Below are 461,373 nucleotides of genomic sequence, written 5' to 3'. Positions count from 1 at the left end.
CAGCTGGTAGCCAGTGGCGCCAAGGCCACAGATCACGCCGCGTGCGATATCGGAAAAATAGGAGTGGTGACGGAAGGTTTCCCGGGCATGCACGTTGGACAGGTGCACTTCAATGAAGGGGATGGCGACCGCCAGCAGGGCATCGCGCAGAGCCACACTGGTGTGGGTAAACGCTGCCGGATTGATCAGGATGAAGTCGATGCCTTCGGTGCGGGCATCGTGGACACGTTCAATCAGCTCGTATTCTGCATTGCTTTGCAGATGCTGCAGATGGTGGCCGGCCGCGCTGGCCTGCTCCTGCAGTTGCTGGTTGATGTCGGCCAGGGTGGTACGACCATACTTCTCCGGCTCGCGGGTGCCGAGCAGGTTCAGGTTGGGGCCATGTAAGACCAGAATGGAAGCCAAAACGGGTCTCCCTGGGGAAAGTGTCGTTATTTGTTGTGAACGTGCAGGAAAAATACGGTTACGCCGAGGCTTTCTCGCACCCATGCAATACTAGGTCGAAACAGGGGTAGATAAAAGGGCTTTACAACATTCGTTACAAGTTGCCGGGAGATACCGCTAAATCGGTACTGTTTCACGTTTTTTGTTTAGGGGGGCGGAGTTGCAAGCGGCAAGCTTCAAGCTACAAGGCGCGGGATAGGCAGGTGTGGGTTGGCTGGCTGTGCCCGCGATATCGAGTTGAAAGTTCAAAGTTTAAAGTTGAAAAGGAAAGACAAACCCTGATGGCGCACAGACACGTTCTTTTCGGCAGTAACGGCAGCAAGCTTCGCCGCAGAGGGAACAGCGGTGACTGGGTAAGGTGATTTTTACTCAGTGATCTCTGTGCCCTCTGTGGTGAACCTGCTTTTGGCTTTAAAGCTGCGGCATGACCCTGGCATTGAGGTGCTGAATAAAGCGGTCCGGGCCCATCTCGCCCAGTACCCGGGCATTGGGCACTTCACTGCTGTCAGTGTCGAAGAACACCAGCGCTGGCAGCCCAAGGATGTTGTAGTGCTCCATGATGGCCTGGCTGTCATCGTTGATCTCGGTGATATCTACCCGGTAGAGATCAAAGCCGGTCATTTCTGCCAGTACCGCTGCGTTGGTCAGGGTTTCCTCCTCCAGCACCTTGCAGGCCACACACCACTCGGCAAAGAAATCTACCAGCACTGGCTTGCCGGCGCGGCGGGAGCTGGCCAGCGCCTGCTCCAGTGACTGCTTGCCAACCACGGTTCGCCAGGGGCCATGATCCTCGTTGCCAGGTTGAGGGCTGGTGGCGGCACTGCTGCTGGCCGCCTGCGCGTTGAATCGGGCCAGCGGTTGCAGTGGATCGCTGCCGCCACCCAGTGCGCCAATGATCATCACCGAGCCATACAGGGCGAGTACCAGTGCCAGGGCTCGCTTCAGTCGTGCCAGCCCTTCTCCGGCGGATTCCAGGGCGCCCAGTTGTACGCCGTAAACCGCAAACAGCAGACCGTAAAGGCCCAGCGTCACGGTTTCATTGATGATGCGGCTCAGCAGCCAGATGGCCACGCCGAGCATGACCACACCGAAGAAGCGTTTGATTTCCTCCATCCACATGCCGGCACGGGGCAGCAGGCTGCCGCCACCGGTGCCCACGATGATCAGGGGGATGCCCATGCCGATGGACAGGGCAAACAGGGAGGCGGCGCCGGTAAACGCATCGCCGCTGGCGGCAACATAGATCAGGGCACCGGCGAGAATCGGGGTGACACAGGGAGAAACGACCAGGGCAGAGATGGCGCCCATGATGGCGGCACCGATCAGGCTGCCACGCTTTTCGGCGCCAGGCTGGTGCAGCTTGTCACGCAGGAAGTGGGGCAGCTGCAGCTCGTAGAGACCGAACATGGACAGGGCCAGCACGACAAAGATCACCGCGGAAGTCATGATGGCGGCAGGCTGCTGCAGCAGGAATTGCAGGTTCAACCCGGCTCCGAACAGGGCAACCAGCAGGCCGGCCAGCGTGTAGGGCACCGCCACGCCCAATACATAGGCGCTGCTGAGCACGAAGCCACGGCTGGCGCTGGGGTTGTCTTCCCCGGCGATAATGCCGGACAGGATCGGGATCATCGGGAATACGCAGGGGGTGAAGGCCAGCAACAGGCCGCCGACGAAGAACAGGCCCACGATCAGACCAATGGACTGGTTTTCCATCCACTGATTGAAGGCGTTGGCATCTTCAGATTGCAGGGTATCGAGAAAGCCGCCGCCGTTGCTGTCGCTACTGATGGAGCTGGCCGCGGCTGGCGACTTTTTTGCGGGTGTCGGACTACTGAATTCAAAGGTCTTGCGGGTGGGCGGGTAGCAGAGGGTGTCCTCGATACAACCCTGATAGCGTACCTCCAGCACGGTATCCACCAACGGTACGCTCTGCAGCGGGAGCTTGAGGCGGACATTGTGAAAATAGACGATGACGTCGCCAAAGATTTCGTCGGTTTTGGGTTTGCCTTCCGGCAAGGTTATCCCATCAAAGCTGTCCAGCACGTTGCCATTCAGGTCTTTCAGGGTGAAGCCGAAACGGTGCTGGTACAGATAGACGTCATCAATCAATTCGAAATCCAGCAGCATCTGCTGGTTGTCCCAGTCCGCATCCACGATCAGCTGGATGGCCTCATCCACGGTTGGCAGGGGTTGCTCGCCGAAAAGGTCCTGGGCCATGGACGTGGTCCATGCCATCAGGAGTGTCAGAACGAGCCCCAGTCGTTGCCAGGTGTTATGCATTTTTTTCTCCTCAGTCCCCGAATGCAAAAGCGGCACCGCTTTGATGCCTGTATGGCAGATAAGTTTCAGGGCGGAATCTTAACGGTCCCTTATGGAGGCCGAATTACCCCTCCGGGCGCGATTATTAAACGCCTTAAGGTTGCTTTAAGACACCCATAGGAAGCTGTGACCTCAACATAAGGAGAACCTCATGCGCTTCCTTCGGGTACTTGTCCTGCTGGCCATTCCCTGGCTGGCCCACGCTGAATCCCTGCCATTTTCCCAAGAGCAGGTGGCGGACGCAAAAGTGATTTACGTCGACTTCTGGGCCAGCTGGTGCGGACCTTGTCGCCGTTCCTTCCCCTGGCTGAATGAAATGCAGGCCAGGTACGGGGACAAGGGGTTCACCGTAATCGGCGTGAACGTGGACCCGAACCGGGAGGATGCCCAGCTGTTTCTGGATAAATACCCTGCCGCCTTCCCGCTGGTCTATGACCCTGACGGCGAGCTGGCTACCCGCTACGCCCTGCAGGGTATGCCCAGTTCAGTACTGCTCAATGCTGAGGGTGACGAGCTGTCCCGGCACATCGGGTTTTCCGAAAAACACAAAGGTGACTACGAACAGGAAATCGTTCGGCTATTGGAGGCGGAGCAATGAAAAACGTATTGGGCCTGGTGGCCGTGATGGCGGTCCTTGGTGCTCTTGCCGGGTGCCAGAATCTGGGGGTGCAGCCGTGGGAGCGCGATCTGCTGGCCAAACCGGTAATGACACCGGGGGCGGCTGACGGTCTCGATGATGCGCTGGATGACCACATTTATTTCAGTAAGGAAGCGTCCAGTGGCGGGCGCGGATTTGGCGGCGGTGGCTGCGGCTGTAACTGAGGAAAGAACCATGAAGAAAGCACTGGCTAGAAAGGCGCTGGACGGGAAGAAGTTGGATGGAAGGAAACTGGGTGCGGGCCTGGCTGCGGCAACCTGTTCCTTGCTGGGGCAGCCAGCTCTTGCCCAGGATGCAGCAGATGCCTGGCAATTTGATTCTGCGGTGCTGTACTACAGCGAGCAGGACCGGGTTACGGCAGTGGAACCAGTGGTACGCGGCAAGAAGCAGTTTCAGGATGAAAGTGAGCTGGAACTCAAGCTGACGCTGGATACCCTGACGGGGGCCTCCCATAACGGGGCGATTACCTCGACCAAGCCGCAGACTTTCACCACGCCTTCCGGAGGCAGCACCTACGAGGTGACCAACGAGGTGCCGCTGGATGAGGCTTTCAAGGACACCCGGGTAGCCGCCAACATGCAGTATACCCGTCCCTTTACGCGCACACTGCGCTGGACCGGTGGTCTGAATTTCTCCAACGAATATGATTTCACCTCCCTGGGGCTGAATGCCGGTCTGCTGTGGGATCTGAACAACAAGAACACCACGCTGACCTTTGGGCTGGCTCATGAGGCAGACACCATTGATCCGGTGGGCGGTTCACCGGTGGGACTCACCTTCCAGAGTGATGCTGACAAGACCAATGGCAGTGAAGACAAGTCGATCAATGATTTCCTGATTGGCATGACCCAGGTCATCAACCGGCGCTGGATCATGCAGTTGAACTACAACCTGTCGGTCTCTGACGGTTACCACACCGATCCCTACAAGGTAGTCACGGTGGTGGATGCCAACGGTGATCCACTGGAAGCGGAAAGCTTTGGCGGCACGGATATCGGTGCCGGTGATGCGCAGATTTTCGAGCTGCGACCGGATTCGCGCACCAAGAATGCGCTGTACTGGGAAAACCGTTATCACTTCAATCGTGATGTGCTGGCCGTGGGCTACCGGTTCATGTCCGATGACTGGGGCATCACTTCCCATACCCTGGATGTGAAATACCGCTTCCAGTTCGACAATGGCTGGTACCTGCAGCCGCACGTTCGCTGGTATGACCAGAGCGAGGCAGATTTCTACAAGGAGTCCATCACCGCCGCCGAGCTGACTGCCTTGCAGGGCAGCAATGCTGAAGTGTCAGCGGATTACCGGTTGGGCAGCCTCACCGACACCACCTATGGTTTCAAGGTGGGCAAAGAGTGGGCCAACAACCAGCAGCTCAGCCTGCGGGTGGAAAGCTTTACCCAGAGTGGGGGCAGCGATGCCTCGGAACTGGATGCGTTGATCACTCAGGTCGGGTATACCTTCTATTGGTAACCGGTGTGACTGTGATGGAACCCGCATGAAACAGGGCAAGCAAAAGCAGGACAGGGAACTGGTCCTGGAGCAGGACGGCCCCCTTTGGCGGGGCCGTTTTGCGGCCATGGCCAGCCCCTGTGAGTGCCTGGTCAGGGGCGTCGATGAACACCGTGCCAGACAGCTGGCAGAAACTGTGGCCGAAGAAGCCTGGCGGATCGAACACAAGTATTCCCGTTACCGTGATGACAATCTGGTGGCGGCCATCAATGCCGGTGATGAGCAGTGGGTGACGCTCGACGAGGAGACGGCCCGTCTGATGGATTTCGCTGATCAGTGCTGGCAGCTCAGTGAGGGCGCCTTCGATATCACGTCCGGGGTGTTGCGCCGTGCCTGGCGCTTTGATGGTTCCGACCGGATTCCCGAACCGGAACAGGTTGAGGCTCTGCTGCCCCTGGTGGGATGGCAGAAGGTGGAGCGTGATGGCGGTCGGATACGTCTGCAAAAAGGGATGGAGCTGGATCTCGGAGGGATTGGCAAGGAATACGCCGTGGACAGCGCTTTTCAGCTGGCCGGCAAGCTCACCGATGCCGATCTGCTGGTGAACTTTGGTGGTGATCTGGTGGGGCGGGCGGCTGAGATTCCCTGGCAGGTGGGGATGGAGGGAACAGCCCGGCCCATGGTTGGCCAACTGCAATTCACCTCCGGTGCTCTGGCAACCAGTGGCGACAGCCGTCGCTTCCTGCTCAGAGAGGGTATCCGCTACAGTCACGTACTGGACCCGCGTAGTGGTTGGCCAGTGACGGATGCGCCGCGGGCGGTCACGGTGTTTGGGCAACAGTGCACCCAGGCCGGATTACTGTCTACCCTTGCCCTGTTGCAGGGAAGAGAGGCAGAAAATCTGCTCAGGGAAGCGGGAGTGCAATACTGGATTCAATGGGGGGACGATGCGCCTGTTACTGGTTGAGGATGACAAGTTGCTGGCGGATGGCCTGCAGCGTGCGCTGCGCGCTGAAGGCTATACCGTGGATCATATCGATCGGGGCGATCTGGTCATGCCGGCCCTGGAAACCGGCGGATTTGAACTGGTGCTGCTGGATCTGGGCCTGCCGGGCCTGGATGGTATGGCAGCATTGCGCACCCTGCGCCAGCAGGACAAGCAGATTCCCGTCATTATTATCAGCGCCCGTGATGCGCTGGATGACCGTATCAGTGGCCTCGATAGTGGTGCTGATGATTATCTGGTCAAACCCTTTTCCGCCATCGAATTGATCGCCCGTATTCGTGCCCGCTTGCGTCGTCGTGAAGCCCCGGGCAGCGAGGTCCTTAACGTGGGGGAACTGGAGATCGATCCGGAGCGTTTTACGGTGACCCGCAGTGGCGAGCCGGTCAGTCTCTCGCGGCGGGAAATGAGTGTGCTGCTACAGCTGGTTCGTCATCGTGGCCGCGTGCTTACCCGTGACCAGCTGGAGCAGGGTTTGTATGGCTGGAATGAGGATGTGGAAAGCAACGCGCTGGAAGTTCACATCCATCATTTGCGTAAAAAACTCGGCAGCCATCTGATTCGCACCGTGCGCGGTGTCGGTTACAGCCTCAGCGGGGATGCGTAATGCGATTTTCCATTCGTCGCTTCCTGATTGCCACGATATTGATGGTGATCATTGGCGGTGGGCTGCTGTTGGCGTTTCTCACCTACCGCACCATCTACCATGAGCTGGATGAACAATACGACGCGGAGCTGGTACAGAGCGCGCATCTGCTGGCCGGTTTCTGGCAGGACGGCCACCCTCCAGAAGCCTCATTGTCGGCGCTGGACAATCAGGAATCCCGTTACCTGCGTTATTTCATTTACCAGCTGTGGCAGAACGGCGAACTGGTGTCTGCCAGTGAGGGGTATCCGGAAACCCCCCTGGTAGCGTTGGACGACAAGCCCTTCTATGCAGAAATCAAAGGTTGGCATGCCTATTCCCTGCCGTTGTCCAATGAGCGCTGGCTGATTCTGGCTGAGAGTGATTATGCGCGCCATTCCATGGTCAAGAATGTGGCTGGTTCCTTGCTGGTGCCTTATCTGATCAGTGTGCCATTTGTGATCATGCTGGTATGGCTGGCGATCCGTCTGGGGCTTTCGCCGCTTTCGGATCTGGTCCGTTCGGTGAGTCGCCGCTCCCCGGATAACCTCAGTCCGCTCACCGATGGCAGGAAGGTGCGGGAACTGGAACCGGTAAAGGACGCCATCAATGCATTGCTGTTGCGTCTCAAGGCCGGGATTGACCGGGAGAAGCGCTTCACCGCAGATGCCGCCCATGAACTGAGAACCCTGTTGATGGTGCTGCAACTGCATGCGGACAATGCCCGTTCACTGTCCGATCCCCGGCAACGCGAGGAGTCCCTGCAAAAACTTCAGGAAGCAGTGGGGCGCGCCGAGCGCATGCTGGAACAGCTGCTGACACTGGCCCGGCTGGATCCCGCCCACGGCACACCGGAACACGGTGCCCGTGCAGACATTCTGCGGGTGGCAAGAGATACGCTGGCGTCACTTGTGCCATTGGGAGATCGCTTCCAGCAACAGCTGGAACTGGCGCTGGAAACCTCCCTGTGGGCGAAGATTCCGGAAGAGGCATTGCAGCTGGTGTTGCGCAACCTGGTGGATAATGCCTGTCGTTACGCTGCGCCCGGCGTGATTTGTCTGAATGCAGAGCTGCAGGACAAGCAGGTGATTATCGAAGTCACTGACAGTGGTGAAGGCCTCGACGAGGAGCAGTGGCAGCGATTCGGGGAGCGCTTCAGTCGCGGCCATTCCGATGCCGACGGGGCGGGTCTCGGGCTTTCTATCGTCAATGGGCTGCTGTCTCTGTATGGCGGGAGCCTGAGCTATCGCAAACGGTGTGCGCAGTCGCCTGCAGCTGCTATCGTGGTACTCCCTGCCGCAACCCAGGAGCCTGGGTTATAGTTGCGGTTCGTCGATCTTGGGAGTGATCATGACAAACGATAAATTCAGCGAACGGGTCGGGGACGCCATGCTGGATCCGCGCAACAACCGTGTCTGGAAAGGCTTTCTCTGGTTGTTGGGTTTGCTGCTGCTGGTGGACATGCTGTTCAGCTGGTACTGGAGTCAGGAACCGGATCTGCGCCCGGTGACGGCAAAGCCGGGTGCGGTAGTCGGTGAAACGACTGCTCGGGAGCTGATTTTTGTGGCCAACACCCTGCTGGATAAACCCGGTGGCTATCTCAGCAACGATGTTCTCCCGCACCGGTTGTGGCTGGATAACATGCCGAACTGGGAGTACGGCGTGCTGGTTCAGGTGCGCGATTTCAGTCGGGTGCTGCGTCGGGACATGAGTCGTTCCCAGTCCCAGAGTCAGGAAGACAAGGATCTGGCCATTGCCGAGCCCCAGTTCAACTTTGATGCCAAGAGCTGGGCCATGCCCGCGACCGAAAGCGAATACCGTCGCGGCATTCAGGCCCTGCAACGCTATCTGGACCGGCTCACGGACGCCAATGAGAACGATGGCCAATTCTATGCCCGTGCCGATAACCTGAACTACTGGCTCAATGAAGTGCAGAACCGTCTTGGTTCACTGAGTCTCAAGTTGAGCCAGAGTGTCGGGCGCAGCCAGCTGAATGTGGACAAGGACGGCGCCCTTGCTGTTGCCAAGGCCACGGAAGACGAAGCGTTTGTCAAAACCCCCTGGCTGAAAATCGACGATGCCTTCTATGAAGCCCGTGGTGCCACCTGGGCGCTGGCACAGCTGATGCGCGCCGCCGAAGTGGATTTTGCTGAAGTGCTGCGCAAGAAAAACGCCACCGTCAGCTTCCGCCAGATGGTCCGTGAACTGGAAGCCACCCAGGAAACCGTGTGGAGCCCGATGATCCTCAACGGTGACGGCTTCGGCATGCTGGCCAACCATTCTCTGGTGATGGCCAACTATGTATCCCGTGCCAACGCGGCGCTGATTGATCTGCGCAAGCTTTTAGTGGAAGGGTGATAAAGGCAGTGAACAGTTAACAGTGAATAGTTAACAGTTGCGCGAGGAACGCTTTACTGTTTTTCAACGCAAGAGGCCGCGCCCAACCTTTGGGCGCGGCCTCTTGCGTTTAAGACCCTGAAAGACCTGGCCCGCGACGCTGTTCACTATTCACTGTTAACTGTTCACTAAGCTCACGCCGCGTTCTTCCCCTTCGGCTTCGGAAGCGTATTGCGCCATTCTTCGATCAGCGCACTGTTGTCATCGTCCCAGGGGTGGAAGCCGGGTTTCAGGTAGGTGAACCAGGCGGGGATGATGCTGCTGATGACGCCTCTGTAGCCAAAGCCTTTCCACAGGCCTTTGGCCAGGGTCAGAGGCTTCTTGTGCACGTTGTCGCGCTTGAGCATCTGCCAGGTGAAGTAGCTGGAGAAGCCGATCAGGTAGGCGGTGCTGGACAGGAACAGTCGCTGGCGCTCCAGATAGTTGCCGCTTACGTCCTTGTAAAGATCGTAGGCCACCGCCTTGTGCTCGGTTTCTTCGATGGCATGCCATACCCACAGATCGCGAACCGCCGGATCCATCTTCTTGACCATGTCCGGGCGGCGCAGGATGGCGTCGGCGAGGATGGCGGTGAAATGCTCCAGGCCTGCGGTGGCGGCCAGTTGCTGACGTTTGCTCATGTGCTTGCGAGCGCCGGCCAGCAGTTTGTTGGTGACCGCAAGAGCCTGATTGACGATGTCATCGTATTTGCCGTCGGCGATCAGGTCGTTGAAGGCCTGATGTTCCAGGGAATGCATGGCTTCCTGGCCGATAAAGCCGGAAATATCCTTTTGTCGTTCCTTATCGTCCACCTGATCGCGCAGGGCGCGTACGGAATCCACAAAGAAGCGTTCTCCGTCCGGGAAGGTCAGAGAGAGGATATTCAAAAGGTGCGTGAGTACCGGGTCATTATCGAACCAGTAATCATCATGCTCGATACCGTCGAAAGAAAAGCCCATGCGGCGGGGCGTGATCGGTACTGAGGGATGGTTGTTCTTCTTCACCAGAGAAAGCTTCATTTTTAAACTCCGGGCAATATGCCGTTGATGACATTGCTCAATGCGAGGAGCCTCTAAATGACTCCTTGTGTACTCAGCGTGACCTGAAGCGTTCAGCTGTTGTGTCTTGTCTCGCTGGTCAGGGTGGTGTCCTTTCCGAGAGGCAAGACGCAGCAGATGTGCGCTTCAGGTCTCGCCCTCCGGGTCTTCCAGGCTGGCCCGCACTCGTTGTTGCACTTTCTCGACAGGCAACCAGCATGCCTTCAAAAATGCGCCTAGATTGCGAGCCAGCCTGAAAGACTGAGCACGCAAGGAGTCATTTAGAGGCTCCTGAGCTACTATGCGATGTCATGCAGTCAATGGTCTTGTCGTGGAGGGCCAACAAATGGTGAGTTCGGGCCGTCCCTGGGGAAATGCCGGTGTGCCGGGCATCTACGTGGTGCTGCTTTATGATCTGCTGGTGAATCTGGAGCTGGATGCTCCGGCCCTGCTGGAGGGGCTGGGTGTCAGTCGGGATGAGCTGTTGGCACCAGACCGGCGGGTGTCCATGTCGCTGGCGCAAACGGTGGCGGAGCGTGGTGTCGCCATGGTGGGTGATCGCGGGCTGGGCTTTCGCTATGCCCGGGCCATGAGTATTACCCTGCACGGACCTGTTGGTCTGCTGGCGCTGTCCAGTGCCAGTGCCCAGGATGCGCTGGAAGCGGCGTGCCGCTTTCTGGGACTGCGAGCCCCGTTTCTACAGATCGATCAGGTCCGTCATGGCGAGATGGCCCACCTCAAGCTGCGTAGCACGGTGCCGCTTGGGGTGGCCCATGATTTCGTGATTGAGGCCATGTTGGTGGGGCTGGCGTTCATGGTCGAGCAGTTGCTGGAGTCGCTGCCGGAGGGCGTGGAGATTCACCGTCAGGGTGCGGCACCAAACTACATGGATGCCTTGCAGCATGATGTGGGAGTGACCGTTCTGTTTGATCAGGCGGAGGATGCGCTGGTGTTTCCTGCATCGGCCCTGGCGGCAAGGCCAAGGCTGGCGGATCCGCAGGTGGCTGCCATTGCCCGTGAGCAATGCGAAATGCAATTTCGCCAATGGCGCACGGAAGAAGAGGGGGTCATGGCAGAGCGCATTCGTTCTGCCCTGCAGGATCACCCCGCGCCCTTGCCCTCCCTGGAAGCCATGGCCGACAAACTGGCGGTATCGGCACGTACCTTGAAGCGACATTTGCAGCAGGCGGGCTTGAGCTATCGGCAGCTGCAGGATGAGGAGCGCTATCGGCAGGCGCAACGATTGCTGGGCAAACCGGAAAACAGCATTAGCGAAGTGGCTTATTCCCTGGGTTACAGCGATGTGGCCAATTTCTCCAAGGCCTTCAAACGCTGGAGCGGCCTGACGCCCAAGGGGTATCGGGAGCAGCATTAGCACTGCAGAAGCGAGTGACGAGTTTCGAGTTGCGAAGATCAAAATCCTTCCGTAGAGAGGTGCTTTGGATTTTGCTTTTCGAAACTCGAAACTCGAAACTCGAAACTCGAAACTCGAAACTCGAAACTCGAAACTCGCCTGCCCATGCCAACAAAAAAAGGCCGCACCCGATGCCGGGCGCGGCCTTTTTATTGACTGGCAATAATTTGCCAGTTGGCTGAAGTGTTACTTGTTTTCGAAAGCAGCAACAGACTTCAGGATCTCGGCCTTGGCGGCTTCAACGCCGTCCCAACCATCGACCTTCACCCATTTGCCTGCTTCGAGATCCTTGTAGTTCTCGAAGAAGTGCTTGATCTGGGCCAGCAGCAGCTCGGGCAGGTCGTTGATGTCCTGCACGTTGTCGTAGGACTTGGTCAGCTTGCTGTGCGGAACGGCAACCAGCTTGGCGTCCTTACCGGCTTCGTCGGTCATGTTCAGGATGCCCACCGGACGACAGCGGATCACGGAACCGGGAACCACCGGGTAGGGGGTCACTACCAGTACGTCCAGCGGGTCGCCGTCTTCGGACAAGGTGTTGGGGATGTAGCCGTAGTTGGCCGGATAGAACATGGGGGTCGCCATGAAGCGGTCCACGAAGATGGCGTGGCTGTCCTTGTCGATCTCGTACTTGATCGGGCTGGCATTGGCCGGGATCTCGATGGCCACGTAGATATCGTTAGGGACGTCTTTCCCGGCGGGAACCTTATCAAAATCCATGGTCTGTCCTTCTCAACAGGGTTGGTGGTGGGCGCGGATTATAGCAACGGCAGGGCCTCGCGGCTAATGGGCGAAGGTCGAAGGGGCTTAAGGAATCGGAATAAGCTTATTCTGGAGGATAGGGGCGCCCTGCCGAGCACCCCTTTTGCAGCTTTTTATGCAGTTATGTGATCATTCCTGGGCGGCCTGCCAACCCGGGTAGTTGCCTTCCAGGAGCCGTACATTCTTGAAACCGGCCCCTTCCAGGGCGGTGGCGGCAGCACTGGCGCGGCGACCAGACATACAATACAGCACGATTTCGTCTTTCTTGTACTGCTGCAGCATATCCAGGTGGTGCTCGATATTCTTGGCCGGGACCATGATGGCGCCAGGGATATGGCCGGCCAGATATTCATCTTCGTCACGGACATCAATGATGATGGGGCTCTTCTCTGCCGCCATTTCCTGCTTCAGTTGCTCTACGGAGATGCTGTCAGCGGCCCACAGCGGGGTGCTGAGGGTGGCGAGCAGCAAGGCCGCAGCGGTGATCAGTGCTTTCATAATTGTGACTCCTGTCGAAGGGTTTCCCATTCCTGAAGTTCTTCCCACAGCTTGTCAGCGTCGCGAACCATGCTGGCGATGGATGGCTTCGATGCGGGGTTTGAAAAGCTCGCTGCCAGTGCGCGGCTGGCACACTCATATACAAACTCTTTTCGGCTCGACTCGGCAAGGGATTTGGTCACGCTCTTTCCTTGTTGTTCTTTCATCTGAAGGTAGCACCCCCGTCAGCAAGTGAACAGTGGAAGCGGCTAACCGGTGACATTTCGATGGTAACGGGCACAATGGGGCGGTAGCCCATTCGACTCTCGCCCCAGGAGACGCCTCATGTCCGTGCACGAAGTCCGTCACCCGCTGATCAAACACAAGCTCGGCCTGTTGCGTCAGCAAAGCCTGAGCACCCGCAGCTTTCGCCAGCTGACCTCGGAGATCGGCAGCCTGCTTACCTATGAGGCCACCGGCGATCTGGAACTGGAGGATTATCAGGTCGATACCTGGATGGGCCCCGCCCCCGCGCAGCGTATCAAGGGAAAAAAGGTGACGGTGGTGCCGATCCTGCGTGCCGGCCTTGGCATGCTGGACGGGGTGCTGGAGCTGATCCCCAGTGCCAAGGTCAGCGTGGTCGGGGTATACCGTGATGAGGAAACTCTGGAGCCGGTCGCCTATTTCGAGAAGTTGGCCCACGATATCGACGAGCGTCTTGCGCTGGTCATCGATCCCATGCTGGCTACCGGGGGCTCGTTGGTCGCCTGTATCGACATGCTCAAGAAAGCGGGTTGCCAGCAGATTCGTGCCCTGGTGCTGGTGGCCGCTCCTGAAGGGATCGAAAAAGTCCGTGCCGAACATCCAGACGTGGATATCTACACCGCCTCGGTGGATCAGGGCCTGAACGATGATGGTTATATCATTCCCGGTCTGGGTGATGCCGGTGACAAGATCTTTGGTACCCGATAGGGGGAGCGTAACATGAGCCAGGCTGGTGGATTCTGGAACTGGAAAATTATCCTGATCGGGGCGCAGATGCTGTTCGTGGCCTTTGGTGCCATGGTGCTGATGCCCTTGCTGACCGGTCTCGATCCCAGTGTGGCCCTGTTTACGGCGGGGCTAGGCACCTTGCTGTTTCAATGGATCACCCGGCGCTCCATTCCGGTGTTTCTGGCCTCTTCTTTTGTGTTCGTGGCGCCGATAACCCATGCGGTCAAACAATGGGGGGTGCCGGCCACCATGGGGGCGCTGTTCTGTACGGCCATTGTTTATATCCTGCTGGGGGCGCTGGTGAAATGGCGTGGTCCTGGCTTCCTGCACAAGCTCATGCCGCCGGTGGTGACCGGCCCGATCATCATGGTGATTGGTCTCAGTCTGGCGCCCACCGCGGTGAATTTCGCCATGGGCCTGTCCGGTGATGGCGAGATGCAGCTGTTTTCCTATGCCGATGCCTTGCTGGTGTCGATGATTGCCATGCTGACGACGCTGCTGGTGGCCACCCTGGGGCACGGGCTGTTCCGCCTGCTACCGATTCTTTGCGGCGTGCTGGTGGGTTACCTGACGGCGCTGGCCATGGGCATGGTGGATTTCACCACGGTGAAGCAGTCCGCCTGGCTGGAAGTGCCGGCCTTTATCGCCCCCACCTTCTACTGGCCGGCGATCCTGTTCATGGTACCGGTGGCACTGGCGCCAGCCATTGAACATGTGGGCGATGTGCTGGCGATCAGCAATGTCACTGGCAAGGACTACATTCGCAAGCCGGGTCTGCATCGCACCCTCACCGGGGACGGTGTGGCGAGCATGGCCGCGGCCCTGTTTGGTGGTCCGCCCAACACCACTTACTCCGAAGTCACCGGGGCGGTGATGCTGACCCGGATCTTCAATCCGGTGGTGATGACCTGGACGGCGATCTTCGCCATTGGTCTGGCGTTCATCGGCAAGTTCGGTCAGCTGCTGCAGAGTATTCCTACCCCGGTAATGGGCGGCATCCTGATTCTCATGTTCGGTTCCATCGCCAGCGTGGGCATGAATACCCTGATCAAGGCTCAAGTGGATCTGCATGCCCAGCGCAATCTGGTGATTGTGGCGGTGACGCTGATCTTCGGTATTGGTGGCATGGTGGTAGGTAACGGCGATTTCACCTTGCAGGGGATCAGTCTGTGTGGGCTGGTGGCGGTGATTCTCAACCAGGTTCTGCCGGATGCACCGGAGGTTGTGGATGATCTGCATGAAGAGCAGGAATTCGTCGAGGACCTGCTTGACCATGCGCGCCAGAACGATAGTCGTGAGCGGGGTTGAGAAATGACTGCTGGTCGCTGTTGATTGTGCCAAAAGCGAAGTGGGTTCTCTGCCGGGCCCGGGTGTTGCAGTACAATGGCCCGCTTGTGAACGGCTGGATGGTTTGACCACTCCATGAATCTGTCTTCTCCCATCGGCATTTTTGATTCCGGCATTGGCGGCCTGTCTGTGGCTCGGTCGGTGCGTGAGCGTTTGCCGGCGGAAGACCTGCTCTACGTGGCGGATTCCTGCCATGCCCCTTACGGCGACAAGGCTGACGACTTTATCCGTGAGCGTATGCATGCGATCACCGGATTGTTGCTGAAGCGCGGTGCCAAGGCGGTGGTAGTGGCCTGTAATACCGCCACCACCGCCGCTATCGCGCAACTGCGTGAGAGTTTTTCTGTGCCCATCATTGGTGTCGAGCCGGGGGTGAAACCTGCGGTGCTGGCAACCCGCAGTGGGGTGGTAGGGGTGCTGGCAACGCCGCGAACCCTGCAGACCCACTCCTTTGAAAACCTGGCGGCACGCTTCAGCAGTAACGTGAAATTGCTGGTGCAGCCCTGTCCGCGTCTGGTTCAACAGATCGAAGCGCTGGATTTCGATAGCGCCATGACCCGTGATCTGCTGCAGGAATATGTCTCTCCGTTGTTGGCCGAGGGGGCGGATACCATTGTGCTGGGATGCACCCACTATCATTTTCTGGCCGAGCAGATTGCCGCCGTGGCGGGACCGGATGTGACCATCATCAGCACCCAGGATGCGGTGGCGCGGGAAGTGGCGCGGCGGCTGGAGCAGCATGGGTTGTTGGCGGCAGACGGCAGGGAAGGCCAAGCCGGCTTTGTTTCCACCGGCGACCAGGCGCGCTTCAAAACCCAGCTCGACACGCTGTGGGGCGAGGGTGGAAGGATTTATCCCTTCTCGTAAGCGTCGCTCGCGGCGCGATTACCCAACACCTCAAAATGCAATTTTTACCACAGAGGGCACAGAGCACACAGAGTGTAAAACCTTCTTTTCCTGGGCTGGCTATCGCGCCGCCACCGAGCGCAGCGAAGGAACGCCCGCAGGGCGGCCCGAAGGGTGAGCGAAGCGAATAACCGACGCTCCTACGGACAGGCTTGCGTATCACGTTTAGCGTTTTGATTTTCGAAACTCTGCTCAGCCGTCGTAGGTCGGAAATGGGCGTGAGCCCATCTCCGACAGGATGATGTGGCCGGTGTGCCCTTATCGGGTTGCGGTGTCACGGCGGAGATCGGCTGGCGCCGATTTCCGCCCTACGCTTTCTGCCGCGGGATCAGGTTTGAAATGGTTTGGCGTGTTGCGTGTTGCGTGAAGCGTCAGGCGGCCGCGAAGCGGCAAAAAAAACGCCCTGCAGTGCAGGGCGTTTTTTTTGTCCGCTTTAAGGCTAAACCTCGAAGTGGTCGTTCAGCTTCTTCGCCACCGGCGCCAGCTTGAGTTTGGCGAACTGCGGCAGGCCATCCTTGTAGGGAGGGTAGGACTCGCCACCGATCAGCGGCAACAGGTACTCGCGGGCGGAGGGGGTGATGCCGAAACCATCTTTGCTGATGAACTTGCGCGGCATGGCCTTTTCCACGTTGGCCACTTTCTTCAGCGGGGCTTCGCCGATAGTCCAGCTGTATTTCTTGGTCTTCTTCCGCTCCACGGTGGGCATCACCGCGTTCTTGCCGGCCACGGCGAACTCGACGGCGGCGCGGCCCACGGCGTAGGCCTGTTCCATATCGGTGGCAGAGCCGATGTGGCGAGCAGCACGCTGCAGGTAATCGCTCACCGCCCAGTGATACTTGTAGCCGAGCTCATCTTTCACCATCTGGGCAATCACCGGAGCAACACCGCCCAGCTGCTTGTGACCGAAGGCATCGGTGGTGCCGGCGTCAGCCAGGAAGGTGCCGTCTTCGTAGCGGGCGCCTTCGGAGACCACGATCACGCAGTAGCCCACTTTCTTCACGGTGGCTTCGACCTTCTTCATGAAGGCCGCCTTGTCAAAGGCGATTTCCGGGAACAGGATCAGATGCGGGGCGTCGTCATTCTCTTCCTTGGCGAGACCGGCGGCAGCCGCAATCCAGCCGGCGTGACGGCCCATCACTTCCATCACGAACACCTTGGTGGAGGTGGCGCACATGCTGGCCACGTCCAGGGCGGCTTCACGGCAGCTCACCGCGGTGTACTTGGCCACGGAACCGAAGCCCGGAGAGACATCGGTGAAGGGCAGATCGTTGTCCACGGTCTTGGGCACGTGGATGGCCTGGATCGGATAGCCCATTTTTTCGGACAGCTGGGACACCTTCAGGCAGGTATCGGCGGAGTCGCCGCCACCGTTATAGAAGAAGTAGCCGATGTTATGTGCCTTGAATACTTCGATCAGGCGCTCGTATTCGCGCTGGGAGGTTTTCAGATCCTTGAGCTTGTAGCGGCAGGAGCCGAAGGCGCCACCGGGGGTGTACTTGAGCGCTTCGATGGCGCTTTTGCTTTCCTTGCTGGTGTCGATCAGCTCTTCGGTGAGCGCACCGATGATGCCGTTACGGCCGGCGTAGACTTTGCCGATCACATCCTTGTTCTCACGCGCGGCTTCGATCACGCCGGCAGCGGAAGCATTGATGACAGCGGTAACACCGCCGGACTGAGCGTAGAAAGCATTTTTACGCGCCATGTGACAGACCCCTCAATTCGATTTGTGGGCATTCTAGCGAAGGCGGGGCGGAAACACACCCGATGTTGTCGGACGAAGCAGCTGCAAGCCACAAGCTTCAAGCTACAAGGCGCGGTTTCAGGTTACCCGTTCGACGATGCTGTGCTCGCGACCATGGCGTTATAGTTCGCGGGGAAAGCGTTCAAGGTATGGCGATGCAGGATCTCGTGTTGCAGCTTGTAGCTTGTGGCTTCGCTTGCCTTTCCCTCCCGCTCTGGAAGAATAGCCCCCCATGAAAGCATTGATGACCCTGTTCTGGCGGCTGGCGATTTTTCGGGCCGGGCCGGAAGATACCCCTTATTCCCCGTCCATCCTGGCGGTGGTGTTGATGATATGGACCGGCCTGCAACTGATGGTTGGGTTGGCCCAGAGCAATATCCCGGTGGCCCTGCTGTTGGGCAGCCAGTGGTTGGCGTTGACCATTCTGCTGGCGGGTACCCTGATGTTGCTGTCCTTCAAGGGCCTCACTGGCCGCTGGCTGCAGACCGCTACCGCGCTGGTGGGGGTGGATGTGGTGCTGTCCATCGTCAACTTGCCGTTGCTGGCGGCGGGGGTGCTGCTCGGCGGCGCCACCGGCGGTCTTGAGGTATTCTACCTGCTGCTGGTCAGCTGGCAGTTGGCCGCCCAGGCCTTCATCTTCCACCGCGCCCTGAATGTGGGGCCCTTCCTCGGTCTGGCGATTTCCATGATGTTGCTGGTGGTCAGTTACGGCACCATCGCGACGGTGTTACCGGAAGTGATCGTCCCGGCGGGGTAGGAAGAAGCTGCAAGCCACAAGCTTCAAGCTACAAGGCGCGGCTTCACGCAATCGGTTCGAAGATGCCTTGCCCGCGACCATGACGTTATAGTTCGCGGGGAAAGCGCTCAACGTTTGGCTAAACAGGCTCTCGTGTTGCAGCTTGAAGCTTGTGGCTTGCAGCTGCTTTTCAATACCGCGTCAGATACTGGATCACCATCGCCGCCGCGGCGGTGCGGTTTTCCACTCCCAGCTTGCGGAAGATCTGTTCCAGGTGCTTGTTCACCGTGCGCGGGCTGAGTTCGAGGATCTGGGCGATTTCCCGGTTGGTCTTGCCGTGGGCAATCCACACAAGGACCTGGGCTTCCCGCTGGGTCACATGCAGGGAATTCTTCAGTAGCTCCAGCTCCGCGTCGCTGTCGATATGCAGCAGACGGAACAGGTGCTCGCCCGCTTCCGATTGCCCCAGATAGCGCAGCTGCAGGTTGCCCGGCATCTGGTTGAGTTGCTGTCCCGGTTCCGGCTGGTGACGTAACCACTGGCCCACCTGTTCAGACAGAGCCTCTCTTTGCACTGCCGTTTTTTCCAGTAGCTGGTCCACCTGCGGCGTACCCCAGCGCCATTGTCCCTGATCATCCGTGGAAAAACTGCTTTGTCCAAGGCGGTCCAGGGCGGTGTGCGCGCTTTGGGTCATGCGTGCGTTATTCAGGTGCACCCGGATACGGGCGATCAATTCATTGGGGCGTACCGGTTTGGTGACGTAATCCACGCCACCGGCTTCCAGGCCACGCACCACATCGGTGCTCTCGGTGAGGCCGGTCATGAAGATCACCGGCACCGACGACAGTAGCGGGTTCTGTTTCAGTCGCCGGCAGGTCTCGAAGCCATCCAGATTGGGCATGATGGCATCCATCAGAATCAGGTCCGGGGTCATCTTTTCGGCGATGCCCAGTGCCTGCTGGCCTTCCAGAGCCACCAGGGCGGTCAGGCCGGCCTGGTCCAGTGCCTGATGGATCATGCCCAGAGAATCGGGGGAATCATCCACCACCAGAATCAGATCCTTGCGTTGTTGGGCGGCATTCATGCGGCAGTCTCCAGCAGGCGGATCACCGCCTGAAAATCAAACAGGGTCAAACGGGAATCCAGATCGCTGGCCAGGGTGTCGGGCAGCAAACCTTTCGTTTTTGCGTCTTCCAGGCGCTCACGCAGCGCGCTGAGGTGGCCGATTTCGGCCAGTGCCAGCAGCTCGTCACGCAGCGCCTGATCCAGCGGGGCCGCTGGTTCTTCGGTGAGGGGAATCCGCTGCGGTGGGGCGCTGCTCTGGTGCAGCCAGGTCAGCCCCAGTTGCCGGGCCAGGCAGTCCACCAATGCGTTCAGTTTGAACGGCTTGGTGAGGTAATCGTTGTGCAACCCCTCGGGGATGTCCGGCTGGTTTTCACGGGCATTGCCGGACAGCATCACGATGGGGCCCCGGTACCCCTGGCGGCGGATATGCTGGGCGGTTTCCCAGCCACTCATGCCGGGCATGGAGATATCCATCAGGATCAGATCCGGCTGGATATGCCGGGCCAGCTGCATGCCGGTCTCGCCATCCGGGGCTTCATTGATGATGAAGCCCAGCGGGGTAAGCAGATCGCTGATCAGACCACGGTGGGAGGGGTCATCGTCCACCACCAGCAGGCTCTTGCGGACACCGGTATAACCGATCACCGGCGTGCGCTTCTGTTCGGTGGGATCCGGGCCGTTGAGCCGGGAAAGCATGACCGAGAGCCGGAACTCGCTGCCCACCCCGGGAGTGCTGCTGACCTGAATGTCGCCGCCCATGATGTCGGCCAGCAGTTTGGTAATGGTGAGTCCCAGGCCGGTCCCGTGGACGCTGGGAATGCCGGGCTTACGGACCCGCTCGAAGGGCCGGAAAATGCGCTGCAGGTCTTCCTCATCGATGCCGACCCCGGTATCGACGATGCTGAATTCAGCCACCTGATTACGGTAGCGGAAGGTCAGGGTCACCTGGCCTTCGCGGGTGAACTTGATGGCGTTGGAGAGCAGATTGATCAGTACCTGGCGCAGGCGCTTTTCATCCGTGGTGACCCAGCCGGGAATCGGCGTTTTGCTGCGGAACTCGAAACCGATGCCCTTTTCGGCTGCCTGCAGTTGGAACATGGTCACCAGCTCGTCGATCAATTCCGGCACACACACCTGGTTGCGGTACAGCTCCAGCCGACCGGCTTCGATCTTGGAAATCTCCAGCAGTCCCTCAATCAGATCAGAAAGGTGCTCGGTACTGCGGCGGATGGCGCCCACCGCATCGCGGCGGTTGCTCGGGATGGTGGGATCCTGTTCCAGTAGCTGGGCATAGCCGAAGGCGGCGTTCAGCGGAGAGCGCAGCTCGTGGCTCAGCCCGGTGAGATAGCGGCTCTTGGCCTGGTTGGCGGCCTCGGCCAGTTCCTTGGCTTTCTGCAATTCGCGGTCGGTTTTTTCGTGGGCCTTGATCTCTTCCATCAGCATTCGGGTCTGCCGACGGCTTTCTTCCTGGGCTACCACCCGGCTTTCATGGGCGAGCACGAACAGCCAGGCGATCACACCACTGATGATGATCAGGATCGCAAAGACCTTGGTGAGGGTGTCGGCCATCAGGGTTTGCACATGGGGATCGCTGACCGGGATCTGGTAGTACACCAGCGCCAGGAAGCCGCTCATGATCAGGGTGATGGTGATCAGCAGGCCCAGAAAGTGTCCCAGCCGTGAGCGCAGTTGATTGATCAGCGGGGCGGGTAACAGGCCACCCACCCAGACCATCATCTGTTCCGAGACCCGCGCATTGCTCTTGCAGGTGTCGTTGCAGCGGGCATCCAGCGAACAGCACAGCGAGCAGATCGGACCGTTGTAGGCCGGGCAGAACGCCATGTCTTCGCGGTCGAAAGTGTGTTCGCAGATGCAGCAGGCATGGCCTTCCAGTTCGCGGGTGGAATCCGGGGTGCGGGCGATGTAGTAGCGGCTGCGTGTCAGGATCGCCAGTAACGGGGTGGTGATGAAGGTGCTGGCCAGGGCAATGAACGAGGCCAGCGCATGAACGGTTTCGCCCCACAGTCCGGTCATGGCCACAAGGCCGATGCCGGTGGCAATCAGCATGGAACCGAAACCTACCGGGTTGATGTCATACAGGTAGGCGCGTTTGAACTCGATATGTTTCGGGCTCAGGCCCAGCGGCTTGTTGATCACCAGATCCGCCACCAGCGCCCCCATCCAGCCCACGGCCACCATGGCATAGCTGCCGAGGATAGATTCGAAAGCCCGATAGATACCGATTTCCATCAGCACCAGGGCGATCACTACGTTGAACACCAGCCAGACCACCCGGCCGGGATGGCTGTGGGTGAGGCGGGAAAAGAAATTGGACCAGGCGATGGAGCCGGCGTAGGCATTGGTCACATTGATCTTGAGCTGGGACAGGATCACGAAGATGCCTGCCAGTGCCAGCAACATGGTGGGATTGGTGGTCACGTGGCTGAAGGCCACCAGGTACATGTGCATGGGTTCCTGGGCCTGCTCAAAGGGCAGGCCGTGATAAAACGCCAGCACCGCAAGGAATGAGCCTGCCAGCAGTTTGAACGCGCCGAGAAGGGTCCAGCCCGGGCCGCCGACCAACAGCGCCAGCCACCAGCGTATCCGTTTGCCTTTCTTTGCTTCCGGCATGAAACGCAGGAAATCCACCTGCTCGCCGATCTGTGCCACCAGTGAAAACAGGACCGTGGCACCGGCTCCGAACATGATCAGGTTGAAGTCACCGCTGGCGTTATTGAGTCCTTCAAAGGCCGCCCAGCGGGGCAGGGTGGAGGGGTCCTGGAGCAGAATGAAGACAAACGGCAGCAGTTGCAGAAAAACCCAGACCGGCTGGGTCCACAGCTGAAAGCGGGTGAGGGTGGTAATGCCGTGAATCACCAGGGGAATGGCCACCAGCGAACTGACCAGATAACCGATGGTGGGGGGAATACCGAACAGGATCTCCAGCGCCATGGCCATGATGGCCGCTTCCAGGGCAAAGAAGATGAAAGTAAATGAGGCGTAGATCAGGGACGTGAGGGTGGAGCCCAGATAGCCGAAGCCGGCGCCGCGGGTGAGCAAGTCGATGTCCACACCATAGCGGGCGGCGTAATAGCTCACCGGCAGGCCAAGCAGAAAGATCACTGCCATGACCGCGACACAGGCGGCAACCGCGTTGGTGAAGCCGTAGTTGAGGGTAATGGCGCCACCGATGGCTTCCAGTGCCAGGAAGGTCACCGCGCCGATGGCGGTGCCCGCCACCCGGCCGGCGGACCAGCGCCGGGCACCCTTGCCGGTAAAACGCAGGGCGAAGTCTTCCAGGGTCTGGTTGGCGACCCATTGGTTATAGCTTCGGCGGACGCGGAAAATCCGCTGCTCAATGGCCATGGTAATACCGGTGTCGGCAGCGGAGATCCGTTTCGCGGATGCCGTAACGTTTTCGGGCCGTGCAACCTTGCCTGGCCGGATCCTGTGGGCGGTGAATTATATTCACATTTCACCTCTCATGCATATATCGTGCCCGCGTGTATACGCGCATTACGTTAGGCGGCTTTCCCGGCATGGGGTATGCGTCAAATGACGTAGTGCGATGGCGCAATCACCGAATGGGAGGAAAAGGACCAGATTCACATACTCGTTGGCGAGGGACACAACGTGCTTCCCGTGAATTTCGCTGATGAGGGGTAAACCATGAAATTGAGCAAAACCCAAACGTCCACCCGCCGGTCGTCCTGGACGCGCCGGCACCTGCTGGGGGGCTTGATGGCCCTGCCGGCGCTGTTCGCCTTGTCCAGCAATGCGCTGGCAAGTGAGGTCAACACCACCGGGCTGGCGGTCACCGATGACACCGTGAAGGTGGGTATCCTGCACTCCATCACCGGCACCATGGCCATCAGTGAGACCGGTTCGGTGCAAGCCGAGAAGCTGGCCATCGAGCAGATCAACGCCTCTGGCGGTGTACTGGGTCGGCAGATCGAATACATCCAGGAAGATGGCGCCAGTGACTGGCCTACCTTCGCCGAGAAATCCCGCAAGCTGCTGGTGAACGACAAGGTGGCCGCGGTATTTGGCTGCTGGACTTCCGCCTCCCGTAAAGCGGTGCTGCCGGTATTCGAGCAGTACAACGGCATGCTCTACTACCCGACCTTCTATGAAGGCCTGGAACAGTCTCCCAACGTGATCTACACCGGTCAGGAAGCTACCCAGCAGATTCTGGCGAGCATCGACTGGCTGAAAGAGGAGAAGGGCGCCAAGACCTTCTACCTGCTCGGCTCTGACTACATCTGGCCGCGTACCTCCAACAAAATTGCCCGCAAGCACATCGACAAGCTGGGCCTGAAAGTGGTGGGCGAAGAGTACTACCCGCTGGGTCACACCCAGTTCAACTCCGTGATCAACAAGATCAAGCTGAAGAAGCCTGACGTGATCTTTGCTTCTGTAGTGGGTGGTTCCAACGTGGCCTTCTACAAGCAGATGAAAGCGGCCGGCGTAGATCTCACCAAAGAGAAGCCTCTGCTGATGACCATCTCCGTGACCGAGGATGAAATCCTGGGTATTGGCGGTGAGAACGTGGAAGGCGCCTACGCTTCCATGAAGTACTTCCAGAGCCTGACCAACTCCAACAACGAAGCCTTCGTGAAAGCGTTCAAGGAACGCTGGGGCGATGACATCGTGATTGGTGACGTGACCCAGGCTGCCTACCTTGGCCCCTGGTTGTGGAAAGCTGCTGTCGAGAAGGCCGGTTCTTTCGATATCGAGAAAGTGCAGGCGGCTTCCCCCGGCATCGAGCTGACCACTGCGCCTGAAGGTTATGTGCGCATCCACGAGAACCATCACCTGTGGTCCAAGGCGCGTATTGGCCAGGCCCAGACCGACGGTCAGTACAAGGTGATCTACGAAACCGAAGAGCTGATGGAACCGGACCCGTTCCCGGAAGGCTACCAGTAAGCACTTGCGTTAACCGGTGCCCAGCTTGATCGGGCACCGGCTTTTCTTTCAACGAATTCTTTCCTGTCTTGCCGACTTTCCTGATCGCAGTAAGCCAATCACTGTTTGGGAGTACCTGCCATGTTCGCTGACTATTCCATGCCGGAGCTGATGTCCATCTTCGCCATGCAGGGGTTTGCCGGCCTGTCGCTGTTTTCCATCTTCGTACTGATGGCGCTGGGGCTGGCAATTATTTTTGGGCAAATGGGCGTGATCAACATGGCCCATGGTGAGTTCATGATTCTGGGTGCCTACACCACGTATCTGACTGCCCAGGTATTTGAAAGTGTCATGCCCGGTTTATACGGGGGTTATTTCTTTGTGGCCATGATTCTGGCCTTTGTTGTCACCTTTGCACTGGGGGCATTGGTGGAATGGTTGATGATACGACATCTCTATCATCGGCCGCTGGATACCTTGCTGGCCACCTGGGGCCTGAGCCTGATTCTGCAACAGACCTACCGCAGCGTGTTTGGTGCCCGTGAAGTGGGTGTCAGCCTGCCGGACTGGATGATGGGTTCCATTGCCGTGACCGATCTGGTGGAGATTCCCATCAACGGTCTGTTCGTGATGGTGTTGTCGCTGCTGATCGCCTTCGCCGTTTATCTGCTGATGTTCCGTTCCGGCTGGGGCCGTCAGGTTCGTGCTGTCGTGCAGAACCGTCCCATGGCCGAAGCCGTGGGTATCGACAGTGGCCGGGTTGACCGGGTCACCTTCGCACTGGGCTGCGGCATCGCCGGTGTGGCTGGCAGCGCCTTTACCATGATCGGTTCCACCGGCCCGACCTCCGGGCAGCTGTATATCGTGGATACCTTCCTGGTGGTGGTCTTCGGTGGCGCCCAGAGTCTGCTTGGCACCATTGCCTCTGCCTTCACCATTTCCCAGGCCCAGTCCACCATGGAGTTCTTCCTGAGTGGTTCCATGGCCAAGGTTCTGACCCTGCTGTTTGTGGTCGGCATTCTGATGCTGCGCCCGCAAGGTTTGTTCGCCCTGAAAGTGCGTCGCTAGGAGGCTGCCATGAAAGCAAATATGTTCATCGAATGGTTGAAGTCCCGCGAGGGCATCTACTATCTGCTGCTGGCCTTGCTGCTGGTAGTGGTCTTCCCGCTGGCGCTGGATTCCTTCCGCCTCAACATGGTCGGCAAATACCTGACCTATGCCTTCGCGGCGCTGGGGCTGGTGTTGTGCTGGGGTCGCAGTGGCATTCTCAGTCTGGGGCAGGGGATCTTCTTTGGTCTGGGTGGTTACTGCATGGCCATGTTCCTCAAGCTGGAAGCGTCCAGCCCGGAGAACACCGCCATTCAGTCTACCCCGGGGATCCCTGACTTCATGGACTGGAACCAGCTCACCGCGCTGCCGTGGTTCTGGGAACCCTTCCACAGCTTTTCCTTCACCCTGATTGCGGTGCTGGCGGTACCGGCGTTGCTGGCCTTCATCATCGCGGTGGCCATGTTCAAGCGTCGTGTGGGTGGCGTGTACTTTGCCATCATCACCCAGGCCATTGCTGCCATTCTGACCATCCTGATCATCGGTCAGCAGGGCTTCACTGGCGGGGTCAACGGGATTACCGATCTGCGCACCCTGATGGGGTGGGATATCCGCACCGATGAAGCCAAAACCCTGTTGTACTTCGTCTGTGTGGGCATGCTGTTTGTCTGCCTGATCGTGGGTGCCTGGGTGATGCGCAGCAAGCTCGGCCGGATTCTGCTGGCCATGCGCGATCAGGAAGACCGGGTACGCTTCTCCGGTTATGACGTGGCTTCCTTCAAGATCTTCGTGTTCTGTCTGGCGGCCATGTTTGCCGGTATCGGTGGCGCCATGTTTACCCTGCAGGTGGGCTTCATGTCTCCCTCCTTTGTGGGCATCGTGCCTTCCATCGAGATGGTGATCCTGTGTGCGGTAGGCGGCCGGAACTCCTTGCTGGGTGCCATCTACGGCGCGCTGATCGTGAATGCCGCGAAGACCTTCTTCTCTGAATCCTTCCCGGAACTGTGGCTGTACGGTCTCGGCGTGTTGTTCATCGCCGTGGTGTTGGCCTTCCCGGATGGTCTGGCGGGTCTCTATCGCCGCTATGTCATGCCGCTGGAAAGCAAACTTCCCGCCATGCTGCGTCGCGGCAATGCTGAAGCACAAACCCTGCCTGTGGAGGAAGCCAAATGAGCCCGAGCAAACAAGATTTCATTCTGGCAGTGGAAGGATTGACGGTGTCCTTTGATGGCTTCAAGGCCGTGAATGACTTGTCACTCTACCTGGAACCCAAAGAGATTCGCGTGATCATCGGCCCCAATGGGGCTGGCAAGACCACGGTACTGGATCTGATCTGTGGCAAGACCAAGGCCACCGATGGCTCCATCAAGTTCCAGGGCAAGGAGCTGACCAAAATGAGCGAACACAACATTGTTCGCTCGGGAGTCGGACGCAAGTTTCAGAACCCGTCCATCTATGAAGATCTGACTGTTTTCGAAAACCTGGAAGTGTCCTACCCGGCTGGAAGGTCGGTAATTGGCGCGCTGGCCTTTAAACGTGATGCGGAAGTGATCAAGGCGGTGGAGGAAGTGGCTGAAACCATCTTTCTCACCGAGATGCTTCATCAGGAAGCAGCGTTGCTCAGCCATGGCCAGAAGCAGTGGCTGGAGATCGGCATGTTGCTGATCCAGAAGCCGGACTTGCTGATGCTGGATGAACCGGTGGCCGGCATGTCCGTGGCAGAGCGGAAAAAAACCGCCGAACTGCTGCGTGTTATCACTGAAAACCACACAGTGTTGGTGATCGAACACGACATGCAGTTTGTCGGTGATATTGCTGACCGCGTGACGGTGATGCATCAGGGCAAGGTGTTGTCCGAAGGCTCCATCGATCACGTCAAGCAGGATCCGAAAGTCATCGAAGTCTATCTGGGACACTGACGCTTAGGCGAGGTACTGAATATGTTGAATGTATCGAATCTGCAGGTGGCTTACGGCCAGAGCACCATTATCAGCGACATGAATTTGAACATCGCCGAGAACGAAATTGTGGCGGTGGTAGGGCGCAACGGCATGGGCAAGACCACGCTGATGAAATCCCTGATCGGGATGGAAAAAATGCGTGGTGGCAAGGCCGAGCTGGATGGCCAGGATCTGTCTCCACTGAAAAGTTTTCAGCGCGTGAAAGCCGGTCTGGGTTTTGTGCCCCAGGGGCGAATGATCTTTCCGACCCTGACCGTGAAAGAAAATATCGAAACCGGCCTGGCCGCCGTCGGTGAAAAGAAAGTGCCGGAAGACCTCTATGAGTTGTTCCCGGTGCTGAAGGAAATGCAGAACCGCCGCGGCGGCAACCTGTCGGGCGGTCAGCAACAGCAGCTGGCCATCGCCCGGGCCCTGGCAACCCGACCCAAGGTGTTGCTGCTGGATGAGCCTACCGAAGGGATCCAGCCCTCCATCATCAAGGACATGGCCAAGACGCTGAAGCGTATCCGTGACGAGCGTGGGCTGTCCATTGTGGTGTCCGAGCAGGTGTTGAGCTTCGTGATGGATGTGGCCGACCGCATCCTGGTGATCGAGAAAGGCAAGATCGTCCACGAGGAAAGCGGCGACGATGTGAACCAGGAAAAAATCGCGGCCTACCTGGCGGTGTAACACCGCCAGCGTTTTCCAGGGAGCCTCTGAGCGTGCAAGGCGTTGATCAGAGGCTCCCCCTAACGTATTCAGGAGAGAGAGATGCGACACGGAGATATTTCCAGCAGTAACGATACCGTTGGCGTGGCGGTGGTGAACTACAAGATGCCGCGTCTGCATACCAAGGCTGAAGTTCTGGACAATGCCCGCAAGATTGCCGACATGATCAAGGGCATGAAGCAGGGCTTGCCGGGCATGGATCTGGTGGTGTTTCCGGAATACAGCACCATGGGCATCATGTATGACCCGGATGAAATGATGGAGACTGCCGCTACGGTGCCCGGGGATGAAACCGCCATCTTTTCGGCGGCCTGCCGTGAAGCCAACACCTGGGGGGTATTTTCCCTCACCGGTGAGCGCCACGAGGAACATCCCGCCAAGGCGCCCTACAACACCCTGGTGTTGATCAACAATGAAGGCGAGATCGTCCAGAAATACCGCAAGTGCATTCCCTGGTGTCCTATCGAAGGTTGGTATCCCGGTGACACCACCTATGTCACCGAAGGCCCCAAGGGACTGAAGATCAGCCTGATCATCTGCGACGACGGCAACTACCCGGAAATCTGGCGGGACTGCGCCATGAAAGGTGCCGAGCTGATTGTCCGTTGCCAGGGTTACATGTATCCGGCGAAAGAGCAGCAGGTGATGATGGCCAAGTCCATGGCCTGGGCCAATAACTGTTATGTGGCGGTGGCAAATGCCACCGGTTTTGATGGCGTGTACTCCTACTTCGGCCACTCCGCGCTGATCGGTTTTGACGGCCGCACCCTGGGGGAATGTGGCGAAGAGGATATGGGTGTGCAGTATGCGCAACTGTCTGTCAGCCAGATCCGCGATGCCCGCGCCAATGATCAATCCCAGAACCACTTGTTCAAACTGCTGCACCGTGGCTACACCGGTATGCATGCTTCCGGTGATGGCGACAAGGGCGTGGCAGATTGTCCGTTCGACTTCTATCGCACCTGGGTGATGGATGCGCAGAAAGCGCAGGAAAATGTGGAAGCCATGACGCGCTCTACCGTTGGTGTGGCGGAATGTCCGGTGGGTGAGCTGCCCGTGGAGGGCAAAGAGAAAACGGCAGGTGGCTGATGCCCTTCATCAATGAGCAGCTGATGGCGAACAAGGAGGTGGCAGACCGGCAGCGCTGGTCTGTCGACCCCGGTCGCCAGAGCCGTTTCCTGTTCGATCCGGCTGAGACCATGGCTCGCCTGCGGGCGCGCATCGTTGGCCAGGATCATGTGCTGGATAGCATCGACAACATGCTGCAGGTGCTCAAGGCGGATATCGGTGCTGCGGATCGTCCGTTAACCGTGCAGCTGTTTGTCGGGCCTACCGGTGTGGGCAAGACCGAAACCGTCCGGCTGCTGGCGGAAGCCATTCATGGAAGTGCGGATGCAGTGTGCCGCATCGACATGAGCACCCTGGCCCAGGAGCACTATGCGGCCTCACTGACGGGCGCACCGCCAGGCTATGTGGGTAGCAAGGAAGGGCAGACCCTGTTCGATGTGGATGCCATTGCCGGCAGCTTCAGTAAACCCGGTATTGTGCTGTTTGATGAATTGGAGAAAGCCAGCCCGGAGGTAGTGCGTGCCCTGTTGAATGTGCTTGAACGGGGGCGCTTGAGATTAAGTGCGGGCAACCGGGAAATTGATTTTCGTAATAGTCTGATCTTTATGACCAGCAATGTGGGAGCCGCTCAGGTGTCCCGGTTGAGTCGGCAGCAGCAGAAACGCTGGTGGAGCTGGGGCAACGCCCGGCAGCAGATCCACGATGTGGTGGATCAGGCGCTGCATCAACGCTTTGATCCTGAATTCCTCAACCGTATCGATAACATCATTACCTTCAATCCCCTCGACAAGGATCTCAGTGAGCAGCTGCTCGATATCGAGCTGGATCGTCTTAATCGTGTTTTGCAAAAGCGTAAGGTGGTACTGAGCCTCGGGGAGGGAGCCCGACGGCATCTTTGCCGTTCCCTGGACGCCCGCTTCGGCGCCCGGGAAATGGCCCGCCGGGTTCGCAATGAACTCTCCCCGCCATTGGCCCGGGTGATGCTGGACTATCCCCAGGCAGATACCTTTGAGGCGCGGATGGAAGGTGGGGCGCTGATCGTGATTCCGGTGTAGGGATGCTGGACGCAGGCTGCCTGATGCAAAAAGGCCCGCCCGGTAACCCGGGCGGGCCTTTTTGCATCGGTAAAACACTCGCTATACCCCGCTGTAGGAGCGAGCCTGCTCGCGATCCGAGCCTAAGCGAGGTAAGGATTCCAGAAGCACATCTCGAAGATCAAAACCCAAACCGCTTTCCATGCTGCTGTTCTGCCTTTCGAAACTCGTTTCTCGTAACTCGAAACTCATCACCTCGCTTGGGCTCGGATCGCTTGCAGGCAAGCTCCCACATTGTTTCTCCGTTGCCTCCTTTCTTTTGCATGATGCGTGTTGCAGCCGCAGCGCGGCCATCAATACGTCAAATGACGTACTCCGAGTGGGACATGGGCGAATGGTGGTGTGGGGTGAATTTTCCGATAGTGGTTCTGCAACGACGGGAGCACTGCAAAGACAGTGGATCCCTGTGGCTAAACCGGAGGAGAGCTCACCATGGCTGAAACGATTATCAAGATCGACCTGAACCAATCGCCTTATGAAAACGAAAACATCCATAACCGCTGGCACCCGGATATTCCCATGGCCAAGATGGTCAAGCCGGGTGACGACTTTATCCTCGAATGCCATGACTGGACCGGTGGCCAGATCAAGAATGATGACTGCGCCGACGACGTGCGCGATGTGGATCTCACCCAGGTACACTTCCTGACCGGCCCGGTAGGCGTGGAAGGGGCTGAGCCTGGTGACCTGCTGGTGGTGGATATTCTCGATATCGGCACCTTTGAAGAAAGCCAGTGGGGCTTCAACGGCTTCTTCTCCAAGCAGAACGGCGGTGGCTTCCTGACTGAACACTTCCCGGAAGCACAGAAGTCGATCTGGGATTTCAACGGCATGTTCACCAAGTCCCGCCATATTCCCAATGTGGAGTTTGCGGGTCTGATTCACCCGGGCCTGATCGGTTGTCTGCCTTCCAAGGAAATGCTGGACGAGTGGAACAGCCGGGAGAAAGAACTCTACGATACCGAGCCCGACCGTGTTCCCGGCTTGGCCAACCTGCCTTACGCCGACACCGCCCACATGGGCAAGCTGAGCGGCGATGCCAAGGCCAAGGCAGCTGCAGAGGGCGCCCGTACCGTACCGCCCCGTGAACACGGTGGAAACTGTGATATCAAGGATCTCTCCCGGGGTTCCCAGGTGTACTTCCCTGTCTACGTGAAAGATGCCGGTCTGTCCGTTGGTGATCTGCACTTTAGCCAGGGCGACGGTGAAATCACTTTCTGCGGTGCTATCGAAATGGCCGGCTGGATTCACCTGCGGGTGAATATCATCAAGGGCGGCATGGAGAAGTACGGCATCAAGAACCCGATCTTCAAGCCCAGCCCCATGGCGCCGAAGTATGACGACTACCTGATCTTCGAAGGTATCTCCGTGGATGAGGAAGGCAAACAGCACTATCTGGACGTGCATGTGGCCTACCGTCAGGCCTGTCTGAACGCCATCGAGTACCTGAAGAAGTTTGGTTACACCGGGGCCCAGGCCTACGCCTTGCTCGGCTGTGCGCCGGTACAGGGGCATATCAGTGGGGTGGTGGATGTTCCCAATGCCTGTGCCACCCTGTGGCTGCCCACGGATATCTTCGACTTCGATATCAAGCCGGGGATGGACGGGCCGCAACACAGCGTGGCCGGCAGCACTGACGTACCGCTGTCCAAAGACAAGTAACAGGATAGGAGCTGATCATGCCGCTTTATGACTACAAGTGTTCCGAGCACGGCCTGTTTCACGATCTGGTGCCCATGCAGGCCTCCGGTGAATGTGCCCCCTGTCCCACCTGTGGTGCGCTCTCCGCCCGGGTGATTATGGTGGCGCCGGAGCTGCTGGATATGGCACCGGAACGACGCCAGGCCTTTGAACGGAATGAGAAGGCAGCCCACGAGCCTCGTCATGGCAACGAGCACTCTGAGAAAGAACAGGGCTGCTGTCATCACAAGCGCAAGTCCAAGCTGTTCTACACCGCGGAGGGCAACAAGATGTTCCCGTCGGCACGGCCCTGGATGATCAGCCATTGATTGCTATTGATCTACGGCAGTAAGGCGTCAACGGCGACGCCTTAACCTTCCCTTGCGGGCAACTGGATGTTGCCCGTTTTTTTGGGTTCATCGCGGGTTAGCGGGAATGGCTTATGGCAAAGACCATTCCGTAGGAGCGTCGCTGGCGGCGCGATTCCAAGACCAGGATCAAAAGCTGTCTCACCACAGAGGCCACCGAGAAAAGCAGGCTTTCACTCTGTGTGCTCTGTGGCCTCTGTGGTAAATGTCATTTTTCAATTCTGGGTTATCGCGCCGCCAGCGACGCTCCTACGGAAAGGGGGAGGCTTGAATCGGGCTTTTCCCGGAAATCCGCGATGAACCTGTTTTTGCCGCTTCGCGACCGTAACAAGCAACACGCTTTACGCAACACGGGAAAAGCCACAGGCTACAACGCGAGTCGGCTGCCACGGCCTTCCTTATGTCTCATTTGCTCAAACGGGTTCATGCTTTTCGCAACTCGTGACTCGAAACTCGCTTCTTTCCTGTTCATTCCTTCTTCCGGGTCTTCACCTGACGCGGGGGAGCCGTTAAGGTTCAGGGATTCACAGACAGGCGCGATCTCAATGCATATTCATATTCTCGGTATCTGCGGTACTTTCATGGGCTCGCTGGCGCAATTGGCCAAGGCCCAGGGCCATCGGGTCACCGGCAGCGACCAGAACGTCTACCCGCCCATGAGCGACCAGCTGGAGGCCGCGGGTATCGAGCTCATCCAGGGCTATGATCCTGCCCAGCTGGACCCCGCCCCGGATCTGGTGGTGATTGGTAATGCATTGAGTCGTGGCAACCCTGCCGTGGAGGCGGTGCTGGACAAGGGGCTGGCCTATACTTCTGGCGCCCAGTTGCTGGAAGAAGTGGTGCTGCCGGGCCGCTGGGTGCTGGCAGTGGCGGGCACCCACGGCAAGACTACCACCAGCTCCATGCTGGCATGGATTCTGGAACATGCGGGCCTTAACCCCGGCTACCTGATCGGTGGGGTGCCGGGTAACTTCGGGGTCTCTGCCCGTCTTGGTGAAACGCCTTTCTTTGTGGTGGAAGCTGACGAATACGACACCGCCTTCTTCGACAAGCGCAGCAAGTTTGTCCACTACCGTCCGCGCACGGTAATCCTGAACAATCTGGAATTTGACCACGCCGATATCTTTGCTGATCTCGCCGCCATCCAGACCCAGTTCCATCATCTGATTCGCACTATTCCTGCCAGCGGCAGGATCATCCTTCCCCATGGCGAAGCCGCTCTGGAAGAAACCCTGGAGAAGGGCTGCTGGAGTGAGGTAGAGCGCTTTGGCGAGGAAGAGTCACTGGGCTACCGTCTCGACAAAGAGGATGGTTCCAGCTTTACCGTGCTGGAAAATGGCCAGCCAGTGGCCCAGGTGAACTGGGGGCAGACCGGCCGTCACAGCGTCAACAACGGCATGGCAGCCCTGCTGGCAGCCCGTCATGTGGGTGTGACCCTGGCCGACGGTGCGGCGGCGCTGAGCGAGTTTGTCGGCGTGAAGCGTCGCATGGAACTGCGCGGAGAAGTGGATGGGGTCCGGGTCTACGATGATTTCGCCCACCACCCCACGGCCATCGCCACCACTCTGGAAGGTCTGCGTCGCAAGGTGGGCGAGGGGCGTATCCTCGCCATCATCGAGCCGCGCTCCAACACCATGCGCATGGGCAGTCATAAAGCCGCCCTGGCCGGTAGCATCGTGTCCGCGGATGAAGTGATCTGGTATCAGCCGCCGGGCCTGGACTGGTCGCTGGACTCCGTTCTTGAAGAATCCACGGTGCCGTCATCCGTCAGCGAATCACTGGATGACATCATCGCCCGCGTGGTTGCCCACAAGGGGGAATCCCTGGATGTGGTGGTAATGAGCAACGGCGGTTTTGGCGGGATTCATCAGAAGTTGCTGGATGCACTGGCGGGGGAGTAGCTACAAGCTGCAAGCTACAACGCGGGATACGGTTATCCAAAGGGGAGGCCGTGCCCACGCTTAAAGCTTTCTCAAAACCAGCAGGATTGATCCTCGTCATATTGTCGCCAGGGTCAGGCTTTTACAGTAAAAATGCTCTGATAGAGGGCTGCGGTTGTGGTGTTGAAACCCGTGTACTCCTCTAACCTTTTAATCGCGGGTACGGCATCGCATCAGCTGCGGCCTTTCTCGCGTTGTAGCTTGCAGCTATCTTTTCAAGGGGTGTTTCATGTTCTGGTCCGTATTCTGGGCGTCTGTCCATTATCTGGGTATTCTGGTGTTGTTCGGCTGCGTGTATGGCATGTTGCTGTTCTGGCGCACCCAGGTGAACGAGTACAATCTGCGTACCCTGCTATGGCTGCATGTGGCCTACTGGGTATCGCTGCTGGTGGTGCTGGTCAGCGGGCTGGCGCGGGCAGGGTGGACCGAGAAGGGCATGGCGTTTTACATGGCCAACCCGTGGTTTCACGCCAAGGTGACCGTGTTTGTGTTGATAATTCTGCTCAGTCTTTACCCGGTCAAGGTGATGCGGGCCTGGCGTCGTGGTGCGGGTGCGGATGAAGTGCCAGCCGTGACACCGGAATTACAGAAGACCTTGCGCCGTAGCCTGGTAGCCGAAATACACTTGATATCGTTGATGCCGATTTTTGGTGCCTTGATGGCACGCGGCGTCGGAATGGGATGACTATGAGCAAACGCGTCACGCTGGCGTTTACCGGTGCCTCCGGTGCGCCCTACGGATTACGACTGTTGCAGTGCCTGTTGCTGGCCGACTGCGAGGTGTTCGTGATCTTGTCCAAGGCGGCGCGGATTGTGATCGGCACGGAAACCGAATTGTCGCTGCCCGCCGGCACCGGCAAGGCCGAGCAGGCATTGCGTGACTGGGTCGCTACCGATAAGGGCAAGCTGGTGGTGTGTGGTCTGGAGCAGTGGACCGCGCCGGTGGCTTCCGGCAGTGGTGCTCCTGCCGCCATGGTGGTGTGTCCCTGTTCCACCGGTACCTTGTCGGCCATTGCCAGCGGCGCCAGTGACAACCTGATCGAGCGCGCTGCGGATGTGGCTATCAAGGAAGGCCGAAAACTGATCCTGGTCCCGCGAGAAACCCCGTTCTCCGCCATCCACCTGGAAAACATGCTCAAGCTGTCCCGCCTCGGCGTCACCATCATGCCCGCCGCCCCCGGTTTCTATCATCAGCCGGAAAGTGTTTCGGATCTGGTGGACTTCATGGTCGCCAGGTTGCTGGATCATCTCGGCATCGAGCAGAGCCTGGTGAAGCGCTGGGGAGAATAGAGAATAGCTACGAGCTACAAGCTACAAGCTACGCTTGATTGGATAGAAGACCCCGTGAAAGTTCCCAGGCTTCTACATTTCTACGAAGCCGCTGTAGGAGCGTGCCTGCACGCGATCCGAGCCCAGGCGAGGTAAGGATTCCAGAGTCGCTTTTTCGGGCTGGCTCTCCCACCAAACTGCAGGGCGATCAAGGGTTTCCGTGCTCGACGGGTCTCTCAACATTACTCCCTTCGGTTGCCTCGCTGCGCGAGGATCGCGTGCAGGCAAGTTATTCGCTGCGCTCACCCTTCGGGCCAGCCTTCGGCTGTTACCTCCGTTGCACTCCGGTTCCTACAGCGCGGCTTGAATGTGCTATCGATTTTTCTCACAGCTGGAAACTCATAGCTCCCAGCTGCTTTTACCCCACCAGCAAATGCCCCACCAACCCCAACGCAAAACCTGCCACAGCACCCTGTGACGGCGCCCAAGCCCGCTTGAGAGGCACTTGCGGGGCGATGTCCTGGAACACCAGATAGAGAATGCCGCCGCTGGTGAACAGCATGATGCCGCCCAGGGTCACGGGCATATCGACCAGTACGGCAAAACCCAGCCAGGCGCTGACCGGGCCAAGCAGTGCCAGCCCGGTGAAGGCGAGGATGATCTTGCCGGGCGCCAGTCCTTCACTGTCACGAATTTCCCGGTAGGCATTGAATCCTTCCGGCAGATTTTGCAGGCCGATCAGGAAAGCCAGCAGGTAAGCCTGGCCGCCGCCCACGGCCAGTGCCGCCCCCAGGGCGATGGCTTCCGGAACAAAGTCCAGCAGCATGGCCAGTAGTTGCGACATGGCGCCGCCTTTGGCAGCGAGGGCGCGATCAATCAGCATGAAGGCGATGCCGCCACCGACAAACAGCAGGGTGGCCGACACGGGGGTATGGTGTTTGGCGCCCTCTGGCACCAGTACCAGCGCCACGGCGGCAAGCAAAGCACCGCCGCCGAAGGCAATGATGGTGTGGCGCACTTCCTGACGTAACCAGTCGCGGGCAATTCTTTCTTTCACGGCGATCAGCGCGCCTGCCGCCATGCTCAGGCCAGCCGCCAGACTCAGCAGTAATGCCAGCGTCAGTGGATTCATCCAGAGTCCTTTTGATAGAGGGGAATCACAGGGCAGGGAGCCCCTGCCTTTCACCGAAAATACGGACAGGCAGGAGCAGGATCAACTGTTGTTGAGGTTGTAGTTCACCGGCACGGTGATGCTGACGGGGATCGTTTCCAGCTCACGGGGCGGGGCCTCGAAGCGCAGTCGGGAAAGCAGCTCCAGTGTGGCCCGGTCGAGGATGCGGCTGCCGGAGCTGTCGGTGAGCGCCACCTGCTCGGCACGGCCACTGGCATTGATGGCAAAGCGGATCTTCACGGTACCCTCCTGGCGACGCATGCGTGCCCGATGCGGGTACTGCTTGTGGCTTTCGATGGTGTTGCGCACCGTGGCCAGATAGCGTTTGAGCAGGGTGTCGTTATTGCCGCTTTGATCGGCACCCTGGCCGGGATCACCAGCGATTCCCTTGGCGCCTTGTTGCTGGTTCTGTGAGGCGCTCTGTTGCGCTTCTGCCAGCGACTCATCCGTGGCAACGGTTTCCTGCTGCACCACTTCTTCCACGGGGTCCGGCTTGGGTTCCGGTTTTGGCTGCGGTTTCTTTACCACGGGCTTGGGCTTGGGTTTTGCCTTGGGTTTGGGTTTGGGTTGGGGTTTTGGCTGGGGCTTCGGCTGCGGTGCCACGGCAGGAGCGAGTGCCGGTGGCGCAGACAGATTGATGGCGATTTCGGTGACGCCGGGCTGGGCCGGACGGCCGCCCGCCAGCGTCAGCGCCCCGACGGTAACCAGGACGCTGGCATGGACAACGATGGACAGGCCCCAGGCCAGTAACGTGCGCGTGTTCATGGTTGCGTATTGTCCCCGTTGCTGGTGGCAGGGTCTCCCTGGGTCACCAGTCGCACCTGCTCCACGCCCATGCCCTGCAAGACTTCCAGGCGCTGGCGCAAGGATGCCATGGTAATGCCCGCGTCGGCCAGCAGGCGCACTTCAGCGTCCCTGACAGTGTTGCCGGTGGTGTCATCCACTGAGGTGGGCAATTTTTGGATCCGTTCTGCCAGTGCCGCTTCGCTCAGCGGCGTATCGCTGTCTTCGGCGAACCACTGACCATCCTGCTTGAGCACCAGCAACAATTTTTCCCGGGCCTCCTTGCCATTGGCGACCTGACTGACGGGGGTGTCCACCGACACAGTAGGTCGTTTCGCCAGCTGGCCGGCGAGCATGAAGAAAATCAACAATAGAAAGACCACGTTGATCAGCGGCAGTACCGGCTCCAGTGGCGGGCGACGGCTGTGGTTTTCCATGATCATCATGGCAGCAGCTCCAGTTGCACGTCACGGGCGCCGGCGGCCTTGATGTCATCCACGGCGCGCAGCGCCTGCTGCAGGGTGGCATCCGGGCTCACAGTGACCCACACCTTCTGGCTTTTTCTTTCCAGCCGGTCGGCGATGGCGGCGGGGGTGAAGCTGACACCATTGAGCATCAGTGCGCCATCTGCCTTTACTTCCACCACCAGCCACTGGTCCTGCTGTTCAGTGCTGCTGTCCGCCGGCTGCACATTCACGGGCAGGTCGTTGAACTGTCCGAAGCGGGTGGCCAGCATGAAGAACACCAGCAGAATGAACACCACATCAATCAGCGGGGTCAGGCTGATGAAAGGCGCGCGATGGCGTTCCGCTTCAATATGCATGCGATACCGCCGGCTCGCTGCTGTCATCCACGGGTTCGGCGTCGGCCTTGATGTTGCGGACCACTTTCAGGCGGGACAGGCGATCCTGCATCTTTTCCCGGCACTGTTCGATATTACGGTCTGCCCAGTGGAAGGCGGCCAGGGTCGGTATGGCCACGGTCAGGCCGGCGGCGGTGGTCAGCAGGGCTTCCCAGATACCACCGGAAAGAATCGACGGGTCCACTTGGGAGCCGGCGGTTTCCAGTGCCTGGAAAGCGCCGATCATGCCGAAAACGGTGCCCAGCAGGCCGAGCAGCGGGGCGATGGCACTGATCACTTCCAGTACCCGTAGGCCGCCACGCAGATCATCCAGGGCGGAGCGGGCCAGACGCAGGCTTTCTTCCTGCCAGGCGGCTTCGTCAAGATTACGGTTTTTCCAGCACTGCCAGATAACCCGGTCCACCGGACTGGCCAGTTTGCCGGGTTTGGCCGGTTGTTGGCCCTGGCGCAGGGCGTCAAGCAGCTGGTCCGCCTGACGGGTGCCGCCGGGGCGAACCCGGGCAAAGTGCAGCACTTTTGAAATCAGCGTCGCCAGGGCCACCACTGAAAGCAGGGCCAACACCCACATGGTGACGCCACCGCTGACAAACCATTCCGGTAATTGCAGAGAAAGAGGGGGCATGGCGAACTCCTGTGATGACCTGTGCATGGCCTGTCTGAATATGAAAGCGCGCACGACTTTGCGATAACCAGATGACAGTCTCGTGTCAGGGGGTGCGATGGGCTCAGGGCACCCGGGTCAGAAGCAAAGTGGCTTGAATACGGTTCGCGATGGTAGGCCTGAATGGTTGTTAATGCAAGTCATTCTTATTTGCAGTAAGCCGTTAGCCTCCCTTGGTTTGAGTCGCAGGGAGGTATGCGGGTAAATGAAGGGTGTCAGTGCCTGGCGGGCCGAAAGGCGCAGCTTTGCGCCCCCACAGCAGGAGATCGGCGATTGAGCTGGCTGTGGGAGCTTGAGAATACCGGTGTCAGGATTGCTGGCTTATTTGCGCAGCAGACGATAGTTCATGCTGCTTTCAATCACCGCGCCGTTTTCGTCCAGTTGTTCAACGGCATTGACGGCGTCGCGGAGGTATTGGCGAACGGCATCCGGCGTTTCCGGGTTGATGATGTAAAGCTCCATCTGGCGATCATCCTGGATCCGGCTTTCCTGGCTCCAGTCACCACGCTCTACCGCAGTCAGGCCTACCTTGGAGCCTTGCAGGTATTCCTCGCGAAGCTGAAAACGGGTAGGGGCATCGAACTGGTCGCGGTACAGGGTCAGGGTGGTGCGAATACCCGAGCAGTCGGCGCAGGGGAGCATGCCACTGTAAACCACCTTCTGGGCGGTGGGGTTGATGACCACGGGTTCCGGCTCTGGGGGGGGCGTCTGGCAGCCGGCCAGCAGCGTCATAGAGGTCAAACCGGCAATGGTTATCTTCTTCATCGTTTCACTCCCTTGAAAGTTGCGGACATTGTAAGCCGTGGGGGCTCAAGCGCGAGTCAACAGGCCGGTTTTTAACCCTTTTTAGCAATCGTGGAAGTGCGGATTGACTCCCGGGTATGAGATTGATGACAGTGCTCCACCAATGCTTGCAGTGGGCGTTCGATGTGATGACGGCCACCACTGTGGGGGCGGCGAAGCAACAAAAGGTAATGACTGCACGCCATGACCCCGGCAAATACCAGTAAAAAGTACAACAGGATCATCTCACCAGCACTCAGATAAAGTTGCATCCAAGACTAAAAGGACAGTGCCAGCGGTACTGTGGCCACTTTGTTATGGCTTGTTGCGGTCCTGTTGCCGAACGGGTTGCACATGGAACAGGGCGGACAGTGGCAATCGGGTCTCAGGGTCCAGGGGCTCCTGCATGTGCACCAGCCGGCCGGATTGCTGTAGTAGCGTCAGCCAGCCGGCCAGGGAGCGGAAGAACCAGGGGGGCGCTTCACCCAGTTGCTGGCCATGTTCGTTGAGCCCCTGCCATTGGCTGTTCCGCCATCCTTCCCGGTAATCGCCCTGGCAGGCGCTCAGCGGATGGAGGGTCTGGATCAGCAGGTGGCCGTGGGCTGGAAGCAGGTCCAGCAGGGTGGTGACCAGCCGTTGCACGGACTGGTCGCCAAACAGGGAGAAGTTGCATACCGCCAGATCAAACTGGCAATCCGCCAGCGGGCCGGGCAGAGCGTCATACTCCAGACAGAGATAGTGGCTGTGCGGGTCCTGCGCCCGGGCGGCGTTTACCAGACTCTCCACGGCATCCACGCCGGTGACCTGAAAGCCCCGTTTGGCCAGTTTGCGAGCCAGCCACCCCTCGCCGCAGCCCACATCCAGTACCCGGGACGGCTGGTACGACAATACTGCCTGCTCGATAGCCGGGCTGGTGATGATGCGACTGGCCACACTGTCCTGGTCGATCAGTTGTTGCCAGTGGGTGGCGCTGTCGTGCCAGCACTCCAGAACTTTGCGTTCGAAATCGGCTGGATGCTCTGGAGCACGGCTCATGGGATTCAGGTAAGTGGATTGAGCGGGCCGGCGGATGCCACTGCGCGTTGCCAGGCCGGCCGTGCTTCCACCTGTTCGAGAAAACGCTTGATGGCTGGCAAGCCGGCGTTGCTGGTCCGGGCCATGGCAGCCTGCAGCGGGAAGCACATCATGATGTCGGCACAGCCGAGGGTCTCGCCAGCGAACCAGGTGTGGTTGGCCAGGTGTTTTTCGATTATCTCGAGATGGGTTTGCAGCTGTGGATCCAGGAAGCCACCGATCACCTTGCCGCTGATCCCCTTGGCCACCGGCTTCACAAAGAACGGCATGGGTGAGCGGGGGATATGGCTGAAGATCAGCTTCATGACCAGCAATGGTGTCAGCGAACCCTCGGCATAGTGCAGCCAGTAGCGTTCCTGCTGCCAGCGCGGATCACTGGCAGGGATGACCCAGTCAGGGGCGCCATAACGGTTGGCCAGATATTCGATGATGGCACCGGATTCGGCGATAACGGTATCCCCGTCGGTGATCACCGGTGACTTGCCCAGCGGGTGCACCTGGCGCAGCTCGGCGGGTGCCAGCATGGTCTTGCTGTCCCGCTTGTAGTGCTTGATCTGGTATTCCACTCCCAGTTCTTCAAGCATCCAGACGATGCGCAGGGAGCGGGAGTTTTCCAGATGGTGAACAGTGATCATGATTTGCAATCCGGTTTGTGGTGGGAGGGAGTGTCACTGCTGCAGTGAATGCCTGCAGCAGTGTGGCACAAACCGGTCAGTCAATCATGACGCCAATGAACGAGGAGTGAATGGCTACTGATTGGATGCGGTATGGATGGGCTGGAGTCGCGCAGCCAGGTGCACTTGCTCGATCAGCTCGTCCAGCACGGGTTCGGTTTTCCAGGCGCGCATGTCGTTGACCATGGCGACGACTACCCAGGTGGTGTTGTTCTCATCGCGGGTATAGCCGGCAATGGAACGGACATCTTTCAGCGAACCGGTCTTGATATGGCCCATGCCGGCCATGTCAGCATGACCGAGACGACGGCGCATGGTGCCGTCCATGGCCACCAGCGGCAAGGAGGCAATCAGCTCTGCGGAGAAGCGGCTGTTCCAAGCCTGCTCCAGCAATTGTCCCATCTGTCGGGCGGAGATCCGCTCCTTGCGTGACAGGCCGGAGCCGTTTTCAAACACCACTTCCTCGCTGTCGATGCCCTTGGCGGCCATCCATTCCCGAATGGTGCGATCGGCGGCAGCGAGATCATCGGCATCGTCAGGGGTGCGATTTTTTGCGCCCAAGGTCAGATACAGCTGGCGCACCATCACGTTGTTGCTCCATTTGTTGATGTCGCGAACCATGGTGACCAGATCGTGGGAAGAGGTGGTAGCAAGCAATTCGGTGCTGCTGTCGCGGGGGCGCAGGCCTTCGCGGATCTGTCCGGTCAGGGTGCCACCCAGTTGTTCCCACAGCCCTACCAGCAAGGCGCCGGTGTAATCCGCCTGGTCAAGAATGGACAGGTAACTGGACGTGCTGCAGCCCTCCGGCAACACGCCGGTCAGGGTGATTTTGGTCAGGCCGCTCTCCGTCACCGACGGGGTATAGTCGAACTGATAGCGGCGCGGGCAAGAGCCGTATTTGCGTCGCACGATCTGGTTGTCCAGCTCCACCCCGGCCAGGTGCGGTTCCATCCAGCTATGGATGCCCCTTTCATCCGCCCTGGAGCGGATCCGCAGCACGTTGAGGTTGGTCAGCAGCCCGTTGGGCTCTACCAGAAAGGGGGCATTGGGGTTGCCGCCATCATCGTCAAAATCGGCGATGCCGTTGGGAAGATTGAAGACGCTGCCATCCAGCACCAGGTCGCCCTGGATATGGGAAATGCCCATGGAACGCAGCTCACGAAGCAACAGCCACAGTCGTTCTTCGGTCAGTTTGGGGTCGCCGCTGCCTTGGTAATAAAGATTGCCATTGAGGGTATCGCCCTCGATGGTGCCATCGGTGTAGAGGCGGGTATGCCACTGATAGGTAGGCCCCAGCAACTCAAGTGCGGCGTAGGTGGTGACGACCTTCATGATGGAGCCGGGGTTGAAGGGCTGGTCAGCATTCATGAAATGGGCTTCGCCAGGCCCGTTCAGGGGGACAGCGGCCAGCGCGAGATTCTGTTCATCCAGACGCAATTTGTGTGCCTTGCCAAGCACGGTCTTGATAATCGGAGTGGATGTTTCCGCCACGGCACTGGCGCTGCACAGCAAGGAAGTCAGCAGCAGTATCGGCAGCGCAAACGTCTTGTGGAATGTCGTCACTCGGAAGGCGAGCGGCAGCATAGTCGTACCCCTGAAAAAAGCACGTTCCCGGAACGTGTTGAAACGGTTGTTGTTGTTCGTGCCGTTCGGCAAATAGAGATGGCAAGTGGCAATTGCACGGTGAACGACATCGACCGGAACAGCCTACCGCAAACCCGGCGGCAGGTCAGTGTGCCAGTCGATGCATAAATGTAAATTTCGGCGGAGGAAATTGACGTTTTATCGGATCAGTCAGGTTTGTGAATGCCCACGTCGACACCCTTGTGTTGCAGGTCGGCGTGGTAGGAGCTGCGTACCATGGGGCCAGATGCCACGGAGATGAATCCCAGTTCCTCGGCGATGCGTGCATATTCGCGAAATTCGTCCGGATGCACAAAGCGTTCAACCGGAGCGTGGTGCTTGCTGGGCTGCAGATACTGGCCGATGGTGATCATGTCCACGTCGTGGGCACGCAGATCACGGATGGTACCGATTACCTGATCAAAGGTTTCTCCCAGACCGACCATGATGCCACTTTTGGTGCTCACATCCGGACTGCGTGCCTTGTATTGCTTGAGCAGGTCCAGGGAGTGTTGGTAACGGGCACCGGGACGGATGTGTTTATACAGCTCCGGAACGGTTTCAATATTGTGATTGAACACGTCCGGGGCGGTCTGCTCGAGGATATCCAGGGCGGTATCCAGACAGGGGCGGAAATCCGGGGTGAGGATTTCGATAGTCGTGTCCGGGGTGCGGCTACGGACCTGGCGAATACACTCGGCAAAATGCTCGGCGCCGCCATCGGCCAGATCATCCCGGTCCACCGAAGTGATCACCACATAGCTGAGGTTCAGGTTCTCCACCGATTCAGCCAGATGCAGCGGTTCCTCCGGATCCAGTGCATTGGGGCGGCCGAAGCCCACGTCGCAGAAGGCGCAACGGCGGGTACAGATATCGCCCATGATCATGAAGGTGGCGGTGCCACCACCAAAGCATTCCGGCAGATTCGGGCAGGCGGCTTCTTCACAGACGGTATGCAGCTTCTGTTTGCGCAACAGGGTCTTGATACGCTGGATTTCCCCATTGGCAGGTACCCGCACCCGGATCCAGTCGGGCTTGCGCTGGTAGCCGTTTTCTTCGTTGACCAGGGGAATGGTACGAACCTTGTCTGCGCCGCGCAGTTTGTCGCCGATCTGAACCTTGCGCTTGGCCTGTGTCTGCTCGCTCATGGGGTGCCTGTGTGTGCCAGTACCGACAGGGAATCAGTCGATAGGAATTGAATTATCGCTATTGTACCAGTCCGGGGCCGGGGCTGTCCGTGGTGAGAGCCCCAGACGTTTGGCTAAAACGGTCACCAGCTGTTGCTCCATGGCTTCCCGGGTCAGATGAACCCCCTGGGCTTCCAGGGTGGTCATGGGCTGGCCCACATGGCCGCAGGGATTGATGCGCTGCCAGGGCGCCAGATCCATATCCCGGTTGATGGCCAGGCCATGGTAGGTCGCGCCGCGGCGTATGCGCAGTCCCAGCGAGGCAATCTTGGCGCCCTGTACATAGACCCCGGGGGCATCGTCACGGCTGGCGGCCTGAATGCCCAGATCGGCCAGAAACTCGATGATACTTTCCTCAATGGCGGTGACCATGCCGCGGCTGCCCAGCCCCAACCGTTTGATATCCAGCATCAGATAGACCACGGTTTGCCCCGGGCCGTGATAGGTCACTTGCCCGCCACGATCGGTCTTGACCACCGGAATGTCACCGGCATTGAGCACATGCTCGGGCTTGCCGGCCTGGCCAAGGGTGAATACGGGAGGATGTTCCAGTACCCACAGCTCGTCTTGCGTGTCGGGTGTGCGAGTATCAGTGAGATCACGCATGGCCTGCCAGCAGGGGGCATAGTCCACACGGGGGAAATAGCGGATCAGGGCGTCGTTCATGTCGGGGAGTATATCGCAAGCTGCGAGCTATGAGCAGGAGAGGCTGCACGCATCACGCATGATGCAACACGCGGACAATCCTGCTTCTCCGAAGAACGGCTAAGCCTTCCAACTCGTCGAGTTCGGCGGCCCGCAGGATCTGATGCCTCTGTAGGAGCTCCCTTCCAGGGGGCGAACCGAGCGACAGCGAGGCACTGAGATGCTGCTGGCACAGGTCTTTGTCAGAACCTGTAGGAGCTTGCCTGCAAGCGATCCTCGCCTCGGCGAGGTAATAAGTTTCGAGTTACGAGAAGTGAGTTTCGAAAGGCCAAGATTAAAACCCCGCGCCTGACCACCGGTTTTAGATTTTCGAAACTCGGTACTCGAAACTCGCTTCTGGAATCCTTACCTCGCTTAGGCTCGGATCGCTTGCAGGCAAGCTCCTACAGCGGTTCCATCCTTGGCGTCAGGCGTCAGGCGTCAGGCGTGTTGCTTGTTGCGTGAAGCGTGTTGCGGTCGCGGAGCGACATAAAAAAAGCCCGGTGGGGGAACCGGGCTTAAGGCAGACCCCTTTCGGGGTAACAACAGTCAAACAGATTGGTTCTGGTCAGATCAGGCGGTTGCCGGTTTTTTCGTTGACCAGATGAAGATTCAGTTCCTGAACACTGACGCCGTATTCGATGCCGTCATCGTCTTCAAGATTGATGGTGTTGAAAGCGTCGAAATGCACCGGGGCACCGTTGACGCGCTGAAGGATGTCGGGGCTGCGGGGCATTGCAGGGACAATATCCTTGGCTGCAGGCATGGTATGAATGCGTGCGATTGGCTCGGCAGATGGCGTAATGCTGTAACCCACCAGTACCAGCAGGATGCCGACCAGACTGAGCAGTGAAAGAACTTTCATGCGTTGCCCCCAAAATTTTTGTTATGAGACCAAATTAAAGGGACGAATGGTCGAATCCAAGGCATGGTTGGTGGGGCTTCGGTGTCTGGCTGTGACGTCCGGTTACCGTGTGTAAGAGCCATATCAATGGCTATGCAGAAAAAAATATGCAAGATGTCGGACGCCAGAAGCCAGACGCTAAAACCCTACAAAATCAGGGGTTTTTCTTTTGCGTCAATGTCAGGTGGGGCCGTGGTGTTGGAGGGAAGGAGAAAGATTCGCCTTTGATTTTTATCAACGCATGCCGGTCCGGGGGCGGTTGAAGGTACGCCGGATTTTGACTTTCTCGTCAGGCATCCGGCGTCCAGCCTTTGGCGTTAAATCGTCATCTTCACATGGGGGCACTCATTCAGTGCCTTGTAGATGGCTTCCACCTGGCCGCGGTGGCGCATGACGACCTGGGCAGTGAAAGAGACAAAGGTGCCCTTGCTGCTCGGTTTGCTGGTCAGGTGCGCTTCGGCTTCGAAATCCTCCAGATGGTTGGAAAGGATTTCGATCAGCGCTTCTTCCAGGGGCGCATCGGCGGCGCCCATGACTTTAAGCTGCATGGCGTGGGGAAATTCCCACAGATGTTCCTGGATGGCCATGGGTTACTCCTGGTCCTGGTGGCCGCACAGGCGGCGTTTGAAACTGACGTAGTGGCGGGCCACGGTTTTCCACAGTGGGCCCGGTGTCCCTGAGCCTACCGGGGCATTGTTGAGCTGGATCACCGGTACAATTTCCTTGGTGGAGCTGGTAAACCAGATTTCATCGGCCTGGCGTAGCTGACTCTCGGTGATTTCCTGCTCCTCCACCGGTATATGGTGGCGATGACACAATTCCACAACCAGGTCGCGGGTGATTCCGCCAAGAATGGCATGGCTTTTGGGCGGAGTGATGACCGTGCCCTTGGCCACAATAAATACATTGCTGGCAGAGCCTTCGGTAACGAAACCGTCGCGCAGCAGGATGGCCTCGCTGGCGCCGGCGGCCACCGCTTGCTGGCGTAGCAGGCTGTTGGGCAACAGCGAGACGGATTTGATATCGCAACGTGCCCAGCGGATGTCATCCAGGGTAATGGCCTTCGAGCCGGCGGCGGTTTCCGGGCTGTCAGCAGCAGGAACCGCAATCTGCCCGGTCATCATGAATACGGTAGGTGGCACCGGAGGATTCGGGAAGGCATGGTCGCGTTTCTCGGTGGCCCCCCGGGTGACTTGCAGGTAGACCGACAGGTTGCCGCCCCCGTTATGTTCTATCAGCTCTTCGCAGATCTGGCGCCACTGTTCGCGGCTATGCGGGTTGGTGATGGCCACCTGGGAAAGGGAACGCTCGAGGCGAACCAGGTGTTCCTCAAAGCGGAACAGCACACCGTTGTAGGCCGGGATGACTTCATAGATGCCATCGGCAAACAGAAAGCCCCGGTCCAGGGGGGATATGTGTGCGTCCTGCGGGGCCATGAAGGCGCCGTTGAGGTAAACCTTTGACATGGGCTTTCCCGGTTGGGGTGCCGGCGTGGCCGGCACCCACGGCAATGTTTAGAACAGGCTCTGGAAGAACATCAGGATGTGGTGCCAGATTTTGGTCAGAAAACCGGCTTCCTCAATGCTTTCCAATGCTACCAGTGGTTTTTCCACCAGGACTTCGTTGTCCATGCGCACGGTTACGGTGCCGTACTGTTGACCCTGATTGATGGGCGCCTGCAGCTGCGGGTTCACCGTGACTTCGGCCTTCAGGTTTTCGTGGCTTTCCTTGGGAATGGTGAGAATCAGGTCTTCAGCCAGACCGAGGCGGACCTCACGCTGTTCACCCATCCACAGTTCTGCGGTATCGAGGATATCGCCGGCACTGTAGGCCTTGTAGGTTTCGAAGAAGCGGAAGCCGTAGGTGAGCAGCTTCTGGGATTCCCGGGCACGGGCGCCTTCCGAGTCGGTGCCCATGACCACGGCGATCAGGCGCATGTCACCGTCCTTGGCGGATGACACCAGGCAGTAACCGGCCTCTTCGGTGTGGCCGGTTTTCAGGCCATCCACACGCTCGTCGCGCCACAGCAGCAGGTTGCGGTTCTGCTGGGTGATGCCATTGTAGGTAAATTCCTTCTGGGCATAGGTGTCGTAATGCTCCGGGAAGTCACGAACGATGGCGCGGGCCAGGGTGGCCATGTCTTTGGCTGTGGTGAAATGATTCTCTGCCGGCCAGCCGGTGGCGTTCATGAAATGGGTGCTGTGCATCCCCAGGCGACGGGCGTGCTGATTCATCAGGTCTGCAAAGGCGTCTTCAGAGCCCGCCACAAACTCGGCCATGGCCACACTGGCATCGTTGCCGGACTGGATGATGATGCCCTTGAGCAAGTCGCCGACACTGACCCGGGTTCCTTCCTTGATGAACATCTTGGAACCGCCCATGCGCCAGGCCTTGACGCTCACTGGCGCCATGTCGTCTTCCGACAAATTGCCTTTCTGCAGTTCGGCTTCAGCAATATAGGCGGTCATCATCTTGGTCAGACTGGCCGGAGGCAGGCGTTGCTCGGCGTTGTGCTCGACGATGATGCGGCCGCTGGCTGCATCCATCAGCAGATAACCGCGGGCATCAATCTGCGGAGCTCGGGGTACCATGCTGGCGCTGGCCTGCACGGTCATGAGAGAACCAATAAAAGCAAAAAGAACAAAAAAAGAGCTGCGTATCGACTGGGAGCGCATGGTTATCTGCCTGTAGTTCCTTGTCTTCCTGACAAAATGAATAGGTAAAAGGGCCGGTTTGCAGGGATTTGACACGAAAATCGCAAATAATTCCCCGATTGCCGGGTGCGGTACCTTAATGACACCGTCCCATGACCTGATGATGGGCGCATTTTAGGGCCTGGGTGTCAGAATTTGTACCGCCCGGTCACTGTTGTAGGACGATGCATCACGGCTAGAGGATATTACGGCTTCACCGGCATGGGGCGGTCAAAGCCCGCATCGGCAACCTGCTGGCGCATCTGCTGGCGGCTGCTGTCGTCCCGATAGGGGCCCAGCCACACCCGAAACAGTGCTTGCTGCTCGCGGATTTCGGCTTCCAGTCCAAGTTGTTCACGCAGGGACTGGCGCAAGCGCTCTGCACTGCTGCGATCCTGGAAGGCGCCAGCCTGCAGGTAAAGCTGTTCGGTGAGCGGGGTGCTGGCGGTGCTCGGCGGTGGGCTGTCCACAGCAGCGCGCACGGCGGTGGGTACGGTACTGCCACCGCTACCCGTGTTGCTGGGGCTGAGCGCTTCGACACGGACCCGCCCGGTGCCTGCCTGCTCGATACCCAGGCGCACAGCGGCGGCCCAGGACAGGTCGATGATGCGGTTGTCATGGAAGGGGCCGCGATCATTGACGCGAACGATCAGATTCTTGCCGTTGTCCAGGTTGGTGACGCGCACGTAGGTCGGTAGCGGCAGACTCTTGTGGGCGGCAGTGAACTGGTACATGTCGAAGGCCTCACCGCTGGAGGTGCGGTGACCATGGAATTTCTGTCCATACCAGGACGCATTGCCCTCTGCTACGTAACCCTCGGCATTCGGCAGCACGTGGTAGGTTTTTCCCCACACGCTGTAGCTGTCCATGTTGCCGTACTTGCTGCGCGGCTCCTGCTTTGGCACAGGCTCGGGCAGGGCGGATACGTCACGCTGCTCATGGGGAGCGGTGTCCTGTTGCAGGCTGTAACGATCGGAACCCGGGGCGCCATTGGGATCCTTCTGGCTGCCCGAAGGGGGCGGGGCCGTTGCACAGGCGCTAAACAGGGCGCTAGCGGTGACCAGGGTTACCAGGCGTTTCATTGCGTGTTCTCCAGCGCGGCGGCCAGCTGTCGGGACAGTTGTAGCACGGCCATGGCGTAGAGGCGACTGTGGTTGTAGCGGGTGATGGTATAGAAATTGTCAGTGGCCAACCAGAACTCGGCGCCGTCAGTGCCTTGCAGATCGAGCAAGGCGACGCGGGTGTTGTCGGGGAGGTCAAAGCAGTATTCGCTGGTGATGGCAGCGTCACAGCTCAGTGGGGTGACGCCGGCCTGGCTGGCCTCGGCCAGAGTAAAGCCGGGCTTGTAGCCTTTCTTGGCAAGCGGCTTGAAGCCCTGGCCCTTGAGTTGCGCCCGGGCAGCCACAGGCAGGCCCGGGGTCCATTTGTGTTCGCTGAAATAGTTGGCCACGGAGCCGATGGCATCTACCGGGTTGTTGACCAGATCGGTGACGCCATCATTGTCGAAATCCACCGCGAAGGCCTGGTAGCTGGTGGGGATAAATTGGCCGAAGCCCATGGCGCCGGCATAGGATCCTGTGATGCTGTCGGCATCAATATGGGCCTGTTGTTCCAGCTCGAACAGTGCTTTCAGCTGTTTGGCGAAAAACGTGCTGCGCGGCGGGTAGTCAAAACCCAGGGTGGCAAGGGCATCAACCACCCGGTAGGTGCCCATGTGCTGACCATAGCGGGTTTCCACGCCAATGATGGCAAGGATGATCTCCCGCGGCACGCCGTAGGTCTGCTCCGCGCGGGTCAGGGTGTCGGCGTGGGTGTTGGCAAATTCCACTCCTTTCTGTACCCGGCTCTCCTGCAGGAAGATCTTTTGGTAAGTGGCCCATGTGTGCGTCTTTTCCGCTGGTCGGGCAATGGATTCGAGAATCTTCGGCTGGCATTCCGCACTACCCAATACGGTACGAATGCGTTGCTCGTCCAGGCCCTGTTTGACCAGATCGGCGATCATGGTTTTGGCCGCAGGCCGTTCCAGGTAGGCACTGTTTTCCGGACAGGTATGCTCCAGTTCTGCCTGGGCGGTGAGCGCGGAGAGGGAAAACAGGGTACCGATAATGCCTTGATGAATACGCCGCAAAGCGATTACTCCTTGTTGTCTTTTTTGCTGCTCCGCATGTCGAGTGAAGCGTGCAGCGTATCGTCAATATCCAATCAGCCGGCGGTGGGTCTGGATCGACATCAGCATCCCGAAGCTGGCCAGCAACGTCACGATGGAGGTGCCGCCATAACTTACCAGCGGCAGGGGTACTCCCACCACGGGCATCAGTCCGGTCACCATGCCCATGTTGACGAACACGTAGATAAAGAACGTCATGGTCAGGCTCGATCCCAGTAATCGGGAAAAGGTGTCCTGCGCCTGCCAGCTGATGAAAAACCCTCGCCCGACAATGATCAGGTACATGATCAGCAGCACGCACACTCCAATCAGCCCGAACTCTTCACTGAGTACCGCGAGGATGAAGTCGGTGGAGGATTCGGGCAGGAAATCCAGTCGCGACTGGGTGCCATCCAGCCAGCCCTTGCCGTCTATGCCGCCGGAGCCGATTGCTGTCTTGGACTGGATAATGTTCCATCCAGTTCCCCGCGGATCCGCTTCCGGGTTCAAAAAAGTGTCTACCCGGTTGCGCTGGTAATCATGCATCACGAAGAAGTACATCAGCGGCGCGGCAGTGACGACCACAATGACGGCCACCGCAATCAGGCGCCAGGACAGGCCAGCCATGAACAGCACCACCAGGCCACTGGCAGCAATCAGGATGGCGGTGCCGAGGTCCGGCTGCAGGCCAATGAGCATGGCGGGCAGACCGAGCAGAAGCAGGGCGCCGACCACATCAATCAGTTTGGGAGGCAGGGTGCGTTCACTGAAGAACCAGGCGACCATGGCAGGTACCGCCAGTTTCATCACTTCCGAAGGCTGGAAACGCCCCAGACCAGGAATGGACAGCCAGCGTTGTGCGCCCTTGGCTTCAGTGCCTGCCACCAATACCAGTACCAGCAGGACCAGGCCGATGGTGTAAATAACCGGAGCCCAGAAACGGTAACTGCGGGGTGGGAACTGGGCGAGCACAAACATGGCGGTGAGGCCGGCACCAAAGCGGATGCACTGGCGGATGACCAGTTCCATGCTTTCGCCGCCGGCGCTGTATAGCACCGTGAGGCCGCCGAGCATGAGCAGCAGCAGGCCAGCCAGCAGGGGGGCATCGAGATGAATTCGCTCGGCCAGACCGGGAGACAGGGACGCGCCGCTCTGCCCCGGCATCTGGCGGAAAAATTCGCGCTGGCTCATGGGGTCTCCTTGCTGGCGGCGTCGCTGCTGTCAGCAGCCGGTTCCTGTTCCGCGCTGACCTGATCGGCAAATATTGTTGGCACGTTCAGCTTGCCGGCGTCGTCAAGCAACCAGGCATCCATGACTTCCCGGGCCACGGGGCCTGCCGTGGAGCCGCCATGGCGGCCGTTTTCCACCAGCACGGCCACAGCGATGGCGGGTTTGTCCGCCGGGGCAAAGGAGACCATCAGGGCGTGATCCAGCATGCGCTCGGCCAGTTCATCTTCGTTATAGGTCTCGTCCTGGCCCACGGAAAACACCTGGGCGGTGCCGGATTTGGCGGCGATGGGGTATTGGGCGTCCACCGCCATGATGCGGGCAGTGCCCTTGGGGCCGGTCACATCCACCATGGCATTGGTCATCTTTTCCCAGTTGCTTTCGTCCTGCAGTATCAAATCGGTTCGTTCCACTTCCTGCCGCTCGCCGGCCAGCGTGGGGATCACCTGTTTGCCATGGTTGGCGGTGATTGCTGTGGCGGTAGCCAGCTGCAGAGGGGTGGCCAACACAAAACCCTGGCCAATACTGGCGTTGATGGTATCACCGTGGAACCAGGGGCGATTGCGGAACGCTTTCTTCCATTGCTTGGAGGGCATCAGGCCCTGGGACTCATTGTCCAGATCAATGCCGGTGGTCTGCCCGATCGAAAACTGGTTCATGTAGTCGTGCATGCGATCAATGCCCAGCTTGAAACCCATGTCGTAAAAGTAGGTATCGCAGGACTGTACTACCGCCAGGTGCAGATCCACGCGGCCGTGCCCCCAGCGCTTCCAGTCGCGGTAACGATGGGGGTCGTTTTCCAGCTGATAGTAGCCCGGGTCCCGAATGCTGCGCTGCCAGTTGGTGACGCCAGCATCCAGTCCGGCCAGACCGAGCATCGGCTTGATGGTGGAGCCGGGCGGGTAGCGGCCCTGCAGGGCCCGGTTGAACAGCGGGTTGTCATGGTCGTTGCGGTACGCAGAGTAATCCTTGTGAGAGATACCGGTGACGAACAGGTTGGGGTTGAAACCGGGGCGACTGACAAAGGCAAGCACGCTGCCGTCGCGGGGATCGATGGCGACGACGGCGCCGCGGCGGTCGCCCAGCGCATCGTAGGCGGCTTGCTGAACGCGCATGGAGAGGCGCAGGCGCAGATCCTGGCCCGGCACGGGCGGCTGTTCTTCCAGCACCCGCAGGATACGACCGCGGGCATTGGTCTCTACCTGACGGTAGCCCACCCCGCCGTGCAGGCGATCTTCATAGAATCGCTCGATGCCGGTACGGCCATAGAAATGCGTGCCAGCATAGTCCCGTTGTTGGTCCAGGTTCATGGCATCCAGATCCTGGGCATTGATGCGGTTCACGTAGCCGATCACATGGGAGAACAGGATGTCATGAGGATAGTGCCGTACCGGGTCTGCAGAAATCCGCAAGCCTTGCAGGCGATGCTGGTTGACGACCAGGCGGGCGATTTCCTCCTCCGTGAGTCGGCCACGGAGGGGTACCGGTTCCCAGGGACGGCGGGCGGCCCGGCGGCGTTTTTCGAAACGCTCCAGGTCGCCTTCATCCAGCTCTACCAGCTTGGCAACCTCCACCAGAAGATCATCCAGATCATGGGTCTGCTCGATGATCACTTCCAGAGAAAAGTCCGGTCGGTTTTCCGCCAGGATGATCCCGTCCCGGTCGGTGATCAGCCCCCGCGGCGGGGATACGGCCTGGGTCTGCACCCGGTTGTTATCACTGAGGGTGGTGTAGCGGCTGTGTTCAAAAATCTGTAGCCAGACCATGCGGCTGACCAGGATGCCGGTGAGCAGCAGCACAAGAAAGACGCCCACGACCAGGCGCACGCCAAATATGCGCTGTTCATGATGGTGGTCTTTCAGGGTTAACGGTCGACGCATGTTGGCGTTAGCGCACACTCATATAAAGGTCAGCGATGATAGGGGTGGCCGGTCAGCAGCGTCCAGCCACGGTAGAGCTGCTCGGCCAACAATACCCGCACCAGCGGGTGCGGCAGGGTCAGCTTGGAGAGGCTCCAGCGTTCATGGGCGCTGGCGGACAGTTCGGCACAGAGCCCATCGGGGCCGCCGACCAGAATAACCAGATCTTGTCCCAGATCCTTCAGTTCACCCAGTTTACGGCTGAGCGCGGGGGTGTCCAGTGCTCGACCCAGCACTTCCAGTGCTACCACCTTGGCGCCAGGGTGTTTTTCCAGCCGTTTGCGGATGGCCTCGGCTTCGCTGCGGATCTGGCTGGTCGTGTCTCCCTTGCTGCGTTTGGGCATGGGGATTTCTTCCAGCTCCAGGCGCATGTCTGGCGGCATGCGCTTCTGGTACTCGGCAAACCCTTCAGTGACCCAGCCAGGCATACGGGTGCCCACTGCCAGCAGAAAGATGCGCATGGCTCAGGCGTCTTGGTCCTGGCTGCGATCCGGGTGGTGATCCGGGTTACGCCACAGGCGCTCCAGATCGTAGAACTCGCGGGTGGCCGGCAGCATCAGATGCACGATGACATCGCCGAGATCCACCAGGATCCATTCGCCGGTATCCTCGCCTTCACTGCCGATGGGGGGATGGCCGGCCTGTTTGGCTGCATCAATCACGTTGTCGGCCAGGGCCTTGACGTGGCGGTTGGAGGTGCCGCTGGCAATCACCATGTGATCTGCCATGCTGGTCATGTCGCGCACATCCAGTTCGGTAATTTTCTGGGCTTTCAGTTCTTCCAGGGCGTTGATGACCAGGGACAGAATCGGGGTGTCTGCGCTCATGGTGCCTCGTGTTTGGTTGATGTTGTCTTGTTCGCCACATTATACAGGTGATGACGGCGAATATGGGCGCTGACGGCCGGATCCAGAGCCGGGCAGTCGCCTTTTTGTTGCAGGGCCTCGCGAATGGCCGTGGCCGAGACATCCAGAAACGGCCGTTTCAGCATCAGCCGCAGCCCGCAGGACTGCTGGCGCAGCTGGCCGGCATCACTTTCCGGAAAAGCACTCTGCACTTCAACGGTGGCAAGTTCGCAGTCCGGTCGCGGCACCACTGCCAGATGGCACAGGCGGGCGTAATCCTGCCAGTGGTGCCAGCGGTGCAGGGTGGCAAAGCTGTCCGCGCCGATCATGAAAACCAGCGGGCGCTCCGGGTTCTGTTGCCGGAAGTGACGCAGGGTATGGAGGCTGTAACTGGGGCCATCCTGGCGCAGCTCCCAGTCATCCACCACCAGTTCCGGGTAGTCCCGGCAGGCCAGCCGCAGCATGGCCAGACGCTCTTCGCCATCGGCCATGGGTTGCGCCTTGTGGGGCGGCACGGCATTGGGCAGCAGGTGCACAGGGGCATCCCCCAGCACCTTCGACACCGCCCGCGCCGCACTGATATGGGCACGATGCACCGGATCAAAGGTGCCGCCAAAGAGCACCAGCGGGACACTGTCACACATCATGCGACACGCACCGCGCTGGTAAATGGCACCGCGTGTTGCGTGTTGCGTGGAGCGTGCCAGCGTTATTGCCTGATATGCCCATCACCCAGCACCACCCATTTCTGGCTGGTCAGGCCTTCAAGTCCCACCGGACCACGGGCGTGGATCTTGTCGGTGGAGATGCCGATCTCGGCGCCCAGGCCGTACTCGAAGCCGTCCGCGAAGCGGGTGGAGGCATTTACCATCACCGAGCTGGAATCCACTTCCGTCAGAAACTGGCGGGCGCGGGTGTAGTTTTCGGTGATGATCGCCTCGGTGTGCCCGGAGCTGTAGCGATTGATGTGCTCGATGGCATCATCCATACCCTTGACGATCTTCACCGCCAGGATCGGTGCCAGGAACTCCTCGCTCCAGTCCGTCTCTGTGGCTTCATTCATGCCAGAGACAATGCTGCGGGCCAGTTCGCAGCCGCGAAGCTCCACGCCAGCTTCAAGATAGCGCTCAGCCAGCTGCGGCAACACCTGGCCGGCGATGGCGTTGGCCACCAGCAGGGTTTCGGTGGTGTTGCAGGTGCCGTAGCGCTGGGTCTTGGCGTTGTAGGCCACTTCGATTGCCTTGGTGATATCGGCCTGATCATCGATATAAGTATGGCAATTGCCATCCAGGTGCTTGATCACCGGTACCCGGGCGTCGTTGCTGATGCGCTCGATCAGGCCCTTGCCGCCACGGGGAACGATCACATCCACAAACTCGGGGTGGCTGATCAGCTCGCCAACGGCGGCGCGGTCGGTGGTTTCCACTACCTGTACGGCGGTGTCTGGCAGGCCGGCATCGCGCAGGCCGATGCGGATGCACTCGGCGATGGCCTGGTTGGCATTAATGGCCTCGGAGCCGCCGCGCAGGATGGCGGCATTGCCGGATTTCAGGCACAGGGCGGCGGCGTCGATGGTCACATTGGGCCGCGACTCATAGATGATGCCGATGACACCCAGCGGTACCCGCATCTTGCCCACCTGAATACCGGACGGGCGGTAGGCCAGATCGGTGATGGTACCCACCGGGTCGGCCAGGCTGACGATCTGCTCCAGACCTTCCACCATGCCGTCGAAACGGGCCGGAGTCAGTTCCAGACGGTCAAGCAGGGCGGCATCCAGGCCGTTCTGGCGGCCGTTGTCCAGATCCTGCTGATTGGCTTGCAGAATGGCGCTGCGGTGGCTGCGCAAGGCGCTGGCAATGGCGGTCAGAGCCTTGTCCTTGTCGCCAGAACTGGCGCGGGCCATGGCCCGGGATGCCTGACGAGCCTGCTCGCCCAGACGCTGCATGTATTGCTGGATATCCATAGAGTCACAAACTGAATCAGGTAAAGAGCGGCATTATAGCGAACCGGGGCGGCTCTGGATAACTCCCTGTGCGGCGTGGCGGGGATTTCCGGCATCTTGCCTCTAGCCTCCGGCATAGCACGGAGGACTGCCTGTTGGGCGTTGGTGCTTTGTCGCCCGGGCGAACCGCACGGGATTTAAGCGCTTTACGCTTTAATACAAATGGTTAAGAATTGAAAAGCTTTGCTACATAGGAAGGTCGGGCCTCATTTTCAGCGCATATGCACTTTGTTTTGCATCTGCCCAATAGGGGGAGAAAGACCTGACAGGTAGCGCTTTTGTAGTTGATGATTTGGCACACGATGCCTGGTGTGCACCGGGGAGCGGACATTCGCTGTGCTTCCTGTACCAGTACCGATAACAGAAATGGCGCCATCGGCGCACAACAACAAGAACAACAAACGGAGCCAGCCAATGGGAATTCGTTACGAGGAATATACCCGCTCCTCCATCAAGGCAGAGCCGCTGCAGATGTGGGTGGGGAAATGGCGCATTGATTATCTGGCATTCGCGCATCCCGATAATGCCCACAAACCGCCGTTGCTGGTGGTAGGTGGAGCCTTCCAGAACTTCACTTCCTACAAGTACTGCGTCGAGCGGATCTATGAAGATTTTCCGGTGGTCCTGGTGGATCTGCCGTCACTGGGGAATAACACCCAGATCGCCCCGGATCTGAGCATGGAGGATCTGGCGGATCTGCTGTATGAATTCTCCCGCCTGTCCGGCCTTGCCAAGGTGCACCTGATGGGCCTGTCACTGGGTTCCGCCATTGCCAGCACCTTTGCCTACAAATACCCGCAGGCCACCGGCAAGCTGATTGTGGCGGGCATTGTTACTCGCCCGCGCAAGAGCTGGCGAATGCTGGTGGATGAATCCAAGCGGGTGCTGGGTGAAGGCCGCATGGATGAGTTCAGTCAGGCGGTGGTGCTCTACCTGGTCAACTATAACCGGCTCAAGGAAACCGGCATTACCCCGACAGCCCGCAAACTGTTCTACCGGCAGATGAAGCGTCTGTCCGAGAACGAGCAGGAGCGCTACGTGATTAACGGCAGCCGCCTGTTGTCGGTAGAGGGCCTGCTGGGCTATCCCGAATGCGACACCCTGGTCACCACCGGCGAATACGACAGTTTTACCCTGCCCTGGGAAAATGCTTCCTTTGCCGAGAAGTGCCCCAATGCCCAGTTCGTGCTGATCAAGGGGGCGGATCATTTGCCGCAGTTGGAAAAGCGGGAAGTGTCACTGGATCTGTTCTCTACTTTCCTGCGCGGCGAGTCCATCGAGAACGTGGAAGGTACGCGTTACTTCAAAAAAGGCGAAACCCGAAATCTGGAGCGTCGCCGTGCAGAACGCCTGATTCCCTGTAACAGCCACGGCCACGTGACCAGCGAATCGCGCATCGGTGACCAATATCGTTTCAACAAGCCGGTAAAGGTGGTGGATATCAACTTCTTCGGCTGTCTGATCAAACTGGATGAGCCGGGTTTCTCCCTGGCCGACCATGCCCGTGACTGCACGTTGACCATGGAAAGCCCGGACCTGAAGCTGGATCTGCTGGTGTTTGACTATGACGGCGAAGGTTACCTGCGTTGCCTTTTCAAACACGGCAACATCGCCCTGGCCGATCGCTTCACCGAACTGCTCAAGGACAGCCAGTATTTTTTGAGCCCCGGCCGTGATGACAAGGTGCACCGGATTTACGGCTAAACTGAAAAGCAGTTAACAGTGAATAGTTAACAGTGAACAGCTGCGCGAGCAGGTGTTTCCGCCGCGTAAAGCAAAGAGGCCGCGCCCGAATTCGGGTGCGGCCTCTTTCGTTTGGACCTTTCTTTTTGCCTTTAGCTGTTAACTGTTAACTATTCACTGTTAACTGCCTTTATACGCTTCCATGATCCGTACCATGGGATTACCGCGGGTTTCGGGGATGGGGAGCTGGTCGTAGTAGTTCGCCGGATTGTGGATTTTCAGGTCGTCGAAGCCGAGCTGTTTGAAGTGGTTGATGGCTTCGTCGTCGGCATGGAAGTGGAAGCCGACCTGGCTGCGCGATACTGCGCCGAGCATGTTACCGAGGACTTTCAGGGTGCGGTAGAAGGGCATGCCGCGATAGAGCGGATAGTTGTCGGTGAGATAGGTGCCCTGCGGGAAGGCCTTCAGTGCGGTTGCCAGCGTTTTCCAGAATTCGGAAATGACGGGTAACGGGAAATAGTTCACCAGCCCTTCAGTGATCACTACCACGGGTTTGCTCTGGTCCAGTTGGCCCAGAACATGATCAAGGCTGAGTTCGCCGTCTTCGGCAAAGATATTGATGGGCATTACCCGGTGACGATCACTGAGTACCTGATGTTCTTTCAGCAGTTGCTGTTTGCGACGGGCCATGTCCGGCAGGTCGGTTTCGATATAGGTGAGCTGCGGATACTGCTGGCAGAAACGGTGCCCCCGCGGTGACAGGCCGCAGGCAATTTCCACTACCTGGCTAACCCCGCTTTCAATGAGCTGGTGCAGGCGATGGTCGATGAGGTGGTGGCGCTGCAGCAGAAAGGTGCGGATATTCCCGCCGACAATATGACGGCCCACATATTCAAACGGCGCCAGGGCACCATACAGGAAGGCGCCACCGCGGGTGCGGAAGAAGGGCGCGGAGATGCCATCGCGGGTCCACACGTGGCCGGTATACAGGGCGGTAAAACTGATGGATGAGGTATCGCGGGGTTCGCTCATTGTTGTTCTGCTGCTGTTCATCGTGGACAGACAGGCTAGCAGAGTTTGGTGATCCGGTGAGGGCTATTTGGGCCAAATGATCAGCTGTGAGCTACGAGCTACAAGCTACAAGCTACAAGCTACAAGCTACAAGCTACAAGCTACAAGCTACAAGCTACAAGCTACAAGCTACAAGCTACAAGCTACAAGCTACAAGCTACAAGCTACGCTTGATTCGATGGGGAAACCCGGAAAAGTTCCCGGCTTTCTGTATTTCTACGAAGCTGCTGTGGGAACGTAGCGTAGCAGAGTAACGCACGCAGTGCGGCCCGAAGGGTGAGCGAAGCGAATAACTTGCCTGCAAGCGATCCGAGCCCAAGCGAGGTAATGAGTTTCGAGTTACGAGTACCGAGTTTCGAAAAGCAAAACCCTCGTCCTGGAATCAGGTTTGGGTTTTGATTTTCGAGACCCGCTTCTGGAATCCTTGCCTCGCCAGGGCTCGGATCGCGGTCGAACGACCGCTCCTGCGGCAGGTTCTAGCCGGCGTATGTTGTATCGATGCAAAGAGGCATCAGCCACAAGCATAGCTATCGCTACCTTTCCATGCTTCTCGGCAGTGGCTTGCCGGCCAGGCGCAGGGCCAGGTTGGTGATGTGTTGCCAGGGGTCGCCCTTGGCCATGCCTTTGACGCACTGATCGGCGCGGATGGCGCTGGCCTGGGCGGCGCGCAGTTGTTGCGGATTCAGGCGCTGGGCCTGGGCCTGCATGGCGCGGGCGCGTTGTGGTGGCAGCCGCGGTGGCGGGCCGCCGGCGATCATGCCGTCCAGCATGCGGATATCGCGGCTCAGGGCCCACAGAAGCACCGGCGGTTCCACCCCTTCGGCCTTCAGGGTCTGGATAATGTGCAGAACCCGGTGCGGATCGCCCTGGGCGGTGGCTTCGGTGAGGTCAAAGGGAGAGTAGCGGCTGGAATCACCTACCGCCTGCTGCACATCTTCCGGGCTGACCTGGCCGTTTTCTACCAGCAGCGACAGCTTGTCCACTTCCTGGGCGGCGGCCAGCAGGTTGCCTTCACTGCGTTCGATCAGCAGGGCCATGGCGTCATCGCTGGCATGCAGCCCGCGGCTGGCAAGCCGGTCCTGCAGCCAGTTACGCAGATTGTTGCCTTCCACCGGCCATACTTCGATGATGGCGCCAACCTCATCCAGGGCTTTCACCCAGGCACTGTTCCAGTCCTTGCGGCGATCCAGCTTGGAACAATGGATCAGCAGCAGGGTGTCCGGCGAGGGCGCCGCGAACAGGTCACGAAGAATCTGGCTGCCGTTCTTGTCTGGACGTTTGTTGCCCAGTACCAGCTCCAGAATTCGCCGCCCGCCGAACAGGCTCATGCTCTGCGCCTCATTGAGCAGGGCATTCCAGTCGATGCCGGTGTCGGAAGAAAAACGGTGGCGCTCCTCGAACCCCTGGTCCCGGGCGGCTCGGCGCAGGTCATCGAGCAATTCCTGCTGTTGCAATGGCTCATCTCCGGCCACCAGGTAGACCGGTTTCAGTTCCGCTGACAAATGCTTGCCGAGTTGCTCCGGGCGCAGGCGCATTTAGTAGGGCTCCCAGCGCTGTGAGGCGGTGGCGATCTGGTTGATCAGCCGGATGGTCATGTCCTCATAGAGGTCATCGCGCACCAGATCCTCTTCGTCGGAGGAGGCGGTGGCGTTTTCCGGGTACCAGGGCAGGGTGCGAATGGCGCGCAGCCGGGTCGGGGTGGTCAGCAGGGCGCCGGTCTTGCGATCCAGGATATGCCAGTAGAGGGTGTAGCGCAGTTCAATCTCTGCCTGGCGGCCCTGGGCATCCACGGCAGAGGTTCGCCGCATCCAGTCCTCGTCATCGATGACTAACAGGTAGGGGGCTTCGTTGTGCACCAGTACCCCCTGTTTTTCCAGCTGATCTTCCAGAGCGTATTTCAGTTTGGTGGTGGCGCCCTGAATGGTCAGGGTTTCCAGATTCGGCTGATTGGTGACGCCGCGCAGCTGCCAGCCGCAGGCACTGAGCAGCAGGGTAAGAAGCAGGGTGGAGAGCGCGGCAGCCTTCATGGAGACCTCAGATTTGGGCAGCAGTTGAATGCATCAAAGGCGGAGAATCCCCGGGAAAGCCCCGCCAGGTTCAGTGGCGGAGATCGGCTTGCGCCGATGTCCGCCCTTCAGCTTAATTGGCAACGATATTGACCAGCTTGCCGGGTACCACGATGACCTTGCGGATGGTCTTGCCTTCCGTGAATTTCTGCACATTGGGCTCATCTTTGGCAAGGGCTTCCACGGCATCCTTGTCGGCATTGGCCGGCACGTTCAGCTTGGCGCGTACCTTGCCGTTAACCTGTACCACCAGCTCGATGCTGTCTTTCACCAGGGCGCTTTCGTCGACGCTCGGCCATGCCGCCGTCAGCACGGTGTCATCATGGCCCAGGGCCTGCCACAGGGCATGGGCGGCGTGGGGGATGATCGGGGCCAGCAGCAGCACAGCGGCTTCCAGTGCTTCCTGTTTGACCGCGGCATCACCTTCGAAGCGGCTGACGTCATTGATCAGCTCCATCACCGCGGCGATAGCCGTGTTGAAGGTATGGCGACGGCCATAATCATCACTGACTTTCTGGATGGTTTCGTGGGTCTTGCGACGCAGGGCCTTGGCGTTGTCGTCCAGGGATCCCGTGTCCAGTGCAGCGGGCAGACCGCCTTCCACATGCTCGGCAACCTGGCGCCACAGGCGTTTGATAAAGCGAGAGGCACCTTCCACGCCGGAGTCATTCCATTCCAGTGACTGTTCTGGCGGTGCGGCAAACATGATGAACAGGCGTACGGTATCAGCACCGTACTGCTCGATCATTTCCTGCGGATCCACGGTGTTGCCCTTGGACTTGGACATCTTGGCGCCGTCTTTCAGCACCATGCCCTGACACAGTAGTTGCTTGAACGGCTCATCGGAATTCACCAGGCCAGTATCGCGCAGCAGTTTATGGAAGAAGCGCGAGTACAACAGGTGAAGGATGGCGTGTTCGATGCCGCCGATGTATTGATCTACCGGCAGCCAGTAGTTGGCCGCCGCCGGGTCCAGCATGGCCTGGTCGTTCTGTGGTGAGCAGTAACGCGCGTAGTACCAGCTGGACTCCATGAAGGTGTCGAAGGTATCGGTTTCGCGCAGGGCTGCCTGACCATTGAAAGTGGTCTTGGCCCATTCCGGATCCGCCTTGATCGGGCTGTTCACCCCGTCCATTTCCACATCGGTGGGCAGCACCACCGGCAGCTGATCCGCCGGAGTGGGGTGCAGCTCGCCGTCTTCGGTTTCCACCATGGGGATCGGAGCACCCCAGTAGCGCTGACGGGAGACACCCCAGTCGCGCAGGCGGTAGTTCACTTTCTTCTCGCCCAGGTTGCGCTCGCTCAACCAGGCGGCGATAGCGTCGAAGGCTTCGGCGGAGCTCTTGCCGCTGAATTCGCCGGAATTCACCAGTTTGCCTTTTTCTGTGAACGCCTCGCTGTTCAGATCGATAGCTTCATTGTTGGCAGGCTCAATCACCTGGGTGATGGGCAGGCCGTATTTCTGTGCAAATTCATAGTCACGCTGGTCATGGGCGGGCACGGCCATCACTGCGCCGGTGCCGTAGCCCATCAGCACGAAGTTGGCGATCCATACCGGCACCTGTTCGCCGCTGATCGGGTGAGTGGCGGTGAGGCCGGTGGCGATGCCTTTCTTCTCCATGGTGGCCATGTCGGCCTCGGCCACCTTGGTGTGCTGGCACTCTTCCACGAAGGCGGCAATGTCGGCGTTGCCCTTGGCGGCTTTCTGTGCCAGCGGATGGCCGGCGGCCACCGCCACGTAGCTGACGCCCATCAGGGTATCCGGGCGGGTGGTGTAGACACGCAGCGGCTCTTCACCTTCGATGGCAAACTGAAGCTCGACGCCTTCGGAGCGGCCGATCCAGTTGCGCTGCATGGTCTTGACCTGTTCCGGCCAGCCATCCAGCTGGTCCAGATCCTTGAGCAGCTCGTCGGCGTAGTCGGTGATCTTGATAAACCACTGGGGAATGTTCTTCTGCTCCACCGGGGAGTCACAGCGCCAGCAGCAACCGTCGATGACCTGCTCGTTGGCCAGTACGGTCATGTCATTCGGGCACCAGTTCACAGTGGACTGCTTGCGGTACACCAGGCCTTTTTCGTAAAGCTGGGTGAAGAACCACTGCTCCCAGCGGTAGTATTCCGGGGTGCAGGTGGCCAGTTCCCGGTCCCAGTCATAGCCGAAGCCCAGGCGCTTCAGCTGGCCCTTCATGTAGTCGATGTTCTCGAAGGTCCACTTGGCCGGCGCCACCTTGTTCTTGATGGCGGCGTTCTCGGCAGGCAGGCCGAAAGCGTCCCAGCCCATGGGCTGCATCACGTTCTTGCCCTGCATGCGCTGGTAGCGGCTGATCACGTCACCGATGCTGTAGTTGCGCACATGGCCCATGTGCAGACGACCGGAGGGGTAGGGGAACATGCTCAGGCAATAGAACTTTTCCTTGCCGGCCTCTTCGGTGACCTTGAAGCTTTGGTTATCCTCCCAGTACTGCTGGGCTTGGGCTTCGATCTGATCGGGGCGATACTGTGCGTCCATCGGGTCTCTTTCTGATCACAAAAACAACTGGAAATGGGGTGCGGAACCTTTGAACGGCCTTACGGCCTGAAAGATCAAGGGTCACCGGTAAAGGAGACATAGGATACATGAGCTGGGCACGGATTTCTCAATGCTCTGGAGGGATTGGGCGTTTTTGTCGGACCGGATCTGCGGGGGCTGGCTCATGGCACTGACCTGGCTGGCCCTGATGGTGCTGGTGGGGGCGACGCTGCCTGCCATTGTGCGGGGGTTTCTGCCTCCTCTGCCGCGAAGGAACTCCGGCATTACCCCTCAAGCGGTGGTGGTGCTGGGGGCGGGTCGGCGTCAGCATAATGGCCGCTTTTCTCTCACTACCCGCGGGCTGCGCCGGCTGCAGCTGGCAGCACGGTTGGCCCATGAGCATGGTCTGCCGTTGGTGGTGAGTGGCGGCCTGAAGAAAGCCATGGCGGCCCGGGAGCCGTCAGAATCCGAGTTGATGGCAGAGCAGGTTCGCCGTCGCTGGCCGCACCTGACGGTGTTGCAGGAAAACGAAAGCCGAAATACCTGGGAGAATGCGGTCAAGACGGCGGAGCTGCTGGCGGATCAGCGTATCGATGAAGTGATTCTGGTCAGTGATCGCACCCATCTACCGCGCGCTTTGCTGTGCTTCCAGAGCCAGGGGGTGCTTGCCGAAGCCGCCTGGCAGAAACGCCTGCCCAAACAGGCCTGGCGCCCCTCCGCCGGTGCCCTGACCATGGTGCCGGAGATCTGGTACGAGTGGCTGGCGCTGGTGTGGTATCACCTGCGGTATTTGTAAGAGACGCAACAAGCTACAAGCTACAAGCTACGCTTGATTGGAAAGGCAAACCCAAATAGTTCCCGAGCTCCTTCATTTCTAAGAAGCCGCTGTAGGAGCGAGCCTGCTCGCGATCCGAGCCCAAGCGAGGTAAGGATTCCAGAAGCGAGTTTCGAGTACCGAGTTTCGAAAATCAAAAGACAAATGGCGGGGAGAGGGGGTTGAGGTTTGGCCTTTCGAAACTCGCTTCTCGCGACTCGAAACGGTTTACCTCGCCTGGGCTCGGATCGCCTGCAGGCAGGCTCCTACGGGGGAAGCTGCCTGCGACTCTGCAAGGGGCTGCTACCCGCGACGCTGATCCAGTCGTCCCACCAGACCACTCAGATCATAACCCGCGTCGGCGGCGGTCTTGAGGATGGTGTCGTTGTCCAGTTCATCGGCCTGGCTCAGGGCCCACAGGGTGGTGCAGCGGGTGCCGGTGCGGCAGAAGGCCAGTACCGGGGTTTCGGCGAGAGAGACGATGGCGTCAAAACCGTCGATGTCGGTTTCGCTGATGTTGCTGCCCACGACTGGCTGATGGGCGTATTCCAGCCCGGCCGCTTCTGCGGCGGCGGCCATTTCTGCACTGCTGGGCTGATCATCCGCTTCGCCGTCCGGGCGGTTGTTGATCACCATCTTGAAACCTGCCCTGGCCAGTTCGGCCATGTCTTGCGGTTGCAGTTGTGCGGCAACAAACAGGTCGTCAGTCAGTTTCTTGGTGGTCGGCATGGCAGGCTCCTGGCCAGAATAAAATTTTACCTCAGCGCTCACTGGATTCACGGAATGGAAACCGGGATTGCTCTCCGTCTTCGTTATGGCTTTTCGTGGCCCGGGGAGCGCTGAGATGAAAGGGTGTCGAGTGCCCTCAGCTTACTGGGCTTTTATTGCTGTGCAAGTCATGGCCCGCCTTTTCGAGGCATTCCGGTGCCAGATCTTCCACCGCCTTGTAGTGAGTCAGGTAAATATTGCCGCTCAGGTGCTCGGGAAAGTGCGCCAGTTTCAGCTGGTCCATCACGGGGCCCTTGATCTCGGAAAAGTGCAGGGTGACCCCGGCATCACTGAGGCGCTGGTTGAGGCTCAGCAGACCGTCCACTGCGCTGGCGTCCAGGTGGTTGATGGCGGCGCCGTTGAGGATCACATGTTCGGTCTGCGGGCGCTGCAAGGCGGCATCGTAGATCTGGTCTTCAAGGCGGCGGATGTTGGCGAAGTACAGCGCTTCGTCGATACGCAGGCTGAGAATCTTCGGTGATACCCGTACCTCGTGACGCTGCACATTGCGGAAATGCTCGGTGTCCGGGACCTGGCCGATCTCCGCCACGTGGGGCTGGTTGGTACGCCACAGATACAAGACAAGGGAACTGATGACCCCGGCCATGACCCCGGCTTCCACGCCGACGCCGAGCACGCCCAGGATGGTGATGCTCATGGCGGCAAAATCCAGTTTGGAAAAATGCCAGGTGTGTTTCAGGGTGCTGATGTCGACCAGGGACAGCACGGCGACCACGATGGTGGCAGCCAGGGTCGCCTTGGGCAGAAATACGAACAGGCCGGTGAGGAACAGGGCGGTGAGGGCAATGCCTACTGCGGTGAAAACACCGGCCATGGGGGTCTGGGCGCCGGCATCGAAATTCACTACCGAGCGGGAAAAGCCTCCGGTGACCGGGAAACCACCACTGAAGGCGCTGGCCAGGTTGGCAGTGCCCAGGCCCATCAGTTCCTGGTCCGGGTTGATACGCTGGCGTCGTTTGGCGGCCAGGGTCTGGGCCACGGAAATGGATTCCACGAAACCGATCAGGCTGATCAGAATGGCTGGCACTAGCAGCTGCTGCCAAAGGGCCGGATCCAGGCTTGGCATCACTAAACCGGGTAGGCCGCCGGGGATGTCGCCGACAATGGCCAGGCCGCCCTCATCCAGTCGCAATGTGGCGGTGAGCAGGGTGGTGACGAGAACAGCCAGCACCGGGCCGGCCTTGCTGGTCAGGTCTGCCCAGAAGGGTTTGAAGCCGATCTTCAGCAGCAGCGGTTTGAAAGCTTTGCGTACCCAGAACAGGAACAGGGTGGCACCACCGCCCAGCGCCACGGTGGGCCAGTGTATCTCGCCAATATGCGCATGGAAGGAGAGCGCCAGTTGATAGAGGTTATGGCCACTGAGCGGCACGCCGAGTAGATGCTTGAGCTGACTGGCAGCAATCAACAGGCCGGAGGCGGTGATGAAACCACTGACTACCGGGTGTGACAGCAAGCTGGCAATCCAGCCGAGCCGAAATAGTGCCATGAGAACCAGAAAGGCGCCGGACAGGGTGGCGAGAAGAATGGCGGCGGTCAGGTATTCGGTGGTGCCCGCGGCGGCAATTTCACTGGCCGCGGCAGCGGTCATCAACGAGGCCACCGCCACCGGGCCTACCGCCAGCGTGCGGCTGGTGCCGAACAGGGCGTAGGCCACCAGTGGCAGGATACTGGCGTACAGTCCCACCTCCGGCGGCAGCCCGGCCAGCATGGCATAGGCCAGGCTCTGCGGAATCAGCATGATGGTGACGATAACGGCGGCAACCCCGTCCTGGGCCGCCGTTTGCCGATTGTAGTCGGGCAGCCATTGGGAGGCCCCCATCCATGCGGGTAGTCTCATCAGAGCTTGTCCGGTTTGGCCAGCCACTCATGGCCTTTCAGCATCATGCTGAAATAGATACGCGGCATGGCATAGCGTTTCAGCCACCACATACTGGTGCGAGCCACGGCGGGGTTGAGGGGAAAGCTGGGTTGCAGCTTGCCGCCGTAACCGAATTCCGCCAGCACCACCTTGCCTTTTTCCACGGTTAGCGGGCAGGCGCCGTAGCCGGCGTAGCGTGCGGCCATGGGTTGTTTGTCCAGCCAGGCGAGCAGATTCTCGGCCACCACCGGAGCCTGCTTGCGCACGGCCGCGGCAGTCTTGGCATTGCTGGCCCCACAGACATCACCAAGGCTGAACACGTTGGCATAGTGGGGATGTTGCAGGGTGGCTTCATCCACGGCCACCCAGCCGCCTTCATTGGCCAGTTCGCTGTTGCGAATAAATTCCGGTGCCCGCTGTGGCGGTACCACATGCAGCATGTCGAAGGTTTCGGTGCGTTCGCGGGGGCTGCCGTCTTCGTCGGTTTCCCTGAAGGTGGCGGTCTTTGCCGGGCCATCCACGGCAATCAGCTCGCTGGTGAATTCCAGATGGGCGTTATAGCGCTTCACGTATTCCATCAGCGGCGGCACAAAGTCGGCGACCCCGAACAGCACGCCGCCGGTGTTGTGGAAGTGCACATCAATCTTGTCCAGGCAGCCCTGTTGTTCCCAGTGATGGCAGGACAGATACATGGCTTTCTGGGGAGCGCCGGCGCACTTGATGGGCATGGCGGGCTGAGTGAACAGGGCACGTCCCTGTTTCAGGTTCTGCACACACTCCCAGGTGTAGGGTGCCAGGTCATAACGGTAATTACTGGTGACGCCGTTCTTGCCCAGGGTCTCTTCGAGACCGGCGATGGCTCCCCAGTTCAGCTCAAGACCCGGAGCCACCACCAGACTGCGATAGCTGAGATGCTGACCATTTTCCAGCTCTACCTGACTCTGTTGTGGCAGCAGGCGGGTTACCCGGCTGCGAATCCATTTGGCATTGTTCGGGATCAGGGACGCGGTGGATCGGCAGGTGTCTGCCGGATTGAAACAGCCACCGCCTACCAGGGTCCAGGCCGGCTGGTAATAGTGTCGATCGCTGGGTTCCACAATGGCCAGTGACAGGGAGGGCTTGCGCTTGAGCAGGCTGGCGGCAGCCGCCAGTCCGGCAGCCCCGCCACCCACGACCACCACATCCCAGAGAGCAGTGTCATCCAGTGGCATGATGGCCTCCTTACAGTGCGTTCAGCGGAATTTTCAGGTAGCTGACGCCGTTGTCTTCCTCGGGAGGAAGGTGGCCGGCGCGCATGTTGACCTGGACTGACGGCAAGATCAGGCGCGGCATATCCAGAGTGGCATCGCGGCTTTCGCGCATGCTGACGAACTCTTCTTCGCTGATGCCTTCATGGACATGGATGTTGTGCTGACGCTGGTCACCCACCGTGGTTTCCCAGACGAACTCGCTGCGGCTTTCCGGCAGATAGTCGTGGCACAGGAACATGCGGGTCTCGTCCGGCAGGGCGAGCAGTTTCTGGATGGACTGGTAAAGGGTACGCGCATCACCGCCGGGGAAATCACAGCGGGCGGTGCCGTAATCCGGCATGAACAGGGTATCGCCGACGAAAACGGCGTCGCCGATCACATGACTCATGCAGGCCGGTGTGTGGCCGGGAGTATGAATGGCGCGGGCTTCCAGGTTGCCCACCTTGTAGGTGTCGCCATCCTTGAACAGATGGTCGAACTGGCGGCCGTCGCGGGCAAATTCTGTTCCTGCGTTGAATACCTTGCCGAAGGTTTCCTGCACGGTGCGGATATGCTCGCCAATGGCCAGCTTGCCGCCCAGCTGCTCCTGAAGCCAGGGCGCGGCGGAAAGGTGGTCGGCATGGACGTGGGTTTCCAGCATCCAGTCCACCGTCAGCTTCTCCTGCTTCACATAGTCGACAATCTGCTGCGCGCTGGCATAGCTGGTACGACCGGAATTGGGGGCGTAATCCAGCACGGAATCGACGATGGCGCAGTGGCGCGTCTCCGGGTCGGTGACGACATAACTCACCGTGTTGGTATCGTGATCAAAGAAGGCTTTGACTTCAGGGCGTGACATGGTGCTCTCCCATTTGGATTCGGCAATGTCACAGTTATAGGGGCTTTATGCCCTAAAGTCAAATTAGCTATAAGTATATTCCTTTATGGAATATGCGACTGTTTCCTGATGCTCAATCGTGATCCTGTGGCCATCAGAAGCAGAGCCAGTAGTAGCCATGGCCACACCCCGGTGACCATGAAGGGGGTGTTGCCCTGGCGGGGCTGATACTGGCTGAGTAGTACATCGCGTTGGAACTGGGGTAGTGCATCTACCACCTTGCCGTTGTCATCGATCACTGCGGTAACGCCATTATTGGTGCCGCGCAGCAACCACCGGCCGGTTTCCAGAGCGCGCATGCGGGCCATCTGGAAGTGTTGCAGGGGCCCGGCGGAAGTGCCGAACCAGGCATCGTTACTGATGGTGATCAGGGCATCTGCACCGTGGCTACGAGTCGCCACCTGTTCCGGATAGAGGATCTCGTAGCAGATGAAGGGCGCGATGGTGTGCCCCAGAGTATGCAGATTGTCCTGCGCGGGATCACCGGGTGTGAAGCCGGACATGGGAAGATCGAAGAACGGGATCAGTCCACGTATCAAGGATTGCATGGGCACATATTCGCCAAACGGCACCAATTTCTGCTTATGGTAGACGCGCTCATGGCCATCCTCGGCGATCAGCGGGATGGCGGCGATGCTGTTGCGGTAGGTCACTTTGCCATTTTCCCGGCTACGCCAGGGTACCCCGGTGATGAATCCGCCATCTCGGGCTCTCAGTGCTTCCCCTTCCTGCTCCACAAAGTCATCGATGGTCTGGTAAAACTCGGTCAGCGCCGATTCCGGCCATATCACCAGATAGCCATCGGGAATGGTGGCGGTAAGATCATGGTAGATTTCGCGGGTGCGCTCGCGCATGGAGATCTGCCATTTCAGGTCCTGGGGGATGTTGCCCTGCACCAGTGCCACCGGCTGCATCTCACCGCTGGGATGGGTGAAAGTGAAGGTGTGGGCGATGGCAGATCCCAGCAAAACCAGTGCCGAGAGTCCTGTCGCAAGCCAGCGCTGCAGGCCCGGCTGGCGCAGCTGTATCACCGTGCTGGCCAGCAGGACAGCGGCAAGGGTCAGCAGCCAGACCCCGCCAACCGGGGCCAGAGGGGCAAGCGGGGTGTCAATCAGGCCGTAGCCGGCGTACAGCCAGGGGAAGCCGGTGAGAAACCAGCCCCGCACCCAGTCCAGCAACAACCAGCATCCGGTAAAGGCCAGGGCGGTCCTGCCCAGTCGCCAACCCAGATAAAAAGTGATTCCGTAGAATAGCGCCATCAGGGCCGCAAAGATGGCAGTGAAGGGAATTGCCATCCACAGCGGCATGAAGCCGTAATCGTGCATGGAAACATGCAGCCAGCTGATACCGAAGCCGAACATACCCATGCCGTAGAGCCAGCCTCTCAGCAGGGCTTCGCGGGCGGAGCCGGCTTGCTGCAAGGTAAAGAACCCGGCGGCAATGCTGGCGAACAATGCGGGCCAAAGGTCAAAGGGGGCAAACGCCAGAGGGAAGAGCAGGCCGGCAATCAGCGCCAGCAGACGGTCACGCATGGAAATCCTCGTTTCGTACCGGCGAGCAGGCCGCCTGGCGGTGAACTCTAGAGTCTGTGCAATGGATTGAATAAAGTAGCAGGTAAAACGATCAACCGTCGGGGGGCGAGTTGAAAGTTGAAAGTTCAAAGTTGAAACGCGGATTAGCTGGTTGCCAAACAATAATGACATCGCCCGCGCACCATTATGGCAGACGCGGGCAAGGCTTCCCGGTTAAGAGGGCCGCCCCCGCGCTTTTCAACTTTAAACTTTGAACTTTCAACTCAATCAGCCCCCCGAACCGGGAACGACTGCTTTGGGGGCATCATAGTGAATCGCTTTTGCAAGTACCATCCAGGCACCGAAGCGCTCTGGTTCTGTAGCCATGATGGGCTGTTTCTGTGTCAGCAATGTGTGGATGGACAGGCGGATAATTACAACGAAGCCCGCTGCCTGGTCTGCAACCAGTCTGTGGAGATGGCCGGGGAAGGGGCTGTGGTGCCAGTGTGGCAGCAGCTGGACCGCTTTGTTCAGTACCCGTTGCATCTTTCTCTGTTGCCTGTCCTGCTGATCTGGGCGGTGATCGCCGCCGCGATTCCCCCTTTGCCGGTGATGCTGGTGCTAACGGTAATCGGTGGCCTGCCGGCGTTCGGGTTTGCTCAGGCGGTGATGGCCAGTCGAGCCCAGGGGCGACGTCACCATCAACGCACCAGAATTCCTGCCTGGAAGGATTTGTCTTCCGGCCATGGCTGGAAAGGCGCCCTGCTACAGGCGGCCCCGGTGTTGCTCTTTCTGGTCGCGGCGGTGGCCTTGATGATCTGGGTTTCTTCGCTGGCGGGTCTGGTACTGGGCGCGGTTGCCATGCTGTTGGTGCCGGCGCTGTGGTTGTCGATTCAGGTTCGGGGTGCCCAGCCCGGAGCCTGGGCGGCGGCACTGACGTACATGGTTTCAGCTCCCCGTGATTATCTGGTGGTGGCCGCGTTGGCCGTGTTGGGCTGGCTGCTGTCGGCGTCGGTGGTCATGGTGGTCATGGATGTGTTGCCCGCGCCATTAACTCAGGCTGTGGGAGGCGCGTTGGCCGCGTACTGGTGGTTGGTGCTGGCGGCGGCATGCGCCGTTTTGCTGGAACAGCATGGCCGCCTTTGGGGGCTCAATCCCGGCGGCACCCGGGTGACCCAGCCGCTTGCCGAGCGGCGTCAGCGGGTGCTGTTATGCGCCGGCCGTTTCGACAAGGTGTTGCTGTCTTCCGCCAAGATCGTGAAAACCAAAAAGGCGGGGCTGGCAGACTGGAAACAGTACGATCGACTGTTGGCCATACAGGGCAAGGACAAGGAGCGTGCTCAGCAGGTCGAGCCTTATCTGGATGTGCTGGTGGCGGCCGGCGACTGGCCGACCGCGCTGCAAGTCATCACCGAACAGCGTCAGCGGGACAGCAACTGGTTACCCGCCGGAGCGGCTATCAGGCTGACCCTGGCACAGGGGCTCTATGAGCTGGCGCCCAAGATGGTGGTGAATCTGCTGAAAGACCTGCATCAGCGCGAGCCGGACTTCTCCGGTCTGGGTGAAGCTTATCTGCTGCTGGCCAGAACCCTGGGAGAAAAATTCGGCCTGTCCGGCAAGGCGGAACAGTATCTGCGATTTGTGGAGCACAAATGCCAGAGTGCCAAGCTGCGCATGCAGGTCAATGAGCTGCGCCAGGCGTGGGCGGAGTAGTGTGTGTCCAGGTGGGTTTGTTTCGGTGGGCTACGTCAGAAGGAGGCGCCATTGCTGCGAAGTTGTCGCCATTGTTGTTGAAACGGAACGTAAGTATTCCGTTTGATTTCTACTTTCACCCTTTTGGTTGAGGGTGTTCGTTATTCCTTTGTGTAATTCTTCCGGCACTGTTTTCTAGTCTGGGGAAATTATGAAGAAGCTCGTCCTTTCCTGTGTTCTGGCACTGGCTGTGCTGGTGCCTGCCAAGCCGGCTTTTGCCAGCTCCAATCCCTTGATCGGGGAAATCATGTGGGTCGGTTTCAACTTCTGTCCGCGGGGTTGGTCAGAGGCAAACGGGCAATTGTTGCCAATCAGCAGCAATCAGGCTTTGTTTTCTCTCTACGGGACCATCTACGGAGGCGACGGCCGTACCACCTTTGCGCTGCCGGATCTGCGCGGCCGCATGCCCATGCATGCCGGTCAGGGACCCGGTCTGACTGACCGTAGGCAGGGGCAACGTGCGGGCGCTGAGTCCGTCACCCTGACCGCTGCCCAGATGCCCAGCCATAACCATGGTCTGAGTTCCGCCAGCGGCACGCTCCATGCCAGTAAGCTGGCAGGTGAAACCCCGTCCGCGGATGGTGCCATGCTGGCCGATGGTCAGCGGGCAGCTGTGTATGCGCCAGCCCCGGCCAGTGCTGCTGATGTGGTCGACATGGCAGCCGAAAGTGTCTCTGTGTCCGGCAGCACAGACTCCACAGGCGGGAACCAGACGCATCCGAACATGCCTCCCTATGTCGTTCTTAAGGCCTGTGTGGCCATCCAGGGTATCTTCCCATCCAGAAGCTGAGGAACTGCGCCATGCGTTTATGTCTTCATATGGCCGCAGCTTGCCTCTTCCTGTTGGCGGGGAAGGCCCTGGCGGTGGTGGAAGAGTTTGACGGTGGGTTATGGGCTCATCACGAGGAGCTGGCCAGCCAGGTCATGACCGATGACCTGGTCATTACCGCTGAGGGAGGGGGAAGCATGAAGGGCGTGCGTGATCCCCATGCGCTCTATCCCGGTTTTGATCCGACCCGTCCGGCAACGGCGGTGATCATCGAGCCACGCAATCATGCCTACCTGACGCTTCATGCGATTGGCGGCACAGACCTGTTTCAGATGGATGAACCCTTGCTGACGGTGAGGGGATTCCGCGACGGGCAGGAAGTGGCTGCACAGTCCATGGGGCCGCTGTGGAGTGACGACAGCCAATCTGGTGTGGTGGCAGTATTGACGGGGTTCGACAAGGTTGAGCGAGTGGAGATTCGCTCTGACGAGAGCGCTCCGGTCAGCGACGTGCACTTTTTTCTCGAAAGTGTTGCCTATGATGTGACGGATGAGGCTCCCGCTGTGCCTCCCTCTGCTCCCCCTGTCGACTCCCCTGAAGAGCGCTTCAAGCTCCCGCCGACCTCCCGGAATGGTGGTGGGTTCCCGCTTTTCCTGCTTGCAGCACTCCTCGTTCTCCTGGCAAGAAAACAGCAGGGGTGAGTGAGGGGTAATCGGCCGCGCCACGATGGAGTGTGGCGCTGCCTGGTCAGAGCATAAAGGGTGCGGTTGCGCTGCGTTTTATACCGGCAGCGCCTTCGCCCGGTGATTGAGCCCTTCCTTGAGCAAGGCCGCGCGGAGATAGTCCAGTGCGGCTTTGCGACGTTCCTTTTCATCGGAATATTCGGCGTGTTGCATGGCCAGCTGTTCGGCTTGCTGGAATTCCCGTGCCAGGGTGAGTGTCATCACCAGCTGCCACAGGGTGGCTTCGGGAAGAGGCTCTGGCTGGTGCTGTCGGTACTGTTTCCACAGATGGGCCACCTGGGTCGCCTGCCCCGGTTCACTGGCAGGATGATTGAACAGACAGTCTGCGGTGTGGTGCCAATCTTGTGAAACCGGCTGCTGAATCAGCTGGGCGGTGAACAGGCCGGTGAGGGCATCAAATTGATCGGGCTGGTGTTTCAGTGCTTCCCGGAAATGACGTTCCGCGCTTTCGCCTTCCAGCTTGCCCAGTGCATCCCAGCCGTGGGTGAGTGCTTGCTGCAGTTCCGGATTGAGTGGCTCGGCGGGGCTTTCTGCCATGATGCTTTGCGTCGCCGAAGGAGGTTGCAGCAGCAGGGCCAGTAGCGCGCCACCGAGGCCGGCGGCCAATCCGGACAGTAGTTGGGGAAGCATGGGGGCCTGTGTCAGGGTAATGACGGTCAGTAGCACCAGCGGTAACAGTGCCGGTGTCCAGGCGGGCAGTGTCAGTGATCTTGCTTCCTTCTTTTCCTCTCCCTCTCCCTCTCCCTTGCCCTTGCCCTTGCCTGCGGGGAGGGGCAAGACGATGGGCTGGCGGGAAAGCGCTGCCGCTGCGGCCAGCAGGGCCATCAGGGCGGGTGCGGCGCCGAACAGGGGCGTTTGTCCTGTGCCCACGGTCAGCAAGTAGCCTGCGCCACTGAGCAGGCTACCGGCCAGCCAGATCACCACAATACGTCCGGTTCCCAGCTGGCGCTGCAGCCGCACGGCAACCATGGCAAGACACAGTAAGGCCAGCAGTGTCAGCCACAGTGGGCCGCCGGTAAATGGTGCGGTGAAGAATCGTGACGGGCGAGGATCGACGGCAGACAGGCCCCAGCGATACTGGGGGGATTGCTCCAGCTGTTGCGGTATTTGTTCGCGCAGGGCTTTCCACTGCGTGATCTGGCTGGCAGACCAGAAATCACCAGCGCGCTTGTTGCTGTCCTCTACGAATTGTGCGGAGAGCAGGGCGTCGGCATAGGCGTGGGGGTTGCCCGAGGCAATTTGCTGTTCCAGGCGTCTGGCTTGCTCTGCATGACCATTGAAGCGCAGCCAGGAAAGGTAGTTGTTCCATTCCAGCTGGCGCAGTCCGCTGCTTTCATACCAGGTCAGTGCGGCCTGTTGGCCCTGTCCCGGATTGAGAAGCTGGCTGGCCAGCAGCAGGGCGCCCAAAACCATGAGCACCCAGGGCAGGGTTTTCCAGTCGAGACCGTTGTCAGTCGCTGGCCTGCTGTTCAGTGGTGGGTTCATTATTGTTTTCCCCCGGCGGAGTCACGCGCAACAATCGTATGGTTCGGCCATCAGCACTGAGTACGGTGAAGCGGTAGCCGTCCAGGTCCACGCTTTCATCGCGGCCCGGCAGGCGCCCGAACTTCTGCATCACCAATCCCCCGATGGTGTCGAACTCTTCATCGCTGAAGTCGCAGTCGAAGTGTTCGTTGAAGTCGTCGATGGGCGTCAGTGCCTTGACGGTATATTCGTCGTGATCCAGATCCTTGATCAGGTAGTCGTCTTCTTCGATATCGTGTTCGTCTTCGATTTCGCCGACGATCTGTTCCAGTACGTCTTCGATGGTGACCAGGCCGGCGACGCCACCGTACTCATTGACCACGATGGCCATGTGATTACGGCTGATGCGAAACTCGCGCAGCAGGGAATCGAGACGCTTGGCTTCCGGTACTACCATAGCCGAACGGATGTGATCCTTGATGGCAAAACGGTCCATACGGGCGGGATCAAGGATCAGCGGTAGCAGATCCTTGGCCAGCAGGATGCCGATGACTTCGTCCGGGTCGTCACCCAGTACCGGGAAGCGGGAATGGGCGCAGTCGATAATGGTAGGCAAGAAGTCCCGTGGGTCGGAGCTGGAGCGGATGCTGACCATCTGCGAGCGGGGAATCATGATCTCCCGCACCTGCATGTCGGCCACGCCGATGGCCCCTTCGATGATGCCGAGGGTATCCCCGTCAATAACGTCGCTGTCGCGCATGGAGCGCATCAGATCCAGCAGCTCCGACCGGTCGCCCGGTGTGGAAGAGAAAAACTGGCCGACACGCTCCAACCAACTTCGGCTGGTACCGTTATCCGAATAATCGTCTGACATCAGGGGTCTTGCTCCACTTTGTTATCAATTGGTGTTGTCGGTTGACTCGCCATAGGGGTCGTCGAACCCCTGCTCGGCCAAAGCACGAATTTCCAGGGCTTCCATGACGGCGGCGTCATCGTCATCAATATGATCATAGCCGAGCAGGTGCAGTACACCGTGGGTCACCATATGGGCCCAGTGTGCCTGCAGGGGCTTGTGCTGTTCATCCGCTTCCTGACGCACCACGCTGTCACAGATGATGATGTCACCGAGCAACGGCTCCATGGCGTCGGCGGGCAGGCCTTCGGGCATCTCGAACGGGAAAGACAGCACATTGGTGGGCTTGTCCTTGCCGCGATAATCCCGGTTCAGCTCGCGAATTTCGTCTTCATCGACGATGCGCAGGGTGATGTCACCGGCCACGCCGCCAGCAACCTGGGCCGCATGGCGTGCCCAGCCGCTCAGCTGGCTTTCATCCGGGGCATCCGGGGCGTCACTGGCCCACTGGATGTCAACGCTGGGTGTCGGTATCCCGCTCATGACGGTCGTAGGCCTCTACAATACGTTGAACCAGGGGGTGACGAACCACATCCTTGCTGTCGAAACGGGTGACCCCGATGCCTTTCACTTCTTCCAGTACTTCCAGGGTGTTGACCAGCCCGGAGCGCTGATGGCGGGGCAGATCCACCTGGGTGACATCGCCGGTGATCACGGCACGGGTGCCGAAACCGATCCGGGTGAGGAACATCTTCATCTGTTCCGGCGTGGTGTTCTGGGCTTCATCCAGAATCACGAAGCTGTTGTTGAGGGTGCGGCCGCGCATGTACGCCAGCGGGGCAACTTCAATGACCATGCGATCCATCAGCTTGGCGACCTTTTCGAAACCGAGCATTTCATACAGGGCGTCATAGAGCGGGCGCAGGTAGGGGTCGATCTTTTCGGCCAGATCGCCAGGCAGAAAGCCCAGCTTTTCCCCGGCTTCCACCGCCGGGCGCACCAGCAGGATGCGTTGCACCTCTGCCTTTTCCAGAGCGTCCACAGCGCAGGCCACCGCCAGCCAGGTCTTGCCGGTACCCGCAGGGCCGACACCAAAGTTGATGTCGTATTTCTGCACACTTTTCACGTATTCGCGCTGGTGCGCGCCACGGGGCTTGATCTTCACCCGGCGGGTACGAATGACCACGTCGTCGGACGGAAAGGGCACGGTATTGTCTGCATCATTTGCGGTGGCTTTTTCGGCCACGCTGGATTGCTGCAGGTGAAGGTGCACCATTTCCGGGGTCAGTTCGGTACCGTCCCGGGTCTGGTCGTAAAGCTCTGCAAGAATAGTGGCCGCGGCCTCCACCAGATCCGGCTCGCCGGAGAGGTGAAACTGGTTGCCACGATTGTGGATGTCCACGTGCAGGCGATTGGCGATCTGTTTGATGTGCTCATCCAGATGACCGCACAGACTGGCCAGGCGACGGGAATCGTTGGGTTCGAGACGGATATGCTGTGAAGCGAGTGGTTTGTCCAAGATGGAAAAGGTGGCCCTGCGGGCTGTTGCAAAGGGTTTCAGAATACTCCGAAGGCTGGCTCCGGGGAAGAGAATTCGCAGTGTTTGAGCCCGGGCAGCCTAACGCCGCAGATGGCCGGTTAGCAAGGGGCGGGGCAGGCACAGTCTGGTAACGCTTGGGGCGCAGCGGTTACCTGGCGACTACGAATCCTTGCGCTTCGCTACATCCGCTCTGGCAGGTGTGCCGTAACTCCTTGTGCAAGCGCAACTTTCTGCGTTTGCCAACGTCATGGAATGATCAGGAGCGACAACATGAACGGCGAGATGCAGTGGTTTACGGGTTTGACGGTGGCAGCCGCGCTAACTCTGGTGGGATGTGGTTCAGGCAGTAACAGCAACCGGCAGGTCGTACCCGCCAGTGCACGTTCAGCGCCGCTGCTGGTGATGCACAACGGCGCGGACAACAAGGGGCAGATTGATCGATTGGGTCCGAATCTGGAGGTGGAGGCCACCTTCCAGTCAGAAGCCAATGAAGGCATCGTGCTGGACCTGTTGGGAAACCTTTACGGGGCCAGCGATATCACCGCTTCACCCAGTGAGTTTCAGGTGGTTCACCGGGCATCCCTTCGCAAGGACGGCACCATGAGCAATCTGGCGCTGGATCGCAAAGTGGCGGCGCCTGGCTCGGCAAATATCAAGGGTATTGCCATTGCTCACCGGGCCGGTTTGATCTTTGCGGCCAACGTGAATGGCAACAGCATTGAAGTGTATGGCTCGGCAGCGGGAACCAATGCCACTCCGCTGGCTACCACCAGCTTGTCAGGTAATGCCTGGGATCTGGTCTACAACGAAACTCAGGATCGTGCGTTTCTGGCCATGACCAATGGCACTGTGCTGGTGATCGATAATTATGTGGCTGGCAACTTCTCGGCCATGAATGCGCGCACCATTACCCCTGGGGACGGCATGGCCGTTTCCAATATTCACGGCATCGCCTACCGGGCGGATATCGACACCCTGGTGGTGACGGATGTGGGGAGTGCCGCCGATCCTGATGACGGCAAGATCTACGTGATCTCCAATGCCAGTACCGCCGAAGGCATGGTCACCCCGGATCGCACTATCGCGGGACCCTCCACCCTGTTGGGCAATCCCGTGGATATGATTCTGGAAGGCAATCGTGCCTTTATCGCGGAAAAATCCAATGATGCGATTCTGGTCTACAACAATATTTTTGCCGGTGAGTCAGGCGACATCGCCCCTTCCCGGGTGGTGGATTCGGTGAAGCCAGAGTCGCTGCTCCGCGACGCGACAGTGCCGCTGGGCGCGGACGTTTCTGATATTGATGACACCCGCATTGATATCGAGGGTGTGCTGGTGACCAGCAATCCGCCGTTGATGGGCGAACCGGATGTGGTGGTGCTGGATACGGATCTTTCCATGGTGACGCGTAGCTTTACCGTGGGCGGGTCCCTGGAAAGTGTCAGCGTGAACCAATTGGGTGACGTGTATATCAGCGCCGATGATCAGGGGAGTCCCAGCACTGGCATGTTGGCGGTCATCAACAGGCTGGGTGTGGCCCGGGACGGCGAAACCTTCTCTGTCAGCCGGGATCGCATGTTGAGCGGTGCCAACACGGGGCTGGTCAGCCCGAAAGGCTTTGATGTGGCCGATGAGCTGGGTCTGGTGCTGGTGACCGACAATGGTGACCCTGCGGTGAAGGTGTTTGGCGCCCAGGCGGGTGGCAATGTGGCGCCGCTGTACGAGACCTCGTTGGGCGTGGCGCCCTGGGATCTGGACTATGATCCGGACAGTGACACTCTCTATGTGGCACTGGTCAACGGCACCGTCGCGGTGTTCGAAGACTACAGTGTTGATCGTGGTGCCGGTGGTCCGGATCGCACCATTACCCCCACCATCGGTGGCATGCCGGTGGCAGCCCCCACCAATCTGCACGGGATTGTGTATGTGGCCGACCGCAATGTGCTGATCGTTTCCGATGTGGGCAGTGGTGCCAACCCCACGGATGGCAAGCTGTATGTCCTCGAGCAGGCTGATCGTGCCGACGGCAATACGCCGGTGTCGATCAGTATTGATGACGGTGACAATAACGCGGTGGGCAACACCCAGCTGGGTAACCCGGTGGATATCGCCTGGGATGGATCCAGCCTGTATGTGGCGGAAAAGTCGCAGAAGCAGGTGCTGCGTTTCGACAACCTGTTGGACAGCGCTGGTGGTGACGTGAAACCGGATGCCAGCTTTGCCCAGAACAATCCGGAGTCGGTGGTGTTGCTGCCGGATTATCTGGCACCGATGCGGGATGACGATGGCCTGCGGCAAAGCAACCCGTAATCCGCCTGTAGTGTGAACCGTAACCCGGGTTTAGCCCGGGTTACGTGGTTCTGTGCCCAGCAGGGAATTGCTGTAGGCTTCGGCAATGGTAATGTCCACGAACTTGCCGATCAGATCCGTGTCATCACTGCGAAAGTTCACTACCCGGTTATTCTCGGTGCGGCCCTTGAGCTGGCCCGGGTCCTTCTTGGAAAAACCATCCACCAGAATACGCTGGGTGCTGCCCACCATCTTGCGGGAAATGTCCTGGGCGTTCTGGTTGATGCGTTGCTGCAGAATGGCCAGGCGCTGTTTCTTCACGTCCATGGGAACATCATCGGGCAGGTCTGCCGCCGGCGTGCCGGGCCGGGCGCTGTAGATAAAGCTGAAGGACATGTCGAAACCGATCTCGTGGATCAGGTCCATGGTGTCTTCGAAATCCCGATCCGTTTCCCCGGGGAAGCCGATGATGAAATCGGAACTGAAGGAGATGTCCGGGCGAATCCGCTTGAGCTTGCGCAGCTTGCTCTTGTATTCCAGCACCATGTGGTTGCGTTTCATCATGGCCAGGATACGGTCGGAACCGGACTGCACCGGCAGGTGCAGGTGGCTGACCAGCTCCGGCACCTCTTCATACACCTGAATCAGCGCATCGGAAAACTCCACCGGGTGGCTGGTGGTGTAGCGGATGCGGTCGATACCGTCGATATCCCGGATCAACAGGATCAGGTCGGCCAGGTCCAGGGTTTCGCCACTGGCGCCCTTGCCCTGGTAGGCATTCACGTTCTGACCCAGCAGGTTGACCTCGCGCACGCCCATTTCCGCCAGATGCTCGATCTCGTCCAGCACTGGCTGCACCGGGCGGCTCACTTCCTCCCCGCGGGTATAGGGCACCACGCAGAAGGTGCAGTACTTGGAGCAGCCTTCCATGATGGAGACGAACGCGGTGGGGCCATCCACACTGGGTTCCGGCAGACTGTCGAACTTTTCGATCTCCGGGAAGGTCACATCAATGGCCAGCTCACGGGTGCTGGCGGCCTGGGTGATCAGCCCGGGCAGACGGTGCAGGGTCTGGGGGCCGAACACCACGTCCACGTAGGGCGCGCGTTCACGAATGGCTTCCCCTTCCTGACTGGCCACACAGCCGCCCACACCGATAATCATGTCGGGGTTGGCGTCCTTGAGCTTTTTCCAGCGGCCAAGCTGGTGAAAGACCTTTTCCTGGGCCTTTTCACGGATGGAACAGGTATTGAGCAGCAGCACATCCGCTTCGTCGGGATTGTCGGTTTGCTCAAGGCCGTGGCTGGATTCGAGCAAGTCCACCATGCGGGTGGAGTCGTACTCGTTCATCTGGCAGCCGTGGGTCTGGATAAAAAGCTTGCGTGCCAAGGGGCACCTCCATCAAGGGGCAGCGAGCCGTTTTGGCTTGCCTAACCGTTGAATAGCGTCAAAATGGGCGCGGATTATACCAACCGGAGCGATCATGCGAAAACTGCCGTACATCCTGCCGCTGCTGCTAGTGTTACTGCTGGCCGGGTGTGACAAGCCGGAGAGTGATCTCCCCATCAATACCCGTCTGGGGGGTGAGTTCACACTGACCGACCAGAATGGCCAGCCGTTTACCCAGTCCGACCTGAAGGGCCAGGTGTCCATTCTGTTTTTCGGCTACACCCATTGCCCGGATATCTGTCCGGCGGTGCTGGCTCGGGTGGCCCAGGTGTATCGCTCGCTGGAGGAGGCGGGGCTGGCGGATCAGGTGCAGCCGGTGTTCATTACCTTTGATCCTGAACGGGATACGGCGAAACATCTCAAGGAATACCTGCCCTGGTTCAAGGCGGGTATGGTTGGCCTGACCGGTTCGCTGCAGGATATTCGCCAGGTGGCGGAAAAGTACGGGGTGGTGTTTATCAAGGGGAAAGAAGAGGAAAACTATCTCTTCACCCACAGCGACTATATCTACCTGCTGGATGACCAGGCGCGAGTGCGCAAGCTGTATCCGGCGGATTTCAATATTGAAGAGGTGGCAGGTGATGCAGAAAGTCTTCTCTAAGGTCGCAATGATCGGGGTGGCCATGGTGCTGGCCGCACCGGTGCAGGCGGAGCTGGTGCTCAGCCAGGCATGGTTGCGGGCTGTGCCGCCGGTCTCCCCGACCATGGCGGGTTATGTGACGGTGACCAATACCGGGCCAGACGCCGTGGCTGTCACCGGGGCGCATACCGCGATTGCCGGCCATGTGATGCTGCATGATATGTCCATGCAGGAAGATGGCACCCGCCGTATGCGCCACCTGGGCAAGGTGGAGATTCCCGCCGGTGCCAGCGTGTCGTTTGCCCCGGGGGGCATGCACCTGATGTTGATGCATCTGTCACGGGTGCCGGCGGCAGGGGAGAGCGTCCAGGTCTGCCTGGAACAGGCGGATGGAGAGCCCGTGTGTGGTGACTTTCCGGTCAGCGGATCAGCCCCTTCCGAGCCTTGAAGGGGCTGGCTGAATCCGCATAATGTCGCCCGTTTGTCGTATCTCTGGGTAGGGGGAACGACGTATATCGATGGGGCGATCATGAAGATAACGATTTTTGCCATGCTCGGCATGGCGCTGGTAACCACGCCGGCCCTGGCCGAAACAAGTAATGGTGATCTCGAACAACGGCTGCGCGAGTACGAGCAGCGTCTGCAGCGCCTGGAACAGCAAGAGCTGGAAGGCACTCTCAATAATGAGGAACGACTCACCATCAACGGGTTCCTCTCTGCCGGCATGAGCCGAGCCGATGCGCCGGCGGAAAACGGCGATGCCACCTTTGTGGATGGCTCCGGTGATGAATGGAGTCACGATGCCCTTACCCGTGCCGGGGTACAGTTCAATGCCAGTATCAATGACCGGGCGCAGGCCGTGGTGCAGATGGTCGCCACCGGTGTGGACAATTTTGATGCGGAAATTCAGTGGGGTTACCTGGACTACGCGCTCAGCGATTCTGTCAGCGTCAAGGCTGGCCGCATTGTTGCCCCTTTCTATATGCACTCCCAGTATGTCGACGTGGGCTATGCTTACCCCTGGGTGACGCCGCCGGCAGAGGTATACCTGCTGGCGCCGATCAAGACCATGGAAGGTATGGAACTTGCTTGGTCTTTCTCCACCGGCCCGGTATTTCATCGTCTGGCCGGTTTCTGGGGGTCGAGCACGGTGGATTCCGGTGCCCGTGCGGGTGGGGTGACCTTCCAGGCTGATGATCTCAGCGGTATCAATCTGACCAGCCGCTGGAATGACTGGACGCTGCGTGCGGCCTATTCCGGTGCATCGGTGACAGTGGCCGACGACGAGCTGGACGGCTTGAGCAGTGGCCTGACCTCCCTGCTCGGGCTGACCTTTGACAAGGTCTACACCTATTTCGGAGGGGTGGGGCTGCAGTACGATAACGGTAGCTGGTTCTTTGCCAGTGAAGCGGCCTTGTTGAACTTTGGCAACTGGTATCCCAGTGCCCGTAGTGGTTACGTCTCCCTTGGGAAATATCTGGGTAAATGGATGCCGCTGGTCACCTGGACGTCGGTGGAAGGTCATGACCTGGAAGACAGTTATCTGCCCCAGCTGGAAGGCAGCGGGATTGATCCGCGCATCTTGCAGGATCAACTGGCCGAGCAGCAGAAGGGATGGACGGCGGGATTGCGTTATTCTCTCACCGACAGCGTTGCCCTGAAGGGCGAGTACAGTTATTACTACGATTTTTCGGATGATGAACTGTCATCCAATGGCTTTTTTTCAACCGATGGCGGCCCGTTGAAGGATGACCATGCGTCTGTCGTTCGCCTGTCTGTCGATCTGGTTTTTTGAGGGGAAAACAGTGAAAAAAGGATTGCTAGCCAGCGTGCTGGTGGTGGCTGGAGTGCTACTTAACGGGGGCGCCGTGGCGGACCCTGTGGTGGTGGTCGGTGCCTCCAGCGAGATTGGTGCCTTGACCCAGAACCAGGTGCGGCAGATCTTCAATGGCCAGTTGCGCAAGGTGGCAGGCGTGGCGGTAAAGCCACTGGATCTGCCCAACGGCAGTTCCACTCGCAACACCTTCTACCAGGACGTCACCGGCAAGTCTGCCGAGCAGATGAAAAGTTACTGGGCGCGGATGATCTTTACCGGGCGCGGCATGCCGCCACGGGAAGTGTCCAGCGAGCGGGAGATGAACCTGTTGGTGGGTAGTGATCCGTCCTTTGTCGGTTACCTGGAAGAAACCCGGGTGCCGGAAGGGTTGAAAGTGGTTTATCGGCCTTAAACAGAGACGCATCACGCTTCAGGCAACACGCAAAAGCGGTGGCATGTGGGGCTCCCTCTGAGTGAACCAACGGTGGTGGTAGGGGCGAGTTTCGAGTGACGAGTTTCGAAAGGCAAAACCATTGCCGTTTTCGAGGGCGCCGGTTCTGATCTACGAAACTCGAAACTCGAAACTCGAAACTCGCTGCCAGCTTCTTCTTACACGCAATTCCGTTATCACCTCTGTTTCCTTTCCTGCGCCAGTCGTAGACTGCGTCCATGCGATTGACTTACTGCATTCTCATACTGTTTCTGTGCATCGGTGCTTCCCCGCTGCAGGCAGAGTGCCGCAATCTGGCGGCGCCACGGGCGGTCATGGCGCCGGCAGACAATCAATGGACTCTGGCTACCCTCAACCTGTGGCGCCTGCGTGATGCGCGCAAGGATTCCGATCTGGATGAGCCGTTGTCATCTTCACTGCTGGCCCGGCGTCTGGATGCCATCGCCAATGCCGTGGTGAACGATCTGCATGCGCCGCACCTGCTGGCGGTGCAGGAAGTGGAAAACCTGGCCTTGCTGGAGACGCTGGCAAACCGGTTGGCGCAATCCGGTTTTCGTTACCGCACCGTGTTGCTGGAAGGCAATGATCCATCCGGCATGGATGTGGGGCTGTTGTATCGTGCGCCCATCGCGCTGACACAGTCCCGTGCCCTGTTTGCCAAAGAGACTTTTCAGGGGTATCCCCTTTTTTCACGTCCGCCTTTGGCGGTTTCCCTGCAATCCCCCGTGCAAGCCGATCTTGTCGTGGTGCACCTGCGCAGTGCGCGGGATCTCAAATCATCCCGGGTGTTTGAGAAACGGCGCCATCAGGCTTCCCGTCTTGCGGGTTGGGTGGCCGAGCAGTCGGGTCCGGTCATCGTGGCGGGGGATTTCAACAGCACCTGGGATGCCGGCCGGTTTTCGGACAGCTACCAACAATTTGCGGCCTCAGGCCTTTTCAATGTCTGGCAGAAACTGGCTCCCGCGGAGCGTTATTCCTACCGATATCGTTGCCGCCCACAGGCACTGGATCATATCTGGCTGTCAGCGGAACTTGCGTCACGTGTGGACGCCGTGGATGTCAGTCGAGGTAGCGCAGGACGATACCGGAAACTGTATGGTTCGGAAGGAATATCACCGATCTCGGATCACGATGCGTTGGTAGTGTATTTTGATCGCCAGACGCTAGAAGCTCGCTAAACCATAAGGCGATATAAGGTGTTAAGGGAGGGGCTGTTCGGCCTTTCTGCAGTCAGGCTTCAGGCGTTCAGCATCAGGCTTGAAATTAAAAAGACGCCGCGGGGTTGCTTGCGTGTTTGCGAGGACCAGGGAGAGCCCCGCGGCGTTGAAACTGTGGGCGGCCGAAGCCGCCCGGGTGTGACTTAGATGGCGAAGCTGTAAGACACAACGAACAGGGTATCGTCGTCGATGTCATCAGAATCGGCTTCCGGGTCACAGACGTCGGTAACACCGTCGTAGAAATCACCGTTGTTCAGGGCACAATCATCGGCAGCAACGATCTTGGACACAGTGAAGCTCAGCTCGTCGGTCAGGGCGTAGCTCAGATCAACGTGGGTGTAGTTGGTGTCAGAAGCTTCGTTGTCCCAGGTGCCGACGGTCACACCGTACTTGTCGTAGCTGTAACCCAGAGTGAAGTAGTTGCTCTCGTTATCGGGTGCTTTACCGATTACCAGATCATTCTCGTCATAGATTTGGCCGTGACCAATTTCACCTACACCGATGTAGGCAGTAGCGGTCAGACCGGCGAACCCAATGCTACCAATCACTTCTTCCAGGTCGCTGTCAGTGTCGTTCGGGTAGTTGTAATCCCAGTAGGAGATGTCGAAGCTAACGCCGCCTACTTCTGCACCGTAACCGGCGTACAGATCGTACTCGGTGGTGTCAGTTTCAGAGCTGCCCCATACGCCTGCGTACAGGCCGCTGGCGTGGCTGTAATCCAGGCTACCGGCAACCTGTGCACCACCGTTGGAGATGTCCAGACCACGCCAGAAGTACATGTTGGAGATGCCCAGACTACCGCTGATTTCAGCAGCGGCCATGGACGGCAGTGCAACAGCAGCGGCAACAGCGGAAGCCAGAACGGCTTTCTTCAGACCAAATACGTTTTTCATGTGCAACCCTCTTAACAAGTCTAATTTGTTCAATGTGCGCTGGTGGCGCACCGCCTATCAGGCTCGCAAGAGATAATGCATTCCCCGTGCCAGTTTTTAAAAGTTATTTAAAAACAATTGGTTATGGTGTTTTGGGGAAAAAGACAGGAAGGTGACAAGGGGGTGGGATTTGTATTGGTGCCCCGATATTGGGCGGGGCACCAATTTGGTGCCATTGTTAGGGGCATTGCCAGTCAATTTGTACGGCGTCGGCAGACTGTCCCTCGCTGTCAGTGATTGCCAGGCCACACTGATCCGCAGAGTAGTTGAAGTCCGCCTTGTAGCTTTCACCCGCCACGGCTTCAAACTGCAGGGCAATCTTGCAGCGATCCCTGCGGCTGCTGTTGGTGTCCTTCTGGTTGTAGATGACGCCAACCCGGGCCTGTGATGATGGCGCTATTTTCGTGGTCACTGTGGGGCTTTTCTTCAGTGTTTGCATGAGATCGTTCATGGCATCGCCACCCATGGGCGTTCTCGCCAGCGAGAATTCGGTTGGCTGGAAACCTTTGCCCGGCACACAAACTACCGGTTGCGCCGGGGTGCCATTGGTAGTGAAGGTGATTTTTGCGGTGTCTTCGCCATAGGGGGGCTGGTAGCTGAGGTGCTGGCAGCCTGCCAGAGCAATAGCAAAAGAGGCGAGGGCAAGGTATTTCATCGAGTGTGTGTTCCTTGAGGTTGATCGTCATTGGAGTATGAACATGGGGGCCTGTCGACCCTGAATAGTGCCAATGATTACAGGAATGCAAGAGAAGCGCCAAATCGGTGCAACTAGTCCTGGGGCGGGAACCAGAATTGAATGGCTTCCCGGGTCAGGTGTTTGCGCTCTCCCGGAGAAGGTAGCCAGTTGCCCGCATTGGCGGTCATGCCGGTGAGGAACTCGAACAGGGGCAAGTGTTGGCGCAGTACCCGGTGGTGGCGGTGGGAAATGACCGGATTGAAGTAACCGAAGAAATCCAGCATCTGTCTGGGATTCTTGCGCACCCACAGCCAGGAACCCATTTCCAGGGTGAAGGGCAGGAAGGTGTGTTCCGGTACCCGCTCCTGGGCTTCGTCGTAGAGGTAGTCCCACAGGTCCCCATGGGTAGTGTAGTTGATCGACTGGGGTTCGATCAGATAGGGGTGATGATGAGGGTAGGTGGTCTCGAATACCTGTTTCAGGCGAAACACCTCGCCAATGTGAGGTATCGGGCGATGGCTGCGCGCATAGCAGCACCAGATCCGGTCCCGGCGACCAAAGCCGCTGTGGCAGTCGATGCTCATGGAAAAAGGCGCCGGAAACAGCTTTTCCTGTACCACCCGGATCATGGCCCGGGCTTCCGGTTCCATGGGGGCGCCGCTCTTGCCCCGGTACCAGGGCAGGTGGCGGCTGATACGGTGGCCGCCGACCAGAAAGGGCACCTTGCCCATGGCATCAATGGGGGCATTGCGCATCAGGTCCACGCCATTGGGATTGCTGCGGGTGCGATTCCAGATGCCGCCGGGGTTGATCATCGGCATGAACACCAGCCGCACCTGCTCCAGACGGCGATGCAGCTGATCATCCCATTGCAGCCGGTGGATCAGACTGTGCAGCCAGGACATCAGCACCTGACTGCCAATGCGCTCTACTCCATGCACGCCACCGAAGAAGCCAATTACCGGCACCCGTGGTGAAGTGGAACCCATCTCGATGACCTTCACCGGCAATGACAATTCCCCCATTGGAACTTCATGCACCGTGTTTACCCGCAGATGTCGTTCACCTTCACGAATCAAGGCCTCCAGATCCAGCATTTCCGGAAGATGGCGTTGCAGCAGATAAAGGCGGTCTTCCATAGGCGGGGCAGGGCAGGAGCAGAATGTGTCGGAGAGGTTACTGCAGGGAGGTAACAGAAATGTGACGGCAGGCAGCCTGTAAACTCCCTCCCGCAAATCTACGGAGCGGCTGTAGGAGCGAGCCTGCTCGCGATCCGAGCCTAAGCGAGGTAAAGATTCCAGAGCCTCAATTGGATTTCAGAGGCTCCCCAGGATTCCAGAAGCGAGTTACGAGAAGCGAGTTTCGAAAATCAAAAGACAGCAACCAAGCACGAGATTTGAGGGTTTTGTCTTTCGAAACTCGCTTCTCGTAACTCGAAACTCATTCCTCGCCTAGGCTCGGATCGCGAGCAGGCCCGTTATTCGCTTCGCTCACCCCTTCGGGGCCGCACACCGTGCGTTACTCCGCTGCGCTACGTTCCTGTAGCGGCTCCGTCAGGCTCGTGTTGTTCACCAAACCGTGATGTTGCTGTCAGCGATCTGTCACTCCGCAGGCATAGCGTGCTTGTCAGGATTGATCAGAAAGTCAGGAATGTCTGTGATGACTCTGCCTGTGGATTCTGCTTTTCCCCTGCGCACCGGTGACATTGTGTTGTTCTCCGGGCGCGGTGTAACCAGTGAGGTGATACGGGTCTTTACCCGCAGCCCCTGGAGCCATATCGGCATGGTGGTGTTCTTGCCCGGAAGTCGGGAGCCGCTGGTGCTGGAGTCGACCACCCTGGGCGAGTCGGCGGATGTCCGTCTGGGCAAGCCGGTAGCCGGAGTATCCCTGGTCTCCCTGGCCAGCAAGCTTGCCGATTATGAGGGTTCCGTGGTGGTGCGCCGCCGACATGGGCCGGACCTGAGCGAGAATCAGGAACGGCTGCTGCATCGCCTGGTGCGTCGCTTGATGCACCGACCCTACAAGAACTATGTCCTGTGCAATGCCATCGATGTCCTGACCTGCTTCCAGCGCAAGCCGGATCAGCGCGGCTGGTTCTGTTCCGAGCTGGTGGCCGAGCTGTATCGCAGGCTTGGCTGGCTACCCAGGGATACCCGGGCCAGTACCCTGGTGCCCGGCCACTTTGGCTCCCGACATATGCGCTTGCAGAACGGCAAACTGGGGCAGCTGGAATGGCTCAAACTAGGGCCGGGCTCTGAACGTATCAGATCCAGCGTCGGGTGCGGCGGCAGTAGTCATGCCATTGCTCACCGAACTTCTGCGCATGGAATGCCTCTTCCGCGGCAATTACATGGGTATGGATCACCCATACCACCGGAATCTGCATCAGCAGCATGCCAACGCTGTGCTGGCTGAGTGCCATGGCCGTAGCCAGACAGGTGAAGCCCAGATAGATGGGGTTGCGACTGAGCGCGAACACGCCGTTGGTCAGCAGGGTGCTGGCAGCGCGGTGGGGCATCAGGGTGGTTTTTGCCAGCCGTAGCTGGATCACCGCAGACAGCACCAGCAGGGCGCCAATCACGGCCAGCGCCAGCATCAACCAGATGTCACCGGTAAAACCGATGGCGGGAAAGGTGATGGCGCGGTCCAGGCCGTAGCCCATCAAAAGGCCGCCGAGATAGAGCGCGGGCGGAGGCATCATCACCTGGGGATGTTCATGGGACATGGCGCATTCTTGGTTAGCAAGTGGGAACGTCAGTGTAGCGAAGACCGCCTGCGGACAGAATGGGTGAACAATGGCCAGCGAAAAAGTTTTCAGGAGTAACTATTGATCGATTCAAAAAAATTGGGTTATGGTAATTCCAATCCCGCCAATGCGGGGGTGATCGCGATCAAAAGCTGTAACAGCTGAATGCAACTGAACCGCCAAAAGGCTTAAAACCAGGGCGGCAAGGGGCAGGCGTCACTCTCGCTCTCAGAACTGACACCCGGCTTCCTGTCGCCAAACCAACGCAACCGTACCGTTTGAACGGCACAGGGGATACGCATGGAAGAGCGCGCGGCCAGACTCCACACCCTTTCCATCAACCACCACGCGAGCGCCAGTCAGAACGACAGCACCATCGAGCAAGAACAGAAAAAAACCTACGTCATCGATACCAACGTCCTGATTCATGATCCCAACTCCCTGCTGAACTTTGAAGAACACCGTGTGGTGATACCCATGACGGTGCTGGAAGAACTGGACAAGCTGAAAAGCGGAAAGTCGCATACCGCGGCAGATTGCCGGGCGGCCATTCGCCAGATCGACAAGGTGCTGGGTCATTGCACCCCGGAGCAGGTAGAAGCGGGTATCCCTATTCCGCGCGGCCCGGATAACTCCACCCAGGGCACCCTCACGGTACTGATGGCCAGCACCGACGAAGTGAAGACCCCTCTGCCAGATCATCTTAACGACAACCGCATCATCAACGATGTAGTAGCCATGAAAGCCAATGCGCCGGATGAGCGCTTCATCCTGGTCACCAAGGACATCAATATGCGCCTCAAGGCGCGGGCCTGTGGCATCGAGTCAGAGGATTATCACAATGATCAGCTGGTCACCGATATCAAGCAGCTGACCCGCGGCTATTTCGAGGTGCCGGGATCATTCTGGGATCAGGTCACCCAGGTGGAAACCGAGCAGGATGGTGCCGATACCCTGCATTATCTATCCCACGGTTTGCTGGTAAGCGAAATTCTTGGCGAAGAGGTCTATCCCAACCAGTACATCATTGATGAGCAGGGTTTTGTCGGTCGTGTCATGAGCATCGACAACGGCGTAGTGACCCTGAAACACTACAAGGCAGACAGCATGCTGGAACAGGAGGCATGGGGGTTGAAACCCATGAATATCCAGCAGGCCATCGCCCTGCAGTTGTTGCTGGATCCGGATGTGCATCTGGTCAATCTCACCGGCGCAGCCGGTTCAGGGAAAACCATTCTTGCCCTGGCGGCCGCCATCGAAATGACGGTGGAGCAGAAGCGCTTCAACAAGATTATCGCAACCCGTTCCACGCCGCCGCTGGCGGAAGATCATGGTTTCCTGCCGGGTACCGAAGAGGAGAAGATGGACCCCTGGCTGGGGGCCATCAATGACAATATCGAGGCCCTGCACCTGAACGATGAGAACCCCTCCGGCAGTATTCAGTATGTGAAGGAAAGGGCCAACATCCAGTTCAAGGCAATGAACTACATCCGCGGCCGCAGCTTCCAGAAATCCCTGATCCTGATCGATGAAAGCCAGAACCTGACGCCACATCAGATGAAGGCAATCATCACCCGGGCAGGGGAAGGCTCCAAGGTGGTGTGTCTTGGCAACCTGGCACAGATCGACACCCCCTACCTGTCACCCACGAGCTCCGGCCTCACCTACATGACCGAACGCTTCAAGCGTTTTGTCCATGGCGGTTCGGTGCAGCTCAATGGTGTGCCACGGTCGTTGTTGGCGGAGTATGCGGAGTCGTTCCTCTAGTTAACAGTTAATAGTGAACAGTTAACAGCGACGCGAATCTGCATTGTAGCTTTCTGAAAGCAAAGAGGCCGCGCCCATAACCTGGGCGCGGCCTCTTGCGTTGGAGAAAAGAAAAAATCTGACGCGTGTTTCGCTGTTAACTGTTCACTATTAACTGTTAACTGACTCCACCGCCTTCTTGCACGCCTCCGACCCGTAAAAGTCATCCAGCGACCATTCAATAAACGAATCCAGTACGCCTTGCTTCACCAGCACCGTGGCACCGTTGGCGAGGGCCGGGGTGGTGATTTCCTTGAGCTTGTCCTCGCTGATCTGCATGCCGGCAAGAACGTCTGCAAGGCTCATTTTGCCCAGCGCATCCACGGCTGCCTTGATGCCGACCTTGATCAGGTTGCGGGTGTATTCCAGTCGGGCGCTTTCGTCGCCGATCTGGCAGCCCTGTTCCACCAGATCCTTGACCGTGCCGTTGGGGATCTGGGCAAGATATTCGGCTGGCTTGAGCGGGGATACGCGCTGGTAACCATCGCGGGCCAGTTGTTCGATGCGCTCATTGGTAAGCTGCTTGTTTAGCCATTGCTCGCCGGTCTTCAGGGTCTCACGAATATTCTTTTGCAGATAACCGCGGATGGATTCTTCCATGCCACCCATGGCCTTGCCGACCACGCTCTTGCGGCCCATTTTCATGACGCTGCTGACGCCGGGGAGTTTGGCCAGCGCGTTTTCTTCCAGCAGGAAATTCTTGATGCCGGTGTACAGCATCTCGCTGACCATCTCGCTCACCAGAGGGTGATTCATGCCGGCGTGGATGGCTTTTTCACGCAGCGTTTTCAGCTGCAGGGATTTTTCCAGTACCGCCTCAAAGTGTTCTTCGCTGAGCAGTTGGCCCACCGTGGCATCGTCCTGTTCGGCGGCTTTGAGTACCGCTTCCGTCGTGTGGACGATGACATCCTGCAGCCCCTGCGCGCTATTGGCTTCCAGTACCCACTGCTCGACGACCTGGCTGAGACTGTCGCTGTCCACCAGTTTGCCGATAGGGGTTTTACCGAGGCTGGCACTGATCTGGGTCAGGATCGCCTGCCAGTGATCAGGATTTTGCAATTGCTGGGTGAGATGGTTCTTGTGGGCGTCGCGCAGGGCGCTAATCAGTTCGGAAGACGACATGATGACAAGCCTCGTTTTTATTGATTCAGAGCAATGCTCGTTGTTGCGTCGAGTTGTTCAATGGCTGCGTAGTTTGAACGTTGACCATGTTGCCCGGCAACCGGGCTGCGGTCATTGACAGTATATTGCGTTATCCGAGGGGATCTGTATGCAACTGCGAGGACAAGTGAAAGGGGCGCTACTGCTAACCGGTATGTTGGTGGGGAGTCCGGTACTGGCTCATCAGGCAGGGGACTTTATCGTCCGTGCTGGTGCCATCAATGTGGATCCCGATGTGAGCAGTGAGCGATTCGATCCGGCGCTGCCAGCGGTGGGTGGCCTGGGTGTGGATGTGGAAGATGACACCCAGTTGGGGCTGACCTTTGCGTATATGGTCACCGATTCCATCGGGGTGGAACTGGTAGGTGCCACGCCGTTTACCCATGACATCATTCTCGATGTGCCTGGCAAGGGCATCGCGGTGGGCGAAACCAGCCATTTGCCGCCGACGGTGCTGGCGCAATTCTATGCGCCGGAAATTGGCCCGGTGCGCCCCTATGTCGGAGTGGGTCTTAACTACACCATCTTCTTTGATGACAGCATCGACGATGCGGTGGTCAGCCCGCTGCTGGGTGGTGCGGATGCGGATGTGAAGCTGAGCAATTCCCTTGGCGTGGCCTGGGAAGTGGGAGCGGATATCGCGCTGAATGACAAATGGCTGGTGAACCTGAGCGCCTGGCAGATCGACATCGACACGGAAGCACGTCTCTATGTGAATGATGTGCGGGTGGACAAGATCGACGTGGAGCTGGATCCCTGGGCGTACATGATCGGTGTTGGGTACCGGTTTTAGCTACGCCTGATGCTGGACGCCTGAAGCCAGACGCAGGGACGCGTGCCTGGCTGCGCCTCCCTCGCGGCCATTCTACGAAGCCGCTGTAGGAACGTAGCGCAGCGGAGTAACGCACGGAGTGCGGCCCCGAAGGGGGAGCGAAGCGAATAACTTGCCTGCAAGCGATCCGAGCTCAGGCGAGGTAATGAGTTTCGAGTCGCGAGAAGCGAGTTTTGAAAGGCAGAACCCTAACCCGGACCCAGGTTTTAGATTTTCGAAACTCGGTACTCGAAACTCGCTTCTGGAATTCATACCTCGCTTAGGCTCGGATCGCGGTCGAACGACCGCTCCTACAGCGGGGTATAGCGAGTGTTTTACCGACGCAAAAAGGCCCGCCCGGGTTACCGGGCGGGCCTTTTTGCGTCAGGCGTCAGGCGTCAGGCAGTTCCAGCGTTTCCGGGAACTGCAGTTTGAACACCTCATAGCCGCCGTCCATGCTGACGGCCTGGTATCCTTTTTCCATGAGGAAGTCTGCCGCGCCCTGGCTGCTGTGGCCGTGGTAGCAGTAGACCACCAGCGGGCGTGTCGGGTCGGTATCGGCCAGAAACTGGTCCAGGTTGGCGTTGCTCAGGTGCGCTGCCCCGCGCAGATGACCGGCGGCAAAGCTGTGCGGATCACGAACATCCACAAACAGGGCATCGCCGGCATCGAGACGGGCCTTGGCTTCCACCGGGCTGATCCGTTCAGGCATTGCTGGTTTCCTTTTCCTGCAGCAGATCGGCAGGGGGATATTCGCATTCCAGTTTCATGCTGATGGCATTTTCCAGTTCCGGCAGCAGGAACGCATCATCTTCGCAGGCGAAGCTGATCGACATGCCGCTGGCGCCGGCCCGGCCGGTACGGCCGATGCGGTGCACGTAATCTTCCGGGTCTTCCGGCAGGTTGTAGTTCACTACATGGGAAACGCCGTCAATATGGATGCCGCGCCCGGCCACGTCAGTGGCGATCAACACCTGCAGATCGCCGGAGCGGAACCGCTCGAGGGTCTTCATGCGCTGGTTCTGGGGCACATCGCCGGAAATCATCGAGACCTTCAACCCTTTCTTGTGCAGGCGGTCGTTGATGCGGCGGGTAATGTCGCGACGGTTGGCAAACACGATGACCTTGTCCATGTTCATGCCGGTGATCAGGTTGTACAGCAACTTGAACTTGTCGTCGGTGTTGGTGATATAGACTTTCTGCTCAACCCGCTCGGTGGTGACCTGTGCCGGTTCGATTTCCACCACTTCGGCATCTTCGGTCCAACGGCGGGCCAGGTTCATCACGTCTTCATTGAAGGTGGCAGAGAACAGCTGGGTCTGTCGGTACTTGCTTTTCGGGGTCATGCCGACGATGCGTTTCACGTCCGGGATAAAGCCCATGTCCAGCATGCGGTCGGCTTCATCCAGTACCAGGAATTCCACCCGATCCAGCCACAGGTCGCGACGCTTGGCGAAATCCAGCAGACGCCCCGGGGTGGCTACCAGAATATCGATCTCACGCTTTTGCAGACGTTCCTGCTGGCGGTTGAAGTTCATCCCGCCGACCACACTCATCACCTGCAGGTCAGTGTATTTGGTCAGACCCTTGGCATCCTTCTCGATCTGCATGGCCAGCTCCCGGGTAGGGGCGACGATCAGGGCGCGGGGTTCCCCTGCATAGCGGGGCACATCCAGCGGGTTCTTCAGCAGATCGTTGATCACGGTGAGCAGGAAGGCGGCGGTCTTGCCGGTGCCGGTCTGGGCACGGCCAATAGCGTCGGCGCCGGCCAGCGTGTGCTCGAGCACTTCGGCCTGGATGGGGGTGCAGTACTGGAAGCCCAGGTCGGCGATACCGCGCATCAGGCGCAGATCCAGATCGAAATCGTGAAAGCGGCGTTCGCCGTCTTTTTCAGGAACCTGGAACTGATCCAGGCTCCAGGCATTTGCCTTGTCTTTTTGCATGTATTCGCTCAGTCTGAATGCAAGTGGTTAGTGCCTTGCCGCGACGGTGGGCAGGGCGGGCGTTCAGGGCTTCAGGGTGATATTTGTGTTTTTCAGGGCACCCGGGCCACGCCTCAACCACGCATTGTAGAAAAAATAGCCAGCGCTGTCAGAGGATCTTTAGCGATGAACATCCTTCGTGGAGGCATTGTAGTGTTTTGGCTGGGGGTACTGTTAGCCATTTTCATGGATTTACCGGCCCCATTTGATCGCTTGCTGCTGATGGCGGGGGCGGTGATTGCGATTTTGCACCTGCTGGAGCTGATCGGATTTGCCGTCTGGATCCGCCGCCACGGCGTATTCCACTGGCGCGATGTACTGATGGTGATGCTGTTCGGGGTGCTGTACCTCAAGCCCAGAATGCACGCGGTGCGCAACGCAGCTCGACTGTAGGGCCAATTGTTGGCGTCAGGCTTCTGGCGTCTTGCGTCAGGCGTGCCTCACTCAAACACCAGCATCATGTTGTTGGCGGGCAGGTCGTACTCGCCGATCATTCGACGGCCATGGCGGGCAAATTCTTCCTCGATCCACTCCTTGTCACGAATGCCCCTTAGCGGGTCGATATCTTTCAGCCATGATTCAAATGCCGCATTGGAGTCGCTGGTATAGCGACCGTTGATCCGGAACGGGCCATAAATCAGAAACCGGCCATTTGGAGTCAGATGGCGGCAGCCTTCCTCGATGCAACTTGTCACCAGTTCCCGGGACATGATGTGGAAGGTGTTGGCGGTGTACAGGTAATCAAAACGTTGATCCGGCCAGGTGCGGCCCACATCCAGCACGATCGGCGCGAGTGCCTTGCTGTCGGGCTCTTCCAGCCACTGGCGCACCACCGGCAGATTTTCCGCCACATCGGAGGGTTGCCAGGTCAGGTGAGGGAGCTGGCCGGACAGCCAGGCAGCATGCTGCCCGGTGCCGGCACCAATCTCCAGCAGCGTCCCGGGTGCCTGACAGTGCTCACGGAGCACGCTCAGGATGGGGCCCTTGTTGTTCTCGCAGGCCTGGGAAAAAGGACGCTCACTGATCATCGGATTACTTGCTCATGTATTTCTGGCCAAGGGCGATCAGCTTCTGGTAGCTGGTGGGCAGCAGGCGCTGCATGGTGTCCACCGCCACGGCATCGGAGCCGATCAGAACCCGGCGTTTGTTGCCACGCACACCCTTGAGAATGGTGCTGGCGGCTTCTTCCGGGGTGGTGCGGAACAGTTTTTCGAAGTCCTGGATAGACTTGTCCTTGTCGGCACCGGTGATGCGCTCAACACCATCGGTCATGCGCGCCGCCTTGGCAATGTTGGTCTTGATGCCGCCGGGGTGTACCGAGGTACAGGACACCGGGCTGCCTTCCATTTCCAGTTCGATACGCAGGGATTCGGTAAAGCCACGCACGGCAAATTTGGCTGCGTTGTAGGCTGACTGGGTGGGAATGCCCACCAGACCGAAGATGGAAGAGATGTTGATGATATGTCCTTCACCGGCTTGCTTCAGGTAGGGCAGGAAGGCCTTGGTGCCGTACACCACGCCCCAGAAGTTGATGTTCATCAGCCATTCGAAGTCTTCGTACTTCATGTCTTCCACAGTGGCGCCCAAGGCAACACCGGCGTTGTTGAAGATCATGTTGGCATAGCCAAAGTGGTTTACCACATCGTCGGCAAAATCATAGAACGCCTGACGGTCGGCCACGTCCAGTACCCGGGTCATCAAGCGGTCCTGAGCCAGGCCGAGATCGGCAGCGGTCTTCTTGAGGCCGGCTTCATTGATATCGGACAGGGCCAGCTTGGCGCCGGAGGCAGCCAGTTCCTGGGCCAGGGCACGACCGATGCCGGAGCCGGCACCGGTGATCACGGCAACTTTATCTTTGAAATTCTTCATGATGACTCCTTGATCCTGTCCCGAAAGGAGACGGGATATCGGTTCGAGTTGCAAGCTGAACCTTGCTGATGGCCGCTGCGGATTTATCAGCGGCAAAGGGGGATCAGCTTTGACTTGGCAAGGAGTGTAGACACTTTGTCACTGCAGAATGGGCCAATACCGCAGTGCATAACCGGGGCGGGATGACAGTAACGCCGGCGAGCGCCGGCGCTGGAGATATTCCGTTCAGGCCAGGGCTTCGGGGCAGGGCTGGGCCAGTGGTGCGGCGATGGCGTCACGGCTCAATTCCATCAGCCGTTGTACTTCGCCATCGTCATGGCTCGTCACAGGCAGAGGGGCGTGCAGGGTCAGGGTGGCCTGGTGGCCCGGCTGCAGGCGGATGGTGCCGGGCGCAAGAATGTCCCATGTTCCGGTCAGGGTCACAGGCAGTACTGGTAGCTGCAGCTCCTGGGCCATTTTGAAGGCGCCCTTCTTGAACGGCTTGAGCTGACCATCGCGGCTACGGGTGCCCTCCGGAAAGAACAGTACACTGGCACCATTGCTCAGTCTGGCCCGGGCCTCATTAAGGCTGGCGATGGCGGCATGCTTGTCGGACCGGTTGATAAAGATGTGGCCGAGTTTCTCGCAGCAGATGCCAATGATCGGGACCTTGCGCAGCTCATGTTTCATGACCCAGCGGAAATCCATGCCCAGATATCCATAAAGTACAAAGATATCAAACTGGCTCAGGTGGTTGGCCACGATCACATAGCTCTGCCCGGGTTGCAGGTTGTGGCGCCCATAGATATCCACGCGTACCCCGCTGTAGAGCAGGCAGAGTCTGGCCCAGGGCACAGCGCTGTAGCGCGCCACGCGGTCGGCGGGCAAAAAAGGAACCAGTGCCAGACAGATCAGCCCGCAGACCAGAGTGGTCGCGGCCATCAGAGGCACAAAAACCAGCCAGCTATAGAGGAAGAACAGCATCCGGGACATGACGGCCCTCTCCGTTTACCAGTGACGCGCTATGGTAACGGAGGTCTGGCCGAATATGACAGGGTGATAATCACTTTGTTACGTTTCAGGGACGCCCGCCCCTGCCGGGTGTAACCGGAGGGTTGTTCAGCTGTTGTTCTGGCTGGCCACGCTGGTCTTGTTGTCCGGGTGACCGGGGCCGTGCAGATCTGGCAGATAGTCGAAGTACTGGTTCTGGTACTCCGGCTTGCGGATTACCCGGCGCAGGCGCTCCAGCGTAAAGTAGGGGGCGTCACGCAGCAGGATATTGGCGATCCAGGCGGGGATATAACCGCCTGGATCGAGGATGACTTCATAGGTCATTTCCACCTGGTCATTGCCAAGGCGTACAAACCCCAGTTTGCCCCACATTTCCGGGAAACGGATGTAGTCATTATTTGGTGGCAGCGCGTCGGGCTGGTTGATCAGCTCGATCATTACTGACTGCTCTTCTTCGTTCAGGGTTTGGTGAACGTCGGCGCGGAGCACGGCTTCCCGGTCGGCCAGAGGCCAGGGCAGCTGTGTGGTGAAGCGCAGGCTACGATCCAGAGGGTCCCTGCGGTCGAATTCTTCGGCGCTGTCGATGAAATGCAGCCACTTGGGGATGGAGGGGTAATCGTTGAGAACCGCCACCAGGGCAAACTCGTCCTTCAGTTCGAAGCGGGTGACGCCACGAAAGGTTTTCAGACGCGATTCATCCCGATGCTTCATATACACCTGGATCTCATTGCGATCGCTGACCAGTTTCCAGTCTGGATCCTTTTCGTCGGCAATTGCCGGGGAAAGCAGCAGCACAAACAGAAGTGCCAACCCGAATCGTAGCGCTCGTTCCATGGTCGGGAGGGATATCCTTAATGTTATTTTTGGCATATCAACTGCAATCATTATGACACCAATCATCAGGGTATGAACATATTGTGATCACATTTGGATACAGAGGTTTACCGGTTCAGATAGCCGGTTCCTATCCAGAGGTTCAACGGCAGGCAAATTTGTGAACGCTGCAATACGGGTGGCGTCCGGTTGTGATAACGCGCAGAAATGACTTCAGGGTCAGGGTGATTTAATGCGTAAGCGGACTGACCTGACCCCCGTTTTCATGGACAATAGGCCACTCGATAAACACTCTGTTCTGTAGACACAAGAATGAACCGTTTTTTTCATTTGTTGGTGGGGGCCGCGCTTGTGGCTGGCTATTTCGCGTCGGCGCCTGCACACCTCTGGGAGCCCGCTCCCGTTTTTGAAGTGCCGACAGCGGGAACGTCGCCCGGCCATGATCAATGGCAGCTACGCTTTGCTTCGGACGCCGATACCCCTCTGGTGCATGCGCCAGCCATGGTGGAATTGCCGGATGGCCGGCTGCGCGCTTTCTGGTTTGCCGGTTCTCGTGAAGGGGCGCCGGACGTGAATATTCACAGCGCGCTCTTCGATCCCGCCAGTGCCGCCTGGAGCGATGAAACCGTGGTGGTTACCCGTGAGCAGATCAGTGATGGCTGGGGCCGTCATGTGCGCAAGCTGGGTAATGCCGTGCCGGTGCTGGATGATGATGGCCGCATGCGCCTGTTTGTGGTGGCGGTGAGTTTTGGTGGCTGGGCCGCCAGCCGGCTGGTGGTGCTGGAGTCCGTTGACCAGGGCGCCAGCTGGACCTTCAACAAGCCCCTGGTGACATCTCCACTGCTCAATATCAGTACCCTGGTGAAAACCCCGCCGGTGCGTTATAGCGATGGCTCCATCGGCCTGCCTGTTTATCATGAATTGATTGGCAAGTTTGGTGAAATCCTGCGCCTGGATCAGGATAGCCAGATACTGGGCAAGGCTCGCATCGGTCATGGGCGCAAGGCGATTCAGCCGCTGGTACTGGTGGACTCCGAACAGAACGCGGTGGCGTTTCTGCGTAACGAAAACGAGCCCAACAATGGTTATCTCTATCAGAGCGCCAGTGTCGACGGTGGCTGGCAGTGGCAGGAGCTGAGTTATTCCCCGCTGGAAAATCCCAGTGCGGCCCTGGGCGGCGTAGTGATGGGGGAGGGCGACTGGCTGGTGGTGGCGAACTGTAATCGTCAAGAGCGCGATGACCTGTGTGTGCGGGAAACCCGGGATGGCGGTGCAAATTGGCAGACGCGCTGGGTGTTGCATGATCGCGAACAATGGCGCGGAGAGCGCCTGTCCAAAGAAGACTTTGCTTCACTGATCAAGGAAGAAATGACAGTGGGCGGGGCGCCGGAAGATCCTGTCCTGCTGCAGGAAAGAGTGATCCATAACAAGTGTGATGATCGCCACGGTTGCCGTTTTCAGTACGATTACCCGTACATGCTGCGCACCCGTAATGGCGACCTGCACATCCTTTATACCTGGAACAAGAGCGCCATCCGTCATGCCTGGCTGAAAGCCGCTGACGACGCCCCGGAGCGGTCTGCCGAAGGAGGCGCAGAGAATGACCATTGATCTGTTGATTGCGGCGCTGGTGCTGGTGGCCGTACAGCTGCGTATTTCTGCGGCCATGTTGTCAAAACCGGCGCGGATGGTGTTGGCGCTGGTGGTGTTCGTGTGGGCATTGCTGCCTTACCCGTGGGGGCCGGCGGCCTGGGTACTCAGCTACCTGGCCAGCTTCAGTGTGGCTTCCGGTTTGCTGGCGGTGCTGGCAATCAAGCATCGTATTACCGGAATCTACTGGCTGCCGGTGAATCAGCTGCGCGGTGCCTGTGTGCTGTTGGTGGTGCTGGCATTGTGGTTCTATCCCACCAGCATGGGCTCCACCTATATGGACCCCTATGCACTGGGCTATGGCAACTTCACTTTCAGTACTTCGCTACTGTTGGTGGGGCTGCTGGCGTGGGTGCTGCGCGCCTATGCCTCCTGCCTGATTCTGGTGGCGGCACAGCTAGCCTTCCATTTCGATCTGCTGGCCAGTGATAACCTGTGGGACTACCTGCTGGATCCCTGGCTGGTATTCTGGGCGGCAGGCTGGCTGATCCGGGATCGCCTGTTGCGATCCCGTGATCAGGACGGGAGTCAGTCAGCTGTGGCCGCCGAGGAGGCAGGCCACAGCGACGCGGCGAAGTAACCCACCGCAAACATCAGCAGGTTGCCGATCAGACCGGTGTAGTAGAGATCGAAGGGGGCACTGAGCGCATCCGGCAGTAGCCCCTTGTTGGTGAGCACCGTCCAGCCGGTGAATACCAGGGTGCAGCCAATGCCGCACCAGGCGGCCCGCGCATCCCCGCGCTGGCTGAAGAAACCCAGCAGATACAGACCCAGCATCCCGCCGCCCAGCAGGGAGACCAGGATCGTGGAGGTGTCCTGCAGGGTTTTGGTTTCGGCATTATTCAGCCACAGGGCTCCACCAATCATGAACACGGTCACGGCCACTGCGATACCCCAGGCGACACGCAGGTAATGGCGGTCGTCCCGGCCGGGACGCAGGTGGCGGCGATACAGATCTACCACGCTCACGGTGGTGACCGAGTTGATGCTGGAGTCCAGCGAACTCATGGCAGCAGCCAGGGCCGCGGCGATCACCAGCCCGGCAACCCCGGCCGGCAGGTAGCCGGTTATGAAATGCGGCATCAGGGTTTCGGCACGGGCCTCGCCTTGCAGAATGGCGCTGGCCTGCACGTCCGGATAGACCTGGAAAAATACCCACAGTGCGGTGCCAAGGAACATGTAGAAGGCCCAGATCGGCAGGGCGGTAAACAGGTACACCCACAGGCCGCGTCTTGCTTCCTTTGTAGACTGGGAGGCGCAGTAGCGCTGTACGGTGTTCTGATTGCTGGAGTACTCGGTGAGCCAGTTGGTCAGGCCGATCAACAGCATCATGGTGGCGGTCTTCTCGCTCAGGGAGAAGGACCAGGAGGTCTCCCCCGGGGCACCGTTTTCCCAGGGCGCCAGGGCAAACTTGCCAGCATTGCCGGCCAGCTCGAAGATCTGGTCGAGTCCGCCGGGCAGGGCCTGCAGAATAACCCACAGACACACCACGCCACCCAGCAACAGAATCACGGTCTGCAGCACGTCGGTCCAGATCACCGCATCAATCCCGCCGATCACCGTGTACAGCCCCACAAAGAGCCCGCCGAGAATGATGGCGGTGGTGGGCGACGCGCCGGTGACTTCCTGAATCAGCAAGGACAATAGCCACAGGATCATGGCCAGCCGCACCAGCTGGGCGACCAGAAAGGCGATTGCCCCATACACCCGTACGGAGGGGCCGTAGCGCATTTCCAGAAACTCGTAGGCACTGGTCATGTTGCCGCGGCGGAAGAATGGCAGGAACACGAACGCGGCCACCAGCATGGCCGGCAGCAGCGCCAGATTGGGCAGGTAGCGCAGCCAGTCGGTCTTGAAGGCATCTGCCGGGTAAGCGAGAAAGGTGATGGAGCTGATGGAGGTACCCACCAGGGACAGGCCGATCACCCAGCCACGAAAGCGGCGACCGCCCACGAAGTATTCTTCGGTGCTGGTGTTTTTCCGGGAAAAATAGATGCCGATGCCCAGTACCACACACAGGTAGCCGGCCAGAACGATCCAGTCTGCGATTGCCAGTTTCATTGTTGTTATTCCGGTTCAGGCAACAGGGCAGGCAACACGCCAACGCGTGCAGCATGTTGCGTGCCGCGTGATGCGTTACTGCTCGATATAAACGTTGTCGGCCTGTTCGCCGCGATCCGACATGCGGGTATCAAAACGCACCTTGGTGCCGGTGCGCAGGCTGCGACGGCCACCGTTCTGCACCGCCTTGAAATGAACAAATAGCTCCTCGCCCTTGTCGGTGAGGATAAAGCCGAAGCCTTTGTTGGGGTTGAACCATTTCACTTCGCCGCGCTGCTGGCCATTGCCACCGGGGAGCGGCAGGGGCAGATTGGCGGGGGCGAGTTTGCCAAACGGGATCAGCGGCAGTACGTAAAGCACGGTGGGGATCCACATCCACCACTGGTCACCGAATACCCGCGAACCATGGCTGGCTACCAGGCCGGCCAGGTAAAAGAACACCGCCACGTGCAGTGCAATGCGTTCGTTGCTGCCGCGCAGGCAGACCAGGTTGACGGCCGCTGCCAGCAGCAGACCCAGGCCGGTTTGCTGACTGTGCACATTGGAAATTTGTACAAAGGCCAGATTTTCGTGAATGGTGACAATGGCCATTTCCGGAGCGAACAGCAGCCAGGCTCCGGGAATGGCGAGCAACAGTGTCGCAACGGCATAAAAGGCCGTTAAAGGTTTGGAGACATTCATGGATTTGACGTTACCTTGTAGAGATTGAGTGTTAAATAAACGTGCTGTTAAAACCTGCCGGGAATGAGGCAGGATTGCCCGGGTGGCGCGGTAAACGGCAACAAACATGCCTGAAATGCGCCCGGTACGACCGTGCAATGCGCGCATTGTACCCAAGCCGGTGCGGAAACTCATGTGGAGTCACTTTGAGCGATTACCCCTTTCTCAATGAACGCTTTCTGACCGCGCTGGAGAGCAGTGGTGCGGTGACCGCCGAGCGCGGCTGGCGGCCCTGCCATATCGAGCTGGAAAATGGCTGGATGCCCCTTTATCTGCGCAGCCATTCCCGTGGTGAATACGTGTTCGATTACAGCTGGGCCGATGCCTACCAGCGCCATGGCCTGGCGTATTACCCCAAGCTGGTGACCTCCATTCCGTTTACTCCGGTCACCGGACCGCGCTGGCGAGGCGCACCTGACCCGCAGCAGTTGTGGCAGGCTATTGAGGGGCGTCTGGCGCAGACCGGTGCCAGCGGTTGGCATCTGCTGTTCCCGGATCAGCAATGTCGTGAGGCGCTAGTGGAGTTGCCCCTGATTTCTCGTCAGGCCTGCCATTTCCGCTGGTTTAACCGGGAATATGTCGACTTCGATGATTACCTGGCCCGCTTCCAGTCGCGCAAGCGCAAGAACCTGCGCAAGGAACGTCAGCGCGTAACAGAGCAGGGTGTCACGGTGCAGCGCCTTGCTGGCCCGGCGGTGAGTGCGGAACAGTGGCGGCTGTTTTATCAGTGTTATGCCAGTACTTATCTCAAGCGGGGCCAGTTTCCCTACCTGGATGAGGCCTTTTTTCTGCAGCTGGCGGAGACCATGGCGCGCCAAATCATGCTGGTGCTGGCCTTCCGGGGTGAGCAGCCGCTGGCGGCAGCGCTGTATTTCCAGGATGCGGAACAGCTCTATGGGCGTTACTGGGGGTGTCTGGAAGAGGTGGACGGGCTGCACTTCGAACTTTGCTATTACCAGGGGATCGAGCATGCCATTGAGGCGGGGTTGCAGGTGTTTGATCCCGGCGTACAGGGTGAGCACAAGATCCTGCGAGGCTTCGAGCCGGTCATCACCTGGTCCCTTCACTATCTTCGCGAACCCGGGTTCCATCGCGCCATCGCCGATTTCTGTCGCGAAGAGGCCGATCATGTGCAGCGCTACCGGGAGGAGGCGATGACGTTATTGCCGTTCAGGAAGGATGGGGGGTGATTAGCTACGAGCTACGAGCTACGAGCTACAAGCTACAAGCTACAAGCTATGCTTGATTGGATTAAGAAAGGCCGACAAGTTCCCAGGTTTTCGGCTTTTCTACGAAGCCGCTGTAGGAGCCTGCTTGCAGGCGATCCGAGGCTAAGCGCAGCGGATAACACATCTCGAGGGCGAACCTGCGGTGAAAGTGGCAGTTGCCTGGCAGGTTAAAGCTGGCCTGCAGTTTCATCGCACCGGTAAAGGTGTTTGTCCTCGCCGGACGGGCCCAAAGGGGTGTAACGCGACACCCCTCTGGACTCCCCCGCGCCCCGACTCCGTTCGACCCGCTCCGCGGGCACACTCCGGTACTAACACACTTTTTGGGGATCTGGCGGACGCAAAAAAGACTCGCTCCGCTCAGACAGGTTTTTTGCTCTACGCCGCCAGATCCTTCCGTTCCTCGACTGACTCTAACGGGGCAAGGTAGATGGTGCCGTGCTGATGACATTGGCGTTCTAGTATCGCGCAAACGCAGAAGGTTGCTGTAGGAGCGAGCCTGCTCGCGATCCGAGCCTTGGCGAGGTAAGAAAGTTTCGAGTTACGAGAAGCGAGTTTCGAAAGGCAAAACCGGATGCATGGAGAGCGGTTTGGGGTTTGAGTTTCGAGAAGGGATTCTGGAATCCATACCTCGCTTAGGCTCGGATCGCTTGCAGGCAAGCTCCTACAAAGAGACGCAGCACGCTTCACGCAACAAGCAACACGCCAGGGGCTTGCTGGTCCGAAGTGTTTACCGACGCGAAAAGGCGTCAGGCGTCCTACGCCGCTACCTGCTCGTCGCGGTGGTAGAGAATCGACATGGTGACCAGGTCGCAGGGGTCGGCCTGGGGGTGTTCCGGGGATTTGGGGCCGAGGGCGCCGGTGACGTCGTCCATTTCGCTGGCCTGGGGATCGTTCAGATCGGCAATGAACTCCCACACCCGGCCATCGCGATCCACAAGGGTGCCAGTATAGATGCTGTCGTCGAACAGGCAGACACTGGAGAACACCGTGCTTTCCAGATCCAGGCCCCGCTCCCGGAACCACCGGGTCAGTGACGGATCCAGGTCGCCATTGCGAACCTGGCGCGTGAGGTAGTCCACGGCAGCCCAGGCATTCCGTGTGCTGGCTTTGTTGAGTTCCATATCCGCTTACCTTGTTCTTGTGGCTGACACCAGTATGCCCCTTAGCCCAATCCGGATCCGGGGGCAGAGAGGCCAAAATATCCCGGAGTTGCAGGGCTATTCTGCGTGTACCTGTGTGCCAGGCTTATAGGCAGATGCTGAAATCAGTGTAAGCCATGTCTTAATTGTGAAGCGTGTTCATGGTCCTATTTGCGACTAACGGCGGTCAAAAAGCGGTGGAAGGGGGCATTCCAGCAGACTGGACAAGGCACGAACCAGTTCTTTTTCGGCGGTTTTCAGGGTGCCATCTGCCAGCGCCAGATCCACCGCACAGTCCACCACCGGGCCTTTGAGAAGTGGCGACAGATCGGCAAGGCGGTCCACGGCAAGGAACAGCTTGTCGCTGCTGCAATGGCTAAGGGGCAACAGGCTGCGCCCGGCGGGGAGCAGGCTGCCGGCGTACTGCCGGAACAGGGCTTCGGCGCTATCGCCTTTGGCGCCGCTGGCCCAGACCAGCACGGAGAACAATTGCTGCAACTCCTGGGCAACAGCGCCCAGGCGATGGAAGCGGGTGTGGCGATTTCGGCCGGCCTTGTCGTCCAGCTGCTGTCGGGCCAGTGCCATCAGGGTCCATTCAAACAGGCTGAAGTGTTGGTCCGCATTGCACAGGTTTTCCAGCTCTTTCAGGAACTGGACACGCTGGTCTGTCGGCAGGCTCTTCAGGCTGGGCAGGGCCATGTCGATCAGGGGGAGCCGGGTCTCCGCGCCCAGTGCCGATAGTGTCTGAATCAGTGTCTGCAGATCAGCAGAATCCGCTAACCCGCATTTGGCCAGTTGGGCTGCACCGTCGTACTGGCTGCGCGCCAGAACCAGGGCGAACAGAAGCTGCTGTGCCCCTTCCGGTGTGTGGGCCTGCTGGCGCACGGTGTCGGGCAGGCCTCCCAGCAGTTGCCGGGCATAGTCCATGTCACTCTGTTGAACCGTGCCCACCTGTTGTGATGGTACAGAAGCTGCGTTGGCCGTGGTGGGGCCTCCGGCGGCAAAGCCGGCGGTCCCTTCCGCTGCGGCTGGGCCCGACTGCGCGCTGGCTGGAGTTGAAGGCTGCTGTCTGGCGCGGGCCCGTGCGCGGGCCACCCATTCCGGACCGAGGGCGTCCAGACGCTCATCCAGTGACGGGTGGGTGGCCAGCCATTGCTTGAGCTTCATGGGGACGGAGGGCGCAAAGCACATGTGGCTCATGTCTTCGGCATGCCGGGAGGCCAGATAGGAGCCACCATCGTTGCGGATATGAATCAGGGCGCCCGCCAGCCCGGCGGGGTTGCGGGTGAATTGCACTGCTGAGGCATCGGCCAGCAACTCGCGCTGACGGCTGATGGCGGCCTTGATCAGGCGACCAAAGAACAGGCCCACATAACCAATCACGATCAGCGCCAGGCCCAGAGCCGGCAGGCCATTATTCTTGCTGTTACGGGAAGAATAGGAACGGTAGGAGCGACGATTACTGTGCAGCAGGTATTCACCTACCTTGCCCACGGCAAGGATACCCGCCAGCACGGCGACCATGCGCAGGTTGATACGGATATCCGAGTTGAGAATATGGCTGAATTCATGACCGATCACCGCCTGCAGTTCATCGCGGGAAAAGCGGTCCAGGCTGCCGCGGGTTACCGCAATGATGGCTTCGGAAGGACGAAAGCCGGCCGCAAAGGCGTTGATGGTGTGTTCATTATCCATCACATACACCTGCGGTACGGCAATGCCGGAAGCGATACTCATCTCTTCCACCACGTTGAGTAGTTGCCGCTCGGCGTTGTCTTTGGTGGAAGCATTGATCAGGCGTCCACCCAGCATTTCTGCCAGGGCGCTGCCGCCCTTGCGCAGTTGCCAGCTTTTCATCAGGCAGCCAACCAGGATGACCGCGAGGGTAATCAGGGCGCTCCAGTAAACCACCGGGTTAAGCAGTATGGAGCCATGTTGTGGATACAGCACGATATCGGAGAACCCGAGCAGGAGCACCACGGCGCCGGTGACACTGGCCACCACGGCAATGATGGCCAGACAGAAGTAGAGTACCAGCAGGCCAGTACGCCGTTTGGCTTTCTGTTGTTGCTGAAAAAAATCCATGGTCAGCGTGGCTTAAAAGCTGACTTTGGTGGCCTGCCGTGCGGCTTCGTTTTCAATCTGCAGCAACTGGGCTTCCTTGAAGCTGCCAAACAGCCCGCCGATGAAGTTCTGCGGGAACTGCTCCCGGTAGGTGTTGTAGTTCATGACCGCGTCGTTGAAGGCCTGACGGGCGAAACCGATACGGTTTTCCGTGCTGGTCAGCTCTTCCATCAGCTGGGACATGGTCTCGTTGGCTTTCAGGTCCGGGTAGTTTTCACTCAGGGCGAAGAAGTTGGCCAGTGAACCAGACAGCAGGGACTCTGCCTTGCCCAGGCGTGCCACGGCGGCCCCGTCATCCGGTGCGGCGGCGGCGGCTTTCTGGGCGCTGACGGCCTGATTACGTGCCTCGATCACCTGGGTAAGGGTTTCCTTCTCATGGCTCATGTAGGCCTTGGCGGTTTCCACCAGGTTGGGGATCAGATCATGACGGCGCTGCAGCTGTACATCAATCTGTGCAAAGCCGTTCTTGAAACGGTTCTTCAGGGCGATCAGACGGTTATAAACGGCAATGATGTAAACGATGATGGCGACGATAACGCCCAAAAAGATCAGCATGCCCATGCGGGTAATCCTTCCCCAAGCGAAAAATGTTGTGCATATAAGCTACTGCAAAAGTACGAATGGGGAAAGGTGGTTCTGCGTTGCTAAGCCGGGGGCATTCAGCACTTTTCAGGGGGTGTAGGTATGGCCGAGCCTCAAGGGAAGCAATTTCGAGTTGCGGGNCCCCAAGCGAAAAATGTTGTGCATATAAGCTACTGCAAAAGTACGAATGGGGAAAGGTGGTTCTGCGTTGCTAAGCCGGGGGCATTCAGCACTTTTCAGGGGGTGTAGGTATGGCCGAGCCTCAAGGGAAGCAATTTCGAGTTGCGAGTCACGAGTTTCGAAAATCTGAAACCCCGGGCTTGGAAGCGGGTTTGGGGTTTTGCTTTTCGAAACTCGTGACTCGCAACTCGCTTCTTCAGTATTTAATTCCCCACTTGCGGTACAGAAAGCCCATGATCCAGGCGGGGCCGATCATCAGATACTGGATGTCCTCGAAGAAAGAGGGCTTCTTGCCCTCTACCTTGTGTCCCCAGAACTGACCAATCCACGCCAGCACGAACACGATCAGGGAGAACAGCCAGACACTGATGCCGGCGGATTCGATCAGCGACAGGCCGGCGAGACAGAGCAGGCTGAACACCAGCATGCCTACCGCAATGGGCGGCGACAGACGCAGGTAGTAGAGAGTCACGAACACCAGTGCCAGCGAGGCCCAGTTGAGGCCGGGCAGCAGGGCGGGGAAGGGCAGCGCCCACAGGAAGCCGACAATGGTGAAGAAGATCACCGGCACACAGACAAAGTGCACTTTCTTGTTGGTGGGGTTCTGATGACTCTCGCCATAGGCATCGAGCCAGTCATCCATGCTGCGGGTCGCCATGATTACACCCTTTCAAACGCTGTTTCAGGGAGTATCGCACCGCAGTCAGGGTTCGTGAAGCTGTGTTGCGGGATCGAGTGGCTGGTGGAGAGTAACGAGTAACGAGTTTCGAAAAGCGAATGCCAGCATGTCTTTTGCCTTTCGCGACTCGAAACTCGTTACTCAAAACTGTTTGCTTGTGCTCCGACGTCGTAGGTCGGAAATGCCCGAAGGGCATCTCCGACATGGGGTTGCCTGATTTGCAGTGCGATGTCATGGCGGAGATTGGCTGACGCCAATTTCCGCCCTACGGGCTGTGCGTCAGGCATCGAGCGTCATGCGTCCAGCGTCTTCACGCCCCCAGCCAGACCGCCACGTCAGTGGGCTTGATCGGCAGGTAATGATCCACCAGTAGCGCGGTGAACAGCGCGAACAGGTAGGTGATCGAGTAGCCGAAGGTTTTCATGGGCAGCTTCGGGTCGTCGGAAAAGCGCAGTCGCACTGCATGGTAAAGAAATACCAGGCCCAGAATCAGGGCGGCCAGCAGGTAGATCAGATCGCTCATGCCGGTGAGGTAGGGCAGCAGGGTGCAGATAAACAGCAGGATGGTGTAGTACAGCACTGATTCCCGGGTGAACGGGATGCCGTGGGTGACCGGCAACATGGGAATGTCGGCCTTGGCATACTCGTCCTTGCGGTGAATGGCCAGGGCCCAGAAATGCGGCGGGGTCCAGACGAAGATGATCAGTACCAGCAGCCAGGCGTAGGGATGCACGTCACCGGTCACCGCGGCCCAGCCCAGCAGCGGCGGGATGGCGCCGGCAATGCCGCCGATCACGATGTTCTGCGGCGTGGCACGCTTGAGGTAAAGCGTATAAATGAAGGCGTAGCCGACAAAACCGAACAGGGTCAGCCAGGCGGTGAGTGGATTCACCAGGAAATAGAGCATCACCATGGAGCCGGCAGCCAGCAGTACCGCAAAGGTGATGGCGGCTTTGGGGCTGAGTTTACCGGCTACCAGCGGACGCTTTTCGGTGCGGGTCATGATCGCATCGATCTTCTGGTCCATGATCTGGTTGATGGCCGCAGAGGACATCATTGCCAGGGTCAGGCCGATAAAGGACGGGATGAAAATATCCAGCGGCACCATGCCGGGCGGATCGGTGGCCAGGAACATCCCTGCCACGGCGGTCACCATCAGCAGCATGACCACGCCGGGTTTGGTCAGCGCCAGATAATCGCGCCAGGTTGCGGATTCGCTCATGAAGGATCTCCTTCCTGTCGCGGGCTGCGCATGGCGCATTTCACATTAATGGCACGGATGAACAGCACCAGAATGGCGAGCAGGATCACTGCCACGAAGTTGTGGGCCACGGCCACGTCCAGCGGCACCGAGAACATCACATTGCTGATGCCCAGAGCCAGCTGCACCACCAGTAAACCCAGCAGGACAAACGCAAAGTTGCGGAAGAACATGCTGCGGGCGCGCAGCAGGATCTTGGCGACCAGGGCCAACACCAGCAAGGTGACCACCAGCGCGCCAAAGCGATGCATCACATGAATGGTAGTGCGTGCCTCGTTATGCAATACACCGAATTCATAATCTGGCTTGTCGTGCTCATGGCCCCAGAAGATGAAAGCATCTTCAAAGTTGAGGCGGTCCTGCCAGCCTTCCTCGCAAACCGGTAATTCGGTACAGGCCACGGCGGCATAGTTGCTGGCGGTCCAGCCGCCCAGGGCAATCTGCAGAATCACGGCTGCAAGGGTCAGTGAGGCGATGGGCTTGAGCATGCGCACATCGCAGTCATTGAGGAAGCTGGGCCAGCGATACACGCGGGCCGTCAGTAACACCAGCAAGGTAAAAGTGGTGAACCCGCCCAGTAGATGCAGCATCACGATGGTGGGCTGCAGGCCCATGGTGACCGTCCACATCCCCAGAATGCCCTGAAAAATCACCAGCGCGACCAGAAACAGGGGCAGCTTGAGCGGTTGTTTCTCCCGTTTGCGGTTAATGAAGGACAGCACTGCGATGATGATGATGGTCAGGCCCAGGGTGGAGGCAAAATAGCGGTGCACCATTTCCGGCACTGTCTTGTGGGCTTCGCGCAGGCTGCCCGGCTCGGTTTCGTTGGTGGTGTTGACGTGCTCGATCGCCTTGCGCACATCCAGGTGACCATAACAGCCAGGCCAGTCCGGGCAGCCCAGGCCGGCATCGGAAAGCCGGGTCCAGGCGCCAAGGGTAATCACCCCGGCGGCCAGAATGATGGCAAAAATACAGAAACCGCGCAGCCAGCGCTGCGATACAGTAGGAGTAGACATAAGCTGATTAACCGATCAGTGACCCTTTCAGGGTCCGTTTGAGGTCTACGCGGATGTTTTCCGCTTCTTCCAGTGTGGCTTCCATGTTTTCGTGCGTGGGGTAACGCATGAAGATCTGGCCGTCCGGGCTGACCAGAAAGATATCGCCAACAGGGTGGCTGGGATCCGGGGAATACACCGGTGCCAGCGCCTGCTGCACGGCCTCCGGGGCAGCATGGATGGAGATCATGCCGTCCACATTGTCGCGGAGAAATTCGCTCAGGCTGGTGCCGGCGGGGGCGGTGTGCAGTACCACGCGGCGCACCCGGTCGATATCTTCACCCAGCGCCAGTCTTACCTGGCGAACCTGGTAATACAGGCCGTTCTTGCAGCGGGTATCGCACTCGCTGCCTGCAACATAGAGGATAGACCACATGCCCTTGGTGTCGTCGGCACCAAAGGGGTGTCCCTCGCCGTCGCTGGCTTCCAGCGCTGTCACGTCGATATGGGGAATCAGCAGCTGCCCCTTGTTCTGCCGGGGCAGCTCCCAGGGATCAATCAGGAAACGGCCGGCGAGGGCAAACAGCAAAAAAGGGCTGATGATGGCGACCAGGGTCAGCTTGTTCTTGGTCTTCGGTGACATGTCGGTGTCTGTTCTCCATGGTGGCGCCGGATAACGGGGCGGCCACCTTATTCAGGCTTGCCAGTGAGGCGACGCTTCTGGGCACGAGTTCCCGCGAACAAAAAAATCACCAGCGCGGCGATGGCCAGTCCAAGCCATTGCAAGGCATAGGCCTTGTGCTGCTCCGGCCCCATCACGGTGATGTCCTGCCAGTGCCTGGGAAGAGGCTCGTTGCCGCCCAGGGACAGTTCCGGGGTGACCCGGATTTCAAAGGGCGCCAATTTTACCCCAAGTTTTTCGCCAATGGCGTGAAAATCCACTTTTTGTACCCGTAGAGGCCATTGATTGTCGGGCAATTGCTCGTCTTTCAGCACAAACGCCTCTCCGGGGGACTGATAAACGATGCCGTCCACCTGAATGCGGCCTGCGATGGCAGGCACATCTGGCAGCACATCCCGGCGCGCACCCCGCGGCAGCCAGCCGCGGTTGATCAGTACCCAGTGGCCTTCATCGGTAAGCATGGGGCTGAGCAGGTGATAGCCTGCCACTCTGTTCAATGTGCGGTTATCCAGCAGCACCGGATGGGCATTATCGATTTCACCGAACAGCCGGGCGCGACGGTGGCGTGGGTCCTCGTTGGCCAGCAGGGTGGCCAGATTGGCGGGGGCAAGTTCTGCCTGCTGTTGTTGGCTCTCCAGCCAGAGCCGTTTTTCTTCGGCCCGTTCCAGCTGCCACCAGCTCAGGCGCAGACAGGTGCCGACAACGATAAAAAGGGCGGTAAGCGCCAGGTAGGCCCTGATGCGGGTGCGCGTTGCCATAGTCTCGATCTCAGCCAGTCAGGCGTGGAGCGCCAGCCTTTTCATGTGCACGGCGGCGGCGGATGATTACAATGGCGGCACATTCTACATAGGACGGCGTCAGGCGGCCATGCACAGCGGGCCGACAAAATTGTCCTTAGGCTGTCCATAGAAGGATATTGAAGGAGACACACAATATATGTGGTGGGTAAAGCTGATTGTCATCGTGCTGCTGCTGGCGGCGCTGTTTTCCCTGGGGCGGGCCTTGATGGCGCTGGTGAAAGGGGAGAAAGGGGAGGGTAAATCCAAGACCATGCGCGCACTGGCCTGGCGGGTGGGTTTTTCGGTGGCGGTGTTCCTGTTCATCCTGCTCAGCATGATGATGGGCTGGATTACTCCCCATGACGTGAACCCCAAGCTGCGCTATGGGCAGCCCATCGAGCAGCAAGCGCCAGCCGAGTAAAATCCGGGTAAAAGGATGGCGGCAGGGCGAACTGGTTAGCCAGGCGGGACTCTTATGACACCATAAATGCCTGAATCAGGAGCAGATAATGGTTGTTATGAGATTGATTCTACTGGTTTTTGTGCGGCTTGTGGCGCGTGCGGAGAGGGCGGCTCAGGCGGTGGCTGATGGTCGAGAGCCTGCACGGACGATGTGTCGCCAGAAAAAAAGCAGAAATTTTCGCCTCCGGCGGGAACTTTCGCCCGGGCGGCCTGACTAACTCTTTGCAACAAGCGTTTTCTCCTCAAGAAACGAAACATCAGGCAACCCTCGGGGCGTACGATCATATCGACGCCCCGTTTTTTTTGGCCGCTCTGAGGCTGCTTCGCGCAACACGCAAAAAACAGAGGGGCTGGATCCAAATGTCTATCTGTCCCGGGGCGGGGCCGGGGGGAAGGCCAGGGTGGCCACATTGGGGCCTCTGGCATCGGATACTTTCGCTGGACCTTCCTTCTTTACTTCATCGATGCGAATGATGGCCTGCAGGGGAATATAGGAGCGGATCACATCGCTGAATTCGTTTTTCAGCTTTTCTTCTGCCGGGTCCACAACCACTCCGGAGCGCTCACCAAAACGGAATTCCTCCACCTCTATAAAACCGTAAAGCTCGCTTTGATATATCTGCCCGGCATATATCTCGTAGGTTTTGCCATTATTAAGGAATATGACACGATAGATCTGGCGTTCTGTTGACATCGGAATATCCGTGGCTGGCCAAAAAAGAAACAGGGTCGGGCGTGGAGTAATCAAAAAACGGGGTTGCTGGCGGAGCTTGCTGATTCCGCAAGGAATTATAGCGATGCAGGCTGACAAAAAGTATCGCCGCATCTGCCTGAAAAGCTTGATAAACCCTGCCGTTTGGCTGGACTTTGCCCATGCGAATGACTAGAGTTGGCGCCCATAAATGCAATAGGGCATTTTGCCGCACCTTGCCAACCCGCTGAATCAACAGCTGTCGGGAACTAGCTGTTTGATTTCATTGGGATTGCGCCTGTGCGACGGTAGTAAATGACCACCCCCTTGGTCGCTGCGGTCCACAGTTCGGTGTAGCAGATTTCCATCGCATCAATCCTGAAACTTCGCTTTCCAGGTGCCGGAAACGGCAAAGAACAAGGCGTGCCCACTCAGAGGCTACGCTGGGGAAAACAGGGAGCAAACGCATGCAGTCAACTCTGTTCCACCGCGCGGCAGCGGGTCTGACGTCACTGATGATCAGTGGCATGACCTTCGCCAGCGACTGGACCGAACGTTCCAATCTTGACCTGCGACCCGGTGTTACCGAGGTCAGCCAGGAGATTCAAGACCTTCACACTACCGTTCTCTGGATTGTGACCGTTATCGGTCTGCTGGTGTTCGGCCTGATCGTGATTTCCATGATCCGCCACCGCCGTTCCAAGAACCCGAACCCGGCCACTTTCCACGAAAACGTATTCCTGGAAGTGCTGTGGACCGTGATTCCGTTTGTGATTCTGATCGCCATGGCGGTGCCCGCCACTCGCGTGCTGGTCAAGCTGGATGACAGTGCTGAATCCGAACTCACGGTGAAGGTGACCGGCTACCGCTGGAAGTGGAGCTACGAGTACCTTACCTACGAAGATGACAACGATATTGGTGTCTCCTTCTTCTCCAACCTGGCGACCCCGCCGGAACAGTACAACAACCCGGTCCTGGCCGGTGGTCTGTTCCCCTACGGTACTGCGAAGGACCTGGTCGGCAAGGAAGCTCCCGAGAAGGACCACAACTATCAGTTGGAAGTGGACAAGAAACTGGTCATCCCGTCAGGCCAGAAAGTCCGTTTCCTGGTCACTTCCGACGACGTGATCCACTCTTTCTGGGTGCCGGATTTCGGCGGCAAGAAAGACGCCATCCCCGGCTTCGTGAACGAAACCTGGGCGCTGGTACCGGAAGGCAAGGAAGGCACCTACTACGGTCAGTGTGCTGAACTGTGTGGCAAGAACCACGCCTTCATGCCGATTGCGGTGGAAGTGGTAACCCAGGACGACTTCAAGGCCTGGATTGCCGAAGAGAAAGAGAAGGCCGCTTCCGGCCCGGATCTGACGCCGTTCTCCGGTCTCGATCAGGCCATGGAAGAAGGTCAGCAGGTCTACGCATCTGCCTGTGCCCTGTGTCACGGTGCCAACGGTGAAGGCGGCATTGGTCTGCCGTTTGCCGGTACCGACTTCGCTACCAAGAGCGAGCACCTGAACGAACATATCGATGTGCTGGTAAATGGCCGTGCTGCCATGCCCGCATTCAAGGCTCAGTTGACTCCGCGCCAGATTGCGGCGGTAGTTACCTACGAGCGTAACGCTTTCGGCAACGACACCGGCGATCTGATCCAGCCCGCCGATGTTAACGACCACGAATAAGGGAGGGGATAGCAATGTCTACTGCAGCTGCAACCCATGATGATCACCACGATCATCACCACGCCCCGACCGGCCTGAAACGCTGGCTGTTCAGCACCAACCACAAAGATATCGGTACCCTGTACCTGTGGTTCAGCTTCGCCATGTTCCTGGTTGGCGGCTTCATGGCCATGGTAATTCGTGCCGAGCTCCTCGAGCCCGGCATGCAGTTCGTGGATCCGGAGTTCTTCAACCAGATGACCACCGTTCACGGTCTGGTCATGGTATTTGGTGCGGTAATGCCCGCCACGGTTGGCCTGGCCAACTGGATGATCCCGCTGATGATTGGTGCGCCGGATATGGCGCTGCCGCGGATGAACAACTGGTCCTTCTGGATCCTGCCGTTCGCCTTCGGCATCCTGATCTTCGCCGTGCTGATGAGCGCCTTTGGTGCCGGTAACCCCAGCGCGCCGAACTTCGGCTGGACCTTCTACGCGCCGCTGTCTACCAAGTACGGCCCGGCGTCTACCGACCTGTTCATCCTGTCCGTTCACATGATGGGTATTTCCTCCATCATGGGCGCGATCAACGTGGTGGTAACCGTCTTCAACATGCGTGCCCCGGGCATGACCCTGATGAAGATGCCGCTGTTCGTATGGACCTGGCTGATCACTGCCTTCCTGCTGATTGCGGTAATCCCGGTTCTGGCCGGTGCGGTAACCATGATGCTGACTGACCGTCACTTCGGCACCAGCTTCTTCGATGCCGCCGGTGGTGGTGACCCGGTACTGTTCCAGCACGTATTCTGGTTCTTCGGGCACCCCGAGGTGTACATCATGATCCTGCCGAGCTTCGGTATCGTGTCTGCGATCATTCCGGCCTTTGCCCGCAAGCCGCTGTTCGGTTACGCCTCCATGGTGTACGCGACTGCATCCATCGCGCTGCTGTCCTTCGTGGTCTGGGCTCACCACATGTTCACCGTGGGCATGCCGCTGGCCGGTACCCTGTTCTTCATGTACATGACCATGCTGATCTCGGTACCCACCGGTGTGAAGGTGTTCAACTGGGTAGCTACCATGTGGCGCGGTTCCATGACCTTTGAACTGCCGATGAAGTGGGCGATCGCGTTCGTGATCCTGTTCACCTGTGGTGGTCTGTCCGGTCTGATGCTGGCCATGACTCCCATCGACTTCCAGTACCACGATACCTACTTCGTAGTGGCTCACTTCCACTATGTACTGGTGACCGGTGCCATCTTCTCCATCTTTGCAGCGGCCTACTACTGGCTGCCCAAGTGGTCCGGCGTCATGCCGAGCAAGCTGCTGGGCGAGCTGCACTTCTGGAACTCCCTGATTTCCGCCAACCTGCTGTTCTTCCCCATGCATTTCGTGGGTCTGGCCGGCATGCCGCGTCGTTACGCTGATTACGCGCTGCAGTTTGCGGATTACAACTTCTGGATTTCCATTGGTGGCTTCTGGTTCGGTCTGTCCCAGGTGATCTTCCTGGTGGTAGCAGTACGCTGCGCCATGAAGAAAGGCGAGCCGGCTCCGGCCAAGCCCTGGGAAGGTGCCGAAGGTCTGGAATGGGAAGTGCCGTCTCCGGCGCCGTTCCACACCTTTGATACCCCGCCGGTCATCAAGTAACAGACACGGAACGAGGGCACTATGAGCGACAATCAGCCACTCAGCGTAGAACAGCGCAACAAGCGTACGTTGAAAAAGCTGGTGATCTGGGCGATTGGCATGTTTGCCTTCGCCTTCCTCATGGTGCCTTTCTACAACGTGATCTGTGACATCACTGGACTGAACGGCAAGACATCCAGTACGGCCGCTACCGATGCTCCGGCACAGGTGGTGGAAGACCGTACCGTGACAGTGGAATTCATTACCCAGAAAGGGGATGGGATCACGGGTGAGTTCACCTCTGAGACCAAGCGGGTAAAGGTGCATCCGGGTGAAATCACCCTGGTAAACTTTTATGCCAGCAACCCCACGGATTCGGACATGGTGACCCAGAGCATCCCTTCGGTGACACCGGGGGTCGCGGCGCGCTACCTGCACAAGACCCAGTGCTTCTGCTTCGATCAGCAGACCCTGGCAGCAGGCGAGCGCAAGGACATGCCGATGATCTTCTATCTGGATCCGGAAATTCCCAGTCACATCAACCAATTCACTCTGTCATACACCATCTTTGATGTGACAGAGCGGGTCGCCGGTAAAAACAACAGCGTGGCTGTGAACTGATAACAGCCGGTTGTAGAGGAGAATTTTGATGGCTACTGACAAGTATTACGTACCGGAAAGCAGCCCCTGGCCGCTGACCGCGTCTATCGGTCTGTGCATGACCGCCGTGGGCGGTGCCCACTTTATTCAGCAGAGCACCATGGCCGACATGGAGCCGAGCTTCTCTGGCAAGCCCCTGTTCTTCCTGGGTCTGGCCTGGTTGTTGGTGGTAATCGCCCTGTGGTGGCGTGACACCATCAAGGAATCCGTCACTGGCCTGCACAGCAACCAGCTGGGCGGTTCCTACCGTCAGGGCATGTTGTGGTTCATCTTCTCCGAGGTGATGTTCTTCGCAGCCTTCTTCGGTGCCATGTTCTATACCCGCTGGCTGATCATTCCGTGGCTGGGCGGTGAAGGTACCGGAGCCATGACCCACGAGCTGCTCTGGCCGGAATTCCAGCCCATGTGGCCGCTGACCGAAACCCCGGGCGGTACCACTACCACCCCGATGGGTGCCTGGGGCCTGCCGGCCATCAACACTGCTATCCTGCTGGTATCCTCCATTACCCTGACCATTGCCCACCATGCGCTGCTGGAAGGCAAGCGCGGCACCCTGATCCTGTTCCAGGCCGCCACCGTGGCACTGGGCGTGATCTTCCTGGGCCTGCAGGCGCTGGAATATGTGCACGCCTACGACATGGGCCTGACCCTGGATGCTGGCATCTACGGCAGCCTGTTCTTCCTGTTGACCGGTTTCCATGGTGCCCACGTGACTATCGGGACCATCTTCCTGCTGGTTACCCTGATCCGTGTGATCAAGGGTCACTTCAGCGAAGACAACTGCTTTGCCTGGGAAGCGGGTGCCTGGTACTGGCACTTTGTGGACGTGGTATGGTTGTTCCTGTTCGTTACCGTGTACTGGTTGTAAGAGCCGCTGCACGCATCACGCGACAGGCAACACGAAAAAAGCCGCGCTCCGAAAGGAGCGCGGCTTTTTTGTGGCCGCTCTGCGGCTGCAACACGCTTCACGCAACATGCTGCACGCAAAGGTCAAAAGCGGATTGACCACAGAGCGCACAGAGGGAATCGCTTTTCTCCGTGAACTCTGTGACCTCTGTGGTAAACCTGCTTTAGCGAATATTGAACACGTCGATGATGGTCTGGGTGGCGTCGATGACGCGGACCACTTCGTTGTCGATGATCACATCGCTGATGCCGTCGATATGGCGGATGTCGTCGTAGACTGGCAAGCGCTGGCTGTTGTAGTACACATCATCGGGCAGTCGCTGGCCCTTTTGCAGCTTCTTCTGCCAGCCCGGCGGCAGCTTGCCGCCGCGGGCGACTTTCTTCTGCAGGCCCGGGGGCAGGGATTCGTAGTCGCGACGGCTCATATGTGCGCGCAGGGCCTCGCGTTCACGCTGGCTGTAGCGGTAGTCGGAATAATCACGGTCGCGGCGGCTGTCTACCAGCTGTGTGCGGTGCGTATCTTCATGCTGGGCGTTTTTTTCCCAAGGCGGGCGGGCCTGGCTCAGGGTCGGTAAGGCGCTGAGGCCAAGCAGGGTAGTAAGGGCAAGCACGGAGGTAGTCTTCATGGGGTTCTCCTTATTCTCCGACCGTTCTGTCTGTCAGGTCTGACTTTCTATTCTGGCAATGGTGCCGCCAGAACGGGGACAAAATGTGTCTGGATGTGGCCGTGGTCACAAAGAATATGGATTCAGCATGGGACTGAAATGTGCAAACAAGGCGCAGGGAATGTGAAACAGGGTAAAACCGGGGGATGATCTGAGCTACGAGCTACAAGCTACAAGCTACAAGCTACAAGCTACAAGCTACAAGCTACAAGCTACGCTTGATTCGATAGGGAAACCCGGAATAGTTCCCCGGTTTGCACATTTCTACGAAGCCGCTGTAGGAGCTTGCCTGCAAGCGATCCGAGCCTAAGCGAGATAAGGATTCCAGAGGCGAGTGACGAGTACCGAGTTTCGAAAATCAAAAGAGAACAACCAAGCACGGATTTGAGGGTTTTGCCTTTCGAAACTCGCTTCTCGTAACTCGAAACTTTATTACCTCGCTTGGGCTCGGATCGCTTGCAGGCAAGTTATTCGCTACGCTCACTCTGCGGGCCAGCCTTCGGCTGTTACCTCCGTTGCACTCCGGTTCCTACAGCGGGGTATAGCGAGTGTTTTACCGATGCAAAAAGGCATCAGGCATCAGGCGTCAGGCGCTCGCGTATCCATTTCCCGATTTCGCGGATCTGTTCCAGGCACACCATGTGTTCCATGGGGTAGGTGCGATATTCGGGGGACAGGCCCATTTGCTGCAGGCTGGCCACCGCGCGCTGGCCCAGTTCTTCTGCCACCACCGGGTCCATGGTGCCATGGCTGACCATCACGGGTATTTGGCCATTCGCATCGCTCAGGGTGACAGGCATGGCCATGTAGGTGGACAGGGTCAGCAAGCCAGCCAGGGTTTGCGGGTGCCGCAGTGCGCACTGATAGGCTACAGCGCCGCCCTGAGAGAAGCCGGCGATGATGATCCTGTTGCTGGCAATGCCGCGCTGGATTTCCCGTTCGATCAGGGCGTCTACCGCGTCAGCGGATGTCAGCACGCCACTCTCATCCACCTTGCGGTCGATATCCATGGCGAGGATGTCGTACCAGGCGGGCATCACTATGCCGCCATTGACGGTGACGGGAATGTTGGGCGCATGGGGGAAGATAAAGCGTACCGGCAGATCGGCGGTCAGCTGCAGCTCCGGCACGATGGGCTCGAAGTCATGACCACTGGCTCCCAGTCCGTGCAACCAGATGACACTGGCCGTGGCGGGTTGCCCGGGTTCGATTTCAATGCATTCCAGCAGGGCCATGGTCATTCACCTCCGGCTACGATGACGCGTACCGCATTGAGCTGGCACTGGGCATTGGAGAGCAGTTTTTCCAGCTGAGCGGTCTGCTCCTCCAGGGCGTGGATCTCTTCGTCACGTACCGCCGGGTTCTTGGCTTGCAGTGCCTTCAGACGGGCCAGTTCATGGGACTGTTCCTGACGCATGGCCTGCAGGGCATCAGCAATGATCACCTCTGCCTCCTTGCCGGCAGCGTCGTCATTACCCTTGAGCAGCTTTTCCAGCAGCGGCTTCTGGCTCGACACAATCTTGCGGCTGAGGGGCTTGTCCATCTTGTGGCATTGCTGGCTGAGGCCGTCATGGCTGATCGCCTGGCTGATATTTTTGCCATTGCCATCCAGCAGGTGGCGGATCACCGTGCAGGGCAGGAAGCGGTCCGCCTGCAGGTGGCGCGGGGCCATGGATTCCACCGTATAGATGGCCTCGATCAACAGGGTGCCAGCCTTGATGCGCGGGTTTTTCAGCAGGCTGACGGCGGCCTTGCCCCGTTGCTCGCCCAGCAGCATTTCCATGCTGCCGGTGACCATGGGGTGCTCCCAGGTCATGAACTGCATGTCATCCCGGCTCAGGGCGGTGGCACGGTCATCGGTCATGGTGATGCCTTCGTCCGGCAGCCCCGGGAAGGCGTCGCGCATGTGCGGACCAGGTTTGAGAATCACCGCGGTGTCGGAGTGTTCTTCCACGTCCACGCCATAACGATCAAATACCCGCTGCATGAAGGGCAGGGGGGAACTGTCATCCGCCTCCTGCAGGGCTGCTTTCAGTGCGTCGGCCTTGTCGCTGTCGCAGGAGCTGAGCTCCAGCAGGCGGTCGCGGCCGGTTTCCATCAGGGTGTGCAGTTCGTCAGCAATGCTGCGGGTATCGTCCACCAGAGCATCAATGGCGGTGTATTCGGGGTCGCTGTTAAGCAGCGGTTCCAGGGCATCGCGGCTGCGCAGGTAGATGTCATGGCCAGCCGGATTGGTGTGCTCAAAGGCATTCATGCCTTGGTGATACCACCGGTACAGCACTTCCTGGGCGTGGCCCTCGAAATAGGGCACATGAATCTGAATATCCTGCTGCTGGCCAATACGGTCCAGACGACCGATGCGCTGTTCCAGCAGATCCGGATTGAGGGGCAGATCCAGTAGCACCAGATGATGGGCAAACTGGAAGTTACGGCCTTCGGAGCCGATCTCGGAGCAGATCAGCGCCTGGGCGCCATCCACTTCATCGGCAAAGAAGGCGGCGGCCCGGTCCCGTTCGATCAGGTCCATGTCTTCATGGAACATGGCGATATTCATGCCCAGCTTGTAGTTGCAGTGGGCGTGCAGGTCACTGGCAGTGTGGCGGTTGGCACAGATCACCAGCACCTTGTCGTGACGGTGCTGCTTGAAGAACTGCTCCAGCCAGCTGACACGGGGATCCAGGCTGCACCAGCGGTCATCATGATAAAGGGTTTCCGGGTGCAGCTGGCCGTCCAGGCCTTCGTCGCTGTCGTAGCGGTATTCGTCCGGCAGCTCAAGGGGATAGCCATGCACGGTTCGCTGCGGGAAGCCGGCAATGTTGTGGCGGCTGTTACGGAACATCACCCGACCCGGCCCGGAGCGGTCCAGAAGCTCGGCCAGAATCCCGTCACGGTCACTGTCTGTGATGGTCATGTCCGGCAGCAATGCCTGGGCACGCTTGATCAGATCCGCATCCCAGTTGGATTGGTCGTGCAACTCGCCGGCCAGCTGGGCGATCTCCTGGTAATGGCTCTGCTCTTCTCGGAAGGCGTCCAGGCTGGGGTAGCGGTCCGGGTCCAGCAGACGCAGGCGGGCAAAGTGGCTTTCCAGCCCCAGTTGTTCCGGGGTGGCGGTGAGCAACAGCAGACCGCGGGCCTGACGGGCGATGGCGTCCACTCGCTGGTAGCTCTCGCTGGGAGCGTCTTCGCTCCACGCCAGATGGTGTGCCTCGTCTACTACCAACAGGTCCCAGTCAGCGCTGGCCAGCTGCTCGATATCGCATTCGGCGAGGAACTCGGTGCTGCACAGCACCAGCTGCTCAGTCAGGAAAGGGTTGTCGTTGTTGGCTGGCGCTTCGCCTTGCTCTTCGGCAACCTGCTCTTCCGCAATAATCTGCGCGAGCATGTCCTTGATACTGGTTTCCGGCTGCAGGGCGTCAAGGCGTTCACGATCAAAGATCGAGAAGTGCAGATTAAAGCGGCGCACCATTTCCACAAACCACTGGTGAACCAGGGCAGGCGGAACGACCACCAGCACCCGGCTGGCTCGGCCGGTAATCAGTTGTTGATGCAGAATCAGGCCGGCTTCGATGGTTTTACCCAGCCCCACTTCATCGGCCAGCAAAACTCGCGGCGCATAGCGGTTGGCCACCTGGTCGGCGATATAAAGCTGGTGGCCGATATGATCGATGCGCGGGCCGCGCAGTCCCTTGATGCGAGACTGTTGTTGCTGGCAGTGGGCATTCAGTGCGTCGACCCGCAATTCGAACCAGCGATTGGATGACAGCTGGTTGGAGAGCAGTCGATCCAGGGCGGAATTCAGTCGCAGGGTGTGGCCCAGCAGGGTTTCCGGTACGGGCTGCACATTGTCGGGCTCCCCGGCCGGGTGTGCCATGTAGACCTTGAGACCATTGAGTTCGTTGACCTCGGCCACGGTCAGTTCCAGCTCGCCTTCGGTGCGAATGGTGTCGCCGGTGTCGAAGGTCACACGAGACAGGGGCGCATTGTTGATGGCGTAGGTGCGCTCTTCTTCCACGGCGGGGTATTCCACCGTGACCAGACGGTAGTCCAGTTCCTTGATGATGCCGAGACCCAGTTCGGTTTCGGATTCGCTCAGCCAGCGCTGGCCGGGGGTAAAGTCTGTCATTGTCGCTGCCGGTTGATTTATTGGTTCAAGGGAAGGGGGGCGAATTATACGGCTTTGTGCGCCGCGCTTCGATGTTGACAGGTCTGCATGACACGCTTTTGTTATGCTGCAGATTCAATTTCCAGTGGGTAATTGCAAATGGGTGATGTGGTCCCTTTCCAGAAACCGGCCAAAAAGACGCCGCGCAAGGGCATGTGCCAGCATGGCTTTCACAAGTGGAAGGTGTGCAAGGAAAAGCAGTTCGATGTGAAACAGGGCAAGTTGGTCACGGTGTATCGTTGTGAGCGCTGCGGCAAGCAGAAGGTGACCGCGCACTAAACGCTTCGCATGAGTTGCATTGATCTGACTCAGACTATGCTCTTACTCGAGATTGTAAAATCATCCCGTCGGCAGCAGGAATGTCGCCGTACACAATGTATACCCCTCGCCGTTTATTTTTAAAAACAATTGCTTATAAGTATTTTTGCAAATATCCCGGCTTGCATCTTTTTGTGGCGGTTTGGTTAACATTTGTTCCATAATTTCGGAAAAGTGAGACGTGCTGCTCGTTTTGGTGGCGCTATAACAATAAAAGCCGGGATCGATTATGGAAGCAGGGAAGTTGCTTGCCCGATATGCCATGGGGCTGTCGGCCGTCATGGTGATATTGACCGTCAGTGCCTGTGGTGGCGGTGGTGGCTCCTCCGCAGGGGCAGTAGCCGGCTCGCCCGCGCCAACGCAACCCACCGACCCGGTCGATCCGCCGCAGGAAACGGATCTGGATACCTGGCTGCGCGCCGTTATCACAGAAAAGTCGCTCACCGGTGATCCTGCTGCGGCCCGTCAGATCGTTCAGACAACCCCTGCTGACGACCCCAGAGTAAAACTCGGCCAACTTCTGTTTTTCTCCCATACCCTGTCCGGGGACCGCTCGGTGTCCTGTGCCACCTGTCATATGCCAGATTTTGGCGGCAGTGATGCCTTGTCGCTGGGGGTCGGTGTCTCTCCGCAGGACGCCGCCAGAGTGGGGCCGCCGCGGCGCCTCAATGCCAGCACCGATCTGGATCCGGCCGCCGATGGCCGGCCGAACATGCACCGCAACAGCCAGACGGTGTTCAACAGTGCGCTTTATGATCGCAGTCTCAGTTATGACGGGCGCGTCTTTGTGCTGGATGAAGCCGTGGCTGCCGGCGGCAAGGGGCAGACCATCCGGACACCGGACACCGGTAACTTGTCCGATGCTTCAGCCGCCGATGGCCTTCTGGAGGTGTTCTCCAAGTTCCCCCTGACCAACCACAATGAAATGCGCGGCTATCTTTACAGCGCCCTGTCCGAGGACGAGTACCGCGAGCGTCTGGTGGCCCGGCTGCGGGGCGAGGCGGATCCTGAAATGCTGTCGGTGGAGGGAAGCGGCAACTGGCTGACCCTGTTCCGTAGTGCCTTTGCCCAGCCGGACGCCAGTGCCCAGGAGGTGATTACCCTGGTCAATGTGCAACGGGCCCTGGCCGCTTATATGTCTTCCATGGTGTTCGTGGACAGCGCCTGGAGGAACTATGTGCAGGGCGATGATGGTGCGATCAACGAGAAAGCCAAACAGGGCGCCCGGCTGTTTTTTGCCGGCAAGGATGAAGGTGGCCTGGGTTGTGCGTCCTGTCACAGCGGCGATTTCTTCACCAACGAAAAATTCTACAACGTGGGTTTTCCGCAGATCGGTCGGGGCTTTCTGCGTCCGGAAAAAGACGATATCGGCCGCTGGAACAGCACCCGTCTGGAAGCGGACAAGTACGCGTTCCGGGTGCCCAGTCTGCTCAACATCCAGGTCACTATGCCCTATGGCCATGCCGGGACCTTTGACCAACTCAGCGAAGTCATTCGCTATCACGCCAATCCGCGCCAGGGGCTGACCCTGTTTGATTTCGGGTTGCAGCAGCTGGCGCAGTTCCAGGGTATTGAAGGGTATGACTACGCCGAGAGCCATAGTCAGGCGGTACAGGCCGCGTCCAGTTTCCTGCTGGCGGAACCCCTGCTGCCAGGTCGTGATCTTTCCGACGAGGAGGTGAATGCCCTGATCGTGTTCCTGCGCACCCTCAGCGATGACTGTGTGCGGGACTTTGGCTGTCGTAATCAGTGGACGCCGACGCTGGATGAAGACCCTGATGGCAACCTGCTGGTGGCGGGCGTGAACCCGGGCGTTGATCCGGAAACTCCTGTGGATCCGGATCCTGATACGGGTGAACCGCCGGTGGACCCGGTGGATTACCCGAAAGCAGTTGCCCTTGATTTTACAGCTCCGCCTCGGGCTACCTTCGCCGAACTGGCAAGCTGTAATGAAGAGCCGTCTTTGCTGGCGGTGAACTCCGGGCTACCTGTCTTCCTGCCGAGACATCTGTTTGCCTTCGGTCTTTACGATCTGATCGGTAACCCGCTGCATCCCCATGGATTCGATCAGGACACCTGGAATCTGGATGCGGTATTCAGTATCGAGCCGGTAATGATTGCCGGTGGTGTCAGCGCGGGCTATCTGGATGACGATTGCTGGCTGGATCTGGCCTATGCTGGTGGCGATGCATCGGGCATGGTGTTTTATCGGAATCGCGGCGGTCAGCTGGGCTTCGACAGCATGGATCTGCTCACTGACGATCCCGGGAGACGGTTTACCGGTACCGCGCTGATTGATCTGAACGGGGACTACCGCCGTGAAATGCTGTTTGGCAATGTGCGAAGTCAGGTGCTGCCGATCTATTCCAGCAATGATGACGGCGACTATTACCCGGTGGCCAAGCTGCCCATGAGCCGTAACACCTACGGCATGTCGTTTGCTGATGCCAACCATGATGGCTACCCGGATATGTTCCTGGCCCACTGGTATTTCGGCAATGTACTGACGGCGCCGGTATTCTGGAAAAACAACGCCGGGCAGGAAGTAGAGAATTATGACTCCGAGGCAGGCCTGTCCAACGACAGCCTGCAGCAGGCCTTCAACTTTTCCCCGCAGTTTGCCGATATCAACGCAGATGGCGAGCTGGATCTGCTGCTGGCTTCGGATTTCGGTACCAGCGTGGTCATGGAAGGGCAGGGTAACGGTACCTTTGCCAATATCACCGACCGGGACATCATCACCGATGAGAATGGGATGGGATCCGCTCTCGGCGACTACGACAACGACGGTGACCTGGACTGGTTTGTCACTTCCATCTTCGATCCGGATGGCGAGGCAGAAGCCAACTGGGGCGTAACCGGCAATCGTCTTTACCGCAACAACAGCGTGGATGGAGAGCTGCTATTGGAAAACGTCACCGAGACAGCGGGTGTGGCAGACGGTAACTGGGGCTGGGGAGCCTGCTTTGCAGACTTCAACAACGATGGTTTCCTGGACATCTTCCATGTGAACGGCTTTGGTCATATTCCGGCATCGGCCTCTGATACCGAGACCGGGCAGAGCATGATTGAAAACTACCAGACGGTGGCGCAGGAATATTTTGATTCCCTGCCGCGTCTGTTCATCAATCAGGGGGATGGCAGCTTCTCTGAGCAGGCGGTGCAGTGGAATCTGTTGCTGCCCAGCGATGGCCGCGGCATCACCTGCATGGATTATGATCGCGACGGTGATATGGATGTGGCCTTGCTGGATCACTCCAAAGGCTTGCAGTTCTTCAGTAACCAGATCGGCAACGGCAGTGGCAAGCGTTTCCTGTCCGTGCGTCTGGTCGGTCAGGCGCCGAACACCGAAGCCATTGGCGCACGGGTACAGGTCAGCGCGGATGTGGGCGGCAGCTTTGGTGAGCAGACGCAAATGCGGATGGCTAACGCCAACACCAACTTCAACGGCCAGAATCCACCGGACCTGCATTTCGGTATGGGCAGTGCAAATTCAGCCGACCTGACAGTGACCTGGCCGAATGGTGTGAGCTGGCAGTGTAACGGCGTCAACACCAACCGCTTCATGATTCTCGACCAGCGCAGCCTGCCGGCAAGCTGTTCGGCTGCTCCCTGATTCCTGGCACCGGGATGATGGATTTACCACAGAGGGCACAGAGTCCACTGAGGGTAAACGCCTGTGCTTCTGTTCCTGCATAGGCGTTTTCGGTTTTATTGTGGGAGCTTGCCTACAAGCGAAAAATCGCCTGCAGGCAGGCTCCTACGGTGTCCGGTTAGCAACGGCTACAGGCCAGAGTCCCTGTCTTTTCCTCGGTGAACTCTGTGCCCTCTGTGGTAGAAATGCCTTTGCCTTTCGCAACTCGAAACTCGTTACTCGCTCCTGCTTCTATTCCAGCACCATGATCGCCTGACCCGCATTGATCTGCTGGCCTTCCTGGCGGGCAATGGCAATCACCTTGCCGGATGCCGGGGCGTAGATTTCGATTTCCATTTTCATGGATTCGAGTACTGCCACCACGTCACCTTCATTCACGCTGTCGCCTTCGGCCACGTTCAGTTTCCAGATATTGCCGGCCACCGGTGATTCCACCGGGGTGCCTTCCACTTCTTCGCTGCCATTGTCCGCATCCAGATCCTGTTCGGACTGGAAGTTGATCTGACCGCTTTCGACCCAACGCTGCAGCTCTTCGTCGAAGGCCTGATTACGGGCCTCGGTGAATTGCGCAATGTCCTGCTGATTGTCATCCAGAAAGCGCTGGTACTCGCTCAGGTTGAAAGTGGTTTCCTCTATCTTGATCGGGTATTCCCCCTTGGGGAAATCCCGGCGGATCTGGTTGAGCTCCTCGTGGCTGACTTCGTAGAAACGGATCTGGTCGAAGAAGCGCAGCAGCCAGGGCTGCTCGAAGGCTTCGGTCTTGCGGTAGCGGTTCCACATCTGCAGGGTGCGGCCCACAAACTGATAACCTCCCGGGCCTTCCATGCCGTAGACACACAGGTAGGCGCCGCCGATGCCCACGGAGTTCTCCGCGGTCCAGGTGCGCGCCGGGTTGTATTTGGTGGTAACCAGGCGATGACGCGGGTCATAGGGCGTCGCCACCGGCGCGCCGAGATACACATCCCCCAGCCCCATCACCACATAGCTGGCGCTAAACAGGATCTCTTTCACCTCATCGATGCTCTCCAGGCCGTTGATGCGGCGAATGAACTCCAGATTGGAAGGACACCAGGGGGCGTCTTTGCGGACCGACTGCATGTATTTTTCGATGGCCTGGTGACACGCCTCGTCGTCCCAGCTCAGCGGGATATGCACGATACGCGAGGGGACTTCCAGATCCTCTTTCTCCTGCAGTGCCCGTTCGGCGTCGGCCAGAATTTGAAGAAGGGCGTTACGGGACATGACCTGCGGATCAAAATGGACCTGCAGGGAGCGGATGCCCGGGGTCAGTTCGATGACACCATCGAGCTTCTGCTGTTCCAGCCACAGCATCAACGCATCGGCGCGGAAACGCAGGCGCAGATCCAGCACCAGCGGGCCGTATTCCACCAGCAGGTAGCGATCGCCGGCGGCGCGATAGACCACGTCAACACCGACTTCATTCTCGGACAGGGTACTGAGAATCGGCGTGGTAATGGGCGCAGCCCCGACCTGTTTCACCGGTTCGCTCAAGGCGCTGACACAGGCATCCTGTTCAGTCGCCAGGGCGTCGGCGTCTTCCAGGCTGATAGCCTCGAAGCGCAGGGTGTCACCGGCTTTCAGCTGACCGAGTTTCCAGCGGTCGGCCAGCACCACGGTGGCCGGGCAGACAAAGCCGCCCAGAGAGGGGCCATCCGGGCCCAGGATCACCGGCATGTCACCGGTAAAATCCACCGTGCCTACGGCGTAGGCATTATCGTGAATGTTGGACGGATGCATACCGGCTTCGCCGCCATCACTGCGCGCCCAGCCGGGCTTGGGGCCCACCAGACGAATGCCGGTGCGGCTGGAGTTGTAGTGCACTTGCCAGTCGGTGGAGAAGAACATGGTCATGTCGTCATCGGTGAAGAAGTCCGGTGCGCCATGGGGGCCGTAGATCACCCGCAGGGTCCATTGTTTGCCCAGTGATGGCTTGAGGCTTTCCGGAACCACCGGCGCTACGTTGGCAGCGCTCATATCTTCGCTGAAGTGCAGCACATCGCCGGTACGCAGGGCGCGGCCGCCATGACCGCCAAACTGACCGAGGGTAAAAGTGCTGCGTGAGCCAAGATAAGGTGTGCACTGAATACCGCCGGCCAGGGTCAGATAGGCGCGGGCGCCTTCACCGCTGACCTTGCCCAGCTTCAATATCTGTCCTGCTTGCACGGCGATGCTCTGATAGCTGGTGACAGGTGCGCCATCAAGCGTGGCCTGCATGTCGGCGCCGGTGAGGGCAATGCGGGTGGCCTGATTGAATTTCAGGGTCGGGCCGTTGAGGGTAAATTCCAGCCCGGCGGCATTTTCCTCGTTACCCAACAGGCGGTTACCCAGGCGAAAGCTGAGGCTGTCGAAGGGACCTGAGGGCGGTACGCCCACCGGCCAGTAACCGCTGCGGCCGGGATAATCCTGCACCGTGGTCATGGTGCCGCCAGCGAGTACGTCCAGGGTAAAGGGCGCGTAGCTGAAATCGTTCAGGTAGCGGGTGGTCATACGACCTTCCACAAACACCGGGTCGGCAAGAATGGCGCGCACGTATTCCCGGTTGGTTTCGATGCCTTCCAGGGTGATGGAATCGAGGGTGCGGTTCAGTGCGGCCAGGGCGCTGTTACGATCGGCTTCGTGGATGATCACCTTGGCCAGCATGGGATCGAATAGTGGCGACACCGTGAGCCCGGCTTCCACCCAGTGATCGATACGCAGCGCCTTGCCATCGGCATCGGGGAAGCTGACTGCAGTCAAGAGCCCGGCGCTGGGCTGGAAATCCTTGTTGGGATCTTCCGCGTAGACTCGCGCTTGGATGGAATGGCCTTTGGCGGTAAAAGGGCCGAGTGAATCCAGTGCGGGCAGATCGCCGGCGGCGAGCTTGACCATCCATTCCACCAGATCCACGCCGAAGATCTGTTCAGTAACACCGTGCTCCACCTGCAGGCGGGTGTTCACTTCCAGAAAATAAAAGGCATTGGTGTCCTGGTCGAGAATGAATTCCACGGTGCCAGCATTGCGATACTGGACTGCTTCCATCAAGGCACGGGCGGTGTCTTGCAGTTCACTGCGCACCTGGTCCGGCAGGTTGGGAGCCGGGGTTTCCTCCAGAACTTTTTGATGGCGGCGCTGGGCGGAGCAGTCGCGCTCGCCGAGGGTAACGGCCTTGCCCTTGCCGTCACCGAATACCTGCACCTCGATATGACGAGCGCGGGCAATGTACTTTTCGATAAAGACGCCATCGTTGGAAAAGTTGTTGGCGCTGAGCCGGCGTACCGAATCCCAGGCCTTGTCCAGACTCTCTGCACTCTCGCAAATCTGCATGCCGATGCCGCCGCCACCGGCGGTGCTCTTGAGCATCACCGGGTAGCCAATGTTTTCGGCGGCTTTCAGAGCAGCGGCCTTGTCAGTGAGCAGGTCGGTACCGGGAAGCAGTGGCACGCCGGTTTTTTCGGCCAGGGCGCGTGCAGTGTGCTTGAGGCCAAAGGTATCCATCTGCTCCGCAGTGGGGCCAATAAAGGCGATGCCGCGGGCTTCACAGCCTTTGACAAAATCCGGGTTTTCGCTGAGAAAACCGTAGCCGGGATGCACCGCGTCCACGCCGTGTTCTTCCATCAGCGCAAACAGCTTTTCCTGATTCAGATAGGTATCCCGGGCGCTACCTTCGCCCAGACAGAAGGCCTCGTCGGCATGGCTCACGTGCAGGGAATCCCGGTCCGCTTCGGCAAATACCGCCATGGCCTTTACGCCCAGCGATTGAAGGGTACGGGTGACACGGGTGGCAATGGCGCCGCGGTTGGCAATCAGAACCTTGTTGAACATGGCTGTCTCTCTTCGACAGGTGACGGGTCGTCCCGTCAGTAAAACCTTGGCCGCCGAGGTCGTCCCCGGGGTATATGACCGGTGATCAATCGTTCCAGATCAGCACTTCAATGGGGGTCGGGTTGTAACCGTTGCATGGGTTGTTCAACTGCGGGCAGTTGGAAATCAGGATCACCGTGTCCATGCAGGCGGTCAGTTCCACATACTTCCCGGGTGCAGAAATACCGTCTTCAAAGGTCAGTCCGCCGTCAGCCGTTACCGGCACATTCATGAAGAAGTTGATGTTGTGGGTGATGTCCTGCTTGGCCAGATGAAATTCCGGATGTTCGTTGACGGCCAGCATCCAGCTGTCCCTACAGGCGTGCATGCAGCGTTTTTCCAGATCGTAGCGCACCGTATTGCTTTCGGTGGCACAGGCGCCGCCGAGGGTATCGTGACGGCCGCAGGTGTCGGCCACAATCTCCAGCAACGGATTCATGCGGTTGCTCATCAGCGTGGTGCCGGCGGTGAGGTAGACATTACCCTGCTCGCGAATGGTATCCATGGCACTGTAACGCTCGGCAGGATCTTCCGCGCTGTAGAACAGGGTGTCAGCGGCCTGGTTGCCTTCCAGATCCAGCAGGCGCACCGTCTCTCCTTTCCTGATGGTGCGGATAAAATAATCCCCGGCCGCCACCACTTCACGAAAGCTGGCCTGCTCTGGTTGTCGAGAACTTTCTTTGATCATTTTTCTTTCCTTTGCGCTTTTCCGGGCGCCTACATGTTTTTGCTGTAGGAGCCTGCCTGCAGGCGAATGGCGATTATCGCTTGCAGGCATACCCTAAAGGGCACAGAGAGCTCCTACGGAAAATCAAAGGCCGAGGTGATAGAGGCGATTGTTTTCGAACGCGCGGCCGTTTTCCGGGCGGTAGTTCTTGCAGAAATCGTCATCGCTGACCGGCTCGGCCTGGAGCATCTCGATCTGCACCGGCTTCATGGGGTATTCCTTTGCCGGGTTCAGCGGGTGCGGGCAACTGTGCAGAATCACCAGGGTGTCCATTTCGAAGCGCAGGGTAACGCTGGCACCGGCGCGGGCCACGGAAGGATCGAACACCAGATTGCCTTCATCATCCGCTGCTACCTTGGAGAACAGGTTCAGGTTGGCGGCCATGTCCCGTTCGGTGAGGCCGTACTTGGCCAGTTCGGTAAGGAAGCTGTGCTCGCCACTCAAGGTCCATTCATTGTGGCAATCCTGGTAGGAGCGCACGGCGTATTTTTCTTTCAGAGTCTTTTCACTGAGGGTGCCGCACACGGTGTCGTGCCAGCCGAAGTCGTCTTCCACGATGGAAGCAAACACCCGCCCCATGTCGGAATACAGGCAGTTGCCTTTGGTCAGCTTGAAGGTGTGCTGGCCCTTGAGGCTGTCCGGGGCGTTGTATTTCTCCAGCAGCATCTCCGGGTTGTACATCAATACGGAAAGATTTGCGCCGCCCTCCAGATCGGTTAAGCGCAGCTGCATGCCACGGCGTACCCGCAGCGACCAGTGGGCGCTGCCGGGCAGGGTGGTGGTGTAAAGGCTTTCGCTCATGGTGAAGTCCTTTGTTTCCTGTTTCTTATAGCGTGTCGTTAAGAACGCGGCTGGTGCGGGTCACGTTCTGGTTGATGTTGGTGAGTGTGCCGTTCTCGCAATCGCCCACGGGCAGGTCGTAGGTGACTCGGGCACCGTAGGCCCCGGGGGCCTGGGGATCGAGGCGGGGCTTGTCGAATACCCACAGGCGAGTGCCGAGGTAAAACCCTTCGTTGATGTCATGGGTAATCATGAACACGGTGAGCTTCTGCTCTTTCCACAGGCTCAGCACCAGTTTGTGCATGTCGGCGCGGATGCCGGGATCAAGCGCGCCGAACGGCTCATCCAGCAGCAGGATGCGCGGTTTCTTGATCAGCGCCTGGGCCAGCGCCAGACGTTGCTGCATACCGCCGGACAATTCGTGAGGATATTTGTCGGCGGCATGGCCAAGGCCGACTGACTCCAGCATTTCCAGCGCGGCCTTGCGAAGTTCGCGACGTTTTTTACCGAAGGTAATACCCAGCCAGCGATTGCCCTGCAGCTCGCCGCCCAGCATCACGTTCTCCAGCGCTGTCAGGTGGCTGAGTACGGAGTAGCGCTGGAACACGATACCGCGGCTCTCATCCGGCTCTGCGGGCAATGGCTGGCCATCCAGCAGCAGTTCGCCGCGGGTGCCTTCTTCCGTGCCCAGTAGCAGTTTCAGGAAGGTGGTCTTGCCGCAACCGGAGGCGCCCACAATGGTGACGAATTCGCCTTCCTGCACGGAGATATTCAGGCGTTCCAGTACGACCTGGTCACCGTATTCCTTCCACAGGTTTTTCATTTCAATTATGGCCATCGTGATGTTCCTCCCTTAATGGCCCTGATCGTGGAACCAGGGGTAGCGCCATTGCGAGTAGCGGTTGAGGATGAAGTCGATGGCAAATGCCAGCAGCGTGATCCACACCACGTAGGGGATAATCACGTCCATGGACAGATAGCGACGGACCAGGAAGATCCGGTAGCCCAGCCCTTCTGTCGCAGCGATGGCCTCGGCGGCAATCAGGAACAACCAGGCCGGGCCCAATGAAAGACGCACTGCACTGATCAGTCGAGGCATCAGCTGCGGCCAGACCAGACGGGTAATGATCTGCCAGGTATTGGCGCCCAGGGTCTGCATCTTGATGATCTGTTCGGCGGGAATTTCCATGGCCCGTTGTTGCAGATCACGGATCATGAACGGGGTAATACCGATGATGATCAACATGACCTTGGCCAGTTCGCCGAGGCCGAAGATGATGAACAGTACCGGCAGGATAGCCATGGGGGGGACCAGCGACAGCCCGGTCACCAGTGGCGAGAAGGTCGAGCGGATCAGCGGAATGGTGCCATTGCCTATGCCCACAACCACCGCTACCAGCGCACTGATGGCCACCCCGATGGCGAGCCGCTGCAGACTGGCCAGGGTGTCGGCCCACAACAGGTAATCGCCGCTGCGTTTGCTTGGCTCGAAGGCCATGCGGTCGATGGCCTGAACAAAACTGTCGAGAGCCGGTAACAACTTGTCGTTGGGGTTCTCTGCCAGACGTGCGTCGGAGGCCACCATGTAGGCGACGATCAGCAGCAAGAAGGGCAGCAGTCCCAACGCCCAGTTCATGGCGTTGCCGGGGCGACGGTTGATCAGTTTCTTCATGGCAATTCCCGGTTGGTTAATCGCTGGATGCCTGACGCCGGACGCTAGATACAAGCAGCGTCAGGCGTCGGGCATTGGGCGTCAGGTGCTCAGAGCTTTCCTTCCGCGGCCATGGCCATGTAGTCCGGGATGAAGCGCAGCTGCACGTTGCCCTCACTGCCATACACGCCGGCGGGGGTTTCGATGCCGATAAAGCCGGCGTCCGGGGCGCCTTCACCCAGCAGGCCGTGATCGAAGGAGAACTCCGCCACTTTCTGCATGGTGTCTTTCAGCTCGGCGCTGTTGACGAATTCCACGGCTTCACTGGCGTCATAGAACATGCGGGTGGATGCCAGCTGGGCTTCGTAACCGGCCAGGTCGGTGCCGGAGGCCTTGGCCATGAAGGTGCGAGCTGCCTTGCCGGCCTCATCGTCGGCAGACATGGTAGCCATGATTTCATACCAGGCACCGGTCAGGGCCTTGCCGAAGGCGGGGTTGGCTTTCAGGGTGTCGCTGTTGACTACCATCAGGTCGATGATCTCGCCGGGAATTTTGGAAGAGTCGAACACCTTGTGGCTGTCCGGCATGGCGGTGATCTCGCTGAGCAGCGGGTTCCAGGTGGCCACGGCAGTCACGTCGTCGGTGGTGTAGGCAGACACCATGTCCGCGTCGGAGGTGTTCACCACGGTCAGGTCTTTTTCGCTCAGGCCCACGGTTTCCAGTGCGCGTGCCAGCAGGTAGTGGGAAACGGACAGTTCGACCAGGTTCACGTTCTGGCCCTTGATGTCGGCCAGCTTGTCAGTGCCTTTCAGTACCACGCCATCGTTACCATTGGAGAAATCCCCCACGATCAGGGCGGTGGAATCCACGCCACCGGCGGCGGGAATGGTCAGGGCGTCCATGTTGGTCATGGCGCAACCGTCATAGGCACCGGCGGTGTACTGGTTGATGGATTCAACGTAGTCGTTGATTTGCACCACGTCGATTTCGATGTCGTACTTGTCGGCCCACTTGTCGACGATCTTTTGCTGGGCGCCGAAGTCCCACGGCATCCAGCCCACGTAGATGGACCAGCAAACACTGAAAGAATCTTTGGCCAGGGCGCTGGCCGGAGTGAGGGCGGCAAACAGGGAAAGCGCTGCAGCGGCAGCGGTGTTGCGTACGGAACGGGTCATGTCAGACCTCCTTGGCTACGGACGGAGAGGAATCCAATGACACTGCTGTCATCGTGCTCTCCCGGGCTTTTGTCCCGCCGTGTAACCTTCTGCCCGCACCGGCAGAGAGGTCGCCAGCTCTCGGACCAGACATCTCTTCGGGAGAGACCGGAACCCTAGCTGCCTATTCCGCAAATTGTATTGAGTGCGTGATGGCATGCATGCCATTCGATTCCTCGACAGGGAATCTGCAAGTCAGGTGCCAACTTTGGCAAAGCCAGTGAAAACAACGTGTTGGGGGGAGAGGAAGGGAGGGGGCTGGGCAGGAGTACAAAAAGCTGCATTGCATTGGGGCGACAACAACCGGGTCGCCCCAATGTGGTGCAACTTACTCCGCCATGAAGTCCATCAGGGCTTCCCAGCTGGTCAGGTCGGCGTGAGCGTCGTAACCCAGCGGCAATTCGAAGCGCTTGGCCACCGCATCAGCACCGGGGTTGGTGAAACTGTGCTTCACCCCGGGGAAACTGAGCAGACGCAGGTCAACGCCGGCCGCGGTCATTTCGGAGACAAACTGACTGACCTGCTCCGCCGGTACCATGGGATCTGCCTGGCCGGTGGCGACCAGCACCTTGGCCTTGATGTCGCCTGCCTGCGCCGGGGTGTCCGTGCCCAGGGAGCCATGGAAGCTGGCGACACCGGCCAGATCTGCGCCCTGACGGGCCTGATTGAGCACCACCGCGCCGCCAAAACAGTAACCAATGGCATAAATCCGTTTCGGGTCCACCTGCTGTTGCTTGAGCAGCATCTTGCGGGCGGCTTCGAAACGGGCGTTCATCTTGTCTGGCTCCGCCAGAGCGGCTTCCATAAAGGCCGTGGCATCTTTCGGATGGGTTGCCACCTTGCCGGTACCGTACATGTCCACCGCCAGGGCCACATGTCCTTCGGTGGCCAGCAAACGGGCCCGGTTGCGGGCGTAATCATTCAGCCCCCACCATTCATGAATCACGATGACCCCGGCAGAAGGCTCCTTCTGCTTTTCATTCAGGTACATGACACCGGTGCCCAGCCCATCGGGCAGGGTGACTTCGGTTTCGATGATCTCGGCAGCGTAGGCACTGTGGCCAATGAACAGAAACAGGATAAACAGCCCAAGCCGTTTCATCGTCATTCCTCTTGGTAGTTGAATGGTGGTTTCAGTGATTCGTGTCAGGCAACCGGCTGCAGGCGTGCGGCGCAAACATCATTCCTGCCAGACCCAGCGCAGCGGCTCGCCAAAGTCGTCGTACAGCAATTTTCGCTGGGGGCGCGGGTTGAGTCGCTGGCGCTTGGGTTTGTGCTTGCGCGCATCAATGGTGGCCGCCACCTGGCTGAGATCGGTGCGGCTGGGCTGGCGAGGGCCGTTGAACAGCACGGTCTGGTGGCCCTTGCCACTGACCGCATCGGCGCCACTGACGCCACTGGGCACTTCCTTGATGGATCCACCTTTCTCCAGAAAGCGTTGCATATCACGCTCCAGGCGATGACGCTGCTGTTCTTTACTGTTGAGAACCTTCACCGGACCTGTCCCAGGTTGAAAGTGGAATCATCGACCATAGCAGCCCGCGGGCAGGGGTTCTACTGCCCGCTGGTGGGAGTTTGTAATGCCGCCTTGATCGCGTCTTCCAGGGCGCCACCCAGCGGTTTCTCTGAGGCCGGAAAATGCTGGACCGCCTGGCCGTCGGCGGATACCAGGTACTTGTTGAAGTTCCAGCCCGGCGCTTCGGTGGCCTCTGTCAGTGTCCGGAAAACCGGATTGGCATCAGCCCCCTTCACCTTGCTGGTGGCTGCCATGGGGAAGGTGACGCCGTAATTGATATAGCAGACCTTGGCGGTTTCCGCTTCATCATTCAGTTCCTGGCGGAAGTCATCGGAAGGAAAACCAATGATCACCAGTCCCTGGTCCTTGTAGCGCTGGTAGAGGCTTTCCAGGCCCTTGAACTGGCCGGTATAGCCACAGCGGCTGGCGGTGTTCACCACCAGAGTGGTGTGGCCCCGGGTCAACGCGCACAGATCCAGAGAGTCTTTTGAATGCAGCTTGCGCACCTGGGTATCGAACAGGGCCGGACAGTCACTGGCCTGTGCCGGCACAGTGATGGTGGCCAGGGGCAGGGCAAGCAGTAGCGCTTTCAGGATGCGAATCACGTTGGCTCTCCAGTCAGGTGTCATTCCGGTAGTGTTAACAGGCCCGGATCAACAGTGCGCGAAGATCAGCCCGCCTTGGGCTTCAGCGCCTCACCATCGAACTTCACGTCTGCCAGGGTATGGCGCATGAAGGTGCGGATATTGGCGTGGTCGTCGCCTTCCGGGTTGCTCAGTACGTGGTCGCGGAAGAAGTGCCCGAAACAGGCCAGGGTCTGTTCATCATTGAGGTTGTGCAGTTTTGCAAAGGCGAAGATCTTGCAGGAGCCTTCGTTGGTGCCTGCCTCATTCACCACCATGTCGTCGCCGCTGCCATTGGTAAAGCGGGTGGGGGTGTAGACGTAGTGCTCTTCAATCACGGCCTGGACCTGTTCGAAGGCAACCACTTCAGGCATCAGGTTCAGGGCAAACAGCAGGGTTTCGACGGAATTGCTCATGGGGGAATCCTGTTCCGGTGGTGATCATTCTGGATAGCGCAGAAGGGTAGCGTCATCGCCGGAACAGGGGAAGGCCAAACCGTGTGTTACTCAGCGGCAGTCGCTGGCGCGGGCTGTGGCAGGTTGCGCGCGCCCAGAGGGTTACAGTTCTTCAGCACCACCTTGCCCTGCAGCATGTTGCCGCGGGAGTACTCGCGGAAGATGCAGTCACCGGTTTCCGGGTCATAGTCCTCGATCCACAGGTTGTCCTCCTTCCAGGTGGCATTGAGGTGGTAGTGGCCTTCGGGAATGGTGATGCTCATGGTGCCGCCAAAGCGCTTCACGAATACCTGTTGCAGCCAGAAGTAATAGGCCAGGGTGGCCACCAGCCAGATGATGGCCGCAACGATCACCGCCGGTTTCCATTTCTCCATGCGCACGCCGATGCCGAACAGCGTGCCAATCACCAGTGCCGCGACCAGAAACCAGTAAAGGTAGGTAACCATGTTTTCATCCTTGTTGAGCTTGTTGTGAAAATTCTGTCTGGCATCATAGCAATGATTTCAAAGCCAGATGTAAAAGCATGCAACAGTGGTGGGTCTACATGGTGCGGTGTGCAGACCGGTCTCTTTATACCGGCATCTGCACAGAACCGGCTCGCCGCTTTCACGAGCATAATCACAGCCCCAGAGGGGCACGCTATACCCGGGTAAGACGCCCCGTGGTGCCGGTATTGCTGGTGCCTGGTGGCGATCGCGCCACTGCCAGTTCACTGGAGGCGCGTCTGAAAAAACTGACCCGGGCCAACAAGGACAAATTACTGGCGGCGCTGCGAGAAGAAAAACGCCGGGCGTCGCTGTCTATCTGGCTGGAAGATTCCTGACGATATCCATGGAGAACAAGGTAATGACACTGTGGCGTAGTTTTGTACTGGTAATGCTGGCGGGCTGGTTGAGCGGTTGCGGGATCAACAATATCCCCACCTACGACGAGCAGGTAAAGGCCGCCTGGAGCCAGGTGGAAAACCAGTACCAGCGTCGAGCTGACCTGATTCCCAATCTGGTCAGCACCGTGAAGGGCTATGCGGCCCACGAGCAGGAAGTGCTGGTGGATGTGACCGAAGCGCGGGCCAAGGTGGGTTCCATCCAGGTGGATGGCAACATGCTGGATAACCCGCAGAAGCTGCAGCAGTTCGAACAGGCCCAGCGTCAGCTGGGTTCTGCGTTGCAGCGTTTGATGGTGGTGGCCGAGCGCTACCCGGACCTGAAGGCCAACCAGAATTTCCTGGCCCTGCAATCCCAGCTGGAAGGTACCGAAAACCGCATCAGTGTGGCCCGTCGCGACTATATTGCCGCGGTGCAGACATACAACACCGAGATCCGCACGTTCCCGGGGCGTCTGTGGCACAGCTTCCTGTATAGCGAGATGGAAGTGCGTGACACCTACGAAGCGACCTCTGAAGGTGCCGAAGAAGCGCCAGCCGTCAGCTTCGAATGATGCGCCTGCTGATTCTGGCCGTGCTCCTGCTGGCGCGCCCGCTGTGGGCTGCGCCGGAATTTCCCGAACTGTCCGGCCGGGTGGTGGACCAGGCCGGCCTGCTGACCCCGGCCCAGGTGCAGAGTCTCACCGGCTCGCTGGCGGCAGCGGAACAGAACACCTCCAATCAGGTGGTGGTGGTGACCCTGTCCGACTTGCAGGGCTATGACATTGCCGACTATGGCTATCAACTGGGCCGGCACTGGGGCATCGGCAGCAAGGACAACGACAACGGCGTGCTGCTGATCGTGGCGCCCAATGATCGCAAGGTTCGCATTGAGGTGGGTTATGGGCTCGAAGGCTCGCTCACCGATGCCCTGGCCAGTGTCATCGTCCAGCAGGAGATACTTCCGGCCTTTCGTCAGGGGCAGTTCTACGGTGGTATCCAGGCGGGCGTTACCGCGATTCTGGCCGCCATCAAGGGGGAATACGCCGGTACCCGTCAGCCGCGCCAAAAAGTGTCCGGGGGGAAGACGCTGGGGATTCTGGCGGTCATGATCATCCTCACCTTCCTGTTGTCTGCCGGTGGCGGCGGAGGCCGCGGGGGCCGTCGTGGCGGCTTCATGTTCCTGCCCATGCCCATGGGCGGCGGCGGCTTTGGCGGAGGGGGTTTTGGTGGCGGCGGCTTCGGCGGCGGCGGTGGTGGATTCGGAGGCGGTGGCGCCTCTGGTGGCTGGTAAAGGGGATAACAATGTTGCTTGATAAACAGGCCCAGAGTGATCTGGCCGATGCCATCACCAAACAGGAAACGCGCACCGACGCCGAGCTGGTGACTGTGCTCGCTCGCCAGGCCGACGATTACCGTTATATCACTACCCTGTGGGCGGCCTTGTTGTCGTTGCTGGTGCCCGCGGCATTGCTGTTCATCCCGCATTGGCTCAGTTCCCTGGAAGCCCTGATGCTGCAATGGGGCGTGCTGCTGGTGCTGGCGGTGCTGTTTCGCTTTCGTCCCTTGCAGTTTCGTCTGGTGCCACGCTCCCTGCAGCGCCAGCGGGCGGCCAGCCTGGCGCGCAGCGCCTTTCTGCAGCAGGGCTTGCACCATACCCATGGTGACACCGGGGTGCTGATCTTTGTCAGCGAAGCGGAACACTATGTGGAAATCCTGGCGGATCAGGGTATTGCCCGCCATGTGGACGACGCCCAGTGGCAGGCCATCGTGAATGCCTTTGTGGCGAAGGTAAAAGCCGGGCAGGTGGCGGAAGGTTTCCAGCAGTGCGTGGCCGCCTGTGGTGACAAGCTGGCCGAGCATGTGCCGGCTACCCGGGAAAAGAATGAACTGCCCAACCACCTGGTCATTCTCTGAGGGACATTCCCGGTGGGCAGAGGTTGCCTGCTGTGGGAGCTTGCCAGCACGCGATGATGCCTTGCCAATCTTTAGTCAGAGGCGCTGCATCTGTTGACGTCTCGAGAACGCCGTTCGTCACTTGCTATCAGTGCTGTCGCCGGTAGCGGGTACGAACGCCTGAGCTGCCCTCATCCTTTTTTACCCTTGGCTAATCGATTGAATAACAAAAGAAATATCTACTCTTTTTGACGTAGGAGTGGGGCTTTCAGGGGCCTTGCCGCCCTACCCAGTAATTGAATATGAGAAAAGTAGATAATTGCGGGGCTTTCTGAAATCCAGTAACAAAAGAGGGCGAAGAAAAGCTCTGTGGGTGGGTCGGATCCCCTTTTGTGGTCCGCCAGGAAAGCCCCGGAAGCCAACAGCAAGAAGGACAACGCCACCGCCCATGACGCAGTGGCAGTAGCCAGGGCAGCATCACGCACTGGCATGCGCTAAGGAGAGATACAATGAAACTGTTTCGCGAGCATCTGGGTACCGCCACCCCGATACCCCCTGTCCTGATCACCGAATCGAACGATATCGAGCGCCTGAAATCCATCGCCCGCAACACTGCCGCTTTCGATCTGGGCGTGCAGGATGTGGAGTGGGAGGATCGCAACGATGATCCTGAATGCCTGCGCCTCAGGCTCAGTGACAATTATTACTTTGTGATCCGCCCGGATTGATTGTCTTGAAATCAGGCTTGTTATATTTCCGTACTGCATTTCGCACCAAGCCCGATGTTTCTTTGGATACACGGTTGGTAATGCCAAAAAAAAGGGCTGGAGATCACTCTCCAGCCCTTTTTTCATCGTTTGGTAGCAAGGGGCGGACTTGAACCGCCGACCCCAGCATTATGAGTGCTGTGCTCTAACCAGCTGAGCTACCTTGCCATTCGAGGCCGCGAATTTTCCGTGAGGCGGGTGCGGGTGTCAAGCTTTCCTGGTTCAGCTGGGCAATGTTTAGCCAGTCTTTGCTCTGCAAGGGAACGATTTCGGGATTTCTTGTCTTATTTGAGAATCATTGTCATTATCGGGGTTGCAATACTTGACTGAAATGGTCGGGATTATTAGGCTTCAGGCTGGAATACACATAAAAAGGGTGTGGATATGCGACTGACTACCAAGGGCCGTTATGCGGTGACGGCGATGCTGGATTTATCCCTGCACGCTGACGCTGGCCCGGTCTCGCTGGCGGACATTTCTGATCGCCAGGGCATCTCCATTTCCTACCTTGAGCAACTGTTCGCCAAGCTGCGTCGAAACGGCCTGGTAAGCAGTGTGCGTGGCCCCGGTGGCGGCTATCAGCTGAGCCGCACCAGCGACGAAATCGATGTGGCTTCGGTGATCTCGGCAGTGGACGAGCCGGTGGACGCTACTCGCTGTGGTGGCCAGGGCGACTGTCAGGAAGGCGATACTTGCCTGACCCACCATCTGTGGTGCGATCTGTCTGATCAGATCCAGAATTTCCTTGGCGGCATTTCGCTGGGGGAGTTGGTCGCCCGTCAGGAAGTGAAGCAGATTTCCGAGCGTCAGGATCGTCACCAGCGGTTGCCGGTAAATAGTTTGTAATGACGCCAGACGCTTGATGCCAGACGCCTGACAGAGAATCCGGGCCAGCCTTTGTGGGTCAGGCATCGGGCGTCCGGCGTCTTCAATGCTATAATTTCCCCGCTATTTTCAGCCTCATACACAACCGGTTTCTTTCTTCGCCATGAGCCAAGCTGTTTATCTTGATTATGCTGCCACCACGCCAGTGGATCCGGCTGTTGTTGACGTGATGGTGCGCCATCTCGGCCCGGAAGGGACCTTTGCCAATCCGGCCTCCCGCAGCCATTTGTATGGCTGGCTGGCGGAAGAGGCGGTGGAGAACGCCCGTCGTCAGGTGGCGGATGTGCTCAATGCGGACCCGCGAGAGATCGTCTGGACCAGTGGTGCCACAGAAGCCAATAACCTGGCCCTGAAAGGGGTGCTGGAAGCCCGTGGCGGAGGTCATGTGATCACCAGTGCCACTGAGCACAAGGCGGTGCTGGATGCCTGCAAATGGCTGGAGCATCAGGGCCATGCAGTGACCTACCTGCTGCCGGCAGCGGACGGCCGGATCTCGCCGGAGGCGGTGCAGGATGCGCTGCGCGATGACACTGTGCTGGTGTCGGTGATGCACGCCAATAATGAAACCGGAGTGATCAACGATATCCTGGCGATCGGTAGTCTGTGCCGGGAGCGGGGCGTGCTGTTTCATACCGATGCGGCTCAGAGCGTGGGCAAGCTGCCGCTGGATGTTCGCGCCATGCCGGTGGATCTGGTGTCAGTGTGTGCTCACAAGGTCTATGGGCCAAAGGGTATCGGGGCTCTGTATGTGCGACGGGCGCCGGAGGTAAAGGTGGCCGCGCAGATTCATGGCGGTGGCCATGAGCGAGGCATGCGTTCCGGGACCTTGCCGACCCACCAGATCGTGGGTATGGGCGAAGCCTTTGCGCTGGCGCAGGCAAACCGTGACGAAGAGGGCGAACGCATTGCCGCGTTGCGTGACCGTCTCTGGCAGGGCATCAGTGCGCTGCCCGGGGTCAGCATCAATGGCGGTGATAGCCCGCGTTTGCCTGGCCATCTGAACGTGGCGTTTGCCGATGTGGATGGGGAAATGCTGCTGACCACCATGAACCAGGTGGCGGTGTCCTCTGGCTCTGCCTGTACCTCTGCGTCACTGGAGCCGTCCTATGTGCTCAAGGCCATGGGGGTGGAAGATGCCCTTGCCCATGGCTCCATCCGTTTCTCGGTGGGGCGCTTTACTGCGCAGGCAGATATCGATCGGGCGGTTGAGAATGTGGTCGATGCGGTGAGCCGGTTGCGCGGTAGCCAGTAACGTCAGCACCGGCACTTCTCAGGGAGCATTTCTGTCAGCCTGCGACAACGGTAAGCACTATGTGACAGTGGTTGTCACTGCTTTGTGATGCGGGTCACAAAAGTGGGTGTCAGCGGTGTGCAGGAGCGGCTGGGTGGTCATTTTCCGGGTATGGCCCTTGCTGGGTTAGCAGGGTATGCCAGGAGGGTGACATCATGCACGGGGCCATTGTTTCCAGCTTCAAACGTTATCTGGATATGTCGCTGGGTGAGGACATTTGGCGCATTGTCGTGGCCGATGCCGGGCTCACCGGCAAGACCTACATGCCAGTGTCCATTTACCCGGATGAGGAGATGGAGGCCCTGTTGAAGGCGGCGGAACAGGCCACGGGCCTGCGCAGGGAAAACCTGCTGGAAGATTTCGGTGAATGGGTGATCGCGCCGCTGATGCATCTCTACAGGGCCATGATCCCGCCCGATGCGGACGCGGTCTCCTTCCTGGTTAACCTGCAACAGACCCATGAGCGGATTCTCAAACTCAAGGACCCGTCAGCCCAGGCGCCCCGTATTACCGTGAAGCGATGTGGCAAAGGCCTGATCGAAGTGTTCTACGCCTCCAGCCGGAATATGGGGGCGATGATCCCGGGGGCGGTGAAGGGGATTGCTGGCTGGTTCCATGAGGAGGTGACGCTGCTGGCCTCGGAGCCGGGTGAAAACGGTCAGGCGCACTTCGTGTTTCAGCTCAAGGCCAGCGAGGTGGCGGCACGCCAGGTTGTCTAAGCGGCCGCCAGAGAAACGGCCTCAGGCGACCAGCTGTTCGGCCTGATGCTTGATCTTGGCGACCATGGCGCGCAGGCCGTTGCCGCGGGTGGGGCTGAGGTGGCTGAGCAGATCAATACGCTCGAAGAAGCCGTCCATGTCGTAGTCATGGATGGCCTGCGGGGATTGCTGGTTCAGCGCAGACAGCACGATGGCGGCCAGGCCCTTCACGATCAGTGCATCGGAATCCACGGCCAGATAGAGGGTGTTGGCATCCGCGTCATAGTCCGTTTCCAGCCACACCTGGCTTTGGCAGCCACGCACGAAGCGGTCTTCGGTCTTCAGCTCATCGGGCAGGCCGGGCAGCTGTTTGCCCAGATCAATGATGTAGCGGTAACGCTCTTCCCAGTCATCCAGAAATTCCAGATCCTCGGCAATGTCCCCGGCAGTCACATCCTGGCCGAGCTTGATGCTGCGAATATCAAATTGCACGTCGTTGAACTCCGTGGCCTGACGCTGGACGCCTGATGCCTGACGCTAAACCGATGGCGGTTTTCCCCGTCTGGCGTTTGGCGTCGGGCGTCCGGCGGAAATTAAAACATTCCCAGTTCGAGCTGGGCTTCTTCGCTGATCATGTCGCGGCTCCAGGGCGGATCGAACACCAGGGCCACTTCCACCTTGTCCACGTTGGGGACCTTGCCGAGACGATCTTCAACGTCACCCACCAGTACCGGGCCCATGCCGCAGTTGGGGGCGGTGAGGGTCATGCGTACCTGGACCACGTTCTGGTCGTCACGGCGGATCACGTCACAGCCATAAACCAGCCCCAGTTCCTTGATGCTCACCGGGATTTCCGGATCGAAGATGGTCTGCAGGGTGTTCTCCAGATCGTCCTGGCGCACGCTGCCGTCTTCATTGGCGGGGGCAAAGTTCAGCTCCAGCGGCTCCTGCCCAATGGCATCGGCGTCGGTGCCATCAATACGGGCCATGTTGCCGTTAATGGTCACCGTGTAGGTGCCACCCAGGGCCTGGCGCAGGTTCACGAAGCTGTTCTTGGGGATGGTAATACGGGTGCCGTCCGGCACCTTGCGGGCCGGGACATCACGGGAGACGACAACCGTTCTTTGCTCTGCCAAGTTATACCTCTTCTACGGTAAAGCTCTCGCCGCAGCCGCATTCGCCGGTGGCGTTGGGGTTGCGGAACTTGAACAGGCTGTTGACGCCTTCGGTGACGTAGTCGATCACCAGGCCGTTGAGCATGGGCAGCCACTTTTCCGGCACGTACAGATTCACGCCGTCGATGACGAACAGCTTGTCGCCGTCTTTCGCCTCTTCCACGAAATCCAGTACATACATGAAGCCGGAACAACCGGATTCATCCAGATCCAGACGGATGCCGGCGGCATGGGCGCGGGCGATTTCACGCAGCGCCTGTTTGTTGGCTGCTTCGGTCAGGTGAATGGTGATCTGACCGGGAGTAAAAGTCTGAACCGTCATATTACCTACCTTGCCAAAACGCCAGAGGCTTGATGCCTGACGCTTGACGCTGAAAACCAATGTGGGATCGTGCTCCGGCCGTCCGGCGCTACAGGAACGTTTTTACTTTCTGCAGCGCCTGGAACAGGCGATCCACTTCATCAAGGGTATTATAAATCGAGAACGAGGCGCGCACAGTGCCGGGGATGCCGAGGGTGTCCATCAGCGGCATGGTGCAGTGATGGCCGGTGCGTACCGCCACGCCCTGCTTGTCCAGCAGCATGCCCACATCCGCCGGGTGACCGCCGTCCAGCAGGAACGACAGCACACTCACTTTACTGGCGGCGGTGCCGATGATTTTCAAGCCGTCGAAAGCCTGGGCCTGTTCGGTGGCGTGGGCCAATAGCGCATTTTCATGGGCTTCCAGCGCCGCGCGATCCTGGTTGTTGAGCCAGGTGATGGCAGCAGCCAGGCCGATGGCGCCGGCGATATTCGGGGTGCCAGCCTCGAATTTGTAGGGCAGCTGATTCCAGGTGCTCTTCTCGAAGGTAACCACCTCGATCATCTCGCCGCCGGTCTGGTAGGGCGGCATGGCTTCCAGCAGGTCGCGGCGGCCGTACAGCACGCCGATGCCCGTAGGGCCGAACAGCTTGTGGCCGGAGAAGGCATAGAAGTCCACGCCCAGATCCTGCACGTCCACCGGGAAGTGGGCCACGGCCTGGGCGCCGTCCACCAGCGTGATCGCACCCATGGCTTTGGCCCTGGCCACCATCTCTTTCACCGGGTTCAGGGTGCCGAGGGCGTTGCTGGCATGGCCGATGGCAAAGATCTTGGTCTTTTCGCTGAGCAGCTGATCGAACGCCTCCATATCCAGGCTGCAATCGTCGCGTAGCGGGATCACTTTCAGGGTGGCGCCTTTAGCCAGACAAGCCTGCTGCCAGGGCACGATGTTGGCGTGGTGTTCACTGGTGCTGATCAGGACTTCATCACCGGGTTGCAGCTGCTCACGGGCCACGCACTGGGCGACGATATTGATGGATTCGGTGGTGCCCTTGGTCCACAGGATTTCTTCGCGGCTGGCGTTGAGGAAGTCTGCCACGGTCTGGCGGGCCCCTTCGAACTGGCCGGTGGCTTCGTCACTCAGATAGTGAGCACCACGATGGACATTGGAGTTCACGCCACGATAGTAGTTCTGCAGGGCATCCAGCACCGCCATCGGCTTCTGGGTGGTGGCACCGTTGTCCAGATAGACCAGAGGCTTGCCATTGACCTGCTGGTCCAGAATCGGGAACTGGGCGCGCAGGGCGTTGATGTCCAGTGCCTTCGCAGTCATCAGGCTGCGTCTCCCGCCGGGCGGGCGTGTACCAGCTCAGCTTCCAGCCACGGCGTCGCCCATTCCGCTACCTTCTCGTGGGGCAGGGACATCAGCAGCTCGTTGACAAAACCGAGGCTCAGCATGCGCTTGGCTTCTGCCGCCGGAATGCCACGGGACTGCAGGTAGAACTGCTGGATGGGATCCAGTTGGCCGACGGTGGTGCCGTGGGCACATTTCACGTCGTCGTTGTAGATCTCCAGTTCCGGCTTGGTGTTGATCTCCGCACCGGCGTTGAGCAGCAGGTTCTTGTTGGACAGCTCGGCATTGGTGCCACTGGCGCCCGGATGAATATGGATGCGCCCGTTGAATACTGCCTTGCCGCTTTCCCCGGCCAGACCCTTGAAGTTCTGGTCGGATTCGCAGTTGGGCACCGAGTGTTCCACGCAGATCTGGTTGTCCACATGGCTCTTGTCGCGCACCACGAAGATACCTTTCATGTTCAGCTCGGCGCCGCTCTTGCTGACCAGCGCATGGACGTCGTTACGACGCAGGCGGTTGCCGGTCATCAGCTGGTAGCTGTCCACGGTGCTGACGCCCTGCTGGTCAATCACCAGGGTGCCGATGAACAGGGAGGAGGCCTGTTCGCCCTGCAGGCGGTAGTGGGTCAGTTTGGCGTTGTCGGCGGTGATCAGCGCGGTGACGGCGTTGGTCAGGGCCTGGCCTTCAGCATGGTAGTGCTCGATGACAGTGGCTTCGGCGCCGGTGTTGAGCTTGACGATCACGCGTGGGTTGCAGTGCGCCGGCGCATCGCTGGCAGACTGGATCTGCACGTGAACCGGCTGCTCGATCCGGGTATTGGCGGCCACTTCCAGCACCACCGGCTGGGCCACGGCACTGTTGTAAACGGCAAACGGGGTTTCCAGGCCATTCACGGTCGGGCTGTCCTGCTTCAGGCTGACGCCGTCTGGCAGGGTGCTGCCGGTGAGGGTGCCGTTGGTAATGGTCACCACGAATTCACTCAGTGCCGGCAGGGGCTGGCTCAGCTCACCGTTCGCGACAGCATTCATGTGGCCGTCAGCCAGGGCCTGCAGTGAGGTGTATTTCCAGCGCTCGGTCTTGCGCTCTGGAAAGCTGACAGCTTCCAGTTCGCCCAGGTCTGCGCTGTCCCCGGCCAGGCGCCGGGCGCTGGCCAGGGTCTGGGTTTTCAGGTCCAGTGCCAAAGAGGAAGGGGTAAGACTCATGCAGACTCTTCCTCGCCGGTGAGCCAGCCGTAACCTTTCTGTTCCAGTTCCAGGGCCAGTTCCTTGCCGCCGGACTTGATGATCTGGCCGTTGTACAGCACGTGCACGAAGTCAGGCACGATGTAGTCCAGCAGGCGCTGGTAGTGCGTTACCAGCACAATGCCGCGCTCCGGGCTGCGCAGGGAGTTGACGCCCTTGGCGACTACCTGCAGGGCATCGATGTCGAGGCCGGAGTCAGTTTCGTCCAGCAGCGCCAGCTTGGGCTCCATCAACATCATCTGCATGATTTCGTTGCGCTTCTTCTCGCCACCGGAGAAACCTTCGTTAACGCCACGCTTGAGGAAGCTGGCATCCAGATTGACCTGCTTGCAGGCTTCGCGAGCCTTGCGCAGCAGGGTCACGGAATCCCATTCTTCCTTGCCCTGGGCGCCACGTACGGATTCCAATGCGGCCTTGAGGAATTCCATGTTGGATACCCCGGGGATCTCTACCGGGTACTGGAACGCCAGGAACAGGCCCGCCTGGGCGCGCTCTTCCGGTTCCATCTCGGCCAGGCTCTGGCCCTCAAACAGGGCTTCACCGCCAGTGATCTCGTAGTTGTCACGGCCGGACAGTACGTTGGCCAGGGTGGATTTGCCGGAGCCATTGGGGCCCATGATGGCGTGCACCTCGCCCGGGTTAACGGTCAGGTTCAGGCCCTTGAGAATCGGCTTGTCCGCCACGGAGGCTTGAAGATCACGAATTTCCAGCATGTTTTGATGCGCCTTTCGATTGGGCCGGGAGTCCGGCACCGGTTTATCAATGTGTCACAGGTTGCGGCAGGGCGAAGTGCTGAGTTTCGAGTGACGAGTTACGAGGAGCGAAAGGCAAAACCGGTTTTGCTCTTCGAAACTCGTGACTCGTCACTCGCGACTGTCATGGCCCCTGCGATCAGCTAACCCGCAGCGTAAATGTCATGTTCGGGCTTAACTCTTTAGGCCTCTTGGCCCGCTTAGCCCACTGCGCCTTCCAGGCTCACTTCCAGCAGCTTGCCGGCTTCCACCGCAAACTCCATGGGCAGCTCCTTGAACACCTCTTTACAGAAGCCGTTCACGATCATGGAAACCGCCTTTTCCGGGTCGATACCGCGTTGGCGACACAGGAACATCTGGTCGTCACTCACCTTGGAGGTGGTGGCCTCGTGCTCGATGGTGGCCGTGGGGTTCTTCGACTCGATATACGGGAAGGTGTGTGCGCCGCACTGATCGCCCAGCAGCAGGGAGTCACACTGGGTGAAGTTACGGGCGTTTTCCGCCCGCGGGCTGATGCGCACCAGGCCCCGGTAGGCATTCTGGCTGCGAGCAGCTGAGATGCCCTTGGAAATGATGGTGCTCCTGGTGTTCTTGCCCAGGTGGATCATCTTGGTGCCGGTGTCCGCCTGCTGCATGTGGCGGGTAAGGGCCACGGAGTAGAACTCACCAATGCTGTTGTCGCCGCGCAGAATCACCGACGGGTACTTCCAGGTGATGGCGGAGCCGGTTTCCACCTGGGTCCAGCTGATCTTGCTGTTGTCGTGGGCCACACCGCGCTTTGTCACGAAGTTGTAGATGCCGCCCTTGCCGTTCTCGTCACCGGGGTACCAGTTTTGAACGGTGGAGTACTTGATCTCGGCACCGGGCAGGGCCACCAGTTCGACCACGGCCGCGTGCAGCTGGTTTTCATCGCGCTGGGGGGCGGTACAGCCTTCCAGATAGCTCACGTAGCTGCCTTCATCGGCCACGATCAGAGTGCGTTCGAACTGGCCGGTGTTGGCTTCGTTGATACGGAAGTAGGTAGACAGCTCCATGGGGCAGCGAACGCCCCTAGGGATGTATACGAAAGACCCGTCCGAGAACACCGCGCTGTTCAGTGCCGCGTAGAAGTTGTCGCCCTGGGGTACCACGGAGCCCAGGTACTTCTTGATCAGCTCCGGATGTTCCTTGATAGCCTCGGAGATGGAACAGAAGATCACTCCGGCTTCCGCCAGCTTCTCTTTAAAGGTGGTAAACACCGAAGAGGAGTCGAACACCACATCCACGGCCACACCCGCCAGCATTTCCTGCTCGTGCAGCGGAATGCCCAGTTTTTCATAGGTGGCCAGCAGCTCCGGGTCTACCTCGTCGAGGCTTTTCGGGGCGTTATCCAGGCTTTTGGGCTTGGAGTAGTAGGACACCTCATTGAAATCAATGGGCGGGTGCTGCAGGTGTGCCCAGGTCGGGGAGGGCATTTCCTGCCATTTACGGTAGCTCTCCAGCCGCCATTCCAGCATCCATTCCGGCTCTTCCTTCTTGGCAGACAGAAAGCGGATGACATCTTCGCTCAGCCCAGGGGGCAAGGTCTCAGCGTCCACCGTGGTGGTGAAACCGGCCTCGTAATTGGAGCGAATCAGCTTGTCCAGTTCGGCTTGGCTCATAGATCAGCGCCTGCGGTCCAGGGTAATGGGAAATACCAGAGTAATTTAGTCGGGTATTATACGCCTTTCGCGGGCGCTGTCGAATAGGGGCCGGGGCAGAAAGGCCGGCTTCCGGTGACGGCGGGGCGGTGCGTGTCCGACGGGGCGGCAACGGTATCATAATTCGCCTCTCTTGCGTATAATCCGCCGGTTCCAGGGGGTTGCTGCGTGGGCTGCTTTGCCAGTCTGCCGATCGCCCCTGTCATTGCCCCGGGGAACCGTTTGGGTTTCCGAGGACCATTTAACGCAAATCTGGAGTGAACAGACTGATGGCTGTTGAGCGCACCCTCTCTATCATCAAGCCTGATGCCGTGGCCAAGAACGTAATCGGTGACATCGTTGCCCGTTTCGAAAAGGCTGACCTGAAAGTAGTTGCCATGAAGATGGTACACCTGAGCGACGAGCAGGCTGGCGGTTTCTACGCCGAGCACAAAGAGCGTCCTTTCTTCAAGGATCTGGTGTCCTTCATGACCAGCGGTCCTGTCGTTGTCCAGGTTCTGGAAGGCGAAGGCGCCGTGGCCAAGAACCGTGACCTGATGGGTGCTACCAACCCGGCGGAAGCGGAAGCTGGAACCATTCGTGCCGATTTCGCTCAAACCATTGACGAGAACGCGGTACACGGCTCTGACTCCACCGAGTCTGCGGCCCGTGAAGTGGCCTACTTCTTCTCTGACGAAGAACTGTGCCCGCGCACTCGCTAAGTTTCAGCGAGTGAGCAACCTCCAGCCACGGCCTTTGGTCGTGGCTGGCGTTTATCAGGAAACCGTGTTTCCTACTGGAGAAATGCCATGACAGCCCAACAGAAAGTCAATCTGCTCGGTCTCGATCGCCCGCAAATGGAAGCCTTCTTCCTGGAAATGGGAGAGAAGAAGTTTCGTGCCCAGCAGGTGCTGAAATGGATCCACCATCATCAGGCGGATTCGTTCGAGCAAATGACAGATGTGGGTAAGGCATTGCGCCAGAAACTGTCCGAGGTGGCGGAAATTCGCGGCCCGGAAGTGATCCACGAGAGCATCAGCCGTGACGGCACCCGCAAGTGGGTGTTTGAAATGGATAACGGTGGTGCGGTGGAAACCGTTTTTATTCCCGATGGCCGCCGCGGCACCCTGTGTGTGTCCTCCCAGGTGGGGTGTGCAGTGGATTGCAGCTTTTGCTCCACTGGCAAGCAGGGCTTCCAGCGGGATATGACCAGTGCCGAAATCATTGGCCAGGTGTGGCAGGCCAGCCGGTCCTTTGGCCCGCGCCGCAATCTCGGTGAGCACCCGATCACCAATGTGGTGATGATGGGCATGGGCGAGCCCCTGCTCAACTATGACAACGTGCTCAGTGCCATGCGCATCATGAAAGATGACCTGGGCTACGGTATTGGCAAGAAGCGGATCACCCTCTCTACTTCCGGGGTGATTCCGAAGATCGACCAGCTCAGCCAGGACCTGGATGTGGCCCTGGCAGTGAGTTTGCATGCTCCCAACGACGAGCTGCGTAACGAGCTGGTGCCGTTGAATCGCAAGTACCCGCTGAAAGAGTTGATGGCGGCGTGCAAGCGTTACACCAAAAATATTTCCCACAAGCACAACACTATCACCATGGAATATGTGATGCTGCGGGACGTGAACGATAAGCCGGAGCACGCTCGTCAGCTGGTCAAGCTGTTGAACGGCCTGCCGGTGAAGGTGAATCTGATCCCTTTCAATCCCTTCCCGCATGCAGGCTATGAACGTTCACGCAAGAGCGATATTCTGGAGTTCCATAAGTATCTGAATGACAATGGATTGTTGACTACGGTCAGGACGACGCGCGGTGATGATATCGATGCCGCCTGTGGTCAGCTGGTGGGGCAGGTGCAGGACCGGACCCGGCGCAGTGAGCGCTGGAAACAATCCATTTTTCACCGCTCCGAACACACGGATAACAATACAGCGCAAGCGTAATGAATCCTCTTATTCGCGGTTTTCTTGGCCTGCTGGTTGCGGGCTTTCTCTCCACCGGGTGTGTGACGGTGGAATCCGGTGAGCGGGAAGTCAAAGTCGATGAGGCCGTCACCAGTCGGGTGGCTGCCGGTCTGCAGTATCTTCAGCAGGGCAATCCTTCCGAAGCCCGCCGGCATTTCTCACGAGCTCTCCAGCTTGACGATGACAGTGCCGTGGCGCACAACGCCATGGCGCTGCTCTACAAGTACGAGCAGGATCCTGCCCTGGAAGAAGAGCACTACAAGAAGGCGGTCAGTGCGGACCGTAGTTACTCCCCAGCCCAGAACAACTACGGCACCTTACTGTTTTCAAAAGGCGAGTATGAGGCTGCCCTCAAGCGTTTTGAGCGGGCGGCCAATGATCCGAGCTACAGTGGCCGTGGCAGTGCCTGGGAAAACATGGGTCGCTGCTACCGGGAGCTGGGACGGGATGAGGAAGCCCAGAAGGCATTCATCAAGGCTCTGCGCCTGAATCCTCAGGCGGTGGTGCCGAATCTGGAGCTGGCGGACCTGTACTTCAAGGAACAGCGCACGCGACTGGCCTGGGACTACTATCAGCAATATGTTCAGCGCAGTAACCGTCAAAGCGCCCGCTCCCTGCTGCTGGGAGCGAAGCTGGCAACGACCCTGGGCTTCAAGGATCAACTCTCCAGCTATGAGCTGGCACTGGAAAACCTTTATCGTCGCTCACCAGAATACAGTGAGTGGAAGGACTGGAAAGCTGCACGGGAGAGCGCACAATGAGTGACAAGATGGTCGTGTTGCCCGGCGAGCGTTGCCGCAAGGCCCGTGAGGCCATGGGCTGGACAACCGCAGAAGCGGCAAAGCGTATGCACCTGTCCCAGACCTATCTGCTGGCGCTGGAAGCAGATGATTACGAGCGTCTGCCCGAGGCGACTTTCGTCAAGGGTTACCTGAAGAACTATGCTCGCCTGCTGGGACTGCCCGCAGATGAAGTGGCCAATACGTTCCAGCAAATGATCAACGAAGACGCTTTCGACAAGCCGCTGGAATTGCCAAGCATGCCCAACCGTCGGGGCCTGCTGGCCAGGCCGGTGGTGTGGTTGCTGATCCTGATTGTGGCAGTCATTGCGGTAGTGGTGCTCTGGCCGCAGGGTGAAGATGAGCCTGATGCTGTGGACGGCGCGCCGCTGGCGCCCCTGTCAGAGGATGCCGGTCAGCAGGATCCGACTGCCGGGCCTGACGCCGCGGTGGTTGATGACGCGGGTCCGGAATCAGCCATGGCAGACACGGTTGGAGCCATGGACGATGCTGAAACGGCTGAAGCCGGCCAGGCAGAGCAAGAGCCGGTAGAGCCCACCCCTGCCGTGGAAGAGGCGGCCCCTGCCATTGATCCCGATATGCTGGCAGGCAATGGGCAGGACCGTCTGGTGATGGATCTGAACGCCGACTGCTGGATGGAAATTCGTGATGCCAATGGCCGTGTGCTGCGCCAGGGCGTCAAGCCGGCCGGTGCTACCCTGCGGGTAGATGGCAAGGCGCCTTTCAGCCTCAAGATCGGTAACGCTGCGGCAGTCAGCGAGCTGTTCCTGAATGGCGAGGCTGTCACCTTGCCGACGGATTCGCCTGGTAAAGTTGTCAATCTGACGCTCCCCTGATCAATACCGAGACATACCATGGAACCGGAAGTCAAAATCGAGCGCCGCAAGACCCGGCAGATCTTTGTCGGCAAGGTGCCGGTGGGCGGTGACGCGCCTATCTCCGTACAGAGCATGACCAATACCGAAACCTGTGATGTGGCGGCCACGGTAGGCCAGATCCAGCGTCTGCAGGATGCCGGTGTGGATATTGTGCGAGTGTCCGTGCCCAGCATGGAGGCCGCAGACGCCTTCGGTGAGATTCGAAAACGGGTGGATGTGCCGCTGGTGGCGGACATTCACTACGACTACAAGATCGCTCTGGCAGTAGCCGAAAAGGGCGTGGATTGCCTGCGTATCAATCCCGGCAACATCGGCCGCGAAGATCGCATCAAGGCGGTGATCCAGTGCGCGAAAGACAAGGGCATTCCGATTCGCATCGGCGTCAATGCCGGTTCTCTGGAAAAGGAACTGCAGCGCAAATACGGCGAACCTACCTCCGATGCGCTGGTGGAATCGGCCCTGCGCCATGTGGATATTCTTGATCGCCATGACTTTCAGGACTTCAAGGTCAGCGTCAAGGCGTCCAATGTGTTCATGACCCTGCAGGCCTACCGGAAACTCTCGCAACAGATTGAACAGCCGCTTCATCTCGGTGTGACCGAGGCGGGGACGTTCCGCTCCGGTACGGTGAAATCTGCAGTGGCGCTGGGTTCGCTGCTAATGGAAGGGATTGGCGATACCATCCGTATTTCCCTGGCGGCGGATCCGGTGGAAGAAGTGCGCGTAGGCTTCGATATTCTCAAGAGCCTTAACCTGCGCAAGAAAGGCGTGAACATTATCGCCTGCCCCAGCTGTTCGCGACAGAACTTTGACGTGATCAAGACCGTCAACGAGCTGGAGGCGCGGCTGGAAGACATCAATGAGTCTGTGGATCTGGCGGTGATTGGCTGCCTGGTCAACGGCCCCGGCGAAGCCCGTGAGGCTGATGTGGGCCTGACTGGCGGCACCCCCAACAATCTTTCGTACCTGAATGGCGAAAAAAGCCATCACGTCACCAAGGAAGACCTGGTGGACGAGCTGGAACGGATGGTGCGGGCCAAGGTGAAGCAGCAGCGCGAAGATGAAGAGAAAGGCATCATCGCAAGAAGTGAATAACTGACGCTGGACGCCGGATGCCCGACGCCGGACGCCATGATGGTGCCTGCGTCGGGCGTTTGGCGTTAGGCGTCCAGCGTTTTGAAGGAAATGCAGTGAGCAAGGCAGTCAATAAAAAGATCACTTCCATCCGCGGGATGAACGACATCCTGCCTGAGCAGACCGGCCTGTGGCAGTGGCTGGAAGACAAGGTGCGTGGTGTGCTGGCCAGCTATGGCTATCAGGAAATCCGCATGCCCATTGTCGAGCAGACTGATCTGTTCAAGCGCAGTATCGGTGAGGTTACCGATATCGTCGAAAAGGAAATGTACACCTTCGATGATCGAAACGGTGACAGCCTGACCTTGCGTCCGGAAGGCACCGCCAGCTGTGTGCGCGCCTGTGAACAGCATGGCTTGCTCTACAACCAGACCCAGCGTCTGTGGTACACCGGCCCCATGTTCCGTCATGAACGTCCTCAGGCCGGTCGCTATCGCCAGTTTCACCAGATCGGGGTGGAAACCTTTGGCATGAACGGTCCGGATATCGACGCCGAAGTCATCCTGATGACGGCCCGACTGTGGCAAGCCCTTGGCCTGGCAGACATGGTGACGCTGGAACTGAATTCCCTGGGCGACAGTGAAGACCGCGCGCGCTATCGTGATGCGCTGGTGGCCTATCTGCAGGAACACGTAGAGCAGATCGACGAGGATTCCCGCAAGCGTATCGAACGTAGTCCGTTGCGCGTACTGGACAGTAAGGATCCGGGCACCCGTGAGGTGCTGGAGAATGCTCCTCAGCTGGCCGATTACCTCAATGAAGAGGCACGCGCGCACTTTGATGGCCTGAAAGCCTTGCTCGATGCTAATGGCATTGCTTATAAAGTGAACCCCTACCTGGTGCGCGGTCTGGACTACTACGGTAAGACCGTGTTCGAGTGGGTCACCGATGCGCTCGGTGCACAGGGCACCGTGTGTGCCGGCGGTCGCTACGACGGCCTGGTGGAACAGCTGGGCGGTAAGCCGACACCGGCAGTGGGCTTCGCCATGGGTGTGGAGCGTCTGATTTTGCTGGTCGAGCAACAAATGCCGGAACTGTCTGCGCCGGTGGACGTCTATGTGATGGCCATGGGTGATGTACTGGCGCCGACCATGACGCTGGCGGAAGAGCTGCGTGATGCGCTGCCGGGCAAGGGGATTCAGCTGCATTGTGGTGGCGGAAGCTTCAAGAGCCAGATGAAAAAGGCCGACCGCAGCGGTGCGGCCGTGGCCCTGATTATCGGCGAAGACGAACTGGCCAATGGCGTGGTGACGGTGAAGCCGCTGCGTGGTCAGGGTGAGCAGGTTCAGGTTGCCCAGGGTGATGTGGCCAATGCGGTGACCTCGCTACTGGGATAAAGACAGCGACAAGCTTTAAGCTGCAAGCTACAAGGCGCGATAGAATGCTGGTGCCGACCGTTATCGTGCTGCCCGCGCTCTGAGCCCGGGCGCGGCGTTGACGGAAATCGAAAAGCACGGCATTTGCCGCGTTGTAGCTTGAAGCTTGTAGCTTGTAGCTTGCTTCCCGGCGTTAAGTCGAACGCCGGGGCACACGAAATAAACAGTCGCCGGAAAGAACGCTTCCGGGTCATAAAAACGAAAGGAGATCAGGGTGGTCGATTACATCCGTGACGAAGAAGAGCAGGCGGAACTGCTCAAGAACTGGTGGAAGGAAAACGGTACGGCCACCATCATTACCATCGTGTTGGCCGTGGCCGCGCTGATTGGCTGGCGTGAATGGCAGGGCTATCAGGGTGAGCAGTCCACGGATGCCTCCAGCCAGTACCAGAGCATGCTGGAGTCGCTGGGTGCGGCGCAGAAAGACGCAGTGACCGAGAAGGCCGATGCCCTGATCGAGGAATACCCGAGCAGTGCCTATGCTGATCACGCCCGTCTGGCCAAGGCCAGCCTGGCGGTATCTGAAGCCGACTACGATGCAGCAGTGACTCTGCTGCAGGAAGTGGCAGATAGCGGTGCCACCGATGCGTTGACCTATACGGCCACCCTGCGTCTGGCCCGTGTTTACCTGCAGCAGCAGGCCTGGGACAAGGCTGAAGCTGTGCTCAAGGGCAAATTCCCGGAAGCCTTTAGCGGCATGGCCCTGGAGCTGCGTGGCGATGCGGCCAAGGGGCAGGGCGATCTGGCTGCCGCCGAGACCCATTATGGCGAGGCTCTGGACGTACTGCAGGACGGTGGAGAAAAGGACCGTGTGCAGATGAAACTTGACGACCTGAAGACCGCTTCCTGAACAGGACTTACATGAAAAACCTTCTGCTTCCCCTGTTGCTGGCTGGCCTTGTGCTGGCCGGCTGCAGCTCCAACCCCAATGCCATTGAACCCAACGATCTGCCCGACTTTGAGGCCAGCTACAAGGTAAAGCGGCTGTGGAGTGAAGGGGTGGGTGATGGCCTGCAGGACAGCCAGTTGACCTTGCGTCCGGCGGTTACCTCTCTGCAGGTTGTAGCCGGTGATGTGGAAGGCCGTGTTTACGCCATCAACCGGGAAACCGGCAAGCGCCAGTGGCGGGTGAAGACCGGGGATCGGATTGCCGGTGGCTTCTACACCGGTTACGGCATGGTCTTGTACGGTACCCGCGAAGGTATGGCGGTGGCGCTGGATGCGGAAACCGGTGACACCCTCTGGAAAACCCAGCTTACCGGGGAGGCGCTGGCCATCCCGGTAAGTGACGGTAACCTGGCGATTTTCCAGACCCAGGACGGCCACATTGCGGCACTGGATGCGGCCACGGGTGAGCAGCGCTGGGATTTTGAGACCCCGCCTCCCACCCTGACGCTGCGTGGTCTGGCTCAGCCGACCATTGCGGGTGACAAGGTGTATGCCGGATTTGCCAATGCCAAGGTGGTGGCACTGGATCTGTCCAGTGGCGCGCCAGTGTGGGAGAAGCGTATTGCGGAAGCCACTGGCCGGTCCGAGCTGGATCGTCTGGTGGATGTGGATGGCAATCTGATCGTGGAAGGTGGTGGTGTTTTCGCTGTCAGCTTCCAGGGCAAGATCGGTGTGCTGGATGCGGATACCGGTCGGTTGTACTGGGAGAAGCCCATGTCCAGCGCCCGCGAGATCAGCACCAGCGGTGCTGGCAGTCTGTTTGTGGCGGACGATGTGGGTGTGGTGAGAGCTGTGGATCAGCGCGGTGGTACCGTGCTGTGGAAGCAGGACAAGCTGTACGGTCGCCGCCTTACCGGTACGGCCTATCAGGGAGGTCTGGTTGCCGCAGGTGATTTTGAGGGCTATATCCACTGGTTGAACGCTGACGATGGCAGCATTGTTGCCCGCAAGCGTCATGATGGGGACGGCTTTGCCGGCACTCCTGTCGCCTATGGTGATGTGCTCTATGTGGTCGGCTTCGACGGCAAGCTGTCCGCTTACCAGCTGAGCCCCCGTAAACCTTCATTCTGGAAGCGTCTGTTCTCTTCGGATAGCGACGAATAACCCTGCTGCCCGGGGGCAGGGAGCGGCTTCGCGCTCATCCCTGTCCTGCGGCGCCCCGCAGGCGGTAGCCGTTGTGCACATAATCCTGTTTTCTTCTCTCCGCCTCTCCCCCTGATTTGCGTTACCATAGCGCCCAAATACTCTTGCAGAGATACCTATGAAGCCGGTTATCGCCCTGGTGGGGCGGCCCAATGTGGGCAAATCCACCCTGTTCAATCGACTCACCCGAACCCGGGATGCTCTGGTAGCAGACTTCCCGGGGCTGACCCGTGACCGCAAATACGGTGATGGCAGACTCGGGGATTACCTCTACACCGTGGTGGATACCGGGGGGATCGGGGAGAACGACGATGGTATCGATGCACCGATGACCGAGCAATCGCTGACTGCGGTGGGTGAGGCGGATCTGGTGCTGTTCATGGTGGATGGCCGTGCCGGGTTGAGCGCAGCGGATGAACAGATCGCCGCGGAACTGCGCAAGCTGCCAAAGCCTGCCTATCTGGTGGTCAACAAGACCGACGGTATCGACCCGGATACCGCCATGGCGGATTTCTACACCCTGGGTATGAACGAGGTGCTGCCCATTGCGGCGGCCCATGGCCGCGGGGTGCGTAGCATGATCGAGACCGTGCTGGAGTCATTCCCTGATCTGGAGCCCTTCTTTGACGAAGACGGCGAGCCCGTGGACACCAATGACGGCAGTATCCGCGTTGCGGTACTTGGTCGCCCCAATGTGGGCAAGTCCACCCTGATCAACCGCATGCTTGGCGAAGAACGGGTGGTGGTGTTTGATCATGCCGGCACCACCCGGGATTCCATCGAAGTGCCGTTCGAACGCATGGACAAGAAGTACACCCTGATCGATACGGCGGGGGTGCGGCGCCGTGGCAAGGTGTTCGAGATGGTGGAAAAATTCTCTGTCATCAAGGCGCTGCAAGCGGTGGAAGCGGCCCAGGTAGTGGTGATCGTGATTGATGCCCGGGAAGGCATCACCGATCAGGATCTGCACCTTTTGGGTTATGTTCTCGATAGTGGCCGAGCGCTTATGATAGCGGTCAACAAGTGGGACGGGCTGGATGCAGACCACAAGGAGCGGGTGCGTATCGAGCTGGGGCGCAGGCTGGAATTTGCCCCTTGGGTAAAGATCAAGTTCATTTCAGCGCTTCATGGTACCGGGGTCGGCGACCTTTGGGGTATGGTGGAAAAAGCTTGGGACAGTGCCTTTATCAAGATCGGCACCAATGAGATGACCCGGATCATGGAGTCGATCCTGGCCGGACATCCGCCGCCACGTAATGGCCGATTCCGTGCCAAGCTGCGTTATGCGCACATGGGTGGCAATAATCCGCCTACCATCGTGTTGCATGGTAATCGCACCGAGGCCTTGCCCAATAGCTACAAGCGTTTTCTCGAGAATCGTTTCCGGGAGGCGTTGAAACTGGAAGGGACGCCCATTCGGTTGGAATTCAAGTCGGGCTCCAACCCCTATGAGGGCAAGAAGAACGTGCTGACCGATCGCCAGGCCCACAAGCGGCGCCGGATGATCAAGCGCATGAAAAAGTAGTTCATCAGGCTCAGGGAGGAGAGGCTATCAAACGACGGGGGATCTGGGGCACCATTGCGCTGACAGCCTTCTCGCCTGCGGGATGGGCGATGGAGCCCATGATGCCGCTCAGCGAGACACCTCCCATGGTGCTGACGCCGGCGCGGGTCAGTCAGCCCCAGTCTGAAGCGCCAGCCAGCGTCACGGTGATCGATCGTAATCTGATTGAGGCCAGTGGCGCCCGCGAACTCTACGAAGTCCTCAAGCTGGTGCCGGGTATGTCTGCCGTCAAGGTGGATGGCAATGTGCCCACCGTGTCCTATCACGCTACCCAGGCCCGGGATGTGCGCCGTATGCTGGTGCTACTGGATGGCCGCAGCCAGTATCAGCCCGGCCTTGCCCGGGTGAACTGGAATGACATGCCGGTAGACATCCAGGACGTGGAGCGTATCGAAGTCACCCGTGGCCCGGCGGCCGCAGCCTACGGCGCCAATGCCTTTGCCGCGGTGATCAATATCATTACCCGCGACCCCCGCGATGTGAGCCGCAACAGCGTTTATCTGGCTGGGGGTAATAACGCCATTCGTGATGGTCGTGCGGCAGCGGCGGGGCAGACTGAAGACATGGCCTGGCGTGCCTCGGTGGCGCGCCGCTCTGACGATGGCTATGACGAACCCTTTGAGGGCAGCAAGCTGCCTGATGCCAAGCGTATTGAAACCCTGAACAGCGAATGGCTGTGGACGGCGAGCGAAAAGAACAGCTTCGGTGTGCAGCTCGGTGGCAGCATGAGCCGGCTGGAGCGAGTGCAGGACAGCGGGATCCAGGACCTGGGTGAGTATCAGCGGGATCCGGTTCAAAACGGCGAACGGGCGTTTCTGCAGATGGAATGGCAGCACGTCTTCAGCCAGACCCACCAGCTGAAACTGACCGCCTATGGTCAATACAACAATGAGGTTACGGACTTTCGGGTCTGTTATCTGGATCCTGCATCCGGGCAGACAGGCCCCGGAGGCGGGCTGTTCTTCTCCAGCGAACTGCGTGATCTCTACCTGGAAAACAACGGTGATCTCAATGCGACTCTGGGCGCCGCGTTTGCCGACCCGGATGTGGTCGCCAGGTATAATGCCTTGCTGGCGGCCGGTAGCGATTTCTGTACCACCAACGAGTTTGATGTTCAGGAAGAGCGTTACGACCTGGAGCTGCAGGACACCCTGCAGATCAATGATCGTCTACGCCTGGTCAGCGGTCTCAATGTCCGTCAGGACCGGGCCGAGTCACAGACCTATCTTTCAGGCACGCAGGACAATCTTAGCTACCGGGCATTTGGCAATTTGTCCGCCGAGGTGGTGCGGAACGTGCTGCTCAACCTGGGCGGTTACTGGGAGCATGATGAGATCAGTGAAACCAACTTCAGCCCCCGTGCCGGGTTGAACTGGCGCTTCCTGCCCGGTCACAGTGTGCGTTACGTCTACTCCGAAGCGATCCGCACTCCGGATATATATGAGGAGAGAGCGCTCACCAATATCGAGGCAATGGATCTCAGTCAGCCCTTCGCCAGTAACACCCAGGGGCTGCTGGGGTGGTCTCCGGCCTATTTCTTCGCAACACAGAGCAGCCCGGGCAGTCAGGTGCCGGAAGAGATTCGTTCCTGGGAGCTGGGTTACTTTGGCCAGTTTCGCATGCTGGATCTGGATGTGCGGTATTTCCAGGAAACCCTCAGCAACCTGCTCAGTGGTCCCATCAATTTTGTGGAATTTGATCCTGCCAATGACGGTAAGGTGACCCATCAGGGTAGCGAGGCGCAGCTCACCTGGCGGCCTTCGGTCAATCATCTGTTTCGTGCCACCGGGGCGCATATCCACACAGACACCAATATCAAGACCGAGACCCGGATGGCGGCAAGGGACAGTGCCAGCGCCCTGTGGTCCTGGCAAATGGCGGAGCGCTGGGGCTTCAGCACCGCTTATTACCTGTTCAATGACTATAATGAAAACACCTTCGAGCGCGTGGATGCGCAGATTCGCTTCCGTCATCAACTGGCTGGCAGCGAAGTGGAATGGAAGGCTGTGGTGCAGCATGCACTGAACAAGGCTCCACTGGTATTTGAGGAAAACCTGTATGCCGAGGACAGGATGTGGCTCGGGATGTCGGTGAGGTTCTGACATGAGAGTTCAACAAGGATGTTGGCTTCTGATGATCTGGCTACTGCTGTCAGCTGCCCCCGCGCATGCCCGGGAAAAACTGAAGGTACATGTTCAGGCTGCCGAGGGGCCCTTCAAGAGCGGTTTCGTCAATGCCTTGCAGGCGGGTAATGCAGATATTCTGCTGGCGCCCTCCGGGGAGGCGGCCGAGATGATCGTTGCCCTTGGTGATGAGGCTTTTTCCCGCTCGGTTCAATTTGGAAAGCCGCTACTGGGCGTTTTTGTCAGTCGTCGTCTGGAGGAAACCCTGCGCCGCAAGGGCTGCCATTGTGCGGCCATCTGGGCGGGAGTGGCACTCAATGACCAGCTGGCCATGCTGCAGTTGATGATGCCGGTGGCCGCCAATGTGGGCATTATCATTGGCAGAAACAGTGCCTGGTCGGAAGGTACCGTACAGGACTACCGGGGTCGCCTTGGCCTGACTCTGTTCAAGGTGGATGACCAGGCGGAGCTGGGCAAGGTGCTGCGTGAGGAACTGGATTCCCTGGATGCATTGTTACTGCCGGTGGACGAATCCCTGTTCGGTCCGGACAGCGCCAAGCTGGTGCTGTTGACCAGCTACCGTCTGCGCCGTCCGGTATTCGGGCCGGAACAAAGCTATGTGCATGCCGGCAGTGCGGCCAGTTTGTTTGCCAGTGGTGGTGATCTGGTTTCGGAGACCCTGATCCAGCTGGAATCCTTTATGGCGCGCAAGCGTTTCCGTCGCTCCGGGTTTGTACATACTCCTTCCGTTATCGTTAATGAGCATGTGGCCAACAGTTTCGATATGCGCTTCCATGATTCCGAGGCCCTGCGCTCGGCCCTGGAGGTGATGCCGTGAATCTGGGGACGGGCATTCGCAAACAGCTGCAGCTGCTGGGGGTGGTGCCAGCCCTGTTCATGCTTGGCCTGTTGCTGGTGGCACTGACCTGGCAGCGTTTCGAAGATGCTGACCGTGACCTGCAGGCACTGGGTGGTTTCATGGCCTCGCAGCTGGCGTCCTCCTCGGAATACGGGGTGCTGGCGGGCAACTACAGTGATCTGCGCCGCCAGGCCCAGCTGGCCATGCAACAGGCGGATCTGCAATACGTGGTATTCCGGGACAATGAAGGCAAGGTGTTGCTTTACGAAGGTCGCCAGGACCGGGTGCCCGGTAGCAGTATTATCGAATTTCATTCCGGTATTTACCGGCAGCCGTTACTGGACACCGAGACCATGAGCGTGTCCGCCAATGGCGGAGATTCTCCGGTGCGGATTGGTGAAGTGGTGCTCGGCATGTCCAGTTCCCGCTTGCTGGCAAGACAGAAGGAAATTCTGCTGGCCAGTCTGATTCCGGCCATGTCGGCGATGATTCTTGGCCTGTGGATTGCCCACTATCTCGCGCGCCAGATTGCCTCACCGCTGAATTATCTATCCGGCCTGCTGCGTACCCTGCGCGGCGGAGACTATCACGTACGAGGAACCAGCGAGCTGCAGGGGGAGCTGGGCGATTTGCAGAGCGACATCAACCAGTTGGCGAGCAGTCTGGAGGAGGCGCGGGTCGACCAGCAGAGCGCCATCAATGAATTGCAGGCAGCACATAAACAGGCACAGACCGCCAGCCAGGCAAAAAGTGATTTTCTGGCCATGATGAGCCATGAGCTGCGCACCCCCATGAACGGGGTGCTGGGCATGCTGCAATTGCTGGAGCAGACCCGGCAGAGTGAGGAGCAGCATGAGTACACCCAGGTGGCACTGGAATCCACCGGCCACCTGCTTGATGTGATCAACGACATCCTCGATTTTTCCCGCATCGAAGCCGGGCGTATGGATCTGGATCCGGTATTTTTCGAGCTGGAGCCGCTGCTGGACAATTGCCTGTCTACTTTCCGCTATCTGGCGGAGAAAAAAGGGTTGTACCTGAAACTGGAAAAGGACTCCCTGATTGCGGGGCGGCTGGTGCGTACGGATCCCACCCGTTTGCGTCAGGTGCTGAACAACCTGATTTCCAATGCCATCAAGTTTACCAACGAGGGTGGTATCACCGTGGCAGCCAGTACTCACCAGGTGAGGGAAGACTGGCTGGACGTGAAGCTGTCGGTTACCGACACCGGCATCGGCATTCCCGAGGACAAGCAGTCGCGGCTGTTCCAGGCGTTCTCCCAGGTGGATTCATCCACTTCCCGGCGTTTCGGTGGCACGGGTCTGGGGTTGGCCATTGCTCGGCGCCTCAGTGAAATGCTCGGTGGTACCCTGACTCTTTCAAGCTCCGAGGGGGGTGGCAGTACCTTCACGGTGGCCTTGCGGCTGTTCTTCCGCAGCGATATCACTGATGACCGTGAAGTGGTGCTGATCGGTCATGAAGAGGAGCCGCATACTCTTCACGGGCTGGTACTGCTGGTGGAGGACAACGAGGTCAATCTGATGGTAGCGCGCCGCATTCTCGAGCAGATGGGGGTCACGGTGGTGACAGCCATGAATGGTCGGGAAGCCCTGACCAAGGCCGAGCAGCGGGATTTCGACTGTATCCTGATGGATGTACAGATGCCGGTCATGGATGGCATGGAGGCCACTCGCCGCCTTCGCCAGTGGGAGCGTGAGCAGGGCAGGGTGCCCATGCCGGTGGTGGCTCTCACGGCCAACGCCATGGAAGAAGAGCGCGAGCGCTGCCTGGCTGCGGGCATGAATGCCCACGTGGCCAAGCCCTTCCGGCGTCAGCAGCTTAGTCGGGTGCTGACCCCGTATCTGACCCCTGAACGTGCTCAATCCGGGCGCTGAATTCGCCGTCTTTCAGCCGGGTGGTGACCGTATCGCCCGGCTTCAGCTGGTTCACTGAACGCACCGCCTGCTTGCCCTTGAAGCTGATGCTGTAGCCCCTGGCCAGGGTCTGTAACGGGCTGGCGGTGTCGAGCCGCTTGCTGAGATTGCCCAGTTGGATCTGTTGCTGCTGAAGGCGTTGCAGCACGGGTTGTGGCAGCCGTTGTTCCAGATTGGCCAGCCGTTGCTGGCGGTCTTCCAGTAGCCGTTGCGGTGATACCCGGGCCAGCCGCTGCTGCACCGGCATCAACTGGCTTTCGGCCAGCCGCAACTGATGTCGAATCTGTCGTTGCAGGCGCGCCTGCAGTTCATCCAGTCGCTGGCTGCTTTGATCCAGGTGATGGCGTGGGGAGCGTAGTCGCTGGGTCAGGTGGCGCAGGCGGTCTTTGGGATTGCGTAGCTGCTGGGCCATCACCCACTTCAGGCGCCTTTGCAGTGCCGCGAAGCGCTGGGTCACTGTGGACAGGTCCGGGCTGACCAGCTCGGCAGCCGCGGAGGGGGTGGGGGCGCGCAGGTCGGCGGCGAAGTCGGTGAGGCCGGTATCCACTTCGTGACCCACCGCGGACACGATGGGCAGTGGACAAGCTGCCACCGCCCGGGTCAAAGCCTCGTCATTGAAGGCCCACAGGTCCTCGAGGGAGCCGCCACCGCGGCCAATGATCAGCACATCACATTCATTGCGCTGGATGGCAAGTTGCAGGGCCTGGCGCAGCTGGGCAGGGGCATCGGCGCCCTGTACTGCTGCCGGGTAGATGACCACCGGAATGGACGGGCAGCGCCGTTTCAGTACCTGCAGGATGTCGCGGATGGCGGCCCCGCTGGGTGAGGTGATCACGCCGATCTGGTTGGGCCAGGCGGGCAGGGGTTGCTTGCGCTCCTGGGCAAACAGGCCCTCGGCCTGCAGTTGTGCCTTGAGAGCATCAAACTGCGCCTTGAGTGCCCCCTGGCCGGCGGGCTCCATGTGTTCCACCACGATCTGGAAGTTGCCGCGGGGCACATACAGCGTGACTTTGGCGCGTACCAGCACCTGCTGGCCATTCTGCGGGTTGAAATCCACCAGCCTGTTACGGTTTCGAAACATGGCGCCGCTAATCTGGGCCCGTGAATCCTTGAGGCTGAAATACCAGTGGCCGGAAGAGGGTCGGGACAGATTGGACAGCTCGCCCTGCAGCCAGATCAGCGGAAAGGAGCCTTCCAGCAGGCCCTGGGCTTCCAGGTTCAGCTGGCTGATGGAGAGGGGGTCGGTACGCGATGAAAAGCTCATCGCGGGAGAGTAGCGATTTTCGCTGCGCTGTGCCACTGTCCGGATTGTGTACAGGGCGCGAAATGACGTATAATCGCCCGCTTAATTTCCGGGGGTGGTCATGGTGTGACCGCCTTAACCGGCGGCACCCGGGTCCCCTCCTTAACCTCGGGTGCGCCTGACAGAACCCCAATCAGCGGTTCGGTTCAGGAGCCCCCTCACTTCCTACGGTGCAATATGCTCAGAATCGTGCAAGAGGCATTGACGTTCGACGACGTTCTGCTTGTGCCCGCCCATTCCAATGTGCTGCCCAAGGATGTGTCCCTGAAGAGCAAGCTGACGCGGGACATTTCTCTGAACATCCCTCTGGTTTCGGCAGCCATGGATACGGTCACCGAGCACCGCCTGGCCATCACCATGGCCCAGGAAGGCGGCATCGGCATCCTCCACAAGAGCATGGATGTGGAAGACCAGGCGCGTAACGTGCGCATGGTGAAAAAATACGAATCCGGCGTGGTGAAGGATCCCATCACCATTGGCCCGGATGCTACCGTGGCCGAGCTGCTGAACCTCACCGAGGCCAACAATATCTCCGGTGTGCCAGTGGTTGAAGGTGACAAGGTGGTTGGCATCGTCACCAGTCGCGACACCCGTTTCGTGACCAATTTCGACCAGCGCGTCCAGGACATCATGACCGGCAAGGACCGGTTGGTGACCGTGAAGGAAGGCGCGGGTGCTGACGAAGTGCAGTTGCTGCTGCACAAGAATCGCATCGAGAAGGTGCTGGTGGTCAATGATGCTGGCGAGCTGCGCGGCATGATCACCGTGAAGGATATCGAGAAAGCCCGTAAATACCCCAATGCCTGCAAGGACTCCCAGGGTCGTCTGCGGGTGGGTGCGGCAGTGGGTACCGGTGAAGGTACCGACCAGCGCGTGGCGGCACTGGTGGAAGCCGGTGTTGACGTGATTGTCGTGGATACCGCTCACGGGCACTCTCAGGGCGTGATCGACCGTGTGGCCTGGGTCAAGAAGCATTTCCCGGAAGTGCAGGTGATCGGTGGCAACATCGCTACCGCCGCCGCAGCGAAGGATCTGGTGGCTGCGGGTGCCGATGCTGTGAAAGTGGGTATCGGCCCTGGCTCCATCTGTACTACCCGTATCGTGGCCGGTATCGGTGTACCGCAGATCACTGCGATTTCCGATGTGGCAGCGGCGCTGGAAGGCACCGGTGTGCCGCTGATCGCTGATGGCGGTATCCGCTTCTCCGGTGATATTGCCAAGGCCGTGGCGGCAGGCGCCAGCGCCATCATGATCGGCTCCCTGCTGGCCGGTACCGAAGAGGCGCCGGGTGAAGTGGAGCTGTTCCAGGGCGGTTACTACAAGGCCTACCGTGGCATGGGCTCGCTGGGCGCCATGTCCGGCAAGACTGGCTCCTCCGACCGTTACTTCCAGGATGCCGCTGCCGGTATCGAGAAGCTGGTACCGGAAGGTATTGAAGGTCGCGTGCCCTACAAGGGCCCCATGAGCGCTATCGTGCATCAGCTGATGGGCGGCCTGCGTGCCTCCATGGGCTACACCGGTTGCGCCACCGTGGAAGACATGCGCACCAAGCCGGAGTTCGTGAAAGTCTCCGCCGCCGGGATGAAGGAATCCCACGTGCATGATGTGACGATCACGAAAGAGGCTCCGAATTACCCGGTCGGGTGATTTGGGCCCTGTCGTGGCTTGAAGGGGTCAGACGTCTGAAGTCGGATGTCTGACGCCAGAACCGGTCGGAGGCATCTCCGGCCGTTTTGTTTTTAAAGCGTCCGGCGTCAGACATTCGACGTCCGACCCATAACCAACAAGGCCCGGCGCTTGTCGCCGGCAACCACCGCGGGATAGAACCCCATGCAAGACATTCATGCCCAGCGCATCCTCATTCTGGATTTCGGTTCCCAGTACACCCAGCTAATCGCCCGTCGTGTGCGTGAGATCGGTGTCTACTGTGAGATCCGCGCCTTCGACATGACCGCTGAAGACATCAGCGAGTTTGCGCCCAAGGGCATTATCCTGTCCGGTGGTCCGGAGTCGGTGACCGCAGCAGAAACCCCGCGTGCGCCGCAGGCGGTGTTCGAGGCAGGCGTGCCGGTACTGGGTATCTGCTACGGCATGCAGACCATGGCCGAGCAGCTGGGCGGCAAGGTGGTGGCCGGGGAGAAGCACGAGTTCGGTTACGCCCGTGTGGAAAAGGCGGAGAAGAACGGCCTGCTGGACGGCATCGTTGATCACGAAGAGCATGGCAAGGAATTCCTGGATGTGTGGATGAGCCACGGTGATCGTGTCGGCGAAACCCCGGAAGGCTTCAGCGTGATCGCCACCACTGGCAGCTGTCCGATTGCCGGCATGGCCAACGAAGAAAAGCGCTTCTATGGCATCCAGTTCCACCCGGAGGTGACTCACACCCTGCAGGGGGGGCGTCTGCTGGAGCGTTTCGTCCGCGAGCTGTGTGACTGTGAAGCACTGTGGACGCCGAGCAATATCATCAACGACGCCATCGATACCATCCGCGAACAGGTGGGTGAGGATGAAGTGATCCTGGGTCTGTCTGGCGGTGTGGATTCTTCCGTTGTGGCGGCGCTGCTGCACAAGGCCATCGGTGAGCAGCTCACCTGCGTGTTCGTGGACAATGGCCTGCTGCGCCACCAGGAAGGCGATCAGGTGATGGAAATGTTCGCCGACAACATGGGCGTCAAAGTGATCCGTGTGGACGCCGAGGACAACTTCCTTGGCAAACTGGCCGGCGAAGCGGACCCGGAGAAGAAGCGCAAGATTATCGGCAATACCTTTATCGACATCTTCGATGAAGAAGCCGGCAAGCTGAAAAATGCCAACTGGCTGGCCCAGGGCACCATCTACCCGGACGTGATCGAATCCGCCGCCAGCAAGACCGGCAAGGCCCACGTGATCAAGAGCCATCACAATGTAGGTGGTCTGCCGGAAGACATGAAGCTCAAGCTGGTCGAGCCCCTGCGTGAGCTGTTCAAGGATGAGGTGCGCAAGATCGGCCTGGAGCTGGGCCTGCCCTACGACATGGTCTACCGCCACCCCTTCCCGGGACCGGGTCTGGGCGTGCGTATCCTCGGTGAAGTGAAGAAGGAGTACGCCGACACCCTGCGTCTGGCTGATCATATCTTCATTGAAGAGCTGCGTGCGGCCGGTCTTTATCACAAGACCAGCCAGGCCTTTGCCGTGTTCCTGCCGGTGAAGTCCGTCGGTGTAGTGGGTGATGCCCGTCGCTACGAATACGTAGTGGCGTTACGTGCCGTGGAAACCATCGACTTCATGACCGCTCGCTGGGCGCACCTGCCCTATGAGTTCCTGGAGCTGGTGTCCAGCCGCATCATCAATGAGATCCCGGGCATCAGCCGGGTGACCTACGACATCTCCTCCAAGCCGCCCGCTACTATTGAGTGGGAATAATCAGAAAACAGGAACTCGCAGGATGAGACGGCCTGCGTTTAAGGGTTGACCCGGGACAGTGATGTCCCGGGCTAACGCCATACAGGGAACCCCCGCCTTGAAATATCGTGCCGAGATTGACGGATTACGCGCGCTGGCCGTGGTGCCGGTGATCCTTTTTCATGCCGGTTTCGAGTGGTTCTCCGGTGGCTTTGTTGGTGTTGATGTCTTCTTTGTGATCAGTGGCTATCTGATTACCACCATTCTGGTGGATGACATCGAGAAGCGCCGCTTCAGTATTGTCAGCTTTTATGAGCGCCGGGCCCGGCGTATTTTCCCCGCCCTGTTTTTCATGATGCTGGCCTGCATCCCGTTTGCCTGGATGTGGATGTTGCCAGATCCCATGGAAAACTTTGGCCAGTCGGTGGTGGCCACCACCCTGTTTGCCAACAATATCCTGTTGATGATCACTACCGGGTACTGGGATCTGGCGTCCGAGTTCAAGCCGCTCCTGCATACCTGGAGCCTGGGGGTGGAAGAGCAGTACTACGTTGTCTTCCCCTTGCTGCTATTGCTGGGCTGGCGCTTTGGCAAGAAAGCCATGGTGGGTATCATCGCCGCTCTGGCCGTCGTTAGCCTGGCGGTCAGCGAGCTGGGCAGCAGTCGCTTTCCGGATGCCAACTTCTATTTGATCACCTCTCGAGCCTGGGAATTGTTTGCCGGTTCCATGGCGGCCTTTGTGGTGCAAAAGTACGGCGTCAGAAATCACAATGGCTGGGCGTCGCTGGGGCTGCTGGCCATCGTGTTTGCCATTCTGGCCTATGATTCGAGCACCCCTTTCCCGGGCCTGTATGCCCTGGTGCCGGTGCTTGGCGTGGTCTTGCTGGTACTGTTCGCCGGCGAGCAAACCTGGGTTGCCAGATTGCTCAGCCTGAGGCTGATGGTGGGTATTGGTCTGATCAGTTACTCGGCTTATCTGTGGCATCAGCCGCTGTTTTCCTTCGCCCGTATTTACATGGTGCAGGAGCCGGGGCGCGGGCTGTTTATTGTGCTGACGCTGGCGACCTTTATGCTGGCCTGGCTTTCCTGGAAGTTCATCGAGAATCCGTTCAGAAACAAGTCGCGGGTATCTGCCCGGTGGCTGTGGGGGTTTGTCTTTATCGCCTCGTTCGGGCTGGTGGTGTTCGGGCTGGCGGCACACAAGACCCATGGCTTCGTTTCGCGGGTGTTTGATCAGCAAAGCGTCGCGCCAGAGGATATGTACATCGCGTACAACGAGCGCAATTTCAAGTTCAAGCAGGCCGCCTTTATCTCTGCTGCGCCAGTCAAACTGCTGATCATCGGCAATTCATTTGGCCGGGATATAGTCAATGCGGTCCGGGAGACCTATGACCTCACCGCTGTTGAGCTGGTCTACCGGGATGATCTGGATGATTGCTCACTGATGCGTTCCGATCAGGGCAAGGCGCTGTTTGCCGAGGCGGATGTGGTGCTGTTTGCCTCCAATTATGGTGTTGATGATTATGCCTGTACTCCAAAGGTTATCGGTCGCGCTGCAGGGCTGGGTAGCCAGGTGTTTTTTGTCGGCAGCAAGCAGTTCGGCCACAACCTGAACTGGGTGGCCAGAACGCCGCCCCAAGAGCGTGCCTGGCTTCGCAATCCGATTCTGGAAGACGTGCTCGAACAGGAAAGGGTTGCCAGGGAGCGTATTCCCGCAAGCCATTACCTTTCCATCATTGATGTGCTGATGGACAGCGAGCACCGGATCCTGATTACGGACGGGCAGGGGCGCCTGATGAGTGCCGACCGTGTCCACCTGACCAAATACGGCGCCATCCATGTGGGACGGGAAGTGCTGCGGCCATCGGCATTAACGGCTGCACTGGCCGCTCAATGAGCGGTGGCCACCCCGGCACGACCTGATGGGCGGATCAGGAGCAGATGCGCAGCAGGTGAGTGACCAGGTCCACCTGGCGGTTGAAGTTGTTCTTGCTGAGCAGTGTCTTGATGTAGGAGCGCACGGTGCTGACAGCCAGCCCCAACTGCTCGGCCGTTTCCGCCGGGTCCGCCCCTTTCAGTAGCGCAAGGCACACTCTTGCTTCGGATTCGGTAGCGTGTATTACCTTGCGAATTTCATTGACTGACAGCTCCCGGGTCTGGTTGGGGTCGAAGATTTCCACCAGTACGTTGCGAGTGGGGTTACCCTGATTCTGTACTGGTGTCAGTGAGAAGCGCAGTGGTAGTGCCGGGGTTTCCAGATACAGGGTGTCACTGTCATCCAGGGCCGAGGTTTCCCCGGTGATATACAGCATCAGCTGGGTATGAAACTGCTGGCTGAATGGCTCGTTGCGAAATTCAATCTCGCGGCTTTCTTCATTCACCTCGAATACATCGTGATTACGGCCCAGCTCCCGAAAGGCCGGGCTCGCGGTGACCATGGCTCCCACCGGAGAAAACACCGCCACGGGCTGTTTGAGCATGGAGATGCTGCTTTGCAGATCCTTGAAGCCCTGCTCTGAACGGTGCACTCGCTCGTACAAATCCACCGCAATTTCCACATGCTTTCTCAAGCGAGAAATCAGGGCCATTTCTTCCGTGCTGAAAATGGTGGCTGATTTGTGGCGGTTGAAGACCAGTACGATGTGTTGCTGGTACTTGTTGGTGAAGGCGACGGTGGCGCTGTCGATGATGCCGGCGGCGCGCACCCAGGTGCGGGTAAACGCCGGCATGCTGGCGAGAATGTCATGATCAGGCTTGCCGTCGGCAAAACTGAACAGGGCATTGGGGCCCATCTCCAGAGCGCGGGAGATGGCCTCATCCTTGAAGACCAGCCCGGTCTTCAGCATCAGCGGGATGACTCCGGGCGGATAGCCCACCGCCCAGCCATACAGACCTTTCATCTGCGGTTCTTTCTGGATGGCTGCCAGGCTGCAACTGACCAGATTCAGTTCTTCCTTGATGCACTGAAGGAAGGGTTCAAAACCATTGTTGTGGTCGACACAGGCATATAGCTGGGTAATCAGCCTGTCCAGCCGGTCGGTGGTTGTGTCTGAGGCTGCCGAATCCAGCAAGGTGGCATGGGGGGCGGTGTCTGCCGGCTTGGACAGACGGTTCGGGCTGGTTGCGGTGTTGTCGGGCATCCCAAGTGCTTCCCTCGTACGATTCCATGCAATCGTTTTTTTAACTCGTACCAATATAGCGAAAGGCGGAGGGGGCTTCTAGCTGAAGGGGGGCTGGAGGGGGCTGTTTTGTGGTTGGTAAGGCACAGTCTGAATGCTTGTGTTTACTTTGAATCTTGTTCGACACCACCACCCTAATTTGGGGGTGCCTGATACTTTCTTCTCTCAGCTAGCCTTGCCAGTTCTAAGGATCGGTCTAATTAAAAATTCTGGGGGACATATGCTGAGTTCCAAGGCAAAACTGCCTATTGCTATCGCATTGGCTACTGCTGCGCTTGCTGGCTGCGGCGGAGGAGGGGGTGGCTCCGATGCCGTGCCGGTGAAGAAACCGGTCAGCAAAGGCACTGCGGTAGAAGGTGTGGCGGTGAAGGGGCCGCTGGTCAATGCCACGGTACGAGCCTATGCCGTGGACTATGCAGCGGCAGACCTGATTGGTGCCGCCGATCCGGTAGACACCGGCACCACCAATGGGCAGGCGCAAATTACGGGACTCAATCTGGATCCAGCCGGTGCTCCCTACATTGTAGTGGTGGAAGCGGATGCGGATACCGTGGATCTCACCACTGGCAAGGTGCCGGTAATCACGATCATGAAAACCGTGATCACTGCCGACATGCTCAATGGCGGCACCCCGGTAGTCGCCACGCCGCTGACCTCTCTGGCCACCGAAGTGGCTGCCAGCAAGGGCGCCACCCCGGAAACCCTGCAGCAGAATCTGAACGACGCCCAGAATACCGTGAAGTCCACCCTGGGCTTTGGTCTCGATGAGTCGGTGGACATCTTTACCGCCACTCCGGTACTCAACGACGATACCGATACCCCGGAAGAGCAGGCCCAGGTGGCTGCCTACCGTCTGGCGGTAGAGGCGGTTTCCGCCGTGTTGAGCAATGCGGCTGCCGATTCCTCAGCCGAAGGTGACTCCGCCACCGATGTGCTGTCTTCCATGGCGCAGGATCTCAGCGATGGCGTGATTGACGGCAAGAAGGGCGATGACGTTCTGCCCGAGCTGGACAATGTGAATGTGTCCTCTGTGTCAGTTGCGGATCTGACGATCCCTGATACCAATCCCCCGATCCCGGTGAATACGATTACCACTGTGCTGGACAACGAGGCGGAAAGCCTTGGTACCGCGGTGACAGTGGATCAGTCCGTAACGGTTGAACCGGAAGAAGTGGCCACCGTTGCCGATACCGATTTTGATGGTGTCAAGGACGATGTTGATAACTGTATCAACACCAAGAACGCTGACCAGCTGGACGCTAACGGCAATGATATCGGTGCTGCCTGTGAAGCCGCGCCGCAGATTGCTGCCGTTAGCGGCAGCGGCCCGGAAGATGGTGGTGCCATTGTTATCGCACTGTCTGGCTCTGAACCTGATGGCGATACCCTGACCTTCACGGTTAACGGCCAGGCCTTGCCGCCGGGGCAATCCACCTACAGCTTCACTCCCGAGCCGAATTTCTCCGGGCAGGTGGTACTGCCCTACAGTGTCAGTGATGGCGAGAAAAGCTCTTTGGCGAGCACTATCACCATCGATGTGACGCCGGTGAACGATCCGGTATCCGGTAGCCTGACCGTTGCGGGTGCTGCCGAAGAAGGTGTCACGCTGAGCGTGAATAACCAGATGACGGATGCGGACGGTGAACTGACGATTCTGTCGTACCAGTGGCGAGCCAATGGTGAGCCCATCCCGGGTGCAACAGGTGAAACCTTCACCCCGCTGCAGGCCCAGGTGGGCGCCATGATCAATGTTGACGTGGTCTTCAGCGATGGCGTTTTCCCTGAAGTGACCGTGCCTTCTGCCCCCGTCGGGCCGATTGCCAACACTATCAACAACGCGACCGTTGGTTCCGCGGATATCCAGGGTGTTCCGGTTGAGGGTGAAACCCTGACTGCCATCAATAATCTGGTAGACCCGGATGGCACGGTGGAAATTACTGGCTACCAGTGGCTGGCGGATGGCCTGGCCATTGATGGTGCCACCCAGCAGTCCCTGCTGCTTGGCCAGGCCCAGGTGGGCACGGGTGTCAGCGTTGTGCTGACCTACACCGATGGCACCTTCGCCGGTCAGACTTACACCACCATCGCCACCCCGCCGGTGGTCAATGTGAATAACCCGGCGGGCGGCAGCTTCGGTATCAGCGGTACCCCCACGGAAGATCAGACCCTTCAGGCTGAGCCTGGCTTCACTGATGAAGATGGGCTGGAAAACGTCGAGTTTGTCTTCCAGTGGTTTGCCGATGATCAGCCGCTGGATGGCGAAACCAGCGACCAGCTGCTTCTCGATGACAGCCATGTGGGCAAGGTCATCACCCTGGAGGTGTCATTTACCGATGACTTGGGCGGCGAAGAGGGTGCCACCTCCGCACCAACCGATGCCGTTGCCAACGTGAACGACCCGGTTCAGGGCTCAGTGATTATTGACGGTCAGGCCATGGATACCCAGCAACTGTCGGTTGCCAACTTCCTCTCTGGCCTGAGTGATGACGACGGCCTGCCGGGGGCTCCGCCTGCAGAAACCACTTACCAGTGGAAGCGCGATGGCGGTGATATCGCTGGTGCGACTGCGGTGACCTACACTTTGACCACAGATGATGTGGGCGCGGCGATCACTGTCGAGATCGCGTTCCCGGATAACCGTGGCACCACCGAAACCGTAGTGTCTGAGGCTACATTGCCGGTTGCCCAGTTCAACAACCTGCCCACCGGTTCCGTGACCATTACTGGTGATACCCAGAATCAGACCTGGACCGCCAGCAATGATCTGGCCGATGCGGATGGTCCTGATCCGCTGGTGATCAGCTACCAATGGTATGCCGACGGTGGCGCCATTGATGGCGAGACCGGCTCTACCTTTACACCGGGCCAGGAGTATGTGGGCGCGTCCATCGTGGTGACCGCCAGCTACACCGATAATGACAGCAACTTCACGGAAGTGGATTCTGCGCCGGTGGTAGTGATTGATGCCGATGATGCCTACACCGGTGGCGTTTCCATTATTGGCGTTTCCACGGAAGACGAGTTCCTTACTGCCACCAATGACCTGAATGATCCCGATGGTGAAATCGTGATCACAGGCTATCAGTGGCTGGCCAATAGCTCTCCTATCGTGGGAGCAAACAGCGCTGAATATCAGCTGACTCAGGCGGAAGTGGGCCAGAGCATCAGCGTGGAAGTGACCTTCAATGATGGTGTGTTTGGCAATCAGGTGGTCGAGTCTTCTGCGACAGCCCCGGTCAACAATGTTAATGACCTGCCGGAAGGTGAACTGGTGATCAGTGGTGCGCCTGCACCGGGCAATACCCTGTCCGTCAGCGACACCCTGTCCGATGAAGATGGCATGGGCATGGTCACTTACGAGTGGTTTGTGAACGCAGCAAGCGCCGGCTTCGGCCCGACCTATGACGTTCAGCAGGCTGATGTAGGTTTTGATGTCTATGTGAATGCCAGCTACACCGATGGTCAGGAAACCTTCGAAAGTGTGGATTCTGCTGCCGTTACCATTGAGGCGTCTGTACAGAACCCGGCCTATAACCCGGCCAGCTTCAATGACCAGGTAGTGTATGCCGTCTTTACTGAAGACAGCGACGACAGTGAGTGTTTCGGCACCCAGACCTTCGCCCGTCTGGATTTTGCCTCGGACAGCAACTTCGACGGCGCCATGGCCTGTGATGACAGCACCTTCAGCGGTAGCTGGATGCTGGAGCAGAACAACGAGGTGCTGGTGCTCAACTCCGGAGCGTTCGACCAGACCAACTATGTGGTCGCGTATGCCGATGTGGTTGATAACAAGCAGAGCTACTGCTGGGTAGATGACGAAGATGTAACGGACTCCGCCACCGCGCTGGATATCTGTCGCAACGGCGAAACCAGCCCGTTCTATTTCCTGATCGAGAACGACTTCGACATCCTCGGCTTCGACACCTTCTACTTTGATCTGGCTGATGTGCATGCGGACACGTTTGATACCAAGCGTTTCTCTCACACCTGGCTGGCCGGCCGTACCTTGTACGATGTCTGGTATGGCAACGTGGACTACGATGGTGATTGCGAGCTGGATACCCAGAATGATCGTGGTATGACGGAGCTGGTGTTCTCTGCCGATGGCCTCACGGTTGATGCCACTGGTGTCCAGAACGATAGCTGTGTAGAGATAGCCCTGGATTTCGGCATTAACAGTGATGGTCAGCTGGGTGACAGTGTCTCTGGCGCGGGTATCAACTATCTGGGCAACACCGATCAGTATCTTGAGGTGGTGTTCCGTAACGAAGATGGTTCCCCGGATAACGTGGACCGTTTCTATCACAACGAGACCGAGGCGCTGGCAGCCTGGACGGCTTTACCTGGTGCTGATAATCCCACTGCCACCTACACGCAGAACTTCCAGGATGCCCAGCTGATCAAGGCGCCTGTCTACAACGTGCACAGCGTCGATGGTGAGTGGTTCATCGAGAAGATCGAGTTCTTTGAAAATGGCGATGCTGAAATCTCTGAGCGTGGTGCCCAGGATCTTCGTTTCAGCGACGATGGTGCCTTCTATTCTCCGGAATACACCTCTTACACGGTGTCTCTGAGCCAGATCTCTCTTGCGGTAAGCCAGGGCAACATCGTCTGGAATATCGCAGCGGATCCGAACATCGGTGCCGGTTACATGACCTCAACCGGCAACGGTTATGAAGTCTGCTGGGGCGACTGTAACTCTGTGGAAGCCTTCTTCTTCAGCGAAGAAGCAGCCCAGCGTTATGTGGATGGCCAGAACACCCCGGGCACAGGCAGCCCGCTGATTGGCAGCTGGCTGATCGATGAAGGCGTGAACCAGCGCAACATCCTGACCTTCATTGATGGTAGCCGCTATATCGTCTTCCACGAACACGACAATACCGATCAGACCGCTGGCTCTGCCGAGTACGGCACCTACACCTGGGATCAGGAAACTGGAGCCTTCACCGCCAGCGCCACCGCTCAGTCAGACGGAGAGGGTGGTCTTGATGGTGCCGTGTTCAATCTGCAGGTGAACGGTGATGCCTTCACCACTGATGACGGCTTCGGTGCGGATCGCATTGTCGATGAGGCTCAACCCATTGTCGGCTCCTGGATCCTGGGCGAAGGCGATGACATCAACGTGCTGACCTTCCTGTCTGCCTCCGAGTACGCCATCGTGCATACCCAGAATGGTGAGTGTTATGGCGAGCCGTGCACACCTCAGGCGTTGTCTGGGGAGTTCGGTTTCTACAGCTGGGATGGCTTTAACTTCACCGCGACCTCTGTGTCTGTGGATACCAACGGTCCAGGTGGCCTGTTCAACAATGCTGACCCCGCTGACCAGCAGGGTGAGTCGATCAGCATCAATGGCGCTGAGCTGACCTTTACGGATGCGAATGAGGGCGCCTTTGTCTTCAATCGGGTCAGTGGGCAGCCCATGGGGTTGGTCTGTGGCTATCAGTCAGGTTGGGATGATGTGGAGGGTAAGCCCCTGACCTTCAACTCCCTGGATGACTACAACACCGTGCTTGCGGATTGCGATCAGCAAGAGGCGCTGCCTTCCTGGTCCAGAACCGATCTGGCCGGTGACACCTTCTACGATGGAGAGGGCGAAATCACCTTTGATGCCACCGCCGATACCGCCGTGGGCATTGATTATGGTGATGATGGCGAGAAAGGCACCGCTGACGATGAAGCCTTTTATGTTGTGGTCTCCGATTTCGCCACCAATCAGGTGATGCTGGAGTACTCCGTTACCGAGGGTGGCGCCATTGAGAGCTATGATGTGCTGACCATGAAGTTCTACGATGGCTCCAATCAGGCTGACTTTGTCGTCTTCTATGAGGATTACGGCTGGGCGGAGTCAGACATGGATTATATCGATACCACCATGAAGGACGGCGAAATCTGGAACTGGACCTGGTACCGCAATGATCCGAACGCTGTTTCGTTGTCGTGCGGTTATGAATCCGGCTGGGATGAAGCTACCGAGCGGCCGCTGGTATTCAATTCCGTCAATGACTACTACCAGGTGCTGTCCTCCTGTGAGACTGATTTCGGGGTGCATCCGCTTTCCGTAAGCAGCTTTGCCAATGTCACCCTGTATGAAGAGTGGGGTGAGAGCCATATTGTCTTCGATGGCACGGGGCAAAATGCCACCATTACCGAGTATGGCGATGACGGCATGCCGGGCGGCGGTGATGACGAAACCTTCTACGCGGTGGTGTCTGATTTCGGCACCAATGTCGTTCAGTTCGAGTTTTCGCTGACACAAGGTGGAGAGGTGCTGGCTTCCGAGCTGTGGAGTCTGGCGTTCTACAGCGCGGACGAACTAAGTGACGGCAAGGACTACTGGAACTTCCGGATCTTCTATGAGGATTTTGGTTGGCCTGAATCCGACGGCAGCATCAACGTTGATGACAACAAGGACGGCGAGATCTGGAGCAACCGCTTCTCGACTTCCTCTGACTTCAACTGGGGCGGTGTTGCCCCCTGAATGAACGTGTGTTGATCTCTGTTTTTGAGAGGCCCCGCTGATGCGGGGCTTTTTTTGTGCCGCTCTGCGGCTGCAGCACGCACCACGCACCATGCGGCACGCAAAATCGAGACCTTGGGGCATCCCTCTGTGGGAGCTTGCCTGCAAGCGATTCTGCCCTTGAGTTGGCCCCCTATCGCTTGCAGGCATACCCTGACGAGCATAGAGAGCGCCCACAGAGCAGGATTAACCGGTGGGAGATGCTGGTAGATGGGGGCCGGTTGACCCGTCCGGCCAGTCAGGCCCGCTGAATGGCCCTCAGGGGCGTATTGCTGCTTGAAAAGTGACCGGATTTGCTTACAATACGCACCCTTCCCGGAATTCGGGGCCGATTTGTCGGCTGCCGGATCGTGAGCAAGGTCTCACCGCCGGGCAGAATTCATTCCGTTTCAGTGAGTTGCGCGCTCCAGGCCAAGGGTTTGGGGTTGTTGTGCCCGTTGTGGTGGCATACAATGCGCGCCTTTACTGGGGCGGCGAGGCTGTCGCCTCATTGTCTAAAACAGATTGGAGGTTCACGACATTAAGCGTGGAGGCAATAAGGGCCGCGAGCAACGCGCCCGAATCAATCAGCAAATCCAGGCAACCGATGTTCGGTTGATCGATGTGGACGGCGAGCAGGTCGGTATTGTGACCCTGCAGGAAGCGCTGGAGAAAGCCACTTCAAAACAGCTGGATCTGGTAGAAATCTCCCCTGGTGCGGAACCGCCCGTTTGCCGAATCATGGATTACGGCAAGCATCTGTTTGAGGCGAAGCAAAAGGCCAAAGAAGGGCGCAAGAAGCAGCGTCAGACTCAGGTAAAGGAAATCAAATTCCGTCCCGGCACCGATATCGGCGACTATGAGGTGAAACTGCGTAACCTCAAGAAGTTCCTCGAGGCCGGCGACAAAACCAAGATTACCGTCCGCTTCCGCGGCCGGGAAATGGCTCACCAGGAGCTGGGCCGGGAACTGCTCGAGCGTATCGAGAAGGACCTGGAAGAAATCGGCACTGTAGAGCAACGTCCGAACATGGAAGGTCGCCAGATGATCATGGTGATCGGCCCGGGCAAAAAGAAGAAGTAACCCTTTCCTTAAGAGAAGGGTTGCTACATTAACTAACCAACTTGAGAAGGTACCATGCCTAAGATCAAGACAAATCGTGGGGCTGCCAAGCGTTTCAAGAAAACCGCCTCCGGTTTCAAGCGCAAGCAGGCATTCAAAAACCACATTCTGACCAAGAAGTCCTCCAAGACTATCCGTCAGCTGCGTCCGAAAACCGAGGTACATGAAGCTGATGTAGCTCTGGTTAAACGCATGATGCCCTACGCATAACTGATACGGATCTGGAGACTGAAAAATGGCACGAGTAAAACGTGGTGTGCAGGCCCGTCGTCGGCACAAGAAGGTTCTCAAGCAGGCTAAAGGCTACTACGGTGCCCGCAGCCGTGTTTATCGCGTAGCGGTCCAGGCCGTTACCAAAGCCGGTCAGTACGCTTACCGCGACCGTAAGGTTCGCAAGCGTCAGTTCCGTCGTCTGTGGATTGTTCGTATCAACGCCGCTGCGCGTCTGAACGGCCTGTCCTACAGCCGTCTGATCGATGGTCTGAAGAAAGCGTCCATCGACATCGACCGTAAAGTACTGGCGGACATCGCTGTCCGGGATCTGGCGACCTTTAGCGCTTTGGCAGAGAAAGCCAAAGCGAGTCTCACCGCCTGATTCACTGTTCTGTCTCAGACAGAGCAGCATACTCAACGGGGGAAGAGCTCGCGCTCTTCCCCCGTTTTTGTTGGAACAAGAGACGCAACAAGCAACATGCTTCATGCAACACGCCAGCCTGCGTGATGCGTGTTGCGTGAGGCGTGTAGCAGAGGAATATCAATGGAAAATCTCGATGCCCTGGTCGCAGCCGCCCTGGCGGAAGTCGAGCAGGCGGGTGACGTTCGGGCCCTGGATGATGTACGGGTAAAATACCTGGGCAAGAAGGGTGAAATCAGTGCGCTGATGAAGGGCCTTGGCAAATTGAGCGCGGAAGAGCGCCCCAAGGCCGGCGCGGTGATCAATGAAGGCAAGGAGAAAGTGCAGGGCGCAATCACTGCCCGCAAGACCTTGCTCGAAGAGGCTGCCCTGGCTGAACAGCTGGCCAGCGAAACCGTGGATGTGACCTTGCCGGGGCGTGGCGATATGCCGGGCAATCTGCACCCGGTGAATCGCATGCGTCGCCGCATTGAAGATTTTTTCCTGCGTCTTGGCTTTGATATTTCCGAAGGGCCGGAAGTGGAAGATGATTTCCACAACTTTGAAGCCCTGAATATCCCGTCCCATCACCCGGCGCGGGCCATGCATGACACCTTCTATTTTGGTGATGGTCGTCTGCTGCGTACCCATACTTCCCCGGTGCAGGTGCGGGTGATGGAGCAGGGCAAGCCCCCGTTCCGTATCATCGCGCCCGGCCGTGTGTATCGTTGTGATTCCGATCTGACCCACACGCCCATGTTCCATCAGGTGGAAGGCCTGCTGGTGGACAAGGACATCACCTTTGCCGACCTGCGCGGCACCGTGGCGGAATTCCTGCGTTTTATCTTTGAAGTGGAAGACCTGCCGGTGCGTTTCCGTCCCAGCTATTTCCCGTTCACCGAGCCCAGTGCGGAAGTGGATGTGGGCTGCGTCAGCTGTGGCGGCGAAGGCTGCCGGGTGTGTTCGCACACCGGCTGGATCGAGATCATGGGCTGCGGCATGGTGCACCCCAAGGTGCTTGAGCACGGCGGTGTCGATGCCAATGAATACAGCGGTTTTGCTTTCGGCATGGGGATCGAGCGGATCACCATGCTGCGCTATGGCGTGAACGACCTGCGGTTGTTCTTTGAAAACGACACCCGTTTCCTGTCCCAGTTCAGCTAACGCCCGCAAACACGTTTAAGGAATTCGAAAATGCTAGTGAATGAAGCCTGGTTGCGGGAGTGGGTGAACCCCGCGGTCGATACTGACACTCTGGTCAAGCAGCTGACCATGGCCGGTCTGGAAGTGGATGGCGTGGAAGCCGCAGCACCAGAATTTTCCGGTGTGGTAGTGGGTGTGGTGGAAAGCTGTGAGCAGCATCCGGACGCCGACAAGCTGCGCGTCTGTCAGGTCTCCAACGGCACGGACACGACCCAGGTGGTATGTGGTGCCAGCAATGTGCGCCCTGGCCTGAAGATTCCCTTTGCCCAGGTGGGTGCCAAGCTGCCTGGTGATTTCAAGATCAAGAAAGCCAAGCTGCGTGGTGTTGAGTCCAACGGCATGCTGTGTGGCGCCTCCGAGCTGGGTCTGGAAGACCTGATCGATGGCCTCATGGAGTTGCCGGAAGACGCCCCGGTGGGCAAGGACTTCCGTGACTACCTGCAGCTGGATGATGCGGTCATCGAGGTGGATCTGACCCCGAACCGGGCGGATTGCCTGAGCGTGCGCGGGATTGCCCGTGAACTGGGTGTAATGAATCAGAGCCCGCTTACCGAAGTGGCCATCAGCAAGGTGGCGCCCGCCATCGACGACACCCTGACCGTGACCCTGGCCGACAGCGATGCCTGTCCCCGTTACCTGGGGCGCGTCATCAAGGGGGTCAACGTACAGGCAGACACCCCGCTATGGATGATCGAGCGTCTGCGCCGTGCCGGCGTACGTACCATCGACCCCATTGTCGATGTGACCAACTATGTGTTGCTGGAGCTGGGCCAGCCTCTGCATGCCTTCGATCTGGCCAAACTCAACGGTGGCATCACCGTGCGCAAGGCAAAGGCGGAAGAGAAACTGGTCACGCTGGATGATCAGGAGCTGACCCTGCGAGACGATACGCTTGTGATCGCGGATGACAGCGAGGCGCTGGCACTGGCGGGTATCATGGGCGGCAAGCCGTCTTCTGTGACCGAGGGCACCCAGGACATCTTCCTCGAGTGTGCCTTCTTTGCGCCGCTGGCCATTGCCGGCAAGGCGCGCTCCTATGGTCTGCATACCGACTCCTCTCACCGCTATGAGCGAGGCGTGGATCCTCAGCTGCAGAATGACGCTATCGAGCGCGCCACAGCCCTGATTCTGGAGATTGCCGGCGGTCAGCCGGGCCCGGTGACCGAGGCGGTAGAAGAGGGCAAGCTGCCCAGGCAGGCAGAAATTCTGCTGCGGGCCGAGCGCATTGAAGGTCTGCTGGGCATGGGCCTGCCGGCCACCCAGGTAGAAGACATCCTCAGCCGTCTGGGTATGGAGATCTCCACCCAGGAAAGTGGCAAGGAATGGATGGTGCTGGCGCCCAGCTGGCGCTTCGACATGGCCATCGAGCAGGACCTGATCGAAGAGCTGGCGCGGATCTATGGCTACGAGAAGCTGCCCAGCCGTGTTCCGGCGGGCTCGCCTTCCGGTGAGAGCGTGGGCGAGCATGTGGTGGCCCTGCGTCGCCTCAGCGATACCCTGATCGATCGCGGCTACCTGGAAGCCATTACCTATACCTTTGTGGAGCCCGGCCTGCTCAAGCAGGTGGAGCCGCGCTTCGAGCCGCTGCCGCTGCTCAATCCGATCTCCGCGGATCTGGGCGTGATGCGCACCACGCTGTTGGCCGGCTTGTTCAGTACTGCCCGCCATAACCTGAACCGTCAGGCGGACCGCCTGCGCCTGTTCGAAACCGGCTTGCGTTTCGTGCCGGGTGAAGCGGGCCTTGAGCAGACCCCGATGATCGCCGGTCTGGTATATGGCAGCGCTCAGCCTCAGAACTGGGAAGGCAAGCGCCCGGTGGACTTCTTCGACCTGAAAGGGGACGTGGAAGCCCTGCTGACCTTGTCTGATGCGACCGCGTTCAGCTTTACTGCGGGTGAGCACCCGGCACTGCATCCTGGCCAGACCGCGGCGCTCAAGCGTGGTGATGAGGTGGTGGGCTATCTGGGCCGCATTCACCCGCGTCTGGCGGCGGATCTGGATCTGCCAGCCAACCTGTATGCTTTCGAACTGGCCTCAGCCCCCCTGCAGCAGGGCGTGCTGCCGAAGTTTGCCGGGGTGTCCGATCAGCCGCGCATGCGTCGTGATCTGGCTTTTGTGGTTGATGACAGCGTTCCGGCCGGTGAACTGGTTGCTGCGGCACGATCTGCCTGTGACGAGCGTCTCACTGATGTGCGGATTTTCGATATATATCAAGGTGATAGCATCGGCAAAAATCGCAAAAGCCTCGCTTTGGGCTTGACCTTCCAGGACCGTTCACGCACTCTTAAGGATCAAGAAGTCAACGACCTGGTAGAGGCTGTTGTTTCCCAGTTAAAACAGCAGTTTAACGCCGCCTTAAGGGATTGATTCGGGATTGGGAGTGATTCATGGGAGCGCTGACCAAAGCGGACATGGCCGAGCGCCTGTTTGAAGAGCTTGGCCTTAACAAGCGCGAAGCGAAAGAGATGGTGGAAATGTTCTTCGAGGAAATTCGCCATTCTCTGGAGAGCAACGTTCCCGTGAAACTTTCTGGTTTCGGTAATTTCGATCTCAGAGATAAAAGCGAACGACCAGGGCGCAACCCGAAAACCGGTGAGGAAATTCCTATCACTGCCCGTCGGGTTGTTACCTTCCGTCCAGGACAAAAACTAAAACAACGGGTTGAGGCGTATGCTGGAACCAAGTCATAACGACGAACTCCCGGCGATCCCGGGGAAGCGGTATTTCACCATTGGCGAAGTGAGCGACCTGTGCGATGTAAAGCCGCACGTGCTGCGCTATTGGGAACAGGAATTTCCCCAGCTGAAGCCGGTGAAGCGCCGTGGTAACCGTCGTTACTATCAGCGCCAGGATGTGCTGATGATTCGCCAGATCCGCAGCCTGTTGTACGATCAGGGCTTCACCATCGGCGGTGCCCGCCAACAGCTCACGGGCGGAGCCAACGCGGAATCGGCTACCCAGTACCATCAGCTGATCAAACAGATGATCGTGGAGCTGGAAGACGTCCTCGACGTGCTCAAGGCCTCCTGATCCGAAGACAAGCTCCTGTGGGAGCTTGCCTGCAAGCGAAAGCCCCGGCAGCTTGGCTCCCGGGGCTTTTTTTGCCGCTCTGCGGCCGCAGCACGCTTCACGCATCAAGCAACACGCAAAGATCAAAAGCGGATTTACCACAGGGGCCACAGAGTTCACTGTGCGCGAATGGCGGAGTGCTGCTGTTCTTGTTTCAGGAGCCCCCACTGGAGGGGCGAACAAAACCTGGGATCAAAACCCCCTTCGTCCCGCAACCCGCCCCCCTTCCTCCATGCCCCGTAGGAGCCTGCCCGCAGGCGATCCTTTTCAAGCTACAAGCTACAAGCTACAAGCTACAACGCGAGCGAGGCCTGGCCTTTGGGAACGCCGTCTCCGCGCCCTTTTCAGTTGAGGGTGGCATCTTTCTTGGTGGAACGACCGCTCCTGCGGGGACGGCTGGATTTGGGGGGCGGTAGGGCTTTCTGCTCCTGGCCAGGGCGCGGGCACTGGGTTAACGAATACAGAGGCCCTGTGAACGCGTTGCAGCTTGTAGCTTGAGGCTTGCCACCGCTCAAACCCTGACCAATCAGCCGTTTACTGGTTCCATCCCGCGAATGAATCCGCTATGATGCACGCCGCTTTGTTAGCAGTGCTGGCAAAGCGCCTCGGGGCGTAGCGCAGCCTGGTAGCGCACTTGCATGGGGTGCAAGGGGTCGGAGGTTCGAATCCTCTCGCCCCGACCAAATTTGGTCGGATCAAAAAAGCTCGGCATTAGCCGGGCTTTTTTTATGGCTGCTTCGCGGCTGCAGCACGCTTCATGTAACAGGCAACACGCGGAAGGGCGGTGCCAAATGGCAGCTCCCTCTTGGCTCCCAGCCTGCCTGGCCCGGCCGTCTGATCCGTAGGAGCTTGCCTGCAAGCGATCCGAGCGACAGCGAGGTAATAGTTTCAATAGTTTCGAGTGACGAGTCACGAGTTTCGAAGGGCAAAACCAGGAGCATGGAAAGCGGTTTGGGTTTTGATCTTCGAAATGCGTTTCTGGAATCCTTACCTCGCTTGGGCTCGGATCGCGAGCAGGCTCGCTCCTACAGCGGGTTCTAGCGAGTGTTTGACTGACGCAAAAAGGCCTTTTTGCGTCAGGCGTCAGTCAGCCCTTCTTGTTCGCCTTCGCCTTGTAGGCTGCCTTTCTGGCCTTCTTGCGGTCTTCCTTTTCTTGCGCTTTGCGGGCGCGAATCTCCGCTACCTTTACATGCTCCTTTACCGCCATGGCGGGGGTTTCCAGGGTGATCTGGCCCAGCTTGCCACTGCGGAATTCGTTGATCAGCAGGGCGGCGGTGCGGTCGAAATCGACATGGCCGCCGCGGCCGAGGCAGCCGCGCTGTTTGCCGATCAGTTCCAGAAACGGTACCCCTTCTCCAGGCAGGTCTGTCTCCTTGAAGCGTTCCTGCATCAATGCCGGGTAGGCCTCCATGAAGTACTCCGCGGCAAACAGCGCCACATCATCTTCCTGCATGGCGGTGGCCTTGATAGCCCCGGACAGGGCCAGTCGGTAACCGCTGGCGGGATTTTCGATCTTGGGCCAGAGAATCCCCGGGGAATCGATCAGGATCAGGCCTTCGCCCAGCTCGATGCGCTGCTGGCGCTGGGTTACCGCGGGTTCATTGCCCGCCTTGGCCACCTGGCGGCCGGCCAGGGTGTTGATCAGGGTGGATTTGCCCACGTTGGGGATGCCGGTGATCAGGGCGGTGATGGTGGTGGCCCGGTCGATTTTCTTGTTCACCATCTGCCGGCAGGTATCCGCCAGTTTGCGAATGTTTTCCGGTTTCTGGGTAGTGATGGCCTGGGCGCGCACCGTGGGGTCCTGTTGCAGGTGTTCCAGCCACTGGGCGGTGACCTCGGGATCGGCCAGATCGCTTTTGCTGAGCAGCTTCAGGCAGGGCTTGTCCTTGCGGAAGCCCTCAATCACCGGGTTGCTGCTGCTGTAGGGCAGGCGGGCATCGACGATTTCGATAATCAGGTCTACCTTGGGCAGCAGATCATGGATTTCTCGGGTGGCCTTGTTCATGTGGCCGGGGAACCAGTTGATGCTCATCAAGGGGCCTGCTGTGAAAAATGCGAATTGGCCGGGATTATAGCGACTCTTGCCCGGTCATGCTGGATCGCAGCGCGGTATCGGCAATGCGGTGTGAAGGCCATGGAATTGCGCATGACGGTTTTCGCCAAAGGCCTGATACGTCACGTCATGAGTGTCTCATACGGTCTCGTATACACTGTATACCATTGATTCTGATAACAGCGGAGTACGGTATGGATCTGCGTGTGCCGGAGCAGGAAAAGGCATTTCGGGAAGAGGTGCGGACCTTTCTGGAAGAAAGTCTGACCCCCGAAATTCGTGAAGCGGGCAAGATGGTGACCTCGGTGTTTGCGCCGGTGAAGGAAGCCATGGCCTGGCAAAAAATCCTCAATGACAAGGGCTGGGCCGCCCCCCACTGGCCGAAAGAGCACGGTGGTACAGGCTGGAGCGTGACCCAGCGCGCCATCTTTGCCGAAGAGCTGGTGCGTGCCGAAACCCCGCCGCTGGTGCCCATGGGCCTGCACATGTGTGGCCCCTGCCTGATCGGCTGTGGCACCGAAGAACAGCAGAAGGAATACCTGCCGAAGATCCTCAACGGCGAGCACTTCTGGTGCCAGGGTTATTCCGAGCCGGGCTCCGGTTCCGACCTCGCCTCCCTGAAGACCTTTGCTGAAAAAGATGGTGACGACTACATCATCAACGGCACAAAGATCTGGACCACCTACGCCCACTACGCCAAAAAGATGTTTGCGCTGGTGCGTACCAACAAGGATGGCAAGCCCCAGCAGGGCATTACCTTCCTGCTGCTGGACATGGACCTGCCGGGTATCAGCATCGAGCCCATCGTTGGCCTGGATGAAGTCACCGAGCAGTGTCAGGTGTTCTTCGACAACGTTCGCGTTCCCCAGTCCAACCGCGTAGGCGCGGAAAACGACGGCTGGACCGTGGCCAAGTACCTGCTCACTTTCGAGCGTGGCGGTCAGGAATATGCCCCGGGTCTGAACGTGCAGCTGGAAAAGATCCGTCTGATGGCGGAAAAGCAGCAAACCGTACACGGCCCGATGAGCAAGGATCCGGTATGGCAGCACAAGTTTGCTTCTGTGGAAGCGGACGTGCTGGCACTGGAATTCACCGAGATGCGCATCAAGTCCGCCCTGTCTTCCGGCAAGGATCCGGGCGCGCTGTCCTCCATGACCAAGATTCTCGGCACCGAGCTGCTGCAGAAAGTCACCGAACTGCGTATCGAGACCCTTGGTGCCCAGGCCGCCATCTGGCAGCCCCAGGCACTGGTGCCCGGCAATGAGCAGCCGGTGATTGGTCCGGAGTATGCGGTCACTGCCATGCCTCATTACCTGAACTCACGAGCCTGCTCCATCTATGGCGGCTCCAACGAAGTCCAGCGCGGCATTATTGCCAAAGCCGTTCTGGGTTTGTAAGCGTCCGCCAACAAGGAGAAGTCTGATGAATTTTCAGTTGAGTGAAGAACAGCAAATGCTGGCGGACAGCGCCAAGCGTTTTGTCCGTGACAACCACGATGTCGAAAAGCACCGCCAGAACAAGAAGCTGATGCCGCTCGACGAAGCCACCTGGGGCCAGTTTGCGGAACTGGGCTGGCTGGCCGTACCGTTCGCTGAAGAGCACGGTGGTCTGGGCATGGGCCCGCTGGAGACCATGGTACTGCTGCAGGAGCTGGGCGAAGGCCTGATCATGGCGCCCTACATTGCTACTGTGGTGCTGGGCGGCGGTTTCCTGCGTCATGGCTCTGAAGCCCAGCAGGCGGAAACCATTCCTTCCCTGCTGGAAGGTGGCCTGCAACTGGCGTTTGCGGCAGAAGAATACGAGCGCGTCTTTACCCTGGAAAACACCGCCATGAAAGGCGAAGTGCAGGGTGGCGATGTGGTGCTGAACGGCACCAAGGCCTGTGTACTGAATGGCGACCATGCCGATCAGCTGATCGTGCTGGCCCGAACCGCCGGTCAGCCCGGTGACAAGGACGGCCTGAGCCTGTTCCTGGTGGATGCCAACGCCGAGGGTGTCGAGCGTACTCCGCACCGTACCGTGGATGGCCGTCAGGGCGCCGAGATCCGTTTCAGCAACGTCAAGGTAGCAGAAGCGGCCCGTATCGGTGAGCTGAACCAGGCTTACGACATTGCCAAAAGCGTCCTGCTGGAAGGCCTGCTGGCCCTGTCCGCCGAGTGTACTGGCAGCCTGACTGTGCTGCTCAACGATACCGTTGAATACAGCAAGACCCGCAAGCAGTTCGGCCTGCCCATCGGCAAGTTCCAGGCGCTGCAGTTCCGCATGGCGGATATGTTCATCGCCATGGAGCAGACCAAATCACTGTTGATGGCCGCGACCATGAAGCTGGTGGAAGGTCACGACGATGCCGCCAAGGCGGTACATGCCATGAAAGCCCAGCTGGGCCGTGCCGGTCGCAAGATCGGTCAGGAGGCCATCCAGATTCATGGTGGTATGGGCATGACCGACGAGCTGAACGTGGGCCACTTCGTCAAGCGCCTGAGCGCGGTGGATGGTGTGTTCGGTAACGCCGATGTGCATCTGATGGAGATCGCGCGCTCCGCGTAATCTTCCGTTGGATGGAACACAAAAAAGGCGGCCCTCGGGCCGCTTTTTTTTGGGCTGCTCTGCGGCTGCAACACGCTTCACGCATCAGGCTACACGCGGAAAAACGAGGCAGGAGCGGCAATCTTGTTGCTCCGGCTTGGCAGCCTTCGCGTGCAAGCACGCTCCCACAAACTGCGGAGTAACACCCTCTCTGCGCAGTGAGGAAGGCCACTGCAGATTTCCATCCCGGATCCTCGGGGTTCTTATCTTTTGCGTGTGGCGTGATGCGTGAAGCGTGTTGCAGCCGCAGAGCGGCAAAAAAACCCGCACAGCTTGCGCTGTGCGGGTTTCTTTTTCTGCATCAATGCAGGGGCTGGATTACAGGGTCTTCATGTATTCCATGATGGCCATGCGTTCTTCGTCGGTGAGGACGCTGTTGAACTCGTGACCTTCGTTGCCCTGGCTGTACAGGATGGTGTTGTAGATCTTGCGATCTTCCACCTGGGCGTTGGTGATGGTCGGCGGCGCCCAGATGTTCCATACCAGGATCAGGTTGTCGAACAGCACGCCGAGGATCTCCTGAGCCAGCGGGGTGTTGCGTTCGTCGTTCGGATCACAGGTATAGCCGGGGGTAACGGCCGGGTTCCAGAAGGTGCGCCATTCACAGTCGATAATGTCGTACTTCCAGCCCAGCTTGCTCTTGTCGTAGGCACGTTCGAAGTTGGTGTCGAAGCCCATGGTCACGTTGCCGTTGTTGTACCAGGGGTTCTTCATCTTCGGTGCAGACTCACGACGCCAGATGGTCGGGCGATCTGACGGCTTGAGCAGGCTCCAGACATCCGGAATGGCGCCATTGTGCAGGTAGGGTGCGGTCGCCCACACACCGTACAGCGGCGGTGCCAGATAGCCCAGTTCACGGTCGCCGCGCAGGCGTTCCTGGTTCTGTGGGCCACAATCGTTTTCGGTGCCCTTGGTCGGCGGGTAGCCGAAGAAGTTCACGGAACCGGCACGCTGCATGCTTTCGTTGTTGGTTTCCCAACGCACCGCATCGGTACCAATGATGCGCTGCGGCACGATGTAGGACGCCACCCCTTCCAGAGCCGGATCGGCCAGGAAGTTGGGATCGTTCACATAACGCGGAGAGTAAGCACCGTGACAGCTGGCACAGGAACCGTTCCCTTCGGGGCGGTCAATGGGGTTGTCGCGATCCGGGCCCCACATGTCCAGCTCGTGGAACAGCACGGCACCTTCTTCTGCCAGTGCGGTGTCGATTTCGGCCGGATACTTGGGCGCTTTCAGGGTCTCGATCCAGGCGTTGATCGGCGGACCAGCCTTGCGCATGTAGTCCTGGCCAGCTTCACTCAGCGGACCAAGCACGGCGCCAAACAGACCGAAGATCGGGGTGTAGAACACCTGGTCCACACGGGGAGCGTCAGCCGGGAACACGCCATCGGCGAACTTCACCGGGCGGTGACCCAGGTTCCACCAGGCCGGGGTATCCATGGAGGCGGTGGAGCCGGTGTTGAGCAGGCCAAAGAAGTCCTGAACCGAGTAGAGCCCCTCATCCGGGAAGATGAAGGCCAGGTTCACATCGGAGGCGTTATTGGTGCCGCGACCATGGCTCAGGTTGGCGATGGTGGCCACGGAGGCCAGGTAGCCTTGCGGCAGTGCATCACGCAGGAACAGGTCCAGATCGGCCAGCGGGCTACCGCTGCCGAGGGTGTTGCCCATGCCTTCGTGCTCCACATTGCCACTGTGACAGGCGTGGCAGGTGATGCCGATACGACCGGACCAGGAGCCGTCCTTGAGGCGCATCTGGGTGAACATCAACGGCAGCTGGCCGGAGCCCCCATCGGTCTCGTTGGGGTCCTCGCCAAACAAGGGGTAGGGGTTTCGCTTGTCGCTGATCGGCGAACCGTAGCGTTCGGCAACGCGCTCGTCGTAGTCGTTCGGCTGGGCCACATAACCACCCCAGGACATCCACAGTCGGCGATACTGGCCAGCAGTCAGGGTGGAGATACCCATGGCGCCTTCCAGGGTGTAAGGCGTGGTACCGGCGAACAGGGCACCAACACCCTCGGAGCCGCCAGTCAGCAGGCGGCCGCCCCATTCGAAGCGTTCACGCAGCTCTCCACAGGTCTTGGCGTTACCCACTTCCTGTACCGCTTCCGGGTCCACATGACAGTTTTTCCAGTAGGCATTGAAGTGAACCGCCTTACCGTAGCTGACGCCTTCAGTGACCATGGAACGTGGGTCCACAGGCAGCTCGGCACTGTCCGGTTTTCCGTAACAGTAATCCCATACGGCCCAGCCGCCTCGGCTGCCTTCAGACAGCAGGGCGTAAGGGTCGTAATCATCGGGACGGTTATATACGTTGACCGGCGGCTCATCATGGTAGGGGTCTTCATAGCTGCCGTCATAGGGCGCAGGGGGTTCTGCGCCTTCGCCGGCAGAGTAGGATTCCTTCACCGCCACGTCTTCTGCCGACAGCTGAACGATGTCCTCGTTCGTGGGCGGCGCCAGGCTGGGGGCGGAATTGGCTTCCGGTGCCGTGCTATTACTGTCCGGATTGCTGTTGGCATTGGTGACAGGGTCTACGTCACCAGTACCACCGCAGCCAGTTGCCAGGGCAACCGCTGCGACCATCATGGCCAGCGTTTTCCAGCGCGGATGTATTTCCTGAGGGGATGGAGTCTTCATTGCACGCGTACCTCCGACATTGTTGTCGAACTTTATTTGTTTTTATTTCGGGATCCGTTGGCCTGCGGTGGCTTGTTATTGTCCTTGCCGCTGCCGGGATCTCACGGCTCTGCAGGCCATGATGTGTAGCGCATCATCGGGGAGGGGATGCAACTGTGATACAAATTATTCTTCGCGTATCATAGTTGCAATGGCGGTGTTTCTGAAGTGTGACTTGCTAGTCACTATCCAAATTTTTGTAGTTTGTATCTGTGCAGGTCGGGTTAAGCTTCAGTCTCGAGTTGGGCGTATATAAAATAAATCGAATTAAATACGCTTGTGCGCAGGCAGGGACGCTCCGGGAATGTGTTTTGTCCCCACGTGACAAGGCCTTGAGTGCCGTTACCGTTCACGTTTGAGTGAGTATTTGCTACCGTTACCGCCTTTATAAAAAAAGCTCTCAAGCGAACAAATATGCACATGGAGTCTAGATGTCACGGAACACCGCAGCCTCAAATGCCTTTCTGCAAGGAATTCAGTTGCCGGAGGGTGACAAGACCTATGTGAAAATTCTGGACGCGGGTCTGGAGCTGTTCATCGAATTCGGTCTGCGTCGAACCACCATGGAAGATGTGGCCAGCCGGGCCGGGGTAGGCCGGGCGACGGCCTATCGCCGTTTCGGTGACAAGGACCAGCTGATCCACGCGGTGATTCTGCGCGAGGCGAAACAGGAGCTGGACCGGATCGAGCAGGATCTCAAGCAGGTGGAAGGCGGCCTCAACAAGTTGCTGGAATCCTTTGTTCTGGCGGTGACCCGCGCCCATGCGCACCCGCTGTGGCGTCGCCTGCAGACTTCCGATACCGAAATCATTCTGCCGTTCTTTACCCAGGGACTGTGGAAGATGATGGCGTTTTTCCGTATGTATCTGGCCACCATGCTGGAACTGGTCAAAAAGGAAGAAACCATCAGCGACCTGTCCACCGAGTTTCTGGCCGAGCTGATGCTGCGTCTGATGCAGTCCATGCTGCTGTCGCCGGAAGGGGTGATGAATCCCTCTGATGAGGCATCCGTAAGGAAAGTGGCAGAGCAGTGCCTGCGGCCCCTGATGGCGGGCTGATTACCTCTGTCACAAAGGCGGCATGTTGCGTGTTGCTGATGCATGCCCTAGCCGCAGCGCGGCACAAAAAAAGACCGGCGGGCAAGCCCGCCGGTCTTTTTTGTTTTCCGGGGCACAAGCCCTAGAAGGTGAAGCCGATACCCAGCGTATAGGCCATCACGTTGATGTCCGCGTTGTATTCCACGTCGCCCACTCTTTCGTAGGGGATCTGCGGAATGCCGGGGGCCTTTACATACATGTCTGTCACCGTGGCTGACACGTCCGGGAAGGTGATGTACTTGGTATCGAATGTCACCCACCAGTGCTTGTCCAGGTGGAAATCGATACCTGCCTGGGCAGCCCAGCCGAACTTGTTGTCCACCTCGATATCCGGCTCACCCAGCGCCGTGGCGACAGGGTTGGTTACCTCGGTATCAAAGGTGAACAGGTAGCCGAGACCGGCACCGAAATAGGGCTGTACACGATTCTCCAGACGGAAGCGCTTGACCAGGGTCACCAGCGGCGGCGCGGCCTTGGTGGTGGCCACTTTTTCGCCCAACGCAGGAACGCCTGTGGGGATGCCATTCACCTCCGGTACCAGGGGCTCATTGGCCAGCTTGCCTTCAGCCTTGAGCTCCAGGGTTGGCGGTGTGGAGGCAATCAACTCCACAGACCAGCCTTTGCCCCAGGGGAGCTTGTAGCCGAGGATAATCCCCGGCAGCAACAGTGGATCGGCGGCGGTTTCACCTTCCAGATAGTGAGGGCCGGGGCCGCCCAGGGCGGTCTCGGCTACTTCACTCAGGTTCTTGGCCTGGATGTAGTTGGTCTTGATGTCCGGAGCAAAGTACATCGCCCCAAAACGGAAGTAGAAGCGGTCTTCCCCGGCAAGATCACGGACAAAGTCCGAACGGGGATAGTCGACACGCACGTCATCGTATTCAGGAATGGTTCGTTCCTGCGCCATCAGTGGGGCGCAGAGCGCCAGGCCGGCGGCGAGCGCCGGCAGGCGCAGAACAGTCTTCTTGCTCTGCATGTTGTTGTCCTTATTGAGCGTTGCTTTCAGGCAGTTTTCGGGCACGGGACGGCAGGTTCATTACCTGCAGGCTTACCTTCTCTGCCGGCAGCAGCAGATCGGCCTCACCGGCGCTGAGATCAATCAGATCCGGGAAAAGCTCAATCCCAAGTGTCGCCTTCACATTGTTCAGGTTGGTGACTTTGAGGGTAATGCGTACCGCTTCCACTTTCCTGCTGATTCCGGATCCCCGTGACATTGATCATTTCGTCAATGAAATGAAGGCCCGTACCCCGACGGTACTGGCGGCAGTGCCTGCGCTGTATCAGATGCTGTGTGCCAATGAGACCTTCAAGGGGCTGGATTTTGCCGGTCTGCGCATGGCCATTTCCGGTGCCGCACCGTTTGCCAAGGAAGAAGTACAGAAGCTGGAAAGCGTGGTGGGTGCAGGAAAATTCTGCGAAGTGTACGGCATGACCGAAACCAGCCCTGTCATCACACTGAACCCGGCATCCCACTTCAAGGAAGCCCACGTGGGCATCCCGCTGCCGGGTACCGATGTACGCATTGTCGACGCGGAAGATGGCGAGACTCTGATGCCGCTGGGCGAAGCCGGTGAAATCATTGCCTCTGGTCCGCAGGTGATGCAGGGCTATCTGGAAATGCCCGAAGCCACGAAGAAATCCCTGCGTGAAATTGACGGCAAGATCTGGATGCACACCGGTGACGTGGGTGTGATGGATGAAGACGGCTTTGTCCGTGTCTGCGATCGCAGCAAGGACATGTTGATCGTCGGCGGTTACAAGGTGTTCTCTGTAGAAGTGGAGAGCAAGGTACAGAGTCTGCCATGGGTGGCCATGTGCGCCGTGGTAGGTCGTCCTGATACCAACCGTCCGGGTAATGATGTGGTTCAGCTTTACATTCAGCTCACCCCTGATTGCGAAACCAGCGAGTCTGATCTCAAGGATGAGCTGCAAACTTTCTGCCGGGAAAACATGTCGCCCTACAAGGTGCCGAAGGAAATCTTCTTTATTGATGCCATTCCGCTGACATCAGTAGGCAAGATTGACAAGAAAGCACTGCGACAGCCCGCATAAACGTTGCTGGGAGAGCCCTGTGGCAATTCACGCCCGGATAACCGGGATGGTTGATTTGTCACCGGGCTTTCTGTCAGCGAAATGACAACAATACGAGAGGCTGACATGAGTCGTTTTCTTTTTGCCAATGGCAAGGTGCTGTTACTTGCCCTGTTCCTGGTACTGCAAGGCTGTTCTTCCATGAAGGAGTCCAGCTATGTTCCAAAGTCCCCGGAGGGGATGAGTGAGTGGCGGGTAGAGGGGAAGCTGGAGCTGTACACCGACGGTGATAGCAGCAAGAGTTATTTCTACTATCAGCAGATCGATGAGAATTATGAGCTTGGTTTGTTGATGGATGAGCGCGTGGGCGATCCCCGGGCGATCATTCGAGGCAATGTGTTCGAGCCAGGCAGTGAAAGTGTCGATGTCATGGGTGGCGCTGACGCCCAGGAAGTGGCTGAACACCTCAAGGCCAACATTCTTGCCGGCAACCTTTCCTACTGGTTGCGTGGTCTGCCTGCCACCGAGGCTGCCGAAGTCTACAAGGATGGCAGCTATGAAGTAGACCGGATTGAAGAAGCCGGCTGGAATATTTACTACCGCGACTATATGTCACTGCAGGGAAATTATCGTCTGCCTTCAGACATCAAACTGAAAGGTGACGACAAGAGCATGCTGCTGAAGATGGTGCGCGGTGATACCGGCTATCTGGCGCATCCCTGTGAGCAGGGTGTCAGTGATGAGCAGGTAGCTGCCAGTTCTGATCCTGCTCCGGGTGGCGATGTGGTGTCTCAGCTGGTGCCACGTGATGGCAGTGCTCCCTTGCCGCGCTGGATCAACGAAGTGGATTTCTGTCGTCAGCTGGCAAAGATTCACGGTGACAAGATGCCGAACCCCCGTGAAGGTCTGTATGGCCCGGATTCCATGATGTGGAAGGTGACGGGGCTGGCGTTGCCCTCCGGTTTTGGTGCGGGTCGTGCGTTGCTGCTGCAGGTGGCTCACCCCTGGGTGACAGCGGGGATTGATGAACATTCAGTGGTCCGTGATGATCCACTGGGTCGCGCGCGCCGGACCTTCTACCATATTTCCAACATGGTTTATGGCAGCACTTCCCAGGCCATGACGTCCGCCAATCAGGTGCGTGACATCCATGAGGAAATCGAGGGCCAGGTGACCGAGCAGGCGGGTGCGTTTGACCGTGGCTCCGAATACCGTGCCAACGAGATCAACGCCATGATCTGGGTGCATGCGACGCTCTGGGAAACCAGCATGCACATGTATGAGGAAATGATCGGCAAACTGACCCAGGAAGAGAAAGATCAGTACTACGAGGAAACCAAACTGTTTGCCATGCTGTTCGGGATTCCTGAGAGTGCACTGCCGGCAGACTGGAACGAGTTCATGGCCTACAACGAAGCCATGTGGGCCAGCCCTCAGCTGACGGTTACCAATAACGCCCTGCAGCTGAAAAAGGATCTGTTCGATCCCAAGTCGTTCTGGATGATCATGCCGCTGTGGGGCCAGGAAATCATCACCGCCGCAGAGCTGCCGCCGCGTATCCGTGACCAGTACAACATGAAGTATGGTCTGTGGCAGAAGCTCAATTACGGCTGGATGCGTGCCGGTGCATGGACCATGGCGGTGCTGCTGCCCAAGAGCATGGAGCGCCACGCGATCTATCGTGAAGCGGAAGCTCGTCTGGACGGCAAGCGCCTGGGGGGTTACAACCAGTGGTTGATCGAAGCCTTCTTCGACAAGGAACGCATCGTAAACTGACCGCCGCAGAACGGCCCCAAAAAACCGCGTCATAAATGGCGCGGTTTTTTTTTGCCGCTCTGCGGCCGCATCACGCATCACGCAACACGCAACACGCAACACGGGAAAGGCAAAACCCGAAAGGTGCCGTGACCATTATCCCTTGTTTCTGGATTGCACCAATCGGGTGAGCTCGGCCAGTTCTGTCTGGATTTCCGTCAGCTGGCGGGTCATACGTTCTCTTTCACCGTGGGCCTCTTCCGCCTGTTTGGCGTTTTGCTCCTCGCTCATGACTTCCAGAATGGCGCCGATCATCATATTCAGGAAAACGAAGGCGGTGAGGAAGATGAAGCTGAGGTAGTACAGCCAGCTGAGCGGATAGCTCTCCATGGTGGCGTACATGACGTCGGTCCAGTCTTCGAAGGTGGCTACCCGGAACAGGGTAAGCATGGAAATGGCCACATCGCCCCACAGGGTTTCATCGACGCTGGAGAAGAACATGGACCCCATGGCCGCGTAGATGTAGAAGATGATGAACATCAGCAAGGCAATGTAGCCCATACGCGGGATCGCCTTGATCAGGGAATTGATCAGGAAGCGCAGTTCCGGCACCACCGATACCAGACGCAACACCCGGAAAACCCGTAGCAGGCGGCCCAATAGCACGACCTCGGCATTGTCCATGGGAATCAGGCTGCCGATCACCACCAGGGTGTCGAACAGATTCCAGCCATCCAGCAGAAAGCGTTTCTTGTCCGGGTGAACGCCAAGCCGGAACAGGATCTCCACCAGAAAGAACACCGTGATGGCACTGTCGAGCACCGCCAGCGTGTCGCTGAACAGGGGCGGCAGGGTATAGGTGTTGGCGCCGATGGTCAGTGCGGAAAGGATGATGATGGCAATAACTGCGCCCTGAAAGAGTTTGCTGGATTCAATTCGGCGCAGCTGCTCCAGGGTGGATAAGGAGCGGGTCAATTCGGTCGACATGAGGTGGTCTGGTTCCGTTTGCAATGTGGCTGAACAGAGGTCAGAGCGAATTCTAATCGCCCGGGCCTCCGGGCAACAGCACCTGTGAGAGCCCGAATGGTGATCGTGTGGAGCAGGCAAGGCGCCAGGTCGCGCCTTGCCGGCTCAGTCCTGCAGTCGCTGGGACAGCCCTGAGGCTCGCCAGGTGGCTTTATTCACGGCACTTTCCCACACCCCCGGCGGACCATATTCCAGCAGGGTGAAGGATTGTCTGGCACGCGTCACGGCGGTGTAGATCAGCTCACGGGTGAGCAGCGGGTGGGGGGCATCCGGGAGTACCAGCAATGTATGCCGAAACTCCGAGCCCTGGGATTTGTGCACTGTCATGGCATACACGGTTTCCATCCCGTCCAGCCGCGATGGCAGTACCCACTTGATGCGGCCATCGGGCAACTGGAAGGCCACGCGCAACGGACGCTGGCCATCCGGCCCGCTTTCCCCGGGCAGAGTCAGACCCACATCCCCATTCATCAGTCCCAGCTGATAGTCATTGCGGGTCATCATTACCGGCCGGCCGGCATACCATTCCCGTTCCGGCGCCAGGTTGTGTTGCTGCAGGTAATGGGTGATGCGCTGGTTGAGTTGCTCGACACCGAAATAGCCAGTGCGCAGGCCGCTGAGTAATTGTTGGTGGGTCAGCTTGCCGAGTAGCCGCCGGGCCCATTCATCAAGCGCGTCATTCTCGGCGGGGGGCTGGACCACATCGGCGAATAGACTACGGAGGCCGTCATGACCGGCACTGCCTTCCACCAGCAGGCTTTCCAGCTGCTGATCGTCGGCCTGCAACCGTCGCCGTTGCAGGCTGCCCGGGAAATCGCGGAAGCTTTGCTGGCTGGCGGCACTGTCCGCGCCATTGATGGCGTTGGCCAGGGTACCGATCCCCGGGCTGTCCTTGGAGCGCCAGTTGGTGCGCAGCATGGCCGTGCACTGGGCCAGCCCGGTCCCAGGCTGGGCGGCTTTTTCAGCAAAGGGAGAGATATCCGCATCACAACTGTGTTTCACAAAGTCGAGGGTGTCTTGTTGGTAACGTCCCTCACTGGCGTGGCGGCAAAGATCGCCCATCACCGCCCCGGCTTCTACGCTGGCCAGCTGGTCCTTGTCCCCGAGCAGGATCAGTCGGGCATGGGCGGGTAGCGCGCCGAGCAGGCAGGCCATCATGTCCATGTCGATCATGCTGGCTTCGTCCACCACCACCAGGTCGGCATGCAAGGGGTTGTGGGCGTGGTGGCGGAAATGCCGTGAATCCGGCCGGGTGCCGAGCAGTCGGTGCAGGGTGGTGACCTCGGTGGGAATGCCGTTACGCACCTCGTCCGTCACGGGCAGGGCCGCTACCTGGTCGCCAATCGATTCTGTCAGGCGGGCCGCCGCTTTACCTGTTGGTGCTGCAAGGCGGATACGCAGCCGCTGGCCCTGTGTCATGGCCAGGCTTTGCAGCAGGCCCAGCAGCTTGACCACGGTGGTGGTCTTGCCTGTGCCCGGGCCGCCAGTGATGATGCCGATGCCGCTGCGGCTGGTCAGGGCACAAGCCACCTGCTGCCAGTTGGTGTGGTTATCTTCACCGGCAGGGAACAGGGCCTGCAACGGGCCATGCAGATCCTCGGCTGTCAGACCGGATGGCGTGGCCAGCCGCTGGCGGATGGCTTCGGCCACGGCTTTTTCCTGGGACCAGTTGCGTTTCAGATACAGGCGTTGATCGTCCAGCACCAGCGGGGTGCTGCCGTTGTCGCTGACCAGCGGACTCTGTGCCAGCGCCTCGAGCCAGTCCCGGGGATGGCCGGGCAGTAATTCCTGCACATTCTCCGGAGGGCTGGTCCCCCACAGCTGTTGCTCCAGTCGATCATTGCCCAGATCAATACACAGATGGCCGCTGGCCTGCTGGTTGCTGGCCAGTGCGGCCAGCATCAGCACAGTATGGCTGGCGTCGCGACAATGCTGTTCCAGAAAACGGGCAACCGCCACATCCAGATCGCGCAGCTGATTGTTGTCACGCAGTTGATCGAGGGCGTCTTGCCAGTGGAGGGTGGTGAACATGTCAGATTGCATGGCAAGCCCTCCAAGGGTATGAGCTACAAGCTACAAGCTTCAAGCTGCAAGGCGGGGAACAGGCAGCCGGGATTTGATAAGCCATGCCCGAGTTCGCATTTCCGTGAATCGCGGATAAAAAGGCTGGGGGGCGGCTAAAGACTTGCCCGTGTTGTAGCTTGTAGCTTGCAGCTTGAAGCCCGCAGCTCATCTTTCACCTCCAAACATCGCATCCAGCCTTTCGATCAGCCCGGTCTCCGGCCGGTCGAATACGGTGCCGGCGGCCGGGCCCTGCATGCCGCGCAGGAATACATAAACGGCGCCGCCAAGGTGCTGGTCCGGATCATAGTCTTCGCCAAGACGATGCTTGAGCAGGCGGTGCAGTGCCAACAGGTACAGCACGTATTGCACTTCATAGCGCTTGTCGAGAATGGCACGGGTCATGGCGTCGCGGGTGTAGGCGTTGTCATTCACCCCCAGCCAGTTGGATTTGTAGTCGAGCACGTAGTATTTACCCTGATGCTCGAAGACCAGATCGATGAAGCCCTTGAGCATGCCGTTGAGGGTATCGGCTTCCAGCCGGGGGCGGGAGATATCAGGATGGATATGACTGCGAATCTGTTCATCCAGTGCCGCCACGCTGACCTGGCTAGCGGGTAGCATGAACTCCATCTCGGCCACATACAGGGCCATGTCACGCAAGGCTACCGCGCCTTCGGCCAGCGGCAGCGGCGTCTGCACTGCTACCTTCCACCACTGCTGAATGACGGCAAGGTGATCCTGCCAGCCGCGGGCCTGCAGCTTTTCGTCGAGGCTCTGCTCGAATGCCTCCGGGGCATTCAGGGTGGCGACAAAATCCTGATTGGCTGCCTGCTCGAGAAAATCATGCAGCAGGGTGCCTGGTGCCGCGCCACGGGGGAACGCATGGATAGTGCCGGGTAACGGTGGCTGCTCCGGTTCGGCCTCGGGATCCGGCTGCTCTGCCAGTTGATCGCTACGCGGGTCGGCAGGGGCAAGCGTTTCCTGTACGTGTTTGAGTGCACTGTAGCTGGCAATCCACCAGGGGGTGCGGGAGTGTTTCGGTGGCAGTTGCGCCGGTGTCAGCGTCAGCTGCTGCTCAGTGGGTTGGTAGCTGTCATCGTGACTTTCCGGCGCAGCCATGATGGTCACGCAATCACTGACAAAAGGTTGTAGCTGGTGGTTCAGCTTGCCGTTCTCCACGCCATCACCAAACAGCAGCTGACCCACGGCACTCTTGTTCAGCTGGTTGGTCTTGTTGTTGCCCTTCACGTAAGGCGCAATGCCCAGGGTGCAGGTATGACAGGCCCGGGTTAGCGCCACATAAAGCAGGCGCATGTCTTCGGCCAGACGTTCCTCGTCGGCCTTGCGCTCCTCGTCAGCATCCGGTTCCAGTGACACATGCAGCCGGTCTGCGTCGTGATAACGCAGTGGTGGCTTGTTCTTGTCGGCGGGACGGAAACTGCAGATAAAGGGCAGATACACCAGCGGATATTCCAGCCCCTTGGACTTGTGAATGGTGATGACCTTGACCCGGTCATCATCACTTTCCAGGCGCAGGATGCTTTCCTTGCTGCTGTTGCTCTGCTGTTCGATGGTTTCTTCCAGGTATCGGATCAGGGCCTGTTCACCGTCCAGCTGGGTGGCAGTGTGCTGCAACAGTTCTGCCAGATGTAGCAGGTTGGTCAGGGCCCGCTCGCCATCCAGGCTCTGACTGAGCCGCACCGGCACATGAAAATCCATCAACAGGTTGCGCAGCATGGGCAGCACGCCTTGCTGCTGCCACTGCAGTCGATAGCCATGGAACTGTTCCACCATTTGTTCCCAGCGCACTTCATCCTGGTTGATGGCGTCCAGCTCGGCATAGGCCATGTCCAGCGCCGCACAGGCCAGCGCGCTGCGAACCCTGTTGTCGGAGGCCGGGTTGGCGCAGGCATGCAGGATCAATAAAAGATCGGCAGCTTCCGGCTGGGCAAAGACCGAGTCCTGATCAGACAGATAGACGCTGCGCACAGCGCGTTCCATGAGCGCATCGCGGATCGCTTTCGCTTCGGTACGGTCACGAACCAGGATGGCGATATCGTTGGGTTGCAGGGGGCGGAAATGGCCCCCTTTACGGAAACCGGTTCTTCCCTGCTCGGCGCCATTGAGCAGGTGGGTGATTTCAGTGGCGGCCCGTTCGGCCATTTGCGCTCGGTATTGCCCGGAGCTGACCGCCTTGTCACGATCATCCACCCACAGGGTGATGCCGGCGCTGACCTGACCATCGATTTCCAGCTGTTCCTTGCGGCCCTGTGCTTCCACTGGCTCAAACGGAAAGGGGCTGCCGGTCCTGGCCATGCGAAACACATCGCCGAAGCGCTCGTCGCTCTTGCTGAACAATTCGTTGACCGCGTTGACCATGGCCGTGGCAGAACGGAAGTTCTTGCCGAGGGTATGGTGGTTGCCAGTGGTTGCTTCGCGGGCCTTCAGGTAGGTGAATACATCTGCACCACGGAAGGCATAGATGGCCTGCTTGGGATCACCGATCATGAACCAGCCTGTGCCAGGCTGATCTTCATACACAGCGGAAAAAATGCCGTACTGAACGGGATCGGTATCCTGGAATTCGTCGATCAGTGCTACCGGAAACTGGTCGCGAATCACTGCAGAAAGGCGCTGTCCGTTGGCCCCTTCCAGCGCATCGCGCAGCCGGGTCAGCATGTCGTCAAAACCCAGCGTGGCGGTCTGCCTGCGTACCTGATCCACACGGCGGTCAATCCATGCGGCCACATGGGCAAGCAGGTCGGTGCGTGGTAGTCGGCTGTTGTCACGGCCGGCCAGCACCCGGTCCATGGTCTTGCAGAACAGAAAGTCCGGGCGATGTTCCTCGCCACCCTTGCTGAGCTTGAGGCCCTCTTCAGAAAACTTGTAGAGGGTGTCGTAATCCTTGTCGCGCAGCCCCTCGCCACTGGCATAGCGCTTGAGCACCTTGAGCATGCCGGGCACGCTCTTGCTCCGGTAGCTGTTGCCATTGAGCCACTTGTTGTCCTGCGCGGCACGCACCCATTCCAGGAAATCCGGCAGCACCTCGGCCAGTTGCTGGCGGGCCTGGCGGTCCAGCTCAGCCTGGGGATCCGTTGTCGTCAGCCACTGTTTCACGCTGTCGGGCAGCTGCTCCGGGTCGGCTTCCCGGAGTCCCAGCAGGGGGCGGGCTTCCTTGAGCAGGGTATCCGGGTTGCCCAGCTTTTCGCTTTGCAACTGGTTGGCGGCGCTGACCGGGAAGCGGGAAATAATGTTGCGCCAGTAGTCCCGTGCTGCCTGCAATTGTTCGTCGCTGGCATCTTCCTGCAGCTCCAGGCTGAACAGGCTGCCGGAGTCGAAGGCATGTTGCTTCAGCATGCGGTTGCAGAACCCATGGATGGTGTAGATAGCGGCTTCATCCATCCATTGGGCCGCGGCCTCCAGACGCTGGGCGCTCTGCTTACGTGCGTCGGGATCGGCGTAATCGGCCAGCAGTTGCGACAATACCGGGTCGTCGTCGGCGCTGGCGTCGGGGTTGGCGAAGGTGCGTGCCGCATCCGCCAGTCGATCCCGGATTCGTTCGCGCAATTCTTCCGTGGCGGCTTCGGTGAAGGTCACCACCAGAATTTCCGGCGGTAGCAGCGGTCGGTGGAAGGCGCGTTCCTCGCCGTGACCCAACACCAGGCGCAGATAGAGGGCCGCCAGGGTAAAGGTCTTGCCGGTACCGGCGCTGGCTTCGATCAGCTGGGTGCCGTGTAGAGGAAAAGTAATCGGCAGCGGCAGTGCCTGGTGTTCATGCTGCTCGCTCATACCGCGTCTCCCAGCTCGGCCCACTGGCTGTTGATGAAAAGGGGTTCGTAAAGTTGTTCGGTCCAGTGCAGGAAGCGCGGCTCACCATCGTGCTCCACTCCCCAGAGGATGTCGAAATCCGGCCAGGCCCGGGCCAGCGCCGGGTCATCCACTTCGCCATGGTTGAAATCGCTGCTGGTGTATTTGCGCTCCGCGGCTTTTCTGCCTTTCTCCTCGTCGTCCTCGGCCAGCAGGGCAAAGGCGCTGGCGCAGGCGATGGGAAGTGGATGACAGAGCGCCTCTTGCCAGGCGTATCCCAATTGGTCGAGGCAGCCCTGGGCGGCTTCGCGGGTGAGCTGAAGCAGGGTGAAGCGCCCATCCTGGCCCTGAATCCGGGTGGTCAGCGGCACCCCGGCTGCACAGGCGGCCAGATGAATCACCCAGTCCCGGGTCAGCTTGTCATGGCGTTTCTCCAGCTTGCCGGTATGCAGCACCAGCCGTTGCGGGTTGCCGCTGGAACCGCGCACATCCGTGAGCCAGTCTTCCAGCAGCAGGGGGCCCGCCTGCAGACGGATTTCCTGCTGGGGTTGCGGTTCACCCGCTTGCGCCAGCAGGGTGAAGTAATCATCCAGGGGCTCCGCCAGCGGCACCAGCAAGCTGTCGCGGCTGCCTTCCGTGAAGGGCGGCAGCGGCAGGTCGCCACTGGCTGCCAGTCGGTCCAGGCTGGCCTGCATGGTGGGCAGGGCGTGTTCTGCCCCCGCCCGCAGGGCTTCGCTGGCCAGTTGCTCCTGTAGTTGATAGCGCTGCAGGCCATCGAAGCCGAACGGCTCACTGTCGTCGAGGACGTGGCGATCCTGTTTCAGTTTGGCCTTCAGGCGTTGCTCGAAAAAATGCACCACCGGTTGCTTGAGGAATCGGCCCAGGGTACTGCAACTGACTGGCTCCTGGGTGGTCAGGGGCGCCAGCGGCTGATCGTTGTCAACGCGGGGGGCATGACCATCATGAAGGACGCGCCATTCGTTGGCGTAGGTGGTCAGGGCGTCATTGCGGGCATCAAAGTACTGGACGCTGAAGGGTTGCAGCGGGTGAGACAGGGTCAGGGCATCCACGGGCGCGTCATGTTCTGACTGCCAGCGCTGGTTAATGTGATCGCGCAGTTGCGCCACCAGCACCGACGGCGGCCGTTCACTGTTGTCGCGTACGTTACGGCCGGTCCAGCTGATATAGAGACTGTCGCGGGCACTGAGCAGGGCTTCCAGAAACAGGTAGCGATCGTCATCGCGGCGGGAACGATCGCCGGGGCGATACTGGCCCCATTGCCGCATCAGGTCGAAATCCATGGGCTGTTGCGGGCGCGGATAATCCCCGTCCTTCATGCCCAGTAGACAGACATGGCGGAACGGGATGGCCCGCATGGGCATCAGGGTGCAGAAGTTGATGCGACCGGCCATGAAGCGCTGGGACAGGCTTTCTGAATTGAGTGCATCCAGCAGCGGCCGGCGGGCCACGGTGAGTGGCAACGGCTTGTCGAAATCGGCTTCGGCACAGGCGGCCAGCCAGTCGTTGAGGGCATCACGCAGGCTGGCGTCCAGTCCCTGATCGTCCTGTTCCTGTGCATCGAACAGATCATCCAGAAGCTGGCTGAAACGTTGTTGCCAGACGGCCGGTGTAGCGTCATCGCGGCAGGCTCGCCAGTGACACTCGAGGCTGTCCAAAAGTTTCGACAGGCGCCCTGCCAGTTCGGCGCCAAGCCCGGCCACTTCGTCCAGCGGCTGGATATCACACCAGGCCGGGCCTTCGCCCATCAGGTAGCCGGCCAGCATGCGCTTGAGGCCAAAGCCCCAGCTGTTCTGTTCAAAACCGGGCACGTCGAGGGTGTGGCGCTGTGCACTGTTGAGGCCCCAGCGGATGCGCGCCTGGTCAATCCAGCTGGCCAGTTGCGGCAGATCACTTTCTTCGATGCCGAACCGCTGTCGCACCGCGGGGACATCGAGCAGATCAAGAATGTCGCTGGCGGTAAAGCGCCATTGCGGCAGATGCAACAGGGACTCCATGGCCTGGGCCATGGGCGAGGCGGCACCAGCGCTGCGGTCGCTGAGGGTGTAGGGAAGATAACGGGGATCGTCCCGTTCCAGCCGACCGAAAACCGCATCGATATAGGGCGCGTAGGCCTCGATGTCCGGCACCATGACGATCACATCCCGGGGCTGCAGGGCCGGGTCGCTGGCGAATCGTTTCAGCAGGGCGTCCTGAAGGATTTCCACTTCCCGTTGAGCGCTGTGCGCGATGGCAAAGTGCAGCGAGTCATCGGCCTGCAGTGGTGGGCGTTGGTCCGCTGCGGGCTGGGGCGCCAGATCGAGAATATCCTGCTGCAATTGTTGCAGCAGGGAGCCGGGCTCCTGCGTTTCGAACAGATCAATCTGGTTGTGGAAGGTGCTGCGATAGCTGTCCGGATCATCGTGATCATAAAGCAGACCGATAAAGTCGCGGCCCTGTTTGCCCCAGGCGGCGAGCAGCGGATTCACGCGGTTCTCCGGCAGCAGAGTCAAATGCCGTTTGCGCTCATCCAGCTGGCGCCTGAGCAGATGCCGGTCTTCCACGATATCGGCCCAGTAGTGCTGACAAGGATTCTGCACCAGCATCAGAATCTGGCAGTGCTGGCTGAGTGCCGCCAGCGCTTCCAGCGCCTGCTGGGGCAGGGCGCTGATACCGAAAATGATCAACCGGCGGGGCAGCCCCCGGGGAGCGTCTGCGTGCTTGAGGGCGGCAACAAAATCCTCATGGATAGCACTGCGGCTGAGCCCTTGCTGATCGTTGTCCATATCCGCCAGCAGGGCTCGCCACAGGTGGGCCTGCCAGCGCTGGCTATCAGGAAAATCATCGAAGGCATTACGGTCATGGGCCTTGCGCAACTGGTCGTTGCCCGCTTCCCAGTCTCCCAGCCAATCGGCGCGATACATCTGGTAGGCGTCGTAGAGATCCGCCAGCCGTTCAGCCAGCTGATGGCGCTTGCGACAGTCCTGGTCATCGGCGAGAAAGTGTCGCAGGGGACCGAAGTGGTCATCATCCAGCAGGGTCGGCAGCAGACGATACAGTCGCCACAGCAGCCGGGACTTGTCGAACGGTGAGGTGAGCGGCACCTTGTCCTGACCGAGCACAGTTCGATAGGCGCCCCACAGAAACCGGGCCGGCATCTGGAAACGCAAGCCGGCACTGATACCCAGTGCATCGGCCAGTTGCAGTTTCAGCCACTGGGCCATGCCATTGGACTGCACCAGGAAGGTTTCGGTTTCCAGCGGCGCCAGAGGCTGGCGTTGCAGCCAGTCCGTCACCACCTCGGTGAGCGTTTCCAGACGGTTGCTGTGCAGCACCATCAGCCCGTTTTGCATGGATCATCCTTGCGCGAATGTGGGGTTTTGCGAAAAGACTAGCCTAAGGGAGAAGGGCTCCGTGCGCTACATCCCAAGCTTGTCCCGGCGCTTGAAATGTCAGTATGCCGGCAGGGCAGGACAGAAACTGTCGTAGCGGATTGAGGAAAGTCAGAAGTGAGTTGCTAGTGACGAGTAACGAAGATTTAACCCGCGTTTGTGCCCCGGGTTTTGGCTTTCGAAACTCGCTCCTCGTGACTCGTCACTCTGTCAATATCGCTACATCACACTCAACCACCAGGGCTCCTGTTGCACTGGTACCGTTATCGTCTCGTCAGATTGCGCCCCGACAAGCGGCTGGCGGTCGGCTTCGTTGGCTTGCAACCCGAAAGTGGGTACCAGTGATGCCACCAGCAACAGGGCCATGGTGCGATTGAACAGCTTCAGGCGCTTGCCTTCTTTAAGCCACTGCTTTAGCAGGGCACCGAACAGACTCCAGCTACTGATCAGTGGCAGGCCTATCAACAGAAAGGCCCCAGCCACTATCGCCACGCTGACATTGAAGTCTGCAGGATCGGTGAAGGTGGCCACTCCCGTCAGGATCATCATCCAGGCTTTCGGGTTGACCCACTGGAACAGGGCCGCCTGGAGAAAGGTAAAGGGTTGTGCCTGTGCGGTGCCACTGTGAAGGGCTGTGCTGCGTACCAGTTGCCAGGACAGGTAGAGCAGGTAAGTGGCTCCACCCACCCGGAGCAGGGTGATGGCTTGCGGAAACTGGTTGAGCAATTGGCCCAGGCCCAGGGCGACACAGACCAGAATCACCTGACAGCCGATAGCAATGCCGAAAATATGCGGCAGCGAACGGCGGAATCCCGCGTTGGCTCCGGAGGCCATCAGCATCAGGTTGTTGGGGCCCGGGGTCGCCGTCATCACGGTCACAAAGCCGATCAGGGCCAGCAGCTGTTCCGTACTCATCATGTGCTTCCTGCGTTGGGGAAAGGGATAACAGTCAGAGTAGGTGGACAGTGTTAAGCAATACAGATATAAGAAAATTAAATTGATGCAGCACAGATGTTTTTGTGAGTAATCTGTGCTGCTATATTTTTCACAAACTGTACTGCGGGGTAGAGGGATGACGTTGTATCAGGCACTTGCGGATCGTTTGCAGGGGTTGATCCGTGATCAGGTTTACCCGGTTGGCAGTCGTTTGCCCGGGGTGAGAATGCTCAGTGAGCAGCATGATGTCAGCGTTTCCACGGCGGTGAATGCCTGTCGCGAGCTGGAGCAGCGAGGAGTACTGGAGGCGCGCCCGCGTTCCGGTTACTACGTGCGTCAGCCCGCCCTGATGCGCAAGCCGCCACGGGTGGCCAGGGCCAGCCGCAAGCCGAGGCGTATCACCGGCCAGGAAAGAGTGCTGCAAATTCTGCAATCGGTAAAAGATCCTGCGGTCATGAATCTGGGGGCTGCCGTTCCTGCGCCAGAGTTTATGCCGGTGGCGGCCATGGAACGGGTTTATCATTCGGTGTTGAGGGAGGAACGCCGTCGTTGTGTGGGTTACGAATTCCCTCCCGGGGCGCCGGAGCTGCGTACCCAGATCGCACGGCGACTGGCCAGCCTGCAATGCGATGTGTCACCGGATGAGGTGCTGATTACCAATAGCTGTCAGGAATCGGTTTCCATTGCGCTGAAACTGGTGACCTCTCCGGGAGACACTGTCGCCATTGAATCACCAACCTACTATGGATTGCTTCAGGTCATCGAATCGCTGGGACTGAAGGCTCTGGAGATCCCTACCGACCCGGAACACGGAATCTCTCTTGATGCATTGACGCTGGCTCTGGAGAAGTGGGACGTGGCGGCCTGTGTGGTGGTCAGCAACTTTTCCAATCCGTTGGGGGTTTGCCTCACGGATGACAGAAAGCAGGCGCTGCTGTCATTACTGGGTAAGCACAAGGTGCCGTTGGTGGAGGATGACATCTACGGTGATTTACCGCTTGCCGGGCCGCGCCCCCGGCCGCTGAAAAGTTGGGATCGTGATGGGCTGGTCTACTATTGTTCCTCCTCATCCAAGACGTTGTCAGCAGGAATGCGGGTGGGTTGGCTGGTGCCCCCGGTGCCGCAACAGGAGCGGGCTGAGTATCTGCAGTTCATCAATACAGTGTCAGTGAATACACCGGCACAGCTCGCGCTTGCCCGTTATCTGGAGAAGGGCAGATATGATCACTTTCTGCGTCAGCTGTGCGCTCAACATGCCCTTGGTGTGGCACGGATGACAGAGCGGGTTACCCAGCTTTTTCCGGAAGATGCCCGGGTCAGTCGGCCGGCAGGGGGGTTTGTATTGTGGGTGGAATTGCCCGGTGATGTGGATACCACCAGTTTGCTGGAAAGGGCGTTGGATGCAGGCGTCAGCTTTGCCCCCGGCGCCATGTTTTCGGCGTCAGGAAAGTTCACTAATTGTCTGCGCATGAATTGCGCGGTGAAATGGGATAATCGGGTGGAGCAGGCGTTGGTTACGCTGTCGAGATTGTTGTGAATAATCAGAAGCGGGTTTCGAGTTGCGAGTTTCGAAAGTCAAAACCTTCAGCCCGGAGGACAGGAGAGTTTTTGCTTTTCGTTACTCGCAACTCGTCACTCGCAACTGGATTTTTTACAGCAGCATGCTGCCCAGCACTTCGCGCTGCTCGTCCTGGATCTTGATGACTTTGTCACCTTCCTTGACCAGGGTGTAGCGCTCTTGCACGCCTTCACTGGTGGCCAGAACAGAGATGGAGCCATCGGCGTTGTAGGTCAGTTCGGCCTGGTTACCCATGCCATCGTCGACGGTTTCGGTGGTGCCAGCCACCTTGGCGCCTTCCTTGCTCAGCGGGTTGGTGCCGGTCCAGAACTCGATGGAGTTGAAGATCACGATATCACCCAGCAGCGTAAGGCCGTAAACAGGCAGCCACCAGAAGACAAAAGAGATGCCCTGGTTAACGAACTTGTTATTGGTCGCATCAGCGTTCCAGTCCTGTACGGTATCGAACAGGGCGTTCTGGCCGAGACAACCGGTCAGCATCATGGCGCAGGCTGCGCTGGTAAAAGCTTTCTTCATGGTTTTCTCCTGAAATTTTGGCAACTTCTTCGCGAATATTGTCAATGAAGACGGGTTATTAATAACCCAAAAGGATTGGTGATTCCATCGAATGCTTCATCCAACAGGAAGGGAGATTCAAAAATGGGGCGGGGCAGTGCAGGTCGACGGCGGCTTTCGATTTTGGTGAGAGAGCTTGCTTGCATCTGGCCAAAATCGTTTCGCGGGCAAGCCCGCACACCGTCCGGCTCCCTCAGGTTTTGTCCTGTGCCTGTTGCGGCCGCGGAGCGGCCCAAACAAGCCCCGCAATGCGGGGCTTGTTTATGCTGACATGTCAGCTTTCCATCTCTGCCAGTTCGTCTTCGAAGAAGAATTTTTCTTCGCCGAAGGCCGGCTCCAGATGGTTGAGCCAGGTAGCCTCTTCATTGTATTTGGCAAAGAAAGGTCGCTGCACCCAGTCGTGGTTGCGGCCCTGGATAAAGCGCAGCGCAAAGACTTTCTCGCCATTGATTTCGGTAACGCCCTGGATCTCTACTTTGCCCGGGTGGCTGGACATGCTGGGTCCGCGGGCGGTGCGGGCAATGCCGGAAACCTGTTTCATGGCGTCGCGATAGATCTCCCAGGCCCTGGCCAGTGGCACCTCGAAGTAGTGGCGAGCGCCGGTATCGCGTTCCACAAACATGTAATAAGGCACGATGCCCAGCTCTACCTGGGTCTGCCACAGGCGGGCCCAGTCATCGGCATTGTCATTGATGTGGGCCAGCAGCGGACCCTGGGCGCGGATCACGGCACCGGTTTCACGGACCCGGCGGATCGCCTCTTTGGCGATATCGGTTTCCATTTCCTGCCAGTGGTTGTAGTGGGCCATCAGGGCGAGATGTTTGCCGCTGGCTCGCACTTCCTCGAACAGATTCATCAGATCCTGGGCGTCGTCATCGGAAACAAACCGGTAGGGCCAGAACGTCAGCGCCTTGGAGCCGATGCGGATGGTGCGGATTTGCTCCAGTTCCAGCAGTGGTTCGATATGGGCGCGCAGGTTTTTGGTTTTCATCACCAGTGGGTCGCCGCCGGTGATTAGCACATCGGTGATTTCCGGGTGGGCCTGAATGTACTTTTTCAGCTGGCCGGCTTCCCTTGCAGCAATCTTCAGATCGTTGTCGCCGATAAACTGGGCCCAGCGAAAGCAGAAGGTGCAGTAGCTGTGGCAAACCTGCCCCTGGCTGGGGAAGAACAGTACGGTTTCGTTGTACTTGTGCTGGATGCCGTCGATCTTCTCGCCATCCACTTCCGGCATGTTGTGTTCCATCTGCCCGGCAGGGTGCGGGTTGAGGGCTTCGCGCACCTCGGCAATCACCGTCTTGATCTCGGCCTTGTCGCCACCGCGCATGGCGGCCGCTACCCGGTCGAAATGTTCCGGTGCCAGCATGTCTTTCTGCGGGAAGGTGAGCTGGTAGATGGGATCATTGGGGACCTTGCTCCAGTCGATCAGCTCGTTGATCACGTATTCGTTGACCCGGAAGGGCAGCACACTGGCCACCACTTCCATGGCAAAGCGGGTCTCATCATCCAGGCGGGACAGTGGCTCGATCTTGTCGAGCTGGCGCGCGGTATAAACCTTGAATCGGCGCGGTTCGTCGAATGGTGGCTGTTCGCTCTGGTGCAGCGGAATAACCGTATTGGTTTCGGGCATGGTCATGCTCCTCCTCATGTGCCGATGCGGGCAACGTCAGCGCTAATGACAACGCCAACACCGGTACACTGGTTGCCAAACCAGCAAGATTTATTGGGTACTGCAGATGGCCAGCGGCGGCAGCCGCTGAAAAATGAGCGCAGGCTCATATGCGTGCGTCACGGGGTGACGCGGGGGATTCGGATATTTGCTGTGTTCAGCGCTGTGTCCCGCCTTGTCGGGGGCTCAGCTGGCAAACCCCTGGGGGCCGCTTTCCGAAAATGAGCGCGCATTCTACTGAAACAGGGCCTCAACCGCAAAAAATGTAGAAAATTCATTGGCTTCTGTTTCCCGTGGCCACGGGGTTCTGTGCTATGTTGGCGGCAATGCCTGCCCGCGGGAGGGGCCGGTGTTGTGGATCTGGAACAGGAATCTAATGGGCGTGTGGATCAGCGATTGGCATCGGAGCTGGAATGCATGGCTGGATCGGCTTGAGCCGTTCTGGCCGCATATTGCTGCTGTCATCAGCATCAGCCTGGCGATCGCGGTAACCATCCACGTGGCTCAGAACAAGCGCGATGCCCGTGCCGCCGCCGCCTGGACCGGGCTGGTCTGGCTGGTGCCGGTGCTGGGGGCGCTGCTCTATCTGATGCTCGGCGTGAACCGGATCCGTCGCCGTGCCCGTCAACTCACCGGGGGCCTGATCGACAGCGAGGACGGTTGGCGGGTAGCTGCGGAACCGCTGCCCACCTGTGGCCATCTTCAGGAGCTCAGCCGGCTGGTGGGTCGGCTAACACATCTACCGTTGGTGGATGGCAACCGGGTGGATCCCATGGATGCGCCCGAGGCCTGGCGGGCCATGCTGGCGGCCATTGATAACGCCACCGAAAGCATTTACTTCGCCACCTATATCTTTGGCAATGACGCGGCAGGGAAGCCGTTCTGTGAGGCACTGGAGCGGGCTGAGCAGCGGGGCATCAAGGTGCGGGTGCTGATCGATGGCGTCGGGGCCCTGTATTCCCTGCCCTCGGTGGTCTGGCGACTGCGACGCAACGGGGTTGCCGTGCAGCGATTTCTGTACTCCCTGGCGCCCTGGCGGATGCCCTATATCAATCTGCGCAATCACCGCAAGTTCATGGTGGTGGACCGCCGTATCGCTTTTACCGGCGGCATGAATATCCGTGCCGGCTATATCCAGTCGCCGCCGTCGATCACCGATCTGCACGCCCGCCTGGAAGGGCCGGTGGTGGGGCAGTTGCTGCGCAGCTTCGCCGCCGACTGGGTGTTTACCTGCGGCGAGGTACTGGAAACCAGTTACAGCGGGCCGGCGCGGCTGGGTGATGTGCAGGCCAGGGGCATCAGTGGCGGGCCAGATGCGGATTTCGACAAGCGCCGGCTGACCCTGCTGGCGGCCATTGGCAGTGCGGAAAGCCGAATCCGCATCGTCACGCCCTATTTCGTGCCGGACCTGACCTTGCTGGCCACCTTGCAGCTGGCCATCCTCAAGGGAGTGGAAGTTCAGATCGTGGTGCCGCGGCGCAACAACCTGCGCATGGTGCAGTGGGCCAGCATGCATGCGCTGCACTGGCTGGTGCAGGAGGGCGCGCAACTGTATCTGTCGGCGGCGCCATTTGATCACAGCAAGGTGATGACCGTGGACGGGCACTGGGTGATGTTGGGCTCGGGTAACTGGGACGCACGCAGCCTGCGGCTCAACTTCGAGTTTGATCTGGAATGCTACAGCGACGGGCTCTGCCAGACGGTGGACGGTTTTGTGGATGCCCGTATTGCATCAGCGACCGCCCTGGATCTTGCCGGTTTCCGGCAGATTGCCCCCTGGCGACGGGTGCGCAATGCCCTGGCGCACATGATGGAACCGTATTTGTAGGCAAGATATGGCACTATGCCATGATAATTGTGGCCCGCGTCACGCTACGGCCGCTGTCATGTACCACTGTACCTGGAGTATCGCTAGAGTGCGTGCAGGTTCTCTTCCCGTTGGGGGGAATGGACGAGGAGCACCGGGCAGAACAATGAAAATAATCCTTACCCTGATAATGATGCTGGCCCTGACGATGGTCAGCCATGCTGATGCGCCAGAGCAGGAACCCGTGTGGATTCTGGTGACTGATCGTGACGGCGTGAAAGTCTATCGGCAGAAAGAAAGCGATACGCGGTTGAAAACCTTTCGCGGCATCGCGCGTATGCCCGTGGATGACTTCAAGGCCATTGGCGTGCTGATGGACGACTACGATGCGGTGGCGGACTTCATGCACATGGTGTCCGAAATCCGTGACGTAAAGCGTTACTCCCACTACAAGCGGGATGTCTACATCACAACGCGTCTGCCCTGGCCGGTGAGTGACCGGGATGCCCCCTTGCGCGTGTCTTTCTATCAGGAACCTGACAGCTATGATCTGGTGATGCCTATTGCCCTGAACCCGGGCATGCCAGAGCAGAAAGGCTATGTGCGCATGCCGCAGATGGAAGGCTATTATCGCTTTTCACCGGTGGCCCCGGGCGAGGTGGAGGTCACCATTGAAGTGATTCTGGACCCCGGCGGTGCGGTGCCGGCCTGGATTGCCAACATCATCCTGCGGGACATCCCCTATTTCTCCCTCAAGCGGCTGCGTCGGGTGATCAACCAGCCCCGTTTTCAGGGCGTCGATACCGGCTACTACCAGGTGCCGGAAAGCTGGAAGAAAGGCGATGATGCCTCGGTGGCTAACGCTTCAGCGGGGAACCCGGCCCCATAATTCCCCAGATGATCAGGCCAATCAGTGGCACGATCAGAATCAGCAGAATCCACAGCACTTTCGCCATGGTTTCGGCGGATGACTGAACAATCATGACGATGGCATAAATCGCTGCAGCGAGCAGCACCAGTCCCAGCAGTTTCATGTTTCCTTCCCCTTTCTGTCCTTGTCAGGTCAATGTAGACCAGCGCGAGCAGCGGGTAAACCGGCCATGACTGAGAGATCAAAAGAGAAAGGAAATGGCGCCCCGGAGATGATTCGAACATCCGACCTAGCGCTTAGGAGGCGCTTGCTCTATCCAGCTGAGCTACCGGGGCATTGGGAAAACAGATTGTAAGGACTTTCGGCGGAGGTGCCAGTGTTAAGGGTTTGTGTGGCTATTTTTTCAACGGAATGGTGTTGATGGTTCGCTGCGTAAGCGCATTGCCCATCCCCACCACCAAATCGCCATGCGTTATTTTGTCCCTGACATCATCAATTTGTCGAAACTCATAGCTCGTAGCTCAATGCCTCCCTTCACGTAACCTTTGCGACATTTACGCATCCAATTGGTAGCATTGCCGAAACGTTTATCAGGTGAAATATGCAGGACACCCATGACCTTCTGGTGCGCACCAGTACGGATTTTCCCGCCCTTCGCAGGCAGGGCACGGCCATTTTGCAGGTGAACCTTGGTTACCTCTGCAACCTCAGTTGCGTTCACTGTCATGTGAATGCCGGACCCACCCGCACCGAGCTGATGGATCGGGACACGGTGGAGCTGGTGCTGGCGGTTATTCGTGAGCGGGGCATTCAGGTGCTGGATCTCACCGGCGGTGCGCCGGAAATGAATCCGCATTTCCGTTATCTGGTTAGCGAGGCCCGCAAGCTGGGAGTGGAAGTGATCGACCGCTGTAACCTCACCATTCTGCTGGAAGAGGGCTATGAAGACATGGCCGCTTTTCTGGCCGAGCAGCAGGTCCATATCGTCGCGTCTTTGCCCTGTTACCTGGAAGACAACGTCAACAAACAGCGGGGCAAGGGGGTTTACCAAGGAAGTATGGAGGCGATTCGCCGCCTCAATGCCCTGGGCTACGGTGATTCCCTGACCCTGGACCTGGTCTACAACCCCACAGGCCCGTCTCTGCCTCCACCACAGGCGGCTCTGGAAGCGGATTACAAGCGTGAGCTGGCGGAGCGCTTCGGGCTACGCTTCAACAACCTGCTGACCATTACCAATATGCCGATCAGCCGCTTCGGAGCCGTGCTGCTGGCCCATGAGCAGTTCAATGATTACATGCAACTGCTGCGCGACAGCTTCAACCAGCAGACCCTGCCTGCAGTGATGTGCCGTAATACGGTAAGCGTGGATTATCGCGGTTATCTTTATGACTGCGATTTCAACCAGATGCTGCATATGCCCCTGGGCAACCAGCATAGTCATCCTCATCTGTCCTCCTTGCTTGAGGCAGATCTGGAAGGCCAGTCTGTGTATGTGGCGGATCATTGCTTTGGCTGTACTGCCGGGGCTGGCAGTAGTTGCGGTGGTGCCCTGGGGTGAGCCCGGTCAGCGTGATTGTGCCGGTCCGCAATGAAGCGCACCAGCTGGCCGGGGTGTTGGCCAGTATTCGCAGGGCCCTGCACGAAGGTGACCAGCTGATCGTGGTCGATGGTGGCAGCACTGATAATAGTGCCGATATCGCCGCGCGATTCGCCGATCAGGTACTGGTGTCCCCTGCGGGGCGGGCAACCCAGATGAATGCCGGAGCCCGGATGGCCAGCGGTGAGTGGCTGTGGTTCATTCACGCCGACACTGAACTGTTGCCTGCGCACCGGGACGCTCTGGCGGCATTGCCGCCGACGGCGCTTTGGGGGCGCTTCGATGTGCGCCTGTCTGGCCGTCGCTGGCTGTATGCCATGATCGCCACCTTGATGAATCTCCGCTCCCGGCTTACCGGTATCGCCACCGGTGACCAGGGCATCTTTGTCCGTCGCCATGCGTTTGAAGCATCTGGAGGCTTTGCGGATCAGCCGCTGATGGAAGACATCGCTCTCAGCGCCATGCTGCGTCGTCAGGCGCCCCCCAGTTGCCTGCGCCCGGTGCTGGTGACCAGCAGCCGTCGCTGGCAGCAAAAAGGGGTATGGAGGACTATCTGGCTGATGTGGCGCCTGCGCTGGCGCTACTGGCGCGGGGAAGATCCCGCTACCTTGCATCGGGACTATTATGGTTAATGGCAAGTATGGTGCAGGCCGGCAAGAAGAGGACCTGCTAATCGTGTTCGCCCGTGCGCTGCAGGTTGGCAAGGTAAAAACCCGTCTGATTCCTGCCTTGGGTGCCAATGGTGCTCTGCTGGCCTACCGCCAGCTGTTGGCTGCCACCCTTGAGGCCGCGCAGGGTTTTCCTGGAGACGTGGAGCTATGGATCGATCAGCCTGATGTGAATCTCGCGGCGAGGGCGAGAAGGGCGGGCTGGACCTGTCGGGTGCAGCAGGGGCGGGATCTGGGCGAGCGCATGGCCAGGGCGATCTATTCCGGGCTGCAGCAGTACCAGAGGGTGCTGCTGGTCGGCAGCGATTGCCTGCTGCTGGATGGTGAGTATTTTCAGCAGGCGCTGACAGCACTGAATGACGCTGATGTGGTACTGGGCGCCAGCGAGGATGGTGGTTATGTGCTGCTGGGCAGTGATCAGCCTCTGCTATGGAAACGCAATCCCCTCACCGCGGTCAGATGGGGAGGAGAGCATGCGTTGGGCGACACTGTGGCGGCTCTGGGCCGCTATAGCCGCCGCCTGACGACGCTGCCGGCACTATGGGATGTGGACGAGCCCGTGGACCTGGCCCGGGCCGTGCAACTTGGGCTACTGCCGGATTAGAGGCACTATTTCGTGATAGTTTTCGCTCAAAGTGCAAATATCAGAACTGATGCACATAAGATATAGTACTTAGGTGGAAGAATAACTAACCGTAAAGGATGACGGAAAGATTATGCAGGCTTCAGAGACAGAGATTATTGATTCAGACATCGTCGCAGAACTGAAGGATGTGATGGGCGATGACTTTTCCGTACTGGTGGACTCGTTCATCCGTGATGGCCAGCAGCGGCTGCAGGCGCTCCGTCAGGCTCTGGCGGGGGGCGATCGCGAGACACTCAGGGCGCAGGCCCATTCATTCAAAGGCAGCAGCAGTAATCTGGGTGCCTTGCAGGTGTGTGAGCTTTGTCTGTCCATGGAAACTCTGGCAGTGGACGGAGATCTTGGTGAGGCTCCAGCGGGCCTGGATGCGCTGGAGGCCGCTTTCGACAAGGCCTCGGCTGCCCTGAAGGCGCTCTAATCCGGGTTGTCTAGCAATGCTGCAGGCAAAAAAAAACCCTCTTCCAAAAGTGGGGTGGAAGAGGGGGGTTGTGAGCGCTATTTCTAGCGCCTTGGGGGGATACTGGTGAGCCTTGGGGTTACCCTCAGCTCTCAGGAATAATGCTAGCGATTCATGGCCTGGCCTGCTGTAAAGACCGGTGAGGATTTGTAAATACTTGCCACTCTTTTACCGGCAGCGTGTAGCTCCCCTTCCCTCGCATGCACCAAAACCCGGCTTCAGCGGAACTGCTTCACGCTTTCTTGTAAGAGATCTCTTACAAACCTGTAGGAAATTCCCGTCAATTTTGCCCTGATTCAAACACTGGTTTGACGTTAACTCTATGATAGTTATCGACTTTCTGGTTTTGAGCGTTTTTCGGTCAAACTTTTAATCTTTTTTTTACCCAAAACCTAAAATCGCGTTGCTATAGTGGAATTGTGCTCAGGGACGAGAGCACAGGGACAAGCAGGGAACGCATGACACGGAAGTCACGGTGAGCGCAAAAGGGTCAGGATGACTCGACGCAAAAAGGGCGGCAGGATGCCGCCCTTTTATTTTGTCTGCAGAAAAGTTGCAGAATGCTGCGCATGATGGCTCATGACGCAGACTGGCAGAAGGAAGGCCTCAGCCTTCCCACTCGCGAACCAGCTTGTCGCGCTTGCCTGCCACACCGTCCCACTCTTCAGCATCGTCCGGTGCATCTTTCATTTCAGTAATGTTCGGCCACTTCTCGGCCAGCTCCGCGTTGATCTCCAGGAACTCCTGCTCACCGTCGGGCAGCTCATCTTCGGAGAAGATCGCGTTGACCGGGCACTCCGGCTCACACAGTGCACAGTCGATACACTCGTCCGGGTGGATTACCAGGAAGTTGGGGCCTTCGTAGAAACAGTCTACCGGGCACACTTCCACACAATCGGTGTGTTTGCAGTTAATGCAGTTTTCACCTACTACGAACGTCATAGCCTGTCCTCGCCAGGTGTCTTGTTTTGTACAGCATCAAGCCACTGATAATAGCAGCTTTTATGCGGTCTCACTTGGGGTGGCGCTAGTCTAGCGGTATGGCCTTGGGCAGGCAAACGCAGACTTGATATAAGGATATAGCTCGGACAGTCCGAAGAGGACAAAGGCGTTTTCTACCACAGAGAGCACCGACGTCACTGAGGAAACCCCTTACCGGACTGAAGCCCCAGTCTGACCGTAGGAGCGGTGGTTCCACCGCGATTCGCGAAGCGAAACCGACGCCGGATCAAAAGCGCTCACGGTGTCGCACGGATCTTCCCCATCGACCAACCCGGCTTTATCTCAGTGACCTTTGCCCACTGTGGTAAAACCGCCTTTAAACCAGCCCCTTCAGCTTGTACAGCGCTTCCAGTGCCTGCTTCGGCGTCAGATCATCCGGGTCCAGCTCGGCCAGCGCCTGTTCAGCGGCACTGGGTTCGGCAAACAGGCTGGCCTGAGCTGGCGCGGTTGCCGGGGGGCTGGCGGTGGGGATCACCGTGGGCGGCGCATCGTTCACGGTCAGGCTCTGACCCGCTTCCAGCTCACGCAGCTTCTCACCGGCCTGCTGGATCACGCCCGCTGGCACCCCGGCAAGCTGGGCCACCTGCAGACCATAACTGCGGCTGGCCGGCCCTTCCTGTACCCGGTGCAGGAACACGATACGGTTATCGTGCTCGCTGGCGGTGAGGTGGGCGTTGTAGATGCCAGGCAGCTGCTCCGGCAGCTGGGTCAGCTCGAAATAGTGGGTGGCGAACAGGGTAAAGGCCTTCAGGTTGCGGGCCAGATGTTCCGCCGCCGCCCAGGCCAGACTCAGGCCATCAAAGGTACTGGTGCCACGGCCAATTTCATCCATCAGCACCAGGCTCTTGGCGGTGGCGTTGTTGAGGATGTTGGCGGTTTCCGACATTTCCACCATGAAGGTGGAGCGGCCACCGGCCAAGTCATCGGAGGAGCCGATACGGGTAAAGATGCGGTCCAGGTTACCGATGCGGGCGCTGGCAGCGGGCACGCAGCTGCCCAGGTGTGCCAGCAGGGCAATCAGCGCGGTCTGGCGCATGTAGGTGGACTTACCGCCCATGTTCGGGCCGGTGATGATCACCATGCGGCGACTGTCATCCAGGTGCAGGCTGTTGGGCACAAAGGCATCGTCCAGCACCTGTTCCACCACCGGGTGGCGACCATCGACAATCTCGATGATGGCTTCTTCATCTACCAGCTGCGGGCGCACCCAGTTCAGGGCCTCGGCACGCTCAGCCAGGGCGGCCAGCACATCCAGCTCGGCCACGGCCGCAGCGCAGCGCTGCAGCGGGTGCAGGTCGGCGGCCACTTTTTCCAGCAGCTCTTCATACAGACGCTTCTCCAGCGTCAGTGCCTTACTGGAGGCGGACAGCGCCTTGTCCTCGAACTCTTTCAGCTCGGGGGTGATAAATCGTTCGGCATTCTTGAGGGTCTGGCGGCGTTGATAATCCACTGGCGCATCATCCGCTTCCCGGCGGGACAGCTCGATGTAATAGCCGTGGACCTTGTTGTACTTCACCCGCAGCGTCGAGAAACCGGTGCGCTCGCGCTCTCGGGTTTCTATGTCCACCAGCACCTGGCCGGCGTTCTCACTGATGGAGCGCAGTTCATCCAGCTCCGGGCTGTAGCCGGGGGCAATCACACCGCCATCGCGGATCAGCATGGGCGGGTTCTCGATCACCGCCCCGCCTAGCAGCTCAACCTGCTCCGGGAACTGGCCGATGCGTTCGATCAGCTCATAAAAGGCATCGGCGGCCGGCAGGGTGCCGATCAATGCCGGCAGGGACTTGAGGCTGGCATGCAGACGCGTCAGGTCGCGGGGGCGGGCAGAGCGCAGGGCCACCCGGCCGAGGATCCGTTCCATATCGCCGATGTCGTTGAGCACATCGCGGGTGGATTCAAAACACCAGCCCTGGCGCAGGACCTCGATCTGGTCCTGACGCTGGTTGAGGGTGGTGCGGTTGCGCATGGGCTGATGCACCCAGCGCTTCAGCTGGCGGGCGCCCATGGCGGTCTTGGTGCTGTCCAGTACCCAGGCCAGGGTGTGCTGCTCCTGGCCATCCAGGGTTTCCGTCAGCTCCAGGTTGCGGCGGGTGGCCGCATCCATGGCCACGGTGTCATCAAAGCTTTCCACCGTCAGGCCGGTGACATGGGGCAGTTCGCCGCGCTGGGTTTCCTTGGCGTACCCGAGCAGGGCGCCAGCGGCGGCCACCGCCACCGGTGTGGGTTCACCAAACCCGGCCAGGTCCTGTACCTGAAACTGCTGGCACAGCTGGCGGCGGGCGGATTCTTCATCGAATTCCCAGTCCGGGCGCTTGCGGCTGCCGGGCTTGTCCGCCCAGCGGCCGGGCAGGGACTTGTCTTCGCTGTAAAGCAGCTCGGCGGGAGACCAGCGCTCCAGCAACGCCTGCACTTGTTCGCCACCTTCCACCTGGGTCACCACAAAACGCCCGGCGGCCACATCCAGGCTGGCGCAGCCATACAGACCCTTTTCTTCATAGACGGCACACAGGAGGTTGTCGCGGCGCTCTTCCAGCAGCGCCTCGTCACTGACCGTACCCGGGGTAACGATGCGCACCACCTTGCGTTCCACCGGCCCCTTGGCCAGCGCCGGGTCGCCAATCTGCTCGGCAATGGCCACGGATTCCCCCAGCTTTACCAGCCGGGCCAGATAGCCTTCCGCGGCGTGATAGGGAATCCCTGCCATGGGAATCGGCTTGCCGGCACTCTGGCCGCGCTGGGTCAGGGTAATGTCCAGCAGCCGCGAGGCCTTCTGGGCATCGCCAAAGAAAAGCTCATAGAAATCCCCCATGCGGTAGAACACCAGCTGGTCTGGGTGTTCGGCCTTGATCGCCAGGTATTGCTGCATCATTGGCGTATGTTGGCTCAGGTCCGCGCTCACGCTTCCTCCGGGGGGTATCAGTGACAAAAATCAAAGGGGGGATGATATAGGGATTGGAAGAGGGATTCATGGTCCATTCCTCTTCTAATCGGGGACACCCACAAATTAGACAATATCCTACATATGGAATGGCAGGTTTCTGATGGTGGGCTGTTCATTTGGTCAGTATTGTTGAGTCATGGATAAGCAAGGAGGCTGACCATGACACGCGCTCGTTATACCCAGGTATCACTCGACTCTACTTCGTACTACCACTGTATCTGCCGCTGTGTGCGGCGGGCCTTCCTTTGTGGCAAGGACCACTATTCCGGTCAGGACTATGAACACCGCAGACAATGGGTGGTGGATCGCCTGGCATTCCTCTTTTATCGGGGACACGCATAAATTGGCCAAAATCTTACACGAAGAATCGTCACTTTCTGATGTTTGACTGTCTTTATGGTCAGTATTGTTGAGTCATGGCTAAGCAAGGAGGCTGCCCATGACTCGCGCTCGATATACCCAGGTGTCCCTGGATTCCACGTCTTACTATCACTGTATCTGCCGCTGTGTGCGGCGGGCCTTTCTGTGTGGCAAGGATCACTATTCCGGGCAGGATTATGAGCATCGCCGCCAGTGGGTAGTGGATCGGCTGTCGGTACTGGCGGAGGTCTTTGCCATTGATCTGTGTGCCTATGCGGTGATGTCCAATCACTACCACCTTGTGGTGAGTATTAACCAGCAGAAAGCCTTGTCCTGGTCTGACAAAGAGGTGGCTGAGCGCTGGATGCAGCTTTTCAGCGGCACTCTGATCGTCAAGCGCTGGTTGAATGGGGAAACCGGCGAAGCGGAGTCTCTCAAGGCCGAGGAGATCGTCTCTCAATGGCGGGAGCGGCTTTACGATCTTGGCTGGTTCATGAAATGTCTGAATGAGTATCTGGCTAGGAAAGCCAATGAAGAGGATTGCTGCAAAGGACGCTTCTGGGAAAGCCGTTACAAGTGCCAAGCCTTACTGGATGAAAAGGCTGTGCTGCAATGCATGGCCTATGTAGACCTGAATCCGGTGAGGGCAGATATGGCCGCCACCCCGGAACAATCGGATTACACCTCCATTCAGCAACGCACGTTGACGGCACAAGGAAAGCCTGAGCAGGCCAAGAAGCCCAGGCTGCTTGCATTGGTTGATGCTGAAACCATCAACAGTATGGATGAAGACACGATTTGCCGTTTTAGGCTGATGGACTATCTGGAGCTGGTTGATAGTACGGGGATAGCTATTCGAGACGATAAGCGTGGCGCGATTTCTGAAAAGGCGGCGGGTGTGCTGGATCGATTAGGTATCGATGAAAGGACGTGGCTGGTACATATGAGACCGAAGCCGCGGCGGCAGCCGATTGCGTTGGGGGCACTGGAGAAGCTGAAAGAATACGCTGCGATGACAGGGCGGAAATGGGTTTCTGGGCAGAGCCTGGTTGGGTGGTAAGCTTTTGTTTTGGGCGATTGAATTTATGCGTGTCATCTAAGTACCTACGAAGTTGGCGGAGGTCTTTGCCATTGATCTGTGTGCCTATGCGGTGATGTCCAATCACTACCACCTTGTGGTGAGTATTAACCAGCAGAAAGCCTTGTCCTGGTCGGATCGGGAGGTGGCGGAGCGCTGGATGCAGCTGTTCAGCGGCCCCTTGATCGTGAAGCGCTGGTTGAAGGGGGAGTCAGGTGAGGCGGAGTCTCTCAAGGCAGAAGAGATTGTCTCGAAATGGCGGGAGCGGCTTTACGATCTGGGTTGGTTCATGAAATGCCTGAATGAGCACCTTGCCAGACGGGCTAATGAGGAGGATTGCTGCAAAGGGCGCTTCTGGGAAAGCCGTTACAAGTGTCAGGCCTTACTGGATGAGCAGGCTGTGCTGCAATGTATGGCGTATGTGGACCTGAATCCGGTCAGAGCAGATATGGCCGCCACACCAGAGGAATCCGATTACACCTCGATTCAGCAACGCGCGTTGAAGGCACAGGGAAAGACTGTGCTGGCCAAGGAGCCCAGGTTGCTTGCATTGGTTGATGCCGAAATTATCAATAGTGAGGATCAAGACACGATTTTCCGTTTCAGGCTTATGGACTATCTGGAGCTGGTTGATAGTACGGGGCGAGCCGTTCGGGACGATAAGCGTGGCGCGATTTCTGAACAGGCGGCGGGTGTGCTGGATCGATTAGGTATCGATGAGAGGACATGGTTGGCACATATGAGGCCAAAGCAGCGGCGGCAGCCGGTTGCTCTGGGAGCACTGTATAAGCTGAAAGAATACGCTGAAGTCACTGGTAGGAAGTGGATCTCGGGACAGAGCTTGGTTGGGTGGTAAGCTTTTGCTTTGGGCGATTGAATTTATGCGTGTCCCTGATAACTGTTTCCCTGATAACTGTTGGGGAGGCTGAATCCCTCAAAGCAGAGGAGATCGTCACTCAATGGCGGGAGCGGCTTTACGATCTGGGCTGGTTCATGAAATGCCTGAATGAGCACCTTGCCAGACGGGCTAATGAAGAGGATTGCTGCAAAGGGCGCTTCTGGGAAAGCCGTTACAAGTGCCAGGCCTTACTGGATGAACAGGCTGTACTGCAATGCATGGCCTATGTAGATCTGAACCCGGTCAGGGCAGATATGGCAGCCACCCCTGAACAATCGGATTACACCTCGATTCAGCAACGAGCGTTGAAGACACAGGGAAAGCCCGAGCAGTCCAACCTGCCCAGGCTGCTCGCATTGGTTGATGCCGAAACCATCAATGCTGAGGATGAAGACACGATTTGCCGTTTCAGGCTGATGGACTATCTGGAGCTGGTTGATAGTACGGGGCGAGCGGTTCGGGACGATAAGCGTGGCGCGATTTCCGCTCAGGCGGCGGGTGTGCTGGATCGATTAGGTATCGATGAAAGGGCGTGGCTGGCACATATGAGACCGAAGCAGCGGCGGGAGCCGATTGCGTTGGGGGCACTGGAGAAGCTGAAAGAATACGCTGCTATGACAGGGCGGAAATGGGTTTCGGGACAGAGCCTGGTTGGGTGGTAAGCTTTTGTTGTGGTCGATTGAATTTATGCGTGTCCCTGACTAAAGAAAAAAGGACGCGCAGCGCGCGTCCTTTTCTGGAGGGTCACGGCGAGCACGCCGCCTCGGGCAATTGATCAATCCATTCACTGATCAACGCAACGCCTTCCGCATGGACGGTGCTGCGTCCCAGTTCCGGCATCTTGTGACGCGGATCGGTGGTGCTCATCCGGAATACCAGATAGGACATGTCCGCGGCGCCGGGCACCACGTCGCCCAGGGGGTAATCCGGGCTGCCACCGGCAACGGGCGTCTTGCAGGTGCCGAACCGGGTGGGGTCGTCTTCGTAGGCGCGGTTGAATTCCATCTGCAAACCACTGCTGCCCGCCGGGCCAGCATACAAGGGCTCCGGTAGTGTCAGCTCGGAGCGATGACAGTGGGCACAGTTGATGTCCAGGTAGGCCTTGGCGGCATCATGCAGGGCTTCTGGTGTCAGTGTGGTCGGGTCAAGCTCGTCATTGAATAGTGGCGCTTTTGACACTTCGCTCATGGACGCGGGCAAACCTGCCAGTACACCTTGCTCTTCCCAGTAAGCCAGCTGGTTCCTGGTGTAGCCTTCATAATCAAAGTCTTTATTCAGGAAGCGAGCCTTGGGCCCGATCGGCTTGAAGATCGGCTGCCGTTGATCTTCTGAACCCTGTAGCAGCGGCACCACCGAGTGACAGGAGGTGCACGATGACGCCTTGGGTACCGCATAGGTGAACGTGAGGGTTTGACCGTTGTGCAGCGTGGTCATGTTCTCGACGCTCTTGCCGGCGATGGCCAGGGAGGCATCCCCTTGCGTGTCCCAGTAATAGGGACGGGCGACCCAGCCGTTTTCACGGTGAATCAGCAGGCGGGTTTCGATGATGGTTTCGTTCTGGCCACGGTTGGCGGTGTCCGCCGGCATGGCAAAGGTTTTCACCAGTACGGAGCCCACCGGGAACTCGAACGCTTCGTGTTCACTGTAGGTGGCCTGTTCCCCTTCAGGAATAAACACAAACCGGTATTTGCTGGCGTAGTCCGTGAACAGCGGCGTGGACAGATCGTAGGGGATGCCGCCGGTGTTCGGGTTGCGGGTGGGGTCGCTGCTGTCGGCGAACAGGTTGTAATCCGACAGCTTCGGGCAGTTTTCGTTGAGCAGTGCGCCCCAGTTCACGCCCGAGGAGGTACCGCCGCAATCGGCGGTTTCCGCCGGTTTGCTGGAGGGACCGGGCACGTACTCGACGCTGTCATCTTTATTAATGGTGAGCCCGTCCTTGCCTACATCAACGTCACAGGCGGTGAGCGCCGATAACGTCAGCGCAAGCAGCGTGCTGTTGCGCGCCAGTTTGCTAAATCTTGAGTTGTTCATGATAACCACTCACTCGATCAATTCTCGTTGCGGCATGTGGTGATTGATCAGAGGCGAACCGCGGTTCGCCTCCTGCACATGCCAACCGGATTACAGGGCACAGGCCGCTTCGGACAGGTCATCGCCAGTACAGCCATAGGCCACGCCATTGATGCTGACGGCGTTGGGCGGCAGGCGATTGTGTGCGCAGTTGAGGAGTGAGGAGCCGATCATGGGCTCGATCAACAAGCTGGGTGCCGGGGCGGTGCCCTCAGCATTCCAGTTGGCCGGGTTCATTGGGTCGGTGCCGAACACCTGACCGGTGTTGACGTCGTCGTAGCTTGGCGACGGGTTGCCGTTCACATTGTTGTTGGCGCAGATCTGGTCTTCCGGGCCATAGGGCATGTAGCTGACCCCATCCGCTTCGGCTTGGGAGCCTTCTGGGATGAACGCCTGGAAGTCGGTCAGCAAGCCTGCGTTGGCCAGCAGTTCGCCAACACCATCATAAAGAATGGCAGGGAAAACCTGAGCCATGCCGCTGGCGTTATACGGGGAGGTATAACCGTTGATGATGTCCACCAACAGGACGCCCTGGGGGTTGGAACCGTTACGGGCGATGAAGTTATTGTGCGCATAGACGTTGCGAACCAGCGGGGTCCAGCCATTGCTCATGGCCTGGCCATACTTGCTGGGGTAGTTGGCCAGGTCATCGTCTGCCAGCAGATAGCTGGCAATCGCCAGGGCGGTGGTCTCGTTATCGGTGATGTCGTTGTTGTAGATTTCTACGTCACTGGTGGCGAATACCAGAATGCCGGTGCCCGGAGGCGCAATACCTACCGCGCCGGCACCCACGTTCGGCGCGTTGTTGGCGTAGGCCCGGTTGCTGAAGACGCGGATGTTGCCGCCATAGGCGTTGGTCAGGCCCGGCAGGTCAAATACCAGGATGCCGGCGGTATTGCCGGTGGCCATGTTGTTGTACACGTCGGCATTGAGGGTGTTTTCCACTTCGATACCGGCCACGTTGCGCACCGCCACATTGTCACGGATCACCACATCGCGGGACTGACCGACATAGATGCCAGCATCTGCTGAACCAGCCGCATAGTTGTGCTCCAGCAGCACATTCTGGGATTGTAGCGGGTACAGGCCGTAGGCGCCGTTGTCTGATTCCAGCGGGCCTTCCCAGACGGTGGCGGTGTAGGCGAAATGCACGCCGCTGGCGTTGGTGACCTTGATGGCGTTCTTGTTGGACTCATACACGCCAAAATCGCGGATGGTCAGGTTGGTGCCACCCTCAAAGCGGATGGAGTCGTCGCCGGTGGAATTGCTGAAATCCAGCTTGGTGTCGTGGATGCCGTAGCCGGTCAGTACCACGCCGCTGGCGCTGGTGACGGTGATGGTTTCAGAGACGGTGAACTCGCCCTTGGGCAGGACCACGACCGTATTTTCCGGCAGTTCGAAAAGGGCAATCAGCAGTGCTTCCGTGATGTCGTCACCATTCTGGGCATCCGGGGCCACAAAGATGGCGTCGCAGGGGAAGGCAAAGCCTGAGGTACTGACGCCGGCGTCACAGGACTCGACGGTGCCTGAGTTTTCAGTACCGCCGGTGCTGGTGGTATGGGTGATCTTGTCACCATCATTCACTTCCACACAGCCTGCCAGCAGCATGCCAGCGGCCAATGCCGGCAGCGCTTTGCGGTTCATCCGGTTCTTGGTCATGGTCGTTCTCTCCCGAGTTGTTATTGTTCCTGCCTGAGAGCCGAAGATGGCGCTAAGGCTTTTGTACTAGGAGAAACAACCTACAGAACGGGATGAGAGCTGCTCAAAGAGAAGCGCTGTGCAAACCTGAAAAGCGCTGTGCAATACGTGGCAGACACCATGCAAAAGTTGAAATTCGGCTGATCAATTCCTTCAACGTATTGTTTTTATTGAGGTTTTAAAGGTGGTGCCTGCAAGGAAAAATAATGTGACCTGTGACTCAGTGTTGGCGTCACAGGGGGCAGGAAGGTCGATAGCGTTGTCAGTCAGTCGGAACAAGTGGGTCATTCAGCCTGGCGAGACTGGCGATATTCGGTGGGGGTTTGCTGTTTGAGTTCCCTGAAGGCCCGGTTGAACGAGCTTAGCGTACGGTAGCCAATATCCAGCGCGATGTTCTGAATCGGGGTGTCAGGTTCGCTGACCAGCCGCTCACAGGCTTCCTCGATACGCATCTGATTCACATAGTCGTTGAAGTTACGATAGTTGAAGGTGCCGTTGATGATCGCTCGCACCCGGTACTCGGGCAGCGACATTCTGCTGGCCAGCTTTTTCAGGGTTAACTTCTCGGTGCGATAGAAGTGTTCCTGTTCCATGATCTCTTTGAGCTGCGCCGCGATCTCATCGGTTTCGTCCACGGTATGTTCTGTTTCGACAATGGATTGAAGCGGTTCTTTATCGCTGGCTGCTGAAACGGTGGCGGGTTTCTGCAGATCAAGCAATACGCCTTCCTGCCCTCTGAGCAAAAGAAACCCGACCACCAGGGTCGCGACCCCGACCATGCCGGCCACCAGCTGGCGGGTATCCAGCCCATGATTCAGGGAAATGGTGACACATAGCAGGGTGGCGCCGACGGACACCAGCAGGGCGACGCGGAGCTTTCTTCTGCCTTCTACCAGATCATTACGCCAGTGTATGGCGGTGATCCACAAGCCACTGAGGATCAGGATGTACTCGGCATACTGGGGAAGTTTGAATCCCAGCCAGTGCAGCCACCAGGCGGCGTCAGCATTGTAGGCGCCAAACGGCCGACTCAGGGCCGGCGGGATAAAGCTGTAAAGGGCCAGTGCTGTCCAGGCCGGATTCGCCCTGGGTTTGGGGGAAAACGCCAGCAAACACAACAGCCAGAAAGCGGCCGGCAGGGTCGTCATGATATCGCCGAGCAGCCACTGGTATTCCTGACCCACCACGCGGCTGGAAACAAAGGCGGCGGCGGCAAGCAACACCCACAGAAACACCTTGCCGACCAGCAGGTGCCTGAAGTCGCGCAGGACCACAAGAAAAACGACAGTCAGGCAGCCAAGGCTGAAGCCAGTGAGTAGTTGCATGGGTGATCAAACATTTCGACGTTATTATGGCGAGCCAGAATAGCACCAAATCCGGGCGTAATGTTTCCGGGCTTCCGGGAATTAGGCTAGCTTGTCGTTTGCGGACGATGAACTCAGCCGCAGTGGTATTGAGACGTGTTGGCCCGGGTTTGCAGTTCTGGGCGCCCAGACTCTCCCACCGCACAGCCCCGAAATGAGTGCGGCGGGAGTTGGATCTCAGCCGTTGACCAACTGCCAGGACAACTGGTTATGTCGCTCGATATGACGGGGCAAATTCAGCGTCGTCAGGTGACCCTGGTCGACCACCACCTTGCCGTTGATGATGCTGTAGTTCACCCGCCGCGGGGTGGAGAACAGCAGAGAGGCGACCGGATCGGTCTGCCCGCCGGCATAGGCGATATCGTCCATGCGGAAGGCGATGATGTCGGCGCAATAGCCCGGCTGGATACGGCCGATGGCATGATCCCGGCCGAGCACGGCGGCGCCACCGCGGGTGGCGATGCGGAGCGCGTCGCGTGCCGACATGGCGGTGGGGTCTTCGTGGCGTACCCGCGCCACCAGCATGGCCTGACGGGCTTCGCCGAGCAGGTCGTTGCCGTCATTGGAGGCGGTGCCATCCACGCCCAGGCCTACCTTGACGCCGTGATTGAGCATCTTGCGGATCGGCGCGATCCCCGAGGCCAGCCGCATGTTGGAACAGGGGCAGTGAGCAACGCCGGTGCCGGTGCGGCCGAACAGCTGGATACCGTAGTCATCCAGATGCACACAGTGGGCGTGCCAGACGTCGTCACCAACCCAGCCCATCTCTTCGGCAAACTGGGCCGGCGTCATGTTGTAGCGCGCCTGACTGAAGGCCAGATCCTTGCTGTTCTCGGCGGTGTGGGTGTGCATCAGCACCCCGTAGTCCCGGGCAAGCTTTGCGCTTTCGCGCATCAGGTTGGGGGTAACCGTAAACGGGGAGGAGGGACCCACCGCCACCTGAATCATGGCGTCATCCTCGCGCTGGTGATTGGCTTCGATGACGCGCTGCATTTCCTTTAGGACCGCATCCTCATTCTTTTCCACCACATGATCCGGTGGCAGGCCGCCATCACTGTGCCCCAGGGTAATGGCGCCGCGCACGCCGTGATAGCGCATGCCGATTTCACGGGCGGCATCCAGGTTGTCTTCCAGACGGCTGCCGTTCACGTAGAAATAGGCGTGATCGGCGGCGGTGGTGCAGCCGGACAGGATCAGCTCGGCCATGGCGGTCTTGGCCGAGATGTTCATCATCTCCGGGGTAATATTGCCCCACACCGGAAACAGGGCGCTGAGCCAGTCGAACAGTTCGGCATTCTGGGCTGCCGGCAGGGCGCGGGTGAGGGACTGGAACATGTGGTGGTGCGTGTTCACCAGCCCGGGCATCACCACATGGCCTTGCAGGTCGATGACCTGATCGGCGCCGTCGGGCAGGTCGTCAGTGGTGCCCACCGCGGTGATCAGGTTATCGGTGATAAGGATGGCGCCATTGGCGATTTCTCGCTGGTCGTCATCCATGGTGGCCACCACGGTGGCGTTCTTGAGCAGCAGGGTGCGACTCATCGGTGTCTCCTTGGGCAACGCCTTACGCGGACTCCTGTTATCGTCATTTTATACCGGATCAAATCATCGTTGGCAGGCTGGAGGCTGACGTTGTGGCCCAAGGCCTGGTTCTTGCTACGATATCCAGCAGAGTTGTTCACCGGGAACAGGATGGAAGAGGGGGGAAATGATGAGAATGTGGAATCAGTTGTTGGCGGGGCTGCTGCTGTTCGTGGCCACAAATGCTGTTGCCTATGATCAGATATTCAAGACCTCGGATGGTTTGATGATCCGTAATCCTTACTACGGTGACCAGGGCATTCTTTCCATAAGGGTGTATGGGGATAATGTTTCTGCTTATTCCAAAGACCAGCACGACAAGCAATACAACGACAAGCTATTCACCATCACGCCAGAGGTGGCTCCCTACCGGGAATTCATCTTCGACATCCTGGAGAAAGGGCGCTTTGTGATTCTCCCCAACCAAACCGGCAAGATTGAGGATTTGCGCATTATCTACAAGGAAAAAAAGTACAGCTTTCTTGAAGCGGTGCGTTACCTGAGTGAGAACGATCTGTGTGGTCTGGCTATGGAATGTCCTTCCAGCAAGGTGGCAGCGAAGCAGGGGCGGCAGACCACCGCTCCGGGTACCGAGGGGCCACTGGAACGGGCGGATGCGCGCAAGGTGGATTACATGACCCGGGTGAATATCTTTTAGGGCGGGTCGGGATGAGGCGCCTGCCGGCGTCCGGTTGACATCCCGCTGAGCGAAGCGTACTTGATAGGGACACGTTGCGATCAAGTGAAGGTGTCTCATGTCAGGTAAACGCAAGGTTCCAGGGGTCAAGGAATACGGAGGCCCTGCCGGGGGCTGGGGCGCCTTGAAGGCAACGGCGGAGGCTGTGCGCAGTGAGATGGATACGCTGCAGGCGCCGCTCACGTTATTGCGTACCAACCAGCCCAACGGTTTCGATTGCCCGGGTTGTGCCTGGCCCGATAAGGAACACGGTTCTACCTTTCAATTCTGTGAGAACGGCGCCAAGGCAGTGACCTGGGAGGCCACCAAAAAACGGGTGACGCCGGAATTCTTCGCCGCCCATTCCGTGACCGAATTGCTGAGCTGGCACGACCATGATCTGGAAGGCATAGGCCGGCTGACCCAGCCCATGGTCTACAACAGTGAAACGGATCATTACGAGCCCATCGAGTGGCAGGCGGCGTTTGATCGTATTGGCGAAATCCTGCGTGGGCTGGAGCCCAACCAGGTGGAGTTCTATACCTCTGGCCGGGCCTCCAACGAGGCTGCTTATCTTTACCAGCTGTTCGCCCGCGAGCTGGGCACCAACAACTTTCCCGACTGTTCGAATATGTGCCACGAAGCCACCAGCGTGGGTCTGCCGCGCTCCATCGGCATCGGCAAGGGCACGGTGTCACTGGATGACTTTGATCACTGCGAACTGATTCTTTCCATCGGCCACAACCCCGGTACCAATCACCCGCGGATGATGGGCACGCTGCATGAGGTGTCGCGGCGCAAGGTGCCGATCATGGTGTTCAATCCGCTCAAGGAGCGGTCGCTGGAACGCTTCGCGGACCCGCAGAACATGATTGAAATGGCTACTTACGGCTCTACCCCGATTGCTTCTTCCTATTTTCAGGTTCGTGCCGGCGGTGATGCAGCGGCGCTCAAGGGGATCATGAAAGGCGTTCTGCAACTGGAGCAGGATTCGGGTGGGGTGCTGGATCGGGAGTTTATCGATCAGCATACCGCGGGCTTCGAGGCGTTGGTCGCCGATATCGACGCCACCCAGTGGGCGGACATCGAGCGTGAAAGTGGCTTGCTGCAGAAAGATCTGGAAATGGTGGCGGCTGCTTATGCCCGCTCCAATGCCACTATTGTCACCTACGGCATGGGTATTACCCAGCACAACAAGGGCACGTCCAATGTGCGGCTGATTGCCGATCTGTTATTGCTAAAGGGCAACATCGGCAAGCCGGGGGCGGGCATCTGTCCGTTGCGTGGGCACTCCAACGTGCAGGGCAATCGCACGGTGGGGATTACTGAAAAACCCACCGCCGCTTTTCTGGAGAAATTGCAGGAGACTTTCGGGTTTACTCCGCCCAGCGAGCATGGTCATGACTCGGTGCAGACCATGGAAGCGATGATTGATGGCAGTGCGCGGGCCCTGTTGTGCCTGGGCGGTAACTTTGCGGTAGCCATGCCCGATACCGAGGCGAGTTATCCTGCCATGAAGAAGCTGGATCTTGGTGTGCATGTGGGCACCAAGTTGAACCGCTCCCATCTGCTGACTTCCAGGGAAACCTTCCTGTTTCCCTGCCTGGGCCGCACCGAACTGGACGAGCAGGCGGCTGGGCCCCAGTCGGTCACTGTGGAAGATTCCATGTCCATGGTGCATGCCTCCGCGGGCAAGCTGGCGCCAGCGTCTGACTGGCTGAAATCCGAGCCGGCGATTGTGGCAGGAATGGCAAAGGCCACGCTGCCGCACAGCAAGGTGGACTGGCTGGGACTGGTGGAAGATTACGATCGTATCCGTGACCTCATCGAAAAAACCATTACCGGGTTTGATGACTATAACGCCAGGATTCGTGAACCCGGAGGCTTTCGCATGCCATTGGCGGCTACCCAACGGATCTGGAATACCCCCTCTGGCAAGGCGGAGTTCTTTGTCTTCGATGGCCTGGAATCCAGTTGTGCGGTGACGGATGAAGAGGTGCTGCGTCTGGTGACGATTCGCAGTCATGATCAGTACAACACCACCATCTATGGTATGGATGATCGCTATAGAGGCGTCTTCGGTCGCCGCGATGTGGTGTTCATGAATGCACAGGACCTGGCGGATCGGGGGCTGGAACACGGTGACACGGTGGATATCGAAACCGCCCTGGACGGCAAGACGCTTCGCTATGAAAACCTGACGGCTATCGAGTACAAGATCGCGAGAGGTACGGTGGCCGCTTATTACCCGGAAGCCAATCGGCTGGTGCCGCTGGATTACAAGGATCAGGACAGTGGTACGCCGTCGTACAAGTCAGTGCCAGTAAGAATCAGCAAGAGTGCCTGACCCCGGGCGCATTATGGTGCCGGGCTGTAAAGGCGCGGGGCACTCTCGTGGGGTACGTGGATCAGGTTGAGGTGGTAGTGACGTGCCCAGCGCACTGTCACCTCGCTGGGGGCTGACAGGGTGGCGAGGGTACCGATGCGGGCCCGTACAGCCTTGTGCACCAGTTCCAGTCCGCAGCGGCTGGTGATGACCACTACCCCTTTGTTGGCATTGGTGTTCTCCCGGGCCATGGCGCCAATCAGTTTGTCCAGGGCGTTGTGTCTGCCGATATCTTCGCGGCAAAAACGGATTTCTCCCTGTTCGTCCAGATAGAGGGCTGCATGCAGGGCGCCACTGGTCTGGGCAAGTGTCTGGGCCCGGGCGATACGGTCGCGAAGCTCGTCAAACTGCTGCCAGTGGGGAATCGCTGCGGGCTCCAGTGGGGCAAGGTCCGGCATGGCCTGCTCCAGCGCCTCGACACCACAGATGCCGCAGCCGCTGGCGCCCATTAGCTGGCGCCGATGTTGTTTCAGGTGCCAGTGGGCGCGATGGGAAATCTCCACCTGTGCCAGCAGGGCATCGCTGTTCTGCTGGTACTGAATGTCGCGAATCTCGTTGGGCTCATCAATGATCCGGTTACTGATGCTGAAGCCGGTAATAAAGTCATCCAGATCATGGGGCGACACCATCATCACCGCCTGATTGATGCCGTTGAAGCTGATAGCCAGAGGCGTTTCTTCCGCCAGGGCGGTTGCGCCTGACCGACCGGACGGGCCGATTTCCTGGTAGGAAAAGGTGATCGGCTGCGACGGTGGGTCGGGATTGTCGGCCGGTGTCCAGGAGGAAGGGGCCATGGTGTACCTCGGTAAATAGTCCTCCTAGATTAGGCTAGATGGGACTGGGGCGTCCAACCTCTGTGGTCTCAATCGGGGACACGCATGAATTGGATGAGTTGATGCGTGTCCCCGATCGCCGCCCCGTTGGTGATCTGTGTGGATTTGTAGACCGGTTCCGGGATGCGTTACCTGAATGGGCACACACTCGTTGTCAGGACATACCATGGAGGGCTTTGTCATGGCGACTACTGCCAAGCAGACGGATATCAAGGAACATCATTCTCATGCCTATAGTTTGATCGCATATAGCGTTTTCGCCTATGTCATCGGTGTCACGGGGCTGGCCGCTCTTGTGTTTGCAATGGCGGGGCTATTACCGCTTGGCCAGATGGTGGTGGTAGCCGACAACAATGTGAGCGCAGGGTTTGTCAATCTGTTGTTACTTGCCATTTGGGGTGGGCAGCATTCCATCATGGCGCGACCGGCGTTCAAATCGTGGATCAACAGACATTTTTCCGCGGCCCTTGAGCGCAGTAATTATGTCTTGATGAGCGGCGCTGCACTGATGCTGGTGGTGGTGCTTTGGCAACCTTTGAACGGCGTTGGCTGGCAGGTCGAAGGGCGGGCGGCGATCCTGTTCTGGTTAATGTTTGTGGCCGGGTGGAGCTACCTGTTGGCGGCTACTTTTGCCATCAACCATTTTGATCTGTTCGGTTTGCGTCAGGCCTGGCTGGCCGCCCACAATCGCGAGTACACGCCGTTACCGTTCAAGGAAAACTGGATGTATCGCTATAGCCGCCATCCCATCATGCTGGGCGTGCTGGTGGGAGTCTGGTTTACCCCGGCGATGACAGCATCGGCGTTGATGATGGCGGTAGGACTGACGATCTATATCGCTATTGGTGTCTATTTTGAAGAAAAGGATCTTCGCAACAGTATCGGCCCCCGATACGACGATTATCGCCGGCGGGTTGGCGCGCTCTTTACCCTGAGAAAGCATTAAATGTCAGGATGAGGCAGAGGCCGCCGCTGCGGCCTTTTCCTGATTCTGTCATTACCAATATCCCTTCATTGATAACGCCTGGCCAGTTCTGCCATTACAATTTTGCCTTTCTCGTCATCGCGTTGAAATTTTCTGTCCAGATCCCGTGCCATCAGGGCGGCAATCTTCTGGCCCACCAGGGGCACGTTGACCTCGATGTCGAAGTCCAGATCCAGCACCGTCTCGCTATTCGCCTCAGACAGTTTCATGTTGCAGGTGACCTTTGCCGGAGTGCCGGTCATGTGAATGTCCAGGGTGCCGGTTCGCCTGGTCTGGTCCCAGCGATCTGTCTGGGTCAGGGTGACGGTGTCGTGGATAAATTTGCGGGCGAAGGCGGGTAAGGGGATTTCCAGGGAGACATCGCGGCGCACGGTGATGGTACTGATGCCGTTGTCGAGACGCTGCTCCAATAGCTGGATCCGCTGGGCACCGGTAAGGCGGTGTTTCTCAAGAAAATAGTCCTTGTCGGAAAACAGCTGAATCACCGTGGTGACCGGGTAAGGGTAGGTGCTTTGCTTGTGAAATCGCATCCCGTTCTCCCTCTGGGTGCTGATACTTCGAGATTACGATAACCGTGCCCTTGTGGCATCTGGCGTCCGCCGGATGGTCGGGCCGACGGGTTCACTGTGGACCGGCCCGCAAAGTTACAAAAAACAACCCAAAGGTTAGTACAAGGAAACTGGACAAATGACCAAATTAGGTGGTTGATTGGGTGCTGGCCTGCGAGGGCGCGATGCGCTGGGCCGCACAATACTGAAAAGAACAACAGGGAGTGCAAGATGGAATTTGATTACGTCATCGTCGGTGGCGGGTCGGCGGGTGCCGTTCTGGCAGCCCGGCTCAGTGAAGATCCTTCGATTTCCGTGTGCCTGCTGGAAGCCGGCGGCCAGGGTGATCACATCATGATTCGTGCACCCGCTGGCGTGGTCGCCATGCTGCCCAACGGCATGGTCAGCAACTGGGCGTTCGAGACCGAGCCCCAGCCCGGTTTGAACGGCCGTCTGGGTTATCAGCCCCGCGGCAAGGCCCTGGGCGGTTCAAGTGCCATCAATGCCATGCTCTATGTGCGTGGCCAGAAGGAAGATTACGACAACTGGGCCGAGCAGGGTTGTGCCGGCTGGTCCTGGGATGAAGTGCTCCCCTATTTCATCAAGTCAGAAAACAATGAAAACGGTAGCGATGCGTTTCATGGTGCCGATGGGCCGCTGCATGTCAGCAACCAGAAATCTCCCCGCCCGGTAACCCATGCCTTTGTTGAATCGGCCAGACAGGCCGGCTACCCGGTAGTAGAGGACTTCAATACTGGCGATAACGAGGGTGCGGGTATCTACCAGGTGACCCAGTTTCACGGCCAGCCGAAAAACGGCGAGCGTTGCTCCACGGCAGCAGGCTTCCTGCATCCTGTCATGGATCGCAGCAATCTCACCGTGATCACTGCGGCCCACGCGACCCGCATTGTCTTCGAGGGTAAGCGAGCCACCGGGGTGGCATATCACCAGAAGGGACAGGATGCGGTGGTGAAAGCGAAACGTGAGGTGCTGGTGGCGGGTGGCGCCTTCGGTAGCCCACAATTGCTGCAGCTTTCGGGGGTCGGTCGGCCGGAAGATATCACTCCCCACGGCATCGACATGGTCCACGAACTGCCCGGCGTGGGCCAGAATCTGCAGGATCACATTGATTTCATCCTGTCCTATCGATCAAAAGATACCGACAACTTCGGCATCGGCATTGCCGCCAGCTTCAATCTGTTCAAGCACATCCTGCAATGGCGAAAAGATGGTACCGGCATGATTGCCACGCCTTTCGCGGAAGGGGCCGCTTTCGTCAAATCCGAGGCATCTGTCACTCGCCCCGATCTACAGCTGCACTTTGTCATTTCGGTGGTCGACGACCACGCCCGCAAGCTCACCCTGGGCCATGGTTTCAGCTGTCACGTCTGTGTGCTGCGCCCCCATTCCCGCGGCCGGGTGTTCCTCAAGAGTGGTGATCCGCTGGCGGCGCCGGGGATTGACCCCAATTTCCTGGGCGACGATCGCGATCTGGAAACCCTGCTCAAGGGGGCCAAGATCACCCGCAATATTCTGGAAGGCGAGCCGCTGGCGAAGTATCGCGAAGAGCCCATGTTCGGGGTGCGCCCTGACTTTACCGACGAAGACTGGAGAGATCACCTGCGCTCCCGCTCCGATACCGTTTACCACCCGGTGGGCTCCTGCAAGATGGGCCTGGACGACATGGCGGTTGTCGACCCGCAATTGAAAGTCCGTGGTCTGGAAGGACTGCGTGTGGTGGATGCTTCCGTGATGCCGTCGCTGGTTAGCGGCAACACCAATGCTCCCACCATCATGATTGCGGAAAAAGCCGCAGACATGATCAAGGCAGATCAGGCTCAAGCCTGACAAGACCTGTTTAAAAAAACGATAAAGAAAACTTTTTAGATTCAGGAGAGAGAGTATGAATGGCACCATGATGTATGACTCACTGACGGTGGGGTCCCTGCTGGACCACGCCATGAACTACCATGCCGGCACGGAAGTGGTATCGGTGGAAGTGAGCGGTGAGGTTGAACACCTGACCTGGGGAGACGTGGCTCGCAATGCCCGGCGCCTGGCCGCAGTGCTCGACAAGCTGCAGGTGCCAGCCGGCAGCCGCTGCGCCACTATTGCCTGGAATAATCGGCGTCATCTTGAAATCTACTATGGCGTGGCCTCCAGTGGTCGCATCACCCACACCATCAATCCCCGCCTGCCCCCCGAACAGCTGATCTACATTGTGGAAGATGCCGACGATCAGGTGCTGTTTTTCGACCGCACCTTTTTGCCTGCCGTTGCGGCACTGAAACCCAAGCTCAAGAGTGTCCGCCATTTTGTGTTGATGGGGGCCCGTGATGCGGAAGCGGAAGGCATGCTCGAAGGCCTCAAATTCTATGACGAGCTGCTTGAGGAAGTGGAACCCCTGGCCAACTGGCCGGAGGTGGATGAACGTAGCCCGGCGGCCCTGTGTTATACCTCTGGAACCACCGGCAACCCGAAAGGCGTGCAGTACACCCATCGCTCCACCGTGTTGCATTCACTGGGCGGTAACCAGCCCGATGGCCTGGCTATCTCGGCGCGCGACACCGTGCTGCCGGTGGTCCCCATGTTCCATGTCAACGCCTGGGGTGTGCCCTATGTGGCCGCTGCTGTTGGTGCCAAGCTGGTGTTGCCGGGGCCGCATCTGGATGGCGACAGTCTGGTCAACCTGCTGAACGCCGAGTCCGTCAGCCTGGCACTGGGTGTGCCGACCATCTGGATGGGGTTGCTGGAAGCCATGGCCCGTACCGGCAAGAAGCCGGAAAGTCTCAAGCGTACGGTGGTCGGGGGCTCGGCGCTGCCGCCTTCCATGATCAACCAGTTCCGGGACAAGTATGGCGTCGATCTGATCCATGCCTGGGGTATGACCGAAACCTCTCCATTGGGCACCATGAACCAGTTGTTGCAGAAGCATGAGCATCTCAGTGCGGAAGAGCAGGCGCTGCTTCGTCAGGGCCAGGGACGCCCGCCCTATGGCGTGTCATTGAGAATTGTCGATGAAGCGGGTAACGAACTGCCACGTGACGGTGAGACCCAGGGGGACCTGCAGATCCGCGGTCACTGGATTGTGGAAAGCTATTTCGGCAAGAACGAATCGGCACTGACCGCCGATGGCTGGTTTGATACCGGTGATGTGGCCACTCTGGATGCGGATGGCTACATGATCATTCGGGATCGCTCCAAGGACATCATCAAGTCTGGCGGGGAATGGATTTCCACCGTGGAGCTGGAAAACATCGCTATCGCCCACCCCGGTATCGCCAATGCCGCGGCAATTGCTGCCCGTCACCCCAAGTGGGATGAGCGCCCGGTACTGATTGCGGTGAAGAATGGCGAAGCTGATGTATCGGAGGAAGCCTTGCTGGCGTTCTACGATGGCAAGGTGGCCAGCTGGCAGGTGCCGGACAAGGTCATCTTTGTGGAAGATCTGCCGCTGGGTGCCACCGGCAAGGTGATGAAGAACCAGCTCCGTGAACGCTTCGGCGAGGTGCTGATGGAAGCGCAAGGCTGATCCTCTCTCCTGAAATGGGCGTAGGCAGTGCCGGGTCGTACCTGGTGCTGCCTGTGATTTGGAGGTGGAGGTGAGGCAGCATGATGGATTCCCTACCGGAAAAATTGCAGCAGCGCGCGCAGCGAAATGCCCAGAAGCGTAATGAAAAGAAAGCGCTGATTGCGGACAGTGCCCTGCAGGCTTTGCAGGAACTTGGCTTTGCCAATACCAGTCTGCGCGACATCGCGGCCAGGGCGGATTTGTCCCTGGGCATGCTGCATTACTATTTTGAAGACAAGGCCGAGTTGATCGCTTACTGCGTGCTGGCCTACAAGGCTGATTTTCTTGCCTACCTGAAAAGTGCCCTCGATGGCAGCGAAGGACGGGAGGCGGTGATTCAGCGGCTGGCCGAAGCGCTGGCAGCATCGATTTTCAATGATGGCCCTACCCACCGGTTGTGGTATGACATTCGTAACCAGGCCCTGTTCGACCCCTCGTTTCGCGACACGGTGAATGATATCGAGCAGGGGCTCATCGAGGTGCTGGCCCAGGCCTGGGTGCAGGCCGGCCATGATGTCGGTGCTTTCTCGCCGTTGCTCTATTCGGCCATGGACGGTGCCTTCCGTTATCTGATGCAGCACCATGCGATGTCGCCAGCCACGGGTCAGCAGGACATTGCCGCTGATCTGGCGCGGGTGTTGGAGCGGATTCTGTAACATCGGCAAGCGCAGTTATCAAAGGCCGGTGCCCCTGCATGAGCCGTACAATGGATAAACGGCTGAGACCTTCCCTGACACAGGTCAGTATTCTGTTGGCAGGAGGGCGCATACTGGAGGCATGTCAGCATGGGATGGCTGCAGGCTGGTGTCTGAGCCCATGGCGTTAATCTGGACAGGGAGAAGCAAGATGAGCGTAGAAACGGTAAGAGACGTGATGGAATTGGCCCGTAAGGTCCATCACCACGTGGCCAGGGACCTGGATACCCGTTTTACCGTGGAAGGACAGGAACGGATCCGTATGTTGCTGGCCTATCTGAGTGATCATGAGGCTAAGCTGGAGAAGGTCATCGAACAGTCCGAGGCCGATGCCGCCGGCGGTGCCCTTGATACCTGGCTGACGGATTACCTCAACAATGCACCGACACTGAAGCATCTGGCCGAGCCGCTGGACTTCCGCAGCGATGATGCCGATGTGCTGGTGATGCGGGTGCTGGAGCTTCACGAGCACCTGATCGGTCTCTATCAGCACCTGGCTGAAAAGGCGCCGACCCCGGCCGTGGCGGAATTGCTGGGGGCCTTGCAGGAGCTTGAGCGCCACGAAGCCATGCGCATGGCCCGGGATGTGGGCCGGATGAGTGAGCTTTAACCGAACGCGATCGTCGGCGTTCGAAGAAATCGACCCCGCTCCGAAAGGGATTTCGGAGCCTTGCTTCCTTTTCTCTTTTTCCTTTCTCTTCCATCCTATGTAAACAGGGCGAGGCACGGTTGTATCTGTCGATAACCAAAAACAACGAATATGGCAATGAGTGCAGGGCCATAATGCGGACAATGAAGAGTTTGGTGTCTGTGTCAGGAGAGTGACACAGTGGATCCTGTCCGGTGGCACCTCACTACCAAGAATAACTCACTGGGAGCAGAGTATGGCGCGCAAACTTTCCATTATGGATTCCGGCTGGCTGATGATGGAAACCCGGGAAACCCCGATGCATGTTGGCGGGCTGGCGCTGTTCGATCTCCCTGAAGATGCGCCCGCTGACTACATGGAAAGCATGTATCGCTATCTGGTGGACGTGGACGGTATCTGCCGACCTTTCAGCCAGAAGATTCAGGCGCATTTGCCGCTGCGTATGGATGCGGCCTGGGTAGAAGACGAGAACTTTGATATCGACTATCACGTGCGCCACTCGGCGCTGCCGCGCCCGGGCCGGATCCGGGAGCTGCTGGCGCTGGTATCGCGTCTGCATGCCCAGCGGCTCGATCCCAGCCGCCCCCTGTGGGAGTGCTATCTGATCGAAGGCATCGAAGGTAATCGCTTTGCGCTCTACACCAAGATGCATCATTCCATGGTGGACGGCATGGCCGGCATGCACCTGATGCAGTCGCGCATGGCCAAGAGTGCGGACGAACAAATACCCGCGCCCTGGTCCGGTGCCTGGGATGCCAACAAGCCCAAACGCTCCCCAGGCGAAAAGGTGAAGGCCTCTGTACGTCAGGGTTTCAGCAATGTTTCCAAGGGCACTGGTCAGTTGGTAGACCTGTTGCGCCAGCCGAAAGACAGCAATGTAAAGACCATTTACCGGGCGCCGAAGACCCAGCTCAACCGGCGGGTGACCGGGGCGCGACGGTTTGCCGCCCAATCCTGGTCGCTGCCGCGCATCAGGGCGGCAGGCAAGAAACACAACGGCACGGTGAACGATATCTTCCTGGCCATGTGCGGCGGCGCATTGCGTCGTTACCTGCTCAGTCAGGACAGCTTGCCGGATGAAGCACTGGTCGCCCAGGTGCCGGTGGCTTTGCGCAGTGCCGATCAGGCCGGCGAGGGCGGTAACGCCATTACCACCGTGCAGGTCAGTCTTGGCACTCACCTGGATTCACCGGAAGAGCGGCTGGCGGCGATTCAGGATTCCATGAAGTCGGTGAAAGGCCGGCTCGGCGACATGCAAAAGGCCGAAATCGATGTCTATACCCTGCTCACCAATGTGCCCCTGTCGCTGGGACAGATCACTGGTTTGTCCGGGCGGGTGAGCCCCATGTTCAACCTTGTCATTTCCAATGTGCCAGGACCGAAACAGACGCTCTACCTGAATGGTGCCGAGATGCAGGCGACCTATCCGGTATCCCTGGTGCTGCACGGCTATGCCCTGAATATCACCGTGGTCAGCTACAAGGACAGCCTGGAATTCGGGGTGATAGGCTGCCGCGATACCCTGCCACACATCCAGCGTTTCCTGGACTACTTCGAGGAATCCTTGGCCGAGCTGGAAGGTTGAGCCTTCCTGTATTCCGGGTCGCCCGTCTTTTGTAGCGGCAAGCCCTGGGCTTTCCATTCCAGCATTCCTCCCGCCAGCTGTGAGGCATTGAACCCCATTGCCTCAAGCTGGCGTGTCGCCGGAAGGCTGCGATGGGCCGAGCGACAAATAGCCACTACCGGCCTGTTCGGGTCCAGCGCCAGTGCTTCGATGGCATGTCGCCTGAAATCCGTAATGGCAAGATGACGGGCACCGGGGATGTGGCCACTGAGAAATTCCCGGCGAGTCCGCACATCCACAATCTGTACCTCACTCAGCCTGTGATAGAGCTGCGTTGGTGCCACTTCCGGCACTTTGCCGAGTGGTAACCATTGGAAGATTTTCACCTCCCTCACCTCACTGTCCGTACTGGTTTTGCAGGTAGCGGATAATGGCTCTGGATTCATACAGGCCTTCTTCTGTGTTCGGGTCATACAGGTAGGGAAATTGCACGCGCCCGGTTTTTTCCTGCAGCTGGGCCCGATTGGTGTCGGGCAGTGGACGGTAGGGGCCCTTGCCGGGTCTTAACCATGGCAGGCCCTGATCGCTGAGCTGCTGTTTGCCGCCATTACGCAGTATGTAAGGGAGGCCCAGTTCACTGAGACGTTCACGGACCAGGCGGGCAAACGGGCTGGCTTCGAAGCTGTAAAGTTCCAGAGGCGCTGCCGGTCTGGTCGATGCACGGCCTCGGGTGCCCCTGGCAAGCCGTAGCCCGCTGGCCAGCTTGCTGGTCCAGGGGGCGGGAGTGCGGCGCGGAGGTTGCCCCTTCCCGTAGCGGGTATGCAGGTAGGCAATGATGGCTTCGCTTTCGCCCAGTTGTTCACCACTGTTGGGGTCCACCAGAAAGGGAACACGGCGTTGGCCGCTTGCCTGTTCCAGTGCCTCCCAGTGCCCCGGCTGGCCCTTGGGGCAGGGCTTGATCAGCACATCCAGATCCAGCTCGGTTAGCGCTTCCCGCACCGGGCGGCACCAGGGGCAGCCCTCCATGTCATAGAGCTCCAGAATTTTTTCCGGTTGCCGGGTACGCACCATGGCAGCGGCGCCTCGCCATTGGCGTGCGGTGGAAGCGAGCATAGAAGAAGCAAGATTGATCATGCTGTTGTCCTGTTTTCATTCGCGGAGATGGGGTGATCCTGTATTGCCCTGGCCAGCCCCAGTGCCACATGGCGGGACCAGGCGGCAATGGTCATGGAGGGCGGTGTACCGGGGGCGGCCGGCAAGGCCGCGGCGTCCGCCACATACAGGTGAGGGTGGCCGAATACCTGGCCGCTGCCATCCACGACACCGTCTTTTTCGGTACCCGCCAGGCGGGCCCCACCCAGTGGATGAACGGTAAAGGGAAGGTCGGAGAGGGTGCGAACCGGGCGCTGGCTGCGGCGGGCGACTTCCGCAAAAAGCGCCTTGATGTCGGCCAGTATCGGGCTGTTGTCGGCCAGGTAGCGAATCCGCAGCCGGCCGCGGTGCCAGCTGGCAACGCCGTCGGCCTGGTCTGCGCCCATGGCAACCAGCAGGGCGTCCCGGCGCAGGCGCCTTTTCAGCATGTCGGGCAGGGGCAAGGTGTCGATACCGTTGAATCCGTAACGGCTCAGGTTCGGGCCGGGCTGAGCCTTGCCTGTGCGGGGATCGCGCAGTGCAAAACGGCCATGAGTGGCGGTGCCTCGTGTGAAGTCTGCGCCTTCCTGATTTAGCGCCCACCATGCGACACAGTCTCCATTGCCTGCAAAGCCGTGTCCCAGGGCCGGCATGCCGCCAAGCCCCCCCAGCGCACGGCTGCGAAACAACAGGCGCAGCGTATTGAGGGTGCCGGCGGCAAGGATGACGCGATCGGCCAGCAGGTATCGACGCCGGCGGGCAGCGTAATCCATGACCTCCAGTCGGTAGCCTCCGTCGGCAAGGCGCCAGAGGCTCAGGCATTCGTGTTCAGCCGCTACCTCCAGGCCCCGCTCCATGGCGGGCAGGAGCAGGGCCCGGTCCAGCGTCATCTTGGCGCCGTTGGCGCTGCCGAAGAAACTGTTGTTGGCATAGTCCTCCTGCTGCCCATCCATACGAATCGCCATGGCCGGCTGCGGCACGCTGTCATCCGCCACAAAGGCGGTGGTATTGGCAAAGGCCTGCGGGGTCCAATTGGGGATGCGGTCTTCTGCCCGGGCCTGGCGTGCGCCCATGCGCTCAAGCATCCACTGATAGTGCTTGTCCATGTCGGCGGCACGGATACCGGCCTCGGGTCGTTCCCAGTAATCACCGTCTTCGGGGCGCGTATTCATGGCGCTATAGACATGGCTGCCCCCGCCTACACTGTTGCTGGCAACTACGGTCATGTCTCTGCCCAGGTGGATATCGAACAGCCCGCGTCGTGACCAGCGCCAGCCCAGGCCGGAAAGCCGGCGATGGCCGATCCGGTGAATGAGACCGGTGAGGGCATGGCGACCGGCAGGCAGGGGGGCGCGGCGGTCAATGCCGGCCTCACGAGTGGCGGAGGTATCGCGCCATGGCCCACGTTCCAGCAACAACACGGACTCACCCGCATCGACCAGGGTGCTGGCGGCCACAGCACCACCAAAGCCGCTGCCGATAACGATGGTCGAATGAGGTTGGATGGCAGCCGGCATCAGTGTGTCTCCTGCAAAGTGAAATAGAGCAGGGTGTGGGTGTCACGACGGGTGCGGTATCGCATGCGGGCCAGAAAGAGCCCATCCTGGAAGCGCCGCACTTCACCGAGGATCGGGCGCAGCAGGGCGGGGTTGCCATCCACATTGTAATCCAGCGCCAGTACAGCATTGTCCGTGTGAGGCTGAATCCGGTACTGCCCCCAGCGGCCTTGCAGACGGCCGTGACCCCACAGGTTGGCCCCGTTATCACCGTCAAACTGCTTGCCTTCCCAGGGATTGAGCCAGGTCGCCAGCAGCCGGTAGAGCATGCCCTTGAAGGCTACAGGCAGGCCGCTGAGCCCGCGGATGCCAAACAGGGTGCCCTGGTACTCGCCCTGCAATTCTGACGGCTGTGCCGCGGGCAGGGTGGCAAAAAGGGCATCCAGTTCGTCCTGTCGGTGACTGGCAAGGAAGGTACGGGGAGGCAGTGATGAAAGGGTATGAAGACTGGCCATGGGCGAAATCCTTGAAGCGGTTTCCGCACTAATCTAGGCAGACCACGGCTGGCCGACAAACGATAAAAATTAACGGTTCAGGTTAGCTGTTCTTATCTGAGTCGGGCTTCAGTCCGGCAACTCGGCAAGTCGCCCCCGGAGCCAGTCGATAAAGGCCCGGCCTCCCCCCGGGAGATCCGTGTTCTCCGGATAAACGGCATAGATGGCGCCGTCCAGGGGGCCGATGGGTGGAAAGGGGGCTTCTACGCGGCCACTCTGCACCAGCGAATATTCCACCGGGTAAATGGCAAGCGCGGCGCCCAGCGTTTCTGCTGCCTGTACGGCAGCAGGGTAGTCGTCTACGTAATAGTTCGGCCCGGACGGGGCCGGCAACGCGAGCTTCTCGAACCATTGCTGCCAGGCTTCCGGGCGCCCGGTCATGTGTACCAGGGGCACCTGACTCATGGCTTGTACATTTCCCTGCAGGCCAAAGCGCTCGGAAAAACCATTGGGGGTAAAGACCTGAATCATCACATCGGCCAGCTTTTCATGGCTCAGTCCGGGCCAGGGGGGCTGGCCATAACGGATGGCGAGATCGAAGGCGCCATTATTCAGATCCACATTGGCCAGATTGGTTTCCACCTCCAGCTCCACGTCAGGGTGTCGGGCGCGAAAGGCTTCCATGCCGGGCAGGACCACTCGGGCGGCAACCGGTGGCATGACGCTGACCCGAAGCCGGTCGTGACGTGGGGCGGTCAGAGCGCGGGTGGCACGACGCAGCCCGTTGAGGTGCGAACGGATCTGGCCGAGGTAGTCCTGCCCCTCCTGGGTCAGTGTCAACGAGCGGTTGTGCCGCTCAAACAGTTTGACGCCGAGGCTGTCCTCCAGTTGCTGAATCTGCTGGCTGACGGCGGAAGGGGTCACATGCAGCTCTTGTGCTGCCTGTTTGAAACTGAGTTGCTGGGCAGCGGCTTCGAAAGTCACCAGCAGATTGAGGTTGGGAAGTGGTCGACGCATCAGCCCGGGTTGCCTTCTGTCAGGGTGGCCGGGTCCAGCAGCCGTTCCAGTTCCTCCCGGCCCAGGTCGGTGTGCTCCTCGGCCACCTCGATAATCGGCCGGCCTTCCTTGTAGGCCAGCTTGGCAATCTCGGCAGCTTTCAGGTAACCGATGATGGGGTTGAGGGCGGTGACCAGAATCGGGTTGCGAGCCAGGGCCTCATTGAGCTTGTCTTCTCTCACCGTGAAAGTGGCGATGGCCTTGTCGGCCAGCAGCCGGCTCACGTTGCTGAGCAGGGTGAGGCTTTCCAGCAGATTTTTTGCCACCAGCGGAAGCATCACATTCAGTTCAAAATTCCCCGATTGCCCGGCTACTGTCAGGGTGGTGTCGTTGCCAATCACCTGGGCGGCGACCATGGCGGCGGCTTCCGGAATCACCGGGTTGACCTTGCCGGGCATGATCGAGGAACCCGGTTGCAGCGCTTCCAGTTCAATCTCGCCCAGCCCGGCCAATGGACCGGAATTCATCCAGCGCAGATCGTTGGCGATCTTCATGATCGACACGGCGGTGGTTTTCAGTTGCCCGGACAGGGCCACGGCTATGTCCTGGGAGCCGATATGGGTAAAGAAATTGGCTGCCGGGGTAAAGGTCAGGCCGGTGTCTGTACTGAGCGCCTGGCTGAAACGGACAGCGAAATCGGGGTGAGCATTGATGCCGGTGCCCACCGCGGTGCCGCCCTGGGCCAGGCTCTGCAGCGAGGGTTGCAGGTGTTGCAGCTGGCGGATGTTGTGTTCGATCTGGTCTGCCCAGGCGTTGAGTGACTGGCTCATGCGCACGGGCATGGCATCCATCAGATGAGTGCGACCGGTTTTCACAAAGCGGTGTACCTGTGTGGCTTTTTCCCGGGTGACGGTGACCAGATGCTCAAGGGCGGGCAGCAGGTCTTCCGCCAGGGCGAGGGCGGCGCTGATGTGGATAGACGAGGGGATCACATCATTGCTGCTCTGGCCGAAGTTGATGTGATCGTTGGGACTGACCGGCTGGCCGTAACGACGGCTGGCCAGGGTCGCCAGTACCTCGTTGGCATTCATGTTGGAGCTGGTGCCGGAGCCGGTCTGGAACACGTCCACCGGGAAGTGTTCCATGAAGTCCCCGTCGAGTAGCTCGTCCACGCAGTGACAAATCGCCTCACCCATTGCGGTGGGGATCTGCTCCAGCTGGCTGTTGGCTTCGGCGGCGGCGCGTTTGGCCAGCAGCAGGGCACGAACAAAGGCGGCAGGAAGTCGCTGTCCACTGACCGGGAAGTTGTCGATGGCGCGTTGTGTCTGGGCGCCATAGAGGGCGTCCGAAGGTACCTCGAGCTCGCCCATGCTGTCTTTCTCGATGCGGAAGCGTGTCATGTAGTTCTCCCTGTCATTGCCCTTGTTTTGAGTGTAGCAGTTGAGAGGCTGCCGGGAACCGGGGGTTAACCCGGTTCGGCGCTGCTGACCTCCAGCAGCTGCAAGTGCAGGGTGCGTTGCCGGTACGGCCAGTGAATGCTGTCGCCGACGCTTAGCCCCAGCAGGGCAGCCCCCGCCGGGCTGAGGATGGAGATGGCATCCGGGTAGTGGCCGGTGTCTTGCGGCAACACCAGCACGCGCTGGTGCTCCTTGCCGCTGTCGGTGTCACGAAAACGCAGATGACTGCCCAGGCAAACGGTGCCCTCGGGAAGTTGCTCCGGCGTGACGATACGGGCGCGTTCCAGTTCAACATAAAGGTGCTCGGTTTCATCGCTGTCATCGGGCTGCTGTTCCAGCAGGGCATAGAGACGGGCGCGGTCCACGGTGGTGACCGTAATAGGGGGTAAATTGGCCATTTTGTTCTCCTGACAAGGGCGGCGTTGGTAAGGATGAAGGTGCTGTTGGCGCCGAACTTCCGGCGCAGGCACGGCCGTTCGGCGTCAGGAGAGAAAGGCAGGGATGCTCGCAACCACGCCGCTTGCAGGGGTGATTGTCAGGAAGGAGGAAGGCAGGCTCACCAGTACGGGAGCAAAGGCATCAGTCATGTGCTGAGCGTAACAGAACGTAAAGCGTTGTCCAGATGGCTCATTCCGAACCGGGTTCTGTCATGGTGCACTTTTCATGCCCGGCGTAGGTTACAGGCACATTAAGGCGCTATCGCTCAGGAGAATGCACAGTGGGCAAGAAACTTTCCATTTTTGACGCCGGTTTTCTGATGATGGAAACCCGCGAAACCCCCATGCACATCGGCATGCTGCAGCTCTATGGTCTGCCTGAGGATGCCCCTGATGATTACCTGGAACAGAACTATCGCCGCATGGTGGATGTGGAAGGTATCTGCCGTCCGTTCAATCAGAAGCTGCACTCTCGGGTGCCCGGCAAGGTGGATGCCTCCTGGGTGACCGATGAGAACTTCGATATCGACTATCACGTGCGTCACTCGGCACTGCCGCGTCCCGGCCGGGTGCGTGAGCTGTTGGCGCTGGTGTCACGTCTGCATGCCCAGCGCCTCGACCCCAGCCGTCCGCTGTGGGAGAGCTACCTGATCGAGGGGCTGGAAGGGAACCGTTTTGCGGTCTACAACAAGATGCACCACTCCATGATGGATGGTGCTGGCGGTATGAACCTGCTGCAATCGCGCATGTCCACCAGCCCGGATACCAGCTTCCCGCCGCCGTGGTCTTCCGAGTGGAATACCCGCCTGCCGCAGAAGCGCAAAAAGAAGAAGGCGGCGCCAGTGGGCCTGATCAAGTCTCTGCGTAATGTGCAGCGGGGCACCAGCCAGTTTGTCGACCTGATGCGTCAGCCCAAGGAAAGCAACATCAAGACCATCTACCAGGCCCCCAAGACGGTATTCAACCACCGGGTCACCGGTGCGCGCCGCTTCGCTGCCCAGTCCTGGTCACTGGAGCGCATCAAGAAGGCTGCCGAGAAACACAACGGCACCGTCAACGATATGTTCCTGGCCATGTGCGGTGGCGCCATGCGTCGCTACCTGTTGTCTCTGGACAAGCTGCCCAACGACCCGCTGGTGGCCCAGGTACCGGTGGCGCTGCGCTCCATGGAAGAATCCGGTGAGGGCGGTAATGCGATCACCACGGTGCAGGTCAGCCTGGGTACCCATCTGCATGATCCGGTGGAGCGCCTGGAAGCCATCAAGGATTCCATGAACGGGGTGAAAGATCGTCTCCGCTCCATGGAAAAGGCCGAGATCGATATCTTCACCATGATCTCCAACCTGCCGTTGTCCGTGGGCCAGATGACCGGGATTTCCGGCCGGGTAAACCCGCTGTTCAATCTGGTGATTTCCAATGTGCCGGGGCCGAAGCAGCCACTGTACATGGGCGATGCCAAGATGCTGGCGTCCTACCCGGTATCCCTGGTGATGCACGGTTACGCCCTGAATATCACCGTGTTCAGCTACTGCGACAGTCTCGAATTCGGCATCATCGCCTGCCGCGAAACCCTGCCACGGATTCAGCGTATGCTGGATTATCTGGAAGAATCGCTGGTGGAGCTGGAAGGCTGATTTGCCGGGTCTGCCCCTTGCTTCCTTGTGGGGCTGACACTGAAATCGAAACCCGTCTGGACACAAAAAAGAGCCCGTTTCGGGCTCTTTTTTTGGGCCGCTCTGCGGCCGCAACACGCTTCACGCTTCACGCTTCATGCATCACGCAACACGCAAAGATCAAAAGCGGATTTACCACAGAGGGCACAGAGTTCACCGAGGGCGGATCTTGCTGTAGGAGCCCCACTGGAGGGGCGAACAAAAACCCAGGATCAAAACTCTTTTCGTTCAGCACGCTGAATCCCTGCTGGCATCGATTTCACTCAGGGCGGAGTAGAGCGCTGGAACAGCAGATTCCCACAAACCCGCGATGAACCGCAAAAAAAGCCCGGCGAACCGGGCTGAGTTTGATGGGTTACTGGTTGGCATCCGCCAACAGCGGGACAAAGTCTGCCTTGTCCCTCACTGCACATTCCGGGCAGGACCACTCTGCAGGAATGGCTTTCCATGACGTGCCGGGCACAAAGCCTTCGCTCGGGTTGCCGTGAATTTCATCATAGATATAGCCGCAGTTGGTGCAGCGATGGCGGCTCGCGGATGCTGTCTTGTCAGCATCTTGTTGCGCTTGTGCAGACGTCTCATTGGCAACGCTTTGCGGGCTGCTGGTGGTTGCGGTCTGCCACTTTCTGATCAGTTGCTCCCGCTTCGGGCCGTACAGGTGTGCCTTGCTGATATCACCGCCGTAGTGCTTTGCCACCCGCGGGTTCATCACCTTGAACCAGAGTGGCGGGAAGTAGGCCAGAATCAGCATGGACGCATAGCCTGAAGGCAGCTGCGGAGATTCGTCAAAGTGGCGCAGGGACTGAAAGCGTCGGGTCGGGTTGGCGTGATGATCGGAGTGACGCTGCAGCTGGTAGAGCAGCAGGTTGGTCACCACATTGTTGCTGTTCCAGGAGTGGCTGGGTGCACAGCGCTCATAACGCTGGGTGCGTTCGTCCCATTGGCGCAGCAGGCCGTAATGTTCCAGATAGTTCACTACCTCCAGCAGGGCTGCGCCGAAGAACGCCTGGATCAGCAGGAACGCCAGCGCACCGGTACCGAGCCACAGGGTCAGGGCGCCGAACAGCACCAAGGTCATGGCCCAGGCACGCAGGTTTTCGTTGTCAAAAGACCACACTGACTTGCCCTGACGCGCCAGTCGTTCACCTTCCAGTTCCCAGGCGGAGCGCAGGCTGCCGATCATGGTGCGCGGCAGAAAGGCATAGAAGGTTTCGCCCATGCGCGAGCTGGCTGGATCACGCGGGGTGGCCACGTTCTTGTGGTGGCCGCGGTTGTGTTCCACAAAGAAGTGTCCATAGGCCACCGGGGCCAGGGTGATCTTGGCCAGCCATTTTTCCAGATCGGCACGTTTGTGGCCCAGCTCGTGGGCAGTATTGATGGCCACGCCATTGATCAGGCCGGCGGTAATCAGCAGGGCGATCAGGCCGGGTATGCCGGTATCCGTGGTGGTTGCCAGCCAGACCGCCATGATGGTGGTGGCGTACTGCGCCGGGATGTAGGCATAGACAATGGCGCGGTAGTAGCGGTTGGCTTCCAGCTGGGCCACGGCACTTTCCGGCGGATTGTTGATGTCAGTACCCACCAGCCAGTCCAGCAGGGGCAGGACGGCATAGAAGAACACCGGCATCAGCCAGTACAGGGCAGGTTGCTCTAGCAGGTAGCCTGCCAGCAGGGTCATAAAGCCGAGCAGGGGCAGAAACGGACTGGCCAGCCAAAGCAGATACTTTCGGTCGGTCCAGGGCACAGTCGAAGAGGGAGTCGGGGTTGTCATTGTTGTTTGCCTCGCAAGTCACCGTTGAGTGAATAAAACCGGTGAGTGCAGCGTCCCGGATTCGGGCTTGCCAAACTTGTCATTTGTAGTCAATCTGTTGTCATTTATTGACAGGCATTTTCATAGGTGCGCCATGGCGACGGATGCGCTTCCCTTTATCCCGGCCCGCTATTACGCGCGGCTTGGTGAACTGCTGGCCGGGCAGGGGCTGGATGTCGAGGCCATTCATGCCAAGGCAGGCATTGCCGCGCAGACCCTGGCGGATCCGGAGGGGCGCTTGAGTTTGCCCCAAGTGGAGGGCCTGATCGCCGAGGTGTACCGGGTTGCCCCGGACTTTCCCTGGGCCTTTGAACTGGGGCGCAGTCTCAAGCTCAGTTCCCACGGCATGCTCGGCTACGCCATGTTGAGCAGCCCAAATCTGGACTATGTCTTCCAGCTACTGGCGCGGTATTTCCGCATCATCATGCCCACCTTCCGATTGCAGTATCGGCGCGGTGGTGAGCAGGACGAAGTATTGCTGACGGTGGCCGCAGGCCAATCGGCTCTTTGCCTTCAGTTTCACATTGAGGCCATTGCGGTGGCCTGGCATTGGGAAATCCTGTCGCTGTTGCAGGGGCAGATGCCCGCCTACGATCTTTATCTTTCCACCGGCACGCCACGTCATCTGGACCGCTACGGCGCTCTGAAACCGGCCCGCTGGCATTTTGGCTGGCCGATCCGGCCCGGGTTCCGGATTCTCTATCCCCGCGGGCTGGTCAACCGCGAGCTGGCCATGGCCGACCCCGGCGCCTTGAAACTGGCGGAGCGCCAGTGCAGCGAGCTGGCTCAGCAGACCTTGAAAGAAGGTCGACTGGTGGAGTGGGTCACCGCCATGCTGACCTACTCACGGGATGTGATTACCACCCGTGAGGAGCTGGCGGCGCTGTTGAATATCTCGCCGCGAACCCTGGACCGGCGTTTGCTGGATGAGGGGGCAAGTTTCCGTGAGCTGTCCCGGCAGATTCGTTTCCAGCGGGCTTGCGAGCTGATTCGGGCGGGCCAGCTGAGCATGTTGGAGATCGCCCTGGAACTGGGCTACCGGGACAGTGCCAACTTTACCCGCGCCTTTCGCCGCGAAGCGGGCTGTGCTCCCTCACAGTGGCTGGCGGCACAATCGGCGTGATGCGGTAGTGTCGAGTCGTAGCACTGCCCGGTAAGATACGTGGCTGGATCGCCCTTGGAGAGGGCCTCACCCATCTGACAGGACAGCAACAGTGGAACAGGACGCAATTCAACAGGCGGCGCAGCAGCTGGCGGATACCCTGGTCAAACAGAAACTGATGGCGGTGACGGCGGAGTCCTGCACCGGTGGCGGGATTGCCCGCGAGCTGACCGAAATCGCCGGTTCCTCACGCTGGTTTGAGCGTGGTTTCGTAACCTACTCCAACGATGCCAAGCAGGACATGCTGGGCGTCAGCGCTGCCACCCTGGAAGCCCACGGCGCAGTGAGCGAAGAGACCGCGCTGGAAATGGCCCGCGGTGCCATCGGTCATTCCCGTGGTCATATCAGCGTCGCGGTCACCGGTATCGCTGGCCCTGACGGTGGTACCCCGGAAAAACCCGTGGGCACGGTCTGGATCGCCTGGGGGCAGAAGTTGGGCTATGCCGAGGCACAGTGCTTCCAGTTTCAAGGTGATCGCCATGCCGTTCGTCAGCAGACCATCCTGGCGGCCATTGAGGGCTTGAATGCCCGTCTGCAGTAGTCACAATCAGCCGGGTGTTTTGTGAATACACCGGCGATCAGACAAACAGGGTTGCAAAGGACAGGAATACCTGTTCATAATACTGTCCATATTGTCAGTGCTGCCTGAAAGGCCAGTCTGGCGACACAGATACCGGCGATGCAATGACTGTCACGCCGATAAAGGAGAGGGGTCACAATGAGCGATAAATCCAAGGCGTTGTCCGCCGCACTGTCCCAGATTGAACGTCAGTTTGGTAAAGGTTCTGTGATGCGCATGGGCGACCAGAAGCGTGAGCGCATCCCGGCGATTTCTACCGGCTCCCTGGGGCTGGACATCGCACTGGGTATTGGCGGTTTGCCGAAAGGCCGCATCGTGGAAATCTACGGTCCGGAATCCTCAGGCAAGACCACCCTGACCCTGAGCGTCATTGCTGAAGCCCAGAAGAAAGGCGCCACCTGTGCCTTCGTGGATGCGGAGCACGCGCTGGACCCGGACTACGCCGAGAAGCTGGGCGTGAACGTGGACGACCTGATCGTGTCCCAGCCGGACACCGGTGAACAGGCCCTGGAAATCACCGACATGCTGGTACGCTCCGGCGCGGTGGACGTGATCATTGTCGACTCCGTGGCGGCGCTGGTGCCGAAAGCGGAAATCGAAGGCGAGATGGGTGATGCCCACGTGGGTCTGCAGGCCCGTCTGATGAGCCAGGCGCTGCGTAAAATCACCGGTAACGTGAAAAATGCCAACTGCCTGGTGGTGTTCATCAACCAGATCCGCATGAAGATCGGTGTGATGTTCGGCAACCCGGAAACCACCACCGGTGGTAACGCCCTCAAGTTCTATTCCTCCGTGCGTCTGGATATCCGTCGTATCGGCGCGGTGAAGCAGGGCGATGAAGTGACCGGTAACGAAACCCGGGTGAAGGTGGTGAAGAACAAGGTGTCGCCGCCGTTCCGTCAGGCCGAATTCCAGATTCTTTACGGCCAGGGTATCAATCAGTTGGGTGAAGTGCTGGACCTGGGTGTACAACAGGGCCTGGTGGACAAGTCCGGTGCCTGGTATGCCTACAAGGGTGACAAGATTGGCCAGGGCAAGCAGAACGCCTGTGAGTACCTGCGTGAAAACCCGGCTATTGCCCAGGAAATCGAGACAGAAATCCGCGCTCGGCTGCTGGCGGTACCCGGTGATGCACCGGTAGAGGCGGAAGAGGAAGCTGCGCTGGGCGATGAATAAACCGCTCACCGAATCCGAGCTGCGTCAGCGGGCTGTCAGCCTGCTGGCGCGCCGGGATCATGCCCGCCGCGAGCTGGAAACCAAGCTGCGCAGCAAGGTGGGTGATCATCCGGCGCTGGCAGCGGTGATTGAGTGGTGTGAGGAACATGGCTTTATCGATGACCGGCGCTTCGCCGGTTTTTTTGTGCGCTCAAGGATCGAGCGTGGCCATGGGCCGCTGCGTATCCGTCAGGAAATGCAGCTGAAAGGAGTGGACCGGGAGCTTATAGAAACGGCCATCAGCGAAGCCGGTGAGGATGGCTGCATCGACTGGTTTGCCCTGGCCCGGGAAACCCGCGCCCGTCGTTTTCGGGCTTACCCTCAGGATCAGAAAGAAAAAGCCCGACAACTGCGCTTTTTGCAAAGCCGCGGCTTCGATGCGGAGCAGAGCTTCGCCGCGCTGGATGTGCGGGAAGAAGAATGATCTGTTTTTTTAGGCTCATCGCGGAATTGCGGGAAGGGTTGTGATGGGAAGAATGTCCCCGCGCTAATCCAGCACATCGGCCGCTAGATGCCTGACGATAAAATCAACACACCGGGTTGCAGCGGATGCCCGTGCTTCCTCCGCCAATTTCTGGACAAAGTCAGTCAGCACTCTGGTTTGTTCAGTATTTGAGCCTGTCAGGGGAGAGCAGCCTTTAAAGCTCCGATCTGCCTCAAGGAATGCATTCTTTTCCAGCATCAGGCGTCAGGCATCCTGCGTACAGCATCCCCAATCAGAACTGTTCTTCCGACAGTCGTTGCATTTCCTTCATACGTCCGCTGAGTTTGCTGTAGAGGGCAAAGTCATCCTCGGCATCCTGAAGGGCATACTCCATTTGCTGCAGCGCCTTGCCGGCATTACCGCGCAGGAAATGACTTTCCGCCCGGGCATGGAGGGCACGTACCCGATCGCCACCATTACCGTAGGCATCGGCAGCCAGGTCCCAGATGTAAGGGTCGGTGGGGCGTTTGTTGAGCAGAGGCTTGAGTACCGGAAGCGCCTGTCCGGGTTGCTTGCTGCGCAGATAGGCCTTGCTGAGAAGGATGGACGCCGCATAGTCGTCCGGAGATACCCGCAGCACTCGTTGTGCTTCCTTTATGGCGGTCTCGTACTGTGCTGCGTCGACGGCAATTTCGGCCAGTCCCAGCCGGAACCAAAGTTCATCAGGGTAGAGGCTGGCCAATTGCTCCATCAGGGTACGGGCCTGATCGTAATGATTGGCGCGCAGGTGGCTTAGGGCCAGCCCGTAACGGGCGGCTTGCAGGGCCAGGGCACTGCGCTCGTTGCTATAACGTTCGAAGTAGGCGATGGCCTGATCATCGCCCTGGATAAAGGAGGCGCGGAGGCGGGCCTGAACCAGCAGATAGTGTGCCGATACGGACATGGGCGGCGAGGGGAGGGTACGGGCCCGGGCGCGACTGTCGGCAATCCGGCTTTCCGTGACCGGGTGAGTGAGCAGAAACTCCGGAGGATCACCGGAGAACTGCTGCTCGTTGTGCATGCGTTCAAAGAAGCGTGGCATGGCATCCGGGTCCATGCCGGCGGCAGCGAGGGTCTGCATGCCTACCCGGTCCGCTTCCCGTTCATTCTGGCGTGAATAGGCCAGCTGGCTGTGGATGGCGGCGGCCTGGGTCGCGGCCATGCCGGCCATGCCTGCTTCGCCTTCGCCGGCGATTGCCACCGCCAGACTGGCGAGCATGGCCGCCAGAACGGCGGTATTCATTTTCTTCGAATCAAGATAGCGGCGAGCGAAATGACGCTGACTGACGTGGGCAATTTCATGAGCTACCACACCGCCCACTTCGGCTTCATCTTCCGCATTGAGGAACAGGCCCGCATTCAGGCCGATCACTCCGCCGGGTACCGCAAAGGCGTTAATCTGGCGACTGTTGATTACCACGATGTCCAGATCAGGCTGTTTCAGGTCGCTGAATGAGGCCAGCTGGTAGACCAGGCTTTCCACGTATTCCTGAATCAGTGGGTCTGACATGATGGACGTTTGCCCGCGTAGTTGCCGCAACCACGCACGGCCCAGGCGGTATTCCTGATCGGCGGACATCAGTGCTGCTGTCGGATCACCCAGCACCGGGAGATCGTCATTGGCGCTGATGGGGCTGGCAACCAGGCAGCACAGCAGCAGACAAACTCGTTGCAGAAACTTCAATCAGGACTCCATGTCGAATGGGCAGGCATGTGACTATAATGCCGTCAGGCAGACAATCAATGAAACCCTGTGCATGACTGACCCGTTAATTGATCTTCAAATAGACGCTTCTGAATTGCAGTGTCCGATGCCACTGCTCAAGACCCGTCAGGCTCTCAGACACCTGAAACCCGGACAGGTTCTTGAAGTGATCGCCACTGACGCCTCATCAGCGCGGGATATTCCCGCCTATTTGAGACAGTCATGCCACCAACTGGTTCGCTGTGACGAACAACCCGCGCGCTGGAGATTCCTGATACGCCGCGGAGAAAGGGAGAGCTGATGGTAAGAATTCTCAAGCACTGGGTAGACCAGTACTTTTCGGACGAGGAGGCGGTCTACCTGTTGGTGGTGCTGCTGTCTGTTGGCCTGATCATCGCCTTTTTTGGTGGCATGCTCGCGCCGGTGCTGGCCGCCATGGTGATCGCCTACCTGATGCAGGGCCTGGTGTCAGCACTGGAGCGCCGCGGCATGCGGCGAATGCTGGCGGTAAGCCTGGTGTTCGCCCTGTTCCTCGGGGCGTTGATTGCGACGCTGGTGGTGTTGCTGCCGCTGGTCTGGAAACAGACGGTGCTGCTGGTCCGGGACCAGTTACCCTATGTCCTGAAAAGTGGTGAAGCCTGGTTGCGCGAACTACCCCAGCGGTATCCCGAGATGGTATCCATCGAGCAGGTTGATTCCATCGTTGCAGTGATCCAGAGGGAAGTGGCAGAAGTGGGGCAGGGCGTGCTCACGCTTTCCCTGTCTTCGATTCCCAGCCTGGTGGAAGTGATGGTGTTTCTGGTGCTGCTGCCGCTGCTGGTGTTCTTTTTCCTCAAGGACAAGGATGACATTGTCGGTTGGCTGATCCGTTTTCTGCCGAACCGGCGCCGGGTGCTGTCTCATGTGTGGCAGGAAATGGACGGCCAGATTGCCAATTATGTGCGCGGCAAGGCTATCGAGATCCTGCTGGTGGGGAGCGCCACCTTCGTGGCGTTCATGCTGTTCGGGCTGAACTATGCCGTGCTGCTGAGTGTGCTGGTGGGGCTATCCGTGGTGGTTCCCTATATCGGCGCCACGGTGGTCACCCTGCCGGTGGCAGCAGTGGCCTATGTGCAGTTTGGCTGGAGTGGCGATTTTGCCCTGGTGATGGTGGTCTACGGGGTGATCCAGTTCATCGATGGCAACCTGCTGGTGCCGTTGCTGTTCTCTGAGGCGGTGAATCTGCACCCGGTGGCGATCATCACTGCGATACTGCTGTTTGGGGGGCTATGGGGCTTGTGGGGTGTGTTCTTCGCGATTCCGCTGGCGACCCTGATCAAGGCAGTGATGAACGCCTGGCCAAGTCACGATGAGTACGCCGCGGCAGAGGACGACGAGCCTGCCTGAGGGGCAACCCCAGAAGCCCTGTTAACCACAGAGGTCACAGAGTTCACTGAGATAGAACCATGGCGTCTCTCTGTGCCTCTGCTGTGCCTCTGTGTGCTCTCTGTTGAAAACGCCTTTGTCCCTAGATCCCCAGCGCATCCAGCTCGGCGAGCAGGTCTTCGTGGTGAGTCTTGGTCTTGAACTTGTCCATGACCTTCACCAGCTTGCCGTCCTTGCCAACAATGAAGCTGGTGCGGATCAGGCCCATGAATTCCTTGCCCATGAATTTCTTCATACCCCAGCAACCGTACTTTTCCGCCACCGCATGATCTTCATCGGAAAGCAGGCTGAAGTTCAGGTCGTGCTTTTCGATGAACTTGGGCAGGCGAGCCACCGGATCCGGGCTGATGCCGAACACCACCACGCCACGCTTTTCCAGTTCGGCTTTGGTGTCGCGGATGCCGCAGGCCTGGGTAGTGCACCCGGGAGTCAGCGCCTTGGGGTAGAAGAAAATCACCACCGGGTTCTTGCCCTTGAAGGATTTCAGTTCCACCAGGTTGCCGTCCTGGTCCGGCAGTTTGAAGTTGGGGGCCAGGTTGCCAATCTTGGGATGTGCCATATCGGTTCAATGCTCTCGTGTTGATGTTTTTGCGTGATGCCTGATGCGGCTGTTACCGCTTCGGGCTCATGGTGGCGTCCAGGTTGCGGGCCTCACAGAAATCCAGGAAGGCATCCCGCAGCTGGGCCACCGATTGTTCCGCGCTCATGCTCAGTACCAGGTGAAGGCTGAACATGGGGGTGCCGGTGTGAGGGGCAGCGTAGGTCCCGGTGTGCAAGTCATCAATATTGATGCTGCGAGAAGAGAAGAAGTTGGCGATTTCATGAACAATGCCGGGGTTGTCCATGGCCACCACTTCCACTTCGTAGGGCAGCGACGCCGGTCGCTGATCCGGTCGCTGGGTGCGTTTGAGGGTGATCAGCAGGTCCAGTTCCTGACTCAGGCTGGCCTGGTCCGCTTCCAGCTGCGCCAGGGTGCCTTCGCCGCCTGAAACCAGCATCAGTACGGCGAATTCACCACCCAGCACGGTCATGCGGGAATCAAGAATATTGCCCTGGCGTTCCAGTACCGCCCGGGACAGTGACTCGACAATACCGGGGCGGTCGGACCCCAGTGCAGAAATAACGATCAGCTGTTCCATATGACTCTCCCTGACATCCTGTTTCCAGTGGCCTGCATGCGGGCCTTGTTCTGTATATTGGTTTTGGCTGGAACACGAGTGTAGTGCGGCTGACGGGATTGTGCACGGCGGTAATGGGGGCACCACATGTCGCCTTTCTACGGCACATCTGGCGTCCAGCCCTGTCGGAGTTTACCATAGCGCCCTTCACCATTTAGGCAGGGTCCGGTACCCAGAGCCCTGACTTATGGGCACTGGTTTTGCGGCCAACAGGAGACAGGCATGATTCGCGGCAGCATTGTAGCGCTGGTTACCCCCATGCGAGAGGACGGTTCAGTCGACTGGGAGCATTTACGCTCGCTGGTGAACTGGCATGTGGATCAGGGCACTCACGCCATCGTGGCGGTGGGTACCACTGGTGAGTCCGCAACCCTCGGCTTCGAAGAGCACGACAGTGTGATTCGCGAAGTGGTTGCCATCGCCAAGGGCCGTATCCCGGTGATTGCCGGTACCGGCGCCAACAACACTGAAGAAGCCATTCGCCTGACCCGTGACGCCAAGCGTGACGGCGCGGATGCCTGCCTGCTGGTCACGCCTTACTACAACAAGCCGCCCCAGGAAGGCCTCTATCAGCATTATCTTGCGATTGCCCGGGCCGTGGACATCCCGCAGATCCTCTACAACGTCCCGGGCCGCACGGCCTGTGACATGCTGCCGGAAACCGTGGAACGTCTCAGCAAGGTGCCGAACATCATCGGTATCAAGGAAGCCACTGGTAATCTGGAGCGCGCCCGTGAGATCCGTGAGCGCTGCGGTGACGACTTCATGCTTTACTCCGGTGATGATGCCACCGCCTGTGATTTCATCCTCGCCGGTGGCCACGGTGATATCTCGGTGACCGCCAATGTGGCACCGGCCAAGATGGCTGCCATGTGTGAAGCTGCGTTGGCCGGTGATGCCGACAAGGCGCGTGAACTGAATGCGGAACTTGAGCCCCTGCATCGGGATCTGTTTATTGAAGCGAATCCGATTCCGGTGAAATGGGCATTGTATGAAATGGGCCTGATTGACGCGGGTATCCGGCTGCCGCTGGTGTCGCTGTCGGAAGCGGCCCAGCCCCGGCTACGCGATACCCTGCGTCAGTGTGGGCTTCTGGAGGCTAAATGAAGCAAGCGGAAACGACCTCTTTGCGACGCTTTTCGTTCATGAAGGGGCGTTTACCGGGCAGTCTGGCATTACTGGCGCTGGTCAGTGGTTGTAGCTGGCTGCCCAACAGCAGTCTGGATTATCGGGATGCGGCGCTGACCGACCCGATTGAAGTGCCTGAGGGTGGGGTGTTCATGGGTGAGCAGGCGCTATATGCGATTCCTCGCCAGGAAGACCGCCTGATCGGCAAGCAGCCGGACGAAAAGAAATACGTGCCGCCCAAGCCGCCGGAACTGGTGGTACTGGGCAACGAGCCTGAAGATGCCGAGGATGTGCCGGTACCGGAAGGCGAGTCGTCGCGGGCGATTCTGGCCCGGGATGGTAATGGGTACCCGATTCTGATGATGTCCACCCGCTATGCCTGGGCATGGGAATACATTGGCGATGCCCTCAAGGAAACCGATCTGAAGGTGTCGGACCGGGATCGTGAAATCGGTGTTTTTTACCTGAAGGTGCCGTCGCGCTACGAGCTGGGTGCCCGCGAAGCCCAGCTCAAGCTCAGTCATACCACCAACGGTATCCAGGTGGCGGTGCTCAATGAGAAGGGCACGGCGCTGGTGGAGAAAACGCCGGGACTGGCGATTCTCGAACGCATCTACGAAGAGCTGGAATAGCCTTGATGCGTCTTGCCTCGCTGGGCAGCGGCAGCAAGGGCAATGCCACCCTGGTTCAGGCCGATGACACCCTGGTGTTGGTGGACTGCGGGTTTACCGTCAAGGAAACCCTGGCCCGGCTGGCTCGGCGCGGGCTGCCGGCAGACAGCCTCAGTGCCATTCTGGTGACCCATGAACACGGTGATCATGTGCGCGGTGCCGGGGCGCTGGCTCGCAAGACCGGCTGCCCTGTCTACAGCACCTTTGGCACGGCCTGTGCAGTCAGGGACAAGCCAGCCGGGTTCCGCAACGCCAACTGGCAGGAGGTTCGTCCGGGGCGCGAGTTTCAGGTAGGGGCGCTGGAAGTCCTGCCGGTACTGGTTCCCCACGATGCCCGCGAGCCTTGCCAGTACCGCTTCTCCTGGCAGGGACGTACCGCCGGAGTGCTCACCGATCTGGGCTCGATCACACCCCACGTGGTGGACGCCTACGGAGAATGCGATGCACTGGTGCTGGAGTGCAATCACGACCGCCGGATGCTGGAAGGCGGGCCCTACCCGGTTTCATTGAAACGCCGGGTGGGTGGTATGTTAGGGCATCTGAGCAATGATCAGGCGGCGGCGCTGTTGCGCCAGACCAATGTGGATCGCCTGCAACATCTTGTCCTGTCTCACCTTAGTGAACAGAACAATACGACCCTGTTGGCGCAGGACGCCATCGAGCAGGTGATGACCTGTGGTCGTGAACGAATTGGTGTGGCCAGTCAGACCGAAGGGTTCGACTGGCTGCAGATACATTAGAAACTGACCCAGGTAATAGGTCTTTCCATGGAAAAACGCGACGAGTTGTATGCTGGCAAAGCCAAGTCTGTCTACACCACTGATGATGCAGACAAGCTGGTAATGGTGTTTCGTGATGACACCTCTGCCTTTGACGGCAAGAAGAAAGAAGCCCTGGCGCGTAAGGGCGCGGTGAACAACCAGTTCAATGCCGCCATTATGGAAAAGCTCAAGGCTGCCGGCATTCCCTGTCACTTTGACAAGATGCTGTCTCCCACCGAGTCCCTGGTGAAGAAACTGGACATGATTCCGGTGGAGTGCGTGGTGCGTAATATCTCCGCCGGTTCCATCTGTCGCCGCCTGGGTGTGGAAGAGGGTCTGGACCTGACGCCGCCCACCTTTGAATTCTTCCTCAAGAATGATGATCTGGGCGATCCCATGGTCAACGACTACCACATCCGCAGCTTTGGCTGGGCCAGTGACGAGCAGGTTGCCGAAATGAAGGCGCTGACCTTCAAGGTGAACGATGTGCTCAAGCAGTTGTTCCTGGACGGCGGTATGCTGCTGGTGGATTACAAACTGGAATTTGGCGTGTTTAATGGGGAAGTGCTGCTGGGCGATGAATTCAGCCCGGATGGCTGCCGCCTGTGGGACAAGGAAACCCGCGAAAAACTGGACAAGGACCGCTTCCGTCAAGGTCTTGGCGGTGTGGTTGAAGCCTATGAAGAAGTGGGCCGTCGCCTGGGGATGACCTTCGAATACTGAGGGCGGGGCGACGCCAGAAATGCCCCGCAAGGGGCAATAATAATAAGGGGAACACTATGAAAACCATGATTCGTCTGGCCGCTGTGGCCATGCTGTCCGTTGTACTGAGTGGCTGCTTCCTGACCAAGGTCGTCACGACTCCCATGCGCCTTGTGGGTGCTGCGGGCTCCGTGGTGGGCGCAGCCCTGTCCATCATTCCGGTGGCTGGCAACGCTGCCGATGAAGCCCTGGAAAAGGTGGATGGTGCCATCGATACCAGTGCTGACAGCATCGACAAGATCCCGCTGTAACTACCGGCGAGACGCGGGGGCGGGCGCGAGAGCGCTTGTAATAGTCCGGGGGCTGTGAAAAATATTGTTTGCGCCCTTCCGGACGCCCCGATAACAACAAAAAAACCGGAGTTCGCCATGCGTCGCTGGCTTGTTTCTCTCTTTGCCTTGCTGCCGTTCACTGCCCATGCAGATGATCCGATGATAGGTATCGGCTATGTGAATGGTCTGGTGGGCGTCAATCTGGAGTGGGCTACCACCCAGAACAGCTTCTATGCCCTGCCTGCCTATTATGTGGATTCCTCGGGTCTGGATACCGAAGACCTGCGCTGGGTGGCCGGTTGGCGCCATAAAATGGAGCGCGGGATGATGGACGAGAGCGGCTTTTTCACCGGCCTGATGGCTGGAGACCTGGGCGGGGAAAACCATTATGAGCGCCTTGGGGCCGGGTTCGAAATCGGCCATCAATGGGTCAAGCCCTATTCTCGCTGGACCGTCAGTGCCGCCGTGGGAGCCCTGGAATCACTGGACTGTGCTGACTATGAGCCGGCGTTCCGCTGTGACTCTGAAGAAGAGCGGGAGCAGAACCAGCTGGACGTAGAGCCGGTGGTGGTACTCGGTGTGAGTTACAGTTACCGCCTCGGCAGGTAAATTTCGCTTGTGCATGGGGTGGCCAGCGGTTTGCTGCCTTTCGGGTCAGACTTCAGACCACCCCGTTTTACCGCTAATCCGCGATGAGCCAAATTTTCTCTCTTCGGTGGGGCTGGTTGTCCCGCCAGAGAGGTGCGCTATTTTCGCTCTGGTTTCTCCTCCCTTTCGCAGCCAATGGCGGCTTGATCCTTTCGCCTTTTGTCCCCGGTGATCTCTTTGTTGCTCGATAATGGCCCGATGCCCTGTATCCGAGCACGACTTTTGCACAGTCTGGAAACGCTTTTTCACATCACTTCTAGTGATATGCGCTAACTCCTTGATTTGTCGTTGTTGGTGTCTAACTTATTGATATTTAATGTATTTAACCGTATGGACATTTTTTCATCATTTTAATGCCATCACAGGTATCGTCTATGCTGGGAGCGATTCCTGACAGTCTATGCACAGAGTTATCCACAGATACTGTGAGTAACTTTTTGCTGCTGCAGGAGACCACGCAAAGGCGGGTTAGCGGCGCAGCATGGGGAGAGGACGCCAGGGTTGGCTCAGCAGTTGCTGGCCGCCCAGCTTGAGCAGCAGGGTATGGAAGCCTGCATTGGGGAAGGCTTCCTTGATACGGCGGATGCGGGCGGCAGGAAGGCCAAAGCGGAGCACGCCAAGGCTGACATCAATCCAGTCGGCGCGCCGAAACATCTCCGCTAGCGACAGGGAGTCGCTGCTGTAGCGGGTGACCTTGTGATGATTGAGGATCATGGCTTCGATCAGTGGCCCCCAGGCCTCCAGTCCTTGTTCTTCCAGATAATGTGCGGCCAGTCGGGCAGAGGGATCGAGATAATCAAAGGTGCCGGCCAGCCAGATGCCGGCATCATGGAAAAAACCGGCAATGGCCACCTGATCCAGCTCTTCTTCGCTAAGCAGCCGCTGGGAGGCGACCAGATTGACGACCCGGTAGATGTGGTGACGGTAAGCGGTTTGGTGGCGCCCGAACCGTTCCGAGTAGGTGTCAAACAAGTCTTCAATGCGCGGGTGTCGCTGAATCAGTTCTGGTGTCATGGGTTATCCATTCTGGCTAAGCAAACATACTGACGTGGCCCATGGGTGAAATCCAGTAGCGGCCTGCGGATCTTGCGCTGGTTGGCAATTTCGTCGTGTTCTGACACACAGGCAAACAGCGAGCAGGAATTTGTCACGTCTTGTTGGCGAGGCTTGGTGCTTCAATGCAGTTGTACTATAGTCGGACAATCATTAAGGCATTGTTCAACAAGGACCGGGGGTCAGGTGAGCTTCAAGGCCAAGGAAAGTCTTTCCGAGCAGATTGCCCAGCATCTTGCGGATCAGATCATCCGCGGTGACATGCTGGCCGGCGATCGCATTCAGGAATTGCGGGTAGCCGGTGAGCTGGAAGTCAGCCGTGGCTCGGTACGCGAAGCCCTGCTGATTCTGCAGCGGCGTCAATTGATCGACATCCTGCCGCGCCGTGGGGCGGTGGTGAAAGAGATGTCGGAGGCCCACGTACGCAGCCTCTACGAGGTGATGCAGATTCTGCTGGGGCTGGTGATCCGCAAGGCCATCAAGGTGGTGCGTGAAGAGGATCTGGATGCTTTTATCGAGCTGGTCCATGGACTGCAGATCGCCGCCGAAGAGCGTAATCTGGATGAGTTCTTTACCCTCAGCTTCCGCTTCCTCGAGCACGCTTACCCCTACGCCCGTAATCCGTTCGTGGAGGACATCCTCATCAACATGCAGCCTGCCATGCAGCGCGCCTATTTCATGGCGCTGCACCTGGAGGGGGATGAGGTGAAGGAATGCCTGTCGTTCTTCAAGGCGCTGGTGGAAACCATCTTCCGTCGGGATGTGCGCTCGGCACTGGAGATTATCCGCGAATTCGCCGAGCACCAGTCTGATCTGGTAGAAGAATCCATCACCCGGGCCCGGCAGATCGAGACCGCCTGGGGCTCGCGACGGAAAAAGTCATAAAGCCCGCGGCAGGGGGGTTGCCCTGACCCGGCAAGCTGCATAGAATTGCCACCCTCTTCAGGGCGTTACGATGGCCTGACAGACATACAACCGTAGCTCAGTTGGTTAGAGCACCACCTTGACATGGTGGGGGTCGGTGGTTCGAATCCACTCGGTTGTACCACATTCCGGAAAGGGCCTGTCGCGACGCGTCAGGCCCTTTTTTTGGGCCGCTCTGCGGCTGCTGGACGCAACACGCATCATGCAACACGCAAAAGCCAACTGCTGGGGGCTCTGCTATGTGCGTGCCTGCACGCGAAGGCGGTGAAGTCTTCGCGCTGGATTCGGTGGTGAGTTTCGAGTTGTGAGAAGCGAGTTTTGAAAAGCAAAACCCGGAATGTCCCTGTTGTTAAGGTTTTCGCAACTCGTGCCTCGTGCCTCGCTTCTGCTGGCGTCCGGGTTTGCCGCGGACGCACGCAGGCTTTCACGGTAAGCTCTCTTTTTTCTGATACGCTGCTTCATCATGTCTGCACCGGATTACCTCGGCTCTCCATCTGCCCGTCTTGTGCTCTATTTGCCCCATCTCCCGGAAGGGTTGGAGAGCTTTTGCCATGCGCCATCGGCCCAGGCCATTGTTGAGGCCAATTCCAATCACTGGCGCAAGATCATCAACCTGCTGGCCAAGGTGGCCTCGCCGGTGGAGCAGGACTGGCGCGGGTTTCGGGACGGACCGTTGTTTGAGCGGACGGCTTTGTGTTTTGTGCCTGAGCTGCAGGCTGGTGAGGAGTGGCACTGGATAGCCGGGCAGGCCAATTTGCTGCGCTTTTCTTCGCTTGAACTGGATGCGTGTCCCGCATTGGAGGATCCGGAGGTCGCCCTGGATGAAGGCCGCAGGGTGTTAATCACGCCGTATCCGGATTACCGGCAGATCAGCAATGCGCGGGTGGCGAGGATTCGTGCGCTGCTGGAGCGTGCCGGGTTTTATGCGGATAGGGAAAGGGGGGCTTGCTGATGCGTCCCTATCGTCTCGGCTGCCCACAGTGGCAGCATCCCCACTGGAATGATCGTCTGCCTCCGGGCGCCAGTGCCCTGGCCCGCTACAGTCGGGTGTTCGATTGTGTGGAGGGCAACACCACGTTCTATGCCACGCCCAGTCAGGCCCAGTGCGAGCAATGGCGCAGCCAGGTGCCGGATGACTTCCGTTTCCAGTTCAAGTTTCCCCGTGCCATCAGTCATGATCGGCTGCTGCAGGGTGTGGCAGCGCAGGTGGGCGACTTTCTGGAGGTGATGGCCCCGCTCAGGGAGGTGATGGGACCGTTTCTGCTGCAATTGCCCGCGGCGTTTGGCCCCGAGCATCTGGATAACCTCTGGTCTTTCCTCGATGCGTTGCCAGCGCCGTTGAGCTGTGCGGTGGAGGTACGTCATCTGGCGTTTTTTGCCAAGGGGGAGGGGGAGCGTCTGCTAAATCAGGGGTTACGGGCGCGGAATGCGGCGCGGGTCTGCTTCGACAGCCGGGCCCTGTTCAGTGTGGTGGCGCGGGACGAGATCACGGCCGATGCCCAGCGCAAGAAGCCACAGGTACCGGTGCATGTGTTGCCGGTGGATGTGGATCCGGTTATCCGCTTTATCGGTCACCCTGATTTACATGCCAATCCGGCGTTTCTGCAGCCCTGGGTTGAGCGAGTGGCTAAATGGTGTGCACAGGGGCTGAGCCCTTACATGTACATTCACATGCCGGATAACGGCGAGGCGCTGGCGCTGGCAGAACTGTGGCACGGGATGTTGCAGGAAAAGATGCCGGACCTGGCGACCTTGCCGTTGGGAAGGCAGGTCGATCAGCCGGGGTTGTTCTAGCGCTGCTGTAGGAGCGTCGCTGGCGGCGCGATTACCAAACTGTACAAGAATGATTCACCGCCGAGATCAAAGAGTTCTCTGAGATAAAACAGTGGTGGTGCTGTGAGTCGAGTGTCGTTGGCCGTGGTCTGGAATCGCGCCGCCAGCGACGCTCCTACCGAAGGGGGCTCAGTTCAGGGCGATGCGGGTGCCGTCGCGACGCTGACTGTTTTCCGCCCATACCAGCAGGTCGTAGTAGCGACGGATGTGACGCACGTAGACCACAGCCTGGCCACCACGGGCGTTACCGTACTTGAGCTGGCTGGCGTAGGCCGGCTTGGCCAGCATGGGCAGACGCTGCTTCACATCCTGCCAGTTATCCGGGTCGCCGCCCTGACGCTGGGTCAGGATGCGGGCATCTTCCAGATGGCCAAAGCCCACGTTGTAGGAGGCAAGCGCCATCCAGGTGCGACTGGGTTCCGGAATACGATCCGGGATCTTGGCATGGACGCGACGCAGATAGGCGGCCCCGGCCATGATGCTCTGGGTCGGGTCGGTACGGTCACTGATGCCCATTTGGCGAGCGGTGTCATTGGTCAGCATCATCAGGCCCTTCACCCCGGTGGGGGAGATGGCGCCCGGATCCCAGAGGGATTCCTGATAGGCCACCGCGGCGAGCAGTCGCCAGTCAAAACCGCTGTCATCACCAGCCTTGCGGAACAGTTCTTCATAACGCGGCAGGCGTTGCTCCAGATGACGCATGAAGCTGCGTGCAGCGTACAGGTTGAAGTGTTCCACATGCCCGTAGAAGCGGTCTTCCAGCTTGGCGGTGGTGCCGTCGGCTTTCACCTGAGTCAGATAACGCTGCGCCGCCAGGTACAGGCTCTGGTCATCCTTGGGGTTGAATGCCCAGGCCAGCGGCAAGTCGGTGGCCATGGTGTAGTCGGCAATCAGATCCGGCCACAGGGCGCGCTGCAGGGAATAGATGTTGGAGTGGATCAGGCTGTAGTCCACCTCGCCATCTTCCACCAGGGCCAGCAGCTGCTCAGGGGTGGCGTCTTCCACTTCGATGAATTCCAGTTCCGGATTCTCCAGCTGGGCCTTGATCAGCAGTTCTGCATGGCTGGACCCGGCAGGTACGGCCACAACATGGCCAACCAGTTGATCCACATCGGTGATGCGGGGGCTGTCCAGACGTCGTACCACCAGGGAGTCAACTTGCTGATACGGAGTAGTGAACTGCAGGCCTTCACTGCGTTCCGGGGTGTTTACCAGGCCCGCCGCGGCGATATCAGCGGTGCCCTTGCGAATGGCGTAGCGAATATAGGAGAGGTCGCTGGATTCCAGCACCTTGAGCTCCACACCGAGGCTGTCGGCAAAGCCCTTGGCCAGCTCGTATTCCATGCCGGTGTGGCCGTGTTGGTCTTCATAGTAGGTAGTATTGGACGGACGAGTCATCACCACCAGCTCGCCACGGGCCATCACCCGCTCCATGGCGGTAGGCGTGGGGCGCATAGCCAGCATCAGGCCAATCACGCTGAACAATGCCAGCGAGGCCAGGAGATGCTTACTGTGTCGGAAGAACACCGTCATCCTTGGGGCTACCTCTGTCAGGTTATCCAGACAGGCCGATACTGCCTTACGTCGACCGGGTTACTGTTTCAGCAACTAATACTTCTCGTCCTATATGTGATCTATATCACGAGAGACGGTGCGCACTCTATCATTGGCAACCCCATGATATGTAACCATTTGTCGGACAATAGCTGGTTTTTTGCACAAATTTTAAAAGTCACGAAGAGAGCATGATTTTGCTTATCAGGCGAGTGGCGTAGGAAATAGCCCTTTTTCTGAGGTGCGTCGTATGACCGGCGTGTGACCGTGCCAAATCGGTTAAATAACCCCCACTGGAGGCTGCGATGGGCGGTCAAATCCCGTATCATTGCGGCCCTGAATTGGGCAGCCCCCAACCCCCCACTGGTTAATCATATAAGGCGCACTATGCTGATCCTCTCCGGAAGTCCGGCCCTGTCCGCATTTCGTAAGGAAAAACTGCTGGAGTCCCTGCCCGGGATTTCCGCCATTTCAGCCCGTTATGTTCACTTTGTGGCTCTTCATGAAGACCTGAGTGTCTCTCAGCAGCAGGTACTGGAAGGGTTGCTGGAATATGGCCCGACGCTGGAAGAGGATGAGGTAGATGGGCAGCGTTTTGTGGTGGTGCCGCGCCCTGGCACCATTTCTCCCTGGTCCTCCAAGGCCACGGACATCTGTCACAACGCCGGTCTGACACAGGTTGAGCGGGTTGAGCGTGGCATCGAGTATCGTGTCGCCGGTGACGGCGAACGGGCCGAGCTGGCAGCGGCGCTGCATGATCGCATGGTGGAAGTGGTGCTGGCCGAGCTGGAAGAGGCTGAGGCCCTGTTTGCGCATCACTCTCCCCGTGAGTTGTCCACCGTGGACGTGATCGGTGGTGGTCGTGATGCCCTGGTTGCCGCCAATGGCGAACTGGGCCTGGCGCTGGCCGATGACGAGATCGATTACCTGGTGGAGCAGTTCATCGCCCTGGGGCGTAACCCGGCGGATGCCGAGCTGATGATGTTTGCCCAGGCCAATTCTGAGCATTGTCGCCACAAGATCTTTAATGCCGACTGGACTATTGATGGCGAAGAGCAGGATCTGAGCCTGTTCGGCATGATTCGCAACACCTACAAGCATGCCCCCGATGGCGTTCTCAGCGCTTATAAAGATAACGCCTCCGTCGTCGCCGGCCCTGTCGCTGACCGTTTCTTCCCGGCACCGGGATCCGCCCGTTACGAATTCGTCAACGAGCCTGTGCATCTGCTGATGAAGGTGGAAACCCATAACCACCCGACTGCTATTGCCCCCCATCCCGGTGCGGCCACCGGTTCCGGTGGTGAGATTCGTGATGAAGGTGCCACCGGTCGTGGCTCCAAACCGAAGGCTGGCATGACCGGCTTCTCGGTCTCCGATCTGAACATCCCCGGCTTCAAGCAGCCCTGGGAAACCGGCTATGGCAAACCCGGCCGGATTGCCTCGGCGCTGAACATCATGATTGAAGGCCCCATCGGTGGTGCTGCCTTTAACAATGAATTCGGCCGACCCAACCTGTGCGGCTACTTCCGTACCCTGGAAATTGAAGCTCCCGGCGTGAATGGCGATGAAGTCCGTGGTTACCACAAGCCGATCATGATAGCCGGCGGCATGGGCAACATCCGTGACGGTCATGTGGAAAAGGACCCGATCAAGGAAGGCGCCAAGATCATCGTGCTGGGTGGCCCGGCCATGTTGATTGGCCTTGGCGGTGGCGCGGCCAGTTCCATGGCCTCCGGGCAGTCAGACGAAGCGCTGGATTTTGCCTCCGTGCAGCGTGACAACCCGGAAATCGAGCGTCGGGTGCAGGAAGTGATCGATCGCTGCTGGGCCATGGGCGACAACAACCCCATCGTTTCCATTCACGATGTGGGCGCGGGTGGCCTGTCCAATGCCTTGCCGGAACTGGTCCACGACCACGACATGGGCGCGAAACTGGAACTGCGCAAGATCCCCAGCTCCGAGCCCGGCATGAGCCCGGTGGAGATCTGGTGTAACGAAGCCCAGGAGCGTTATGTGCTGGCGGTGATGCCGCAGGATATCGATACCTTCGATGCCATCTGCAAGCGAGAGCGCACCCCCTATGCGGTACTGGGTGAAGCCACCAATGAAGAGCATCTGACCGTCAGCGACGAGCATTTCGGCAAGCCGCCGGTGGATCTGCCCATGGACCTGCTGTTCGGCAAGCCGCCGAAAATGCAGCGCAGCTTCGATCGCGAAGACTTCCAGCGTCAGGCCTTTACTACCGACGGTATTGATCTCAAAGAAGCCGGTGAGCGCGTTCTCAGCCTGCCCACGGTGGCCTCCAAGAGCTTCCTGATCACCATTGGTGACCGTTCCATTACCGGTCTGGTGCATCGCGACCAGATGGTAGGTCCCTGGCAGGTGCCGGTGGCGGACTGTGCGGTGACCGCCACGGGGTTCAACCAGCGTACCGGCGAAGCCATGGCCATGGGCGAGCGTACCCCGATTGCCATGGTGGATGCGCCTGCGTCCGGTCGAATGGCGGTGGCCGAATCCATTACCAATATTGCCGGTGCCCATATCGGCGATCTGGGCCAGATCCGTCTGTCCGCCAACTGGATGGCCGCGGCCGGTCATCCGGGTGAAGACCAGGCCTTGTTCGATACCGTGAAGACCGTAGGCATGGAACTGTGTCCGCAGCTGGGTATCGCTATTCCGGTGGGTAAGGACTCCCTGTCCATGCGCACGGTGTGGAATGAAAAGGGCATCGACAAGAGTGTGACTGCGCCGTTGTCGCTGATCATCTCCGCGTTCTCCACCGTCACTGACATCGATCTGACCGTGACTCCTGAGCTGAAGACCGATGTGGCCAGCGAACTGCTGTTGCTGGATCTGGGCCGTGGCCAGAACCGTCTGGCCGGCTCCGCGCTGGCACAGGTGTATGGCAAGGTGGGTGACGTAGCGCCGGACCTGGATGATGCCAAGGATCTGATCGCCTTCTTCGAAGTGACCCAGCAACTGCTGGCCGAGCGCAAGCTGTTGGCCTACCACGACCGTTCTGACGGCGGCCTGTTCGCCACGCTGACCGAAATGGCGTTCGCCGGTCGTACCGGTCTGGATATCAGCCTGGATCATATTGCCGGTGATACCCCGGAAGCGGTGGCGGCATTGTTCGCCGAAGAGCTGGGTGCAGTGATCCAGGTGGCCGATGCACATGTGGCGGAAGTGCTCAAGCGTTACGACGATGCCGGTCTCAAGCAGTGTGTGACTCGTCTGGGTCGTACCGATGCGGATGATGTGATTCGGGTGCGTCTGGGTGGCGGTATCCTGCTGGAAACCCCGCGCCGCGATCTGCAGCGCATCTGGGCGGAAACCAGTTACCGCATCCAGTCCCTGCGTGACAATCCGGATTGTGCCCGTCAGGAATTTGATGCCATTCCGGTCAGCAATGCGCCGGGTCTGAATGTGCGCCTGACTTTCGACATGACCGAAAACCCGGCAGCCCCGATGGTCAATACCGGTGTGCGTCCGCAGATGGCAATCCTGCGCGAGCAGGGTGTTAACGGTCAGACCGAAATGGCGGCAGCATTTGATCGCGTCGGTTTCGATGCCATCGACGTACACATGAGCGATCTGTTGGAAGGCCGTGTGAACCTGGAAGACTTCAAGGGCCTGGTAGCCTGTGGCGGCTTCTCCTACGGTGACGTGCTGGGGGCTGGCGGTGGCTGGGCCAAGACCGTGCTGTACAACGATGCCCTGCGCGATGCCTTCAACCGGTTCTTCTTCCGCGAAGATACCTTTGCACTGGGCGTCTGTAATGGCTGTCAGATGCTCTCGCACCTGAAGGACCTGATCCCCGGTGCCGAGCACTGGCCGCGCTTCGTGCGCAACCTGTCCGAGCAGTTCGAAGCACGCACCTCGCTGGTTGAGATTCAGAGCTCTCCTTCCATCCTGCTGCAGGACATGGCCGGCACCCGCATTCCCATCGCGGTGGCCCACGGTGAGGGTCGTGTGGAGCTGGCAGATGATGCACTTAACCGCAATATCGAGCAGCGCCTTGTCGCTCTGCGTTATGTGGACGGCCTCGGCAATCCCACCGAGCAGTACCCGGCCAACCCGAACGGTTCCCCGCAGGGTGTCACCGGCTTCACCACCACTGACGGCCGCGTGACCATCATGATGCCGCACCCGGAGCGGGTGTTCCGCGTGCTGCAGAACAGCTGGATCCCGGACGACTGGCGCGAACACGAAAACGGCCCCTGGCTGCGCATGTTTGCCAATGCCCGCAAGTGGGTGGGGTAAAAAGCAGTTAACAGTGAACAGTTAATAGTTAACAGCTGAACAAAAAGGCGGAAATGGCTTGGCTATTTCCGCCTTTTTTGTGGCACTTATTGATCTTGTCGGGAGCGGCACGGGTGTTCAGAATCAAACGATTGTTTGAATGCGTTTTCGCTGTTCACTATTAACTGTTAACTATTCACTGGTGCTCCTGTGTCCGAAAAAACCACGGAAAAAACCTACGGTCCTCTTGAGCTTCGCAGCGCTTATCACTCCGAGCCAGTGCCGGAGGATTTTGTTGAGCGTCGTCGTATCGGCGCGGCAATTCGTGCCTTGTCGGAGCGCTTGATCCGGGTGGAGGCGGATCAGGCCACTCTGTCGGGTTGGGCTGATCAGCTGGAGGCGCTTGTTGCCTCGGTGGGGGAGCCAGAGCGGCGTGACAGTCGTCAGGCCAATCGCAAGCTGTTCACCGGTGCCGCCACCATCGGTGATCTCTACCACATGATGGACTACGACCCGGTGGGGGGCGGGGCCAATCCCATTGCGCCGCAGATCGACTGGCTCAAGGAAAGCCAGGACGGGGTGGAAGGCACACTGTGGCTGGGGCAACAGTACCAGGGCCCGCCCGGGCGGGTGCATGGCGGGGTGGTGTCCTGGATTCTGGATGCGGTGCTGTCCCGGGCCATGCATGCGTCGTTTCGGCTGGGGGTCACAGGTACCCTGAATATTCGTTACATGGCGGGCTCTCCCATTGAGGATACCTTGCACTGCCGCGCCCATATCGTTCGGCAGGAAGGGCGCAAGATCTTTATTGAAGGCGGCATCTGGCACGGAGAAACCCAGACTGTGCACGCCGAAGGGGTCTGGCTGACTCCCAAGAGTCTGGGCTGAGTATGAGCGATCCCCGATACCATTTTCGCGATATCAGAGTGGCAGAAACCCCTGAACCTGGTGAGCGTGCGCTCCTGCACCGTCAGCTGGGCCGGGCGCTGGCAGAACTGAATGAACAGGTGCTGCGGCTGGATGCGTCGGAAGACTCTCTGCGCGGCTATATCGAGCAGGTCCAGAGTCTGAATGCGGCCGTGGCGGCGCACGGTCAGCGTGACTATGCCACCACACTGCGCCGGCTACTGGATGGCGAGGGAAGTGGCGATGATGTCACTGACCTGGTGGATTTCGAAATCCTCACCGGCAAGGCATCGCCCCTGTCGCCACCACTGGAGTTATGGCTGGACGGTGATCGGGTTTGCGGCAAGGCTACCTTTGGCCCGGCGTTTCAGGGACCGCCCGGGCGTCTTCATGGTGGCGTGATTGGCTTGGCACTGGATATTGTGTTGGCCAAGACGCAGGACTTTGTCGAGCAGATCGGGGTTACCGGTACCCTGAAGATCCGCTATCTGGCGGGCACTCCGCTGGGTAAACCGGTAGAGTTTGAAGCACGACCGGTGCGTATCGAAGGCCGCAAGCTGATCTGTGAGGGATCGGTGTGGGTGGATGGTCAGCAGACTGTGGCGGCGGAAGGAATCTGGATTTCCAGCCGCGGTGACTATCGCCTCAAGCCCGAATACGCCGAGCTGGAAGCTGCCATCCGCGTATAAGGAGTCACCATGAAGGATCTGACCTACAAGCTGTGTTTTTATGTACCGGAAACCCATGTAGAGCAGGTCAAGCGAGCGGTGTTTGACGCTGGAGCCGGGCATATCGGCAACTACGACAGTTGTGCCTTTCAGGTTCGCGGGGAAGGGCAGTTTCGCCCCCTTGATGGCAGTCAGCCGTTCCTCGGTCAGCAAGGTGAGGTGGAAGTCGTGGCCGAGTACCGCGTGGAAACCATCGTCACCGAGTCCCATCTGCATGCCGCCATCAGCGCCCTGCGTCTGGCGCACCCCTACGAAGAACCCGCCATTGATCTGTTTCGGTTGGAACCGTTGCCTGCATAGCAGCCGGTTATACAAGGAGCGTTACGAAGCCGCTGTAGGAGCCTGCCTGCAGGCGATCCGAGCCTTGGCGATGTAATGAGTTACGAGTAACGAGTAACGAGTCTCGAAAGGCAAAACCCCTGCTACCCATTCCGGATTTGATTTTCGAAACTCGTCTCTGGAATCCTTGCCTTGCTCAGTCTCGGATCGCTTGCAGGTTCGTTATTCGCTTCCGCCTTGCAGGAGTTTCTTCGTTTTGCTCGGTTAGGCGCGAACCTGTGGCGAAAGTGGCACTTGCCTGGCTGGCTAATGCTAGCCTGCAGTTTCATCGCACTGATAAAGGTGCGTGTCCTCGCCGGACTGGCCCAAAGGGGTGTAACGCGACACCCCTCTGGACTCCCCCGCGCCCCGACTCCGTTCGGCCTGCTGCGCAGGCACACTCCGGTACTCGCCCTGTGACGGACGCAAAAAAGACTCGCTCCGCTCAGACAGGTTTTTTGCTCTACGCCGTCACAGGGCTCCGTTCCTCGACTCACTCTAACGGGGAAGATGCCGTGCGGATGGCATTGGCGTTCTTTTCTCGCGAAATCGTTCGAGATTGCTGTAGGAACGTAGCGCAGCGGAGTAACGCACGGAGTGCGGCCCCGAAGGGGTGAGCTAAGCGAATAACCTCCCTTCAGGTGTTCCTGGCCTAGGCGAGGTAAAAAGATTCGAGTTGCGAGAAGCGAGTTTCGAAAGGCAAAACCCCTGCTTCCCATTGCGGATTTGATTTTCGAAACTCGCCTCTGGAATCCTTACCTCGCCGGGGCTCGGATCGCCTGCAGGCAGGCTCCTACAGCAGGTTATAGCGAGTGTTTTACCGATGCAAAAAGGCATCAGGCAGCCGCAGCACGGCTAATCAATCCTCGCTGGGGCGTCGCTGCAAGGGTGCAATATCCTGGCAGCGTACCGGGAAAGTGCCGTTTTTCAGGTCATCAATGTAGAAGCGCAGGGTGCGGCCGATGGTGGGGAAGGCCAGTTCGTCCCAGGGGATGTCGTCCAGCGCGAACAGGCCGGCATCGCTGCTTTCTTCGCCCACACCGTACTTGCCTTCCTCTATGCGGCCCAGAAAGAACACGTAGACCTGGTTGATATGGGGCAGGTTGAAGACCGTGTAGAGATCATCAATGGCCACGGTGGCACAGGCTTCCTCCCAGGTCTCCCGGGCGGCGCCCTCTTGCAGGGTCTCACCGTTCTCCATAAAACCGGCAGGCAGGGTCCAGTAGCCCTTGCGCGGCTCGATGTCGCGCTTGCAAAGCAGCACCTTTCCTTCCCAGATTGGCACCGCACCCACCACGATTTTGGGGTTTTGGTAATGGATTGTCTGACAATTTTTGCACCAATATCGCGGCCGATTGTCTCCCTCAGGAATGCTGAATTGAAGGTCAGAATGGCCGCAAAGGCTGCAAAAACGCATGTAATTTCACTCAATGGGCTGTGCGTGGAAACCGGGAGTTTACCGTACTTTCCAGCGATACCCCATTCCTGCTATAGGCATACAAGTTGATAGTGTGTATAAAAAATAGGCGGCTGTTTTGTGAGACGCCTCACCGTTTTTCAATGTTTAAAAATAGCCGTAAGAATTAGTGTCACCCATCTGGGGGAGTCATAGACTAACCATCCGGGCTGGCACGACCAGTCGCCTGACTACTTGGTCAGGGTTCGGAAGGGACACTTATTCTTCCACCATTGGTGGTGGAGAAAGGGGAATCGGAAATGGATGCTTCGATGGCGCAGGGAACGCGTGACGACAGTAAAACCTACCTGGTTGTTTCTCATTGCAACAACCTGGCAATTCGCTTGCTGGCACGCTCAATCGAGAATCAGCGCGGTGTAGCCTGTACAGCGATCACGCGTGACGACCTGTTTTGTGACCAGATTCAGGACGATCTGGTATTGATCAATGTGCTGGATTTTTCCTCGGCCGAGATAGAGCGGCTGCTGGGACGAATCCAGGAAAAGATGCCCATGTGCCGGGTGATCCTGGTAAATGCCGACCGGGGAGACAATATTTTCTTCCTGTTGAACTGGCCAGTAGTGAAAGGTGTTATCTATCAGCAGGATAATGACACCCTGATCTCCAAGGCCATCGACGTGGTCTGCAAGGGGCGTAGCTGGTTTCCTCGCAACTACATGGATTACCTGGTGCGTCACCGCAAGACGCCAACCCGTTGTGGGCATGTATTCGAAAGTCTCACCAGCCGCGAACGGCAGATGCTGGACCATGTGGTGCGGGGTATGAGCAATAATGAAATTGCCGACGCCCTGTGTCTCAGTACACATACGGTCAAGGCGCATCTGCAAAGCCTCTATCGCAAGGTGGGTGTCAAGAATCGTGTCGGCGTGATGCGCTGGGTACACGAAAACCATCTGGAAGAAGAAAGCCGCTGATGAACTGGCAGCGACACACCCTCTGGTGGGTTGTGTTGCTGGTGTCTCTCTGGGCAGTCAATCCTGCCCTGGCTTCTGATGAAGAGCAGGAGATGGGTGTGGTGGTGGATCAGACCGTCACCCCTATCGGCAAGCGCTTCTACCAGCAATTCGCCTATCAGCGTCATTACCTGTATCCGGATACCCCTTTCAGCGTGAGCATCTATGAGCAGCCATCTGCACGGAGCGGCAGCATCATCACCATCAAGGGGGCGGATACCGAACTGGCCCGCTTTGTACTCTCCTTCGCGTCGAACTGGGAAGATGCCCGGGTTCAGTCGCTGGTTCAGTCAGTTGAGAATCAGGTCAGGCGTCTCAAACTGCTGAATGCCCTTGTTGATAACCCGGACCTGGCCAAGGATGGCTACTAAATGAATTCTGCAGTGAAAAAAGGCATGACGGTGCTGGCGGGGAGTCTGCTGGCAGCCGGGCTTCATGCCAGTGAACTGATCTACCAGCCGGTCAATCCCAATTTTGGCGGCAATCCCCTGAATGGATCCTATTTACTGGGTAATGCCCAGGCCCAGAATGATTACAAGGACCCCGAGGCGGCCAGTCGCTCCGGTTATGAACGTCCTTCTGAGCTGGATCGGCTGACCTCTTCATTGCAGTCACGGCTACTTAGCCAGCTGCTGGCCGATGTGGGGGATGGCAACGAAGGCAGCATTGTTACAGAAGACTTTGCCATCAATATCATCGATGACCAGGGGGTGCTGTCCATCCTGATCGAGGATATCAATACCGGCGAAATCACCCAGATCGAGGTGGATGGCCTGGTGCCGGATAACTTCTGACACGAGATATTTCTTCATTGCCGATGCGAGCGGCAAGCAATCAAGACAAGCATTCAGGGATGAACATGCAATCGAAAACTCTGCGTATGGCTGCGGTGGGTCTGATGACGCTTTCGCTGGCCGCCTGCGTTACCCCGCCACTGGAACCGGAATCGCCCTCTCTGGTGGAAAAATCCGAAGTCGCCGAAGATCTTGAGGTCATGCCCGAGCCCAAAGGCAAGATCATGGCTTCGGTGTACAGCTTTCGAGATCTCACCGGTCAGTACCGGCCGGCACCTTCCTCCTCGTTCTCCACGGCTGTCACCCAGGGCGCGGCGGCGTTTCTGATTGATGCCCTGAATCGTTCCGGCTGGTTCATGACCCTGGAACGAGAAGGTCTGCAGGATCTGCTGACGGAACGGAAGATCGCCCGTGCCGTAGTGGAAAAGCGCCAGAAACAGGGCCAGCCAGTTGCCGATGTGCCGGACCTGTTCTCATCAGACATTCTTTTTCAGGGCGGGATCGTCGCCTACGAAACCAATCTGAAAACCGGGGGGCTGGGCGCGCGCTACCTGGGTGTGGGCGCCTCGGAGCAATACCGTGCGGATCAGGTGACCATCAATCTGAGAGCGGTGGATGTAAGAACCGGGCGTATCATCAATACCGTTTCCACCCGCAAGACGATCTACAGCAAGGAACTTCAAATCGGTGTGTATCGCTATATCGACTTCAAGGAACTGCTGGAATCCGAAGCCGGTGTCACCACCAATGAACCGGTACAGCAGTGTGTGAAGCTGGCCATCGAAGCGGCGGTGGCCCATCTCATCGTGAAAGGTGTGATGGACGGCAACTGGCAGCTCAAGAACCCGGAGGACATCAAGGCGGATGTCATCCAGCACTATGCCATGGCGTTAAAGCAATAACGGTTGGGTGGGGTTTCTTGTGCCAGATTGTTGGCGTCCCGGAAAGATCCAATCCTGAGACTGGGGCAAACGTGCCCTGGTCGAGTCTTTTATAACACACCCTCAAGCTACGCTGAGCAGCAAGGCAACCACGCTACTGCGTACACACTATATTCAACCAGGTTGAGTATCTGTTTGTTGCGAATGCGGTCTGTCAGCGACCTTGTCGCTGACCAGCAATGGACTGGTCAGTAAGCGGGTCAACCCGGCGCCGCATTGTCTTTTTCAGGTCGATCAGGAAAGTATCTTGTGACTTTGGCGATGACATTGTGTTGCAGATCCTGAATTTCCCCTTTCACTACTACCTCATCCTGTTCACCGGAATTGATTCTCAGGTTACCAATCATCAGATGAGGATGTTCCAGTTTGATGCGGCCGCTTTGCCGATTGCGACTGGTGCCATTTTTCCCTTGCTTGCTGACTTCCAGGCTGTAGTGAACGGTCTCGCCTGTGTCGGGACATTCAAGGTGAAGTTGATACTGATAGAGGTTGTCGGCAGGCGTACGGATGATCTGTACTGAACAAGCGGAGTCTTGATTCTTTTGTGGCTGCGCACTCATAACGGGGCTCGCAATGAAAAGTCCGAATACGGAGGACAAGGAGATAAGGTAGAAGGCGTCCTTGCATGCCTTTCGACGGCACCGGTAATCAGAATTGATGCGTTTTGGCATGATTATCCGCTTCTTTGGCTGTTGTGTTGTGAATGAGTGCTGGCGACTCGTAGGCGGAATTGGCCTGATGGTGGACTGCCGGGTAGGGCGTGTTGTCAGAGACAGCACGGGTAGGATTGCGGGTAATGCTGGTTGTGATGATGTGTAGTGACAGGCTTACCGTGACAATCACTGCCGCAATCTGAGGTACGAATTGCATCATGACGCCCCCGTCAATGGATCAATCGCCCGGCTGGTATCCTGCTTGTGCTGCAGCGGAAGCAGGGCAAGGTACCCGTTCAGTCTGCTCCTCAAACCGTCATTAAAGAATTAGCCATGTTGCTGAATTTACACGCTAAGAGGGGCGCGGCAGGCAAATGCCAAAGGTGTACGGGACTGAAGGGGGAGATGAGAAATCCGGGCCACAGGGGCCCGGATTCAGACGTGCATGAATCTTAGTACTGGTGGATGAAGGCGTTGTTGCCGCCACCGCCAGCTTGCAGGATGGTGGCGCTGTCGAGAGTGGCTTCCTGCAGGATAGTTGCCACGTTTTCGTTGCCGGAAGCACCAACACCTGCCTGTACGATGAGGGCGTCGTTATCTACGCCGGACTGGGCGATGGTAGCGATGCCGTATTCGGCGCCGGCGGTCTGTTCTACGTTGGCGTAGTTCAGGTCAGCAGTCTGGTCGATATCGATGATGCCATTACCACCATGGGAGTGGGCAATGGCAGTGTTGTCGGCGGCAGACTGGTCAACAGTGGCCAGGTTATCGGAACCGGACTGGTCAACTTCAGCGCTGTTGTTGGCGCCAGTCTGGTTGACGTAGGCATCGTTGCGGTTGCCCAGGCCCTGATTGACCAGTGCAACATGGTCGGCGCCACTCTGGTTCACTTCGGCATAGCTGAAGTGGGAGTCATCCTGGATGATGTCGGCATCACCATTGATACCGGACTGGTTGATGACCGCATCGGCGCTCCAGGCAGAGTCCTGGCTGATCAGGCCGTTGTTGCTGTCGCCGGTCTGGTTGATGGCGGCAGTGGCGTAGTCAGAAATGGCCACCTGGCTGATGCTGGCGGTGTTGTTGTTGCCGGACTGGTCTACGGTTGCAGTGGCGAACCAGGAGTCATCCTGCAGGATGGAGGCAGCATTACCAAAACCGGACTGGTCAATGGTCGCATCGGAGGAAAGCACCGCGTTCTGGGTAATGTCTGCCTGGTTGGCATCGTTGGTCTGGTTGATGCTGGCGAAAGCATCGGTGCTGGCGTTCTGAACGATGCTGGCGTTGCTTGCCAGTGCCGAGCTTTGATTGATGAAGGCTTCAGATTGCTGCGTGTTGCCAATCTGCTGGATGCTGGCGCCAGTGTTGTCAGAGATGTTGACCTGGTTGATGCCAGCCAGGTTTTCGTTGCCCACTTGCTCAATGGTAGCGGTAGCAAACCAGGAGTCGTCCTGGTTGATCACGGCGTTGTTGTCATTACCCGTGGTGTCGATGTCAGCGGTCATCATGTTGAGGCTGTTGCTTTGAGTCACATCAGCGTTGTTGAAATCACCGGTCTGATCCACGTTGGCAACGGAATCGTTCACATTGCTCTGTACGGTGTTGGCAGTGTTACCTTCACCGGTCTGGCTGGTGGTGGCGGTGCTGCCGGCGGCCCAAGTGGTGCTGGAGATAGCGGCCAGTACGGCCACGGCCAGAGGCTTCATTACGTTCATGGTGTTTCTCCTCATTGTTTCATCGTGATTTAGGCAAATTTAAAGTGGTGCAAAATCAGTCCCATTGTTGAATGGAGACGTACATTCCGGCCCCGTACTGGGAAACCGAAACACTGTTGGCCGTGCCGCGTTGTGAAATGGCGGCATGGTTTCCAATTCCGTATTGCGCTACTTCGGCGATGTTGTATTCGCCAAGCTGTTCGATGGTGGTGGTATTGAACGCGCCGTTCTGGTCGATGGTGACGATGTTGCCGGTGCCGTACTGGGCGACTACCGCCAGGTTCTCCCAGCCAAGCTGGTTGATATCGGCCTGTTGTCCGGTGCCTTGCTGGATGATGTCGGCCTGGTTACCCAGTCCATTCTGGTAGAGGCGGCTTTGATGATAGTCGCCGGTCTGGGTGACGGTGGCGGCATTGCTGCCGGCTTGGGAAACGTAGGCAGCCAGATCCGACCCGGTCTGGGAAATGTCCGCGCTGTTGTTCAGCGGGATTTCATCAAAAAGAGAGAGGTCGCCAGCATGAGCCTGCAGGGCCGTTGCCAGCAGCAGGCATGCGATGATCCCGGGGCCTCTTGTGAGCCCATTATTCATAAACCGTCCCTGGTCAAATGTGTTCTCGCGGATTGAGTCTTGCGCGATTGGCAGGGGGATGAAATTCACCCTGGGTGTCGAATTTTTTTTTGTGAACTAAGTCGCAGGTGTAGCCAATTTCATTCAAGAACCGGTTGCTCGTGCTCTGCGTGAACATGACGTGAGCGTTGGCGCTTTTATACAGGCGGAAATGCGATTTCAGCGGACTCATTCCTCCGGTGTAGGAAATTGGCTAATAGGTGGGGGCGATGCCAAAGGCGGCGACGGGACCAGCGGAAGAAATCCGATTACCGGGAGACTTGCCGCGGCGGCTGTAGCTGTTCAAACTACCGTTTGAATCCTCGGTTCTGGAGAGTGTTGTGCTCGACTTGCTCAGGCAGCGATTGCCTGATTACCAACGCACAGAGTTGCCCCTGGCACTGCCAGAGGCGGCGGTATTGATGCCGCTGGTGGATAGCCATGAGCCCCGGGTGATTCTCACCGTGCGTTCCAGTTCCATGCCGACTCATGCCGGAGAAGTGGCCTTTCCCGGAGGGAAGCGGGATCCGGGGGACAAGAACCTGCTGATGACCGCCTTGCGGGAAACCGAGGAAGAGGTGGGTCTGAGCCGTGACTATGTGGATGTGCTGGGCCAGCTTTCCCCCATTGCCTCGCGCTATGGCATGAAGGTGACACCCTTTGTGGGGATTGTGCATCCTGATGCAGAGTTGCAGGCAGAGCCCGGAGAAATCGAAACCATTTTCCAGGTGCCGCTGAAATTCTTTCTGGAAGAGACGCCGGAATTATCCAGCCCGATCGACTTCTTCGGGCGGCGCTTCCGCATTCCCAGCTATTACTTCGAAGACAAGAGGATCTGGGGGCTTACGGCCTTCATGATCCTGGACCTGATCAATCACGTTTACGATGCCGGTATCGAGTTTGATGTCTCCCACTGGCCGGCAGACAGGGAACAATAATCATGATTTACAAGATTGGCAGCCGTCAGCTGGAACAGCGCGGCAGTGGACACTGGATTGCCGACAACGCCACTGTGATTGGCTCGGTGGTGATGGAGAGCAACAGCAGCATCTGGTTTAACGCCGTGCTGCGCGCCGATAACGACCTGATCGAGATTGGTGAAAATACCAACATCCAGGACGGTGCCGTGCTACATGTGGACCCCGGTGTGCCCATGAAAATCGGCCGTGACGTGACCGTGGGTCACAAGGTCATGCTGCATGGCTGTACCATTGGCGACAACAGCCTGATTGGTATCAATGCGGTGGTACTGAACAAGGCGGTCGTTGGCAAGAATTGCATCATCGGCGCCAATTCGCTGGTGCCGGAAGGCATGAAAATACCGGACAACTCCCTGGTAATGGGCTCCCCGGCCAAGGTGGTCAAGGAAATTACCGATGGCCACAAGGCCATGCTGACCATGAGCAGCATGCATTACGTGGCCCATGCCAAGGAATTCAGCGAGCATCTGCAAGTGGACGAACGATTCCATCATGACTGATCGCCAGCGTGTGTCGCCCTGCGTGTCTATTTGCGCACTGGATGAAAACGACATCTGTGTCGGCTGTTTTCGTTCAGGTGGCGAGATTTCCATCTGGGGGCTGTTGACCGATGAGGAGAAAGACGAGGTCTTTCGCCGTATCGAACAGCGTATGAACGGGGAGCCTGCTCCCTGTGTGGTCAGAAGCAGGAAGTGACATCCATGAGCAACGGCAATCTTACCCAGAGTGGCGGCAAACCGGTGGTCGGGCTGGCGCTGGGCAGTGGCTCGGCCCGTGGCTGGGCTCATATTGGTGTTATCCAGGCGCTGGAAGAAATGGGCATTGAGCCCCAGGTGGTGGCGGGTACCTCGGTTGGCGCTATCGTGGGTGGTGCCTATGTGACAGGGACGCTCAAGCCGTTTGCCGAATGGGTAATGAATCTCACCGTCAAGGATGTGGTTGGGCTGCTGGATATCAGCTTTTCCGGCGGCGTGGTGAAAGGCGAAAAACTGTTCGGTTTCTTTCGCGAGCATCACGAAAACCCGGAGATCGAGAAGCTGGATAAAAAGCTGGTCACGGTGGCAACCGACATGAAGACCGGCCGTGAAATCTGGATTACCAAAGGCCCGATGCTGGATGCCGCACGGGCATCCTGTGCGTTACCCGGGTTGTTTTCACCGTTTAACCTGCAAGGGCGCTGGATGCTGGACGGTGGCCTGGTCAACCCGGTGCCGGTGTCTGCCGCCCGCGCCATGGGTGCGGACATCGTGATTGCGGTCAACCTCAATGCCCAGCTCGTGGGCGGCCATCTGGCCCGTGATGCTCGCTCCCAGGTGGAAGGGGAAGAGGGCTCGGACGAGGAACGCAGCATCTGGCACAAGGTGATGAACTACTTTTCCACGGAAGAAGGGGAAGATCCTGGCTTCTTCGACGTGGTCGCCTCCAGCATCAATATCATGCAGGACCGCATCACCCGCTCGCGCATGGCCGGTGACCCGCCGGAAGTGACCCTGGTGCCTCTGCTGGAAGACTTCGCCCTGATGGACTTCCACCGCGCCAAGGAGGCCATCGAAGAAGGCCGGGCGCTGGTGAAGCGTCATGAGGCGGATATTCGTGGCTGGGTGGGGTCGGCAGTGGCGGACAGGGTTTGAGGGCAGTTAACAGTGAATAGTGAACAGTGCGCGAGCGGAGTGTGTTCTGCTTTTCGGGGTGTCTGTCCGCGACCAACTTTGAGTGCGGGTATGAAGGTTTGAAAATCAATGGCAGTGAACCTGGCTTTTAGGTGCATAAGCCCATGCGCGTACATGACCTTGACGTAGAGCTAAACTTTATCTGTACGGAAGATGGCGGGAAATCCCGGCCAGCGTGGCAGGGCTACAGGGTGGACCACGATTTCGGCCTTCCTGATACTCTGAATGTTGCTAAACATGAATTTATTGGCTGTGATAGCGTCGAACCCGGACATGCGGCCAGATCAAGATTATGGTTCATGGCGCCAGAATATCTGCATGGTCGGTTATACTCGGGCTTCAAATTTACAGTGCATGAGGGTTCACGAGTTGTAGCATATGGGGTGATTTCTCGTGTTAATAATGAAGCTCTTCAAAGAGGCAGCTGAAAACGCTTCTGAAGCCATCCTCCACGAAAAGCTACTCGCCCCAAACGAGAAGGCCGCACCCGGTTAAGGGCGCGGCCTCTTCGCTTTCAGCCAACCAGCGAACGTGAACGCGCCGCTGTTCACTATTCACTGTTAACTGTTCACTGCCCTTCTCATTTTGGCTGCCTTCACCATATTGTCTTTCACCTGCAGGATTTCGATCTGGTAGTCGAAGATCTGTACCGAGATGTTGGCGTCGGGGATGTCTTGCAGGTATTCGAGGATCAGGCCGTTGAGGGTTTTCGGGCCGTCGGTGGGGAGGTCCCATTGCAGGGTGCGGTTGATGTCGCGCAGGGTGCTGGAGCCGTCGATGACGTAGGTGCCGTCTTCCTGGGGATGAATGTCCTGGCTGGTGGCGGCCAGGTCGGTGGTGAATTCACCGACAATTTCTTCAAGGATATCTTCCAGGGTCACCAGACCCAGCACATCCCCGTACTCATCGACGACGATACCGATACGGCGCTTGGCGTTCTGGAAGTTGATCAGCTGCTGGTGCAGGGAGGTGGCTTCCGGGACGAAATAGGGCTCCACCGTGTACTGCATCAGCTCGGCCTTGTTGATCTCTTCCTTGAGCAGCAGGCGGCTCAGCTTGCGCAGGTGCAGCAGGCCGATCATGTGGTTGGGATCGCCGTTGTAGACCGGCAGCCGGGTATGCTGGCTGGCGCGCAGGGTGGTGAGGATGTCGTGCATGTCATCCTCCAGATCGATGCCTACCATCTCGTTGCGCGGCACCATGATGTCTTCCACGGTGACGGTTTCCAGATCGAGGATATTGAGCAGCATCTTCTGGTGGTTTTCCGGAATCAGGCCGCCGGCCTCGTTCACCACGGTGCGTAGTTCTTCCGGGCTGAGATGATCATCGCCTTGCTCATTGGCGTTGATGCCGCCCAGCCGCAGCAGAATGTTGCTGATGCCGTTGACCAGCCACACCAGTGGGGCGAGCAGGGTCTGCAGGGGCTTCAGCGCCAGGCTGGCCGGGAAGGCCACCCGCTCCGGGCGCATGGCGGCAAAGGTCTTGGGGGTGATCTCGGCAAACACCAGCATGATGATGGTGATCACCACGGGCGCCACGGCAGCGCCGCTGTCACCCAGCCAGCGAATGGCCAGAATGGCGGCCACGGTGGCGGCGAAGTTGTTGACGAAGTTGTTGCCGATCAGGATCACCGACAGCAGCCGGTCAGTGCGCTTGAGCAGGGCTTCCACCCGGGCGGCTGCCTTGTGTCCCTGCCGGGCCAGATGGCGCAGGCGGTAGCGGTTGATGGCCACCATGCCGGTTTCACTGCTGGAGAAGAAGGCTGAGCCAAGAACCAGAAAGACCAGGGCGCTAATCAGCCACCCGTCAGAGAAGGTATCCAAGGGAAATGTCGTTTATCCGCCAGTTGGGTGGATATTGTTCGGGGTAGGGGAGAGGGGTGTCAAGGAGGGGGTGATCAGTTAATAGTTAATAATGAATAATTAATAGCTGCGCGAGCGGGGGTTGCCTTGTTCTGCAAGCGTTGAGGCCGCGTTCGGAATCTGGACGCGGCCTCAACGTTGGAGACTGATAACGGCGCTGAACGCGGCGTTATTAATTATTCACTATTCATTATTAATTGCGGTGCAGGATGAACTCCAGCACCAGTTGGCTCCCGAAGAAGCCCACCAGCAGCACCCCGAACCCGCTGAGAGTGAAGCGGATGGCGGTGCGGCCGCGCCAGCCGCGCAGGTGGCGGCCGGCCAGCAGGATGGCGAATACCACCCAGGCAATCAGGGTCAGTACGGTCTTGTGTACCAGGTGCTGGGCGAACAGGTTGTCCAGGTAGAAAAAGCCCGTGGCAATGGCAATGGTGAGCAGGATTTCGCCCACCCAGATGGCCTCGAACAGCATGGTTTCCATCACCTGCACCGGCGGGAACAGGCGCATGATGCCGCGAATATGGCCTTCCTTGAGCTGATGATCCTGAATGCGCACCATCACCGCCTGGGCGGCAGCAATGGCCAGTACCGAATAAGCAAGGATGGAAAAGAGCACATGGGTGCCCAGACCGTGCGCCAGGGGCTGAACGCTGTCTCCGGGGGTGTCCAGCAGCATGCAGGGGATTGTCAGTGCAGCGAAGGGATAGGCGATGGCGTTGATCCATTCAAAGGGGCGCAGCAGGCAGGATGCCAGCACGGCAAGCACGCAGGTTGCTCCGACGGTGGAGGCGACGGCAAACAGGCCGAGATGCAGGCCATTGGGTGTGACCATGGTGCCCCACAGGCTAACCACATGGGCAAGCAGGGCCAGGGAGCCGGGAATCAGGATGGATTGCCGGGAAGGCTGGCTTTGCCCGCGAAATTGGGAAAAGACAATCAGGCTGGCCAGAGTGTAAAGCGCGAAGGCGGCAATGCCACTGATCACGGTAAGCGTCATGGGTGTTGATATCCATCCAGTAGCCGGCCACGAAATTGCCGGGCAATTCGCAGAAGTCTGGCATAGGCACAAGTTGACTATCAACAATCATTCTCATTTTGCAGGCGGGTTTGGTCTGGCCCCATGACGTTGGGCGTCAATGAGGGCTATAATCGCGCCCCTGTCACTGCCACAGCGTGAGCTGTGGGCAGACAAGAGGATTTGGAGGTAACACCATGTTCGAGAATCTCACCGACCGGTTGGGATCGTCGCTTAAAAACCTGGCAGGTCAGGGATCGCTGACCGAAGACAATATTCGCGACACCCTGCGTGAAGTACGCAAGGCGCTGCTGGAGGCCGACGTGGCCTTGCCGGTGGTGAAAGAGTTTGTCGAGCAGGTCAAGGAAAAGGCCTTGGGTCAGGAAGTGCTGCAAAGCCTCAACCCGGGCCAGGCGTTCGTCAAGATCGTCAACGACGAGCTGGTTCACACCATGGGCGACGCCAACGACGCCCTGGACCTGGCGACCAAGCCGCCGGCCATTATCCTCATGGCCGGTCTGCAGGGTGCCGGTAAAACCACCTCTGTGGCCAAGCTGGCCCGTTTCCTTCAGGAGCGTGAGAAGAAGAAGGTCATGGTGGTGTCCGCCGACGTTTACCGTCCGGCGGCCATCGAGCAGCTGAAAACCCTGGCCGGGGAAGTGGAAACCAACTTCTTCCCGTCCACCGGTGACCAGGATCCGGTGGATATCGCCAATGCGGCCCTGGATGAAGCCCGTCGCCGTTATATGGATGTGCTGATCGTCGATACCGCCGGTCGTCTCCATGTCGACGAAGACATGATGAGCGAGATCAAGCGGCTGCACGGGGCCATCAGCCCGGTGGAGACCCTGTTCGTGGTCGATGCCATGACCGGTCAGGATGCGGCCAACACCGCCCAGGCCTTCAACGAGGCGTTGCCGCTCACCGGTGTGATCCTGACCAAGGCCGACGGTGACTCCCGCGGTGGTGCGGCCCTGTCCGTTCGCCAGCTCACCGGCAAGCCGATCAAGTTTATCGGTATGGGCGAGAAGACCGACGCCCTGGAGCCTTTCCACCCGGATCGTATCGCCAGCCGAATCCTCGGCATGGGCGACGTGCTCTCCCTGGTGGAAGAAGCCGAGCGCAAGCTGGACAAGAAGAAAGCCGAGAAGATCGCCAAGAAGTTCAAGAAAGGCAAGGCGATGGACTTCGAGGATCTCAAGGACCAGTTCCAGCAGATGCGCAACATGGGCGGCATGGCTGGCCTGCTCGACAAGTTGCCTGGCATGGGTGGCATGATGCAGGCGGCTCAGGATCCGGCGGCCATGAAGCAGATGAAGCACATGGAAGCGTTGATCGACTCCATGACCATCAAGGAGCGCCGTAACCCGGACATCATCAAGGGCTCGCGCAAGAAGCGCATTGCCATGGGCGCCGGGCTGGAGATTCAGGATCTGAACCGCCTCATGAAACAGCAGAAGATGATGGCCAAGATGATGAAGAAGATGCGTACCAAGGGTGGCATGAAGAACATGATGCGTGGCCTGGAAGGCATGATGGGCGGAAACGGTGGCCCTGGCGGTACCGGTGGTCCGGGTGGCGGTATGCCCCCGGGCGGCATGGGTGGCGGTATGCCGCCGATGTGATTGACGCTTCACGCGACACGCATCATGCAACACGCGGGCAGGGCAGGTGGAAACCTCTCTGCCCGCGCTGCGTTTGGGGTGGGTGATAAGACCTTATTCAAAGGCACTTTCACCACAGTGTTCACGGAGCACACAGAGAGAGGATATGGTTCTGTAGGAGCTCTCGTGCTCGTTAGGGTATGCCTGCAAGCGATCCGAGCCTTGGCGAGGTATGGATTCCAGAAGCGAGTTTCGAGTACCGAGTTTCGAAAATCCAAAACCGGTAGCCGGGCGCGAGGCTTGGATCTTTGCCTTTCGAAACTCATTTCCTCGCTTGGGCTCGGATCGCGGTCGAACGACCGCTCCTACAGGTGCCCCGAAGCGTTTTAGTGGCTAAATGCTTGTTGTGCAGATCTTCTGCCTGTATAATCCGCGCCCTTCGCGGCCTTTCCCAGTTTTCTATGGATTCGGGGGTTGGCTTTCAAGCGGATACGATGGCTCGCTATGCCCTCCTCGGCAGGCGGCCGGGAAACCGGATTGATAAACAGGTAGATAAACCATGGTAATTATTCGTCTCGCTCGCGGCGGTTCCAAGAAGCGCCCGTTCTACAGCATTGTTGTTGCCGATAGCCGTAACGCCCGTGATGGTCGTTTCATCGAGCAACTGGGTTTCTACAACCCCATCGCCCGTGGCGGTGAAATCCCTCTGAAGCTGAACCTGGAAAGCCTGGACGCCTGGGTTGGTAAAGGTGCTCAGCTGTCTGACCGCGTCAAGACCCTGGTTAAGCAGGCCCGTAAGGAAGCCTGATGACCACTGGAGGGCAGCCGTCCTCTGAGCTGGAGGTTGTTGGCCGCATCCTCGGGGTGCACGGCGTGCAGGGGTGGGTAAAGGTTTTTTCCGATACTGACCCCCGCGACAACATCCAGCACTACCAGCCCTGGCATCTCAAGCAAGGTGGCCAGTGGAAGCCGGTGAAAGTCACCGGCTTCCGTCCCCAGGGCAAGGGCCTGATCGCACAACTGGAAGGTATCACCGACCGGAACATGGCGGCGGCGCTGGTGGGGCAGGAAATCGGGATACCCCGTGACCTGCTGCCACAGTCTGGCGGTGGTGAATATTACTGGCGTGATCTGATCGGGCTGCGGGTCTTTGAAAAAGACGGCGCAGACCTGGGCAAGGTCGTGAAAATGCTGGAAACCGGTGCCAACGATGTACTCGTGGTGCGTGGTGACAGCAACAGCCTGGATCGCCGTGAGCGGTTGATTCCCTGGCTGCCGGACGACGTTGTTACCGATGTGAATCTGGCCGATGGCCACATGACGGTAGACTGGGACCCGGACTTTTAGCATGACGACGGATTCGACGCCGTACACGGTGACTCTGGTAACCCTGTTTCCAGAGATGGCCAGGGCGATTACCGACTTCGGCGTGACGCGGCGGGCAGTGGAAAATGGCCAGCTGCAGGTGGAAACCGTGAATCCACGGGATTTCACCGAAGATCGTCACCGCACCGTGGATGATCGCCCCTTTGGTGGTGGCCCCGGCATGGTGATGAAGGTGGACCCGCTGGCGAAAGCACTGCAGTCTGCCCGCGCTGCCAACCCGGCAGCCACTGTGATTTATCTGTCCCCCCAGGGGCAGCCGCTGACCCAGGCGAAAGCTGAGGCGTTGGCACAGCAGCCCGGCCTGGTGTTATTGGCGGGGCGCTATGAAGGCGTAGATGAGCGTTTGCTTGAAGCCGAGGTGGATGAACAGCTCTCCATCGGTGACTACGTCCTCAGCGGCGGCGAGCTGCCGGCGCTGGTGCTGATCGATGCGGTCAGCCGACTGATTCCCGGAGTGCTGGGTCACCAGGATTCCGCTGAGCAGGATTCGTTTTCAGGCGAATTCGAAAACCTGCTGGATTGTCCGCACTACACCCGCCCGGAGGTGTACAACGGACAGGCAGTGCCGCCGGTACTGCTGAGTGGCAATCACGAGTTGATTCGCCGCTGGCGCCTCAAGCAGGCGCTGGGACGGACCTGGCAACAGCGTCCCGACCTGCTGGAACGCCGCCGGGCGCGGGGTTTGAGCAAAGAAGAGCAACAGCTGCTGGATGAGTTCATCGCCGAGCAGCCGTCGCATACAGCAAAACCGAACGAATAGGAGCATTGCCATGAGCGGCAAGAACCTGATCATCCAGGGCATCGAAAATGCCCAGCTGAAAGCCGACCTGCCGGAATTCGGCGCCGGTGACACCGTTACCGTACAGGTAAAGGTGAAAGAAGGTACCCGTGAGCGTCTGCAGGCGTTCCAGGGCGTTGTTATTGCCCGTCGTAACCGCGGTCTGAACTCTGCGTTCACCGTGCGCAAGATCTCCCACGGTGTGGGCGTTGAGCGTGTATTTCAGCTGCACAGCCCGCTGATCGACTCCATTGAAGTCGTTCGTCGTGGTGACGTGAGCCGCGCCAAGCTCTACTACCTGCGTGACCGCTCTGGTAAGTCCGCTCGAATCAAAGAAAAGATTCGTTAAGACTGACGGACTCGTCGGGTCTGCCGAGGGCGAATGTTGGTTCAGCCTTTGCTGTAGGGCATGCGGAATCAACCTCTGGACGGGCAGACCAAAAGCTCCAACAAAAAAGCCGCTTCCTTTCGGGAGGCGGCTTTTTTGTGGGCCGCTCTGCGGCTGCAACACGCAACATGCTTCATGCAACACGCAAACCCGGGAGCGCACCCGGACTTCTGCATTCCACGAATGCCGCTGTAGGAGCTTGCCTGCAAGCGATCCGAGCCTGAGCGAGGTAAGGATTCCAGAGGCGCATCTCGAATATGTACGAGAGCCAACTGGTTGGCAGAAGGCGGGTGGTTATTCTACAGGGACCATGCCAGCGGAGAGCTTTTCGGCCAACAAGTTGGCTCTCCTACAGCGGGCTATCGAGAGTGTTTTACCGACGCAAAAAAGGCCCGCCCGGGTTGCCGGGCGGGCCTTTTTGCGTCAGGCGTCAGGCGTCAGGCGCTTCATGCCTTCTTCAACATCCGATAGCCCCATAACAGCACCAGCGCGCCGACGATGGCGGTGACGAAGCTGCCCAGGCTGAAGCTGCCCACGGAGCCGCCGATACCGGTGATCGAGCCCAGCCAGCCGCCCACAAAGGCGCCGGCGATGCCGAGCAGGATGGTGACGATAAAGCCGCCGGGATCCTTGCCCGGCATGATCCATTTGGCCACGATGCCTGCGATCAGGCCGAAAACGATCCAGGACAGAATGCCCATTTGTCTCTCCTTGCTATTTCAATCATTGTCTTCAGGTCATAGATGCCAGAATCGGCGGCGTTTGTCGTTCGGTTATGTCGGTATGGGGGTAATATTTGGTAAAAGGGGGTACCGGATGCATAAGGTTGTGAATGACAGCAATTAGTGATGAACATGCTCGCCTTATTGATGCCTGGCTGGATCAGCAGTGGCTGGAAAAGGGGCTGAGTGAGCACAGTCTGAGCAATTACCGGCGGGATCTGCATCAGCTGTCTGCGTGGCTGCAGTCGCAGTCTGGCAGATTATTGACTTGCCAGCGGGCCGACCTGCAAGACTATCTGGCGTATCGGTTTTCACAGGGGCTGGCAGCCAGTTCGTCCGCTCGACAGTTGTCGGCGATCAAGGGGTTCTACCGCTGGCTCAAGCGGGAGGGGCGTATCGCCGAAGACCCGGCATTGCTGATCGAACGGCCGAAAACCGGCCGTCCTTTGCCCAAGACGCTGACCGAGGCCGATGTGGAGGCGCTGCTCAATGCGCCGGATCTGGATACCCCGCTGGGCCTGCGTGACCGAGCCATGCTGGAAGTGCTCTATGCCACCGGCTTGCGGGTCACCGAACTGGTCACCCTGACCCAGAGTCAGATCAACCCCCGTCAGGGGCTGGTACGGGTGATCGGCAAAGGAGACAAGGAGCGCCTGGTGCCGTTGGGCGAAGAGGCTTTGCACTGGCTGGTGCGCTACCTGCGCGAGGGGCGGCCGCTGCTACTCGGCAACGATCAGGAGCTGTTGTTTCCCAGTCAGCGTGGTACCTGCATGACTCGGCAGACCTTTTGGCACCGCATCAAGCAAATGGCCACAGTGGCAGGGGTGCAAAAAAGCCTGTCACCTCATACACTGCGCCATGCGTTTGCCACACATTTATTGAATCATGGCGCGGACTTGCGCGTGGTGCAGCTGTTGTTGGGGCACAGCGACCTTTCCACCACCCAGATTTACACCCATGTGGCGCAGCAGCGCTTACAGGATCTATACCAGAAACATCACCCGCGCTCGGGAACCTGATCGGCCAGCGGGGTTCTAATCAGGGAACATGAAGGAGTAACGACAGAATGAAAAAATGGTTTGTATTCGCCCTGATGGGGCTGGTCACCGCCTGTGGGGCAGAAACCGGGGAAACCGCGACAGCGGCAGCAGTCAACAACGCAGAGCCGGTTGCCAATGAGGGCAAGATCCGTGAAGTGATGGAAGAGGCCTTTGATGGCATCAAGATTTCTGCGGTACGTCCTTCTCCCATCGCCGGTGTGGTAGAGGTGGAAGTGCAGGGCCGTGACACCGTCTATGTCAGCAATGATGGCGGCTATGTGCTGGTGGGGAATCTGCTGCAGATCAAGGACGGCGAAGTGATTGATCCCGCCGAACAGCGCCTTGAGCAGGTGCGCATGGAAGGGATTTCCAAGCTGGATCTGTCCCAGATGATCACTTATCCGGCGGAAGACCAGAAGCACGAGATCTATGTGTTTACTGACATTACCTGTGGTTATTGCCGCAAGTTGCACCGTCATATCGAGGAATACAACGAGGAAGGTGTCACCGTGCATTATCTGGCCTTCCCCCGTGGTGGCCCTGCCGCCAAGTCTGCCGAGGCCATGCGCCATATCTGGTGTGCTGAAGACCCGGCCAAGGCGCTTACGGATGCCAAGCTCAATGACCAGATCAGCGAAGCGGAGCTGGGTGATTGTGCCAAGCCGGTGGATGCACAGTATGGTCTGGGGCTGAAGTTCGGTGTGCGCGGCACGCCGGCCATCTATACCACCGACGGCAAGCAGCTGGGTGGCTATGTGAGCCCTGACCAGCTGATGGACCGCCTCGACTAAAAGCCGCGTAAAATCTCTCTTCCAGGGCCCGCCAGTCAGCGTGAAACCGCCGGCTGGCGGGCCTTCTACATTGACTGCGACCGGCCGCCCCGTTAATGTGTCCGCCTTATTTTCACTCCGACCTGGTTCACAGATTCAGGTCTCGTCCAAGGTGCTGTCGTGGAAACCGATTTCCAGCGAATTCGTCGTTTGCCTCCCTATGTCTTCAATATCGTTGGAGAACTGAAGAAGGCTGCGCGAGCGCGGGGTGAGGACATCATCGATTTCGGTATGGGCAACCCGGATCAGCCCACTCCGAAGCATATCGTGGACAAGCTGACCGAGACGGTACAGCGCGGCGATACCCATCGTTATTCCCAGTCCCGCGGCATTCCGCGACTGCGCAAGGCGATCACTGACTGGTATCAGCGCCGCTACAATGTGGATCTGGATCCGGAATCCGAGGCCATTGTCACCATCGGTTCCAAGGAAGGCCTGGCCCACCTGGCGCTGGCGACGATGGGGCCCGGGGATACTGTGCTGGTGCCCAACCCCAGCTACCCGATTCACCCCTACGGTTTCGTGATCTCCAATGCGGATATCCGCCACGTGCCCATGGTGAAAGGGGTGGATTTCTTTGTGGAGCTGGAGCGCGCCATCAAGGAATCCTGGCCCAAGCCGAAGATGCTGGTGCTGAACTTCCCCGGTAACCCCACCGGCCAGTGTGTCGAGCTGGAGTTCTTCGAGAAGGTGGTGGCTATTGCCCGCGAGCACCAGATCTGGGTGGTGCATGATATTGCCTATGCCGACATCGTGTTTGACGGCTACAAGGCACCGTCCATTCTCGAAGTGGAAGGGGCCAAGGATGTGGCAGTGGAATTCTTTTCCCTGTCAAAGAGTTACAATATGCCCGGCTGGCGGGTGGGGTTCTGCTGCGGCAACCCGGAACTGATCAATGCGCTGGCGCGGATCAAGTCCTATCTGGATTACGGCACCTTTACGCCGATTCAGGTGGCGGCCATTGCGGCGCTGGAAGGGGATCAGAGCTGTGTCGGCGAGATCTGCGAGATGTATCGCAAGCGCCGGGATGTGCTGGTAGATGGCCTCGCCGAGATTGGCTGGCAGGTAGAGCGGCCGCGCGCCACTATGTTCGTGTGGGCGGAAATCCCGGAGCCCTACAGGGCCATGGGCTCACTGGAGTTCTCCAAGAAGCTCCTCACTGATGCTGGTGTGGCAGTCTCCCCAGGCGTCGGTTTTGGTGAATATGGCGATGATCATGTGCGCTTTGGCCTGATTGAAAATGAACAACGCACCCGGCAGGCGATCCGCGGCATCAAGAAGATGTTCCGCGACGATGGTCTGCTGGGCTGATGCGGTGGCCGCCTGAGCGGCTGCCGGTCGATTGAATTACATGCAATGAAACGAGGAAACGCTGTGGATCCAGTGAAGGTGGGTATTGCAGGTCTGGGCACTGTGGGCTCGGGCACCGTTAACGTGCTGAAGCGCAACGCACGGGATATTGCCCGTCGTGTGGGGCGCCCGATCGAGATTACCCATATTGGTGCCCGTCGCGACCATCCGGACTGTGACATCAGCGGTATTCGCGTTTCCCGTGATATTTTTGCGGTGGCCTCCGACCCGGACATCGATATCCTGGTGGAGCTGATCGGTGGTATCGATACCGCCCGTGAGCTGGTGCTCACCGCCATCAAGAACGGCAAGCATATTGTCACCGCCAACAAGGCGCTGATTGCCGAGCATGGCAACGAGATCTTCCAGGCGGCAGAAGCCAATGGCGTGGATGTGGCGTTCGAAGCTTCCGTGGCCGGCGGTATTCCGATTCTGAAATCCCTGGGCGAAGGTCTGGCGGCCAACCACGTGAACTGGCTGGCGGGCATCATCAACGGTACCGGCAATTTCATTCTCACCGAGATGGAAGAAGGGGCACGCGCCTTTTCCGATGTGCTGGATGAAGCCCAGAAGCTGGGCTATGCCGAAGCCGATCCCACCTTCGATGTGGAAGGCATTGATGCGGCCCACAAGCTGACCATCCTGGCCTCCATTGCCTTTGGTATTCCGCTGCAGTTCTCCAAGGTCTATACCGAGGGGATCAGCCGTATCACCATCGAAGACGTGGCCAGTGCGGCGCACTTCGGCTATCGCATCAAGCACCTGGGCATCGCCAAGGACACCGGTAACGGCATCGAGCTGCGCGTGCACCCGACTCTGATTCCGAAAGAAACCATGCTGTCCGCCGTGAATGGCGTGATGAACGCAGTAATGATCCACGGTGATGCCGTGGGCCCGACCATGTTCTACGGTGCCGGCGCCGGTGCCGAGCCCACCGCGTCTGCGGTGGTGGCGGATATCATCGAGCTGGGCCGTGCCCTGACCGTGGATCATGAAGAGCGGGTGCCTTATCTGGGCTTCCACACCGACCACATGTCTGACGACCCGATCCTGACCATCGACGATGTGGCCTGCAGCTTCTACCTGCGCCTGCACGTACAGGACAAGGCCGGGGTGCTGGCGGACATCACCCGGATCCTCAGCGACAATAATGTCAGCATTGATGCGCTGGTTCAGCGGGAAGTGGATCAGGGGCTGGTGCCCATCGTGATGATGACTCACCAGGTCCGCGAGGGCGACATGAACGCCGCGTTGAACAAGATCGCTGCCCTGGACACCGTGGATAGCGATATAATGCGCATCCGGGTAGAGACGCTGGACGCCTAAACGCCAGAGGCCTGACGCCAGACGCCTGACGCGGTAGAATGCGCCGTCCTGGCGTCCAGCCTCGGGCATCCGGCGTCAGGCTGGCTGACAAGAACACACACTTTCGAGAACAGCAGAGCCTGGCTTAGAGGCTGTGCATCAGAAGCAGAGACCAAACCCATGCCTTTTCGTGACCGTTACACCGGCCTGATCAACCGTTACCGCGACCACCTGCCGGTGAATGATGACACGCCGATCATCAGCCTGGGTGAAGGTAACACCCCGCTGATCCGCCTGAAGAACATCCCCAGGATGCTGGGCAAGGACGTGGATATCTACGTCAAATACGAAGGCCTGAACCCCACCGGTTCCTTCAAGGACCGCGGCATGACCATGGCGGTGACCAAGGCCGTGGAAGAGGGCAGCAATGCCATCATCTGTGCCTCCACCGGTAATACTTCCGCTGCGGCGGCTGCCTATGCTGCCCGTGCCGGCATCACCGCATTCGTGCTGATCCCGGAAGGCAAGATCGCCATGGGTAAGCTGGCCCAGGCAATGATGTACGGTGCCGTGATCATGCAGATCCGTGGCAACTTCGATCAGGGCATGGAGCTGGTCAAGCAGGTGGCTGAGAAGGCGCCGGTAACCATCGTGAACTCGGTGAACCCCTATCGTTTGCAGGGCCAGAAGTCTGCTGCCTTCGAAATCGTGGAAGAGCTGGGCCGTGCCCCGGATTTCCACTGTCTGCCTGTGGGTAACGCGGGCAATATCACCGCTCACTGGATGGGCTACAGCGAATACAAGAAAGCCGGTGTGGTGAACTCTGCGCCGAAGATGGTCGGTTATCAGGCTGAAGGCGCTGCACCGTTCATGCGTGGCGGCCCGGTGGCAGATCCCGAGACCGTGGCAACCGCTATCCGTATCGGTAACCCGCAGTCCTGGGACAAGGCCTGGGCCCTGCAGAAGGACTCCGGTGGCTGGTTCGATGAACTGACCGACAAGGAAATCCTGGCGGCCCAGAAGATGCTCGCCGAGAAAGAAGGCGTATTCTGTGAGCCCGCTTCCGCGGCCTCTCTGGGTGGCGCCATGCGCGACATCCTGAGCGGCAAGATTCCGGAAGGGTCTACCATCGTCTGCACCCTGACCGGTAACGGCCTGAAGGATCCGGATACCGCCATCGCGCAGTGTCAGGACAGCCGCATGGTGACTATCGATGCGGAACTGGAGGCGGTGAAAGGCGCCATCCTGTCCAATATGGAATAACAAAACGTTCGCTCAAAAAGGACGTTAACCCCCAAGGAGCGGGCCGGTTATTACCGGCCCGTTTTTTTGTCTCAGGAGACTACAACAGTGGAACTACAACCCTCTGACGCTGTGTTTCAGAGCTATGGGAGATGCTGCGCATCCGAGCATTTCTTCGAAGATTTCTATCGCATTTTTCAGGGCAAGAGCGATGAAGTGCGCAGTGTCTTTGTCAACACCGACATGGACGAGCAGCGCCGCTTGCTGCGGGCCGGGATCATGTGGTTGATCATGGTGGCTCGAGGTGCCTCGGACAACAAGCTGGCCCATCTGGGCAAGACCCATAACCGCGAGGGTTACAACATCCAGCCTTATCTCTATGAGTATTGGCTGGAAGCTCTGCTGGAAACCGTGGCCAAACATGACAAGCAGCACAGTGATGATCTGGGTCGTCACTGGCGCACCGTGCTGCAACCCAGCATCGACAAGATCCGCGGCGCCTACTGATTCCTCACTGTGATTTCCGGTCAGGGACGACCGTATCCTCCCTCCCTCTGGAGCCGCTCGGAGCTTATCCTTGTCTGTTGATTCGCGCGAGAGAGCTAGCCTCAAGCTACAAGCTAAAACGCGACTTGATGCCTCTGTGAGAGCTGTGCCGTGCCCGCGTCCATGACTTGGGCTCGCGGGCTCAGGGTCAGACCCGCACAGGCCTTGCCCGCGTTGTAGGTTGTAGCTTGAGGCTGACTTTCTTGGATTCCTGGGCTGTCAGGGATCATGATGAGGGAGTGGGTGAATTACGGAGAGATGCCATGACAAACCAGGTTACCGTCAACGGCTTCCGCCAGGATGAGGGCGGCGATTGGGTGATGGAATTGTCCTGTGGCCATCGCCAGCACGTCCGTCACCAACCCCCCTTTATCAATCGCCCCTGGGTCACTACCGCTGAAGGTCGGCTCCAGCATCTGGATATGGTGGTCACCTGTACCCAGTGCCAGCGGGGGATGCCGGTGCCTGGATGAACGCCAGACGCTGGATGCCTGACGCTAAACCCCTGAAGCAAACCCAAATACTTGCTATACCCCGCTGTAGGAGCTTGCCTGCAGGCGATCCGAGCCTAAGCGAGGTAGGGATTCCAGAAGCACATCTCGAAGATCGAACTCCAAATCTCTCCCCATGCTTCTGTTTTTGCCTTTAGAAACTCGCCTCTCGTCTTTTACCTCGCCAGGGCTCGGATCGCTTGCAGGCAAGCTCCTACAGCGGGTTGTAGCGGGGGTTTTACCGACGCAAAAAGGCCCGCCCGGGTTACCGGGCGGGCCTTTTTGCGTCAGGCGTCAGGCGTCAGGCGTCAGGCGTCAGGCGTCAGGCGTCAGGCGTCAGGCGTCAGGCGTCAGGCGTCAGGCGTCAGGCGTCAGGCGTCAGGCGTTCCGCAACCTCGTATGCTTGTTAATGGTGTGCTGCAGGCTGAACAGGGACGGCAGGTGGGGGCCGATGACGCCCTTGCCGGTGGTCAACAGGGCGCCGCTCAGATCCCGTTGCGGGTCGGCCCAGCAGTAGATGCTGATAAAGCCCAGGTGGCCAAACGCCTTCGGCGCGCCGGGGCCGAACATGCCCATGCCGCGGTTGCCGAGCATGAAGCCATTGGAGAAGTTCAGCGGCAGCATCAGGCTGCGGTCGAAGCGGGGGCGGTGCCAGGCGGGTTCCAGTGCCCGTGCCACGGTTTCCGGCTTGAAGATCTGCTGGCCGTTGTATTCACCGTTATTGAGTAGCATCTGGAAGAAGCGGCTGGCTTCTTCGGCGGTGGCATACAGGTTGCCGGCCGGCACGATGACATCCTGGAAGCGGTTATCGTTGGAGACGTCGACCACTTCATCGATGGTGCCGCCCACCGCATGGTTGAGGAACAGATCCACCACCTTGAAAGGGACCCCGGTGGAAACATCCATGGCCCGTTCCGGGCCGGTGCTACCGAAGGTGAAATACTTCATTCCCATGGGCTTTCTCACCACCCTGTCCAGGGTGGCATTGAGATCTTCCCCGGTGACCGCTTCCACCACCCGGCCGATAATAAAGCCGGCGGTGACCGCATGGTAGGCCTGGGTATTCAGGGTGGTGGGTTTGGCGGCACAGAGAATGTCGAAGATTTCCTCGGGGCGGAACAGCACGTCCGCTGACACCGGCTCCTGGGGGCGCGGGATGCCGGCCTGGTGAGTGAGCAGGTGCCGGATGGTGGTGCGGCCCTTGCCGTTCTGGCCGTACTTGGGCAGATAACGAGTGACCGGATCATCCAGATCCAGCTGCCCGGTTTCCACCAGGTGATGAATCATCATGGCAGCCACTACCTTGGAGGCAGAGAACAGGCATACCGGGGTATCCGGGGTCATGATGCGCTGACTTTCCGGGTCGGCGAAGCCGATGCTGCGGTTGATCATGATCTCGCCATGACGACGCAGGCACAGGCTCATGGCCGGGCTCATGCCTCCACGGTAGAGCTTGCGGGTCGCGCGCCAGATGGCTTCCACCTGTGCGGAGGCCATGCCGGTCTTTTCCAGCGGGGCTTCTTCACCTTGCCGGATCAGGCTGTCCAGGCTGCGGGGAATACGGTTGGCCTGCTTGCTGATCAGGCGACTGACACGGGGACGAAGAGCCATTTAAACCTCTGAAAAGTCGACGAAAGTGCACCGGTAAAACACAGTGTATCGGCTGCGGTCAGCTATTTTGCATGGCCCGTCGGCCCCTGCAATGGTCATGCGAGCCATCCGCCTGACGCAAAATCACAATCCGGATGGCCCAACGGGCAAGCGGCCATGGGTTACACTCAGCCTGTGGCTACAAGTTTTGCCGTTACGGAACCGGGACAATCCGGATAAAACAACAACCGCAACGTGCGTCGTTCACGCAGGAGGTAACCGTGACCACCATCAAACAGTCCGATTTCCAGAGCTTTGCCGAGTTTTACCCCTATTACCTGCAGGAACATGGCAACCCTACCTGCCGTCGGCTGCATTTCTTCGGCACTCTGGGGGTGTTGGCCATTCTACTGGGCGTGATTTACACCGGCACTCTGTCCGGGCTGATTCTGTTGCCCATCGTTGGCTATGGCTTTGCCTGGGTGGGACACTTCTTCTTCGAGAAGAATCGCCCGGCCACCTTCAAGCACCCCTGGTACAGCCTTGCTGGTGATTTTGTGATGTTCAAGGACATCCTTACAGGCCGTATCGCCTGGTAGGTAGTGGATTGTCGATGACCGCAGTAGAAATTTTCGTTCCGGGCCAGGCCAGGGAATCGTCGGCCGATTTGCCGGATCTGGACAGCAAGGCGAATATTGATGCCATGGTTCATGGTTTCTATCGTCGCTTGCTGGAGGATCCGGTGATGGCACCGGTATTCTTCGAGGTGGCGGGGATCGATCTCAACAAGCATCTGCCGATCATCTGCCAGTACTGGCACAAGATGCTGCTGGGGGACAGGGCTTATCAGCGGCACATGATGGAGAAACATCGTGCGCTGGATGACAAGCTGCCTTTGACTGGCGCCCATCACGAGCGTTGGCTGGGCCATTTCATGGCCAATCTGGAAGGGCGCTTTGCCGGCCCCAATACGGATCGGGCCCGCCGCCTGGCGGCGCGCATCATGGATAATCTTTACCTGCAGCTGCAGACCCGCCGCTCACGGGTAGGCTAGATCATCGGCACCAGCCAGTTGCCAAGCAGCAGGGCGCTGCCACCCAGATAGCAGCTGCGAATCAGTACCGGGTCGGATTGCAGGGCCTGACGGCGTAACTGGAAGTAAAGGCCTGCGCCGAGCAGACCCGCGGCCACCGCGATGACAGTAATCCACATCAAGAGCTGCATGTTTTTGTCCTTGTCGCTTCTCTCTTTGTGTCTTTTTAACGCTGCCTGACTGGCTGGTCAATGATCTGCCGCCTGTGCTGACAAGCGGCAGCAGTGTTTTGGCGTCGGGCATCAGGCGTCAGGCATCCAGCGTCTTATCCAATGATCCCCTGCGCCTGCAGGGTGTTGAATTCGTCTTCGCTGAGGCCCAGTTCGTCACGCAGGATGGCGGCATTGTGGCTGCCCACCTCACCACCGGGCCAGCGGGTTTCTCCGGGAGTGTCGGCCAGGCGCGGAGTGATGGCGGGGATCTTCAGGGGTTTGCCGTTGATTTCCACCTGCTGGAACAGCCCGCGGGCCTGGAAATGCGGGTCCTGCATCATGTCGGCCACCGAGTAGATCGGTCCGGACGGGACCCGTGCCTCTTCCAGGATAGCGAGTACCTGCTCACTGGGCAGGCTGCGGCACCAGCTGTCCAGGGCTTCATCAATGGCAGCTTCGTTTTCCACCCGGCCGGCATTGCTGGCCATGGCCGGATCCTCGGCCATGTCGGGGCGCCCGGCAGCGGTCATCAGCCGTTTGAAGATAGAGTCGCCATTGCCGCCGATGACCACAAACTTGCGATCAGCGCAGCGGTAGGTGTTGGTGGGTACGATGCCGGTGACGGTGGAGCCGGAAGGCTCGCGGATCACGCCAGCGCCATCAAATTCCGGGATCACCCCTTCCAGCAGATTGAACACCGACTCGAACAGGGCCACATCCACCACCTGGCCTTGCTTGCTGGACTGACGCTCGAACAGGGCGAGCAGGATGCCCAGCGCGGCGTGCAGGCCGGCAATGGTATCGCCCAGGGACAGGTTGGGGCGCACCGGACGTTCGTCGGGGAAGCCGTTCACATAGCGCAGGCCGCCAATGCCTTCACACACGGAGGCATAGCCGGGCTTGCTGGCGTAGGGGCCGGTCTGGCCGTAGCCGGAGATGCGGGTATAGACCAGCCCGGGATTGTCTTCGGCAAAGCTGTCAGGCCCCAGGCCCCAGTTTTCCATGGTGCCAGGACGGAAGTTTTCGATCACCACATCGGCCTTGGCCATCAGCTTGCGCACCAGCGCCTTGCCCTCATCGGTTTTCAGATCCAGGGTCACGGATTTCTTGTTGCGCCCCAAGCTGCGCCACCAGAATGAGGTGCCATCCTCATCCAGCTTGCGCCAGCCGCGAATGGGATCACCGCCGGGGGGTTCCACCTTCACCACATCTGCACCGAAATAGGCCAGCAGGGTGCCGGTGAAGGGGCCTGCCAGCAGTTGGCCGAGTTCGACGACCCGGATACCTTCCAGGGGCAGTCGGCGGGATGAGGTGTGGCTCATGATGTCTCCGTTGTATGTACCTTGTTTACGCTGCCAAGAGCCTAGCGGATTGTGCCCGCTGCTGGCAGTGACGTTTTCTGTCGAAAATCCCTATGGATAGGGTCATGGCTGGGCCCAGGCTAGTGGTTGGCACTATTTTCATGGCCCCTATACAATCCGCCGCCAGCCTTGAGGAAATGCCATGACCCCGGAACGTTATCGCCGCATCTGTGAGACCCTGGATCGCCGTCAGCCTGATCTGACCGTAATCATGGATGGGGTGCACAAACCCCACAATATTGCTGCCATCGTGCGTACCTGCGATGCGGTGGGGATTCTGGATGTGCATGCCATTCTGCCCAAAAACCGGGCCAGGGTGGCGGCGGGTACCGCCATGGGCTCCCAGCGCTGGGTCAAGGTGCACAAACACGAAGACAGCACGCCGGTGATTCGTGAACTGCAAGGGCAGGGCGTCCAGGTGCTGGCAGCACATCTGTCGGACACGGCGATTCCCTACCGGGAAGTGGATTACAGCAAGCCCACCGCATTGTTGCTGGGTACCGAAAAATTCGGGGTCAGTGATGAAGCTGCCGCGGCAGTGGACCAGCATGTGATCATTCCGATGATGGGCATGGTGGAGTCATTCAACGTGAGTGTGGCTGCCGCCATCATTCTTTCCGAGGCCTGTGAGCAGCGTCGCGCCAAGGGCTTCTATGAGCAGCCGCAGCTGGATCCTGCCCGTTACCAGGAACTGCTGTTCCGCTGGGGCCACGAAAAGATTGCCCGTTTGTGTGATGCCCACGGTGTGCCGTATCCGGAGCTTGACGAAGAGGGTCAGGTCAAGGACAGCGCCGCCCTCACGGCGCTGCTGCAGAAGAGCGACTGAGTGCTGGGGTCGGCTTTGCCTTGGGGGCATGGCTGACCTGCCAGTGAAAATCGCTGGCGCCGCCTTCTCCCACCCAGGCCGGAAACCACAGGGTGTTATCCATGGTGGCGTACCGCAGCCGGGTAATATCGATGCCCTGTGCCTTTGCCAGTGTCACCACGCGCTGTAATACCTTGCCGTGGTGAATCCGGTCGGGGCGATCGGTGGTGTCGATGATGGCCTGATGGATCAGCTTGTTGAAGGTCTCCCGGGGGATGCCGGAAAAATTCATCCGGTCCAGATCCGCAATGAAGGCATCTGCCAGTGCAGGTACGGTGGTAAAGCGTCCTTCATTGTTCAATGCCACCAGCCGCTTGTGCACCACCTCATCGTACTTTTTGAACGCACCTTCATCCTCCGCGGCTGCCAGTGCCACGATGGCTTCACCCAGGCTGTTCATATTGGCGTAGTCCAGTTTGGGAATAGCCCCCATCAGATCAATCACCGTGCGCGGCAGCCCGCTGCTCTGGAAACCCAGTCGAGGGGTAGCGCCGGGGTAGCGCTCGTACTCGGTGGTGCTGCTGGCATCATCTTCATAGAACATGTTCATGTTGACCCCATCCAGGAAGGCATCAAACAGGCCCTCGGGCACCACCGGCATATGGTTGCTGAAAAACATTTCCCAGCCCTGGTTGGAATCCATGTGCAGCCAGTCTCCCGGTAGCCGGGTGGCATTCATTCTCTGTTCGAATGCACTCATTTTTCCGTCTACCACACCGTACTCCTGTTGCCCGTACACGGACTGAAAGCTGACGCGGGCGCCTTCCAGGTTGTGGAAATCAATGGCGAAGTGAATGCGCGGTTCACGCAAGAACATGACGAAAAATTTCAGCACCTTGACGCTGCCGATGGCAAAGCGGGAAGGAATGGTGACGGACTGTTCGTAGAAATCCACCTGGAATTTCTGGCTGAAAAACGTCGGCATGAAGGCATACCAGATGCGGGCTTTCACCAGCATGGAGACACGCACCGGGCCATCCTTGACGGCAATCGGCGTGGCCTTGATGTTTTTGCGGGTATCCAGGTCAACACGCAGCTTCTGGTTGAGAATGCCGGTGCTGATGTTCACGTAGATATTGTCGAAGACGCTGGTGTCCTGATGGGGCCCCAGGCGCGGTGCCATGGAATGGATCTGGGTAAAATCATCCGGTTCGTAATCCAGATCCATCAGGGTGCTTTGCACATGGCCAGCGTCCAGATCGGCGCTGACATAATCCGCCCGGGAGCGTTCCGGGTTGTTGCGCACCAGATAAACATAGCGGGGTTGGTTGCGGGGTGATTCGAGGCGAATTTCCTGCAGGACTTCACCGCTTTCGAGTGGATGCTGACTTGCGGAATAGCGGGCATTTCCGCCATCGCGGAACATGAAAACCAGTTCGTCAAAATCGTCGAAGATGCCGGGTTTGCCTTCCGGTGGATGATCATTTTCCCCTTCGATCCAGATCAGACCGGTCTTGTCGAATTCATCAATCTGGAACGGGACAGGAATGAATTTGCCGGCGCGAACCGCCATGACGGACAGTTCCTCAATGGGAATGCCAAGATGACCGGGCAGCTCGAACCCCTTCATCTCCATGGGATAAAGATAGGTGAACTGGGTGGTGTCCAGTGCCTTGATGGTGGCGTCCAGCTGGGCGCTGGAAATCTTGCTCAGCCCGGGGGCCCACCGGCCCATGGCGCTGGGATCGGCTTTATAGAATTCAAGGAAATGCTGGAAATAGGCATCTGGCACTCCCTCTGTCCAGATCTCGCGTGCCTGGAGGGGGCTGCCAAGGCTGACCAGTAGCGTGATCAGTCCAGCCCATGCCTGTCTGGCGGTCATTTTGTTATTCTCTGCGACGTTTTTGGATAGGCGACGGAGCCAAGAGTATGACAAGCGACCCGAAAAGAGTAGGCCTCAACGCCTTGCACCAGCGGCTCCACCGCGTATTGCCCAACGTGAAACTGACTTGCCAGCCATTACCACAGACGCCGTCACTCAAGCTGTGGCTGCTGGATGAGCTGTTTCCCGAGCAGGCGCTGGAGCCGGGTATCGTTAACGCCATCATGGAGGAGCCTCCGTACTGGTCATTCTGCTGGGCATCAGGACAGGTATTGGCAGAGTATCTGATAGGCCATCCTCAGTGGGTGAAGGGGCGCTGTGTGGTGGATGTGGGGCCTGGCTCCGGCGTCGTTGCCATCGCCGCTGCCATGGCGGGGGCTCGCAAGGTGATCGCCTGCGATCTGGATGAGGATGCGTTAACGGCTACCGGGGTTAATGCCGAGGAAAACGGAGTTGTCATCGAACTCAGTCAGGATCTGGAAAGCGCACTTGAGGAAGCGGATCTGGTCACCGCGGCGGACATTCTCTACGACCGGGAGAACCTGCCTTTACTGGCCATGTTCCAGAAAGCGGAGCGGGTATTGTTAGCGGATTCCCGGGTGCCGGATCTTGACCCTGTGGGCTATCAATTACTGGGTGAGTGGCAGTCTTGCACCTGGCCGGATCTGGGCGAATCCAGTGAATACAATGGTGTCCGGCTGTTTGCTTCGGAACCGTAGCGAAAAATACCGGTCACAGATCACACGAGGCGAGAGCTATCGGTGTCGAGCTCCCTGGCTTGGCGCTGCCTCTACTTTCGTTATCGGGGGCAGCCGGGAGGTAACCTGGCCTGCTTTTCCTTAAGAACAGGAGGAACAAACATTGTTTAAGGCAAAACAATCCGTCCATTCTGCCGCATGGTTGCTGGCACTTCTGATGGTCTTTTTCTCGCCGGCCCATGCGGCCCTGCCTTCGACGACCGGGGAGGGGGATGCGCTACCTTCACTGGCGCCGATGCTGGAAGAGGCCTCGCCGGCCGTGGTCAACATCGCAGTTGAAACCCGTATCCGTGCGGCACGAAACCCGCTGATGGAAGACCCTTTTTTCCGGCGCTTTTTCAATATCCCGGAACAGCAACGTGAGCGCCGTGCCGCCAGTGCCGGTTCCGGTGTCATTGTGGATGCCAAAAACGGTTATGTGCTGACCAACGCTCACGTGGTAAAGAACGCTGACACCATCGAAGTGACTCTGACCGATGGCCGCGAACTGACCGCCGAGTTGGTCGGCACCGATGAGGAGGTGGATCTTGCCGTGCTCAAGCTGGAGGAAGCCCGTGATCTGACCCAGATCGCCATCGCCGATTCCACTACCCTGCGGGTGGGAGATTTTGTGGTGGCCATCGGCAATCCCTTCGGCCTGGGACAGACCGTGACCAGTGGTATCGTCTCTGCACTGGGCCGTTCCGGGCTGGGCATCGAAGGTTACGAAAGTTTTATCCAGACCGATGCCTCCATCAACCCGGGTAACTCTGGCGGCGCCCTGGTGAATCTGCGCGGTGAGCTGGTGGGTATCAACACGGCCATTCTGGCACCGGCGGGCGGCAATGTGGGCATTGGCTTTGCCATCCCCACGGAGATGGCCGAGAACGTGATGCACCAGCTGATTGAACACGGCGAGGTGCGGCGCGGTATGCTGGGTGTCACCATTCAGGATCTTACCGCGGAGCTGGCGGAGGCCTTTGGTGTAGAGCGCCAGCGCGGCGTGGTAATCACCCAGGTGGTGGAAGACAGTGCGGCTGACAAGGCCGGCCTCAAGAGCGGTGACGTGGTGGTGGCGGTGGATGACCGCCCGGTGAATCGCGCTTCTGATCTGCGTAACAAGGTGGGCATGTCGCCGGTGGGCGAGAAGGTGAAACTGAGCATTCTGCGTGACGGCAAAAAGAAAACTGTCACCGCAGTGATCAGTGAGTCCACCCAGGAAACCGCCGGTGGTGAAGCGGTGTCCCGGCATCTGCAAGGTGCCAGCCTGCGTGACCTGCGCAAGGGCGAACTGCAGAATGCCGATCATGGAGTGTTGGTGGATAACGTGGAACAGGGTTCCCCCGCCTGGCGTGCCGGTCTGCGTCAGGGCGATGTGATCATCAACGCCAATCGCCAGGACGTGGCGAGCATGGATGAGCTGCAGGATGCCATCAAGGACAAGGATGCAGCCCTGTTGTTGCGCATTAACCGCAATGGCGGTGTGTTCTTTGTGGTGGTACGTTAAAAGCTTGAACCGCAGGCCTGTCTGACAGGCCTGCGGCCAGGATGCTTTTTTCAGCAAGGGAGTGTGGGCATGAAAGTAGTAACACCGTTTCTGGGCACAATGCTGATGGCGGTTGCAGCCCCGGTGCTGGCCAATGACATCGAAGGAATCATCGAGTCCGTGGACAGCGAAGAAGAGACTTTTGTGGTCCAGGGAATCACTTTCGAGACTGGCGCCACCACCTTTTATGATGACGGACTCAAGGAGTTCAGTGATCTCCATGAAGGGATCAGGGTTGAGGTGGATTTCCAGTATCAGGATGGCCGTCACGTGGCGACCCAGATAGAACGGGAAGACCCCGACCATTGAGGTGCTTTGTGGCCTCGCTCTTAGCCACGGGCTTCAGTCGAATTGCCCGTGGCGCCCTTCACCCTTGCTGAATCGTTGCGCGCCAGCGAGAGCTTCCTCGAATACCACCGGATAACCCCCGGCCCCTTCCTGCTGTAGCGCGAGAGCTTCCGGTAACTGCCACTGTTGCAGGGCGGAGTGGCGATCTGCGCGCAGGCAGCGTTGTGGAAAAGCGGCGATCTGTTGTGCCATCTCCATTGCCACCTCCAGCGCCTTGCCGTTTTCTGCAACACGATTTGCCAGCCCGAACGAGAGTGCCTCCGTGGCCTCCACTGGCCGACCGGTGAGGATCATGTCTATAGCGTGGCTCTGACCGATCAGGCGGGGCAGGCGAACTGTGCCACCGTCGATCAATGGCACCCCCCAGCGCCGGCAGAAGACGCCGAACACGGCGTTTTGCTCAGCCACTCTCATATCACACCACAAGGCCAGCTCCAGCCCGCCGGCCACGGCATAACCGGTGACGGCTGCGATCACCGGCTTGCTCAGTTGCAGCCGTGTTGGCCCCATCGGCCCGGGGCCGACACCTTCCGCATCAATTTGATTGCGTCGCTGCTGATCGGACAGGGCGGCCAGATCGGCGCCGGCACAGAAATTACCGCCGGCGCCCTGCAGTACGGCGACGCACAGACTGTCGTCCCGCTCAAAATCCTCGAAGGCGTGCCGTAATGCATCGGCGGTGGGGCGGTCGACGGCATTGCGCACATCCGCACGGTTAAGGGTAACCACCAAAATGCTGCCATGGCGTTCGGTCAGTACGGTCGGCGCGTTCATTGCTGCTATCCTGTGATCAGTGAATCGAAACCCTTTGGCCAGTTTAGCAAGGTGAGCCCGTGATGCAGTATCAAGCGACTTATGAGCCGGAAACCCTGACAAGAGATCAGCTGGACGCCCTTGAGGGGCTGGTTGTGGTGGAGTTCGGCACCAACTGGTGCGGCCATTGCCAGGCGGCCCAGAGCGGCATCGAGCAGACAATTGCTGCACTTCCGCAAGGCCGGCATATCAAGGTGGAAGACGGGCCTGGTCGCCGCCTTGGGCGCAGTTTCCGGGTCAAGCTGTGGCCGACACTCATTGTCATGAAAGAGGGGCAGGAGCTGACCCGGGCGGTACGCCCGGACAAGGCCGCACTGGAAGCGCTGACGGCGGCGGTCAGCTAATCGTGAGCACCACCTTGCCGATGGTGCGTCCGGATTGGAGTAGCGCCAGCGCTTCATGAGCCTCGCCGAAATCGAACTGGTGGCACACATGGGGCGGCGCAATGGCGATGCCGGCAAGTTCGTCCAGCAACTCACGCATGGCGCCTTTCTGCTCCCAAAGCCAGATCAGGTTGAAGGCCAGCACCGAGCGGTTGCTGCTGATCATGTCCATCACGTCGTAGCGGGGCCGCTTCAGGTAGCGCCATAGTGCGCGCAGGTAATCGGGCCGCTTTCCCGCCGGGGTGAACTCGGCGGCACCAAACACCACCAGCCGGCCCATGGGATTGAGGGCCTCGAAACTGGCTTTCTGTATGTCGCCACCAATGGCGTCCAGTACCAGATCGAAGTGCCGATCGTCGCGCTGTAACTGCTGGCGAAAATCCTTCTCCCGAACCAGTACCCGCGCAAAGCCCTGCTGTTGTAACCAGTGCGCCTTGTCCTCGCTGCTGACAGTGCCGGTGGCGCTGGCGCCGAGCGCCTCGCACAGTTTCATGGCCTGCAGCCCCACACCGCCGGCAGCACTGTGGACCAGTACCTGATGACCTTCCTGCACGGCACCCAGTCGGGTAAGTGCGTACCAGGCAGTGAGGGTCTGTACTGCCCAGGCCGCTCCCTGGGCGGCACTCCAGGCGGCGGGCAAAGGCATCAGATAATCCGGGTCGCTGTCGATCTGCGAGCAATAGCCGCCAAAGCGGGTGACCCCCATGACCCGGTCCCCGGGACGAAACTGATGACAGCGTGACCCCACCTCGATGACTTCGCCGGCAAACTCCAGCCCGGGAGTAAAAGGGCCTTCCGGGGTGGCCGAATAGAGGCCGGTGAGGGCAAAGATATCGGCAAAGTTCAAGCCGACGGCCTGAACACGAACGCGGACATTGTCTTCTGGTAGGGGGCCGGGTTCCCGTTGTTGCAAGGTCAGCCTGGACAGATTGCCTGCCTTGGGAGTGTGCCAGTAACGGATCATGGTCGGGCTCATCTGGGGTGAAGCCGCAAGACTAGCAAAGCCAGCAGAAAAGTGCCGGGAAATGACCAGGCGGGCCGGACGGCCCGCCTGGGTATCGGAGAGTTAAAGCGCCTGTTGAACAGCCTTGTCTGCGCTGAGGTTGCCGCCACCGGTGATGGCCAGGGAGATCGTCGCGGCCAGCAGTGCCAGCCCGAACTCGTAGCCGTTGTCGCTCATGAACAGTCCGTTGCCGATGTGCACGGTGAGGATGGCCATGACCATGGTGAACGCGGTGACCAGTGCGGCAGGGCGAACCAGCAGGCCAATCAACAGCGCCAGGCCGCCGAAAAACTCGCCGCTACCGGCCAGCAGGGCCATCAGGTAGCCGGGCTCCAGGCCGATGGAGGCCATCCACTGGCCGGTGCCTTCCAGGCCGTAGCCGCCAAACCAGCCGAACAGTTTCTGGGCGCCATGGGCCATGAAGATAATGCCCACCGGCAGGCGCAGGGCAAGGGGGCCCCAGCTGGACTGGGTCTGGGTCAGGGTCTTGATCAGATTCTTCATGGCAGGTTCCTCAAGTCTTTATCAGGGAGTGGCGTTGTGCCGCGTCTTGAGAAGTATTAAACCGATTCAACGGTTTGTGATAAATGCGTCAAATTATTGCTTTAAGATCAGAAAAATTGATGTTTTGGGCTGTGGCTAATGCTAACGTATTAGGCTTTATCGCAGGGGAGATAACGCCTTGAACAATCCGGATCTGGCCAAACTGATTTTACGCCTTACTGCAGGGATACTGATGCTGCTGCATGGCATTGGCAAGCTGTATTCCGGGGTCGGCTGGATCGCCCATGAGCTTGCTTCACATAACTTGCCGGGCTTTCTGGCTTACGGGGTGTTCATCGGTGAAATCATTGCCCCCTTGATGGTGATCATCGGCCTGCATACCCGGGTGGGGGCGGTGCTGATGGCGGGGAACATGCTGGTGGCCATTGTGCTGGTGCACATGGGGCAGATCTTTTCCCTGACCAGTAACGGTGGCTGGACACTGGAATTGCAGGGGTTCTTCCTGTTCACCTCGCTGGCGATCTTCTTCCTCGGCGCCGGGCGTTATGCGGTGAAGAACTAAAGCTGCGAGCGGTGAGCTTCGAGCTTCGAGCGAAACAAAAAAACCTTCACTGCGCTCGGTGAGAGCGCGATCTCGGGCCAGGATCAAAAGCATTTTCACCACAGAGGGCACAGAGTTCACAGAGATTAAGAACTTCTTTTCTCAGTGATCTCTGTGCCCTCTGTGGTAAATATTTCTTTTAAATGGTTGGGGGCTGGGGCTCAGCCCGGCAGGCGGTTCTTTTCTGCGATCTGGCCGTTGAGGGTCAGGAAGTCATAGAGGATCCCGAGGCCGAACAAGCCCACCGTCAGCAGGTAGATAATCCCGGTGAACACCTTGCCCATGTAGAAGCGGTGAATGCCGAAGATGCCCAGGAAGGTGAGCAGGATCCACGCCACGTTGTAGTCGATACTGCCGGCTTCGTACTTTGCATCGGCCGCTTCATCCATCCCGGGAATCAGGAACAGATCGATGATCCAGCCGATGAAGAACAGGCCGAGAGTAAAGAACCAGATGGTGCCGGTGATCTGCTTGCCATAATAGAACCGGTGGGCGCCCATGAACCCGAAGATCCACAGTAGATAGCCAATTACCTTGCTGTGCGTGTCCTGATTCTGCATCTCGATCCCCCTTAGAGTTTCACATCAAGTGCGGCGATGGCGGCGTTGGCCTTGTCGCGGGCGTTGCTGATGTCATCACCCAGGGCCAGCGCCACCCCGAGGCGGCGGCTGCCATGCACTTCCGGTTTGCCAAACAGACGCACTTCGGTGTTAGGCACGCTGAGGGCCTTATCCAGTCCGGCATACTGCATCTGTTCGGAGTCGCCCTGAACCAGCAGCACGGAAGACGCGGCCGGGCCGCGCTGCTCCAGCAACGGAATCGGCAGACCGAGAATGGCGCGGGCATGGAGGGCGAACTCGGAGAGGTTCTGGGACAACAAGGTCACCAGTCCGGTGTCATGGGGACGGGGAGAGACTTCGCTGAAATAGACCTGATCGCCCTTGATGAACAGTTCCACTCCAAAGATGCCCATGCCACCGAGGGCTTCGGTAATGGCACCGGCTACCTCTTTTGACGCCTGCAGTGCGGCATCGCTCATGGGTTGGGGCTGCCAGGATTCCTGATAGTCGCCGTTGGCCTGACGGTGGCCAATGGGATCGCAGTAGGTGGTGCCGTCACGGTGGCGTACGGTGAGCAGGGTGATCTCGTAATCGAAGTCCACAAAGCCTTCCACGATGACCCGGCCTTCCCCGGCACGACCACCGGATTGGGCGTAGTCCCAGGCTTTCTGGATATCCGCATCTGTCTTGATCGTGCTCTGACCCTTGCCGGAAGAACTCATTACCGGTTTGATCACGCACGGCATGCCGATCTCGGCCACGGCTTGCTGGTAGTCTTCCAGAGTGTCAGCGAAGCGATAGGGGGAGGTGGGGAGCCCCAGCTCTTCGGCGGCCAGCCGGCGAATACCTTCACGGTTCATGGTCAGGTTGGTGGCGCGGGCGGAGGGCACCACGTTCACCCCTTCTGCTTCCAGTTTGAGCAGCTCGTCGGTGGCAATGGCTTCAATTTCCGGCACGATCAGCGCGGGCTTTTCCTGCTCCACCAGAGCGCGCAGGGCGGCGCCGTCGAGCATGTTGATCACATGGCTGCGCTGGGCCACCTGCATGGCCGGAGCGTTGGCATAGCGGTCCACGGCAATCACTTCACAGCCGTAGCGAATCAGTTCGATGGCCACTTCCCGGCCCAGTTCGCCGGAGCCGAGCAGCATCACGCGGGTTGCAGTGTCGGTGTTGGGGGTGCCAATAGTGGTCATGATGTTTCCCATATCTGGTGATACGCCGATTGTAACGAAATGCCGGGCAGGTGCTACCATCTGCGCTGCGAAGGAGTTCCTGCAGTGAATGATGAAGACTGGATGCGCCGGGCACTGGCTCTGGCGGAACAGGCCGCCGAGGCCGGAGAGGTACCGGTGGGTGCGGTACTGGTACGTGATGACACCCTGCTGGGTGAGGGCTATAACCAGCCCATCATGGCCAACGACCCCACCTCGCATGCCGAAGTGATGGCATTGCGTGATGCGGCCCGTAATGAACAGAATTATCGTCTGCCGGGCAGTACCCTGTATGTGACGCTGGAGCCGTGCACCATGTGCTACGGGGCGCTGGTGCATGCGCGGGTTTCTCGGCTGGTCTATGCCGCAACGGAACCCCGTGCTGGCGTGTGCGTGAGTCAGCTGCAGTTGCCACAGGCGACCTTCTATAACCACAAGATGATGGTAGAGGGCGGGTTGTTGGCGGAGGAAAGTGCGGCAATGCTGAAAGGCTTCTTTGCCAGTCGGCGGGGGCGGTGAGCTACAAGCTACAAGCTACAAGCTACAAGCTACAAGCTACAAGCTACGCTCGATTGGATAGAAAACCCCAGGAAAGTTCCCGAGCTCCTGCAGCGCCTTCGAAGATATATTAAAGGCGAAAACCCTGCTGCTGCCCCGCAGCAGCATAAAGCACTAGTATAATAAAGGGTTCATCGCGGGTTTGCGGGAATCTGCTGCTCCAGCGCTTTACTCCGCCCTCAGTGAGCTCTGTGCCCTCTGTGGTAAATCCTGTTTTGATCTTTGCGTGCCGCTTGTTGCGTGAAGCGTGTTGCAGCCGCGAAGCGGGATAAAAAAAGGGCCGACAAAGTCGGCCCTTTTTTTTGCTCTGGAAGTGTTCCTTACTGGAACTGGGCTTCCTTGGTGGTGGCTTTCATGATGGCCTCAACACGACGGTTTTCAGCGCGACCTTCAGCTGTGCCATTGTCCGCGATCGGCTGCTCTTCACCGTAGCCCTCTGCGGTTATGCGATCCGCACTGATCTCGTACTCATCAACCAGAACACGTTTCACAGCTTCAGCACGTTGCTGAGAGATGTTCTTGTTGTAGGCAGCAGAGCCAGTACTGTCAGTATGACCTTCCAGAATCAGGTCAGCAGACGGGTACTCGCGCATTTTCTGGGCAAGGTTACCGAGATCCGGGTAGGAGCTCTTGGTCACTTCTGCCTTGTTGTGCTCGAACTGCACATGCAGGGTTTCCTTCACATCCTTGTCCAGATACTGCTGACAACCGGTTTCATCCACCAGGGCACCTGCAGGAGTGTCAGCACACTGGTCCTTGCTGTTGGCAACGCCGTCGCCATCATCATCCAGTTCGCAGCCAGTGGCATCGACCTGGGCGCCAGCCGGGGTGCCGGAGCACTGATCCTGCTCGTCCGGTACGCCGTCACCGTCGCTGTCGGAAACGATGTTATCTACCGGTGCCGGTTGTTCTTCCTGCTCTTCTTCCTCGTCGTCACCGCCGTCGGTGGCGCCGATCAGGAAGTTCAGGCCAGCATAGATTTCTGCGTCCCAGCGCTCGCTGTCAAAGGCGTAGTAGGGGCGAGCGCCCACGTCCAGGATGAAATGCGGGTGCAGCAGGGTCTGGAAACCGGCTTCCAGGGTACCGATGGTTTCCTGGTAGTCGTTGCTGCTGTCACTGCTGGGCTCGGCACGGAATTCACCGGCACCAATACCTACATAGGGTTCAAAGGAGGAGCTGCCGTAGAAATGCTTGCGCAGGGCTGCCTGAGCAATGTTGATGTCCACGTCGCCGAACAGATCGGTGTTGGAGTTATTACGTTCCCACCATGCCTGGACAGACCAGTCGCGGTTGAAGCGATAACCCAGCTGCGCACCGGGCAGGGTGACTTCGTTGTCATAGCTGCCGGTATCAGGCTCGTAGTGATCTCCCAGATCAATCCAGTTCTCGCTGATGTGGCCACCAAAATAGAAATAACGCTCGGGCATACCCTCGGCCATCACTGCAGAAGTGGCAGTCACCGATGCGCAAGCAATGCTCGCAGCCAAAAAACGTTTAGCGTTCATAGACTCCTTCCTTTTTATATCAATAGGCAGAACAAACACCGGCACAGTGTTGGTTAGCCGCTCATCGGTGTAAATCCTCCTTCGAGAGATTAATAAGAAAATTTACAAAGGGAGAAACTATTTGTCGGTTTTATGGCAATAGCGAAAGAAAATTAACAATAAAGCCTTATGAATTGTTAATGATTTGGTATTACGTTAATGGTGATGGAATGTTTTTCTGTTGCCGTAAGGGGGCATTGAGACGACGGGTAAGTGTTGTTCTTGTGCTTCAGTTGTGACGGGAAAAGCGTGGCGCAACCGTTCTCTCTGCCATTGACCTGGGTCTGTTTAGGCAAGAGCTGTTGCGCTTGTTATGCTCCGGCGGCAGGGGGCTTGTCCCGGCGCTCGTTGCGGTTCTGGTAAAGGGAGTAGTCGGCTTCGTTCAGTAGCGTGTTCAGATTCCTGCCACTGTTTTCGGTACTGGCCGCGCCAATCTTGGCTGCGACCGAGACGAAGGGGCGGGTGCCATCATCCTGGATACGGCCGTCCAGCTTGAGGGTGGCCACAATGGCGCGTAATCCTTCCCCCATACGAGTGGCATCTTCGAAACTGGTGTGCGGAAGCACCAGCAGGAATTGGGCGCCATCAAAACGGCCAAACAGGTCACTCTCACGAATTTTTTCGGCAATGCAGTCTGCAAACAACCGCAAAGCCTGCTCGCCCACACTGCGTCCCTGTTCATCCAGCAGCTGACTGAAGTCAGCAATTTCGATCAGCAGAACCGACACGTTGTAATTGTGGCGCTGACTCAGAGCCAGTTCCCGTTCCAGCATGCCCAGCAGGTGGGGACGGTTGAACACGCCGGTGAGGTGATCTTCCCGGGCGGCCTGTTGCAGCTCGCGGTTATGTCGGTCCAGGGCGATCAGCCGGGTGGCGAACAGGTAGAGTAACGGGGTAATCAGGATCAGGGGCAGGGCTACCGCCAGTACCAGTGCCGATAGCCAGTCACGTTCGCCCACAATCAACACCGCGATCCCGGTGAGGATCACGGACACCAGAGTGGCCGCCATCAGGAACGCCGCGGTGCCCTTGAGAGCGATAGTGCGGTCAGCTTGACGGAGATGGTGAGAGGCGGTGGCGATGACGTGAAACAGCGATGCCATGCTGTGGTTTCCCCGAAACGGACTATGTTTGTTATATCGTCAGTATCCGGGCTGTTTCGCCGGGGCGCAACCGTTGCTGCTCAGCGTTGCCCCAGCAGGGTTTCCTTCATCGCTGGAGAGTAGGGCGTCGGTCCAAACCAGATGGTGAGGTAGGCACGGGCGAAATCTTCACCCTGTTTTGCCGTCAACGGCTCTCCGTTCAGGGCCAGCGTCAGACCGCCATTGGCATAGATCATGGTGTAGGCATCGCCATCGTCCACGTCCTGGTAATACTGGTTGAACTCCGCCAGTGCCGGTTGCAGACGCTCAAAGCGCGATTCATCAAGGTTCTTCTCGAGAAAGTGCATGGCTGCCTTGGCGAAGGCATCGCCTGGGACTTCCCGAAAATACCGGAACGACAATTTGAGCGGCGGGCTGAGGAGATCGTCCACATTACAGTCCTGCCGGTAGAGAGCGGCTTCACCCACAGTGAATACCTTGAGTGCTTTCACATCGGCGCGCTGGCAGCGTTGCCACTGGTCATCTGCCGTTGCCTGAAATGGAGCAATGGTCATACCCAGTACAACGCACAGCCGCAGGACTGGAGTCATTGCGTGTCGGAATGCTTGCGTAGCCATCGTGTGGGTGGTCCCAATATCGGTAAATGTTGATCCAGGCCCTGACTGCTGTCCCAGAAATCCTGATGGAAGGTCACCTGACCTTCGCGGTTAAAGCACAGCTGACTGATACCAAGCGTGTGAGAGAGCCGGTTTTTGCCTAACAGCCGGAACTGCGCCTCCATTTCCCACACCAGATATGTGGCTCCGGGCTGTTTCCTGTCGGTGCTGTCGTTTGCGTGTGAGGGCTGTAGTACGTCCAGCAGAGTGACGGAGAGGCTGTCCAGGTTATTGGCTGTTTTCTGGAGGTGCGCTTGCAGGGCATCGCGTCCGCGCAAGGTGATCAGGGTATCGTTGAAATACACCTCTTCAGCGTAAATCGTTTCAATCCCGTCAACAGGCTGGCCGCTTTCCAGTTGGTCATAAAAAGCAATAAAACGATCTACCCGCGCGGCGGTGGGAGCCTGGTGGTCCTCACAGCGGCTGCGTTCATTCAGATAGGAAGAGGTATAGCCATAAGGGCCAGCCGGCGCACTGCTGCACCCCCAAAGGGCTCCGGTTGCGGCCAACAATGTTATTAATCGCCAATGGTTCATATCACTAGCATCGAACAGCATCAGTGAGACGCTTGTGAAGGTGGTGTTTCACAGCCTGTTGACGAGATCTGCCTGAGGATACGCATATGAAAACCCACACCCTTGCTTTCTGGATCAACCTGGCGGGCTTTCAATTACTGTGGCCTGCCGCGGTGTTGGGGGCTGCCAGTGGCACCCCCCACCTGGCGTGGGTGGTGCTGTTTGTGATGTGTGCGCTGATGTTTATTGCCGGCGCGGACTGGAAACGAGACGTGTGCATGTTAGTGGCAGGCTTTCTGGCTTGCCTGCTGCTCGAACCTCTGTGGTTGGTGTCAGGTAGTATCACCTATGTTGACTGGACCTCCCGCTGGCTGGCTCCAGGCTGGATATGGGCGCTGTGGGGTGGTTTCGCGGTGAGCTTCTTTTATTGTCTCGCCTGGTTGCAGACACGCCCCCTGATTGCAATGGCGTTTGGCGGTATTGGTGGAGCCGTGTCAGTGTTGATGGGAATCAGGTTGGGTGCGGCCCAGGCACCCTCAGGTGAATGGCAATTGATGGTGCTTTACGGCTCGGTCTGGGCAATGGTGGTGCCTTTGTTTGCCGCTTTGGCCCGGTGGCGAGACAAGCCCGACAACAAGTGGGTCAGGGACGGAATACGTGATCATGGATAGCGCGGTCTTTTGGTTGTTATTGCTTCTGCTGGTTGCCACCTTGATGTGGTGGCACCAGCGCGCCACCGGTAACGCCGGTTGGGTCGATGTGTTCTGGTCCTGGGCCACCGGGATCACCGGTGCTGCCTTTTTGTTGTGGGGAGAGGGTGATCTGATTCCCCGACTGGCAGCTCTTGTCCTTCTGGCTTGCTGGTCGTTGCGCTTGGGTGGGCACATCTTCCGCAGAGTCAGTCAGGACAATGAGGAAGATGGTCGCTATGCCGCCATGCGAGAGGCATTGGGAGACAAGGCGCAACCGGTGTTCCTGTTGTTCTTCTGGGGCCAGGCGTTGCTGGCTTGGGGTTTTGCGCTCACTTTCAAGGTGATTGGTGAGCAGTTGCAATGGCATCCACTGGCCGTACTGGTTGGCTTTTTGCTGGGTCTTTTGGCGATCGGTGGTGAAGGGCTGGCGGACAGACAGTTGAGTCGTTTCCGGGTCAACCCCGCCAACCGGGGCAAGACCTGTCGCGAAGGGCTGTGGCGTTATTCCCGCCATCCAAATTATTTCTTTGAGTGGTTGCACTGGATCAGTTACCCACTAATCGCCGTTGGTGCCAGCCATGCTGGTTGGTTGTGGCTTCTGCCCCTGGCCATGTTTCTGTTTCTCTGGTTTGTTACCGGTATTCCCTACACCGAAAAGCAAGCCATCAAATCCCGGGGTGATGATTACCGGGATTATCAGCGTACCACTAGTGCCTTTTTTCCCAGGAGACCCACCGCATGATTATTCAGATGGCTGAATCCGGTTTGTTGCCGGACCCGCTGGTTCGTTTTGGTATTCGTCGTCTGCTGGGCAAGCGCCTGCAGCAGGAGCACGAGCGCAAGCCTCAGGCACTGAACGAGGTATTGGGTACGTCTCCGGTGGCGGTGGATCAGGATGCCGCCAATGAGCAGCATTACGAAGTGGATGCCCGCTTTTATGAAAAGGTGCTGGGCCCGCACCTGAAGTATTCCAGTGGCTACTGGCCCAGCGAGACCAGTACCCTGGCAGAGGCTGAAGCTGCCATGCTGGCCCTGACCTGTGAAAGGGCGGAACTGGCCGACGGGCAGAATATTCTGGAAATGGGCTGTGGCTGGGGATCCCTGACCCTGTGGATGGCGGAGCATTATCCGGGCAGTCAGATCACCGCGATCTCCAATTCGGCGTCGCAACGGGAATTTATTCTGGCCCGGGCCAATGAGCGTGGCCTGAGTAATCTTGAGGTGATTACCGCTGACGCCGCGGCTTTTACTCCTGACAAGCAATTTGATCGCGTGGTGTCGGTGGAAATGTTCGAGCACATGCGCAACCACCGCACCCTGATGGCCAGAATCCACGACTGGCTGGTACCGGGCGGGAAACTGTTCGTTCATGTGTTCTGTCATCGCGAACTGACCTATCTTTTTGAAGACAAGGGCAGCAATGACTGGATGGCCCGCAACTTTTTTTCCGGTGGCATGATGCCGTCCTGGGACTGGTTGCCGGAATGTGCTGGCAAGCTTCTGGAAGAGCAGCGTTGGGCGGTGAACGGTACCCACTACGGACGGACTCTGGAGGCCTGGCTGGTGTTGGCGGACAGGCACCAGAAAACCCTTATCACCTTGCTGGACGAACTGTATGGTGCCGGTGAGGGGCGGCGCTGGCTGCAGCGCTGGAGGATGTTTTTCATGGCATGTGCCGAGCTGTTTAACTATGGTGAGGGTGATGAATGGTTTGTGGCTCACTACCGTTTTGCTCGCCCTGAGTAACGGAGGCCAAGGCCAGATCCTGTCCTGTACCGGTTAAGGAACGGCATGAAAAAGTCCGGGGTTCAGCATCGCCTCACCCGTGTCTATCTGATCCAGTTGTTGTTGATCAGCATGGCCACGGTACTCGGAGTGTGGGCGACGGCCAACATTATCGAGCAGGTTCTGGTAAAGCAGGCCTTGATCAAGGAGGCAGAACATTACTGGTCCCTGGTTGAGGCCAATCCTGCACAGCCGCGCCCCAACACTCGCCATCTGCTGGGGCTACTGTCCAGCGATGCGGTTCAGGATGATATTCCGGCGGTATTGCAGGCCATGCCCGATGGTTATCACCGTGTAGAGCTCGGCAACGAGCGCCCCATCGTCTATATCGAACGTCATAACGATGCCCGGTTGTATCTGATCTTTGATGAGCAGCGGGTTTCCGTTCTGGCCTTTCTGTTCGGCATTTTGCCACTCACCGGTGTGTTGCTGGTGATCTATATCACCTCATTTCTCGGCTGGAAGAAATCCCGTGAACTGTTGTCTCCCCTGGTGCAACTGTCCGACCGGTTGCGTCAGGTGCCGGTGGACAATCCCGGCCTGGCACGCCCTGACCTCAGTGATATTGAAGCGGATGCGGAGAGTGAAGTTTCCGTATTGCTGGGCGCGTTGGAGAGTTACGCTGACCGCCTGGTGACCTTTGTGGAAAGGGAGCGACAGTTCACCCGTGACGCCAGCCACGAGCTGCGTACTCCCCTGGCGGTGTTTCGCAGCAATCTGGAGTTACTGGTCAGCCAGATTGGGGACCGCCCGTTGATTCGCCGGATGGAAGATACGGTAGACGATATGGAGGCGACCCTTGAAACCCTGTTGATGCTGGCGCGTACCGAGCAAACCAGCCAGGACAGTGAAGTGATCATCGTCAATGATCTTGCGGTTAATCTGATGGAGCGGCTGTCTCCACTGGCGGAGCGAAAACATATCAGACTGCAGGTTCGTCAGCGGGCATTGATGAAAGTCGAGGCGCCGGAGGCGGTACTGACTATCTTGTTAAACAACCTTGTCCGTAACGCGGTCAATTACAGTGGCTCGGGAGAAGTGTCCATTGTCATTGAAAATGGTGCTGTGCAGGTGGTGGATGCTGGCGTGGGGATGGAACGTTCTGAACTGGACCGGATGATGAAGCCATTCCAGCGCGGTGACAGCAAGGAAAGTGGGCATGGTCTGGGCCTGGCTATCGTGCAGCGCTTATGTGAGCGTTACCAATGGGGTGTAATGGTAGCCAGTGAACCGGGGCAGGGTACCCAGGTGGAAGTGCGCTTCTGAATTTTTTGGCTCAGAAGGGTGTCAGTGGTTCCTGCTGAAGCCTCACCAGCATGCGTTTGGCATTGAGTGCATCGCGAATACGGTGAGCGACGGAAGCCGCTTTCTCATCATCGGTATCTGTGAGCAGAATGCCGAAGTGATTGTCGCCCAGGTGTGCCACGCTGTCCTGGTCACGCAGCAGGGCGGCCAGTGAATCGGCAATGACCAGGCTGTCCGCGTCATGGGGGGCCTGCAGATGCATCACCGCTGATGTGACACCGAGATTTCGGCAATTATCCTGTTCCTGTTGGAAAATATCCTGCCACCCTTTGGCGCCGGGCAGCCCGGTATCGTCGCAACGATCTGGATGTTCGATGAAGGTCGTTAATCGCTGTTGCTGGGCATCGAGCAAGGCGTGCTCCAGGGTGTAACTGATCAGTGCGGCGTCGTGTTCCAGCTCGCCCAGTCTATCCTGCAGAGTGGCCGGTTGTGCCTCGGGATCCAGAGCGCAGAGGGTGCCGAACAGTTGGTCCCGTGAATCCAGCAGTGGCAGGCCCACATAGGCGCCAATCTGCAGGTTGCTGTTGATCGGTGCGGACTGGTAGACGGGGTTTTCTCGGGTGTCGGCAACGATACAGGGCGCCCCCCGTTCCACCATGCGGATACAGTAGCTGCGCTCCCACTCGATACAGTGTCCCTGTTTGAGCCCGTAGTGCTGATCATTGACCTGCAGCAACCACATGGCGTTGTCTCGGATACGGGTAATCATCCACAGGGCCATGCCGTGACGTTGTTGCAGGCGCTCCAGATGAGCACCCAGCAAGGCTTCACTGGTGCGATAACGAAGGGCTGGCCTTGAGCGGGAAACGGGCATAGACAATGAAAAAGCATCCTTGGCGCTATTGTCAGGCCGGAGAATACGTCAGTTCAAGGCCCGTTTCTGTTAATGGCTCGAGGGTTCCGCAGATTGGATGCAGAATCCGACCCCCGGCAGTGTATTCAGCAAGTGATTGGGGAAAGGTTTGTCGACCGCCTTGCGCAGGTTGTAAAGATGACTGCGCAGGGCATCGGAATCGGGCACCAGATCGCCCCACAATTCCTGTTCCAGCTGTTCCCGGCTGACGACCTTGGGCGATTCGCGCATCAGAATTCGCAGAATCCGGAACGCAGTGGGCGACAGTTTCAGGGGCTGACCTGCACGGCGGGCTTCCTGGCGTGCCGGATCCAGTTCCAGGTCATCTACCTGCAAGGTGTTGGCGGTCACTTCGCGGCGCTGGCGGCGAATCTGTGCGTGCACCCGGGCGGCCAGTTCAGGGAGGGCAAACGGTTTGACGATGTAGTCGTCACCACCGTTGCGAAAGCCTTCCAGCTTGTCATCCAGCTGGTCGCGGGCGGTCATGAAAATCACCGGCATATCCAGGGTCAGTTCCTCACGCAGGGAGCGACAGAACTCGAAACCACTTTCTCCGGGCAGCATTACATCCAGCAGCATCAGGTCATAATGATGCTCCTTGACCAGTTCCCTGGCCAGATGGGTGTTGCCCGCATAGTCCACCGTGGCGCCCTGTTGCTCCAGAAACTCAAGCACGGTCTGCGCCAGTTGGCGGTGATCTTCGACCAGTAATATCGAAAGGTTGTCCACGCTGTTGCTCCTGTACAAAGTTCCGGTTTTGTACAACCGAGATTGCCCTGTCTGTCGTCAACGGGGCGTCAATGTGATGACAGATTCAGTGTCAGGCCATTACGGGGCGCTGGCAAGTGAGCGGAGACGAACAGCCTTCAGTCATTCAATGCCCCGGTGCGGGCAAAGCGTTGCCGATAATGGCTGGGGGATAATCCGGTATGCCGCTTGAACAGCCGGGAAAAGCTGCTCACGTCCTGATATCCCACCTGCTCCGACAGTTTGGCCAGATTGGATGAGCCGCGCTCGAGCAACTTGCGGGCGGCTTCAATGCGAACCCGCTGCAGGTACTGCAGGGGCGGCTCCCCCAGGGCACTGGTGAAACGGCGCTGCAGCTGTCGCGGGCTGATATGAACTTTCTCGGCCAGCTCGGCCAGTGAGGTGGATTCATGAAAATGTTCATGAATCCAGGCCTGTACCGTGTGGACCTGTTCGTCCTGGTGGTAGCTGTGGGCCGGCAAACCGGCATAGATGCTTTGCAGGTCGTTACGCACATCAATGACGAAGGCGCGGGCCAGTTCCCGGGCCAGGTCCGGGCCGCAGTAGCGTTCCACCAACAGAATACTCAGGTCCCGCCAGGCGGTGCCGCCGCCGGCGCAGAAGATATTGTCGGCACGGGTAATCAGCTCCCGTTCATTGAGGTCAACCTCCGGGTAGCGCTGGCGGAATTGCTGGCTGAAGCCCCAATGGGTGGTGGCGGTGCGGCCGTCCAACAGGCCAGCTTCCGCCAGCAGGAAGGCGCCGGTGCAGTTGCTGGCCAGATCGGCGCCGGCAGCATACATTTGTCGCAGCCAGGGGAGGACTTCCTGTTGTTGCTGAAGCACGCTTTCGATGGGGGCACCGATGGTGGGCACCACCACCAGGTCTACCTTGTCCACTTGCTCGATGGAGGCATCCACGGCAATACGCAGTCGTGGCGTACAGCGCACCGGATTGCCGTCCCGGGACACGATGCGTACCGAAAACTGGCGGTCCAGCGGTTCCCCCTGGATGCGGTTCCAGGTGACGCCAGTGAGGCTCAGTAAATCCACGATACCGGTGAGGGCGGAGGCAAAGACGCCGTCATAGGCGAGAACTGCAACTTGATACATAGTGACGCAATCAGCCATAAATAAGTCATAGGCGACAATGCCAGAGACCCTTGACCGGTGGCAAGCTGAGCGACAGATAAAAGGAGCTTTTCTGTGACCGACACCATACTTGATCGCCGTGACTTACGCTTCCAGCTATTCGAGGTGCTGGATACTGACACCCTGCTGACCCGGCCACGTTTTGCCGAGCACAGCCGGGAGACCATCGATGCGGCACTGGACACGGCAGAAAAGCTGGCGCGGGAAAAGTTCGCCAACCACAACGCCCTGGCAGACAAGGAAGAGCCGGTTTTTGTTGACGGCAAGGTGGTCATGCGTCCGGAAGTTCAGGAAGCTTTTGATGCCTACATCGAAGCGGGTTTTCTGACGGCCCGCGCCGCTTTTGAAGAGGGTGGCATGCAGTTGCCGGAAACGGCGGCGGCGGCTTGCACCGGCATGTTCACCTGCGTCAATCCCAGTTCCACGGTGTACCCGTTTCTGGCAGGTGCGGCGGGCAATGTGCTGCGCAATTTTGCCAGTGAAACGCTCAAAACACAGTTTCTCGAGCCGATGATGGCTGGACGTTTTACCGGCACCATGGCGCTCACCGAGCCCCACGCCGGGTCTTCCCTGGCCGATATCCGCACCCGGGCGATCCCCCGGGGGGACGGCAGCTATCGCATCAAGGGCAACAAGATCTTTATCTCCGCCGGGGAGAACGAGCTGGGCGAGAATATCGTCCATCTGGTGCTGGCGAAAATTCCCGGTGGCCCGGAGGGGGTTAAAGGCATCTCCCTGTTTGTGGTGCCCAAATACCGCCTCGATGCCCAGGGACAACCCGCTGAGCGCAATGATGTGATTCTGGCCGGGCTGATCCACAAGATGGGTTATCGCGGTGCCAGCAGTACCGCTCTGACTTTTGGCGATAACGATGATTGTCACGGTTATCTGGTAGGTGAAGAGCACCAGGGCTTGCGCTACATGTTCCAGATGATGAACGAAGCGCGCATTGCGGTGGGCTACGGTGCGGCATTGCTGGGTTATCGTGGCTATCGCTTTTCACTGGACTATGCCCGTGATCGTACCCAGGGCCGCCATGCAGAAAATGCGGATTTCAGCCAACCCATGGTGCCGATCATCGAGCATGCGGATATTCGCCGTCTGCTGCTCACCCAGAAGGCCTATGCGGAAGCGGCCCTGGCCATGTGTTTCTATGGCTACCGGCTGGTGGACGAAATGGAAACCGGTGAAAAGCAGCAGGCCGAGGATGCGGAATTGTTACTGGATTTGCTGACTCCGGTGATCAAGACCTGGCCCTCGGAGTTTGGTGTGAAAGCCAACGACATGGCGATTCAGGTATTTGGCGGGGCAGGCTATACCCGGGAATATCCCGTAGAGCAGGTATGGCGAGATAACCGGCTTAACCCGATTCATGAAGGTACCACCGGTATTCACGGTCTTGATCTGCTGGGACGCAAGGTGTGGCAATCCGGTGGTCGCGGTATGCAGTTGCTGGCCGGACGAATCATGAGCGATGTGGCTGCCACCAGCGATAGCCGTTGCCGGCCCTTTGCGGATGCCTTGCAGGTGATGTTGCCGAAAGTGGAAGCCGCCACTGCTGCGGCTGGAAAAGTGATGGCTGCCAAAGGGCCCACCGCGGGGCTGTCCAACGCCAATGCCTACCTGCAATTGGTGGGGCACGTTGTGGCAGCCTGGATGTGGCTGCGCCAGGCCAACGCCGCCGTTCAGCTTGGCGGTGAGGATACCGATTTCGCCAATGGCAAGTTGCAGGCGGCTCGCTACTTTTTCCAGTGGGAGCTGCCGCGGGTAGAAGTCGACGTGCAGCGCCTGCTGGACAACGACAGCACCTTCCTCGACATGAAAGACCACTGGTTCTGAGAGTTGTCTTCATTGTGAGCCTGTCGTCATCGCGCTCGGGAGAGCCCCTGCACGGTCGAATGCCGTGACGACATTTCATGCCCCCGTTATCGGGGGCTTTTTTTGCCCGCTTCGCGGGTGCCAGACGCTGGATGCCTGACGCCTGACGATAAAAGCTGAAGCCAAACCCTTTTCACCACTGAAGGCGCGGAGTTCACAGAGAAAGAAACCTTTTTCCTGAGAGGTTTCTGTGGACTCTGAGGTAAACATGACTGTTGAAGGGTATGGCCATCGCACCGCCACCGAGCGTAGCGAATAACCGACGCCAAGGGATGCGGCAAGAGGGGCCAGGCTTCACTGGTGCCCCGTAGGGCGGAAATGCCTCAGGGCATCTCCGCCATGCCAGCATGCGTCACGCTTCACGCGAGCACATCTGAAGGCGTCGCTTGCAGTGAATCAAACCCGATATTCTTTTTTCATAGCTCGTACCTGCCTATCCTTCTGGCTCCCTTGTTGCTGTCACTAAATGGTCATATATTGCGATAGCGTTTGAGGAGTTATCTGTCAGGAGAAAAAAATGAAAAAGCATTTGCTTGCGTTGGCTGTTGCAGCGTCGTTGCCGGTCGCTGCCCAGGCGGCCCCTGTCTTTTACGGCAAGATTGCACTGAGTGTGGACAAGACCAGTGATTACCCCGCAAATCCGTTGGTCTTTGATGCGCAGGATGATCTGTCTGATGCCTGGTTTGTGTCCAGCAACAGTTCCCGTCTGGGTGTCCGTGGTGAAGAGCCGCTGGATTTCGATAATATCTCGGTCATTTATCAGTACGAAGCCGGTTATGACGTGGATGGGGATTCCTCGTCGACTTTCAGTACCCGTAACAGTTTTCTCGGTCTGAATACCCCCGCCGGTAAAATCTTCGCTGGCCGCTTTGACAGCGTGGTGAAGGATGCGGAAGGCTGGATTGACCAGTTCAATGAAACCGTCGCGGATATGGAAGTGGTCTTTATCACCCAGAACCGTAACGACAATACCCTGAACTGGGAAAGCCCGGACTTTGGTGGCCTCACAATTCGCGCCCAGGTCGCACCAGGGGAAGGTGAAGTGGTCGGTCCGGGTCCGGACAATGAACTCAAGGACGGTTTCGCCGACACCTGGGGGGCTTCGGCCACCTTTGATACCGGAGCCATCTATGCCGCCCTGGCATATGAGAGCAGTTACGACGAGTTGGGTATAGCCGGTGGTCCCACCCTGGGTGGCGATAACAATGCCTTGCGCGCCACTTTCGGCATCAAGCCAGCGGATTCCGTAGAGCTGGGTGTGATTGCCGAGAAAGCATCCTTTGATCCCTATGGTGTGATTGACGAGCAGGATTTGATGTCCTGGCTGGTCAGCGGACGTTTGGGACTGAGTGAGCGTCTGGGTGTGAAAGCCCAGCTGGCTGTTCTCGACAGCAGCGATCTCGATCTGGAGACCCAGGTAGTGGCCCTGGGTACAGATTACAAGCTGGGAGACCAGACCACTGCGTTTGCTGTGGTATCCGCCTCTGATACGGAGTTCGATCCGGCCGGCACCATCAACGACGTGGACGAATCCGGCAATGCCTTCTCCGTCGGTATGGTGCACAAGTTCTGACAACTCGCACCATGTGTAATAACAAAAAGCCCGGCAACTGCCGGGCTTTTTGTTGAGCTATTAACTGTTAATTATTAACTATTAATTGCTCTTTCAGTCTTCCCATTTCTTCATCAGCAGGCTGGCATTGGTACCACCAAAGCCGAAGCTGTTGCTCATCACAACTTTCGGGCCCTGGTTCTTGCCTTCTACCAGCACCGGCAGACCCTCGGCCTTTTCATCGAGAGTTTCGATGTTGGCGCTGAGCGCAGTGAAATCGTGCTGCATCATCAACAGGCAGTAGATGGCTTCCTGTACGCCAGCGGCACCCAGGCTGTGGCCGGACAGACTCTTGGTGGAACCGATATCCGGGCAGTTATCGCCGAACACTTCACGCACGGCTTTGAGTTCGGCCACATCACCCACCGGGGTGCTGGTGCCGTGGGCGTTGATGTAATCCACCTTGCCTTCGTAGGTTGCCATGGCCTGACGCATGCAGCGTGCAGCGCCTTCACCGCTCGGCGCGACCATGTCATGGCCATCGCTGGTGGCACCGTAACCGACGACTTCAGCGTAGATCTTGGCACCGCGAGCCAGCGCGGTTTCCAGATCTTCTACCACCACCATGCCGCCGCCACCGGCGATGACAAAGCCATCACGGTTGGCGTCGTAGGCACGGGAGGCCTTTTCCGGAGTGTCGTTGTATTTGCTGGACAGGGCGCCCATGGCATCGAAAAGGCAGCTCAATGCCCAATGCTCTTCTTCACCACCACCGGCAAATACCCGATCCTGCTTGCCCATCTGGATCTGTTCCACGGCGTTGCCGATACAGTGAGCGCTGGTAGCACAGGCTGAGGTGATGGAGTAGTTCACGCCCTTGATCTTGAAGGGGGTGGCCAGGCCGGCAGATACGGTAGATGCCATGATGCGTGGCACCATGTAGGGACCCACACGCTTGACGCCACGGCTGCGGGCGATATCAGCGGCTTCCACCTGGTTCAGGGAGGAGTGACCGCCGGAGCCGGCAATCAGGCCGGTGCGCTCGTTACTCACTTCTTCTTCGCTGAGACCGGCATCGGCGATGGCCTGCTGCATGGCCACATAAGCGTAGGCAGCGGAATCACCCATGAAACGGCGGGCCTTGCGGTCGATGAAATCTTCAAGGTTGATCTCGGGAACGCCAGCCACCTGACTGCGCATGCCCATTTCCTTGTAGGTTTCATTGAAACGAATGCCGGAACGGCCTTCCTTCAGGGATTGGGTGACACTCTCGGCGTCGTTGCCCAGACAGGACACAATGCCCATGCCTGTAATCACTACACGGCGCATGTTTTGCTCCTAGAATCCATCGGTGGAAGTGAACAGACCCACTCGCAGATCATCTGCAACGTAGATTTCGCGACCGTCCACTTCCACTGTGGCGTCGGCAATACCGAGGATAAGTTTGCGGGTGATGACCCTTTTCACGTCCAGGCGATAGGTCACTTTTTTGGCGGTGGGCAGGATTTGCCCGGTAAATTTCACATTGCCCACGCCCAGCGCGCGGCCACGCCCCGGGTGGCCTTCACGACCGAGGAAAAAGCCCAGCAGCTGCCAGGTGGCATCCAGGCCCAGGCAGCCGGGCATTACCGGATCGGATTCGAAGTGGCACTGGAAGAACCAGAGATCCGGATGGACATCCAGTTCGGCAATGATTTCGCCCTTGCCATACTTGCCGCCCTGGTCGCTGATATGAACGATACGGTCCATCATCAGCATGTTGGGCAAAGGCAGACGTGCGTTACCTGGGCCAAACAATTCGCCATGGGCGCAGGCCAGCAGGTCGTCGCGATCGTAGGAAGTCTTCTTTTCTGTTGCAGTGCTCAAGATATTTACTCCATGAAGGCCAGGGCGGCGCATTCCGAGTATATGGATGATTTATGTCGTTTTTCCTTCGGCCCGGTGACAGCCTGACCTCAGGATTGGGGCTGATACTAACAAAGGCAGGTGAAAGCATACGAATAGCAAGCGTCTCAAAATATGTCGGAAGGGCCGCTTTACCGAAAATGACCGATGAACGGACAGAAAAGACGGTTGTCACACCTGTTCAGCGATAATTTGGGGTCGTTTGTCGTTTCTTCAAAATGGTGTTGGTGACAGCGCTAACCGGCAAGGTCAAAGGGAAACGAATAAGGGGGAGGCTGTTTAGATCGATTCCGGGGATTCCCGGAGATAACCCCGCCACGGCCCCAATCAATTTGGTCACAGACTTGCAATTGGCCAACCATCTAAAGATGCTATGCGCGCAGCGCACAATGCGGTCTGGCAAGGCCTTGCGCCGGCTTAACAAACCGAGGAGCTTTCGTGGCAGCAGAAATTGGGCACCTGTCCCTGTGGTTGGCATTGGCCGCCGCCCTGTGTTTATCCGTCTTCCCGCTGGTGGGGATATCCCGTGGTATTGCCGCCTGGCAATGGTATGCCCGGCCGCTGGCCTGGGTGCAGTGGCTGGCGATGACTGTGGCCATGATTGCGCTGGGTTACAGCTTCTATATCAATGATTTCTCGGTCAGTTATGTGGCCAATCACAGTAACTCGGCCTTGCCGCTGGGGTATCGGATCTCGGCGATCTGGGGCGGCCACGAAGGCTCGCTGCTGTTGTGGGGCTGGCTGCTGTCATCCTGGGCCGCCATGGTGGGCTGGCTGAGTCGCAGTGTTCCCCAGGAGATGGTGTCCCGGGTGCTGGCGGTGATGGGCATGATTGCGGTGGGCTTTCTGTTGTTCATGCTGCTCACATCCAACCCGTTTGATCGCACCTTACCCTGGTTCCCTCTGGACGGTGCGGATCTGAATCCGCTACTGCAGGACCCGGGGCTGATTGTCCATCCGCCCATGCTCTATATGGGCTACGTGGGCTTTTCGGTGGCTTTCGCCTTTGCTGTGGCCGGCCTGCTGGCCGGTAACCTGGATCCGGCCTGGGCCCGCTGGGCGCGTCCCTGGACCACAGTAGCCTGGTGTTTTTTGACCGTGGGCATCGCGCTTGGCTCCTGGTGGGCCTACTACGAACTAGGCTGGGGCGGCTGGTGGTTCTGGGACCCGGTGGAGAATGCCTCGCTGATGCCATGGTTGGCCGGTACCGCACTGATCCATTCCCTTGCGGTGAGCGAAAAGCGCAATCTGTTCCGTGCCTGGACGGTGTTGTTGGCCATCATTACCTTTTCCATGAGCCTGCTGGGGACCTTCCTGGTCCGCTCCGGTGTGCTCACCTCGGTGCATGCCTTCGCCAATGATCCCACCCGCGGTGCCTTTATTCTGGGTTTCCTGGTGGTGGTAGCTGGCGGGGCGCTGACCCTGTTCGCGGTACGCGCCTCTGCCCTGCGCAGCGATGGTGGCTTCAAGCCGCTGTCTCGCGAGGCCTTCCTGCTGGGCAACAACCTGCTGCTGCTCACCGCCATGGCGGTGGTGCTGGTGGGCACTATCGCGCCGTTGTTCTTTGAATGGATGGACCTGAAGATCTCCATCCGCAGCCCGTACTTCAATGGCTTTTTCGTGCCGCTGACTTTCGTACTGATCCTGCTGCTGGTTCCGGGAGTGTTCAGCAACTGGAAGCGACAGGATGGCAATACCCTGATCCGGCGTATTGCGCTGCTGTTGCCGGCGGCGATGATTGCCGGCTGGTTCGGTGCCCGCATTCCCGAGCCGTCACCCTGGCAGGGTGTGCTGGCGATGATGCTGGCGGTCTATCTGATTCTGGCCCATGGCGATGATGTGTTGCGTCGCGCCAGTGCCTACGGGGTGGGACTGGTCGCCGGGATGCGCAAGCTGGCCCGTAGTTACTGGGGTATGGTGATTGCCCACTGCGGCCTGGCGGTCATGGTGGCTGGCATTGCCCTGGTCAGCTTCCACGAGGTGGAGCGGGATATCCGCATGGCGCCGGGGGATGAAGTGCAGCTTGGCGATTACCGGTTTGTGTTCGACAGCCTCGATGAGTATCGGGGTCCCAATTTCGATTCCACTCGCGGTCACTTCGATGTGTTCTGGCAGGATGAGCCTGTGGGGCGCCTTAATCCGGAAAAACGGACCTACCATGCCAGCCGTCAGGTGATGACAGAAGCCGCCATTGATGCCGGCTTCTGGCGAGACCTGTACGTGGCCATGGGAGAGCCGCTGGAGAGTGGCGATGCCTGGGCGGTACGGATCTACTTCAAACCCGGTATCCGCTGGATCTGGCTGGGCGCCTTGATCATGGCCCTTGGCGGAGCGCTGGCTTTGTCTGACAAGCGCTACCGCCGCCAGAAATTCGCAACCCCGCAAACCGGAGAGGCCCAATGAAAGCCAATTCCCCCTGGGTATTTCTGCCGCTCGCCGGCTTTGTGTTGCTGGCAGTCGTGCTGGCCAGTGGTCTCGGACGTGATCCGCAGGAGCTGCCGTCGGCGCTGGTCGGCAAGCCGGTGCCCGGTTTTACGCTGCCCTCGCTGCTCACCGAGGAAACCTTTACCGAGCAATCCCTGACCGGACGCTGGCAGTTGCTTAACGTATGGGCAACCTGGTGCCCGACCTGCCACATCGAGCACCCCTACCTGCTGACGCTGGCTGCCCAGGGCGTGCCGATTACCGGCCTCAATTACAAGGATGAGCTACCGGCGGCACGGGACTACCTGGCCAACATGGGCAATCCCTTTACCCATGTGATCGTGGATCAGGATGGCCAGCTGGGCCTGGATCTGGGTGTCTATGGCGCACCGGAAACTTTCTTGATCAACCCGCAAGGTGAAATCGTGTTGCGTCATGCCGGTGATCTCAACGCGCGGGTATGGAAGGAAAAGTTTCTTCCCCTGCTGCCGTCCAGCAACACCGGTGGAGGTGATGCATGACCCTGCTGAGAGTAGTGTTGCTGGTGTTGCTGCCGCTTCAGGCCATGGCGGCAATCGATGTCTATCAATTTGAGAATGAGCAGCAGGAAGCACGTTTCCGTGTCCTGGCGGAAGAGTTGCGCTGCCCCAAATGCCAGAATCAGAGCATTGCTGATTCCGACGCCGAGCTGGCCCAGGATATGCGCGATCGTGTCCACAGCATGATTCTGGAAGGCAAGAGCGATGCGGAAATCGTGGATTATTTCCGTTCGCGCTTTGGTGACTTTGTCAGCTATCGCCCGCCGGTCAACGCCCAGACGTCGGTGCTGTGGCTGATCCCCTTGCTGATGTTGCTGGGAGGGGGGACCTTGATCATTTTTCTGCTGCGCAAAGCCAGTGCCCGGGCAGATGAGAACGACAGTAACCAGGGGGATGCACCATGATGTGGATGTTGGCGGCAGCGGTGGTGCTGTTACTGCTTGGCGCTTCCCTGTGGTGGCAGTGGCGCCGGGAAGCCCGTCGCGCCGGACGACCCACCTCAGGCGGGATTGGTATTCCCCTGATCGTGATGGTGCTGGCGGTAGCCGGCTACCTGCTGGTGGGAAAAAATGAACACACCGTCGCCTGGCTGGAGCATCAGGAAAGCTATGGTGATGCGGCCCGCGCCATTGTGGCGGGCAGGGCCCCGGACATGGCAGCGGCAGAGATCCCTGCCGGCGCCATGGCGCGAGTGCTCCAGTCCCAGCTTTCCCGCACGCCCTCCGCCACCGGCTGGTTTGCGCTGGGTAGCCTCTACGATCAGCTGGGGGCGCCGGCCCAGACAGAAGAAGCGGCGCGGAAGTCCCTTGCACTTGATCCGCAATCCACCACCTCGCATCTGTTGCTGGCCCGGGCGCTGATTGAGAAAGCGGGGGGCAAACTAAACGAGCCCGCTCGGGAAGAGATTCAGTGGGTGCTGGATCGCGAGCCGACCCACGATGGAGCCTGGATGCTGCTGACCATGTCCGCTGACCGGGCCGGGCAGTTCGATGTTGCCATCTCAGGCTGGGAATCGTTGCTCAGTCGTCACGAGAATGGGGAAACCGGTGATCTGCTGCGCCGTGGGCTGGAGAACTCCCGCATGCAGAAGGCCCGCCAAGGCGTCTTTGCCTCACTCAGTGCTGAGGTGAGTGGCAACAACCTGCCGGCCGGTGGGACCCTGTTTGTCTATATTCGTGAGCAGGGCAGCAGTGGGCAGCCGTTGGCCGCCCGGCGGCAGGTGGTTCCGGCATTCCCGGCAACGGTCAGCCTCAGTGCAGAGAACTGGCTGCAGGCCTATCCATCAGAGGATACCGATCTGGTGATCGGCGCCCGCTATACCCCGGCCCCCGGTGCTGCCGTGGACCAGGCGATGATTGGTGCAGGGCCTGTGCCGTTGTCCCTCCCCCAGCAAACGCCTGTGTCTCTGACCCTGTCAGCGCAATAACCCCTGTCATTGATGCAAAATGTGTGCGTGCGACCTAGGTCGCACGCGCCGTCCCTTGTGGAGAAACGGGCCTCAAGGTAAAGTTGCACCCCTTCGGAGGCCCTTGGGGTCTGTTTTCGTCTCTATCATGAAGCTGCCGAGTGGCTGTTTTTGCCCGCTAGCCCTTTGTTTTCGGGCATTTGGGGCAAGCTGGTACGCCGGGCAGGGCTGCTAGAAAGGGACGAGGGCAGAACGTTGCCTCTTCTGAATCACAGAAAGATGGAGAATCCTATGCGTGTCATCCTGCTTGGTGCTCCCGGTGCGGGCAAGGGCACCCAGGCGCAGTTCATCAAGGAACAGTTTGGTATTCCTCAGATTTCCACCGGTGACATGCTGCGTGCTGCGGTCAAGGCAGGAACACCGCTGGGTCTGGAAGCCAAGAAAGTGATGGATGCCGGTGGCCTCGTCTCCGACGACATCATCCTGGGCCTGGTGAAAGAGCGTATCGCCGAGAGTGATTGCGCCGCGGGTTTCCTGTTTGATGGTTTTCCTCGCACTATCCCCCAGGCTCAGGCGCTGGTGGAGCAGGGTGTAGACATCGATTACGTGGTGGAAATCGACGTGGATGATGAAGAAATCATCGAGCGTCTCAGTGGTCGCCGGGTTCACCCCGCCTCCGGTCGTGTCTATCACGTGAAGTACAATCCGCCGAAGGAAGCGGGCAAGGACGATGAAACCGGTGATGAGCTGGTTCAACGTGATGATGATCAGGAAGAAACCGTACGCAAGCGTCTGGAAGTGTACCAGGCCCAGACCCGTCCCCTGGTCGATTTCTACCAGGAACTGGCCGAAAAGGGCGAAGCCAATGCGCCGCGCTATGTGCGGGTTGCCGGTGTCGGTTCTGTTGATGATATCCGTGACCGGGTGCTGGCAGGCCTGAAAGGCTGAAAGTGATCCAGGTAAACAAGAAAAGGGAGGCTTCGGCCTCCCTTTTTTTTGGCCGCTCTGCGGCTGCAACACGCTTCACGCAATATGCGGCACGCAAAGCCGGGCGAATCCGTCATCAAAATCGAAAACCGCCTTCGGTCAATCCTGACCTGTCCTTTTCCCGTTAATCAGCGATAAACCTTTTTTGCCGCTACGCGGCTATAAAGCGGCAACCTGCTGCCCCCCTGTGGGAGCTTGCCTGCAAGCGATTCCCTTTCAACAGGGTCTCCATCGCTTGAGTCTACCCTGAGGGGCATGGAGAGCTCCCGCCGCTACAATGAGCGGCCTCGGAGAGACGGATGCAGTGGGAGCGCGAAAGGATTTGATAACTCTGTATGCCTTTGACCTGCACCTGGAAATCACCGCACAAGATAGATCTGTTGTCGCGGTTGGCAGGTCTGGCAGGAAGAGAGGGAGGTGCGTCTCTTTGCGCATGTGGTACGCAGTGATCCTTTTCTCGTTTTCGGCTTGCTAAAACCAGGCAGGATTCTCAAGAAGCAGCAGGCCTGAGAGATGCGGAGTCATTTCGTGTGGGTTCATTTGGCGTGTTAGGGCCTCTGGCAATCTGGCACTGGTGGGGCAAATTCGGGGTATTCGGGGAAACCTGAATAATCGAGTTTCCCGCTCACCAGAGATGAACCTGATCGTTTAGCGAGGTCTGATCACGAAGCATTCTGCCGCCCTGGATGATGGCTGCTCCTCTTTTTTTTCAGCCAGAACTGGGGGCGGAGTGGAGCTTTTCTGGTTGAGCATTGTCACCATTCTACTCATTTCGGGACATGCTGCAGCTCCCGTTACCCTGTTTCCCGCGTTTGTTTTCTCATTTTTGCGCGCGAATTTTCCATTACTGACTCCACTTTATAACGGGCTGGGCTGATACCGGTTTGTCACCTTGCGCATTGGCGTTGGTTAATCGTTGAAGGAAGAAAGATGATTATCTGTGCGTTGTACGGGCGGGAGTGGATGATCAGGCATATCCATCCTCAACGATCCCGTGATGGCCCCTGTTATTTTCAAAAGTGTCAGGCCTTTTATGCCTTTGCGAGGAAAATAGCGGTCGCCAAGCCGTCTTTTCTGAAAAGCAATGGAGCGCCAGGTGTTATGACTGAGGCAAAAATAATGACGAAAGACGGTGCCATTTTTCCGGGTAGCGGATGAATAAATCAGGCCTGATTTCTGGAGAATAAAATTCAGAAAAGCAGGGAAGGGTGGTGAAAAAAATTAACAGAACGAAAAATGAAAATTGAATTGATCAAATAATGTACCACCCGAATTTTTTTTATGCTATTTTTCTCTTGTCGCAGTAATGATGACAACGCTATAGCTTAGGAGATCAATCATGGCTCGAGCAAAAAAAGCCGCCGCAAAAAAAACTGCGGCTCGTAAACCAGCAGCAAAGAAAACTGCAGCGGCCAAGGCTCCGGCCCTGCCGAAGTCTGTGACTAATGCTGAAGCCAAAGTGAAACTGCAGCAGAAGGCAGTGGATCAGGCACAGAAAAAAGTCGCCCAGGCTGAGACCAAACTGGACAAGCACCGTGCCAAGGTCGATGGCGAAAATGCCAAACTGGCCAAATTGCGCACCGATACCGCTGCCAAGCGTGACAAGGCAAAAGCCAAGCCTACCGCTGCAGCCAAGCGTGCTGTTGATACCGCACGTGGCAAACTGAACACCCTTCGCCTCAAGCTGCAGGATATCCGCGCGGAAGCCAAACTGATCCGTGCCGAAATCCAGGCCGCCAAGAAAGTTGTGGCTCGCGAGCTGAAAAAGCTGCGTACTGCAGAGCGCAACATGAAAGCCAAGCTGCGTGAGCATGAGCGCAAACTGGCCAAGAAAGTGAAAGCTGAGCAGAAGAAGGCGGAAGCCAAGGCCAAGGCAGCAGCCAAGCGTGAAGCGGCCAAGGCCAAGCGCGCTGCCAAGAAGAAATCTGCTGCACCGAAGCGCAAGAAGGCGGCAGCAAAGAAGGCTACCACTAGCAAGGCGCCGGCCAAGAAGAAGGCCGCTGCCAAGAAAGCTACTACCAAGAAGAAAGCCGCCACTCGCAAGGCTCCTGCCAAGAAAAAGGCAGCTGCCAAGCGTGCACCCAAGGCGAAAGCCTCTTCCTGATTTCTTTTCAGGATATGGCAAGGAAAGCCCCGCTCTGCGGGGCTTTTTTGTGGGCCGCTCTGCGGCTGCATCACGCTTCATGCAACGCGCAGCATGCAAATCCGTGAGAACCGCATCGGTGCCCTTTACCGGATGCCTTCATGCGAGGTAGTTGTGATCGTGGATGGGAAAGGCTCCGTTTTCCAGCACGCCCCCCCATCAAGATAGAAAATCACCTTCGGCCAATCCTGGCCACTCTGCGGCCGCAACAGGCAACACGCGCAAGGTAAAAACCGTCAATCGGGTGTGACTTCAGCGGAGAGGCGCAGTAAGGCACTCCTGCCAAAGATCCCCCCCTTGTCTGCCCGGTTGGTGTCAGTTGTCGGTTTCCACATCAATCAGGGATGCGTGCTTCTCCGGGCAGCAGAGCCACTGGCGAAGCCCGGTGTCATATCTCAGTGAACTCTGTGTGCTCAGCGGTGGAAATCGCTTTTCCCGCAGGTGTAGGGAGGAGGGAGAAGGAGCCGGGAGTGTAATCATAAAAGTTGTTGATAATGATTCGCGTTAGGGTTAGCATCATTCCCAGAGATTGAGGAATGGCGTATGTACGTTTGTATCTGCAAGGGCATCACTGACAACCAAATACGGGAAGCGGTCGAAAATGGCTGCGACAGCCTGCGTGATCTTCGTCGGGAACTTGGGGTTGGAAGTCAGTGTGGCAAGTGTGCCCGTCACGCCCGTCAGGAACTGCGTGAGGCCCGTAGCGCAAGCCAGGCGACCTCTTTCTCCCATTCCACAGCGGAACCGGTCATGTTCTGGCCGCAACCGGCATAACAATCGTTCTCATTTCGATAACTGATTGTATTCAATGCGTTTTTTCTCCCCCATTCTGCCTTGTTAACAGGGGCTTCATCCTGAACAATAGGGGCCTGTCAGCTTCCCTAGTTCAACGGATGGAGAAACCCCATGAAAGGCGACGCCAAGGCCATTGAGTACCTGAATCGGGCACTCGGTAACGAGCTTGTAGCCATTAACCAGTACTTCCTGCATGCCAAGATGTACAAGGATTGGGGCCTGCACGCGCTCTACGAAAAGGAATACCACGAGTCCATCGATGAGATGAAGCATGCGGACTGGCTGGTAGACCGAATCCTGTTTCTCGAAGGCATGCCCAATCTGCAGGACCTGGGCAAGTTGATGATTGGTGAAAACACCAAAGAGATGCTCGAGTGTGACCTCAAGCTGGAAAAAATTGCGGTTCCTGACCTGCGTGAGGGGATCGCCTATTGCGAATCCATTCAGGATTACGTGTCCCGGGATCTGCTTAATCGCATCCTCGAATCCGAGGAAGAACACATCGATTGGCTGGAAACCCAGCTCAACCTGATCGACCTGGTAGGCATCGAAAACTACCTGCAAAAACAAATTGAACCAGAAGATGACTGATTGCTGAACTTTTGAGCGATAAGCGCTTGACTCCCCGAGAGCGTTTCGGAATAATGCGCAGCCTCTCGGGGCGATACAGCAACGAGATGAAAAAGCGCTGGTAGCTCAGCTGGATAGAGCATCTGGCTACGAACCAGAAGGTCGGGGGTTCGACTCCTCCCCAGCGCGCCATACAGACGAAGGGCTTGCAGAGATGCAGGCCCTTTTCTGTTTCTGGGCTACATCAATTTTTCTCCGCACAATTTTCTTTCCTTGTTGTTTATTCCTGACGTTAAACGGGGCGTTTGCGGCTGTTCTTGTCGTTCTGAACCGATGCTGTGCGCCGGATTTGCACTGCTGGCGGGCGCCAGCACTGTGTATTGATAAAAACCACCAAAACGTCATGACGCTACTACTGTCGTCCCATTGCGCATTGTCGACAATCCGCTTACATTCCGCGCAATCACAGAAGTGAATCCGCAAGACCCGCCACGTGATTGGTGTATTGGCCACAGGCCTTTGCTCCGCGCCTGCGGGTGACTAACCGCTAACGGAACCGTTAGATAGGAGTGTTCCATGGACCCACTGATGTCCCAGGGCCTCGAGCTCATGCTGGTCGGCATGGGGGTGGTGTTTGTTTTTCTGGTCGTCCTGGTGGGAATCACCACCTTGATGTCAGCGCTGGTTCAGCGTTTTGGAAAAGCCCCGGTCGCCCCGGTAGCAGCGGCTGCTGCTACTCCGGTATCCACTGCAACGGATGTACCTTCCGCTGCGGTGATCAAAGCCATCGAACAGGCCGTGCGTCAGCATCGCCAGTCTTCCCAGTCATAATCCGGAAATCATCATGAGTAAGAAACTTGGCATCACCGATGTGGTGCTCCGCGATGCGCACCAGTCCCTGTTTGCAACCCGTATGCGTCTGGACGACATGCTGCCGATTGCTGCCGAGCTGGACGAAATCGGCTTCTGGTCTCTGGAGTCCTGGGGCGGCGCCACCTTTGACGCCTGTATCCGTTATCTGGGCGAAGATCCCTGGGAGCGTATCCGCGAGCTGAAGCAGGCCATGCCGAACACTCCTCAGCAGATGCTGCTGCGTGGCCAGAACCTGCTGGGTTACCGCCACTATGCCGATGACGTTGTGGATGCGTTTGTTGAGCGTGCCGCGGAAAATGGCGTGGATGTGTTCCGGGTGTTCGATGCCATGAATGACATGCGTAACATCGAGCGTGCCATTGCTGCCGTCGTGAAGCAGGGCAAGCATGCCCAGGGCACCATCGCCTATACCGTGAGCCCGGTGCATACCATGGATATGTGGGTAGAGCAGGGCAAGGTGATCGAGCAGATGGGCGCACACTCTGTGGCCATCAAGGACATGGCTGGCCTGCTGCGTCCCAATGACGCCTTTGAACTGGTTAGTCGCCTGAAGGCGGCCCTGACCATTCCGGTCCACATGCAGTGTCACGCCACCACCGGCCTGTCCACCGCCACCGCGCTGAAAGCGGCCGAAGCGGGTATCGACAATGTGGACACCGCCATTTCTTCCATGTCCATGACGTATGGCCACAGCCCCACCGAGTCCGTGGTCGCCATGCTGGAAGGCACCGACCGCGATACCGGTCTGGACCTGAAGAAACTGAACAATATCGCCAGTTACTTCCGTGACGTGCGCAAGAAGTACGCACAGTTCGAAGGCAGTCTGCGTGGTGTAGACGCCCGTATCCTGGTGGCCCAGGTGCCGGGCGGCATGCTCACCAACATGGAAAGCCAGCTGAAAGAGCAGGGTGCCGCGGATCGTTTCGATGACGTGCTGGAAGAAATTCCGGCGGTACGCAAGGATCTTGGCTACATCCCGTTGGTCACCCCGACCTCCCAGATTGTTGGCACCCAGGCGGTATTGAACGTGCTGTCCGGCGAGCGCTACAAGGTGCTCAGCAAGGAAACCCAGGGCGTGCTGCGCGGTGAATACGGCGCCGCACCGGCCGACTTCAACAGCGAGCTGCAGGCCCGAGCCCTGAATGGTGATGAGCCGGTGACCTGTCGTCCTGCGGACCTGATCGATAATGAAATGGACAGCCTGCGCGAGGAAGTGGCCGGGCTGGCCAGCGAGAAAGGTCTGAGCCTGTCTGAAGGCGAGCATCGTGATGATGACGTGCTCACCTACGCCTTGTTCCCGCAAATCGGCCTGCGCTTCCTGGAGAAGCGTGGTGATGCGTCAGCCTTTGAACCGGTGCCCACCGGTGCGGCTGCACCAGTAGCCGCGGCCAACAGCGAAGGCGTCTACACGGTAGATGTGGATGGCAAGCAGTACACCGTGAAAGTGAGCGATGGCGGTGATGTTACCGGCATCAAGTCCATTGGTGGCGGATCCGCCCCGGCCCCGGCTGCACCAGTAGTGGGCGACCCCGCCAACAGCATGCCGGTACCGGCCCCGCTGGCAGGCAATATCTTCAAGGTACTGGTGAAGCCGGGAGACCGTATTGCCGAAGGTCAGAAGATCATGGTGCTGGAAGCCATGAAAATGGAGACCGACGTGTCTACTCCGGAAGCCGGTATCGTTACCGAAGTGCTGGTCAAGGAAGGCGATGCCGTTACCGTTGGCCAGACCCTGCTGACTGTGGAGCCGGCCCATGGATAAACTGGAAACCCTGTGGCTAAGCACGGGCCTGTACCACATGAGCAGCGGTCAGCTGATCATGATGGTGGTGTGCCTGGGACTGCTGTGGCTGGCGGTGCACAAGAAGTTCGAACCGCTGTTGCTGCTGCCGATCGGCTTTGGCGGCATTCTCGCCAACATTCCCATGGCTGGTCTGGCGGAATCCGCCATCAGCCAGGCGCTGCATTTCGGTGATCAAAACCTGCTGGCCAGCATGGCCCAGGTGCTGGGCATGGATGTGGATGCTGGCCGTCAGGCCCTCTACAAGGCTGCCGAAGCGGCGGGCCCGGCAATCCACGACCAGCTGCACTATCTGGCGGTCAAGGCCAACTACGGTGACGGTATCCTGTACCTGATCTACACCGCAGGTCTGACCACCGGCATCTTCCCGCTGCTGATCTTCATGGGCGTGGGCGCCATGACTGACTTCGGTCCGCTGCTGGCCAACCCGCGTACCCTGTTGCTGGGTGCAGCTGCCCAGTTCGGCATCTTTGCCGCCCTGCTGGGGGCGCTGGCGTTGAACTGGCTGGGGCTGGATTTCAGTCTGCAGGATGCGGCGGCCATCGGCATTATCGGTGGCGCGGACGGCCCGACCTCCATCTATGTGACCACCAAGCTGGCCCCGGAACTGCTCGGTGCCATTGCCGTGGCGGCCTATTCCTACATGGCGCTGGTGCCGATCATCCAGCCGCCGATCATTCGTGCGCTGACCAATGAGAGCGAACGCAAGATCAAGATGGAACAGCTGCGCCCGGTGAGCCAGGTGGAGAAGATTCTGTTCCCGGTGCTGTTGCTGATTCTTGTGGCGCTGGTGTTGCCGGATGCGGCGCCGCTGCTGGGCATGTTCTGCTTCGGTAACTTGATGAAGGAATCCGGTGTGGTGAATCGTCTGGTGGATACCACCAGCAACGCCCTGATCAATGTGGTAACCATCATGTTGGGCCTGGCGGTGGGCTCCAAGCTCAGCGCAGAAAAGTTCCTGGTGGTGGAAACCCTGGGGATTCTTGCACTGGGTCTGGCCGCCTTCATGATCGGTACCGCCACTGGGGTGCTGATGGGCAAGCTGCTCAATCGTTTCAGCCATCACCCGGTCAATCCCATCATTGGTGCCGCCGGTGTCTCTGCCGTACCCATGGCTGCCCGGGTGGCCAACAAGGTGGGGCTGGAGTCCAATCCCCACAACTTCCTGCTGATGCACGCCATGGGCCCCAATGTGGCGGGTGTGATCGGCTCAGCGGTTGCCGCTGGCGTGTTGCTCAACTTCGCCGGTTGATACCCCGGGCGGTGCCGGCCTGCCCGGCACCGCCACCCTTCCGTTTTTTTAACGCCCGCTTCTCCTTCTTTCGGTGCGTTTTGATGTGTCGCCAAGTACTTGTCTGCCGCTTTACACCGTGATTTGCGCTACACTGTGCGCCTTTGTACCCGCACTGCTATCGGCAAATAGGTGACCCCATGACTGATTCCCTGACGATTCTCCGCCCGGACGACTGGCATCTGCATTTCCGCGATGGTGAGATGCTGGCGGAAACCGTGCCGGCCACGGCGAATGTATTTGGTCGGGCCATTGTCATGCCGAACCTGACGCCGCCGGTAACCACCGTGGCCGAAGCCGCGGCCTACCGTGAGCGTATTCTGGAGCGGGTGCCGGCCGGAGTGACCTTCGAGCCGCTCATGGTGCTTTACCTCACCGACAGCACGCCGGTGGAAGAAGTGGCTCGTGCCGCAGAAAGCGACTTCGTCCATGCCTTCAAACTCTATCCTGCCGGTGCCACCACCAACTCAGACAGCGGCGTCACGGATCCGGGCAAGATTACCCACCTGTATGAAGCCATGGAGAAGTACGATGTGCCGCTGCTGGTGCACGGTGAGGTGACCGATGCAGACATCGATATCTTTGATCGCGAAAAGATCTTCATCGACCGTTACCTGTACGACATCCGTCGTCAGTTTTCTGCCCTGCGGATTGTCTTTGAACACGTGACTACCGCGGAAGCGGTGCATTTTGTTCAGGAAGTGAATGATCTGACGGCGGCCACCATTACCCCACAGCATCTGCTGATGAACCGTAACGACATGCTGGTGGGCGGGGTGCGCCCGCACAATTACTGCTTGCCCATTCTAAAGCGTCGCCAGCATCAGGAAGCCATTCAACAGGCGGTACTGGAAGGGCATCACCGCTTCTTCCTTGGCACCGATTCGGCTCCCCATGCCCGCAGCAAGAAGGAGGCGGCCTGTGGCTGCGCCGGTTGTTACTCTGCCCGCGCTGCCTTGCCGCTGTATGCCAGCTTCCTGGAGCAGCACAATGCCCTGGACAAGCTGGAAGGCTTTGCCAGCCGTTTCGGCGCTGACTTCTATCGCATGCCCCATCACACCGACACTGTCACCCTGGTGCGCAAGCCCTGGGCGGTACCGGAAGTGATCGAAGCCGCCGGTGAACCGATGGTGCCGTTCTATGCCGGTCAGGAACTGCCCTGGTCTCTGGCCTGAACATGGACCGCATTGCCGTGGTGGTGCTGACCGGGTTTCTCGGCAGCGGCAAGACTACCCAATTGAATGCGTGGCTGGCACAGCGTCAGGATATGGCGGTGCTGATCAATGAGCTGGGCGACATCGGCATTGATCAGCTTCTCACGCAAAAAACCGGCGTACCGGTCACCTTGCTGGCCGGTGGCTGTGTCTGTTGCGTGGTTCAGGGCTCCCTGTCGAGCACATTGCGCAACCTGTTCATGGCGCGCAAGAACGGCGAGATTCCCGCGTTCTCCCGGGTGGTGCTCGAAACCACAGGGGCTGCCGAGCCCTCGGGGGTGCTGGCGCCGCTGGAACAGGATCCCTGGCTAAAAAAACGTTTCTACTGTCAGTCGGTACTGACGGTAGTGGATGTGGCGGCCGGGGCGGCGTCGATTCAGCGTCATCCGGAATGTCTTGAGCAGATTCAGGCTGCAGATCTGTTATTGCTGTCTCGCACTGATCGGGTGGATGCCGGTGCCCTTGCCGAATTTGCGCAGCAATTACAGGCGCTGAACCCATCGGCAGAGCAATGTCCAACGCCGGCGCCTGCCGAGCTGCTGGACCGTGAGTTCGAGCATCGTTGCCGCATTACCGGCAGCCTGACCCTGAGCCAGCCAGATGCGCTATCGCTTTCTCCTGCCAGCAGCGTGGTGGCACCTTCTTCCTCCTCTCGCCACCAACTTTATAGTGCCTCGCTGATCTGGCCTCACCGGCTCAGCTGGCAGCACTGGCAAGCGGCGTTGCAACAATTGGGTGGTCAGTGCGGTGAGGCGCTGGTGCGAGTCAAGGGGCTGCTGCAGGTGGAGGGGCTGGATGGTCCACTGCTGGTGCAGTGGGTGGGTACAGCCGATCCTGAGCTGACGCCCATGAACCGCTGGCCGGATGACGATGTCCGCACTCGCCTGGTATTGATTGTTCGTCATCAGAACGCTGACTTTGCCCGCCAACAGATGGCACACTGGGAGTCATTGCTGGAGCAGTTGCGCAGCGCACCGACTCACTGAACAGGACCCGTTCGCCAATGGGTTATCTCTATCTTGCTATCGCCATTCTGGCGGAAGTGATCGCCACCTCGGCGCTCAATGCGTCGCAAGGCTTTACCCGGTTATGGCCGTCGGTGATTACCGTGGCAGGCTACCTGATTGCCTTTTATGCACTCGCCTTGACCTTGCGCACGATACCCATGGGTATCGCCTATGCGGTTTGGGCGGGGACAGGTATCGTGTTGATTGCACTGGTGGGAATGCTGGTGTTTGATCAGACGCCAGACTGGCCTGCGGCTCTTGGTATGGGGCTGATTGTGGCCGGGGTGGTTCTGGTGACTGTGGTCTCGAAAACGTCTTCGCATTAACAGGAAGGGATTGCTGTGACAGAAAGGATGGAAAGCGTCGAACAGGCCGTGGATGCGGTGATCGAAAAAACCGCTGGCAAGATTCGATTGGCCATGCCGCTGGGGTTGGGCAAACCCAATCGTTTCGTCAATGCGCTTTACCGTCGCGTTGAGCAGGATGCCAGTCTCTCGCTGGATATTTTCACCGCGCTGTCGCTGGGGCGGCCCAGTGCCGGCAGCGATCTGGAAAAGCGTTTTCTGGAGCCCTTTGCCGATCGTGTGTTTGGCGATTACGAAGAACTGGCCTACCTGAAACCGGCAAAAAAAAGTGCCTTGCCGGCCAATATCCGTGTGTTCGAATTCTTCTTTCAGCCGGGCAGCATGCTCGGTAGCGCCAGCGCCCAGCAGCACTACATCAGCAGCAACTACACCCATGTGGCCCGTGACCTGAATGCCCGCCGGATCAATGTGGTAGCCCAGCTCCTTGCCCATCGCAACGTGGAGGGCAATGACGAGTACAGTTTTGCCTGTAATCCGGAAGTGACTCTGGATCTCATGCCGTTGCTGCTGGCGCGACGCGAAGCCGGTGAAACCATTCTCTCGGTGGGGCAGGTGCATAAAGACCTGCCGTTCATGGAAAACGACGCCCGGGTGGCGGACTGGTTGCCCCACATGGACATGGTGGTGGATGACCCGGACGCCCATACCCGCCTGTTCAGTACCCCCAACATGCCGGTGAATGTGCAGGACCACTTTGTCGGTCTGCATGCCAGCACCCTGGTGCGCGATGGCGGCACCTTGCAGATTGGTATTGGCGCGCTTGGTGATGCGCTGGTTCACCATCTGCGCCTGCGTGACCAGGACAACGAACGCTATCTGCGCCCGCTGGCTGAATGGGGGCTGCCAGACAGCCAGCAAGAGATGATCGACAGGGAAGGTGGCACCGGCGTCTTCGCAGAAGGCTTGTACGGCTGCAGCGAGATGGTTACCCATGGCCTGTTACAGTTGGTCCAGGATGGCATCATTCGTCGTCCGGTATATGACTGGGAGCCGCTGCAGCAACTGGAAATGCACGAGCCCAACCAGCCAGGACTGGCGCTGCTGGATGTGCTGCGCGAGCAGTCCGCCATCAGTCGACGCCTGGACCGCTCCCAGATCCGGACTCTGAAACGGTTCGGTATTTTCCGCGACGGGGTGCGCAAGCAGGGCGACATGCTGGAATTGCCCAACGGCGTGCAGGTGGCCAATGATCTGGATGACCGGGCCACCCGTGAGGCGTTGAAAGCGGTACTGGGAGATCGTCTGAGCGGCGGTATCGTCATGCATGGTGGCTTTTTCCTGGGCCCGGCGGCGTTCTATGAGCGGCTGCGTAATTTGACCGATGAGCAGCGCGCGGCCATCAACATGACGCGTATCAGTTACGTGAATCATCTTTATGGAGATGAAGCGCTCAAGCGTCTGCAACGGCAGGATGCCCGCTTTGTGAATACTGCCTTTACGGTGACGCTGCTGGGCGCCGGGGTGGCCGACCAGATTGATGACGGCCGGGTCCTCAGCGGAGTGGGCGGGCAGTACAACTTTGTCAGCCAGGCTCATGAACTGGCGGGCGCCCGTTCCATTCTGATGGTGCGGGCATGGCGTGAGCGAGCCAGCGAGGCCATGAGCAATGTGGTGTTCGGTTATGGGCATAACACCATACCCCGTCACCTGCGTGATGTGGTGGTCACCGAATACGGGGTCGCTGATCTGCGTGGCAAGAGCGATGAAGAAGTCATCATGGCCATGCTCAACGTGTCTGACAGCCGCTTTCAGATCAGTCTCATGGAAGAAGCCCAGGCGGTTGGAAAGCTGCGCAAGGATTACCAGATTCCGGAAGCCCACCGGCGCAACAATCCTGAGCATCTGCACGAGATTGCCGAACGTTGCGGGGCAAAAAGTTTTCCCTTGTTCCCGCTCGGCTCGGATTTCACTGATACAGAACAGCGTCTGCTCAAGGCGCTCACCTGGCTCAAGGAAAAGGTCGGCCACAAGGAGTTTCTCAAGCTGGGTAGGCAGGCGTTGTTCCATGAAGGCAGCGAAAGCGATTTCGCCGCTGAGCTGGATCGCATGGGACTGAAAGAGCCGGCAGGGGTGAAAGAGCACCTCTATCAGCGATTGCTGCTCACGGCTCTGGAGGCGGCGAGCTAACGAGCTACAAGCTACAAGCTACAAGCTACAAGCTACAAGCTACAAGCTACACTCGATTGGATAGAACAACCCGGGAAAGTTCCCGGGTTTTGTAGTCTTTCTACGAAGCCGCTGTAGGAACGTAGCGCAGCGTAGTAACGCACGGAGTGCGGCCCGAAGGGTGAGCGAAGCGAATAACGCCACTTGAGGTGCGAACCGAGCGACAGCGAGGAACTGAGATGCTGCTGGCACAGGTCTCTGTGATAACCCGTAGGAGCGTGCCTGCACGCGATCCGAGCCCAAGCGAGGTAAGCATTCCAGAAGCGAGTTTCGAGTACCGGGTTTCAAAAATCCAAAACCAGTAGTCGGGCGCGAGGTTTGCATCTTTGCCTTTCCAAACTCGCTTCTCGCAACTCGAAACTGATTACCTCGCCAAGGCTCGGATCGCCTGCAGGCAGGCTCCTACGGCAAGTTTCAGCCCCAGCGAGGTAAGGATTCCAGAAACGCATATCGAGAAATCGATACGAGCCAATCGGGGCAGGAGCGGAGCGGGCCCCGCCATTACTCCGGCTTGTCTTTTCTGTCCTTCTTGCCGTCTTCCTTGCGTGAGGGTCTTTCCGCCCGTGGATCGGTAGAGCGGCCAGAGAGTACCCGCCAGAATGGAATGCGTCGGGTGACGGAGACCATCTCGTCCACCGTATCACCGATGCCGGACAGACGATCCACGGTATCTCGCAGGCCGACCAGTTCATCCACATGTTCGGAAATCTTGAACACCACCATGTAGAACTCAAGCAGGGCGCGCAGCACTGAGGCCGATACCAGGAAAGTCACCGGTGCGGCGACAAAAAAGTAGAACAGGCCGCGCCAGGTGGAGGCCATGAATGCTTCCACACAGAGGTAGAGCAGGCCCATGGCGATAGCGACCAGGGCAATGCCATACACGCCGGGCAGTACCTGGATGATCATGTACTTCTCGAAGCGGAAGTTGAACAGCTCACGCCAGTACTGCACGATCCAGAAGAAACCGCGGCGCAGTTTCACGTTCACTTTTTTGGGCGGAACCGGCTGCGGTTCCTGTTCGTTGTTATCTACCATTTTGCGTACTGCTCCTCGACGAAACCATAGCGCTCGTTGATGGTAATGGTGCTGCCATCATCGAGACGCAGGTGGCCATCGAAACGACCGAAAAGTTGATTGAAATTACTGGCGAACAGACCGAGATTGAGGCGTTCGCGGTGATTGCCGCTGGGGGTAAACGTCAGTTCGACTCGACCGCACAGGCTGCGGATTTTCCACGGCTGCATCAGATCATCACGTTGATAATCGAACATGACTCCGCCGGTGGGAATCATCACGTCATCCACCCAAAGGCAGTTTTCCGAAAAAGTGGTCTCGTTTACCCCGCAGGACAGATTCAGACCGATGCGTTTGCCGTCCGCCTCGGTGGACAGGCAGGCCCAGTTCCAGAACGTTTCCCGGCGCATGTAGCCAGCGGAGAAATCGTGATGGCCGCAGGCGTCCAGTTCCCCCAGGCACAGGTTGTCGCCGCTGCGGATCAGGGTGCCGGAGACTTTTTTTCCGGCCACCTTGTTGGCATAGACCCAACCATTGACGCCGGTGCGGGTACACAGTGACATGGGTTGGTACTGCGGACCTTCTTCCATGGTGGCCTGCAGTTGCAGATCATCCAGGGTCACCGACAGGGTCTTGGTCAGGTTGTCACCACTGGCCCGATAACCCAGTTCGATATCTACGCCTTTCTGGCGAAACCGGCTGACGCCTTCACGGGGAGAGTCGGACATCTGCAGGTCACGACCCAGCGGGGAGCGCCAGGTGAATTCCTTCAGGGTGCCGGTGCGGGGTTCGAAAATATAAAAGAATGCCATGCCCAGCCAGGCGGTATGGGCCAGGGCGCAGCCGGCCAGCAGTTCATCACTGATGATCCCGAAGTACTGGAACTGCTTGTAATGAAAGTGTCGCGCCAGGCTATTGGCACGGCCTCCCATGGGGGTGCGATAATCCGCATCGCGACCGTTTACGCGGGACACGGTGCCGGGAAAGACGCCCAATGCGACCTGCCCCTGGTCGTTTACCAGGGCAGAGGGTTGTGTCTGAAAATTCATGCTCGAGGCCAGCTGACAGGAACAATGAAGCCGGGTTCGGGACGCAATGCTGAGCAGACCATCACCGGGCGTGACTGCGACTCAACATAGTCAATGAGTTCGAGGGTATCAACAGAAGTGGTACTTTTGTCCGACATTGACGGCAGTGGCCAGTTTTTCTTATCAATCATGCGCCACTGCTGCTGCGGCAAACTGTGGCTCGGCAGCCACCAGCCCCGTTCGTGGCGTGGATGGCGCGGCGGGGTATCCGGGTGGCCATTGCGATAGAACAGCCGTCCGCGGGTGAGCAGGGCGCGGCCATCCACGCGCAGGCCGCGGTTTGCAAGCAGGCTGCGGCATTCTGGCAGGGTACTGCGTGGTAGCTGCTGCTCAAACAGATGCTGATGTTTGCGTGCCAGGGTGTCGCGGCTGTTGGGGCCGTACCAGTGATCAGTCGTGCCGAGATAGAACTTCAGGGCCAGTTCCCAGTGCCACAGTTTGCCGCTGTCACGGTCGCGCACCAGCATATCCAGTTCACCGAGGGTGGTGTTCTGGTCACGGACAGGCAGATTCCTTTCCACCAGTTCGAGGCCTTCGCTGACCGAGACCAGCGCGGCCACCCATTGTTCAAAGGCCAGCCCCAGCCGCCGGGGCGGGTTAAGGTCTTCCAGCCACTCCACGGCATTGGCAATCAGCCCGGGGTGACGCAGCCATTCACGTTTCAGCAGGGATCCTGCGTCTTCAAAGGGGACGCATTGGAGAAGGGGAGGGGCCTGTATCAGCCAGTTAAGCTGCTGGAACAGGGCCCCTTTAACCGGGCTGGCGATCATGCAGAGGTGGGCAGATCTTCCCGTTTGTGGAGTTCCGCGCGAACTTCATCCGCCCAGCTCAACCAGGCCTGCTGGTCGAGAATGCCACGGCGCAAGGTCAGGTAGGTATACATGTCCTTTTCGCTGTTGCGTTCAGCAAGGGCCTTGGCGAGGGCTTCAAAGGTGCTGAGACGTTCGCGTCGCAGGTCTGCCTGATCTTCCAGTTCACGCAATACCGCAGAGGGCTCGCTGAGGGCGCCTCCGGCAATCTTGACCATGAAGGAATCACGAATACGCGGCGGCGCGGCAGGCTTGCGCAACCAGCGGATCAGTTCGTCACGGCCCGCGTCAGTGATGCGGTACAGTTTCTTGTCAGGTTTGCCATCCTGGGGGATATGGCGGTACTTCACCATGTCCTGCTCATTCAGCTTGCCGAGCTCCAGATAGATCTGCTGGTGGGTAGCATTCCAGACCAGCCCGATGCTGTTGGCAAATTCGCGAGCGAGGTCATAACCGCTGGCTTCTTGATCTTGTAGCAATACAAGTATGGCATGGCGCAAAGACACGGCTCACTCCTCGATCCTGTTAAATATGGGTAATACCATATTGATAGTAGAGAGCCGCGTTATTGCTGCGCAATCCGTTGAATAAGTAGATTTGTAAAAACTTGGTGATGTTGCCCTTCAGTATTTGTCCTGTGTAAGTATTTGTTATTAAAAGACGTGCACTCTGTAGGTCGTCGTATTCAGTGAGCAACGAGCCGTTGGGAGAGTGTCAACGGGTACGGGGCAAAAAATTCATCAGCATGTCGGCCTGATACCTGGATGAGGCAGTGAGCTGTTCATCGTCCAGCTTCGGGACCAGATTTCGCACCAGACTGCGGGACGCCTTGCGGGTGGTTTCCACTCCCACGCTGGCCAGTTTGCGAAGCACCGGGCCAAAGCCGAGTAGCTCCATGGGCTTTTCGAAGTACCACCTGATCGATTCGTCGGTGACGGCATGCAGGTATTCCTCCAGCTCCCGGCGTGCTTCCTGGTAGTCTCCATTGGCACACAGGTCCGGCAGGTTGTTGCCCTTCATGGCCATGCTCTCACTGACCGGGAAGGCCACATACCAGCCCTGTTCACCCTGCTGGCGCACGCTGTCCATGTATTCGGCGGCAGCCTTGTTCTGGGCCAGATCCATCTTTTTGGCGCTACGACCGATCACCAAGGTGGTGGCTTTGTTGATGGTCTGACAGGTCATGTTGACCACCTTGAAAAGGCCGGGTGACAGCCCTGCTGCGTCGGCGGCACGGACCATGAAGGCCTGCAGGGCTTCGTCAATGAAAATACCCATGATCGCTTCAATTTCCTGAGGCTCCGGCTTGCTGGCGTCACCCTGCATGCGGGTGATGAAAGCATCGGTGCGGGTGTGCAGTTTGTCGCTGGAAAGGAAGGCTACATGGGGATTTGTCATTATTTTTCTCCTTGGAATGGAAGAAAGGATGATACGCAGGGCCATTCGCCTACCCAATGACCAAAAATGCCGCTTTTCTATTCCTTTTTTGTTGCCGATAGCTGATGATTCGCGGCCATTGCCGGTGTTTGGGCAAGGTAGGGAGAAATCATGTTAGGCGTCATTCAGGCCGATGCAGACCAGATCAAGCAGTGGTTGCAGCAGGCCAACATCCAGCACTACATCTGCGAACATTGCCATGGCTTGCACCTGTCCGAATTACAGGGTCGCGAAGGGGTAGTGGATGCCCGCCTGTTTGTGGAAGAAGACGGGGTGCTGCTTACCACCGAGCTGGAGGTCCGCCCGGCGGCGTTGTTTGCGGTTCAGGCAGAGCTGAGCCGACTCAATATGGCGTTCCCTTCTATAAAACTGTTCCTGGATGTGAACGACGATTCCCTGCCACGTCTGGTGGCCTGTGACCTGCTGTTGGGTCGCCGGGGTATCACCTTCGATCAGTTTATCTACTTCGTCCAGGCCACCGTGGATGCCACCCTGCAATTGATGGATGAATGCCAGGAGTACAACTGGCTGATCTGGCCGGATGAATTCGACAACGGTCCCGCCGAGGCGCTGCACTGATGCAGGACAATGCAGGTCTGGTTGGCGGCGTTGGCAGCGGCTATCTGGACGGCATTATCGACGGTCTGGTCCGTGACGGCTTTGCCGTGTCGCCAGGCTTTGCGCCCGTGTCGCTGGTGCGGGCCCTGCGCAAGGAAGCCATGGAGCGGGATCAATCCGGGGAGTTCAAACTGGCGGGCATCGGCCGCCGTCAGGATCACCAGAAGGATACCCGGGTGCGTAGTGACCGCACCTGCTGGCTGAAGGCCGGCACCCTGGCCCAGTGTCAGTGGCTGGAATATATGGAAGCCCTGCGCGTGGCCGTAAACCAGTCCCTGTTCATGGGGCTGTTTGAACTGGAATCCCATTTCGCCATCTATGGTCCCGGCGACTATTACCAGCGTCACCTGGACGCTTTTAACGGCAACAATGGCCGCTTGCTCTCCGTAGTGCTGTATCTCAATGAAGGCTGGCAAAGCGAGTGGGGTGGGCGATTACGTATCTGGCCGGAGCCTGACGCCTCCCGTATTGCCACCGAAGTGGAGCCGCGGGCGGGCACCCTGGTGACTTTCCTCAGCGAGAAAATCCCCCACGAAGTCTTGGCAGCCACCCATGAACGCTACAGTATTGCGGGATGGTTCCGATGCAACAACACTACCGCCGACTGGCTCGATCCACCGCGCTGATCCTGCTTGGCCTGCTGCTCGCTGGGCGTCTGGCTGCGCAATTGTGCGGTGAGCCGGGCCGTGATGGCAGCCAGCCGGTGGGTGAGGTGGTCAACAGCTACTTCACCGGCCCTGACACCCAGACCCTGAGCGCGGGAAGCCGCGACCTCTCATTGAGTCGGGCCCGCGGGGCTTCCCCTCTGATGGCCGGTGACCTGGCCCTGCTGATACAGGTGCAGGGCGCCACGATCGTTACCCGCAATGATCCCCGTTATGGCCAGCTACAGGACCACCAGCTGCACGCTGAGTGGGTTCGTGTGGAGTTGCTGGAAGGCAGTACCCTGCGGGTGCGAGGTGGTGGTGTTGATGGCGGTTTGAAGTTCGGTTACAGCAACCAGCCTGCAAACGGTCAGCAGGGGCGACGGCGCTGGCAGCTGGTGAGAGTTCCCCAATATGACAGCCTGTCCCTGAATCAGGATCTCAAGGCGTTACCCTGGGATGGCTACACTGGAGGGGTGCTGGCGGTAGATGTACGCCGCAAGCTGGCGCTCAATGGTCATCATCTGGATGCCTCCGCTGGCGGACTGCGTGGGGCAGCCGCGGTGTCGTTGCTGGGGGCGTTGGGCAGCCCGGACGACTGGCGCTATGCCAGCCCCACAGAAGAGGATCGCAAGGTCGCCTATGGCCACCATGGCAGCAAGGGGGAGGGCATTGCCGGTACCCCGGTGCTGTTGTTGCCGGAGGAATCCGGTTATCCCGGCGGGGACATGGCGCGAGGGGCACCCGCCGCTGCAGGTGGCGGAGGCAATGCCCTTGACCTCTCTCACCGTGCGCTGGCCAGCGGCGGCGGCGGCGGCAATGGGCGTGCCGGTCAGGATGGTCTGCCGGCGTCCGGTGGCGGCAAGGGTGGGGCCGTGGCGCCGGTGGCGTTGGTCATGGGTAGCGGAGGTGGTGCGGCGGCGCGCAGTCAGGGTGAGGGCGGTGAAGGCGGTGCCGGTGGCGGTGTCCTGCTGGTGCGTGCTGCCGGAATGTTGGGGCCGGGCGCCCTGTTATCCCGCGGTGGCGCGGGCGTGAAGGCAGGCAAGGCCGGCGGTGGCGGCGGCAGCGGCGGAACCTTGTGGCTGGATTTGCCCGCCGGCAGTCTGTTGCCGGTGACCCTGGATCTGAACGGAGGCAAGGGGGCGGCCGGGGGCGGTAGTGGTGGTGCCGGCCAACGGTTGATGGCTGGACCCCAGCCCTGGCCCGGGTTTGTGACTCTGCCAGTGGATGGTGCTCAGGGGGGGTATCGATGCCGCCCTGCGGGCCACTGGGTGTCAGGTGTGGTGTTCGAAGATAACGGCGCAGGTGATCCCGCCGCGGCCTTTAATGGTCGGCAAGATCAGGGCGAGCGTGCTCTGCCAGGGGTTGCGTTCAGGCTGGCGGATGGCAAGGGCATGGAACAGACGGTGGCCAGTGATGACGCCGGCGGGATCAGCTTGCGGCTGTCTGAGGCCCAGAGCCGGGGTCAGTCCATGACCCTGTCGGTGACGCTGCCGGATAAACGCCTGCTGCCGTTGGTGCCAGATATTCAGGGGGTCGCCGGTGAGCGTCAGGGTGAGGGCATCCGATGGCCGCTGAGCGCCACCGCGGATCGTCATTCCGGCCCCCTGCTGCTGGGACTGGTAACGCTGCCTGAATGGCGCGCACCTGCCACTCAGGCGGTCGCCGCTGGTGGCAAGGCAGTGGTCACTTTCCGCTATCTCGCCTCCCTATCCGGACACGTACAGTTCCGCACCGACAGTCCGGCTGTCAGTGGTCTGCTGATGGATCGCGGCTGCTCCGGTAACAGTGAGCGATGGAATAGCGGCAGCCGTCCCCGCTGGCGGGTGGCGGCAGGTGAAGAGCTGTGTGTACGGGTACCCGTGGCCGTGGCAGATCTGCCGGTGGACATTGCGGTTGGCGCGGTCACCGAGGCGGATCAGGCACCACCGGGGTTCCGGGTTCCTGAACAAACTGCGGCCACGCGGCTGACGATTATCCCCTGACCCCCTTGAAAGCGGTTTGCCTGTCCCCATCTCTTTTTCTGTGACACAGACCGGTCTGAAGTGTTCTGCCCGTTCCGGCAGGAGCTTCTGTCACGCCAATCTGAATTGAAGGAGCTGTTCAGCAGCTCTGTAACCATGATGCAGTGGATGCCTGCGGGGTCTGCTGTGGATGATGAGGATTAGTGTGATGAATACAGGTTTTTCTCTTGCTCCCCTGTTCCGCCATTCGGTCGGTTTTGACCGTTTTGACGAGCTGCTGGATGCTGCGCTGCGTGCGGATCAGTCCAGTGGCTACCCCCCGTACGACATTATTCGCGAGAGCGATGGCCGTTACCGTATCGTCATGGCGGTGGCCGGTTTCCGTCGCAGCGACATCGAGATTACCGTACAGGAAAATGAACTGCGCATTCGCGGTGGCCTGGCTGACCAGGACGACCAGGAACGAACCTGGTTGCACCGCGGTATTGCCCGCCGCGCTTTCGAGCGTACCTTCAAACTGGCTGATCACGTGGAAGTGGATTCCGCCGGTCTGGACGATGGCCTGCTCACGGTAACCCTGAACCGGGTCGTGCCGGAGGAGAAAAAGCCGCGCATTATCCCGGTAGCTGGCGACAGCGCTCCAACAAAAAGCAATTAATCGCTAACAGTCTGTGACGCGAATTTTGTGACACAGTAAAGGGGTCGGACAGACCCCTTTTTGCTAGTTTGAAATGGCAAGCGCGGGTGGTCAGCCCGCTGGCAGGTCTCCCGGATCTGCTGAATAACCGCGACGGGCAACCGGTTCGCGGCCCGATCAGGAAGATCGGGATCAGGGAGTGGTTCATCTCTCCCTCAACCATTGTCAGCCATAGGGAGCGGCATGCAATGAAACGCATCTATTATTTTACCAAGTCTTTGGCCTCTGTTCGTGGCATCACCAATGAACTGCAGCAGGTCGGTATCGGCGAGAATCATCTCCACGTGATGGGCAGCGACACCATGGCGATTGCCAACGCCCATGTGCATGGGACTACCCCCTGGGAAGAGACCGATATCATGCATTCCGGTTTTATTGGTGCGTTGACAGGGATGGGCGTCGGGCTGCTGGCAGGTTTCCTGCTTGCGGGCATGGACCCCTGGGGTGTGGATCTGGACAGCGGGGCCATTATCGGGGCCACCCTGTTCGGGACCTGTTTCGGTGCCTGGGTTGGTGGTCTGCGCGGTGTTTCCAGTCAGAATCATCACCTCACCCCTTACATGCAACGGGTGAGAGAGGGTGACTATCTGATGATGGTGGATGCCGATGATGACGCCCAGGCCGGCAAGATCGAAAGGGTTATGGCAGGGCATCGTCACGAGGCGGAAGAGGCGGGTCGTGAAGAGCACTTCCATCCGTTTGATTGATGGGATGCTGGATACCTGACGCTTGATGCACTGATGACATTGGTTTTCGCCCTGGCGATCATTTCGTCGTCAGGCGTCAGGCGTCAGGCGTCAGGCGTTATACATTCATCCAGTGATTTGCCACATCCAGCATCCGTTGGCTGAAACCCCATTCGTTGTCGTACCAGGCCAGCAACTTGGTTTGCTGGCCGATTTGCCGCGTGTGATTGGTATCGACAATGCAGGAGAAGGGCTGGTGGTTGAAATCGCCGGACACCAGCGGCAGATGATTGATCGCCATGATGCCCTGCAGGGGGCCGTGTGCTGCGTTGCTCAGTGCCTCGTGAATCTGCTCAACGCTGGCGGGCTGGTCCAGTAACACGGTGAGATCCGTCAGCGACACATTCAGGGTGGGGACACGCACCGCCAGACCATCCAGCTTGCCGGCCAGATGAGGCAGCACCTTGCCGACCGCTTTGGCTGCGCCGGTGCTGGTGGGAATCATGTTGACTGCCGCAGCCCGGGCGCGCAGCAGATCGCCATGGGCCTTGTCGACCAGATTCTGGTCGTTGGTGTAACTGTGGATTGTGGTCATCAGCCCCTGACGAACGGTAAAGGCCTGATCCAGGACGTCCACCAGTGGTGCCAGACAATTGGTGGTGCAGGAAGCGTTCGAGACGATCCTGTGCTCTGCGGTGAGGCTCTCGTGGTTCACTCCGAATACCACCATGGCGTCCGCGTCACCGACCGGATAGCTGCACAACACACGGGGCGCTCCGGCTTCCAGATGGTCTTGCAGGGAGGCTCGGGTCTTGAACTTGCCCGCGCATTCGATCACCAGATCCGGTTTCAAGGCTCGCCAGGGCAGTTCGTTCAGTTCCCGGTGTGACGAGCAGGGGATGCTGTGGCCATCGATTTCCAGAAAGCCGTTGTCATAGTGAACCGAATGTTCCCAGCGTCCGTGGGTGCTGTCGAAGGCCAACAGGTGGGCCAATACCTCGAAATCGGCCAGGTCATTGATGCCGACCAGGGTAAAGCGGTCACCGGCGGGGTGGTCGTGGAGGGCGCGCACAATACAGCGCCCGATGCGGCCGAAGCCGTTGATAGCAATGCGGATTTTTCCGTTGTCGGCCATGGTGCAGTCTCCTTCTACGCCATGATTTGAGTGTAAACCGGTTTGACAGTTGATCAAGCTTTGTTCAGACAGACGGCATCGTCTTGCAAAGCACTGGCGCATTGCGCACAATGCGCCCTCGCTTCGCGGCCGTCAGGCCCTTGCGCGTTATGGTCGACCCGTCGGTCCCCCCGCAACGACAAGCTGTAAACCCCGCCAGGCCCGGAAGGGAGCAACGGTAGCAGTGGACTCGTGTGCCGGGGTGTGGCTGGCGGGAAGACCTCCTAATTCCCCGCTTCAAGCATCACGCTTAGCGCACCACGCCAACGTCTCAAAACCGCGACTCGCACTGTCCTCCTATCGGGAACTTCGTTAGCATAAGCGCCTGAATTTCAATTCCTTGTCTTCCACTGGATTGCTATGAGTTATCAGGTTCTTGCCCGGAAATACCGTCCCCGTACCTTCGATGAACTGGTCGGGCAGGAGCATGTCTCGCGGGCGCTGATGCATGCGCTGGATCAGGACCGGCTTCATCATGCCTACCTGTTCACCGGTACCCGCGGGGTAGGCAAGACCACCATCGCTCGGATTCTTTCCCGTTGTCTGAACTGCGAGCAGGGTGTCAGTGCCCGTCCCTGTGGCGTGTGCCCAACCTGTCAGGAGATCAACGAAGGTCGCTTCGTGGATCTGATTGAGGTGGATGCGGCCAGCCGCACCAAGGTCGAAGATACCCGCGAGCTGCTCGACAACGTGCAGTACGCACCGACTCGTGGCCGCTACAAGGTGTACCTGATCGATGAGGTGCACATGCTCTCCGCGCATTCCTTCAATGCGTTGCTCAAGACCCTGGAAGAGCCGCCACCCCATGTGAAATTCCTGCTCGCCACCACTGATCCGCAGAAGCTGCCGGTCACGGTGTTGTCGCGCTGTCTGCAGTTCAGTCTCAAGGCGTTGCCACCGGAACAGATTGCCGGCCACCTCAAGGCGCTGCTGGACAAGGAAATGATCCGCTATGACGAGCCGGCACTGTTGTCTCTCGGCAAGGCGGCCCAGGGCTCCATGCGCGATGCGCTGAGTCTTACTGATCAGGCCATCGCCTTTGGCGGCGAACAGCTGAGCAGCGATGCGGTCAGTGCCATGCTCGGTACGGTGGATCGCAATCATGTGCTCACCCTTTTGGTGGCGCTGGCGGAGCAGGAACCGGCGGGCGTGCTCAAGGCGCTGGCGGCCGTGTGTGAGCACAGTCCCGGCGAGCTGGCGTTGCTGGACGAATTGATCAGCCAGTTGCATCAAATAGCAGTTTGTCAGGCGGTGCCCGGTGAGGCGGACGAAACGCTGACCCAGCTGGCGGCGGCACTCACTGCAGAGCAGGTACAGCTCTACTACGACGTGGCCCTGCGTGGCCGCCGTGATCTGCAGGATGCCCCGGACACCCGTGCGGCACTGGAAATGTTGCTGTTGCGGATGGTGCTGTTTACCCCGAAAGGTGTCTTGCCCGCCCAGGGGGGCGGTGCCGCCCCGGTAAAAAAGCCTGAAACGGCCACGCCATCAGCTCCGGCTGATGGCCGCCCTGACCTGCGCGCATTGCTGGACAAGCCTGCCCCTGCGGCAGCCAGTCCACAACCGGTAGCGCCGGCCCCTCAGCCTGAGCAACAGCCGCAGGTAGCCAATGCCGAGCCGGCTGCAGAGCCTGTTGCTGAACAAGCTCCCGCACCAGTGGCCGAGGCACCCAGGGCCGTGCAGACAGAGCCAGAGCAGCCGGTAGACGTGGCCGATACGCCTCCCTGGGAGGAGGATGTCCCGCCCTGGGAAGATGAGCCTGCGGGGCAAACGGCACCAGCTCAATCTGCCCAGGCTGCGCAGGTGACGCCGCAACCGGCCGAGCCTGAAACGACAGCCCCGGTCGCAGAGCAGCAAGCGCCGCTGGCACCCTTGCCGGAACCGACCAGCGATGCCGAGGTGGCCACCTGGTGGGCGGCACTGCTGTTGCGCCTGGATCTGGACGGCACGGTGCGCAACATCGCCCGCAATGCCGTGCTGGTGAGTCGTGAACAGCACATCTGGACTCTGCGCATCAGCACCGGGCACCAGGTGCTGGTGAATCGTGAGCGTCTGGATGAACTGTCCGCCGCCCTTGAAAACTACTTCCAGCGCCGCATTCAGGTGCAAGTAGAGTATGAGCAGCGGGCCGGTGACACCCCGGAACTGATGGCCGAAGCCAAACGCCAGGAAATCCTTGCCGATGCTACCCGCACCCTCCATGAGGACCCGGTAGTACAGCAACTGGTAAGCCGCTTCGACGGCCGCCTGGACGAAGACAGCGTCACCCCCAAGCAGACGGTAGAATAGTAACGCCAGATGCCAGACGCATGACGCTTAAAACAAACACCTGCGTCAGGCGTCTTACATCTGGCGTAACAACCTGGAGAACACCATGGACTTTGATATCAACTCTCTCATGCAGCAGGCCCAGGCCATGCAAGAGAAGATGAAGAAAATGCAGGATGAGGCTGCCAATGCGGAAGTCACCGGTGAGGCCGGTGCGGGTCTGGTCAAGGTGACCATGAATGGTCGCCATGACGTGAAATCCGTGAGCGTGGACGATTCGCTGATGAGCGAGGACAAGGAACTGCTGGAAGACCTGCTCGCCGCTGCCGTGAACGATGCGGTGCGCCGGGTGGAGAAGCAGCAGCAGGACAACATGCAGAACATGGCCGGGGGCTTTCCGTTCCCGCCGGATTTCAAACTCTAGGATTTCTCTGTGAAGCACGCTCCGCTGGTTGACCAACTCATCCATGCCTTTACCTGCCTGCCCGGTGTCGGACCCCGCTCCGCCCAGCGTATGGCCTACGCCTTGCTCGATCGTGGTCGGGAGCAGGGCCGCCGTCTGGGTGATGCCCTGCATGCGGCCATGGATGGGGTGCAGCACTGCCAGCGTTGCCGCAACTATGCGGAGTCCGAGCTGTGTCCGATCTGTGAGAGCCCGAAGCGTGATGGCTCGCTGATCTGCATCGTTTCTACCCCGGCGGATGTGCTGGCCTTTGAGCAGTCTGGTGAATACCTGGGGCAGTACTTTGTCCTCATGGGGGAGCTGTCACCGCTGGATGGCATTGGTCCACGCGAGCTGGGTCTGGATGTGCTGGAGCAGCGTCTGCAAGGCGGAGAAATCCGCGAGCTGATTCTCGCCACCGGCACCACCGTGGAAGGCGAGGCCACCGCCCACTATGTGCTGGATCTGGCCCAGGATGCTGGCGTACAGGTGACCCGCATCGCCCAGGGCGTGCCCATGGGCGGCGATCTGGAATTCGTCGACGGTGCCACCCTGGCCCAGGCCCTCCGCGCCCGCCGCCCCTTCGAGAGCTAGCCGCAACCAGCTACAAGCTACAAGCTACAAGCTACAAGCTACAAGCTACAAGCTACGCTTGATTGGAAAGGAAAACCCAAATAGTTCCCTGGTTTTCAGCCTTTCTACGAAGCCGCAGTAGGAACGTAGCGTAGCGGAGTAACGCACGCAGTGCGGCCCGAAGGGTGAGCGTAGCGAATAACGGTCGTTCGACCGCGATCCGAGGCCAGGCGAGGTAGGGGTTTCAGGCTGCGGAGACCTATCTGGAGAGAGACCCCGACGCCATCACCGATAATCGCGGACAACCACATTGCAGCACCCCCCAACCCGGCCCGCGTTTCAACTTTGAACTTTCAACTTTAAACTGCCTTTCCCCACCTTGACCGGATGGCCCTCTCTCAGGCCATTCGTTCTTCTGCGGCTCTCCTTCCCTCAACCAACCCCCAATCCACATAACGCGACAAGGTGTATAGCCTCTTCCCATGCGGGTCTGTTAAGGTCTAAACCAAGCAAGCGCTAGGTTGAATCAAGAAGGAGGCCCTGTGAGCGCACTGGATTATTTCAACGAGACTCATCAGATGGTGCGGGCCACGGTCCGCAAGTTTGTGGAGAAGGAAATTCTTCCCCATGTGGATGACTGGGAAGAGGCGGGGGAGTTCCCCCGGGAGCTTTACAACAAGGCCGCAGAAGCGGGCATTCTCAGTATCAATGCCCCCGCCGAGTACGGCGGCACCGGTGAAGATGTATTCATGAAGGTGGCCGCCTGTGAAGAGCTGGTGCGCTGCTCATCGGGAGGCCTGTGTGCCAGTCTCGGTTCACTGGATATCGGGTTGCCGCCAGTGTGGAAATGGGGCACTGATGCCATGAAGGAAGCGGTGATCCCGGCGGTGATCGGTGGCGAAAAGATCTCTGCCCTGGCCATCACCGAGCCCAATGGCGGCTCCGATGTGGCCAACCTGCGTACCCGGGCGGTGCGCGATGGCGATCACTATGTGGTCAATGGTTCCAAGACTTTCATCACCAGTGGTGTGCGGGCGGATTACTACACGGTGGCAGTGCGTACCGGGGACAAGGGTTACGGTGGCATCAGTCTGTTGCTGATCGAGAAGGGCACCCCGGGTTTTACCGTGGGGCGCAAGCTGAAGAAGATGGGCTGGTGGGCGTCTGATACTGCCGAGCTGTTTTTTGAGGATTGCAGGGTGCCGGTGGAGAACCTGATTGGCCCTGAAAATGGTGGTTTCTACTGCATCATGAGCAACTTTCAGATGGAGCGCCTGATCCTGGCAGTGACAGCCAACAGCACCGCCCAGCTGGCTCTGGATGAGTGCCTGCGCTATGTGAAAGAAAGGGAGGCGTTTGGGCGCCCGCTGGCAGGCTTTCAGGTGACCCGTCACAAGCTCGCCGAGATGGCCACGGACATCAAGGCCAGTACCGAATTCACCTACCGGGTGGCGGCGAAGATTGCCGCGGGCGAGAACTGCGTTCTGGATGTGTCCATGGCCAAGAATGTGGCCACCCGCTGTGCCGACCGCGTGACCTATGACGCGGTACAGCTGTTTGGCGGCAGCGGCTACATGCGCGGCACCATCGTCGAGCGTCTCTACCGCGACAACCGCATTCTCTCCATCGGCGGCGGCACCCACGAGATCATGAACGAGGTCATCGCCAAGCAGATGGGATTGTGAGTGGCAAGCTACAAGCTACAAGCTACAAGCTGCAAGCTGCAACGCGGCATAGGTCATCAGAGGTTTAAACGTGTGAGGCCGCGTCCAGAGTTGGGCGCGGCCTCTTTGCGTTCAGTTTCCGGCAAGCTACCAACCGCGTTGTAGCTTGTAGCTGTGAGTTGCGAGGGACGAGTTTCGAGTTGCGAAAGGCATAAATCAAAAACGGTTTTACCACAGAGGGCACAGAGATCACGGAGTCAAAGCGCAGTTCCGGTTTCGTGTGTCCCCGGGTTTTGATCTTCGAAACTCGCTACTCGAACCTCGAAACTCGCTTCCCAAAAACGAAAGAGGCCGCGTCCAGGGTGTGGGCGCGGCCTCTTTGCGTTTAATCACTAGCAAGCTTCAATCGCGTTGTAGCTTGTAGCTTGTAGCTTGAGACTTGCTCAGCCGGTGCACTCAGGACGGCTCTGGTCCAGCTTGCAGCGAACCTTGCGCAGCATGTCCAGCATATCCGGGCTGTAGTAGCCTTCGGTACGCAGCTGGTTGCGGGCTTCCTGCATCAGTACTTCGTACTCGGCCTTGTCCGCATCCGGAATTTCAACCCACCACTTGGGATCCACTTTCTCTTCTTCTTTCTGCAGCTGGGCGACGATGCGATCCAGGTTCTGGAAGAAGTACTCGCGGGATTTCTGCGCCACGTCCGGAGAGAAAGCGTCTTTCTTGGCGATCAGCTGGATGGTCAGCTGTACCAGCGGGTAGTTGATGATGCCACCGTCCGGAGACAGCCCCTTGTAAAGTTCCAGTGCTTCATAGGCCGCCAGCGGGGCCGCAATCACGTCTACCACACCGTTATTGAACTTGGTGGAGAAGTTGGTGATGTCGGAGGCAACCGGAGTAGCACCTACCTGGGATACCAGCTTGGCCTGGGTTTCATCGTACTCGAGTACGGCGACACGCTTGCCGGCAGCCTTGGCCAGGGTGTTCACTTCCTTGTCGTTCACGAAGACATAGGCTGCACCTGCGGGGGCGATACCCATGATCTGATAGGAACCCTGAGACAGTTTGGCGGCGCTCTGCGGCATGGACAGTACCTGCAGCACGATACGCATGTGATCCATGGAGGGGATGGCGCCGATGGAATCCACGGTGCCGGCATACTGGTTAAAGCCACGGCCACGGATACCGGTCACGAGGGCCGCGTCACAGACACCCGCTTTGAGGTCTTCAGCAGCGATGGCTTCGTTGGTGTAGGGAACCAGCTCGGCATCAATACCCCAGCCTACGGCAGCAGTCTGCCAGTCTTTCATGGCACCCATCATCGGGCCGACATTACCCACGATGTCGAATACACAGATTTTTTGCGGTGCAGCCTGGGCGGTCACAGAGGTGGCCAGTGCACAGGCCGCGAAAGCGGCGGTCAAAAGCTTCTTCATGGAGTCATCCTGCGTTGTTGTTACTGGTATCGCTGTTTGTGGGCGCTTGGGTGAATCCCTACCCGTGCCCTTTTCAATATGAGTGGATAGTAGAGGTAAAGGTTCCGAAAGAAAAAGCCGCGGGAGTCAGGTTCGGGCTATTTTGGGTCAATTATTTCGCCAATTTGCAATTTGATGGTTATTGACGCTGGGCCCGGCGTACCTCCCCCGGGGTCTTGCCGGTCCAGCCCCGGTAGGCCTTGCTGAAACTGGCCTGGTCGCTGTAACCCATGTGTTCTGCGATCTTGCCCAATGGCATATCAGTGTCTTCCAGGAAGCGGGTGGCAAAGGTTTCCCGCACTTCGTTACGGATGGTACTGAATGAGTAACCCGCCAAACTCAGGTGACGGCGTACCGAGCGCGGGCTCATGCCCAGCCCTTCTGCCACACGTTCCAGGCTGCTGTTGCGACCAGGAGCGCTGATGATTTGCTGACGCACCCGGGAGGCCACCCGCAGGCTGTCATCCTTGTTCAGTTGCTCCCGGGATCGGGCGCTGGCCAGAAAGCCGGCCATACTGGCTTCATCATTGCGTGCCTGTCTTGCGGACAGCGGCATCAACACCCGGTTGGCCGGACGGTTGAAAAGTGCCTCCACGCCGTTGCTCAGCTGCTGCCAGTTGGGGGATCTGCCCGGATGAGGGAAATCGAACTCGAAGGTGAATTTGCGGCACACCAGGGATGCCAGTGAGTAGATGCTGCCCATGTAGATGTTGGTAATGGTGGGCTTGAGATCACCCAGGTCCCAGTTGTCGTGAAGCTGGATGCTGATCAGGCCGGCCTGGCAGCTGATTTCCATATCCATGAGTGGCAGCGATACGCGCAGATACTGGACCACCATGTTGATGAGTTTGGGGAAGTCCTGCTGACGAAGGAGGGCAAAGCCGAACAGGCCATGGCACTGAAGATCCAGTTCGCGGCCAAACTCAAAACTGGCAGAGGGGTCATCCAGCAGTTCGTTACCCTGGCGAAGAATATCGCACACCTGCTTCATGGAAAGGTATGAGTCAGGGTTGTCGAGTTTTTCGATATCAACACCGGAATTTTCGAGCACGACCGTGCCATTTATTCCGCGACTTTGAAGGAACCGTAAATAGCGGCGGGCGTAACGAGCAGAAATCAATGGAACGTCGAGAGCCATTCCCTGGTTCTTCATTCTTTTTTATCCGGTTTTATCCGGACCCTGTTGTTTTTATATGTGAGAACCGAGTCTCACTATGCTGCCGATAACAGAAAGGGAATCAAGTAATTTCCCTTTTTAACAAAAAATTGGCCGTTTTTACTATTAAACCATTGACCCTGTCTGGCCATGATGTCGCCCGCTTTATCGCATAAAAAGAAACAGGGAGCTAGAGAATGGCAAGGGAAAAAAAGGCAAAGTTAAAAGCGCGATATGTTCCTATTTCTAAAGTATCAGTAAAAATAATAAGGCGAATGTATGAGATATATTCGGAGTACTACGAAAATATAAGTTTGGACCTGTTTTGTCAGGACATGGCCGAGAAAGACGGTGTGTTTCTGGTTGAAGACCGCAGTGCCGGACGCATCGTGGGGTTTTCAACAATGAAGACTCTGGACATGCAAATGGGCAACAAAACGGTCAAGGGCGTTTTCAGTGGCGACACCATCATCGAAGAACAGTATTGGGGCAACAAGGCCCTGCACGTGGCGTTCTTCCTGCGCATGATTCGGGAAAAACTTCGTCATCCCTTCCGCCCCATGTTCTGGTTACTGATCTCCAAGGGATACAAGACCTACCTGTTGATGGCGAATAATTTTCTCAATTATTACCCCAATCCGGAAAAGCATTGCGACAAGCTTGAAGGCCTCGTGGATAACTACTGCGAGATGTTGTTCGAGCCTTATTACTGCCCGAAAAACAAGTTGCTCGATTTCGGTGGCGACTACACCCATCTTAAATCCGGTGTGGCGCAAATTACCGATGAAATGCGCGCCAGCAACGAAAAGATTCACTTTTTTGAAAAGCGTAATGCTACCTGGCAGCGTGGCACGGAATTACCTTGTGTGGGTGAAGTCAGTTACTCCCTGATTCTGAATTACCCATTCACACTGCTGCGTAAAATGCGCCGCAAGTCCCGACTGCCGATGACCGCTATGCCGGCCAAATAACAATAACAACGGGGCACCCATGTTTGGACACCAACTACTGAAGCTGGCCACCGGGCCAGGTGAGCGCCGTTTTGCCCGCTCGTTATCGTCACTGGAAACCGTGCAGCGTGAAAACCTGTCGCGGTTACTGGCCCAGGTTGCCGGTATGCCGGCGCATCATCAGGCCGGTTTGCGGGCGGATATGAGCTGGGAGCAGTTTGCCGCTGCTCAGCCTGTCACCGATTACGAACACTGGCGAGACAGTGTTGAGGGACATCGTGAGAAGGGCGAAAGCAGCTTGAGCCGTTCACCGGTGAGCCGTTTTCAGCCCACCAGCGGATCGACTTCTGCTATCAAATGGGTGCCCTACAGCAAGGCGTTTCTTGGTGAGCTGGATAATGCCATCAGCCCCTGGGTCGTGGATCTGTATCGTCAGTTTCCGCGGCTGAAGCAGGGGCGGCATTACTGGTCCATGTCCTGGGTTCCCACGTCACTGCGTGACAGCATGAGTGAAGAGATCAACGACGATCTGCAGCTCATGTCGCTGGGCAAGCGGCTGTTGGCCGGCGCCACCCAGTCAGTGCCGCAGAACGTGTCCATGGCGCGCACCTCGGATGATTCCCTGTTTGCCACCCTGGCCTGGCTGGCGGCGGATTCCTCCCTGTCGATGATGTCGATCTGGAGTCCGACCTTTGGTCTTGGCCTGCTCAAGAGCCTTGCCCTGTGGCGTCATGAACTCGCGGCGGTGCTGGCCTCTGGTGAATGGGGCGAGCACATGCAGGGAGTCGACAATCCCGGTTGCCCGAAATCGCCCCGGGCTGCGTCCTTGCTACGGGACTGGGATGGCTCTCTGGATCCGCAGTTCTTTGCGGCGCTGTGGCCTTCACTGGCACTGGTCAGTGCCTGGGATACGGCGGCTTCCGGCCCTTGGGCAAAACAGCTCCATGCCTTGCTGCCTCAGGCGGATTTTCAGGGCAAGGGCCTGTGGGCCACAGAAGGCGTGGTCACCATTCCCTATCAGGGGGAGCACACCCTGGCGTACCGCAGCCATGTCTATGAATTTCAGGATCCGGATGACGGCACGGTTTATGCGCCGTGGGAATTGAGCGAGGGGCAACGGGTGATGCCGTTGCTGAGTACCGGTAGTGGTCTGCTGCGATACAAGCTCAAGGATCTGGTGCTTGTTGAAGGTTTCAACCAGGGGGTTCCCATCCTGACGTTTCTGGGCCGGGCAGGGACCACCGATCTGGTGGGCGAAAAACTTACCGCCCCGGTGCTGGACGAGGCGATTGGCCGACTGGATTTGCCGGGCGCGGTGACGCCGGTGTGCACGGTGGCGGTGGACGATGCGGGTAATGGCAAGCCGGGTTACCTGCTGTTGCTGGAGGGGCCTGCGGATCAGGCCGGTGATGCTGGCCAGCGGCTCGAAGCCGAATTGCTACAGCATTTCCACTACCAGCTGGCACGCAACCTGGGCCAGCTGGAGCCGGTTCGTTGCGTTATCCATTCGGCCATGCGTGAGCGTTACCTGGACCAGTGCCGTCAGCGCGGCATGATCGAAGGCAACATCAAGATGGAGTCGTTGCAGTACTGGCCGGGCCCCCTGCCAGGCTGGTTGATGCCTGTGGCTGAAAGTTCCTCCAGCCGGGAGGAGCCGGCACTGTGAGCTACCGGATACGTGCTGCCTGCGAACAGGACAATGAGGCGATTCTTACCCTGCTGCAAGGTACCCCCCAGCAGGGTGCAGTGACCCTGAATTTCGAGCGACGGCCGGATTATTTCCGGGGAGCGAAAGTGACCTGCGAAGAGCCGGATATCTGGGTCGCTGAGCCCACCGGCGAACAGGATGGGCTGGGGGCGATCGTCAATGTCGGCTGGCGAAATCTGTGGATCAACGGTGAGGTAAAGCGGGTGCGCTATGCCCACGACCTGCGCATTGCACCGCAATCCCGCAACGGCCGGGTACTGCATCGCATTTCCCGACATATCCGCAAGCTGTTGGCGGAGGGGGAGTGGATGCAGACCACCATCCTCAGTGATAACGACACGTCCCTCTCCACGGTGGCCAGCGGCCGCGCTGGCCTGCCGGTTTACTATCCGGCAGGTACCATTGAGACCAGTATGCTTTATACCCGACCGCGGGCGCCTCGGGCCCCTGCCGATGTGACTATCAGGCAGACGGGTGAGGATGACTTGCCGGCCATCGCGGCGCTGCTTGCCCGGGTGGGCAAGGAAAAACAGTTTTTCCCCAGCTGGGATCTTGCCCGGTTGCGCGGTGATGATTACTGCTATGGGCTGAAGCCGGACAACTTTCTTGGCCTGTGGGTACGGGGTGAGCTCAAGGGCGTAGTGGGTTTCTGGGATCAGAAGTCCATCAAGCAGACCCGGGTGCTTGGCTATGCCCGGGGCCTGGGCCTGATGCGCCATCTCTACAATTCCCACAGTGTGCTGCGCGGCGGGATGCGATTGCCTGCCCCCGGCGGAATACTGTCCTACCTGACCTTGCACAGTGTGGCAGTAGAAGACGACGACCCCGAGTTGTTGCGACTGCTGCTGGAGCATGCCATCAGTTTTTTCCACGGCCGCTACGATGCGCTGGTATGCGGCTTTTTCTCTCATGATCCTCTGGCCAGGGTTCCGGCCCGTTACCGTCGCCGGGTGCTGCTTAGCGAACATTTCCTGATGAGCTTTGATGGCGACCCCCGTGAGCAGATCGACAGTGAACGTCCCTGGTATGTGGAGGTGGCGCGCCTATGAACGCGACGGCGACCGACTATATCGGCATGTGGTATCGCGCCCGTGCCCGCCTGGGAGTGGCAGACCGCACCGAATTCATGGCCATCAACCCGATCACCGGCGAACGGCGCACGGTTTATCAGCGTCATCGTGATGCGGACGGAGTGGGGGGCATGCTGTCTTTTGCCCGCTCTCTGGGCATGGATGCCCCTCCCATTCCAGAGGCCCGCTACCGCAAGCCTCCGCCCTTCTGGCGGCGTTGGCAGAGCTTGCCTGAGTCTCGTGAAGCGGTGGAGCCGCAATGGCGGGCCTTTGGTACTCCCGGTGAGACCGTCCCGGACCCGGTGGTGCAATGGCTGGACCAGGCCCAGACTCGTGCCCTGTACCAGCGTGCAGAGCGTCTTGGGGTATCAGTGAACAGTCTTCTGCTGGTGGCTTTGCATCGTGCCGTCTCGCAAACCCTGTTGCTCACCCCTCAGGCGGGCAGCTGGTGTTTCCCGGTGAACATGCGCGGCAGTGTGGCGATTCCCCGTCAGGAGATGAATCTATCCAGCGCGTTTTATCTGGTAGTGGATGACGGTGATACTCCGGCCCAGGTTGATCAGGCCATTCGTGATCATTTGAAAGCCAATGTGCACTGGCGCTACTGGCACATGGCCCGCATTGGCCGATGGGTAGGCCAGCGCGGCGTGAACTGGATCTGCAAGCACTTGTTGTCCGGCCCCGGGCATCTGGGCTCGCTGTCCAGTCTGGGGGAGTGGCAGCTCGATTGTGCCTCGGCCGGGTTAGCGGAGGATACCGTGTTTGCCTGCTGTGGACCGGGCAGTCCTACCCATCCGGTGGCCAACGGCGTGCTGATAGCGAATGGCCGCATGAGCCTGTCGCTGAAGCTGCATCCGTCGTTGGGGGCGGGCAATACGGAGGCAGAACGCTGCCTGCAACAATGGATCAAGGGGCTGGAAGCCGAGTCATGAAATTACCCATCAGTTTGCGCACCCTGGTGGCCCTGGCCGCGGCACTTGCCATGGGGGCGGCCGTGGTTTCCCTCTACCTGGTCCCCCCGGCCCAGCCGGTGATCAAGCGTTATGACAATGTGTTGTCGCTGGATACCTGGCAAGTGGAATGGCGGGATGTGGTCATTCCGGTCTACACCCAGGGACTGGTGCGTGCTCGCCACGAGCTGCCGCTGAGTATGGAGGTGTCTGGCCGGGTGGAGGAAGTTTCCCCGGCATTTGCCGACGGTGGCCGGGTGATGGCGGGTGAGGTGCTGCTGCGTCTGGACCCGGAGCCGTTCGAACTGGAAGTGGTAGCCCAGCAGAATGCCGTCCATGCAGCCCGGCTGCACGTGGCGGAAACCCGTGCCCGTGCCCGGGTGGCCGGTGGCTCCAGCCGCTCTTCCGCACTGGGTCGTTTCGAGCCGCAAATGGATGAAGCGCGCAGTCGTCTCGCCGCCGCCCAGGCGGGCCTGCGTCAGGCCCAGCGCCAGCTGGAGCAGACCGAGCTGGTGGCCTCTATCAGTGGTCGTCTGAAGGGCGTCAAGGTCATGCCCGGTCAGCATCTACAGGCCGGTGCGTCACTGGGGCTGCTTTATCAGGAAGATCTGGTAGAAGTGCGTTTGCCGGTACGTGACGACTGGCTGGCCCTGCTCGGAATTGTGCCCGGTGATGATGGCTCCCTGCAGCAGGTGGATGCGGTCCTGCGGGGTCGCTTCGCTGGTCAGGATGGCGAGTGGCAGGGGCGGGTGGTGCGCCGTGAGGGGGGGCTCAACCGCAACCAGATGATGCACCTGATTGTACAGGTGGAGAATTTCGAACAGACGTTGCCGCTGGAGCCGGGGGTGCTGGTCCAGGCAGAGCTGCGCGGTGCGGCGACACCGGCCGTGGCCGTATTGCCTCGCTCTGCCCAGGCGGGGGAAGGCAGTATCTGGGTACTGGATGATGACAAGCGTCTGCGCCGCCAGGCGGTGGCCGTTCTGCATCACGACAGCGATCATCTTTATGTTCACGACGGGGTCAGCAGCCAGACCCAGGTGGTACTCGCCGGCGACCTGCAGCTGCTGGAAGGCATGCAGATCAACCCCCGCCCGCCGGGCGCCGATCTGGCCAGCATGGTTGAAGGGCGGGCCACAGAGAGCGTAACCCGATGAATCGTTCCATTGCCTGGTTTGCCGGCAATAGCGCAGTGGCCAATCTGTTGATGATGACGCTGCTGCTGGCGGGCCTGCTGGCCATCCCCAATACCCGTCAGGAAACCCTGCCCAATGTGCCGCTGGATCGCGTCGGTATCTATGTGGCCTGGCCCCAGGCGACCCCGGAAATGGTGGAGTCGCTGGTGTGTACACCGGTAGAAACCGCCATTGATGACGTGGAGGGCGGCACCGAGCTGATCAGCGAATCCCGTGAAGGGTTGTGCTCGGTGCAGCTGGATGTGGTGGAAGGCCACGATACCCGGGCAGTGCTGGAACAGATCCGCACCCGCCTGGAGGGGCTGGATAATCTTCCCCGGGGAGCAGAGCGCCCGAGGGTGCAGGAGTTGGTGGTGCGTAACCGGGTGGTGCGGCTGCTGGTCAGCGGTCACCTGTCACGCAAGGACATCTACCAGCTAGCGCAGAAGGCCCGTCGCCAGCTGCTCAATCACGAAGCGATCTCCAGTGTGGATATCGAAAACCTGCCGGACCGGGAAATGTCTCTGCAGGTGGATAGGGATGACCTGTATCGTTTTCAGCTGACCCTCGACGGTATCGCGGCAGCGGCCTCGCAGAGTGTGCAACGGATTGCCGGGGGCTTGCTGCGTAGCGAGCGCGGCGACTGGCTGCTGCAGACCGGCCAGCAGCCCGGTAGTGTTCAGGCCTATGAACAACTGGCCATTCGCCAGTCCGATCAGAGCGACATGCTGCGATTGGGAGATGTGGCTCGGGTGGAAGATGGCTTCTCCCGTGACAACCAGGCTGCCTGGCTGGATGGCCAGCCGGCGGTGGCGCTGGATGTCTACCGGGTCGGTGACCAGAATGTACTGGCGGTGGCGAATGCGGTGAAGCAGTGGATGGCAGAAAGCGAGTTGCCTCGTGGTGTCACCCTGCGGATCTGGAATGATGATGCGCGCCAGTTCCAGGAGCGCTCCAACCTGTTGTGGCGTAACGCCCTGCAGGGGCTGGTGTTGCTGACCCTGATGCTGGCGGTCTTTCTGACCCTGCGGCTGGCAGGGTGGGTTTCCCTGGGGATTCCCGTGTGCATGCTGGGTGCCTGCGCCCTGTTGCCGCTGCTGGGGGAATCCTTCAATACCATCTCCTTGTTCGCCTTCATTCTGGTGCTGGGGATTGTGGTGGATGATGCGGTGATCGTGGGCGAGAGCATTGATCACCAGCGTCGCGGAGGATTGGCAAGCCCAGAGGCGGCGGTCACTGGCGCCCAGCGAGTGGCCAAGCCGCTGCTATTTGCGGTGCTGACCACGATATTTGCGTTTGCTCCGCTGCTGTTTCTGCCCGGCCCGGAAGGCGCGCTGATGCGGGTGATTCCCATCGTCTCCATAGCCATTCTGGTGCTGTCACTGGTGGAATCCCTGTGGATCCTGCCGGCTCACCTCAGCCATGGCCGCCCCCCCCGCGGTATCTGGCTCAAGTCAGAACGATTGTCGAATCGAATCAATGACGGCTTGGAGCGCTGGCTGGATTATCGGGCCCGCCCGATGCTGCGTCTCGCCCTGCGTTGGCGCTACGTGCTGGTGGTGGTGTTTGTCGGTCTGTTCCTGTTCTGCTGCGCGCTGGTGAACAGTGGCTGGTTGACCATGGTGCTGTTTTCCCGGGTAGAGGGGGATCGCGTCATGGCCGAGGTGGTGTTCCCGCAAGGTACCGGGGATGCGCGTCTGGTGCGTGAAGTACAGGAACTTGAAGGCTCGGCGCGGCGCCTGTCAGAGGCGCTGGATATGGCCCAGTCGCCGGTGGCGGTGGATGCCATCTTTGCCGAGCAGGGAGTACGCCAGAAGACCTCCAACGCCCAGGATCCGGGAGCCCGATTCCGGGTGCGGGTCACCCTGGCGATCAGTGGCGATACCGGGCAGTTGTCGCCACGGGAACTGGCCACGCGCTGGCGGGAGTTGCATGGCCCCATAGCGGATGCCTTGTCGGTGAAGTTCCATGCCAGCCTGATGGCGGTGAAACCGGATATTCACCTGAACCTGTTCCATTCCGACCTGGAAACCCTGCAACGGATGAGTGAGCAGGCCGCGCTGGCCCTGTCGAGAATGGAGGGGGTGCATGAAGTGGCGAACAACCTCCATGCCAAACGCACCATCGTCGAGATCAACCTGCGAGAAGAGGGACGACTGGCAGGGTTGCGTGCCGAGGAAGTGGGCGCCCAGGTGCGCAATGCCTTCCACGGTATCGAACTGGATCGCTGGTTCGAGCAGGATCAGGAGGTGCCGGTGATGTTGCGGCTTGCCGCCGGGGACAGTCGCAATCTCACTGATCTTGAACAACTACCGCTGAAGTTGCCGGACGGCGAGATGACCCTGCTGTCTGCGGTGGCCGATCTTTCCCGCCGTCAGGCCCCGGCCATGATCAGCCACTACGACGGGCGCCGCAGTGCTACCGTGAGTGCCTTCGTGGATGAGCACACCACCTCGCCGGGGCTGGTGATGCAGCGCCTGCAGGAGAACTTGCTGGATCCGATGATGGCGGGTGATGAAGAGGCTGGCTGGACGGTGGCCGGCAAGCAGGCTGCGGTGCAGGACTTCCTCGATCATCTGTCGATCAGCTATCTGATCGCGCTGGCCGCGATCTTCTTCCTGCTGACGGTGCTGTTCGGTGGTTACGGTCAGCCGCTGCTGGTCATGGCGGCCATTCCCTTCGGCATGGTGGGGGCCTTCCTTGGCCACTTCCTGCTGGGCTACAGCCTGACGCTGTGGTCGCTGGTGGGGGTGATTGCGGTCAGTGGCGTGGTGGTGAATGACAACCTGGTGCTGATTGATGCCATCAACGAACTCAAGGAAAAGGGCAAGGCGTTACGTGACGCGGTGGTGGAGGGTGTCAGCAGCCGGCTGCGCCCGGTCATGCTGACCTCGATCACGACCTTTGCCGGGGTTGCCCCGTTGATGCTGGAAACCAGCGTCCAGGCGCGCTTCCTGATTCCCATGGCGGTGGCCCTGGCTTTCGGGGTGCTGTTTGCCACCCTGGTGAGCCTGTTGCTGGTGCCCTGCCTGCTGGTCATCGGCCATGACATCCGCGTCGCTTATCAGCGTTGGCAGGCCCGCTGGCGAGCCCCGGAAGCCTCCGAGATCGACACGGTGGAAGTGGCCTACGAACGCGGTCAACTCACCGCCTGGTGGGGCGCCAGTAATCCCTATGAGGACCCGGTGCTACGCTCGGCGTGGGAAGCCGGCCGACAGGATCACGGCAACAAGGAAGAAGGGGAGTTGCCGCAGCATCTGTAGAGGGGCAGAAGCGAGTAACGGGTTTCGAGTTGCGAAAGGCCAAACAGAATGAGCTTTCGGGCTTTGGTTTTCGAAACTTGCTACTCGTAACTCGTAACTCGTAACTCGTAACTTGTAACCATTTCCCTCGCCTGGGCTCGGATCGCCTTGCAAGCAAGGCTCCTACAAACACCGGCGCTTTTCTCATCTGTGGGAGCTTGCCTGCAAGCGATCCGGGCGACAGCGAGGGCCGGTGTTTGTGGGTTTTGCATGCCGCGTGAAGCGTGATGCAGCCGCAGCGCGGCTCACAAAAAAGCCGGCCCCGGTTTCCCGGGGCGGGCTTTTTTGCGTCAGGCATCGTGCCTCAGGCGTCCAGCGTAATTACGCCTTGCCCTGGTTGGCTACTGCCTCGGCGGCCTTGGCCACTTCCTCGGCGTCGCCCAGGTAGTAGTTTTTCACGGCTTTCAGGTTGTCATCCAGCTCGTAGACCATGGGCACCCCGGTGGGGATGTTCAGCTTCACGATCTCTTCGTCGGAGATGTCACCCAGGTACTTCACCAGGGCTCGCAGGCTGTTGCCGTGGGCACAGATCAGCACCTGCTTGCCGGATTCGATGGCGGGCTTGATGTCGCTCTCGAAGTAGGGGATGAAGCGGTCCACGGTGTCCTTGAGGCTTTCGGACAGGGGGATCTGCTCTTCGTTCAGGTCCTTGTAGACCCGGAAGTTGCCGGCATAACGCTCGTCATCACGCTCCATTTTCGGCGGCGGGGTGTCGTAGCTGCGACGCCAGATCAGTACCTGGTCATCACCGTACTTCTCGGCGGTCTCGGCCTTGTTGAGACCCTGCAGGGCGCCGTAGTGACGCTCGTTGAGGCGGTAGTCACGAATCACCGGGATCCACATCTGGTCCATGGTGTCCATGATGGTCCACAGGGTGCGAATGGCGCGCTTGAGCACGGAGGTGTAAGCCACGTCGAATTCAAAGCCTGCTTCTTTCAGCAGTTCGCCAGCCTTGCGGGCTTCCTCGCGGCCTTGCTCGGTCAGATCCACGTCTTTCCAGCCGGTGAAGCGGTTATCCTTGTTCCAAACGCTCTGGCCATGGCGGACCAGTACCAGTTTCGTGCTCATGCGGTGTTTCCTGTGCGGGTTTCAGTGCGGCGCAAAGGTTAGCAGAAAACGGCCGGAAAATTGAGCATTGGCCAGCCATATTTCATCGGGGTATACGATTACTTTCCCGGTTTGCTGAAATGTGACCGCCCGAGCCCGTATAATCGACCCCAATTCAGTTTCAGGCGGATTCATGGCTTATCTCTGGTGTGACACAAATGACGCGCTCGGCGGCTGGCTGGCAGACCTGGCCCCCGGCAGCCCGGTTTATCTGGATACGGAGTTCATGCGTGAGCGCACCTTCTGGCCCGAACTGGCGCTGGTTCAGGTCCACGATGGCCGGGAGATCCGCCTGATCGACACACCACGGGTTACCCCCGCCGTGCTGGCCCCCCTGTTCAGCAAGCACACCCTGGTAATGCATGCCTGCTCGGAGGATCTGGAGGCCATTGCCAGCTTTACCGGCGCCTATCCGGAGGCCATCGAGGATACCCAGATTGCCGCTGCGCTCACCGGTGAGGACATGCAGCTGGGATACCAGAAGATTGTGCAGATGCTGCTGCGAGTGGAATTGCCCAAGGGGGCGACCCGCACCAACTGGCTGAAGCGGCCGCTCAGCGAGGAGCAGCTGCATTACGCCGAGGACGATGTGAAGTATCTGCCGGAAGTGGCCGATATTCTCCGTGAGCGGCTGGCCAGCCAGGGCCGGATGGACTGGTGGAAAGAGGAGTGCGAGCGACTGCTGGCGCAGGCCAGCCGCGAAGAGTTACCCGAAGATGCCTGGCGGGGTGTCAAGGGCGCCGGGTTGCTGCCGGATGATGCCCGGGCTGTGTTGTCAGTGCTGGCCCCCTGGCGCAATAAGATGGCCCGGCAGCGCAACCTGCCGAAAAGTTTCGTGATCAAGGATGCCCAGTTGCTGGATCTGGCCCGCGCCCGCCGCAGCGACCGGGGCATGCTGGCCGATGTGGGGCTGCACCCGAAAAGCATTCGCCGCGATGGCGATGCGTTGCTGGCCCTGATCGCTGAAGGTCAGCAGGTGCCACCACCACCGCCGTTGCCCGGGCCGCCAGACGCTAGAGAAAAGAAACTGGCCAAGGCTCTGCGTGGCAAAGTGGGGCAGATTGCCGAGAGTGTGGGGCTGAAGCCGGATGTACTGATGCGCCGACGCTGGCTGGAGTCCCTGATTCGACACCCGGAGCGGGTGCCGGAGCCGTTGACCGGCTGGCGTGAAGACGTGATAACCAAGCCGTTGCTGGAGTTACTTTGATGCTGCAGGGCAAGCTGTTTTGCTCGATTTACAAGACCCGCAAGAAGGCGGGCATGTACCTGTTCGTGGATCGCCAGAAAGGTCTCAAGGATCTGCCTGAAGCGTTGTTGAACCAGTTTGGTCGTCCGGAGCATGTCAACGACATGATCCTGTCTCCGGAACGCCCACTGGCCCGGGCGGATGTGCAGCAGGTGATGGACAAGATCCGTGAGCAGGGCTTCTATCTGCAGATGCCGCCACCGCCGGATGAGGACCTGTACCTTGCGGCCGGTCACCCGGATCGCCCGCGGGGCATGGATGACGACTAAGGCCCTGCGGGACAGGTTCTGGGAGCTGCCACTGGAGCAGCTCACGGATCGTGAATGGGAGGCGCTCTGCGATGGCTGCGGAGGCTGCTGTCTGGTTAAACTGGAAGATGAAGACAGCGGTGAACTGGCCTTCACCAATCTGGCCTGTCGCTATCTGGACGCCAGCAAATGCCAGTGCCGGGTGTATGATCAGCGTTTCAGCAAGGTCCCGGATTGCATCCGCGTCACCGAGGCGGTGGCCCGTAATACCGACTGGTTGCCGTCGACCTGCGCGTACCGGTTAAGGGCACACGGTCAGCCTTTGCCGCACTGGCACCCCTTGCTCACAGGCGACCGACGATCGGTTCAGCAGGCAGGCAAGAGCGTAGCGGGTCGGGTAGTATCCGAACAGCTGATTCCCGAGGAAGACTGGGAAGAACACATTATTCATTGGGTCGAGTGATCTTCAGGCGTTGATCACAGGCTGAAGCAGTCAGGAGTTGTTGTGACGACCAAAGCATATCTGTGGGGCTGGTTTGCCTATCTGGTGGGTACCGGAGGGGTGTTGTTTGTCTGGTGGTGGCTGACCCGCTCTCTTGGGGTCTGGGCCAAGGTGCCGCTGCGCATTGTGCTGACCGCGCTGCTGATTACCCCCTGGTCGGTTTCTCCCGAGCATGATGAATGGGCGCCGGCCTGGGTGGTGTCCCTGTTTGACGGGCTGGCGCAGGAAGATATCAGCCTGTGGCGTGCCGGTGGTCCGCTGCTGGCCATGCTGGTGGTGGCGTTGGTGGTAGCCGCACTTGAAGTCTGGCGCCAGCGCCGCAAGCAATCCCGTCTGGCGGCAGAGGTGGCAGCACAGGAATGAAGCCCTGCATCTTCTGTCAGATACAGGCCGGTGAACTGCCGGCCAGCGTGGTTTATGAAGACGAACGGGCCATGGTAATCCTCGATCTGTTCCCGGTTCGGGAAGGACACTGCCTGGTGATTCCCAAGGTGCATGCGCCTCTGGTGGAAGAACTCTCCACGGAGATGACCAGTCACTTGATGGACCTGGCGCGACGGACCATCAAGGCACAGAAGCGCGCCGGTCTGCCGGTGAAAGCACACAACCTGGTGATCAATGATGGCCGCGAGGCCAATCAGCATGTGCCCCATGTGCACCTGCATGTCATTCCCCGCCGCGGTGGCGATACCCTGGCCACCGCTTTCACCTGGGCCACGCGCCTGCTCAACATCTTCGGTATGGGCAAACGCCGCAAGAAGCTGGATCGACTGGCCGGGCTGTTGAGCGAGCATTTTCCGGGCTCTTCCTGAAGTCGGGGTCTTTCCAAAAAGATAGTGACACAGCCTTGCCAGAACAGGGCCCGGGCACACGCGAGGCCTTGTCCCTGTTTTGTAGGAGCGGTGGTTCCACCGCGATTTTCGGGTTTCTTTGGTTTCTCGATTGTCCCCGGAGGGCATAGCAAATCACGGCTCCCACAGTGGGCGTGGTGCCGGGGTGACGGATCTCGGGGTGGGAGCGTGCTTGCACGCGAAGAGCCAACCCTTTCGTCTGCAAGCAGACTCCCACAGAAAGCCACACTTTCGTCACTCTCTGTGTCAGTCAACGCCTCAGGGTCGGCGCCAAGCCTTGACCCGCAGTGGCCAGCGCACCGTCCGGGGCTGATCTCCCCAGGCCTCGGCCAGCACCGGGGTAAAGGTTTCGAGTGGATCCTCGCCAGCCTGGCGAGCCTTCACCAGCGCCGACCAGGTATCCAGATAGCCGAGCATGTCCTCCAGGTGCCAGTGGCACTGCAGGTAATCCTGCGGCCAGGGGAGCGGTTCCCAGGGCAGGCTGGCCTCCGGGTAGTTGGCCATCAGCGCCTGCCGCTCCTGTGGCCACCAGGGGCCGAGCGGACCGTCATGGTAGTCGCGGATCAGGGTGCCAAGCCCGTCCACTTCACACAGGCCGTAACTGATCAGTGCCAGCACACCACCCGGGCGCAGACAGCGCTTCGCTTCGGCGAAAAACGCATCAGGGTCAAACCAGTGAAAGGCCTGGGCGACGGTGATCAGGTCCAGGCTGGCGTCTGCCAGCGGTACTGCAGAGGAAGAGCAGGAGAGATAGTGGCTGGCCGAGGAGGGCGCTGCCTGTAACTGCCTGAGGCTGATATCGGCCCCCAGCACAGCGGAAAAGAACGGTTCCAGCCCCCGGCAGGCCTGGCCAGTGCCGCAGCCCACATCCAGCGCCAGTGAATGATGCCGGCATTGTGCCGCAAGCCAGGCAAAGAGGGAGTCAGGGTAACCGGGGCGGTGTTGTTGGTAGAGCGAACCACGCTGAAACAGCGGTTCAGTCACTGAACAGGCCACCGTTGTCGAAATGGGCGGCCCACAGTCTGCCGTCGGCCCGTTCCAGATCCAGCGCAATGCCGGCCAGTAAATGGCCATCCGGGGCGGCGCACCAGGCTACAGTGCCATAAAGATGGTAAGTGCCATGCTCTTCAAGCAAGGCCACCCAGAGCTCCACGTCCGTGTCTGGACGAATCGGCGCAGGCAACTCGACACTGATCCCTGCCAGCGAAACATCATGGGTCGTCAGGTAGAGACGATCTTCCAAGCTTACCGATGAGGAGCGCGCAGGGAGTAGCGTCAGCGAAAGGCTTTCTTCACGGTGAGTGCGGGGGTAGCGTCGGTTTTCCATTGCCGTTGCCATAGTGATCCCTATCCGTAGATTGCCCGGTCGACCAGGTAGGAGGCCAAGGCGATCAGGCTGACGACGCCCGCCAGAAACAAAAGGAAAAGCAGCGCTGGTTTGGCTGTCCTGGGTAGGGGTTCTGTTTCACGCGGTAGTTGTGATGGTTCCGGTTTCGCCATCAGCACTCTCCCTTCAATAGCCTGTGGCTACAGTATCCGCTATTCACGATGAATTAGGAACCTGCACGGGCTTAATGGTATTGACATAATATCGAGGCGTCGAGTTCCTGTGAGCGAAATGGAATGGTGTAGACAAACCTCCGTCTCGCTGGCACTTGAGAAGGAATGAGACAAAAAAGGGGCCAAAGAGCCCCTTTTTTGAGTTTTGCCGGTTTAGCCGGCAAAGGCGATTTTATGGAAAAGGTAGTCATGCGCGGCGTCGGACACCAGCGGCAGGTAGGATACCAACAGAAGCGCTGTCAGCATTACCGCAACAGGCAGTAAGTACTTCTCGTAGCGTCGGTAGAAGGAGCCGCCATGAACACGGGCCGACTCCACTTCCTCGTCCCCAACAACCTGGCGTGTTAGCAGATGGTTAAGCGCCACTGGCGGGGAGAGATAGCCAAGTTCAAAGGCCACCAGGGTAATCATCCAGAAGTGCAGGGGATCGATACCATTAGCAAAAGCCACGGGCGCGATCGTGGCGTTCACCAGCAGCACTGCCCCCATGGGATCCATCGTCATGCCGATGATCACCATGGTAATTACCAGCAATGTCATCGCAATCCAGATACTGGAGAACGTCTCTGGCAGGTTCTCCATCAGGCCGGAACGCTCGATAATTCCGCCCATGCTGACAGACATCCCCATTAGGATAAGCAGGGCACCAATGTGGCCGGTTGTCTCATTGGTTGCAAAGCGAAGTGAGGACTCGAGGTTGTCACCAACACCCGGCTCTGCCTGGTAGTGCGGATCCATATTCGGCGTTTTAACCAGATAGTGAACCACCAGACAGGCCGCGAGGATGATATTGCGCCAGAACAGCCCCCAGAACACATTCTGCAGGCCTTCGGAGGACATCCCGGTGGGGATGTTGCCAGAGCTCAGAGCCTCTTGCATGCCCAGCATGTTAAAGAATGAGTAAGCCAACAGCGGGATCAGGAGTAACGAGAAGAAGTGGAGGAAATAGCTGCTCAGCTTTTCGTACGCAAGAATCGCAAAGAGCATGACCGGCAGAATGATGGGCGCATAGATCTCGTCAAGTTTGATGGCCAGTAGATCCTTAAACACCACAATCACTGAGCCCATGATGATGATATAGGGCAGCAGGGGAATCAGTCGTTTGATGCTGGCGGGGACTGCCTCAGAAAATGGGGCAATACGTGCCGGAGCGGTACGGGCAAACTGGCTGTAGATGAAAAAGATGAATAGCGTCAGGTAGAAAATCTTGATGCCGGCAGTAAACATCTCACCTGTTGTGACTGCGTTATTCAATGCGGCAATGATAACAACCAGCAGACATGGACGAAGCACTACCCCTAAAGAGCCAGACATGGCAGTGGCGGCAAGAGCTAGTTGCTTGCGGGCTCCTGCACGAACCAGTTCGCTGTAAATCGTGGCCCCGGCAGCAATCACAAAGATACCTGATGCACCAGTATACGCCGTTGGAAAGGCGGTGATCGCCAGTACCGCAAAGCACATCAATTCCGGGGACATTTTCCACGGGCGAAGAACATCAAAAACAAGATGCGCCAATCGAGTCTGTCGCAACATCATGCCAATCCAGATGTATAGGGCCAGGCTGAGGAACAGGGTGGATAGCTCCATGATCATGCCCAGATAGACGCTGATGCCGTGGTAGTAGCCCTGTTGAGCAAACTGGATGCCTGCCGAAATACACATGATGCTGTACAGCGGAATCGTGAGTAGCGCTTTGCCCCAGGTGCCACCCTCCTCGAGATCTCTCGGTGGTTTTACAAGCTGGTAGAGGGCCGCCAGCGAGAGGATGGCAAAACCGGCAATCCAGAATTGATGTAAGTGGAAGTGATTAACCTGTACGCCATCAGCCATTGCCGCCATTTCTTCCCCGCGGTATACCCAGGCGGATATCAGTAGCATCAGGTTGGCGCTGAGCTGCCCAATGGTGGAGACCAGATGATCTTTTCGGGTGCAAGCAGGACGCAGAGCAATATGGTGCCGAGTGAGGGTTGCCGTCGCTGCACAAATGAGGATCAGCAAGCAAAGCAGCAGGCGTTTGTAGTCGCCGAGAGAGGTGACTAGCTGCGCGACCCCCGTCTCAATATTACGAAACGCGATAACCCCAGGGGTGACTTGCTCCTGAACCATGGTGTAATCGGCCCACTTGTCCCTGCAGATTTGCCGTGATGCCTCAAGCGAACGTTGTATGGCCGCTTCGTCAATATCGGATCCAAAAAGACCAGCCAGCGGATCATCAGCCATTTGGGCTTGTTTCCGGGCCACAGCCTCCTGCAGCGAGCGTCCCATGTCCGGGTCCGGGTTGCAGTTGGGTTCCCCGACGAGCCCCGCGGTTCTCAGCTTGAAATAGCCTTCCCAGGTGTTTTCGCCAATCTTGAGTAGCTGCGAATGGATCACTTCCCCAGAAGCGAGGAAGATCGTCAGTAAAAGTACGATGAGAGTAGGTAGTGAGGATAACCATTCTTTGGGCGACCGCCGCCCGATGCTTAGACTGACCGTGTCCATTCAATATCCTTGAGTTTCTTTTTATTGAGTTGACGGAGCCTAGCAGAAAGAAAATAGGCCTGATAGTCAGTAAAAAATCTCAGAAATAGAGTGGGCCCCAACTGATTTGGCAATAAAAAAGGGCCCGAAGGCCCCTTTTTTAAACGTCCAAAGTGCTATCAGCCACCAACCGCGATTTTATGGAACAGATAATCGTGGAGGGAATCGGACATCAGCGGTACGTAGGATACCAGCAGCAAGGCGGTCAGCATCACCGCGATGGGCAGCAGGTACTTCTCGTAACGGCGGTAGAAGCTGCCACCTTCCACTTTGGCGGATTCCACTTCTTCGTCGCCCACCACTTGCCTTGTTAACAAGTGATTGAGCGCCACTGGTGGCGACAGATAACCCAGCTCAAAGGCGACCAGGGTGATCATCCAGAAGTGCAATGGTGCGATCCCGTTATCGAAAGCAATCTGGGCAATGGTGGCGTTCACCAGAATCACCGCCCCGTAGGGGTCCATGATCATACCGATAATCACCATGGTGATGACCAGCAGGGTCATTGCTACCCAGATATTCGGGAAGGTTTCCGGCAGCATTTCCATCATGCCGGACCGTTCGATGATGCCGCCTACGCTCACGGACAGTGCCATCAGCATCAGCAGAGCACCAATATGACCGGTGGTTTCGTTAGTGGCAAAGCGCAGTGAACTTTCCAGCTTCTCGCCCACACCGGGTTCTGGCTGGTAGTGCGGATCCATGTCGGGCGTTTTCACCAGGTAGTGAATCACCAGACAGGCCCCAAGGACGATATTACGCCAGAACAGCCCCCAGAACTGGCTCTGTAGGCCTTCTGCAGAGGTGCCGGTGGGGATGTTGCCTGTGTTGAGTGCTTCTTGCATGCCAAGCATGTTGTAGAAGGAGAATGCCAACAGAGGCACCAGCACAAGGGTAAACACATGCAGTGACTTCTCGCTCAGTTTTTCATAGCAGAGGATGGTCAGCAGCATCACCGGCAGAATGATTGGCGCATAGATCTCGTCAAGCTTGGTACCGAGCAGATCCTTAAACACCACAATCACGGTGCCCATGATGATCACATAGGGCAGCAGGGGGATCAGGCGCTTGATGCTGGCAGGTACCGCTTCAGAGAATGGTGCGATACGGGCCGGAGCGGTGCGGGCAAACTGGCTGTAGACAAAGAACAGGATCAAGGACAGGGCAAAGATCTTCAGGCCGGATGTGAACAGCTCGTCAGTGGTAACACTGTTGTTCAGAGCCGCGATGATGACCACCAGCAGACAGGGGCGCAGTACCACACCCATGGAGCCGGACATGGCAGTAGCGGCCAAGGCCAGCTGCTTGCGGGCACCAGCGCGAATCAGCTCATTGTAGATGGTGGCACCGGCAGCAATAACAAAGATACCGGAGGCACCCGTGTAGGCGGTGGGTACCGCAGCTACCGCGAGCACCACGAAACACATCAGTTCCGGAGACATTTTCCAGGGGCGCAGCACATCAAATACCAGATGAGCCATCTTGGTCTGGCGCAGCAACATACCAATCCAGATATACAGAGCCAGGCTGAGGAACAGGGTGGACAGTTCCATCATCATGCCCAGATATACACTGATACCGTGGTAGTAGCCCTGGCTGACAAACTGGATGCCAGCGGTAATACACATGAAGCTGTAGAGCGGAATGGTCAACAGAGCCTTGCCCCAGGTGCCGCCTTCTTCCAGGTCTTTCGGGGGACGAATCAGCTGATAAGCGGCTGCCAAAGAGAGGATCAGGAAGCCGCCGATCCAGAATTGATGCAGATAAAAGTGATTTACCTGGACCCCATCGGCCATAGCAGATACTTCTTCGCCACGATAAATCCAGGCGGAGAGCAGTAGCATTACGTTGGCACTTAGCTGGCCGACAGTGGCCACCAGGTGATCCTTGCGGGTGCGAGCCGGGCGCAGGGAAATATGATGCCGGGTCAGTGTAGCGGTGGCGGCACAGATAATAACCAGAAGACAGAGCAACAGTCGCTTGTAGTTACCCAGGGTGGTAACTACTTTGGCAACGCCACCTTCCAGGTTGCGGAACGCAATGACGCCTGGGGTGACCTGTTCCTGAACCATGGTGTAATCGGCCCAGCTGTCGCGGCAGATCTGACGAGAGGCTTCCAGAGATTGCCGCAGGGCACCTTCGTCCTCATCGGTGCCAAAAATACCGGCCAGAGGGTCATCAGCCATCTCTGCCTGTTTCTGGGCGACAGCCTTCTGCAGTTCAGCGTCCAGATCCGGGTCCGGGTTACAGGTGGGTTCCCCGACCAGGCCGGCGGTACGTAGCTTGAAGTAGCCTTCCCAGGTGTTTTCGCCGATTTTCAGGAGCTGGGAATGAATCACTTCACCTGATGCAAGAAAAATAGTCAGCAACAGGAGAATCAGAGTGGGTAGGGAAGATAGCCATTCGCCCACCGAGCGGTTGGCGACAGTCATGCTAGAAGGTTTATCCATTGTGCACCCGGTTATTGTTATACCGTTTCGTTAGCTGGAAATATAAAACCAAAAACAATGGTTCTCTGTTTGATTTCCGTATTCTGGACAGTGTTAACGCTATTGCCTTCCTGCAGAACTTGCAGGAAATGGCTGAAAAAAATCAGGTTATAAGAGCAAAACGGGGCCGATGTCGGCCCCGTTTAGTACCCACCAAAATTACTCGGTGGGGTTTACACATTCAGCACGGGAAGAGTCCTGTTTGCAGCGCACCTTGCGCAGCAGGCTCATCATGTCCTTGTTGTATACGCCGTCGTTGGTCAGGGCGATACGTGCTTCACGCAGCATTTCGTCATACTTGAGTTTGTCGGCTTCCGGGATACGGACCCACCACTTCTTGTCGACTTCGTTATTGGCATTGTCGATAACGCGCATGGCACGATCAAACTGACCGAGCATGTATTTGCGGGACTGTGCTGCATAGCCTTCCGGGAACTTGTCACGCTTCAGCAGAACCTGGGCGGTCAGCTGGCCGAGCACGTAATCCACGATACCGCCGTTGGGCTGCATGCCTTTGTACAGTTCCAGAGCGGAATAAGCAGCAATCGGCGCGAAGCAGATATCCACAGAGCCATTGTTGAAACGACCAGAGAAGTTGGTGATGTCAGACATTACCGGAGACATGCCCACCCGGGAGGCCATGCTGGCCTGCGCGCTATCGTATTCCAGTACCGCGATGGATTTACCAGACAGTTCGCCAACGGTATCGATGGTGCGGTCCTTCACGAACAGGTAGGCGGCCCCCATCGGCGCTACACCACCAACTTCATAGGGACCGGAAACCAGATGTTCCTTGATGGAAGGATGCTCGCTGGCCAGCACAGTGAGAACCTGACGCATGGCGTCGTAGCTGGGGATGGAGCCAACGGAGTCCAGGCTGCCGGTATAGCTGTTGAACTGGCGGCCACGAATACCGGTCAGCACCGCTGCATCACACTGTCCTGCTTTCAGGTCTTCTGATGCGATTTTTTCGTCCGTGTAGGGCTTCAGTTCCAGATCTACACCCCAGCCGAGAGCGGCTGTCTTGTAGTCCTTCATGATGTTGTAGATATCGCCGTTGGCACCAATGATATCGAATACGCACATGGTGCGCTTCTCGGCGGCCTGGGCGGGACTGATTGTCAGTGCAAGAGCCGTAGTGGCCACTGCTGTCAACGCCTTGAAATAGCGCATGGTGGTCTCCTGGTTACTTCTTGATCTAATTGATTCAAAAGCGGCCCGAAGGCCGCATACAAAAGCTTAAAGCAAATCGTTGATATCGATGGCCGGTGCGGACTTGGCGGCGTCATCCCAGAAGGTGCCAATACCACCAATCGGGGTCCGTTTACCGGTGTTTTCGGTCCATTCACGGTCGGAAATACCCTGGACAATGAAGCCTGCAATGGCATCCAGCATGGCATAATCCGGGTCCAGGTTCTTGCCGTTGGCAGCGTAATCACGGATCGCCTTGCGCAGGCGAGCATCATCGCCCTTGCTGAAAGCGCTCATGGCGTACAGGGCGCTACCCAAGCGGATGCCGCTGTCGAAACCGGCCTTGGCGGAAGCTTCCAGTTCTGCCCAGGCGTCGGAATTCGGCGGAGCCAGCATTGGCAGCAGGTTCCAGACGGCTGCACGCACGCCGCGAGGAACGCCCCACCACTTGGCGTTATCCAGGCACTTCATGTTGCGCTCAACCTTGGCGGCGATGTCGCGGGGAACGCCTACGGCACCATCAGAGCTGCCGTCGTTGAGCAGCGACTGAACACCAGAGATGTTACCCACCAGCCAGACCAGCTCATCGAAATCGCTTTTTAGCTTGGGACATTCGCCTTCTTCTTGCTCGCCGTAGGCTTCAATCATGTACTTGTAGGCGGTGTACTGGCGCTCGGCTGCGACCGCTGCCCAGCGTTTCTGCTCGATACGGGCGTCCTGGGCTTCATTGACACGACCGTCTTTCACAGAGCGCATGTAGCGGAGCTCCGCGTCCAGCGAGATCTGCTCGGCACAAGTGGCGGCGGTGGTGAAGACCATCGCGCCCAGCTTTTCGGGGTGAGAACCAACGCGCTCGAAGGACATCAGCAGCGGGGTTTGGGCTTCGCCGGTGACGCAAGCCATACGCACGTCGCTGTAGGTCATCATGTAGGGCAGCATTTCGGACCGGCCGAAGCTGATCAGGACGTCGCCGGTGGACTTGTAGATCACACCACAACCCTGCAAGGCGAGGATGGCGCCACCAATCAAGCCAAGGCGGGCATGTCCCAGCAGGTTTTTAACGGAGAGAGAACGCATTCGGTAGCTCCTTGTTATTGTTCTCAAATTGCGCGGTCAAAGGTACGAAAGTCCGGGAATTGGCACAAGCGGCAATTACAAAAAAGCCTGCAAGCAATTACAAACCACAAATTTGCTATATGATGTGTCAACGCTATGTTAAACCCTCTCCCACCCATGGATAGTAAGACTTTATTATGAGTGATAGCTCTGGCATCAAGGACATGAAGGCCTGGCTGGAAGGTGAACGCAGTGGCCTTTCCCTGGCATTGAACACAGCCCGGGGAGGAGCCCGGATTGCTGAAACACTGGGTGTTCTCGGTCGTCAGGGGCTGGGTTGGTTATTGGGCAATCGCCCGCCAGTACCGGCTTTGCTGCGCACGACTTTTGAATCATTGGGAACAACGTACATCAAGCTTGGGCAATTTATCGCCAGCTCGCCATCCATTTTTCCAGAAGAATATGTGGAAGAATTTCAGCGTTGTCTGGACCGAACCCCCCCACTACCTTTTCATTACATCCGCGAAACGATAGAGCAGGAACTGGGGCAATCCCTTGAGCAGCTTTACCAGTTTGTGGATCCAAAGCCATTGGCAAGTGCGTCCATTGCGCAGGTACATTCTGCCAAGCTGAAAAATGGCCAGGACGTGGTGATCAAGGTTCAGCGCCCGGGTGTGCGGAATGTTTTGCTGACCGATTTCAATTTTTTATACTTGGCAGCGCGGATTACCGAACGGCTGGCACCGGGTTTGTCCAAATCGGCTATTTCCGGTGTGATCGAAGAACTGCAGGCCGGCATGCTGGAAGAGTGCGACTTCATTAAGGAGGCCGGCAATCTCAAGGCGTTTAATGCTTTCCTGAGAGATACAGGCAATACCAGTGCCATTGCGCCAGAGCCGGTGATGTCTCACACCACGGGCAAGGTGCTCACCATGGAGCGCTTCTTTGGTGTGCCGCTCACGGACATGAATGTCCTGAAAAAGTATACCGATGACCCGGCGCAGACCTTGATATCGGCGTTGAACACCTGGTTCTCCAGCTTGATGCTGTGCGACTTCTTCCATGCGGATGTGCATGCTGGCAATTTGATGTTATTGGAAGATGGTCGGGTCGGGTTTATCGATTTCGGTATTGTGGGCCGGATTCGCCGTGAAGCCTGGGATGGGATGGCCAAATTTTTCGATGCCATCGGTCGTGGCGACATCCGCCAGATGGCAGAAGCCATGGCGATAATAGGTATGACCCGGGACGAAGTGGATGTAGATGCGCTGACCCGTGATATCGAGAGCCTGCAGGGTGCGCTTGGGCAGGTCGATCCTTCTGCCTTGATCCAGGCTGACCGCAACGACAAGGAAGTGAATCGCCTGTTGATGGATCTGGTCAAAATTGGTGAAGGTCACGGCATTCGTTTTCCTCGCGAATTTGCGCTGTTGCTCAAGCAGTTCCTGTACTTTGATCGCTATGTGCAGGTGCTGGCCCCGGAAATGGATATGTTCAGTGATAATCGGCTGGACATGTTCGGCGGTGCAGATGAGCTGCCGGGCGGGTTACTGCACTAATAGCTACGAGCTACAAAAAAACCGCACCCTTTGGGTGCGGTTTTTTTATTTGGGCCTTGATGCGAGTGACGAGTAACGAGTTTCGAAAATCAAGAGATGGCGTTGTCAGCCTGGTGTTACTGCTTTTTGCTCTTCGAAACTCGAAACTCGAAACTCGAAACTCGTGGCTATCATTCCACCGGATTCGCACATTCCCCTCGTGACGGCTCCAGCTTGCAGCGAATCTTGCGTTGCAGGGTCAGCATGTCGGCATCGTAATAGCCCTTGGTTCGCAAGGTGAGTCTGGCTTCCTGCATCAGTACTTCGTATTCCTGTTTGTCGCCGTCTGGGATCTCGATAAACCAGTGCTGGGGTACCTTTGCGGCTTCCTGGTCGAGCCTTTCCTTGATCAGGTGGTAGCTGTTGAAGAACTCTTCCCTCACCAGCTGAGCGACTTCATTGGGGAACTTGTCCTTGCGACCGATCAGCTGCATGGAGATCTGGGCGAGGGGGTAGTTGATGATGCCGCCATCCGGTTGCAGCCCCTTGTAGAGCTCCAGCACTTCATAGGCCACCAGCGGGGCTGGCAATACATCGACCACGCCGTTGTTGAATTTATTGGGGGCAGAGAGGATGTCGGATGCTACCGGGGTGGCACCGATTTGCGACACCATTTCCGCCTGGGTCGGATCGTAGTCGAGCACGGCCACACGCTTGCCAGAGGCATTGGCGAGGGTGTTGATCGCTTTGTCGTTCACGAAAACGTAGGCGCCGCCAGCGGGGGCGATGCCGAGAATAACGTATTCACCGCTGACCATCTTGTCTGCTGACTTCGGATTGGCCAGCACCTGCAACAAGATCCTCATGTGTTCATCCGTGGGCAGGCCGCCGATGGCATCAATGGTGCCGGTATAACGGTTGAACAAGCGACCGCGCAAACCGGTCATTAATGCCGCATCGCAAATTCCGGCTTTCAGGTCTTCGGCGACCACCGCCTCATTGGTGTAGGCCTCTATCTCGAGATCCACACCGTATTCCAGCAGGCGAGTGCGTTGATCTTCGGCGGCCTTGTAAATAGGGCCGACCCGCCCAGCCACATCCCAAATGCAGATGCGTCGTTTCAGTGGCTCTCCGGGAGTGAAGCCGGCGACTTTCTGCATGGCGTCAATGCGTTCATCCAGGCTGCGACTCTGGTCGTAGGCAATGGCGCGCAGTGTTTCGGCCAGTGCTGGAGTGAGTTTTACGCCAGGCGCAAAGCGTTCCAGCTCGGCTTGTTGTGCAGGGGTGAGGTTGAGACTGTTTTGTGCATGGGCCAGTAGAGTGCTGGCCGACAGGATAATGGCAGTAAGAAGCGGCAAAACGCGCACGGGTGACTCCGGTCTTTTATTGTTAGTGGTGTCATTGTGAACCGCGTAGCCGGGGAGTCTCTGGCTCCGTTGCCATGACGCTTGGCGTCATGGCCAATTTCCTGTTCGGATCTACTCGGATTTCTGGCTGCACTCAGGTCGCAACGGGTCCTGGCTGCAGCGGATACGCTTCATGATGGAGAGCATGGTGCCATCATAATAGCCGGCTTCGCGTAATTTGAGACGTGCAGCACGCATCATGCTGTCATATTCCCTCTGGTTGTCTGTAGAGACTTCAATCCACCAGTGCTGAGGGATCTTTCCTGCCTCTTTTTCCAGGGCTACCTGGATGGAGCTGAAACTGTCGGCGGCAATTTCCCGAATCAGTGACGCAATCGGGGGCGGGAAGCGGTCAGTATGCGCGATCAGCTGTGCGGTCAGTTGCACAATAGGGTAATCCACAATGCCGCCGTCCGGTGCCATGCCTTTGTAAAGCTCAAGTACCTGATAGGCAATCAGCGGGGCGGGCAGGATATTCACGGTGCCGTTATTGAAAAGGTTTGGGGCGGTGGCCAGATTGGTAGAGACCGGGGCAGCGCCAATATGGGTAACCAGTTTGGATTGGCCGGGGTCAAAATCAAGCACGGCCACTTTTTTGCCGGCAGCCTGGGCCAGTGAATTCATGCGCTTGTCATCCACAAACAAGTAGGCGGCACCCGCTGGAGCAACAGCCAGCGTTTGGTACTTGTTACTCACCATGTACTTGTCCAGATTGGGATGGGCAAGGGTGCGCAGCAACGTTTTCATGTGGCCCAGATCGGGAAGCGCTCCAATGGCATCAATGGTGCCAGTGAACCGGTTAAACTGCCGGGCACGAAAGCCACTCATCAAGGCGGCATCGCAATGGCCGTTTTTCAGTGAGGCGACCAGAACACCTTCGTTGGTAAACGCTTCCAGGGAAACATCAATATCGTAGCGCAGCAGATCCAGTCGCAGATTGGTGGCGCCGTTGAAGATCGGCCCGGACTGGCCGGACAGATCCCACAGACAGATATGGCGCTTGAAGGTCTGGCCCTCTTTCAGTCCCATTTCCTGACGGGCTGCTTGCAGCTTTTTCTGCTGGTCGGCGGTCAGTTCAAGGGCCCAGCTCTGGGCCGCAAGCAGAACAAGGAAAATAGTGGTAAGTAGTGTCTTTGGCGAAACCATAGATGGTCCTTCACGTGCATGTGGTTCGCTTATAGCATTCCAAATTGCCCGGTTGTTTTATTCCTTGTATGACAATTGTACGCTGCGCCTTGCCGGCGCAGCGTGATCTGCAGGACGATCAGCCGCCCGACTGGCTACATTCGGCTCTGGCGGGGTCGAACTTGCAGCGAATCTTGCGCTGCAGGGCCAGCATGTCAGCACTGTAATAGCCGCGGTCTCGCAGGGCGGTGCGCGCTTCCTGCATCATTACCTCGTATTCCTGCTTGTCCTTGTCAGGAATGGGGATCATCCATTTGGCGGGCACCCGATTGGTTTCCTGGTCCAGCTTTGCGATTACCTGCGGGTAGGACTCAAAGGAGGCTTCACGGATCAGCTGTGCCACTTCATTGGGGAACTTGTCGAGTCGTCCAATCAGCTGCATGGTCAGCTGGGTGAGAGGAAAGTCGACAATGCCGCCATCGGGTGCCATGCCTTTGTAGAGTTCCAGCACTTCATAGGCAATCAACGGTGCCGGCAGGATATCGATCTGGCCATTATTGAACTTGTTGGGCGCAGAGACGATATCGGTGCTTACCGGGGTGGCGCCGATGGCAGCGACCATCTCTGCCTGGGTCTCGTCGTAATCGAGCACGGCGACACGATGCCCCGCAGCCTTGGCCAGCGAACTGATGCTGCGGTCGTTTACAAAGATGTGCGCTGCTCCGGCGGGATAGACACCCATCACCACATAATCGCCCTGCACCATGTTGCCGGCTTGCCTGGGGTGGGCCATGACTTGCAGCAGAGTCTGCATGTGTTTCTGGTCGGGAATGGCGCCGATGGCATCCACGCTGCCGGAGTAGAGGTTGAACTGGCGAGCACGCAGGCCGCTCATCAGGGCGGCATCACAGCGCCCGGCCTTGAACTCTTCCACCATCACCGTCTCGCTGGTGTAGGGCTCCATTTGCAGGTCGATGCCGTACTCCGTGGCCAGGGCCTTCTGCTCCATGGCGGCATTGAAAACCGGGCCGCTTCTGCCGCCGATATCCCAGATGCAGATGGTGCGGGTAAACGTCGACCCTTTTGGCATCTGGTCGAAGCCCACCAGCTTGCTGATTGCCTGCAGGCGATCGCGAACCGGCATTTCCCGCGTATAGAAGACGTCCGCCATCTGCTCCATGGTGCGCTCTGACAGGGGAGTGTCAGGTACCAGTTCCTGCAGTTGTTCCTTCTGGGCATCGGTGAGATTGGCGGCGCTGACTGCAGAGCAGAACAGGGCGGTGGCAAGGGCGGCTATCCGGCGCTTTTGCATGTGTGTCTCCGTACGCGGGCTTTATTTTTATTAAGCATCCATGTCTAAAGAAGTAGCACGCTACTCGAACCCGGTGCAGGGCTCCAGCGCAGGGAGTGACGGCGTTTGGGCAAGCGGGGCGAAAAGATGTCAGGGAATATGAAAGGAATGCCATATGCCTGACGCCTGATGCTGGAGGCTAAATTCAAAAGAATAGAGGCGGAGATGCCTTGCCGGCATTTCCGCCCTACGAGGGGAGCAGTTGAAAGTTCAAAGTTTAAACGCGGGGCTCAGGTTGTGCTGTCTTAAATGCCTGCACTCCGCGTTCCTGCCCTTGGCGCGGGCACTGCCTTCAAACCAGATGGTCCTTCACCGCGCTTTTCAACTTTCAACTTTGAACTTTCAACTCGTCTTCCCACGAGCCGCCAGCCCCGCAGCGGATGCAGGGCTGGCGTGTTGCGTGCAGCATGATGCGTGTGGCGTCACTTCGGCTGCGCGTCGATGGACTGGCCGTTGACGTCCTTGCTGGCCGGGCCAAGCAGGTACAGATAGGGTGCCATGATGTCCGTCGGAGTCTTGATGGTCATCGGGTCTTCACCAGGGTAGGCGAGGGCGCGCATGTCGGTGCGGGTGCCGCCGGGGTTGATGGTGTTGACGCGAATGTTGCTGGTGCTTTCCAGCTCTTCGGCCAGTACCTGTGCGAGGTTTTCGGTGGCGGCTTTGGAAACGGCGTAGGCTCCCCAAAAGGCGCGACCTTTGCGGCCCACACTGGAAGAAGTAAACAGCAGGCGTGCATCGTCGCTGGCGCGCAGCAGTGGCAACATGGCCTGGGTCAGGTAAAAGGCGCTGTTGACGTTCACTTGCATCACCGATTCCCAAGTGCCAGTGCCGTAACGGTCCATGGGTGTGATGTCACCGAGAATGGAGGCGTTGTGGAGAATGCCATCCAGACGACCAAACTCCTTTTCAAACAGGCTGGCCAGCTCCAGATAGTCTTCAGGGCGAGCGACCGCCAGATTCACCGGTGCCAGTGCCGGCTCCGGACCGCCCGCCGCCTTGATTTCGTCGTAGACCCGCTCCAGTTTCTCTTGGGTGCGCCCCAGCAGAATCACGGTGGCGCCGTGGGCGGCCAGGGTCAGGGCGGCGGTGCGACCGATGCCGGCACCGGCACCGGTGACCAGAATGATACGGTCCTTGAAAGCGTCTTCAGGACAGGCGTAGTTGAGAGCGTCGTTTTGAAAATCCGTCATGGTGAATCCTGCAATAACATTATCGTCCCACCGGATTCGTAGGGCGGAAATCGGCATGAGCCGATCTTCGCCATCTCGGTGGGGGATCATGGCGGAGATGGGCGTTCGCCCATTTCCGCCCTACGGTTAGCCGCGCAGTTTTTGCAGCAGCGGCAACAAGTCTGAGCCTTGTTCCAGATAGTAGGTGGCCTGCCAGCCATGCGGGTCATCATCCGCATCAATATAGCCAAAGGCGGCCACGGCAGTGGCCATGCCGGCATTGTGGCCCGCCTGGATATCGCGCAGGTGATCGCCCACGTACAGGCAGTTTGCCGGAGTGACTTGGTCGGCGTTGGCGGCAATGAGCAGACCTTCCGGGTCTGGCTTGCGTTGTTTTACGTCGTCAGGGCAGAGCACTGGGCCAACCCTTTCATGTAGTCCCAGACCTTCAAGCACCTTGTGGGTGAAGCGCGAGGGTTTGTTGGTGACGATACCCCAGGGAATCCGGTTGGCATCCATCCAGTCCAGTGATTCCGCCATACCGGGGAACAACACCGTGTCCACCGCCAGGTGTTGTTCGTAGGCATCAAGCAGTTCTTCCAGGAAGGCTGGAAACGTCAGGTCGTCCGGCCCGGTGCCGAAGCCCAACTCGGTGAGAGCTCGTGCGCCGTTGGATACATTGGCCCGCACTGCCGAATAGGTCACTTCCGGGCGGCCGTGCTTTTTCAGCAGGGTGTTGAGCACCGTATAAAAGTCTGGTGCAGTGTCGATCAGGGTGCCGTCGAGATCGAAGTAAACGGCTTCAAGGCGTTCCATAGGGTTCTCTGTTCTTTGATCATTGGTTCTGACGGTGAAGAGATGCTTACGGTGAAGACCTGAAAGCAGGCGCGAGTTTCGAGTAACGAGTTGCGAAAGGCAAAACCGGCTTTGATCTACGAAACTCGAAACTTTTCTTTTCCTGTAGGAGCGCCGCTTGAGGCGCGAAGGCGTTTCCGCAATCTCGCCTCGCCCGGTTCGCGCCTCAAGCGGCGCTCCTACAGGGAGGTTTTAATCCCCCTTGCGGGCGTACATCAGGTAGTTCACCGACACATCCCGGTTCAGCTTGTACACCTGAGTCAGCGGGTTATAGACCATGCCGGTGGTGTCCTTCACGTCCAGTGCTGCGTCGCGGGCCCAGCCGGCCAGCTCCGAGGGCTTGATCAGCTTGGCGTATTCGTGGGTGCCACGGGGCAGCAGGCGCAGTACGTATTCCGCACCGACGATGGCAAACATGAAGGCCTTCGGGTTGCGGTTGATGGTGCTGAAGAATACATGGCCGCCGGGTTTCACCAGGGTGGCGCAGGCGCGGATCACAGAAGACGGATCCGGCACGTGCTCCAGCATTTCCAGGCAGGTCACCACGTCATACTGACCCGCCCGTTGTTCGGCAATCTTCTCCGCCGGGGTCTGCAGGTATTCCACTTCCACGCCCGCCTGTTCGGCATGAATGCGTGCTACCGCCAGCGGCGCTTCGCCCATGTCGATGCCGGTCACTTCGGCACCGCGGCGGGCCATGCCTTCGGACAGCAGGCCGCCGCCGCAGCCGATATCGATGACTTTCTTGCCCGGCAGGCTGACGCGCTCATCAATATAGTTGAGGCGAAGCGGGTTGATGTCGTGCAGCGGACGGAACTGGGAGTTCGGATCCCACCACTGTTCTGCCAGGGCGTTGAACTTGGCAATTTCTCCGGCATCTACGTTGGGTACGCTGTTTTGTGTGTCAGTCACGGTTGTCGGCTCCGGCAATCGTTTGTTGCCACTGCTGGGCATTCTTCAGAATCAGGGCTTCGTTCAGGGTGGTCAGCTTGCGGCTGTCCATCAGGCAGCGACCGGCCACCCAGCTGTGGGTCACCTGGTCCCGGGTGGCGGCATAGATCAGCTGCGCTACCGGGTCATAGACCGGCTGAGTCTCCAGTCGGTTCAGGTCCACCGCTACCATATCGGCCTGCTTGCCAATTTCCAGTGAACCAATCTCGTCGTCACGCCCCAGTGCTTTGGCGCCGTTGAGAGTGGCCATCTTCAGTACCTGGGCAGCGGGCAGGGCGTCGGCCTGCAGGCTGACGCCCTTGGCCAGGAAGGCAGCGGTGCGGGCTTCGCCGATCATGTCCAGATCATTGTTGCTGGCGGCACCATCGGTGCCCAGTGCCACGTTGACGCCGGCCTTGCGCAGTTTCTCTACCGGTGCGAAGCCACTGGCCAGTTTCAGGTTGGACTCAGGGCAATGGACCACATGGGTGCCGGTCTCGGCCACAAATTCGATTTCTTCATCGGTGAGCTGGGTCATGTGCACGGCCAGCAGACGCGGTGACAGCAGGCCCAGTTCACGGAGGCGGGTGAGGGGGCGTTCACCGGTGTTGCCCACGGCCATCTGGATTTCGCCGGCAGTTTCATGGACATGCATCATCACCGGCGAGTCCAGCTCCTCGGCCAGGGTCAGCACCTTCTGCAGCGGCTCATCGGAGACCGTGTAGGGCGCGTGGGGGCCAAAACCGATCTGGATGCGCGGGTCGTTGCGCCATTCGTCCATGGCGTCGGTGGCCAGACGGATATAGTCGTCCGGACCGGAACCCATGGGGGTGGGGAAGTCCAGCAGCGGGCAGAACAGGGTGGCACGCAGGCCAGCTTCCACGGTGGCCTTGGCGGCGCTGGAGGGGAAGAAGTACATGTCCGCAAAGGTGGTGGTGCCGGAGCGGATCATCTCGGCGGCGGCCAGTCGTGTCCCTTCGTAGACAAACTGCTCGCTGACAAACTGCCCCTCGGCGGGCCAGATATGCTTTTCCAGCCAGGTCATCAGCGGCAGGTCATCGGCAATGCCGCGCAGCAGGTTCATGGCCGCGTGGGTGTGAGCGTTGACCAACCCGGGGATCAGCAGGTGGTCGCCCAGCCGGGTGACTTCGCTGGCCTGCCATTTTTCGTCGGCGAGGGCGCTGGGCAGCAGGTCGGCAATGCGTCCGTCCTTCACAACCAGGGCATGATTTTCCAGTACCGCGTCGTCGGCGGACACGGTGGCAATCCAGCGGGCGTGGACAATCAGGTCGGCCTGATGGTCGCTCATGCATAACTCCTTGATCGGACAGGGGGCCAGAATGGCGGCAGTATAGCCGTTTGAGCAGCGTCTTGCTCCTCTGCAATGGTCTCATTTCCAGTGTTCGCGCCCTCCCGCTCCTGTGCTATCATCCGGTGCTTTTCCGGGCTTCTTCATTGTTGCCGCCCGGAACCATGGAGTCAGCCTGAGTCCCGCCAGAGGGGCTGTTGGGGATAATAAGGATCACTATGTCGGATCTCGCCAGAGAAGTTACCCCGGTAAACATTGAAGACGAGCTCAAGCAGTCGTACCTGGATTACGCCATGAGCGTGATCGTCGGTCGTGCACTGCCTGACGTGCGCGACGGCCTCAAGCCGGTGCACCGCCGCGTGTTGTTCGCCATGCATGAGCTGAACAACGACTGGAACAAGCCCTATAAAAAGTCCGCCCGTGTGGTCGGTGACGTGATCGGTAAGTATCACCCCCATGGTGACTCCGCCGTGTACGACACCATCGTACGGATGGCGCAGCCTTTTTCCCTGCGCTATATGCTGGTGGATGGCCAGGGGAACTTTGGTTCCATCGATGGTGACTCCGCCGCGGCCATGCGATACACCGAAGTGCGCATGTCCAAGATCGCCCACGAGCTGCTGGCGGATCTGGACAAGGAAACCGTGGATTTCGTCGACAACTACGACGGCACGGAAAAGATTCCCGATGTGATGCCCACCCGGGTGCCCAACCTGCTGGTGAACGGTTCTTCCGGTATCGCCGTGGGGATGGCCACCAACATTCCGCCCCACAACCTGGGCGAGGTAGTGGATGGCTGTCTGGCGCTGATCGATGACGACAGCCTCACTCCGGACGACCTGATGCAGTACATCAAGGGCCCGGATTTCCCCACTGCGGGTATTATCAACGGCCGTGCCGGGATCGTGCAGGCCTACCGCACCGGTCGTGGCCGCGTTTACATGCGCGCCCGTGCCGAGATCGAGGCCACCGACAAGAGCGGCAAAGAAGCCATCATCGTCACCGAGATTCCCTATCAGGTGAACAAGGCGCGGCTGATCGAGAAGATCGCCGAGCTGGTGAAAGAGAAGAAGATCGAAGGCATCACCGAACTGCGCGACGAGTCCGACAAGGACGGCATGCGTATCGTGATCGAGCTGCGCAAGGGCGAGAACGCGGAAGTGGTGCTGAACAACCTGTATCAGCAGACCCAGATGGAGTCTGTGTTCGGCATCAACACCGTGGCACTGGTGGATGGCCAGCCCAAGACCCTGAACCTGCGTGAACTGCTGGATGCCTTTATCCGTCACCGCCGTGAAGTGGTGACTCGCCGTACCGTGTTCGAACTGCGCAAGGCCCGTGAAAAGGCCCACCTGCTGGAAGGCCTGGCGGTGGCGCTGAGCAACATCGATCCGGTGATCGAGCTGATCAAGAGCTCCCCCAGTGGTGCGGAAGCAAAAGAAAAGCTGCTGGCCAAGGGCTGGGCGCCGGGTGATGTGCTGCAGATGCTGGAGCGCGCCGGTGGCGAAAACGCCGCCCGTCCAGATGGTCTCGACGAGCAGTACGGTCTGCGTGACAACCTTTACTACCTGAGCCCGGAACAGGCCCAGGCGATCCTGGATCTGCGTCTGCAGAAGCTGACCGGTCTGGAGCGCGAGAAGCTGATCAACGACTACCAGGAACTGTTGGAAGTCATCGCCGAGCTGATGCTGATTCTGGCTGACCCGCAGCGTCTGATGCAGGTGATCCGTGACGAGCTGGTAGCCGTTCGCGAAGAATACGGCGACGAGCGTCGCTCCGAGATCGTGGCGTCGCGCCTGGATCTCAGCATGGAAGACCTGATCGCTGAAGAAACCGTGGTGGTGACCCTGTCCAACGGTGGTTACGCCAAGATGCAGCCCATCGATACCTACCGCGCCCAGAAGCGTGGCGGTCGCGGCAAGTCCGCTGGGCAGCTGAAAGACGAAGATTATGTGGAGCACCTGCTGGTAGCAGGCACCCACGATACCCTGTTGCTGTTTACCGATGCCGGCAAGGTGTTCTGGTTACGGACCTTCGAGCTGCCGCAAGGTGGCCGGGCGTCCCGTGGCAAGCCCATCGTCAATCTGCTGCCGGCACTGGGCGCAGAGGAAAGGATTACTGCCATCCTGCGACTCGACGCAGAGATGGTGCGTCAGCAGAAAGCCGACAGCGAAGAAGACGAAGAGACCACCATTGACGCGGAAGACGCGGTCGATGATGCCGCAGACGGTGATGACGATGGCATCGTGGCCGATACCGTGCCAGGTCCGTTCATCTTCATGGCCACCTCCAGCGGTGTGGTCAAGCGTACCCAGCTGGCCAACTTTGCCCGTCCGCGCAGCTCCGGCCTGATCGCCGTGAAATTGCAGGAAGGCGAGCATCTGGTGAACGTGGCCATCACCCAGGGCCACGAAGACGTGATGCTGGTGGCGCGCAACGGCAAGGCGGTGCGTTTCCATCAGTCCAAGGTCCGCGTCATGAGCCGTCTGGCCCGTGGTGTACGTGGTATCAAACTGGCCGACGGCGTCGACGTGATCTCCCTGATCGTGCCGGAAGAAGACGGCCAGATCCTGACCGCCTCCGAGAACGGCTATGGCAAGCGCACCCCGCTCACCGAATACCCCACCAAGGGCCGTGGTGGCCAGGGCGTGATCGCCATGGTGATCAACGAGCGTAACGGTGAACTGGTCGGTGCCACCCAGGTGTTTGGCGGCGAGGACATCATGCTGATCTCCAACCAGGGCACCCTGGTGCGTACCGGTGTGGACCAGATCAGCACCTCCGGCCGTAACACCCAGGGCGTGCGCCTGATTCGCCTCGGCGAGGAAGAAAAGCTCTGCGGCCTGGCCACCATTCCGGAACTGGAAGGGGCTGAGGAAGAAGACGAGCTGGAAGGTGAAGAGGGTGAGGTGATTGAAGGGGAAGCTTCCCCGGAAGCACCAGAGTCTGACGCCAGCGACGACGCAGAAGAGTAATATCGTAGAAGCGAGTGACGAGTAACGAGTTTCGAAGAGCAACACCTGAAAGCGTAACCGCTTTTGAATTTCGCAACTCGAAACCCGTACCTCGCAACGCCTGCCAACCCCTTCGACCCGATATCCGGTCACGGGGCTGCCAGGCAGAAATGATGAGCAAGGAAATCCCCGAGCCCGGTTCCGCCGGGCTTCTTTGATTAGACGGAGAACACAGATGTCCCGCGCCTATAACTTCTGCGCAGGGCCGGCGGCGTTGCCGACGGCGGTACTGGAACAGGCCCAACAGGAAATGCTCGATTTCCAGGGGAAGGGTTTGTCCATCATGGAAATGAGCCACCGGGACAAGGTCTTTGTGGACATCGCCGAAAAGGCCGAGCAGGACCTGCGCGACCTGATGGGGATCAGCGACGATTACGCCGTGCTGTTCCTGCAGGGCGGGGCGTCTACCCAGTTTGCCATGGTGCCCATGAACCTGTTGGGCGCGGGCGAAACTGCCGATTACATCAATACCGGGCAGTGGTCCAAGAAGGCCATCAAGGAAGCCGGCCGCTACGGCAACATCAATGTGGCCGCCAGCAGTGAAGACACCAACTTCACCACCGTACCCCCCCAGGATACCTGGCAGCTTTCTGCCAACCCGGCCTACGTGCATTACTGCCCCAATGAAACCATTGGCGGGCTGGAATACAGCTTCATTCCTGAGGTGGGCAATACGCCTCTGGTGGCGGACATGAGCTCCACCATCCTCTCCCGTCCGGTGGACGTGAACCGCTTTGGCCTGATCTATGCCGGTGCCCAGAAGAACATTGGCCCGGCGGGCCTGACCCTGGTCATCGTGCGCAAGGATCTGCTCGGCAAGGCCGCAGACAGCGTGCCGGCCATGCTCAACTACCAGACCCACGCTGACAACGGCAGCATGTACAACACCCCGCCCACCTATGCCTGGTACCTGGCCGGTCTGGTATTCGAATGGCTGAAAAAGCAGGGCGGCGTGGCCAATATGGCGGAAATCAACCAGCGCAAGGCCGAAAAGCTGTATGGTTTCATTGATGGCAGTGATTTCTACAGCAACCCGGTGGAAGTGATCAGCCGCAGCCAGATGAATGTGCCGTTTGTGCTGGGCGATGATCGCCTGGACAAGCCGTTCCTGGCGGAAGCCGATGCCGCTGGCCTGCTCAACCTGAAAGGCCACCGCAGCGTGGGCGGCATGCGAGCCAGCATCTACAACGCCGTGCCGGAAGCGGCGGTGGATGCCCTGATTACCTTCATGGCAGAGTTTGAGAGAAAGAACGCCTAGACGCTTCACGCATCACGCAACACGCCAGGTTTGATGGCGTGGGGCGGGCGTTTGGCGTAGTGATTGTTTGAGAGGTGGGTAAAACAATGGATTTGAACGGTTGGCACGAGATCGCAACGAACGCTCCCACGCTTGCTGGCGTGTTGCGTGATGCGTGCTGCATGCTTGCGAGTTCACAATGACCGATTCACTGGATTCCCTGCGTAACCAGATTGATGCGCTGGATCAGCAGCTGCAGGATCTGCTTAACGAGCGTGCCGCCCTGGCGCACAAGGTGGCGGAAGTGAAAATCGCCACCGACCCGAACCCGGTGTTCTATCGTCCCGAGCGTGAAGCCCAGGTGCTGCGCCGGGTGAAAGAGCGCAATCAGGGGCCGCTGGATGGCGAGACCATGGCGCGCTTTTTCCGCGAGATCATGAGTGCCTGCCTGGCGCTGGAACAGCGCATGAAGGTGGCGTTTCTGGGCCCGGAAGGCACCTTTACCCAGCAGGCCGCCCTCAAGCACTTTGGTCACGCGGTGGAATCCGTGCCGCTGGGTGCCATTGATGAAGTGTTCCGCGAAGTGGAAGCCGGTGCCGCCCATTACGGTGTGGTGCCAGTAGAGAACTCCACCGAGGGTGTGGTCAATCACACCCTGGATACCTTCATGACCTCCGAGCTGAAGATCTGCGGTGAAGTGGAGTTGCGCATTCACCATCACCTGCTGGCCGGTGAGCATACCCAGCGTGACAAGGTCACCCGCGTCTATTCCCACCAGCAGACCCTGGCCCAGTGCCGCCAGTGGCTGGATGCGCACATGCCCGGCGTGGAACGCATCGCGGTGAGCTCCAATGCCGAAGCGGCCCGTCGTCTCAAGGACGAGTGGAACGCCATGGCTATCGCCGGTGAAATGGCGGAAGAGCTGTATGGCCTGGAAGCGGTGCAGCGCAATATCGAAGACCGCCCGGACAACACCACCCGGTTCCTGATCATCGGCCGCCAGGACACCCCGGCGTCCGGCAAGGACAAGACCAGCCTGATGGTCAGCGGCAAGAACCGCCCGGGCCTGTTGTTTGAGGTGCTGGCGCCGTTCCGTGACGAAGGCATCAACCTGACCCGCCTGGAGTCCCGCCCGTCTCGCACCGCCAACTGGAGCTACGTGTTCTTTGTGGACTGCGAAGGCCACAAGGAAGAGGGCAGCCTGCAGGCAGTGCTGGACAAACTGGAAGCCGCCGGCAACACCATCAAGCTGCTGGGGTCTTACCCAAAAGCGGTGCTCTAAGCCTGCTGTAGGAGCTTGCCTGCAAGCGATCTTTTCTTGCCTGAGGCCAAATCGCTTGCAGGCTCGCTCCCACAAAGGAATAGCCACTGCAGAGGCTTGTCACAACGAGGTTTTGCGTCAGACGTCCGACTACAGACGTCCGACCCCGATCAGATAACCCCGGTGGCCAGGGTTGGCAACCAGGGGAGAAGGGAGCACACATCATGACCTGCGATTACATTCAATTAGCCAATAACGGTATCCAGCAGCTCAAGCCCTACGAGCCGGGCAAACCCATCGACGAGCTGGAGCGCGAGCTGGGTGTCACTGACATCGTCAAGCTGGCCAGTAATGAAAATCCGCTGGGTGCCAGTCACAAGGCCCTGCATGCGCTCAAGCACATGCATGAACTGCATCTGTACCCGGATGGCGCCACCTTCTCCCTGAAGGCGGCACTGGCAGAGAAACTCAATGTGGCCGGCAACCAGCTGACCCTGGGCAACGGCTCCAACGACGTGCTCGACATGATTGCCCGTGCCTACCTGCAGGAAGGTGATGAAGCGATTTTTTCCGAGTATGCCTTTGCGGTGTATCCGATCGTGACCCTGGCCTGCAATGCCAAGCCGGTGCAGGTACCGTCCAACCTGTTTGGCCATGACCTGGCGGCCATGGCAGAAGCGGTAACTGACCGTACCCGGGTCATCTTTGTGGCCAACCCGAACAACCCCACCGGTACCTGGTTCAATGCCCATGCCCTGGACGAATTCCTGTCGCGCATTCCCGAGCGGGTAATCGTGGTGCTGGATGAGGCCTACTTCGAGTACGTGGAAGAAAGCCATTACCCCAACGGCATTGAGCGCCTGGCCAAATACCCTAACCTGGTCGTGACCCGCACCTTCTCCAAGATCTACGGTTTGGCCGGTCTGCGCGTGGGCTATGGTGTGTCCAGTCCGGAGATCGCCGATGTGCTCAACCGGGTGCGTCAGCCGTTCAACGTGAATACTCCGGCACAGATCGCCGCGGAAGCCGCACTGCAGGACGATGACCACATCGAGAATTCGCGCAGTGAGAACACCACTGGCCTGGTGCAGATCGCCGAAGGCCTGCAGAAGCTGCATCTGGAGCAGATTCCGTCCGTGGCCAATTTCATTGCCTTCGATTGCGGCCAGCCGGCCATGCCGGTCTATGAGGGGTTGCTCAAGGAAGGGGTGATCGTGCGCCCGCTGGGTGGCTATGGCATGCCCAACCACCTGCGCGTGACCGTGGGCACCAGCCGCGAGAACGAACGCTTTCTGATTGCCCTCAAGCACGTGCTGCAGGATCTGGCGAATGGGTGATTGTCACCGTTTCGGATTCCCCGCCGTAGGAGCGTCGCTTGAGACGCGAACCTGCTTGCGAGATGCCGTGCCAGATTCGGCTCGCGCCTCAAGCGGCGCTCCTACAGAGGAAGGTGGGCACTCGAATGTCTGAACCCCTCTTCAATCGCATCGCCGTCATCGGCCTGGGCCTGATTGGCGGTTCCTTTGCTGCTGCTGCCCGAGAGAACGGTCTGGCCAATTCCATCGTGGCCGGCTCGCGCTCGGCGCGTACCCTGGAGCAGGGCATTGCCCTGGGGGTGGTGGATGACGGTAGTCAGGATCTGGCAGAGGCCGTAGAGGGTGCCGACCTGGTATTCGTGTCCACTCCGGTGTCAGCCATGGGCAAGGTGCTGGCGGCCCTGAAACCGGGCCTGTCCCGCACAGCCATCGTCACCGACGGCGGCAGCGTAAAGGGCAACGTGATCACCGCAGCCCGCGAGGCGCTGGGCGAGCACTATTCCCGCTTCGTGCCAGGCCATCCCATCGCCGGCAAGGAAAAAAGTGGTGTGACGGCGGCGGATGCGACCCTGTACCGGGATCATCGGGTGATCCTGACCCCCACCGACGATACTGATCCCGCTGCCACCGCCAAAGTGCGCGCTATCTGGACCGCCATGGGCGCCGAAGTGCTGCAGATGTCGCCGGATTATCACGACCAGGTGCTGGCGGAAACCAGCCACCTGCCGCACCTGCTGGCGTTCTCCCTGGTGGATACTCTGGCCCGGCAGGGGGATTCCAACGAGATTTTCCGCTATGCTGCCGGCGGTTTTCGGGACTTCACCCGGATTGCCAGCTCCGACCCGGTCATGTGGCACGACATTTTCCGGGAGAACAAGGCCGCCCTGTTGCAGGCGCTGGGCCTGTTCAGCGATGGCATAGACCGTTTCCGCGACGCCGTGGAAAAAGGGGATTCCGATGCCCTGATGGGCATCATGACCCGCGCCAATACGGCCCGGGCACACTTTATGGCCATGAACGGGCGCACTTCCTATACTCGCGCCCAACATTCAGGTGACGACACAATCATGACAGACACAAGCAAGGCCAACCCGACCTATCTGATGAGCCCGGGTGGCAAGCTGAATGGCCGCATTCGCGTGCCCGGCGATAAATCCATGTCCCATCGCTCCATCATGCTGGGCTCCCTGGCAGACGGCGTGACCGAAGTAGAGGGTTTCCTGGAAGGGGAAGATGCTCTCGCGACCCTGCAGGCATTCCGCGACATGGGCGTGGTGATCGAAGGCCCCAATAATGGCCAGGTGACCATCCATGGTGTTGGTTTGAATGGCCTGAAAGCGCCCACCAAGCCGCTGTACATGGGTAACTCAGGCACCTCCATGCGTCTGCTCACCGGTCTGCTGGCTGGTCAGGCCTTTGATGTGGAGCTCACCGGGGATGCGTCCCTGTCCAAGCGCCCCATGGAGCGGGTGGCCAAGCCCCTGCGTGACATGGGAGCCCAGATCATCACCGGCGACGAAGGGCGTCCGCCAGTGCGCATTCGTGGCGGCCAGTCTCTCAAGGCGATCCACTATGATCTGCCCATGGCCTCGGCCCAGGTGAAATCTGCCGTCTTGCTGGGTGGCCTGTATGCCGAAGGCGAAACCTCGGTCACCGAGCCGGCGCCCACCCGTGATCACACCGAGCGCATGTTGGGTGGCTTCGGCTACGACGTGCGTCGTGATGGCGCCACCAGCGCCGTGCAGGGCGGTGGCAAGCTCACCGCCTGCAAACTGGAAGTGCCGGCGGATATCTCCTCTGCGGCGTTCTTCCTGGTCGGTGCCTCCATTGCCGAAGGCAGTGAGGTGACCCTGCCGCACGTGGGCATCAATCCCACCCGTACCGGCGTCATCGACATCCTCAAGCTGATGGGTGCCGATATCCGTCTGGAAAACCAGCGCGACGCCGGTGGTGAGCCGGTGGCCGATATTGTGGTCAAGTCTGCGCCGCTGAAGGGCATCGAGATCCCCGAGGAGCTGGTGCCGCTGGCCATCGACGAATTCCCGGCTATCTTCATCGCCGCGGCCTGTGCCGAGGGCGACACCGTGCTGCGCGGTGCAGAAGAGCTGCGGGTGAAGGAATCTGACCGTATCCAGGTGATGGCCGATGGTCTGGCCGCGCTGGGTGTGGATCACGAAGTATTTGATGATGGCATCCGTATCACCGGCGGCGACTTCGGCGGTGGCGAGATTCAGTCCCATGGCGATCACCGCATTGCCATGAGTTTTGCCATGGCCTCCCTGCGCGCCAAGGGCCCCATCACCATTCATGATTGTGCCAATGTGGCCACCAGCTTCCCGGGCTTTGCCCAGCTGTCTGCCCACGCTGGCCTCCAGCTGGAGGAAAAATGACGGAAACCGCCGTACTCACCATCGACGGACCGGTTTCCTCCGGTAAAGGCACCGTGGCCCGACGAGTGGCGGCCGGTCTCGGCTGGCATCTGCTGGATTCCGGTGCGCTCTACCGTGTTCTGGGTTATTACGCCAGAAATCAAGGGGTTGCGCTGGATGACGAAGCCGCACTGGTGCCGCTGGCCAAGGCACTGCCGGTACGCTTTGTGGAAAGTCAGGGCGATACGGCAGTGATTCTGGATGGCGAAGACGTCTCCAATATCATCCGCCAGGAAAGCGTTGGCGAGCTGGCCAGCCAGGTGGCGGTGCTGCAGCCGGTGCGTGATGCGCTGCTGGCCCGACAGCAGGCGTTTGCTGAATCTCCCGGCCTGGTGGCCGATGGTCGCGATATGGGCACCGTGGTGTTTACCGCGGCCCCGCTCAAGATTTACCTCACTGCCAGCGCCGAAGAGCGCGCCAGACGGCGCTTTGAGCAGTTGAAGGAAAAGGGGTTTGGTGCTACCCTCGCGACCCTTGTTGAGGACATCCGCACCCGGGATGACCGTGACATGAACCGTGAGGTGGCGCCATTGCGCCCGGCAGACGATGCCGTGGTGATCGATTCCACCACGCTCTCGGTTGATGACGTGGTAAACCGGATTCTCGACGAGGCTGCAGCGCGCCAGCTGGTCTGAAGCTGTTTCGGCAAGCCGTCACGCAGTAGTCACACACCCATGGCACCCTTCGGCAACCCTTGCCGCGGGGCGTTTTTGATTCTGTGTTCAAGCGGCCGATCTGTCACTCCCTCACAAAGTAAGCCAGCTGGGGAGGGCGGGTCCAACTACTCATAACCCATGTCTGCTGGTTGGCATGTGAATGTAAACAGAGAGAAACATGACTGAATCTTTTGCTGATCTTTTTGAAGAAAGCCTCAAGGACCTCGACGTAGCTCGTGGCTCCATCATCAAGGGCACCGTTGTATCCATCGATAGCGATTGGGTAACTGTCAACGCTGGCCTGAAATCCGAAGGCATCATTGCCCGTGACGAATTCATCAACGAGGCAGGTGAACTGGAAATCGCCGAAGGCGACGAAGTAGATGTAGCCGTAGACGCCATTGACGATGGCATGGGCTTCACTCGCCTGTCCCGTGAAAAAGCCAAGCGCGCCGAAGTTTGGGGCGAGCTGGAAAAAGCTTTCGACGAAGACGAAATCGTAAAAGGTCAGATCTCTGGCAAGGTAAAAGGCGGCTTCACCGTGGACATCGGTCCGATCCGCGCCTTCCTGCCGGGCTCTCTGGTAGACATCCGTCCGGTGCGCGACGTTGCTCACCTGGAAGGCAAAGAGCTGGACTTCAAGGTCATCAAGCTGGATCCCAAGCGCAACAACGTGGTCGTTTCCCGTCGTGCGGTGATGGAAGCCGAGCACTCTCAGGAGCGTGAAGCACTGCTGGAATCCCTGCAGGAAGGCATGGAAGTCAAGGGTATCGTGAAGAACCTGACCGACTACGGTGCGTTCGTAGACCTGGGTGGCATCGACGGCCTGCTGCACATCACCGATATGGCCTGGAAGCGCATCAAGCATCCGAGCGAGATCGTGGAAGTAGGTCAGGAAATCGACGTCAAGGTACTGAAGTTCGACCGCGAGAAGATGCGTGTTTCCCTGGGTCTGAAGCAGCTGGGCGAAGATCCGTGGCACGACATCGTGGGCAAGTACCCGGAAGGTGCCAAGGTGAAGGCCAAGGTAACCAACCTGACCGACTACGGCTGCTTTGCCGAGATCGAGGAAGGTGTAGAGGGTCTGGTTCACGTATCCGAAATGGATTGGACCAACAAGAACATCCACCCGTCCAAGGTTGTAGAGATCGGCGACGAAGTGGAAGTGATGATCCTGGACATCGACGAAGATCGTCGTCGTATCTCCCTGGGTATCAAGCAGTGTCAGTCCAACCCGTGGGATGCCTTCGAGCAGAAGTACCAGAAAGGCGAGCGCATTTCCGGCAAGATCAAGTCCATCACTGACTTCGGTATCTTCATCGGTCTGGAAGGCGGTATCGACGGCCTGGTGCACCTGTCCGACATCTCTTGGGAAGAGCAGGGCGAAGACGCTGTGCGTAACTTCAACAAGGGTGACGAGCTGGAAACCGTGGTTCTGTCCATCGATGCAGAGCGCGAAAGAATTTCCTTGGGTATCAAGCAGTTGACAGACGATCCGTTTGCTCAGTATGTTGCTGCTAATGACAAGGGCGCAATTGTTAAGGGCAAGGTCACTGCGGTAGACGCGAAAGCGGCCACCGTGGAGCTGGCTGAGAATGTCGAAGGTACCCTGCGTGCCAGCGAAATCAGCCGTGACCGCGTTAACGATGCAACCGAAGTGCTCAACGTGGGCGACGAAGTCGAAGCCAAGATCGTCAACGTTGATCGCAAGAACCGTGTACTGAGCTTGTCCATCAAAGCGAAGGATCAGGCTGATGAGCGTGAAGCCATGGACAACCTGTCTGAACAGCAGGATGCCAATGCGCCGAAGACCATCGGTGATCTGATCAAGCAGCAGATGGAAAACAGCAACGAGTCTTAATCGGCTCCTCCCGCGGGGCCGGCAATAATGCCGGCCCCACTGGGCTGGGAGCCCAGGGAGCAAGCTGTAATGGCGTTAACCAAGTCTGAACTGATTGAGCGTATTGCCGACAGACAGTCCCAACTGTCGCCCAAGGATGTGGAACTGGCAGTCAAGACGCTGATCGAGGAAATGGCCGATTCCCTGGCCGGCGGAGGTCGCATCGAAATTCGCGGCTTCGGCAGTTTTTCCCTTCATTTCCGCGCCCCCCGTGTGGGACGCAATCCCAAAACCGGTGCCAGCGTCGAGCTGCACGGTAAATATGTTCCCCATTTCAAGCCTGGCAAAGAGTTGCGCGAACGCGTCAACGAATCCCTGCAGCTGGAAGGCAGCGATACCCAGGACTCGGAATCCGATGGCAGTCAGGCTGCGGCCAGCTGATCTTCCCCAAGCTGTAACCGGCGAGGGCCGGAGAGAGGAAACCTGCCATGCGTAATCTTTATCGCATTCTGGTGATTCTGGCTGTGGTGGCCATCTTCTTCATCGCGTTCCTGTTCGTGACCAGCAACCGTGATCTGGTCACCCTGGATCTGCTGGTGGACGGCTGGCACTGGGACGTCTCCCTGGGCGTACTGGTGATCGGTATTCTGGCACTCGGCCTGCTGGCCGGATTACTGGCCGGCATCGGCCTGCGTGGTCTCAAGAGCCTGTTTTCATGAATGAATCCCTGTGGTTGATCCCGTTCTTCTTCGTTGCCATCGGAGCGGGGTTTTTTCTGGGGCGCCGCGAGAGCCGGCGTCGTCAGCGCCGCCGCATGGCCTCCCTGTCCAAGGATTACGTGGCCGGCATCAACTTCTTCCTCAACGAAGAACCCGACAAGGGCATTGAGGCCCTGCTGAAAGGGCTGGATGTGGGTGAAGAAGGGCTCGACACTCACCTGGCCCTGGGCAAGCTGTTCCGCAAGCGTGGCGAGTTCGACCGCGCCGCCCAGCTGCATACCCATCTGCTCGAGCATGGCGATTATGCGCGTCCGGTGCAGGAAGAAATCCAGCTGGAACTGGCTCAGGATTATCTCGCCAGTGGCATCTTCGATCTGGCCGAGCAGGTGCTGCTGGAAATGCTCGATCAGAACTGCGAAGCCAGGGACGAAGTCTGTAGCCAGCTGATGGGCCTTTACGAGCAGGAAAGGGACTGGATCAATGCCATCAGCATGGGCGAGCGGCTGCTGAAGAACCGCCCCGAACTGGCACCGGTACTCGCCCAGTACTGCTGTGAGCAGGCCGAGAACCTGAAGCGCGACAAGGACATCAATCCGGCACGGCGCATGCTGCGCAAAGCCCTGTCGCTGGACAACAAGTGTGTGCGTGCCAGCTTCCAGGAAGGCGAGCTGGAAATGGACGAGCAGAACTGGGAGGCCGCCATCCAGGCTTTCCAGCGTATCTGGGTGCAGGACAGCGACTTCTTCGATGAAGTGCTGGACAAGCTGCGTAGCTGCTACGACGCGCAGGAGAAGGGCGAAGACTTCATCCAGATGCTTGCCGACTACAGTGCCGAAAAGCCCAGCACCAGCCGCATCCTGCTGCTCTCCGAGGCGCTCAAGGAGCGTTATGGCGACAAGGAAGCGGCGGACTTCATCGGCGAATACATGAAAGCCAACCCGTCCGTACGCGGCCTCAACAAGATTCTCGACATGAGCCTGGCCGGCATCGTCGAAGGCGAAGCCCGCGAACACCTGGATGCCCTGCGTCAGCTCTCCGAGAAGCTCGTCAACAACAAGAGCCTCTACAAATGCCGCCGCTGCGGCTTCGAAACCCCACTGATGCAATGGCGCTGCCCAAGCTGCAAACGCTGGGGCACCATCAAACCGGTGGTGAAGGAGGTTTAAAAGCAGCTACAAGCTACGCTTGACTAGATAGGGAAGCCCGGAAAAGTTCCCGGGTTTTTCGGTTAATGGAGAAGCCTTCCAAATCGTCGAGTTCGGCGACCCGCAGTATCTGATGCCTCTGTAGGAGCTATGCTTGCATGGCGATCCTCGTCTCAGCGAGGTAAGGATTCCAGAGCCCTGGATCGTGCTGTAGGAGTTCCGCTTGAGGGACGAACCGTGCGTAGCACGGCATCGACCGCAGGGCGATCAGGCATGTCCGGCTCGACAGGTCCCAAAAGAATAATCTCCCTTCGGTCGCCTCGCTTCGCGAGGTTCGCGAGCAAGCTCGCTCCTACAGCAACCTTCTGCGTTTGCGGGATACTAAAACGCCACTGCCATCAGCACGGCACCCTCCACCTTCCCCGTTAGTGTGAGTCGAGGAACGGAGCCCTGTGACGGCGTAGAGCAAAAAACCTGTCTGAGCGGAGCGAGTCTTTTTTGCGTCCGCCAGATCCTGAGTACCGGAGTGTGCCTGCGGAGCAGGCCGAACGGAGTCGGGGCAAGGGGGCGTAAGCGGGGGTTTGCAAAACATGTTTTGCCCGCTGGAGCGCCATTCCCATACCGGGGAATGGCCGGAATGCCAGAGGGGGGGCCAGTTCCCCCTTTGGGCCCGTCCGGCGAGGACACGCACCTGTCATAGCGCAATGACATATCAGCAAATACGGTGTCATCCAGGCGGAGACCACCATCACAGCAGAATTCGCGCCTCCAGTGGCGCTGCCTGCTCCGGGCCTGCTTGAACCCGGTTATCCCAACGCCTACCATACCCCCGCCTACCCACCACTCAGGAAATAGCCATGTCCATTACCAGCCCCGTTGTTGTCGCTCTGGATTACCCCGATCAGGCACAGGCCCTGGCCATGGCAGACCAGCTGGATCCGGCCAAGGTGCGGGTGAAGGTGGGCAAGGAAATCTTTACCCGCAGTGGCCCGGCAGTAGTGGACGCCCTGCATGGCAAGGGCTTCGAGGTGTTTCTCGACCTGAAATTCCATGACATTCCCAACACCGTGGCCGGTGCGGTGGCGGCGGCTGCTGACATGGGTATCTGGATGGTCAATGTGCATGCCTGTGGCGGCCAGCGGATGATGGAAGCCGCAGCCAATGCCATTGCCAACCATGCCAACCGCCCGCTGCTGATCGCGGTGACCGTGCTCACCAGCATGGAGTCGGCAGATCTGGAACAGGTCGGTGTGGTGGATGCACCGAAAGTGCAGGTGCGACGTCTTGCTGAACTGTCCAAAGCCTCCGGCATGGACGGGGTGGTCTGTTCCGCGCAGGAAGCGGTAATGCTCAAGGAAGCCTGCGGCAAGGATTTCGCACTGCTGACACCGGGCATTCGACCGGCCGGTGCAGATGCCGGTGATCAGCGCCGGGTGATGACCCCTGTGCAGGCCCGTGACGCTGGCGTGGATTACATGGTCATCGGCCGCCCCATTACCCAGGCCGCTGAACCTACAAAGGTAGTGGACGAAATACTACAAAGCCTCGCCTGATTCTCTGACAGCGATTGTCCTGCCTGGCTTATTACTGGCCGGTAGCAGGGCCTCTTATGGTGGTTTCTCCAAACACAAGGAGATCATCATGAAAGGATTTCAGATCGTATTTGCCGTCATCATGCTGGCCGTAACCAGCCTGTCCCAGGCCGTGGAAGTGACCCCGGTGACACCGCCGGGGGCGCAGGCCCAGTCAGCTAAAGCCGCCCCCATCAATCTCAACACCGCAGATGCCGCCCAGCTCGAGCAGTTGAAGGGCGTCGGCCCGAAAACCGCAGAGTCGATTATCCAGTGGCGCGATGCCAATGGTCCTTTTACCAGTGTGGATCAACTACTGGCGGTAAAGGGAATTGGTGAAAAGACCCTGGCTGGCATGCAGGATCAGCTGACAGTGCAGTAGCCAGTGCAGTAGAGAGAGCTGGAGGTCGCCTCTCCGCCATCCTTTCGGTGGCGGAGAAGCCGAGTCTTACTCTTCGGTGGTTTCGTCAGGGTCCACCGGGTCATCGACCACGGCAACGCCGCTGCTGTTGTCGGCGGGCTGACCGGCAGAGTGGGGTTGATCATTGCTGTCATCCCCGCTTTCTTCTTCCGCCCCCGGATGGGATTGGGTCTTTTCCTTGCTGGCCTTCTCTGCCTGGGCTTCCACTTCTTCTGTGGATTTCACCTCACCAATGCGGAACGCCGCGAAACCGGCATGCACCACCTGGTTTACCGCCATGCCCAGCACCTTGCCGTCATAGGGGGCAATGATGGCGCTGCCGGTGTTACTGATGGGGTCGGTGACGGTGCCAAGGATTTCTCCCTTTTTCACCTTGTCGTTCAGCTTCACTTCGGAAAGCAGAATGCCGCCCTGGGCGGCACGGATCCATTCCGATTCGAAGAACACGGCCTGGGGGGCGCTCCAGAAGCGGCTGGCTTTGCGCATCTCCAGGTTTTCCAGCAGCGTCTCCAGGGCTTGCACGCCGTAATTCACCGCCTGGGGTTCCAGCCGGTTGGGGCCGCCGGCCTCCATGGTCACCGAGATCACTCCGTCCTTCACTGCCGCATCGCGCAGCATGCCGCTGACGCCGGGGCTGTGCAGCACCGTCATGCCACCAAAATGCTTGGCGAAGGCCACCACGTCCGGGTTGTCCAGATCGGCGCGCAGTTGCGGCAGGTTGATCCGCTTCTGGGAGCCGGTGTGCAGGTCCACCAGATAGTCACAGTGGCTGACGATGTTGCTGTACAGGGAATGCGCCACCCGCGAGGCCGCGCTGCCCTTGGCGTAGCCCGGGAAATAACGGTTCAGGTCGCGGCGGTCGCTGAGGTAACGGCTACCACTGCGGAACCCGTCCAGATTCACGATCGGCACCCCGATCACGGTGCCGGCCAGCTGGTCCGGTTCCAATTCGTACATCAACCGGCGCACCATCTCGATGCCGTTGAGCTCATCACCATGGATGGCGGCGGTGAGGCAGAGCAGGGGGCCGGGTTTCTGCCCGTGGGCCACCAGCACCGGTACCGGGGTGGCAATGGAGGCGAAGGACTGATCCGGAGTCCAGTGCAGGGTGGCGAAGCTGCCGGGCTCCACCTTGCGGTTGAGCAGGGCGAGGGGCATCTGCAGCGGCTCGGGCTCGCTGCTGCTGTCCGCATCATCGGCCTGGGGAGCGTGGGCAGGCTTGTTCGGCGCCGGGTGGTCGGTCTCCTGCTGACGCTCTACGGCCCGCTCCTCGTCTTCCACCTCGGTGGCAAGCACAGGACCGCTGGCCAGCAGCAGGCCAGTGGCGAGAATACCCAGATAGCGAAACGCTGATTGCACAACCACTCCTTTCAAAAAAAATCAGCCGAGCTGGTCCAGTTCGTCCCAGCGGGCGTAGGCGGCTTCCAGTGCCGTCTGCAGCTCGGTTTGTTGCTGTTGGGCGGCAGTAATCTCGGCCGGGTCGCCCTTGTAGAACGCAGGATCGGACATGCGCGTCTGTACCGCATCCAGATCCCCTTCCAGCTGTTCAATGGTAGCGGGTAACTGCTCCAGTTCCCGCTGATCCTTGTAGGACAGCTTCTTGCGCTTGGGCGCTTCCTCTTTCACCGGTGCCGCCGGCTTGGAGGATTTGACGGGCTTTTCCTTCACAGGTTCCGGCCGCTGGCGAATCCAGTCCTGATATCCGCCCACATAGCTGTTTATGTGACCGTGTTCGAAAACCAGTGTGGAGGTCACCACATTATCGATGAACTCCCGGTCGTGGCTGACCAGCAGCAGGGTGCCCTGATAATTCATCAGCTGCTCTTCCAGCAGCTCCAGGGTCTCCGCGTCCAGGTCGTTGGTGGGCTCATCCAGCACCAGCAGGTTGAACGGCTTGGTGAACAGCTTGGCCAGTAACAGTCGGTTGCGCTCACCCCCGGACAGGGATTTCACCGGCTGACGCACGCGGCCGGGATCAAACAGGAAGTCCTGCAGGTAGCCGATCACGTGCTTGTTCTGGCCGTTGAGATTGATCACGTCGGAGCCTTCGGCCACGTTGTCGATCACGCTCTTTTCTTCGTCCAGGGTGTCACGCAGCTGGTCGAAGTAGGCCACCTGCAGCTGGGTGCCGATCTTCACCGTGCCGCTGTCGGGCTTGAGCCGGTCCAGCAGCAGGCGGATCAGGGTGGACTTGCCGCAGCCGTTGGGGCCGAGGATGCCCACCCGGTCGCCACGCATCAGCGTCACCGAGAAATCCCTGACGATCTGCTTGCCGCCGACCGCATAGCTGAGGTTCTCCGCTTCCACCACAATCTTGCCGGAGTTATCACTGCTCTGGATGGTCAGGTTGGCGGTGCCGGTGCGGCTGCGTCGCTGGGCAAACTCGTCACGCATGGCCTTGAGGGCGCGTACCCGGCCTTCGTTACGGGTGCGGCGGGCCTTGATGCCCTGACGAATCCACTTTTCTTCCTGGCTGAGTTTCTTGTCGAACTCGGCGTTGGCTTTCTCTTCTGCATCCAGCTGGGCCTGCTTCCCGGTCAGATACTTCTCATAGCTGCCGGGCCAGCTGGTCAGCCTGCCGCGATCCAGCTCGATGATGCGGGTGGCCAGGGCGCGGATAAAGGCCCGGTCGTGGGAGATGAAGACCAGGGTGGCGCCGTAGCTTTTCAGAAATTCTTCCAGCCACTGGATCGATTCCATATCCAGGTGGTTGGTGGGCTCGTCCAGCAGCAGGATGTCCGGTTCCTGCACCAGTGCCCGGGCCAGCAGCACCCGGCGCTTCATGCCGCCGGACAGGCCGGCAAACTGCATGTCGCCGTCCAGGCTCAATTTGGACAGGGCAGTATCCACCCGTTGGGACAGCTGCCAGGCACCGCGCGCTTCGATCTCGCTGCTCAGTTGCTCGAACCGGGCCAGCACCTTGTCATCGCCATCGGCCAGCTGGTGGCTCAGCTCGGCATGCTCGCTGAGCAGGGCGCCATGCTCGCCCAGCCCCTGGGACACCATGAAATGCACGCTGTGGTCCTGATCATCCGGGACTTCCTGTTCCAGCCGGGCAATACTCAGCCCCTGGGTCTGCTCAATCTGCCCGTCATCGGCCTGGATTTCCCCGGCGATCACCTTCATCAGGGTAGACTTGCCCGCCCCGTTACGGCCAATCAGACACAGGCGCTCGCCACTGTCGATGGAAAGGTTCACATGATCCAGCAAGGCCTGCTGGCCATAGCTGAGCTGTATTTCGCGAAGCGTGAGTAGAGGCATACGATAAAACCCGCATCAGGCAACACGCATCACGCAACACGGCGCGAATCCGGCAATGGTGGGATCTGAGAGTCAGTGCCTCGCGCCCGAACACTTAAGCGCGGAGAATAAGTCCCTGAAGAGGAAAACCTGTACCGCGTTGTTGCGTGAAGCGTGATGCGTGGTGCGTCTGTAATTGAACGCGCAGTGTAGCAGCTTGTTACTGCCCTGTACTGGCCCAAATGCGGGGGAGTCGGGCAGGATTTCGGGGAATGGAGGAGGGAACCGGTGAGTGAATTTTTACGCGAACGTTATGAAGAGGTGGACCTGACCCCGGGGCAGGGCAAGATCACTGCCACCGTGTCCATCGGCCTTGGCATTCTGGCGCTGATGGGCAGCTTCTGTTTTCTCTACCCCGAGATCTTTACCACCCCGGATTTTCGAAGTTTCTACAATGCCGAGGTGCTGCGTATTGCCCTGTTTATCGGCATCGGTATCGGCTTCACCTGCGGTTTCTTCAGCGTGTTCCGGCATCAGGAGAAGCGTTACGGCATCATCGGCATGGTACTGGCCTGCATGGCGGCCCTGATCGGCTCCGGGCGGCTGGATGTGCCGCCGGTGGAGGGGCGTAGTCTCTATGCCGGGCTGGACTATTTCATTCTCACTCTGCTGGTGCTGGCACTGGTGTTCATTCCGCTGGAAAGGGCCTTCCCCAAGGATCCGCAACAGAAGACCCTGCGCGGTGGCTGGGTTACCGACATGAAGTACTTCCTGTTCAGCCATGTGGGCCTGCAGCTGATCAGCTTCTTCACCATCATCCCGATCCAGGTCGTCCTGCACGACAAGGTGGATATCGGCTTCCAGCAAGCCATTGCCAGCCAGCCCCTGTGGCTGCAGTTTATCGAGATCCTCATCGTCATCGATCTGGGCAGCTACTGGATTCACCGAGCCTTCCACGAAGTCCCCTGGTTGTGGAAATTCCACGCGGTGCATCACTCCACCACCCAGATGGACTGGCTGGCCTCCTCGCGCCTGCACGTGGTGGAAATCATCGCCAACCGCTTCGTGGGTTACCTGCCGATCTTTATCCTCGGCTTTGCGCCGTCAGCGGTGTACGCCTACCTGGTGTTCGTGTCGTTCCACGCCATCTTTATCCACGCCAATGTGCGTTTCCGTTTTCCGGGCGTGCGCTGGCTCATCGCCACCCCGGAATTCCATCACTGGCATCACTCCTCTGAAGACCAGGCCGTGGACAAAAACTACGCCGCCTTCCTGCCCATCTACGATAAACTGTTCGGCACCCTGATCATGCCGAAAGAGCTGGCCGCCGAATACGGCACCCGTGCCAGCACCCAGGTACCAGAAGGCGTGGTCAAACAGTTCCTGTTCCCGTTCCGCCGGGGCTAAACCGCTATCCCCGTAGGAGCCTGCCTGCAGGCGATCTTTACCTATCGCCTGCAGGCAGGCTCCTACGGAATGATAAAGAGCCAATATGGAAGACGTAATCGAACTGCTGCGCGAACGCCACGAAGGCGGCCTGGTGGCCCTGGAATTACCGGATGAAGACCGCCTGGTAGAAATCGAAGAGCAGCTGTTGATCCCGCTGCCCGGTGACTACAAGGAGTTCCTGCTCAACGCCAGCGACATCATCTGCGGCAGCCTGGAACCCGCCACGGTGATGGACGACTACGCCCACAACTTCCTCCCGGAAATGGCCGCAAACGCCTGGGACCAGGGCATGCCCCGCTACCTGATCCCGGTCTGCGAAGCCCCTGAAGGCATCTACGCCATGTCACAGGAAGGCAGCGTGCTGCTCTGGCAGCCGGGCAACGGCATCAGCGAAGAAGAAGAGTGGGGGAGTATCTGGCAGTGGGCGCGGGAAATCTGGCTAGAGAGCTAGCTACAGCGAGGAAAAACAGTTTCGAGTGACGGGGAGCGAGTCTCGAAAGGCAAAAGCCGCCCCCCAAAAACTGTTCTGTCTCGCCTTTCGCAGCTCCTTCACCAGCTTTCGTAACTCATCGCGCAAATCGAATATCCGACGCAGTTGCCTCCTTGTAGCCCCTGGCTATGGATCAAAACTTCCCCCCGCTTTTCATGCACTCCTGGTGCGACCCACTACCTCCGCCTCCCGAATTAATGTGGGTGTTGTGGCGCTGAGTGGAGGCTGGCCTTTTCTTCCGCTGCTACCGTCCCCTGTGAACAGACCGTATGGATTTTAGTGGCCGTCACCAGACAGCGGTGTGTTCTATGCCTGCCCGCTCTTCCTGCTGGTGCCTTGGGGGGACCATGAAGAGCTATCTCCGGGTTGGCGCCTCGCTGGCTGGGTACAACATCGCCAGCGCCTAATTCAAAAATGCATGTTTCTAGAGGCTCTGCCATGTTCCGCTGCCGTTTATCCCGAACTCTGGGCGAGATGAAGCTCAGCATTCCTGCCGTCCATAAAAACTCCGTCCTATCTGCTCACCAGATGGTGGCGCGCACTCCATCAATGCTGCGCAGTCTGATCCTGATGGCACTGTGTTTCCTTATTGCCGGCACAGCACGGGCAGAAGTGATATTGCAAACCTCAGGTGCGAGCATTCTTTCTCTGGAACTGGGTGACAAGATCGGGCAAAGCTTTACCCCGGCCACGTCCGGATCGATAACCAAGGTGGGCTTTAGTGGTAATGGCGGCACCTACCGGCTGGCGATCCATGAAGGCTATGGCCAAACAGGGACTGAAATCTACTCCGACTATTCCGTCGAACTCCATACGACGGCGATTGGTTCAGTGCATCTTCTCACCCTGGATACGCCCACCCCGGTGACGGCGGGGCAGACCTACACCATTACCCTGTTAAATGCGGATGTGCTTTATAGCCCACGAGGGATTCGCTCCAGCGCCAGTGATGTCTATCCTGGAGGAACCGGCATGGTGTTCAGCAACCATACCGGTGCACCCAGCGACCGGGGTTCCGATTTTGTCTTTCGCGTGGATATCGAGGATGTGACCGCCCCGGTGCTGTCAGCGGTCACCAATGTGCCCACCCCCACCGCGGATTCGACTCCCAGCTATACCTTCAGCAGTAACGAAGCCGGCACGATCACCTATGGCGGCGGTTGTAGCGCCGCCAAGACGTCTGCGGTGAGCGGTAATAACACCATTACGTTCAATTCGCTAACGGACGGGACATACAGCAACTGTACGGTCAGAGTGAGCGATGCCGCCGGCAACGCCTCCGCCGCACTGAAAGTGAATACCTTTACCGTGGATACCACGGCGCCCACCTTGACTGAGGTGACGCCGGTACCGGCCATGACCAAGGACAACACGCCATCCTATACCTTCCACAGCACCGAGGCCGGGGTCATTGGTTATGGCGGGAGTTGTTCCGCCATCGTCGGTATGGCGAGTGCAGGCCAAAACACGGTCATCTTTAATATCTTGCCGGACGGTCAATACAGTAACTGCACCATCAATGTGAGCGACGGGCTGGGTAACCGGTCCGCCAATCTCGCAGTCAGCCCCTTTACGGTGGATACGGTGGCGCCGGGCGCCCCTTCCGGCTTGCTTGCCGTCGATGAAAACAGCAGTAACGGCACCGTTGTCGGCCTGGTGAGTGGTGGCGGCGCGGATGCTACCTATTCACTGACCAGCAATGCCGGTGGCCGCTTTGCAATTGATGCCGGGGGTGCCGTAACGGTGGCCAATGGCGCGCTGCTGGACCATGAGAGCGCCCCCAGCCACAACATCACGGTGCGGGCCCGCGACCTGGCCGGCAACACCACCGATAGCGTGTTGGCGGTGACGATCAACAATGTCAATGAAGCCCCGATGATTACCGGGTCTCCTGCCACCAGTGTGGAAGGCTACAGCGCCTATAGCTTCACCCCGAATGCCACAGACCCGGAAGGGGATGCGATCACGTTCAGCATCACCAACAAGCCGGTGTGGGCATCGTTTGATTCTGCCACCGGTACTCTCTCCGGCGAGCCGGATAACAGCCACACCGGCACCACCTCAGGCATTGTGATCAGTGCCAGTGATGGTTCGCTCAGCGCATCCTTGGGTGCTTTCAACCTCACCGTCAGCGAGAACCTGGATATCGATGGTGACGGTATGCCCAATGACTGGGAGATCGCCAACGGCTTTGATCCCTTTGATCCCAGTGATGCTGACGGGGATGCCGACGGCGATGGCATAACCAACCTGGAAGAATATGAAAACGGCAGTAACCCGCTGGAGGATGATAATCCGCCGGTGGTCACACCGCCGGAGGATGTCGTCACGGGGTCCACCGCCTTGTACACCGAAGTGGCGCTGGGAGAGGCCATTGCACTGGATGACAAGGACGGGGAAATCACGCCCACCGCCGACACCCGCTTCTTTGCTCCCGGCCTGCACACCGTTACCTGGAGCGCCACCGATTCGGCAGGCAATACCGGCACCGCCACGCAAACCGTGATGGTCGAACCTCGCGCCTCATTCGGCCAGGCACAGACCACGGCCGAGGGAACCAGTGTCACTGTCAAGGTCATGTTGAACGGCAACGCCGCTCTCTACCCGGTGACGATTCCGTATACCGTGTCTGGCACTGCCGCCACCGATGGCAGTGATCATGATCTGGTGGATGGCGAGATCGTCATTGCCAGTGGTACCGAAGGCAGCGTGTCATTCAATACCGTGGATGATGGTGCCGGTGAGGGCAACGAAACCATTACTCTCTCCATGGGAGATACCGCCAACGCCGTCATTGGCGAGAAGGCAGAGGTCACCATTGCACTGGTAGAAGGGAATGTGGCCCCAGAGCTGGTGCTGACTGCTGAGCAAAACGGGCTGAACACCCGACTGGTCGGGATCGGCGAAGGCCCGGTGATTATCCGCAGCGACATCGTCGATGCCAATGCGGCAGACAGTCACGCCCTGGATTGGTCCGCCAGTGATAACGTGCTGGTGGACCTGGATGCCAGCGCGGAAACCTTCACGTTCGATCCCTACGGTTTGAACCCGGGCGTCTATACCGTGCGGCTGGCGGTGAATGATGGCACCGACACCAGCACCGCATCCCTGACACTGAATGTGCTCACGGTGCTGCCGAAGCTGGTGGATTATCTCGATCGGGATGGCGATGGCATGGACGATGCCAGTGAAGGGTATGGCGACAGCGATAATGACGGCGTCGCGGATTACCTTGATGCGATTGCCGCCCCGAATGTGCTGTCCGGCCAGAGCAACAACAGCACCTCCTACCTTGTAGAAACTGAGACCGGCCTGCAGCTGAGTCTGGGGGAAGGGGCGCTGTTCAGCGGGCTGGGCCAGGCAGTGGTGAGTCTGCAGAAGCTGCAGCAATACACCGGACTCCCGGATGATGAGGAATTCCTCTACAGCGGCGACCTGTTCGACTTTACCGTCAAAGGGCTGGCTGCGGCGGGGCAATCGGTGCAGGTGGTATTGCCTCAGACAACAGCGATCCCCGCCAGAGCCACATACCGCAAGGTCGTGGATGGCCGCTGGCAAACCTTTGTCGAAAACAGCAGCAATCAGGTGGCCTCTGCGCCCGGTGCGCAGGGCTACTGCCCCTCACCCGGTGATAGCGCCTATACGCCAGGCCTGGCTGCGGGGAACTGGTGTGTTCAGCTGACCATTGAAGATGGCGGCCCCAATGACGCTGATCGCATGGCAAACCGGACGGTGGTCGATCCCGGGGGCGTCGGCGTGTCCACTGCCGAGCCTGAGACTGTCGAAGGAGTAAGCTCAGGCGGCGGAGGCTCACTCAACCCGCTGTGGTTGATGGTCTTGCTGAGCATTACCGTGCTGAGAACGAGTCTCTTGTCGCGCCAACGGGGTGTAATGAACTAAGACTGAATGCCCGGGCTGGTTTCAGCGAGTGCGAAGCCAGTCCGGGGGTGGCAGGGGAGGATGGAGGATGACGGTAATGACGGCTTATCCACTCAGAGCCCGGCCAGATCCATTTCGTTATTGATCAATACCACACACTGCGACGCAAACAGCATGGTCGGCCCCAGGCTGATCTTCTCGGTGCCCAGCCGCTTCAGGCTGTTAAAACTCTTCTTTGGCATGGGGATGTGATCGGTGAGAAGAAAGCAGGGCTTGTCCGCAAACGCCAGCTCGCGAATGCTCTCGCCTTTCGGGTCCATCATGTACAGCTGATAGCCATCCTCGGCCAGCTCCTTCACCAGCTTTTCAAAGCTCAGCGTACGCACGCTAATGCCGCTCTCCACCGCCTTCATCTGCTCCTTGCCCATCCCCGCAGAAGCATCCAGCGCCCGAACTACCTTGGCCAGCAGCGCCTGTTCATGAAAGCCACCAATATCCCGCATCTCCGCGGCCACAAAGGTAATGGTCCGCGAATAGTCCTGGGTGCTCTCCAGCACCAGATGCACCACCACATCGTCCCGGTGAGACTGCGCCACAAAGATCGCATTCATCAGGGTATGGGCCAGGATCTCGCTATGGGCATCACCACCCACATTGGCCAGCAGGGTCTGGCTGTTGGTGGAGGCAGCACGGGCGCGGATGACGAAGGTACGCATTATCTGGGGCTCTGGAGAATGTGGGGGGATTGTACATCAGACGTTGATTGGGCGTGGAGACATGGACTATGGACGGGAAGACGCGGCCGTTTCAACGGAACGTTCCTTTGAACTCCATGTAAGACATTGGCTATTTCACTCTAACTGATTGATATGAGAGTATTTTGATAGATTGAGCGGGGAGGGTGGCTCGGAGTTATACGGAACCGGGTTGTAAGGAATGTTCTAATTAATACGCTGTTAAGAGCACAGGTATGTACCAAGCATTCAAAGAAATGCCAACGCTTCTAAAATTTTTGACCGTGCATGCCTTGGCCTGCTTTGTATTCTTTTGGGCTGCCGTTATTCCGGGTATTCCGATCACCTTTAATGGTGAAGTAATGGAGTCACAAGAGATTTGGAATAAAGGTATTGGTCTCCCAACAGTTGCTGTTGGTTTAGTTATGCCGGCTCTGGGTGTGCTATTTCTTCGGCGCTGGCGCTATTGCCGTCAGTTGTACTCAGTTGTTCTAGTATCAGCAATGGTGGTGCCGGTTGTACTTTGGCAAGAGTTACCGCTAATCATATTTGGTGCGCTTTTATCCTGCGCTGTTATTGGTTATCTCTTTATAAATGGGCAGGCTCGTGCGTACTTCAGCTCTTAACAAGGCGGTCAACCGGACAGCAAAAAGCTGCGCTTTTTGTTCCCTCCGCTTCGCTCCGGCTGCCCGGTTACCTTGGCGTTAGGCAGATGATGCGTGTAGTGCTGATCTATATTCTTGTCTTGATGGGGGGCTGTGCTTATGGGCCTCCAACTCTGCGAGTGACGATCCCTGACCATTATGACGAGTTAATCTTTCCGGAGAGAAACTTAGAGAAAATTGCACAGAGCAGTATTGGCGGTGTTGCTTTGTACCCCCAGATCATCGTGCAGAGCCACGCATCGGAAGAAGTCACTGCATGTGTGCGGGCATATTACAGCGGGCAAGAGCCAGTCATCGAAATTAGCAGCCTAGTTCTGACTGGTGCAAATGGGATTGCCATTAGTGGAGTGCAGACCAATCGAGAGGAAACGCTTCATAAGACCCATCCAGAGGGTTTGCTGAATTTCAAGGTCATTTGCAAGCGCAGTTATAGCTGGTCACAGATCAAGGAAGGGAATATAGCGATGAGTTTCAGCGCATCCATCAATGGGTCCAGAGATAGGAGCTATGCCTTTGAGATGGAGGCCGGTTATGTGCGCTACTCTGCGTGGTAGGCCTAACAAGCCCGGGCAGGGCGAAGGGTTTTCCGTTCCGCCTGCGGCTCCAATACAAATCCGCGCCTGCTGGGTGCGTTAGTGATTTTTGGTCTGGAGGTGTTATGAGTAATGAAGCCCATTTCACAAAGAGCGATGAAGCTAGGATAGAAGCGCTTATTAAGATATGTAAGGCTCATCAGGGTGAATATCTTGAACCTCACCATGGCATAGGCAGCTGGGCAACGACTTATTCTGAGAATTTTTTAAATGCGGCTGCTGAGATAGTTTTCCTATATAGAAAAAGTGGGCATCCTTGGCCGTTAATCGGCTTCTCAAAGTTAATGATGGGGCATGGTATTAGGTCATGTAGAGGAAAAGAAATGAATTTTGATAGGGCGGAGTATCTTTATAATATCCATTTGTCTAGGCGCGTCAGAGCACTATCCACTAACAAGCACAGCAGTGGTGTCAGGTCTCCCATTTCCCAAAGCTGACTCCATGATTTGTGATAGTTAAACGGATATTGAAATGAGTAATAAAATTTCCCTTTTGGTTCTTCTTTTCATCCTGTCTCTAATTGCTGCCTGCGACGTAAGTATTAATGCCGCTAATAGATCTGGGGATATTGAGGATGACTATGTGGCGGAGCCGCTCAGCTCGATGAGCAAAAAGTATGCGAATGCTCTCGAGGTTTCAAATCAGCTTGTCGAGTATATGAAGGCTGGAGATCCGGAATCAGTTTATACAGAGTTGCTGTCTGATAGTTTAAAGAAAACCTTGTCTGAACAGGTCTGGAAGGACCAGGTTTCTCAGTTGACTTATGCGAAAGGGGAAATCATAAACTACAAGAAAATGCAGTGGGGGTTTGTTCCTTTCGAGCAGGATGGCAGTGATTTCATAGCTTCGATAAAGATCGTCGAGCATGAAGCGGGGATGATGAAATACTCTGTCGTTTTTAATGATGACGGTGTTTTCGACAAAGTTGTCGGCTTTCATCTCAAGGAACGAGACGGGGTCTCTCCTCCCGGAGAATTTTAGGGTCACGCGGTTCGGGGTCAGGTCTTTCCCCGTGTTCAAGATGGCAAATGGCAAGATCAGCCCCCAAGGTTGCCCCCAAGTTTATTGGCCCGCGGCGCCGGGTGTTACATCGCAAAGGATAGTGCGTGAAAATTTACGGTGATAGGAAATCAGGTAACTGCTACAAAGTTCAGTTGGTTTGTGATCTTTTGGGTATCAAGCATGAATGGGTAGACGTCGATATCCTGGCTGGTGACACAAAATCTGACCCGTTCTTGGCAATGAACCCCAATGGAAAAATACCTTTGCTTGAGCTCGATGATGGCGAGACTCTTGCGGAGTCAAACGCCATTATCAACTACCTGGCGGCAGGGTCAGCTCTTTATCCAGAGAATGGGCTGGCTCAAGCACGTATCCTGCAGTGGCAATTTTTCGAACAATACAGCCATGAGCCGTATATCGCGGTGGCCCGCTTCATCAATAAGTATCTTGGCCTTCCTGAGGAGAAGGCTGACGAATACGCTTCCAAGCAAGCTGGCGGGCACAAGGCGTTGCAGGTTATGGAACATCAGCTGGGAATAACGCCATATATAGCGGGCACCAACTTCACCACCGCGGACATTTCTTTATATGCCTATACTCATGTGGCTCATGAAGGTGGCTTTGAATTGGAAGCCTATCCGGCTTTGCAAGCATGGTTGGATCGAGTTGCTTCATTGCCGAATTTCAAAGGCATGGCATAAATGTGATGGGGCCTAGAGCCGGGGTCTGGTCTTGCATCGTGCATTTGGCTCCAGCATTTTGTGCCTTGTTCCTGTGGTGTCGACCCGGTAACTCTTCATGAATCACCAGAAATTCCAGCAACTGGTCCAGCAGCTCTACGCCACCGTACACGAGCTGGAAGCCCTTTTTCCCGGTCGTCACTTCACTCCCGATGGGCATATGGTGGGGAGTATCGGCGAGTGCCTGGTGGCGGATGCCTATGGGCTGGAACTGATGACGGCCTCCAACAAGGGTTTTGATGCGCTTTCCCCCTGCGGAAAACAGGTGGAGATCAAGGCGACGCAGAGTCGCTCTGCGGCGTTTCGTAGTGAGCCCGAGCACGCCATTGTCATCCAGATCCACCCGGATGGGACGTTCACGGAAATCTACAATGGGCCGGGTGCGCTGGTCTGGCAGCAGTTTCAGGGTAAGTCGCTCCCGTCCAATGGCCAGTTCCAGATTTCTCTCAAGCGCCTCGCTCAACTCAATCAACAACTTGGTGATACAGACCGGATTCCCCAACTGACCTGACTGGGCTTGGGGCCTGTCATGATCTCCTTCGGGATGTGCCGCGAGGGGATACATTATGGTGCGATTTATTGATACCAAGGTCGTATGTCGTTGGCTATCTGGTGACAGTAGCATTGAGGATGGCGGATTCCTTGTTATCCGCGGTGGCGTATTTGTGCCGCCTGTGCATTGCTGTCTCCGGGGCTTTTCCTGCCAAAATAACAACACAAGCGGTATGTCTGGTTTGGCAAAGTGCCTCGTGAACCTGCACGGTGCGGTTTCTTTTGGCCAGCCGGCAGACATTGACGTTACGGATAATTACCGCCCAGGTGGGGAAGCCTATGGCTCGTACGGTTGAGGACCTTGAACAGGAGCTGGTCTCTCTCAGGGAGCAGCTCAGGGAATTCGAACATCAGTCTCGCCAGCTCGATATGGTGATCCAGGCCACCGGGGTGGGGATCTGGGACTGGCATATTCAGACCGGGGCCACGGTGTTTAACGAGCGCTGGGCCAATATCATCGGTTATACCCTTGAAGAAATTTCTCCTGTCAGTATCGAAACCTGGATGCACTTTGCCCATCCCGAGGATCTCAAGGAATCCGATCGTTTGCTGAAGGCGTATTGGGCTGGTGAGTCGGACTATTACATTTTTGAATCACGTATGAAGCACAAGGATGGCCATTGGGTGTGGGTGTATGACGCCGGGCAGACGGTGGAGTGGGATGAAGAAGGGGCGCCGCTGCGCATGGTGGGGACTCACCTGGATATTACCCAACAGAAAGAAATGGAACTCCAGCTGGCCGAGGCCAACAAGGAACTGGCGGAGATGAGCTATGTGGATTCGCTCACCGGGATTCCCAACCGCCGCGCTTTCGATTGCAAGTTCTGTGAGCTGGTGTCTGCAACACGTCGAGCCAATTCCAGCCTGTCACTTCTGATTATCGATATCGACTTCTTCAAGCAATTTAACGATCTCTACGGTCACCAACAGGGCGATGAGGCGCTCAGAAAGGTGGCTCAAAAAATTGAGTCAGCACTACCCAGGCAAACCGATTTTGCGGCCCGTTACGGGGGCGAAGAGATTGTGGTGCTGTTGCCTTACACGCCGGAAGATGGCGCTATTGCTGTTGCCGGCAAGATCATCAGTGCGGTGGCGGACCTGCAGATCCCCCATGCCTTTTCTGATTCCAGGGGGTGTCTCTCTGTCAGTATTGGCATCGCCAACGCGACCAGTGACTTCGAGGATCTTTTCCAGCTGGCCGACCAGGCGCTCTATGATGCCAAGCATGCTGGTCGCAATGGGTTCAGCGTTTATTCACAAGGGTAGGATGGTTTTCGCGTCCGGGCTTGCCCTGCTAACAGGGCAAGCCCGGCGCTTTCGTTGTTAGCCTGCCACCAGCTCCTTTTCCCGCAACAACGCTTCAATCTCTGGAATGCTGGCCGGGTCATCAATGGTGGACGGGATGTTGTATTGCTCCCCATTAGCGATCTGCCGCAGCAGCTTTCGCAGGATCTTGCCGGAGCGGGTCTTGGGCAGGCGCTGGGCAATGAGGGTGTTCTTGAGGCAGGCCACGGCGCCGATTTCCTGGCGGATGCGGGCCACCAGTTCATCGTTGAGCTGATCGCCTTCCACGTCCACTCCGTCTTTCAGCAGCACCAGGCCAATGGGCACCTGGCCCTTGAGGTCGTCGGCGATGCCGATCACGGCGCACTCGGCCACGGCCGGGTGGCCGGCGAGCACTTCTTCCATTTCCCCGGTGGAGAGGCGGTGGCCGGCCACGTTAATCACGTCATCGGTGCGGCCCATGATGAACACATAACCGTCGTCATCCTTGTAGCCGCCGTCGCCGGAGCTGTAGTAGCCGGGGAACTGTTCCAGATAGCCAGCGAGGAACCGGGCGTGGTTGCCCCAGATGGAGGGCAGGCAGCTGGGGGGCAGCGGCAGCTTGATGGCCACGTTGCCTTGCTGGTTGGGGCCCACTTCATTGCCGTTGTCATCCAGGATGCGCACATCAAAACCAGGGCTGGGCAGGGTGGCGGAACCCGGCTTGCAGGGTTTGGGGTCGATGCCCATCAGGTTGGCGCAAATGCCCCAGCCGGTCTCGGTCTGCCACCAGTGGTCTACCACCGGCAGGCCAGTGATATCCCTTACCCAGTCATAGGTGGGCGGGTCCAGACGTTCGCCAGCCATGAAGATGGTTTGCAGGGCAGACAGGTCATGCTTCTTGATGCCTTCGGCGTTGGGATCTTCCTTCTTGATGGCGCGGAAGGCGGTGGGCGCGGAGAACAGGGCCTTTACCTTGTATTCCTCGGCCACGCGCCAGAAGGCGGCGGCGTCGGGGGTGCGTACCGGCTTGCCTTCATAAAGCACGGTGGACAGGCCGCTGAGTAGCGGGGCGTAAACGATATAGGAGTGGCCAACCACCCAGCCCACATCGGAGGCGGCCCAGAAGGTATCGCCGGGATCCATGTCGTAAATGGCTTTCATGCTGTAGCGCATGGCCACGGCATGGCTGCCATTGTCGCGAATCACGCCTTTGGGTTTGCCGGTGGTGCCGGAGGTGTACAGTATATAGAGCGGGTCGGTGGCGAGCACCGGGGTGCAGTCTGCCGGTTCAGCGGCGGCCACGGCAGCGTTCCAGTCCAGGTCACGGCCTTCGATCAGTGAGGCCTGTACCTGCGGGCGCTGGAACACGATGCAGTGTTCCGGCTTGTGCTCGGCCTGTTCGATGGCGGCATCCACCAGGGGTTTGTATTCAATGATTTTTGCCACTTCCACCCCACACGAGGCAGACACGATCACCTTGGGCTGGGCATCATCAATACGCACCGCCAGTTCGTTGGCAGCAAAACCGCCGAACACCACGGAGTGAATGGCGCCGAGACGGGCGCAGGCGAGCATGGCCACTACGGCCTCGGGGATCATGGGCATGTAGACCAGTACCCGGTCGCCCTTGTCCACGCCTTGCTGTTGCAGGGCACCGGCAAAGCGCGCGACACGGTCGGTCAGCTCGGCGTAGGTGATGGCCTGCTTGCTGTCGGTGACCGGGGAATCGTAGTAGATAGCAACCTGATCACCACGACCTGCCGCCAGGTTGGCATCGAGCGCCATATGGCAGGTGTTCATCTCACCATCCACAAACCAGCGATCGATACCGTTTTCATCCTTGCCCAGAATGGTCTTGGGGAAGGTGAACCAGTCCAGCTGGCGAGCCTTGTCGGCCCAGAAGGCTTCGGGGTTATTGATGGAGGCGGAATATTCTTGTTCGTAGCTCATCGCAGCGGACCTCTTTCCGTGTCGCTTTCCACTTGTGGTGGTAGGTCTGGCCCGATGCAGACGTTTGCCTGCAGGTAAAAGCGGGCAACAGCACGGGCAGTTAAGGGTGTCTTCATTGGATGCTATGACGGGCGGGAGTGCCAGTGAATTAGACTAAAGTGGGGAAAGAGACGCTGCACGCAGCGCGCTTCATGCAACACGCGACAGATAGGGTGTGTGTGTTTATGGGTGGGCAGAAGCGAGTGACGAGTTTCGAGGTGCGAAAGGCCAAACAGGGGGGGCCGGGTGTTGGGGTTCGAAACTTGCTTCTCGTGACTCGTAACTGTTTTTTCCTCGCCTGTGCTCGGATCGCTTGCAGGCAAGCTCCCACAGGTGTGGGCGGCTGGCTCCTACGGCTTTTCAGGGCTCCTACAGGTGAGAAAGGGGCCGGTTTTTTGTAGGAGCCTTGCTCGCAAGGCGATCCGAGCCACAGCGAGGGAGGGGGCGGAAGGGAGTGACGAGTTTCGGGTTGCGAAAGGCCAAACCGGGAGGGTTGTCGGGTGTTGGGGTTCGACACTCGCTTCTCGTGACTCGTAACTGTTTTTTCCTCGCCTTGGCTCGGATCGTCATGCAAGCATGGACTCCTACAAAAACCATTGTCGCCCGCTGGCGGGTGTGGCTTGTTGCGTGTTGCGTGTCGCGGTAGTTCCCGTCAATGCAGCGTGGCTTCAGGTGGTTCACCATGGCTGAAATTCATTATCAGGGAGGTAGGCATGTATATCGCCATGAACCGTTTCAAGATCAAGCCGGGTTGTGAGCAGGAATTTATCGAGATCTGGAAGGGGCGTGATAGCTACCTGAAGGAAGTGCCGGGGTTCCGGGAATTTCATCTGCTGCAGGGGCCGGCCAATGAGGAGTACACCCTGTTTTCTTCCCATGCGGTGTGGGAATCGAAGGACGCGTTTGAGGGCTGGACGAGGTCTGAAGCCTTCCGCAAAGCCCACGCCAATGCCGGCGCCCGCCGCGATATCTACATGGGCCCGCCCCAGCTGGAATGTTTTGAGGCGGTGCTTTAACGCCGGATGCCTGATGCTGGACGCCTGACGCGGGGTTGAAGCACCGTGGGAGCGGTGGTTCCACCGCGAAAGGCGCGACGCGTCCTGGTTCATTCAGGTTTTTGATTTTTCTCACAGCTCATAGCTCACAGCTAATAGCTGCTTTTCCCTCGCCCGGGCTCGGTTCGCCATGCGAGCATGGCTCCTACAGGGCAAGGTCTGTCTTCTTCTAACGGACGGTTCTGGCGTAGCCCCAGGCGCCGAGCATGAGGACCAGATAGAGCCCGCCCACAAACAGCATCTGGCCGATTTCGTGGGTCAGTTCGTAGTAGAGAATCATGCCGGTGCCGCCGGCGAGGACCACGCAGGCCAACAGGGTGAGGGTGAGGGACGAATCGGTTTTGTCGCGGATACGGAAGTTGGCCCAGGCCATCAGAAGTGACACCAGCAGGAAGGTCATGCTGCCGAATTCCAGAATCAGCTCCAGCCCGCCAACCAGGATCAGGGCGAAGGCCAGTGCCGCCATGGTGATGATGGCTTTCACGGGCACATGGTTGTGGCGCTGGGAGAGGACTTTGGGGAAGTAGCCATCCTGGGCGATGACCGCCATCAGCCGTGAGGCGCCGAACAGGGTGCCGCTGATGGCGCTGCTGGTGGCCAGAAGGGCTCCCAGTATCACCAGGCGTGCCCCCAGATCCCCGAGAATTTCACCGGCACCGGTAGCCAGGGCGTATTCCTTGTTGCGGATAATGTCCGCGAAGGGGATGGCGAAGATGGCGCCGAGGGCGATGACCACATAGATGGTGATGGCGGCGCCTACGGCAGCATAGATGGCGATGGGAATATTGCGTTCCGGCTCATCCATTTCATTCATGGCATGGATCACCAGCTGGAAGCCTTCGTAGGCCACGAAGGTGAGCGAGGCCACGATCATGATGGTCATCAGGCTGACCGGTTGCTGGGCATCCATCAGCTCGGGCAGGGTGGCCTGGCCATTGCGGATCAGGACCAGCGAAATCAGCCCCAGGATCACCAGCTTGGCGTAGACCATCAGGTCTTCCAGCTTGCCCATGCCTTTCACGCTCCAGATATTGATCAGCGCAAAGACCATGATCACCGCACCGGCCACGCCCTTGCGCAGCCATTCGTTATCGCCGTGGGCGCCGCTGCTGATGGCATAGGAAGCGAAGGTATAGGCATACAGCGCCAGGGTGCTGATGTAGCCGAATACGACCCACCAGCCGATCAATGAAGCGGCAAAACGGGAGCCCGGGAAGGTGCGCTTGAAGAAGGAGTAGGTGGCGCCCTCATCACGGTAATAGAGCGCCAGCTTGATGTAGGAGTAAGCGGCCACTGCCGCCACACCGCCCCCCAGAGCGATGGCCAGTGGGGTGTAGACCCCGATCAGCGCCACGGAAATACCCAGCACCGAAAAGATGCCGCCGCCAACCATGCCGCCCAACGCAATGGCCACCAGTTCCAGAATCCCCAGTGGCTTGTTGCGCTTGCGATGCAGCGAATGCTTTAACGGTAGTCCGAGCACGTCCGTTTAGCTCTGCTCGTCATTTTTACTGTTGTCGTCCTTGCGCGGCTGCTTTTCGCCTTCGATGCACAGGGTTTCGCCATCGTCGCGGCGGATATGGATGTCCAGCTGGCTGAAGGCGATTTCCACGCCGGCTTCCTTGCACAGGGCATCGATGCGGCGGTTGAGCTCATCGGTGGCGGCCAGACGATCGCTGATGTCTCGCACATGAACCCGCAGTTCGTGATCCAGGGTGCTGGCGCCAAAGGTGAGGAAGAACACTACCGGTTCCGGATCGCCCAGTACGCGTTTGTTCTCGCGGGCAGCCTTGAGCAGAATCTCGCGGCACTTCTCCAGATCCGAGCCGTAGGCGAAGCCCACCTTGATGATGATGCGAGTGACGGTGTCGGACAGGGACCAGTTGATCAGCCGCTCGGTGACAAAGGCCTTGTTGGGCACAATGATTTCCTTGCGATCGAAATCGATGATGGTGGTGGCGCGGATACGGATGCGGCTGGCGGTGCCGTCGAGATTGCCGATGGTGATCACGTCGCCGATACGAATGGGACGTTCGAACAGGATGATGATGCCGGAGATGAAGTTGGCAAAGATCTCCTGCAGGCCAAAGCCGAGCCCGACACCCAGTGCTGCTACCAGCCACTGCATCTTGTCCCAGCTCAGGCCGAGGGCGCCAAGGGTAATGATGATGCCGGCGCCGACAATCACATAGGAGAGCAGGGTGGTGGTGGCGTAACTGGTGCCCTGGCGCAGATCCAGGCGCGACAGCACCAGCACTTCCAGCAGGCCGGGCAGGTTGCTGGCAAGCAGGTAGGTGACGGTGCCGATCACCAGGGCGGCGATCACGTCGCCGAGACTGATGGGGGCTGTCTGTTCGGTCTGGCCGATCATGTCGGTGGTTTCCCACAGCACGATGCTGTCGGTATAGGCGAAGGCGTGCAGCACTTCCGCCCATACCCAGTAGACCAGCAGGCCCACAGCGGCAAACAGGGCGAGGCGGATCAGACGCAGGGATTGCTGGTTGACCTGTTTCAGGTCCAGCTTGGGTTCTTCCACTTCCACCGCTTCGGATCCGGTGGTGTCTTTCTGCTCCGCTTCCCGCTGCGCCACCATGCGCTTGTAGGAAAGACGCTGGGCGGCCACCGCCAGGCCGCGCACGGCGGTAGCGTCCAGCACGATCCACAGGGCGATCAGGTAGAAACTGTAGATCATGTGGCCGGCCAGCCGGACCGAGGTGTAGTAGTAGCCGAGCCCGGTGAGCACCACCAGAGTCAGGGGAGCCAGTGCACACAGGGCGGTGATCAGGCCTTTCATGGTGCGACTGACGTTACGGGCCGGGTAGCTCTGGGCCACGCTGGGCAGGCTGATGGCGATGATCAGCATGCAGGCCAGCATGATGACCAGGCCGATACGATCGTTGCTGAGCAGGGCGGGCCAGTAATCCCCGAAGGAGACAATCAGCAGCACTGGAATCAATGCCAGGCCAGTCACCACCAGTCGTCGCCGCATGATGTGGTTGCCTTCATTGCTCCAGCGGAAATGACGCTGGGCAATGCCGTCGGTCTTGAGCATCCGGTAGAGGAATTCAAACACGAACCAGAGCAGGGCCAATTGCACCAGCGCGGAACCAAACACACTGGTCAGGTTGCCTTGCAGTTGCCACAGGCCGGTGCCGAACAGCAGCAGGAACACCGGCACCGGGGAGGCAATCAGCACGGTATAGAGCAGGCTCAGGGGGGTGTGCAGCTGGCTGTCCTTGCGCAGGTGCCCCACATCCTTGTTCATGGTGGCGATTTTTTTCTTCAGGCGCCGGCGGGGAATCAGCAGCAGTACCGGGGGCACCAGGATGGCAATCAGCAGGGGCCATTTGCTGCTGAATTGTTCGCGGGTGATGTGGGCCAGATCATCCCAGGGGGTGTTGGCCAGCTGATCAACAATCTGGCCGGGCAGCCTGGCCAGCCATTCCAGGCCCAGCGGCTGGGTGCTGGGCATCCAGAAGGTCTGCTCGGAAATGGTGGTATGCAGGCTGCGGCTGATTTTTAGCAGCTGCTGATGATTGAGCTGGGTACGGGTGAGGATCGCCAGCTGGCGACTGATTTCCCGGTCCAGCTGGTCGTAAAGGGTGAGGCGCTCCTCACGGAGAATGCGGAAGGCTTTCTCCAGCTCCGGGGTCGGTTTGGCTTCGAGTTCCTGGCGGGCGGGCAGCGGGCTGTCGTCCAGGGCACGAATGTCCTTGTCCAGCTCGAACTGGCTGATGCGGATCTCGGCGATGTTCTTGTCCAGGTCCAGCGAGGTGTCGCTCTGCGGCAGGCTTTTCTGTTGATCGTACAAAATACGGGACAGCAACAGGCTGCCTTCCAGCATGCGGATCTGGTCGTTGACGGTGGTCGACAGGGCGCGGGCCTTGTCCAGTTCCGTCTTGGTATTGACGGCGGTACGCAGCAATTCGTTGGTGGCGATATTGTGGGCGGCCAGCTGCTCACGTAATTCCCGGTTCTTTTCCCGCGCCTTCACTACTTGGGGCTGATTCAGCACATCCTCTGGCAGTTCTGCTTCCGGGGCATTGGCCAGGGCTTCCAGCTGATTACTGCGGCGCTCATTGATCAGCGGCTGCAGGGCATCCAGCTGGGCTTCGATGCGGTTCTGCTCCAGCTTGTAGAGTTGTTGCTGCAGGCGGGCAATATCCTGGGATTTGTCCACCACGGCCAGTTCCTGATTGAACCGGTTGATGCGGGTTTCCAGCGCGTGCAGTTCGGTGTTGAGCATCACCTCCTGAACGTCGGACAGTGACTCCCCCTGCCCATCGACGCCCTGGTTGAGCATCACGCGGATATCGTCCATGCGGTCCATGGCCCGGCTGATGGCACTTTGTGCCTGCTCAGGCAGGGTTTGCGCCCGGGTCAGGTCGCTACTGGCCTTGGCCAGCCCCTGCTGGTTTTTTTCCAGGGCATCCAGCTGTGACACCAGGGTTTTGACCAGTTCTTCCAGGGACAGATCGGCGTAGCGTTCCTGCCAGTTGGTGTCCTTTTCATCACGGGCGCGGGTAAGTTCGGCTTCCAGCCGGATGCGCTCACTGGGGGCCTTGGCGGAAAAGGTCTTGAGCGATTCGATCTTTTCCTGGTTCTGATCAATTTCCTTGCGCAGAGATAGGGTTTTCTCCAGCCGCTCCTTATCCGGGTTAGGGCTGCCATCTTCCTTATTGCTGCTGGTATCGGTCAGCTGTTTTTGCAGGTCACCCACGCCGGGCAGGGAAAAGGATGTGGCGGAGACTTGGGCATACGCCAGCATGGGCAGCAACAGCAGCAGGATCAGGGGAAGACGTCGATCCATAACAAAAATCACTCCTGGGGGAATCTGCGCTATTTGTACCATAGGGAGGCGCTGCACGCCTCATGCTGGATGCAACACGTTGCGCGCGTCAGGGGTGGTTTGCGAGAGGTCTTCTGTGGGAGCTTGCCTGCAAGCGATCCGAGCGACAGCGAGGGTAGGGGGCAGAAGCGAGTGACGAGTTTGGAGTTGCGAAAGGCCAGACCGGGAGGGTTGTTGTGTGTTGGGGTTCGAACCTCGCTTCTCGTAACTCGAAACGGTTTTTTCCTCGCCTGGGCTCGGATCGCCTGCAGGCAGGCTCCCACAGGTGTGGGTGGCTGGCTCCTACGGCTGTTTGGGTTCCCTCAGGCGCTTCGGCAAAACGTAGGTCGGAAATGGGCGTGAGCCCATCTCCGACGTGGGCCTTCATGGCGGAGATCGGCTTTCGCCGATTTCCGCCCTACGGTTGTATCGCCATGGGGCGCCGGGTTTTGTAGGAGCCTTGCTCGCAAGGCGATCCGAGCGACAGCGAGGGTAGGGTGGAGAAGCGAGTGACGAGTTTGGAGTTGCGAAAGCCCAGACCGGGAGGATTGTCGGGTCTTGGGGTTCAAAACTCGTTTCTTGCTACTCGAAACGGTTTTTCCTCGCTTGGGCTCGGATCGCTTGCAGGCAAGCTCCTACGACTGTTTGGGGCTCCCACAGGTGTGGGCGGCTGGCTCCTATGGCTTTGTCAGGCGGCGCATTAGTTGGCGGATGAGTCCGAGCGCCCTGTCGTCGGCCAGGGGGAGCAACTCCAGCAGCCATTGGTGCAGGTTTTCACGCTCTTCGATGCCGCGCGCATTGAGCAGCTCCTGCAGGGCATCACGGGTGTGTCGATAGGTGTCCTGGTCGTTGGCGGCGGCGGGTGCTTCAGGGCGGTGCTTGCGCAACTCCCAGGCATACACCATCACCGCCTGGGCCAGGTTGAGGGACGGCTGCGGATGGGCCAGGGGAATGCTGCTGCCCAGATCGCAACGAGCTACCTCTTCACCGTTCAGTCCACTGGATTCCCGGCCGAACACGATGGCGGCACGCTGCACACTGGTGTGTTTGGCCGACAGCAGGGCGGCGCATTCATCCGCATTCACATAGCGTTCTTTCTGGATCCGCTGGCGGGCGGTGCAGGCGATGCTCAGATCCACATCGGCCAGCGCCTCGTCCAGGCTGTTGAACTGACGGGCGTTAGCGAGAATGTCCTGACTCTGGTGTGCCACCCAGCTGGCAGCGGTCATGTCGCCGGGCCTGACCAGCCGTAAATCCTCAAACCCCATGGTTTTCAGGGCGCGGGCTGCGGCGCCGATGTTCTCACCCCGTGCGGGTTCTACCAGTACAAATGCGATATCCATGGGCTGTCATGTCTGTTGAAGGGGCCGGTGGCGGCATTGTAACCGCGATTCAGCCCGTGGCAGAAAATGTCCATGAATTGTCCCGGGGCGTCCTAGGGTTGGGACGATCGTTTGGCTACTCTTTGTACAGCAATAACAAAAAGTTACATAACAACAAACGGGGACCCCTAATGAAGAAGCTCGCTATCGCAGGCGTTCTGAGCGCCGCCGTACTGGCCTCACCGGCCCAGGCTTTCCAGCAGATCACCCACAAGCGCATTGCCATTGATGCGGTGAACTACATGAAGGCCAATCCGACCACCACTGAATACAATCGTCTGAAGGCCTGGGTGAACGCGGCCGGCTACAGCATGGACCAGTTTGCCGAAGTGATCGGGCAGGGCGCCTACGACGTGGACGACTTCCAGGACACCTACCTGTGTGGCGCCACCACCGGTGACTGTGTCTACGCTCCGGTCTTCAATGCGGGTTCCTCCCTGGTGAACTACACCTCCTACTGGCACTTCCAGAACCACACCCGTGGTTCCGATGTGCACGGCAACGACTTCGGCGGTTACAACTATGACCTGCTGACCGTATGGGGCGACATCGACAACATGGCCGCCACCTGGCTGTATGGCGATTACATGGATGATGGCAACGGTGGCATGACCGGCTGGTGGTGGTCTGACGATTCCGAGTACAACACCTATGGTGTGACCGAAGCCAACTATCGTCAGGGCAGCTACTCCAGCAAGTCCATGTACGATGACTTCGAGGAAATGCCGTTCCAGCCCATCGATAACCTGGGCCAGTACTGGTACAGCCAGTTCCTTGCCAACCCCACCGCCCAGACCCTGGGTTTCGTAATGCACACCACCGACCTGTTGCAGCCTCACCACGTGTGGACCACCTCTGCCCTGAACCACAGCGGCTGGGAAACCTGGGTGGCGGATTACTATGACAGCGAAAACCTGAACAACCCGGCCATGGTAGCGGCGGCGATCCAGGACTACACCCCGCTGTCTGCCTCCAGCAATGACATTCGTCCGCTGCTCACCCAGGGCGGTGCGTTGGCCTATGGCAACGGCGGTATCGTGCTGTCCAGCACCGATCATTCTGATCGTCTGCAGGTGGCTCAGGTAGTGATCCCCCATGCCATTGCCATGGTGGTGCATGTGCTGAACCATGCGGCGCTGAAAGTGAATCCGTAAGCGTCACACTGGCGGCCCTGCCGGGCCGCCCGTCTACCTCAATAATCACAACAAGAGGGGGCAGTAATGAAAGTTTTCAACAAGGTTATCGCGGTGGTGTCGGTGACTGCGGCACTCTCAGTGGTGGCAATCACCGGTTGGCGGCAGTGGGGCCCGTTACCGGAATCTGTGGCTGCCCGTGTAAACGGTGAGGCCATTCCTGCCGAGACCCTGAATATTTTCGTGGCGGCCAGTCGCCGCGCCAATCCCCAGACCAGCCGTGAAGTGGTGCTCAAGGGGTTGATTGAAAATCGCCTGTTGGCAGACATGGCGAAGAGTGAGCATGGCCATGAGGGCCACGAAGAAGGTGAAGGCCGTGTGGGCTATGACGCACAAAGCCTGCAGGAGCAGCATCGTTTTCGTCTGCTACGCACCGCCTATGCCCGCAAGATCCAGGACGCGGTACACGACTCTGGTGTCAGTAACAGCCTTGGCTGGCTGACGGCACCGCTGGATCTGTCTGCCGAGACCCTGCTGCCCATGCTGTCACTGCAACAGAATCTCTATACCACCATGACCGAGCAGCAACAGGCTCAGGCCGCCGCCCATGTGATTGCCCGTTACCGCTTTGCCGACGACGCGCCGGAGCAGACGCTGTCGCTGTGGGATCTGTATCGCCGCCAGAATATTCAGCTCAAGGTGCAGATGCATAACCTCAACCGTGAGTTTATCCGTGAGGCCATCAAGCAGCAGCTGAACATGGAGTTCGTGTTTCACTGGTTCAGGCATCAATCCGGTGTGGCGCCGGCCGCCATGGTGGCCATGGATCGCTGCATCGAAGATGCCCGTCAGCGTGAAGTCATGCTGCACGAGTACGGTCTGATGCATGACATCCACGACGACAATCCGGCGCTGCGTGCCCAGGCGGAAACCGTGACGGCGGAGCAGGTGGCCGAGTATTACCAACAGAACCGTGATGAGTTTGTGCGGGTGGAAAAAGTCCGCGCGCGGCATCTGCGGGTAAACAGCCAGCAGCAAGCCGACAAGGTCGTGGCTGAAATCAAACAGGGGCTGGCGTTTGCCGAGGCGGTAAGTCGTTATTCGGTGGCGGAGGATGCGGCAACGGGTGGTGAGCTGGGCTGGGTGGATCGCGACAGCCGCAATGGTGACTGGATCCGCGCGTTGGCCTTCGTACAACCACAGGGACGGGTGTCAGCATCGTTCCGCAGCCCCACCGACAGCAATGATGCCTACTGGGAAATCCTCTGGGTGGACGAAAAGGTCACCGGTTTCCAGCCGGTGGACAGTGAATCGGTGCGTTACCGGGCGGCCATGGCCATTGCCCGAGTACAGCTGCAGGAGGCCTTCAAGGCGCGTCTGGCGGCAGCCAGTGAAGCCGCCTCCCTGCGTGTGAATCCGGAGGTGTTGTAATGCGCGGGCTGTGGGTGGCCGTTGTCGCCGTGGGGGTGGTTGCTGGCGGAACAGCGTGGCAGCTGAAAAATACGGTTGCCGAGCCAGCGCTCACGGACACGCCAACGCAACAGGCAGAGCCTGCAGTACCTGCTGAGCTTGCCACTGAAGCCCAAACGGCGTTGCCGATGATCGAGATCATTGGCGAGCGTCATGTGCCGGCGCCACAAGCCATGCTGGAGGCGCAGAACCAGGATCCGGCCCGGGTGCCCGTGCCCTCTGAGGCAGTGGTAACGGCGCTGCGTGACAGTATGGAAAACGGTGACCCGCGCACGCCGCCCCTGGCGCGCAGTGAGGATCTGCGCGAGATGCCCAGCGCCAACGAGCTGGCAGATCCCGATCTCTACCAACAGTACGAGCAACGGCAAAACCAGAAGGTGTATGCCTCATTCGCCTCTGCGGCCACGCAGAAGATCAGCGATCTGGAAAGGATGATTGCCCGTGCGGAAGCGGAGGGCTTGCCTCCCGAGCAGATCCAGGAAGGCAGGGAAAAACTGGAAGGTCTGCGCAATCAGCGTGATGAGATTCTTCAGGCCCACCCGGAGGTGGCGGACACGCTTCAGTCCGTGTCCGTTTCCACTGGGCAGGAGTAGCCCAGATCGCGGGCACTGTCCTGCAGGCCGGGATCATCCGGTGCTAGCGCCAGCGCCTGACACAGACTTTGCCGGGCAGCGTCTTCATGGCCCAGTGCCTGTTGCGCATAGGCCAGGTTATTCCAGGCCGCAGAGAAATCCGGCTTGAGCATGACCGCCTGCTGGAAGGCGTGCAAGGCGGCCTCTCGTTGTTGCCCACCCCACAGGCTGTTGCCATAGCCAAACCATAGCTCGCCACTTTGCGGGAAAGCTTCTACGGCCATGGGCCAGTAACTTTCTCCATTGGGCGACGCCGAGATAGCCCGGAATAATCCATGGGCGGTGGCGCTGGCGGGCAGTTCACCCGGCTGAACCAGAGTGAAGCCCCAGCGATCGGCGCGGGCCCAGGTACGAATAAAGCGATTCCAGTGGCTGCGATCACTCGCTGTGGTGCCGCTGTGCAGGATGATGCTCTTGCCGGCCTTGTCGTAGCCGGTGACCACGGCAAAGTGCCATTTTGGCCAACTTTTCAGCGCCAGGTTTTGCAACACCAGTACCGGCCGTCCTGCCTGAATTTCCCTGAACAGACTGGTTTCATCTTCTACCGGGTAAGCGAGCAGACCTCGGCTGCGCGCGGCGGCTTTCAGTTCGATGCCGAGGCTGCCTTGCCGTTCCGGCAACCAGACTTCGTCCAGCAGGGATTCTGCGGAATCGGTCTTGCCCGCCCACTGCAGCATCATGGCCAGAGCAGCGGGACCGCACTGATATTTTTCCTGGGCAACAAAGGGCACGCTGAGCTGCTGCTCAGGGGGTTGCCGGGCAAGTTCAGGAGGGGGAAGGGTCTGGCAGGCTGCCAGCAGGAGCAGGAAAGCGGCAGTGACAACGGGGCGAACCCGTTGCCACAGCGCCAGACGTGGGGACATGGCAATCACCCCAATCAGTTCACCGGTTGAATCGCCGGGAAGATATTGGTGGCACCCAGCAGATCCAGCACGATAAGGATGACGAGGATCAGTACCACAGCGCCGAGCACACTTTGGCCGGCGGGCAGTTCATCAGCCTGTTGGGCAAGTTGCTGCAGTTCCTGATCCGTGAGCTTGTCCAGGCGCTGGCTCACTTGCTCTTTGTCGACGCCGTATTTTTCCAGGGTTTGTGCGGCGGCTTTGTGGTCCATCACCTGCATCACTTTGGCTTTGAGTTCAGCACGATCCTGTTGCTGAATCACCGCGTCGTTGCCGACCATGGCGGCGTGGGCCGTGGGGACAACCAGTAGCTGCATGAAGAGCAGCACGAACGCAGTAACAAGGCCTGTCAGACGCTTGGTCATGAAATTTCTCCTGATGGCTTGGTTGATGATTACGCTACCAGTTTGACGTCAGGATATAAGAATTGCTGCCGCGTTTTTCTCATCTTTTACAAGGACTTTACCGATAACGCAGCCAGTGACGCCGTTCATCGCCAAACGTTGCAGTGCATCTTTTGCATCTTCGTTCGGCACGCAAAACAGCAGGCCTCCACTGGTTTGCGGATCACACAATGCCGTGAGTACGGCATCGGACACGCTGGCGTGATTTTGACAGTGGAGCAGGGCATGGCGGTTGGCTTCACTCAGGGTGCTGGCCACTCCGTTGTCGATCAATTCCAGGGTCCCGGGCAACAGGGGGACGCAGCTGCTATCCAGCGCCATGCTGACCTGACTCTGCTGGCAAATCTCGATCAGGTGGCCAAGCAGACCAAAGCCGGTGATATCGGTGCAGGCATGCACGGTGCTTTCTGCCAGGGCTTGCTGAGCTGGACCATTACTCTGCAACAGCGTTTCCAGGGTGGTGGCCAGCCAGTCTCCGCGCAGTTTGTGGCCATGCATCATGGCGGCCAGTTGGACACCACTGCCGATGGGCTTGGTGAGGATCAGCGTGTCGCCAGGTCGCGCGCCGTTTTTGTGCCACAGGCGATCGGGCGGGGCCGCACCATTCACGGTAAAGCCCGCCGCCATTTGCGGGCCCTCGATGGTATGGCCGCCCACCAGGGTACAGTGTGCGCGGTTTAGTTCGTCTACCGCCCCGGCCATCAGGCGGGCCATGTCACGGCCCTGCAGGCGCGGGTGATTCCAGCCCAGGGTAATGTTGGCCAGCGCAGAATGCGGCGTGGCATTCATGGCGTAGAGATCACTGAGACTGTGTAGCGCCGCGATACGGCCAAAGCGATAGGGCTCATCAATGAAGGCCGGAAAAAAATCCAGGCTCTGTACCAGTTGATGATCCGCGGGCCAGTGGATGACGGCCGCATCGTCGGCGGCGTCGACCCCGGCTTCGATGCCCGGGTTACGGTGGGGCTGCAGCGAGGAAAGGGCGTCGGTCAGCGCACCACTACCCACCTTGGCTCCACACCCGGAGCAATGCAGCGCCTCTGGATCCGCAGTCGCAGGCGCCATGGCGGGCAACTGGCGATCGAATTTGTCCATGAAGGCACGGTCGATACGGTCTTTCCACTGCCAGATCAGCGGGCCCGCCACACTCAGTGCCCCGCCGCGGCTGGCGACCGCATCTTTGCCGCCGGCTGAAAGCAGGGAAAGAAATCGCGTTTGCGGGCGGTAGGCTTTCAGCGGCTGGCCCTGCAGGGCAACACGTAAATTATGGGCAAGGGTAGCCGCCTGGCGCACCGCATAGACCCCGGCCTTGGGTAACGGCTGCGGGAAGGCGGCACAGTCACCCGCGGCGAAGATGCGCGGGTCGGTGTGACTTTGCAGCGTGGCATGCACCTTCACAAAGCCCTTGTCGTCACAGTCCAGATCACTGTGCCGGAACAGGGCGATGCCACGCACGCCGGTGCACCACAACACCTGATCGGCCTGCAGCGGCGTGTCGTTGGCCATCAGCACGCCCCGTTGATGTCGAACCTGAGTGTTCTCCAGCAGCTGGATGCCGTAATCACTCAGCCGTTGCTGCATCTTGCGACGCACGCTGCTGGCAAAGCCGGGCAGCAGGGTGCTGCCGGAAACCAGTGATAGTGACACCGGTTTGTGGTGCTGGCGGGCATATTCGGCAATGGCCAGAACCATCTCGGTACCGCCGGCACCGGCACCGACCACGGCGAGGGTGTCTTCATCGCTGTGAGCGATCCACTGCTGCCAGCGCTGGTAAAAATTACTGACCGGTTTTACCGGCACTACCTGCTCCGGCAAGGTCTCTCCCAGGGGCGTCAGATCCGGGGTGGCGCCCACATCCAGACTCAGCCAGTCATAGTCCAGCTGGCTGCCATCGCTGAGGCTCAGGCGGCGCTGGCTGCTGTCGATGGCGGTCACCGCCGCCTGGACAAACCGGGCGCCGGTGGCGATGCACAGGCGGTAGAGATCCACATGAGTCTCTTCCAGGGCGTAGTGGCCGGCGATCAGGCCCGGCAACATGCCGGAGTAGGCACTGAGCGGATCGGGCGATACCAGGGTGATGCGCACCCCGGGGATCGGCTTCATGGCCAGCATGCGCAGTGTCAGGCAGTGGCTATGACCGCCACCAACGAACACCAGATCCAGATTGGCGGGAGAGGGCATCACAGCAGGATTTCACCTTTCAGATAGCAGCGCGCTTCGCCACTGAGGCTGACCCGGTCGCCATCAAGGCTGCAAAACAGTTCGCCGCCGCGGGCAGACACTTGTCGGGCATGCAGTTGAGTCTTGCCAAGTTGTTCGGCCCAGTAGGGTACCAGGGTGCAATGGGCGGAGCCGGTGACCGGATCTTCAGGCACCCCTTTTGCCGGGGCAAAGAAACGACTGACAAAATCACAGTCCTCGCCACGAGCGGTGATCATGACGGCAAAGGTATCCAGCTGGGCGATGGCGTGCAGGTCGGGCTGGAATTCCCTGACCTGTTCGGCGCTATCGAGTACCACGAGGGTATCGCGGGACTGCAGGGCGGCGCTGATCTCCACACCCAGCGCCGTTTGCAATGGCTGCAGATCGACAATCGGTTTGCCAGGTCGGGCAGGAAAATCCATCGTCAGGCGATTGCCGTCACGGCTGACAAACAAGGGGCCGGAGGCGGAACTGAAACGGACACGTTCGCCGGGAAAACCGAGGGCATTGAAAACCACCCAGGCGGCGGCCAGGGTAGCATGCCCACACAGGTCTACCTCTACGGTGGGAGTAAACCAGCGCAGCGCGTAACCCTGCTCATCCGGCACGATAAAGGCCGTCTCTGAGAGATTGTTCTCCAGTGCGATATTCTGCAGCAGGCTGTCATCCAACCATTCATCCAATGGCACAACGGCGGCAGGGTTACCGCCGAACAGAGAGGAGGTGAAGGCATCAACCTGGTAAAGCTTCATGGAGATCCTTGGTTTGAACGCTGGATGCCGGACGCCTTGGGCCGGGCGCTAAATAGATAAAAGCCGCCTACAGGATAAAGGCCCTTTGCAGATGCTCCAACCTTTGCAGTGACGATGTCTGGCGTCAGGCATCCGGCATCTGGCATCCAGCGTTCCTCAGCCTTAGCCGTTTGCGCAGAGCCCGTGAAATGGCATCCACCAGCAAGTTCAGCATCACGGTGGCGAGGATCAGGACCAGGGTGCGGTCAAAGCGGAACTCGGCCACGCTGGAATCGATGTAGAACCCAAGCGTATGAATGCCGAGGATCCCCAGTACTGCCGTCTCGCGCATGATCACTTCCCAGCGGTAAAGCAGAAAGGCCAGCAGGTTGGGGCTGATGCGGGGTAGCACTTCAAAGGCGTATCGATTGAGGCCGCTGGGGGCGTCGGCGCGCAAATGCAGGTTTTCGCTGAAGCGGCCGGTCAGGTGGGCCACGATGGCGCCGGTGTGCAAGGCCAGGGCGAGGATGCCGGGCAGCATGGATGGGCCAAGCAAAATCAGGAAAAAGAAGGCGAGAAAGAATTCCGGCGTGGTGCGCAGTACCACCAGCAGGCCATGGCCACCCAGCCGCGAAAGGCGATTGCCAAACAGCGGTGAAATGAGTGGGAACATCAATAATGACAGCAAGGCGGTGACAAGCAGGGCCGCCATGCCCAGCACCAGGGTTTGCCACAATCCGGGCCAGAGCTGTTGTTGCCATAACATGGCGAACCAGTGGGCAAGCTCTGCCATACCGCCGCCCTGGCGCAGGGGCGCGGGCACCAGGTCGTGGCTGACAAAGCGCACCAGGATATCCGGATTGAGATTCACCAAAGGCGGAGCCCAGACAACGGCTGCAATCAGATAGACCGGGATCAGGGAGGGGCGCAGCCACCAGCGCAGGGTAAAGATGAGCAGGAAAAACAGATACAGCAGCGCGGCGCCCTGATCGTAATGGCCTTCGCGAAAGGCGGTTTCCAGATGAAAGCCCAGGGTCGGCAAGCCGATGAAGCCAAGAATGGCTGAGGCCCGGATGGCACATTCCAGTCGGTAGCCGCCGTAAGCCTTGAAGGCTTGCCACACCAGCGGCAGGCGGGCAAAGAAAAACACGCTCAGGGGATGACTGCCAGAGGGCAGGGCGGCAGCCGGTGCTGGATCGGCTTCTTCGAGAAATTCGCCAAACACCTTGGCAAAGATGCCACTGTAGGGAATGGCGATGGCCAGTACCGCGGTGACGGTATTGAGCCCGGTGAGCTGCAACAGTAACAGCCCCCAGAACAGTTCATGCACCGCACGAACGCTGGCGGCTGCCGCACGCACTGCCCGCCAGTGCCAGAACACCGCCATGGCAAACCCGGCCACTGCGCCCAGGGCGGTGCCCTGCCAGGCGAAGGCCAGAGTGTTGGCGATGGCTCGCCAGAGAAATTCTGTGGAGAAAAAATCCGGACTCAGGAATCCCTGACTGATGCGCAGCAGTTCATGGCCGGGAGAAACGCGGGTGATTTCCAGATCCGCCAACAGCAATGCCAGCAGGCCCACAAGTGCCAGAGCACCACTCACGCGGCGCCAGCCACTGGCGGTAGTGTTGAGCGCCGGGGTCATTGGTAGAGGGCGTCCAGATCCGCCAGTGCCAATGACGAGCAAGGGGCATCCAGGACAATGGCGCCATCGCGCAGGCCGATGATGCGGGAGCAAGTCTCCAGGGCCAGTTGCCGGTCATGCAGGGCGACCACACCAGTGTCATGCCGTTCCAGTGTCTGTTGCAGCAGGGCGAGCCCCTGATGCTCATCCACATTGGAAACCGGTTCGTCAGCAAGCAGGATGTTGCGCCGTGTGTAGATGGCGCGGCCCAGGGCCACGCGCTGAGCCTGTCCGCCGGACAAGCGGTCCACACTGGTGAACAGTTTTTCTGCCAGCCCCAGCTCATCGCTCAGCTCGCCGATGGCCTGTTTGTGCTGGCGGGAAGGCCAGACCAGATTGCGCAGATTATGGAAACTGTGATGACGATCCAGAGCGCCCATGTAGATGTTGTGAAACACGCTGAGCATGGGTACCAGGTCAGCATCCTGCGGGCACCAGGCAACAGTGTCAGGTTGCTGGCTTCGCAGGGCGCTGAGCAGGGTGGATTTACCCGCGCCGGAGGGGCCGAGTAAAGCCACTTTTTCCCCCGCCTTGATCTGCAGGGTCAGGTTATCAAACACGGCCTGGCCGGGATGGCCAAGCCGTGCCTGTTCGAACTGAAACACGATCAGGGTGCGTCCAGCAGTCCGATTTCCTGAGCGGTAGCTTCGATAGGCGCATAGTCATCGTTGCTGGCGGGGATGAACTTCTCCCGCGGAAAGGCGCTGAGCAGTACCGGATCTTCAATGGCCAGCAGGGCATCGGTGACACGCTGAGTGAAGCCTTCACCGAACTTGTGATCCAGCGTGCCGCGCACGGTCCAGTGGTAGTCAGGGTAGGCCGGAGTTTCCCAGATTACCTTCACCTTGCTGGTATCGATCTTGCCTTCTTCCAGTTCACGCTCCCACACCTTGAAATTCACTGCGCCAGTGGCATAGGCGCCGCTCTGTACCAGGGCGATGGTGCGGCTGTGATCGCCGGAGAAGCCCACCTTGTCGAACAGGGCGTCCGGCGCTTGGCCGAAGGTTTCGCGCAGATAGAATTCCGGCATCAGGCGGCCTGAGGTGCTGCCCTTGGAACCGAAGGTGAAAGAGGGTTGCTCGGTGAAGGCTTCGGTGAGGGTGTCACCGGCTTCCAGCCCGGTGCTGGTGTTGGCAATGAAGTAGCTCTTGAAGGCGGTGTCTTCCTGGCCCTGGGCGATCGCCTCGGAGCCGGGTACCAGGCGTCGGGCCTGCACGCCGGACAGACCACCGAACCAGGCCATCTGTACTTCGTCGTTACGGAAGGCGGTGACCGCAGCTGCGTAGGATTTCACCGGCACATATTTGACCGGTACGCCCAGCTGGTCTTCCAGATACAGGGCCACCACGCCGAAGCGCTTTTCAAGCTGTGACTCATCCTGATCGGGAATGGCGGTAAAGGTGAAGGTGCCCAGGTGGGGCTGTTCGCTACAGGCAGACAGCAACACCGCTGCCAGCAGGGTGGCAAGAATCTTGAAACGCATTGTCAGCTCCGTTCAATAGGGAGGCTTACCGGGCGGGGGGATGAAATAGATGGTGTCGCGGGCCCGGCGATACGCGACAGGCGAAGTATATAGAACCGGGCCACCAGGGCGCCACTGGAAGGCGAAGCAGCTGTGAGCTATGAGCCACGAGCTATGAGCTACAAGCTACAAGGAAAGGGCATGGGTGCTCTGTCATGTTGTCGGGGATTCTGTGGGAGCGTGCTTGCACGCGAATTGAGCACTCTCAAGTACACTTCGCGTGCAAGCACGCTCCCACAGAAATTCAGAATTACCCCTTGAATGGGCAGGAACATCCTGTTTTTACCCAGTGAACTCTGTGTTCTCTGTGGCAAAACCGGTTTTGCTTTTAGCGTCAGGCATCCGGCGTCCAGCATCTGGCGTAGTCACAGATTCTGGTAGCGATTCATGTCCAGTACTCCGGCCTGGCTGGGTTCATGTTGTTCCATGTAGCGCGTCAGGGAATGGAAGTAATCCCAGAAACGGGGATGGGTGCGGCGGATGCCGTAATCGTCCACCAGACGGGTAAAGTCATCCTCGTCTTCCACGGCATCCATGCGTTTAACAAAGGTGGCCAGTTCGGATGGCTTCAGGTTGAACATGAAGTTGGGGTAACTGGCGAGTACACCGGGATACAGAGTCAGGGTGTCCAGTTCCGGCTGGAAACGGCCATCTTCATTGAACATGAACGCTACGTTGCTGTGTGCCCTGTTGCGGAACAGGGTATAGATCTCCTGTTCACCGGCCTCATTTTCGACACGCACCATGGTGACTTCAGGCAGATACTGAATGGCCGGCAGGTTGCCCATGCGGCGTGAGGCCAGCTTGCTCAGATCACTGTCGGCCTGCTGCCGCCAGGCGGCTACAGAATCGCGTGAACAGCGCTCGCTGTCGCAGCGATTCAGCGGATCGGGTCTGGCGTTGATGGCCGCAAAGCGTTGTACCAGGTTGGCGTTGAATTCATTCACCGGAGTGCTGGTCTTGAACGGGATGGCGGTGGGGTGCTCCGTATCAATGCTGGCATAGCTGATTTTCAGACGAATCTTGCCGCCATCCTGATACCAGTGATTAATGACCGGCTCGCGCAATTCGCGAGGCAGGTAGCGGAGGAAATTCTGTTCGGCACCGTTGCGGATCAGGTCGAAATATAGCCGGGTCTGGGCCTGATGGGAGACGGCGCCGAATACATTGAAATTGACCACCAGCTGGTAGTAGGTGCGTTCAAACAAGGGGTAGTCCATGACCCAGGTGGTCAGCGGGTAGTCACCAAGCAGGCCTTTGCGTACCGATGCATTGTCGTGGTTGCGCAGAATGGTCAGCAGCGCATTCTGATTCTGGCCTTCGCCCGCCCAGATGGATTCCCAGCCGGGTCCGGCAGGCTCGGCGTTGGCATAGGCCTGTTGGCGCATGCGCAGGTAGTCATTGCGGTCTCCGCTATAGCGGAACCAGGCCGCCCCGGCTTCCAGCAGATCTTCGTCCTGGCCGGGCAGGCCGAGCAGGGGACTGACCTGTTCACGGTAGCTGGCATCGGTGATGAACAGGTCGTGCTGCGGATCCTGGAACACGGTCCAGAATTGATCGCGAATCACATCGGTGGCAATTTGCCCGCGGCATACGGGACCGCGAATAAAGGTACGGACAAAATATTCTGCATTATCCAGCATGAATTGATAACGGGCCCGGGCGGGAATCGCGGCAAAGGTAATAAAGGGGTTGGCCCGGTTTTCATAGCGGTAGCCCGGCAGGGAATCCACCTGCCACTGGCTGGAGAAGAATTGCTGCTGGGTGCGGGCCAGCTTCTGCGGGTTCAGGGCAAAGGTGATGTGGGTCTTGTGCACCAGCGTGCCGCTCACCGGGCGTAGCCGGTACCAGAAGGGGTGAGCTGGCTCGTCGTTGGGGCGTACGGTGGCGACCGGTACGAGGGGTTGGCCGGGCGGGGTGGATGAACGCTCCAGAGTGAAGAAATGGTCGGGGCGTTGCCCTTCTTCCTCTCCGAAATAGAGATGGGCAAGATAAAGGTGCTCGTACAGCCAACGGGCGACCAGTGCATGGCGGTTGCCCTCATGGTTGAGCAGGCTTTCCCATTGCCGGATCTGTTCCCGTTCAGACGATGACAGGGTCAAGGGCTCCGCTTCGGTGTGGGCGCCGTTCTGCATCCATTGTTTCAGGGTTTCAAATTCCTTGTCGGTGAGCCCGGTAACGGCCAGCGGCATGCCTTCCATGGGGTGGTCATCAGCGTAGTCTTCAAACTCTTCCGGATTTGGACAGGTGTTTTCACGCTTGATACCCAGCTGGATCTTGTTGGGCAGTTTCTGGTTGGCGGGGAAGTCGTGCTGGTGGCCCAGGGATAGCATCTTGTAGAGCAGAGAGCCGCGCATGCCGTAGGCGCTGTGAATGACGGAATAGAAGCCCTTTTCTCGCCACTGGGCGGTCGTCTGGGCATCGGTGCCGAGGCGGGTGGGGGGAATGCTCTCCTCGCGGCCACCGTTATATACCGGGATCTTGCTTGCACCACGCTCCAGCCCGTCGACGCTTTCCAGCTTGAGCTGGCAGGGGGCATCGTAGCAGCCATGGCAGGCCAGGCATTTCTGGTCAAAGATCGGCCGGATGTCTTTCTGGTAGCCGGGTGTTGCTGCCAGGGCTGCAGTGGATAGCGCACATGACGCGACGATGGCACCAACCAGTTGTTTTACCAGACGCATCCGCCATTTCCTCCTGATCCCGCAATTGCCAACGAGTCTACCGGCCGCCCTCCTGGCTGGCTACGGCCGTGCCGGATGCACACGAAAAAGTCAGTAAAATTGACGGCGTTGGCCGGCTGTAAGTGTTGTCCTTGAACAAAGGTAGGTCGCGGTTATGGGCGATGAAGTGTTCGACAACGGATGAGCGCGCTGTTGCGTGAAGCGTGGTGCATGTTGCGTGTCTCGTGCAATCAAAACATCGGCATCATCGCTGCGGCCCAGCCGATCAGCATGGCCAGCACCGCTCCGGCGGTGAGCTGGGTGCGTAGCTGGCTGTACCAGCTTGGCAGTTCCTCATTGAAGAGCATCTGTTCCGTACCCCACAGAAACATCAGCCCGGCGGAGAGCATCGGCAGAGCCAGCTCCCGCGGCAGCATCAGCCCGGCCCAGCCGATGAAGGCGGCAAACACGCCGAATAACTGGGTTGGAAACTGGTTGGACTGGTCAAAGCGGCCAAGTACTCGCCCCCAATGGATGGCACCCGCAAAAGTGAGAGACACGGCGGCGTAACCCACGAGCCCCAGCAATGCCGTGTCGCGCCAGGTTTCTGTCCAGGCTAACCCGGCCATGATGAACATGGGCGACAGACTGGCCAGGGTCAGGGTGCGGGTACGGCGAATGTTGTCGGTGCGGGATCTGGACACGGCAATTCCTTCAAATGCGTGTTCTCAATTATCCGTTGCTGAAGTGAAGGTTAAGACAAGAAACGACGTATCAGGTGGGGGTATAGCCCGCCCAGGGATGGGCGGTGAGGTGTTTGGGAAGATAGAGCGGGTGGGCTGGATCGCCGGAGGCATTTACCCGTATGGCATGCAGGTTACCCAGTCGGTTGGCGACCTGATGGGCCCGGTCCATGTGATGACCCAGATTCCCCCAGGCAGCGACCACAAGATCGGCCTGGTTGGCCAGCTTTCGTAGCCATTGGTCGTTCTTCGGGCCCACCGGATCGGCGGCGGCAAACAGGTCTTTGGGGTAGGTGGCGCGGAAGGCGAAGAGGTTGGCTACGCACAGCCCGGAGTAACCCCAGTCGCGGGCGAAGCCCATGCCGCGGCGAATGGTAGGGTCATCCTGACGATGATTGGCAGTGGAGGGATTGAGACCAATCAGCAATATGAAATCATCTCCCTCTGCCCACTGGCGCCAGAGGGCATAGCGGTATTGTCGGCAACGCGAGAAATTGGCGCTGCGTTGCAAAATATCGGTGGTCTTGGTCATGGCCGGGTATTGTAGGGATTTGGCATAGTCGTGCCACTGACATCCGCGGAGTACCCCATGGAATTCAAGGACGTGATGGCCCAGCGCCACAGTGTGCGAGCCTTTTCGGACAGGCCGGTAAGTGATGAGCTGCTCAATGATTTGCTTACCACGGCGGCGTCTTCACCCAGCTGGTCCAATACCCAGCCCTATCAGATTGCCGTTGCCCGCGGTGCCGTGCTGGAAGATCTGCGTGAGACGTTGCCCCCCATGTTTGATGAGCTGGTGGCCTTGGCGCGGGGCTCGAAGCTGCAACAGATCAAGGCAAAGCTTACCAATGACGGTGTCCCGGATGGGGATTTCCGTCCGGTCACCCACTATCCAAAAGACCTGCAACCGCGCCGTAACGCCACAGGGCAGAAGCTTTACGAGCTGCTGGGGATCGAGCGGGGCGACAAACTGGGCCGGCATCAGCAGATGCGGGAAAACTTCCGCTTCTTTGGTGCTCCTGTGGCCTTGTTCGTGTTTGTCCACGAAGGGCTGGACGTGTACAGCCCACTGGATGCCGGCATTTTCCTGCAGAGCCTGATGCTGGCGGCCACGGATGCGGGGCTGGGCACCTGCGCCCAGGGCGCCCTGGCACTGTGGCGTTCGCCCCTGGAGAAGCACTTCGATATTCCGGGCCACTACAAGCTGCTCTGCGGCCTGTCCCTGGGCTACGAGGCAGAAGAGACCATCAACACTTTCAGCCCCGGCCGCGCGCCCCTGGAAGAGCTATTGATCAAGGCGAAGCCGCTGTAGGAGCGAGCCTGCTCGCGATGCGAGCCTGAGCGAGGTAAGGATCCCAGAGACAGGTTTCGAGCAATCATTCCTGACAGGTCTCGAAACAATGATTCCCCTTCTGTCCCCTCGCTGCGCGAGGTTCGCGGGCTCCTACAGCAAGAACAGCGTCACTTCGCAATTCGCGCTCAGTGAACTCTATGCCCTCGGTGGTAAATCCGCTTCTGATCTTTGCGTGCCGCGTGTTGCATGAAGCGTGATGCAGCCGCAGAGCAGCCCAAAAAAAACCGCGCCAAATGGCGCGGTTTTCTTTCAGCCTGCAGCGCGAAGCTTCAGACGCTCAGCCAGGTATAACCCGGCCTCGCGTTGCAGCTTGTAGCTTGAAGCTTGCTGCTTTTAAACCGCTTCCAGTCCCAGAGAGCGCTGACATACCCGCGCGGTGCGGATGGTGTGCAGCTGCTTGGGGGACAGATCGTCCGGCAGTTCCACGGTGCTGTGGTCCTGATGGATCTTGATCGGGCCGATCAGACGGCTGGGCAGCTTGGCTTCGTTGGCGATGGCGCCAACGATATTGCCGGGCTTCACGCCGTGGTCGTGACCCACCTGGATGCGGTACTGACGCATGGGCTTGTCGTTACGACGGCCGCCGCGTGGACCACCACGGTCATCACGGCCGTTGGCACGACGCTCGCGACGTTCGCGGGGCTCACGTGGCTCGCGTACCTGCTTGACGAACTTGGGTTCCTTGAGGATCAGCGGTTCGCGGTGGAACATGGCGGCGGCCAGTGCCACAGCCATATCTTCGCCGGACAGGTCCATGCTTTCAGCGATCTGCTTCACCAGGGCACGGGTCTCGTCGATGTTGCCATCCTGGAGACGGGCGGCCAGTTGCTCCTGGAAACCGGCAATACGCTTGGCATTGAGGTCGTCCACGGAGGGCAGGGCCATCTTTTCGATGCTCTGGCGAGTAGTGCGCTCGATCTGACGCAGCACATGCTGCTCACGACGGCTGACAAACAGGATGGCGTCACCCTGACGGCCGGCACGACCGGTACGGCCGATACGGTGAACATAGGCTTCCGGGTCACCGGGCATGTCGTAGTTGATCACGTGAGTGATACGCGGCACGTCCAGACCACGGGCGACCACGTCAGTGGCAACCAGCAGGTCAAAGCGCTTGTCTTTCAGGCGCTGTACGGTTTTTTCACGCTGCTGTTGCTGCATGTCGCCGTTGAGGGCGTCGGCACGCAGGTTGCGGCGATTCAGTTGCTCGGCCAGCTCCAGGGTGGCCTGCTTGGTACGCACGAACACGATCACGGCGTCGTGATCTTCGGCTTCCAGGATGCGGCTCAGGGCATCCAGCTTGTTCAGGCCTGCCACCGGCCAGAAGCGCTGGCGGATGGTGGTCGAGGTGGTGGCGCTACCGCTGTCGATCTGGACCCGCTGCGGGTTCTTCAGATGCTGGTCGGCAACCTTGCGGATGACCGGCGGCATGGTGGCGGAGAAAAGCGCCAGCTGACAGTCGTCAGGGGTGCGCTCGAGGACCCATTTCACATCATCGATGAAGCCCATGCGCAGCATTTCGTCGGCTTCATCCAGCACCAGGGCCTTGAGGTTGTCCAGTTTCAGGGAGCCGCGTTCCATGTGATCCATGACGCGACCGGGGGTGCCGACAATGACCTGGGCGCCGCCACGCAGGCCCTTGAGCTGGGTGCGGTATTCACCGCCACCATAGATAGGCAGGACCTGAAGGCCCTTGATGTCGGCTGCAAATTCTTCACAGGCAGTGGCGACCTGGATAGCCAGTTCGCGGGTGGGGGCCAGGATCAGCATCTGCGGTTCACGCAGGCTGGCATCCAGCCGGGCAAGCAGGGGCAGGGCGAAGGCAGCGGTTTTACCGGTACCAGTTTGGGCCTGACCCAGCAGATCATGACCATCGAGCAACAGCGGGATGGCTTGCGCCTGAATCGGCGACGGCTCTTCGAAGCCCTGTCGGGCAATAGCGGAGAGCAAAACCTCGGGCAGGCCAAGAGTGGCGAACCCGGCACGGGAATCTGACATGATTTACCTATTGATAGGAGGGGAAGGGCCGGGGGGATCCCCAGCGAAGAGCGCGAATCATACGCGCATCGAGTGAAAATTGCACGTTATTTCGCCAATTCCAGCTGAGCGCGGTCGTTTCGGCCGGAAATCTTGAATCGCTCAGGAGGTAGTTACGGAGCCGCTGTAGGAACGTAGCGCAGCGGAGTAACGCACGCAGTGCGGCCCGAAGGGTGAGCGCAGCGAATAACCTGCCTGCAGGCGATCCGACCTAAGCGAGGCAAGGATTCCAGAAACGCTGTTAGAACTTCAGGAACTTGAGGTGCGAATCTGCGGTGAAAGTGGCACTTGCCTGGCTGGCTAACGCTGGCCTGCAGTTTCATCGCACCGATAACGGTGTTTGTCCTCGCCGGACGGGCCCAAAGGGGTGTAACGCGACACCCCTCTGGACTCCCTCGCGCCCCGACTCCGTTCGGCCTGCTCCGCAGGCACACTCCGGTACTCACGATCTGGCGGACGCAAAAAAGACTCGCTCCGCTCAGACAGGTTTTTTGCTCTACGCCGCCAGATCCTTCCGTTCCTCGACTCACTCTAACGGGGAAGAGGTCGTACTGATGGCATTGGTGGGTGATCCAGAAGCGAGGGCGGGTATCCGTAGGAGCCTGCCTGCAGGCGATCCGAGCCCAAGCGAGGTAAGGATTCCAGAAACGTGTTTCGAATGGTTGGCTGTTCAACTCACACGGCGATCAGGCATTTCCGGGTTCGGCATGCTTGCAAAGAACAATCTCTCTTCGGTCGCCTCGCTGCGCACGGTTCGTCCCCTGGAAGGGAACTCCTGCAGAGAGAGCAACAGGCAACACGCGATAAGCTCCTGTAAACACACAAAAAAGCCCGCTCGGTCTCCCGGGCGGGCCTTTTATTCGTCAGGCATCTAGCATCAGGCGTCTGGCTTTTAGCTTTCCACCGCCCGGATCTGGCCTGCCAGGTGCGGCTTGATGCCGTCCTTGGCCAGCAGGCGGAAGTCGCTGCCGCCTTTCACTTCCACGTTCTCGAACTTGACGGTGGCCGGGATGAACATGGGCAGCTTGAACTGCACATCCACGGTATAGGCGGTTTCCGGCAGCTGGTTCTGCAGCTCGGCGAGACAGCGGGCCTTGGACCACATGCCGTGGGCAATCTGGCGCTTGAAGCCGAACAGCTTGGCGGACAGCGGGTACAGGTGGATCGGGTTACGGTCACCGGAAACGGCGCCATAACGACGGCCAGTGTCCGCAGGGACCTTCCACTCCACGGTATTCGTTGCCGGTTCAGGCTTGGCCGCTTCCTTCTTCTTGCTGCCGCTACCGCCGCCGCTACGGAAGAAATTCACCGACTCGCTTTCCCACACCCGCTCGCCGCCGGTGCTGATGCTGGTGAAGATGGAAAACTCGTAGCCCTTGTCGACCTTGTTCAGGTTGCCCAGATAGCACTTCACGTTCAGCTGCTCTTTCTCGCTGATCGGGCGGTACTGGGTAATGCTGTTGCGAACGTGCACCAGGCCCATGGCCGGAAACGGAAAGTCATCCGTCATCATCAGGGCCATGTGCAGCGGGAAAGCATGCATGTGCGGATAGGTCACCGGCAGTTTGCCGTCAGCCGCGAAGCCACACACCTTGCGGTAGGCCGCCAGGTGTTTTTCATCCAGTGCCACATCATTCAGGCGCAGCCCCACATTGGGAAGGCTGGGGTTCTTGCCCGGCTTGACGGTGGCGCGCAGCACGGCCTTGGCAAAGTTGACGACCATGGGCGGCGGATTACGCAGTTCGCGGAAGGTGACTTCGCTCATTACAGGTTCCTTTCACGTTGCAAATGGGGCGAAAGCTTGGCCCGGTTGAGGCCACGATTGGAACGCAGTATAGAGCAGGGAAATGGGGGTGCTATTGGCCGAGCAGCCGGCTACAACGGCAGCTTAATCACCGCCGCGTCTATATGAATCAGCTGCTGGGCTGGGAGGATTTCCACTGGGTTACCCCCAGGAAGATCAGGCGTAGCTGCTTCTCGGCCGCAATCAGAACCTGCTGCTGACCGAACTCATCGCTTTCTTCCAGTTCCAGCATTTCCTGGGTGAGCGCGGTGACATTGTTGACCACCAGTGCGGCCATCATCTGCAGGTCTTCCGAGCTGAAATGATTGAGGAACGGGAAACGCGCCATGTCCATGGCCAGCTCATTGGTGAACATGCGGATCTCGCGGCGGATGGCGTTGCGCATGGTGGGGGTGCCGCCAAACAGCTCCTTGGCTACAAACAGGAAGTGGGCGCGGTTCTCGCGGACATAATTGAAGTAGGTTTCCACGGACCCGCGCAGCATGTTTTCGTCCGGGGTCTGTTCCTGGCGCACCTGGCGCATCATCTGGCGCAGGGTACGGAAGGACTCGTCCAGCAATGTCAGGCCCAGGGCGCTCATATCCGGGAAGTGCCGGTAGAAAGCAGTGGGAACCACGCCGGCACGCTTGGTGACTTCACGCAGGCTGAGGCTGGAGAAAGGCGCTTTCTTGACCACCAGATCCAGTGCCGCCGCCATCAGTGCTTCACGGGTCTGCCCCCGTTTCGGCTTGCGGGTCTTGGTGCTGGCTTCTTTGGTCATCGACTCATTCTCTCCAAAATTACGCTGTAAATTCTCTCTTTTGTGGGGCGGTGATGCAACCGATTCCGAAAACGCCTCTGTAAGTGGTTAAAACTGAAGGGTTTTATTTTTTTAGTGAACAGATGTTGACAAAAAGCTCGCCGCAAATAAAAATGAGCACAACTGTTCACTTTAATGGATTTTCCCATGAGCGCAACAACACAGACATCGAGTCGTTTCCAGCAGGGCCTGAGTCGCCTGCTGCAATCCCGTGTTGCCGAGGTGCTGAGCTACCCCCACGGCGTAGATCGCTACCTGGAAGTGTTTAACCCCGTCTGGTCCGCCACGGAAGTGCGTGCCCGGGTGGAAGCGGTACAACACCTCACCGCAGACAGCGTGACCCTGACCCTGAAGCCCAATGCCAATTGGGAAGGGTTCGTTCCCGGGCAATTTGTGCAGCTGACCGTGAGCATCAACGGCAAACTGCACACCCGTTGCTATTCACCGGCCAACTCCCTGCACCGCAAGGATGGCACCATCGAGCTGACCGCCAAGGCCCACGCTGATGGCTTCGTATCCCGCTACCTGCGTGAAGGCGTGCGTATCGGTGATGTGGTGACCCTGTCCCAGGCCGGCGGCGAGTTTGCCCTTCCAGAGCTGCGTCCTGAGCGGGTGCTGCTGATCAGTGGAGGCAGCGGTATCACTCCGGTGATGTCCATGCTGCGCACCCTGTGCGATGAAGGCTTTAAAGGGGATATCACCTTCCTGCATTACGCCAACCGTGCCGAAGACATGATCTATGCCGGTGAAGTGGCCGAGATTGCCAAACGTTTTGACAACGTGACCGTGCTGCGCGCCTTTGCCGATGAGCAGGATGGTGGCGAGCTGAGCGGCCTGTTCTCTAGTGAACACCTGTTCAATTCTGTTCCGGGTTTTGCACAGGCAACCACATTTCTGTGTGGCCCGCCGCCGATGATGGCAGCCGTAGAAAAAGTCTGGGAGGAGCAGGGCATCAGTGACCGACTGCACAAAGAGCAGTTCACCCTGGCCACTGCCGTAGTGGATGACAGTGAATCTGCCGAAGGTGAAGTGCGCTTCGCCCGCAGCGAGACCCTGGTGACCAACGATGGCAACAACCTGCTGGAGCAGGCGG

414 protein-coding genes, 5 tRNA genes, 1 other RNA gene, 2 pseudogenes and 1 riboswitch (2 of these 423 only partly in view) are annotated in these 461,373 nt (G+C 58.8%); of the genes and pseudogenes, 227 read left to right on the top strand and 195 right to left on the bottom strand.

The features are described 5' to 3' along the window. Positions 1-405, bottom strand: the 5' portion of a protein-coding gene (gene aroQ, locus MWU49_RS06365; RefSeq protein WP_246969593.1) for a type II 3-dehydroquinate dehydratase. 42 nt of this gene lie to the left of the window's left edge; the window shows 405 of its 447 coding nt (coding positions 1-405); the start codon lies at positions 403-405; its stop codon lies beyond the left edge, outside the window. Positions 406-855: 450 nt separating this feature from the next. Beyond that, complete coding sequence (dsbD, locus tag MWU49_RS06360) at positions 856-2,724, bottom strand: protein-disulfide reductase DsbD (protein ID WP_246969591.1); 1,869 nt, start codon at positions 2,722-2,724, stop codon at positions 856-858. Positions 2,725-2,914: 190 nt separating this feature from the next. Between dsbD and MWU49_RS06355 the strand changes: the two genes are divergently transcribed. The 7 genes from MWU49_RS06355 to MWU49_RS06325 are packed head-to-tail and all read left to right on the top strand — an operon-like array spanning position 2,915 to position 8,859. Next, complete coding sequence (locus tag MWU49_RS06355) at positions 2,915-3,361, top strand: TlpA disulfide reductase family protein (RefSeq protein WP_246969589.1); 447 nt, start codon at positions 2,915-2,917, stop codon at positions 3,359-3,361. Continuing rightward, positions 3,358-3,585, top strand: coding sequence for a DUF4266 domain-containing protein (locus MWU49_RS06350; RefSeq protein WP_246969587.1), 228 nt, complete (start codon positions 3,358-3,360; stop codon positions 3,583-3,585). Before MWU49_RS06355 ends, MWU49_RS06350 begins: the two co-directional genes overlap by 4 nt. Before the next feature lie 10 nt (positions 3,586-3,595). Beyond that, complete coding sequence (locus tag MWU49_RS06345; protein ID WP_246969584.1) at positions 3,596-4,894, top strand: DUF3570 domain-containing protein; 1,299 nt, start codon at positions 3,596-3,598, stop codon at positions 4,892-4,894. 25 nt (positions 4,895-4,919) lie between these two features. Then, positions 4,920-5,840 carry an FAD:protein FMN transferase gene (locus tag MWU49_RS06340; RefSeq protein ID WP_246969581.1) on the top strand — a complete coding sequence of 307 codons (921 nt, stop codon included), beginning with the start codon at positions 4,920-4,922 and terminating at the stop codon, positions 5,838-5,840. Next, the gene (locus MWU49_RS06335) at positions 5,821-6,483 is read left to right on the top strand and encodes a response regulator transcription factor (protein WP_246969578.1); all 663 of its coding nucleotides are present in this window, start codon (positions 5,821-5,823) and stop codon (positions 6,481-6,483) included. Before MWU49_RS06340 ends, MWU49_RS06335 begins: the two co-directional genes overlap by 20 nt. Beyond that, positions 6,483-7,823, top strand: coding sequence for an ATP-binding protein (locus MWU49_RS06330; RefSeq protein WP_246969576.1), 1,341 nt, complete (start codon positions 6,483-6,485; stop codon positions 7,821-7,823). The genes MWU49_RS06335 and MWU49_RS06330 overlap by 1 nt, the downstream gene beginning before the upstream one ends. Before the next feature lie 28 nt (positions 7,824-7,851). Continuing rightward, on the top strand, positions 7,852-8,859 hold the full coding sequence (locus tag MWU49_RS06325; protein ID WP_246969574.1) for a DUF2333 family protein: 1,008 nt from the start codon (positions 7,852-7,854) through the stop codon (positions 8,857-8,859). Between the two features lie 173 nt (positions 8,860-9,032). Here MWU49_RS06325 and MWU49_RS06320 read toward each other — a convergent pair whose 3' ends face one another. Next, complete coding sequence (locus MWU49_RS06320; protein ID WP_246969572.1) at positions 9,033-9,896, bottom strand: metal-dependent hydrolase; 864 nt, start codon at positions 9,894-9,896, stop codon at positions 9,033-9,035. Between the two features lie 364 nt (positions 9,897-10,260). Here MWU49_RS06320 and MWU49_RS06315 point away from each other — a divergent pair, with 364 nt between their 5' ends. Continuing rightward, positions 10,261-11,289 carry an AraC family transcriptional regulator gene (locus MWU49_RS06315; protein ID WP_246969570.1) on the top strand — a complete coding sequence of 343 codons (1,029 nt, stop codon included), beginning with the start codon at positions 10,261-10,263 and terminating at the stop codon, positions 11,287-11,289. Positions 11,290-11,514: 225 nt separating this feature from the next. Here MWU49_RS06315 and ppa read toward each other — a convergent pair whose 3' ends face one another. The 3 genes from ppa to MWU49_RS06300 form a co-directional block, all read right to left on the bottom strand. Next, the gene (ppa, locus tag MWU49_RS06310; RefSeq protein WP_153500205.1) at positions 11,515-12,045 is read right to left on the bottom strand and encodes an inorganic diphosphatase; all 531 of its coding nucleotides are present in this window, start codon (positions 12,043-12,045) and stop codon (positions 11,515-11,517) included. Positions 12,046-12,216: 171 nt separating this feature from the next. Further along, positions 12,217-12,585 (bottom strand): rhodanese-like domain-containing protein, encoded by a 369-nt coding sequence (locus MWU49_RS06305; protein WP_246969568.1) that lies wholly within the window; start codon positions 12,583-12,585, stop codon positions 12,217-12,219. After that, positions 12,582-12,791: a hypothetical protein gene (locus MWU49_RS06300; protein WP_246969566.1), complete on the bottom strand. Its 210-nt coding sequence runs from the start codon at positions 12,789-12,791 to the stop codon at positions 12,582-12,584. The genes MWU49_RS06305 and MWU49_RS06300 overlap by 4 nt, the downstream gene beginning before the upstream one ends. 118 nt (positions 12,792-12,909) lie before the next feature. On the opposite strand from MWU49_RS06300, the gene upp reads away from it, so the two are divergent. The 3 genes from upp to murI all read left to right on the top strand — a co-directional run bounded on the left by upp (position 12,910) and on the right by murI (position 15,771). Beyond that, a complete protein-coding gene (gene upp / locus MWU49_RS06295) occupies positions 12,910-13,536 on the top strand; it encodes a uracil phosphoribosyltransferase (RefSeq protein WP_246969562.1) in 627 nt (208 codons plus the stop codon). Positions 13,537-13,548: 12 nt separating this feature from the next. Continuing rightward, positions 13,549-14,865, top strand: coding sequence for a uracil-xanthine permease family protein (locus MWU49_RS06290; protein ID WP_246969560.1), 1,317 nt, complete (start codon positions 13,549-13,551; stop codon positions 14,863-14,865). A 114-nt stretch (positions 14,866-14,979) separates the two neighbouring features. Further along, entirely contained in the window at positions 14,980-15,771 is a 792-nt protein-coding gene (murI, locus tag MWU49_RS06285) for a glutamate racemase (protein WP_246969558.1), read from the top strand. A gap of 478 nt (positions 15,772-16,249) precedes the next feature. Here the strand turns inward: murI and MWU49_RS06280 are convergent, their stop codons facing one another. Next, a complete protein-coding gene (locus MWU49_RS06280) occupies positions 16,250-17,512 on the bottom strand; it encodes a 6-phosphofructokinase (protein WP_246969556.1) in 1,263 nt (420 codons plus the stop codon). Between the two features lie 271 nt (positions 17,513-17,783). Between MWU49_RS06280 and MWU49_RS06275 the strand changes: the two genes are divergently transcribed. Beyond that, the gene (locus tag MWU49_RS06275) at positions 17,784-18,308 is read left to right on the top strand and encodes a hypothetical protein (protein WP_246969554.1); all 525 of its coding nucleotides are present in this window, start codon (positions 17,784-17,786) and stop codon (positions 18,306-18,308) included. A gap of 169 nt (positions 18,309-18,477) precedes the next feature. Here the strand turns inward: MWU49_RS06275 and MWU49_RS06270 are convergent, their stop codons facing one another. Together MWU49_RS06270 and MWU49_RS06265 are read right to left on the bottom strand one after the other, a co-directional pair. After that, on the bottom strand, positions 18,478-19,371 hold the full coding sequence (locus tag MWU49_RS06270) for a response regulator transcription factor (RefSeq protein WP_246969551.1): 894 nt from the start codon (positions 19,369-19,371) through the stop codon (positions 18,478-18,480). Beyond that, positions 19,368-22,718: an ATP-binding protein gene (locus MWU49_RS06265; protein WP_246969548.1), complete on the bottom strand. Its 3,351-nt coding sequence runs from the start codon at positions 22,716-22,718 to the stop codon at positions 19,368-19,370. Before MWU49_RS06265 ends, MWU49_RS06270 begins: the two co-directional genes overlap by 4 nt. Before the next feature lie 303 nt (positions 22,719-23,021). Here MWU49_RS06265 and urtA point away from each other — a divergent pair, with 303 nt between their 5' ends. The 12 genes from urtA to MWU49_RS06205 all read left to right on the top strand — a co-directional run bounded on the left by urtA (position 23,022) and on the right by MWU49_RS06205 (position 35,413). Beyond that, positions 23,022-24,278 (top strand): urea ABC transporter substrate-binding protein, encoded by a 1,257-nt coding sequence (gene urtA, locus MWU49_RS06260; RefSeq protein ID WP_281502108.1) that lies wholly within the window; start codon positions 23,022-23,024, stop codon positions 24,276-24,278. Positions 24,279-24,398: 120 nt separating this feature from the next. Continuing rightward, positions 24,399-25,325, top strand: a complete 927-nt coding sequence (urtB, locus tag MWU49_RS06255; RefSeq protein WP_035230577.1) for an urea ABC transporter permease subunit UrtB — start codon at positions 24,399-24,401, stop codon at positions 25,323-25,325. A gap of 9 nt (positions 25,326-25,334) precedes the next feature. After that, entirely contained in the window at positions 25,335-26,477 is a 1,143-nt protein-coding gene (urtC, locus tag MWU49_RS06250; protein ID WP_246969545.1) for an urea ABC transporter permease subunit UrtC, read from the top strand. Then, the gene (gene urtD, locus MWU49_RS06245; protein ID WP_246969542.1) at positions 26,474-27,223 is read left to right on the top strand and encodes an urea ABC transporter ATP-binding protein UrtD; all 750 of its coding nucleotides are present in this window, start codon (positions 26,474-26,476) and stop codon (positions 27,221-27,223) included. Before urtC ends, urtD begins: the two co-directional genes overlap by 4 nt. Positions 27,224-27,244: 21 nt before the next feature. Then, on the top strand, positions 27,245-27,934 hold the full coding sequence (gene urtE / locus MWU49_RS06240) for an urea ABC transporter ATP-binding subunit UrtE (protein ID WP_246969539.1): 690 nt from the start codon (positions 27,245-27,247) through the stop codon (positions 27,932-27,934). Positions 27,935-28,015: 81 nt separating this feature from the next. Further along, complete coding sequence (locus tag MWU49_RS06235; RefSeq protein ID WP_246969536.1) at positions 28,016-29,062, top strand: aliphatic amidase; 1,047 nt, start codon at positions 28,016-28,018, stop codon at positions 29,060-29,062. Then, a complete protein-coding gene (locus tag MWU49_RS06230; protein ID WP_246969533.1) occupies positions 29,062-30,096 on the top strand; it encodes an AAA family ATPase in 1,035 nt (344 codons plus the stop codon). Before MWU49_RS06235 ends, MWU49_RS06230 begins: the two co-directional genes overlap by 1 nt. Before the next feature lie 471 nt (positions 30,097-30,567). Continuing rightward, on the top strand, positions 30,568-31,797 hold the full coding sequence (gene fmdA / locus MWU49_RS06225; protein ID WP_246969530.1) for a formamidase: 1,230 nt from the start codon (positions 30,568-30,570) through the stop codon (positions 31,795-31,797). 17 nt (positions 31,798-31,814) lie between these two features. Next, positions 31,815-32,144, top strand: a complete 330-nt coding sequence (locus tag MWU49_RS06220; RefSeq protein ID WP_246969527.1) for a zinc ribbon domain-containing protein — start codon at positions 31,815-31,817, stop codon at positions 32,142-32,144. Positions 32,145-32,728: 584 nt separating this feature from the next. Then, complete coding sequence (gene mpl, locus MWU49_RS06215; protein ID WP_246969524.1) at positions 32,729-34,084, top strand: UDP-N-acetylmuramate:L-alanyl-gamma-D-glutamyl-meso-diaminopimelate ligase; 1,356 nt, start codon at positions 32,729-32,731, stop codon at positions 34,082-34,084. 268 nt (positions 34,085-34,352) lie between these two features. Then, positions 34,353-34,808 (top strand): DUF2214 family protein, encoded by a 456-nt coding sequence (locus MWU49_RS06210; RefSeq protein WP_246969521.1) that lies wholly within the window; start codon positions 34,353-34,355, stop codon positions 34,806-34,808. A gap of 2 nt (positions 34,809-34,810) precedes the next feature. Further along, positions 34,811-35,413 (top strand): flavin prenyltransferase UbiX, encoded by a 603-nt coding sequence (locus tag MWU49_RS06205; protein WP_281502107.1) that lies wholly within the window; start codon positions 34,811-34,813, stop codon positions 35,411-35,413. A 397-nt stretch (positions 35,414-35,810) separates the two neighbouring features. Here MWU49_RS06205 and MWU49_RS06200 read toward each other — a convergent pair whose 3' ends face one another. The 23 genes from MWU49_RS06200 to MWU49_RS06090 all read right to left on the bottom strand — a co-directional run bounded on the left by MWU49_RS06200 (position 35,811) and on the right by MWU49_RS06090 (position 56,594). Then, positions 35,811-36,524: a divalent cation transporter gene (locus MWU49_RS06200; protein WP_246969515.1), complete on the bottom strand. Its 714-nt coding sequence runs from the start codon at positions 36,522-36,524 to the stop codon at positions 35,811-35,813. A gap of 81 nt (positions 36,525-36,605) precedes the next feature. Beyond that, complete coding sequence (locus MWU49_RS06195; RefSeq protein ID WP_246969512.1) at positions 36,606-37,328, bottom strand: energy transducer TonB; 723 nt, start codon at positions 37,326-37,328, stop codon at positions 36,606-36,608. Next, complete coding sequence (locus tag MWU49_RS06190) at positions 37,325-37,792, bottom strand: biopolymer transporter ExbD (protein ID WP_246969509.1); 468 nt, start codon at positions 37,790-37,792, stop codon at positions 37,325-37,327. Before MWU49_RS06190 ends, MWU49_RS06195 begins: the two co-directional genes overlap by 4 nt. Further along, positions 37,789-38,169, bottom strand: coding sequence for a biopolymer transporter ExbD (locus MWU49_RS06185; protein ID WP_246969506.1), 381 nt, complete (start codon positions 38,167-38,169; stop codon positions 37,789-37,791). Before MWU49_RS06185 ends, MWU49_RS06190 begins: the two co-directional genes overlap by 4 nt. Continuing rightward, the gene (locus MWU49_RS06180; RefSeq protein ID WP_246969503.1) at positions 38,159-38,830 is read right to left on the bottom strand and encodes a MotA/TolQ/ExbB proton channel family protein; all 672 of its coding nucleotides are present in this window, start codon (positions 38,828-38,830) and stop codon (positions 38,159-38,161) included. Before MWU49_RS06180 ends, MWU49_RS06185 begins: the two co-directional genes overlap by 11 nt. Positions 38,831-39,190: 360 nt before the next feature. Further along, positions 39,191-39,634, bottom strand: a complete 444-nt coding sequence (locus MWU49_RS06175; protein ID WP_246969501.1) for a copper resistance protein NlpE — start codon at positions 39,632-39,634, stop codon at positions 39,191-39,193. A 333-nt stretch (positions 39,635-39,967) separates the two neighbouring features. Beyond that, positions 39,968-40,687 (bottom strand): class I SAM-dependent methyltransferase, encoded by a 720-nt coding sequence (locus MWU49_RS06170; RefSeq protein ID WP_246969500.1) that lies wholly within the window; start codon positions 40,685-40,687, stop codon positions 39,968-39,970. 5 nt (positions 40,688-40,692) lie between these two features. Beyond that, positions 40,693-41,361 carry a glutathione S-transferase gene (locus MWU49_RS06165; RefSeq protein ID WP_246969499.1) on the bottom strand — a complete coding sequence of 223 codons (669 nt, stop codon included), beginning with the start codon at positions 41,359-41,361 and terminating at the stop codon, positions 40,693-40,695. Positions 41,362-41,475: 114 nt separating this feature from the next. Next, positions 41,476-42,984, bottom strand: coding sequence for a D-alanyl-D-alanine carboxypeptidase/D-alanyl-D-alanine-endopeptidase (gene dacB / locus MWU49_RS06160; protein ID WP_246969496.1), 1,509 nt, complete (start codon positions 42,982-42,984; stop codon positions 41,476-41,478). A 206-nt stretch (positions 42,985-43,190) separates the two neighbouring features. After that, on the bottom strand, positions 43,191-44,171 hold the full coding sequence (lipA, locus tag MWU49_RS06155; protein ID WP_246969494.1) for a lipoyl synthase: 981 nt from the start codon (positions 44,169-44,171) through the stop codon (positions 43,191-43,193). Positions 44,172-44,204: 33 nt separating this feature from the next. Then, positions 44,205-44,876 carry a lipoyl(octanoyl) transferase LipB gene (gene lipB / locus MWU49_RS06150; RefSeq protein ID WP_246969492.1) on the bottom strand — a complete coding sequence of 224 codons (672 nt, stop codon included), beginning with the start codon at positions 44,874-44,876 and terminating at the stop codon, positions 44,205-44,207. A gap of 586 nt (positions 44,877-45,462) precedes the next feature. Further along, entirely contained in the window at positions 45,463-45,759 is a 297-nt protein-coding gene (locus MWU49_RS06145; protein WP_246969490.1) for a hypothetical protein, read from the bottom strand. Positions 45,760-46,115: 356 nt separating this feature from the next. Continuing rightward, on the bottom strand, positions 46,116-46,385 hold the full coding sequence (locus tag MWU49_RS06140) for a DUF493 domain-containing protein (RefSeq protein ID WP_246969488.1): 270 nt from the start codon (positions 46,383-46,385) through the stop codon (positions 46,116-46,118). 3 nt (positions 46,386-46,388) lie between these two features. Further along, positions 46,389-47,264 carry a D-amino acid aminotransferase gene (locus MWU49_RS06135; protein WP_246969486.1) on the bottom strand — a complete coding sequence of 292 codons (876 nt, stop codon included), beginning with the start codon at positions 47,262-47,264 and terminating at the stop codon, positions 46,389-46,391. A 48-nt stretch (positions 47,265-47,312) separates the two neighbouring features. Then, the gene (locus MWU49_RS06130; RefSeq protein ID WP_246969484.1) at positions 47,313-48,473 is read right to left on the bottom strand and encodes a D-alanyl-D-alanine carboxypeptidase family protein; all 1,161 of its coding nucleotides are present in this window, start codon (positions 48,471-48,473) and stop codon (positions 47,313-47,315) included. A gap of 224 nt (positions 48,474-48,697) precedes the next feature. Then, positions 48,698-49,573, bottom strand: coding sequence for a septal ring lytic transglycosylase RlpA family protein (locus MWU49_RS06125; RefSeq protein WP_246969482.1), 876 nt, complete (start codon positions 49,571-49,573; stop codon positions 48,698-48,700). After that, on the bottom strand, positions 49,570-50,619 hold the full coding sequence (gene mltB, locus MWU49_RS06120; protein WP_246969480.1) for a lytic murein transglycosylase B: 1,050 nt from the start codon (positions 50,617-50,619) through the stop codon (positions 49,570-49,572). Before mltB ends, MWU49_RS06125 begins: the two co-directional genes overlap by 4 nt. A 63-nt stretch (positions 50,620-50,682) precedes the next feature. Continuing rightward, complete coding sequence (gene rodA / locus MWU49_RS06115; RefSeq protein ID WP_348646692.1) at positions 50,683-51,828, bottom strand: rod shape-determining protein RodA; 1,146 nt, start codon at positions 51,826-51,828, stop codon at positions 50,683-50,685. Continuing rightward, positions 51,825-53,744 (bottom strand): penicillin-binding protein 2, encoded by a 1,920-nt coding sequence (gene mrdA, locus MWU49_RS06110; protein WP_246969478.1) that lies wholly within the window; start codon positions 53,742-53,744, stop codon positions 51,825-51,827. Before mrdA ends, rodA begins: the two co-directional genes overlap by 4 nt. 29 nt (positions 53,745-53,773) lie before the next feature. Continuing rightward, entirely contained in the window at positions 53,774-54,244 is a 471-nt protein-coding gene (gene rlmH, locus MWU49_RS06105; protein ID WP_246969477.1) for a 23S rRNA (pseudouridine(1915)-N(3))-methyltransferase RlmH, read from the bottom strand. Between the two features lie 3 nt (positions 54,245-54,247). Then, positions 54,248-54,610, bottom strand: coding sequence for a ribosome silencing factor (gene rsfS, locus MWU49_RS06100; protein ID WP_246969475.1), 363 nt, complete (start codon positions 54,608-54,610; stop codon positions 54,248-54,250). Further along, complete coding sequence (nadD, locus tag MWU49_RS06095; protein ID WP_246969471.1) at positions 54,607-55,275, bottom strand: nicotinate-nucleotide adenylyltransferase; 669 nt, start codon at positions 55,273-55,275, stop codon at positions 54,607-54,609. Before nadD ends, rsfS begins: the two co-directional genes overlap by 4 nt. A gap of 62 nt (positions 55,276-55,337) precedes the next feature. Further along, on the bottom strand, positions 55,338-56,594 hold the full coding sequence (locus MWU49_RS06090) for a glutamate-5-semialdehyde dehydrogenase (protein WP_246969468.1): 1,257 nt from the start codon (positions 56,592-56,594) through the stop codon (positions 55,338-55,340). 453 nt (positions 56,595-57,047) lie between these two features. Here MWU49_RS06090 and MWU49_RS06085 point away from each other — a divergent pair, with 453 nt between their 5' ends. Continuing rightward, the gene (locus tag MWU49_RS06085) at positions 57,048-58,337 is read left to right on the top strand and encodes an alpha/beta hydrolase (protein ID WP_246969465.1); all 1,290 of its coding nucleotides are present in this window, start codon (positions 57,048-57,050) and stop codon (positions 58,335-58,337) included. Between the two features lie 159 nt (positions 58,338-58,496). Here MWU49_RS06085 and MWU49_RS06080 read toward each other — a convergent pair whose 3' ends face one another. The 4 genes from MWU49_RS06080 to leuS all read right to left on the bottom strand — a co-directional run bounded on the left by MWU49_RS06080 (position 58,497) and on the right by leuS (position 63,962). Further along, on the bottom strand, positions 58,497-59,348 hold the full coding sequence (locus MWU49_RS06080) for a class I SAM-dependent methyltransferase (RefSeq protein ID WP_246969463.1): 852 nt from the start codon (positions 59,346-59,348) through the stop codon (positions 58,497-58,499). 572 nt (positions 59,349-59,920) lie between these two features. Then, complete coding sequence (gene holA, locus MWU49_RS06075) at positions 59,921-60,922, bottom strand: DNA polymerase III subunit delta (protein ID WP_246969460.1); 1,002 nt, start codon at positions 60,920-60,922, stop codon at positions 59,921-59,923. Continuing rightward, on the bottom strand, positions 60,923-61,414 hold the full coding sequence (gene lptE, locus MWU49_RS06070; RefSeq protein ID WP_246969457.1) for an LPS assembly lipoprotein LptE: 492 nt from the start codon (positions 61,412-61,414) through the stop codon (positions 60,923-60,925). A gap of 112 nt (positions 61,415-61,526) precedes the next feature. Next, on the bottom strand, positions 61,527-63,962 hold the full coding sequence (gene leuS / locus MWU49_RS06065; RefSeq protein WP_246969454.1) for a leucine--tRNA ligase: 2,436 nt from the start codon (positions 63,960-63,962) through the stop codon (positions 61,527-61,529). Between the two features lie 184 nt (positions 63,963-64,146). On the opposite strand from leuS, the gene MWU49_RS06060 reads away from it, so the two are divergent. Then, entirely contained in the window at positions 64,147-64,758 is a 612-nt protein-coding gene (locus tag MWU49_RS06060; RefSeq protein WP_246969451.1) for a YdcF family protein, read from the top strand. A 321-nt stretch (positions 64,759-65,079) separates the two neighbouring features. Here MWU49_RS06060 and MWU49_RS06055 read toward each other — a convergent pair whose 3' ends face one another. The 5 genes from MWU49_RS06055 to lnt form a co-directional block, all read right to left on the bottom strand. Beyond that, positions 65,080-65,505 carry a TIGR01244 family sulfur transferase gene (locus tag MWU49_RS06055; protein ID WP_246969448.1) on the bottom strand — a complete coding sequence of 142 codons (426 nt, stop codon included), beginning with the start codon at positions 65,503-65,505 and terminating at the stop codon, positions 65,080-65,082. A 136-nt stretch (positions 65,506-65,641) separates the two neighbouring features. Next, positions 65,642-67,402 (bottom strand): sulfate permease, encoded by a 1,761-nt coding sequence (sulP, locus tag MWU49_RS06050; protein ID WP_246969445.1) that lies wholly within the window; start codon positions 67,400-67,402, stop codon positions 65,642-65,644. Then, positions 67,402-68,634 (bottom strand): FAD/NAD(P)-binding oxidoreductase, encoded by a 1,233-nt coding sequence (locus tag MWU49_RS06045; RefSeq protein WP_246969442.1) that lies wholly within the window; start codon positions 68,632-68,634, stop codon positions 67,402-67,404. Before MWU49_RS06045 ends, sulP begins: the two co-directional genes overlap by 1 nt. A gap of 10 nt (positions 68,635-68,644) precedes the next feature. Then, complete coding sequence (locus MWU49_RS06040; RefSeq protein ID WP_246969440.1) at positions 68,645-69,511, bottom strand: MBL fold metallo-hydrolase; 867 nt, start codon at positions 69,509-69,511, stop codon at positions 68,645-68,647. Between the two features lie 83 nt (positions 69,512-69,594). After that, entirely contained in the window at positions 69,595-71,082 is a 1,488-nt protein-coding gene (lnt, locus tag MWU49_RS06035) for an apolipoprotein N-acyltransferase (protein ID WP_246969438.1), read from the bottom strand. A gap of 309 nt (positions 71,083-71,391) precedes the next feature. Here lnt and MWU49_RS06030 point away from each other — a divergent pair, with 309 nt between their 5' ends. The 3 genes from MWU49_RS06030 (at position 71,392) to MWU49_RS06020 (ending at position 74,283) form a co-directional block, all read left to right on the top strand. Next, a complete protein-coding gene (locus MWU49_RS06030; protein WP_246969436.1) occupies positions 71,392-72,774 on the top strand; it encodes a hypothetical protein in 1,383 nt (460 codons plus the stop codon). 190 nt (positions 72,775-72,964) lie between these two features. After that, the gene (locus MWU49_RS06025) at positions 72,965-73,603 is read left to right on the top strand and encodes a tail fiber protein (RefSeq protein WP_246969434.1); all 639 of its coding nucleotides are present in this window, start codon (positions 72,965-72,967) and stop codon (positions 73,601-73,603) included. Positions 73,604-73,614: 11 nt separating this feature from the next. After that, entirely contained in the window at positions 73,615-74,283 is a 669-nt protein-coding gene (locus tag MWU49_RS06020; protein ID WP_246969432.1) for a hypothetical protein, read from the top strand. Between the two features lie 78 nt (positions 74,284-74,361). On the opposite strand, the gene MWU49_RS06015 is transcribed toward MWU49_RS06020, so the two are convergent. From MWU49_RS06015 to MWU49_RS06000, 4 genes are read right to left on the bottom strand one after another with little or no spacing between them, the layout of a single operon-like run. Continuing rightward, the gene (locus MWU49_RS06015) at positions 74,362-75,810 is read right to left on the bottom strand and encodes a rhomboid family intramembrane serine protease (RefSeq protein ID WP_246969430.1); all 1,449 of its coding nucleotides are present in this window, start codon (positions 75,808-75,810) and stop codon (positions 74,362-74,364) included. Then, positions 75,776-76,663, bottom strand: a complete 888-nt coding sequence (locus tag MWU49_RS06010; RefSeq protein WP_246969426.1) for a transporter associated domain-containing protein — start codon at positions 76,661-76,663, stop codon at positions 75,776-75,778. Before MWU49_RS06010 ends, MWU49_RS06015 begins: the two co-directional genes overlap by 35 nt. Positions 76,664-76,687: 24 nt before the next feature. Beyond that, on the bottom strand, positions 76,688-77,185 hold the full coding sequence (gene ybeY, locus MWU49_RS06005) for an rRNA maturation RNase YbeY (protein WP_246969423.1): 498 nt from the start codon (positions 77,183-77,185) through the stop codon (positions 76,688-76,690). Next, a complete protein-coding gene (locus MWU49_RS06000; RefSeq protein ID WP_246969419.1) occupies positions 77,157-78,161 on the bottom strand; it encodes a PhoH family protein in 1,005 nt (334 codons plus the stop codon). The genes ybeY and MWU49_RS06000 overlap by 29 nt, the downstream gene beginning before the upstream one ends. Before the next feature lie 291 nt (positions 78,162-78,452). Between MWU49_RS06000 and MWU49_RS05995 the strand changes: the two genes are divergently transcribed. Further along, on the top strand, positions 78,453-80,492 hold the full coding sequence (locus tag MWU49_RS05995; RefSeq protein WP_246969416.1) for a hypothetical protein: 2,040 nt from the start codon (positions 78,453-78,455) through the stop codon (positions 80,490-80,492). A gap of 30 nt (positions 80,493-80,522) precedes the next feature. Here MWU49_RS05995 and miaB read toward each other — a convergent pair whose 3' ends face one another. After that, on the bottom strand, positions 80,523-81,860 hold the full coding sequence (gene miaB, locus MWU49_RS05990; protein WP_246969412.1) for a tRNA (N6-isopentenyl adenosine(37)-C2)-methylthiotransferase MiaB: 1,338 nt from the start codon (positions 81,858-81,860) through the stop codon (positions 80,523-80,525). Positions 81,861-81,954: 94 nt separating this feature from the next. On the opposite strand from miaB, the gene MWU49_RS05985 reads away from it, so the two are divergent. The 5 genes from MWU49_RS05985 to MWU49_RS05965 all read left to right on the top strand — a co-directional run bounded on the left by MWU49_RS05985 (position 81,955) and on the right by MWU49_RS05965 (position 85,945). Then, positions 81,955-82,521, top strand: a complete 567-nt coding sequence (locus MWU49_RS05985) for an SCO family protein (protein ID WP_246969410.1) — start codon at positions 81,955-81,957, stop codon at positions 82,519-82,521. Beyond that, positions 82,502-82,948, top strand: coding sequence for a copper chaperone PCu(A)C (locus MWU49_RS05980; protein WP_246969407.1), 447 nt, complete (start codon positions 82,502-82,504; stop codon positions 82,946-82,948). Before MWU49_RS05985 ends, MWU49_RS05980 begins: the two co-directional genes overlap by 20 nt. 81 nt (positions 82,949-83,029) lie before the next feature. Then, a complete protein-coding gene (locus tag MWU49_RS05975) occupies positions 83,030-84,295 on the top strand; it encodes a hypothetical protein (RefSeq protein ID WP_246969404.1) in 1,266 nt (421 codons plus the stop codon). Between the two features lie 10 nt (positions 84,296-84,305). Further along, positions 84,306-84,728 carry a hypothetical protein gene (locus MWU49_RS05970; RefSeq protein WP_246969401.1) on the top strand — a complete coding sequence of 141 codons (423 nt, stop codon included), beginning with the start codon at positions 84,306-84,308 and terminating at the stop codon, positions 84,726-84,728. A gap of 257 nt (positions 84,729-84,985) precedes the next feature. Beyond that, the gene (locus MWU49_RS05965) at positions 84,986-85,945 is read left to right on the top strand and encodes an endonuclease/exonuclease/phosphatase family protein (RefSeq protein ID WP_246969398.1); all 960 of its coding nucleotides are present in this window, start codon (positions 84,986-84,988) and stop codon (positions 85,943-85,945) included. 182 nt (positions 85,946-86,127) lie between these two features. Here MWU49_RS05965 and MWU49_RS05960 read toward each other — a convergent pair whose 3' ends face one another. The 3 genes from MWU49_RS05960 to MWU49_RS05950 all read right to left on the bottom strand — a co-directional run bounded on the left by MWU49_RS05960 (position 86,128) and on the right by MWU49_RS05950 (position 88,731). Continuing rightward, the gene (locus MWU49_RS05960; protein ID WP_246969395.1) at positions 86,128-86,877 is read right to left on the bottom strand and encodes a TorF family putative porin; all 750 of its coding nucleotides are present in this window, start codon (positions 86,875-86,877) and stop codon (positions 86,128-86,130) included. 217 nt (positions 86,878-87,094) lie between these two features. Next, positions 87,095-87,571, bottom strand: a complete 477-nt coding sequence (locus MWU49_RS05955; RefSeq protein ID WP_246969392.1) for a hypothetical protein — start codon at positions 87,569-87,571, stop codon at positions 87,095-87,097. 113 nt (positions 87,572-87,684) lie between these two features. Continuing rightward, positions 87,685-88,731, bottom strand: coding sequence for a M14 family zinc carboxypeptidase (locus MWU49_RS05950; protein WP_246969389.1), 1,047 nt, complete (start codon positions 88,729-88,731; stop codon positions 87,685-87,687). Positions 88,732-89,251: 520 nt separating this feature from the next. Between MWU49_RS05950 and MWU49_RS05945 the strand changes: the two genes are divergently transcribed. Next, a complete protein-coding gene (locus MWU49_RS05945) occupies positions 89,252-90,007 on the top strand; it encodes a hypothetical protein (RefSeq protein WP_246970741.1) in 756 nt (251 codons plus the stop codon). Here MWU49_RS05945 and MWU49_RS05940 read toward each other — a convergent pair. Beyond that, positions 89,955-90,188, bottom strand: a pseudogene (locus MWU49_RS05940) (methyltransferase); the annotation flags it as partial. The gene MWU49_RS05945 and the pseudogene MWU49_RS05940 sit on opposite strands and share 53 nt — an antisense overlap. A gap of 450 nt (positions 90,189-90,638) precedes the next feature. On the opposite strand from MWU49_RS05940, the gene MWU49_RS05935 reads away from it, so the two are divergent. Further along, positions 90,639-92,105: a PhoH family protein gene (locus MWU49_RS05935; RefSeq protein WP_246969387.1), complete on the top strand. Its 1,467-nt coding sequence runs from the start codon at positions 90,639-90,641 to the stop codon at positions 92,103-92,105. A 150-nt stretch (positions 92,106-92,255) separates the two neighbouring features. Here the strand turns inward: MWU49_RS05935 and MWU49_RS05930 are convergent, their stop codons facing one another. Continuing rightward, positions 92,256-93,266 (bottom strand): hypothetical protein, encoded by a 1,011-nt coding sequence (locus MWU49_RS05930; protein ID WP_246969385.1) that lies wholly within the window; start codon positions 93,264-93,266, stop codon positions 92,256-92,258. 148 nt (positions 93,267-93,414) lie between these two features. Between MWU49_RS05930 and MWU49_RS05925 the strand changes: the two genes are divergently transcribed. After that, a complete protein-coding gene (locus MWU49_RS05925) occupies positions 93,415-94,098 on the top strand; it encodes an OmpW family outer membrane protein (protein ID WP_246969383.1) in 684 nt (227 codons plus the stop codon). A 409-nt stretch (positions 94,099-94,507) separates the two neighbouring features. Here MWU49_RS05925 and glpE read toward each other — a convergent pair whose 3' ends face one another. Together glpE and rhlB are read right to left on the bottom strand one after the other, a co-directional pair. Continuing rightward, positions 94,508-94,828, bottom strand: coding sequence for a thiosulfate sulfurtransferase GlpE (gene glpE / locus MWU49_RS05920; protein WP_246969381.1), 321 nt, complete (start codon positions 94,826-94,828; stop codon positions 94,508-94,510). Next, entirely contained in the window at positions 94,821-96,059 is a 1,239-nt protein-coding gene (rhlB, locus tag MWU49_RS05915) for an ATP-dependent RNA helicase RhlB (protein WP_246969379.1), read from the bottom strand. The genes glpE and rhlB overlap by 8 nt, the downstream gene beginning before the upstream one ends. Before the next feature lie 165 nt (positions 96,060-96,224). On the opposite strand from rhlB, the gene MWU49_RS05910 reads away from it, so the two are divergent. After that, positions 96,225-96,491, top strand: a complete 267-nt coding sequence (locus tag MWU49_RS05910; protein WP_246969377.1) for a DUF1145 domain-containing protein — start codon at positions 96,225-96,227, stop codon at positions 96,489-96,491. A gap of 47 nt (positions 96,492-96,538) precedes the next feature. On the opposite strand, the gene MWU49_RS05905 is transcribed toward MWU49_RS05910, so the two are convergent. From MWU49_RS05905 to MWU49_RS05890, 4 genes are all read right to left on the bottom strand, one after another. Next, positions 96,539-97,126: a DUF938 domain-containing protein gene (locus MWU49_RS05905; RefSeq protein WP_246969374.1), complete on the bottom strand. Its 588-nt coding sequence runs from the start codon at positions 97,124-97,126 to the stop codon at positions 96,539-96,541. Positions 97,127-97,130: 4 nt separating this feature from the next. After that, on the bottom strand, positions 97,131-97,967 hold the full coding sequence (locus MWU49_RS05900) for an SDR family NAD(P)-dependent oxidoreductase (RefSeq protein WP_246969369.1): 837 nt from the start codon (positions 97,965-97,967) through the stop codon (positions 97,131-97,133). Between the two features lie 225 nt (positions 97,968-98,192). Next, positions 98,193-98,939: a lysophospholipid acyltransferase family protein gene (locus MWU49_RS05895; RefSeq protein ID WP_246969366.1), complete on the bottom strand. Its 747-nt coding sequence runs from the start codon at positions 98,937-98,939 to the stop codon at positions 98,193-98,195. Between the two features lie 126 nt (positions 98,940-99,065). Beyond that, on the bottom strand, positions 99,066-99,791 hold the full coding sequence (locus MWU49_RS05890) for an START domain-containing protein (protein WP_246969363.1): 726 nt from the start codon (positions 99,789-99,791) through the stop codon (positions 99,066-99,068). Positions 99,792-100,103: 312 nt separating this feature from the next. Here MWU49_RS05890 and MWU49_RS05885 point away from each other — a divergent pair, with 312 nt between their 5' ends. Both MWU49_RS05885 and MWU49_RS05880 read left to right on the top strand, forming a co-directional pair. Next, positions 100,104-101,402: a sialidase family protein gene (locus MWU49_RS05885; protein ID WP_246969359.1), complete on the top strand. Its 1,299-nt coding sequence runs from the start codon at positions 100,104-100,106 to the stop codon at positions 101,400-101,402. Next, complete coding sequence (locus tag MWU49_RS05880) at positions 101,392-102,021, top strand: hypothetical protein (RefSeq protein ID WP_246969356.1); 630 nt, start codon at positions 101,392-101,394, stop codon at positions 102,019-102,021. The genes MWU49_RS05885 and MWU49_RS05880 overlap by 11 nt, the downstream gene beginning before the upstream one ends. Here the strand turns inward: MWU49_RS05880 and MWU49_RS05875 are convergent. Beyond that, positions 101,970-103,502: a sodium:solute symporter gene (locus MWU49_RS05875; protein ID WP_246969353.1), complete on the bottom strand. Its 1,533-nt coding sequence runs from the start codon at positions 103,500-103,502 to the stop codon at positions 101,970-101,972. The genes MWU49_RS05880 and MWU49_RS05875 overlap by 52 nt on opposite strands. Positions 103,503-103,577: 75 nt before the next feature. Beyond that, positions 103,578-104,183, bottom strand: coding sequence for a cold shock domain-containing protein (locus MWU49_RS17770; protein ID WP_281502096.1), 606 nt, complete (start codon positions 104,181-104,183; stop codon positions 103,578-103,580). A 185-nt stretch (positions 104,184-104,368) separates the two neighbouring features. Between MWU49_RS17770 and MWU49_RS05865 the strand changes: the two genes are divergently transcribed. Continuing rightward, entirely contained in the window at positions 104,369-105,412 is a 1,044-nt protein-coding gene (locus tag MWU49_RS05865; protein ID WP_246969351.1) for a GNAT family N-acetyltransferase, read from the top strand. Positions 105,413-106,206: 794 nt separating this feature from the next. Here MWU49_RS05865 and MWU49_RS05860 read toward each other — a convergent pair. The 8 genes from MWU49_RS05860 to MWU49_RS05825 form a co-directional block, all read right to left on the bottom strand. Further along, the gene (locus MWU49_RS05860; RefSeq protein ID WP_246969349.1) at positions 106,207-106,572 is read right to left on the bottom strand and encodes a hypothetical protein; all 366 of its coding nucleotides are present in this window, start codon (positions 106,570-106,572) and stop codon (positions 106,207-106,209) included. A gap of 195 nt (positions 106,573-106,767) precedes the next feature. Continuing rightward, positions 106,768-108,675 carry a M48 family metallopeptidase gene (locus tag MWU49_RS05855; protein WP_246969347.1) on the bottom strand — a complete coding sequence of 636 codons (1,908 nt, stop codon included), beginning with the start codon at positions 108,673-108,675 and terminating at the stop codon, positions 106,768-106,770. A gap of 12 nt (positions 108,676-108,687) precedes the next feature. After that, positions 108,688-109,275 (bottom strand): LemA family protein, encoded by a 588-nt coding sequence (locus MWU49_RS05850; RefSeq protein WP_246969345.1) that lies wholly within the window; start codon positions 109,273-109,275, stop codon positions 108,688-108,690. A gap of 397 nt (positions 109,276-109,672) precedes the next feature. Continuing rightward, positions 109,673-110,134, bottom strand: a complete 462-nt coding sequence (locus MWU49_RS05845) for an Mpo1-like protein (protein ID WP_246969343.1) — start codon at positions 110,132-110,134, stop codon at positions 109,673-109,675. 331 nt (positions 110,135-110,465) lie between these two features. Further along, the gene (cyoE, locus tag MWU49_RS05840) at positions 110,466-111,377 is read right to left on the bottom strand and encodes a heme o synthase (RefSeq protein ID WP_246969341.1); all 912 of its coding nucleotides are present in this window, start codon (positions 111,375-111,377) and stop codon (positions 110,466-110,468) included. Continuing rightward, the gene (locus MWU49_RS05835) at positions 111,374-112,432 is read right to left on the bottom strand and encodes a COX15/CtaA family protein (protein WP_246969339.1); all 1,059 of its coding nucleotides are present in this window, start codon (positions 112,430-112,432) and stop codon (positions 111,374-111,376) included. Before MWU49_RS05835 ends, cyoE begins: the two co-directional genes overlap by 4 nt. 7 nt (positions 112,433-112,439) lie before the next feature. Continuing rightward, positions 112,440-113,054: a hypothetical protein gene (locus MWU49_RS05830; RefSeq protein WP_246969336.1), complete on the bottom strand. Its 615-nt coding sequence runs from the start codon at positions 113,052-113,054 to the stop codon at positions 112,440-112,442. Between the two features lie 47 nt (positions 113,055-113,101). Further along, on the bottom strand, positions 113,102-113,851 hold the full coding sequence (locus MWU49_RS05825) for an SURF1 family protein (protein ID WP_246969333.1): 750 nt from the start codon (positions 113,849-113,851) through the stop codon (positions 113,102-113,104). A gap of 178 nt (positions 113,852-114,029) precedes the next feature. Here MWU49_RS05825 and MWU49_RS05820 point away from each other — a divergent pair, with 178 nt between their 5' ends. Next, positions 114,030-114,293 (top strand): twin transmembrane helix small protein, encoded by a 264-nt coding sequence (locus MWU49_RS05820; protein WP_246969330.1) that lies wholly within the window; start codon positions 114,030-114,032, stop codon positions 114,291-114,293. A gap of 405 nt (positions 114,294-114,698) precedes the next feature. Here the strand turns inward: MWU49_RS05820 and MWU49_RS05815 are convergent, their stop codons facing one another. Further along, a complete protein-coding gene (locus tag MWU49_RS05815; RefSeq protein WP_246969327.1) occupies positions 114,699-115,028 on the bottom strand; it encodes a DUF1820 family protein in 330 nt (109 codons plus the stop codon). A 464-nt stretch (positions 115,029-115,492) separates the two neighbouring features. Here MWU49_RS05815 and coxB point away from each other — a divergent pair, with 464 nt between their 5' ends. Genes coxB through MWU49_RS05795 form a run of 4 tightly spaced genes read left to right on the top strand, consistent with a single transcriptional unit; the run spans position 115,493 to position 119,830 of the window. Further along, a complete protein-coding gene (gene coxB, locus MWU49_RS05810; RefSeq protein ID WP_246969324.1) occupies positions 115,493-116,701 on the top strand; it encodes a cytochrome c oxidase subunit II in 1,209 nt (402 codons plus the stop codon). A 14-nt stretch (positions 116,702-116,715) separates the two neighbouring features. After that, entirely contained in the window at positions 116,716-118,323 is a 1,608-nt protein-coding gene (gene ctaD / locus MWU49_RS05805; protein ID WP_246969322.1) for a cytochrome c oxidase subunit I, read from the top strand. Between the two features lie 21 nt (positions 118,324-118,344). Continuing rightward, positions 118,345-118,923: a cytochrome c oxidase assembly protein gene (locus MWU49_RS05800; protein WP_246969320.1), complete on the top strand. Its 579-nt coding sequence runs from the start codon at positions 118,345-118,347 to the stop codon at positions 118,921-118,923. A gap of 28 nt (positions 118,924-118,951) precedes the next feature. Then, complete coding sequence (locus tag MWU49_RS05795) at positions 118,952-119,830, top strand: cytochrome c oxidase subunit 3 (RefSeq protein WP_246969317.1); 879 nt, start codon at positions 118,952-118,954, stop codon at positions 119,828-119,830. Between the two features lie 202 nt (positions 119,831-120,032). Here the strand turns inward: MWU49_RS05795 and MWU49_RS05790 are convergent, their stop codons facing one another. From MWU49_RS05790 to rapA, 3 genes are all read right to left on the bottom strand, one after another. Continuing rightward, a complete protein-coding gene (locus MWU49_RS05790; RefSeq protein ID WP_246969314.1) occupies positions 120,033-120,494 on the bottom strand; it encodes a hypothetical protein in 462 nt (153 codons plus the stop codon). A 611-nt stretch (positions 120,495-121,105) separates the two neighbouring features. Next, positions 121,106-121,768, bottom strand: a complete 663-nt coding sequence (locus MWU49_RS05785) for a dienelactone hydrolase family protein (protein WP_246970737.1) — start codon at positions 121,766-121,768, stop codon at positions 121,106-121,108. Positions 121,769-121,770: 2 nt separating this feature from the next. Continuing rightward, entirely contained in the window at positions 121,771-124,656 is a 2,886-nt protein-coding gene (gene rapA / locus MWU49_RS05780; RefSeq protein ID WP_246969311.1) for an RNA polymerase-associated protein RapA, read from the bottom strand. A gap of 138 nt (positions 124,657-124,794) precedes the next feature. Between rapA and MWU49_RS05775 the strand changes: the two genes are divergently transcribed. Together MWU49_RS05775 and MWU49_RS05770 are read left to right on the top strand one after the other, a co-directional pair. Continuing rightward, a complete protein-coding gene (locus tag MWU49_RS05775; protein WP_246969308.1) occupies positions 124,795-124,974 on the top strand; it encodes a hypothetical protein in 180 nt (59 codons plus the stop codon). Positions 124,975-125,242: 268 nt separating this feature from the next. Continuing rightward, on the top strand, positions 125,243-128,629 hold the full coding sequence (locus MWU49_RS05770) for an FG-GAP-like repeat-containing protein (protein ID WP_246969305.1): 3,387 nt from the start codon (positions 125,243-125,245) through the stop codon (positions 128,627-128,629). 270 nt (positions 128,630-128,899) lie between these two features. Here MWU49_RS05770 and uca read toward each other — a convergent pair whose 3' ends face one another. The 11 genes from uca to MWU49_RS05715 form a co-directional block, all read right to left on the bottom strand. After that, positions 128,900-132,490 (bottom strand): urea carboxylase, encoded by a 3,591-nt coding sequence (gene uca / locus MWU49_RS05765; RefSeq protein ID WP_246969302.1) that lies wholly within the window; start codon positions 132,488-132,490, stop codon positions 128,900-128,902. Positions 132,491-132,575: 85 nt separating this feature from the next. After that, positions 132,576-133,217 (bottom strand): urea amidolyase associated protein UAAP2, encoded by a 642-nt coding sequence (locus MWU49_RS05760; RefSeq protein ID WP_246969300.1) that lies wholly within the window; start codon positions 133,215-133,217, stop codon positions 132,576-132,578. Between the two features lie 123 nt (positions 133,218-133,340). Further along, on the bottom strand, positions 133,341-134,057 hold the full coding sequence (locus tag MWU49_RS05755; RefSeq protein ID WP_246969297.1) for an urea amidolyase associated protein UAAP1: 717 nt from the start codon (positions 134,055-134,057) through the stop codon (positions 133,341-133,343). Between the two features lie 25 nt (positions 134,058-134,082). Then, the gene (locus tag MWU49_RS05750; RefSeq protein WP_246969294.1) at positions 134,083-134,874 is read right to left on the bottom strand and encodes an ABC transporter ATP-binding protein; all 792 of its coding nucleotides are present in this window, start codon (positions 134,872-134,874) and stop codon (positions 134,083-134,085) included. 15 nt (positions 134,875-134,889) lie between these two features. Beyond that, positions 134,890-135,708, bottom strand: a complete 819-nt coding sequence (locus MWU49_RS05745) for an ABC transporter permease subunit (protein WP_246969291.1) — start codon at positions 135,706-135,708, stop codon at positions 134,890-134,892. An 89-nt stretch (positions 135,709-135,797) separates the two neighbouring features. After that, a complete protein-coding gene (locus MWU49_RS05740) occupies positions 135,798-136,862 on the bottom strand; it encodes a putative urea ABC transporter substrate-binding protein (RefSeq protein WP_246969288.1) in 1,065 nt (354 codons plus the stop codon). Positions 136,863-136,918: 56 nt separating this feature from the next. Beyond that, a riboswitch (guanidine-I (ykkC/yxkD leader) is annotated at positions 136,919-137,032 on the bottom strand. A 197-nt stretch (positions 137,033-137,229) separates the two neighbouring features. Then, positions 137,230-138,003: a dienelactone hydrolase family protein gene (locus tag MWU49_RS05735; protein WP_246969285.1), complete on the bottom strand. Its 774-nt coding sequence runs from the start codon at positions 138,001-138,003 to the stop codon at positions 137,230-137,232. A gap of 78 nt (positions 138,004-138,081) precedes the next feature. Next, positions 138,082-138,396: a hypothetical protein gene (locus MWU49_RS05730; RefSeq protein ID WP_348646691.1), complete on the bottom strand. Its 315-nt coding sequence runs from the start codon at positions 138,394-138,396 to the stop codon at positions 138,082-138,084. 59 nt (positions 138,397-138,455) lie between these two features. Next, positions 138,456-139,022 carry a glutathione peroxidase gene (locus MWU49_RS05725; RefSeq protein WP_246969279.1) on the bottom strand — a complete coding sequence of 189 codons (567 nt, stop codon included), beginning with the start codon at positions 139,020-139,022 and terminating at the stop codon, positions 138,456-138,458. Between the two features lie 65 nt (positions 139,023-139,087). Continuing rightward, positions 139,088-139,456 carry a HopJ type III effector protein gene (locus tag MWU49_RS05720; RefSeq protein ID WP_246969276.1) on the bottom strand — a complete coding sequence of 123 codons (369 nt, stop codon included), beginning with the start codon at positions 139,454-139,456 and terminating at the stop codon, positions 139,088-139,090. A gap of 86 nt (positions 139,457-139,542) precedes the next feature. Continuing rightward, positions 139,543-139,941, bottom strand: coding sequence for a hypothetical protein (locus tag MWU49_RS05715; RefSeq protein ID WP_246969273.1), 399 nt, complete (start codon positions 139,939-139,941; stop codon positions 139,543-139,545). 77 nt (positions 139,942-140,018) lie between these two features. On the opposite strand from MWU49_RS05715, the gene MWU49_RS05710 reads away from it, so the two are divergent. The 5 genes from MWU49_RS05710 (at position 140,019) to MWU49_RS05690 (ending at position 142,981) form a co-directional block, all read left to right on the top strand. Next, positions 140,019-140,318: a GIY-YIG nuclease family protein gene (locus MWU49_RS05710; RefSeq protein WP_246969270.1), complete on the top strand. Its 300-nt coding sequence runs from the start codon at positions 140,019-140,021 to the stop codon at positions 140,316-140,318. A 23-nt stretch (positions 140,319-140,341) separates the two neighbouring features. Then, complete coding sequence (locus tag MWU49_RS05705; RefSeq protein WP_246969267.1) at positions 140,342-140,932, top strand: LemA family protein; 591 nt, start codon at positions 140,342-140,344, stop codon at positions 140,930-140,932. Further along, complete coding sequence (locus tag MWU49_RS05700; RefSeq protein WP_246969264.1) at positions 140,929-141,651, top strand: TPM domain-containing protein; 723 nt, start codon at positions 140,929-140,931, stop codon at positions 141,649-141,651. The genes MWU49_RS05705 and MWU49_RS05700 overlap by 4 nt, the downstream gene beginning before the upstream one ends. 11 nt (positions 141,652-141,662) lie before the next feature. Then, a complete protein-coding gene (locus MWU49_RS05695) occupies positions 141,663-142,274 on the top strand; it encodes a TPM domain-containing protein (RefSeq protein ID WP_246969261.1) in 612 nt (203 codons plus the stop codon). A 488-nt stretch (positions 142,275-142,762) separates the two neighbouring features. Then, positions 142,763-142,981, top strand: coding sequence for a hypothetical protein (locus tag MWU49_RS05690; protein ID WP_246969258.1), 219 nt, complete (start codon positions 142,763-142,765; stop codon positions 142,979-142,981). A gap of 130 nt (positions 142,982-143,111) precedes the next feature. Here the strand turns inward: MWU49_RS05690 and MWU49_RS05685 are convergent. After that, positions 143,112-143,188: transfer RNA gene (locus MWU49_RS05685), tRNA-Met, on the bottom strand. A 216-nt stretch (positions 143,189-143,404) separates the two neighbouring features. On the opposite strand from MWU49_RS05685, the gene iscR reads away from it, so the two are divergent. The 3 genes from iscR to MWU49_RS05670 all read left to right on the top strand — a co-directional run bounded on the left by iscR (position 143,405) and on the right by MWU49_RS05670 (position 145,915). Further along, the gene (gene iscR / locus MWU49_RS05680; protein WP_246969256.1) at positions 143,405-143,866 is read left to right on the top strand and encodes a Fe-S cluster assembly transcriptional regulator IscR; all 462 of its coding nucleotides are present in this window, start codon (positions 143,405-143,407) and stop codon (positions 143,864-143,866) included. Positions 143,867-144,008: 142 nt separating this feature from the next. Further along, positions 144,009-145,157 carry an IscS subfamily cysteine desulfurase gene (locus MWU49_RS05675; RefSeq protein WP_246969254.1) on the top strand — a complete coding sequence of 383 codons (1,149 nt, stop codon included), beginning with the start codon at positions 144,009-144,011 and terminating at the stop codon, positions 145,155-145,157. 194 nt (positions 145,158-145,351) lie between these two features. Then, the gene (locus MWU49_RS05670) at positions 145,352-145,915 is read left to right on the top strand and encodes a heme NO-binding domain-containing protein (RefSeq protein ID WP_246969252.1); all 564 of its coding nucleotides are present in this window, start codon (positions 145,352-145,354) and stop codon (positions 145,913-145,915) included. 21 nt (positions 145,916-145,936) lie between these two features. On the opposite strand, the gene MWU49_RS05665 is transcribed toward MWU49_RS05670, so the two are convergent. The 7 genes from MWU49_RS05665 to sufB all read right to left on the bottom strand — a co-directional run bounded on the left by MWU49_RS05665 (position 145,937) and on the right by sufB (position 152,357). Next, complete coding sequence (locus tag MWU49_RS05665) at positions 145,937-146,386, bottom strand: SufE family protein (RefSeq protein WP_246969250.1); 450 nt, start codon at positions 146,384-146,386, stop codon at positions 145,937-145,939. Between the two features lie 101 nt (positions 146,387-146,487). Beyond that, positions 146,488-147,030, bottom strand: coding sequence for a putative Fe-S cluster assembly protein SufT (sufT, locus tag MWU49_RS05660; RefSeq protein WP_246969247.1), 543 nt, complete (start codon positions 147,028-147,030; stop codon positions 146,488-146,490). Position 147,031: 1 nt separating this feature from the next. Then, the gene (locus MWU49_RS05655; RefSeq protein WP_246969244.1) at positions 147,032-147,391 is read right to left on the bottom strand and encodes an iron-sulfur cluster assembly accessory protein; all 360 of its coding nucleotides are present in this window, start codon (positions 147,389-147,391) and stop codon (positions 147,032-147,034) included. An 88-nt stretch (positions 147,392-147,479) separates the two neighbouring features. Then, entirely contained in the window at positions 147,480-148,703 is a 1,224-nt protein-coding gene (locus tag MWU49_RS05650) for a cysteine desulfurase (RefSeq protein WP_281502095.1), read from the bottom strand. Beyond that, on the bottom strand, positions 148,703-149,926 hold the full coding sequence (sufD, locus tag MWU49_RS05645) for a Fe-S cluster assembly protein SufD (protein ID WP_246969241.1): 1,224 nt from the start codon (positions 149,924-149,926) through the stop codon (positions 148,703-148,705). Before sufD ends, MWU49_RS05650 begins: the two co-directional genes overlap by 1 nt. Beyond that, the gene (sufC, locus tag MWU49_RS05640) at positions 149,923-150,678 is read right to left on the bottom strand and encodes a Fe-S cluster assembly ATPase SufC (RefSeq protein ID WP_246969238.1); all 756 of its coding nucleotides are present in this window, start codon (positions 150,676-150,678) and stop codon (positions 149,923-149,925) included. The genes sufD and sufC overlap by 4 nt, the downstream gene beginning before the upstream one ends. 239 nt (positions 150,679-150,917) lie before the next feature. Next, positions 150,918-152,357, bottom strand: a complete 1,440-nt coding sequence (gene sufB, locus MWU49_RS05635; protein WP_246969235.1) for a Fe-S cluster assembly protein SufB — start codon at positions 152,355-152,357, stop codon at positions 150,918-150,920. A gap of 308 nt (positions 152,358-152,665) precedes the next feature. On the opposite strand from sufB, the gene ndk reads away from it, so the two are divergent. The 12 genes from ndk to MWU49_RS05575 all read left to right on the top strand — a co-directional run bounded on the left by ndk (position 152,666) and on the right by MWU49_RS05575 (position 167,068). After that, entirely contained in the window at positions 152,666-153,097 is a 432-nt protein-coding gene (gene ndk / locus MWU49_RS05630) for a nucleoside-diphosphate kinase (protein ID WP_246969232.1), read from the top strand. Positions 153,098-153,184: 87 nt separating this feature from the next. Beyond that, positions 153,185-154,327, top strand: coding sequence for a 23S rRNA (adenine(2503)-C(2))-methyltransferase RlmN (gene rlmN / locus MWU49_RS05625; protein WP_246969229.1), 1,143 nt, complete (start codon positions 153,185-153,187; stop codon positions 154,325-154,327). Next, positions 154,327-155,109, top strand: coding sequence for a type IV pilus biogenesis/stability protein PilW (gene pilW, locus MWU49_RS05620; RefSeq protein ID WP_246969227.1), 783 nt, complete (start codon positions 154,327-154,329; stop codon positions 155,107-155,109). The genes rlmN and pilW overlap by 1 nt, the downstream gene beginning before the upstream one ends. Further along, entirely contained in the window at positions 155,106-155,984 is an 879-nt protein-coding gene (locus MWU49_RS05615; protein WP_246969223.1) for a RodZ domain-containing protein, read from the top strand. The genes pilW and MWU49_RS05615 overlap by 4 nt, the downstream gene beginning before the upstream one ends. A gap of 18 nt (positions 155,985-156,002) precedes the next feature. Next, complete coding sequence (gene ispG, locus MWU49_RS05610) at positions 156,003-157,121, top strand: flavodoxin-dependent (E)-4-hydroxy-3-methylbut-2-enyl-diphosphate synthase (protein WP_246969221.1); 1,119 nt, start codon at positions 156,003-156,005, stop codon at positions 157,119-157,121. A 137-nt stretch (positions 157,122-157,258) separates the two neighbouring features. Next, positions 157,259-158,497 (top strand): histidine--tRNA ligase, encoded by a 1,239-nt coding sequence (hisS, locus tag MWU49_RS05605; protein WP_246970732.1) that lies wholly within the window; start codon positions 157,259-157,261, stop codon positions 158,495-158,497. Between the two features lie 253 nt (positions 158,498-158,750). Further along, complete coding sequence (locus MWU49_RS05600; RefSeq protein ID WP_246969219.1) at positions 158,751-159,386, top strand: tetratricopeptide repeat protein; 636 nt, start codon at positions 158,751-158,753, stop codon at positions 159,384-159,386. Positions 159,387-159,397: 11 nt separating this feature from the next. Continuing rightward, a complete protein-coding gene (gene bamB, locus MWU49_RS05595; RefSeq protein ID WP_246969217.1) occupies positions 159,398-160,588 on the top strand; it encodes an outer membrane protein assembly factor BamB in 1,191 nt (396 codons plus the stop codon). Between the two features lie 157 nt (positions 160,589-160,745). After that, positions 160,746-162,152: a ribosome biogenesis GTPase Der gene (gene der, locus MWU49_RS05590; protein ID WP_246969215.1), complete on the top strand. Its 1,407-nt coding sequence runs from the start codon at positions 160,746-160,748 to the stop codon at positions 162,150-162,152. Positions 162,153-162,241: 89 nt separating this feature from the next. Then, complete coding sequence (locus MWU49_RS05585) at positions 162,242-164,293, top strand: TonB-dependent receptor (protein ID WP_246969213.1); 2,052 nt, start codon at positions 162,242-162,244, stop codon at positions 164,291-164,293. Positions 164,294-164,324: 31 nt separating this feature from the next. Next, positions 164,325-165,152 (top strand): hypothetical protein, encoded by an 828-nt coding sequence (locus MWU49_RS05580; protein ID WP_246969211.1) that lies wholly within the window; start codon positions 164,325-164,327, stop codon positions 165,150-165,152. Next, the gene (locus MWU49_RS05575; RefSeq protein ID WP_246969208.1) at positions 165,149-167,068 is read left to right on the top strand and encodes an ATP-binding protein; all 1,920 of its coding nucleotides are present in this window, start codon (positions 165,149-165,151) and stop codon (positions 167,066-167,068) included. Before MWU49_RS05580 ends, MWU49_RS05575 begins: the two co-directional genes overlap by 4 nt. Here the strand turns inward: MWU49_RS05575 and xseA are convergent. Then, positions 167,013-168,371 (bottom strand): exodeoxyribonuclease VII large subunit, encoded by a 1,359-nt coding sequence (xseA, locus tag MWU49_RS05570; RefSeq protein ID WP_246969205.1) that lies wholly within the window; start codon positions 168,369-168,371, stop codon positions 167,013-167,015. The two genes, MWU49_RS05575 and xseA, sit on opposite strands and share 56 nt — an antisense overlap. 216 nt (positions 168,372-168,587) lie before the next feature. Here xseA and guaB point away from each other — a divergent pair, with 216 nt between their 5' ends. From guaB to MWU49_RS05555, 3 genes are all read left to right on the top strand, one after another. Beyond that, complete coding sequence (gene guaB, locus MWU49_RS05565) at positions 168,588-170,057, top strand: IMP dehydrogenase (protein WP_246969202.1); 1,470 nt, start codon at positions 168,588-168,590, stop codon at positions 170,055-170,057. A 183-nt stretch (positions 170,058-170,240) separates the two neighbouring features. After that, positions 170,241-171,812: a glutamine-hydrolyzing GMP synthase gene (gene guaA, locus MWU49_RS05560; protein ID WP_246969199.1), complete on the top strand. Its 1,572-nt coding sequence runs from the start codon at positions 170,241-170,243 to the stop codon at positions 171,810-171,812. A 97-nt stretch (positions 171,813-171,909) separates the two neighbouring features. After that, positions 171,910-173,688 carry an acyltransferase gene (locus tag MWU49_RS05555; RefSeq protein WP_246969196.1) on the top strand — a complete coding sequence of 593 codons (1,779 nt, stop codon included), beginning with the start codon at positions 171,910-171,912 and terminating at the stop codon, positions 173,686-173,688. 34 nt (positions 173,689-173,722) lie between these two features. Here MWU49_RS05555 and MWU49_RS05550 read toward each other — a convergent pair whose 3' ends face one another. Beyond that, positions 173,723-174,931, bottom strand: coding sequence for a hypothetical protein (locus tag MWU49_RS05550; RefSeq protein WP_246969193.1), 1,209 nt, complete (start codon positions 174,929-174,931; stop codon positions 173,723-173,725). A gap of 259 nt (positions 174,932-175,190) precedes the next feature. Here MWU49_RS05550 and MWU49_RS05545 point away from each other — a divergent pair, with 259 nt between their 5' ends. The 9 genes from MWU49_RS05545 (at position 175,191) to MWU49_RS05505 (ending at position 188,156) form a co-directional block, all read left to right on the top strand. Next, positions 175,191-181,448: a cadherin-like domain-containing protein gene (locus tag MWU49_RS05545; protein ID WP_246969190.1), complete on the top strand. Its 6,258-nt coding sequence runs from the start codon at positions 175,191-175,193 to the stop codon at positions 181,446-181,448. 558 nt (positions 181,449-182,006) lie between these two features. Next, positions 182,007-182,549: a translation initiation factor IF-3 gene (gene infC, locus MWU49_RS05540; RefSeq protein ID WP_348646699.1), complete on the top strand. Its 543-nt coding sequence runs from the start codon at positions 182,007-182,009 to the stop codon at positions 182,547-182,549. Positions 182,550-182,603: 54 nt separating this feature from the next. Further along, positions 182,604-182,798 carry a 50S ribosomal protein L35 gene (rpmI, locus tag MWU49_RS05535; protein WP_035230240.1) on the top strand — a complete coding sequence of 65 codons (195 nt, stop codon included), beginning with the start codon at positions 182,604-182,606 and terminating at the stop codon, positions 182,796-182,798. Positions 182,799-182,823: 25 nt separating this feature from the next. Further along, positions 182,824-183,183 carry a 50S ribosomal protein L20 gene (gene rplT / locus MWU49_RS05530; RefSeq protein ID WP_246969187.1) on the top strand — a complete coding sequence of 120 codons (360 nt, stop codon included), beginning with the start codon at positions 182,824-182,826 and terminating at the stop codon, positions 183,181-183,183. A 162-nt stretch (positions 183,184-183,345) separates the two neighbouring features. Further along, on the top strand, positions 183,346-184,365 hold the full coding sequence (gene pheS, locus MWU49_RS05525; RefSeq protein WP_246969184.1) for a phenylalanine--tRNA ligase subunit alpha: 1,020 nt from the start codon (positions 183,346-183,348) through the stop codon (positions 184,363-184,365). A gap of 30 nt (positions 184,366-184,395) precedes the next feature. After that, positions 184,396-186,771, top strand: a complete 2,376-nt coding sequence (gene pheT / locus MWU49_RS05520; protein WP_246969181.1) for a phenylalanine--tRNA ligase subunit beta — start codon at positions 184,396-184,398, stop codon at positions 186,769-186,771. A 20-nt stretch (positions 186,772-186,791) separates the two neighbouring features. Further along, positions 186,792-187,094 carry an integration host factor subunit alpha gene (ihfA, locus tag MWU49_RS05515; protein ID WP_035230232.1) on the top strand — a complete coding sequence of 101 codons (303 nt, stop codon included), beginning with the start codon at positions 186,792-186,794 and terminating at the stop codon, positions 187,092-187,094. Continuing rightward, a complete protein-coding gene (locus MWU49_RS05510; protein WP_035230230.1) occupies positions 187,075-187,434 on the top strand; it encodes a MerR family transcriptional regulator in 360 nt (119 codons plus the stop codon). Before ihfA ends, MWU49_RS05510 begins: the two co-directional genes overlap by 20 nt. Positions 187,435-188,079: 645 nt before the next feature. Continuing rightward, positions 188,080-188,156, top strand: a tRNA-Pro gene (locus tag MWU49_RS05505). Between the two features lie 404 nt (positions 188,157-188,560). Here the strand turns inward: MWU49_RS05505 and ylqF are convergent. Then, a complete protein-coding gene (gene ylqF / locus MWU49_RS05500) occupies positions 188,561-189,505 on the bottom strand; it encodes a ribosome biogenesis GTPase YlqF (protein WP_246969178.1) in 945 nt (314 codons plus the stop codon). Positions 189,506-189,720: 215 nt separating this feature from the next. Here ylqF and MWU49_RS05495 point away from each other — a divergent pair, with 215 nt between their 5' ends. Both MWU49_RS05495 and MWU49_RS05490 read left to right on the top strand, forming a co-directional pair. Next, complete coding sequence (locus MWU49_RS05495) at positions 189,721-190,923, top strand: acyl-CoA dehydrogenase family protein (RefSeq protein ID WP_246969175.1); 1,203 nt, start codon at positions 189,721-189,723, stop codon at positions 190,921-190,923. A 25-nt stretch (positions 190,924-190,948) separates the two neighbouring features. Next, positions 190,949-192,073, top strand: a complete 1,125-nt coding sequence (locus MWU49_RS05490; protein WP_246969172.1) for an acyl-CoA dehydrogenase family protein — start codon at positions 190,949-190,951, stop codon at positions 192,071-192,073. Positions 192,074-192,430: 357 nt separating this feature from the next. Here MWU49_RS05490 and MWU49_RS05485 read toward each other — a convergent pair whose 3' ends face one another. Beyond that, positions 192,431-194,752, bottom strand: a complete 2,322-nt coding sequence (locus MWU49_RS05485; RefSeq protein ID WP_246970787.1) for a hypothetical protein — start codon at positions 194,750-194,752, stop codon at positions 192,431-192,433. A gap of 470 nt (positions 194,753-195,222) precedes the next feature. Between MWU49_RS05485 and MWU49_RS05480 the strand changes: the two genes are divergently transcribed. After that, positions 195,223-195,849, top strand: a complete 627-nt coding sequence (locus MWU49_RS05480) for a TetR/AcrR family transcriptional regulator (RefSeq protein WP_246969168.1) — start codon at positions 195,223-195,225, stop codon at positions 195,847-195,849. Between the two features lie 121 nt (positions 195,850-195,970). On the opposite strand, the gene MWU49_RS05475 is transcribed toward MWU49_RS05480, so the two are convergent. Together MWU49_RS05475 and MWU49_RS05470 are read right to left on the bottom strand one after the other, a co-directional pair. Then, positions 195,971-196,861 carry an OmpW family outer membrane protein gene (locus MWU49_RS05475; protein WP_246969165.1) on the bottom strand — a complete coding sequence of 297 codons (891 nt, stop codon included), beginning with the start codon at positions 196,859-196,861 and terminating at the stop codon, positions 195,971-195,973. Positions 196,862-196,871: 10 nt separating this feature from the next. Beyond that, complete coding sequence (locus MWU49_RS05470) at positions 196,872-197,069, bottom strand: hypothetical protein (RefSeq protein WP_246969162.1); 198 nt, start codon at positions 197,067-197,069, stop codon at positions 196,872-196,874. On the opposite strand from MWU49_RS05470, the gene MWU49_RS05465 reads away from it, so the two are divergent. Further along, a complete protein-coding gene (locus tag MWU49_RS05465; protein ID WP_246969157.1) occupies positions 197,053-197,937 on the top strand; it encodes an AMP-binding protein in 885 nt (294 codons plus the stop codon). The two genes, MWU49_RS05470 and MWU49_RS05465, sit on opposite strands and share 17 nt — an antisense overlap. A gap of 105 nt (positions 197,938-198,042) precedes the next feature. Continuing rightward, positions 198,043-199,692, top strand: coding sequence for a lipoprotein insertase outer membrane protein LolB (locus tag MWU49_RS05460; RefSeq protein ID WP_246969154.1), 1,650 nt, complete (start codon positions 198,043-198,045; stop codon positions 199,690-199,692). Between the two features lie 135 nt (positions 199,693-199,827). Here MWU49_RS05460 and MWU49_RS05455 read toward each other — a convergent pair whose 3' ends face one another. The 5 genes from MWU49_RS05455 to MWU49_RS05435 all read right to left on the bottom strand — a co-directional run bounded on the left by MWU49_RS05455 (position 199,828) and on the right by MWU49_RS05435 (position 210,875). Next, positions 199,828-200,658: an ion transporter gene (locus MWU49_RS05455; protein ID WP_246969151.1), complete on the bottom strand. Its 831-nt coding sequence runs from the start codon at positions 200,656-200,658 to the stop codon at positions 199,828-199,830. A gap of 144 nt (positions 200,659-200,802) precedes the next feature. Then, on the bottom strand, positions 200,803-202,740 hold the full coding sequence (gene recD / locus MWU49_RS05450; protein ID WP_246969148.1) for an exodeoxyribonuclease V subunit alpha: 1,938 nt from the start codon (positions 202,738-202,740) through the stop codon (positions 200,803-200,805). Positions 202,741-202,926: 186 nt separating this feature from the next. Continuing rightward, on the bottom strand, positions 202,927-206,550 hold the full coding sequence (gene recB, locus MWU49_RS05445) for an exodeoxyribonuclease V subunit beta (protein WP_246969146.1): 3,624 nt from the start codon (positions 206,548-206,550) through the stop codon (positions 202,927-202,929). Beyond that, complete coding sequence (gene recC / locus MWU49_RS05440) at positions 206,547-209,918, bottom strand: exodeoxyribonuclease V subunit gamma (protein WP_246969144.1); 3,372 nt, start codon at positions 209,916-209,918, stop codon at positions 206,547-206,549. The genes recB and recC overlap by 4 nt, the downstream gene beginning before the upstream one ends. Before the next feature lie 258 nt (positions 209,919-210,176). Continuing rightward, positions 210,177-210,875 (bottom strand): LysE family translocator, encoded by a 699-nt coding sequence (locus MWU49_RS05435; RefSeq protein ID WP_246969142.1) that lies wholly within the window; start codon positions 210,873-210,875, stop codon positions 210,177-210,179. A 154-nt stretch (positions 210,876-211,029) separates the two neighbouring features. Here MWU49_RS05435 and MWU49_RS05430 point away from each other — a divergent pair, with 154 nt between their 5' ends. Further along, positions 211,030-212,430, top strand: a complete 1,401-nt coding sequence (locus tag MWU49_RS05430; protein WP_246969140.1) for a PLP-dependent aminotransferase family protein — start codon at positions 211,030-211,032, stop codon at positions 212,428-212,430. Between the two features lie 114 nt (positions 212,431-212,544). On the opposite strand, the gene MWU49_RS05425 is transcribed toward MWU49_RS05430, so the two are convergent. Continuing rightward, the gene (locus MWU49_RS05425; RefSeq protein WP_246969138.1) at positions 212,545-212,988 is read right to left on the bottom strand and encodes a DUF3332 family protein; all 444 of its coding nucleotides are present in this window, start codon (positions 212,986-212,988) and stop codon (positions 212,545-212,547) included. A gap of 313 nt (positions 212,989-213,301) precedes the next feature. Beyond that, complete coding sequence (locus MWU49_RS05420) at positions 213,302-214,657, bottom strand: lysine 2,3-aminomutase (protein WP_246970730.1); 1,356 nt, start codon at positions 214,655-214,657, stop codon at positions 213,302-213,304. Between the two features lie 415 nt (positions 214,658-215,072). Here MWU49_RS05420 and MWU49_RS05415 point away from each other — a divergent pair, with 415 nt between their 5' ends. Beyond that, on the top strand, positions 215,073-216,524 hold the full coding sequence (locus MWU49_RS05415; protein WP_246969135.1) for a phospholipase D-like domain-containing protein: 1,452 nt from the start codon (positions 215,073-215,075) through the stop codon (positions 216,522-216,524). A 145-nt stretch (positions 216,525-216,669) separates the two neighbouring features. Continuing rightward, positions 216,670-217,392: an START domain-containing protein gene (locus MWU49_RS05410; RefSeq protein ID WP_246969132.1), complete on the top strand. Its 723-nt coding sequence runs from the start codon at positions 216,670-216,672 to the stop codon at positions 217,390-217,392. Here MWU49_RS05410 and MWU49_RS05405 read toward each other — a convergent pair. Further along, positions 217,361-217,537 carry a PLDc N-terminal domain-containing protein gene (locus MWU49_RS05405; protein ID WP_246969129.1) on the bottom strand — a complete coding sequence of 59 codons (177 nt, stop codon included), beginning with the start codon at positions 217,535-217,537 and terminating at the stop codon, positions 217,361-217,363. The two genes, MWU49_RS05410 and MWU49_RS05405, sit on opposite strands and share 32 nt — an antisense overlap. Before the next feature lie 95 nt (positions 217,538-217,632). Next, positions 217,633-217,709: transfer RNA gene (locus MWU49_RS05400), tRNA-Arg, on the bottom strand. A gap of 266 nt (positions 217,710-217,975) precedes the next feature. Between MWU49_RS05400 and arsS the strand changes: the two genes are divergently transcribed. The 4 genes from arsS (at position 217,976) to MWU49_RS05380 (ending at position 220,700) form a co-directional block, all read left to right on the top strand. Then, positions 217,976-218,932, top strand: coding sequence for an arsenosugar biosynthesis radical SAM (seleno)protein ArsS (arsS, locus tag MWU49_RS05395; protein WP_246969115.1), 957 nt, complete (start codon positions 217,976-217,978; stop codon positions 218,930-218,932). Beyond that, complete coding sequence (locus MWU49_RS05390; protein ID WP_246969113.1) at positions 218,929-219,603, top strand: TIGR04283 family arsenosugar biosynthesis glycosyltransferase; 675 nt, start codon at positions 218,929-218,931, stop codon at positions 219,601-219,603. Before arsS ends, MWU49_RS05390 begins: the two co-directional genes overlap by 4 nt. Beyond that, on the top strand, positions 219,596-220,243 hold the full coding sequence (locus tag MWU49_RS05385) for a TIGR04282 family arsenosugar biosynthesis glycosyltransferase (RefSeq protein ID WP_246969111.1): 648 nt from the start codon (positions 219,596-219,598) through the stop codon (positions 220,241-220,243). The genes MWU49_RS05390 and MWU49_RS05385 overlap by 8 nt, the downstream gene beginning before the upstream one ends. 112 nt (positions 220,244-220,355) lie before the next feature. After that, complete coding sequence (locus MWU49_RS05380) at positions 220,356-220,700, top strand: Hpt domain-containing protein (RefSeq protein ID WP_246969108.1); 345 nt, start codon at positions 220,356-220,358, stop codon at positions 220,698-220,700. A gap of 645 nt (positions 220,701-221,345) precedes the next feature. Here the strand turns inward: MWU49_RS05380 and fdxA are convergent. Continuing rightward, a complete protein-coding gene (fdxA, locus tag MWU49_RS05375; protein ID WP_161319643.1) occupies positions 221,346-221,681 on the bottom strand; it encodes a ferredoxin FdxA in 336 nt (111 codons plus the stop codon). A gap of 376 nt (positions 221,682-222,057) precedes the next feature. Then, positions 222,058-224,610, bottom strand: a complete 2,553-nt coding sequence (gene mutS / locus MWU49_RS05370; protein ID WP_246970728.1) for a DNA mismatch repair protein MutS — start codon at positions 224,608-224,610, stop codon at positions 222,058-222,060. A 231-nt stretch (positions 224,611-224,841) separates the two neighbouring features. Between mutS and MWU49_RS05365 the strand changes: the two are divergent. The 4 genes and pseudogenes from MWU49_RS05365 to MWU49_RS05350 all read left to right on the top strand — a co-directional run. Continuing rightward, positions 224,842-224,997 (top strand): annotated as a pseudogene (locus tag MWU49_RS05365) (transposase); the annotation flags it as partial. Positions 224,998-225,121: 124 nt separating this feature from the next. Continuing rightward, positions 225,122-226,102, top strand: coding sequence for a transposase (locus tag MWU49_RS05360; protein WP_246969105.1), 981 nt, complete (start codon positions 225,122-225,124; stop codon positions 226,100-226,102). 52 nt (positions 226,103-226,154) lie between these two features. After that, positions 226,155-226,976, top strand: a complete 822-nt coding sequence (locus MWU49_RS05355) for a transposase (RefSeq protein WP_246969102.1) — start codon at positions 226,155-226,157, stop codon at positions 226,974-226,976. A gap of 29 nt (positions 226,977-227,005) precedes the next feature. Further along, positions 227,006-227,680 (top strand): hypothetical protein, encoded by a 675-nt coding sequence (locus MWU49_RS05350; protein ID WP_246969099.1) that lies wholly within the window; start codon positions 227,006-227,008, stop codon positions 227,678-227,680. An 82-nt stretch (positions 227,681-227,762) separates the two neighbouring features. On the opposite strand, the gene MWU49_RS05345 is transcribed toward MWU49_RS05350, so the two are convergent. The 4 genes from MWU49_RS05345 to MWU49_RS05330 all read right to left on the bottom strand — a co-directional run bounded on the left by MWU49_RS05345 (position 227,763) and on the right by MWU49_RS05330 (position 233,692). Beyond that, on the bottom strand, positions 227,763-229,049 hold the full coding sequence (locus MWU49_RS05345; RefSeq protein ID WP_246969096.1) for an SO2930 family diheme c-type cytochrome: 1,287 nt from the start codon (positions 229,047-229,049) through the stop codon (positions 227,763-227,765). A gap of 90 nt (positions 229,050-229,139) precedes the next feature. Then, positions 229,140-230,747: a parallel beta-helix domain-containing protein gene (locus MWU49_RS05340; protein ID WP_246969093.1), complete on the bottom strand. Its 1,608-nt coding sequence runs from the start codon at positions 230,745-230,747 to the stop codon at positions 229,140-229,142. A 323-nt stretch (positions 230,748-231,070) separates the two neighbouring features. Then, positions 231,071-232,111, bottom strand: coding sequence for a helix-turn-helix domain-containing protein (locus tag MWU49_RS05335; protein ID WP_246969089.1), 1,041 nt, complete (start codon positions 232,109-232,111; stop codon positions 231,071-231,073). Positions 232,112-232,327: 216 nt separating this feature from the next. Next, the gene (locus MWU49_RS05330) at positions 232,328-233,692 is read right to left on the bottom strand and encodes an 8-oxoguanine deaminase (protein WP_246969086.1); all 1,365 of its coding nucleotides are present in this window, start codon (positions 233,690-233,692) and stop codon (positions 232,328-232,330) included. A gap of 166 nt (positions 233,693-233,858) precedes the next feature. Here MWU49_RS05330 and MWU49_RS05325 point away from each other — a divergent pair, with 166 nt between their 5' ends. Both MWU49_RS05325 and MWU49_RS05320 read left to right on the top strand, forming a co-directional pair. Further along, positions 233,859-234,389: a hypothetical protein gene (locus tag MWU49_RS05325; RefSeq protein ID WP_246969083.1), complete on the top strand. Its 531-nt coding sequence runs from the start codon at positions 233,859-233,861 to the stop codon at positions 234,387-234,389. Between the two features lie 97 nt (positions 234,390-234,486). Further along, complete coding sequence (locus tag MWU49_RS05320; protein ID WP_246969081.1) at positions 234,487-236,754, top strand: FdhF/YdeP family oxidoreductase; 2,268 nt, start codon at positions 234,487-234,489, stop codon at positions 236,752-236,754. An 11-nt stretch (positions 236,755-236,765) separates the two neighbouring features. On the opposite strand, the gene fdhD is transcribed toward MWU49_RS05320, so the two are convergent. Beyond that, on the bottom strand, positions 236,766-237,587 hold the full coding sequence (fdhD, locus tag MWU49_RS05315; protein ID WP_246969077.1) for a formate dehydrogenase accessory sulfurtransferase FdhD: 822 nt from the start codon (positions 237,585-237,587) through the stop codon (positions 236,766-236,768). A gap of 220 nt (positions 237,588-237,807) precedes the next feature. Here fdhD and MWU49_RS05310 point away from each other — a divergent pair, with 220 nt between their 5' ends. Continuing rightward, positions 237,808-238,572 carry an isoprenylcysteine carboxylmethyltransferase family protein gene (locus MWU49_RS05310; RefSeq protein ID WP_246969074.1) on the top strand — a complete coding sequence of 255 codons (765 nt, stop codon included), beginning with the start codon at positions 237,808-237,810 and terminating at the stop codon, positions 238,570-238,572. Between the two features lie 65 nt (positions 238,573-238,637). On the opposite strand, the gene MWU49_RS05305 is transcribed toward MWU49_RS05310, so the two are convergent. Further along, positions 238,638-239,141: a DUF2505 domain-containing protein gene (locus MWU49_RS05305; protein WP_246969071.1), complete on the bottom strand. Its 504-nt coding sequence runs from the start codon at positions 239,139-239,141 to the stop codon at positions 238,638-238,640. A gap of 249 nt (positions 239,142-239,390) precedes the next feature. Between MWU49_RS05305 and MWU49_RS05300 the strand changes: the two genes are divergently transcribed. From MWU49_RS05300 to MWU49_RS05280, 5 genes are all read left to right on the top strand, one after another. Continuing rightward, entirely contained in the window at positions 239,391-241,007 is a 1,617-nt protein-coding gene (locus MWU49_RS05300; protein ID WP_246969070.1) for a choline dehydrogenase, read from the top strand. A 55-nt stretch (positions 241,008-241,062) separates the two neighbouring features. Continuing rightward, a complete protein-coding gene (locus MWU49_RS05295; protein ID WP_246969067.1) occupies positions 241,063-242,691 on the top strand; it encodes a long-chain fatty acid--CoA ligase in 1,629 nt (542 codons plus the stop codon). Positions 242,692-242,771: 80 nt separating this feature from the next. Then, the gene (locus MWU49_RS05290; RefSeq protein WP_246969065.1) at positions 242,772-243,386 is read left to right on the top strand and encodes a TetR/AcrR family transcriptional regulator; all 615 of its coding nucleotides are present in this window, start codon (positions 242,772-242,774) and stop codon (positions 243,384-243,386) included. A gap of 190 nt (positions 243,387-243,576) precedes the next feature. Next, on the top strand, positions 243,577-244,035 hold the full coding sequence (locus tag MWU49_RS05285; protein WP_246969062.1) for a hypothetical protein: 459 nt from the start codon (positions 243,577-243,579) through the stop codon (positions 244,033-244,035). Between the two features lie 274 nt (positions 244,036-244,309). Continuing rightward, complete coding sequence (locus tag MWU49_RS05280; protein ID WP_246969059.1) at positions 244,310-245,659, top strand: wax ester/triacylglycerol synthase family O-acyltransferase; 1,350 nt, start codon at positions 244,310-244,312, stop codon at positions 245,657-245,659. Here the strand turns inward: MWU49_RS05280 and MWU49_RS05275 are convergent. From MWU49_RS05275 to rnk, 7 genes are all read right to left on the bottom strand, one after another. Continuing rightward, positions 245,623-246,024 (bottom strand): rhodanese-like domain-containing protein, encoded by a 402-nt coding sequence (locus MWU49_RS05275; RefSeq protein ID WP_246969057.1) that lies wholly within the window; start codon positions 246,022-246,024, stop codon positions 245,623-245,625. The two genes, MWU49_RS05280 and MWU49_RS05275, sit on opposite strands and share 37 nt — an antisense overlap. A gap of 10 nt (positions 246,025-246,034) precedes the next feature. Then, positions 246,035-246,772 (bottom strand): glutathione S-transferase N-terminal domain-containing protein, encoded by a 738-nt coding sequence (locus tag MWU49_RS05270; protein ID WP_246969055.1) that lies wholly within the window; start codon positions 246,770-246,772, stop codon positions 246,035-246,037. Beyond that, entirely contained in the window at positions 246,769-248,286 is a 1,518-nt protein-coding gene (locus MWU49_RS05265) for a GMC oxidoreductase (RefSeq protein WP_246969053.1), read from the bottom strand. The genes MWU49_RS05270 and MWU49_RS05265 overlap by 4 nt, the downstream gene beginning before the upstream one ends. Next, on the bottom strand, positions 248,286-248,780 hold the full coding sequence (locus MWU49_RS05260; protein ID WP_246969050.1) for a hypothetical protein: 495 nt from the start codon (positions 248,778-248,780) through the stop codon (positions 248,286-248,288). The genes MWU49_RS05265 and MWU49_RS05260 overlap by 1 nt, the downstream gene beginning before the upstream one ends. Positions 248,781-248,888: 108 nt before the next feature. After that, entirely contained in the window at positions 248,889-249,776 is an 888-nt protein-coding gene (locus tag MWU49_RS05255) for a LysR substrate-binding domain-containing protein (protein WP_246969048.1), read from the bottom strand. Next, positions 249,776-251,155: a class II fumarate hydratase gene (locus MWU49_RS05250; protein WP_246969046.1), complete on the bottom strand. Its 1,380-nt coding sequence runs from the start codon at positions 251,153-251,155 to the stop codon at positions 249,776-249,778. Before MWU49_RS05250 ends, MWU49_RS05255 begins: the two co-directional genes overlap by 1 nt. Positions 251,156-251,220: 65 nt before the next feature. Next, positions 251,221-251,610 (bottom strand): nucleoside diphosphate kinase regulator, encoded by a 390-nt coding sequence (rnk, locus tag MWU49_RS05245; protein ID WP_246969043.1) that lies wholly within the window; start codon positions 251,608-251,610, stop codon positions 251,221-251,223. Positions 251,611-251,930: 320 nt separating this feature from the next. On the opposite strand from rnk, the gene MWU49_RS05240 reads away from it, so the two are divergent. After that, positions 251,931-253,283 (top strand): wax ester/triacylglycerol synthase family O-acyltransferase, encoded by a 1,353-nt coding sequence (locus MWU49_RS05240; RefSeq protein WP_246969040.1) that lies wholly within the window; start codon positions 251,931-251,933, stop codon positions 253,281-253,283. Between the two features lie 394 nt (positions 253,284-253,677). On the opposite strand, the gene MWU49_RS17855 is transcribed toward MWU49_RS05240, so the two are convergent. Then, entirely contained in the window at positions 253,678-255,093 is a 1,416-nt protein-coding gene (locus tag MWU49_RS17855) for a fatty acid desaturase (RefSeq protein WP_348646690.1), read from the bottom strand. Between the two features lie 133 nt (positions 255,094-255,226). Between MWU49_RS17855 and MWU49_RS05225 the strand changes: the two genes are divergently transcribed. From MWU49_RS05225 to MWU49_RS05210, 4 genes are all read left to right on the top strand, one after another. Continuing rightward, entirely contained in the window at positions 255,227-256,255 is a 1,029-nt protein-coding gene (locus tag MWU49_RS05225) for an AraC family transcriptional regulator (protein WP_246969037.1), read from the top strand. Positions 256,256-256,346: 91 nt separating this feature from the next. Further along, on the top strand, positions 256,347-256,835 hold the full coding sequence (locus MWU49_RS05220; protein WP_246969034.1) for a CinA family protein: 489 nt from the start codon (positions 256,347-256,349) through the stop codon (positions 256,833-256,835). Positions 256,836-257,012: 177 nt separating this feature from the next. Further along, positions 257,013-258,050 (top strand): recombinase RecA, encoded by a 1,038-nt coding sequence (gene recA, locus MWU49_RS05215; protein WP_246969031.1) that lies wholly within the window; start codon positions 257,013-257,015, stop codon positions 258,048-258,050. Next, positions 258,043-258,513 (top strand): regulatory protein RecX, encoded by a 471-nt coding sequence (locus MWU49_RS05210; RefSeq protein WP_246969028.1) that lies wholly within the window; start codon positions 258,043-258,045, stop codon positions 258,511-258,513. Before recA ends, MWU49_RS05210 begins: the two co-directional genes overlap by 8 nt. A 292-nt stretch (positions 258,514-258,805) precedes the next feature. On the opposite strand, the gene MWU49_RS05205 is transcribed toward MWU49_RS05210, so the two are convergent. Further along, positions 258,806-260,236, bottom strand: coding sequence for a M48 family metalloprotease (locus MWU49_RS05205; RefSeq protein WP_246969025.1), 1,431 nt, complete (start codon positions 260,234-260,236; stop codon positions 258,806-258,808). Here MWU49_RS05205 and MWU49_RS05200 point away from each other — a divergent pair. Further along, the gene (locus MWU49_RS05200; protein WP_348646698.1) at positions 260,181-260,558 is read left to right on the top strand and encodes a sulfurtransferase TusA family protein; all 378 of its coding nucleotides are present in this window, start codon (positions 260,181-260,183) and stop codon (positions 260,556-260,558) included. The two genes, MWU49_RS05205 and MWU49_RS05200, sit on opposite strands and share 56 nt — an antisense overlap. Then, the gene (locus tag MWU49_RS05195) at positions 260,558-261,643 is read left to right on the top strand and encodes an AI-2E family transporter (RefSeq protein ID WP_246969022.1); all 1,086 of its coding nucleotides are present in this window, start codon (positions 260,558-260,560) and stop codon (positions 261,641-261,643) included. The genes MWU49_RS05200 and MWU49_RS05195 overlap by 1 nt, the downstream gene beginning before the upstream one ends. Positions 261,644-261,764: 121 nt before the next feature. Here the strand turns inward: MWU49_RS05195 and bcp are convergent, their stop codons facing one another. Next, positions 261,765-262,241: a thioredoxin-dependent thiol peroxidase gene (bcp, locus tag MWU49_RS05190; protein ID WP_246969019.1), complete on the bottom strand. Its 477-nt coding sequence runs from the start codon at positions 262,239-262,241 to the stop codon at positions 261,765-261,767. A 52-nt stretch (positions 262,242-262,293) separates the two neighbouring features. Then, on the bottom strand, positions 262,294-262,821 hold the full coding sequence (locus tag MWU49_RS05185; protein WP_246969016.1) for an ACT domain-containing protein: 528 nt from the start codon (positions 262,819-262,821) through the stop codon (positions 262,294-262,296). A 261-nt stretch (positions 262,822-263,082) separates the two neighbouring features. Between MWU49_RS05185 and dapA the strand changes: the two genes are divergently transcribed. From dapA to MWU49_RS05155, 6 genes are all read left to right on the top strand, one after another. Continuing rightward, entirely contained in the window at positions 263,083-263,967 is an 885-nt protein-coding gene (gene dapA / locus MWU49_RS05180; RefSeq protein WP_246969013.1) for a 4-hydroxy-tetrahydrodipicolinate synthase, read from the top strand. Next, entirely contained in the window at positions 263,964-264,620 is a 657-nt protein-coding gene (gene bamC, locus MWU49_RS05175) for an outer membrane protein assembly factor BamC (protein WP_246969010.1), read from the top strand. The genes dapA and bamC overlap by 4 nt, the downstream gene beginning before the upstream one ends. Positions 264,621-264,625: 5 nt before the next feature. Further along, positions 264,626-265,399, top strand: a complete 774-nt coding sequence (locus tag MWU49_RS05170; protein ID WP_246970721.1) for an MBL fold metallo-hydrolase — start codon at positions 264,626-264,628, stop codon at positions 265,397-265,399. Between the two features lie 27 nt (positions 265,400-265,426). Beyond that, positions 265,427-266,143: a phosphoribosylaminoimidazolesuccinocarboxamide synthase gene (purC, locus tag MWU49_RS05165; RefSeq protein ID WP_246969008.1), complete on the top strand. Its 717-nt coding sequence runs from the start codon at positions 265,427-265,429 to the stop codon at positions 266,141-266,143. Between the two features lie 56 nt (positions 266,144-266,199). Beyond that, positions 266,200-266,433, top strand: a complete 234-nt coding sequence (locus MWU49_RS05160) for a DUF6726 family protein (protein WP_246969006.1) — start codon at positions 266,200-266,202, stop codon at positions 266,431-266,433. 117 nt (positions 266,434-266,550) lie between these two features. Next, complete coding sequence (locus MWU49_RS05155; protein WP_246969004.1) at positions 266,551-267,063, top strand: hypothetical protein; 513 nt, start codon at positions 266,551-266,553, stop codon at positions 267,061-267,063. A 507-nt stretch (positions 267,064-267,570) separates the two neighbouring features. On the opposite strand, the gene MWU49_RS05150 is transcribed toward MWU49_RS05155, so the two are convergent. Next, on the bottom strand, positions 267,571-268,116 hold the full coding sequence (locus MWU49_RS05150) for a hypothetical protein (RefSeq protein WP_246969002.1): 546 nt from the start codon (positions 268,114-268,116) through the stop codon (positions 267,571-267,573). Between the two features lie 225 nt (positions 268,117-268,341). Here MWU49_RS05150 and MWU49_RS05145 point away from each other — a divergent pair, with 225 nt between their 5' ends. The 4 genes from MWU49_RS05145 to MWU49_RS05130 all read left to right on the top strand — a co-directional run bounded on the left by MWU49_RS05145 (position 268,342) and on the right by MWU49_RS05130 (position 270,873). Continuing rightward, positions 268,342-269,040: a GntR family transcriptional regulator gene (locus MWU49_RS05145; protein WP_246969000.1), complete on the top strand. Its 699-nt coding sequence runs from the start codon at positions 268,342-268,344 to the stop codon at positions 269,038-269,040. Between the two features lie 86 nt (positions 269,041-269,126). Further along, positions 269,127-269,203 (top strand) — tRNA-Val (locus tag MWU49_RS05140). Between the two features lie 339 nt (positions 269,204-269,542). Further along, positions 269,543-270,031 carry a hypothetical protein gene (locus MWU49_RS05135; RefSeq protein WP_246968997.1) on the top strand — a complete coding sequence of 163 codons (489 nt, stop codon included), beginning with the start codon at positions 269,543-269,545 and terminating at the stop codon, positions 270,029-270,031. Beyond that, positions 270,031-270,873, top strand: coding sequence for a DUF72 domain-containing protein (locus tag MWU49_RS05130; protein ID WP_246968994.1), 843 nt, complete (start codon positions 270,031-270,033; stop codon positions 270,871-270,873). Before MWU49_RS05135 ends, MWU49_RS05130 begins: the two co-directional genes overlap by 1 nt. A 168-nt stretch (positions 270,874-271,041) precedes the next feature. Here the strand turns inward: MWU49_RS05130 and mltF are convergent, their stop codons facing one another. Beyond that, positions 271,042-272,445, bottom strand: a complete 1,404-nt coding sequence (gene mltF / locus MWU49_RS05125) for a membrane-bound lytic murein transglycosylase MltF (protein ID WP_246968991.1) — start codon at positions 272,443-272,445, stop codon at positions 271,042-271,044. A gap of 408 nt (positions 272,446-272,853) precedes the next feature. Here mltF and purL point away from each other — a divergent pair, with 408 nt between their 5' ends. The 4 genes from purL to MWU49_RS05105 all read left to right on the top strand — a co-directional run bounded on the left by purL (position 272,854) and on the right by MWU49_RS05105 (position 278,642). Continuing rightward, the gene (gene purL / locus MWU49_RS05120; protein ID WP_246968988.1) at positions 272,854-276,729 is read left to right on the top strand and encodes a phosphoribosylformylglycinamidine synthase; all 3,876 of its coding nucleotides are present in this window, start codon (positions 272,854-272,856) and stop codon (positions 276,727-276,729) included. Between the two features lie 189 nt (positions 276,730-276,918). Further along, on the top strand, positions 276,919-277,596 hold the full coding sequence (locus MWU49_RS17850; RefSeq protein ID WP_246968985.1) for a PaaI family thioesterase: 678 nt from the start codon (positions 276,919-276,921) through the stop codon (positions 277,594-277,596). Positions 277,597-277,598: 2 nt separating this feature from the next. After that, complete coding sequence (locus tag MWU49_RS05110; RefSeq protein ID WP_246968982.1) at positions 277,599-278,303, top strand: PaaI family thioesterase; 705 nt, start codon at positions 277,599-277,601, stop codon at positions 278,301-278,303. Positions 278,304-278,312: 9 nt separating this feature from the next. After that, the gene (locus MWU49_RS05105) at positions 278,313-278,642 is read left to right on the top strand and encodes a YqfO family protein (protein WP_246968980.1); all 330 of its coding nucleotides are present in this window, start codon (positions 278,313-278,315) and stop codon (positions 278,640-278,642) included. A gap of 877 nt (positions 278,643-279,519) precedes the next feature. On the opposite strand, the gene MWU49_RS05100 is transcribed toward MWU49_RS05105, so the two are convergent. Continuing rightward, positions 279,520-280,077 carry an NUDIX hydrolase gene (locus tag MWU49_RS05100; protein WP_246968978.1) on the bottom strand — a complete coding sequence of 186 codons (558 nt, stop codon included), beginning with the start codon at positions 280,075-280,077 and terminating at the stop codon, positions 279,520-279,522. A 311-nt stretch (positions 280,078-280,388) separates the two neighbouring features. On the opposite strand from MWU49_RS05100, the gene MWU49_RS05095 reads away from it, so the two are divergent. The 4 genes from MWU49_RS05095 to MWU49_RS05080 all read left to right on the top strand — a co-directional run bounded on the left by MWU49_RS05095 (position 280,389) and on the right by MWU49_RS05080 (position 282,786). Then, entirely contained in the window at positions 280,389-281,051 is a 663-nt protein-coding gene (locus MWU49_RS05095) for a response regulator transcription factor (RefSeq protein WP_246968976.1), read from the top strand. Further along, on the top strand, positions 281,051-281,461 hold the full coding sequence (locus MWU49_RS05090) for a CsgE family curli-type amyloid fiber assembly protein (RefSeq protein WP_246968974.1): 411 nt from the start codon (positions 281,051-281,053) through the stop codon (positions 281,459-281,461). The genes MWU49_RS05095 and MWU49_RS05090 overlap by 1 nt, the downstream gene beginning before the upstream one ends. Then, entirely contained in the window at positions 281,462-281,884 is a 423-nt protein-coding gene (locus MWU49_RS05085) for a curli assembly protein CsgF (RefSeq protein WP_246968972.1), read from the top strand. Between the two features lie 65 nt (positions 281,885-281,949). Then, positions 281,950-282,786: a CsgG/HfaB family protein gene (locus tag MWU49_RS05080; protein WP_246968970.1), complete on the top strand. Its 837-nt coding sequence runs from the start codon at positions 281,950-281,952 to the stop codon at positions 282,784-282,786. A 239-nt stretch (positions 282,787-283,025) separates the two neighbouring features. Here the strand turns inward: MWU49_RS05080 and MWU49_RS05075 are convergent, their stop codons facing one another. The 4 genes from MWU49_RS05075 to MWU49_RS05060 all read right to left on the bottom strand — a co-directional run bounded on the left by MWU49_RS05075 (position 283,026) and on the right by MWU49_RS05060 (position 285,779). Further along, the gene (locus tag MWU49_RS05075) at positions 283,026-283,496 is read right to left on the bottom strand and encodes a hypothetical protein (RefSeq protein ID WP_246968968.1); all 471 of its coding nucleotides are present in this window, start codon (positions 283,494-283,496) and stop codon (positions 283,026-283,028) included. After that, a complete protein-coding gene (locus tag MWU49_RS05070; RefSeq protein WP_246968965.1) occupies positions 283,474-283,698 on the bottom strand; it encodes a hypothetical protein in 225 nt (74 codons plus the stop codon). Before MWU49_RS05070 ends, MWU49_RS05075 begins: the two co-directional genes overlap by 23 nt. A gap of 232 nt (positions 283,699-283,930) precedes the next feature. Beyond that, positions 283,931-285,190, bottom strand: a complete 1,260-nt coding sequence (locus MWU49_RS05065; protein ID WP_246968962.1) for a hypothetical protein — start codon at positions 285,188-285,190, stop codon at positions 283,931-283,933. A gap of 55 nt (positions 285,191-285,245) precedes the next feature. Further along, positions 285,246-285,779 carry a hypothetical protein gene (locus tag MWU49_RS05060; protein ID WP_246968959.1) on the bottom strand — a complete coding sequence of 178 codons (534 nt, stop codon included), beginning with the start codon at positions 285,777-285,779 and terminating at the stop codon, positions 285,246-285,248. A 359-nt stretch (positions 285,780-286,138) separates the two neighbouring features. Between MWU49_RS05060 and MWU49_RS05055 the strand changes: the two genes are divergently transcribed. The 4 genes from MWU49_RS05055 to rssA are packed head-to-tail and all read left to right on the top strand — an operon-like array spanning position 286,139 to position 288,408. Beyond that, positions 286,139-286,735 carry a CoA pyrophosphatase gene (locus MWU49_RS05055; protein WP_246968956.1) on the top strand — a complete coding sequence of 199 codons (597 nt, stop codon included), beginning with the start codon at positions 286,139-286,141 and terminating at the stop codon, positions 286,733-286,735. 2 nt (positions 286,736-286,737) lie between these two features. Beyond that, positions 286,738-287,277, top strand: a complete 540-nt coding sequence (locus MWU49_RS05050; RefSeq protein WP_246968954.1) for a gamma carbonic anhydrase family protein — start codon at positions 286,738-286,740, stop codon at positions 287,275-287,277. Next, positions 287,270-287,473, top strand: a complete 204-nt coding sequence (locus tag MWU49_RS05045; protein ID WP_246968951.1) for a DUF1289 domain-containing protein — start codon at positions 287,270-287,272, stop codon at positions 287,471-287,473. Before MWU49_RS05050 ends, MWU49_RS05045 begins: the two co-directional genes overlap by 8 nt. Before the next feature lie 5 nt (positions 287,474-287,478). Continuing rightward, complete coding sequence (rssA, locus tag MWU49_RS05040; RefSeq protein ID WP_246968948.1) at positions 287,479-288,408, top strand: patatin-like phospholipase RssA; 930 nt, start codon at positions 287,479-287,481, stop codon at positions 288,406-288,408. A gap of 599 nt (positions 288,409-289,007) precedes the next feature. Here the strand turns inward: rssA and MWU49_RS05035 are convergent. Both MWU49_RS05035 and ccsA read right to left on the bottom strand, forming a co-directional pair. Further along, positions 289,008-290,270, bottom strand: coding sequence for an HlyC/CorC family transporter (locus MWU49_RS05035; RefSeq protein ID WP_246968945.1), 1,263 nt, complete (start codon positions 290,268-290,270; stop codon positions 289,008-289,010). Positions 290,271-290,502: 232 nt separating this feature from the next. Then, positions 290,503-291,306: a cytochrome c biogenesis protein CcsA gene (ccsA, locus tag MWU49_RS05030; RefSeq protein WP_246968942.1), complete on the bottom strand. Its 804-nt coding sequence runs from the start codon at positions 291,304-291,306 to the stop codon at positions 290,503-290,505. A 215-nt stretch (positions 291,307-291,521) separates the two neighbouring features. On the opposite strand from ccsA, the gene ffh reads away from it, so the two are divergent. From ffh to rplS, 5 genes are all read left to right on the top strand, one after another. Beyond that, positions 291,522-292,949 (top strand): signal recognition particle protein, encoded by a 1,428-nt coding sequence (gene ffh, locus MWU49_RS05025; protein ID WP_246968939.1) that lies wholly within the window; start codon positions 291,522-291,524, stop codon positions 292,947-292,949. Positions 292,950-293,487: 538 nt separating this feature from the next. Continuing rightward, the gene (rpsP, locus tag MWU49_RS05020; RefSeq protein ID WP_035230104.1) at positions 293,488-293,736 is read left to right on the top strand and encodes a 30S ribosomal protein S16; all 249 of its coding nucleotides are present in this window, start codon (positions 293,488-293,490) and stop codon (positions 293,734-293,736) included. Next, complete coding sequence (rimM, locus tag MWU49_RS05015) at positions 293,736-294,275, top strand: ribosome maturation factor RimM (protein ID WP_246968936.1); 540 nt, start codon at positions 293,736-293,738, stop codon at positions 294,273-294,275. The genes rpsP and rimM overlap by 1 nt, the downstream gene beginning before the upstream one ends. Position 294,276: 1 nt before the next feature. Continuing rightward, positions 294,277-295,074: a tRNA (guanosine(37)-N1)-methyltransferase TrmD gene (gene trmD, locus MWU49_RS05010; RefSeq protein ID WP_246968933.1), complete on the top strand. Its 798-nt coding sequence runs from the start codon at positions 294,277-294,279 to the stop codon at positions 295,072-295,074. Between the two features lie 10 nt (positions 295,075-295,084). Then, positions 295,085-295,441 (top strand): 50S ribosomal protein L19, encoded by a 357-nt coding sequence (rplS, locus tag MWU49_RS05005; protein ID WP_161319697.1) that lies wholly within the window; start codon positions 295,085-295,087, stop codon positions 295,439-295,441. 485 nt (positions 295,442-295,926) lie between these two features. On the opposite strand, the gene MWU49_RS05000 is transcribed toward rplS, so the two are convergent. Continuing rightward, positions 295,927-296,181 carry a GlsB/YeaQ/YmgE family stress response membrane protein gene (locus tag MWU49_RS05000; protein ID WP_246968930.1) on the bottom strand — a complete coding sequence of 85 codons (255 nt, stop codon included), beginning with the start codon at positions 296,179-296,181 and terminating at the stop codon, positions 295,927-295,929. A gap of 131 nt (positions 296,182-296,312) precedes the next feature. Between MWU49_RS05000 and xerD the strand changes: the two genes are divergently transcribed. The 7 genes from xerD (at position 296,313) to MWU49_RS04965 (ending at position 302,988) form a co-directional block, all read left to right on the top strand. After that, the gene (xerD, locus tag MWU49_RS04995) at positions 296,313-297,221 is read left to right on the top strand and encodes a site-specific tyrosine recombinase XerD (RefSeq protein WP_246968927.1); all 909 of its coding nucleotides are present in this window, start codon (positions 296,313-296,315) and stop codon (positions 297,219-297,221) included. Positions 297,222-297,268: 47 nt separating this feature from the next. Further along, positions 297,269-298,033, top strand: a complete 765-nt coding sequence (locus MWU49_RS04990) for a DsbC family protein (protein ID WP_246968924.1) — start codon at positions 297,269-297,271, stop codon at positions 298,031-298,033. 159 nt (positions 298,034-298,192) lie between these two features. After that, complete coding sequence (gene alaC / locus MWU49_RS04985) at positions 298,193-299,383, top strand: alanine transaminase (protein ID WP_246968922.1); 1,191 nt, start codon at positions 298,193-298,195, stop codon at positions 299,381-299,383. Between the two features lie 63 nt (positions 299,384-299,446). Then, a complete protein-coding gene (locus MWU49_RS04980) occupies positions 299,447-300,748 on the top strand; it encodes a homoserine dehydrogenase (protein ID WP_246968920.1) in 1,302 nt (433 codons plus the stop codon). A gap of 159 nt (positions 300,749-300,907) precedes the next feature. After that, positions 300,908-301,990, top strand: a complete 1,083-nt coding sequence (gene thrC, locus MWU49_RS04975; RefSeq protein WP_246968918.1) for a threonine synthase — start codon at positions 300,908-300,910, stop codon at positions 301,988-301,990. Between the two features lie 87 nt (positions 301,991-302,077). Continuing rightward, on the top strand, positions 302,078-302,476 hold the full coding sequence (locus MWU49_RS04970; protein WP_246968916.1) for a globin: 399 nt from the start codon (positions 302,078-302,080) through the stop codon (positions 302,474-302,476). Between the two features lie 302 nt (positions 302,477-302,778). Continuing rightward, entirely contained in the window at positions 302,779-302,988 is a 210-nt protein-coding gene (locus tag MWU49_RS04965; RefSeq protein WP_246968914.1) for a DUF3565 domain-containing protein, read from the top strand. A gap of 396 nt (positions 302,989-303,384) precedes the next feature. Here the strand turns inward: MWU49_RS04965 and MWU49_RS04960 are convergent, their stop codons facing one another. Further along, positions 303,385-304,617: a serine hydrolase domain-containing protein gene (locus tag MWU49_RS04960; protein WP_246968912.1), complete on the bottom strand. Its 1,233-nt coding sequence runs from the start codon at positions 304,615-304,617 to the stop codon at positions 303,385-303,387. A 260-nt stretch (positions 304,618-304,877) separates the two neighbouring features. Between MWU49_RS04960 and MWU49_RS04955 the strand changes: the two genes are divergently transcribed. Continuing rightward, on the top strand, positions 304,878-305,195 hold the full coding sequence (locus MWU49_RS04955) for a DUF962 domain-containing protein (RefSeq protein WP_246968910.1): 318 nt from the start codon (positions 304,878-304,880) through the stop codon (positions 305,193-305,195). Positions 305,196-305,209: 14 nt separating this feature from the next. Then, positions 305,210-305,650 carry a group III truncated hemoglobin gene (locus MWU49_RS04950; RefSeq protein WP_246968907.1) on the top strand — a complete coding sequence of 147 codons (441 nt, stop codon included), beginning with the start codon at positions 305,210-305,212 and terminating at the stop codon, positions 305,648-305,650. Here the strand turns inward: MWU49_RS04950 and MWU49_RS04945 are convergent. Together MWU49_RS04945 and MWU49_RS04940 are read right to left on the bottom strand one after the other, a co-directional pair. Then, on the bottom strand, positions 305,647-305,820 hold the full coding sequence (locus MWU49_RS04945; RefSeq protein WP_246968904.1) for a hypothetical protein: 174 nt from the start codon (positions 305,818-305,820) through the stop codon (positions 305,647-305,649). The genes MWU49_RS04950 and MWU49_RS04945 overlap by 4 nt on opposite strands. Before the next feature lie 134 nt (positions 305,821-305,954). Next, a complete protein-coding gene (locus tag MWU49_RS04940; protein ID WP_246968901.1) occupies positions 305,955-307,163 on the bottom strand; it encodes a CaiB/BaiF CoA-transferase family protein in 1,209 nt (402 codons plus the stop codon). A 181-nt stretch (positions 307,164-307,344) separates the two neighbouring features. On the opposite strand from MWU49_RS04940, the gene trmH reads away from it, so the two are divergent. Beyond that, a complete protein-coding gene (gene trmH / locus MWU49_RS04935; protein ID WP_246968898.1) occupies positions 307,345-308,028 on the top strand; it encodes a tRNA (guanosine(18)-2'-O)-methyltransferase TrmH in 684 nt (227 codons plus the stop codon). On the opposite strand, the gene MWU49_RS04930 is transcribed toward trmH, so the two are convergent. Further along, positions 308,000-309,889, bottom strand: coding sequence for a hypothetical protein (locus MWU49_RS04930; protein ID WP_246968896.1), 1,890 nt, complete (start codon positions 309,887-309,889; stop codon positions 308,000-308,002). The genes trmH and MWU49_RS04930 overlap by 29 nt on opposite strands. A 47-nt stretch (positions 309,890-309,936) precedes the next feature. Here MWU49_RS04930 and MWU49_RS04925 point away from each other — a divergent pair, with 47 nt between their 5' ends. From MWU49_RS04925 to MWU49_RS04915, 3 genes are all read left to right on the top strand, one after another. Then, entirely contained in the window at positions 309,937-310,608 is a 672-nt protein-coding gene (locus tag MWU49_RS04925) for a 50S ribosomal protein L11 methyltransferase (RefSeq protein WP_246968894.1), read from the top strand. Positions 310,609-310,804: 196 nt separating this feature from the next. Continuing rightward, positions 310,805-312,133, top strand: coding sequence for a DegQ family serine endoprotease (locus tag MWU49_RS04920; protein ID WP_246970719.1), 1,329 nt, complete (start codon positions 310,805-310,807; stop codon positions 312,131-312,133). Positions 312,134-312,202: 69 nt separating this feature from the next. Further along, a complete protein-coding gene (locus MWU49_RS04915; protein ID WP_246968892.1) occupies positions 312,203-312,481 on the top strand; it encodes a DUF5666 domain-containing protein in 279 nt (92 codons plus the stop codon). A gap of 33 nt (positions 312,482-312,514) precedes the next feature. Here MWU49_RS04915 and MWU49_RS04910 read toward each other — a convergent pair whose 3' ends face one another. Continuing rightward, the gene (locus MWU49_RS04910) at positions 312,515-313,294 is read right to left on the bottom strand and encodes a crotonase/enoyl-CoA hydratase family protein (protein WP_246968890.1); all 780 of its coding nucleotides are present in this window, start codon (positions 313,292-313,294) and stop codon (positions 312,515-312,517) included. A gap of 62 nt (positions 313,295-313,356) precedes the next feature. On the opposite strand from MWU49_RS04910, the gene MWU49_RS04905 reads away from it, so the two are divergent. Then, positions 313,357-313,677, top strand: a complete 321-nt coding sequence (locus MWU49_RS04905; RefSeq protein ID WP_246970717.1) for a thioredoxin family protein — start codon at positions 313,357-313,359, stop codon at positions 313,675-313,677. Here the strand turns inward: MWU49_RS04905 and MWU49_RS04900 are convergent. Further along, positions 313,670-314,680: a zinc-binding dehydrogenase gene (locus tag MWU49_RS04900; RefSeq protein WP_246968888.1), complete on the bottom strand. Its 1,011-nt coding sequence runs from the start codon at positions 314,678-314,680 to the stop codon at positions 313,670-313,672. The two genes, MWU49_RS04905 and MWU49_RS04900, sit on opposite strands and share 8 nt — an antisense overlap. A 102-nt stretch (positions 314,681-314,782) precedes the next feature. After that, positions 314,783-315,223, bottom strand: coding sequence for a DoxX family protein (locus tag MWU49_RS04895; RefSeq protein WP_246968886.1), 441 nt, complete (start codon positions 315,221-315,223; stop codon positions 314,783-314,785). A gap of 178 nt (positions 315,224-315,401) precedes the next feature. On the opposite strand from MWU49_RS04895, the gene MWU49_RS04890 reads away from it, so the two are divergent. Continuing rightward, positions 315,402-315,785 carry a DoxX family protein gene (locus MWU49_RS04890; protein WP_246968884.1) on the top strand — a complete coding sequence of 128 codons (384 nt, stop codon included), beginning with the start codon at positions 315,402-315,404 and terminating at the stop codon, positions 315,783-315,785. A 200-nt stretch (positions 315,786-315,985) separates the two neighbouring features. Here MWU49_RS04890 and MWU49_RS04885 read toward each other — a convergent pair whose 3' ends face one another. Beyond that, positions 315,986-316,384, bottom strand: coding sequence for a TM2 domain-containing protein (locus MWU49_RS04885; RefSeq protein ID WP_246968881.1), 399 nt, complete (start codon positions 316,382-316,384; stop codon positions 315,986-315,988). An 11-nt stretch (positions 316,385-316,395) separates the two neighbouring features. Continuing rightward, a complete protein-coding gene (gene purT / locus MWU49_RS04880) occupies positions 316,396-317,577 on the bottom strand; it encodes a formate-dependent phosphoribosylglycinamide formyltransferase (RefSeq protein WP_246968878.1) in 1,182 nt (393 codons plus the stop codon). Between the two features lie 39 nt (positions 317,578-317,616). Here purT and tadA point away from each other — a divergent pair, with 39 nt between their 5' ends. Continuing rightward, positions 317,617-318,114: a tRNA adenosine(34) deaminase TadA gene (gene tadA, locus MWU49_RS04875; RefSeq protein ID WP_281502088.1), complete on the top strand. Its 498-nt coding sequence runs from the start codon at positions 317,617-317,619 to the stop codon at positions 318,112-318,114. 359 nt (positions 318,115-318,473) lie between these two features. On the opposite strand, the gene MWU49_RS04870 is transcribed toward tadA, so the two are convergent. The 4 genes from MWU49_RS04870 to MWU49_RS04855 all read right to left on the bottom strand — a co-directional run bounded on the left by MWU49_RS04870 (position 318,474) and on the right by MWU49_RS04855 (position 322,013). Beyond that, on the bottom strand, positions 318,474-319,658 hold the full coding sequence (locus MWU49_RS04870; protein ID WP_246968872.1) for an OmpA family protein: 1,185 nt from the start codon (positions 319,656-319,658) through the stop codon (positions 318,474-318,476). Positions 319,659-320,008: 350 nt separating this feature from the next. After that, positions 320,009-320,800, bottom strand: a complete 792-nt coding sequence (locus MWU49_RS04865; RefSeq protein WP_246968869.1) for a GGDEF domain-containing protein — start codon at positions 320,798-320,800, stop codon at positions 320,009-320,011. An 80-nt stretch (positions 320,801-320,880) separates the two neighbouring features. Next, positions 320,881-321,390, bottom strand: coding sequence for a chalcone isomerase family protein (locus tag MWU49_RS04860; protein ID WP_246968866.1), 510 nt, complete (start codon positions 321,388-321,390; stop codon positions 320,881-320,883). Beyond that, positions 321,387-322,013 carry a nuclear transport factor 2 family protein gene (locus MWU49_RS04855; protein ID WP_246968863.1) on the bottom strand — a complete coding sequence of 209 codons (627 nt, stop codon included), beginning with the start codon at positions 322,011-322,013 and terminating at the stop codon, positions 321,387-321,389. Before MWU49_RS04855 ends, MWU49_RS04860 begins: the two co-directional genes overlap by 4 nt. Positions 322,014-322,078: 65 nt before the next feature. Here MWU49_RS04855 and MWU49_RS04850 point away from each other — a divergent pair, with 65 nt between their 5' ends. Genes MWU49_RS04850 through MWU49_RS04835 form a run of 4 tightly spaced genes read left to right on the top strand, consistent with a single transcriptional unit; the run spans position 322,079 to position 325,714 of the window. Then, positions 322,079-322,642, top strand: a complete 564-nt coding sequence (locus tag MWU49_RS04850) for a DUF2878 domain-containing protein (RefSeq protein ID WP_246968861.1) — start codon at positions 322,079-322,081, stop codon at positions 322,640-322,642. Then, positions 322,635-323,405, top strand: a complete 771-nt coding sequence (locus MWU49_RS04845; RefSeq protein WP_246968859.1) for a DUF1295 domain-containing protein — start codon at positions 322,635-322,637, stop codon at positions 323,403-323,405. The genes MWU49_RS04850 and MWU49_RS04845 overlap by 8 nt, the downstream gene beginning before the upstream one ends. Next, on the top strand, positions 323,402-324,409 hold the full coding sequence (locus tag MWU49_RS04840; protein WP_246968857.1) for a class I SAM-dependent methyltransferase: 1,008 nt from the start codon (positions 323,402-323,404) through the stop codon (positions 324,407-324,409). Before MWU49_RS04845 ends, MWU49_RS04840 begins: the two co-directional genes overlap by 4 nt. Before the next feature lie 45 nt (positions 324,410-324,454). Next, positions 324,455-325,714: a HAMP domain-containing sensor histidine kinase gene (locus MWU49_RS04835; RefSeq protein ID WP_246968855.1), complete on the top strand. Its 1,260-nt coding sequence runs from the start codon at positions 324,455-324,457 to the stop codon at positions 325,712-325,714. A 10-nt stretch (positions 325,715-325,724) separates the two neighbouring features. Here the strand turns inward: MWU49_RS04835 and MWU49_RS04830 are convergent, their stop codons facing one another. From MWU49_RS04830 to MWU49_RS04820, 3 genes are all read right to left on the bottom strand, one after another. Then, positions 325,725-326,567: a diguanylate cyclase gene (locus tag MWU49_RS04830; protein ID WP_246970714.1), complete on the bottom strand. Its 843-nt coding sequence runs from the start codon at positions 326,565-326,567 to the stop codon at positions 325,725-325,727. A gap of 69 nt (positions 326,568-326,636) precedes the next feature. Continuing rightward, complete coding sequence (locus MWU49_RS04825; RefSeq protein WP_246968853.1) at positions 326,637-327,335, bottom strand: response regulator transcription factor; 699 nt, start codon at positions 327,333-327,335, stop codon at positions 326,637-326,639. 137 nt (positions 327,336-327,472) lie between these two features. Next, the gene (locus MWU49_RS04820) at positions 327,473-328,465 is read right to left on the bottom strand and encodes a helix-turn-helix domain-containing protein (protein ID WP_246968851.1); all 993 of its coding nucleotides are present in this window, start codon (positions 328,463-328,465) and stop codon (positions 327,473-327,475) included. A 93-nt stretch (positions 328,466-328,558) separates the two neighbouring features. Here MWU49_RS04820 and MWU49_RS04815 point away from each other — a divergent pair, with 93 nt between their 5' ends. Together MWU49_RS04815 and MWU49_RS04810 are read left to right on the top strand one after the other, a co-directional pair. Next, complete coding sequence (locus tag MWU49_RS04815; RefSeq protein ID WP_246968848.1) at positions 328,559-330,343, top strand: acyl-CoA dehydrogenase; 1,785 nt, start codon at positions 328,559-328,561, stop codon at positions 330,341-330,343. Between the two features lie 556 nt (positions 330,344-330,899). Continuing rightward, on the top strand, positions 330,900-331,955 hold the full coding sequence (locus MWU49_RS04810; protein ID WP_246968846.1) for a porin: 1,056 nt from the start codon (positions 330,900-330,902) through the stop codon (positions 331,953-331,955). A 93-nt stretch (positions 331,956-332,048) separates the two neighbouring features. Here MWU49_RS04810 and fabB read toward each other — a convergent pair whose 3' ends face one another. Both fabB and fabA read right to left on the bottom strand, forming a co-directional pair. Beyond that, entirely contained in the window at positions 332,049-333,263 is a 1,215-nt protein-coding gene (gene fabB / locus MWU49_RS04805; protein ID WP_246968844.1) for a beta-ketoacyl-ACP synthase I, read from the bottom strand. Between the two features lie 9 nt (positions 333,264-333,272). Then, on the bottom strand, positions 333,273-333,833 hold the full coding sequence (fabA, locus tag MWU49_RS04800) for a 3-hydroxyacyl-[acyl-carrier-protein] dehydratase FabA (protein WP_246968842.1): 561 nt from the start codon (positions 333,831-333,833) through the stop codon (positions 333,273-333,275). 444 nt (positions 333,834-334,277) lie between these two features. On the opposite strand from fabA, the gene MWU49_RS04795 reads away from it, so the two are divergent. The 16 genes from MWU49_RS04795 to MWU49_RS04720 all read left to right on the top strand — a co-directional run bounded on the left by MWU49_RS04795 (position 334,278) and on the right by MWU49_RS04720 (position 351,380). Beyond that, positions 334,278-336,242: a heme lyase CcmF/NrfE family subunit gene (locus MWU49_RS04795; RefSeq protein ID WP_246968840.1), complete on the top strand. Its 1,965-nt coding sequence runs from the start codon at positions 334,278-334,280 to the stop codon at positions 336,240-336,242. After that, positions 336,239-336,784 carry a DsbE family thiol:disulfide interchange protein gene (locus MWU49_RS04790; RefSeq protein ID WP_246968838.1) on the top strand — a complete coding sequence of 182 codons (546 nt, stop codon included), beginning with the start codon at positions 336,239-336,241 and terminating at the stop codon, positions 336,782-336,784. The genes MWU49_RS04795 and MWU49_RS04790 overlap by 4 nt, the downstream gene beginning before the upstream one ends. After that, a complete protein-coding gene (locus MWU49_RS04785) occupies positions 336,781-337,206 on the top strand; it encodes a cytochrome c-type biogenesis protein (RefSeq protein WP_246968837.1) in 426 nt (141 codons plus the stop codon). Before MWU49_RS04790 ends, MWU49_RS04785 begins: the two co-directional genes overlap by 4 nt. Further along, positions 337,203-338,228, top strand: coding sequence for a cytochrome C biogenesis protein (locus MWU49_RS04780; RefSeq protein WP_246968835.1), 1,026 nt, complete (start codon positions 337,203-337,205; stop codon positions 338,226-338,228). Before MWU49_RS04785 ends, MWU49_RS04780 begins: the two co-directional genes overlap by 4 nt. 270 nt (positions 338,229-338,498) lie before the next feature. Beyond that, a complete protein-coding gene (adk, locus tag MWU49_RS04775) occupies positions 338,499-339,155 on the top strand; it encodes an adenylate kinase (RefSeq protein ID WP_246968832.1) in 657 nt (218 codons plus the stop codon). 1,378 nt (positions 339,156-340,533) lie between these two features. Continuing rightward, positions 340,534-341,298: a hypothetical protein gene (locus MWU49_RS04770; protein WP_246968829.1), complete on the top strand. Its 765-nt coding sequence runs from the start codon at positions 340,534-340,536 to the stop codon at positions 341,296-341,298. A gap of 582 nt (positions 341,299-341,880) precedes the next feature. Further along, positions 341,881-342,111: a bacterioferritin-associated ferredoxin gene (locus MWU49_RS04765; protein ID WP_246968827.1), complete on the top strand. Its 231-nt coding sequence runs from the start codon at positions 341,881-341,883 to the stop codon at positions 342,109-342,111. A 132-nt stretch (positions 342,112-342,243) separates the two neighbouring features. After that, entirely contained in the window at positions 342,244-342,723 is a 480-nt protein-coding gene (bfr, locus tag MWU49_RS04760) for a bacterioferritin (RefSeq protein WP_246968824.1), read from the top strand. A gap of 94 nt (positions 342,724-342,817) precedes the next feature. After that, positions 342,818-342,894 (top strand) — tRNA-Arg (locus tag MWU49_RS04755). A 384-nt stretch (positions 342,895-343,278) separates the two neighbouring features. After that, positions 343,279-343,533, top strand: a complete 255-nt coding sequence (locus MWU49_RS04750) for an OadG family transporter subunit (protein ID WP_246968822.1) — start codon at positions 343,279-343,281, stop codon at positions 343,531-343,533. 13 nt (positions 343,534-343,546) lie between these two features. Beyond that, positions 343,547-345,337 carry a sodium-extruding oxaloacetate decarboxylase subunit alpha gene (oadA, locus tag MWU49_RS04745; RefSeq protein ID WP_246968820.1) on the top strand — a complete coding sequence of 597 codons (1,791 nt, stop codon included), beginning with the start codon at positions 343,547-343,549 and terminating at the stop codon, positions 345,335-345,337. Further along, positions 345,330-346,628: a sodium ion-translocating decarboxylase subunit beta gene (locus tag MWU49_RS04740; protein ID WP_246968818.1), complete on the top strand. Its 1,299-nt coding sequence runs from the start codon at positions 345,330-345,332 to the stop codon at positions 346,626-346,628. Before oadA ends, MWU49_RS04740 begins: the two co-directional genes overlap by 8 nt. Positions 346,629-346,807: 179 nt before the next feature. Next, on the top strand, positions 346,808-347,842 hold the full coding sequence (gene pyrC, locus MWU49_RS04735; protein ID WP_246968816.1) for a dihydroorotase: 1,035 nt from the start codon (positions 346,808-346,810) through the stop codon (positions 347,840-347,842). Between the two features lie 2 nt (positions 347,843-347,844). Continuing rightward, positions 347,845-348,867 carry a GTP-binding protein gene (locus tag MWU49_RS04730; RefSeq protein WP_246968813.1) on the top strand — a complete coding sequence of 341 codons (1,023 nt, stop codon included), beginning with the start codon at positions 347,845-347,847 and terminating at the stop codon, positions 348,865-348,867. A 17-nt stretch (positions 348,868-348,884) separates the two neighbouring features. Then, positions 348,885-349,214 (top strand): multidrug efflux SMR transporter, encoded by a 330-nt coding sequence (locus MWU49_RS04725; RefSeq protein WP_246968811.1) that lies wholly within the window; start codon positions 348,885-348,887, stop codon positions 349,212-349,214. 15 nt (positions 349,215-349,229) lie between these two features. After that, complete coding sequence (locus tag MWU49_RS04720; protein ID WP_246968808.1) at positions 349,230-351,380, top strand: acetyl-CoA hydrolase/transferase C-terminal domain-containing protein; 2,151 nt, start codon at positions 349,230-349,232, stop codon at positions 351,378-351,380. Between the two features lie 540 nt (positions 351,381-351,920). Here MWU49_RS04720 and MWU49_RS04715 read toward each other — a convergent pair. The 5 genes from MWU49_RS04715 to MWU49_RS04695 all read right to left on the bottom strand — a co-directional run bounded on the left by MWU49_RS04715 (position 351,921) and on the right by MWU49_RS04695 (position 355,731). Continuing rightward, on the bottom strand, positions 351,921-352,457 hold the full coding sequence (locus tag MWU49_RS04715; protein ID WP_246968805.1) for a DUF4282 domain-containing protein: 537 nt from the start codon (positions 352,455-352,457) through the stop codon (positions 351,921-351,923). Then, on the bottom strand, positions 352,451-353,485 hold the full coding sequence (locus MWU49_RS04710) for a DUF2804 domain-containing protein (RefSeq protein ID WP_246968802.1): 1,035 nt from the start codon (positions 353,483-353,485) through the stop codon (positions 352,451-352,453). Before MWU49_RS04710 ends, MWU49_RS04715 begins: the two co-directional genes overlap by 7 nt. Next, positions 353,482-354,294: a DUF1853 family protein gene (locus tag MWU49_RS04705; RefSeq protein WP_246968799.1), complete on the bottom strand. Its 813-nt coding sequence runs from the start codon at positions 354,292-354,294 to the stop codon at positions 353,482-353,484. The genes MWU49_RS04710 and MWU49_RS04705 overlap by 4 nt, the downstream gene beginning before the upstream one ends. After that, positions 354,291-354,839, bottom strand: a complete 549-nt coding sequence (locus MWU49_RS04700) for a PadR family transcriptional regulator (RefSeq protein WP_246968796.1) — start codon at positions 354,837-354,839, stop codon at positions 354,291-354,293. The genes MWU49_RS04705 and MWU49_RS04700 overlap by 4 nt, the downstream gene beginning before the upstream one ends. A 208-nt stretch (positions 354,840-355,047) precedes the next feature. Further along, positions 355,048-355,731: a hypothetical protein gene (locus MWU49_RS04695; protein ID WP_246968794.1), complete on the bottom strand. Its 684-nt coding sequence runs from the start codon at positions 355,729-355,731 to the stop codon at positions 355,048-355,050. 150 nt (positions 355,732-355,881) lie between these two features. On the opposite strand from MWU49_RS04695, the gene MWU49_RS04690 reads away from it, so the two are divergent. The 5 genes from MWU49_RS04690 (at position 355,882) to MWU49_RS04670 (ending at position 360,400) form a co-directional block, all read left to right on the top strand. Beyond that, positions 355,882-356,349 carry a YbjN domain-containing protein gene (locus MWU49_RS04690; RefSeq protein WP_246968792.1) on the top strand — a complete coding sequence of 156 codons (468 nt, stop codon included), beginning with the start codon at positions 355,882-355,884 and terminating at the stop codon, positions 356,347-356,349. Next, positions 356,349-357,014 carry a 2OG-Fe(II) oxygenase gene (locus MWU49_RS04685; RefSeq protein ID WP_246968790.1) on the top strand — a complete coding sequence of 222 codons (666 nt, stop codon included), beginning with the start codon at positions 356,349-356,351 and terminating at the stop codon, positions 357,012-357,014. Before MWU49_RS04690 ends, MWU49_RS04685 begins: the two co-directional genes overlap by 1 nt. After that, positions 356,972-359,017, top strand: coding sequence for a hypothetical protein (locus MWU49_RS04680; RefSeq protein WP_246968787.1), 2,046 nt, complete (start codon positions 356,972-356,974; stop codon positions 359,015-359,017). Before MWU49_RS04685 ends, MWU49_RS04680 begins: the two co-directional genes overlap by 43 nt. Positions 359,018-359,204: 187 nt before the next feature. Then, on the top strand, positions 359,205-359,654 hold the full coding sequence (locus tag MWU49_RS04675) for an Hsp20 family protein (RefSeq protein WP_246968785.1): 450 nt from the start codon (positions 359,205-359,207) through the stop codon (positions 359,652-359,654). Positions 359,655-359,881: 227 nt separating this feature from the next. After that, positions 359,882-360,400: a hypothetical protein gene (locus MWU49_RS04670; RefSeq protein ID WP_246968783.1), complete on the top strand. Its 519-nt coding sequence runs from the start codon at positions 359,882-359,884 to the stop codon at positions 360,398-360,400. A 97-nt stretch (positions 360,401-360,497) separates the two neighbouring features. On the opposite strand, the gene gap is transcribed toward MWU49_RS04670, so the two are convergent. Next, complete coding sequence (gene gap, locus MWU49_RS04665; protein ID WP_246968781.1) at positions 360,498-361,514, bottom strand: type I glyceraldehyde-3-phosphate dehydrogenase; 1,017 nt, start codon at positions 361,512-361,514, stop codon at positions 360,498-360,500. Between the two features lie 159 nt (positions 361,515-361,673). Between gap and ffs the strand changes: the two genes are divergently transcribed. From ffs to MWU49_RS04640, 5 genes are all read left to right on the top strand, one after another. After that, positions 361,674-361,770, top strand: an RNA gene (ffs, locus tag MWU49_RS04660) — signal recognition particle sRNA small type. A 143-nt stretch (positions 361,771-361,913) separates the two neighbouring features. After that, a complete protein-coding gene (gene dnaX / locus MWU49_RS04655; protein ID WP_246968778.1) occupies positions 361,914-363,842 on the top strand; it encodes a DNA polymerase III subunit gamma/tau in 1,929 nt (642 codons plus the stop codon). A gap of 85 nt (positions 363,843-363,927) precedes the next feature. Next, positions 363,928-364,245, top strand: a complete 318-nt coding sequence (locus MWU49_RS04650; protein WP_246968775.1) for a YbaB/EbfC family nucleoid-associated protein — start codon at positions 363,928-363,930, stop codon at positions 364,243-364,245. 9 nt (positions 364,246-364,254) lie between these two features. Further along, on the top strand, positions 364,255-364,857 hold the full coding sequence (gene recR / locus MWU49_RS04645; protein WP_246968773.1) for a recombination mediator RecR: 603 nt from the start codon (positions 364,255-364,257) through the stop codon (positions 364,855-364,857). Positions 364,858-365,378: 521 nt separating this feature from the next. Beyond that, entirely contained in the window at positions 365,379-366,521 is a 1,143-nt protein-coding gene (locus MWU49_RS04640; RefSeq protein ID WP_246968771.1) for an acyl-CoA dehydrogenase family protein, read from the top strand. A 422-nt stretch (positions 366,522-366,943) separates the two neighbouring features. Here MWU49_RS04640 and MWU49_RS04635 read toward each other — a convergent pair whose 3' ends face one another. Both MWU49_RS04635 and MWU49_RS04630 read right to left on the bottom strand, forming a co-directional pair. After that, on the bottom strand, positions 366,944-367,933 hold the full coding sequence (locus MWU49_RS04635) for a putative solute-binding protein (protein ID WP_246968769.1): 990 nt from the start codon (positions 367,931-367,933) through the stop codon (positions 366,944-366,946). Between the two features lie 178 nt (positions 367,934-368,111). After that, entirely contained in the window at positions 368,112-369,110 is a 999-nt protein-coding gene (locus MWU49_RS04630; RefSeq protein ID WP_281502165.1) for an AraC family transcriptional regulator, read from the bottom strand. Positions 369,111-369,463: 353 nt separating this feature from the next. Between MWU49_RS04630 and MWU49_RS04625 the strand changes: the two genes are divergently transcribed. From MWU49_RS04625 to MWU49_RS04600, 6 genes are read left to right on the top strand one after another with little or no spacing between them, the layout of a single operon-like run. Further along, on the top strand, positions 369,464-370,099 hold the full coding sequence (locus MWU49_RS04625) for a hypothetical protein (protein ID WP_246968765.1): 636 nt from the start codon (positions 369,464-369,466) through the stop codon (positions 370,097-370,099). A 19-nt stretch (positions 370,100-370,118) separates the two neighbouring features. Next, the gene (locus MWU49_RS04620; protein ID WP_246968763.1) at positions 370,119-371,744 is read left to right on the top strand and encodes a GH3 auxin-responsive promoter family protein; all 1,626 of its coding nucleotides are present in this window, start codon (positions 370,119-370,121) and stop codon (positions 371,742-371,744) included. Beyond that, entirely contained in the window at positions 371,741-372,835 is a 1,095-nt protein-coding gene (locus tag MWU49_RS04615) for a hypothetical protein (protein WP_246968760.1), read from the top strand. Before MWU49_RS04620 ends, MWU49_RS04615 begins: the two co-directional genes overlap by 4 nt. After that, positions 372,832-373,788, top strand: a complete 957-nt coding sequence (locus MWU49_RS04610; RefSeq protein WP_246968758.1) for a hypothetical protein — start codon at positions 372,832-372,834, stop codon at positions 373,786-373,788. The genes MWU49_RS04615 and MWU49_RS04610 overlap by 4 nt, the downstream gene beginning before the upstream one ends. Next, positions 373,785-374,960, top strand: coding sequence for an efflux RND transporter periplasmic adaptor subunit (locus MWU49_RS04605; protein WP_246968756.1), 1,176 nt, complete (start codon positions 373,785-373,787; stop codon positions 374,958-374,960). Before MWU49_RS04610 ends, MWU49_RS04605 begins: the two co-directional genes overlap by 4 nt. After that, on the top strand, positions 374,957-378,241 hold the full coding sequence (locus MWU49_RS04600) for an efflux RND transporter permease subunit (protein WP_246968754.1): 3,285 nt from the start codon (positions 374,957-374,959) through the stop codon (positions 378,239-378,241). Before MWU49_RS04605 ends, MWU49_RS04600 begins: the two co-directional genes overlap by 4 nt. Positions 378,242-378,601: 360 nt before the next feature. On the opposite strand, the gene gpmA is transcribed toward MWU49_RS04600, so the two are convergent. After that, the gene (gpmA, locus tag MWU49_RS04595) at positions 378,602-379,348 is read right to left on the bottom strand and encodes a 2,3-diphosphoglycerate-dependent phosphoglycerate mutase (protein ID WP_246968752.1); all 747 of its coding nucleotides are present in this window, start codon (positions 379,346-379,348) and stop codon (positions 378,602-378,604) included. A 172-nt stretch (positions 379,349-379,520) separates the two neighbouring features. Here gpmA and rnd point away from each other — a divergent pair, with 172 nt between their 5' ends. The 5 genes from rnd to MWU49_RS04570 are packed head-to-tail and all read left to right on the top strand — an operon-like array spanning position 379,521 to position 382,195. Then, positions 379,521-380,594, top strand: coding sequence for a ribonuclease D (gene rnd, locus MWU49_RS04590; protein WP_246968750.1), 1,074 nt, complete (start codon positions 379,521-379,523; stop codon positions 380,592-380,594). After that, positions 380,594-380,902, top strand: coding sequence for a YcgL domain-containing protein (locus MWU49_RS04585; protein ID WP_246968748.1), 309 nt, complete (start codon positions 380,594-380,596; stop codon positions 380,900-380,902). Before rnd ends, MWU49_RS04585 begins: the two co-directional genes overlap by 1 nt. Next, positions 380,892-381,344 (top strand): YcgN family cysteine cluster protein, encoded by a 453-nt coding sequence (locus tag MWU49_RS04580; protein WP_246968746.1) that lies wholly within the window; start codon positions 380,892-380,894, stop codon positions 381,342-381,344. The genes MWU49_RS04585 and MWU49_RS04580 overlap by 11 nt, the downstream gene beginning before the upstream one ends. Positions 381,345-381,386: 42 nt before the next feature. After that, the gene (locus MWU49_RS04575; RefSeq protein WP_246968743.1) at positions 381,387-381,746 is read left to right on the top strand and encodes a hypothetical protein; all 360 of its coding nucleotides are present in this window, start codon (positions 381,387-381,389) and stop codon (positions 381,744-381,746) included. Next, positions 381,743-382,195 carry an HIT family protein gene (locus tag MWU49_RS04570; RefSeq protein WP_246968741.1) on the top strand — a complete coding sequence of 151 codons (453 nt, stop codon included), beginning with the start codon at positions 381,743-381,745 and terminating at the stop codon, positions 382,193-382,195. Before MWU49_RS04575 ends, MWU49_RS04570 begins: the two co-directional genes overlap by 4 nt. A gap of 297 nt (positions 382,196-382,492) precedes the next feature. Here MWU49_RS04570 and MWU49_RS04565 read toward each other — a convergent pair whose 3' ends face one another. The 7 genes from MWU49_RS04565 to MWU49_RS04535 all read right to left on the bottom strand — a co-directional run bounded on the left by MWU49_RS04565 (position 382,493) and on the right by MWU49_RS04535 (position 391,071). Next, on the bottom strand, positions 382,493-383,218 hold the full coding sequence (locus MWU49_RS04565; protein WP_246968739.1) for a class I SAM-dependent methyltransferase: 726 nt from the start codon (positions 383,216-383,218) through the stop codon (positions 382,493-382,495). Continuing rightward, on the bottom strand, positions 383,211-383,573 hold the full coding sequence (locus tag MWU49_RS04560) for a PilZ domain-containing protein (RefSeq protein ID WP_246968737.1): 363 nt from the start codon (positions 383,571-383,573) through the stop codon (positions 383,211-383,213). The genes MWU49_RS04565 and MWU49_RS04560 overlap by 8 nt, the downstream gene beginning before the upstream one ends. Positions 383,574-383,581: 8 nt before the next feature. Beyond that, on the bottom strand, positions 383,582-383,734 hold the full coding sequence (locus MWU49_RS04555) for a hypothetical protein (RefSeq protein WP_156107783.1): 153 nt from the start codon (positions 383,732-383,734) through the stop codon (positions 383,582-383,584). A gap of 213 nt (positions 383,735-383,947) precedes the next feature. After that, positions 383,948-386,275, bottom strand: a complete 2,328-nt coding sequence (locus MWU49_RS04550; RefSeq protein ID WP_246968735.1) for a TRAP transporter large permease subunit — start codon at positions 386,273-386,275, stop codon at positions 383,948-383,950. 158 nt (positions 386,276-386,433) lie between these two features. Further along, the gene (locus tag MWU49_RS04545) at positions 386,434-388,764 is read right to left on the bottom strand and encodes a TRAP transporter large permease subunit (protein ID WP_246968733.1); all 2,331 of its coding nucleotides are present in this window, start codon (positions 388,762-388,764) and stop codon (positions 386,434-386,436) included. 198 nt (positions 388,765-388,962) lie between these two features. After that, complete coding sequence (locus MWU49_RS04540; protein WP_246968731.1) at positions 388,963-389,976, bottom strand: putative solute-binding protein; 1,014 nt, start codon at positions 389,974-389,976, stop codon at positions 388,963-388,965. A 66-nt stretch (positions 389,977-390,042) separates the two neighbouring features. Further along, positions 390,043-391,071: a hypothetical protein gene (locus MWU49_RS04535; protein ID WP_246968728.1), complete on the bottom strand. Its 1,029-nt coding sequence runs from the start codon at positions 391,069-391,071 to the stop codon at positions 390,043-390,045. Positions 391,072-391,274: 203 nt separating this feature from the next. On the opposite strand from MWU49_RS04535, the gene MWU49_RS04530 reads away from it, so the two are divergent. Continuing rightward, on the top strand, positions 391,275-392,609 hold the full coding sequence (locus MWU49_RS04530) for an AarF/UbiB family protein (protein WP_348646697.1): 1,335 nt from the start codon (positions 391,275-391,277) through the stop codon (positions 392,607-392,609). A gap of 170 nt (positions 392,610-392,779) precedes the next feature. On the opposite strand, the gene MWU49_RS04525 is transcribed toward MWU49_RS04530, so the two are convergent. From MWU49_RS04525 to MWU49_RS04495, 7 genes are all read right to left on the bottom strand, one after another. Further along, positions 392,780-393,955: a putative solute-binding protein gene (locus MWU49_RS04525; protein WP_246968722.1), complete on the bottom strand. Its 1,176-nt coding sequence runs from the start codon at positions 393,953-393,955 to the stop codon at positions 392,780-392,782. 111 nt (positions 393,956-394,066) lie between these two features. Further along, on the bottom strand, positions 394,067-395,140 hold the full coding sequence (locus MWU49_RS04520) for a putative solute-binding protein (RefSeq protein ID WP_246968719.1): 1,074 nt from the start codon (positions 395,138-395,140) through the stop codon (positions 394,067-394,069). A 118-nt stretch (positions 395,141-395,258) separates the two neighbouring features. Continuing rightward, positions 395,259-396,431: a putative solute-binding protein gene (locus MWU49_RS04515; RefSeq protein WP_246968716.1), complete on the bottom strand. Its 1,173-nt coding sequence runs from the start codon at positions 396,429-396,431 to the stop codon at positions 395,259-395,261. A 461-nt stretch (positions 396,432-396,892) separates the two neighbouring features. After that, positions 396,893-397,660, bottom strand: coding sequence for a YciK family oxidoreductase (locus MWU49_RS04510; protein ID WP_246968712.1), 768 nt, complete (start codon positions 397,658-397,660; stop codon positions 396,893-396,895). Positions 397,661-397,786: 126 nt separating this feature from the next. Then, entirely contained in the window at positions 397,787-398,455 is a 669-nt protein-coding gene (locus tag MWU49_RS04505; RefSeq protein WP_035233801.1) for an HAD-IA family hydrolase, read from the bottom strand. Positions 398,456-398,686: 231 nt separating this feature from the next. Further along, positions 398,687-399,448 carry a bifunctional 2-polyprenyl-6-hydroxyphenol methylase/3-demethylubiquinol 3-O-methyltransferase UbiG gene (gene ubiG, locus MWU49_RS04500; RefSeq protein ID WP_246968708.1) on the bottom strand — a complete coding sequence of 254 codons (762 nt, stop codon included), beginning with the start codon at positions 399,446-399,448 and terminating at the stop codon, positions 398,687-398,689. Beyond that, entirely contained in the window at positions 399,399-400,733 is a 1,335-nt protein-coding gene (locus MWU49_RS04495) for a TRZ/ATZ family hydrolase (protein ID WP_246968706.1), read from the bottom strand. Before MWU49_RS04495 ends, ubiG begins: the two co-directional genes overlap by 50 nt. A gap of 218 nt (positions 400,734-400,951) precedes the next feature. Between MWU49_RS04495 and gyrA the strand changes: the two genes are divergently transcribed. The 12 genes from gyrA (at position 400,952) to MWU49_RS04435 (ending at position 416,303) form a co-directional block, all read left to right on the top strand. Continuing rightward, on the top strand, positions 400,952-403,708 hold the full coding sequence (gyrA, locus tag MWU49_RS04490; protein ID WP_246968703.1) for a DNA gyrase subunit A: 2,757 nt from the start codon (positions 400,952-400,954) through the stop codon (positions 403,706-403,708). Between the two features lie 214 nt (positions 403,709-403,922). Further along, positions 403,923-405,005 (top strand): 3-phosphoserine/phosphohydroxythreonine transaminase, encoded by a 1,083-nt coding sequence (serC, locus tag MWU49_RS04485; protein WP_246968700.1) that lies wholly within the window; start codon positions 403,923-403,925, stop codon positions 405,003-405,005. 178 nt (positions 405,006-405,183) lie between these two features. Then, on the top strand, positions 405,184-406,266 hold the full coding sequence (gene pheA, locus MWU49_RS04480; protein WP_246968695.1) for a prephenate dehydratase: 1,083 nt from the start codon (positions 405,184-405,186) through the stop codon (positions 406,264-406,266). 203 nt (positions 406,267-406,469) lie between these two features. Further along, complete coding sequence (hisC, locus tag MWU49_RS04475; RefSeq protein WP_246968692.1) at positions 406,470-407,582, top strand: histidinol-phosphate transaminase; 1,113 nt, start codon at positions 406,470-406,472, stop codon at positions 407,580-407,582. Positions 407,583-407,707: 125 nt separating this feature from the next. Continuing rightward, positions 407,708-409,951, top strand: a complete 2,244-nt coding sequence (locus tag MWU49_RS04470; protein ID WP_246968689.1) for a bifunctional prephenate dehydrogenase/3-phosphoshikimate 1-carboxyvinyltransferase — start codon at positions 407,708-407,710, stop codon at positions 409,949-409,951. Beyond that, positions 409,948-410,625, top strand: a complete 678-nt coding sequence (cmk, locus tag MWU49_RS04465) for a (d)CMP kinase (RefSeq protein WP_246968686.1) — start codon at positions 409,948-409,950, stop codon at positions 410,623-410,625. The genes MWU49_RS04470 and cmk overlap by 4 nt, the downstream gene beginning before the upstream one ends. A 199-nt stretch (positions 410,626-410,824) precedes the next feature. After that, on the top strand, positions 410,825-412,507 hold the full coding sequence (rpsA, locus tag MWU49_RS04460; protein WP_246968682.1) for a 30S ribosomal protein S1: 1,683 nt from the start codon (positions 410,825-410,827) through the stop codon (positions 412,505-412,507). Between the two features lie 69 nt (positions 412,508-412,576). Further along, positions 412,577-412,927: an integration host factor subunit beta gene (gene ihfB, locus MWU49_RS04455; protein WP_246968678.1), complete on the top strand. Its 351-nt coding sequence runs from the start codon at positions 412,577-412,579 to the stop codon at positions 412,925-412,927. 47 nt (positions 412,928-412,974) lie between these two features. Continuing rightward, the gene (locus MWU49_RS04450) at positions 412,975-413,205 is read left to right on the top strand and encodes a lipopolysaccharide assembly protein LapA domain-containing protein (protein ID WP_246968675.1); all 231 of its coding nucleotides are present in this window, start codon (positions 412,975-412,977) and stop codon (positions 413,203-413,205) included. Continuing rightward, complete coding sequence (gene lapB, locus MWU49_RS04445; protein ID WP_246968672.1) at positions 413,202-414,371, top strand: lipopolysaccharide assembly protein LapB; 1,170 nt, start codon at positions 413,202-413,204, stop codon at positions 414,369-414,371. The genes MWU49_RS04450 and lapB overlap by 4 nt, the downstream gene beginning before the upstream one ends. Before the next feature lie 836 nt (positions 414,372-415,207). Beyond that, positions 415,208-415,903, top strand: a complete 696-nt coding sequence (pyrF, locus tag MWU49_RS04440; protein ID WP_246968669.1) for an orotidine-5'-phosphate decarboxylase — start codon at positions 415,208-415,210, stop codon at positions 415,901-415,903. A gap of 88 nt (positions 415,904-415,991) precedes the next feature. Then, a complete protein-coding gene (locus MWU49_RS04435) occupies positions 415,992-416,303 on the top strand; it encodes a helix-hairpin-helix domain-containing protein (protein WP_246968666.1) in 312 nt (103 codons plus the stop codon). Between the two features lie 66 nt (positions 416,304-416,369). Here MWU49_RS04435 and MWU49_RS04430 read toward each other — a convergent pair whose 3' ends face one another. Both MWU49_RS04430 and MWU49_RS04425 read right to left on the bottom strand, forming a co-directional pair. Then, positions 416,370-417,707, bottom strand: a complete 1,338-nt coding sequence (locus MWU49_RS04430; RefSeq protein WP_246968663.1) for a succinylglutamate desuccinylase/aspartoacylase family protein — start codon at positions 417,705-417,707, stop codon at positions 416,370-416,372. Between the two features lie 15 nt (positions 417,708-417,722). Next, complete coding sequence (locus MWU49_RS04425) at positions 417,723-419,603, bottom strand: ATP-binding cassette domain-containing protein (RefSeq protein WP_246968661.1); 1,881 nt, start codon at positions 419,601-419,603, stop codon at positions 417,723-417,725. Positions 419,604-419,870: 267 nt separating this feature from the next. Here MWU49_RS04425 and MWU49_RS04420 point away from each other — a divergent pair, with 267 nt between their 5' ends. The 3 genes from MWU49_RS04420 (at position 419,871) to MWU49_RS04410 (ending at position 425,421) form a co-directional block, all read left to right on the top strand. After that, positions 419,871-420,989, top strand: a complete 1,119-nt coding sequence (locus tag MWU49_RS04420; RefSeq protein ID WP_246968659.1) for a sterol desaturase family protein — start codon at positions 419,871-419,873, stop codon at positions 420,987-420,989. Positions 420,990-421,074: 85 nt separating this feature from the next. Next, complete coding sequence (locus MWU49_RS04415) at positions 421,075-421,482, top strand: SMI1/KNR4 family protein (protein WP_246968657.1); 408 nt, start codon at positions 421,075-421,077, stop codon at positions 421,480-421,482. A gap of 588 nt (positions 421,483-422,070) precedes the next feature. Then, positions 422,071-425,421 (top strand): choice-of-anchor U domain-containing protein, encoded by a 3,351-nt coding sequence (locus MWU49_RS04410; protein WP_246968655.1) that lies wholly within the window; start codon positions 422,071-422,073, stop codon positions 425,419-425,421. A gap of 92 nt (positions 425,422-425,513) precedes the next feature. On the opposite strand, the gene trmY is transcribed toward MWU49_RS04410, so the two are convergent. After that, a complete protein-coding gene (trmY, locus tag MWU49_RS04405; RefSeq protein WP_246968653.1) occupies positions 425,514-426,116 on the bottom strand; it encodes a tRNA (pseudouridine(54)-N(1))-methyltransferase TrmY in 603 nt (200 codons plus the stop codon). 254 nt (positions 426,117-426,370) lie between these two features. Here trmY and MWU49_RS04400 point away from each other — a divergent pair, with 254 nt between their 5' ends. The 7 genes from MWU49_RS04400 to MWU49_RS04370 all read left to right on the top strand — a co-directional run bounded on the left by MWU49_RS04400 (position 426,371) and on the right by MWU49_RS04370 (position 430,952). Beyond that, positions 426,371-426,760: a hypothetical protein gene (locus tag MWU49_RS04400; RefSeq protein WP_246968651.1), complete on the top strand. Its 390-nt coding sequence runs from the start codon at positions 426,371-426,373 to the stop codon at positions 426,758-426,760. A gap of 98 nt (positions 426,761-426,858) precedes the next feature. Further along, positions 426,859-427,353 (top strand): hypothetical protein, encoded by a 495-nt coding sequence (locus MWU49_RS04395; RefSeq protein WP_246968648.1) that lies wholly within the window; start codon positions 426,859-426,861, stop codon positions 427,351-427,353. 104 nt (positions 427,354-427,457) lie between these two features. After that, positions 427,458-427,829, top strand: coding sequence for a hypothetical protein (locus MWU49_RS04390; RefSeq protein WP_246968645.1), 372 nt, complete (start codon positions 427,458-427,460; stop codon positions 427,827-427,829). A gap of 34 nt (positions 427,830-427,863) precedes the next feature. Next, positions 427,864-428,373, top strand: a complete 510-nt coding sequence (locus MWU49_RS04385; RefSeq protein WP_246968642.1) for a DUF3887 domain-containing protein — start codon at positions 427,864-427,866, stop codon at positions 428,371-428,373. A 125-nt stretch (positions 428,374-428,498) separates the two neighbouring features. Further along, entirely contained in the window at positions 428,499-429,095 is a 597-nt protein-coding gene (locus tag MWU49_RS04380; protein WP_246968639.1) for a glutathione S-transferase family protein, read from the top strand. 97 nt (positions 429,096-429,192) lie between these two features. Beyond that, positions 429,193-429,645, top strand: a complete 453-nt coding sequence (locus MWU49_RS04375; protein ID WP_246968636.1) for a hypothetical protein — start codon at positions 429,193-429,195, stop codon at positions 429,643-429,645. Positions 429,646-429,965: 320 nt separating this feature from the next. After that, positions 429,966-430,952 carry a GGDEF domain-containing protein gene (locus MWU49_RS04370; RefSeq protein WP_246968633.1) on the top strand — a complete coding sequence of 329 codons (987 nt, stop codon included), beginning with the start codon at positions 429,966-429,968 and terminating at the stop codon, positions 430,950-430,952. Positions 430,953-431,009: 57 nt separating this feature from the next. Here MWU49_RS04370 and MWU49_RS04365 read toward each other — a convergent pair whose 3' ends face one another. Continuing rightward, on the bottom strand, positions 431,010-432,902 hold the full coding sequence (locus MWU49_RS04365) for a propionyl-CoA synthetase (RefSeq protein WP_246968630.1): 1,893 nt from the start codon (positions 432,900-432,902) through the stop codon (positions 431,010-431,012). Between the two features lie 752 nt (positions 432,903-433,654). On the opposite strand from MWU49_RS04365, the gene MWU49_RS04360 reads away from it, so the two are divergent. Then, complete coding sequence (locus MWU49_RS04360) at positions 433,655-433,957, top strand: antibiotic biosynthesis monooxygenase (RefSeq protein WP_246968628.1); 303 nt, start codon at positions 433,655-433,657, stop codon at positions 433,955-433,957. A 208-nt stretch (positions 433,958-434,165) separates the two neighbouring features. On the opposite strand, the gene MWU49_RS04355 is transcribed toward MWU49_RS04360, so the two are convergent. From MWU49_RS04355 to MWU49_RS04345, 3 genes are all read right to left on the bottom strand, one after another. Continuing rightward, positions 434,166-435,479, bottom strand: a complete 1,314-nt coding sequence (locus MWU49_RS04355; RefSeq protein WP_246968626.1) for an APC family permease — start codon at positions 435,477-435,479, stop codon at positions 434,166-434,168. A 6-nt stretch (positions 435,480-435,485) separates the two neighbouring features. Further along, positions 435,486-438,806 carry a mechanosensitive channel MscK gene (mscK, locus tag MWU49_RS04350; protein ID WP_246968624.1) on the bottom strand — a complete coding sequence of 1,107 codons (3,321 nt, stop codon included), beginning with the start codon at positions 438,804-438,806 and terminating at the stop codon, positions 435,486-435,488. A 695-nt stretch (positions 438,807-439,501) separates the two neighbouring features. Next, complete coding sequence (locus MWU49_RS04345) at positions 439,502-440,167, bottom strand: tRNA/rRNA methyltransferase (RefSeq protein WP_246968622.1); 666 nt, start codon at positions 440,165-440,167, stop codon at positions 439,502-439,504. A 170-nt stretch (positions 440,168-440,337) separates the two neighbouring features. Here MWU49_RS04345 and MWU49_RS04340 point away from each other — a divergent pair, with 170 nt between their 5' ends. From MWU49_RS04340 to MWU49_RS04330, 3 genes are all read left to right on the top strand, one after another. Further along, on the top strand, positions 440,338-441,360 hold the full coding sequence (locus MWU49_RS04340) for a phospholipase (RefSeq protein WP_246968621.1): 1,023 nt from the start codon (positions 440,338-440,340) through the stop codon (positions 441,358-441,360). Between the two features lie 66 nt (positions 441,361-441,426). After that, positions 441,427-442,770 (top strand): peptidylprolyl isomerase, encoded by a 1,344-nt coding sequence (locus tag MWU49_RS04335; RefSeq protein WP_246968619.1) that lies wholly within the window; start codon positions 441,427-441,429, stop codon positions 442,768-442,770. Next, positions 442,770-443,402: a hypothetical protein gene (locus tag MWU49_RS04330; protein WP_246968617.1), complete on the top strand. Its 633-nt coding sequence runs from the start codon at positions 442,770-442,772 to the stop codon at positions 443,400-443,402. The genes MWU49_RS04335 and MWU49_RS04330 overlap by 1 nt, the downstream gene beginning before the upstream one ends. Here MWU49_RS04330 and MWU49_RS04325 read toward each other — a convergent pair. The 10 genes from MWU49_RS04325 to MWU49_RS04280 all read right to left on the bottom strand — a co-directional run bounded on the left by MWU49_RS04325 (position 443,369) and on the right by MWU49_RS04280 (position 454,818). Next, entirely contained in the window at positions 443,369-444,304 is a 936-nt protein-coding gene (locus tag MWU49_RS04325; protein ID WP_246968613.1) for a PA2778 family cysteine peptidase, read from the bottom strand. The two genes, MWU49_RS04330 and MWU49_RS04325, sit on opposite strands and share 34 nt — an antisense overlap. A gap of 14 nt (positions 444,305-444,318) precedes the next feature. Then, positions 444,319-444,708 carry a PA2779 family protein gene (locus tag MWU49_RS04320; protein ID WP_246968610.1) on the bottom strand — a complete coding sequence of 130 codons (390 nt, stop codon included), beginning with the start codon at positions 444,706-444,708 and terminating at the stop codon, positions 444,319-444,321. Between the two features lie 48 nt (positions 444,709-444,756). Beyond that, positions 444,757-446,928, bottom strand: a complete 2,172-nt coding sequence (selD, locus tag MWU49_RS04315; protein WP_246970711.1) for a selenide, water dikinase SelD — start codon at positions 446,926-446,928, stop codon at positions 444,757-444,759. Next, on the bottom strand, positions 446,928-447,701 hold the full coding sequence (locus tag MWU49_RS04310) for a PhzF family phenazine biosynthesis protein (RefSeq protein WP_246968607.1): 774 nt from the start codon (positions 447,699-447,701) through the stop codon (positions 446,928-446,930). Before MWU49_RS04310 ends, selD begins: the two co-directional genes overlap by 1 nt. A gap of 124 nt (positions 447,702-447,825) precedes the next feature. After that, entirely contained in the window at positions 447,826-449,322 is a 1,497-nt protein-coding gene (locus tag MWU49_RS04305) for an ABC transporter permease (RefSeq protein ID WP_246968604.1), read from the bottom strand. Then, on the bottom strand, positions 449,319-449,966 hold the full coding sequence (locus tag MWU49_RS04300; protein ID WP_246968601.1) for an ATP-binding cassette domain-containing protein: 648 nt from the start codon (positions 449,964-449,966) through the stop codon (positions 449,319-449,321). Before MWU49_RS04300 ends, MWU49_RS04305 begins: the two co-directional genes overlap by 4 nt. A 2-nt stretch (positions 449,967-449,968) precedes the next feature. Beyond that, positions 449,969-450,844 carry a putative selenate ABC transporter substrate-binding protein gene (locus MWU49_RS04295; RefSeq protein ID WP_246968598.1) on the bottom strand — a complete coding sequence of 292 codons (876 nt, stop codon included), beginning with the start codon at positions 450,842-450,844 and terminating at the stop codon, positions 449,969-449,971. Between the two features lie 404 nt (positions 450,845-451,248). Beyond that, on the bottom strand, positions 451,249-453,564 hold the full coding sequence (locus tag MWU49_RS04290; protein ID WP_246968595.1) for a fatty acid cis/trans isomerase: 2,316 nt from the start codon (positions 453,562-453,564) through the stop codon (positions 451,249-451,251). Between the two features lie 230 nt (positions 453,565-453,794). Beyond that, positions 453,795-454,247, bottom strand: a complete 453-nt coding sequence (locus tag MWU49_RS04285) for a DUF3429 domain-containing protein (RefSeq protein WP_246968591.1) — start codon at positions 454,245-454,247, stop codon at positions 453,795-453,797. A gap of 70 nt (positions 454,248-454,317) precedes the next feature. Further along, entirely contained in the window at positions 454,318-454,818 is a 501-nt protein-coding gene (locus tag MWU49_RS04280; protein ID WP_246968588.1) for a DUF1643 domain-containing protein, read from the bottom strand. Positions 454,819-454,875: 57 nt separating this feature from the next. On the opposite strand from MWU49_RS04280, the gene MWU49_RS04275 reads away from it, so the two are divergent. Then, the gene (locus tag MWU49_RS04275; RefSeq protein WP_246968585.1) at positions 454,876-455,598 is read left to right on the top strand and encodes a nitroreductase; all 723 of its coding nucleotides are present in this window, start codon (positions 454,876-454,878) and stop codon (positions 455,596-455,598) included. A gap of 375 nt (positions 455,599-455,973) precedes the next feature. Here MWU49_RS04275 and MWU49_RS04270 read toward each other — a convergent pair whose 3' ends face one another. The 3 genes from MWU49_RS04270 to MWU49_RS04260 form a co-directional block, all read right to left on the bottom strand. Next, complete coding sequence (locus MWU49_RS04270) at positions 455,974-457,638, bottom strand: DEAD/DEAH box helicase (protein WP_246968582.1); 1,665 nt, start codon at positions 457,636-457,638, stop codon at positions 455,974-455,976. A gap of 931 nt (positions 457,639-458,569) precedes the next feature. After that, positions 458,570-459,442 carry a MaoC/PaaZ C-terminal domain-containing protein gene (locus MWU49_RS04265; protein ID WP_246968579.1) on the bottom strand — a complete coding sequence of 291 codons (873 nt, stop codon included), beginning with the start codon at positions 459,440-459,442 and terminating at the stop codon, positions 458,570-458,572. 148 nt (positions 459,443-459,590) lie between these two features. Further along, the gene (locus tag MWU49_RS04260; protein ID WP_246968577.1) at positions 459,591-460,241 is read right to left on the bottom strand and encodes a TetR family transcriptional regulator; all 651 of its coding nucleotides are present in this window, start codon (positions 460,239-460,241) and stop codon (positions 459,591-459,593) included. A 186-nt stretch (positions 460,242-460,427) separates the two neighbouring features. Between MWU49_RS04260 and MWU49_RS04255 the strand changes: the two genes are divergently transcribed. Beyond that, positions 460,428-461,373, top strand: the 5' portion of a protein-coding gene (locus tag MWU49_RS04255; RefSeq protein ID WP_246968575.1) for a ferredoxin reductase. Its footprint extends 179 nt past the window's final position; 946 of the gene's 1,125 nt are visible here — the first part of the coding sequence; the start codon lies at positions 460,428-460,430; the stop codon falls past the right edge of the window.

This window comes from Alcanivorax sp. S6407 (assembly GCF_023016115.1).
GTDB lineage: Bacteria > Pseudomonadota > Gammaproteobacteria > Pseudomonadales > Alcanivoracaceae > Alcanivorax.
Note: the sequence above shows the minus strand (reverse complement) of the source record. Positions and strands in the feature narration are given on the sequence as shown.

Bases quoted from the DNA above. Each gene is read 5' to 3' on its own strand.
- MWU49_RS05745 (WP_246969291.1), bottom strand. From the start codon at position 135,708: ATGAAGAAACTGATCAACCGTCGCCCCGGCAACGCCATGAACTGGGCG.
- MWU49_RS04670 (WP_246968783.1), top strand. From the start codon at position 359,882: ATGAAACGCATCTATTATTTTACCAAGTCTTTGGCCTCTGTTCGTGGC.
- lnt (WP_246969438.1), bottom strand. From the start codon at position 71,082: ATGCGTGACCGTCTGCTGGCGCTGATTGCCGGCCTGCTCTTCCCTCTG.
- MWU49_RS04765 (WP_246968827.1), top strand. From the start codon at position 341,881: ATGTACGTTTGTATCTGCAAGGGCATCACTGACAACCAAATACGGGAA.
- serC (WP_246968700.1), top strand. From the start codon at position 403,923: ATGTCCCGCGCCTATAACTTCTGCGCAGGGCCGGCGGCGTTGCCGACG.
- MWU49_RS04920 (WP_246970719.1), top strand. From the start codon at position 310,805: ATGGTCTTTTTCTCGCCGGCCCATGCGGCCCTGCCTTCGACGACCGGG.
- MWU49_RS05285 (WP_246969062.1), top strand. From the start codon at position 243,577: ATGAGCGTAGAAACGGTAAGAGACGTGATGGAATTGGCCCGTAAGGTC.
- MWU49_RS04310 (WP_246968607.1), bottom strand. From the start codon at position 447,701: ATGAAGCTTTACCAGGTTGATGCCTTCACCTCCTCTCTGTTCGGCGGT.
- MWU49_RS05170 (WP_246970721.1), top strand. From the start codon at position 264,626: ATGCGTCTTGCCTCGCTGGGCAGCGGCAGCAAGGGCAATGCCACCCTG.
- MWU49_RS05085 (WP_246968972.1), top strand. From the start codon at position 281,462: ATGAATTCTGCAGTGAAAAAAGGCATGACGGTGCTGGCGGGGAGTCTG.
- MWU49_RS05280 (WP_246969059.1), top strand. From the start codon at position 244,310: ATGGCGCGCAAACTTTCCATTATGGATTCCGGCTGGCTGATGATGGAA.
- MWU49_RS04620 (WP_246968763.1), top strand. From the start codon at position 370,119: ATGTTTGGACACCAACTACTGAAGCTGGCCACCGGGCCAGGTGAGCGC.
- sufB (WP_246969235.1), bottom strand. From the start codon at position 152,357: ATGAGCCAAGCCGAACTGGACAAGCTGATTCGCTCCAATTACGAGGCC.
- MWU49_RS05835 (WP_246969339.1), bottom strand. From the start codon at position 112,432: ATGTCTACTCCTACTGTATCGCAGCGCTGGCTGCGCGGTTTCTGTATT.
- mpl (WP_246969524.1), top strand. From the start codon at position 32,729: ATGCATATTCATATTCTCGGTATCTGCGGTACTTTCATGGGCTCGCTG.
- MWU49_RS17855 (WP_348646690.1), bottom strand. From the start codon at position 255,093: ATGACAACCCCGACTCCCTCTTCGACTGTGCCCTGGACCGACCGAAAG.
- MWU49_RS05480 (WP_246969168.1), top strand. From the start codon at position 195,223: ATGTCACGGAACACCGCAGCCTCAAATGCCTTTCTGCAAGGAATTCAG.
- MWU49_RS05545 (WP_246969190.1), top strand. From the start codon at position 175,191: ATGCTGAGTTCCAAGGCAAAACTGCCTATTGCTATCGCATTGGCTACT.
- MWU49_RS05995 (WP_246969416.1), top strand. From the start codon at position 78,453: ATGAACGGCGAGATGCAGTGGTTTACGGGTTTGACGGTGGCAGCCGCG.
- pyrF (WP_246968669.1), top strand. From the start codon at position 415,208: ATGTCCATTACCAGCCCCGTTGTTGTCGCTCTGGATTACCCCGATCAG.
- iscR (WP_246969256.1), top strand. From the start codon at position 143,405: ATGCGACTGACTACCAAGGGCCGTTATGCGGTGACGGCGATGCTGGAT.
- xerD (WP_246968927.1), top strand. From the start codon at position 296,313: ATGACAGCAATTAGTGATGAACATGCTCGCCTTATTGATGCCTGGCTG.
- MWU49_RS05435 (WP_246969142.1), bottom strand. From the start codon at position 210,875: ATGATGAGTACGGAACAGCTGCTGGCCCTGATCGGCTTTGTGACCGTG.
- MWU49_RS04330 (WP_246968617.1), top strand. From the start codon at position 442,770: ATGCGCGGGCTGTGGGTGGCCGTTGTCGCCGTGGGGGTGGTTGCTGGC.
- MWU49_RS04340 (WP_246968621.1), top strand. From the start codon at position 440,338: ATGAAGAAGCTCGCTATCGCAGGCGTTCTGAGCGCCGCCGTACTGGCC.
- MWU49_RS05410 (WP_246969132.1), top strand. From the start codon at position 216,670: ATGAAAATAATCCTTACCCTGATAATGATGCTGGCCCTGACGATGGTC.
- guaB (WP_246969202.1), top strand. From the start codon at position 168,588: ATGCTCAGAATCGTGCAAGAGGCATTGACGTTCGACGACGTTCTGCTT.
- MWU49_RS06025 (WP_246969434.1), top strand. From the start codon at position 72,965: ATGAAGAAGCTCGTCCTTTCCTGTGTTCTGGCACTGGCTGTGCTGGTG.
- MWU49_RS05380 (WP_246969108.1), top strand. From the start codon at position 220,356: ATGCAGGCTTCAGAGACAGAGATTATTGATTCAGACATCGTCGCAGAA.
- MWU49_RS04570 (WP_246968741.1), top strand. From the start codon at position 381,743: ATGAAGCCCTGCATCTTCTGTCAGATACAGGCCGGTGAACTGCCGGCC.
- MWU49_RS05885 (WP_246969359.1), top strand. From the start codon at position 100,104: ATGAACCGTTTTTTTCATTTGTTGGTGGGGGCCGCGCTTGTGGCTGGC.
- MWU49_RS04305 (WP_246968604.1), bottom strand. From the start codon at position 449,322: ATGACCCCGGCGCTCAACACTACCGCCAGTGGCTGGCGCCGCGTGAGT.
- MWU49_RS04270 (WP_246968582.1), bottom strand. From the start codon at position 457,638: ATGTCAGATTCCCGTGCCGGGTTCGCCACTCTTGGCCTGCCCGAGGTT.
- hisC (WP_246968692.1), top strand. From the start codon at position 406,470: ATGACCTGCGATTACATTCAATTAGCCAATAACGGTATCCAGCAGCTC.
- MWU49_RS04860 (WP_246968866.1), bottom strand. From the start codon at position 321,390: ATGACTCCAGTCCTGCGGCTGTGCGTTGTACTGGGTATGACCATTGCT.
- MWU49_RS05160 (WP_246969006.1), top strand. From the start codon at position 266,200: ATGAAAACCATGATTCGTCTGGCCGCTGTGGCCATGCTGTCCGTTGTA.
- MWU49_RS06135 (WP_246969486.1), bottom strand. From the start codon at position 47,264: ATGTCAAAGGTTTACCTCAACGGCGCCTTCATGGCCCCGCAGGACGCA.
- MWU49_RS04510 (WP_246968712.1), bottom strand. From the start codon at position 397,660: ATGACGGATTTTCAAAACGACGCTCTCAACTACGCCTGTCCTGAAGAC.
- MWU49_RS04790 (WP_246968838.1), top strand. From the start codon at position 336,239: ATGAAAGCCAATTCCCCCTGGGTATTTCTGCCGCTCGCCGGCTTTGTG.
- MWU49_RS04750 (WP_246968822.1), top strand. From the start codon at position 343,279: ATGGACCCACTGATGTCCCAGGGCCTCGAGCTCATGCTGGTCGGCATG.
- MWU49_RS05430 (WP_246969140.1), top strand. From the start codon at position 211,030: ATGACGTTGTATCAGGCACTTGCGGATCGTTTGCAGGGGTTGATCCGT.
- purL (WP_246968988.1), top strand. From the start codon at position 272,854: ATGCTGATCCTCTCCGGAAGTCCGGCCCTGTCCGCATTTCGTAAGGAA.
- urtE (WP_246969539.1), top strand. From the start codon at position 27,245: ATGTTGAATGTATCGAATCTGCAGGTGGCTTACGGCCAGAGCACCATT.
- xseA (WP_246969205.1), bottom strand. From the start codon at position 168,371: ATGAGCTTTTCATCGCGTACCGACCCCCTCTCCATCAGCCAGCTGAAC.
- MWU49_RS04725 (WP_246968811.1), top strand. From the start codon at position 348,885: ATGGGTTATCTCTATCTTGCTATCGCCATTCTGGCGGAAGTGATCGCC.
- MWU49_RS05385 (WP_246969111.1), top strand. From the start codon at position 219,596: ATGGTTAATGGCAAGTATGGTGCAGGCCGGCAAGAAGAGGACCTGCTA.
- MWU49_RS04905 (WP_246970717.1), top strand. From the start codon at position 313,357: ATGCAGTATCAAGCGACTTATGAGCCGGAAACCCTGACAAGAGATCAG.
- MWU49_RS05580 (WP_246969211.1), top strand. From the start codon at position 164,325: ATGATCTGGCTACTGCTGTCAGCTGCCCCCGCGCATGCCCGGGAAAAA.
- MWU49_RS06020 (WP_246969432.1), top strand. From the start codon at position 73,615: ATGCGTTTATGTCTTCATATGGCCGCAGCTTGCCTCTTCCTGTTGGCG.
- rapA (WP_246969311.1), bottom strand. From the start codon at position 124,656: ATGACAGACTTTACCCCCGGCCAGCGCTGGCTGAGCGAATCCGAAACC.
- MWU49_RS04940 (WP_246968901.1), bottom strand. From the start codon at position 307,163: ATGAGCCACACCTCATCCCGCCGACTGCCCCTGGAAGGTATCCGGGTC.
- MWU49_RS05900 (WP_246969369.1), bottom strand. From the start codon at position 97,967: ATGAAGAATTTCAAAGATAAAGTTGCCGTGATCACCGGTGCCGGCTCC.
- MWU49_RS06170 (WP_246969500.1), bottom strand. From the start codon at position 40,687: ATGAGCCGTGCTCCAGAGCATCCAGCCGATTTCGAACGCAAAGTTCTG.
- MWU49_RS04470 (WP_246968689.1), top strand. From the start codon at position 407,708: ATGTCTGAACCCCTCTTCAATCGCATCGCCGTCATCGGCCTGGGCCTG.
- MWU49_RS04280 (WP_246968588.1), bottom strand. From the start codon at position 454,818: ATGACCAAGACCACCGATATTTTGCAACGCAGCGCCAATTTCTCGCGT.
- sufC (WP_246969238.1), bottom strand. From the start codon at position 150,678: ATGCTGGAAATTCGTGATCTTCAAGCCTCCGTGGCGGACAAGCCGATT.
- MWU49_RS05880 (WP_246969356.1), top strand. From the start codon at position 101,392: ATGACCATTGATCTGTTGATTGCGGCGCTGGTGCTGGTGGCCGTACAG.
- MWU49_RS04295 (WP_246968598.1), bottom strand. From the start codon at position 450,844: ATGCGTTTCAAGATTCTTGCCACCCTGCTGGCAGCGGTGTTGCTGTCT.
- dapA (WP_246969013.1), top strand. From the start codon at position 263,083: ATGATTCGCGGCAGCATTGTAGCGCTGGTTACCCCCATGCGAGAGGAC.
- bamC (WP_246969010.1), top strand. From the start codon at position 263,964: ATGAAGCAAGCGGAAACGACCTCTTTGCGACGCTTTTCGTTCATGAAG.
- MWU49_RS05155 (WP_246969004.1), top strand. From the start codon at position 266,551: ATGCGTCGCTGGCTTGTTTCTCTCTTTGCCTTGCTGCCGTTCACTGCC.
- MWU49_RS05855 (WP_246969347.1), bottom strand. From the start codon at position 108,675: ATGGATTTTTTTCAGCAACAACAGAAAGCCAAACGGCGTACTGGCCTG.
- MWU49_RS04585 (WP_246968748.1), top strand. From the start codon at position 380,594: ATGCTGCAGGGCAAGCTGTTTTGCTCGATTTACAAGACCCGCAAGAAG.
- MWU49_RS04810 (WP_246968846.1), top strand. From the start codon at position 330,900: ATGAAAAAGCATTTGCTTGCGTTGGCTGTTGCAGCGTCGTTGCCGGTC.
- MWU49_RS05895 (WP_246969366.1), bottom strand. From the start codon at position 98,939: ATGTCCCGGATGCTGTTCTTCCTCTATAGCTGGCTGGTTTTTGTGCCT.
- MWU49_RS04850 (WP_246968861.1), top strand. From the start codon at position 322,079: ATGAAAACCCACACCCTTGCTTTCTGGATCAACCTGGCGGGCTTTCAA.
- MWU49_RS04885 (WP_246968881.1), bottom strand. From the start codon at position 316,384: ATGCAGAATCAGGACACGCACAGCAAGGTAATTGGCTATCTACTGTGG.
- ihfB (WP_246968678.1), top strand. From the start codon at position 412,577: ATGGCGTTAACCAAGTCTGAACTGATTGAGCGTATTGCCGACAGACAG.
- MWU49_RS04515 (WP_246968716.1), bottom strand. From the start codon at position 396,431: ATGCAAAAGCGCCGGATAGCCGCCCTTGCCACCGCCCTGTTCTGCTCT.
- MWU49_RS05300 (WP_246969070.1), top strand. From the start codon at position 239,391: ATGGAATTTGATTACGTCATCGTCGGTGGCGGGTCGGCGGGTGCCGTT.
- MWU49_RS04900 (WP_246968888.1), bottom strand. From the start codon at position 314,680: ATGATCCGTTACTGGCACACTCCCAAGGCAGGCAATCTGTCCAGGCTG.
- ctaD (WP_246969322.1), top strand. From the start codon at position 116,716: ATGTCTACTGCAGCTGCAACCCATGATGATCACCACGATCATCACCAC.
- bcp (WP_246969019.1), bottom strand. From the start codon at position 262,241: ATGGCACATCCCAAGATTGGCAACCTGGCCCCCAACTTCAAACTGCCG.
- MWU49_RS06085 (WP_246969465.1), top strand. From the start codon at position 57,048: ATGGGAATTCGTTACGAGGAATATACCCGCTCCTCCATCAAGGCAGAG.
- MWU49_RS05910 (WP_246969377.1), top strand. From the start codon at position 96,225: ATGAACATCCTTCGTGGAGGCATTGTAGTGTTTTGGCTGGGGGTACTG.
- MWU49_RS05875 (WP_246969353.1), bottom strand. From the start codon at position 103,502: ATGAAACTGGCAATCGCAGACTGGATCGTTCTGGCCGGCTACCTGTGT.
- MWU49_RS04345 (WP_246968622.1), bottom strand. From the start codon at position 440,167: ATGGATATCGCATTTGTACTGGTAGAACCCGCACGGGGTGAGAACATC.
- MWU49_RS05135 (WP_246968997.1), top strand. From the start codon at position 269,543: ATGTCTGCACCGGATTACCTCGGCTCTCCATCTGCCCGTCTTGTGCTC.
- MWU49_RS04910 (WP_246968890.1), bottom strand. From the start codon at position 313,294: ATGAACGCGCCGACCGTACTGACCGAACGCCATGGCAGCATTTTGGTG.
- MWU49_RS04360 (WP_246968628.1), top strand. From the start codon at position 433,655: ATGTATATCGCCATGAACCGTTTCAAGATCAAGCCGGGTTGTGAGCAG.
- MWU49_RS05260 (WP_246969050.1), bottom strand. From the start codon at position 248,780: ATGGCCAGTCTTCATACCCTTTCATCACTGCCTCCCCGTACCTTCCTT.
- MWU49_RS06315 (WP_246969570.1), top strand. From the start codon at position 10,261: ATGGTGAGTTCGGGCCGTCCCTGGGGAAATGCCGGTGTGCCGGGCATC.
- coxB (WP_246969324.1), top strand. From the start codon at position 115,493: ATGCAGTCAACTCTGTTCCACCGCGCGGCAGCGGGTCTGACGTCACTG.
- MWU49_RS05670 (WP_246969252.1), top strand. From the start codon at position 145,352: ATGCACGGGGCCATTGTTTCCAGCTTCAAACGTTATCTGGATATGTCG.
- MWU49_RS04965 (WP_246968914.1), top strand. From the start codon at position 302,779: ATGACAAACCAGGTTACCGTCAACGGCTTCCGCCAGGATGAGGGCGGC.
- MWU49_RS05710 (WP_246969270.1), top strand. From the start codon at position 140,019: ATGCAACAGTGGTGGGTCTACATGGTGCGGTGTGCAGACCGGTCTCTT.
- MWU49_RS05960 (WP_246969395.1), bottom strand. From the start codon at position 86,877: ATGAAAAACGTATTTGGTCTGAAGAAAGCCGTTCTGGCTTCCGCTGTT.
- MWU49_RS06180 (WP_246969503.1), bottom strand. From the start codon at position 38,830: ATGCCCCCTCTTTCTCTGCAATTACCGGAATGGTTTGTCAGCGGTGGC.
- MWU49_RS06280 (WP_246969556.1), bottom strand. From the start codon at position 17,512: ATGGCGCGTAAAAATGCTTTCTACGCTCAGTCCGGCGGTGTTACCGCT.
- MWU49_RS05360 (WP_246969105.1), top strand. From the start codon at position 225,122: ATGACTCGCGCTCGATATACCCAGGTGTCCCTGGATTCCACGTCTTAC.
- MWU49_RS06345 (WP_246969584.1), top strand. From the start codon at position 3,596: ATGAAGAAAGCACTGGCTAGAAAGGCGCTGGACGGGAAGAAGTTGGAT.
- ccsA (WP_246968942.1), bottom strand. From the start codon at position 291,306: ATGACGCTTACCGTGATCAGTGGCATTGCCGCCTTCGCGCTTTACACT.
- MWU49_RS05130 (WP_246968994.1), top strand. From the start codon at position 270,031: ATGCGTCCCTATCGTCTCGGCTGCCCACAGTGGCAGCATCCCCACTGG.
- urtD (WP_246969542.1), top strand. From the start codon at position 26,474: ATGAGCCCGAGCAAACAAGATTTCATTCTGGCAGTGGAAGGATTGACG.
- MWU49_RS06140 (WP_246969488.1), bottom strand. From the start codon at position 46,385: ATGGCCATCCAGGAACATCTGTGGGAATTTCCCCACGCCATGCAGCTT.
- MWU49_RS04550 (WP_246968735.1), bottom strand. From the start codon at position 386,275: ATGGACACGGTCAGTCTAAGCATCGGGCGGCGGTCGCCCAAAGAATGG.
- gpmA (WP_246968752.1), bottom strand. From the start codon at position 379,348: ATGAGCACGAAACTGGTACTGGTCCGCCATGGCCAGAGCGTTTGGAAC.
- leuS (WP_246969454.1), bottom strand. From the start codon at position 63,962: ATGGACGCACAGTATCGCCCCGATCAGATCGAAGCCCAAGCCCAGCAG.
- rpsP (WP_035230104.1), top strand. From the start codon at position 293,488: ATGGTAATTATTCGTCTCGCTCGCGGCGGTTCCAAGAAGCGCCCGTTC.
- MWU49_RS05200 (WP_348646698.1), top strand. From the start codon at position 260,181: ATGGGGCTGGCAACCAGGCAGCACAGCAGCAGACAAACTCGTTGCAGA.
- MWU49_RS04325 (WP_246968613.1), bottom strand. From the start codon at position 444,304: ATGTCCCCACGTCTGGCGCTGTGGCAACGGGTTCGCCCCGTTGTCACT.
- rpsA (WP_246968682.1), top strand. From the start codon at position 410,825: ATGACTGAATCTTTTGCTGATCTTTTTGAAGAAAGCCTCAAGGACCTC.
- mrdA (WP_246969478.1), bottom strand. From the start codon at position 53,744: ATGCGTCGACCGTTAACCCTGAAAGACCACCATCATGAACAGCGCATA.
- MWU49_RS05760 (WP_246969300.1), bottom strand. From the start codon at position 133,217: ATGATCAAAGAAAGTTCTCGACAACCAGAGCAGGCCAGCTTTCGTGAA.
- MWU49_RS05050 (WP_246968954.1), top strand. From the start codon at position 286,738: ATGATTTACAAGATTGGCAGCCGTCAGCTGGAACAGCGCGGCAGTGGA.
- MWU49_RS05550 (WP_246969193.1), bottom strand. From the start codon at position 174,931: ATGCCCGACAACACCGCAACCAGCCCGAACCGTCTGTCCAAGCCGGCA.
- MWU49_RS06305 (WP_246969568.1), bottom strand. From the start codon at position 12,585: ATGAAAGCACTGATCACCGCTGCGGCCTTGCTGCTCGCCACCCTCAGC.
- MWU49_RS05455 (WP_246969151.1), bottom strand. From the start codon at position 200,658: ATGTCGACCGAATTGACCCGCTCCTTATCCACCCTGGAGCAGCTGCGC.
- bfr (WP_246968824.1), top strand. From the start codon at position 342,244: ATGAAAGGCGACGCCAAGGCCATTGAGTACCTGAATCGGGCACTCGGT.
- mutS (WP_246970728.1), bottom strand. From the start codon at position 224,610: ATGATGCAGCAATACCTGGCGATCAAGGCCGAACACCCAGACCAGCTG.
- MWU49_RS04690 (WP_246968792.1), top strand. From the start codon at position 355,882: ATGTTAGGCGTCATTCAGGCCGATGCAGACCAGATCAAGCAGTGGTTG.
- upp (WP_246969562.1), top strand. From the start codon at position 12,910: ATGTCCGTGCACGAAGTCCGTCACCCGCTGATCAAACACAAGCTCGGC.
- MWU49_RS05310 (WP_246969074.1), top strand. From the start codon at position 237,808: ATGGCGACTACTGCCAAGCAGACGGATATCAAGGAACATCATTCTCAT.
- MWU49_RS05720 (WP_246969276.1), bottom strand. From the start codon at position 139,456: ATGAGCAATTCCGTCGAAACCCTGCTGTTTGCCCTGAACCTGATGCCT.
- cyoE (WP_246969341.1), bottom strand. From the start codon at position 111,377: ATGAGCGAATCCGCAACCTGGCGCGATTATCTGGCGCTGACCAAACCC.
- MWU49_RS06185 (WP_246969506.1), bottom strand. From the start codon at position 38,169: ATGCATATTGAAGCGGAACGCCATCGCGCGCCTTTCATCAGCCTGACC.
- MWU49_RS04580 (WP_246968746.1), top strand. From the start codon at position 380,892: ATGACGACTAAGGCCCTGCGGGACAGGTTCTGGGAGCTGCCACTGGAG.
- MWU49_RS06330 (WP_246969576.1), top strand. From the start codon at position 6,483: ATGCGATTTTCCATTCGTCGCTTCCTGATTGCCACGATATTGATGGTG.
- MWU49_RS04950 (WP_246968907.1), top strand. From the start codon at position 305,210: ATGACCGCAGTAGAAATTTTCGTTCCGGGCCAGGCCAGGGAATCGTCG.
- MWU49_RS05405 (WP_246969129.1), bottom strand. From the start codon at position 217,537: ATGAAACTGCTGGGACTGGTGCTGCTCGCTGCAGCGATTTATGCCATC.
- MWU49_RS05290 (WP_246969065.1), top strand. From the start codon at position 242,772: ATGATGGATTCCCTACCGGAAAAATTGCAGCAGCGCGCGCAGCGAAAT.
- mltF (WP_246968991.1), bottom strand. From the start codon at position 272,445: ATGACGGTGTTCTTCCGACACAGTAAGCATCTCCTGGCCTCGCTGGCA.
- murI (WP_246969558.1), top strand. From the start codon at position 14,980: ATGAATCTGTCTTCTCCCATCGGCATTTTTGATTCCGGCATTGGCGGC.
- MWU49_RS04990 (WP_246968924.1), top strand. From the start codon at position 297,269: ATGAAAAAATGGTTTGTATTCGCCCTGATGGGGCTGGTCACCGCCTGT.
- MWU49_RS04695 (WP_246968794.1), bottom strand. From the start codon at position 355,731: ATGACAAATCCCCATGTAGCCTTCCTTTCCAGCGACAAACTGCACACC.
- arsS (WP_246969115.1), top strand. From the start codon at position 217,976: ATGCAGGACACCCATGACCTTCTGGTGCGCACCAGTACGGATTTTCCC.
- MWU49_RS06145 (WP_246969490.1), bottom strand. From the start codon at position 45,759: ATGAAAGTTCTTTCACTGCTCAGTCTGGTCGGCATCCTGCTGGTACTG.
- MWU49_RS06040 (WP_246969440.1), bottom strand. From the start codon at position 69,511: ATGTCACGCCCTGAAGTCAAAGCCTTCTTTGATCACGATACCAACACG.
- MWU49_RS05070 (WP_246968965.1), bottom strand. From the start codon at position 283,698: ATGATGCAATTCGTACCTCAGATTGCGGCAGTGATTGTCACGGTAAGC.
- MWU49_RS05320 (WP_246969081.1), top strand. From the start codon at position 234,487: ATGTCAGGTAAACGCAAGGTTCCAGGGGTCAAGGAATACGGAGGCCCT.
- trmH (WP_246968898.1), top strand. From the start codon at position 307,345: ATGACCCCGGAACGTTATCGCCGCATCTGTGAGACCCTGGATCGCCGT.
- rpmI (WP_035230240.1), top strand. From the start codon at position 182,604: ATGCCTAAGATCAAGACAAATCGTGGGGCTGCCAAGCGTTTCAAGAAA.
- MWU49_RS04930 (WP_246968896.1), bottom strand. From the start codon at position 309,889: ATGACCGCCAGACAGGCATGGGCTGGACTGATCACGCTACTGGTCAGC.
- MWU49_RS05845 (WP_246969343.1), bottom strand. From the start codon at position 110,134: ATGGCGACCCGCAGCATGGATGACTGGCTCGATGCCTATGGCGAGAGT.
- lptE (WP_246969457.1), bottom strand. From the start codon at position 61,414: ATGAAGGCTGCCGCGCTCTCCACCCTGCTTCTTACCCTGCTGCTCAGT.
- selD (WP_246970711.1), bottom strand. From the start codon at position 446,928: ATGCCCTCTCCCGCCAATCTGGATCTGGTGTTCGTTGGTGGCGGTCAT.
- MWU49_RS04530 (WP_348646697.1), top strand. From the start codon at position 391,275: ATGAAGGCCTGGCTGGAAGGTGAACGCAGTGGCCTTTCCCTGGCATTG.
- MWU49_RS05340 (WP_246969093.1), bottom strand. From the start codon at position 230,747: ATGACCAAGAACCGGATGAACCGCAAAGCGCTGCCGGCATTGGCCGCT.
- MWU49_RS04630 (WP_281502165.1), bottom strand. From the start codon at position 369,110: ATGGCTCTCGACGTTCCATTGATTTCTGCTCGTTACGCCCGCCGCTAT.
- pyrC (WP_246968816.1), top strand. From the start codon at position 346,808: ATGACTGATTCCCTGACGATTCTCCGCCCGGACGACTGGCATCTGCAT.
- ndk (WP_246969232.1), top strand. From the start codon at position 152,666: ATGGCTGTTGAGCGCACCCTCTCTATCATCAAGCCTGATGCCGTGGCC.
- MWU49_RS06340 (WP_246969581.1), top strand. From the start codon at position 4,920: ATGAAACAGGGCAAGCAAAAGCAGGACAGGGAACTGGTCCTGGAGCAG.
- glpE (WP_246969381.1), bottom strand. From the start codon at position 94,828: ATGCCTGAACGGATCAGCCCGGTGGAAGCCAAGGCCCGTCTCGATGCC.
- MWU49_RS05345 (WP_246969096.1), bottom strand. From the start codon at position 229,049: ATGAACAACTCAAGATTTAGCAAACTGGCGCGCAACAGCACGCTGCTT.
- ylqF (WP_246969178.1), bottom strand. From the start codon at position 189,505: ATGAGCATCAACTGGTTCCCCGGCCACATGAACAAGGCCACCCGAGAA.
- MWU49_RS05675 (WP_246969254.1), top strand. From the start codon at position 144,009: ATGAGCCAAGCTGTTTATCTTGATTATGCTGCCACCACGCCAGTGGAT.
- MWU49_RS05335 (WP_246969089.1), bottom strand. From the start codon at position 232,111: ATGCAACTACTCACTGGCTTCAGCCTTGGCTGCCTGACTGTCGTTTTT.
- MWU49_RS04495 (WP_246968706.1), bottom strand. From the start codon at position 400,733: ATGAGCGACCATCAGGCCGACCTGATTGTCCACGCCCGCTGGATTGCC.
- adk (WP_246968832.1), top strand. From the start codon at position 338,499: ATGCGTGTCATCCTGCTTGGTGCTCCCGGTGCGGGCAAGGGCACCCAG.
- MWU49_RS05045 (WP_246968951.1), top strand. From the start codon at position 287,270: ATGACTGATCGCCAGCGTGTGTCGCCCTGCGTGTCTATTTGCGCACTG.
- urtB (WP_035230577.1), top strand. From the start codon at position 24,399: ATGTTCGCTGACTATTCCATGCCGGAGCTGATGTCCATCTTCGCCATG.
- MWU49_RS04705 (WP_246968799.1), bottom strand. From the start codon at position 354,294: ATGATCGCCAGCCCGGTTAAAGGGGCCCTGTTCCAGCAGCTTAACTGG.
- rplT (WP_246969187.1), top strand. From the start codon at position 182,824: ATGGCACGAGTAAAACGTGGTGTGCAGGCCCGTCGTCGGCACAAGAAG.
- MWU49_RS06010 (WP_246969426.1), bottom strand. From the start codon at position 76,663: ATGTCAGACGATTATTCGGATAACGGTACCAGCCGAAGTTGGTTGGAG.
- MWU49_RS05650 (WP_281502095.1), bottom strand. From the start codon at position 148,703: ATGACTGCGAAGGCACTGGACATCAACGCCCTGCGCGCCCAGTTCCCG.
- dsbD (WP_246969591.1), bottom strand. From the start codon at position 2,724: ATGCATAACACCTGGCAACGACTGGGGCTCGTTCTGACACTCCTGATG.
- MWU49_RS04320 (WP_246968610.1), bottom strand. From the start codon at position 444,708: ATGACCAAGCGTCTGACAGGCCTTGTTACTGCGTTCGTGCTGCTCTTC.
- MWU49_RS05425 (WP_246969138.1), bottom strand. From the start codon at position 212,988: ATGAAGAAAGCTTTTACCAGCGCAGCCTGCGCCATGATGCTGACCGGT.
- MWU49_RS05615 (WP_246969223.1), top strand. From the start codon at position 155,106: ATGAGTGACAAGATGGTCGTGTTGCCCGGCGAGCGTTGCCGCAAGGCC.
- MWU49_RS05075 (WP_246968968.1), bottom strand. From the start codon at position 283,496: ATGCCAAAACGCATCAATTCTGATTACCGGTGCCGTCGAAAGGCATGC.
- ubiG (WP_246968708.1), bottom strand. From the start codon at position 399,448: ATGCCCAGCAGTGGCAACAAACGATTGCCGGAGCCGACAACCGTGACT.
- MWU49_RS04680 (WP_246968787.1), top strand. From the start codon at position 356,972: ATGCAACAACACTACCGCCGACTGGCTCGATCCACCGCGCTGATCCTG.
- MWU49_RS05250 (WP_246969046.1), bottom strand. From the start codon at position 251,155: ATGACACGCTTCCGCATCGAGAAAGACAGCATGGGCGAGCTCGAGGTA.
- MWU49_RS04435 (WP_246968666.1), top strand. From the start codon at position 415,992: ATGAAAGGATTTCAGATCGTATTTGCCGTCATCATGCTGGCCGTAACC.
- MWU49_RS05925 (WP_246969383.1), top strand. From the start codon at position 93,415: ATGCAACTGCGAGGACAAGTGAAAGGGGCGCTACTGCTAACCGGTATG.
- MWU49_RS05955 (WP_246969392.1), bottom strand. From the start codon at position 87,571: ATGAAATACCTTGCCCTCGCCTCTTTTGCTATTGCTCTGGCAGGCTGC.
- MWU49_RS06210 (WP_246969521.1), top strand. From the start codon at position 34,353: ATGTTCTGGTCCGTATTCTGGGCGTCTGTCCATTATCTGGGTATTCTG.
- MWU49_RS05795 (WP_246969317.1), top strand. From the start codon at position 118,952: ATGGCTACTGACAAGTATTACGTACCGGAAAGCAGCCCCTGGCCGCTG.
- hisS (WP_246970732.1), top strand. From the start codon at position 157,259: ATGAACGACATCCTGCCTGAGCAGACCGGCCTGTGGCAGTGGCTGGAA.
- ihfA (WP_035230232.1), top strand. From the start codon at position 186,792: ATGGGAGCGCTGACCAAAGCGGACATGGCCGAGCGCCTGTTTGAAGAG.
- MWU49_RS05755 (WP_246969297.1), bottom strand. From the start codon at position 134,057: ATGAGCGAAAGCCTTTACACCACCACCCTGCCCGGCAGCGCCCACTGG.
- MWU49_RS05945 (WP_246970741.1), top strand. From the start codon at position 89,252: ATGACTCTGCCTGTGGATTCTGCTTTTCCCCTGCGCACCGGTGACATT.
- thrC (WP_246968918.1), top strand. From the start codon at position 300,908: ATGCCTTTTCGTGACCGTTACACCGGCCTGATCAACCGTTACCGCGAC.
- MWU49_RS06220 (WP_246969527.1), top strand. From the start codon at position 31,815: ATGCCGCTTTATGACTACAAGTGTTCCGAGCACGGCCTGTTTCACGAT.
- urtA (WP_281502108.1), top strand. From the start codon at position 23,022: ATGAAATTGAGCAAAACCCAAACGTCCACCCGCCGGTCGTCCTGGACG.
- rimM (WP_246968936.1), top strand. From the start codon at position 293,736: ATGACCACTGGAGGGCAGCCGTCCTCTGAGCTGGAGGTTGTTGGCCGC.
- lipA (WP_246969494.1), bottom strand. From the start codon at position 44,171: ATGAGCGAGCAGACACAGGCCAAGCGCAAGGTTCAGATCGGCGACAAA.
- MWU49_RS05820 (WP_246969330.1), top strand. From the start codon at position 114,030: ATGTGGTGGGTAAAGCTGATTGTCATCGTGCTGCTGCTGGCGGCGCTG.
- MWU49_RS05295 (WP_246969067.1), top strand. From the start codon at position 241,063: ATGAATGGCACCATGATGTATGACTCACTGACGGTGGGGTCCCTGCTG.
- MWU49_RS04830 (WP_246970714.1), bottom strand. From the start codon at position 326,567: ATGCCCGTTTCCCGCTCAAGGCCAGCCCTTCGTTATCGCACCAGTGAA.
- MWU49_RS05950 (WP_246969389.1), bottom strand. From the start codon at position 88,731: ATGGAAGACCGCCTTTATCTGCTGCAACGCCATCTTCCGGAAATGCTG.
- MWU49_RS04845 (WP_246968859.1), top strand. From the start codon at position 322,635: ATGGATAGCGCGGTCTTTTGGTTGTTATTGCTTCTGCTGGTTGCCACC.
- MWU49_RS05585 (WP_246969213.1), top strand. From the start codon at position 162,242: ATGGAGCCCATGATGCCGCTCAGCGAGACACCTCCCATGGTGCTGACG.
- MWU49_RS05815 (WP_246969327.1), bottom strand. From the start codon at position 115,028: ATGTCAACAGAACGCCAGATCTATCGTGTCATATTCCTTAATAATGGC.
- MWU49_RS05980 (WP_246969407.1), top strand. From the start codon at position 82,502: ATGCAGAAAGTCTTCTCTAAGGTCGCAATGATCGGGGTGGCCATGGTG.
- MWU49_RS04945 (WP_246968904.1), bottom strand. From the start codon at position 305,820: ATGCAGCTCTTGATGTGGATTACTGTCATCGCGGTGGCCGCGGGTCTG.
- MWU49_RS04390 (WP_246968645.1), top strand. From the start codon at position 427,458: ATGAGTAATGAAGCCCATTTCACAAAGAGCGATGAAGCTAGGATAGAA.
- MWU49_RS04265 (WP_246968579.1), bottom strand. From the start codon at position 459,442: ATGAGCGAAGTCACCTTCCGCGAACTGCGTAATCCGCCGCCCATGGTC.
- oadA (WP_246968820.1), top strand. From the start codon at position 343,547: ATGAGTAAGAAACTTGGCATCACCGATGTGGTGCTCCGCGATGCGCAC.
- purC (WP_246969008.1), top strand. From the start codon at position 265,427: ATGGAAAAACGCGACGAGTTGTATGCTGGCAAAGCCAAGTCTGTCTAC.
- MWU49_RS04820 (WP_246968851.1), bottom strand. From the start codon at position 328,465: ATGTATCAAGTTGCAGTTCTCGCCTATGACGGCGTCTTTGCCTCCGCC.
- fabB (WP_246968844.1), bottom strand. From the start codon at position 333,263: ATGCGCCGTGTAGTGATTACAGGCATGGGCATTGTGTCCTGTCTGGGC.
- MWU49_RS04855 (WP_246968863.1), bottom strand. From the start codon at position 322,013: ATGCTGTTCGATGCTAGTGATATGAACCATTGGCGATTAATAACATTG.
- cmk (WP_246968686.1), top strand. From the start codon at position 409,948: ATGACGGAAACCGCCGTACTCACCATCGACGGACCGGTTTCCTCCGGT.
- MWU49_RS05465 (WP_246969157.1), top strand. From the start codon at position 197,053: ATGCGTACCGCTTCCACTTTCCTGCTGATTCCGGATCCCCGTGACATT.
- bamB (WP_246969217.1), top strand. From the start codon at position 159,398: ATGAAAAACCTTCTGCTTCCCCTGTTGCTGGCTGGCCTTGTGCTGGCC.
- MWU49_RS05800 (WP_246969320.1), top strand. From the start codon at position 118,345: ATGAGCGACAATCAGCCACTCAGCGTAGAACAGCGCAACAAGCGTACG.
- MWU49_RS05715 (WP_246969273.1), bottom strand. From the start codon at position 139,941: ATGGTTACCTACCTTTACTGGTTTCTGGTCGCGGCACTGGTGATTGGC.
- MWU49_RS05415 (WP_246969135.1), top strand. From the start codon at position 215,073: ATGGGCGTGTGGATCAGCGATTGGCATCGGAGCTGGAATGCATGGCTG.
- urtC (WP_246969545.1), top strand. From the start codon at position 25,335: ATGAAAGCAAATATGTTCATCGAATGGTTGAAGTCCCGCGAGGGCATC.
- MWU49_RS04605 (WP_246968756.1), top strand. From the start codon at position 373,785: ATGAAATTACCCATCAGTTTGCGCACCCTGGTGGCCCTGGCCGCGGCA.
- recA (WP_246969031.1), top strand. From the start codon at position 257,013: ATGAGCGATAAATCCAAGGCGTTGTCCGCCGCACTGTCCCAGATTGAA.
- MWU49_RS06350 (WP_246969587.1), top strand. From the start codon at position 3,358: ATGAAAAACGTATTGGGCCTGGTGGCCGTGATGGCGGTCCTTGGTGCT.
- MWU49_RS05775 (WP_246969308.1), top strand. From the start codon at position 124,795: ATGGGTGATGTGGTCCCTTTCCAGAAACCGGCCAAAAAGACGCCGCGC.
- der (WP_246969215.1), top strand. From the start codon at position 160,746: ATGAAGCCGGTTATCGCCCTGGTGGGGCGGCCCAATGTGGGCAAATCC.
- MWU49_RS06300 (WP_246969566.1), bottom strand. From the start codon at position 12,791: ATGAAAGAACAACAAGGAAAGAGCGTGACCAAATCCCTTGCCGAGTCG.
- MWU49_RS04740 (WP_246968818.1), top strand. From the start codon at position 345,330: ATGGATAAACTGGAAACCCTGTGGCTAAGCACGGGCCTGTACCACATG.
- MWU49_RS05830 (WP_246969336.1), bottom strand. From the start codon at position 113,054: ATGTCACCGAAGACCAAGAACAAGCTGACCCTGGTCGCCATCATCAGC.
- MWU49_RS06270 (WP_246969551.1), bottom strand. From the start codon at position 19,371: ATGAATGCCGCCCAACAACGCAAGGATCTGATTCTGGTGGTGGATGAT.
- MWU49_RS04535 (WP_246968728.1), bottom strand. From the start codon at position 391,071: ATGCGTTCTCTCTCCGTTAAAAACCTGCTGGGACATGCCCGCCTTGGC.
- MWU49_RS06015 (WP_246969430.1), bottom strand. From the start codon at position 75,810: ATGAACCCACCACTGAACAGCAGGCCAGCGACTGACAACGGTCTCGAC.
- dacB (WP_246969496.1), bottom strand. From the start codon at position 42,984: ATGCTGCCGCTCGCCTTCCGAGTGACGACATTCCACAAGACGTTTGCG.
- ybeY (WP_246969423.1), bottom strand. From the start codon at position 77,185: ATGAGCGGGATACCGACACCCAGCGTTGACATCCAGTGGGCCAGTGAC.
- MWU49_RS06130 (WP_246969484.1), bottom strand. From the start codon at position 48,473: ATGCGCTCCCAGTCGATACGCAGCTCTTTTTTTGTTCTTTTTGCTTTT.
- MWU49_RS04555 (WP_156107783.1), bottom strand. From the start codon at position 383,734: ATGGCGAAACCGGAACCATCACAACTACCGCGTGAAACAGAACCCCTA.
- rhlB (WP_246969379.1), bottom strand. From the start codon at position 96,059: ATGCAAAAAGACAAGGCAAATGCCTGGAGCCTGGATCAGTTCCAGGTT.
- MWU49_RS06055 (WP_246969448.1), bottom strand. From the start codon at position 65,505: ATGCCGACCACCAAGAAACTGACTGACGACCTGTTTGTTGCCGCACAA.
- MWU49_RS04835 (WP_246968855.1), top strand. From the start codon at position 324,455: ATGAAAAAGTCCGGGGTTCAGCATCGCCTCACCCGTGTCTATCTGATC.
- MWU49_RS06090 (WP_246969468.1), bottom strand. From the start codon at position 56,594: ATGGATATCCAGCAATACATGCAGCGTCTGGGCGAGCAGGCTCGTCAG.
- MWU49_RS05475 (WP_246969165.1), bottom strand. From the start codon at position 196,861: ATGCAGAGCAAGAAGACTGTTCTGCGCCTGCCGGCGCTCGCCGCCGGC.
- recC (WP_246969144.1), bottom strand. From the start codon at position 209,918: ATGCAAAACGGGCTGATGGTGCTGCACAGCAACCGTCTGGAAACGCTC.
- MWU49_RS06325 (WP_246969574.1), top strand. From the start codon at position 7,852: ATGACAAACGATAAATTCAGCGAACGGGTCGGGGACGCCATGCTGGAT.
- MWU49_RS05100 (WP_246968978.1), bottom strand. From the start codon at position 280,077: ATGCGTTTTTGCAGCCTTTGCGGCCATTCTGACCTTCAATTCAGCATT.
- MWU49_RS04415 (WP_246968657.1), top strand. From the start codon at position 421,075: ATGGAAGACGTAATCGAACTGCTGCGCGAACGCCACGAAGGCGGCCTG.
- trmY (WP_246968653.1), bottom strand. From the start codon at position 426,116: ATGCGTACCTTCGTCATCCGCGCCCGTGCTGCCTCCACCAACAGCCAG.
- MWU49_RS05655 (WP_246969244.1), bottom strand. From the start codon at position 147,391: ATGACGGTTCAGACTTTTACTCCCGGTCAGATCACCATTCACCTGACC.
- MWU49_RS05850 (WP_246969345.1), bottom strand. From the start codon at position 109,275: ATGGGCATGCTGATCTTTTTGGGCGTTATCGTCGCCATCATCGTTTAC.
- sulP (WP_246969445.1), bottom strand. From the start codon at position 67,402: ATGAGACTACCCGCATGGATGGGGGCCTCCCAATGGCTGCCCGACTAC.
- MWU49_RS05065 (WP_246968962.1), bottom strand. From the start codon at position 285,190: ATGAACGTAATGAAGCCTCTGGCCGTGGCCGTACTGGCCGCTATCTCC.
- MWU49_RS04625 (WP_246968765.1), top strand. From the start codon at position 369,464: ATGGCCGAGAAAGACGGTGTGTTTCTGGTTGAAGACCGCAGTGCCGGA.
- rplS (WP_161319697.1), top strand. From the start codon at position 295,085: ATGAGCGGCAAGAACCTGATCATCCAGGGCATCGAAAATGCCCAGCTG.
- MWU49_RS05985 (WP_246969410.1), top strand. From the start codon at position 81,955: ATGCGAAAACTGCCGTACATCCTGCCGCTGCTGCTAGTGTTACTGCTG.
- MWU49_RS06275 (WP_246969554.1), top strand. From the start codon at position 17,784: ATGAAAGCATTGATGACCCTGTTCTGGCGGCTGGCGATTTTTCGGGCC.
- MWU49_RS06320 (WP_246969572.1), bottom strand. From the start codon at position 9,896: ATGAAGCTTTCTCTGGTGAAGAAGAACAACCATCCCTCAGTACCGATC.
- MWU49_RS04450 (WP_246968675.1), top strand. From the start codon at position 412,975: ATGCGTAATCTTTATCGCATTCTGGTGATTCTGGCTGTGGTGGCCATC.
- MWU49_RS04895 (WP_246968886.1), bottom strand. From the start codon at position 315,223: ATGAAGAATCTGATCAAGACCCTGACCCAGACCCAGTCCAGCTGGGGC.
- pilW (WP_246969227.1), top strand. From the start codon at position 154,327: ATGAATCCTCTTATTCGCGGTTTTCTTGGCCTGCTGGTTGCGGGCTTT.
- MWU49_RS05740 (WP_246969288.1), bottom strand. From the start codon at position 136,862: ATGACCCGTTCCGTACGCAACACCGCTGCCGCTGCAGCGCTTTCCCTG.
- MWU49_RS06080 (WP_246969463.1), bottom strand. From the start codon at position 59,348: ATGAGCGAACCCCGCGATACCTCATCCATCAGTTTTACCGCCCTGTAT.
- MWU49_RS05255 (WP_246969048.1), bottom strand. From the start codon at position 249,776: ATGCGTCGACCACTTCCCAACCTCAATCTGCTGGTGACTTTCGAAGCC.
- MWU49_RS06045 (WP_246969442.1), bottom strand. From the start codon at position 68,634: ATGCCACTGGATGACACTGCTCTCTGGGATGTGGTGGTCGTGGGTGGC.
- MWU49_RS06205 (WP_281502107.1), top strand. From the start codon at position 34,811: ATGAGCAAACGCGTCACGCTGGCGTTTACCGGTGCCTCCGGTGCGCCC.
- MWU49_RS06290 (WP_246969560.1), top strand. From the start codon at position 13,549: ATGAGCCAGGCTGGTGGATTCTGGAACTGGAAAATTATCCTGATCGGG.
- trmD (WP_246968933.1), top strand. From the start codon at position 294,277: ATGACGACGGATTCGACGCCGTACACGGTGACTCTGGTAACCCTGTTT.
- MWU49_RS05330 (WP_246969086.1), bottom strand. From the start codon at position 233,692: ATGAGTCGCACCCTGCTGCTCAAGAACGCCACCGTGGTGGCCACCATG.
- mscK (WP_246968624.1), bottom strand. From the start codon at position 438,806: ATGGATCGACGTCTTCCCCTGATCCTGCTGCTGTTGCTGCCCATGCTG.
- rssA (WP_246968948.1), top strand. From the start codon at position 287,479: ATGAGCAACGGCAATCTTACCCAGAGTGGCGGCAAACCGGTGGTCGGG.
- guaA (WP_246969199.1), top strand. From the start codon at position 170,241: ATGCAAGACATTCATGCCCAGCGCATCCTCATTCTGGATTTCGGTTCC.
- MWU49_RS06195 (WP_246969512.1), bottom strand. From the start codon at position 37,328: ATGAACACGCGCACGTTACTGGCCTGGGGCCTGTCCATCGTTGTCCAT.
- fabA (WP_246968842.1), bottom strand. From the start codon at position 333,833: ATGCGCCGCCCTGGCCTTCATGGAGTAAATATCTTGAGCACTGCAACA.
- MWU49_RS05325 (WP_246969083.1), top strand. From the start codon at position 233,859: ATGATGAGAATGTGGAATCAGTTGTTGGCGGGGCTGCTGCTGTTCGTG.
- MWU49_RS05825 (WP_246969333.1), bottom strand. From the start codon at position 113,851: ATGGCAACGCGCACCCGCATCAGGGCCTACCTGGCGCTTACCGCCCTT.
- gap (WP_246968781.1), bottom strand. From the start codon at position 361,514: ATGGCCGACAACGGAAAAATCCGCATTGCTATCAACGGCTTCGGCCGC.
- MWU49_RS04290 (WP_246968595.1), bottom strand. From the start codon at position 453,564: ATGCGTCTGGTAAAACAACTGGTTGGTGCCATCGTCGCGTCATGTGCG.
- MWU49_RS04365 (WP_246968630.1), bottom strand. From the start codon at position 432,902: ATGAGCTACGAACAAGAATATTCCGCCTCCATCAATAACCCCGAAGCC.
- fdhD (WP_246969077.1), bottom strand. From the start codon at position 237,587: ATGGCCCCTTCCTCCTGGACACCGGCCGACAATCCCGACCCACCGTCG.
- MWU49_RS05210 (WP_246969028.1), top strand. From the start codon at position 258,043: ATGAATAAACCGCTCACCGAATCCGAGCTGCGTCAGCGGGCTGTCAGC.
- MWU49_RS04710 (WP_246968802.1), bottom strand. From the start codon at position 353,485: ATGAATTTTCAGACACAACCCTCTGCCCTGGTAAACGACCAGGGGCAG.
- MWU49_RS04770 (WP_246968829.1), top strand. From the start codon at position 340,534: ATGGCTCGAGCAAAAAAAGCCGCCGCAAAAAAAACTGCGGCTCGTAAA.
- MWU49_RS06230 (WP_246969533.1), top strand. From the start codon at position 29,062: ATGCCCTTCATCAATGAGCAGCTGATGGCGAACAAGGAGGTGGCAGAC.
- MWU49_RS06175 (WP_246969501.1), bottom strand. From the start codon at position 39,634: ATGAAGAAGATAACCATTGCCGGTTTGACCTCTATGACGCTGCTGGCC.
- MWU49_RS04540 (WP_246968731.1), bottom strand. From the start codon at position 389,976: ATGCGCTATTTCAAGGCGTTGACAGCAGTGGCCACTACGGCTCTTGCA.
- MWU49_RS05110 (WP_246968982.1), top strand. From the start codon at position 277,599: ATGAGCGATCCCCGATACCATTTTCGCGATATCAGAGTGGCAGAAACC.
- nadD (WP_246969471.1), bottom strand. From the start codon at position 55,275: ATGATGTGTGACAGTGTCCCGCTGGTGCTCTTTGGCGGCACCTTTGAT.
- MWU49_RS05105 (WP_246968980.1), top strand. From the start codon at position 278,313: ATGAAGGATCTGACCTACAAGCTGTGTTTTTATGTACCGGAAACCCAT.
- MWU49_RS05975 (WP_246969404.1), top strand. From the start codon at position 83,030: ATGAAGATAACGATTTTTGCCATGCTCGGCATGGCGCTGGTAACCACG.
- MWU49_RS05150 (WP_246969002.1), bottom strand. From the start codon at position 268,116: ATGACACCAGAACTGATTCAGCGACACCCGCGCATTGAAGACTTGTTT.
- MWU49_RS06355 (WP_246969589.1), top strand. From the start codon at position 2,915: ATGCGCTTCCTTCGGGTACTTGTCCTGCTGGCCATTCCCTGGCTGGCC.
- MWU49_RS04870 (WP_246968872.1), bottom strand. From the start codon at position 319,658: ATGAACGCTAAACGTTTTTTGGCTGCGAGCATTGCTTGCGCATCGGTG.
- rlmH (WP_246969477.1), bottom strand. From the start codon at position 54,244: ATGCGCATCTTTCTGCTGGCAGTGGGCACCCGTATGCCTGGCTGGGTC.
- MWU49_RS04865 (WP_246968869.1), bottom strand. From the start codon at position 320,800: ATGGCATCGCTGTTTCACGTCATCGCCACCGCCTCTCACCATCTCCGT.
- tadA (WP_281502088.1), top strand. From the start codon at position 317,617: ATGCCGGGCAGGTGCTACCATCTGCGCTGCGAAGGAGTTCCTGCAGTG.
- MWU49_RS04410 (WP_246968655.1), top strand. From the start codon at position 422,071: ATGCTGCGCAGTCTGATCCTGATGGCACTGTGTTTCCTTATTGCCGGC.
- MWU49_RS04915 (WP_246968892.1), top strand. From the start codon at position 312,203: ATGAAAGTAGTAACACCGTTTCTGGGCACAATGCTGATGGCGGTTGCA.
- MWU49_RS05750 (WP_246969294.1), bottom strand. From the start codon at position 134,874: ATGGCCATAATTGAAATGAAAAACCTGTGGAAGGAATACGGTGACCAG.
- fdxA (WP_161319643.1), bottom strand. From the start codon at position 221,681: ATGACGTTCGTAGTAGGTGAAAACTGCATTAACTGCAAACACACCGAT.
- MWU49_RS04610 (WP_246968758.1), top strand. From the start codon at position 372,832: ATGAACGCGACGGCGACCGACTATATCGGCATGTGGTATCGCGCCCGT.
- MWU49_RS06190 (WP_246969509.1), bottom strand. From the start codon at position 37,792: ATGATGATCATGGAAAACCACAGCCGTCGCCCGCCACTGGAGCCGGTA.
- MWU49_RS05080 (WP_246968970.1), top strand. From the start codon at position 281,950: ATGCAATCGAAAACTCTGCGTATGGCTGCGGTGGGTCTGATGACGCTT.
- MWU49_RS04370 (WP_246968633.1), top strand. From the start codon at position 429,966: ATGGCTCGTACGGTTGAGGACCTTGAACAGGAGCTGGTCTCTCTCAGG.
- ispG (WP_246969221.1), top strand. From the start codon at position 156,003: ATGGAACCGGAAGTCAAAATCGAGCGCCGCAAGACCCGGCAGATCTTT.
- MWU49_RS04335 (WP_246968619.1), top strand. From the start codon at position 441,427: ATGAAAGTTTTCAACAAGGTTATCGCGGTGGTGTCGGTGACTGCGGCA.
- MWU49_RS04375 (WP_246968636.1), top strand. From the start codon at position 429,193: ATGAATCACCAGAAATTCCAGCAACTGGTCCAGCAGCTCTACGCCACC.
- MWU49_RS05495 (WP_246969175.1), top strand. From the start codon at position 189,721: ATGGATCTGCGTGTGCCGGAGCAGGAAAAGGCATTTCGGGAAGAGGTG.
- MWU49_RS06235 (WP_246969536.1), top strand. From the start codon at position 28,016: ATGCGACACGGAGATATTTCCAGCAGTAACGATACCGTTGGCGTGGCG.
- purT (WP_246968878.1), bottom strand. From the start codon at position 317,577: ATGACCACTATTGGCACCCCCAACACCGACACTGCAACCCGCGTGATG.
- rlmN (WP_246969229.1), top strand. From the start codon at position 153,185: ATGACAGCCCAACAGAAAGTCAATCTGCTCGGTCTCGATCGCCCGCAA.
- MWU49_RS05305 (WP_246969071.1), bottom strand. From the start codon at position 239,141: ATGCGATTTCACAAGCAAAGCACCTACCCTTACCCGGTCACCACGGTG.
- MWU49_RS04730 (WP_246968813.1), top strand. From the start codon at position 347,845: ATGGACCGCATTGCCGTGGTGGTGCTGACCGGGTTTCTCGGCAGCGGC.
- MWU49_RS06200 (WP_246969515.1), bottom strand. From the start codon at position 36,524: ATGAATCCACTGACGCTGGCATTACTGCTGAGTCTGGCGGCTGGCCTG.
- MWU49_RS04425 (WP_246968661.1), bottom strand. From the start codon at position 419,603: ATGCCTCTACTCACGCTTCGCGAAATACAGCTCAGCTATGGCCAGCAG.
- MWU49_RS04260 (WP_246968577.1), bottom strand. From the start codon at position 460,241: ATGACCAAAGAAGCCAGCACCAAGACCCGCAAGCCGAAACGGGGGCAG.
- MWU49_RS05785 (WP_246970737.1), bottom strand. From the start codon at position 121,768: ATGGCCCTGCTGGAATGCATTGAAATCGAACCCGGGCAACCCGCCACG.
- MWU49_RS05195 (WP_246969022.1), top strand. From the start codon at position 260,558: ATGGTAAGAATTCTCAAGCACTGGGTAGACCAGTACTTTTCGGACGAG.
- MWU49_RS05060 (WP_246968959.1), bottom strand. From the start codon at position 285,779: ATGAATAATGGGCTCACAAGAGGCCCCGGGATCATCGCATGCCTGCTG.
- MWU49_RS05790 (WP_246969314.1), bottom strand. From the start codon at position 120,494: ATGAAGACTACCTCCGTGCTTGCCCTTACTACCCTGCTTGGCCTCAGC.
- recB (WP_246969146.1), bottom strand. From the start codon at position 206,550: ATGAGCGAGCAGCATGAACACCAGGCACTGCCGCTGCCGATTACTTTT.
- rodA (WP_348646692.1), bottom strand. From the start codon at position 51,828: ATGAGCCAGCGCGAATTTTTCCGCCAGATGCCGGGGCAGAGCGGCGCG.
- pheS (WP_246969184.1), top strand. From the start codon at position 183,346: ATGGAAAATCTCGATGCCCTGGTCGCAGCCGCCCTGGCGGAAGTCGAG.
- rnd (WP_246968750.1), top strand. From the start codon at position 379,521: ATGGCTTATCTCTGGTGTGACACAAATGACGCGCTCGGCGGCTGGCTG.
- ppa (WP_153500205.1), bottom strand. From the start codon at position 12,045: ATGGATTTTGATAAGGTTCCCGCCGGGAAAGACGTCCCTAACGATATC.
- MWU49_RS04650 (WP_246968775.1), top strand. From the start codon at position 363,928: ATGGACTTTGATATCAACTCTCTCATGCAGCAGGCCCAGGCCATGCAA.
- MWU49_RS05000 (WP_246968930.1), bottom strand. From the start codon at position 296,181: ATGGGCATTCTGTCCTGGATCGTTTTCGGCCTGATCGCAGGCATCGTG.
- MWU49_RS05460 (WP_246969154.1), top strand. From the start codon at position 198,043: ATGAGTCGTTTTCTTTTTGCCAATGGCAAGGTGCTGTTACTTGCCCTG.
- MWU49_RS05700 (WP_246969264.1), top strand. From the start codon at position 140,929: ATGATGCGCCTGCTGATTCTGGCCGTGCTCCTGCTGGCGCGCCCGCTG.
- MWU49_RS05490 (WP_246969172.1), top strand. From the start codon at position 190,949: ATGAATTTTCAGTTGAGTGAAGAACAGCAAATGCTGGCGGACAGCGCC.
- MWU49_RS06265 (WP_246969548.1), bottom strand. From the start codon at position 22,718: ATGGCCATTGAGCAGCGGATTTTCCGCGTCCGCCGAAGCTATAACCAA.
- MWU49_RS04715 (WP_246968805.1), bottom strand. From the start codon at position 352,457: ATGGTAGATAACAACGAACAGGAACCGCAGCCGGTTCCGCCCAAAAAA.
- MWU49_RS05095 (WP_246968976.1), top strand. From the start codon at position 280,389: ATGGCGCAGGGAACGCGTGACGACAGTAAAACCTACCTGGTTGTTTCT.
- MWU49_RS05485 (WP_246970787.1), bottom strand. From the start codon at position 194,752: ATGAAGACTCCATCCCCTCAGGAAATACATCCGCGCTGGAAAACGCTG.
- MWU49_RS05225 (WP_246969037.1), top strand. From the start codon at position 255,227: ATGGCGACGGATGCGCTTCCCTTTATCCCGGCCCGCTATTACGCGCGG.
- MWU49_RS05965 (WP_246969398.1), top strand. From the start codon at position 84,986: ATGCGATTGACTTACTGCATTCTCATACTGTTTCTGTGCATCGGTGCT.
- rnk (WP_246969043.1), bottom strand. From the start codon at position 251,610: ATGGCCAATTTACCCCCTATTACGGTCACCACCGTGGACCGCGCCCGT.
- MWU49_RS05420 (WP_246970730.1), bottom strand. From the start codon at position 214,657: ATGCCCGAAACCAATACGGTTATTCCGCTGCACCAGAGCGAACAGCCA.
- MWU49_RS04780 (WP_246968835.1), top strand. From the start codon at position 337,203: ATGATGTGGATGTTGGCGGCAGCGGTGGTGCTGTTACTGCTTGGCGCT.
- MWU49_RS05690 (WP_246969258.1), top strand. From the start codon at position 142,763: ATGAAACTGTTTCGCGAGCATCTGGGTACCGCCACCCCGATACCCCCT.
- MWU49_RS04385 (WP_246968642.1), top strand. From the start codon at position 427,864: ATGAGTAATAAAATTTCCCTTTTGGTTCTTCTTTTCATCCTGTCTCTA.
- MWU49_RS04685 (WP_246968790.1), top strand. From the start codon at position 356,349: ATGCAGGACAATGCAGGTCTGGTTGGCGGCGTTGGCAGCGGCTATCTG.
- dnaX (WP_246968778.1), top strand. From the start codon at position 361,914: ATGAGTTATCAGGTTCTTGCCCGGAAATACCGTCCCCGTACCTTCGAT.
- rsfS (WP_246969475.1), bottom strand. From the start codon at position 54,610: ATGAGCGCAGACACCCCGATTCTGTCCCTGGTCATCAACGCCCTGGAA.
- MWU49_RS05185 (WP_246969016.1), bottom strand. From the start codon at position 262,821: ATGGAACAGCTGATCGTTATTTCTGCACTGGGGTCCGACCGCCCCGGT.
- MWU49_RS05890 (WP_246969363.1), bottom strand. From the start codon at position 99,791: ATGGAACGAGCGCTACGATTCGGGTTGGCACTTCTGTTTGTGCTGCTG.
- MWU49_RS05930 (WP_246969385.1), bottom strand. From the start codon at position 93,266: ATGTCGTCTTCCGAACTGATTAGCGCCCTGCGCGACGCCCACAAGAAC.
- pheA (WP_246968695.1), top strand. From the start codon at position 405,184: ATGACCGATTCACTGGATTCCCTGCGTAACCAGATTGATGCGCTGGAT.
- MWU49_RS04400 (WP_246968651.1), top strand. From the start codon at position 426,371: ATGTACCAAGCATTCAAAGAAATGCCAACGCTTCTAAAATTTTTGACC.
- MWU49_RS04675 (WP_246968785.1), top strand. From the start codon at position 359,205: ATGAATACAGGTTTTTCTCTTGCTCCCCTGTTCCGCCATTCGGTCGGT.
- MWU49_RS05705 (WP_246969267.1), top strand. From the start codon at position 140,342: ATGACACTGTGGCGTAGTTTTGTACTGGTAATGCTGGCGGGCTGGTTG.
- MWU49_RS05770 (WP_246969305.1), top strand. From the start codon at position 125,243: ATGGAAGCAGGGAAGTTGCTTGCCCGATATGCCATGGGGCTGTCGGCC.
- MWU49_RS04505 (WP_035233801.1), bottom strand. From the start codon at position 398,455: ATGGAACGCCTTGAAGCCGTTTACTTCGATCTCGACGGCACCCTGATC.
- MWU49_RS05905 (WP_246969374.1), bottom strand. From the start codon at position 97,126: ATGATCAGTGAGCGTCCTTTTTCCCAGGCCTGCGAGAACAACAAGGGC.
- sufD (WP_246969241.1), bottom strand. From the start codon at position 149,926: ATGAGTCTTACCCCTTCCTCTTTGGCACTGGACCTGAAAACCCAGACC.
- MWU49_RS05935 (WP_246969387.1), top strand. From the start codon at position 90,639: ATGGAAGAGCGCGCGGCCAGACTCCACACCCTTTCCATCAACCACCAC.
- holA (WP_246969460.1), bottom strand. From the start codon at position 60,922: ATGCGCCTGCGCCCGGAGCAACTCGGCAAGCATTTGTCAGCGGAACTG.
- lipB (WP_246969492.1), bottom strand. From the start codon at position 44,876: ATGAACGACGCCCTGATCCGCTATTTCCCCCGTGTGGACTATGCCCCC.
- recD (WP_246969148.1), bottom strand. From the start codon at position 202,740: ATGCAATCTGACATGTTCACCACCCTCCACTGGCAAGACGCCCTCGAT.
- MWU49_RS04635 (WP_246968769.1), bottom strand. From the start codon at position 367,933: ATGAAGAAGCTTTTGACCGCCGCTTTCGCGGCCTGTGCACTGGCCACC.
- MWU49_RS06060 (WP_246969451.1), top strand. From the start codon at position 64,147: ATGGCACTGACCTGGCTGGCCCTGATGGTGCTGGTGGGGGCGACGCTG.
- MWU49_RS05860 (WP_246969349.1), bottom strand. From the start codon at position 106,572: ATGGAACTCAACAAAGCCAGCACACGGAATGCCTGGGCTGCCGTGGAC.
- MWU49_RS04925 (WP_246968894.1), top strand. From the start codon at position 309,937: ATGACAAGCGACCCGAAAAGAGTAGGCCTCAACGCCTTGCACCAGCGG.
- MWU49_RS04600 (WP_246968754.1), top strand. From the start codon at position 374,957: ATGAATCGTTCCATTGCCTGGTTTGCCGGCAATAGCGCAGTGGCCAAT.
- MWU49_RS05510 (WP_035230230.1), top strand. From the start codon at position 187,075: ATGCTGGAACCAAGTCATAACGACGAACTCCCGGCGATCCCGGGGAAG.
- MWU49_RS06125 (WP_246969482.1), bottom strand. From the start codon at position 49,573: ATGAAACGCCTGGTAACCCTGGTCACCGCTAGCGCCCTGTTTAGCGCC.
- pheT (WP_246969181.1), top strand. From the start codon at position 184,396: ATGCTAGTGAATGAAGCCTGGTTGCGGGAGTGGGTGAACCCCGCGGTC.
- ffh (WP_246968939.1), top strand. From the start codon at position 291,522: ATGTTCGAGAATCTCACCGACCGGTTGGGATCGTCGCTTAAAAACCTG.
- MWU49_RS04785 (WP_246968837.1), top strand. From the start codon at position 336,781: ATGACCCTGCTGAGAGTAGTGTTGCTGGTGTTGCTGCCGCTTCAGGCC.
- MWU49_RS04560 (WP_246968737.1), bottom strand. From the start codon at position 383,573: ATGGCAACGGCAATGGAAAACCGACGCTACCCCCGCACTCACCGTGAA.
- MWU49_RS05090 (WP_246968974.1), top strand. From the start codon at position 281,051: ATGAACTGGCAGCGACACACCCTCTGGTGGGTTGTGTTGCTGGTGTCT.
- uca (WP_246969302.1), bottom strand. From the start codon at position 132,490: ATGTTCAACAAGGTTCTGATTGCCAACCGCGGCGCCATTGCCACCCGT.
- MWU49_RS05695 (WP_246969261.1), top strand. From the start codon at position 141,663: ATGTTGCTTGATAAACAGGCCCAGAGTGATCTGGCCGATGCCATCACC.
- MWU49_RS04545 (WP_246968733.1), bottom strand. From the start codon at position 388,764: ATGGATAAACCTTCTAGCATGACTGTCGCCAACCGCTCGGTGGGCGAA.
- MWU49_RS04840 (WP_246968857.1), top strand. From the start codon at position 323,402: ATGATTATTCAGATGGCTGAATCCGGTTTGTTGCCGGACCCGCTGGTT.
- MWU49_RS04520 (WP_246968719.1), bottom strand. From the start codon at position 395,140: ATGGTTTCGCCAAAGACACTACTTACCACTATTTTCCTTGTTCTGCTT.
- gyrA (WP_246968703.1), top strand. From the start codon at position 400,952: ATGTCGGATCTCGCCAGAGAAGTTACCCCGGTAAACATTGAAGACGAG.
- MWU49_RS04275 (WP_246968585.1), top strand. From the start codon at position 454,876: ATGGAATTCAAGGACGTGATGGCCCAGCGCCACAGTGTGCGAGCCTTT.
- MWU49_RS17770 (WP_281502096.1), bottom strand. From the start codon at position 104,183: ATGAATGTCTCCAAACCTTTAACGGCCTTTTATGCCGTTGCGACACTG.
- MWU49_RS04960 (WP_246968912.1), bottom strand. From the start codon at position 304,617: ATGGCTCTTCGTCCCCGTGTCAGTCGCCTGATCAGCAAGCAGGCCAAC.
- MWU49_RS06165 (WP_246969499.1), bottom strand. From the start codon at position 41,361: ATGATCACTGTTCACCATCTGGAAAACTCCCGCTCCCTGCGCATCGTC.
- MWU49_RS05265 (WP_246969053.1), bottom strand. From the start codon at position 248,286: ATGCCGGCTGCCATCCAACCTCATTCGACCATCGTTATCGGCAGCGGC.
- lapB (WP_246968672.1), top strand. From the start codon at position 413,202: ATGAATGAATCCCTGTGGTTGATCCCGTTCTTCTTCGTTGCCATCGGA.
- MWU49_RS06335 (WP_246969578.1), top strand. From the start codon at position 5,821: ATGCGCCTGTTACTGGTTGAGGATGACAAGTTGCTGGCGGATGGCCTG.
- MWU49_RS05735 (WP_246969285.1), bottom strand. From the start codon at position 138,003: ATGAAACGGCTTGGGCTGTTTATCCTGTTTCTGTTCATTGGCCACAGT.
- MWU49_RS05270 (WP_246969055.1), bottom strand. From the start codon at position 246,772: ATGATCAATCTTGCTTCTTCTATGCTCGCTTCCACCGCACGCCAATGG.
- fmdA (WP_246969530.1), top strand. From the start codon at position 30,568: ATGGCTGAAACGATTATCAAGATCGACCTGAACCAATCGCCTTATGAA.